This window comes from Streptomyces sp. NPDC027189, assembly GCF_055566975.1.
In genome coordinates, this window is record NZ_JBVHRI010000001.1 from 547,443 (window position 1) to 952,118 (window position 404,676).

364 protein-coding genes, 3 tRNA genes, 8 pseudogenes and 2 riboswitches (1 of these 377 cut by a window edge) are annotated in these 404,676 nt (G+C 69.9%); of the genes and pseudogenes, 130 read left to right on the forward strand and 245 right to left on the reverse strand.

Features of this window, described 5'->3' with window-relative positions; genetic code table 11:
* Together ACZ4RZ_RS02490 and ACZ4RZ_RS02495 are read left to right on the forward strand one after the other, a co-directional pair.
* A protein-coding gene (locus ACZ4RZ_RS02490) for a hypothetical protein (RefSeq protein WP_467741248.1) crosses the window boundary here: on the forward strand, positions 1 to 43 show its final stretch. 1,076 nt of this gene lie to the left of the window's left edge; 43 of the gene's 1,119 nt are visible here — the last part of the coding sequence; its start codon lies beyond the left edge, outside the window; its stop codon occupies positions 41 to 43.
* Between the two features lie 100 nt (positions 44 to 143).
* Positions 144 to 212, forward strand: a pseudogene (locus tag ACZ4RZ_RS02495) (peptide-methionine (S)-S-oxide reductase MsrA); the annotation flags it as partial.
* A gap of 267 nt (positions 213 to 479) precedes the next feature.
* Here ACZ4RZ_RS02495 and msrA read toward each other — a convergent pair.
* Complete coding sequence (msrA, locus tag ACZ4RZ_RS02500) at positions 480 to 992, reverse strand: peptide-methionine (S)-S-oxide reductase MsrA (RefSeq protein WP_329570841.1); 513 nt, start codon at positions 990 to 992, stop codon at positions 480 to 482.
* A gap of 314 nt (positions 993 to 1,306) precedes the next feature.
* On the opposite strand from msrA, the pseudogene ACZ4RZ_RS02505 reads away from it, so the two are divergent.
* Positions 1,307 to 1,404: pseudogene (locus ACZ4RZ_RS02505) on the forward strand (peptide-methionine (S)-S-oxide reductase MsrA); the annotation flags it as partial.
* A gap of 99 nt (positions 1,405 to 1,503) precedes the next feature.
* Here ACZ4RZ_RS02505 and ACZ4RZ_RS02510 read toward each other — a convergent pair.
* On the reverse strand, positions 1,504 to 3,240 hold the full coding sequence (locus tag ACZ4RZ_RS02510; protein ID WP_467741250.1) for a S8 family serine peptidase: 1,737 nt from the start codon (positions 3,238 to 3,240) through the stop codon (positions 1,504 to 1,506).
* Positions 3,241 to 3,368: 128 nt separating this feature from the next.
* Between ACZ4RZ_RS02510 and ACZ4RZ_RS02515 the strand changes: the two genes are divergently transcribed.
* Positions 3,369 to 3,932 (forward strand): hypothetical protein, encoded by a 564-nt coding sequence (locus ACZ4RZ_RS02515; protein ID WP_467741252.1) that lies wholly within the window; start codon positions 3,369 to 3,371, stop codon positions 3,930 to 3,932.
* A 763-nt stretch (positions 3,933 to 4,695) separates the two neighbouring features.
* Positions 4,696 to 5,661, forward strand: coding sequence for a DUF3885 domain-containing protein (locus ACZ4RZ_RS02520; protein WP_467741254.1), 966 nt, complete (start codon positions 4,696 to 4,698; stop codon positions 5,659 to 5,661).
* A 12-nt stretch (positions 5,662 to 5,673) separates the two neighbouring features.
* On the opposite strand, the gene ACZ4RZ_RS02525 is transcribed toward ACZ4RZ_RS02520, so the two are convergent.
* Both ACZ4RZ_RS02525 and ACZ4RZ_RS02530 read right to left on the reverse strand, forming a co-directional pair.
* A complete protein-coding gene (locus ACZ4RZ_RS02525) occupies positions 5,674 to 6,060 on the reverse strand; it encodes a VOC family protein (RefSeq protein WP_467741256.1) in 387 nt (128 codons plus the stop codon).
* 282 nt (positions 6,061 to 6,342) lie between these two features.
* The gene (locus ACZ4RZ_RS02530) at positions 6,343 to 7,383 is read right to left on the reverse strand and encodes an NAD(P)-dependent alcohol dehydrogenase (protein WP_467741258.1); all 1,041 of its coding nucleotides are present in this window, start codon (positions 7,381 to 7,383) and stop codon (positions 6,343 to 6,345) included.
* Positions 7,384 to 7,558: 175 nt separating this feature from the next.
* On the opposite strand from ACZ4RZ_RS02530, the gene ACZ4RZ_RS02535 reads away from it, so the two are divergent.
* Positions 7,559 to 8,473 (forward strand): helix-turn-helix transcriptional regulator, encoded by a 915-nt coding sequence (locus tag ACZ4RZ_RS02535; RefSeq protein ID WP_467741259.1) that lies wholly within the window; start codon positions 7,559 to 7,561, stop codon positions 8,471 to 8,473.
* A 164-nt stretch (positions 8,474 to 8,637) separates the two neighbouring features.
* On the opposite strand, the gene ACZ4RZ_RS02540 is transcribed toward ACZ4RZ_RS02535, so the two are convergent.
* The 6 genes from ACZ4RZ_RS02540 to ACZ4RZ_RS02565 form a co-directional block, all read right to left on the reverse strand.
* Positions 8,638 to 9,408: a globin domain-containing protein gene (locus ACZ4RZ_RS02540; RefSeq protein ID WP_467741261.1), complete on the reverse strand. Its 771-nt coding sequence runs from the start codon at positions 9,406 to 9,408 to the stop codon at positions 8,638 to 8,640.
* 102 nt (positions 9,409 to 9,510) lie between these two features.
* Entirely contained in the window at positions 9,511 to 12,804 is a 3,294-nt protein-coding gene (locus ACZ4RZ_RS02545) for a S8 family peptidase (protein WP_467741263.1), read from the reverse strand.
* 205 nt (positions 12,805 to 13,009) lie between these two features.
* Positions 13,010 to 13,693, reverse strand: a complete 684-nt coding sequence (locus ACZ4RZ_RS02550) for an ABC transporter ATP-binding protein (protein WP_467741265.1) — start codon at positions 13,691 to 13,693, stop codon at positions 13,010 to 13,012.
* A 42-nt stretch (positions 13,694 to 13,735) separates the two neighbouring features.
* Complete coding sequence (locus ACZ4RZ_RS02555) at positions 13,736 to 15,199, reverse strand: ABC transporter permease (RefSeq protein ID WP_467741267.1); 1,464 nt, start codon at positions 15,197 to 15,199, stop codon at positions 13,736 to 13,738.
* 275 nt (positions 15,200 to 15,474) lie between these two features.
* The gene (locus ACZ4RZ_RS02560) at positions 15,475 to 16,743 is read right to left on the reverse strand and encodes a L,D-transpeptidase (RefSeq protein WP_467741269.1); all 1,269 of its coding nucleotides are present in this window, start codon (positions 16,741 to 16,743) and stop codon (positions 15,475 to 15,477) included.
* Positions 16,744 to 16,951: 208 nt separating this feature from the next.
* Complete coding sequence (locus ACZ4RZ_RS02565; RefSeq protein WP_467741270.1) at positions 16,952 to 17,296, reverse strand: hypothetical protein; 345 nt, start codon at positions 17,294 to 17,296, stop codon at positions 16,952 to 16,954.
* A 110-nt stretch (positions 17,297 to 17,406) separates the two neighbouring features.
* Between ACZ4RZ_RS02565 and ACZ4RZ_RS02570 the strand changes: the two genes are divergently transcribed.
* Together ACZ4RZ_RS02570 and ACZ4RZ_RS02575 are read left to right on the forward strand one after the other, a co-directional pair.
* Positions 17,407 to 17,727: a hypothetical protein gene (locus ACZ4RZ_RS02570; RefSeq protein WP_467741271.1), complete on the forward strand. Its 321-nt coding sequence runs from the start codon at positions 17,407 to 17,409 to the stop codon at positions 17,725 to 17,727.
* A gap of 37 nt (positions 17,728 to 17,764) precedes the next feature.
* A complete protein-coding gene (locus ACZ4RZ_RS02575; protein ID WP_467741273.1) occupies positions 17,765 to 18,514 on the forward strand; it encodes a DUF2625 family protein in 750 nt (249 codons plus the stop codon).
* A gap of 135 nt (positions 18,515 to 18,649) precedes the next feature.
* Here the strand turns inward: ACZ4RZ_RS02575 and ACZ4RZ_RS02580 are convergent, their stop codons facing one another.
* From ACZ4RZ_RS02580 to ACZ4RZ_RS02600, 5 genes are all read right to left on the reverse strand, one after another.
* Complete coding sequence (locus tag ACZ4RZ_RS02580; protein ID WP_467741275.1) at positions 18,650 to 20,302, reverse strand: DEAD/DEAH box helicase; 1,653 nt, start codon at positions 20,300 to 20,302, stop codon at positions 18,650 to 18,652.
* Between the two features lie 134 nt (positions 20,303 to 20,436).
* Positions 20,437 to 20,640, reverse strand: coding sequence for a cold-shock protein (locus ACZ4RZ_RS02585; protein WP_168510673.1), 204 nt, complete (start codon positions 20,638 to 20,640; stop codon positions 20,437 to 20,439).
* Positions 20,641 to 20,880: 240 nt separating this feature from the next.
* Positions 20,881 to 22,419 (reverse strand): histidine ammonia-lyase, encoded by a 1,539-nt coding sequence (gene hutH / locus ACZ4RZ_RS02590; protein WP_467741941.1) that lies wholly within the window; start codon positions 22,417 to 22,419, stop codon positions 20,881 to 20,883.
* 157 nt (positions 22,420 to 22,576) lie between these two features.
* Entirely contained in the window at positions 22,577 to 23,728 is a 1,152-nt protein-coding gene (locus tag ACZ4RZ_RS02595; RefSeq protein WP_467741276.1) for a GGDEF domain-containing protein, read from the reverse strand.
* A 219-nt stretch (positions 23,729 to 23,947) separates the two neighbouring features.
* The gene (locus tag ACZ4RZ_RS02600; protein WP_467741277.1) at positions 23,948 to 24,754 is read right to left on the reverse strand and encodes an enoyl-CoA hydratase/isomerase family protein; all 807 of its coding nucleotides are present in this window, start codon (positions 24,752 to 24,754) and stop codon (positions 23,948 to 23,950) included.
* A gap of 204 nt (positions 24,755 to 24,958) precedes the next feature.
* Here ACZ4RZ_RS02600 and ACZ4RZ_RS02605 point away from each other — a divergent pair, with 204 nt between their 5' ends.
* Positions 24,959 to 25,645: a hypothetical protein gene (locus tag ACZ4RZ_RS02605; protein ID WP_467741279.1), complete on the forward strand. Its 687-nt coding sequence runs from the start codon at positions 24,959 to 24,961 to the stop codon at positions 25,643 to 25,645.
* Here ACZ4RZ_RS02605 and ACZ4RZ_RS02610 read toward each other — a convergent pair.
* Together ACZ4RZ_RS02610 and ACZ4RZ_RS02615 are read right to left on the reverse strand one after the other, a co-directional pair.
* Positions 25,642 to 26,904 (reverse strand): adenylate/guanylate cyclase domain-containing protein, encoded by a 1,263-nt coding sequence (locus ACZ4RZ_RS02610; protein ID WP_467741281.1) that lies wholly within the window; start codon positions 26,902 to 26,904, stop codon positions 25,642 to 25,644. The two genes, ACZ4RZ_RS02605 and ACZ4RZ_RS02610, sit on opposite strands and share 4 nt — an antisense overlap.
* 296 nt (positions 26,905 to 27,200) lie before the next feature.
* Positions 27,201 to 28,079 (reverse strand): biotin--[acetyl-CoA-carboxylase] ligase, encoded by an 879-nt coding sequence (locus ACZ4RZ_RS02615; RefSeq protein WP_467741283.1) that lies wholly within the window; start codon positions 28,077 to 28,079, stop codon positions 27,201 to 27,203.
* Positions 28,080 to 28,215: 136 nt separating this feature from the next.
* On the opposite strand from ACZ4RZ_RS02615, the gene ACZ4RZ_RS02620 reads away from it, so the two are divergent.
* Both ACZ4RZ_RS02620 and ACZ4RZ_RS02625 read left to right on the forward strand, forming a co-directional pair.
* A complete protein-coding gene (locus ACZ4RZ_RS02620; protein ID WP_467741285.1) occupies positions 28,216 to 29,808 on the forward strand; it encodes an acyl-CoA carboxylase subunit beta in 1,593 nt (530 codons plus the stop codon).
* A 36-nt stretch (positions 29,809 to 29,844) separates the two neighbouring features.
* Positions 29,845 to 30,054 carry an acyl-CoA carboxylase epsilon subunit gene (locus ACZ4RZ_RS02625; protein WP_467741287.1) on the forward strand — a complete coding sequence of 70 codons (210 nt, stop codon included), beginning with the start codon at positions 29,845 to 29,847 and terminating at the stop codon, positions 30,052 to 30,054.
* Here ACZ4RZ_RS02625 and ACZ4RZ_RS02630 read toward each other — a convergent pair.
* Positions 30,051 to 31,190: an SGNH/GDSL hydrolase family protein gene (locus ACZ4RZ_RS02630; protein ID WP_467741289.1), complete on the reverse strand. Its 1,140-nt coding sequence runs from the start codon at positions 31,188 to 31,190 to the stop codon at positions 30,051 to 30,053. The genes ACZ4RZ_RS02625 and ACZ4RZ_RS02630 overlap by 4 nt on opposite strands.
* A 175-nt stretch (positions 31,191 to 31,365) precedes the next feature.
* On the opposite strand from ACZ4RZ_RS02630, the gene mmpB reads away from it, so the two are divergent.
* Positions 31,366 to 31,494, forward strand: a complete 129-nt coding sequence (mmpB, locus tag ACZ4RZ_RS02635; RefSeq protein WP_268240534.1) for a morphogenic membrane protein MmpB — start codon at positions 31,366 to 31,368, stop codon at positions 31,492 to 31,494.
* A gap of 22 nt (positions 31,495 to 31,516) precedes the next feature.
* Positions 31,517 to 32,137: a Maf family protein gene (locus ACZ4RZ_RS02640; RefSeq protein ID WP_467741291.1), complete on the forward strand. Its 621-nt coding sequence runs from the start codon at positions 31,517 to 31,519 to the stop codon at positions 32,135 to 32,137.
* Here ACZ4RZ_RS02640 and ACZ4RZ_RS02645 read toward each other — a convergent pair whose 3' ends face one another.
* Positions 32,138 to 32,632: a hypothetical protein gene (locus ACZ4RZ_RS02645; RefSeq protein ID WP_467741293.1), complete on the reverse strand. Its 495-nt coding sequence runs from the start codon at positions 32,630 to 32,632 to the stop codon at positions 32,138 to 32,140. It abuts the gene before it with no gap.
* A gap of 355 nt (positions 32,633 to 32,987) precedes the next feature.
* Here ACZ4RZ_RS02645 and ACZ4RZ_RS02650 point away from each other — a divergent pair, with 355 nt between their 5' ends.
* Positions 32,988 to 34,760 carry an acetyl/propionyl/methylcrotonyl-CoA carboxylase subunit alpha gene (locus tag ACZ4RZ_RS02650; RefSeq protein WP_467741295.1) on the forward strand — a complete coding sequence of 591 codons (1,773 nt, stop codon included), beginning with the start codon at positions 32,988 to 32,990 and terminating at the stop codon, positions 34,758 to 34,760.
* Between the two features lie 339 nt (positions 34,761 to 35,099).
* Positions 35,100 to 35,645: a TetR/AcrR family transcriptional regulator gene (locus ACZ4RZ_RS02655; RefSeq protein WP_467741943.1), complete on the forward strand. Its 546-nt coding sequence runs from the start codon at positions 35,100 to 35,102 to the stop codon at positions 35,643 to 35,645.
* A 98-nt stretch (positions 35,646 to 35,743) separates the two neighbouring features.
* On the opposite strand, the gene ACZ4RZ_RS02660 is transcribed toward ACZ4RZ_RS02655, so the two are convergent.
* Both ACZ4RZ_RS02660 and ACZ4RZ_RS02665 read right to left on the reverse strand, forming a co-directional pair.
* A complete protein-coding gene (locus ACZ4RZ_RS02660) occupies positions 35,744 to 36,712 on the reverse strand; it encodes a DeoR/GlpR family DNA-binding transcription regulator (RefSeq protein ID WP_467741297.1) in 969 nt (322 codons plus the stop codon).
* A gap of 167 nt (positions 36,713 to 36,879) precedes the next feature.
* Positions 36,880 to 38,328, reverse strand: coding sequence for an NAD(P)H-quinone dehydrogenase (locus ACZ4RZ_RS02665; RefSeq protein WP_467741299.1), 1,449 nt, complete (start codon positions 38,326 to 38,328; stop codon positions 36,880 to 36,882).
* A 107-nt stretch (positions 38,329 to 38,435) separates the two neighbouring features.
* Here ACZ4RZ_RS02665 and ACZ4RZ_RS02670 point away from each other — a divergent pair, with 107 nt between their 5' ends.
* The 4 genes from ACZ4RZ_RS02670 to ACZ4RZ_RS02685 all read left to right on the forward strand — a co-directional run bounded on the left by ACZ4RZ_RS02670 (position 38,436) and on the right by ACZ4RZ_RS02685 (position 43,901).
* Positions 38,436 to 38,873 carry a gamma-glutamylcyclotransferase family protein gene (locus ACZ4RZ_RS02670; RefSeq protein ID WP_467741301.1) on the forward strand — a complete coding sequence of 146 codons (438 nt, stop codon included), beginning with the start codon at positions 38,436 to 38,438 and terminating at the stop codon, positions 38,871 to 38,873.
* 466 nt (positions 38,874 to 39,339) lie between these two features.
* On the forward strand, positions 39,340 to 40,164 hold the full coding sequence (locus tag ACZ4RZ_RS02675; RefSeq protein WP_467741303.1) for a purine-nucleoside phosphorylase: 825 nt from the start codon (positions 39,340 to 39,342) through the stop codon (positions 40,162 to 40,164).
* A gap of 703 nt (positions 40,165 to 40,867) precedes the next feature.
* Positions 40,868 to 42,499 (forward strand): phospho-sugar mutase, encoded by a 1,632-nt coding sequence (locus ACZ4RZ_RS02680; protein WP_467741305.1) that lies wholly within the window; start codon positions 40,868 to 40,870, stop codon positions 42,497 to 42,499.
* Positions 42,500 to 42,689: 190 nt separating this feature from the next.
* Complete coding sequence (locus tag ACZ4RZ_RS02685; RefSeq protein WP_467741307.1) at positions 42,690 to 43,901, forward strand: hypothetical protein; 1,212 nt, start codon at positions 42,690 to 42,692, stop codon at positions 43,899 to 43,901.
* Between the two features lie 565 nt (positions 43,902 to 44,466).
* Here the strand turns inward: ACZ4RZ_RS02685 and ACZ4RZ_RS02690 are convergent.
* A complete protein-coding gene (locus ACZ4RZ_RS02690) occupies positions 44,467 to 45,144 on the reverse strand; it encodes a PH domain-containing protein (protein ID WP_467741309.1) in 678 nt (225 codons plus the stop codon).
* A gap of 167 nt (positions 45,145 to 45,311) precedes the next feature.
* The gene (locus ACZ4RZ_RS02695; protein ID WP_467741311.1) at positions 45,312 to 45,740 is read right to left on the reverse strand and encodes a helix-turn-helix domain-containing protein; all 429 of its coding nucleotides are present in this window, start codon (positions 45,738 to 45,740) and stop codon (positions 45,312 to 45,314) included.
* 73 nt (positions 45,741 to 45,813) lie between these two features.
* On the opposite strand from ACZ4RZ_RS02695, the gene ACZ4RZ_RS02700 reads away from it, so the two are divergent.
* From ACZ4RZ_RS02700 to ACZ4RZ_RS02715, 4 genes are all read left to right on the forward strand, one after another.
* Positions 45,814 to 46,695 carry a class I SAM-dependent methyltransferase gene (locus tag ACZ4RZ_RS02700; RefSeq protein ID WP_467741313.1) on the forward strand — a complete coding sequence of 294 codons (882 nt, stop codon included), beginning with the start codon at positions 45,814 to 45,816 and terminating at the stop codon, positions 46,693 to 46,695.
* A 65-nt stretch (positions 46,696 to 46,760) separates the two neighbouring features.
* Positions 46,761 to 47,747, forward strand: coding sequence for a deoxyribose-phosphate aldolase (gene deoC / locus ACZ4RZ_RS02705; RefSeq protein WP_467741945.1), 987 nt, complete (start codon positions 46,761 to 46,763; stop codon positions 47,745 to 47,747).
* Positions 47,748 to 47,752: 5 nt separating this feature from the next.
* Positions 47,753 to 49,210, forward strand: a complete 1,458-nt coding sequence (locus ACZ4RZ_RS02710; RefSeq protein ID WP_467741315.1) for an aldehyde dehydrogenase family protein — start codon at positions 47,753 to 47,755, stop codon at positions 49,208 to 49,210.
* A complete protein-coding gene (locus ACZ4RZ_RS02715; protein WP_467741317.1) occupies positions 49,211 to 50,116 on the forward strand; it encodes an aldehyde dehydrogenase family protein in 906 nt (301 codons plus the stop codon).
* 105 nt (positions 50,117 to 50,221) lie between these two features.
* Here ACZ4RZ_RS02715 and ACZ4RZ_RS02720 read toward each other — a convergent pair whose 3' ends face one another.
* Positions 50,222 to 50,629 carry a hypothetical protein gene (locus tag ACZ4RZ_RS02720; RefSeq protein ID WP_467741319.1) on the reverse strand — a complete coding sequence of 136 codons (408 nt, stop codon included), beginning with the start codon at positions 50,627 to 50,629 and terminating at the stop codon, positions 50,222 to 50,224.
* Between the two features lie 249 nt (positions 50,630 to 50,878).
* Here ACZ4RZ_RS02720 and ACZ4RZ_RS02725 point away from each other — a divergent pair, with 249 nt between their 5' ends.
* A complete protein-coding gene (locus tag ACZ4RZ_RS02725; RefSeq protein ID WP_467741321.1) occupies positions 50,879 to 51,517 on the forward strand; it encodes a uridine kinase family protein in 639 nt (212 codons plus the stop codon).
* A gap of 292 nt (positions 51,518 to 51,809) precedes the next feature.
* Here ACZ4RZ_RS02725 and ACZ4RZ_RS02730 read toward each other — a convergent pair whose 3' ends face one another.
* Positions 51,810 to 52,589 (reverse strand): SigE family RNA polymerase sigma factor, encoded by a 780-nt coding sequence (locus tag ACZ4RZ_RS02730; protein WP_467741323.1) that lies wholly within the window; start codon positions 52,587 to 52,589, stop codon positions 51,810 to 51,812.
* Between the two features lie 297 nt (positions 52,590 to 52,886).
* On the opposite strand from ACZ4RZ_RS02730, the gene afsQ1 reads away from it, so the two are divergent.
* The 5 genes from afsQ1 to ACZ4RZ_RS02755 all read left to right on the forward strand — a co-directional run bounded on the left by afsQ1 (position 52,887) and on the right by ACZ4RZ_RS02755 (position 56,994).
* Positions 52,887 to 53,564 (forward strand): two-component system response regulator AfsQ1, encoded by a 678-nt coding sequence (afsQ1, locus tag ACZ4RZ_RS02735; protein WP_099505496.1) that lies wholly within the window; start codon positions 52,887 to 52,889, stop codon positions 53,562 to 53,564.
* Entirely contained in the window at positions 53,561 to 55,180 is a 1,620-nt protein-coding gene (locus ACZ4RZ_RS02740) for an ATP-binding protein (protein ID WP_467741325.1), read from the forward strand. Before afsQ1 ends, ACZ4RZ_RS02740 begins: the two co-directional genes overlap by 4 nt.
* Positions 55,177 to 55,872 (forward strand): hypothetical protein, encoded by a 696-nt coding sequence (locus ACZ4RZ_RS02745; RefSeq protein ID WP_467741327.1) that lies wholly within the window; start codon positions 55,177 to 55,179, stop codon positions 55,870 to 55,872. The genes ACZ4RZ_RS02740 and ACZ4RZ_RS02745 overlap by 4 nt, the downstream gene beginning before the upstream one ends.
* A gap of 276 nt (positions 55,873 to 56,148) precedes the next feature.
* On the forward strand, positions 56,149 to 56,700 hold the full coding sequence (locus ACZ4RZ_RS02750) for a VanZ family protein (RefSeq protein ID WP_467741329.1): 552 nt from the start codon (positions 56,149 to 56,151) through the stop codon (positions 56,698 to 56,700).
* 90 nt (positions 56,701 to 56,790) lie between these two features.
* Positions 56,791 to 56,994 carry a PspC domain-containing protein gene (locus ACZ4RZ_RS02755; protein ID WP_189191672.1) on the forward strand — a complete coding sequence of 68 codons (204 nt, stop codon included), beginning with the start codon at positions 56,791 to 56,793 and terminating at the stop codon, positions 56,992 to 56,994.
* Positions 56,995 to 57,075: 81 nt separating this feature from the next.
* Here the strand turns inward: ACZ4RZ_RS02755 and ACZ4RZ_RS02760 are convergent, their stop codons facing one another.
* Together ACZ4RZ_RS02760 and ACZ4RZ_RS02765 are read right to left on the reverse strand one after the other, a co-directional pair.
* Positions 57,076 to 57,429 carry an ATP-binding protein gene (locus ACZ4RZ_RS02760; protein WP_467741331.1) on the reverse strand — a complete coding sequence of 118 codons (354 nt, stop codon included), beginning with the start codon at positions 57,427 to 57,429 and terminating at the stop codon, positions 57,076 to 57,078.
* 142 nt (positions 57,430 to 57,571) lie between these two features.
* Positions 57,572 to 58,759 (reverse strand): adenosine deaminase, encoded by a 1,188-nt coding sequence (locus ACZ4RZ_RS02765; protein WP_467741333.1) that lies wholly within the window; start codon positions 58,757 to 58,759, stop codon positions 57,572 to 57,574.
* A 113-nt stretch (positions 58,760 to 58,872) separates the two neighbouring features.
* Between ACZ4RZ_RS02765 and ACZ4RZ_RS02770 the strand changes: the two genes are divergently transcribed.
* Positions 58,873 to 59,634, forward strand: a complete 762-nt coding sequence (locus ACZ4RZ_RS02770) for an alpha/beta hydrolase (RefSeq protein WP_467741335.1) — start codon at positions 58,873 to 58,875, stop codon at positions 59,632 to 59,634.
* A 103-nt stretch (positions 59,635 to 59,737) separates the two neighbouring features.
* Here the strand turns inward: ACZ4RZ_RS02770 and ACZ4RZ_RS02775 are convergent, their stop codons facing one another.
* On the reverse strand, positions 59,738 to 60,700 hold the full coding sequence (locus ACZ4RZ_RS02775) for a LysR family transcriptional regulator (RefSeq protein WP_467741337.1): 963 nt from the start codon (positions 60,698 to 60,700) through the stop codon (positions 59,738 to 59,740).
* A 62-nt stretch (positions 60,701 to 60,762) separates the two neighbouring features.
* Between ACZ4RZ_RS02775 and ACZ4RZ_RS02780 the strand changes: the two genes are divergently transcribed.
* Both ACZ4RZ_RS02780 and ACZ4RZ_RS02785 read left to right on the forward strand, forming a co-directional pair.
* Positions 60,763 to 62,067 carry an MFS transporter gene (locus tag ACZ4RZ_RS02780; protein WP_467741339.1) on the forward strand — a complete coding sequence of 435 codons (1,305 nt, stop codon included), beginning with the start codon at positions 60,763 to 60,765 and terminating at the stop codon, positions 62,065 to 62,067.
* 274 nt (positions 62,068 to 62,341) lie between these two features.
* The gene (locus ACZ4RZ_RS02785) at positions 62,342 to 63,388 is read left to right on the forward strand and encodes a sigma-70 family RNA polymerase sigma factor (RefSeq protein WP_467741341.1); all 1,047 of its coding nucleotides are present in this window, start codon (positions 62,342 to 62,344) and stop codon (positions 63,386 to 63,388) included.
* Positions 63,389 to 63,427: 39 nt separating this feature from the next.
* Here ACZ4RZ_RS02785 and ACZ4RZ_RS02790 read toward each other — a convergent pair.
* The 9 genes and pseudogenes from ACZ4RZ_RS02790 to ACZ4RZ_RS02830 all read right to left on the reverse strand — a co-directional run.
* Positions 63,428 to 63,667: pseudogene (locus tag ACZ4RZ_RS02790) on the reverse strand (STAS domain-containing protein); the annotation flags it as partial.
* A gap of 103 nt (positions 63,668 to 63,770) precedes the next feature.
* Entirely contained in the window at positions 63,771 to 65,054 is a 1,284-nt protein-coding gene (locus tag ACZ4RZ_RS02795; protein WP_467741342.1) for a thymidine phosphorylase, read from the reverse strand.
* 66 nt (positions 65,055 to 65,120) lie between these two features.
* Entirely contained in the window at positions 65,121 to 65,534 is a 414-nt protein-coding gene (locus tag ACZ4RZ_RS02800) for a cytidine deaminase (RefSeq protein ID WP_467741343.1), read from the reverse strand.
* On the reverse strand, positions 65,531 to 66,796 hold the full coding sequence (locus ACZ4RZ_RS02805) for an ABC transporter permease (RefSeq protein WP_467741345.1): 1,266 nt from the start codon (positions 66,794 to 66,796) through the stop codon (positions 65,531 to 65,533). Before ACZ4RZ_RS02805 ends, ACZ4RZ_RS02800 begins: the two co-directional genes overlap by 4 nt.
* On the reverse strand, positions 66,793 to 67,917 hold the full coding sequence (locus tag ACZ4RZ_RS02810) for an ABC transporter permease (RefSeq protein ID WP_467741346.1): 1,125 nt from the start codon (positions 67,915 to 67,917) through the stop codon (positions 66,793 to 66,795). Before ACZ4RZ_RS02810 ends, ACZ4RZ_RS02805 begins: the two co-directional genes overlap by 4 nt.
* Entirely contained in the window at positions 67,917 to 69,584 is a 1,668-nt protein-coding gene (locus ACZ4RZ_RS02815) for an ABC transporter ATP-binding protein (RefSeq protein ID WP_467741348.1), read from the reverse strand. Before ACZ4RZ_RS02815 ends, ACZ4RZ_RS02810 begins: the two co-directional genes overlap by 1 nt.
* Positions 69,585 to 69,871: 287 nt before the next feature.
* Positions 69,872 to 70,921 (reverse strand): BMP family lipoprotein, encoded by a 1,050-nt coding sequence (locus ACZ4RZ_RS02820; RefSeq protein ID WP_467741350.1) that lies wholly within the window; start codon positions 70,919 to 70,921, stop codon positions 69,872 to 69,874.
* Positions 70,922 to 71,219: 298 nt separating this feature from the next.
* Entirely contained in the window at positions 71,220 to 72,275 is a 1,056-nt protein-coding gene (locus ACZ4RZ_RS02825; RefSeq protein ID WP_467741352.1) for a BMP family lipoprotein, read from the reverse strand.
* 307 nt (positions 72,276 to 72,582) lie between these two features.
* Positions 72,583 to 73,803 carry a M20 family metallopeptidase gene (locus ACZ4RZ_RS02830; protein WP_467741354.1) on the reverse strand — a complete coding sequence of 407 codons (1,221 nt, stop codon included), beginning with the start codon at positions 73,801 to 73,803 and terminating at the stop codon, positions 72,583 to 72,585.
* Between the two features lie 392 nt (positions 73,804 to 74,195).
* Between ACZ4RZ_RS02830 and ACZ4RZ_RS02835 the strand changes: the two genes are divergently transcribed.
* Positions 74,196 to 74,441, forward strand: a complete 246-nt coding sequence (locus ACZ4RZ_RS02835; RefSeq protein WP_467741356.1) for a hypothetical protein — start codon at positions 74,196 to 74,198, stop codon at positions 74,439 to 74,441.
* 42 nt (positions 74,442 to 74,483) lie between these two features.
* Here ACZ4RZ_RS02835 and pstB read toward each other — a convergent pair whose 3' ends face one another.
* The 11 genes from pstB to ACZ4RZ_RS02890 all read right to left on the reverse strand — a co-directional run bounded on the left by pstB (position 74,484) and on the right by ACZ4RZ_RS02890 (position 90,666).
* Positions 74,484 to 75,248, reverse strand: a complete 765-nt coding sequence (pstB, locus tag ACZ4RZ_RS02840; protein WP_467741947.1) for a phosphate ABC transporter ATP-binding protein PstB — start codon at positions 75,246 to 75,248, stop codon at positions 74,484 to 74,486.
* Positions 75,249 to 75,510: 262 nt separating this feature from the next.
* The gene (locus tag ACZ4RZ_RS02845; protein WP_467741358.1) at positions 75,511 to 76,419 is read right to left on the reverse strand and encodes a sortase; all 909 of its coding nucleotides are present in this window, start codon (positions 76,417 to 76,419) and stop codon (positions 75,511 to 75,513) included.
* 90 nt (positions 76,420 to 76,509) lie between these two features.
* Positions 76,510 to 78,504 carry an Ig-like domain repeat protein gene (locus ACZ4RZ_RS02850; RefSeq protein ID WP_467741360.1) on the reverse strand — a complete coding sequence of 665 codons (1,995 nt, stop codon included), beginning with the start codon at positions 78,502 to 78,504 and terminating at the stop codon, positions 76,510 to 76,512.
* A gap of 157 nt (positions 78,505 to 78,661) precedes the next feature.
* Complete coding sequence (locus tag ACZ4RZ_RS02855; protein ID WP_467741362.1) at positions 78,662 to 81,343, reverse strand: hypothetical protein; 2,682 nt, start codon at positions 81,341 to 81,343, stop codon at positions 78,662 to 78,664.
* A 59-nt stretch (positions 81,344 to 81,402) separates the two neighbouring features.
* Positions 81,403 to 83,196, reverse strand: a complete 1,794-nt coding sequence (locus ACZ4RZ_RS02860) for a substrate-binding domain-containing protein (protein ID WP_467741364.1) — start codon at positions 83,194 to 83,196, stop codon at positions 81,403 to 81,405.
* Positions 83,196 to 84,479, reverse strand: coding sequence for a phosphate ABC transporter permease PstA (gene pstA, locus ACZ4RZ_RS02865; RefSeq protein WP_467741366.1), 1,284 nt, complete (start codon positions 84,477 to 84,479; stop codon positions 83,196 to 83,198). The genes ACZ4RZ_RS02860 and pstA overlap by 1 nt, the downstream gene beginning before the upstream one ends.
* Before the next feature lies 1 nt (position 84,480).
* On the reverse strand, positions 84,481 to 85,545 hold the full coding sequence (gene pstC / locus ACZ4RZ_RS02870; RefSeq protein ID WP_467741368.1) for a phosphate ABC transporter permease subunit PstC: 1,065 nt from the start codon (positions 85,543 to 85,545) through the stop codon (positions 84,481 to 84,483).
* A 261-nt stretch (positions 85,546 to 85,806) separates the two neighbouring features.
* Positions 85,807 to 86,958: a hypothetical protein gene (locus ACZ4RZ_RS02875; RefSeq protein WP_467741370.1), complete on the reverse strand. Its 1,152-nt coding sequence runs from the start codon at positions 86,956 to 86,958 to the stop codon at positions 85,807 to 85,809.
* 29 nt (positions 86,959 to 86,987) lie between these two features.
* Positions 86,988 to 87,926, reverse strand: a complete 939-nt coding sequence (locus ACZ4RZ_RS02880; protein ID WP_467741371.1) for an N-acetylneuraminate synthase family protein — start codon at positions 87,924 to 87,926, stop codon at positions 86,988 to 86,990.
* A 14-nt stretch (positions 87,927 to 87,940) separates the two neighbouring features.
* Positions 87,941 to 89,278 carry a cytidylyltransferase domain-containing protein gene (locus tag ACZ4RZ_RS02885; protein ID WP_467741373.1) on the reverse strand — a complete coding sequence of 446 codons (1,338 nt, stop codon included), beginning with the start codon at positions 89,276 to 89,278 and terminating at the stop codon, positions 87,941 to 87,943.
* A 74-nt stretch (positions 89,279 to 89,352) separates the two neighbouring features.
* Entirely contained in the window at positions 89,353 to 90,666 is a 1,314-nt protein-coding gene (locus tag ACZ4RZ_RS02890; RefSeq protein WP_467741375.1) for a DUF6716 putative glycosyltransferase, read from the reverse strand.
* Positions 90,667 to 90,864: 198 nt separating this feature from the next.
* Here ACZ4RZ_RS02890 and ACZ4RZ_RS02895 point away from each other — a divergent pair, with 198 nt between their 5' ends.
* The 4 genes from ACZ4RZ_RS02895 (at position 90,865) to ACZ4RZ_RS02910 (ending at position 95,792) form a co-directional block, all read left to right on the forward strand.
* Complete coding sequence (locus tag ACZ4RZ_RS02895) at positions 90,865 to 91,845, forward strand: glycosyltransferase family 2 protein (protein WP_467741949.1); 981 nt, start codon at positions 90,865 to 90,867, stop codon at positions 91,843 to 91,845.
* Entirely contained in the window at positions 91,842 to 93,176 is a 1,335-nt protein-coding gene (locus ACZ4RZ_RS02900; RefSeq protein ID WP_467741377.1) for an alpha-2,8-polysialyltransferase family protein, read from the forward strand. The genes ACZ4RZ_RS02895 and ACZ4RZ_RS02900 overlap by 4 nt, the downstream gene beginning before the upstream one ends.
* Positions 93,173 to 94,348 carry an acyltransferase family protein gene (locus ACZ4RZ_RS02905; protein WP_467741379.1) on the forward strand — a complete coding sequence of 392 codons (1,176 nt, stop codon included), beginning with the start codon at positions 93,173 to 93,175 and terminating at the stop codon, positions 94,346 to 94,348. The genes ACZ4RZ_RS02900 and ACZ4RZ_RS02905 overlap by 4 nt, the downstream gene beginning before the upstream one ends.
* Before the next feature lie 517 nt (positions 94,349 to 94,865).
* A complete protein-coding gene (locus ACZ4RZ_RS02910) occupies positions 94,866 to 95,792 on the forward strand; it encodes a class I SAM-dependent methyltransferase (protein WP_467741381.1) in 927 nt (308 codons plus the stop codon).
* A 15-nt stretch (positions 95,793 to 95,807) separates the two neighbouring features.
* Here ACZ4RZ_RS02910 and ACZ4RZ_RS02915 read toward each other — a convergent pair whose 3' ends face one another.
* Complete coding sequence (locus ACZ4RZ_RS02915) at positions 95,808 to 96,458, reverse strand: TetR/AcrR family transcriptional regulator C-terminal domain-containing protein (RefSeq protein ID WP_467741383.1); 651 nt, start codon at positions 96,456 to 96,458, stop codon at positions 95,808 to 95,810.
* Positions 96,459 to 96,496: 38 nt separating this feature from the next.
* Here ACZ4RZ_RS02915 and ACZ4RZ_RS02920 point away from each other — a divergent pair, with 38 nt between their 5' ends.
* A complete protein-coding gene (locus ACZ4RZ_RS02920) occupies positions 96,497 to 97,972 on the forward strand; it encodes an FAD-dependent oxidoreductase (RefSeq protein ID WP_467741385.1) in 1,476 nt (491 codons plus the stop codon).
* On the opposite strand, the gene leuE is transcribed toward ACZ4RZ_RS02920, so the two are convergent.
* The 3 genes from leuE to ACZ4RZ_RS02935 form a co-directional block, all read right to left on the reverse strand.
* The gene (gene leuE / locus ACZ4RZ_RS02925; RefSeq protein ID WP_467741387.1) at positions 97,969 to 98,619 is read right to left on the reverse strand and encodes a leucine efflux protein LeuE; all 651 of its coding nucleotides are present in this window, start codon (positions 98,617 to 98,619) and stop codon (positions 97,969 to 97,971) included. The two genes, ACZ4RZ_RS02920 and leuE, sit on opposite strands and share 4 nt — an antisense overlap.
* Positions 98,620 to 98,670: 51 nt before the next feature.
* Positions 98,671 to 99,249 carry a Uma2 family endonuclease gene (locus ACZ4RZ_RS02930; protein WP_467741389.1) on the reverse strand — a complete coding sequence of 193 codons (579 nt, stop codon included), beginning with the start codon at positions 99,247 to 99,249 and terminating at the stop codon, positions 98,671 to 98,673.
* A 92-nt stretch (positions 99,250 to 99,341) separates the two neighbouring features.
* On the reverse strand, positions 99,342 to 100,922 hold the full coding sequence (locus ACZ4RZ_RS02935) for an acyl-CoA mutase large subunit family protein (protein WP_467741391.1): 1,581 nt from the start codon (positions 100,920 to 100,922) through the stop codon (positions 99,342 to 99,344).
* Positions 100,923 to 101,168: 246 nt separating this feature from the next.
* Here ACZ4RZ_RS02935 and ACZ4RZ_RS02940 point away from each other — a divergent pair, with 246 nt between their 5' ends.
* Positions 101,169 to 101,984: a L,D-transpeptidase family protein gene (locus ACZ4RZ_RS02940; protein ID WP_467741393.1), complete on the forward strand. Its 816-nt coding sequence runs from the start codon at positions 101,169 to 101,171 to the stop codon at positions 101,982 to 101,984.
* A 458-nt stretch (positions 101,985 to 102,442) separates the two neighbouring features.
* On the opposite strand, the gene ACZ4RZ_RS02945 is transcribed toward ACZ4RZ_RS02940, so the two are convergent.
* From ACZ4RZ_RS02945 to ACZ4RZ_RS02970, 6 genes are all read right to left on the reverse strand, one after another.
* Positions 102,443 to 103,498 carry a hypothetical protein gene (locus ACZ4RZ_RS02945; protein WP_467741394.1) on the reverse strand — a complete coding sequence of 352 codons (1,056 nt, stop codon included), beginning with the start codon at positions 103,496 to 103,498 and terminating at the stop codon, positions 102,443 to 102,445.
* Entirely contained in the window at positions 103,498 to 104,160 is a 663-nt protein-coding gene (locus tag ACZ4RZ_RS02950; RefSeq protein WP_399076854.1) for an RNA polymerase sigma factor, read from the reverse strand. Before ACZ4RZ_RS02950 ends, ACZ4RZ_RS02945 begins: the two co-directional genes overlap by 1 nt.
* A 438-nt stretch (positions 104,161 to 104,598) precedes the next feature.
* Positions 104,599 to 105,312, reverse strand: a complete 714-nt coding sequence (locus tag ACZ4RZ_RS02955) for a hypothetical protein (protein ID WP_467741396.1) — start codon at positions 105,310 to 105,312, stop codon at positions 104,599 to 104,601.
* Between the two features lie 177 nt (positions 105,313 to 105,489).
* Positions 105,490 to 106,107 carry an RNA polymerase sigma factor gene (locus ACZ4RZ_RS02960; protein ID WP_467741398.1) on the reverse strand — a complete coding sequence of 206 codons (618 nt, stop codon included), beginning with the start codon at positions 106,105 to 106,107 and terminating at the stop codon, positions 105,490 to 105,492.
* 164 nt (positions 106,108 to 106,271) lie between these two features.
* Entirely contained in the window at positions 106,272 to 106,709 is a 438-nt protein-coding gene (locus ACZ4RZ_RS02965; protein WP_467741400.1) for a hypothetical protein, read from the reverse strand.
* A 269-nt stretch (positions 106,710 to 106,978) separates the two neighbouring features.
* Positions 106,979 to 107,494 carry a L,D-transpeptidase family protein gene (locus ACZ4RZ_RS02970; RefSeq protein ID WP_467741402.1) on the reverse strand — a complete coding sequence of 172 codons (516 nt, stop codon included), beginning with the start codon at positions 107,492 to 107,494 and terminating at the stop codon, positions 106,979 to 106,981.
* On the opposite strand from ACZ4RZ_RS02970, the gene ACZ4RZ_RS02975 reads away from it, so the two are divergent.
* Together ACZ4RZ_RS02975 and ACZ4RZ_RS02980 are read left to right on the forward strand one after the other, a co-directional pair.
* Positions 107,478 to 107,834, forward strand: a complete 357-nt coding sequence (locus ACZ4RZ_RS02975) for a hypothetical protein (protein WP_467741404.1) — start codon at positions 107,478 to 107,480, stop codon at positions 107,832 to 107,834. The genes ACZ4RZ_RS02970 and ACZ4RZ_RS02975 overlap by 17 nt on opposite strands.
* A 422-nt stretch (positions 107,835 to 108,256) precedes the next feature.
* On the forward strand, positions 108,257 to 109,498 hold the full coding sequence (locus ACZ4RZ_RS02980; protein ID WP_467741406.1) for a DUF4241 domain-containing protein: 1,242 nt from the start codon (positions 108,257 to 108,259) through the stop codon (positions 109,496 to 109,498).
* Positions 109,499 to 109,511: 13 nt separating this feature from the next.
* On the opposite strand, the gene ACZ4RZ_RS02985 is transcribed toward ACZ4RZ_RS02980, so the two are convergent.
* Positions 109,512 to 110,456 carry a hypothetical protein gene (locus ACZ4RZ_RS02985; protein ID WP_467741408.1) on the reverse strand — a complete coding sequence of 315 codons (945 nt, stop codon included), beginning with the start codon at positions 110,454 to 110,456 and terminating at the stop codon, positions 109,512 to 109,514.
* Between the two features lie 450 nt (positions 110,457 to 110,906).
* Between ACZ4RZ_RS02985 and ACZ4RZ_RS02990 the strand changes: the two genes are divergently transcribed.
* Positions 110,907 to 111,731 (forward strand): helix-turn-helix domain-containing protein, encoded by an 825-nt coding sequence (locus ACZ4RZ_RS02990; protein ID WP_467741410.1) that lies wholly within the window; start codon positions 110,907 to 110,909, stop codon positions 111,729 to 111,731.
* Entirely contained in the window at positions 111,718 to 111,951 is a 234-nt protein-coding gene (locus tag ACZ4RZ_RS02995) for a DUF397 domain-containing protein (protein WP_467741412.1), read from the forward strand. The genes ACZ4RZ_RS02990 and ACZ4RZ_RS02995 overlap by 14 nt, the downstream gene beginning before the upstream one ends.
* Positions 111,952 to 111,980: 29 nt before the next feature.
* Here the strand turns inward: ACZ4RZ_RS02995 and ACZ4RZ_RS03000 are convergent, their stop codons facing one another.
* From ACZ4RZ_RS03000 to ACZ4RZ_RS03020, 5 genes are all read right to left on the reverse strand, one after another.
* Positions 111,981 to 112,412 carry a hypothetical protein gene (locus ACZ4RZ_RS03000; protein ID WP_467741414.1) on the reverse strand — a complete coding sequence of 144 codons (432 nt, stop codon included), beginning with the start codon at positions 112,410 to 112,412 and terminating at the stop codon, positions 111,981 to 111,983.
* A 128-nt stretch (positions 112,413 to 112,540) separates the two neighbouring features.
* The gene (locus ACZ4RZ_RS03005) at positions 112,541 to 113,023 is read right to left on the reverse strand and encodes an SUKH-4 family immunity protein (RefSeq protein WP_467741416.1); all 483 of its coding nucleotides are present in this window, start codon (positions 113,021 to 113,023) and stop codon (positions 112,541 to 112,543) included.
* The gene (locus tag ACZ4RZ_RS03010) at positions 112,992 to 114,335 is read right to left on the reverse strand and encodes a hypothetical protein (protein WP_467741418.1); all 1,344 of its coding nucleotides are present in this window, start codon (positions 114,333 to 114,335) and stop codon (positions 112,992 to 112,994) included. The genes ACZ4RZ_RS03005 and ACZ4RZ_RS03010 overlap by 32 nt, the downstream gene beginning before the upstream one ends.
* Positions 114,336 to 114,385: 50 nt before the next feature.
* The gene (locus ACZ4RZ_RS03015; protein WP_467741420.1) at positions 114,386 to 115,099 is read right to left on the reverse strand and encodes a hypothetical protein; all 714 of its coding nucleotides are present in this window, start codon (positions 115,097 to 115,099) and stop codon (positions 114,386 to 114,388) included.
* A 51-nt stretch (positions 115,100 to 115,150) separates the two neighbouring features.
* Positions 115,151 to 116,107, reverse strand: coding sequence for a hypothetical protein (locus ACZ4RZ_RS03020; protein WP_467741422.1), 957 nt, complete (start codon positions 116,105 to 116,107; stop codon positions 115,151 to 115,153).
* 156 nt (positions 116,108 to 116,263) lie between these two features.
* On the opposite strand from ACZ4RZ_RS03020, the gene ACZ4RZ_RS03025 reads away from it, so the two are divergent.
* The gene (locus tag ACZ4RZ_RS03025; protein ID WP_467741424.1) at positions 116,264 to 116,827 is read left to right on the forward strand and encodes a hypothetical protein; all 564 of its coding nucleotides are present in this window, start codon (positions 116,264 to 116,266) and stop codon (positions 116,825 to 116,827) included.
* 83 nt (positions 116,828 to 116,910) lie between these two features.
* Here ACZ4RZ_RS03025 and ACZ4RZ_RS03030 read toward each other — a convergent pair whose 3' ends face one another.
* The 5 genes from ACZ4RZ_RS03030 to ACZ4RZ_RS03050 form a co-directional block, all read right to left on the reverse strand.
* Positions 116,911 to 117,381 carry a DUF5959 family protein gene (locus ACZ4RZ_RS03030; RefSeq protein WP_467741426.1) on the reverse strand — a complete coding sequence of 157 codons (471 nt, stop codon included), beginning with the start codon at positions 117,379 to 117,381 and terminating at the stop codon, positions 116,911 to 116,913.
* Between the two features lie 68 nt (positions 117,382 to 117,449).
* The gene (locus ACZ4RZ_RS03035) at positions 117,450 to 118,052 is read right to left on the reverse strand and encodes a DUF1877 family protein (RefSeq protein ID WP_467741428.1); all 603 of its coding nucleotides are present in this window, start codon (positions 118,050 to 118,052) and stop codon (positions 117,450 to 117,452) included.
* Positions 118,003 to 118,482, reverse strand: coding sequence for a hypothetical protein (locus ACZ4RZ_RS03040; protein WP_467741430.1), 480 nt, complete (start codon positions 118,480 to 118,482; stop codon positions 118,003 to 118,005). Before ACZ4RZ_RS03040 ends, ACZ4RZ_RS03035 begins: the two co-directional genes overlap by 50 nt.
* 503 nt (positions 118,483 to 118,985) lie before the next feature.
* A complete protein-coding gene (locus ACZ4RZ_RS03045) occupies positions 118,986 to 119,405 on the reverse strand; it encodes a hypothetical protein (RefSeq protein WP_467741432.1) in 420 nt (139 codons plus the stop codon).
* A gap of 83 nt (positions 119,406 to 119,488) precedes the next feature.
* A complete protein-coding gene (locus tag ACZ4RZ_RS03050; protein ID WP_467741951.1) occupies positions 119,489 to 127,186 on the reverse strand; it encodes a golvesin C-terminal-like domain-containing protein in 7,698 nt (2,565 codons plus the stop codon).
* A gap of 1,394 nt (positions 127,187 to 128,580) precedes the next feature.
* Here ACZ4RZ_RS03050 and ACZ4RZ_RS03055 point away from each other — a divergent pair.
* Both ACZ4RZ_RS03055 and ACZ4RZ_RS03060 read left to right on the forward strand, forming a co-directional pair.
* Positions 128,581 to 129,114, forward strand: a complete 534-nt coding sequence (locus tag ACZ4RZ_RS03055) for a hypothetical protein (RefSeq protein WP_467741434.1) — start codon at positions 128,581 to 128,583, stop codon at positions 129,112 to 129,114.
* Between the two features lie 246 nt (positions 129,115 to 129,360).
* Positions 129,361 to 132,078, forward strand: coding sequence for an FG-GAP-like repeat-containing protein (locus ACZ4RZ_RS03060; RefSeq protein ID WP_467741436.1), 2,718 nt, complete (start codon positions 129,361 to 129,363; stop codon positions 132,076 to 132,078).
* A gap of 219 nt (positions 132,079 to 132,297) precedes the next feature.
* Here ACZ4RZ_RS03060 and ACZ4RZ_RS03065 read toward each other — a convergent pair whose 3' ends face one another.
* From ACZ4RZ_RS03065 to ACZ4RZ_RS03090, 6 genes are all read right to left on the reverse strand, one after another.
* Entirely contained in the window at positions 132,298 to 133,770 is a 1,473-nt protein-coding gene (locus ACZ4RZ_RS03065) for an MFS transporter (RefSeq protein WP_467741438.1), read from the reverse strand.
* A gap of 112 nt (positions 133,771 to 133,882) precedes the next feature.
* Complete coding sequence (locus tag ACZ4RZ_RS03070) at positions 133,883 to 134,218, reverse strand: hypothetical protein (protein ID WP_467741440.1); 336 nt, start codon at positions 134,216 to 134,218, stop codon at positions 133,883 to 133,885.
* A gap of 189 nt (positions 134,219 to 134,407) precedes the next feature.
* Positions 134,408 to 134,980: a hypothetical protein gene (locus ACZ4RZ_RS03075; RefSeq protein ID WP_467741442.1), complete on the reverse strand. Its 573-nt coding sequence runs from the start codon at positions 134,978 to 134,980 to the stop codon at positions 134,408 to 134,410.
* An 86-nt stretch (positions 134,981 to 135,066) separates the two neighbouring features.
* Entirely contained in the window at positions 135,067 to 135,567 is a 501-nt protein-coding gene (locus tag ACZ4RZ_RS03080; protein WP_467741443.1) for a hypothetical protein, read from the reverse strand.
* A 94-nt stretch (positions 135,568 to 135,661) separates the two neighbouring features.
* The gene (locus ACZ4RZ_RS03085) at positions 135,662 to 136,435 is read right to left on the reverse strand and encodes a DUF4328 domain-containing protein (protein WP_467741445.1); all 774 of its coding nucleotides are present in this window, start codon (positions 136,433 to 136,435) and stop codon (positions 135,662 to 135,664) included.
* Between the two features lie 161 nt (positions 136,436 to 136,596).
* Positions 136,597 to 138,234 (reverse strand): beta-N-acetylhexosaminidase, encoded by a 1,638-nt coding sequence (locus tag ACZ4RZ_RS03090; protein ID WP_467741953.1) that lies wholly within the window; start codon positions 138,232 to 138,234, stop codon positions 136,597 to 136,599.
* Between the two features lie 255 nt (positions 138,235 to 138,489).
* Here ACZ4RZ_RS03090 and ACZ4RZ_RS03095 point away from each other — a divergent pair, with 255 nt between their 5' ends.
* The 6 genes from ACZ4RZ_RS03095 (at position 138,490) to ACZ4RZ_RS03120 (ending at position 144,417) form a co-directional block, all read left to right on the forward strand.
* Positions 138,490 to 139,110 (forward strand): 2-oxo-4-hydroxy-4-carboxy-5-ureidoimidazoline decarboxylase, encoded by a 621-nt coding sequence (locus ACZ4RZ_RS03095; protein WP_467741955.1) that lies wholly within the window; start codon positions 138,490 to 138,492, stop codon positions 139,108 to 139,110.
* A 306-nt stretch (positions 139,111 to 139,416) separates the two neighbouring features.
* Positions 139,417 to 139,797, forward strand: coding sequence for a succinate dehydrogenase, cytochrome b556 subunit (gene sdhC / locus ACZ4RZ_RS03100; RefSeq protein WP_467741447.1), 381 nt, complete (start codon positions 139,417 to 139,419; stop codon positions 139,795 to 139,797).
* A gap of 5 nt (positions 139,798 to 139,802) precedes the next feature.
* Positions 139,803 to 140,294, forward strand: a complete 492-nt coding sequence (locus tag ACZ4RZ_RS03105) for a succinate dehydrogenase hydrophobic membrane anchor subunit (protein ID WP_399076894.1) — start codon at positions 139,803 to 139,805, stop codon at positions 140,292 to 140,294.
* 23 nt (positions 140,295 to 140,317) lie between these two features.
* Entirely contained in the window at positions 140,318 to 142,072 is a 1,755-nt protein-coding gene (gene sdhA, locus ACZ4RZ_RS03110) for a succinate dehydrogenase flavoprotein subunit (RefSeq protein ID WP_467741449.1), read from the forward strand.
* On the forward strand, positions 142,072 to 142,851 hold the full coding sequence (locus ACZ4RZ_RS03115; protein WP_467741451.1) for a succinate dehydrogenase iron-sulfur subunit: 780 nt from the start codon (positions 142,072 to 142,074) through the stop codon (positions 142,849 to 142,851). The genes sdhA and ACZ4RZ_RS03115 overlap by 1 nt, the downstream gene beginning before the upstream one ends.
* A 690-nt stretch (positions 142,852 to 143,541) precedes the next feature.
* Positions 143,542 to 144,417 (forward strand): hypothetical protein, encoded by an 876-nt coding sequence (locus ACZ4RZ_RS03120; RefSeq protein WP_467741453.1) that lies wholly within the window; start codon positions 143,542 to 143,544, stop codon positions 144,415 to 144,417.
* Positions 144,418 to 144,424: 7 nt separating this feature from the next.
* Here ACZ4RZ_RS03120 and ACZ4RZ_RS03125 read toward each other — a convergent pair whose 3' ends face one another.
* The 4 genes and pseudogenes from ACZ4RZ_RS03125 to ACZ4RZ_RS03140 all read right to left on the reverse strand — a co-directional run bounded on the left by ACZ4RZ_RS03125 (position 144,425) and on the right by ACZ4RZ_RS03140 (position 146,386).
* Positions 144,425 to 145,150 carry a hypothetical protein gene (locus ACZ4RZ_RS03125; RefSeq protein ID WP_467741455.1) on the reverse strand — a complete coding sequence of 242 codons (726 nt, stop codon included), beginning with the start codon at positions 145,148 to 145,150 and terminating at the stop codon, positions 144,425 to 144,427.
* A 95-nt stretch (positions 145,151 to 145,245) separates the two neighbouring features.
* Positions 145,246 to 145,512: pseudogene (locus tag ACZ4RZ_RS03130) on the reverse strand (DUF7737 domain-containing protein); the annotation flags it as partial.
* Positions 145,505 to 145,705 (reverse strand): hypothetical protein, encoded by a 201-nt coding sequence (locus ACZ4RZ_RS03135; RefSeq protein WP_467741457.1) that lies wholly within the window; start codon positions 145,703 to 145,705, stop codon positions 145,505 to 145,507. The pseudogene ACZ4RZ_RS03130 and the gene ACZ4RZ_RS03135, both read right to left, overlap by 8 nt.
* 40 nt (positions 145,706 to 145,745) lie before the next feature.
* Positions 145,746 to 146,386: pseudogene (locus tag ACZ4RZ_RS03140) on the reverse strand (Uma2 family endonuclease).
* Positions 146,387 to 146,520: 134 nt separating this feature from the next.
* On the opposite strand from ACZ4RZ_RS03140, the gene ACZ4RZ_RS03145 reads away from it, so the two are divergent.
* The 4 genes from ACZ4RZ_RS03145 to ACZ4RZ_RS03160 all read left to right on the forward strand — a co-directional run bounded on the left by ACZ4RZ_RS03145 (position 146,521) and on the right by ACZ4RZ_RS03160 (position 148,736).
* Positions 146,521 to 146,931: a VOC family protein gene (locus ACZ4RZ_RS03145; protein ID WP_467741459.1), complete on the forward strand. Its 411-nt coding sequence runs from the start codon at positions 146,521 to 146,523 to the stop codon at positions 146,929 to 146,931.
* An 86-nt stretch (positions 146,932 to 147,017) separates the two neighbouring features.
* Positions 147,018 to 147,425, forward strand: a complete 408-nt coding sequence (locus ACZ4RZ_RS03150) for a hypothetical protein (protein ID WP_467741461.1) — start codon at positions 147,018 to 147,020, stop codon at positions 147,423 to 147,425.
* Positions 147,426 to 147,430: 5 nt separating this feature from the next.
* Complete coding sequence (locus ACZ4RZ_RS03155; RefSeq protein ID WP_467741957.1) at positions 147,431 to 147,949, forward strand: thiol-disulfide oxidoreductase DCC family protein; 519 nt, start codon at positions 147,431 to 147,433, stop codon at positions 147,947 to 147,949.
* A 10-nt stretch (positions 147,950 to 147,959) separates the two neighbouring features.
* Positions 147,960 to 148,736 (forward strand): TetR family transcriptional regulator, encoded by a 777-nt coding sequence (locus tag ACZ4RZ_RS03160; protein ID WP_467741463.1) that lies wholly within the window; start codon positions 147,960 to 147,962, stop codon positions 148,734 to 148,736.
* Positions 148,737 to 148,867: 131 nt separating this feature from the next.
* Here the strand turns inward: ACZ4RZ_RS03160 and ACZ4RZ_RS03165 are convergent, their stop codons facing one another.
* Positions 148,868 to 151,273 (reverse strand): MMPL family transporter, encoded by a 2,406-nt coding sequence (locus ACZ4RZ_RS03165; RefSeq protein WP_467741959.1) that lies wholly within the window; start codon positions 151,271 to 151,273, stop codon positions 148,868 to 148,870.
* 164 nt (positions 151,274 to 151,437) lie between these two features.
* On the opposite strand from ACZ4RZ_RS03165, the gene ACZ4RZ_RS03170 reads away from it, so the two are divergent.
* From ACZ4RZ_RS03170 to ACZ4RZ_RS03180, 3 genes are all read left to right on the forward strand, one after another.
* Entirely contained in the window at positions 151,438 to 152,127 is a 690-nt protein-coding gene (locus tag ACZ4RZ_RS03170; RefSeq protein WP_467741465.1) for a response regulator transcription factor, read from the forward strand.
* 14 nt (positions 152,128 to 152,141) lie between these two features.
* On the forward strand, positions 152,142 to 153,632 hold the full coding sequence (locus ACZ4RZ_RS03175) for a sensor histidine kinase (protein ID WP_467741467.1): 1,491 nt from the start codon (positions 152,142 to 152,144) through the stop codon (positions 153,630 to 153,632).
* Positions 153,633 to 154,126: 494 nt separating this feature from the next.
* Positions 154,127 to 156,154 (forward strand): sulfatase-like hydrolase/transferase, encoded by a 2,028-nt coding sequence (locus ACZ4RZ_RS03180; RefSeq protein ID WP_467741469.1) that lies wholly within the window; start codon positions 154,127 to 154,129, stop codon positions 156,152 to 156,154.
* A 1-nt stretch (position 156,155) separates the two neighbouring features.
* On the opposite strand, the gene ACZ4RZ_RS03185 is transcribed toward ACZ4RZ_RS03180, so the two are convergent.
* The 4 genes and pseudogenes from ACZ4RZ_RS03185 to ACZ4RZ_RS03200 form a co-directional block, all read right to left on the reverse strand.
* Complete coding sequence (locus ACZ4RZ_RS03185; protein WP_467741471.1) at positions 156,156 to 156,557, reverse strand: ATP-binding protein; 402 nt, start codon at positions 156,555 to 156,557, stop codon at positions 156,156 to 156,158.
* 104 nt (positions 156,558 to 156,661) lie between these two features.
* Positions 156,662 to 157,090: pseudogene (locus tag ACZ4RZ_RS03190) on the reverse strand (ABC transporter substrate-binding protein); the annotation flags it as partial.
* 37 nt (positions 157,091 to 157,127) lie between these two features.
* Complete coding sequence (locus ACZ4RZ_RS03195) at positions 157,128 to 158,573, reverse strand: metallophosphoesterase (RefSeq protein WP_467741473.1); 1,446 nt, start codon at positions 158,571 to 158,573, stop codon at positions 157,128 to 157,130.
* Between the two features lie 32 nt (positions 158,574 to 158,605).
* Positions 158,606 to 158,848: an SCO4848 family membrane protein gene (locus ACZ4RZ_RS03200; RefSeq protein ID WP_399076921.1), complete on the reverse strand. Its 243-nt coding sequence runs from the start codon at positions 158,846 to 158,848 to the stop codon at positions 158,606 to 158,608.
* 91 nt (positions 158,849 to 158,939) lie between these two features.
* On the opposite strand from ACZ4RZ_RS03200, the gene ACZ4RZ_RS03205 reads away from it, so the two are divergent.
* The gene (locus ACZ4RZ_RS03205) at positions 158,940 to 160,220 is read left to right on the forward strand and encodes a D-alanyl-D-alanine carboxypeptidase family protein (protein ID WP_467741475.1); all 1,281 of its coding nucleotides are present in this window, start codon (positions 158,940 to 158,942) and stop codon (positions 160,218 to 160,220) included.
* Here ACZ4RZ_RS03205 and ACZ4RZ_RS03210 read toward each other — a convergent pair.
* The 4 genes from ACZ4RZ_RS03210 to ACZ4RZ_RS03225 form a co-directional block, all read right to left on the reverse strand.
* On the reverse strand, positions 160,174 to 161,205 hold the full coding sequence (locus ACZ4RZ_RS03210) for a YihY/virulence factor BrkB family protein (RefSeq protein WP_467741477.1): 1,032 nt from the start codon (positions 161,203 to 161,205) through the stop codon (positions 160,174 to 160,176). The genes ACZ4RZ_RS03205 and ACZ4RZ_RS03210 overlap by 47 nt on opposite strands.
* The gene (locus tag ACZ4RZ_RS03215) at positions 161,193 to 161,591 is read right to left on the reverse strand and encodes a GtrA family protein (RefSeq protein ID WP_467741961.1); all 399 of its coding nucleotides are present in this window, start codon (positions 161,589 to 161,591) and stop codon (positions 161,193 to 161,195) included. The genes ACZ4RZ_RS03210 and ACZ4RZ_RS03215 overlap by 13 nt, the downstream gene beginning before the upstream one ends.
* A 218-nt stretch (positions 161,592 to 161,809) precedes the next feature.
* Complete coding sequence (locus ACZ4RZ_RS03220) at positions 161,810 to 162,757, reverse strand: decaprenyl-phosphate phosphoribosyltransferase (RefSeq protein WP_467741479.1); 948 nt, start codon at positions 162,755 to 162,757, stop codon at positions 161,810 to 161,812.
* Positions 162,747 to 163,307, reverse strand: a complete 561-nt coding sequence (locus ACZ4RZ_RS03225) for a phosphatase PAP2 family protein (RefSeq protein WP_467741481.1) — start codon at positions 163,305 to 163,307, stop codon at positions 162,747 to 162,749. Before ACZ4RZ_RS03225 ends, ACZ4RZ_RS03220 begins: the two co-directional genes overlap by 11 nt.
* A 142-nt stretch (positions 163,308 to 163,449) precedes the next feature.
* Between ACZ4RZ_RS03225 and ACZ4RZ_RS03230 the strand changes: the two genes are divergently transcribed.
* Entirely contained in the window at positions 163,450 to 164,799 is a 1,350-nt protein-coding gene (locus tag ACZ4RZ_RS03230; RefSeq protein ID WP_467741483.1) for an FAD-binding protein, read from the forward strand.
* An 88-nt stretch (positions 164,800 to 164,887) separates the two neighbouring features.
* On the forward strand, positions 164,888 to 165,643 hold the full coding sequence (locus ACZ4RZ_RS03235) for a decaprenylphospho-beta-D-erythro-pentofuranosid-2-ulose 2-reductase (protein WP_467741485.1): 756 nt from the start codon (positions 164,888 to 164,890) through the stop codon (positions 165,641 to 165,643).
* A gap of 184 nt (positions 165,644 to 165,827) precedes the next feature.
* Here ACZ4RZ_RS03235 and ACZ4RZ_RS03240 read toward each other — a convergent pair whose 3' ends face one another.
* Complete coding sequence (locus ACZ4RZ_RS03240; RefSeq protein ID WP_467741487.1) at positions 165,828 to 166,409, reverse strand: 2'-5' RNA ligase family protein; 582 nt, start codon at positions 166,407 to 166,409, stop codon at positions 165,828 to 165,830.
* A gap of 240 nt (positions 166,410 to 166,649) precedes the next feature.
* The gene (trpS, locus tag ACZ4RZ_RS03245) at positions 166,650 to 167,663 is read right to left on the reverse strand and encodes a tryptophan--tRNA ligase (protein ID WP_467741489.1); all 1,014 of its coding nucleotides are present in this window, start codon (positions 167,661 to 167,663) and stop codon (positions 166,650 to 166,652) included.
* 99 nt (positions 167,664 to 167,762) lie between these two features.
* Between trpS and ACZ4RZ_RS03250 the strand changes: the two genes are divergently transcribed.
* From ACZ4RZ_RS03250 to ACZ4RZ_RS03265, 4 genes are all read left to right on the forward strand, one after another.
* The gene (locus ACZ4RZ_RS03250; RefSeq protein WP_467741491.1) at positions 167,763 to 168,377 is read left to right on the forward strand and encodes an RNA polymerase sigma factor; all 615 of its coding nucleotides are present in this window, start codon (positions 167,763 to 167,765) and stop codon (positions 168,375 to 168,377) included.
* Complete coding sequence (locus ACZ4RZ_RS03255) at positions 168,370 to 169,236, forward strand: hypothetical protein (protein ID WP_467741493.1); 867 nt, start codon at positions 168,370 to 168,372, stop codon at positions 169,234 to 169,236. Before ACZ4RZ_RS03250 ends, ACZ4RZ_RS03255 begins: the two co-directional genes overlap by 8 nt.
* 115 nt (positions 169,237 to 169,351) lie before the next feature.
* A complete protein-coding gene (locus ACZ4RZ_RS03260) occupies positions 169,352 to 170,074 on the forward strand; it encodes a hypothetical protein (RefSeq protein ID WP_467741495.1) in 723 nt (240 codons plus the stop codon).
* 62 nt (positions 170,075 to 170,136) lie between these two features.
* Positions 170,137 to 170,850, forward strand: a complete 714-nt coding sequence (locus ACZ4RZ_RS03265) for a hypothetical protein (RefSeq protein WP_467741496.1) — start codon at positions 170,137 to 170,139, stop codon at positions 170,848 to 170,850.
* 23 nt (positions 170,851 to 170,873) lie between these two features.
* Here ACZ4RZ_RS03265 and ACZ4RZ_RS03270 read toward each other — a convergent pair whose 3' ends face one another.
* Positions 170,874 to 172,319 carry a glycine hydroxymethyltransferase gene (locus ACZ4RZ_RS03270; RefSeq protein ID WP_467741498.1) on the reverse strand — a complete coding sequence of 482 codons (1,446 nt, stop codon included), beginning with the start codon at positions 172,317 to 172,319 and terminating at the stop codon, positions 170,874 to 170,876.
* A gap of 31 nt (positions 172,320 to 172,350) precedes the next feature.
* A riboswitch (ZMP/ZTP riboswitch) is annotated at positions 172,351 to 172,438 on the reverse strand.
* Between the two features lie 157 nt (positions 172,439 to 172,595).
* Between ACZ4RZ_RS03270 and rocD the strand changes: the two genes are divergently transcribed.
* Positions 172,596 to 173,810 (forward strand): ornithine--oxo-acid transaminase, encoded by a 1,215-nt coding sequence (gene rocD, locus ACZ4RZ_RS03275; RefSeq protein WP_467741500.1) that lies wholly within the window; start codon positions 172,596 to 172,598, stop codon positions 173,808 to 173,810.
* Positions 173,811 to 173,829: 19 nt separating this feature from the next.
* On the opposite strand, the gene ACZ4RZ_RS03280 is transcribed toward rocD, so the two are convergent.
* Both ACZ4RZ_RS03280 and ACZ4RZ_RS03285 read right to left on the reverse strand, forming a co-directional pair.
* Complete coding sequence (locus tag ACZ4RZ_RS03280; protein WP_467741502.1) at positions 173,830 to 175,017, reverse strand: glutathionylspermidine synthase family protein; 1,188 nt, start codon at positions 175,015 to 175,017, stop codon at positions 173,830 to 173,832.
* 35 nt (positions 175,018 to 175,052) lie between these two features.
* Positions 175,053 to 175,403 carry a hypothetical protein gene (locus ACZ4RZ_RS03285; protein ID WP_467741503.1) on the reverse strand — a complete coding sequence of 117 codons (351 nt, stop codon included), beginning with the start codon at positions 175,401 to 175,403 and terminating at the stop codon, positions 175,053 to 175,055.
* Positions 175,404 to 175,587: 184 nt separating this feature from the next.
* On the opposite strand from ACZ4RZ_RS03285, the gene ACZ4RZ_RS03290 reads away from it, so the two are divergent.
* Positions 175,588 to 176,412, forward strand: coding sequence for a DMT family protein (locus ACZ4RZ_RS03290; protein WP_467741963.1), 825 nt, complete (start codon positions 175,588 to 175,590; stop codon positions 176,410 to 176,412).
* A 172-nt stretch (positions 176,413 to 176,584) separates the two neighbouring features.
* Here ACZ4RZ_RS03290 and pdxR (ACZ4RZ_RS03295) read toward each other — a convergent pair whose 3' ends face one another.
* A complete protein-coding gene (gene pdxR / locus ACZ4RZ_RS03295) occupies positions 176,585 to 177,985 on the reverse strand; it encodes a MocR-like pyridoxine biosynthesis transcription factor PdxR (protein WP_467741505.1) in 1,401 nt (466 codons plus the stop codon).
* A gap of 84 nt (positions 177,986 to 178,069) precedes the next feature.
* Between pdxR (ACZ4RZ_RS03295) and ACZ4RZ_RS03300 the strand changes: the two genes are divergently transcribed.
* The 3 genes from ACZ4RZ_RS03300 to ACZ4RZ_RS03310 are packed head-to-tail and all read left to right on the forward strand — an operon-like array spanning position 178,070 to position 179,795.
* Positions 178,070 to 178,591 carry a carboxymuconolactone decarboxylase family protein gene (locus tag ACZ4RZ_RS03300; protein WP_467741965.1) on the forward strand — a complete coding sequence of 174 codons (522 nt, stop codon included), beginning with the start codon at positions 178,070 to 178,072 and terminating at the stop codon, positions 178,589 to 178,591.
* A gap of 56 nt (positions 178,592 to 178,647) precedes the next feature.
* Positions 178,648 to 179,073, forward strand: coding sequence for a carboxymuconolactone decarboxylase family protein (locus ACZ4RZ_RS03305; protein ID WP_467741967.1), 426 nt, complete (start codon positions 178,648 to 178,650; stop codon positions 179,071 to 179,073).
* On the forward strand, positions 179,067 to 179,795 hold the full coding sequence (locus tag ACZ4RZ_RS03310; RefSeq protein WP_467741507.1) for an isocitrate lyase/PEP mutase family protein: 729 nt from the start codon (positions 179,067 to 179,069) through the stop codon (positions 179,793 to 179,795). The genes ACZ4RZ_RS03305 and ACZ4RZ_RS03310 overlap by 7 nt, the downstream gene beginning before the upstream one ends.
* Before the next feature lie 142 nt (positions 179,796 to 179,937).
* Here the strand turns inward: ACZ4RZ_RS03310 and ACZ4RZ_RS03315 are convergent, their stop codons facing one another.
* The 5 genes from ACZ4RZ_RS03315 to ACZ4RZ_RS03335 all read right to left on the reverse strand — a co-directional run bounded on the left by ACZ4RZ_RS03315 (position 179,938) and on the right by ACZ4RZ_RS03335 (position 187,213).
* On the reverse strand, positions 179,938 to 180,897 hold the full coding sequence (locus ACZ4RZ_RS03315; protein ID WP_467741509.1) for an ABC transporter substrate-binding protein: 960 nt from the start codon (positions 180,895 to 180,897) through the stop codon (positions 179,938 to 179,940).
* 1 nt (position 180,898) lies between these two features.
* Positions 180,899 to 182,857: an ABC transporter permease gene (locus tag ACZ4RZ_RS03320; protein ID WP_467741511.1), complete on the reverse strand. Its 1,959-nt coding sequence runs from the start codon at positions 182,855 to 182,857 to the stop codon at positions 180,899 to 180,901.
* Positions 182,857 to 184,044, reverse strand: a complete 1,188-nt coding sequence (locus tag ACZ4RZ_RS03325; protein ID WP_467741513.1) for a quaternary amine ABC transporter ATP-binding protein — start codon at positions 184,042 to 184,044, stop codon at positions 182,857 to 182,859. The genes ACZ4RZ_RS03320 and ACZ4RZ_RS03325 overlap by 1 nt, the downstream gene beginning before the upstream one ends.
* Positions 184,044 to 185,573 carry a GMC family oxidoreductase gene (locus ACZ4RZ_RS03330; protein ID WP_467741515.1) on the reverse strand — a complete coding sequence of 510 codons (1,530 nt, stop codon included), beginning with the start codon at positions 185,571 to 185,573 and terminating at the stop codon, positions 184,044 to 184,046. The genes ACZ4RZ_RS03325 and ACZ4RZ_RS03330 overlap by 1 nt, the downstream gene beginning before the upstream one ends.
* Before the next feature lie 128 nt (positions 185,574 to 185,701).
* The gene (locus ACZ4RZ_RS03335; RefSeq protein ID WP_467741517.1) at positions 185,702 to 187,213 is read right to left on the reverse strand and encodes an aldehyde dehydrogenase family protein; all 1,512 of its coding nucleotides are present in this window, start codon (positions 187,211 to 187,213) and stop codon (positions 185,702 to 185,704) included.
* A 294-nt stretch (positions 187,214 to 187,507) separates the two neighbouring features.
* Here ACZ4RZ_RS03335 and ACZ4RZ_RS03340 point away from each other — a divergent pair, with 294 nt between their 5' ends.
* Positions 187,508 to 188,407 carry a bifunctional helix-turn-helix transcriptional regulator/GNAT family N-acetyltransferase gene (locus tag ACZ4RZ_RS03340; protein ID WP_467741518.1) on the forward strand — a complete coding sequence of 300 codons (900 nt, stop codon included), beginning with the start codon at positions 187,508 to 187,510 and terminating at the stop codon, positions 188,405 to 188,407.
* 45 nt (positions 188,408 to 188,452) lie between these two features.
* On the opposite strand, the gene ACZ4RZ_RS03345 is transcribed toward ACZ4RZ_RS03340, so the two are convergent.
* The 5 genes and pseudogenes from ACZ4RZ_RS03345 to ACZ4RZ_RS03365 all read right to left on the reverse strand — a co-directional run.
* A complete protein-coding gene (locus ACZ4RZ_RS03345) occupies positions 188,453 to 189,484 on the reverse strand; it encodes a hypothetical protein (protein WP_467741519.1) in 1,032 nt (343 codons plus the stop codon).
* Between the two features lie 335 nt (positions 189,485 to 189,819).
* Positions 189,820 to 190,809 (reverse strand): malate dehydrogenase, encoded by a 990-nt coding sequence (locus ACZ4RZ_RS03350; protein ID WP_467741521.1) that lies wholly within the window; start codon positions 190,807 to 190,809, stop codon positions 189,820 to 189,822.
* A gap of 724 nt (positions 190,810 to 191,533) precedes the next feature.
* A complete protein-coding gene (locus ACZ4RZ_RS03355) occupies positions 191,534 to 192,769 on the reverse strand; it encodes a helix-turn-helix domain-containing protein (RefSeq protein ID WP_467741523.1) in 1,236 nt (411 codons plus the stop codon).
* Positions 192,770 to 193,141: 372 nt separating this feature from the next.
* The gene (locus ACZ4RZ_RS03360; protein ID WP_467741524.1) at positions 193,142 to 193,708 is read right to left on the reverse strand and encodes a helix-turn-helix domain-containing protein; all 567 of its coding nucleotides are present in this window, start codon (positions 193,706 to 193,708) and stop codon (positions 193,142 to 193,144) included.
* 311 nt (positions 193,709 to 194,019) lie between these two features.
* Positions 194,020 to 194,193: pseudogene (locus ACZ4RZ_RS03365) on the reverse strand (response regulator transcription factor); the annotation flags it as partial.
* Between the two features lie 502 nt (positions 194,194 to 194,695).
* On the opposite strand from ACZ4RZ_RS03365, the gene ACZ4RZ_RS03370 reads away from it, so the two are divergent.
* On the forward strand, positions 194,696 to 195,121 hold the full coding sequence (locus ACZ4RZ_RS03370) for a hypothetical protein (RefSeq protein ID WP_467741526.1): 426 nt from the start codon (positions 194,696 to 194,698) through the stop codon (positions 195,119 to 195,121).
* A gap of 105 nt (positions 195,122 to 195,226) precedes the next feature.
* On the opposite strand, the gene ACZ4RZ_RS03375 is transcribed toward ACZ4RZ_RS03370, so the two are convergent.
* On the reverse strand, positions 195,227 to 195,694 hold the full coding sequence (locus tag ACZ4RZ_RS03375) for a DUF3017 domain-containing protein (protein WP_467741969.1): 468 nt from the start codon (positions 195,692 to 195,694) through the stop codon (positions 195,227 to 195,229).
* 79 nt (positions 195,695 to 195,773) lie between these two features.
* On the reverse strand, positions 195,774 to 196,628 hold the full coding sequence (locus tag ACZ4RZ_RS03380) for a bifunctional methylenetetrahydrofolate dehydrogenase/methenyltetrahydrofolate cyclohydrolase (RefSeq protein WP_399076982.1): 855 nt from the start codon (positions 196,626 to 196,628) through the stop codon (positions 195,774 to 195,776).
* A gap of 311 nt (positions 196,629 to 196,939) precedes the next feature.
* Between ACZ4RZ_RS03380 and ACZ4RZ_RS03385 the strand changes: the two genes are divergently transcribed.
* The 3 genes from ACZ4RZ_RS03385 (at position 196,940) to ACZ4RZ_RS03395 (ending at position 200,059) form a co-directional block, all read left to right on the forward strand.
* Entirely contained in the window at positions 196,940 to 197,593 is a 654-nt protein-coding gene (locus tag ACZ4RZ_RS03385; RefSeq protein ID WP_467741528.1) for a hypothetical protein, read from the forward strand.
* Positions 197,594 to 197,762: 169 nt separating this feature from the next.
* Positions 197,763 to 198,509 (forward strand): FHA domain-containing protein, encoded by a 747-nt coding sequence (locus ACZ4RZ_RS03390; protein ID WP_467741530.1) that lies wholly within the window; start codon positions 197,763 to 197,765, stop codon positions 198,507 to 198,509.
* Positions 198,506 to 200,059, forward strand: coding sequence for a serine/threonine protein kinase (locus ACZ4RZ_RS03395; RefSeq protein ID WP_467741532.1), 1,554 nt, complete (start codon positions 198,506 to 198,508; stop codon positions 200,057 to 200,059). The genes ACZ4RZ_RS03390 and ACZ4RZ_RS03395 overlap by 4 nt, the downstream gene beginning before the upstream one ends.
* Positions 200,060 to 200,443: 384 nt before the next feature.
* On the opposite strand, the gene purH is transcribed toward ACZ4RZ_RS03395, so the two are convergent.
* Together purH and purN are read right to left on the reverse strand one after the other, a co-directional pair.
* Positions 200,444 to 202,006 carry a bifunctional phosphoribosylaminoimidazolecarboxamide formyltransferase/IMP cyclohydrolase gene (gene purH / locus ACZ4RZ_RS03400; protein WP_467741534.1) on the reverse strand — a complete coding sequence of 521 codons (1,563 nt, stop codon included), beginning with the start codon at positions 202,004 to 202,006 and terminating at the stop codon, positions 200,444 to 200,446.
* Positions 202,003 to 202,623, reverse strand: coding sequence for a phosphoribosylglycinamide formyltransferase (gene purN / locus ACZ4RZ_RS03405; protein ID WP_467741536.1), 621 nt, complete (start codon positions 202,621 to 202,623; stop codon positions 202,003 to 202,005). Before purN ends, purH begins: the two co-directional genes overlap by 4 nt.
* Positions 202,624 to 203,466: 843 nt before the next feature.
* Between purN and ACZ4RZ_RS03410 the strand changes: the two genes are divergently transcribed.
* Positions 203,467 to 204,309, forward strand: coding sequence for a hypothetical protein (locus tag ACZ4RZ_RS03410; protein ID WP_467741538.1), 843 nt, complete (start codon positions 203,467 to 203,469; stop codon positions 204,307 to 204,309).
* Between the two features lie 423 nt (positions 204,310 to 204,732).
* Here the strand turns inward: ACZ4RZ_RS03410 and ACZ4RZ_RS03415 are convergent, their stop codons facing one another.
* Positions 204,733 to 206,373, reverse strand: a complete 1,641-nt coding sequence (locus tag ACZ4RZ_RS03415; RefSeq protein ID WP_467741540.1) for a cell division protein PerM — start codon at positions 206,371 to 206,373, stop codon at positions 204,733 to 204,735.
* A gap of 108 nt (positions 206,374 to 206,481) precedes the next feature.
* Here ACZ4RZ_RS03415 and ACZ4RZ_RS03420 point away from each other — a divergent pair, with 108 nt between their 5' ends.
* Positions 206,482 to 207,600 carry a sigma factor-like helix-turn-helix DNA-binding protein gene (locus tag ACZ4RZ_RS03420; protein ID WP_467741542.1) on the forward strand — a complete coding sequence of 373 codons (1,119 nt, stop codon included), beginning with the start codon at positions 206,482 to 206,484 and terminating at the stop codon, positions 207,598 to 207,600.
* Between the two features lie 217 nt (positions 207,601 to 207,817).
* On the opposite strand, the gene sucD is transcribed toward ACZ4RZ_RS03420, so the two are convergent.
* From sucD to ACZ4RZ_RS03455, 7 genes are all read right to left on the reverse strand, one after another.
* The gene (gene sucD / locus ACZ4RZ_RS03425; protein ID WP_381263548.1) at positions 207,818 to 208,702 is read right to left on the reverse strand and encodes a succinate--CoA ligase subunit alpha; all 885 of its coding nucleotides are present in this window, start codon (positions 208,700 to 208,702) and stop codon (positions 207,818 to 207,820) included.
* A gap of 21 nt (positions 208,703 to 208,723) precedes the next feature.
* Positions 208,724 to 209,902, reverse strand: coding sequence for an ADP-forming succinate--CoA ligase subunit beta (sucC, locus tag ACZ4RZ_RS03430; RefSeq protein ID WP_369248679.1), 1,179 nt, complete (start codon positions 209,900 to 209,902; stop codon positions 208,724 to 208,726).
* A gap of 427 nt (positions 209,903 to 210,329) precedes the next feature.
* Positions 210,330 to 211,955 (reverse strand): hypothetical protein, encoded by a 1,626-nt coding sequence (locus ACZ4RZ_RS03435; RefSeq protein ID WP_467741545.1) that lies wholly within the window; start codon positions 211,953 to 211,955, stop codon positions 210,330 to 210,332.
* A 150-nt stretch (positions 211,956 to 212,105) separates the two neighbouring features.
* The gene (locus ACZ4RZ_RS03440) at positions 212,106 to 213,074 is read right to left on the reverse strand and encodes a hypothetical protein (protein ID WP_467741547.1); all 969 of its coding nucleotides are present in this window, start codon (positions 213,072 to 213,074) and stop codon (positions 212,106 to 212,108) included.
* A gap of 130 nt (positions 213,075 to 213,204) precedes the next feature.
* A complete protein-coding gene (locus tag ACZ4RZ_RS03445) occupies positions 213,205 to 214,446 on the reverse strand; it encodes a VWA domain-containing protein (protein ID WP_467741549.1) in 1,242 nt (413 codons plus the stop codon).
* Positions 214,443 to 216,887 (reverse strand): DUF5682 family protein, encoded by a 2,445-nt coding sequence (locus ACZ4RZ_RS03450; RefSeq protein ID WP_467741551.1) that lies wholly within the window; start codon positions 216,885 to 216,887, stop codon positions 214,443 to 214,445. The genes ACZ4RZ_RS03445 and ACZ4RZ_RS03450 overlap by 4 nt, the downstream gene beginning before the upstream one ends.
* Positions 216,884 to 218,038: an ATP-binding protein gene (locus ACZ4RZ_RS03455; protein ID WP_467741553.1), complete on the reverse strand. Its 1,155-nt coding sequence runs from the start codon at positions 218,036 to 218,038 to the stop codon at positions 216,884 to 216,886. The genes ACZ4RZ_RS03450 and ACZ4RZ_RS03455 overlap by 4 nt, the downstream gene beginning before the upstream one ends.
* A gap of 133 nt (positions 218,039 to 218,171) precedes the next feature.
* Here ACZ4RZ_RS03455 and ACZ4RZ_RS03460 point away from each other — a divergent pair, with 133 nt between their 5' ends.
* Both ACZ4RZ_RS03460 and ACZ4RZ_RS03465 read left to right on the forward strand, forming a co-directional pair.
* A complete protein-coding gene (locus ACZ4RZ_RS03460; RefSeq protein WP_467741555.1) occupies positions 218,172 to 219,530 on the forward strand; it encodes an SWIM zinc finger family protein in 1,359 nt (452 codons plus the stop codon).
* Between the two features lie 76 nt (positions 219,531 to 219,606).
* Entirely contained in the window at positions 219,607 to 221,229 is a 1,623-nt protein-coding gene (locus ACZ4RZ_RS03465) for a DUF5691 domain-containing protein (protein WP_467741557.1), read from the forward strand.
* Between the two features lie 168 nt (positions 221,230 to 221,397).
* Here ACZ4RZ_RS03465 and ACZ4RZ_RS03470 read toward each other — a convergent pair whose 3' ends face one another.
* Positions 221,398 to 221,814 carry a cobalamin B12-binding domain-containing protein gene (locus ACZ4RZ_RS03470; RefSeq protein WP_467741559.1) on the reverse strand — a complete coding sequence of 139 codons (417 nt, stop codon included), beginning with the start codon at positions 221,812 to 221,814 and terminating at the stop codon, positions 221,398 to 221,400.
* Between the two features lie 636 nt (positions 221,815 to 222,450).
* Here ACZ4RZ_RS03470 and ACZ4RZ_RS03475 point away from each other — a divergent pair.
* The gene (locus tag ACZ4RZ_RS03475) at positions 222,451 to 223,311 is read left to right on the forward strand and encodes an esterase/lipase family protein (RefSeq protein WP_467741561.1); all 861 of its coding nucleotides are present in this window, start codon (positions 222,451 to 222,453) and stop codon (positions 223,309 to 223,311) included.
* Positions 223,312 to 223,521: 210 nt separating this feature from the next.
* A complete protein-coding gene (locus ACZ4RZ_RS03480; RefSeq protein WP_467741563.1) occupies positions 223,522 to 225,120 on the forward strand; it encodes a M23 family metallopeptidase in 1,599 nt (532 codons plus the stop codon).
* 39 nt (positions 225,121 to 225,159) lie between these two features.
* Here ACZ4RZ_RS03480 and pcrA read toward each other — a convergent pair whose 3' ends face one another.
* Both pcrA and ACZ4RZ_RS03490 read right to left on the reverse strand, forming a co-directional pair.
* Positions 225,160 to 227,652 (reverse strand): DNA helicase PcrA, encoded by a 2,493-nt coding sequence (gene pcrA, locus ACZ4RZ_RS03485; RefSeq protein ID WP_467741565.1) that lies wholly within the window; start codon positions 227,650 to 227,652, stop codon positions 225,160 to 225,162.
* A gap of 186 nt (positions 227,653 to 227,838) precedes the next feature.
* Positions 227,839 to 227,988: a hypothetical protein gene (locus tag ACZ4RZ_RS03490; protein ID WP_467741567.1), complete on the reverse strand. Its 150-nt coding sequence runs from the start codon at positions 227,986 to 227,988 to the stop codon at positions 227,839 to 227,841.
* A gap of 181 nt (positions 227,989 to 228,169) precedes the next feature.
* Positions 228,170 to 228,342: riboswitch (cyclic di-AMP (ydaO/yuaA leader) on the forward strand.
* An 8-nt stretch (positions 228,343 to 228,350) separates the two neighbouring features.
* Between ACZ4RZ_RS03490 and ACZ4RZ_RS03495 the strand changes: the two genes are divergently transcribed.
* Entirely contained in the window at positions 228,351 to 229,544 is a 1,194-nt protein-coding gene (locus ACZ4RZ_RS03495) for a C40 family peptidase (protein WP_467741569.1), read from the forward strand.
* 199 nt (positions 229,545 to 229,743) lie between these two features.
* Positions 229,744 to 230,760, forward strand: coding sequence for a tellurite resistance/C4-dicarboxylate transporter family protein (locus ACZ4RZ_RS03500; protein WP_467741571.1), 1,017 nt, complete (start codon positions 229,744 to 229,746; stop codon positions 230,758 to 230,760).
* On the opposite strand, the gene ACZ4RZ_RS03505 is transcribed toward ACZ4RZ_RS03500, so the two are convergent.
* The gene (locus tag ACZ4RZ_RS03505; protein WP_467741573.1) at positions 230,738 to 231,091 is read right to left on the reverse strand and encodes a hypothetical protein; all 354 of its coding nucleotides are present in this window, start codon (positions 231,089 to 231,091) and stop codon (positions 230,738 to 230,740) included. The two genes, ACZ4RZ_RS03500 and ACZ4RZ_RS03505, sit on opposite strands and share 23 nt — an antisense overlap.
* 396 nt (positions 231,092 to 231,487) lie before the next feature.
* Here ACZ4RZ_RS03505 and ACZ4RZ_RS03510 point away from each other — a divergent pair, with 396 nt between their 5' ends.
* Positions 231,488 to 232,552 carry a C40 family peptidase gene (locus ACZ4RZ_RS03510; protein ID WP_467741575.1) on the forward strand — a complete coding sequence of 355 codons (1,065 nt, stop codon included), beginning with the start codon at positions 231,488 to 231,490 and terminating at the stop codon, positions 232,550 to 232,552.
* Positions 232,553 to 232,584: 32 nt separating this feature from the next.
* Here the strand turns inward: ACZ4RZ_RS03510 and pdxR (ACZ4RZ_RS03515) are convergent, their stop codons facing one another.
* Positions 232,585 to 234,141 carry a MocR-like pyridoxine biosynthesis transcription factor PdxR gene (gene pdxR / locus ACZ4RZ_RS03515; RefSeq protein WP_467741577.1) on the reverse strand — a complete coding sequence of 519 codons (1,557 nt, stop codon included), beginning with the start codon at positions 234,139 to 234,141 and terminating at the stop codon, positions 232,585 to 232,587.
* A gap of 28 nt (positions 234,142 to 234,169) precedes the next feature.
* On the opposite strand from pdxR (ACZ4RZ_RS03515), the gene ACZ4RZ_RS03520 reads away from it, so the two are divergent.
* A complete protein-coding gene (locus ACZ4RZ_RS03520) occupies positions 234,170 to 235,000 on the forward strand; it encodes an L-histidine N(alpha)-methyltransferase (protein WP_467741579.1) in 831 nt (276 codons plus the stop codon).
* Here the strand turns inward: ACZ4RZ_RS03520 and ACZ4RZ_RS03525 are convergent.
* On the reverse strand, positions 234,997 to 235,764 hold the full coding sequence (locus tag ACZ4RZ_RS03525) for a LuxR C-terminal-related transcriptional regulator (protein WP_467741581.1): 768 nt from the start codon (positions 235,762 to 235,764) through the stop codon (positions 234,997 to 234,999). The two genes, ACZ4RZ_RS03520 and ACZ4RZ_RS03525, sit on opposite strands and share 4 nt — an antisense overlap.
* Complete coding sequence (locus ACZ4RZ_RS03530) at positions 235,761 to 237,086, reverse strand: ATP-binding protein (RefSeq protein ID WP_467741583.1); 1,326 nt, start codon at positions 237,084 to 237,086, stop codon at positions 235,761 to 235,763. Before ACZ4RZ_RS03530 ends, ACZ4RZ_RS03525 begins: the two co-directional genes overlap by 4 nt.
* Before the next feature lie 250 nt (positions 237,087 to 237,336).
* Between ACZ4RZ_RS03530 and ACZ4RZ_RS03535 the strand changes: the two genes are divergently transcribed.
* A complete protein-coding gene (locus tag ACZ4RZ_RS03535; protein ID WP_467741585.1) occupies positions 237,337 to 238,758 on the forward strand; it encodes a PspC domain-containing protein in 1,422 nt (473 codons plus the stop codon).
* The gene (locus ACZ4RZ_RS03540) at positions 238,745 to 238,969 is read left to right on the forward strand and encodes a hypothetical protein (protein ID WP_467741587.1); all 225 of its coding nucleotides are present in this window, start codon (positions 238,745 to 238,747) and stop codon (positions 238,967 to 238,969) included. Before ACZ4RZ_RS03535 ends, ACZ4RZ_RS03540 begins: the two co-directional genes overlap by 14 nt.
* Here ACZ4RZ_RS03540 and ACZ4RZ_RS03545 read toward each other — a convergent pair.
* Together ACZ4RZ_RS03545 and ACZ4RZ_RS03550 are read right to left on the reverse strand one after the other, a co-directional pair.
* The gene (locus ACZ4RZ_RS03545; RefSeq protein ID WP_467741589.1) at positions 238,966 to 239,496 is read right to left on the reverse strand and encodes a DoxX family protein; all 531 of its coding nucleotides are present in this window, start codon (positions 239,494 to 239,496) and stop codon (positions 238,966 to 238,968) included. The genes ACZ4RZ_RS03540 and ACZ4RZ_RS03545 overlap by 4 nt on opposite strands.
* 648 nt (positions 239,497 to 240,144) lie before the next feature.
* Positions 240,145 to 241,470 carry a hypothetical protein gene (locus tag ACZ4RZ_RS03550; protein WP_467741591.1) on the reverse strand — a complete coding sequence of 442 codons (1,326 nt, stop codon included), beginning with the start codon at positions 241,468 to 241,470 and terminating at the stop codon, positions 240,145 to 240,147.
* A 214-nt stretch (positions 241,471 to 241,684) separates the two neighbouring features.
* Between ACZ4RZ_RS03550 and ACZ4RZ_RS03555 the strand changes: the two genes are divergently transcribed.
* The gene (locus ACZ4RZ_RS03555; protein WP_467741592.1) at positions 241,685 to 242,566 is read left to right on the forward strand and encodes a DUF4429 domain-containing protein; all 882 of its coding nucleotides are present in this window, start codon (positions 241,685 to 241,687) and stop codon (positions 242,564 to 242,566) included.
* A gap of 73 nt (positions 242,567 to 242,639) precedes the next feature.
* On the opposite strand, the gene ACZ4RZ_RS03560 is transcribed toward ACZ4RZ_RS03555, so the two are convergent.
* On the reverse strand, positions 242,640 to 243,434 hold the full coding sequence (locus ACZ4RZ_RS03560; protein WP_467741594.1) for a class II aldolase/adducin family protein: 795 nt from the start codon (positions 243,432 to 243,434) through the stop codon (positions 242,640 to 242,642).
* Positions 243,435 to 243,598: 164 nt separating this feature from the next.
* Here ACZ4RZ_RS03560 and ACZ4RZ_RS03565 point away from each other — a divergent pair, with 164 nt between their 5' ends.
* Positions 243,599 to 244,144 carry a hypothetical protein gene (locus tag ACZ4RZ_RS03565; protein WP_467741596.1) on the forward strand — a complete coding sequence of 182 codons (546 nt, stop codon included), beginning with the start codon at positions 243,599 to 243,601 and terminating at the stop codon, positions 244,142 to 244,144.
* A 60-nt stretch (positions 244,145 to 244,204) separates the two neighbouring features.
* A complete protein-coding gene (locus ACZ4RZ_RS03570; RefSeq protein ID WP_467741598.1) occupies positions 244,205 to 244,678 on the forward strand; it encodes a pyridoxamine 5'-phosphate oxidase family protein in 474 nt (157 codons plus the stop codon).
* A gap of 9 nt (positions 244,679 to 244,687) precedes the next feature.
* Here the strand turns inward: ACZ4RZ_RS03570 and guaA are convergent, their stop codons facing one another.
* A complete protein-coding gene (guaA, locus tag ACZ4RZ_RS03575; protein ID WP_467741600.1) occupies positions 244,688 to 246,268 on the reverse strand; it encodes a glutamine-hydrolyzing GMP synthase in 1,581 nt (526 codons plus the stop codon).
* Positions 246,269 to 246,721: 453 nt separating this feature from the next.
* Between guaA and ACZ4RZ_RS03580 the strand changes: the two genes are divergently transcribed.
* Positions 246,722 to 247,006, forward strand: coding sequence for a chorismate mutase (locus ACZ4RZ_RS03580; protein WP_399077056.1), 285 nt, complete (start codon positions 246,722 to 246,724; stop codon positions 247,004 to 247,006).
* Between the two features lie 583 nt (positions 247,007 to 247,589).
* On the opposite strand, the gene ACZ4RZ_RS03585 is transcribed toward ACZ4RZ_RS03580, so the two are convergent.
* The gene (locus ACZ4RZ_RS03585) at positions 247,590 to 248,741 is read right to left on the reverse strand and encodes a hypothetical protein (protein WP_467741602.1); all 1,152 of its coding nucleotides are present in this window, start codon (positions 248,739 to 248,741) and stop codon (positions 247,590 to 247,592) included.
* A gap of 215 nt (positions 248,742 to 248,956) precedes the next feature.
* Here ACZ4RZ_RS03585 and ACZ4RZ_RS03590 point away from each other — a divergent pair, with 215 nt between their 5' ends.
* Complete coding sequence (locus ACZ4RZ_RS03590; RefSeq protein WP_467741604.1) at positions 248,957 to 249,946, forward strand: LAETG motif-containing sortase-dependent surface protein; 990 nt, start codon at positions 248,957 to 248,959, stop codon at positions 249,944 to 249,946.
* Between the two features lie 114 nt (positions 249,947 to 250,060).
* Here ACZ4RZ_RS03590 and ACZ4RZ_RS03595 read toward each other — a convergent pair whose 3' ends face one another.
* The 4 genes from ACZ4RZ_RS03595 to ACZ4RZ_RS03610 form a co-directional block, all read right to left on the reverse strand.
* Positions 250,061 to 251,866: a GMC oxidoreductase gene (locus tag ACZ4RZ_RS03595; protein ID WP_467741606.1), complete on the reverse strand. Its 1,806-nt coding sequence runs from the start codon at positions 251,864 to 251,866 to the stop codon at positions 250,061 to 250,063.
* A gap of 42 nt (positions 251,867 to 251,908) precedes the next feature.
* Complete coding sequence (locus ACZ4RZ_RS03600; RefSeq protein WP_467741608.1) at positions 251,909 to 253,648, reverse strand: succinic semialdehyde dehydrogenase; 1,740 nt, start codon at positions 253,646 to 253,648, stop codon at positions 251,909 to 251,911.
* A gap of 298 nt (positions 253,649 to 253,946) precedes the next feature.
* Complete coding sequence (locus ACZ4RZ_RS03605; RefSeq protein WP_467741610.1) at positions 253,947 to 255,617, reverse strand: serine/threonine-protein kinase; 1,671 nt, start codon at positions 255,615 to 255,617, stop codon at positions 253,947 to 253,949.
* A gap of 92 nt (positions 255,618 to 255,709) precedes the next feature.
* On the reverse strand, positions 255,710 to 257,341 hold the full coding sequence (locus tag ACZ4RZ_RS03610) for a serine/threonine-protein kinase (RefSeq protein ID WP_467741612.1): 1,632 nt from the start codon (positions 257,339 to 257,341) through the stop codon (positions 255,710 to 255,712).
* A gap of 439 nt (positions 257,342 to 257,780) precedes the next feature.
* Between ACZ4RZ_RS03610 and ACZ4RZ_RS03615 the strand changes: the two genes are divergently transcribed.
* Positions 257,781 to 258,194, forward strand: coding sequence for a hypothetical protein (locus ACZ4RZ_RS03615; protein ID WP_369248641.1), 414 nt, complete (start codon positions 257,781 to 257,783; stop codon positions 258,192 to 258,194).
* Between the two features lie 394 nt (positions 258,195 to 258,588).
* Here the strand turns inward: ACZ4RZ_RS03615 and ACZ4RZ_RS03620 are convergent, their stop codons facing one another.
* The 4 genes from ACZ4RZ_RS03620 to ACZ4RZ_RS03635 all read right to left on the reverse strand — a co-directional run bounded on the left by ACZ4RZ_RS03620 (position 258,589) and on the right by ACZ4RZ_RS03635 (position 266,377).
* Positions 258,589 to 259,029, reverse strand: coding sequence for a hypothetical protein (locus ACZ4RZ_RS03620; protein WP_467741614.1), 441 nt, complete (start codon positions 259,027 to 259,029; stop codon positions 258,589 to 258,591).
* 297 nt (positions 259,030 to 259,326) lie between these two features.
* Positions 259,327 to 260,949 (reverse strand): serine/threonine-protein kinase, encoded by a 1,623-nt coding sequence (locus tag ACZ4RZ_RS03625; protein ID WP_467741971.1) that lies wholly within the window; start codon positions 260,947 to 260,949, stop codon positions 259,327 to 259,329.
* 164 nt (positions 260,950 to 261,113) lie between these two features.
* Positions 261,114 to 264,002 carry a protein kinase gene (locus ACZ4RZ_RS03630; RefSeq protein ID WP_467741616.1) on the reverse strand — a complete coding sequence of 963 codons (2,889 nt, stop codon included), beginning with the start codon at positions 264,000 to 264,002 and terminating at the stop codon, positions 261,114 to 261,116.
* A 170-nt stretch (positions 264,003 to 264,172) separates the two neighbouring features.
* Positions 264,173 to 266,377 carry a serine/threonine-protein kinase gene (locus ACZ4RZ_RS03635; protein WP_467741973.1) on the reverse strand — a complete coding sequence of 735 codons (2,205 nt, stop codon included), beginning with the start codon at positions 266,375 to 266,377 and terminating at the stop codon, positions 264,173 to 264,175.
* Positions 266,378 to 266,560: 183 nt separating this feature from the next.
* On the opposite strand from ACZ4RZ_RS03635, the gene ACZ4RZ_RS03640 reads away from it, so the two are divergent.
* Positions 266,561 to 267,637 (forward strand): serine hydrolase domain-containing protein, encoded by a 1,077-nt coding sequence (locus tag ACZ4RZ_RS03640; RefSeq protein WP_467741618.1) that lies wholly within the window; start codon positions 266,561 to 266,563, stop codon positions 267,635 to 267,637.
* Between the two features lie 72 nt (positions 267,638 to 267,709).
* Here ACZ4RZ_RS03640 and ACZ4RZ_RS03645 read toward each other — a convergent pair whose 3' ends face one another.
* Positions 267,710 to 269,416, reverse strand: a complete 1,707-nt coding sequence (locus ACZ4RZ_RS03645; RefSeq protein ID WP_467741620.1) for a glycerol-3-phosphate dehydrogenase/oxidase — start codon at positions 269,414 to 269,416, stop codon at positions 267,710 to 267,712.
* A 270-nt stretch (positions 269,417 to 269,686) separates the two neighbouring features.
* Between ACZ4RZ_RS03645 and ACZ4RZ_RS03650 the strand changes: the two genes are divergently transcribed.
* The gene (locus tag ACZ4RZ_RS03650) at positions 269,687 to 270,895 is read left to right on the forward strand and encodes a nucleotide sugar dehydrogenase (protein ID WP_467741622.1); all 1,209 of its coding nucleotides are present in this window, start codon (positions 269,687 to 269,689) and stop codon (positions 270,893 to 270,895) included.
* Positions 270,896 to 271,054: 159 nt separating this feature from the next.
* Positions 271,055 to 271,657 carry a hypothetical protein gene (locus ACZ4RZ_RS03655; RefSeq protein ID WP_467741624.1) on the forward strand — a complete coding sequence of 201 codons (603 nt, stop codon included), beginning with the start codon at positions 271,055 to 271,057 and terminating at the stop codon, positions 271,655 to 271,657.
* Positions 271,658 to 271,727: 70 nt separating this feature from the next.
* Here the strand turns inward: ACZ4RZ_RS03655 and ACZ4RZ_RS03660 are convergent, their stop codons facing one another.
* The 4 genes from ACZ4RZ_RS03660 to ACZ4RZ_RS03675 form a co-directional block, all read right to left on the reverse strand.
* Positions 271,728 to 272,852, reverse strand: a complete 1,125-nt coding sequence (locus tag ACZ4RZ_RS03660) for a GuaB3 family IMP dehydrogenase-related protein (RefSeq protein ID WP_369248635.1) — start codon at positions 272,850 to 272,852, stop codon at positions 271,728 to 271,730.
* A gap of 126 nt (positions 272,853 to 272,978) precedes the next feature.
* Positions 272,979 to 274,487, reverse strand: coding sequence for an IMP dehydrogenase (gene guaB / locus ACZ4RZ_RS03665; RefSeq protein WP_467741626.1), 1,509 nt, complete (start codon positions 274,485 to 274,487; stop codon positions 272,979 to 272,981).
* Positions 274,488 to 274,909: 422 nt separating this feature from the next.
* On the reverse strand, positions 274,910 to 275,485 hold the full coding sequence (locus tag ACZ4RZ_RS03670) for a sigma-70 family RNA polymerase sigma factor (protein ID WP_060901477.1): 576 nt from the start codon (positions 275,483 to 275,485) through the stop codon (positions 274,910 to 274,912).
* Positions 275,486 to 275,753: 268 nt separating this feature from the next.
* Complete coding sequence (locus ACZ4RZ_RS03675; protein WP_003948568.1) at positions 275,754 to 276,365, reverse strand: response regulator transcription factor; 612 nt, start codon at positions 276,363 to 276,365, stop codon at positions 275,754 to 275,756.
* A 390-nt stretch (positions 276,366 to 276,755) separates the two neighbouring features.
* On the opposite strand from ACZ4RZ_RS03675, the gene ACZ4RZ_RS03680 reads away from it, so the two are divergent.
* Positions 276,756 to 277,085: a WhiB family transcriptional regulator gene (locus ACZ4RZ_RS03680; RefSeq protein WP_189190278.1), complete on the forward strand. Its 330-nt coding sequence runs from the start codon at positions 276,756 to 276,758 to the stop codon at positions 277,083 to 277,085.
* 138 nt (positions 277,086 to 277,223) lie between these two features.
* On the opposite strand, the gene ACZ4RZ_RS03685 is transcribed toward ACZ4RZ_RS03680, so the two are convergent.
* Entirely contained in the window at positions 277,224 to 278,120 is an 897-nt protein-coding gene (locus ACZ4RZ_RS03685) for a LysR family transcriptional regulator (RefSeq protein ID WP_467741629.1), read from the reverse strand.
* 79 nt (positions 278,121 to 278,199) lie between these two features.
* Between ACZ4RZ_RS03685 and ACZ4RZ_RS03690 the strand changes: the two genes are divergently transcribed.
* The 3 genes from ACZ4RZ_RS03690 to ACZ4RZ_RS03700 all read left to right on the forward strand — a co-directional run bounded on the left by ACZ4RZ_RS03690 (position 278,200) and on the right by ACZ4RZ_RS03700 (position 280,578).
* Complete coding sequence (locus ACZ4RZ_RS03690) at positions 278,200 to 278,868, forward strand: MOSC domain-containing protein (RefSeq protein WP_467741631.1); 669 nt, start codon at positions 278,200 to 278,202, stop codon at positions 278,866 to 278,868.
* Positions 278,869 to 278,965: 97 nt separating this feature from the next.
* Positions 278,966 to 279,739, forward strand: coding sequence for an SDR family NAD(P)-dependent oxidoreductase (locus ACZ4RZ_RS03695; RefSeq protein ID WP_467741633.1), 774 nt, complete (start codon positions 278,966 to 278,968; stop codon positions 279,737 to 279,739).
* A 131-nt stretch (positions 279,740 to 279,870) separates the two neighbouring features.
* Positions 279,871 to 280,578 carry an ester cyclase gene (locus tag ACZ4RZ_RS03700; RefSeq protein ID WP_467741635.1) on the forward strand — a complete coding sequence of 236 codons (708 nt, stop codon included), beginning with the start codon at positions 279,871 to 279,873 and terminating at the stop codon, positions 280,576 to 280,578.
* 145 nt (positions 280,579 to 280,723) lie between these two features.
* On the opposite strand, the gene groL is transcribed toward ACZ4RZ_RS03700, so the two are convergent.
* The 4 genes from groL to ACZ4RZ_RS03720 all read right to left on the reverse strand — a co-directional run bounded on the left by groL (position 280,724) and on the right by ACZ4RZ_RS03720 (position 284,676).
* Positions 280,724 to 282,352, reverse strand: a complete 1,629-nt coding sequence (gene groL / locus ACZ4RZ_RS03705; protein ID WP_467741637.1) for a chaperonin GroEL — start codon at positions 282,350 to 282,352, stop codon at positions 280,724 to 280,726.
* 111 nt (positions 282,353 to 282,463) lie between these two features.
* On the reverse strand, positions 282,464 to 282,772 hold the full coding sequence (gene groES, locus ACZ4RZ_RS03710) for a co-chaperone GroES (RefSeq protein WP_077796719.1): 309 nt from the start codon (positions 282,770 to 282,772) through the stop codon (positions 282,464 to 282,466).
* A gap of 225 nt (positions 282,773 to 282,997) precedes the next feature.
* On the reverse strand, positions 282,998 to 283,789 hold the full coding sequence (locus ACZ4RZ_RS03715; RefSeq protein ID WP_467741639.1) for a polysaccharide deacetylase family protein: 792 nt from the start codon (positions 283,787 to 283,789) through the stop codon (positions 282,998 to 283,000).
* Positions 283,786 to 284,676 carry a polysaccharide deacetylase family protein gene (locus ACZ4RZ_RS03720; protein WP_467741641.1) on the reverse strand — a complete coding sequence of 297 codons (891 nt, stop codon included), beginning with the start codon at positions 284,674 to 284,676 and terminating at the stop codon, positions 283,786 to 283,788. Before ACZ4RZ_RS03720 ends, ACZ4RZ_RS03715 begins: the two co-directional genes overlap by 4 nt.
* A 265-nt stretch (positions 284,677 to 284,941) precedes the next feature.
* Between ACZ4RZ_RS03720 and ACZ4RZ_RS03725 the strand changes: the two genes are divergently transcribed.
* Both ACZ4RZ_RS03725 and ACZ4RZ_RS03730 read left to right on the forward strand, forming a co-directional pair.
* Positions 284,942 to 286,141, forward strand: a complete 1,200-nt coding sequence (locus tag ACZ4RZ_RS03725; RefSeq protein WP_467741643.1) for a THUMP-like domain-containing protein — start codon at positions 284,942 to 284,944, stop codon at positions 286,139 to 286,141.
* Positions 286,138 to 286,260: a hypothetical protein gene (locus ACZ4RZ_RS03730; RefSeq protein ID WP_467741645.1), complete on the forward strand. Its 123-nt coding sequence runs from the start codon at positions 286,138 to 286,140 to the stop codon at positions 286,258 to 286,260. The genes ACZ4RZ_RS03725 and ACZ4RZ_RS03730 overlap by 4 nt, the downstream gene beginning before the upstream one ends.
* A gap of 136 nt (positions 286,261 to 286,396) precedes the next feature.
* Here ACZ4RZ_RS03730 and ACZ4RZ_RS03735 read toward each other — a convergent pair whose 3' ends face one another.
* The 9 genes from ACZ4RZ_RS03735 to ACZ4RZ_RS03775 form a co-directional block, all read right to left on the reverse strand.
* Positions 286,397 to 287,677 carry an RNA polymerase sigma factor gene (locus tag ACZ4RZ_RS03735; protein ID WP_467741646.1) on the reverse strand — a complete coding sequence of 427 codons (1,281 nt, stop codon included), beginning with the start codon at positions 287,675 to 287,677 and terminating at the stop codon, positions 286,397 to 286,399.
* Between the two features lie 44 nt (positions 287,678 to 287,721).
* Positions 287,722 to 288,078, reverse strand: a complete 357-nt coding sequence (locus tag ACZ4RZ_RS03740; RefSeq protein ID WP_467741648.1) for a YciI family protein — start codon at positions 288,076 to 288,078, stop codon at positions 287,722 to 287,724.
* 65 nt (positions 288,079 to 288,143) lie between these two features.
* Complete coding sequence (locus ACZ4RZ_RS03745) at positions 288,144 to 288,620, reverse strand: hypothetical protein (RefSeq protein WP_467741650.1); 477 nt, start codon at positions 288,618 to 288,620, stop codon at positions 288,144 to 288,146.
* Between the two features lie 508 nt (positions 288,621 to 289,128).
* Positions 289,129 to 290,199 carry an LCP family protein gene (locus ACZ4RZ_RS03750; RefSeq protein ID WP_467741652.1) on the reverse strand — a complete coding sequence of 357 codons (1,071 nt, stop codon included), beginning with the start codon at positions 290,197 to 290,199 and terminating at the stop codon, positions 289,129 to 289,131.
* Positions 290,200 to 290,284: 85 nt separating this feature from the next.
* Positions 290,285 to 291,640: a glycoside hydrolase family 10 protein gene (locus ACZ4RZ_RS03755; RefSeq protein ID WP_467741654.1), complete on the reverse strand. Its 1,356-nt coding sequence runs from the start codon at positions 291,638 to 291,640 to the stop codon at positions 290,285 to 290,287.
* 99 nt (positions 291,641 to 291,739) lie between these two features.
* Positions 291,740 to 292,792: a LacI family DNA-binding transcriptional regulator gene (locus ACZ4RZ_RS03760; protein ID WP_467741974.1), complete on the reverse strand. Its 1,053-nt coding sequence runs from the start codon at positions 292,790 to 292,792 to the stop codon at positions 291,740 to 291,742.
* Positions 292,793 to 292,987: 195 nt separating this feature from the next.
* A complete protein-coding gene (locus ACZ4RZ_RS03765) occupies positions 292,988 to 295,270 on the reverse strand; it encodes a beta-xylosidase/alpha-l-arabinosidase (RefSeq protein ID WP_467741656.1) in 2,283 nt (760 codons plus the stop codon).
* 56 nt (positions 295,271 to 295,326) lie between these two features.
* Entirely contained in the window at positions 295,327 to 296,187 is an 861-nt protein-coding gene (locus tag ACZ4RZ_RS03770; RefSeq protein WP_467741658.1) for a carbohydrate ABC transporter permease, read from the reverse strand.
* Entirely contained in the window at positions 296,184 to 297,134 is a 951-nt protein-coding gene (locus tag ACZ4RZ_RS03775; RefSeq protein ID WP_467741660.1) for a carbohydrate ABC transporter permease, read from the reverse strand. The genes ACZ4RZ_RS03770 and ACZ4RZ_RS03775 overlap by 4 nt, the downstream gene beginning before the upstream one ends.
* A 13-nt stretch (positions 297,135 to 297,147) precedes the next feature.
* On the opposite strand from ACZ4RZ_RS03775, the gene ACZ4RZ_RS03780 reads away from it, so the two are divergent.
* On the forward strand, positions 297,148 to 297,285 hold the full coding sequence (locus ACZ4RZ_RS03780) for a hypothetical protein (protein WP_467741662.1): 138 nt from the start codon (positions 297,148 to 297,150) through the stop codon (positions 297,283 to 297,285).
* Here the strand turns inward: ACZ4RZ_RS03780 and ACZ4RZ_RS03785 are convergent.
* The 6 genes from ACZ4RZ_RS03785 to tsaB form a co-directional block, all read right to left on the reverse strand.
* Positions 297,282 to 298,592 (reverse strand): extracellular solute-binding protein, encoded by a 1,311-nt coding sequence (locus ACZ4RZ_RS03785; protein ID WP_467741664.1) that lies wholly within the window; start codon positions 298,590 to 298,592, stop codon positions 297,282 to 297,284. The two genes, ACZ4RZ_RS03780 and ACZ4RZ_RS03785, sit on opposite strands and share 4 nt — an antisense overlap.
* A gap of 150 nt (positions 298,593 to 298,742) precedes the next feature.
* Positions 298,743 to 299,786 (reverse strand): LacI family DNA-binding transcriptional regulator, encoded by a 1,044-nt coding sequence (locus ACZ4RZ_RS03790; protein ID WP_467741666.1) that lies wholly within the window; start codon positions 299,784 to 299,786, stop codon positions 298,743 to 298,745.
* A 94-nt stretch (positions 299,787 to 299,880) separates the two neighbouring features.
* On the reverse strand, positions 299,881 to 300,138 hold the full coding sequence (locus ACZ4RZ_RS03795) for a hypothetical protein (protein ID WP_467741668.1): 258 nt from the start codon (positions 300,136 to 300,138) through the stop codon (positions 299,881 to 299,883).
* The gene (gene tsaD / locus ACZ4RZ_RS03800; RefSeq protein ID WP_467741670.1) at positions 300,135 to 301,244 is read right to left on the reverse strand and encodes a tRNA (adenosine(37)-N6)-threonylcarbamoyltransferase complex transferase subunit TsaD; all 1,110 of its coding nucleotides are present in this window, start codon (positions 301,242 to 301,244) and stop codon (positions 300,135 to 300,137) included. The genes ACZ4RZ_RS03795 and tsaD overlap by 4 nt, the downstream gene beginning before the upstream one ends.
* A complete protein-coding gene (gene rimI, locus ACZ4RZ_RS03805) occupies positions 301,237 to 301,734 on the reverse strand; it encodes a ribosomal protein S18-alanine N-acetyltransferase (RefSeq protein ID WP_467741975.1) in 498 nt (165 codons plus the stop codon). Before rimI ends, tsaD begins: the two co-directional genes overlap by 8 nt.
* Before the next feature lie 17 nt (positions 301,735 to 301,751).
* Entirely contained in the window at positions 301,752 to 302,399 is a 648-nt protein-coding gene (tsaB, locus tag ACZ4RZ_RS03810; RefSeq protein ID WP_467741672.1) for a tRNA (adenosine(37)-N6)-threonylcarbamoyltransferase complex dimerization subunit type 1 TsaB, read from the reverse strand.
* Positions 302,400 to 302,509: 110 nt separating this feature from the next.
* Here tsaB and ACZ4RZ_RS03815 point away from each other — a divergent pair, with 110 nt between their 5' ends.
* A complete protein-coding gene (locus ACZ4RZ_RS03815) occupies positions 302,510 to 303,064 on the forward strand; it encodes a hypothetical protein (RefSeq protein WP_467741674.1) in 555 nt (184 codons plus the stop codon).
* Positions 303,065 to 303,067: 3 nt separating this feature from the next.
* On the opposite strand, the gene ACZ4RZ_RS03820 is transcribed toward ACZ4RZ_RS03815, so the two are convergent.
* The 8 genes from ACZ4RZ_RS03820 to glmS form a co-directional block, all read right to left on the reverse strand.
* Positions 303,068 to 303,244 carry a hypothetical protein gene (locus ACZ4RZ_RS03820; RefSeq protein WP_467741676.1) on the reverse strand — a complete coding sequence of 59 codons (177 nt, stop codon included), beginning with the start codon at positions 303,242 to 303,244 and terminating at the stop codon, positions 303,068 to 303,070.
* 198 nt (positions 303,245 to 303,442) lie between these two features.
* A complete protein-coding gene (gene tsaE, locus ACZ4RZ_RS03825) occupies positions 303,443 to 303,976 on the reverse strand; it encodes a tRNA (adenosine(37)-N6)-threonylcarbamoyltransferase complex ATPase subunit type 1 TsaE (protein ID WP_467741678.1) in 534 nt (177 codons plus the stop codon).
* On the reverse strand, positions 303,942 to 305,177 hold the full coding sequence (locus ACZ4RZ_RS03830) for an alpha/beta fold hydrolase (RefSeq protein WP_467741680.1): 1,236 nt from the start codon (positions 305,175 to 305,177) through the stop codon (positions 303,942 to 303,944). The genes tsaE and ACZ4RZ_RS03830 overlap by 35 nt, the downstream gene beginning before the upstream one ends.
* Positions 305,178 to 305,234: 57 nt before the next feature.
* Entirely contained in the window at positions 305,235 to 306,392 is a 1,158-nt protein-coding gene (gene alr, locus ACZ4RZ_RS03835) for an alanine racemase (RefSeq protein ID WP_467741682.1), read from the reverse strand.
* A gap of 69 nt (positions 306,393 to 306,461) precedes the next feature.
* Entirely contained in the window at positions 306,462 to 307,340 is an 879-nt protein-coding gene (locus tag ACZ4RZ_RS03840; RefSeq protein ID WP_467741684.1) for a L,D-transpeptidase family protein, read from the reverse strand.
* Positions 307,341 to 307,585: 245 nt separating this feature from the next.
* Positions 307,586 to 309,016 (reverse strand): NAD(P)H-hydrate dehydratase, encoded by a 1,431-nt coding sequence (locus tag ACZ4RZ_RS03845; protein ID WP_467741686.1) that lies wholly within the window; start codon positions 309,014 to 309,016, stop codon positions 307,586 to 307,588.
* A 541-nt stretch (positions 309,017 to 309,557) separates the two neighbouring features.
* Complete coding sequence (locus ACZ4RZ_RS03850; RefSeq protein ID WP_467741688.1) at positions 309,558 to 309,929, reverse strand: holo-ACP synthase; 372 nt, start codon at positions 309,927 to 309,929, stop codon at positions 309,558 to 309,560.
* A 117-nt stretch (positions 309,930 to 310,046) separates the two neighbouring features.
* On the reverse strand, positions 310,047 to 311,894 hold the full coding sequence (gene glmS, locus ACZ4RZ_RS03855) for a glutamine--fructose-6-phosphate transaminase (isomerizing) (protein WP_467741690.1): 1,848 nt from the start codon (positions 311,892 to 311,894) through the stop codon (positions 310,047 to 310,049).
* A 166-nt stretch (positions 311,895 to 312,060) separates the two neighbouring features.
* On the opposite strand from glmS, the gene coaA reads away from it, so the two are divergent.
* The gene (coaA, locus tag ACZ4RZ_RS03860; protein WP_467741692.1) at positions 312,061 to 313,050 is read left to right on the forward strand and encodes a type I pantothenate kinase; all 990 of its coding nucleotides are present in this window, start codon (positions 312,061 to 312,063) and stop codon (positions 313,048 to 313,050) included.
* A 16-nt stretch (positions 313,051 to 313,066) separates the two neighbouring features.
* Positions 313,067 to 314,014 carry a DUF389 domain-containing protein gene (locus ACZ4RZ_RS03865; RefSeq protein ID WP_467741694.1) on the forward strand — a complete coding sequence of 316 codons (948 nt, stop codon included), beginning with the start codon at positions 313,067 to 313,069 and terminating at the stop codon, positions 314,012 to 314,014.
* Between the two features lie 37 nt (positions 314,015 to 314,051).
* On the opposite strand, the gene glmM is transcribed toward ACZ4RZ_RS03865, so the two are convergent.
* From glmM to ACZ4RZ_RS03885, 4 genes are all read right to left on the reverse strand, one after another.
* Complete coding sequence (gene glmM / locus ACZ4RZ_RS03870; protein WP_467741696.1) at positions 314,052 to 315,410, reverse strand: phosphoglucosamine mutase; 1,359 nt, start codon at positions 315,408 to 315,410, stop codon at positions 314,052 to 314,054.
* A gap of 200 nt (positions 315,411 to 315,610) precedes the next feature.
* A complete protein-coding gene (gene rpsI / locus ACZ4RZ_RS03875) occupies positions 315,611 to 316,132 on the reverse strand; it encodes a 30S ribosomal protein S9 (protein WP_189190312.1) in 522 nt (173 codons plus the stop codon).
* 42 nt (positions 316,133 to 316,174) lie between these two features.
* Positions 316,175 to 316,618 (reverse strand): 50S ribosomal protein L13, encoded by a 444-nt coding sequence (gene rplM, locus ACZ4RZ_RS03880; RefSeq protein WP_399077161.1) that lies wholly within the window; start codon positions 316,616 to 316,618, stop codon positions 316,175 to 316,177.
* A gap of 243 nt (positions 316,619 to 316,861) precedes the next feature.
* The gene (locus ACZ4RZ_RS03885) at positions 316,862 to 318,112 is read right to left on the reverse strand and encodes a glycosyltransferase family 87 protein (protein ID WP_467741698.1); all 1,251 of its coding nucleotides are present in this window, start codon (positions 318,110 to 318,112) and stop codon (positions 316,862 to 316,864) included.
* Positions 318,113 to 318,186: 74 nt separating this feature from the next.
* On the opposite strand from ACZ4RZ_RS03885, the gene ACZ4RZ_RS03890 reads away from it, so the two are divergent.
* The 6 genes from ACZ4RZ_RS03890 (at position 318,187) to ACZ4RZ_RS03915 (ending at position 327,090) form a co-directional block, all read left to right on the forward strand.
* Positions 318,187 to 319,074, forward strand: a complete 888-nt coding sequence (locus ACZ4RZ_RS03890) for a hypothetical protein (protein WP_467741700.1) — start codon at positions 318,187 to 318,189, stop codon at positions 319,072 to 319,074.
* Between the two features lie 140 nt (positions 319,075 to 319,214).
* On the forward strand, positions 319,215 to 320,606 hold the full coding sequence (locus tag ACZ4RZ_RS03895) for a glycoside hydrolase family 26 protein (protein WP_467741701.1): 1,392 nt from the start codon (positions 319,215 to 319,217) through the stop codon (positions 320,604 to 320,606).
* Between the two features lie 251 nt (positions 320,607 to 320,857).
* On the forward strand, positions 320,858 to 322,309 hold the full coding sequence (locus ACZ4RZ_RS03900) for a glycosyltransferase family 2 protein (RefSeq protein ID WP_467741703.1): 1,452 nt from the start codon (positions 320,858 to 320,860) through the stop codon (positions 322,307 to 322,309).
* A 19-nt stretch (positions 322,310 to 322,328) separates the two neighbouring features.
* The gene (locus ACZ4RZ_RS03905) at positions 322,329 to 323,579 is read left to right on the forward strand and encodes a glycoside hydrolase family 113 (RefSeq protein WP_467741705.1); all 1,251 of its coding nucleotides are present in this window, start codon (positions 322,329 to 322,331) and stop codon (positions 323,577 to 323,579) included.
* Positions 323,580 to 323,636: 57 nt separating this feature from the next.
* Positions 323,637 to 324,782, forward strand: coding sequence for a mannose-1-phosphate guanylyltransferase (gene manB, locus ACZ4RZ_RS03910; protein ID WP_467741707.1), 1,146 nt, complete (start codon positions 323,637 to 323,639; stop codon positions 324,780 to 324,782).
* Positions 324,760 to 327,090 carry an acyltransferase family protein gene (locus ACZ4RZ_RS03915; protein ID WP_467741709.1) on the forward strand — a complete coding sequence of 777 codons (2,331 nt, stop codon included), beginning with the start codon at positions 324,760 to 324,762 and terminating at the stop codon, positions 327,088 to 327,090. The genes manB and ACZ4RZ_RS03915 overlap by 23 nt, the downstream gene beginning before the upstream one ends.
* Before the next feature lie 42 nt (positions 327,091 to 327,132).
* On the opposite strand, the gene truA is transcribed toward ACZ4RZ_RS03915, so the two are convergent.
* The 39 genes from truA to ACZ4RZ_RS04110 all read right to left on the reverse strand — a co-directional run bounded on the left by truA (position 327,133) and on the right by ACZ4RZ_RS04110 (position 350,910).
* A complete protein-coding gene (gene truA / locus ACZ4RZ_RS03920; RefSeq protein ID WP_467741710.1) occupies positions 327,133 to 327,990 on the reverse strand; it encodes a tRNA pseudouridine(38-40) synthase TruA in 858 nt (285 codons plus the stop codon).
* A gap of 207 nt (positions 327,991 to 328,197) precedes the next feature.
* Positions 328,198 to 328,716 (reverse strand): 50S ribosomal protein L17, encoded by a 519-nt coding sequence (rplQ, locus tag ACZ4RZ_RS03925; RefSeq protein ID WP_467741712.1) that lies wholly within the window; start codon positions 328,714 to 328,716, stop codon positions 328,198 to 328,200.
* Between the two features lie 131 nt (positions 328,717 to 328,847).
* Positions 328,848 to 329,870, reverse strand: a complete 1,023-nt coding sequence (locus tag ACZ4RZ_RS03930) for a DNA-directed RNA polymerase subunit alpha (protein WP_003966937.1) — start codon at positions 329,868 to 329,870, stop codon at positions 328,848 to 328,850.
* A gap of 142 nt (positions 329,871 to 330,012) precedes the next feature.
* Positions 330,013 to 330,417, reverse strand: coding sequence for a 30S ribosomal protein S11 (gene rpsK / locus ACZ4RZ_RS03935; protein WP_003956432.1), 405 nt, complete (start codon positions 330,415 to 330,417; stop codon positions 330,013 to 330,015).
* A gap of 98 nt (positions 330,418 to 330,515) precedes the next feature.
* Positions 330,516 to 330,896 (reverse strand): 30S ribosomal protein S13, encoded by a 381-nt coding sequence (rpsM, locus tag ACZ4RZ_RS03940; RefSeq protein ID WP_189190326.1) that lies wholly within the window; start codon positions 330,894 to 330,896, stop codon positions 330,516 to 330,518.
* 216 nt (positions 330,897 to 331,112) lie between these two features.
* Positions 331,113 to 331,226 carry a 50S ribosomal protein L36 gene (gene rpmJ / locus ACZ4RZ_RS03945; RefSeq protein WP_003998809.1) on the reverse strand — a complete coding sequence of 38 codons (114 nt, stop codon included), beginning with the start codon at positions 331,224 to 331,226 and terminating at the stop codon, positions 331,113 to 331,115.
* 70 nt (positions 331,227 to 331,296) lie between these two features.
* Complete coding sequence (gene infA, locus ACZ4RZ_RS03950; protein WP_003948620.1) at positions 331,297 to 331,518, reverse strand: translation initiation factor IF-1; 222 nt, start codon at positions 331,516 to 331,518, stop codon at positions 331,297 to 331,299.
* 247 nt (positions 331,519 to 331,765) lie between these two features.
* Positions 331,766 to 332,602 carry a type I methionyl aminopeptidase gene (gene map, locus ACZ4RZ_RS03955; RefSeq protein WP_467741714.1) on the reverse strand — a complete coding sequence of 279 codons (837 nt, stop codon included), beginning with the start codon at positions 332,600 to 332,602 and terminating at the stop codon, positions 331,766 to 331,768.
* Positions 332,603 to 332,793: 191 nt separating this feature from the next.
* On the reverse strand, positions 332,794 to 333,450 hold the full coding sequence (locus ACZ4RZ_RS03960) for an adenylate kinase (protein ID WP_467741716.1): 657 nt from the start codon (positions 333,448 to 333,450) through the stop codon (positions 332,794 to 332,796).
* Entirely contained in the window at positions 333,450 to 334,763 is a 1,314-nt protein-coding gene (gene secY / locus ACZ4RZ_RS03965) for a preprotein translocase subunit SecY (RefSeq protein WP_467741718.1), read from the reverse strand. Before secY ends, ACZ4RZ_RS03960 begins: the two co-directional genes overlap by 1 nt.
* A gap of 245 nt (positions 334,764 to 335,008) precedes the next feature.
* Entirely contained in the window at positions 335,009 to 335,464 is a 456-nt protein-coding gene (gene rplO, locus ACZ4RZ_RS03970) for a 50S ribosomal protein L15 (protein WP_003974249.1), read from the reverse strand.
* A 2-nt stretch (positions 335,465 to 335,466) separates the two neighbouring features.
* Positions 335,467 to 335,649: a 50S ribosomal protein L30 gene (gene rpmD, locus ACZ4RZ_RS03975; protein WP_003974250.1), complete on the reverse strand. Its 183-nt coding sequence runs from the start codon at positions 335,647 to 335,649 to the stop codon at positions 335,467 to 335,469.
* Positions 335,649 to 336,254, reverse strand: coding sequence for a 30S ribosomal protein S5 (rpsE, locus tag ACZ4RZ_RS03980; protein WP_037694140.1), 606 nt, complete (start codon positions 336,252 to 336,254; stop codon positions 335,649 to 335,651). Before rpsE ends, rpmD begins: the two co-directional genes overlap by 1 nt.
* Before the next feature lie 41 nt (positions 336,255 to 336,295).
* On the reverse strand, positions 336,296 to 336,679 hold the full coding sequence (gene rplR, locus ACZ4RZ_RS03985; RefSeq protein ID WP_060901491.1) for a 50S ribosomal protein L18: 384 nt from the start codon (positions 336,677 to 336,679) through the stop codon (positions 336,296 to 336,298).
* A 3-nt stretch (positions 336,680 to 336,682) separates the two neighbouring features.
* On the reverse strand, positions 336,683 to 337,222 hold the full coding sequence (rplF, locus tag ACZ4RZ_RS03990) for a 50S ribosomal protein L6 (protein WP_189190332.1): 540 nt from the start codon (positions 337,220 to 337,222) through the stop codon (positions 336,683 to 336,685).
* Positions 337,223 to 337,246: 24 nt separating this feature from the next.
* On the reverse strand, positions 337,247 to 337,645 hold the full coding sequence (gene rpsH, locus ACZ4RZ_RS03995) for a 30S ribosomal protein S8 (protein WP_014674378.1): 399 nt from the start codon (positions 337,643 to 337,645) through the stop codon (positions 337,247 to 337,249).
* Positions 337,646 to 337,855: 210 nt separating this feature from the next.
* The gene (locus ACZ4RZ_RS04000; protein ID WP_003948630.1) at positions 337,856 to 338,041 is read right to left on the reverse strand and encodes a type Z 30S ribosomal protein S14; all 186 of its coding nucleotides are present in this window, start codon (positions 338,039 to 338,041) and stop codon (positions 337,856 to 337,858) included.
* A gap of 5 nt (positions 338,042 to 338,046) precedes the next feature.
* Positions 338,047 to 338,604, reverse strand: coding sequence for a 50S ribosomal protein L5 (rplE, locus tag ACZ4RZ_RS04005; protein ID WP_384560389.1), 558 nt, complete (start codon positions 338,602 to 338,604; stop codon positions 338,047 to 338,049).
* Positions 338,601 to 338,924, reverse strand: coding sequence for a 50S ribosomal protein L24 (gene rplX / locus ACZ4RZ_RS04010; protein WP_053674523.1), 324 nt, complete (start codon positions 338,922 to 338,924; stop codon positions 338,601 to 338,603). Before rplX ends, rplE begins: the two co-directional genes overlap by 4 nt.
* Positions 338,925 to 338,926: 2 nt before the next feature.
* Positions 338,927 to 339,295, reverse strand: coding sequence for a 50S ribosomal protein L14 (rplN, locus tag ACZ4RZ_RS04015; protein ID WP_003998823.1), 369 nt, complete (start codon positions 339,293 to 339,295; stop codon positions 338,927 to 338,929).
* A gap of 103 nt (positions 339,296 to 339,398) precedes the next feature.
* Positions 339,399 to 339,686: a 30S ribosomal protein S17 gene (gene rpsQ / locus ACZ4RZ_RS04020; protein WP_099500628.1), complete on the reverse strand. Its 288-nt coding sequence runs from the start codon at positions 339,684 to 339,686 to the stop codon at positions 339,399 to 339,401.
* Complete coding sequence (gene rpmC / locus ACZ4RZ_RS04025) at positions 339,686 to 339,910, reverse strand: 50S ribosomal protein L29 (protein ID WP_003998824.1); 225 nt, start codon at positions 339,908 to 339,910, stop codon at positions 339,686 to 339,688. Before rpmC ends, rpsQ begins: the two co-directional genes overlap by 1 nt.
* Positions 339,910 to 340,329, reverse strand: coding sequence for a 50S ribosomal protein L16 (rplP, locus tag ACZ4RZ_RS04030; RefSeq protein WP_099500627.1), 420 nt, complete (start codon positions 340,327 to 340,329; stop codon positions 339,910 to 339,912). Before rplP ends, rpmC begins: the two co-directional genes overlap by 1 nt.
* Before the next feature lie 5 nt (positions 340,330 to 340,334).
* Entirely contained in the window at positions 340,335 to 341,177 is an 843-nt protein-coding gene (rpsC, locus tag ACZ4RZ_RS04035; protein ID WP_189190334.1) for a 30S ribosomal protein S3, read from the reverse strand.
* Positions 341,177 to 341,524 (reverse strand): 50S ribosomal protein L22, encoded by a 348-nt coding sequence (gene rplV, locus ACZ4RZ_RS04040; protein WP_003974262.1) that lies wholly within the window; start codon positions 341,522 to 341,524, stop codon positions 341,177 to 341,179. The genes rpsC and rplV overlap by 1 nt, the downstream gene beginning before the upstream one ends.
* Before the next feature lie 41 nt (positions 341,525 to 341,565).
* Positions 341,566 to 341,847: a 30S ribosomal protein S19 gene (gene rpsS, locus ACZ4RZ_RS04045; protein ID WP_005481224.1), complete on the reverse strand. Its 282-nt coding sequence runs from the start codon at positions 341,845 to 341,847 to the stop codon at positions 341,566 to 341,568.
* A 12-nt stretch (positions 341,848 to 341,859) separates the two neighbouring features.
* On the reverse strand, positions 341,860 to 342,696 hold the full coding sequence (rplB, locus tag ACZ4RZ_RS04050; RefSeq protein WP_030039757.1) for a 50S ribosomal protein L2: 837 nt from the start codon (positions 342,694 to 342,696) through the stop codon (positions 341,860 to 341,862).
* A 39-nt stretch (positions 342,697 to 342,735) separates the two neighbouring features.
* Positions 342,736 to 343,152 (reverse strand): 50S ribosomal protein L23, encoded by a 417-nt coding sequence (gene rplW, locus ACZ4RZ_RS04055; RefSeq protein ID WP_356804105.1) that lies wholly within the window; start codon positions 343,150 to 343,152, stop codon positions 342,736 to 342,738.
* A complete protein-coding gene (rplD, locus tag ACZ4RZ_RS04060) occupies positions 343,152 to 343,805 on the reverse strand; it encodes a 50S ribosomal protein L4 (RefSeq protein WP_467741724.1) in 654 nt (217 codons plus the stop codon). Before rplD ends, rplW begins: the two co-directional genes overlap by 1 nt.
* Positions 343,806 to 343,813: 8 nt before the next feature.
* Positions 343,814 to 344,458 (reverse strand): 50S ribosomal protein L3, encoded by a 645-nt coding sequence (rplC, locus tag ACZ4RZ_RS04065; protein ID WP_381254488.1) that lies wholly within the window; start codon positions 344,456 to 344,458, stop codon positions 343,814 to 343,816.
* A 17-nt stretch (positions 344,459 to 344,475) separates the two neighbouring features.
* Positions 344,476 to 344,784 carry a 30S ribosomal protein S10 gene (gene rpsJ, locus ACZ4RZ_RS04070; RefSeq protein WP_003948644.1) on the reverse strand — a complete coding sequence of 103 codons (309 nt, stop codon included), beginning with the start codon at positions 344,782 to 344,784 and terminating at the stop codon, positions 344,476 to 344,478.
* Between the two features lie 524 nt (positions 344,785 to 345,308).
* Complete coding sequence (locus ACZ4RZ_RS04075; protein ID WP_467741726.1) at positions 345,309 to 345,776, reverse strand: hypothetical protein; 468 nt, start codon at positions 345,774 to 345,776, stop codon at positions 345,309 to 345,311.
* A 420-nt stretch (positions 345,777 to 346,196) separates the two neighbouring features.
* A complete protein-coding gene (locus tag ACZ4RZ_RS04080) occupies positions 346,197 to 347,444 on the reverse strand; it encodes a HEAT repeat domain-containing protein (protein ID WP_467741728.1) in 1,248 nt (415 codons plus the stop codon).
* Between the two features lie 110 nt (positions 347,445 to 347,554).
* Positions 347,555 to 348,049: a hypothetical protein gene (locus ACZ4RZ_RS04085; protein ID WP_467741730.1), complete on the reverse strand. Its 495-nt coding sequence runs from the start codon at positions 348,047 to 348,049 to the stop codon at positions 347,555 to 347,557.
* Between the two features lie 15 nt (positions 348,050 to 348,064).
* Entirely contained in the window at positions 348,065 to 348,421 is a 357-nt protein-coding gene (locus tag ACZ4RZ_RS04090) for a hypothetical protein (RefSeq protein WP_467741732.1), read from the reverse strand.
* Complete coding sequence (locus tag ACZ4RZ_RS04095; protein WP_467741734.1) at positions 348,418 to 348,885, reverse strand: DUF3990 domain-containing protein; 468 nt, start codon at positions 348,883 to 348,885, stop codon at positions 348,418 to 348,420. Before ACZ4RZ_RS04095 ends, ACZ4RZ_RS04090 begins: the two co-directional genes overlap by 4 nt.
* Before the next feature lie 144 nt (positions 348,886 to 349,029).
* Entirely contained in the window at positions 349,030 to 349,797 is a 768-nt protein-coding gene (locus ACZ4RZ_RS04100; protein ID WP_467741736.1) for a transposase, read from the reverse strand.
* A gap of 90 nt (positions 349,798 to 349,887) precedes the next feature.
* Positions 349,888 to 350,547: a hypothetical protein gene (locus tag ACZ4RZ_RS04105; protein ID WP_467741738.1), complete on the reverse strand. Its 660-nt coding sequence runs from the start codon at positions 350,545 to 350,547 to the stop codon at positions 349,888 to 349,890.
* Positions 350,548 to 350,598: 51 nt separating this feature from the next.
* Positions 350,599 to 350,910, reverse strand: coding sequence for an RHS repeat domain-containing protein (locus ACZ4RZ_RS04110; protein ID WP_467741740.1), 312 nt, complete (start codon positions 350,908 to 350,910; stop codon positions 350,599 to 350,601).
* Positions 350,911 to 350,933: 23 nt separating this feature from the next.
* Here ACZ4RZ_RS04110 and ACZ4RZ_RS04115 point away from each other — a divergent pair, with 23 nt between their 5' ends.
* From ACZ4RZ_RS04115 to ACZ4RZ_RS04125, 3 genes are all read left to right on the forward strand, one after another.
* Positions 350,934 to 351,299 carry a hypothetical protein gene (locus ACZ4RZ_RS04115; protein WP_467741742.1) on the forward strand — a complete coding sequence of 122 codons (366 nt, stop codon included), beginning with the start codon at positions 350,934 to 350,936 and terminating at the stop codon, positions 351,297 to 351,299.
* Positions 351,300 to 351,351: 52 nt separating this feature from the next.
* The gene (locus tag ACZ4RZ_RS04120) at positions 351,352 to 351,948 is read left to right on the forward strand and encodes a Uma2 family endonuclease (RefSeq protein WP_467741744.1); all 597 of its coding nucleotides are present in this window, start codon (positions 351,352 to 351,354) and stop codon (positions 351,946 to 351,948) included.
* Positions 351,949 to 352,017: 69 nt separating this feature from the next.
* Positions 352,018 to 353,244, forward strand: a complete 1,227-nt coding sequence (locus tag ACZ4RZ_RS04125) for a cytochrome P450 (RefSeq protein WP_467741746.1) — start codon at positions 352,018 to 352,020, stop codon at positions 353,242 to 353,244.
* 110 nt (positions 353,245 to 353,354) lie between these two features.
* Here the strand turns inward: ACZ4RZ_RS04125 and tuf are convergent, their stop codons facing one another.
* From tuf to rpsL, 4 genes are all read right to left on the reverse strand, one after another.
* Positions 353,355 to 354,548 carry an elongation factor Tu gene (gene tuf / locus ACZ4RZ_RS04130; RefSeq protein ID WP_399077228.1) on the reverse strand — a complete coding sequence of 398 codons (1,194 nt, stop codon included), beginning with the start codon at positions 354,546 to 354,548 and terminating at the stop codon, positions 353,355 to 353,357.
* Positions 354,549 to 354,691: 143 nt separating this feature from the next.
* Positions 354,692 to 356,818 (reverse strand): elongation factor G, encoded by a 2,127-nt coding sequence (gene fusA / locus ACZ4RZ_RS04135; protein WP_467741749.1) that lies wholly within the window; start codon positions 356,816 to 356,818, stop codon positions 354,692 to 354,694.
* 39 nt (positions 356,819 to 356,857) lie between these two features.
* Positions 356,858 to 357,328 carry a 30S ribosomal protein S7 gene (rpsG, locus tag ACZ4RZ_RS04140; RefSeq protein ID WP_003998848.1) on the reverse strand — a complete coding sequence of 157 codons (471 nt, stop codon included), beginning with the start codon at positions 357,326 to 357,328 and terminating at the stop codon, positions 356,858 to 356,860.
* Between the two features lie 2 nt (positions 357,329 to 357,330).
* Entirely contained in the window at positions 357,331 to 357,702 is a 372-nt protein-coding gene (gene rpsL, locus ACZ4RZ_RS04145; protein ID WP_003948652.1) for a 30S ribosomal protein S12, read from the reverse strand.
* A gap of 454 nt (positions 357,703 to 358,156) precedes the next feature.
* Here rpsL and ACZ4RZ_RS04150 point away from each other — a divergent pair, with 454 nt between their 5' ends.
* The 6 genes from ACZ4RZ_RS04150 (at position 358,157) to ACZ4RZ_RS04175 (ending at position 365,303) form a co-directional block, all read left to right on the forward strand.
* A complete protein-coding gene (locus tag ACZ4RZ_RS04150; protein WP_467741751.1) occupies positions 358,157 to 358,858 on the forward strand; it encodes a Crp/Fnr family transcriptional regulator in 702 nt (233 codons plus the stop codon).
* A 300-nt stretch (positions 358,859 to 359,158) separates the two neighbouring features.
* Positions 359,159 to 360,010 (forward strand): hypothetical protein, encoded by an 852-nt coding sequence (locus tag ACZ4RZ_RS04155; RefSeq protein WP_467741753.1) that lies wholly within the window; start codon positions 359,159 to 359,161, stop codon positions 360,008 to 360,010.
* Positions 360,007 to 362,139, forward strand: a complete 2,133-nt coding sequence (locus tag ACZ4RZ_RS04160) for a hypothetical protein (RefSeq protein WP_467741754.1) — start codon at positions 360,007 to 360,009, stop codon at positions 362,137 to 362,139. Before ACZ4RZ_RS04155 ends, ACZ4RZ_RS04160 begins: the two co-directional genes overlap by 4 nt.
* 3 nt (positions 362,140 to 362,142) lie before the next feature.
* On the forward strand, positions 362,143 to 363,477 hold the full coding sequence (locus tag ACZ4RZ_RS04165; RefSeq protein ID WP_467741755.1) for a PE-PGRS family protein: 1,335 nt from the start codon (positions 362,143 to 362,145) through the stop codon (positions 363,475 to 363,477).
* Entirely contained in the window at positions 363,474 to 363,986 is a 513-nt protein-coding gene (locus ACZ4RZ_RS04170; protein WP_467741757.1) for a Pycsar system effector family protein, read from the forward strand. The genes ACZ4RZ_RS04165 and ACZ4RZ_RS04170 overlap by 4 nt, the downstream gene beginning before the upstream one ends.
* A 24-nt stretch (positions 363,987 to 364,010) precedes the next feature.
* Positions 364,011 to 365,303, forward strand: a complete 1,293-nt coding sequence (locus ACZ4RZ_RS04175; protein WP_467741759.1) for a M48 family metalloprotease — start codon at positions 364,011 to 364,013, stop codon at positions 365,301 to 365,303.
* Between the two features lie 67 nt (positions 365,304 to 365,370).
* On the opposite strand, the gene ACZ4RZ_RS04180 is transcribed toward ACZ4RZ_RS04175, so the two are convergent.
* The 11 genes from ACZ4RZ_RS04180 to ACZ4RZ_RS04230 all read right to left on the reverse strand — a co-directional run bounded on the left by ACZ4RZ_RS04180 (position 365,371) and on the right by ACZ4RZ_RS04230 (position 379,740).
* A complete protein-coding gene (locus ACZ4RZ_RS04180; protein WP_467741761.1) occupies positions 365,371 to 369,270 on the reverse strand; it encodes a DNA-directed RNA polymerase subunit beta' in 3,900 nt (1,299 codons plus the stop codon).
* A 111-nt stretch (positions 369,271 to 369,381) separates the two neighbouring features.
* The gene (gene rpoB / locus ACZ4RZ_RS04185; RefSeq protein WP_189190357.1) at positions 369,382 to 372,867 is read right to left on the reverse strand and encodes a DNA-directed RNA polymerase subunit beta; all 3,486 of its coding nucleotides are present in this window, start codon (positions 372,865 to 372,867) and stop codon (positions 369,382 to 369,384) included.
* A gap of 639 nt (positions 372,868 to 373,506) precedes the next feature.
* On the reverse strand, positions 373,507 to 373,890 hold the full coding sequence (gene rplL, locus ACZ4RZ_RS04190; protein ID WP_467741763.1) for a 50S ribosomal protein L7/L12: 384 nt from the start codon (positions 373,888 to 373,890) through the stop codon (positions 373,507 to 373,509).
* A gap of 113 nt (positions 373,891 to 374,003) precedes the next feature.
* Positions 374,004 to 374,534, reverse strand: a complete 531-nt coding sequence (gene rplJ, locus ACZ4RZ_RS04195; RefSeq protein ID WP_037680489.1) for a 50S ribosomal protein L10 — start codon at positions 374,532 to 374,534, stop codon at positions 374,004 to 374,006.
* A gap of 309 nt (positions 374,535 to 374,843) precedes the next feature.
* Entirely contained in the window at positions 374,844 to 375,704 is an 861-nt protein-coding gene (locus ACZ4RZ_RS04200) for an SCO4651 family lipoprotein (RefSeq protein ID WP_467741765.1), read from the reverse strand.
* A 108-nt stretch (positions 375,705 to 375,812) separates the two neighbouring features.
* Complete coding sequence (locus ACZ4RZ_RS04205; protein WP_467741767.1) at positions 375,813 to 376,727, reverse strand: SCO4651 family lipoprotein; 915 nt, start codon at positions 376,725 to 376,727, stop codon at positions 375,813 to 375,815.
* A gap of 167 nt (positions 376,728 to 376,894) precedes the next feature.
* The gene (rplA, locus tag ACZ4RZ_RS04210; RefSeq protein WP_467741769.1) at positions 376,895 to 377,620 is read right to left on the reverse strand and encodes a 50S ribosomal protein L1; all 726 of its coding nucleotides are present in this window, start codon (positions 377,618 to 377,620) and stop codon (positions 376,895 to 376,897) included.
* A 76-nt stretch (positions 377,621 to 377,696) separates the two neighbouring features.
* The gene (gene rplK, locus ACZ4RZ_RS04215) at positions 377,697 to 378,131 is read right to left on the reverse strand and encodes a 50S ribosomal protein L11 (protein WP_028805116.1); all 435 of its coding nucleotides are present in this window, start codon (positions 378,129 to 378,131) and stop codon (positions 377,697 to 377,699) included.
* A 193-nt stretch (positions 378,132 to 378,324) separates the two neighbouring features.
* The gene (nusG, locus tag ACZ4RZ_RS04220; protein ID WP_467741771.1) at positions 378,325 to 379,200 is read right to left on the reverse strand and encodes a transcription termination/antitermination protein NusG; all 876 of its coding nucleotides are present in this window, start codon (positions 379,198 to 379,200) and stop codon (positions 378,325 to 378,327) included.
* Positions 379,201 to 379,277: 77 nt separating this feature from the next.
* The gene (secE, locus tag ACZ4RZ_RS04225) at positions 379,278 to 379,559 is read right to left on the reverse strand and encodes a preprotein translocase subunit SecE (RefSeq protein WP_189190363.1); all 282 of its coding nucleotides are present in this window, start codon (positions 379,557 to 379,559) and stop codon (positions 379,278 to 379,280) included.
* Positions 379,560 to 379,667: 108 nt separating this feature from the next.
* A tRNA-Trp gene (locus ACZ4RZ_RS04230) sits at positions 379,668 to 379,740 on the reverse strand.
* A 248-nt stretch (positions 379,741 to 379,988) separates the two neighbouring features.
* Here ACZ4RZ_RS04230 and ACZ4RZ_RS04235 point away from each other — a divergent pair.
* Together ACZ4RZ_RS04235 and ACZ4RZ_RS04240 are read left to right on the forward strand one after the other, a co-directional pair.
* Positions 379,989 to 381,215, forward strand: coding sequence for a pyridoxal phosphate-dependent aminotransferase (locus tag ACZ4RZ_RS04235; protein WP_467741773.1), 1,227 nt, complete (start codon positions 379,989 to 379,991; stop codon positions 381,213 to 381,215).
* Between the two features lie 129 nt (positions 381,216 to 381,344).
* A complete protein-coding gene (locus tag ACZ4RZ_RS04240) occupies positions 381,345 to 382,373 on the forward strand; it encodes an adenosine deaminase (protein WP_467741775.1) in 1,029 nt (342 codons plus the stop codon).
* Here ACZ4RZ_RS04240 and ACZ4RZ_RS04245 read toward each other — a convergent pair.
* The gene (locus tag ACZ4RZ_RS04245; protein WP_467741777.1) at positions 382,354 to 383,028 is read right to left on the reverse strand and encodes a hypothetical protein; all 675 of its coding nucleotides are present in this window, start codon (positions 383,026 to 383,028) and stop codon (positions 382,354 to 382,356) included. The genes ACZ4RZ_RS04240 and ACZ4RZ_RS04245 overlap by 20 nt on opposite strands.
* 30 nt (positions 383,029 to 383,058) lie before the next feature.
* Positions 383,059 to 383,670, reverse strand: a complete 612-nt coding sequence (locus tag ACZ4RZ_RS04250) for a TetR/AcrR family transcriptional regulator (protein WP_467741779.1) — start codon at positions 383,668 to 383,670, stop codon at positions 383,059 to 383,061.
* A 120-nt stretch (positions 383,671 to 383,790) separates the two neighbouring features.
* Between ACZ4RZ_RS04250 and ACZ4RZ_RS04255 the strand changes: the two genes are divergently transcribed.
* Positions 383,791 to 384,423: an NAD(P)-dependent oxidoreductase gene (locus ACZ4RZ_RS04255; RefSeq protein WP_467741781.1), complete on the forward strand. Its 633-nt coding sequence runs from the start codon at positions 383,791 to 383,793 to the stop codon at positions 384,421 to 384,423.
* Positions 384,424 to 384,460: 37 nt separating this feature from the next.
* On the opposite strand, the gene ACZ4RZ_RS04260 is transcribed toward ACZ4RZ_RS04255, so the two are convergent.
* The 8 genes from ACZ4RZ_RS04260 to ACZ4RZ_RS04295 all read right to left on the reverse strand — a co-directional run bounded on the left by ACZ4RZ_RS04260 (position 384,461) and on the right by ACZ4RZ_RS04295 (position 389,824).
* Positions 384,461 to 385,516, reverse strand: coding sequence for a UDP-N-acetylmuramate dehydrogenase (locus tag ACZ4RZ_RS04260; protein ID WP_467741783.1), 1,056 nt, complete (start codon positions 385,514 to 385,516; stop codon positions 384,461 to 384,463).
* 248 nt (positions 385,517 to 385,764) lie between these two features.
* Positions 385,765 to 387,204, reverse strand: coding sequence for a DHA2 family efflux MFS transporter permease subunit (locus tag ACZ4RZ_RS04265; protein ID WP_467741785.1), 1,440 nt, complete (start codon positions 387,202 to 387,204; stop codon positions 385,765 to 385,767).
* Between the two features lie 99 nt (positions 387,205 to 387,303).
* On the reverse strand, positions 387,304 to 387,873 hold the full coding sequence (locus ACZ4RZ_RS04270; RefSeq protein ID WP_467741786.1) for a TetR/AcrR family transcriptional regulator: 570 nt from the start codon (positions 387,871 to 387,873) through the stop codon (positions 387,304 to 387,306).
* Positions 387,874 to 388,322: 449 nt separating this feature from the next.
* Positions 388,323 to 388,751 carry a MaoC family dehydratase gene (locus ACZ4RZ_RS04275; protein WP_467741787.1) on the reverse strand — a complete coding sequence of 143 codons (429 nt, stop codon included), beginning with the start codon at positions 388,749 to 388,751 and terminating at the stop codon, positions 388,323 to 388,325.
* A gap of 1 nt (position 388,752) precedes the next feature.
* Entirely contained in the window at positions 388,753 to 389,205 is a 453-nt protein-coding gene (locus ACZ4RZ_RS04280) for an FAS1-like dehydratase domain-containing protein (RefSeq protein WP_369248548.1), read from the reverse strand.
* A 174-nt stretch (positions 389,206 to 389,379) separates the two neighbouring features.
* Positions 389,380 to 389,544, reverse strand: a complete 165-nt coding sequence (rpmG, locus tag ACZ4RZ_RS04285) for a 50S ribosomal protein L33 (RefSeq protein ID WP_004571794.1) — start codon at positions 389,542 to 389,544, stop codon at positions 389,380 to 389,382.
* A gap of 88 nt (positions 389,545 to 389,632) precedes the next feature.
* Positions 389,633 to 389,705: transfer RNA gene (locus ACZ4RZ_RS04290), tRNA-Met, on the reverse strand.
* A gap of 46 nt (positions 389,706 to 389,751) precedes the next feature.
* Positions 389,752 to 389,824 (reverse strand) — tRNA-Thr (locus tag ACZ4RZ_RS04295).
* 461 nt (positions 389,825 to 390,285) lie between these two features.
* Here ACZ4RZ_RS04295 and ACZ4RZ_RS04300 point away from each other — a divergent pair.
* Entirely contained in the window at positions 390,286 to 391,536 is a 1,251-nt protein-coding gene (locus ACZ4RZ_RS04300) for an amidohydrolase family protein (protein ID WP_467741789.1), read from the forward strand.
* Positions 391,537 to 391,717: 181 nt separating this feature from the next.
* Here the strand turns inward: ACZ4RZ_RS04300 and ACZ4RZ_RS04305 are convergent, their stop codons facing one another.
* On the reverse strand, positions 391,718 to 392,659 hold the full coding sequence (locus tag ACZ4RZ_RS04305; RefSeq protein ID WP_467741791.1) for a hypothetical protein: 942 nt from the start codon (positions 392,657 to 392,659) through the stop codon (positions 391,718 to 391,720).
* A gap of 261 nt (positions 392,660 to 392,920) precedes the next feature.
* Between ACZ4RZ_RS04305 and ACZ4RZ_RS04310 the strand changes: the two genes are divergently transcribed.
* Positions 392,921 to 393,577 (forward strand): SDR family oxidoreductase, encoded by a 657-nt coding sequence (locus tag ACZ4RZ_RS04310; protein ID WP_467741793.1) that lies wholly within the window; start codon positions 392,921 to 392,923, stop codon positions 393,575 to 393,577.
* A 183-nt stretch (positions 393,578 to 393,760) separates the two neighbouring features.
* On the opposite strand, the gene ACZ4RZ_RS04315 is transcribed toward ACZ4RZ_RS04310, so the two are convergent.
* The 4 genes from ACZ4RZ_RS04315 to ACZ4RZ_RS04330 all read right to left on the reverse strand — a co-directional run bounded on the left by ACZ4RZ_RS04315 (position 393,761) and on the right by ACZ4RZ_RS04330 (position 396,353).
* Positions 393,761 to 393,973 (reverse strand): hypothetical protein, encoded by a 213-nt coding sequence (locus tag ACZ4RZ_RS04315; RefSeq protein ID WP_467741795.1) that lies wholly within the window; start codon positions 393,971 to 393,973, stop codon positions 393,761 to 393,763.
* 52 nt (positions 393,974 to 394,025) lie between these two features.
* On the reverse strand, positions 394,026 to 394,340 hold the full coding sequence (locus ACZ4RZ_RS04320) for a hypothetical protein (RefSeq protein ID WP_467741796.1): 315 nt from the start codon (positions 394,338 to 394,340) through the stop codon (positions 394,026 to 394,028).
* A 401-nt stretch (positions 394,341 to 394,741) separates the two neighbouring features.
* The gene (locus ACZ4RZ_RS04325) at positions 394,742 to 394,960 is read right to left on the reverse strand and encodes a hypothetical protein (RefSeq protein ID WP_467741798.1); all 219 of its coding nucleotides are present in this window, start codon (positions 394,958 to 394,960) and stop codon (positions 394,742 to 394,744) included.
* Positions 394,961 to 395,852: 892 nt separating this feature from the next.
* Positions 395,853 to 396,353, reverse strand: a complete 501-nt coding sequence (locus ACZ4RZ_RS04330) for a hypothetical protein (protein ID WP_467741800.1) — start codon at positions 396,351 to 396,353, stop codon at positions 395,853 to 395,855.
* A gap of 798 nt (positions 396,354 to 397,151) precedes the next feature.
* On the opposite strand from ACZ4RZ_RS04330, the gene ACZ4RZ_RS04335 reads away from it, so the two are divergent.
* The 3 genes from ACZ4RZ_RS04335 to ACZ4RZ_RS04345 all read left to right on the forward strand — a co-directional run bounded on the left by ACZ4RZ_RS04335 (position 397,152) and on the right by ACZ4RZ_RS04345 (position 401,758).
* Positions 397,152 to 399,227, forward strand: coding sequence for a hypothetical protein (locus ACZ4RZ_RS04335; protein WP_467741802.1), 2,076 nt, complete (start codon positions 397,152 to 397,154; stop codon positions 399,225 to 399,227).
* A 1,884-nt stretch (positions 399,228 to 401,111) separates the two neighbouring features.
* Positions 401,112 to 401,255 carry a hypothetical protein gene (locus ACZ4RZ_RS04340; RefSeq protein ID WP_467741804.1) on the forward strand — a complete coding sequence of 48 codons (144 nt, stop codon included), beginning with the start codon at positions 401,112 to 401,114 and terminating at the stop codon, positions 401,253 to 401,255.
* A 242-nt stretch (positions 401,256 to 401,497) separates the two neighbouring features.
* A complete protein-coding gene (locus ACZ4RZ_RS04345; protein ID WP_467741806.1) occupies positions 401,498 to 401,758 on the forward strand; it encodes a DUF7660 family protein in 261 nt (86 codons plus the stop codon).
* Positions 401,759 to 402,208: 450 nt separating this feature from the next.
* On the opposite strand, the gene ACZ4RZ_RS04350 is transcribed toward ACZ4RZ_RS04345, so the two are convergent.
* The 3 genes and pseudogenes from ACZ4RZ_RS04350 to ACZ4RZ_RS04360 all read right to left on the reverse strand — a co-directional run.
* Positions 402,209 to 403,264, reverse strand: coding sequence for an HTTM domain-containing protein (locus ACZ4RZ_RS04350; RefSeq protein WP_467741977.1), 1,056 nt, complete (start codon positions 403,262 to 403,264; stop codon positions 402,209 to 402,211).
* 73 nt (positions 403,265 to 403,337) lie between these two features.
* A complete protein-coding gene (locus tag ACZ4RZ_RS04355; protein ID WP_467741808.1) occupies positions 403,338 to 403,922 on the reverse strand; it encodes a DUF5819 family protein in 585 nt (194 codons plus the stop codon).
* Positions 403,923 to 404,305: 383 nt separating this feature from the next.
* Positions 404,306 to 404,676, reverse strand: a pseudogene (locus ACZ4RZ_RS04360) (ice-binding family protein); the annotation flags it as partial.

A 404,676-nucleotide genomic window follows, 5' to 3' on the forward strand; every position in this document is an offset into this window, starting at 1 on the left:
CTACGAGGCGAACGGGGGAAGCCCGGCGACGCTGCCGCACTGAGGCGACCGACGGCCGCCGCACCGAGGCGCCGGAATGGCGAAGGCGGTTCACGCCTTGAGCTACACGTCCCCCTCGGAATCCGTAACCCGGTGGAGAGCGCATGTTCCTGCACAGCCGTACACCGCAGCTCCCGACCCCTGAGCAGGCCCTGCGCGGCCGCCCGGAGCCGACCGGTGTTTCCTGCCCGATCGGCGTGGCTCCGGCCGAGGGGTGAGTCCCGCCGTAGCTCCTGATCTCCTGGCGGCTCTGTGGAGGGAACGGCGTCCGTCGGACCCTCCCGTCGCCCACCGGCCCCTGTTCTGCCCTTCCCCGACTGTGTCCCGCCGTCGGCACTCTTCATGCACAGCGGGGCACCGCCGGCCCCGCAAGAGCAAACACGGCCCGGCTGCGGAGCTTCGGCCAGTCAGCCTCCGCCTTCCGCCGGGCCACCTCGCGGTCAGCCCTCCGCGCGGGCGGGCAGCCGCCATCCCGGGCGCGGAAAGTGGCAGGTGTAGCCGTCCGGGTAACGCTGCAGGTAGTCCTGATGCTCGGGCTCTGCCTCCCAGAAGGGGCCGACCGGCTCTACCTCGGTGACGACTTTGCCCGGCCACAGTCCGGAGGCGTCCACATCCGCGATCGTGTCCTCGGCGATCCGCTTCTGCTCGTCATCCACGTAGTAGATCGCCGAGCGGTAGCTGAGGCCGATGTCGTTGCCCTGGCGGTTCTTGGTGCTCGGGTCGTGGATCTGGAAGAAGAACTCCAGGATCGCGCGGAAGTCGGTCCTCTCGGGGTCGAAAAGGATCTCAATGGCCTCCGCGTGGGTGCCGTGGTTACGGTACGTCGCGTTCGGCACGTCACCCCCGGTGTATCCGACCCGGGTCGCCGTCACGCCGGGGAGTCGGCGGATCAGGTCCTCCATCCCCCAGAAGCATCCGCCCGCCAGCACGGCCCTCTGCGTCTGCGCAGCCATTGTGGCCCTCCAATATCTGTCAGCTCGATCACTCGGGCTACTCGGCTCGCACACCACCGGCATCCCCTGCCCACTCCCTCAACGCGCGAGGGTTCCAGGCGATTCCGTACCCGTCCAACCGGCCCTGCGGCCGCCGGCCACCGCGAGGAGCGCACCGACCTGTTGCCCACCCCACGCCGGTGGCCTCCCTTCACGGATACGCGGTCAGAACCCGCTGGTTGGCCGATGAGCGCGATAGATGGCCAGCGTGGTGCTCAGGTCCGTGGCGCTGCCGGATACCACTCCCTTGGCCCTGATGCCCTGGCGTAGGCAGGCGCCAGCAGTACCTGGACAAGATCCGGCGGGGTACTGCGGGATCGGGGGGACGGGCGTCTCCTGCCCGATCGGTGTGGCGAAGTCCACCGAAGCGTGAGCGACCTGCTCCCGGGAGATCAGGCGCCGCGGCAAACCGAACGGCACCCGTCCCTCGTCGGGGCGGGTGCCGTTCTGTGGGGTTTGCGAAAGGGGTGGCCTAACCGATCATGGACAGGGCGAAGGGCGACAAGGCCGGAGCGAGCTGCACTCCGGGGGTGAGACCGAGGGCGACGAGAGCGTCGGGCAAGCCGCGTCCGACGTGGGCCGCCTCCACTGTGCCCGGGGCGGCCAGCTGGCGGCAGCTGGCGGCGATGATCTCGAACAAGTGCTGCACCCGGCCAGGTCCGCGGGGCTGCAGCTGGCCGTGGAAATCCTCGTGGTGAGCGAGAACCAGGGCGGCAAGGCCCGCGACGTGCGCCGAGGCCGTGCCGGTACCGTCGAGGGCCGCGTATCCGCCCTGCGGGGCGCACGACAGGACCGCCACGCCGGGGGCGGCCGCGTCGATACCGGGGCCGTAGCAGCTGAACGGCGCGGCGAACAGCCCTTCCGGTGTCAACTGTGGCCCTGAATGGGTGGCTTGGGAGGTCTCCTGCGGGTACGACCCGAAGACTCCCAGCGCGCCCACGGTGAACACGGTGGGCAGCGAGCCCGGGAACGCGACCGGCCCGCCGGTGTCGCCCGCCGGGGCGACGCAGGCAATGCCCGACGCGTTGGCGTCGGCGAGTTTGCGTGAGACCAGCGCCGACGGGTACGGAGTTGCCACCGCGATGTGGGCGATGTCGACCTCGCGTTCAATGCAGTGGTCCAGGGCGGCGATGAGGTCGCTGAAATGCCCGTCGGGCATCACCTGACAGGCCTCGATCTCGGCGTCGACCGCGATTCCGATGACGCCCGTGCCGGTGTCCGCCCCGGCGATGATCCCCGCAGCGTGTGTACCGCTGCCCATCATGTCGTGCGCCCAGCCCTCGTCCGTGCCCCGAACGAGATCGGCCCCGGAGCGCACCCGCTGCTTCAGATCGGGGTGCTCGGCACTGACACCCGAACCGATGACCGCGATCGTGACGCCGAAGGCACGGAACGTGGGGGGCAGCCTGTCCAGCCGCATGGCCTGCTGGCCCCACCCGTACCCCTGCCGCTGCTCCAGCTCGGGATACACCTTGGTCAACGGGGTGAGGGTAACGACGTTTTCCCGGTCCGCCGACAGTTCGGGGTGATGGATCCAGCGGTCCGTGTAACCACCCTTGGCCCGAACGTAGAGGGACTGAACGGACTCTTCGGTTTCCGTCGCCAGCGTGATGGTGACCGTCCCGTCGGCCCCGGTGACGCCCTGGCCCGGCCATGTCGACCCGATCAGAAACACCCCCGCACCGGCCAGCGGTTCGCCGTCCGGGCCGCAGACACGCAACGAGATGTCCACAGGTTGCTCCAGCGACATGACCAGCCCCGGATCCCGGAGCGGCAGAGTCCCTGCGGTCGGTGTGGCGGCGGGTCCGGTTCCGGACAGCGGCAGGTCCGGCTCAATGTGCACGTGCAGCGACCGCATCGCCGGCACCTGGGCCTCGGCCGCCTCGACGACCGCGATCTCCGGGCAGGAGGGGGGCAGCCCCGTCGACTGGAGCTTCTCCGACGGCCGGAGTCTGCGGGTCACTTTGACCTCGGGCATCCTGTCCAGCCGGTCGCACACGGCGTCCATGCTGAGTTCGGGCACTCCCGGTGGGAGCAGATTCTGCGGCAGTGGAGCCACCATGTACCGCTGCCGGCGCGGCTGCACCGTGAGCGGTGGCTGCACGCCCTTCTTGCGTGGCCCCGTTTCTTTGCCCTCGGGTCCCGGCCCGCCTGCCCCCGCACCCTCGGAGCCGGCCTCGCGGTTGTTTCCAGGCCTTTCCTTGACCATTACGTCCACCTTCACCACGCCTACGTCGTACTTGTGCTCCGGATCCGGCAACGGGCAGTTCGCGCTTCCAAGGTGATGCGGTGTGCCCGGGAACGAGTCCGGGGCACACCGCATCGCGCTCTGCCCAGATGTCAGCCGATACCGAAGGGCTGAGTCGTCTGGCCGAATCCGAAGCCAGGCTGCTGGTACTGGGGGAACTGCTGGCCGTACGACTGCTGGCCGAACCCGCCGCCGCCCCACTGCTGGCCCTGCTGGCCCTGCATGCCATGCTGGCCCTGCATGCCCGGCTGGCCCGGCTGGCCCTGCTGGCCCTGCTGGCCCTGCTGGCCCTGCTGGCTCTGCTGGAGCAGCGCCACGATCGCGGTCGGCAGCGCCTGCTGCACGGACTGCTCCACAGCGCTGCGGACGCCTTGCTGCAGCGTGTGCTGCAGCGCCACAGCCAGGTACGGGTGCGCCTGGTGGGCGATGCCCTGCTGCTGGAGCTGCTGCTGGACCTGCTGGATCTGCTGCAGCGTCTGCTGCATGCGCTGCGCGATCTGCTGGCCCGCCTGCTGACACGCCTGCTGGATCGCCTGCTGGACCACCTGCGCGATCTGCTGTTGCGGGGCACCCGTCTGCTGGCCGAACTGCTGCAGGGGTTGGGTACCGGTCATCACCGACATGAATGCTCCGTTCGATGGATCGCTGACTAGCCGACGTAAATGCACAAGTCGGCCTTATCGGGAAAATCCGACTCTTCGAACCTAAGTTGGCGTCACCGCGACCGCAATCGGATGTCCCCCGGGCGGGACGCGATCGCCATCGGGAGCCAAGGGCGCCGGCGCGGCCCTCCAGTGCGACGCGCAGTTCGGCCTCGGCCTCCTCATCCCGGTCCATGTGCTCGAGGTTCGCCCCGGGTTTTGTGGCGGCTGGTTGTCGGGGTTGTCCGGCCCAGCACCCGCGTGCGGGATCGCCGACGGAAATCGCATGTGGTGTGCCCGCCAGGACAGGGCCCGCGAAACCGTCGCCGAGACCAGGCGACCGTCCGCGGGCTGGAGCTCAATCCGACGGGGATCGCCTCGCCAACCGAGTGAGCGTCATCAGCAGTCGCCCGGTTCGGATGCCGTGGGCAATGGACTCCGACCCGGCGATGCAGCGCCCTGCGCTCGGATTCCCCATGCACGGACGGCCGCCGATGCGGCTGCGTGACGGTCGACCTGGCGGCGACCGTTCAACGGCGCCGCCGGTCCCGGTGCACGGCAGCCCGGCCGCGGACTTGGCACTCCGTACGGGACGGCGTCGGAGTGCGAGCTACGTCGCCCGATGGCACCGCAGTACCAGGTAACGCCGACCAGCCGGGCGGTCATTGAAAGAGGAGGTACAGATTCCCGGACGGACTTCTGGTTGTCGCCGCGTGCTCGAAGCACGAGCGCCGACATCGGCAAGCGGCTCCAGCAGGTATGTAGGCAACGCGGCATGACGGAGCATCAGCCGACAGAGCAGTCCGGTGTCTCCCTCTCGGTGATCCCGAATCTGGAGCAGGGCGAGCGAGCTGACATGCGCCTGGAGACCGCGCGGCAACTGGCGAAGGCGCTGCACGAGATGCCGCCGCCCTGGACCTGGGCGGTATTGCCACTGAGCGTGGCGCAGTTGGCGCGCAGCGTCGCGGAGTTGGCGATACCGCCTCGTCACACCCGCCGGGCAGGCGGCGAGCACCCTCGTTCTTCCGGTGGGACAACGGCATTGCCGTTCTGGAAGGATCAGTGCCCGCCCCTGAGCGACCTGCCCGGTGTGGCCTGCCGGACGGCGAGACGGCATCGAGGAGGAAGCAGGAACATGGCCCGCTTCCAGGCCCAGGACTTCGACCCGGAATCCTTGGGGGCACTGTGGCAAGAACGGTGGCCGTCGGGCCCACCCGTCGCCCACCAGTTCCGTGGTGTGTACGCCGACCGCTGGGTGCGCTTCCACAGTCTTCCCGAGTCGAAGCGCTACGCGGAGTCCGAGGACGAGTACGCGATCGTGCTGGACCGGTACAACACGATCCTCGACGAACTGTTCACCGGCGCGGACATATTCGCGGTGACCATGGACTGGTCGACCTCGCCGACCGGGCCCGCCGGGTACCCGACGCGGGGGATCCTCCATCCCGAAGGCACACGCTGGTGGACCGAGGCGGACGAGGACGACCCCGACCTGGGCTTCCACCTCTACACGCGCCTGTACGCAAGCCGGCACACCTATCAACGCGGCTGCCTCGACCCGCTGTTGCGTGCCGTCGCGGACGAGGAGCTCGCGGAAGTCTTCTTCACCGACACGGAACTCCGGCGCATCCACCACCCGTACGACGGGGGCGCCGACGTCATCCTGGCCACGGCGGGAGAACGTGACCGCCTGCGCGAGCGGCACTCCGAGTGGCTCTCCAGATATCCGGGCGGTCTGTGACCGAGCACGCGATCAGTCGTCGCCGCTTCCATACGGTCGTGTCAGTATCTCCAGGTTGTGGCCGTTCGGGTCGTCGAAGTAGGTGCCGCGGCCGCCGTCGTTGGTGTTGATCTCGTTGACGCGGCGGTGGGCCGGGTCCGCCCAGTAGGTGAGGCCGGCTGCCCGGATGCGGGCGAAGATCTTGTCGAAGTCCTCCTCCGAGACGAGGAAGGCGTAGTGCTGCGGGGTGATCGTCGCGGTCGTGTCCATGTAATCGAGGGTGACGCCGTTGGGGATCGGGACCGGGATGAACGGGCCGTACTGCGGGCTCACTTGGAGGCCCAGGATGTCCGCAAGGAACTGGGCCGAGGTCATCTTGTCGTGGGCGGCGACGATCGTGTGATTCAACTCGACGGACATCGCGAAAACCTCCCGTACGTAGCTGTACGTCGCTGTGCGTCCTCGTGACTCCTTCTCCGTCCTTCCACAGTAGGCATCCCGGCCCCCTGGTCCCAGACCCCTTCGAAAGGAAACTAAGGTAAGCCTTGCCTTAGTCATTGTCGGAGCCCTCGTGCGTACCTCCCGGCGGTCACATACTCGCGCAGACGCCGATCCCCGAGTCGTATGACGGGAACGCCGAGGGCGCCGACCGGCCGTACGACCCGTCGGCGCCCTCTCCGCACAAGGACTAGCGCACAAGAACTAGATCGTGGCGGTGTCGATCACGAAGCGGTAGCGGACGTCGCTTGCCAGTACGCGCTCGTACGCGTCGTTGATCTCGGAGGCGCTGATCAGCTCGATCTCGGCGCCGAAGCCGTGCTCGGCGCAGAAGTCGAGCATCTCCTGGGTTTCCCGGATACCGCCGATGCCGGAGCCCGCGAGGGTCTTGCGGCCGCCGATCACCGAGAAGAGGTTGAGCTTGACGGGCTCCTCGGGCGCGCCCACGTTCACGAAGGCGCCGTCGGTCTTGAGGAGGGACAGATAGGCGTCCAGGTCCAGCGGGGCCGAGACCGTGGACAGGATCAGGTCGAAGGTGCCGCGCAGGTCCTCGAAGGTCTTCGGGTCGCTGGTGGCGTAGTAGTGGTCGGCGCCCAGCTTCAGGCCGTCGTCCTTCTTGCGGAGCGACTGGGAGAGGACCGTGACCTCGGCACCCAGCGCGTGCGCGATCTTGACGCCCATGTGGCCGAGGCCGCCCATGCCGAGGACGGCGACCTTCTTGCCGGGGCCGGCGTTCCAGTGCTTGAGCGGGGAGTACGTGGTGATGCCGGCGCAGAGCAGCGGCGCGGCCTCGTCGAGGGAGATGCCGTCGGGGATGCGGACGGTGAAGTTCTCGTCCACGACGATCTTCTCGGAGTAGCCGCCATAGGTGGGCTCGCCGTCCTTGCCGACGGCGTTGTACGTGCCCACGTTGCCCTTCAGGCAGTACTGCTCCAGGCCCGCCTGGCAGTTCTCGCACTCGCGGCAGGAGTCGACCATGCAGCCGACGCCCACGCGGTCGCCGACCCTGAACCTGGTGACACCTGAGCCGACCTCGGAGACGATGCCGGCGATCTCGTGGCCCGGCACCATCGGGAAGATGGCCTCGCCCCAGCCCTCACGGGCCTGGTGGATGTCGGAGTGGCAGATACCGGCGAACTTGATGTCGATCAGGACGTCGAACTCGCCGACCGCGCGACGCTCGATGGTGGTGCGCTCCAGCGGAGCCTTGGCGGCGGGGGCGGCGTACGCAGCAACAGTGGTCATGCCGGGGGTTCTCCTAAGGAGTGGTCTGTCCTGTGCCCGGCTGCCTTCGGTCGGGCACGCGATCCAGCTTGCCCCGGCTCGCAGCATTCACCCAGGCCACAGTTCTGCGTACGTCCGCTGGTCCTACTACTGGCGGGGTCAGGCTTCTCTGCGTACGACCGTGAATACTGGACGTATGGATGAACATCCCTCTCCCGGTCCCGCGGGCGGAATGGGGCAGCCGCTGGACCGGCGCGCCGAGCTCAGCGAGTTCCTGCGCACCCGCCGGGCCCGGCTGAAGCCGGAGGACGTCGGGCTGCCGGACTTCGGGCGGCACCGCCGGGTGCCCGGGCTGCGCCGTGAGGAGCTGGCACAGCTGGCCGGGGTGTCCGTCGCCTACTACACGCGCCTGGAGCAGGGCAACGGGCGCAACGTGTCGCCCGAGGTGCTCGACGCGATCGCCCGCGCGCTGCGGCTCTCCGACGCCGAGCACGCGCATCTCACCCACCTCGCGAAGCCAAAGCAGCACAAGAAGAAGCAGACGGCTCGGCCGCAGCAGGTGCGGGGAGCCTTGCGACAGCTGCTCGACACGTTGGACGGCGTCCCGGCGTACATCACCGGGCGGCGCTCGGACATCCTCGTCTGGAACCGGATGGCCGCGGCCGTGTTCGGGGACTGGTCGGAGCTCCCGCCGCAGCAGCGGAACTGGGCGCGGATGGTGTTCCTGAAGCCCGAGTACCGCGATCTGTTCGTCGAGTGGGAGCAGAAGGCGATCGACATCGTCTGTCTTCTGCGCATGGACGCGGGCTGTCATCCCGACGATCCGCAGCTCTCGGCGCTGGTCGGCGAGCTCTCCGTGAAGAGTGAGGACTTTCGGCGGCTGTGGGCCACGCACGACGTCAAGGAGAAGACCTACGGCGTGAAGCGGCTGCGGCATCCGCTGGTGGGTGACCTGGCTTTGCAGTTCGAGTCGTTCCGGTTGTCGGACGACAGTGAGCAGGTGCTGATCACGTATCACGCGGAGCCGGGGTCCGCCTCGGCGGAGGCGCTGCGCTTGCTGGCGTCCTGGGGCACGGACGCGACCCGCGCGGGCGCCGCGTCCCCGCCGTAGGTTTTTTCGCCCCCTCCGCCCCTGCCCTCCCCCACGCTCGGCTTCGCTCGAGCGGGGGGACCTCCATCGCCCCTGGGGGCTGCGCCCCCAGCCCCCTAAAAGACTGCGCAGTTCCCCGCGCCCCTCAAAGGGGTGCGGGGAACTGCGCGACCAGCCGCCTCCCCTCACCCCTGATACGGCGGCGCGGCCCCCCAAGTCCACCTGGGCACCGGCTGCTCCCCCGGAGGGCTCGCATCAGGGCCCGAGAAATACACGGCCAACCGCGTCCCCCACTCCGCGTACGCGACGAAAGCGGAGCGGAACTCGGCGTCGGTCGGCAGCCCCGCATCGTCCGCCGCGTCCTGGAGGAGGTTCACCCAGCGGCGGCGCTGAACCTCGGTGATGTTCTTGCCGAAGTGCTTGGCGACCATGTGCCCGTGCCCGCCCTGGGTCTTGGAGTACTCCGGCGGTCCGCCGAAGACCTCGCCGAGCCAGAGGGCGACATGCTCGGCGTGCTCGGGGGCGAGGTCCGCGAACAGCGGCGCGAGAAGATCGTCCTTGAGGACCTTGTCGTAGAAGACCTCGGTCAGTCGGGAGAAGGCCTCGGCGCCGCCCGCCCAGGCGTAGAGCGTGGGCACGGACGCGCCCGCGCCCCGCACCGTCGTCGGCTTGTAGTGGCGCATCTCCTCGATGTTGCCGATGTAGGGGCGGATCTCGGCGAGGAAGTCGGGGAAGAGGTCGGACTTGCGGAAGCCCTCGATGTGGTCCTCGGTCGACGTCCAGGTGATCCGCAGGATGAAGTGCTCGAAGTCCTCCTCGCAGCGCGCGAGTTCGTAGTCGACGCACTGCGGGGCCGCGGCCAGCTGAGCGGCGGCCCGGGTGTAGGCGGCCAGGAACTCCGCCGACTGCTGCTCGGGAATCCGGTACCGGATGTATTCGACAGTCGAAACGGTCATGCCCCCCACACAAACACGGAGGGCCCGCCGGAAGCGCTCCTTCCGACGGGCCGTCCGGTCGTGTCAGCGTTCAGCGAAACCCGGCCGCCGACACCTCACGCGTCACTTGCCGTAGTACGCGTTGTAGATCGAGATCGTCGACTTGTTCCCCTTCTTGTCGGCGATCTTGGCGTGGAACGAGATGCCCTTGCCCTTCGCCGGGTTCTTGAAGGTGATCTTGCCGTTCCTGACGTCGAGCTTGGTCCACGTCTGACCGTAGTCGTACGAGACGTACACGGACAGCGACTGAAGGTTGGAGCCCGCGGCCGCGCCCTGGACGGTGACCGGGATGGTGACCTTCTGGTCGGCGGGCCCGCGGCTGTCCAGACCGAGGGACGCGCCGAAGCGGGCCGTGGAGACCGGCAGCTTCGCCGTGTCGACCTTCTTGGAGCGGAACGTCCAGCTCGCGTCGATCCGTGTGGAGGCCGCGGCCACCTTCACGGAACGCTTGATGGACGTGGTCAGCTTGTAGGCCGCGTCCGCGTCCGGCACCTTGAACTGGCCGCTGCCGTCCAGCGGATCATCGGTCTCGGCGACCTTGGTGCCGTTGCGGTACAGGGTCGTCTTGACCGAGGTGTAGAGCGAGGCCCCGGCGTGCGACTGGCCGTCGGCGAACACCGGCAGATAGCCGCTGAGGTACTTGCCGTCGCGGTAGACGCCGTACAGACCGCCGATCTTCGGGCCGAAGACGCCGGTGTTGAACGTCTTCGTGTAGCTGTTGCCCGCCTTGAAGGTCTGCGGATCGCCCAGCGTGTAGAAGGCCTCCGTGATCGGGAAGCCCTGGGCGTCCTTGCCGCCGTACTGCTCGAAGTCGAGCCCCCACTGGACATGGTCACCGGTGGACACATGCAGCGTGCGTGTGCCCGGCAGCTTCTGCTCGACGCCGATCCCGAAGGAGAAGTCGGTGGGCAGGAAGCCGTACGCGGTGACCGCACCCGTCTTGCCGGAGGACGCCGCCCCCAGGTTCGTCCTCACCGTGGCCAGTTCGCTCGCCTTGTAGTGCTTGACGTGCGTGCCCTGCAGCTTGGTGACCTTGGTGCCGGTGAACACGTCGTACTCGGTGTTCTCGCCCTTGGTCCACGTACCCGACCAGCTCTGGAACAGACCGGAGGAGATCGCCGGGCCGATGTGGCCGACCCGCAGGTCCTGGAAGGAGTCCAAGCCCAGGCCGACGCCGACGCCCGCCGGGTCGAACATGTAGGAGACCATCGCGGACACCGGCTTGGCCTGGGCGTCCGGCACCGTGATGTCGGCGGCCTTGGCGGTGCGCTGGTCGACGGTCACCGTGGTGTTCTTGGTGACGCTCAGCTTGGGCTGGACCAGCCAGTCGACGCCGCCCTCGAGGGTGGTGAGGTCCTTCACCAGCTGGGAGTCGAGGATGTAGTTGCCCTTGGGCACGCGAATGGTCTCCGTGGCCCCGGTGCCCTGCGAGAAGAAGTCCCGCCCGTTGGCCAGGCCCGAGTAGGCGTAGAGGTCGGTGAGGTGGATGGGCTGTTGCCCGTCACGCACGAGGTACTTCACCTTGACGTCGTACGACTCCACCTCGCGCTGCACCGCGGCCGCGGTGCGCACCGACTGGCCGCCGCCCGTGGCCGTCACGTACGCCGAGTACGCACCGTCCGTGGTGCCGCCCAGCTTGGTGTTGACGGTGACGTCCACCGAGGCCTTGCCGCCCGCCGGGACCTTGACCGTCTTCGCGCCGAGCGCGAAGAAGCCCGAAGGAGCCGCCTGGCCCTTGGGGTTGGTGGCGGTCGCCGAGAGGGTCAGGGTGACGTCGGTCTTGCCGAGGTTGCGGTAGGTGAGCTGCCTGGTCACCGGCTTGTCGTCGGTGTGCGGCCACTGCTGGACGCCGAAGCTCACCGAATTCGGGTCGGCGATCACCGACTGCTTGATCGCCTTGTCGACGGCGATACGGCCCGAACCCTGCTGGAACGGCGTGTACTTGCCGCCCTTGGCGGATCCGGTCAGCGCGCCCTTGAGCTCGGCGAACGTCCAGTCCGGGTGCTCCTGCTTGAGGATCGCCGCAGCGCCCGCGACATGCGGGGTCGCCATCGACGTACCGGAGATCGTCAGATAGCCCGGGGGCTTCTCGCCGACCTCCTTGTCGATGAGGCTGCCCGGGGCCGCGGCCGCCGTGATGTCCACGCCGGGTGCGGTCACATCGGGCTTGATGGCGCCGTCCAGGCCGGGGCCCCGGCTGGAGAAGGACGCCAGCTTGTCGTTGTCGTCGACCGCGCCGACGGTGAGCGCGTCGGCCGCGCTGCCCGGGGAGCCGATGGTCTGCTCGCCGAAGTCGCCGTCGTTGCCGGCGGCGATCGCGAAGAGGATGCCCTTCTGCTCGGAGAGCTTGTTGACCTCCGCTTCGAGCGGGTCGATCTCCGGGGTGTCGCCGCCGCCCAGGCTCAGGTTGACGACGTCGGCGCCCTGGTCGGCGGCCCACTCCATGCCTGCGAGGATCGAGGAGTCGTCGCCGAAGCCGTCGTCGCTGAGGACCTTGCCGTTGAGGATCTTCGCGCCGGGCGCGACACCCTTGTACTTGCCGTTCGACTTCGCGCCGGTGCCCGCCGCGATCGAGGCGACGTGCGTGCCGTGGCCGAAGTGGTCGGTGGCGTCGGCGGAGGTGGAGAAGTTCTTGGCCGCGATCACCTGGTCCTTGAGGTCCGGGTGGGTCGAGTCGACGCCCGTATCCAGAACGGCGATCTTGACGCCCTTGCCGTCGTAGCCGGCGGCCCACGCCTTCGGAGCGCCGATCTGCGGTACCGACTTGTCGAGGCTCGCCTTGCGGACGCCGTCCAGCCAGACGTGCGCGATGCCGGAGGCCGCGCTGCCGCCGTCGGTGACCGCCGACCAGAGCTCCGCCGTGTCCTGCTTCGGCGTCAGCACCGCGTCCGCGTTCAGCGACTTCAGGGTTCGGCGGAGCGTGCCCGCCTCACGGACGTCGGCCTTGGCGGCGGTCGCGGCTCCCTTGTAGCCGACGATCAGCTTCAGGCCCTGCTTCTGGGCCTTGCGGGTCGCCGCCTTGTTCAACTCGGTGACATCGAAGAGCCGCTGGTCGAGCTTGCCGCCGGCTATCAGCCGCTGGGCGTCGGCCGGCACCACGAGCGTGTGGCCGGCCGCCTTGCGGATCGACACGGGTATGTGGGCGCGGCCCTTGGCCCGCTCGACGCCGACGACGCGGCCCTTGGCGTCGACGGCCACCCGGTCGCCGGTGATCAGCGTGATGTGATGCCGGGCCACGAGTCCGGCCTTGGACGCGCTGCTCGCGTGCTCCTGCTTCGCGGACGCCGGGCTGGTCATTCCCGCCGCCAGGGCCACGGCGGCCGCCGTGGCGATGGTCGCCGCGCACGCTCTTTTCACTTGTCTGCGCAAGTCTCCCCCTGGAGATGAGGTCCGGGCGAATTCCCCATTCGTCCGGCCGGGGGACGTCCCGTACGCATGCGCGTGCACCCCCCGGAAGACGCAAGTATGCCCGGGGGGTGATCGGCCGCTCAATAGAGGGGGAGCCGTGAAGAGTTGACGGACTTGTTCCGCCGAGCTCCCGCACTGCCCTCTTTGTGCCTCTTTATGCTCCCGCGTTCTCCTTGACTGTGATCCGGCCCTTGTGGATCGTCGCAAGCCGCGGGGCCTTCTTCGCGATCGCGGAGTCGTGCGTGACCATGATGAAAGTGAGCCCGTGCTCCTTCCACATGGCTTCCAGTACGTCCATGATCTCGTCGCGCATGGATTCGTCGAGGTTTCCGGTGGGTTCGTCGGCGAGCAGCACCTTCGGCTGCTTGACCAGGGCGCGGGCGATGGCGACGCGCTGCTGCTGACCACCGGAGAGCTCGGCGGGCAGATGCCCGAGCCGCTCGGCCAGGCCCACCGACTCCAGCGCCGCGGCGGCCCGTTCGCGCCGCTGCTTCGTCTTCACACCGAGGGGTACGAGGGCGGTCTCCACGTTCTCCTGGGCGGTGAGCGTGGGAATCAGGTTGAAGCTTTGAAAGACGAAGCCGATGTTCTCGCTGCGCACCTTGGTGAGCTTGGCCTCGGACAGTTTCGCCATGTCCGTGCCGTCGAGTTCGACACTGCCCGCGGTGGGGCGGTCGAGCCCGCCGAGCATCTGAAGAAGGGTGGACTTTCCGCCACCGGTGGGGCCCTGGATGACGAGCCGGTCGCCGTCCCCGATGGTCAGATCGATACCGGCGAGCGCGTCGACCGTTTCCTTGCCCCGCGTATAGCGCTTGGTGACGCCTCTGAGTTCGTACATGGTGCAACTCCTGGGATACGTAAGTGCGTAAGGGGGCGGGGCCTATTCGACGCGGCGCAGGGCGTCCGCGGGCCGCAGCCGGGAGGCGCGCCAGCCGCCGAAGGCGCCGGCGATCAGGCCGCCGGTGACGGCGAGGGCGACCGCGACGACGATGGTGTCGAGGCTGACGGGCGCGGTGAGCGCGACATCGAGGGCCTTGGAAGCGGTCTGCCGGGCGGGACCGCCGAAGCCACCGCCACCGCCGCCGGGACCGCCGCCCGGGCCGCCGCCCGAACTCCCCACCTGCGCCTGCAGGGTGGGGCTGATCTCGGTGACGACATAGGCGCCCGCGAGGCCGAGCGCGATACCGAGGGCGCCGCCGACCAGACCGTTGACGATGGCCTCACCGACGACCTGGCGGGTCACCCGGCCCGACTTCCAGCCGAGCGCCTTGAGGGTGCCGAACTCCCGCACCCGGCGGGAGACGGCCGAGGAGGTCAGCAGACCCGCGACCAGGAACGCGGCCACGAGCACCGCGATGGACAGCCACTTGCCGACGTTCGAGGCGAGGCTGGAGGCGGTCGACAGGGAGCCGGAGACGGTGTCGGCGAGGTCGGCGGAGGTGGTGACCGTCGTACCCGAGATGTTCTTCTGGATGGTGCTCTTGACGCTGCTGATCTGCTGCGAGTCGGACGCCTTGACGTAGATCGTGGTGACCTTGTCCTTGGAGTCGCTGAGCGTCTGGGCCTGCTTGAGCGGGATGTACAGGTTGGCCGCCGCGTCACCGCTGTCCGGCGTCGCGATGCCGATGACCTTGTACTTGACGCTCTTGATGGTGACCGTGCTGCCGACCTTGAGCTTCTTCTCCTTGGCGTACGACTTGTCGGCGACGACGACCTTGGCGTTGCTCTCGGACGTCTTGAACGTACGACCGCTGGTGATCTTCGACGAGGTCAGCGGGCCGAGGGCCGGCTTGGCGACGTCGGCGCCGTAGACCGAGTAGTTGTTGACGTCGAAGTCGGCGCCACCGCCCTTGACGGTGCCCTGGGGCGAGGGCTGGGCGCCGCCGGGGCCGCCCTGTTGGTTGCCGCCGTTCTGGTTCTGCTGGAACTGGCCCCGTGTGAACTGGCCGTTGACGCGGATGACTTGGAGGCTCAGCCCGCCGACGGAGTCCGCGACGCCCCGCTGGGAGTTGACCTTGGAGACCGTCGAGGCGGCCAGGGTCTGGAAGCCCTGCACCATGACGCGGTCGCTGCTCTGCTCCTTGTCGGAGCCGTTGTCCTGGGCGTCGAAGTTGAAGCGCGGACGGTCGCTGCTGCCCGACGTGGGCGCCGCGGCCTTGGTGACCGTCATGTCCGTACCCAGCCCGTACAGCGACTGGAGGACCTTGCCCTGGGCCTTCTCCATGCCCGAGGACACGGAGCTGACCACGATGACCAGGGCGATGCCCAGGGCGAGTCCGGAGGCGACGACGAGGGCCGCCTTTCTGCGGCGGCGCAGTTCGCGCCTCAGGTAGGTGAAGAACATGGGCCGCAAGCTAGGCACGGCGCGTGATGAAGGGATAAGGCCGAAATAAGAGAACGATGAGAAGGCTGTGGCGGGCGGCGAGTTCACCTGTGCGCCACCGAGGAACACTGTGGGGCTGCCAAGAGCGACGGCCCGCACCCCGGGCGGGGTGCGGGCCGTCTCAAGCGGCTGTCATGCATGGAGGAACGACGAACACGGCAACCATCGATTGAGGAACCCCCACGGCGAGCAACCACCTCCGCAGGAGCGGCGGCGGTTCAGCCGCAAAGAGGGGCTCAGGCGGCCGAACCGGCCTTCCAGGCCGCCCAGTCCAGGTTCCAGCCGTTGAGGCCGTTCTCCGGGGCGATGGTCTTGTCGCCGGTGTTCTTGACGACCACGACGTCACCGATCAGCGAGTGGTTGTAGAACCACGCGGCAGGCGTGTTCGGGTCGTTGGCACCCTTGGTGTCGGAGAGACCGACACAGCCGTGGCTGGTGTTCACCGCGCCGAAGATGGACTTGGCGCCCCAGTAGTTGCCGTGGATGAAGGTGCCGGAGTTCGACAGACGCATGGCGTGCGGTACGTCCTTGATGTCGTACTCGCCCTTGCCGTCGTCGTTCGTGAAGCCGACCGTCGAGCCGTCCATCCGGGTCTCCTTGAACTTCTCGGAGATCACCATCTGGCCCTGGTACGTCGTGTGGTCCGGAGCGCCCGCGGAGATCGGGATGGTCTTGATGACCTTGCCGTCCTGGGTGATCTTCATCGTCTTGGTCTGGGCGTCGACGATGGAGACCTGGTTGCGGCCGATCTTGAAGGTGACCGTCTTCTGCTGCACGCCGTACACACCGCTCGCGCCCTCGACGCCGTCGAGGTTCAGCTTGAGGGTGACGGTGGAGCCGCCGGTCCAGTAGTTCTCGGGGCGGAAGTCCAGGCGGTTGGCGCTGAACCAGTGCCCGACGACTTCCTGGCCGCTGCTGGAGGAGACGGTGATCCCCTTCTGCACCGCGGCCTTGTTCGTGATCGCCTTGTTGAAGTTGATCGAGACCGGCATGCCGACGCCGACGGTGGAGCCGTCCTCGGGCGTGAAGTTGCCTATGAAGCTGTTGGCCGGGGAGACCGTCGTGAACGAGCTGTTCTCATGGGCGGCGCGGCCCGCGGAGTCGGTGGCCTCGGCGGCGATCTTGTAGGTGGTGGCCCGCTCGAGCTGGCCGGAGGGCTTCCAGCTCTTCTTGTCGGCGGATATCTGACCGGCGACGGCGGTGCCGGACGCGGTCTGCATCGTGACGGACGTGAGCGTGCCCTTGCTCACGGTGACCGCCGTGCCGTTGTTGATCGAGGCGTTGTCGGAGCCGTCCTTGGGCGTGATCTTGATCTGGGCCTCGGAGGTCTTCTTGGCCGCGGCCTCGTCGACCTTGGCCTGCGACGTGCTGTCGCCGCCGTCCGCCGCGCCGGCCTTGTCGCCGCCTCCGCTGCACGCAGAGAGCACCAGCACCCCGCCGAGCAGTGCGGACGCGGTCATCAGACCCTTGCGCCGCCTACTGTCCGTCATCACACGCTTCTCCATCGTCGCCGAATCACCAAAAGTCACGAGAGCCCCGTCGAAACCATCAACGCTACGGCCGTTTCGTCCCGTTCCACATCCCGCGGAGGTGTGGGGCACACCACGTCCGGACAAGAGGACCGCGTGGTGCGGAGGTGGCCAGTGCGTCTGCTGAGACGCGAAAACCCCGGACGGCGGTTGCCGCCCGGGGTCACGATTTCCCCAAGCCGCGTCAGCCGAGCGCGTCTTCTTCGTCGTCCTCGGCAGCATCATCCTCGTCGAGGTCCCAATCCGGCGAATCGGGGTCGTAGTCGATGGGCTCGCTGCTCCAGGAGGCCTGGGCGAGCTCGATCCCCGGCACCTCGCTGACCAGGTCGAACGGGTCCACGAGATAGGCGAGGGCCTCGGCAGTGTCTTCCGTCACTGCGCTCTCGGCGTGCGTGCGCTCGTCGCCCGGCATTTCGGCGTCGTCGGCGATCCGGCGCAGTGCGGCCTTGGTGACGGCGTTTGCGTCGTCGACTTCCAGCACCAGTTCGACACGAAGCCGTACAAACTGTGATGTCTCAGGAGTACTCATGGGACGGAGCGTACGACCCAGAGGTTGCGCGACTTTCCCACGACCCGCGCCTTTCATTAGCATCGCCCCACACGGCCAATTCGCCAGCGCCACAAGGGGATCGATATTTCGTGTCCGCCGCACGTCGATCGTTGTTGACCGCCACCGCCGCGGGGACCCTCCTGGGAGCCCTGTGGTTCGTCCCGTCCGCCAACGCGACCCAGGACGAACCCACTCCGAGCGTCTCGGCGTCAACCTCCGCGACGACCACCACCAGCGCGGTGCAGATGTCCACGGAGTCGGGCACGGAGCCGGGCGAGGAGCACACTCAGCTCGCCGACACCGGAAGCGTCGACACGACGCCGTACATCGTCGGCGGCACACTCTTCCTCGGCCTGGGCGCCGGATTCATCACCTATTCGGTGCGCCGCGAGCGCACGATGGCCTACTGAGCGCGGTGCTCCGGCCCGGACAACCCACGGGGAATCCATGCGAGACCTGACCGAGCTGACCGACGTCGAGGAACCTGCCTGGCCGGTGCTGTCCGAGGCACTCGACGCCAGCGGGGTGTCCATGGACGTGCTGCCCGGCGACCCGGCACAGGGCCGCTCGACCCTCCTCCAACTGCAGGTCACCGCACGGTCCTGGCTGGGCGGGATGGTGCTCAACTGCGGTGGGGTGGTGCTGGACAGCGGGTGGCTGCGGATCTACGGGAGCCCGGGCGCCGGTGCGTCCACGGGGCTGCCTGGGGCGTCCACGGACCTGCCGAGCCTCGCCGAGGTCAACGGCTTCCCCGGGCGGTTCGATCCCGCCTGGCGGCCCTTCAACGGGCTCGTCGTCGGCCACGACGTCCTGGGCGGGGTCTTCGTCATGAACGGGCCCGACCCGGAGGCGGCGGGCCGGCCCGGACGTCCCGGCGAGATCGTGTACTTCGCGCCGGACTCCCTGCGCTGGGAGGCCCTCGAAGTGGGCCACGGAGCCTTGCTCCGCTGGCTCCTCAGCGAGGGCACGGACCACTTCTACGACACGCTGCGGTGGCCCGGCTGGCGCGCGGAGTCCGGTGCGCTGACCGGGCGGCAGGGGCTGTCCGTCGTGCCCTTCCTCTGGTCCGCCGAGGCCCGCCGGGACCTGCACTCGACCAGTCGGCGCGCGGTGCCGCTGGCCGAAATCCTGAGCCTCCACCGGGACTTCGCCCTCAAGCTGGACTCGGTCGATCCGGGATTCCTGGGCGACGTCTGACAGGTCGGCCGCGAGGGGCCGTCCGGAAGCTGCGGGTGGTTCGTGACCGGCCGTGCCTACGCGACGGAGCCGCAGATGTCACGGCCCCGCGCCCCTTTCGGGGCGCGGTACATCCCGGGCGGTCACGGGTTCCGCCTAGGCCGCCCTGCGTCCTCCGCCGCCGCCCTGGCCGCCACGTTCCGTGCGGCGCTGCGGGGCTCGCCCACGGCCGCCCGAGCGGGCGGTACCCGCGCCGCCGGTGTCGGTACGTCGCCCGGTGGCACCGCCGCTGCCACCGGTACGGCGGCCGGTGGCCGTGCCGCCCGCCGCGCCACCGGTACCGGTACCCGACGGCCGCCGGGCTCCGCCCCCGGCCCCACGCCGGGAGCTGGACCGCTGCTTCGGCTGCTCGACGGGCTGCGGCACCTCGATGACCACCGGCACTCCGGAGGGCTCGCGGGCGCCGGTGAGGCGGGCCAGCTCCTCGTCGCTGGACGTAATGCGGGCGGTGCGCGGGGTGATGCCGGCGTCCGCCATCAGACGGGTCATCTCCCGCTTCTGCTCGGGCAGTACGAGGGTGACGACGCTGCCGGACTCCCCGGCACGGGCCGTACGGCCGCCGCGGTGCAGATAGTCCTTGTGGTCGGTCGGCGGATCGACGTTGACGACCAGATCCAGGTCGTCGATGTGGATGCCGCGGGCGGCCACGTTGGTGGCGACGAGCGCGGTGACCTGACCGTTCTTGAACTGGTCGAGGGTGCGGTTGCGCTGCGGCTGGCTGCGCCCGCCGTGCAGCGCGGACGCCCGTACGCCGCTCGCGAGCAGCCGCTTGGTGAACCGGTCGGCGCCCCGCTTGGTGTCCACGAAGAGGATGACCCGGCCGTCACGCGCCGCGATCCGCAGGGCGACTGCCTTTTTGTCGGTCTCGTCGGCGACATGCAGCACGTGGTGCTCCATGGTGGTCACCGCACCCGCCGACGGGTCGACGGAGTGCACCACGGGGTCCGTGAGGAACATCCGCACGAGCCGGTCGATGTTCTTGTCCAGCGTCGCCGAGAACAGCAGCCGCTGTCCGTCTGGCTCGACCTGCTGGAGCAGCGCCGTGACCTGCGGCATGAAGCCCATGTCGGCCATCTGGTCGGCCTCGTCGAGCACGGTGATCGCGACCTGGCCGAGGGAGCAGTCGCCCCGCTCGATGAGGTCCTTGAGCCGCCCGGGAGTGGCCACCAGCACCTCGGTGCCGCGGCGCAGCGCACCGGCCTGCCTGCCGATCGACATACCGCCGACGGCCGTGGCGATGCGCAGGTTGACGGCGGTGGCGTACGGCGTGAGGGCGTCGTTGACCTGCTGCGCGAGCTCACGCGTGGGCACCAGGACGAGGGCGAGCGGCGCCTTGGACTCGGCCCGGCGGCCCGCGGTGCGCGCGAGCAGGGCGAGCCCGAAGGCGAGCGTCTTGCCGGAGCCGGTGCGGCCCCGGCCGAGAACGTCGCGCCCGGCAAGGGAGTTGGGCAGCGTGGCGCCCTGGATCGGGAAGGGCTCGGTGACGCCCTGGGCGGCGAGGGTCTTGGTCAGCGCGGCCGGCATGTCCAGCGCGTCGAAGGAGTCGACCGCGGGCAGCGCAGGCGTGATGGTCTCGGGCAGCGAGAACTCCTGCGGCGGCGCGACCTTGCGGGCACCACCCTTGCCGGCGCCCCGGCCGGTGTTCCGGCCCGCGCTCCTCGCGGAGCCGCCGGTCTTCGCGGAGCCGCCGGTCTGGGCGCCGCGTGCATTTGCCGGCCGCTTACGGACGGGACGTTCGGATCGAGTCATGCTGGATCTGGATTTCCTTCCTGGGCCCCACGGACTGCACGCACCGCACTCACCACACGCATGAGCATTCACAGCACGAGCCGGGACCCGCACCCGAAGGTGCGGGTCCCGGCTCTGGAAAAGCGCGTCCCGAATCAGGCGGGGACGATGTTCTCCGCCTGCAGGCCCTTCTGGCCCTGCGCGACGTCGAACGAGACCTTCTGGCCCTCCAGCAGCTCACGGAAGCCGGAGCTGGCGATGTTGGAGTAGTGGGCGAAGACGTCGGGGCCGCCGCCGTCCTGCTCGATGAAGCCGAAGCCCTTTTCCGAGTTGAACCACTTCACGGTGCCTGTAGCCATTGTTTTTCTCCTGAACAGGTAGAGGCCCCATCCGGAGATGCACCGGGAAAAGCCGGAGATGCCGGTAAAACAAAACGCGCCTGCGGAAGATTCCGATCAGGCGCACAAAGTAAATGGGTACCAAAAACGTATCAACGCGACAGTAGCACACCCCGGGCCGCCCTCCGGCACCGAGAGGCCCCGATGTGACGGGGGCCACCGCAGCCGACGGCGGCCCCCTCCACGTACGACGGGCTGCCGCTAGGCCAGCGGACCCGTCACCGGCTCCACCGCCGTCACCACATGGCCACCGCGCACGAACGCGTCCGCGGCCTCCAGGTCGGGGGCGAGGAAGCGGTCCGGGCCGGGGCCCTGGACGCCGGCCGCGCGGACGGCCTCGATGACCGCCGCCGATGCCGGGGCGGGGGTCAGGCCCTCGCGCAGTTCGATCGCGCGGGTGGCGGCGTACAGCTCGATCGCGATGATCCGGGTCAGGTTGTCCACGGCCGTACGCAGCTTGCGCGCCGCGGACCAGCCCATGGAGACGTGGTCCTCCTGCATCGCGGAGGACGGGATGGAGTCCGCGGACGCCGGTACGGCGAGCCGCTTCATCTCGCTGACCAGCGCGGCCTGCGTGTACTGGGCGATCATCAGGCCCGAGTCGACACCGGCGTCGTCCGCGAGGAACGGCGGCAGGCCGTGCGAGCGGTTCTTGTCGAGGAGGCGGTCGGTGCGGCGCTCGGCGATCGAGCCGAGGTCGGCGGCCGCGATGGCGAGGAAGTCGAGGACGTACGCGACCGGTGCGCCGTGGAAGTTGCCGTTCGACTCGACACGGCCGTCGGACAGCACGACCGGGTTGTCGACCGCGGAGGCGAGCTCGCGCTCGGCGACCGTACGGGCATGGGCGAGGGTGTCGCGTCCGGCGCCCGCGACCTGCGGGGCGCAGCGCACGGAGTAGGCGTCCTGGACGCGCGGGGCGTCGTCCTGGTGGTGCCCGGTGAGCTCCGAACCCTTCAGCACGGCCAGCATGTTGGCGGCGCTGGCACCCTGTCCGGGGTGCGGGCGGATGGCGTGCAGCTCGGGCGCGAGGACCTTGTCCGTCCCGAGGAGGGCTTCGAGGGAGAGGGCGGCGGTGACGTCCGCCGACTTGTAGAGCGTCTCCAGGTCGGCGAGTGCCATGACCAGCATGCCGAGCATGCCGTCGGTGCCGTTGAGGAGGGCGAGGCCTTCCTTCTCGCGCAGTTCGACGGGCGCGATGCCGGCCTCGGCGAGCAGCTCACCCGCGGGCCGTACGACGCTGTCCGGGCCCTCCGCGTCCCCCTCGCCCATGAGCGTGAGCGCACAGTGGGACAGCGGCGCCAGGTCGCCGGAGCAGCCGAGTGAGCCGTACTCGTGCACGACCGGGGTGATACCGGCATTGAGGATGTCCGCCATGGTCTGCGCGACCTCGGGACGCACGCCCGTGTGCCCCGAGCAGACGGTCTTGAGCCGCAGGAACATCAGCGCGCGGATGACCTCGCGCTCCACGCGCGGGCCCATGCCGGCGGCGTGCGAGCGGACGATGTTGCGCTGCAGCTGGGCGCGCAGCTCCGGGCTGATGTGCCGGGTCGCGAGGGCGCCGAACCCGGTCGAGACGCCGTAGACGGGCTCCGGCTTGGCCGCCAGCGCATCGACGATCTCGCGGGCCGCCGCGAGGGCCGCCACCGCCTCGTCGGAGAGCTCGATCCGGGCGCCGTGGCGCGCCACGGCGAGAACGTCGGACGCGGTCACCCCGGACGTCCCCACCACCACAGTGTGCATATCCATATTCAGGAGCGTACGCAGTGAATTCGATGATGTCACTAGTGGGTCGTCGGTTTACCCCTTACTTCGACGTACGTCACAACGGGCACCCGGGAGCAGGGCGTCGGCCGGGAGCGCAGACGGGGTTCGTGGCGTCCGCGAGCGACGGCCGGGGTCACGGACGGGGTTCGTGGCGTCCGCGGAAGCGGCGGCGCTCCCCTTCCGTGGGCGACGGCGCGTCGGCCAGGCGCACGACCGGGTCGTCGGGGCCCTCGCGCCCGGCGACCACGGGCTTCGCCGCGCGCACGGCCTTGGCCCGGTACTGGGCGGCGTCGGCCAGCCGGAAGAGCCGCCGCGCCGAGCGCACCGGCCCGATCGGATCCTCGGTCGAGGCGACCCCGCACGCCACTCCTTCCCCCAGCTCCAACTCGGCGGCACGGCGGCAGAGTTCGTCGGCGATGCGGACGACCTCGTCCGCCGACGGGCCCACCGCCAGCAGGCAGAACTCGTCGCCGCCGAGACGGGCCGCGAGGGTGCCCGGGAGCATCGCCCCGCACAGGGAGAGCACCGATCCGAACCGCTCCAGGAGCCGGTCGCCGACCGCGTGCCCGCGGGTGTCGTTGACCCGCTTGAGCCCATTGAGGTCACAGACGACGAGACTGACCACGACCCCGTCGCCCTTGTGCCGCTCGACGGCCTCGTCCAGGCGGACGTCCACGGCACGGCGATTGGCGAGCCCGGTGAGGGCGTCCGTGAACGCCAGCCGCCGGGCCTCCTCCAGACGCTCGGTCTGGGCGATCCCGGCCGCGACGACCGACGCGAGGACGGTCGCGAAGTCGGCGTCGGCCCGGTCGAAGACGGGGGTCCCGGCCGGGCGGGCCACATACAGCTCGCCCCACGCGCGGCCGTGCAGGACGATCGGCGCGACGACGCAGCAGCCGCGACCGCGGCGGCGCAGGGCGGCGACGCGTTGATGGCAGTACCCGGCGTGGCCGCCCGCCGGGCCGTCCGCCGTCTCCACCCAGGCGTTGGGCCCGCCGCCCCCGGCCCAGCGTTCGTGCAGGAACTCGGTGATCTCCGGGAACTGGTGCACGGGGTAGGCCTCCCCGTCGGGGAACTCGTCCTCGCCCTCGGTCCGCTCGCCCACGTTGACGAGCACCCGCAGCCTGCCGAGTTCGCGCTCCCACACGGAGAGCGCGGCGAAGCTTCCGGCCAGCGCGTGGCACGCGCCGAGCGCCGCGGCTCGCCATGAGTCGCGTGGGGTGTGCGCCGCCGCCATTCCCTGCGCCAGCCCCACCACGGCCCTCAGCCGTCTGTCCTCACCCATCACCCCAGGCTAGGTAAAACTGCAGCATTTCGGGACATTGATACGGCGAACAGGGGTCCGGGGCGGTGGTTCGGGCGGGTTTTTTCGCCCCCTCCGCCCCTACCCGTCCCGTACCAGCCGTTCGGCTGCGGGTGGGTGGGGGCCTGTCGCGCAGTTCCCCGCGCCCCTAAAAGGGGCGCAGCCCCCAGGGACGGTCCGGGGCGGAGGGGGCGAGAACCTCTACTCCCCCGGCCACTCCGGCTTGCGCTTCTCGTTGAAGGCGGCGACGCCCTCCGCCCGGTCGCCCGAGAAGGCGACGGACCGCCAGGCGGCGTCCTCGACCTCGAGCCCCGCACGGAGGTCGAGGCCCTGCCCGAGACGGAGTGCACGCTTGGCCGCCCGCAGCCCGACGGGCGAGTTCCCGGCGATGCGCGCGGCAAGCGCGAGGGCTTCCGCCCGGTCCCGCCCCTCGTCCACGAGCTCATCCACAAGCCCCAACTCCCGCGCCTCGACCGCCTCCAGCCGCCGCGCCGAGAAGATGAGCTCGGCCGCCCGCGCGGCCCCGACCCGGCGGGGCAGCAACTGCGTACCGCCCCCTCCGGGGATCACCCCGACGGACACCTCGGGCAGCCCGACGACCGCCGTACGGTCGGCCACGATCAGGTCGCACGACAGCGCCAGCTCGAACCCGCCGCCCAGCGCGAATCCGTGCACGGCGGCGACGGTCGGCATCGGCAGCTCCAGGACCCCGGTGTACGCGCCCCGCGCGACCGGGCGCTGCCGCACCAGCTCGGCGTCGGTGAACGAGTTGCGCTCCTTCAGGTCGGCGCCGACACAGAAGGCGCGCTCATGAGTGGAGGTCAGCACGACCACGCGTACGTCGCGGTCGGCGGCGAGCGCCTCGCAGGCACCGGCGATGGACCGGGCCATGTCCGTGGACACGGCATTCATGGCCTTGGGCCGGTCGAGGACGAGCTCCGCGACGTACGCGTGCCGCCGTACGGCGACGAACTCCCCGAACCGCCGCTCGTCCCCTTGCTCCGCCATGACACCCTCCCGGTTAACGCGGGTTAACAGACTGACGCCCCGATCATCGCAGCCGACGTCGTCCGACGAAAGCCGTCCCCCGCACACCCGCCTCCCCGTTCGAGTGACATCCCGCCCAACTCCCGCCCGCCGCCACGAAACGGCACATAACCTGCGCACCGCCGGCACATTCGGGGGGCGCGGGCACATTGGGGAGGGACGACCATGACGAACCGAGAGACGACGCAGGCCACGAAGACCCGGCCGGAGCCGCGACGCACGCCTCCAACGGCGCGGCCGACGGCTCCCGGGACGGCCGACGGCACAGCGGCGCATCCCGCGGCGGACGACAACACACCGGTCCGCCCCGTCCGAGGGCGGCACCGCAGGCCCCGGCCGCGGCGGGTGTTCTTCGCCGTGGGTGGACTGGCGCTCGCCGCCGGGGTGTTGAGCTTTGTGCGGATGACGCCGGAGTCGGTGATCGGCGGTGGGGGCAGCGCGGAGGCCGAGCCGACAGGCGCGACCGTCATGGACACCGCGGGCAACGCGGTCACCGTCGAGGCAGTGCCCTCCGCTCACCCCAAGACCGCCACCGCGACCGCTGCGATGGGCGCGTCGAGCGCGACGCCCACCGCGGGCGTGAGCGTCGTACCGACACCGTCGCCGACCACGCCCGCGTCGATCCCGTCACCGCCCGGGAATGCCCCGGCGACCAGCGCGCCGGACACCACGGGCATCCCGACCGCCCCCATGACCACACCGCCCCCGGCCGCGACCACTCCCGCAGCCCCGCAGCCTGCCCCGAGCGCGACGACCCATGGCCCGACCCCGCAGCCCGATCCCCCGGGCGTGTGCCTGCCGATCGTCGGGATCTGTGTGAACGGTCTGGCGGCGCCGATCGGCCCCCGTTAGGACTCGGCGTCCCGGCGGGCCAGCAGCCAGGGTTCGATCACTCCGAGGCCACGGACCGGGCGCTGCCACATCGGCTGGAGGGCGAAGCGGTAGGAGGGCGGTTCCTCGCCCTCCTTCTCCGCGGCGGCAGCGGCCTCGGCGGCCTCCGCCTCGGAGGCGGGCGCGTCCCCGGTGCGGATCAGTTCCTCCGCGAAGGCGCCGTCCACCAGGACCGCGTCACGTGGCGCTATCGACGTGAGGCGGCTCGCCAGGTTCACGGTGGTGCCGAACACGTCACCCATCCGTGTGGTCACCGTGCCGAAGGCGATGCCGACGCGCAGTTCCGGCATCGTCTCGTCGTTCGCCATCGTCTCGATGAGCCGCAGCGCGATCTCGGCGGCGATGCCGGCGTCGTCGGCGGCATACAGCACCTCGTCGCCCAGCGTCTTGATGAGCCGCCCGCCGTGCGCGGCGACCAGGTCGGCGGCGGTCGTCTCGAAGGCCTCGACGAGTTCGCCGAGTTCCTCCTCCTCCATGCGGCGGGTGAGCCGTGTGAACCCGACGAGGTCGGCGAAGCCCACGGCGAGGCGCCGGTCGACCATCTCCTCGTCGTCGGCGGCCTGGATGACCCGGCCGGCCGAGGCGGCGAGCTGGCGCCGCCAGACGTAGACGAGGAACTCCTCCAGCTCGGGCAGGAGCAGCTCGATGATCGGGTACGTCACCTCAGTGCGCGTCATCCCGGGTTCCGGGGGCTCGGTCAGCCCCTCCAGAAACGAATCGATCTGCCACTCGGCCAGTCGGGCGGTGGTCTGCCCCGTGGAGCGCGCCACCTGCACGGCCATCGCCTCGCTGAGCAGGCCCGCCTCGACGAGGCCGGAGAGCCGACGCAGCGCGAGCACGTCGGCCTCCGTGAGCGCCTTGGCCTGCCCGATGTCGGCGAAGCCCATCGCCCGCCAGAAGCGGGTGGCCAGCTCCACGGAGACGCCCGCGCTGCGGGCCGCCTGGAAGGGGGTGTAGCGGCGCTCGGCGCCGAGGATGAGCCCCTCCAGGCGCAGCGCCAGCGGGTCACCCCCGGAGTCCGGGTCGAGGTGCACGTCCACCCGACCGTCCGCGTCGGACCGGAATTCGGACCGTGCGTCGGGCCGCGCGTCCGGCTCCGCTTCGGTGCCTGCTTCGGGCCATGCGGGGGACGCGTCGGTGACCGACTCGACGGTACGGCCCGGCTCGCCGTCGGGGGCGGGGTGGGAACCCGTGTCGGAGCCGGTGTCGTCGACGGTCACGCCTGCTGCCCTTCCGATCTGCCGCGGTCAGGTATCGACCGCGCTCAACTCTACGGCAGGTGTGCGCTGGCTCACTCCCGACGCCGGGGCTGAGACCGGGAGGTTTTTTCGCCCCCTCCGCCGCTACCCTCCCCCACTCTCGGCTTCGCTCGAGCGGGGGGACCCCCATCATCCCTGGGGGCTGCGCCCCCAGACCCCCGCTCAAAGGACTGCGCAGTTCCCCGCGCCTGAACGGGGCGCGGGGAACTGCGCGACCAGCCACCACGGGTAGCGGCGCCAGGGCGAAAAAACCACCCCTACACCGTCCGCAGATGGACCACGTCCCCCGCTCCCACCGGCTCCTGCACACCCTCCCCGGTAGCGATGACCAGGCGCCCGTCCCCGTCCACGGCCACCGCCTCCCCGGTGATCGACCGCCCCCCGGGCAGCTCGGCCCGGACGGAGCGGCCGAGCGTCGCGCACCCGGCGGCGTACGTCTCCTGAAGGCCGGACGCGGCGGGGTCGCCCCCGGCGCCGCGCCAGCGCTCGTACCACTGCTCCAGGGAGCGGAGCACGGCTCGCAGCACGGTGTCACGGTCCGTGCTCACCGCGCCCGCCAGGGCGAGGGAACCGGCCCCGGGCACGGGGAGTTCGTCCTCGCGGAGCGTGACGTTGATGCCGATGCCGATCACCACCGCGTCGGTGCCCGCCCGCTCCGCGAGGATGCCCCCGGCCTTCCGCTCCTCCTCACCGACAGTCACCAGCAGGTCGTTGGGCCACTTGAGTGCCGTGTCGACGCCGGCGGCGCGCGAGAGGCCGGTCGCGACGGCGACGCCGGTGAGCAGCGGCAGCCATCCCCAGCGCTCGACGGGGACCTGGGTGGGTTTGAGCAGGACGGAGAAGAAGAGGCCGGAGCGGGCGGGCGCCGTCCACTGGCGGTCGAGGCGGCCGCGCCCGGCGTTCTGTTCCTCGGCGACGAGGACCGCGCCCTCCTCGGCCTTCCCCTCGGTGGCGCGGGCGACGAGGTCGGAGTTGGTGGACCCGGTGCGCTGGACCACCTCGACATCGCGCCAGAGCCCGTCCCCGCGGACCAGCGCCCGGCGCAGTGTGGCCTCGTTCAGCGGCGGACGGTCCAGGTCGGACCACCGATTGCCGTTCGCGTTGTCGTTCGCGTCTGATGCATCTCGCGGCGTCATGCAACCCACCCTAGGTGTGGTAAACGCCGCACTGCCGAACGGTAGGCACGCCACTACGCTACGGATGAGTAGCAAGCCCCCCTTCTGAGCACCTCACCCTCACGTCCCCCTAGAGCAGGCAGGGAGCCGCATCCCGATGTCCGAGCCGGAAGAGCTGCAACACCCCGACATCCACACCACCGCGGGCAAGCTCGCGGACTTGCAGCGCCGCATCCAAGAGGCGACGCACGCCGGCTCGGAGCGCGCCGTCGAAAAGCAGCACGCCAAGGGCAAGTTGACGGCCCGTGAGCGGATCGAGCTGCTGATGGACGAGGGTTCGTTCGTCGAGTTCGACGAGTTCGCACGGCACCGGTCGACCGACTTCGGGCTGGAGAAGAACCGCCCGTACGGCGACGGTGTCGTCACCGGGTACGGCACGGTCGACGGCCGCCCGGTCGCAGTGTTCTCGCAGGACTTCACCGTCTTCGGCGGCGCCCTCGGCGAGGTCTTCGGCCAGAAGATCATGAAGGTGATGGACTTCGCGCTGAAGACCGGCTGCCCGGTCATCGGCATCAACGACTCCGGCGGCGCCCGCATCCAGGAGGGCGTCAGCGCGCTGGGCATGTACGGCGAGATCTTCCGGCGGAACACGCACGCCTCGGGTGTGATTCCGCAGATCTCGCTCGTCGTCGGGCCCTGCGCGGGCGGCGCGGTCTACTCCCCCGCGATCACCGACTTCACGATCATGGTCGACCAGACCTCGCACATGTTCATCACCGGCCCGGACGTCATCAAGACGGTCACCGGCGAGGACGTCGGCTTCGAGGAGCTCGGCGGCGCGCGCACGCACAACGCGGTGTCGGGCGTCGCCCACCACATGGCGGGTGACGAGAAGGACGCCATCGACTACGTCAAGCAGCTGCTGTCGTACCTGCCGTCCAACAACCTCAGCGAACCCCCGGTGTTCCCGGAGGAGGCGGACCTCGCCCTCACCGACGAGGACCGCGAGCTGGACACGATGGTGCCGGACAGCGCGAACCAGCCGTACGACATGCACGCGGTGATCGAGCACGTCCTGGACGACGCCGAGTTCTTCGAGACGCAGCCGCTGTTCGCGCCGAACATCCTCACCGGTTTCGGGCGGGTGGAGGGCCACCCCGTCGGCATCGTCGCCAATCAGCCGATGCAGTTCGCCGGCTGCCTCGACATCGACGCGAGTGAGAAGGCCGCGCGCTTCGTCCGCACCTGTGACGCCTTCAACGTTCCCGTCATCACCTTCGTCGACGTGCCCGGCTTCCTCCCGGGCGTCGACCAGGAGCACACGGGCATCATCCGCCGCGGCGCCAAGCTGATCTACGCGTACGCCGAGGCCACCGTCCCCCTGATCACGGTCATCACCCGCAAGGCCTTCGGCGGCGCCTACGACGTCATGGGCTCCAAGCACCTCGGCGCCGACCTCAACCTCGCCTGGCCCACGGCCCAGATCGCGGTGATGGGCGCGCAGGGCGCGGTGAACATCCTGCACCGCCGCACCATCGCGGCCGCCGAGGACCAGGAGGCGACCCGGGCCCGGCTGATCCAGGAGTACGAGGACACCCTGCTGAACCCGTACACGGCGGCCGAGCGCGGCTACATCGATGGCGTGATCATGCCGTCCCAGACCCGCTCCCACGTCGTACGCGGTCTGCGTCAGCTGCGCACGAAGCGGGAATCACTCCCTCCGAAGAAGCACGGCAACATCCCCCTCTGAGCCCCCTGTGGACCCGGATCATTCTTGGGAGCAGACATGACGATCAAGGTCGTACGGGGCAATCCGACCCCTGAGGAGCTGGCCGCCGCACTCGCGGTGGTCAGGGCGCGCGCCGCGGCGGCGGCCTCCACCCCGTCCGGCGCGCCCGGACCGCGCGACTCCTGGGCCGACCCGGCCCGCATCGCCGCGCACCGGGTGCCCCGGCCCGGCCCGACGGCGTGGAGCCGCACGTACTGGCCCGACTAGTTCCGCAGCAGTTCCGATACGGCTTCGGCCATCACCGCGTATCCCGCGTCGTTCGGGTGCAGGTGATCGCCGAAGTCGTACGCCGGGTGCAGCCGGTCCGGGTCGGCCGGATCGACCGCCGCGCGGTTCAGGTCTACCACCGCGTCCCACTCCCCCGAGCGGCGGATCCATTCGTTCACCTCGTGGCTCACCTTCGCCGCGTGCTCGCCCCAGTGGTCGGAGCCGCCGAAGGGCAGCAGGGTCGCGCCGATCACCCGTAGGCCCCGGGCGCGGGCCTGGCGAATCAACTCCCGGTAGCCGTCGATGAGTTCGTCGGACTCGACGACCGGCGCGGGCCGGTATGTCGGCTGCTCGTCCGTCTCGCTGAAGCCGATGTCGTTGAGGCCCTGGAGCACGACGAGCGTGTCCACGCCCGGGTGGTCGAGTACGTCGCGTGCCAGGCGGTGGATGCCCTTCTCGCCGTACCAGGCGGAGTCGTTGAGGAGCAGGTTCCCGCCGATGCCCGCGTTGAGCACAGGCCGGCCGGTGCGTTCGGCGAGCGCGTCGGACCAGCGGCGGTTCGCGCCCGGGGTCGAGCCGAAGCCGTCAGTGATGGAGTCCCCGAAGAGCGCGACGGCGTCCGTACGGCCACCCGCGTCGACCTCGACGCCCGCGAGGAAGTACCAGGACTCGGTCACCTCGCCGAAGCCCTGGCCGTCGATGTCGTCGAGGCGGTTCCCCGCACCCCGGTAGCTGGTCGCGAAGGCCTGCGCGTGAAAGGTCGCGGGCCCGGTGACGGCGTCGAGGTGGAGGGTGACGGTCACCGGCTCCAGGGATTCCAGGGCGAGTTCGACGGGATCGCTGACGAGGAGTCCGCGCGCCGGGATCTCCGCACCGGTGGCCCCCTCGAAGGTGAGCCGCCGCATCGAGCCGGCCTCGACGGCGGCCCCTTCGCCCGCACGGGCCACGGCGGCGCCCGCGATCCGCAGTGGCGAGGTTCCGTACGCGTTCGAGAGCCGGACCCGGATCCGGTCGCCGCCGGCGGTGAGGCGTACGACCTGGCGCAGTGACTGACGCCAGAAGCCCTCCCGCGACCAGTTGGGGGTGAAGCCTTCGCTGGGGAGCTGGGGCGATGCGGTCCAGGCGGTGGTGAACACGGCAGGTGCCTCCCGAAGGTCCCACCAAAGGGGACCAGAGTTCCTTTAGGAATCCTCGCGACCGTAGCAGGCACTCACCCACTAAAGAAACCCCAGAACCATTTACACGCCGCGTACGCAAGTTGAGTACGCGTACTCAGGCGCCCGGGGCCGTCACCACCGCACGATCGAAGGCATGCTGTGGTCCGACCCGGAGGACGAACCTCCCAAGGAACTCCGCGACATGCAGGACATGTTGCGGCGCCTGGGCGTTCTCATGGCGCTGGCCATGGTGCTCGCGATGATCGTCCTCGGCATCAGGTGAAGTACGCCGATACCCTGACCGCATGACCGATCAGCCGCGCCGCCGCCTCGTGCTCGCCTCGCAGTCCCCCGCCCGGCTCAACCTGCTGCGGCAGGCCGGACTCGCCCCCGAGGTGATCGTGAGCGGAGTCGACGAGGACGCCGTGACCGCGCCCACCCCCGCCGAACTCGCGCTCGCGCTGGCCGAGGCCAAGGCCTCCATGGTGGCGGCGAAGCCCGAGGTCCAGGGCGCGCTGGTGATCGGCTGCGACTCGGTGCTCGACCTGGACGGCGAGGCGCTCGGCAAGCCCGCGGACGCCGAGGAGGCCACCGCCCGCTGGAAGTCGATGCGCGGCCGGGCCGGAACCCTCCAGACAGGCCACTGCATCTACGACACGACGGCCAAGCGCTACGCCTCCGGGACCGCGTCCACCGTGGTCCGCTTCGGCGACCCGACCGACGCCGAGATCGCCGCGTACGTCGCCTCCGGCGAACCCCTCTACGTGGCGGGCGCGTTCACGCTCGACGGCCGCTCGGCGCCGTTCATCGAGGGCATCGACGGCGACCACGGCAACGTCATCGGGATCTCGCTGCCGCTGGTGCGCCGTCTGCTGGCCGAACTGGGCGTCGGCATCACGGAGTTGTGGACGCCGCGGGAGAAGTGATCAGGAGGCGGACGGGGCCGGCGGAGCGGCGACCGGAGCGCCCCCTCCGTTGTCGCCGTTCTTGCCGCCCTCGGGCGCGGCGTCGACGGGGCCGCCGGCGACCTCCCGGCGGTCGTACGCCATGAGTGTGAACACGATCAGCCCGAGCACCACCATCATGAAGGCGAACGCGCCCCAGCCCACCAGGCCCACCGTGAAGGCACCCAGCAGGGCGTGCACGACGGCGGCGCTGATCAGCAGGGTGCGGCCGAAGACGCGCGGGGCGCGGTCGCGGAGGGCGACCAGCAGCGCCGCGAAGCCGCACGCCGCGAAGTAGAGGCCGAAGACCAGGCCCCCGACCTTCGACGACACGGACATCATGTCCGGGTCGAGGCCCGCCAGGGACATGTCCTGACGGTCGACGACGACGCCGAGGAACCAGTTCAGCAGCGCGATTCCGATCGCCTCCACCAAGAGCACGATCGCCGCCACCCACGCCACCGGTCTGCGCACCACCGGTCCCCACCCACTTCCGAGTGCTGTTACCCCAAGTACGTTCGGTACATCCCGAACGCTACTAACGGGTAAACCCCCGGACAAGGGTTCTGCCGAGGGCAAAGAATCGTTGGGCCATTCGTAGGGACTCGACAAAGAAACGTTGTGGGCCGCAGCACGGAGTCACAGAGACCTTGACCACATTGGAAGGCTAGGGTTCAGGGAAGGATTCCTGCGTGCCGCGGTGCGACAAGGGATTTCGCGGGTCGGGCGAGCCTCGCATCACGCTCCGTGTGGGCAAGCTCACCACTGGGGACGGGTCGAGAAGCCGTGTCGGCAGTCCCTAAACTCGGCTTGTTTCAAGGAGGGAGCCATCGTGCGCAAGGTGCTCATCGCCAACCGTGGCGAAATCGCTGTCCGCGTGGCCCGGGCGTGCCGGGATGCCGGGATCGCGAGCGTTGCCGTATATGCGGAACCGGACCGGGACGCTCTGCATGTCCGTGCGGCGGACGAAGCGTTCGCATTGGGCGGTGACACTCCGGCCACCAGTTACCTGGACATCGCCAAGGTGCTGCAGGCCGCCAAGGACTCCGGGGCGGACGCGATCCATCCCGGCTACGGCTTCCTTTCGGAGAACGCCGACTTCGCCCAGGCCGTGCTGGACGCCGGCCTGATCTGGATCGGCCCGCCGCCGCAGGCCATCCGCGACCTCGGTGACAAGGTCGCCGCCCGGCACATCGCGCAGCGCGCGGGCGCCCCGCTGGTGGCGGGCACCCCCGACCCGGTCTCGGGCGCCGAGGAGGTCGTCGCCTTCGCCCAGGAGCACGGCCTGCCGATCGCCATCAAGGCCGCCTTCGGCGGCGGCGGACGCGGCCTGAAGGTGGCCCGCACCCTCGAAGAGGTCCCCGAGCTGTACGAGTCCGCGGTCCGCGAGGCCGTCGCCGCGTTCGGCCGCGGCGAGTGCTTCGTGGAGCGCTACCTGGACAAGCCCCGGCACGTGGAGACGCAGTGCCTGGCCGACACCCACGGCAACGTGGTCGTCGTGTCCACCCGTGACTGCTCCCTGCAGCGCCGCCACCAGAAGCTGGTCGAGGAGGCCCCCGCCCCGTTCCTGTCGGACGCCCAGGTGGAGCAGCTGTACTCCTCCTCCAAGGCGATCTTGAAGGAGGCCGGCTACGTCGGCGCGGGCACCGTGGAGTTCCTGGTCGGCGCGGACGGCACGATCTCCTTCCTGGAGGTCAACACCCGCCTGCAGGTGGAGCACCCGGTCACCGAGGAGGTCGCCGGCATCGACCTGGTCCGCGAGATGTTCCGCATCGCCGACGGCGAGGAACTCGGCTACGGCGATCCCGAACTGCGCGGCCACTCCCTGGAGTTCCGCATCAACGGCGAGGACCCGGGACGCAACTTCCTGCCCGCCCCCGGCACGGTCACCGCCTTCGCCCCGCCCTCGGGCCCGGGCGTGCGCCTGGACGCGGGCGTGGAGTCCGGCAGCGTCATCGGCCCGGCCTGGGACTCGCTGCTGGCCAAACTGATCGTCACCGGCGCCACCCGCGCCCAGGCCCTGCAGCGCGCCGCCCGCGCACTGGCCGAGTTCCAGGTCGAGGGCATGGCCACCGCGATCCCCTTCCACCGCGCGGTCGTCAAGGACCCGGCGTTCGCCCCGGAACTGACCGGCTCGAACGCGGCGTTCACGGTCCACACCCGCTGGATCGAGACCGAGTTCGTCAACGAGATCCCCGCCTTCGCCGCCCCGGCCGACGTCGAGGCCGAGGAGGAGCCGGGCCGCGAGACCGTCGTCGTCGAGGTCGGCGGCAAGCGCCTGGAGGTCTCCCTGCCGTCCTCGCTGGGCATGTCACTGGCCCGCACCGGCCTGGCCGCCGGCGCCAAGCCCAAGCGCCGCGCCGCCAAGAAGTCCGGCCCGGTCGCCTCCGGCGACACCCTCGCCTCCCCGATGCAGGGCACCATCGTCAAGGTCGCCGTCGAAGAGGGCCAGGAGGTCAAGGAGGGCGACCTGGTCGTCGTCCTGGAAGCCATGAAGATGGAACAGCCGCTCAACGCCCACCGCTCCGGCACCATCAAGGGCCTGAGCGCGGAGGTCGGCGCCTCCGTCACCTCCGGCGCCGCGATCTGCGAGATCAAGGACTGACACACGGGTCTCCCTGTGACATCCCGAAGCGCCCGGCGGACTGGCCCAGCCAGCCCGCCGGGCGCTTCGTTCTCCCCCGTCCCGATGGCTCTCCCCGCGCCGCTCCGCCAAGGGGCGTGAAGGCGTACAAAACGATGGGCAGGGGGACGAGCCACAGGGACGTACGAGAAGCAGGTACGGCTTTCACTCAGCCCGGGGAAGCCGCTCGGGGGGCCTCGATGGCATGCTGGACCGCAGCCGCGCGGCAGGAAAGGGCAGGTGGATGCCATGGCGGGCGCGACCGCACCGGAGAGAGCGGGGGCACACGGGCCCGTGGAGAACCCCGGAGTGCCGCGCGCCATGCGTGCCGACGCCCGGCGCAACTACGACCGGCTGCTCGCCGAGGCGCGGTCCGCCTTCGCCGAGCACGGCACCGGCGCGTCGCTGGAGGACGTGGCCCGGCGCGCGGGCGTGGGAATCGGCACGCTCTACCGCCACTTCCCGAACCGGCACGCCCTCATGAGCGCGGTCTTCGAGGACGCGGTCGACGAGCTGCTGGCCCGCTCGCGCGAACTCCTCGACGCCCCGCAGCCGTGCGCCGCCCTCGTGGACTGGCTGCGCGACATCATCACCCACGCCAGCGAGTATCGCGGCCTCTCCCGCGCCCTCATGTCGGCCTCGCAGGACGACGGTTCGGACCTCGCTCGATGCAGCGGCCCGATGCGCGAGGCGGGCAGCGCCCTACTGCTCCGCGCACAAGAGGCAGGCGCGGTACGCCCCGATGTGTCGATCGGCGACCTCCTCCAACTGACCAACGCCATCGCGCTGGCAGCCGAGGAAACCCCGGACGAGCCGCAACTGGCCGACCGTCTCTTGACCCTGACGCTACGGGGCCTGAAGCCCTGAGGTGTCCTGGGCAATTCCGGGCCACGTGAATCCGAACATCGCGGTCACTTCGTGGCCCACCTCCGCCAATCCCTCCCGCCCTTGGGGTGAGAGGGGGGTCAGCGGCGGCGGAGGTCGGCGACCCTGGCGCGTTCCGGCTGGGGCTGGTCGCCCAAGGCGGTTGCGCTGCGTAGTTGGGGGCCTGTGCCGGGGATCGGCTGGCCGCGGCGGGGGCCGGGGAGCGGTACGTCCCGGCGTGGCGGGCGCCCCGCCGGGACGGGATCGCCTCCCGCGCCGCCCGAGGCCGATGACCCGGCCACCGCGATCTGTACGCCCTGGTCGGCCAGGGCCTGCAGTTCGGTGACCGCGCGGTCGTCGTGCCCGGGTGGCTCGTCCGTGACCAGGCGGGTGATCAAATCGGTCGGCACGGTCTGGAACATCGTGTCGGTACCGAGCTTGGTGTGGTCGGCGAGGACGACGACCTCGGCGGCGGCCTGGACCAGCGCGCGGTCGACCGAGGCCGACAGCATGTTGGACGTCGAGAGCCCGCGCTCGGCCGTCAGCCCGCTCCCGGAGAGGAAGGCCCGGGAGACCCGCAGCCCCTGAAGGGACTGCTCGGCACCGGAGCCGACCAGGGCGTAGTTGGAACCGCGCAGGGTGCCGCCGGTCATCACGACTTCCACACGGTTGGCGTGGGCCAACGCCTGGGCCACCAGGAGGGAGTTGGTGACGACGGTCAGCCCGGGCACCCGCGCGAGCCGGCGAGCCAGCTCCTGCGTGGTCGTACCCGCCCCCACCACGATGGCCTCGCCCTCTTCGACGAGACCCGCGGCGAGATCGGCGATGGCCGTCTTCTCGGCGGTCGCGAGATGCGATTTCTGCGGAAAGCCGGACTCCCGCGTAAACCCGCCCGGCAATACCGCACCGCCGTGCCGGCGGTCGAGGAGTCCTTCTGCCTCCAGTGCGCGCACGTCCCGCCGTACGGTCACTTCAGAGGTCTGGACGACGCGGGCGAGCTCACGGAGCGACACGGCTCCATTCGCTCGCACCATTTCGAGGATCAATTGGCGACGTTCTGCAGCGAACACGAAACTGACAGTAACCCCAACGACCGTCTGCTTTCAGCAGTTTGCGCCGAATAACAGAAGTTGTTCGCATGGCAGGGCGCGAAGTGGTATACGCGCCTACTCGCCCCGCCTATGCCGTACGAATGGTCGACAACTCCCCGTGACCAGCGGAGAGTCGGCGATACGCGTCAGCCCTCGCCCGCGGTCTTCCTGGTGTGCAACTGCCGAGCCACCTCGGCGATCGAGCCCGACAGGGAGGGGTACACGGTGAACGCGTTCGCGATCTGTTCGACCGTCAGATTGTTGTCGACGGCGATCGAGATCGGATGGATCAGTTCCGAGGCGCGCGGAGCCACGACGACACCGCCCACCACGATGCCGGTGCCGGGGCGGCAGAAGATCTTGACGAAGCCGTCGCGGATGCCCTGCATCTTGGCGCGCGGGTTGCGCAGGAGGGGGAGCTTCACGACCCGGGCGTCGATCTTGCCCGCGTCGACGTCGGCCTGCGAGTAGCCGACGGTGGCGATCTCCGGGTCGGTGAAGACGTTGGACGAGACCGTCTTCAGGTTCAGCGGGGCCACCGCGTCGCCCAGGAAGTGGTACATGGCGATACGTCCCTGCATGGCGGCAACGGACGCGAGGGCGAAGACGCCGGTCACGTCACCGGCCGCGTACACGCCGGGAGCGGTCGTGCGCGAGACCTTGTCGGTCCAGATGTGCCCGGAGTCCCTGACCTTGACCCCGGCCTCCTCCAGGCCCATCCCGCTGCTGTTCGGAATGGCGCCGACGGCCATCAGGCAGTGCGAGCCGCTGATGACCCGGCCGTCGGAGAGCGTGACCTCGACGCGGTCGCCGACCCGCTTGGCGGACTCGGCGCGGGAGCGCGCCATGACGTTCATGCCGCGGCGGCGGAAGACGTCCTCCAGGACGGCGGCGGCGTCCGGGTCCTCACCGGGGAGCACCCGGTCGCGGGACGAGACGAGGGTGACCTTGGAGCCGAGCGCCTGGTAGGCGCCGGCGAACTCGGCGCCGGTGACACCGGAACCGACCACGATGAGCTCCTCGGGCAGCTCGTCGAGGTCGTACACCTGGGTCCAGTTCAGGATGCGCTCACCGTCCGGCTGGGCGTCGGGGAGCTCACGGGGATGACCGCCGGTGGCTATGAGGACCGCGTCGGCGGCGAGCGTCTCCTCCGTGCCGTCCGCGGCGCGTACGACGACCTTGCGCGAGCCGTCCAGGGCCTGCATGCCCTCCAGCCGGCCGCGACCGCGCAGGACCCGGGCGCCGGCGCGCGTCACCGAGGCCGTGATGTCGTGCGACTGCGCGAGCGCCAGGCGCTTCACCCGGCGGTTGACCTTGCCAAGGTCGACACCGACCACGCGCGCGGGCGTATCGACGTGCGGCGTGTCGTCGGCCACGATGATCCCCAGCTCCTCGTACGAGGAGTCGAAGGTGGTCATCACCTCGGCCGTAGCGATAAGGGTCTTCGACGGCACGCAGTCGGTGAGCACCGACGCCCCGCCCAGACCGTCGCAGTCGACGACGGTCACCTCCGCGCCGAGCTGCGCGGCCACCAGCGCCGCTTCATATCCGCCGGGTCCGCCACCAATGATCACGATCCGAGTCACGTACTCCATTGTCCCGCACGCTTCAAGGTGCTTCCGCCCAGGGGCCCGGAGTCCTTGCATCCGAGCCGCTTCTGTTACGCGAGAGGCGCACGTGTACCTGCCGTACCCTCGACCCCATGTCGCTCTACGCCGCGTACGCCGGCAATCTCGACCCGCGGCTCATGACGCGCCGCGCTCCGCATTCGCCGCTGCGCGCCACCGGCTGGCTGAACGGCTGGCGGCTGACGTTCGGGGGCGAGCACATGGGCTGGGAGGGCGCGCTCGCGACGATCGTCGAGGCACCGCGGTCCCAGGTCTTCGTGGCGCTGTACGACATCGCACCCCTGGACGAGGACTCCATGGACCGGTGGGAGGGCGTGGGCCTCGACGTCTACCGGCGGATGCGCGTACGTGTGCACACGCTGGAGGGGGAAGAGCCGGCGTGGGTGTACGTACTGAACGGGTACGAGGGAGGGCTCCCCTCGGCGCGATATCTCGGGGAGATCGCCGACGCGGCGGAGTCGGCGGGGGCGCCGCACGACTACGTCATGGAGCTCCGCAAGCGGCCTTGCTGAGGTCTGCCCGTGCGGGCCTGCCGTGCCGCTCCGCGGCGGGGTTCGCCCACCCGACCACCCGATCGGCCTGCTGACCGGGCACCGTGCTGCGCCGCTCCGCGGCGGGTTCGCCCACCCGACCACCCGATCGACCCGCTGAGCGGGCACCGTGCTGCGCCGCTCCGCGGCGGGTTCGCCCACCCGACCACCCGATCGACCCGCCGACCGGGCACCGTGCTGCGCCGCTCCGCGGCGGGGTTCGCCCACCCGACCACCCGATCGACCTGCTCAACAGGCGCCCCTTCGCCGCTCCGCGGCGCGTTTTCCCGCCCTCCCACCCGTTCGACCCGTTGAGACGGTGCTCTCTTTTGCAGTCGCCTCCGCCCCGTCTCTCGTGGCTCCTTGTTGGAAACGACAAGACAACGATCGCAAGACCGTGAGCTCTGTCATCTACGCGCGTAGGCCTGGACCAGCTACCCTCATGCGCGTGAACGCATCTCTTCTTCCGGACGACATCCAGGGCGACCCCTACGCCGCCGCCGACGCCGCCGCCGCGCGCCTGCGTGAGCTCACGGGCGCCGAGACCCACGACGTCGCCCTCGTGATGGGCTCCGGCTGGGCGCCGGCCGTGGACGCGCTCGGCTCCCCCGAGGCCGAGTTCCAGGTCACCGAGCTGCCCGGGTTCCCCCCGCCGGCGGTCGAGGGCCACGGCGGCAAGGTCCGCTCGTACAAGATCGGCGACAAGCGGGCCCTGGTCTTCCTGGGCCGCACCCACTACTACGAGGGCCGCGGGGTCGCCGCCGTCGCGCACGGCGTGCGGACCGCCGTCGCCGCCGGCTGCAAGACCGTCGTGCTGACCAACGGCTGCGGCGGTCTGCGCGAGGGCATGCGCCCGGGTCAGCCGGTGCTGATCAGCGACCACATCAACCTGACGGCGACGTCGCCGATCGTCGGGGCGAACTTCGTGGACCTCACCGACCTGTACTCGCCGCGTCTGCGGGCCCTGTGCAAGGAGGTCGACCCCACCCTGGAGGAGGGCGTCTACGCGCAGTTCCCCGGGCCGCACTACGAGACGCCGGCCGAGATCCGGATGGCTCGGGTCATCGGTGCGGACCTTGTCGGCATGTCGACGACCCTCGAGGCCATCGCCGCGCGTGAGGCGGGTGCCGAGGTGCTGGGCATCTCCCTGGTCACCAACCTCGCCGCCGGCATGACCGGCGAGCCCCTCAACCACGAAGAGGTCCTCCAGGCGGGCCGCGACTCGGCCGCCCGCATGGGTGAGCTTCTGACGCAGGTCCTGGACCGCCTGTAGGCGACGGGCGACAGGTGACGGGCAACGGGCACGGGCGACGTGCAACGGGTTTCTTCGCCCCCTCCGCCCCTACCCGTCCCTTCCTCCTGGGGCTCCGCCCCCGACCCCGTCGGGAGGCGCTGCTCCCTGGCCCCCTGCCCGGGGCTCCGCCCCCGACCCCGCCGGGGGCTCCGCCCCCCAGGACCCCCAGGGGGCACTGCCCCAGCCCCCGCCAAGGGGCTATGCACTCGGAACCCCAGCCCGGGGCTCCGCCCCATCCCTGCCGGGAGCTCTGCCCCAGGAACCCTTGGGGCTCCGCCCCCACGACTCTGCCGAGGGGTGCTGCCCTCGGGCCCCAGCCCGGGGTTCCACCCCGCACCCACCAGGGGGCTCACACACCCCCGCACCCCCTGGGGCTCAGCCCCAGGACCCGCCAAGGGGCGCTGCACCCGCACCCGCACCCGCACCCGCACCCGCACCCGCACCCGCACCCGCACTAGGGGCCGGCCCTGGCCCCTGCTCCTCAAACGCCGTAGGGGCTGAATCTTCGCCCGTCGGCGCCGGAGGTTTTCAGCCCGTCCGGTGTTTGAGGGCGAGGCTGTTCGGGCCGATACGTGGGTCTGGGGGCGGAGCCCCCGGGGGACGGGAATGGGTAGGGGCGGCGGGGGCGAGACGAACCCGGCGTACACCGCAACGTACGAACGAAGAGAGAGGTGCACCCGAGGTGCAGGACGAACTCATCGCACGGGCCAAGGCGTGGCTGGCCGAGGACCCCGACGCGGAGACCCGTGACGAACTCGCCAAGCTCATCGACGCCGAGGACGTGACGGAGCTCGCCGCCCGCTTCAGCGGCACCCTCCAGTTCGGCACCGCCGGCCTCAGAGGAGAACTCGGCGCCGGCCCGATGCGCATGAACCGCTCCGTCGTCATCCGCGCCGCCGCCGGCCTCGCCGCGTACCTTAAGAGCAAGGGGCAGACGGATGGCCTCGTCGTCATCGGATACGACGCCCGGCACAAGTCCGAGGACTTCGCCCGCGACACCGCGGCCGTGATGACGGGTGCGGGGCTGCGCGCCGCCGTACTGCCCCGGCCGCTCCCCACCCCCGTACTCGCCTACGCCATAAGGCACCTCGGCGCGGCCGCCGGCGTGGAGGTCACCGCCAGCCACAACCCGCCCCGCGACAACGGCTACAAGGTCTACCTGGGCGACGGCTCGCAGATCGTTCCCCCGGCGGACGCGGAGATCGCCGCCGAGATCGACGCCGTCACCAGCCTCGACACGGTCCCGCGCCCCGACTCCGGCTGGGAAACCCTCGACGAGGGCGTCCTGGAGGCCTACCTGGCCCGTACGGACGCCGTACTGGCGGAGGGGTCGCCGCGTACCGCCCTCACCGTCTACACGGCGATGCACGGCGTCGGCAAGGACGTGCTGCTCGCGGCCTTCGCCCGGGCCGGGTTCCCCGTCCCGGTCCTCGTCGCCGAACAGGCCGAGCCCGACCCGGACTTCCCCACCGTCGCCTTCCCCAACCCGGAAGAGCCCGGCGCGATGGACCTCGCCTTCGCGAAGGCCCGCGAGACCGACCCGGACCTGATCATCGCGAACGACCCGGACGCCGACCGCTGCGCGGTCGCCGTGAAGGCCGGCGCGGACTGGCGGATGCTGCGTGGCGACGAGGTCGGCGCGCTGCTCGCCGAGCACCTGGTGCGACGCGGAGCGCGGGGCGTCTTCGCCGAGTCGATCGTGTCCTCGTCCCTGCTCGGGCGGATCGCCGAGAGGGCGGGACTGCCCTACGAGGAGACCCTCACCGGCTTCAAGTGGATCGCCCGCGTCGAAGGTCTGCGGTACGGGTACGAGGAGGCGCTGGGCTACTGCGTCGACCCGGACGGCGTACGCGACAAGGACGGCATCACCGCCGCCCTCCTCGTCACCGAGCTGGCCTCCGAGCTCAAGGAGCAGGGGCGAACCCTGCTGGACCTTCTCGACGACATCGCCGTCGAGTACGGCCTGCACGCCACCGATCAGCTCTCGGTCCGCGTGGAGGACCTGTCGATCATCGCGAACGCCATGCGGCGGCTGCGCGAGCAGCCGCCCACGGAGCTCGCCGGACTGGCGATCACGAAGGCCGAGGACCTCACCAAGGGCACGGACAGGCTCCCGCCGACGGACGGTCTGCGCTACACCCTGGACGGCGCCCGTGTCATCGTCCGCCCGAGCGGCACGGAGCCGAAGCTGAAGTGCTACCTGGAGGTCGTGCTGCCGGTGGGCACCCACGACGACCTCCCGGCGGCCCACGCGAAGGCCGCCGAACTGCTGTCGGCGATCAAGCGGGACCTGTCGGCCGCGGCCGGTATCTGACCACCTGCGGCCGGCGTCGGGCACGGTCCGGGTGGGCCCGTCGGGCAGACGGGCCCACCCGGAGCGACCGCCCCCCCCGCCGCCCTTTCGGGTGATTTCCGCACGGCAGTTGACGCAGCGCTCTCGTACGCCGCCACGTGGCCGAGGAACGGTTACCGGTAGCGCACCACCGAGTCCCAGGAGCTGCCGCGTGCCCTCGACCGCTTCCCGGCCGACATCCGCCCCACCCCGGAACTCCCCGAGCGACCGCGTTCCGAACACCCGGCGCCCGCCGCGGAAAGCCGCCCCCACCGCGAGACTCCGGGCCCATCTCCACCGCGCGGCCCCCGCCCTGCTCGCCTACGCGGCCGTACGCGTCACCGGTCTGCTCGTGCTCGCCCTCTGGGCCCACCGCCAGCATCACGGCCTCTGGCCGCTCCTGGCGACGCAGTGGGACACGGACTGGTATCTGGGAATCGCCGACCACGGGTACACACACCGGCTGGGCAGGGCGTACGACGCGAACAACCTCGCTTTCTTCCCGCTCTATCCCCTCCTGGTCAAGGCGGTCGCGGTGCTGACGCCGGGCACGCGCGCGACGACGGGATGGGCGATCGCCATCGCGTGCTCGTTCTTCGCCGCGTGGGGGATCCACTCGGTCGGCAGCCATCTGCACGGCCGCCGCGTGGGCGTGCTGCTGACCGTCCTGTGGGCGGCGCTCCCGGTGGGCCTGGTCGAGTGGATGGGCTACACGGAGTCGCTGTTCACGGCGTTCGCCGCGTGGTCGCTGTACGCGGTGCTCACCGGGCGCTGGCTGTGGGCGGGTTCGCTGGCTGCACTGTCGGGGCTGACCCGCCCGACGGGCATCGCGGTGGCGGCCGCGGTCACCGTGACGGCCCTGATCTCGCAGCGGCGCGGCTTCTCCGCACGCGCCCTCGCGGCCGCCGCCCTCGCCCCGGCGGGCTGGCTCGCCTACGTCGGCTGGGTGGGCCTGCGTCTGGACCGCTGGGACGGCTACTTCGCCGTACAGCGGCTGTGGCACAACGAGTGGGACGGCGGCGTGGAGACCGTGCGCCGGCTGCGGGAGGTACTCGGGGCGGACTCGACGCCCGAGCTGTTCCTGGTGATGGTGACCGTCACGCTGCTCGCGTCGCTGGCGCTCTACGTCCTCTCCGCGTGGGACCGCCAGCCGCTCCCCCTGCTCGTCTTCACCGGGGTCCTGCTGCTGATCGTCCTGGGCAGCGGCGGCGTCTATTTCCCTCGCGCCCGCTTCCTCCTCCCCGGCTTCCCGCTCCTGCTCCCGGCGGCCCTGCACCTCGCCCGCGCCTCGCCCCGCTTCCGCGCCGTGTGCCTCACGGCCGCGGTCCTGGGCTCGGCCTACTGCAGCGCGTACATGGTGCTGGTGTGGCCGAGCGCGCCCTGACCGCGGCGAGGGAAGCAAGGCAGGCAATGACCGCGGCTAGTGAAGCAAGACGCCCATGACCGCGGCCACGGCAGCAGGAAGACCGTCGCCACCCATGTGAGTCCGCCCACCACGACCCGCGGCCACAGCGGCCACCCGGCGCCTGCCGCCCGCTCTCGCCGGTCCGCCGCAGCGCCGGGTCCCGCCACATGGCGGTGATCTCGGCGGCCGCCCGCTCGTACGGGTGGATCAGGCGCAGCTTCCGCTCCGGTCAGGGCCGGCGCGGGCCGAAGGCCGTAAGCCAAGGACGTGCGGTGGCTGTCGGGCTCCAGCTCGGCCCTCTTGCACTGGACGACCCGTATGACGACCCGTATGTGGTCACCCGGCGCGGCGGCAGCGCGTCCGTCCAGCGCCGTGCCTGCGCTCCGTCCCAGCAGCGGCAGCCATCGGGAACCGCGGACGCGGCAGCCGGTGCGGCCCGTCGGGGTTCGTGCTCATCGATGCGTCGCTTCCCAGACAGGGGCCAGCGGGTGAGTGCCCCCGTTACTTGGCCGTGAAGCCTGTGCATCGTCTGCGGAGGGGCTGGTCAGCCCACCGCGAGCAGGATGGCCAGCACGATCGCGCCCGCGATCGCGGGCCCCATCACCTCGTACGCCCAGCGCACGGTGACCTCGCCCTGCGCGCTCGCCTCGGAGGCTCTGGCCTCGGCCAGCTCGCGCAGGTCGTCCATGATCTGGTCGGTCTGGGCGCGGGTCGGCGCGTCGGAGACGGGACCGCGCCCGAAGGGGGACGGACGGCCCATCGGCGACGTACGGCCGCCACCGCTGCCCGCCGCCGCGCCCCGCGCCTGCTGCTTGGCCACCTTCTTGCGACCGCGCAGCGAGACGGGGATGGCCCACAGCTGGTACTTCGTGCCGGAGGTGTCGACCACCTCGTTGGAGTAGTGCGAGCGCAGGGAAGCGACCTTGCCCCAGGGCAGCACGATCACGCGGAACGGGTTGCGGATGCGCAGCCGGTCCTCGTTCGCGTAGACCGCGGGGCGCAGGGTGAAGGCGGACACCAGCGGGACGATGAGGATCAGCGCGGCGAGGGCCAGCCAGGGGGTGCGGCCGTTGCCCGAGATCAGCGCGTCGATGCCGAGCCAGCCCGCGATGAGCAGCAGCAGGGCGCCGCCCGCGATACCGGCGGGTGACCGGTAGATCCGGTCCTTGACCTCGGGTCGCGAGGCGTCCGGAAGGGGTGACTGGTGGTCCGGGGTGCTCATGGCCCCGATTGTGCCCGACGCCTGCCGCTCGCCGGAGCGCGGTGTGGTCTCACTATGGCCGCGAAGCTCTCGTCCTCAAGGTCACGAAGCTCTCGTCCTCAAGGCCACGAAGCTCTCGTCCTCAAGGCCACGAAGCTCTCGTCCTCAAGGCCACGAAGCTCTCGTCCTCAAGGCCACGAAGCTCTCTTCCTCGGCACCGGAACGGCTCCGGACGCGGCCGCCCGGAGGATGCGGCGGAAGGTGGAGCATTCCATGTGGCTCGGCGCGGGACAGGCGGCGGCGTGCCGCAGGGAGTCACGCAGGGCGCCGAGTTCGCGGATCGTCCGGTCCAGCTCCTCGGCCTTGGCCGAGAGCATCTGCCGGTCGATGCGCGGCCGCCCGTCCGGCGCGAACATGCGGGCGATCTCGTCGAGCGAGAAGCCCGCGGAGCGGCCCAGCGCGATCAGCGCCAGCCGCTCCAGCACGCCGGGATCGAACTGACGGCGCAGGCCCCGCCGGCCGGTCGAGGCGATCAGCCCTTTTTCCTCGTAGAACCGCAGCGTCGAGGCGGGAACGCCGGCGCGCTCGGCCACCTCGGCGATGTCCAGGTCTGTCATCCTCTTGACCTCAAGTCGACTTTAAGTAGGACGGTGTCATCTCCCCCTCGCGATGAAAAACACGGAGACGATCATGGAAGTCACGCGCAAGACCATGGAAGTCACGCGCAAGACCGATGACGAACAGGCGGCGCGCTGGAACGGCCCCGCCGGCCACGCCTGGGTCGACGCCCAGGCGGTGGTGGACGAGTTGCTCAGGCCCCTTGAAGACCTACTCGTCGCAGCGCTCCCGGCCGAACACGGGGGCCAGGTGCTCGATGTCGGCTGCGGCACGGGCGGCACGACGGTGGCCGCGGCGCGGCGGCTCGGCCCGGCGGGGCGCTGTGTCGGCATCGACATCTCCGGCCCGATGATCGACGCCGCCCGGGCACGCGCCGAGCGGGAGGGCGCACGGGCTTCCTTCGTCCGCGCCGACGCGCAGGAGCACGCGTTCGCGCCCGCGGCCTTCGACACGATCATTTCGCGCTTCGGCGTCATGTTCTTCGACGACTCCGTCCGGGCCTTCGCGAACCTGCGGCGGGCCGCGAGGGACGAGGCCCGGCTCCGGTTCGTCGCCTGGCGCGACGCCGCGGAGAATCCGTTCATGACGACGGCCGAACGCGCCGCGGCACCGCTCCTGCCGAACCTCCCCGCCCGCCGGCCGGACGCGCCCGGACAGTTCGCCTTCGCGGACGCGGCCAGGGTCCACCGCATCCTGGAGGAGAGCGGCTGGGCCGGGATCGACATCCGGCCGATCGACGTGGCCTGCACCCTGCCCGGCACGGAGCTGGTCCCTTACTTCACCCGGTTCGGTCCGCTCGGCATGGTCCTGCCCGAGGCGGACGAGCGGACCCGCGCACAGGTCGTCGAAACGGTCCGCACCGCGTTCGCCCCCTTCGTGCACGGCACGGACGTCTGCTTCACCGCGGCCTGCTGGCTGGTCGACGCCCGAGCGCTGCCCGCGTCCGCCGGGTAAAACCCCTCACCCCGCCTCCAGGGGTGTACAGCCGCTACGCGCGTAGATATGCTCGGCTGGTGACCATGCCCATCACTGCACCCTCCCCCACTGCCGAAAGCGTGGGCGGTGCCCCCACACACGCACTCGGCGACGTAACCGCATCCGACAGCACGCTGCGCCGCTTCCTCCACGGGCTGCCCGGCGTCGACGCGGTCGGCCTGGAGGCGCGCGCCGCCTCGCTCGGTACCCGTTCCATCAAGACCACCGCGAAGGCGTACGCGATCGACCTCGCCATCTCGATGGTCGATCTGACGACGCTGGAAGGCGCGGACACCCCGGGCAAGGTCCGGGCGCTCGGCGCCAAGGCGGTCCACCCGGACCCGACCGACCGTACGACACCGACCACGGCCGCGGTCTGCGTCTATCCCGACATGGTGGCCGTCGCCAAGGAGGCCGTCGCCGGCTCCGGTGTGAAGGTCGCATCCGTCGCCACCGCCTTCCCGGCGGGCCGCGCCGCGCTCGACGTCAAGCTGGCCGACGTGCGCGACGCCGTCGCCGCGGGCGCCGACGAGATCGACATGGTCATCGACCGCGGGGCCTTCCTCGCGGGCAACTACGTGAAGGTGTACGACGAGATCGTCGCCGTGAAGGAGGCCTCGGGCGCCGCCCGCCTGAAGGTCATCTTCGAGACCGGTGAGCTCTCGACGTACGACAACATCCGGCGCGCGAGCTGGCTCGGCATGCTGGCCGGGGCCGACTTCATCAAGACCTCCACCGGCAAGGTGGCCGTCAACGCGACGCCGGCGAACACCCTCCTCATGCTGGAAGCCGTCCGCGACTTCCGCGCACAGACCGGCATCCAGGTCGGCGTGAAGCCCGCCGGCGGCATCCGCACCACCAAGGACGCCATCAAGTTCCTGGTCCTGGTGAACGAGACCGCGGGCGAGGACTGGCTGGACAACCACTGGTTCCGCTTCGGCGCGTCCTCGCTCCTGAACGACCTGCTGATGCAGCGTCAGAAGCTGGCCACCGGCCGTTACTCCGGCCCCGACTACGTGACGGTGGACTGATCACCATGGCATCCGCATTCCAGTACGCACCGGCGCCCGAGTCCCGCTCCGTCGTCGACATCGCCCCGTCGTACGGGCTCTTCATCGACGGCGAGTTCACCGAGGCCGCCGACGGCAAGGTCTTCAAGACCGTCAGCCCGAGCACCGAAGAGGTCCTCTCCGAGGTCGCCCAGGCCGGCACCGAGGACGTCGACCGCGCAGTGAAGGCCGCCCGCAAGGCCTTCGAGAAGTGGTCGGCGCTGCCCGGCTCCGAGCGCGCCAAATACCTGTTCCGCATCGCCCGGATCATCCAGGAGCGCTCCCGCGAGCTCGCCGTCCTGGAGACGCTGGACAACGGCAAGCCCATCAAGGAGACCCGCGACGCCGACCTCCCCCTGGTCGCCGCGCACTTCTTCTACTACGCGGGCTGGGCCGACAAGCTCGACCACGCCGGCTTCGGCGCGAACCCGCGGCCGCTGGGCGTGGCCGGCCAGGTCATCCCCTGGAACTTCCCGCTGCTGATGCTGGCCTGGAAGATCGCCCCGGCGCTCGCGACCGGCAACACGGTCGTCCTGAAGCCCGCGGAGACCACTCCCCTGTCCGCGTTGTTCTTCGCGGACATCTGCCGCCAGGCAGGCCTGCCCAAGGGTGTCGTCAACATCCTTCCGGGATACGGCGACACGGGTGCCGCCCTCGTCGAGCACCCCGACGTCAACAAGGTCGCCTTCACCGGTTCCACCGCCGTGGGCAAGGCGATCGCCCGCCAGGTCGCCGGGACCGGCAAGAAGGTCACCCTCGAACTCGGCGGCAAGGGCGCGAACATCGTCTTCGACGACGCCCCCATCGACCAGGCCGTCGAGGGCATCGTCAGCGGCATCTTCTTCAACCAGGGCCAGGTCTGCTGCGCCGGCTCCCGTCTGCTGGTCCAGGAGTCGATCCAGGACGAGCTGCTGGACTCGCTCAAGCGCCGCCTCTCGACGCTGCGCCTCGGTGACCCGCTCGACAAGAACACCGACATCGGCGCCATCAACTCCGCCGAGCAGCTCGCGCGCATCACCTCGCTCGTCGAGCAGGGCGAGGCCGAGGGCGCCGAGCGCTGGTCCCCGGCCTGTGAACTCCCCTCCTCCGGCTACTGGTTCGCCCCGACGCTCTTCACGAACGTCACCCAGGCGCACATCATCGCCCGCGACGAGATCTTCGGCCCGGTCCTTTCGGTCCTCACCTTCCGCACCCCGGACGAGGCGGTCGCCAAGGCCAACAACACCCAGTACGGCCTCTCGGCGGGCATCTGGACCGAGAAGGGCTCCCGGATCCTGGCCGTCGCGAGCAAGCTCCGCGCGGGCGTCGTCTGGTCCAACACGTTCAACAAGTTCGACCCGACCTCGCCGTTCGGCGGTTACAAGGAGTCGGGCTTCGGCCGCGAGGGCGGTCGTCACGGCCTGGAGGCGTACCTCGCCCCGTCGAGCCCGGAGGGCGAGCGATAAATGAGCGCAGTTGAGAAGTCCGGGCAGCAGCGTCTGAGTGTCTTCAAGACCTACAAGCTGTACGTGGGCGGGAAGTTCCCGCGTTCCGAGAGCGGCCGGGTGTACGAGGTGACGGACTCCAAGGGCAAGTGGCTGGCCAACGCGCCTCTTTCCTCCCGCAAGGACGCCCGTGACGCCGTGGTGGCGGCCCGCAAGGCGTTCGGCGGCTGGTCCGGCGCGACCGCCTACAACCGCGGCCAGATCCTCTACCGCATCGCGGAGATGCTGGAGGGCCGCAAGGAGCAGTTCGTGCGCGAGGTCGCGGACGCCGAGGGTCTGTCGAAGTCCAAGGCGGCCGCTGTCGTCGACGCCGCGATCGACCGCTGGGTCTGGTACGCGGGCTGGACCGACAAGATCGCCCAGGTGGTCGGGGGCGGCAACCCTGTCGCGGGCCCGTTCTTCAACCTGTCCACCCCGGAGCCGACGGGCGTGGTCGTCGTACTGGCCCCTCAGGAGTCCTCGTTCCTGGGCCTGGTCTCGGTGATCGCCCCGGTGATCGCGACCGGCAACACGGCGATCGTCATCGCCTCCGAGAAGTCCCCGCTCCCGGCACTGTCGCTGGGCGAGGTGCTGGCCACCTCCGATCTGCCCGGCGGCGTGGTCAACGTGCTCTCCGGCAGGACGGCGGAGATCGCCGCTCCCCTGGCCGCACACCAGGACGTCAACGCGATCGACCTCGCCGGCGCGGACGACGTACTCGCGAAGGAGCTGGAGATCGCGGCCGCGGACAACCTGAAGCGCGTTCTTCGTCCACAGCCTGTGGATTATTCGGGGACTCCCGGCATCGAGCGACTGACCGCCTTCCTGGAGACGAAGACGGTCTGGCACCCGACGGGTTCCCTGGGTGCCTCCGGATCGTCTTACTGAGGCGTACCGAGTCTCGGGGCCCCGATCCGTGTCCCCGGGGCCCCGTCAACGGGAGAGCCGCGCTTCCCCTCCGTCCAGGGGGAGCGCGGCTCTCTCATGTGCCGCTCAGTGCAGCAGGCCCGTCGCCTGCCCCAGCAGCGGGATGCTCCCCACCGACGGCGCCTGCGCCACCGGCCCCGTCAGGGCCTGCGAGGAGAGCGGTTTGAAGTCGGCGAGCTGGGTGCCCACCCCGTTGTCGAGCGGGTCGACCCCGGTGCCCGCCAGCGGATTGGGCTTGAGGCCCTGGACGGGGCCGGTGACGTAGCCGACCGTGCCGGTCAGGGCCGCGAGGCCGGCCTGCGGGTCGATGTTGCCCATCGAGGTGGGCCGGGTGCGCATGACGTCCACGACAGGGTCCGTGTCCGCGGCGGCCGGGCCGGCCGCGGCCGCACCGGCAGCGACCACGCCGACCGCGGCGGCGATGCGCGCGGTGGTGCGGGCCATGGTGGTCTGCTGGGCTGCGTGTCGCGCCATCAGGTTTCCTCTTCGAAGAGCAGAGAGCAACTGGATTGAAACGCAGAGTAGTTGACCCGGCTCCACTTCAGGGCGGTCCCAACGGCGGATTCGCCTGTGCGGGTCAACAGGCATATCAGCGCCAGTCCGCCGGGACGCCGGACCGACCGATATCCGCCGGGTCCGGGAGCGTGCCGAGTGGAGGGGATAATGTCCTGGACGCGTCCGCTGCGTGGCCGTACCCGGTCGATTCACAGAAGGTACAGAGAATTGGGTTCCCATCCCCCGATACCCACCCGCGTGGTGCTGCTCTGCGGCCCCTCCGGCTCTGGAAAGTCCCTTCTCGCGGCCGACTCCGGGCTCCCCGTGCTCCGCCTCGACGACTTCTACAAGGAGGGCACGGACCCGACGCTTCCGCAGGTGGAGGGCAGTGCGGACATCGACTGGGACCACCCGCTGTCCTGGGACGCGGACACGGCGGTCGCCGCGATCGAGGAACTGTGCCGTACGGGATGTACGACGATCCCCGTGTACGACATCTCGCTGAGCGCCCGCACCGGCACGGAGTCCCTGCGCATCGAGCGGACGCCGCTGTTCATCGCGGAGGGGATCTTCGCCGCCGAGATCGTCGAGCGCTGCCGGGAGCTGGGCGTACTGGCCGACGCGCTGTGTCTGTCGCGGGGCCCGGTCACCACGTTCCGCCGCCGCTTCCTGCGGGATCTCAAGGAGGGCCGCAAGTCGGTGCCCTTCCTGCTGCGCCGCGGCTGGCGTCTGATGCGCGCCGAGCGCTCCATCGTGGCCCGTCAGGCCGCCCTGGGCGCCCACCCCTGCGACAAGGACGAGGCCCTGGGCCGCCTGACCGCCGCGGCCGCCGGACGCCGCGCGACCCCGCGCCCGACGGCGGCGTAGCCACCGGCCCAGTTGTCCAACCGGCAGAAACCACAGGTTGCTGTCGGGGTCCCTGTTCTGCGACCTGACGACAGTTCAGAACCTGTTCGTCCAGGCCTCCGCCACCACCCGTAAGGAGCGGACGGCAAGGCGCGGAAAACGAAAAGAGGTCCAGGCGGACCCCCCGTCCGCCTGGACCTTTCTCATTCCCCCGTGCTCCCCCGTGGTCCCCCGTGACCCCGTTGGTTCCCCCCGGTACCGCTCCCCCGTACTACCTGTTACCTCTTGCTTCCCCTTGCTTCCCCTCAGACCTTCAGGCGACAAGCTCCCCGAAGGACTCCTCCTCGTCACGGCCGAAGCTGAGGACCTCGTCCTCGCGCATCCGGCGGAGCGACCGCCAGATGCTGGACTTCACCGTGCCGACACTGATGTCGAGGATCTCCGCGATCTCCGGGTCGGTGCGGCCCTCGTAGTAACGGAGGACCAGCATCGTGCGCTGGAGTTCGGGCAGCCGGGCGAGCGCCTGCCACAGCACGGCGCGCAGCTCGGTGCCGCGCATCGCGTCCGTGTCACCGGGCGTCTCCGGCAGTTCCTCGGTCGGGTACTCGTTCAGCTTGCGGCGGCGCCACGCGCTGATGTGCAGATTGGTCATGGTGCGGCGGAGGTAGCCCCCGACCGCGGCCTTGTCGCTGATCCGGTCCCAGGCCCTGTACGTCGAGAACAGCGCGCTCTGCAGAAGGTCCTCGGCCTCGAACCGGTCACCGGTGAGGTGGTAGGCGGTTGCGTACAGGGAGGCGCGGCGCTCCTGGACGTAGGCGGTGAACTCCGCCTCCGACACCGAGCGACGCTCCCCCGTGTCCTCCCCGTACGCGGCTCCCCCGTGAGCCTTCCCCCCGACCGTGCCCACAGCGGCTGCCGCCGTGGGGCTCTCCCCCGTGAACGCGTCAACCACCGTCATGTACGCGGTGTGCTGACGCCCGGTGCCGCGAGCGCACCCCCGCCCGCTCACGGCACCGGACTTCTCCGAGCCCCGGGTGACGTCGTGGAGCCGCGTGACAACTGCGCTAGAGCTGGTGCTGTGCAGCGTGTCCATCTCGCGCCCCCCGTCGTGGAGTCCCGGTTCTTCGGTTCGTTCGGCTGTGCTTCCTTGCTTGTGTCGAAAAGCTTGCCCGGGCCACTTCATGGCCGTGTCCGCCGACTGTCACAGACCTGTCACAGGGCCCATCCGCAGGCGCGTCACAGCCCGATCACAGAGAAGAGCGGTACGACTACGCAGATGACCACTCGGGGGCCCGCCGTCGCACAAGAGGGGCCCTCCTTCTGTACGGGAGATGGGTGGGAGCGCTCCAACGGTCGATACCCGGCCATGACATGGGCCAGAATGACGTTCGTGCCTTCCCTGTTGCTGATCGAGGACGACGACGCCATCCGTACGGCCCTGGAGCTCTCTTTGACGCGCCAGGGACACCGTGTGGCCACCGCTGCCACCGGCGAGGACGGTCTGAAGCTGCTGCGTGAACAGCGGCCCGACCTGATCGTGCTGGATGTGATGCTGCCCGGCATCGACGGATTCGAGGTGTGCCGGCGCATCCGGCGCACCGACCAGCTGCCGATCATTCTGCTGACCGCGCGCAGCGACGACATCGACGTCGTGGTCGGTCTGGAGTCCGGCGCCGACGACTATGTCGTCAAGCCCGTGCAGGGCCGGGTGCTCGACGCCCGGATCCGTGCCGTGCTGCGGCGTGGTGAGCGCGAGGCGAACGACTCGGCCACGTTCGGCTCGCTCGTCATCGACCGCGCCGCGATGACGGTCACCAAGAACGGCGAGGATCTGCAACTGACTCCCACCGAGCTGCGGTTGCTCCTCGAACTGAGCCGCCGCCCCGGGCAGGCGCTGTCCCGCCAGCAGCTGTTGCGTCTGGTGTGGGAGCACGACTACCTGGGCGATTCGCGGCTGGTGGACGCCTGCGTGCAGCGCCTGCGCGCGAAGGTCGAGGACGTGCCGTCCTCGCCCACCCTGATCCGTACCGTGCGTGGCGTCGGCTACCGGCTGGACAATCCTCAGTGACAAAACCGCAGGACGAGCTCCGCGGCTGGGCCGCGGCGCGCAAGGCGATCCTGTCCGGCCTGCGCTTCACCAGTCTGCGCCTGCGGCTGGTCGTGGTGTTCGGACTCGTCGCGCTCACGGCCGCCGTGTCGGCGTCGGGCATCGCGTACTGGCTCAACCGCGAGGCCGTGCTGACGCGCACGCAGGACGCGGTGCTGCGCGACTTCCAGCAGGAGATGCGCAACCACGCGAGCATGCTGCCGGTGCGCCCCGCGCAGGACGAACTCCAGCGCACGGCCGGGCAGATGGCGAACAGCAGCCAGCGCTTCAGCGTGCTGCTGGTCGCCCAGGACACGAACGGCAAGACCGTCGTCGGCAACTCCGAGCTGGACACCTTCACGCTGGAGGACGTACCCAAGTCCCTCCAGAAGGCGGTGAACAAGAAGCAGCCGCTGTCCTCGAACAACAAGTCCGCGTACCACCTCTACTGGCAGCGGATCACCGACCACGACAAGCCGTACCTCGTGGGCGGCGCGAAGGTGATCGGCGGCACCACCACCGGCTACATGCTCAAGTCACTGGAGCCCGAGGAGAAGGATCTCAACTCGCTGGCCTGGTCCCTGGGCATCGCCACGGGCCTGGCCCTGATCGGCTCGGCGCTGCTGGCCCAGGCCGCCGCGACCACGGTCCTCAAGCCGGTGCACCGCCTGGGCATCGCGGCCCGCCGCCTGGGCGAGGGTCAACTCGACACGCGACTGCGCGTGTCGGGCACGGACGAACTCGCCGACCTCTCCCGTACGTTCAACCACACGGCGGAGGCCCTCGAAAAACGCGTGGCCGACATGAGCGCCCGCGACGAGGCGTCCCGCCGCTTCGTGGCGGACATGTCCCACGAACTCCGCACGCCGCTCACCGCGATCACCGCCGTGACGGAGATCCTGGAAGAGGAACTGGACGCGGAGACCGGCAGCGTCGACCCGATGATCGAGCCGGCCGTACGTCTCGTCGTCAGCGAGACCCGGCGCCTCAACGATCTCGTCGAGAACCTGATGGAGGTCACCCGCTTCGACGCGGGCACCGCCCGGCTCGTCCTCGACGACGTGGACATCGCCGACCAGATCACCGCGTGCATCGACGCCCGCGCCTGGCTGGACGCGGTGGACCTGGACGCCGAGCGCGGCATCACCGCGCGCCTCGACCCGCGCCGACTCGACGTGATCCTGGCGAATCTGATCGGCAACGCGCTCAAGCACGGGGGTTCGCCGGTACGGGTGTCCGTGCGCGTGGAGGGCGAAGAGCTGGTCATCGAGGTCCAGGACCACGGTCCCGGCATCCCCGAGGACGTACTCCCGCACGTCTTCGACCGCTTCTACAAGGCGAGCGCTTCCCGCCCCCGTTCGGAAGGCAGCGGCCTGGGCCTCTCCATCGCCCTGGAGAACGCGCACATCCACGGCGGCGAGATCACCGCGGCGAACGCGCCCAAGGGGGGTGCGGTCTTCACGCTGCGCCTGCCGCAGGACGCGTCGGAACTTCTCACCGACGACCTCCGCGACGGGAATGGGAACGGGCACGCGAACGGGAACGGCCCCAGGAACGGACACGGGAGCGGGAACAGCACGGAGGACACCGCCGGATGACGACCGCACGACTCCTCCACCGCCGAGGCGCGGGCCGCGCACGATCCCTGCGCTCGCCGGGCGGACGCTTCGCACGGTTCCCTCGTCTCCGGGGCCTGCGGCCCTGGCTGGTCGTTCCGTTGCTCGCCGCGCTGCTGGCGGGCTGCGGCATCCGGTCCACTCAGGTCCCGACGGACTTCGGTCCGGCGCCGTCGCGGGTGCCCTGTGCGCTGTCCGGCCCGGACATCTCCACCCAGACCTCCCGGGGTGTGCCCGTCCAGGTCTTCCTCCTCTGCTCCAGGCAACTGGTCACGGTCGACCGGTCGGTCCGGATCCCGGACGGTACGGCGGAGGCGGCGCGGCGGGTCCTGGTGGCCCAGGGGCTCCTCGACGAGCTCGCCGAGACACCCTCCACGCCGGAGCGGCAGGCCGGGTACACGACGGACGTGCGCGGTGGAATGACGGTCAGTGGCCCCCGGGACAAGGATCCCGAGGACACGCTCCGGCTGAGCACCTCGCCGGAGAACCTCACGTCCTCCGCCCTGGCCCAGATCATCTGCACCTTCTCCGACTCGGCCGCGGCCCAGGACGACGGCTCCGTCATCCTCGGCGGTCCCGTCCCGTCCCCCCTTCGCAGCTACGAGTGCACCCCCGAGGTCCGCTCCGACCCCATCACCACGTCACCACCGTCCACGGCGGTCGAGGGGTCGTGACGTGGCGGGGCGTTGAGTTCTTCGCCCCCTCCGCCCCTGCCCGTCCCGTACCAGCCTTTCGGCTGCGGGCCGGTAGGGGCTTGTCGCGCAGTTCCCCGCGCCTTTTAGGGGCGCGGGGAACTGCGCGATCTTTTAGGGGGGTCTGGGGGCGCAGCCCCCAGGGACGATGGGGGTCCCCCCGCTCGAGCGAAGCCGAGAGTGGGGGAGGGCAGGGGCGGAGGGGGCGAAAACACTCCCCCAGGAACCGATCGTGCCGCACCCCGCGTCTTGGGGGGCGTGCAGCGTCAAGGTTCAGACGGCGGCAGCGCCGTGACCCGCGTCCGTGTGGCAGGAGGTGTCCTCCTCGTCGCACACCTCGCCCTCGTCGCCTGGATCACACTGCGCCCCCTGGACGTCCCCTGGGTGAGCGCCGCCAACCTGCGGCCCTTCGCCGGCATCAGAGCCGACCTGGCACTGGGCCCGGAGGTGGCGGCCCGCCGCATCGCGGAGGGCCTGGGCCTGCTCGCCCCGCTGGGCGTGCTGCTCCCGATGGCGGGCGGCAAGCTCGCCGTCTCCCCGCTCGGCTCCCTCATCCGCACGGTCGCCGCCGGAGCCCTGATCTCCCTGGGCATCGAGCTCCTGCAGACCGGCGTCCCCGGCCAGGTCGTGGACGTGGACTCCCTGCTGCTCAACACGGTCGGCGTGGCCCTCGCCCACCTCGCGATCGTGCCCGCCGCCAGGGCCAGGCTCCGCCGCCGGGCCGAGACCCGCCGCCGCGCGGCCCTCCCCCGGGAGGACATGGCTCAGGGTCGGACCCCGACGATTCCCAGGGTCGGGATCGCACCGTAGAGCGACGCTTGGCCCACTTCGTCCCCGTAGCGTTGAAGACATCGAAACCGGACACCCCGGCACTCAACGACGGTTCGCGAAGGAGCCACCATGACCGCCCTTGCCCGCCCCACCAACGGCCGCATGATCGGCGGAGTGTGCGCAGCGCTGGCACGGCGCTTCGGCACCTCCGCGACCACGATGCGCGTGATCTTCGTGCTCTCCTGCCTGCTCCCGGGCCCGCAGTTCCTGCTCTACATAGCGCTGTGGATCCTGTTCCCGTCCGAGGACAAGGCCGCCCGTACGGCCTGGTGAACCCAGCAGCCATCACACACGCGCCGGTGGGGCGCACCCAACCAGGGTGCGCCCCACCGGCGTTCGTACGAGCGGAAGGCCTCATCCCAGCGGGACCCCGTTCACCGGCAGACCGTGCGTGGGCAGCCCCTGCACCGGCAGCCCGCCGAGCAGCCCGGCCACGGGCGCGGCCGGCCCGTCGGCGAGCACCTTCGAGGCGGCGGGCCGGGCCGCGGCCAAGCCCCCGCCGAGCGCGCTCTGCCCCTGGGTGAGAGCCTCACCGGCCCCGGGCAGCGCCTTGGCGACGTTCTGCGCCGGCAGCGTCTGGGTGACGGTGTCCAGTGCCGAGGAGGCGTCGGGCACGACCGGTGCCGCGTTCGCGGCGCCCGCGCCGGCAGCGGCGAAGGCGGCACCGAGAGCGGCGACACCGAGGGTCTTGGCAGCAGACTGCTTCATTTTGAATGCGTCCTTGGATCCGTGAGACGGGGATGTGAGCGGTCCAAAACCGTAAACACGCAGAGCCAACCTCCGCAAACATCAAAAAGCGGCCGAGTCATGGAGAAGGAGTGAAGACCCGGCCGCTTTCCAACCCCTCCGATCAGGCTTGATCCCCCACAGACCCCCTGATGGAGGCGGTCTGCTGGAACAGCCATTCGGACTTCAGCTCGGCATATCCGGGCTTGATCACGTCATTGATCATCGCCAGCCGTTCATCGAAAGGAATGAATGCTGACTTCATAGCATTGACAGAGAACCACTGCATATCATCGAGCGTATAACCGAATGCCTCGACAAGGTGCTCGAATTCCCGGCTCATACTGGTGCCCGACATAAGTCGATTGTCCGTATTCACGGTCGCCCGGAAATGCAGCCGCCGCAGCAGTCCGATCGGATGGTCGGTGTACGAGTCGGCCGCGCCGGTCTGGAGATTGGAGCTCGGGCACAGCTCCAACGGGATGCGCTTGTCGCGCACGTACGAGGCCAGGCGGCCGAGCTCCACGGAGCCGTCCTCGTGGACGTGGATGTCGTCGATGATGCGCACGCCGTGGCCGAGCCGGTCGGCGCCGCACCACTGCAGCGCCTGCCAGATCGACGGGAGCCCGAAGGCTTCACCGGCGTGGATGGTGAAGTGGTTGTTCTCCCGCTTGAGGTACTCGAAGGCGTCGAGGTGCCGAGTGGGCGGATAGCCGGCCTCGGCGCCGGCGATGTCGAAGCCGACGACACCCAAGTCCCGGTAGCGGTTCGCCAGTTCGGCGATCTCCAGGGCGCGGGCCGCGTGCCGCATGGCGGTCAGCAGGGCACCCACCCTGATCCGGTGCCCGTTCTCCCGGGCGATCCGCTCGCCCTCCCGGAAGCCCTCGTTGACCGCCTCGACGACCTCTTCGAGAGTGAGCCCGGCCTCCAGGTGCTGCTCGGGCGCGTACCGGACCTCGGCGTAGACGACACCGTCCTCGGCGAGGTCCTCGGCGCACTCGGCGGCGACCCGGACGAGGGCGTCGCGGGTCTGCATGACGGCGCAGGTGTGGGCGAAGGTCTCCAGGTAGCGCTCCAGGGAACCGGAGTCGGCGGCCTCGCGGAACCAGATGCCGAGCTTGTCGGGATCGGTCTCGGGGAGGTTGGAGATGGGGGCACCGCCCACGCCGCCAGGGCTGCGGGGGGCCATTTCCTGGGCGAGTTCGACGATCGTCCCGGGGCGCAGGCCCCCGTCGAGGTGATCGTGCAGCAGGACCTTGGGCGCCCGGCGGATCTGTTCCGAGCTCGGGGTGTTCTGGATCTGGCTCGTCATTTTCGCACTGTACGCCCTACGCGCGTAGATCTGCTGTTGTACGAATCCGTCGATACGTAACGGTGACCGTGCGGACGGGTGGCGTACACCGTTGCTTCTGACACTGTTCTGTCATGGCACAGCAAGCGACGCCGGTTCGCAGGGCCCGGCTGGGCAGGGCGCTCGGCCCGGAGCCGACGGCGGTCAGCGGAGTGGTTCTGCTGCTCCCGGGCGGCGAGGAGACCTCCGCCCGCAGACCGTCCCCCATGATGGCCACCGCCTCCGTACGCGCGTTGGGACGCCGCCTCACCCGCGCGGGACGCGCGGAGGGCCTGGTCACCCACGTGGTGCACTACCGCTTTCGCGGCTGGAACGGCAGCGAGGCGCATCTGGCGCGCGACGCGTCCTGGGCCGCCGACGAGATCGTGCGCCGCTACGGAGACGTCCCCGTGTGCCTGGCCGGCGTGGACATGGGCGGCCGCGCGGCACTGCGGGCCGGCGGGCACACGGCCGTCAACTCCGTGCTGGCGCTCGCCCCTTGGCTGCCCGAGGAGGATGTGGCGGCGCCCCCCGAGCCGGTGAAGCAGCTGGCCGGGCGCCGTGTGCTGATCGTGCACGGCACGAACGACGAGCGCACCGACCCGGAGCTGTCCTTCCGGCTCGCGGCACGCGCCAAGAAGGCCAACCGCGACATCTGCCGCTTCGAGGTCCACTCCGACGGGCACGCGCTGCATCAGTACCGGTCGGAAGTGCTGGCGCTGGCGGAGAACTTCGTGATGGGGGCGCTGTTCGGCCGGACTTTGTCCCGCCCGCTCGAGGATGCGCTGGCGGCGCCGCCGCCGCTCGGGCTGCGAATGCCGCTCGCCTCCGGCTTCGGGAAGGCTCTGCGTCACTAGGCCGTGTGTTGTCCGCGGGTTGCCGTGGGCTGGCCGCGCCCACCGGCGGAGCCGCATGTGTCACAGCCCCGCGCCCCTGAAGACAGGGGCGGTGCCGACGCCCTCAGTCGGGGAGCAGACGTCCCCTCCTCGACAGCAGGAACTTCTTGAAGGCGGCCACCGGTGGGGTGTCGGGGTGGCCGTCCATCCAGGCCACCCCGATTTCGCGTACCGCGCGGGGGGCGGTGACGGTCAGCTCCACAACCCCCGGGCGGGGTACGGCAGGTGGTGGCAGCAGGGCAACCCCGAGCCCCGCGGCCACGAGGCCCCGCAGTGTTTCCGCCTCCTCGCCCTCGAAGGCGATGCGCGGTTTGAAGCCCGCCTCCTTGCAGAGGTCGTCGGTGATACGGCGCATGCCGTAGCCGGATTCCAGGGTCACGAAGGTCTCGTCGGCGGCCTCGGCGAGGCGGATGCGTTTGCGGGCGGCGAGGCGGTGGTCGGCCGGCACGACCAGCCGGAGTTTCTGCTCGTCGAGGCGGCGTCCCACCAGGTCGGGCGCGTCCGGCACGGGCGAGGTGAGGCACAGGTCCAACTCGCCCGAACGCAGCCCCTCCAGCATCGCCTCGCCGTAGTTCTGGACGAGGCTGAAGCGGACGCGGGGATGGTCGGCGCGGAACGCGCGGATCAGGCCCGGCACCGTCTCGGACCCCATGGTGTGCAGGAAGCCGAAGGCGACCTTGCCGGTGGCCGGGTCGGCGTCGGCGCGCACCTCGTCGGCGGCGCGCTCGATCTCGGCGAGTGCCCGCTCGACGGAGCCGAGGAACGTACGCCCCGCGGCCGTGAGGGAGACGGTCCGTCCCCTGCGCGCGAACAGGTCGACGCCCAGGTCCTGTTCGAGCCGGACCATGGCCCGCGACAGGGTCGACTGCGGGACCTGCATCTCCTGCGCCGCCCGGGTGACGTGCTCGGTGCGGGCGACCCCGGCGAAGTACGCGAGGCGTGGGGCGAGCAACCTCGACATGCCCGCGCTGTCTTCTGTGTCACTGTACGGTGACAGGTGAGCTTCTGACCTCTGCTGATGCACCATGGGAACGATTATGGAGTTTCCATGCATTGGACGGATGAGTGGCGGGTCCTTAGGTTCGAAGCATGCCTTCCGCCAGTACCGGGGCGTCCACCACCGTGGACGCCGCCACCGCCGCCTCTGCCCCTTCCGCGCCGTCCGCGCCTTCGTCCGTCGACTCCCGTATGGCCCCGGGCGGGCCCGGCTACCGGCGGATGAGCTTCGCCCTCTTCCTCGCGGGTGTCGCGACCTTCGCGCTCCTCTACTCCACGCAGGCCCTCCTCCCGCTCGTCTCCACGGACTTCGGGGTCACCGCGAGCGAGGCGAGCTGGACGGTGTCGGCCGCGACGGGCGCGCTGGCGCTCTTCGTGCTCCCCATGAGCGCGCTGTCGGAGCGTTTCGGACGGCGTACGTTGATGACGGCATCACTGGCGGTTGCGGTGACGGTCGGACTGCTGGTCCCCTTCGCCCCTTCGATCGGCGCGCTGGTGGTGCTGCGGGCAGTGCAGGGCGCTGCCCTCGCCGGACTTCCGGCGTCGGCGACGGCGTACCTGGCCGAGGAGGTCCGCCCCAGGGCCCTGATCACGGCAATCGGCCTCTTCGTGGCGGGCAACAGTGTCGGCGGGATGAGCGGTCGGGTCATCACCGGCTGGGTGGCTCAGGAGTGGGGCTGGCGGGTGGCCGTCGGCACGATCGGGATCATCGCGGTGGCGTGCGCGGTCGCCTTCCGGCTGCTGCTCCCGGCGCCTCGGCACTTCACTCCGGGATCGCTGCGGCCGCGCGTCCTGGCGCGCACGGTCCGCGACCACCTCGCGAACCCGCTCCTGTGCCGGCTGTACGCGATCGGCGCGCTGTTCATGATGGTCTTCGGCGGGGTCTACACGGTCATCGGCTACCGCCTCACCGACGCCCCCTTCTCCCTCCCCCAGGGCATCATCGGCTCGATCTTCCTGGTCTACCTGGTCGGTACGGTGTCGGCGTCCACGGCGGGCAAGCTCGTCGGACGGCTGGGCCGCCGCGGCTCGCTCTACCTGGCGGGCGGCACGGCGGCCTCCGGTCTGCTGCTGTCCCTGGCCGACTCGCTTCCGCTCGTGCTGCTCGGTCTGGTCCTGATCACCGCGGGCTTCTTCGCGGGGCACGCCGTGGCATCTTCTTCGGTGAGCCACACCGCGGTGCGTGGCCGGGCCCAGGCCTCGGCCCTCTACCAGTCCGCCTACTACATCGGCTCCAGTGCCGGCAGCACGCTGGGGGCCGTCGCCTTTCACGCGGGTGGCTGGGCCGGCACGGTGACCCTCGGTCTGCTCGCCGTCCTCGGCGTCGTGACCATCACGGTCTTCGGCTCCCACGCGGCCCGCGCCCAGACCCGCCGGAAGCCGGCCCTGGCCCACTGAAGACGTCACCAGGGGGCGGAGCCCCAGACGCCGCCAAATCCGCGCAGTTCCCCGCGCCCCTGAAACGGGCGCGGGGAACTGCGCAACGGGGTCTGCGGCGGAGCCCCGGGTACGGGACGGGTAGGGGCGGCGGGCGTGCCGAAACCCCCAGCGCCCCCCTTCCGACCTGCACCTTTCCCCACTCCGCACGCCATTGTCAGTGGGCTGCGGTAGCTTCCGAAGTGCTGGCGCAACGACGCGCGGGACGGAACACAGCCACAGGGGTGGGTTGGCTATGAGCAGCGACGGTACGGCGACGACGACAGACCTGGACGTCCGGCTGGAGAAGCACCGGGCCGAGCTGACCGGTTACTGCTACCGGATGCTCGGCTCCTCCTTCGAGGCCGAGGACGCGGTGCAGGACACGATGGTCCGCGCCTGGCGCAGCTACGACAAGTTCGAGGGCCGCTCCTCGATGCGGTCATGGCTGTACCGGATCGCGACGAACGTGTGCCTCGACATGCTGAACGCGGGCAACAAGAGGGCTCGCCCCATGGATCTCACCGCCCCCTCGCCGCTGGCCCAGGCGGCGCTCACTCCCCGCCCGGACAACACCTGGCTGGAGCCGATGCCCGACGCCCGCGTCCTGCCGACGGTCACCGACCCGGCCGAGGCGGCGGTCGCGAAGGAGTCGGTGCGCCTCGCCTTCATGGCGGCCCTGCAGCAACTGCCGCCGAAGCAGCGGGCGGTGCTCATCCTGCGCGAGGTCCTCGCCTGGAAGGCGAGCGAGGTCGCCGAGCTGCTCGGCACCTCCGTGGCATCGGTCAACAGCGCGCTGCAGCGGGCCCGCGCCACCCTCGCCGAGAGCGACGGCGCCGGCGCGGAGGCCGCCACGTCGGACCCGCTCGACGAGGAGCAGCAGAAGCTCCTGGAGCGCTATGTCGCCGCGTTCGAGGGGTACGACATGACGGCGCTGACGGCGCTGCTCCACGAGGACGCGATCATGACGATGCCTCCGTTCGACCTGTGGCTGCGCGGCACGGACGACATCACCGGCTTCATGACGACGCTGGGCGCCGCGTGCGCGGGCTCCCGCCTGGTGCCGGTCGAGGTCAACGGCCTGCCGGGCTTCGCCCAGTACAAGCCGGATCCGGAAGCGGGGGGCTACACGCCCTGGGCGGTGCAGGCGCTGGAGATCTCAAAGGGGCGGATCACCGGGTTCCACTGCTTCCTGGACACCGCCCGTTGGTTCCCGCTCTTCGGGCTCCCCCTCCGACTCGATGGAGCCGGCGGAGTCGATGGCGTCGATGGCGTCGAAGCGGAGGCCGACCAGGTCCAGTAGGGCGCGCAGGGCAGGGTCCGGGTTCCTCAGTCGGATCCGCCCGCCGGCCCGCCGCGCGGTCAGCTCCAGTCTCGCCAGTACGTCGACGGTGGCGAGGCCGGGCGGGCCCAGCCCCGCGACATCGCAGACCACGACCCCGGCCCCGGTCGTCTCCAGCTGCGCCCGTACGTCGTCACAGAGCCGCGGCACCTCGTCACGGGTGACGGGTCCGGGCAGCACAAGTACGGCGGGTGTCGTGGCGTCCACAGTCGGTAGACCGGCCGGGAGCCGAGAACTCATCGCCGGACATGCCGAACGGGACCGATGGGCGTGCGCAGGTCCACCGATCCCGTCCGCCCCAGGGAGGCCGTGTCCATCTGCGGCCTCCTGCCGCGGGGCTGGGTCAGGCGATCCGGTCCAGCACGATCGGGGTCGGCGCGAAGTCCGTGCCCGCGGCCGCGATGTCGTACGAACCCTCGACCGCCTGGAGCGCGTACTCGAAGCGTTCCGGGGTGTCCGTGTGGAGGGTGAGGAGGGGCTGGCCCGCCGTCACCGTGTCGCCCGGCTTGGCGTGCAGTTCGACGCCCGCGCCGGCCTGCACCGGGTCCTCCTTGCGGGCGCGTCCGGCGCCGAGGCGCCAGGCGGCGATGCCGATGTCGTACGCGTCGAGGCGGGTCAGGACACCCGAGGCCGGGGCGTTCACCACGTGCCGCTCGCGCGCGACGGGCAGCTCGGCGTCCGGGTCGCCGCCCTGCGCGGCGATCATGCGGCGCCAGACGTCCATCGCGGAGCCGTCGGCCAGCGCCTTCGCCGGGTCGGCGTCCTTGATGCCGGCCGCGTCGAGCATCTCGCGGGCCAGCGCGATGGTGAGGTCGACGACGTCCGAGGGGCCACCGCCCGCGAGGACCTCGACCGACTCGCGGACCTCCAGGGCGTTGCCCGCGGTCAGACCGAGCGGCGTCGACATGTCCGTCAGGAGCGCGACCGTCTTCACGCCGTGATCCGTGCCCAGGCCCACCATCGTGGAGGCGAGTTCCCGCGCGTCCTCGATGGTCTTCATGAAGGCGCCGGTGCCGACCTTCACGTCCAGGACCAGCGAGCCCGTGCCCTCGGCGATCTTCTTGGACATGATCGAGGAGGCGATCAGGGGGATCGCCTCGACCGTGCCGGTGACATCGCGGAGCGCGTAGAGCTTCTTGTCGGCGGGGGCGAGGCCGTCACCGGCCGCGCAGATCACCGCGCCCGTGGTGTCGAGGACGTGCAGCATCTCCTCGTTGGAGAGCAGCGCACGCCAGCCCGGGATCGACTCCAGCTTGTCCAGCGTGCCGCCGGTGTGGCCGAGGCCGCGCCCGGACAGCTGCGGGACGGCGGCGCCGCAGGCGGCCACGAGGGGCGCGAGCGGCAGCGTGATCTTGTCGCCCACGCCACCGGTGGAGTGCTTGTCCGCGGTCGGGCGGGACAGGGACGAGAAGTTCATGCGCTCGCCCGAGGCGATCATCGCGGCGGTCCAGCGGGCGATCTCACGGCGGTTCATGCCGTTGAGCAGGATCGCCATGTTGAGGGCGGCCATCTGGTAGTCGGCGACCTCGCCGCGGGTGTACGCGTCGATGACCCAGTCGATCTGCGCGTCGCTGAGCTCGGCGCGGTCCCGCTTGGTGCGGATGACGGAGACGGCGTCCATGGCCATGGCGTTCCTTCCGAAAGATGAGCGGCCCCTCCCAGGGATCAGTCGATCAGGAGGGGCCGCGGGGCGTTACTTGGTGAGATGGTCCGGCCCGAAGGCCTGCGGCAGCATCTCGGAGAGCGGCAGGATTCCGGCCGGGGTCTCCAGGAGCAGGTCGGGCCCGCCGAACTCGAACAGCAGCTGGCGGCAGCGCCCGCAGGGGACGAGGATCTCGCCCCGCCCGTCGACGCAGGTGAAGTGCGTCAGCCGGCCGCCCCCGGTGTTCTGCAGCTGGGAGACCAGACCGCACTCGGCGCACAGGCTGATCCCGTACGAGGCGTTCTCGACGTTGCAGCCGGAGACGATCCGGCCGTCGTCGACGAGGGCCGCGACGCCGACCCGGTAGCCCGAGTACGGAGCGTACGCGCGGGACATGGCAGCGCGTGCCACCTCCCGCAGCTCCTCCCAGTCGATCGTCGCGGAGACCGCGTCGGCGGACGTCACTTGCCCTGTCCCTTCCGGTACGGCATGCCGTCCGCCTTCGGCATGCGCAGGCGCTGCGCCGAAAGCGAGAGGACGAGCAGGGTGATGACGTACGGCGTGGCCGAGACGATCTGGTTCGGGACCTCGTCGGTGAGGGAGTACCAGAGGAACACGAGTACGCCGACGGCCAGGGTGATCACCGAGGTCACGTACTTCTTCTTGATCACCAGCCAGATCGCACCGATGACGAGCAGGATGGCGCCGAGCAGCAGCAGCGCGTGGACGTTCTCGGAACCGCCGCGCAGGTTGAGGCTGTCGGTGTAGCCGAACAGGCCCGCGCCCAGGGCGAGTCCGCCCGGCATCCAGTTGCCGAAGATCATCGCGGCGAGACCGATGTAGCCGCGGCCACTGGTCTGGCCCTCCAGGTAGAAGGGGTTGGCGACGATCGACAGGAAGACACCGCCGAGGCCGGCCAGGCCACCGGAGATGATCACAGCCAGGTACTTGTACTTGTAGACGTTGACGCCGAGCGACTCGGCCGCGATCGGGTTCTCGCCGCAGGACCGCAGGCGCAGGCCGAAGGGCGTACGCCAGAGGATCCACCAGGTGGCGGGGATCAGCGCGACGGCGATCAGGGTCAGCCAGGAGACGTTGGTGACCAGTCCGCCGAGCAGGCCCGCGATGTCCGAGAGGAAGAACCAGCCCTTGGAGTTGAGGGTGCTGAGCCAGTCGGAGAGTCCTGGCACCGTGAAGTGGCCGAGGGACTCGACCGGCGGGGACTGCTTGGCCGAGCCGCCCTCGACGCCCTCGAAGGCGAGGGGGGCGAGGTAGCGGGTGGCGCCCAGCGCCAGGATGTTGATGGCCACACCGGAGACGATGTGGTTGACATTGAAGGTGACCGTGATGATCGCGTGCAGCAGGCCGCCGATCGCGCCACCGATGATGCCGATCAGGACGCCGGTCCACGGGCCCCACTGATAGCCGGCCCAGGCACCGAACCAGGTGCCGAGGATCATCATGCCTTCGAGGCCGATGTTGACGACGCCCGAGCGCTCCGCCCAGAGGCCACCGAGACCGGCCAGGCCGATCGGGACGGCCAGCTGGAGCGCGGTCGACATCTGACTGACGTTGGTGATGCCGTCGGCGCCCGTGATGATGCGGACGATCGAGGTCAGCGCCAGGCCGCCCGCGATGACCAGCAGGAGGACGGGGAGCGACAGCCGGCGGCTGCCGGGTGCCGCGGGCTGCAGCGTGGGCTGGTTGACGTCGGTTGCGGTGGTCATCGGCCAGCCACCTCCTTCTCGGTGTTGTTGGCGGCGCCGAGGACGTGGCCCGCGGCGAGTTCCGCGCCGACGCGGCGCTGCTGACGGCGCAGACCCCACTCGCGCACGGCCTCGTACGAGACGACGACCGCGATCACGATCAGGCCCTGCATGATGACCGCGATTTCCTTGTCGTAGCCATGGAAGTCGAGCTCGGGCGACGCCTTGTCCAGCCAGGCCCACAGCAGCGCCGCGAAGGCGATGCCCACCGGGCTGTTGCGGCCGAGCAGCGCGATACCGATGCCGAGGAAGCCGATGCCGGTCGGGAAGTTCAGGCTGTAGGTGTGCGTGTCGCCCAGCAGGATCGGCAGGCCCGCGAGGCCGGCCATGCCGCCGGAGACCAGCATGGCGGTCAGCACCATGCGCTTGGGGTCCACACCGCTGGCCGAGGCCGCGCTCTCCGAGGCGCCCGAGGCACGCAGGTCGAAGCCGAAGCGGGTGCGGTTGAGGACGATCCAGTAGCCGATGCCGAGCAGCGCCGCCAGGATCACGAGGCCGTAGATCTCGCCGGCCTCGCCCATGTTGAAGCCGGGCACCCAGCCGGACTTGTGCAACTCGCCGGTGGTGTTGTTGTTGCCGAGCTTGACGCCGAAGACGCTGGGCAGCCACAGGTAGGCGATGACAGAGGTCGCGATCGCGTTGAGCATGATCGTCGCGACGACCTCGCTGACGCCGCGGGTGACCTTGAGGACACCGGCGATGCCGGCCCAGAACGCGCCGGTGAAGACCGCGGTCAGGATCAGCAGTGGGACCTGGAGCGCCGCGGGCAGCGCGACGTGGGCGCCGACGATCGCGGCCATCATGGCGGCGAGCTGGTACTGCCCGTCCACACCGATGTTGAACAGGTTCATCCGGAAGCCGATGGCCACCGCGAGCGCCGCGATGTAGTACAGCGAGGCCTGATTGATGATCAGGACCTGGATGTCGGAGAACGTGGCCTGCTCGAACATGATCGTGTACGGCTCGATCGGGTTCTTGCCCGATGCGATCAGCACGACCGAGGTCAGCGCCACGGCCACGACGAGCGCGATGACCGGCCCGGCCACCGCGAGGAGCAGGCGCTCCTTGTCGAACTTCTTCATCAGCGGGCCTCGTCTTCCGGGGCGTCTGCCGGGGTTTCGGCGTGCTCTTCGAGCTCCGCCTGTGCTGCGAGCTCTTCGTTCTCGAGATGTCCGGAGGCGGCGCCGGTCATGGCCGAGCCGAGCTCCTCCGGGGTGATGGTGGCCGGGTCGGCGTCCGCGACGAGTTTGCCGTTGTAGATCACCCGGAGCGTGTCGGAGAGGCCGATCAGCTCGTCCAGGTCGGCGGAGATCAGCAGCACGGCGAGGCCCTCGCGGCGCGCCCCGCGGATCTGGTCCCAGATCTGCGCCTGTGCGCCGACGTCCACACCGCGGGTGGGGTGGGCGGCGATCAGGAACTTCGGCTTGTGGCTCATCTCGCGGCCGACGATCAGCTTCTGCTGGTTGCCGCCGGACAGAGAGGCGGCCGTGACGTCGATGCCGGGCGTGCGGACGTCGTACTCCTTGACGATCCGCTTCGTGTCCTCCTGGGCGCCCTTGATGTCGAGCCAGACGCCCTTCGCGTTGGGCTTCTCGGTGACATGGCCGAGGATGCGGTTCTCCCAGAGCGGGGCTTCCAGGAGGAGGCCGTGCCGGTGGCGGTCCTCGGGGATGTAGCCGATGCCCTGCTCGCGGCGCTTGCGGGTGGCCCAGCCGGTGATGTCCTCACCGAGGAAGGAGACGGAGCCGGAGTCGGCGCGCTTGAGGCCGATCAGCGCGTCGATGAGCTCGGTCTGACCGTTGCCCTCGACGCCGGCGATGCCCATGACCTCGCCCGCGTGGATGGTGAAGGTGACGTCGTCGAGGACGCGCTTCACCGCGTCGGCGGTCTCGGCCTTGTCCTCCGCGACCAGGCCGCTGTCCGGCGTCGGCTCGGCGAGTTCACCGAGGGAGGCGCCGCCGCTGGCGAAGGCCGTGAGGCCCTTGACCTCGATGACCGGCTTGTCCGTGACGGTGGACTCGGCGGTCTCCGGGGTGGGCAGCTCGCTGCCCACCATCAGCTCGGCGAGCTGGCGGGGCGTCGTCTCGGAGGGGACTGCGGTGCCGACCGTCGTACCGCGGCGGATGACCGTGATGTCATCGGCGACCGACAGGACCTCGCCCAGCTTGTGCGAGATGAAGATGACGGACAGACCCTCGGACCTGAGCTCGCGCAGGTTGTCGAAGAGTGCGTCGACCTCCTGCGGTACGAGTACCGCGGTGGGCTCGTCCAGGATGAGGATGCGGGCGCCGCGGTAGAGGACCTTGAGGATCTCCACACGCTGGCGGGCGGCGACACCGAGGTTCTCGACCAGGACGTCGGGGCGGACGCCGAGGCCATAGCGCTCGGAGATCTCCATGATCTTGCGGCGGGCCTTGGCGCCGATGCCGTACAGCTTCTCGCTGCCCAGGACGACGTTCTCCAGGACGGTGAGGTTGTCGGCCAGCATGAAGTGCTGGTGGACCATGCCGATACCGCGCACGATGGCGTCGGCGGGCGACGAGAAGGTGACCTGCTCGCCGTCGACGGCGATGGTGCCCTCGTCCGGCTTCTGCATGCCGTAGAGGATCTTCATCAGCGTCGACTTGCCGGCACCGTTCTCGCCGACGAGGGCGTGGACCGTGCCCTTGCGGACGCTGAGGTGGATGTCGTGGTTGGCCACGACGCCAGGGAATCGTTTGGTGATCCCGGCGAGTTCGACAGCGGTCACCTGACCGTTGACCGCGCCGGCCGGAGGGCTGCTGGACGCGTTGATGGCGCACTCTCCTGAGGGAAAGGGGGTCGTCTACGCGCGTAGCGCCCCTACGGCAACGAAGGGGGCCACGCGCCGCGAGAACGGGATACGGGGAGCCAGACTCCTCGTATCCCGTTGAGCGGACGTAACCCCGCGGTTACCAAGCGGCGCCGAGGCCGAACAGACGCGCTCCCGTGCCGTACGGCAGGGGGATGTGCCTGAACTTCCTCGGGACCGCATGGCTGCTCCTGAGGTCTTGCTCGTCAGCTGGTCTTGACCTTGATCTCGCCGCTGATGATCTTCTCCTGGGCCGCTTTGACGGCGTCCTGGATCGCGGTGTTGCTCTTGAACTCCGGGTTGGAATCGGCCAAGCCGACCTCACCGGTCTTCAGATCGCCCCGTACGATACCGCTCTCCGGCTTGCCGTCCTCGACCGACTTCGCAAGGTTGTACACCGCACTCGCGACGTTCTTGGTCGCGGAGGTCAGGATCGCGTCCTTGTACTTGCTCAGGGCTCCCTGCTTGTACTGGTCGGAGTCGACACCGATCGCCAGCACCTTGTTGGCGGAGGCGGCCTCGATGACGCCCTGACCGGACAGACCGGCCGCCGCGTAGACGACGTCGGCCTTCTTCTCGATCTGGCCCTCGGCGGCCGTCTTGCCCTTGTCGGGGCTGGAGAAGCCACCCTCCTGGGCAGTCTGCGTGAGGTACTGCGACAGGACCTTGACGCCCGGCTTGGTGTCCTTGACGCCCTGCTCGAAGCCCGCCTCGAACTTGTGAATCAGCGGAACGTCCACGCCGCCCACGAAGCCGACCGTGTTGGTCTTGGTGGCCTTGGCGGCGGTGACGCCGGCGAGGTAGGAGGCCTCCTGCTCGGAGAAGACCAGGTCCGCGACGTTCTTCGCCGTGACGGTGGAGTCGTCGACTATGCCGAAGGTGGTGTCGGGGTACTTCGCCGCGGCGGCCTTGACGGCCGGGCCGTAGGCGTAACCGATGCCGACGACCGGGTTGTAGCCCTGCTTGGCCAGCGAGACCAGGCGCTGCTCCTTGTCGGCGTCGGTCTCGCCGTCGGTGGGCTCGAGGTCGGCGGTGTCGTACTTGAACTCCGCCTTCGCCTTCTTCAGGCCCTCGTACGCGGCGTCGTTGAAGGACTGGTCGCCCTTGCCGCCGACGTCGTAGGCAATGGCGAGACCCTTGTCGCCCTTCGCCTCCGACGAGCTGGAGGAGGTCGAGGTGCCGCCACAGGCGGAGATAACGAGGGCGAGAGAGGCGGTCGCAGCGCCTGCGAGCGCGATGCGGGGAACCCGGCGCATGTGTTGTGCTCCTGTCGTACAAGCGCCTGACGGTACGGCTTCGGCGCTGGCTTCGCCGCAGATTAACGCGCGTAGACCAACTAGAAAACCCCTTCTGTCCACCTTGTTATCCGGCTGTGCCCGACGCCACTTGCAGGCGAGGCGAAGGCTTGCCGACCGCAAAGGAGCTGTGGCGGTGGGTGACCTGCGCAGGGGACACGAGAGCGGGCGGGCACCGTGGGTGCCCGCCCGCTCTGTGTAACTTCGACCACATTCGCCCGTTCCGGCGGAGACGAGCCTCAGCCCGCCCTTGCGGTCACTACTCGGTCTTGACCTTGATGGAGCCGTCGATGATGCCCGCCTTGGCCTTGGCCACGGCGTCGGTGAGGCCGGAGATCTCCGCCATCTTCGGGTTGCTGTCGGCGAGACCGACGCCGTCCACCTTCAGGTCGAAGGTCTGCGTACCGGTCAGCGGCTTGCCGTCCTTGACGGACTTGGCGAGCGAGTACACCGCGCCGCCGACGTCCTTGAGCGCGGAGGTCAGGATGTAGTCCTTGTACTTGGCCAGGGCTGCCTGCTTGTACTGGTCGGAGTCGACGCCGATCGCCCACACCTTCGCCTTGGCGGCGGCCTCGATCACACCCTGGCCGGACAGGCCGGCCGCCTGGTAGACGACGTCCGCCTTCTTCTCGATCTGGCCCTCGGCGGCGGCCTTGCCCTTGTCGGGGCTGGAGAAGCCACCCTCCTGGGCAGTCTGCGTGAGGTACTGCGACAGCACCTTGACGCCCGGCTTGGTGTCCTGGACACCCTGCTTGTAGCCCGCCTCGAACTTGTGGATCAGCGGGATGTCCACACCGCCCACGAAACCGACCGTGTTGGACTTGGTGGCCTTGGCGGCGGCGACACCGGCGAGGTAGGAGGACTCCTGCTCGGCGAAGACCAGGGACGCCACGTTGTCGCCCGCGACGACCGAGTCCACGATGCCGAAGCTGGTCTTCGGGTACTTCTTGGCCACCGCCTCCAGGGCGGGACCGTAGGCGAACCCGATGCCGATGACGGGGTTGTAGCCCTGCTTGGCCAGCGACGCGAGGCGCTGCTCCTTGTCGGCGTCGGTCTCGCCGTCGGTGGGCTCGAGGTCGGCGGTGTCGTACTTGAACTCCGCCTTCGCCTTCTTCAGGCCCTCGTACGCGGCGTCGTTGAAGGACTGGTCGCCCTTGCCACCGACGTCATAGGCAATGGCGAGACCCTTGCCACTCTTGCTGCTGTCGCTGCTGCTGTTGCCGCTGTCGTTACTGGTGCCGCCACAGGCCGTGGCTGCGAGCGCGAGCGACGCGACCCCCACCGCGACGCGGGTCAGGCTGGATATCCGACGCATCTGAAGTTCCCCATTCTCCAAAACCCCGCAGTGGGTGCTGGGTTCGGCGCACATTAACGCGCGTAGACCGTCCAGGGAACGGGGTATCGCGTGGCCGTTATCCATTCGTGCCGATGGCTGGTTACGTCCTTGTGAACCACGGGACCGAAAGGCGCATGTGGGGATGCAACACCCAGCACGGCCGTCACGCTTCGCGTTCGGAAGCAACAGCCTGCGTGACGAAGCGAGTGGCCGCGGATGGCTGCGCCCCACGCTACTGCGCAGGGGTTGGGGGCGCGACCGGAGTCGCCGGCCGCGCCCGTCTTCCTCACGCCCCGGAATCCAGCAGCGCCGCCGCCGTGAACAGCTCAACTCCGACCGTGATGGCCGACTCGTCCGCGTCGAAGTCGCCCCGGTGCAGGTCACGCGCGGTGCGGTCGCCCGGCGTACGGACGCCGAGGCGGGCCATCGCGCCGGGCACATGCTCCAGGTACCAGGAGAAGTCCTCGCCGCCGAGGCTCTGTTCGGTGTCCTCGATGGAGTGCGCCCCGCGCCGGGCGGTCATGGCGTCGCGGAGGAGTTCCGTGACGGCCGGGTCGTTGACGACCGGCGGGACGCCCCGGATGTAGTTGATCTCGGACTTGGCGCGGTACAGGTTCGCGATCTCGTCGATGGCCGCGTGCACCAGGTCGGGCGCGGCCCGCCAGGCGTCGAGATCCAGGCAGCGCACGGTCCCGGAGAGTTCGGCGTGCTGCGGGATGACATTGCAGGCGTGGCCGGACTCGATCCGTCCCCAGGTCACGGCGAAGCCGCTGCGGGCGTCGACCCGCCGGGCGACGAGAGCCGGTACGTCGGTCACGACGCGGGCGGCGGCGGTGACGAGGTCGGTGGTGAGGTGGGGGCGCGCAGTATGACCGCCCGCGCCGTCGAGCGAGACTTCGAGCCGGTCGCAGGCCGAGGTGATGGCGCCGTGCCGCAGACCGATGCGCCCCGCGTCCACTCTCGGGTCGCAGTGCACGCCGATGATCTGCCCGACGCCGTCGAGTACGCCCGACTCGATCGCGTCCGGGGCGCCACCGGGCAGCACCTCCTCCGCGGGCTGGAAGATCAGCCGCACCGGCCGGGGCAGTCGCCCCTCGCGGTGCAGCTCGGCGAGGACGAGCCCGGCGCCGAGGACGACCGTGGTGTGCACGTCGTGACCGCAGGCGTGAGCGCGGTCGGGCACGGTCGACCGGTACGCGCACTCGGTCTTCGTGTCCGGAATGGGCAGCGCGTCGATGTCGGCGCGCAGCGCGAGCATGGGCCGTACGCCGTCCCAGTAACCGATGTCACAGATGAGGCCGGTCCCGGTGTCGAGGACGCGCGGCTTCAGGCCCGCCTGCTCCAGGCGGGCCTTCAGCGCCGCCGTGGTGCGGAACTCCTGGTTGCCGAGCTCCGGGTGCATGTGCAAGTCGCGGCGGAACGCGACGAGTTCGGCGCGCAGTGCCTCGGGCAGCGCGCCGGGGAGCTGCGGTTCCCCGGGGAGATCGGCCTCGGACTCTCGGGACATCGGTTGGTTCACCCTCTGAAGGGTAAGGCGATCGGGCGGCCAACTGACCCACGATCAACAAAAGTTCAACCCGTTAGGGGAAGAAAATCTGGCCGCACGGCGCATAGGTTTCTGCGGGGACGGGTACACTCGCCCGGCTTCCGGGCTATTGGATCTTGAACCAGCCCGGTCGGGCATCCCATGATCCGAATCCGCCGGGGGTTACCCACGGACTCCCTTCGGGAAACACCCGGAGTGCCCGAGCCCATTCCCGTACCCCACAGTCCCACAGATCTCGCTCCGCGGATTCCGGAAGCGTCACCACCACGCGGCGCTTTCGACACGGACCGTGCACACCGGGCCGGCGCCGGGCAGCCTGCGGGCGCGGATGCGGCGAGGACCAGATCCCCTGGATGCTTGCGCGGTTCGGGCTGGTCGGTACAGCGGTGCCGGCGCTCGGCGGGCTTGTGGTGATGATCCTCGCGGGCTGGGCGCCGGCGGCGGCGGTGTGGCCGCTGCGCCGGCGTGCGTCCGGAGCCCGGCCGGGTGACGTGTCGCCCGGCGCGGTGCCGGGCGGGAGCTCGACACCGGCCGGTGTCGACGGCTTGGCGGGCTTCACCTGGCGGACGACGGATGAGCCGCGGCCGGACGAGCCGTAGTCGGACCGGCGGCGGTGTCCGGCGTCGCCGTCCACCCGGTGCTCAGCCGAAGCGGCCCGCCACGTAGTCCGCCGTGCGCTGGTCCTCGGGGGTGCCGAAGATGTGCTCCGTGGGACCGTGCTCGACGATGCCGCCGGGGGTGCCCTGCTCGGCGAGGAAGAACGCGCACTGCTCGGAGACGCGGGCCGCCTGCTGCATGTTGTGGGTGACGATCACGACGGTCACCTGGCCGGCGAGTTCGTGGATGGTCTCCTCGACCCGGCGGGTGGACGTGGGGTCGAGTGCCGAGCAGGGCTCGTCCATGAGCAGCACCCGGGGGCGTACGGCGAGCGCGCGGGCGATGCACAGACGCTGCTGCTGGCCGCCGGAGAGCGCGCCGCCGGGCTGCCGCAGCCGGTCCCGCACCTCCTTCCACAGGCCGGCCCGGGTCAGGCTCTCCTCGACCAGCTCGTCCTTCTCGCGGCGGCTCACGCGCGTGCCGGTCAGGCGCAGGCCCGCCACCACGTTGTCGTAGATCGACATGGCGGGGAACGGGTTGGGCTTCTGGAAGACCATGCCGATCCGGCGCCGGGCGTCGGTCAGGCGGCGCTGGGGAGCGTAGATGTCCTCGCCCTCGAAGAGCACCTCGCCCGCGAGCGCGGCCGAGGGGATCAGCTCGTGCATGCGGTTGAGCGTGCGCAAGAAGGTCGACTTGCCGCACCCGGAGGGGCCGATCAGGGCGGTGACCTGCCCGGCGGGCATGGTGAGGGAGACGCGCTCCAGCACCTGGTGGCTGCCGAACCACGCCGAGACGGCGCGCGCTTCCAGCGTCGCGGGGGCGGTCGGGCCGGACGCGGTGGGCGCACCGGCCGTGACGGGCGGCAGGACGACGGTGTCGGCCAGGGCGGTCCCCGTGCGGACGACGGCGGTGTCGGTCGTCGGGGCGGTCTCGGTCGCGGCGCTGTCACGCGTGGCGGCGGTCGCATCGGTCACGTCGGGCACCTCTTGGCGGGGTCGGGTCTCAGCGGGGGGGGCGGCGGGTCTGGAGCAGGGCCCCGGCCGGTGCTCCGATCAGAGCGCCGGCCGGCGGTCACATCACGTTGGGCAGGAGTTCGGTGGCGCGGGTGGCGACCTGAAGGCCCAGGGCCGCGACGACGGGGGCGAACACGATCCAGGTCTGGTGGCGGCCCCAGCGGTGCCAGGCCCACACCGCGGCGACCGCGACGGCCAGCAGCGCCTGGAGCCACATGACCAGCGGCCACGGCACACCGGAGGGGCGCGCCAGCGGCTGCTCGGACTCCGGGAGCGTGCCGGAGCGAATGACGGCGGCGGGGGTCTGGGCGGGAGCGGAGACCAGGTCGGCGTCGACACGCAGCACACCGCCGGGCATGAAGCTCGGCCCGGTGGCCGTGACCAGGACCAGCCGGCCCTTGCCGGCGGTCACCATGGCGGGCGCCGGGTCACCGGCCCGTCGTACGCCGATGACCTGGTATTTCGCCTTGCCCTGGCCGGTGGTCACGGTGAACGTGTCGCCCGCGGCGAGCTCGTCGAGGCGCCCGAACGGATGGCCGTACGCGGCGGCGCGGCCCAGCAGCACGCTGGTGCCGGCCTGGCCGGGCAGCGGGGTGTCCCGGCGGTGGCCGGGGCCGTCGGTGAGGACGGAGGAGTCGGTGCCCTCCAGGACGACCTGGCGCACATGGACGGCGGGGATGTCGATGAGCGCGACCGGGGTGCCGGGCGCGAGCAGATCGCCCTGCTGGTCGGTCTGGGCCACCGGGGCGGTGCCCAGGGCGAGTTGGGCGCGCAGTTCGTCGAACGCGGCGTGCTGGGCGGCCCGTTCCTGCAGACCGCTGAGGAACAGCAGCTGTGCGGTGAGGCCGAGCAGCAGGGCGGCCAGGGTGAGCAGGCCGCCCCGGGCGAGATGCCGGACGGCGGTGACGCCCGGAACGCGCGGCCGTGACGCGGGGGTTGCGAGCGTGGCCTGTACGGCGACCGTCACGACGGCACGTCTCCTTCACTCATGGATACCGAAAGGGGGTCCTGCCGGGGCGGTGGCGGCCGCCCCGGCAGGAGGTCAACTCGTCACACCTCAGGTGGACTTGATGGTGAAGTTCGCGCTGTTCTTCGAGTTCACCGTCGAGGAGCCCATGTACCACGCGTGCATGGTGTGCGTGCCGACGCTCAACTTGGGCAGCGTGAGGGTCAGCACGCCGCCGCTCAGCGTGCCGGAGGCGCGCACGACGGAGCCCTCGTAGATGCGGACCGTGCCGGTCGGCGTGGTGCCGGTCGCGGAGACCTTGATGGTGACCTTGGCCTGGCTGGTGTGGCTGATCGAGGTCGGCGCGGTGACGGTGACGGTCGGCGTCGCCTTGGTGATCGTCAGGCTGACGCTCGTGTGGGACGTGAGGAGCTTGCCGTTGCCCCCGTACGACACCGTGAGGGCGTGCGTGGCGACCTTGAGGTGGCTGGACAGGCTGACGGTGACCTTGCCGGTGCTGTCCAGGGTGCCCGTGCCCAGGGTGGTGGTGCCCTCCTTCACGGTGACCGTGCCGGTCGGGACGACGCCGTGCGTGTCGCTGACCGTGACGGAGACCTTCGGGGTCTTGCCGTACGCGGTCGTCGCGACGGTGGCCTTCGTCGCGGTGGTGTACTTGATGATGCCGGTCCAGGAGGCGGCGGCGCCGCTGCCGTTGAGGTTGGCGGCGCTGACGGTGGCCGTGTAGGTGCCGAGGGCCAGACCGCTGAAGGTGTACGACGTGGTGCCGGCCGAGACGTCCTTGGTGGCCGCGACGGAGCCGTCCGAACGCATCAGCGTCACGCGGTAGTCGGTGACCGGGAGGCCGGTGGCGGCGGGGGCGGTCCAGTTGAGCTTGACGCTCGCGTCGCCGCGGGTGGCCTTCAGGACGGGTGCCGCCGGCGTCGAGGTGTCGACGCCCGACTCCTCCAGGCCGCCGAGCTTGGCGTGCTTGGCCGGGTTGACCGAGCCGTTGTACGACTCGTTCACGAAGCCGAACTTGCCGATGACGCCCTCGGCGCCCTCGGAGGCGAGGGCCGCCTCGTGGGTGCCGCTGGTGACGAAGACGTCGTAGAGGTCCTTGTCGAAGAAGATGCTGGTCGGGTCGATCGCCCGGGTCGGGACGACGTTGTAGACGTCGCGGCCGAAGGTGGCGTTCTCGTAGTAGGCGCCGACCGGGGCGAGCTTGCCGTTCACGGTGGCGACCGGGGTGGTGGCGCCGTTGTCTCCGGGCAGCTGTACGGCGGCCAGGTGGGCGCCGGCGGCGGCCGCCGTGGTGCTGAAGTCCGGGGAGATGCCGTTGTTCTGGGCGATCCAGCTGCCCACGGAGAACGGGACGAGCGCGCCGTCCTCGTCGAGGGCGCCGTTGCCCTGGTTCTCCTGGACGGTCGGGACGTTCGGGGAGAGCGTGGCGTCGGTGAGGCCGATCGCGCCGAGGAAGAACTTGCGGGTGCCGGAGCCGCTCTGCGGGATCTTCGGGTGCACGGTCTGGCCGTTCACCACGGTCAGCGAGCCCGAGTAGATGTCGTGCAGCTGGTCGACCGTCAGCGTGTTCAGCGCCGAGCCGCGGACCGCCACGCCGACCGCGTCACGCGCGAAGGGAATGTAGGTGAAGGCTGTGCCGGAGGTGCTCGGGCCGCTGGAGGAGCGGGCGAAGTCGACCTGGCCCTTGATGGAGACGCCGGAGCTGTCGGGGAACTTGTCGCCGGTCAGCGCCATGCTCAGGGCGAGGCGGCCCTTGCCGGAGCCGTTGGGGCGCTGGAAGGACGGGCCGCCCGTGCGGGTCTGGATGTTCGAGGTGGTGGAGCCGGTGCCGGGCTCGATCGCGTCGTAGGAGGCGACGCCCGCACCGGTCGCCGACTTCACGGCGGTGCCGGCGTAGCTCTGCCCGTTGACGGTGTCGCCGGCGAGGGCGTTGAGCACGTCCTGGGTGGTGTCGGAGCCCACGCCGACGAGCTTGCGGAAGGTCCCGGCGGGGGTGGGGTCGGCGGACGCCGGGCTCGCCAGAGCCAGCGTGCCGGACACCACGGCGGCGGCGACCATCGCCGCGGTGCAGCGCGTTCTGCGCATTGAGAGTCTCCAGAGGGTGTGCGACGTGATGTCGGGTGGATGACGTGACGTCGGGTGGATCTGGCAGGGTGGTACGGGCCGTCCGCCCCGACTGCCTTTCGGGGCGGGCGGCCGTCTGTGGGGAGCGCCGGCCCGGCGGGGCGCGCGCTCCGGGGGCTCAGCCCCGGCGGGGTGGCAGCAGCCTGCGCAGCCGTTCCGGCAGAGTGAGCGCGGGGATGGTCAGACCGCGGCCGTCGGGCAGCGGGATCCGCAGGGGCAGCCGCAGCCTGCTGCCGCCCGCGAACGGCGCCCCGATGCCGGCCATGGAACCGAGCGCGGCGCCGACTGGGACCGCGTACCGCAGGGAGTTGGCCGGGTCGTCGGGTGTGGTGCCCAGCGCGGTGGTCTGTACGGCCTTGCCGCCGTCGTAGGAGGGCTTGTCGCTCGGCGTCGGGCTCGCGTCGGCGCTCGGCGTCGCGCCGCTGTCGCCGCCCGTGGCGCCATCGGTGGCGCCGCCGGAACCACCGGAGACACTGCCGCCCGATCCGCCGCCGGAGCCGAGGGAGTCGCTGCCGCCACTGCCCCCCGCGGAGCCGCCGGTCGATCCGCCGTCCGAGCTGCCGCCGGCTGAGGAAGAGGGGGCGGGCCCGCTGTAGTGGACGAGGTCGTCGGCGGCGTCGGTCGCCTTGCTGCGCAGGCCCGTGGACAGCGGCGCGTAGCCGGCCGGGAGGAGGCCCGGGTCGGCGCCGCTGGTCTGCCCGGCACCGGCCGTGTACCGCAGCAGCGCGGCGTAGTCCTTGCGGGCCGCCTTGTCGATCTTGGCCGGGCGTACGGCGGCGTAGACCAGCTGGGCGAGCGGGTAGGCGCCGTTCGCGGTGGCCTTGGCCGGGGTGATCTCGGGGGCGCCGGAGCCGGTGGCGCTCGCGGCGGCCGCGGTCAGCGACGCCGTGCTCGGTGCCACGAACTTTCCGGCGGTGTTGCGCAGCCGGGCGGTCTGCAGGCCGTACCGCTCGGCGGAGGCGGCGTCGGTCACCGTGATCACGAACCGGGAGCCGACCGTCTGCGGACCGGGACTCTTGAAGGCGGGCGGGTTGGCGAGCGCGTCCCAGCTGGACTTCCACAGGGTGTCGGCGCGCCGGGTGTGCAGGGCCCCGGAGTGCATGTCCTCCACGTAGGGGTGGAAGTCGGTCATGCACTGCTTGACGGTGGCGTCGGTGCCCGGCGGGATCGTGCACCAGGGGTCGCTCTTGGGGTAGTCGTCGGCGGTGGCGGGGTCGAAGGGGGCGCCGGTCGGGTTCAGGTCCGCGTTGGTGCTGTAGTACGGGTTGACGCGCATGCCCCAGTCGTCGGAGGCACCGGCGAGGAAGCCGCGGGCCTCCTTGTCGGCGAGGATCCACTGCCACAGCGCGCGGGCCGAGTCGCTGTGGCCGAGCGAGGTGATCAGGTCGGTGTCGGTGGCCGGCGTCTCGGAGACCGACAGATCGGCGAACTCCGGGTTGAGCGCGATGAATTCGGGGTCGCTCGCCAGGCCCGCCGGGTTGCTCTTCGCCCAGCCGTAGCCGGTGGCGGCCTGGTCGCCGAGCACGGCTCCCCAGGGTGAGTTCCGGTACGACTCCGTGAGCAGCTTGGCGGCCAGGCGCGGGGTGAGGTCGATGGACTCGACCTTGGTTCCGGCGAGTTTGCGCACCGAGTCGGGGGCGCCGGCCCTGGGTCTGCGTTCGACGGTGAAGCCGATGACGGTTCCGGAGAGCGCGACCGGCGCGTACACCGTCGTGTCGGAGGGCGCCGTCGTGCCCGTGTCGGCCCCGAGCGCCCGGGTGGTGAAGGCGAGCCCGGAGGAGCCGTCGTTGGTGAGCCGGGCCCGGGTGTCGGGCTCGCCGAGCTCGGTGTAGCCGTACACCGTGCCGGTCGGGCACAGGGCTGCCTGCCAGCTGGTCATGGCGTCGGCGGCGAGTTCGCTGCCGGTGGTGGCGCGCTCGTCGGCGCCGAGGGCACAGCTGGTGCCGACCGGGTTGAAGTCGAGCTTGACGGCGATGCGGTTCTTCCAGTTGGTGGAGGAGACCGGGGAGCCCGCGTTGACCTGGCTGGTGTCCGCGTACGGCCTGCCGTCCAGGTCGAGGTGGCCCTGCGGGACGATCACCAGCCAGCAGGAGCGGGGCGCGGTGGCGCCGTTCTGCGTGACCGGGATGCCGCAGCCCAGGTGCGGGGCCTCGTTGGCGGTCTGTACCTCGAAGAACTCCTTGCCGGTGCCGTCGGCGCCGGTGCGGGCGAAGTCGACCTCGTTGGTGGTGTTGCGGTTGAAGAACGGGTTGTTCTGGGTGCCGGAGGTGATCACCGTGCCGTCGACGGACTTGAAGGGCACCTCGCCGGGGGCATTGGGGTTGGCCGCCCCGTACCGGTCGTCCTGGCCGTAGTTGGTGGGATCGGCGCTGTAGAAGATCTTGCGGGTGTCGTCGTAGTCGTTGCCCGGCCAGCTGCCCCGGTCGGTGGTCGGGGAGGCGCCGTACTGGCACTGGGTGCGCGAGGGGCCCGGGTTCGACGGCACAGTGCCGTCGTCGTCGCCCCAGCACTGCATGATCTGCACGAAGTCGGTGTTGAACCACGTGCCGGCGAACGTGGTCGGGGTGCCGCCGGACCAGGAGACCGTGACCGCCTGGCTGGTGAGGTGGGTGGTCTGGCCGACCGTGAACTTCATGTCCTTGAACTCGCCGCGTCCGGCGACGGTGACGGCGGAGCGGGTGGCGTCCGAGCCGCTCGCGGCGGTCGCGGGCCCGGCTGCCTGGGCGACGCCGAGGCCCGCGAGGGCGCCCACGGCGGCTCCGGCGACGATCCGCAGCAGCAGACGTCGTACGCGGTTCATGGCGCCCCTGCTCCCCCGGCTCCCCGGGCGGTTCGACTCGCCCGTCGTTGCTCGGCGGTTCATCGCGAACCTCCGTCCGTGACACCCGTGTTGCCGTTACCGGTGCCGTTTCCGTTGCCAGTGCCGTTGCCGTCGTTGCGGCCGCCGCGCCCGGCCATCGCCCGGGAGACCGTGGCCGGCAGCAGCACGAGCCCGAGCACCATGAACACGGCGAGCAGCATCAGCGTCTGTGTGCTGGTCCAGCCGTGGCTGCCGGCCACCGCGACCGGCTGGGCGAGAGCGACCGTGCCGTCCGCGCCGCCGCCACCGCTGCCGCCGCTCGTCGAGCCGGCACCGGAGCCGCCGGTGGAGCCGGGCGACAGGGTCTGCCCGGTGTCCGGGTCGATGACGGGCTCGGCGCTGCCGCCGGTGCCGCCACCTCCCGCGGCACCCCCGGCCCCCGAACTCCCGCCGGTCGTCGTACCGCCGTTCGCCGAGCCGCCCGTCGTACCGCCGCTCGTGCCGCCCGTGGACCCCGAACCCCCGGAGCCGCCGCCCGCCTTGGCGCCGCCGCTGCCCGTGGTGCAGGGCGGGGCGCCCTTCTTGTCGCAGGCCGCCGGGTAGGGCGCGGTCTCGGCGAGCTTGTTGCGCCCGTCGGAGGAGAAGGTCGGGTTGTTGCAGCCCTTGATGTTGATGCTCTGGGCCTGCACGCCCGGGATCCGGCGGATCTGCTCGAAGCCCGCCTTCACCAGGTTGATCGGCAGCGGCGAATAGCCGAGCGAGGGCGCCTGCTGCTGTCCCTGGCACATGAAGTAGTACGAGAACGCGCCGAGCGTCTTGCCCTTGGCCTTGGTGAAGGTGCCCTGCACCTTCAGGGGCAGGATCATGTACGAGTAGCTGGAGAGCGGGTAGTTGCGCCTGTCGGTGTCGTTGTAGACGCCGTCGAGGTTCTGGGTGAGGTAGTCCGCGGAGTTCTTGTCGGTGTTGATCCTCGCCTTGAGCAGCGAGACCGCGACGTTCTGCGGGGTCGGCTCGGTGTAGTAGCCCGAGTGGTTGAGGACCTTGGCGACCGGATAGTGGGCGTTGAGCGCGTACGAGTAGTTGACGTACCCGATGGCGCCCTCGCCGTAGTTCTGGGCGACGTAACCCGCCACCCCGAGGTCGCCGGACTGGGCGATCATGCCGGACACGGTCGGGTAGTACGAGGTCTGCCCGCAGGCTCCGGAGCGGCCGACCTTGCGGCAGTAGGCCTGCCACAGCGACTTGTGCTGGTTGGCCATCCACATCGTGAACTGGGCGGTGGAGCCCGAGCCGTCGGAGCGGACGACGGGGACGATCGTGCGGTGCGGGAGCTGCAGTCCGGGGTTGTCGGCCTTGATCACCGGGTCGTCCCAGGCCTTGATCACACCGGTGAAGATCTTGGTGACCACGTCCCCGGAGAGCCGCAGGTTGGTGACCCGCTTGCCGTTGACCGTCAGGTGGTACATGAAGACGGTGCCGCCCGCCACGATCGGCATGTAGGCGTACGACCCGGACGCGGGCCGTTCGGCGGCCGAGCCGTCGGTCGGGTGGGTCTGGAATGGAATGTCCGAGACCGCGAAGTCGACCGTTCCGCTGAGGAATTGACGGCGGCCGTCGGAGGATCCGGTGCCGGCGTAGCTGATCCGCATGCCGTACTGGTTGACCGCGCGGCGCCACTCGTCGACGGCGTTCTCCGCCCAGGTCGAACCGGCACCGGCGATCGGCGTGTAGCTCTCGGCGGCGGCCGGCGCCGCCGCGGGACCGGCCAGCAGCCCGGCGATCACGCCGAACAGCACGCCGAGGGCGCCAAGGGCCCGCAGGCGTCCAAGGGCGGAAAGGAGGTGGCTGCGCATCAGTCGTTCTCTCCGGTGGCGGGGACGGACGGGACGGTTCCAGCGGGGTGCGACAGCTCTGGGCGCTCGAACAGGGACAGCCCGGGAGCGTGCAGTGCGTCGAAGCGCTCCACGTCGCGCCGCGAGGCGCGGGCGGTACGGCGCGCCTGGCGCTTGGTCTGGTGGCCGGGGCCGCGGCCACCGATCACCCGGGCGATCACGAACAGCACCAGGACCAGGGCCATCAGGACGGCCGCCGCGCCGAAACCGCGGGCGATCATCGTGGGTTCCGGCGACTTGACGAAATTGAAGACGGCGAGCGGCAGCGACACCATCGGCCCGCTCGTCGGGTCGGCGTTGAGCGCCGCCGTGAAGCCGGCGGTGAGCAGCACGGGCGAGGTCTCGCCGATGCCGCGCGCGGTGCCGAGGATGACGGCCGTGGCGAGGCCGGAGCGTGCGGTGGGCAGGACGACGTGCCACACCGTGCGCCAGCGCGGCGCACCGAGCGCCTCCGCCGCCTCGGTGAGCGTGCCCGGCACCAGCCGCAGCACCACGTCGGAGGCGCGGATGACGATCGGGAGCATCATCACGCTGATCGCGAAGCCGGCCGCGAGGCCCGACTTCTGCATGCCGAGGCCGAGGATCCAGGTGGCGTACACCATCAGACCGGCGACGATCGACGGCAGCGCGGTCATCGCCTCGACGATGGTGCGCACGAACCGGGAGAAGCGGCCCGGGATCTGGTTCAGGTAGACGGCACAGGCGAGGCCCAGCGGAACCGTGATCGCCAGCGCGATGGCGATCATGATGAGGGTGCCGAGCATCGCGTGGGCGATGCCGCCGTGGGTGAGCGGGTCGAGCGGGCCCGAGGCCTGCATGTCCTGGGTGAAGAAGTTGCCGTGCGGCAGCGCCTCCCGGCCGCGCCAGGCCGTGAAGCCGACGACGAGGAAGAGCGCCGAGAACAGCAGGGTGGCCGCCGTCCACAGCACGACCGTCATCACCCGGTCGCGGACGGCCTGGCCGTCCTCCTCCAGGCCGATGAGCACCGCGTAGATCGCCAGGAAGGCGAGATAGGCGGTGACTGTGAACCCCAACCCGCCGGAGAACGGCGCGAGTTGGCCGAACAGCAGCACCGTGACACAGAATCCGGAGGCGGCGGCGCCGCACAGGGACAGCACCCCGGAGCGGCTGACTCCGCCGATGCGGCGCGGCCGGTCGGGCGGCAGTGCGGGCTCCGGTGCGAGGGCCTCGGTTGCCGGGGCGGCCGGGGCGGGGGTTTGTTCTACGACGGTTACGGCAGTCATCTCATGCCTCGCTCTCTGCGCCGGACCGGGAGCGGGCCACCACGGAGGAGGCCGTGAAGTTGACCGCCAGGGTGAGCAGGAACAGCGCCAGACCCGCCGCCATCAGCGCCGACATGCCGAAGGGCGAGGCGTCGCCGTAGTGCAGGGCGATCAGCGAGGAGACCGAGTTCGAGCCGGTCTGCAGGATGTGCGGCTGGATGGTGAAGACCGGCGAGATGATCAGGTAGACCGCGATCGTCTCGCCGAGCGCCCGGCCGAGCCCCAGCATCGTGCCGCCGATGATGCCGCCCTTGCCGTACGGCAGGACGACCGCGCGGATCATTCCCCAGCGGGTCGCGCCGAGCGCGTAGGCGCCCTCGCGTTCGCCGGCCGGGGCCTGCGAGAAGACCTCGCGCATGACCGAGCACTGGATCGGCGCCACCATCAGGGCGACGACGATTCCGGCGACGAAGGTGGAAGCCGTGTAGACGCTCTCGGAGGCCAGCGGCTCGCCCGGCTGGGCGCCGTCCACGGTGAACAGGGGGATCCAGCCGAACCAGGTGGACAGCCAGCGCGACAGGCCGATCACATGCTGCTGGAAGAAGAACAGGCCCCACAGCCCGTACACCACGGAGGGGACGGCCGCCATCAGGTCGACCATCGTCACCAGGGTGCGGCGCAGTTTGGGTGGAGCCACGTCGGTGATGAACAGGGCGGTTCCGACGGCCAGCGGCATGGAGATCGACACCGCGACGAGGGCGATCAGAACGGTGCCGGTCATGACGGCCGCGATGCCGAAGTTGTGGACGTCCGGCTGCCATTCGGCGGTGGTGAGGAAGGCGAAGCCCCTGGCGCGCAGCGCCTGACCGGCCCTCAGGAGCAGGAAGAGCCCGACCCCCGCCATGATGGCGAGGACGGCGACACCGGTGGCCGTCAACTGGTACCGGAAGATCCGGTCACCGAGCCCTCGGGCCGAGTTCAGCCGCCGGGGAACGGGTCTTTCGGACTCCGGCCGGTCGGCGACCGCTGTACCGGTCCCCGGTCTGTCGGACTCCGGTCTGTCGGACTCCTCTTGCGCGGACGCCACTGCGGTCCCCCCATTCCGGGAACGGAATCAGTGCGCGGCGGCCTGATGGCACCGCGCGGGGAGATTCAATGGCTGGATCATGTCGGTCCAACGCGTGAACTCTGGCGAACTGACGAACAGCACATGTCTGTTCGGTGCGACAGGTGTGGAGGATGCGCGTAGATGCTTTGACCGATGCGTGCGGCCCGGGTAACCGGGGGGACGCGAAGAGCCCGGCGGACTCCGCCGGGCTCTGCAGGACACAACCGCGCGTGGCTGCTTCTAGACCACCGAGACCGCCGACAGGCGGTGTACGTCCCGGGCCGTCCCCGTGACCCCGGACAGGAACCCCTGCGCCCTGGGTGACGCGTTCTCCGTCAGCCAGGTCGGATCGATGTCGCAGACGGCGACGCGGACCTCGGTGCCGACCAGGGCCAGTGGGAGGGTGTGGACAACCGTCGACGGGAAGCTCAGGATCGTACGGCCGATGGGGCCGCGGCGGGCGATCAGTTCGAGCGGCAGGTCGGGGCGGACGATTTCGAGGCCCGTCTCGGCGGCCAGCCGGTGCAGCTTGTCGGTGCTCTCACGGCGATGGGCGAAGTAGCGGGTCGCGCCGTGCGCCCCCGCGAGGCTCTTGACCGCCGCCAGGTAGCGGTCCGGGTCCACCACTCCCGTCTCCACGAGCGACGTGCCGACCAGGTCCGCGCCCTTGGTGATGCGGGGCGGGCCGAAGCGGGCACGGGTCCAGGAGAAGTCGTTGGCGGTGATGCGGACGCCGTCCGGTGCCGAGTCGATCGGCATGGAGGAGAAGACCTCGACCGTACGGCGGTCGTTCGGGGTCAGCCGGCGGCGCGCCGAGGCCGACACCGGGGCGAAGATCACGTCGCGGGCGCCCGGGCGGCCACCGCGCCGGTGCCAGCGCACCAGGCGCTCGCCGCGGGCGAGTTGGGCGACGAACTCCATCGTCGCCGTGCCGTCGTCGACCACGACCAGGTCGCGGGCGCGGGTGATCGTCAGCAACAGCTGTACGTAACGGGAGAAGGGGTCTCCCATGACGATGCGCTTGGCTTTGCGGAGCAGCGGGGCCAGGCCGCCGATGGTGTGGAAGGGGGCCGTGGTGCCGCCGCGCGCCTCCTCCCAGCGGACCTCGTGGCCCTCGTCGCGGGCCAGTTCCGCCATGCGGCGCAGCTGACCGCGGGTCATCGGGTCGTTGGGAGACAGGACGACGAGTGTGAGTCCCGCGCCGGACACCGGCTCGGCCGTCCCGGAGGCCCCCGCGCCGGACACCGGCCCGGCCGCCTCGGAGGGCCCCGCGCCGGGCGCCGTGGTGCTGTGGGCATGCGCGTGCGCCCACTCCAGCACGTTCAGGAGCTGTACCGGACTCTCGACGAAGGCGAGAGTGCGGGAGCCGGCGGAACCGGCGCGGGGGCTCATCGTCGTACGACCGTCCCGTCGTAAGGGGCTCAGACCGCGACCGGCTCGCCGGCGGCCGCGGCGATCTCCGCCTCGGCGACGACGCCCGTGACGCGGCGCAGCTTCTTCATGGGGCCGAGCTCGGACTCGTAGACCTTCTTGACGCCGTCACCGAGGGAGGCCTCGATGGTGCGGATGTCGCGGACGAGGCGGGTCAGGCCCTGCGGCTCGACCGAGGCGGCCTGGTCCGAGCCCCACATGGCGCGGTCGAGGGTGATGTGACGCTCGACGAAGGTGGCGCCGAGGGCGACGGCGGCGAGCGTGGTCTGCAGGCCCGTCTCGTGGCCGGAGTAGCCGATCGGGACGTTCGGGTACTCGGCCTGCAGGGTGTTGATGACGCGGAGGTTGAGCTCCTCGGCCTTCGCCGGGTACGTCGAGGTGGCGTGGCAGAGCAGGATGTTGTCCGAGCCGAGGACCTCGACCGCGTGGCGGATCTGCTTCGGGGTGGACATACCGGTGGAGAGGATGACCGTGCGGCCGGTGGCGCGCAGGGCGCGGAGCAGCTCGTCGTCGGTCAGGGACGCGGACGCGACCTTGTGGGCCGGGACGTCGAACTTCTCGAGGAAGGCGACGGCCTCGGTGTCCCACGGGGAGGCGAACCAGTCGATGCCCCGCTCCTTGCAGTGCTCGTCGATCTGGCGGTACTCGTCCTCACCGAACTCCACACGGTGGCGGTAGTCGATGTAGGTCATGCGGCCCCAGGGGGTGTCGCGCTCGATGTCCCACTGGTCGCGCGGGGTGCAGATCTCCGGGGTGCGCTTCTGGAACTTCACGGCGTCGCAGCCGGCCTCGGCGGCCACGTCGATCAGCTTGAACGCGTTCTCGAGCTCGCCGTTGTGGTTGATGCCGATCTCACCGACGACGTAGACGGGGTGACCCGGGCCGGCGGTCTTCGAACCGAATGTGCGCAGACGGGAGTTGGTGCTCATGGTGGAGAAGTTCCTTACTTGTCGAGGGAGTCGAGAGAAGGGCCGAGGATCCAGCTGGCGATCTCTCGGATCGCGCCGTCGCCGCCGGGGACGGTGGTGACCGCGCGTGCGGCGCCGCGCACGACGTCGTGGGCGCTCGCGACCGCCACGGGCCAGCCCACGAGGGCGAAGCACGGGAGGTCGTTGACGTCGTTGCCGACGTAGAGCACGCGCTCAGGCGCGATGCCCTGCTCCTCGCACCACTGCTTCAGTGCGAGGTCTTTCCGGTCGATGCCGTGGAGGACCGGGATCTGCAGCTTCCGGGCTCTGGCGGCGACTACCGGGTTCTTCTCCGTGGACAGGATCAGCATCGTCAGGCCGCTCTTGCGGAGGGCGGCGATGCCGAGGCCGTCTCCGCGGTGCACGGAGACGAATTCCCGTCCGTCGGAGTCGATCAGCACCCTGTCGTCGGTCTGGGTGCCGTCGAAGTCGAGGACGACCGCGTCGATGTCGGCTGCGGTCGGGAGGGTGCCGGGCCGGTTCGCGTCGAAGAGCGGCGCGAGGGCCCGGGCACGGGCGAGGTCGTGCGGGTCGTCGATCTCCAGCACGCGGGCCGGGTCGGTGCGCACGAGTTCCGTACGCCCGAAGAAGCGGTGCTGGTGCTCGCGCAGGCCCGCCGCGTCCATGGCGTACGCGGCGCCGGTCTCCAGGAGGTCCTGGGGGCGGTCCTGGCGGCGCGGGCGGAAGGACTTGTCGTGGTTGACACCGTAACCGCCCTCTGTGGCGGTGGAGTTGGCGACCTTGGTGGCGCCTCCCTCAGCCTCCGGCCGGGGGGACCCCCATCTCGCCTCGCTCGCCTCATCGGTGCGGGTGGTCTCGACGACCTGGGGGTCGTCCGCAGCGTCCCGCCAGATGAACCCGTGGAACGAGGCCACCGTCAGGGCCGTGTCCGCGCCGTTCTCGACGACCGCCGCGGCGACGCCGTCGATGTCCTCGCGGACGATGAACGGGCTGGTGCACTGGACGAGGAGGACCACGTCGACCGCCGCGCCGTGCAGCGCCTCGTGGGCGTCCATGGCGTGCAGAACGGCGGCCTCGGAGGTGGCGGTGTCGCCGGCGATGGCGGCGGGCCGCAGCACGACCTCGGCGCCGGCCTCGCGGGCCGCGGCGGCGATCGCCTGGTCGTCCGTGGAGACCACGACGTCCGTGACGAGCCGGGTCGCGCGGCACTCGCGCACCGCGCGGGCCACCAGCGGCACACCGCCGACCGGGAGGAGGTTCTTCGCGGGCACGCCCTTGGAGCCGCCGCGCGCGGGGATCACCGCGAGCACGCGGCGCACTGGCGCCGCTTGGCCCGCTTCGGAGTTGGTCATGCGCTGTTCTCCTTGACGAGGGAGGCGAGAGAGGCGAGGGGGGCGAGGGGTCCCAGGGCTCTGGGCTGCGTCGCTCACAGCTCGCCCATCCGCCGGATCACCGGTGCCACCCGCTGGACGCCGTGGCGGTAGGCGCCACGGGCCGCCCTGCGCACGATCTGCCGTACGGGGCTGGGCTCCTTGTCCGCCGCGGGCGCGCCGGGCAGCGGGCTGCCGTCCGGGCCGAGGTGGTGGCGGGCGAGGATGCCGGGCAGATAGCCGGGCGCGGTGACGGGCGTGTAGTAGGGAGCGAGGGCCGGCAACTTGTCCGCTTCCAGCAGCTCCGTGATGCGGAACCGGGCCACGTCGAAGGCCGTCTCGTACGACCCGTCGGCGGCGACGCCCTGCCGGGCCACCCACGCCGCGTCGGGCGACGGCAGGTGTCCGGCGTCGAGCTGGTCCCAGGAGGCGAGGCAGCCGGAGCCCACGAAGTGGTGGTTGCCGAGCGCCTCACGCACCCCGAGGTCACTCAGGACGACGGTGGGGACCCGACGGTGCAGGGACTCCAGGGCCGCCGTGGAGCTGATGGTGACCAGCAGGTCGGTGCGGTCGAGGACCTCGCCCATGTGCCCGTAGACCAGGCGGAAGTTGGCCGGCGGGTCCGCCTTCTGCACCAGCTTCTGGTAGGGCAGCTCCTCGATGTGCGTGGTGTGCTCGCCCGGCTTTGAGCGCAGCTTCAGCAGGACCTCGCGGTCCGGGTGCAGCCGTGCGTGCTGGATCAGCCGGTTCAGCAGGTACGTACGGTCCTTGCGGCTCTCCGGGACGGAGGGCTGGGCGGCGAACACGACCGTGTAAGGGTCGTGCCCCCCGGCGGGGTATGCCTTGCCGCCCAGGAAGGGCAGTGCGACCTCGGTCACCGACGAGGCGTCGGCGCCGACTCCTTCGTATACGGCCCGGAAACGGTCCGCGTCCTGGCGGGAGTTGGCGAGGACGAGGTCCGCGCCGTGCCGCAGCAGCAGGCCGTCGGCGAGCTTCTCGTAGACGACGCCGACATAGCCGGTGACGACCACGGGCCGCTTCTCGCGCTCCTGCCAGACGTGTGCCAGGCCGTGCAGCATCGCCTGGGCGGCACCGCCGACGAGGGCGAGGACCAGTACGTCGTACTGCTCCTTCGCCATATCGCGCAGGAATTCGACGGCGGTCACCTCGCGGAGTGAATCCGCGCGGACGCCGACTTCTTCGAGCTGGCGGGCGGTGGGGGTGGCACGGCCGCGCAGGAGGAATCCGTCGAGGCGAATGTCCGATTCGGCAGGAGAAATACGGTTCGCGGTGAGCGAACCCCATTTCCACCGAGTATCGGAGTCCGCGAGGACGGCGACCCGCAGGGACTTCGTGGTACTTGCTGGCACGTCCTAGACGCTAGGAAGCCATTTCGAGTTGCGGCCCAACCCGAATGCAACAAAGGGTTAACAGCACATCGACGAATGGCGAATCGGGCCGGTTACGCACAGCAAAAAAGCCCGGTTCACAGCTTCGCCACGCGCCGTTCACCTGACATCAAGCCGCCGGTCAAGACGAATGCCGGGCCGCCGCCTAACGTCACGTGGGTGGTCAAGCTCTCCGTCATCGTGCCGTTCTACAACGTGCAGCAATACGCGCCCGACACCCTGAAGAGCCTGCGTGCGAACGCGCGGGCCGACTTCGAATTCATTCTCGTCGACGACTGCTCGCGCGACGAGACACCGGACATTCTCGCGCGCGCGGAGCGCGAGCTCCCGGGCGCGGTGTATGTCAGACACGAGAAGAACGGAGGACTGGCCACCGCACGCAACACCGGGATCGACAAGGCGCGCGGCGACTACCTCACGTTCCTCGACGGGGACGACTGGCTCGCCCCCGGTTATTACGAGCAGCTCCTTGCCTCCATCGAGGATCTGGGCTGCGACTTCGTCCGTACGGACCATGTCCAGTGCACCGCCCGCGCCCGCACCATCCACCGCGTTCCGCACGGCCGACGGGGAGTGGTGATGCGTCCGCGCGACGCGATCCTGCCCGCCGACCGGTCCACCTCCGTCGACTACGCCTACGCCTGGGCGGGCATCTACCACCGCCGGCTGGTCGACCGCGGCCTGCTCCACTTCACCGACGGGCTGCGTACGGCCGAGGACCGGCCGTGGATCTGGAAGCTGCATCGGGAGGCGGAATCCTTCGCCACGGTGGGGCTGCTCGGCGTGTTCTACCGGCGTGGCGTAGCCTCCTCTCTCACCCAGATCGGTGATGTGCGTCAGCTCGATTTCATTCGCGCGTTCGACCAGGTGGTGGCCGAAACCGCCACGGACCGTGACGCAGAAAAACTCCTGCCCAAAGCCGTGCGCACGTATTGCGCGATTATTTCCCATCACCTGGGATCCATCGAAAGGTTCGAGCCAGCGGTGGCACGGAAACTCAAGTCGATGAGCGCAGTCGCCCTGCGGCGCATGCCGCAGGACGTGCTCGACGACGCCCTCGACTCGATGGACGTCCAGCGCGCCACTCGCCTGCGCCGGCTGCGCCGCCGTCCCGCCGCGGCCTCGGGGGTGGCCGCGTGACCACCCAGATCTTCATGGCGTCCACGCTGTACGGCACGGCCACGCTCGCCGCCGCCCTGGACACCGAGTGTTTCACGCCGGCCGACCGGCGCATCCTGCTCGTGTCCAACAACGCGGCGACGCCCGAGACGACGCCCGGCGTGGACGAGATGCCCGGCTTCGAGCGGCTGCGCGGCCGCTTCGACGACGTGCTCTCGTGGAACGAGACCATCTCGCCGTTCCACCCCGGCGGCTGGGCCCCGCGGCTCGACGACGTACCCCTGTGGGAGCGGCATCTGCGGCTCGCCTGGAATCTCGGCGACGACGACATCGAGCTGGCCGTCGAGTCGATCCAGGTGAACCCGGCGCTCGGTATCTCGCAGATCTTCACCGGCGCGCCCGTCACCGTGTACGCCGACGGTCTGATGAGCTACGGCCCCACCCGCAACAAGATCGACCCGCTGGTCGGCACCCGGGTGGACCGCCTGCTCCACCTGGACCTGGTCCCCGGCCTCAAGCCGCTGCTCCTCACGGAGTTCGACGTCGAGCCGGAGATCGTACCGACGGACGCGTTCGTGAAGGTCCTCGCCGAACTCGTCGACACCGGTGACGCGTTGCCGTCGATCGACGAACCGGCGCTGCTGCTCGGCCAGTACCTCTCCGCCCTTGACATCCTCACCGCCGAGGAGGAGGAGAACCTCCACGTACGGATGCTGAAGGGCGCCCTCGCACTCGGCCACACCCGCGTGGTGTTCAAGCCGCACCCCTCGGCCCCGGCGCGCTGGTCGCGGCTGCTGGAGAAGGAGGCCGAGAAGCTGGGCGCGGACCTCACCGTCCTTGACACCCCTGTCCTCGCCGAGGTGCTCTACCAGCGGATGCGCCCCGCCCTGGTCGTCGGCTGCTTCTCCACCGCGCTGCTCACCGCGTCCGCGCTGTACGGCCTGCCGGTCGCCCGCATCGGCACCGAGTCGCTGCTCGACCGCCTCACGCCCTACGAGAACAGCAACCGCATCCCCGTGACGATCGTGGACGCCCTGCTGCCCGAACTGTCCGACAAGGCGGCGGTCACCGAGCAACGGCACGGCTTGGACGTCACGGCCCTGACCGGGCTCGTACGAGCCGTTGGATTCGCCATGCAGCCGAAGATCTACCCGGACCTGCGCAAGGCCGCCGAGGATTATCTGACGCACCATCTGAGCCAGCACACCTGGCGGTACTTCAAGCGCCGACGGCTCACCTCGCTGGCGCTGCCCGGCGCGGTCCCCGCGCAGCTCGCCTTCATTCCGCGCAACGCGACGGTACGCCGAGTGGCGCGCCGCGCCCGGTCGTTGAAGCGGGCGACGCTCGGATGACCGCCTCCGCCGCAGCGTCGGCCTCCGCATCCGCCCCGGCGGACACCTCGCTCCCGAAGTCCGCGCCGGAAGTCGGCGCGGACGGAGTCCCGCCCCGGATACTGCCCCGAGCGCACGCGCCACGCCTGCGTGCGCTCGACGGGCTGCGGCTCATCGCCGCGCTGATGGTCGCGTGCTACCACTACGGCGGCCGCGACGGGGAGGTCGCGCGCGCCTGGGGCACTTCCCCGAAGCACCAATTCCCGATGCTGCACGAGTGGTTCGCATACGGCCCCCTCGGTGTCCAGATCTTCTTCGTGATCAGCGGGTTCGTGATCTGCATGAGCGGCTGGGGCAGGTCCCTGCGCTCGTTCTTCGCCTCCCGCGCCTCCCGGCTGCTGCCCGCCTACTGGGCGGCGGTGATCCTCGTGACCGCGGTGTTCGCTCTGCCCGTCGTCGCGTTCCACGCGGTATCGCCGAGCGACGCGCTGGTGAACCTGACGATGATGCAGCAACCCCTGGGCGTGGACCGGGTGTTGGGCGTCTGCTGGACGCTGTGGGCGGAGGTCCGGTTCTACGCCCTGTTCGCCCTGTGCATCGTGCTGCCGGGCGCCAACCGGCAGCGGGTCATCCTGTTCTGCGCGGGCTGGACACTGGCGGCGGCCATCGCGCAGGCCGCGAACGAGCCGCTCCTGAACATCGTCCTGATGCCGGAGTACGCCTCGTACTTCATCGGCGGCGTCGGTCTCTACCTGATCCACCGCGACCGGCGGGACGCGTACGCCTGGGGCATTGTGGGCGTGAGCTGGCTGATCGGCCAGCACTACGCCGTGGCGAAGCTGTGGCACGCCCCGAACCCGGACTTCTTCTCCTACCGCTCGTCGTTCGGCATCGTCCTGGTCGTCACGTTCGGCTACCTGGCGGTGATGGCCATCGCGCTCGGCTGGCTGAACTGGGCCAACTGGCGCTGGCTGTCGGTCGCGGGCGCGCTCACGTATCCCTTCTACCTGGTCCACGAGCACCTGGGCTGGGTCGCCATCGAGTACTACCACCGGACGCTGCACATCCCGTCGTACGGCACATTCCTGGCCACCGTGGCCACCATGCTGCTCCTGGCCTGGCTGCTGAACCGCTACGTGGAGAAGTGGCTCACACCCAAGCTGCGCTCGGCGCTGTCGACCCCGAGGCGTTGACCGCTCCGTAAGGCGCCCCTGAAGGCACCCGTACGCCTGGCCGGAAATCGCCCCTCCGCCGAACGCGCCCGCACCCGGCCGCCCATCACCGGGTGCGGCCGTGGCCCGGGATCGTCGTGGCCGCGTACTGTCGTGGCGCGCCGCAGGACCAGGGGATCCCGTCGCAGAGCGAGGGCGGCACCGGCCCCTGGCAGGCCGTCGACCAGCGGCTCGACGCCGCCGCCGTGGCCCCGCTAATCCGCCGTGTGCCGGCCGGAATGCCGGAGGCCGAGCGCCAACTGCTCCTGCTCGTCGTTTGGGACCAGCTCACCCCGCCCGAGTCCGCGACCGCCGTCGGGGTTCCTCCGACCTTCACAAGTGACGCACAGGAATTGGCCTGTCGTTCACCTGTCCGCCTGTTTGGGCAGGCGTGTTCGGGCAGACGCCGAGGAGTTCCGCACAGGCTCGTCCCCCACGCGAGCTCCTCCGTACGGGCCCTCCCCCGGGGCTCGTCCGTACTAGGGAGTGCTCTCTTCGTATGACCCTCGCACCAGGCACGACCCCACCGCCGCCGCACCGGCTCGACGACGTACCCGGCTGGTTCCCCGTTCTCGACCAGATGCTCTTCGAGTGGTTCCTGGACCGCCAGGAGTCATCGGGAATGCGGGGTGATCTGCTGGAAGTCGGCGTGTACATGGGCAAGAGCGCGATCTTCCTCGGCCGTCATCTCCAGGACGGCGAGCGGTACACGGTGTGCGATCTCTTCGAGGGCTCCGCCCCGGACGACGCCAACAAGGCGGAGTCGACGAAGTCGTACGGCGCGCTCACCCGACGGGCCTTCGAGGAGAACTACCTCTCCTTCCACGACGCGCTGCCCCGCGTCCTGCAAGGCCCCAGCAGCGTCGTCCCGGCGGAGGTCGCCGCCGGGAGCTGCCGGTTCGTCCACATCGACGCCTCGCACCTCTACGAGCACGTGTACGACGACATCGGCGCCGCCCGCGACGCGCTGCTGCCCGGCGGGGTCGTCGTCCTGGACGACTTCCGCTCGGAACACACCCCCGGCGTCTCCGTGGCCGCCTGGGAGGCGGTGCTCACCAGGGGCCTGCGCCCGATCTGCCTGAGCACGCAGAAGCTGTACGGGACCTGGGACGACCCCGGGCCCGTGCAGGAGGAGCTACTGGCTGCGGTGCGCGAACGCGAGGACTGCCACCTGAGCGTCCAGCAGGCGGCCGGACACCGCATCGTCCGCCTCAAGTCGAAGAAGGGCATGCAGGCACCGTCCTTCCCGCCGTCCCGGTACGCGAGCAGGCCCGACCCCGCCGCGCACCATGCCCTCACCCGGCAGGGCGGGCCCGCCGTCCCGCGCCGCGGCCGCACCCGTCGCATCGCCGCCGACCTGCTGCCGCCCGTCCTCACCCGCGCGATCCGCAGCGCCCGCGCGGGCAGGGCCTCGGGGACGCGCTGACATACGGAGGTCGGTTCAGCCGACCCCGTACCGCGCCTCGATCCCCGTGATCACCAGCGCCAGCCCGTCCTCGAAGTGCCGTTCGTAGTCCTCGAAGATCTCCGCGCCCGCCGCGGCCGACAGGGGGAAGTCGGCCATCCGGCGGGCGCGTTCCTCGATGTCGTAGCCCTCTCGGCGCTCGTCCGGCAGGGGCTGGACGCCCTGTTCCTCGGTGACGAAGCCGAGGGTGTACAGGTACGCGGTCGACGTCGCGCGGACGGCCTGGGCGAGGGTGAAGCCGGCCTCCGTGAACAGGTGCAGGGTCCGTTCCATCTCGACGGCGTGCAGGGTGCCGGTGAAGCGTGTGCCGCTGAAGACCTTCGCGCCGTCGCGGTAGCTGAGCAGCGCGGCGCGCAGGCCGCGGTTGGCGCTCAGGAGCCGCTCCTGCCAGGTGCCGGAGGCGGCAGGCGGCGCTTCCTCGACCATCCGGCGGTACATCTCCGTCGCCATCTCGTCCAGCAGCTCCTGTTTGTTCTTGAAGTGCCAGTAGAGCGCGGGCGCCTGGACGTTCAGCTCCTTGGCGATCGCCCGGAGCGAGAGGCCGTCGAGACCTACCTCGTTCAGCAGCCGCAGGGCGGTCTCGACGACCTGCTTCTTGTCCAGCTTGGGGGATCTCTGGGTAGCCACGCTTGACAGTTTAACGCCGTTAAGGGCATGCTCCGAGCATGGAACTTAACAGCGTTAAGGAGGCTGTCGTGAACGCGGACGAAATCATCGGCACAGACGGAATCGGCCACACGGACGTACTCGTCGTCGGCGCCGGCCCCACCGGACTCGCCCTCGCCGTCGACCTCGCCCGGCGCGGGGTGGACGCGCTCGTCGTGGAGCGGGCCGAGGGGCTGTTCCCCGGGTCACGCGGCAAGGGGATCCAGCCGCGCACGATGGAGGTCCTCGACGACCTCGGCGTGCTGGACGCGATCCGCGCGGCGGGCGGCACGTACCCGGCCGGGATGATCTGGCAGGACGGCAAGCGGGTGGGTGAGCACCAGATGTTCGACCCGGCCGAGGCGAGCGGCGACTCGCCGTACACCGAGCCGTGGATGGTGCCGCAGTGGCGCACCCAGGAGATCCTGTTCGCGCGGCTGGAGGCGCAGGGCGGGAGGGTCGCGTTCGGCCGGGAGGTCACCGGTCTCAGCCAGGACGAGGGCGGCGTGACGGTGGAGTTCGCCTCCGGCGGCCCCGTCCGCGCCCGGTACGCCGTCGCCGCCGACGGCGGCCGTTCGGCGGTGCGCCGCGCGCTCGGGATCGGCATGGCCGGGGAGACCGTGGACCCGAACCCCATGCTGGTGGCCGACGTCCGGATCACTGGGCTCGACCGCGACAACTGGCATGTCTTCCCGCCGCGCGCGGACGACGACGGCTTCCTCGCGATCTGCCCGCTGGCGGGGACGGAGGACTTCCAGGTCGTGGCACAGTTCCCGGAGGGCACGGATGTCGACCTCTCCCTCGACGGCATCCGCAAGGTCGTCGACGCCCGATCGCACCTGTCCTCCGGCGACGTGACCGAGGTGCGCTGGGCCTCGGACTTCCGGCCGCGCGCCGCGATGGCGGACCGCTTCCGGGCCGGGCGGGTGTTCCTCGCCGGAGACGCGGCACACGTCCACTCCCCCGCCGGGGGCCAGGGCCTCAACACCAGCGTCCAGGACGCGTACAACCTGGGCTGGAAGCTCGGCGCGGTGCTGCGCGACGGGGCTCCCGAGTCCCTGCTCGACTCCTACGAGGAGGAGCGGCTGCCCGTCGCCGCCGACATGCTCGGCCTGTCCACCCAGGTACACCGCGGCGAGGTCCGGCGCGGCGCGGCCACGCGGCAGCTCGGGCTCGGCTACCGGGGCCGCTCGCTCGCGATGGAGTCCCGCGCGGGCCTGCCCGACGACGCCCTGCACGCGGGCGACCGCGCCCCGGACGGCGTCCGCGACGGCGTACGGCTCTTCGACGCGTTCCGGGGGCCGCACTGGACCCTGGTGACCGTCGCCACCGACACGACGCTGCCGCCGCTCCCCGCCGCACGCACGGTGCGGATCCCCTCCTACGAGGCGTACGGGGCCGGGGTCTTCCTCGTCCGGCCCGACGGTTACGTCGGCTGGGCGGGCGCTACGCCGGAGGGGCTGGCGGAGTACGCCACCCTCGTGGGCCTCTGCTAGGCGCTGGCGAGCGTGAGCTTCACGGCGAAGCCGAGAAAGAGGGCGCCGGCGGCGGTCGTGGCGCCCGCGGAGAGCCGCTTGCGCCGACGGAAGGCCGCCGCCAGCTTCGTACCACTGAATATCAGCGCGGTGAGGTAGAGGAAGCTCGCCAGCTGGGCGAAGGCGCCGAGGACGACGAAGGAGAGGGCGGGGTAGGCGTACCCCGGGTCCACGAACTGCACGAAGAAGGCGACGAAGAACAGGATCGCCTTCGGGTTGAACAGGCTGATCACCAGCGCCCGCCGGTAGGGCCGCTCCCCGGCCACCGGCACGGGCGCCTCGGCCGCCACGGCCCGCTCCCGCCGCGTCCGCCACATCCCCCACGCGGCCCGCAGCATCCCGACGGCGAGCCACGTCAGATACCCGGCCCCCGCGTACTTCACTATCCCGAACAGCACGGCGTTCGCCTGCAACAACGAGGCGACACCGGCCGCCGACAGCGTCATCAGCACGGTGTCCCCGCACCAGACACCTGCGGCAGCGGTGTACCCGGCCCGCACTCCGCGCCGGGCGGCGACGGAGAGCACATACAGCGAGTTGGGACCGGGGAGCAGGACGATCAGGACGAGACCTGCGAGGTAGGTGGGGAGATCAGTGACACCGAGCATGAGAGGGAGTGTCGCACGGGGGTACGACACTCCGCGTTCGGGTCTCGCAGGTCAGTCACCGTCGAGGAGGGTGTCCACCGGGAGATCGAGAGTCACGCCGACGGACTCGGGGACGGAGACGCTCTGGCCCCGCTTGTAGCGCTCAGGTGCGGGATACTTCCCGTCCTCCGGGTTCTGGTGGAGCAGCACCTCACCGTGCTTGCGATCGGCCACGATGTAGACCGGGATGCCGGCCTGGGCGTAGCACTCGACCTTCGGGCCGAGGTCGTCGGACCAGTTCGAGGACGTCACTTCCACGACCAGGCGGAAGACGTTCGGGGCGTAGTAGTTCTTTGTGACGTGAGCGTCGCGGAAATCCGCGTCAACGACGGAGAAGTCAGGGATCGCGAAGTCCTCGGGCAACGTGGGCAGCCAAAGGCCGACGCCCTGGACATGCTCACGCCCCGCCTCAACGATCCCCGCCCGATCAAATGCCCTGCCCAGTTTCGTCAACGCCGGCGCGTGCGAGCCGTCCGGCGGCGGTGTCACAGTGAGCCTCCCCTGGAGAATCTCCACGCGGTGCCCAGGCAGTGCACGAGTGAGCAGGTCGGCGGCTTCGCCCAACGTCAGCTCGTGTTGCAGTACAGCCACGGCATCCTCCTTTTCGGGGGTCACTCTTCATGAGCGTAACCGGGGGCGTTCCGTTATCGCCCCCGATCACTCATACGGACTAATTGCCCAGCTCAGAAGGCATCCGAAGGCACGTAGGTCCCCCACACCTCCCGCAGCGCGTTGCACACCTCGCCCACCGTCGCGCGGGCGCGGAGGGCGTCCTTCATGGGGTAGAGGACGTTGTCCGTGCCCTCGGCCGCCTTCTTCAGGTCGGCCAGGGCGGTGTCGACCGCCGCCTGGTCGCGCTCCGCCCGGAGCTTCGCGAGGCGTTCGGCCTGCTGGGCCTCGATGGCCGGGTCCACGCGGAGGGGCTCGTAGGGCTCTTCCTCGTCGAGCTGGAAGCGGTTGACGCCGACCACGACCCGCTCGCCGGAGTCGGTCTCCTGGGCGATGCGGTAGGCGCTGCGCTCGATCTCGGACTTCTGGAAGCCGTGCTCGATCGCGTTGACCGCGCCGCCCAGCTCCTCGACCCTGACCATGAGTTCGACCGCGGCCTCCTCCACGTCGTCCGTCATCTTCTCGATGACGTACGAGCCCGCGAAGGGGTCCACCGTCGCCGTCACATCCGTCTCGTACGCCAGGACCTGCTGCGTACGCAGGGCCAGCCGCGCGGACTTGTCGGTCGGCAGCGCGATCGCCTCGTCGAAGGAGTTCGTGTGCAGGGACTGCGTGCCGCCGAGCACCGCGGCCAGGCCCTGGACGGCGACACGGACCAGGTTCACCTCCGGCTGCTGCGCCGTCAGCTGCACGCCCGCCGTCTGCGTGTGGAAGCGCAGCATCAGCGACTTGGGGTTCTTCGCGCCGAACTCGTCCTTCATCACCCGGGCCCAGATCCGGCGCGCGGCGCGGAACTTGGCGACCTCCTCCAGGATCGTCGTGCGGGCGACGAAGAAGAAGGACAGGCGGGGGGCGAAGTCGTCCACGTCCATGCCGGCCGCGACCGCCGTACGGACGTACTCGATGCCGTCGGCGAGCGTGAACGCGATCTCCTGTGCGGGCGACGCGCCCGCCTCCGCCATGTGGTAGCCCGAGATCGAGATCGTGTTCCACTTCGGGATCTCGGCCTTGCAGTACTTGAAGATGTCCGCGATCAGGCGCAGGGAGGGCTTCGGCGGGAAGATGTACGTCCCGCGCGCGATGTACTCCTTGAGCACGTCGTTCTGGATCGTGCCCGTCAGCCGGTCGGCCGGCACCCCCTGCTCCTCGCCGACCAGCTGGTACATCAGCAGGAGCAGCGCCGCGGGCGCGTTGATCGTCATCGACGTGGAGACCTTGTCCAGCGGGATGCCGCCGAACAGGATCCGCATGTCCTCGACCGAGTCGATCGCCACGCCCACCTTGCCGACCTCACCGTGGGCGATGGCGGCGTCCGAGTCGTGGCCCATCTGGGTCGGCAGGTCGAAGGCGACCGACAGACCCATCGTGCCGTTGGCGATCAGCTGCTTGTAGCGGGCGTTCGACTCCACGGCCGTACCGAAACCGGCGTACTGCCGCATCGTCCACGGACGGCCCGTGTACATCGACGGGTACACGCCACGAGTGAAGGGGTACGAACCCGGCGCGCCCAGCTTCTCGGCAGGGTCCCAGCCCTCCAGCGTCTGCGGCCCGTACACCGGTTCGATGGGCAGACCGGACTCGGATTCGCGCGCCATTTGCTGTGCCTCCCGCTGATACTACTGACTAGTAGGACCCGACCCCCGCGACGGACTGTAGCGGCGGCCGTGCGCCCGGTGGAGTGACCCACGCTGGGACCTTCCTCACAGACCGCTTCACGGACCGTTTCATGCTCGCTCTCCACCATGCCGCCAAGTTCGCAACCGGTCACCCGCGGGGAGCATCTCAGGTGACACGTCGCCGAAACGGGGGTCCGGATGCGTTCGACAGGTATGACGAAAGGTATGAAGAGATCACTGGCCGCCGTCGCGGCTCTCGTCGCGGTGAGCGGCTGTACGGCACAGGCCGTGGGCACGCACGGGAAGACCCCGCCGCCCGCCCGGACCGGCCCTTCGGCCACACCCACACCGACGCGCACGCCCGCGCCCGCCTCCACGCCCGAGGACGGCAAGCCCGACGCCCCCGCCCCCAAGGTCCTGTGGTCCCGTGGCGACAAGGGCACCGATATCCGTGAGCTCCAGGCCCGGCTGCACCAGGTCGCCTGGCTCATCACCGCGCCGACAGGGACGTACGACGCTCCTACGGTCGACGCAGTGAAGGGCTTCCAGGGCAAACGGGGTCTGCCGCGCACCGGCCGGCTGGACACCGTCACCTGGGAGCGGCTGCGGAGGATGACGCACAAGCCGGCCGCCTGGGAGTTGTACCCCTACGGCGGGCAGCCGGCCGCACGGCCGGACCCGCGCTGCATGACGGGCCGCGTGCTGTGCGTCAGCAAGACCAGCCGCACCCTGCGCTGGATGATCGACGGGAGGACGGTCTCGACGATGGACGTGCGGTTCGGCTCGCAGTACACGCCGACCCGCGAAGGTGTGTTCACCGTCTACTTCAAGTCGCGCTACCACGTGTCGACGATCTACCACACGTCCATGCCCTACGCGATGTTCTTCAGCGGCGGCCAAGCGGTCCACTACTCCTCGGACTTCGCGGCCCGGGGCTACTACGGCGCCTCGCACGGCTGCGTCAACGTCAGGGACGAGAGGAAGGTCGCCGCGCTCTTCGCGCAGGTCCGCAAGGGGGACAAGGTCGTCGTCTACTGGTGACCGACCGGCCCGGCGGGGAGAGCGGAGCAGGAGAGTGGGGCGCGGGCGGGACCGGGGGAACGTGTCCCGCCCGCGCCAATCGCACAGAGCCATGGGTACGGGGGGAACCCCGGCTCCGTGCTACGGCCGATGACCAGTCGGCTCACCCATTACTGCGCCATGGCGGCCGAAAACGTCACACCCGAGCCGAAGAAACTCTAAAGATTTACGAAACCGCAGGTCAGCGAGGTGCCGTGCGGTTCGGCGGCTGATGAGGCTCGCGATTCAGTGGCCGGTGAGAGCTCGCGGCTCAGTGGGCGGTGAGAGCTCGGCTCAGTGGCCGGTGAGAGCTCGGCTCAGTGGCCGGTGAGAGCTCGGCTCAGTGGCCGGTGAGAGCTCGCGACTCAGTGGCCGGTGAGAGCTCGCGGCTCGGCCACCCGTGAGGGCTCGCGGCTCGGCCACCAGCAAGAGCTCGCGACTCAGTTGCCGGCGAGGAGACCCAGCTGGCTGTACGTCGGGGACGGCGCCGGAGTCGTGATGGTCTTCTTCGGCAGCAGCGGGCTCAGGGCCGGGGCCGAGGGCGACGGGGTGAGGATGCCGCCGTTGTCATGGTGGTCGTTGCCGCCCGGCAGTATGTGGTTGCCGTCGTCGTCACCGCCCTGATCCCCCTGGCCGCCATGGTCCGTGCCCTTGTCGTCGTCGCCGTCCTGGCCCGCGGAGTTGCCGTCCAGCCGGTCCAGAATGCCGCGGCAGTAGTTCTTCACCCGGCCACTGCCGCCCGCGACGTCCTCCAGGGCACGCCTGCGGCCCGCGTCCAGATCCTTGCCGTCGAGGACATCACGGCAGGACGAGCGGGTACGGCGCCACCAATCGTTGGTGCGGCCGGACTTACCGGTGCTGTCCGAGCGCGGCTGCTCGTCGGCGGCGCCACCGGCCGCCTCGTCGTTCGGGGAATCCTCGCCGGACGGGCCACTCGTGGTGCCGTCGGGCGTCGGCACCTTGGAGCCGCCGTTCCCCGAAGCCCCGGGGGACGGCGAGACGAGCGGCTGTTCCGGTGTCCCGGCGGCCGTGACCGAGGCGGCAGGGCTCGGTCGCTCATTACCGAACGGAGTCGGCAGCACTCCGGTTCCGGCCGCGACGGCGACCCCGCTGAGCATCCCGGCGGCCAGCGCCGCGGCGAGCCCGAAGCGGGTGGGGCGTCCCCAACGGGCCCTGCGCCGGGTCCCGGCGGCGCGTCCGAGACGTACCAGACCGGCGTCGGAAGCATGGGCCGCGGGGTGCGCGAGGCCACGGCGGCCGAGCTGAGCGGGCTCGCCGTCCCGGCCCGTGCGCGCCTTGCGGAACGCGGCCAACGCGGCTGCCTCGCCCGGGAGTTCGGCGCTGCTCGGCGCGGGTTCGGCGGCGAGTGCACCGAGCGCGTCAGCGAGTCGGTCCGCCTGCTCGCGGATGTCGGCGCCGACGGCTTCCAGCGGCTCTCCGCGCAGCAAACGCTCCGCCGCATCGCGGTCCAGCCACCTGTACTGCTCGTCGGCCATCACATGTCCTTCTGCGTCCGCGAACGCAGATGCGTCACACCCGCGGACGTCACCGCGCGTGTGCGCGAGCCTCTTTGTGGGGGAACGGCGTCGAGCGCGCCGGCGGATTCCGGATCCCCGCCGAGCAGCTCCGCGAGCCGCTTCAGACCGCGGTGCGCCGCCGTGCGGACGGCGCCGGGGCGCTTGCCGAGGGTCTCGGCGGCGGTCTTGGCGTCGAGGCCGACCACGACGCGCAGCACGACGGCCTCCGCCTGGTCCTGCGGGAGCTGGGCGATGAGCGAGAGGGTGCTGTCGGTGGCCAGCGCCTCGATGGCCTCGCCCGCGGTGTCCGACTCGGCGGCCTTCCCCGTCAGTTCGGTCTCGTCGCCGCCGATCGCGGGGCGCCGCCCGCGCATCCGTATGTGGTCCAGCGCGCGGTTGCGGGCGATCCGGGCCGCCCAGCCGCGGAACCGGTCCGCGTCCCCGCTGAACCGTTCCAGGTCCCGGGCGATCTGCAGCCAGGCCTCGGACGTGACGTCCTCCGCGTCCGGGTCACCGACCAGCGTCCGTACGTATCCGAGCAGCCGTGGGTGCACCGCGCGGTACACAGTCCGGAACGCGGTCTCGTTCCCGTCCTGTGCCGCAAGCACCGCGGCGGTCAGCTCCGCGTCGTCCCCCAGCACCGCGCCCCTCTTTGCGCCTGAACCGGCGCCGCTCTCGCGGACAGGGTCCGCACCTCTTTGCGTCCTAACCGGCGCCGCTCTCGCGGACGTGGTTGATCGCCATCGTGGTTGCTCACTTGATGATTGCGGTCGTGGGTCCTTCGCTGGTCCGGCCCTGGTCCGCGCCGCGGCGCGATTGGCACGTTACGGCGTGAAACCGCTCCCCGTCCATGTTCGTACAGCATGCAACTATCTCGTGACGGAGCGAGGTGTGACACAAAACGCAGCCGCGGCGCTGTAGAAAGTACGGGCCGCCGCGCGGCCCGTGCCGCGCGACGGCCGGGGCCTCTCCTGTGGGGGGTGGCGGCCCCGGCCGTTGCCATCGGCGAGGGCGAAGGGCGCGCATGGACGCGCCGAAGGGGCCCTCCGGCGCGACTTTCCTGGAACCGGCCTGTGGCTCTACGGCTTGCCCTTGGACTTCGTCGGCTTCGGCGTCGGTGACGACGCCGGGGTGGCCGCGGACGTGGCGGCCGGGCTCGGCGTGCTGTCCGCGTTCTTCGTTTTCCCGTTCGCGGGCTCGGTGTCCTCACCCAACTGCTCGGCGCAGTACGCCGCGACGTTCTCCTCGCCGCCCGCGGCGTTGATCAGCTGCTGCCAGGCCGTCGAGTTCAGCGCATTGCCCCGATCCCTGACCGATTCGTACGCGCGGCAGTGGGCCTCGGTGTCCTGAGCCTGGGAGGGGTGGGCGTCAGGGGCCCGCCCGGGGGCGGAGGAACCGGAAACGCCGGGCTCGGTGGACTCGGGGGCCGACCGGTCCGGGGCGCTGCTCGACGGCCGGGTCTCGCTCTTGCCCCGGTCGTCCGTGTCGTCGTCCGACGACGAACCGATGGCCGCGACGGCGACCCCGCCCAGCGTCAGGCTCGCCAGCAGCACGGCGAACGTGGCCTTCAGGGAGCGACTCACCCGCCGCTGCTCGCGCGGCCGCCAGTCGTCCCTCCGCCGGGTACGCGCGGCGTGCGCGCCGGCGTCCCGCGCGGCACGGAAGGCGGCGACGGCCTGCGCCTCCGCCTCGGCGTCGTTCGCACGGCCGCGCATGGCGGCGGCGAGCAGCACTTCCAGGGCGGGTACGTCCGAAGCGGGCGTCTGAGGGACCGGGGTCCGCGAATCCGGCATCCGCGAATCCGGCGTCCCCGGAAGCTTCGGGGTGGGCTCTTCCCTCCAGGGACCGGGACTCGCCGGGTGCGCGACCCGACGGTCGGGGGCTCCGCCGTCGCTGTGTCGTTCACCCATGTCCGGTTCCGTTTCCCTCTCTGCCCGACGGCATCCTGCCGTTCGGCGACTTCTTTCCGTTCATCCCGACTCCCCCAGCGTCTGGGGTCGCTCATCCGTCACACCTTCGGCGCCGAGCTGCCGCGCGAGCCGCTTCAGGCCGCGGTGGGCTGCGGTGCGCACCGCGCCCGGCCGCTTGCCCAGCACCCGCGCCGCCGCGGGCCCGTCGAGGCCGACCACGACCCGCAGCAACACGGCCTCGGCCTGGTCCCGCGGCAGCCGCGAGACCAGCTCCAGGGCGTACTCCGTGGAGAGGGACTCCAGCGCCTCGTCGTGCGTGCTGTGCCTGCCGGGCAGCTCCAGTACGTCCTGTTCGATCGTGGTCCCGCGGGGCCGTACCTTCAGCCGCCGCAGATGGTCCAGCGCCCGGTGCCGGGCGATGGTCGCGGTCCAGCCGCGGAAGCCGGCGCCGTCCCCGCGGAACCGTCCCAGATCCCGCGCGATCTCCAGCCACGCGTCGGACGCCACGTCCTCCGCGTCGTCGCCGACGATTCCGCGCAGATACCCGAGCAGTCCGGGCTGCACGATTCGGTACGCGACCGCGAAGGCGGCCTCGTCCCCCTCCTGCGCCCGCGCGACGGCCACGCCCAGTTCCCGGTCGTACGCCTGCACGCGGCGGGATTCCCCTCCCTGGCCCAACACTGTCCTCGTTCGTACCGAGTTCGCCTGAATCGCACTGCCGACACTGCCGGTCGTGTCGGCACCCCCATGGCCATCAGCGTCGGACAGCACAGAAATGTCACAGCGAGTCAGGCTTCTCGCCCGGAGCAAGCCCCGCGTCCGGCCCCATCACCACGTCAGGCTCAGCCGGACCGCCGGCCGCAGGACACCGCCCGGGCCGCCCGCCCGTGCAGTTGCAGGTACAGCATCCGTACGGACTCCCGCTCCCCGACCTCGAAACGTTTCACGACCTTGCCGAGCGGGTTCCACACGCGTCCGTCCGGCATCCGTACGCCGACGGGCTGGCCGAACAGTTCCCGCTGTTCGGCGTCGAACTCGACCCACTGCGCTCCGGCACGCCGCACGAGCACCTCGCCGGCGTAGGCGCCGAGCCCGAACAGCACGTGCCGTACGTCGGCCCGCTCGGACTTCCCCTTCCGCACCCCGTCGACGATGAAGTCGACGACCCGCAGACTGTTCACGGAGTAGTCCAACGGCAGCCGGTTCCGCGCCGTGATCTGCCGCACGAACTGTGCCGCGTGCCGCCGCATCCACACCTCGGCCGGCGTCCGCTCCTGCATGACTCCCCGCACCCCGTCCCCATGTCCACATGACCCCCTACGCCGGGGGCACACATCCGGGGCGTGGTCACGTCCCGGTCCACCAGACCCAGCGGGACGAGGGCGCCGAACATCACGCGTGCCGCGCGTGACGAACGTCATGGGGTGAGGTTCTCGGTTTCGTACAACTATCCGCTCACTCAAGTGTCTTGGGGCGCTTCACGCGTCGCGGGGCGCTCAGAAACCGTCTCGGCCGTGCCGGCCGGACTGTGCCGCGGCCACCCCGGCGATCAGCCGATGGCGATGCGCGGATGCGCGCCCGGCTTGATCCAGGCCATGATGCGGTCCATCGTCGCGCGCGGCACGGAGACACAACCGGCCGTCGCGCCCTGTCCGTTGACGTGCAGGAAGATCCCGGCACCGCGACCGGGCGTCGCCGGCCAGCGGTTGAAGTTGATGACGAGCGCCTTGGCGTACTGGGTCGGGTAGTTGACGAGGTGCTCGCTGCCCCGGTCGCCGGTCTCGGTGAGCGGGAAGTCGGCGCCCTCCGCGGTGTGCATCGAGTTGTAGTACTTCGACTGCGGGTCCTCCACCCACCAGTGGCTGGAGTTGACCCGCGTGTACGGCATGCTCGTCCCGCCCGCCTCGACCCCGAAGCCCTCGGTGATCGTGTAGGTCCCGGTGGGCGTGGTGTACGTGCCCTGCTTCCTCGTGGCCCCGTCGACGACACCGTTGGAGCCGACCCGCCCGGCACCGTCGGAGAGGACCGCCTTCCATCCTGAGGAGCCCTTGGCCCAGGCGGTCACGGTCGCGTACGAGCCGTTCGACTTGACGGTGACGAGCTGGGTCGAGTCGCCGGGGCTGACCGGCACGGGGAAGTTCGGGGCGGCGGCTGCGGCGCCGGTCGACCCCGTCCCCGTCCCGGTGCCGGTACCCGTACGGCCGCTGCCGGCCGTGGCTCGGGAGGCGCCGGCCGATGACGCGGACGCGCTGCTGGAGGGCTTCGGGGACTTGGAGGCAGAGGCGGAGACCGAGGCGGACGGGGACGCGGAGGCGTCGGCCGAGCCGCTCGCCGAGGCGGACGAGCCGACCCCGTCCGCCCGCACGGTCTCGGAGCCGGACGCGCCCTCCCCGCGATCGTCCTGACCGCCTTGGTGACCGCAAGCGGACGCCAGAACCATCACACCGGTCGTTGCCGTGGCCACGGCAGCAACGGAGAACTTGCGCATATGGGACGAAGGCAGCACGAAATGACCCTTCGGGCGAGGGAGAAATGGGCATGGCCGACGCACGCTCGGCGGAATCGGCCCGGTTATATAGCAGGCTCGCGAGGAGATGCGAGCGCGGGAACCTTTGAGGCGAATGTTCATCTTTCCGGGCGAATCACCCACCCTGCCCGTCTCGACCACCGATCCGCCGCTGTCACACCGGCGCCGTCCAGTTCCTGACCGAGTGACTGAACGGCACCTTGGAACCGTGGGCGCTGCCGCCGCTCGCGCCCGAGATCACCCCGTGGTGAGCGTCAGGCCGCCTGTGACTGTTTCGGGCCTCAGCACGCTGGAAGAGACGTGATCATCGATGTGACGTACGGGGAGGGCTGGGACGCCGCGTCCCGTACGGTTCTCGGCCCGATGAACAGGCAGCGGGCCACGGCCCGGGACGCGGCGGGCGAGCCGTACGCCGTCGTGCTGCGCCAGGAGGGGCGCCCGCAGCCCGTCGCCGTACTGCACATCGCCCGGGCGCACGGCTACTTCGGCGTCTGGGCGTACGACGACCAGGGCCGGCGCACCCGCGAGTTCGATCTGCGGCGCCTGGAGCCCGAGCGCCTCTTCCTGCGGCACGTCGCGCGGTGGCGGTACGACACGGAGGACATGCCGGAGTTCGCGGAGCAGGCGGGACGGGTCCGGGTCGACCTCTACCCGGACGGCCGCGGCCGCAAGGTGTCCGAACCGCAGGGAAGCGGGGGCGGCTCGCTGCACACCATGGCCGACATGCCGGAGGAACAGCGCTGGGTACCAGCACCCGAGTTCGGCGCCTGGGAGTGGACGGTGGCTCTCGTGACGGACGGGCAGTTCCCGGACGCCCTCCAGGAGGCACCGGAGAAGAACCCGACGCCCCTCGCCACCGCCTTCGCCACCGCGAACTGGCAGCCGCCCAGCCCCCTGCGCCCCCGCCACCTCGACGAGATGTTCACGCCCGGCACGCGCTTCTCACCGCCGTACGAGGGCGACGCGGGCCCGTACGCCGTCGAGCGCATCATCGACGCCGGTGTGCTGCGCCTCCCGACAGGCCAGGTCATCGCCTGCGACCCACACTGGGTCACTCCCGGCAAGCCCTTCACCGTCGCCGTACCCCCCGGTGACTACTCGACGCAGATCGCGACCGCCGCCTACGCGAGCGAGTACGAGGGCACGCCGCTCCACATGGAGGACTACACCGCGGCACGCGTCCTCATCTCCGAAAAGCCCACGGTGGACTGGGAGTTCGCCCTGCGTCCCGACGAGGACCCGCGCACCCTGAGGAACGACGAGTTCTACGGGTTCGGCGTGGACAGCGGCACCGGCTGCTTCGTCGACGCCGCGTCGGCCGCCCGGCTCATCGGCCGTGAGAACACCCTCGTCCAGGACGCCAATCCCGACGGCATCCTCGTCCGCGACGACCCGGAGTCCGGCGGCAACCTCATCGCCTACCCGAGCGGCATGGGCGACGGCACCTATCCGGTATGGATCGGCCGCGACGCGGACGGCGAGGTCACCTGCTTGGTCGCCGACATGCTGATCCTCGGCCACCAGGAACTGCTGAACGACTGACCGGACCAGGGACTCAAAGCTGGAGCGGCTGGAGCACGGCACGCACGGCTGCCGCGCCGCGCACGGCCGCCGCCACGGACGCGACCGCCGGGGAGCCCCCTGCATCCGCTGCCTGTGCACGACGGCAGCCTCGGCACAGCACCTCGTCCGCCACGGGGCGGAACAGAAGCGCCTGTACGTGATCCCCCTCGCATTCCCGCATCTGCGCGACCCGGGGCGTCGGCGGGGACGCCGCGGCGACGGGAGTGACTACGGGTGGGATCTCCCGGAGCACATAGCGCACCAGCCCACCAGGCCGGTGGATGAACTGCCCCCGCCCGGGCAGACAGCGCCGAATCTGCTCCCGTACGTCGGCCACCGTGTGTCCGCAGGCCAGCCACTCAGCAGCCAGCGCGGCGAGTTCCGGCAGTATGCCGCGGGGTACGCGCAGCCGGGCGTCCAAGTCGCCCAGCGACTCGACGAGTTCGCGGGCGGCGGCCTGATGCTCGGCGGTGGCCTTGGCCGTGGGAGCCGGATGGTGGGAGGTGTTCTCCGGAACGGGGGGTTCTGGATGACGACCGACGGCCCGACCGGTCGGCTCGCCGACGGCCGGAGATCCGCCCGTCGGAGCCGAGTCCGGTACGGCCACCTTCGCTGGGACCCTTAACGCCGCCGCCTCCTCCCCACTGAGCGGCACATTCGACACGAGCTGCACGGTCGACCACAGCCCCCGCACCCCCTGCTCCCGCCACTCGTGCAGATACCCCTCCGCCTTCAACTCCCCCTTAGCACGCAGAAAGGCGCACTTCCCGATCCCGGCGCGCGCCGCGGTTCGCGACAACGCCTCATCGGCACCTTCCGGCAGCGACAACTGCCAGGTCAACAGCCGTACGGCATCGGAGGACAGGCGGGGATGGCGGATGATGTCGTTCGAGACCTGCGTGAAGAAACGGGCAGGCGCGATAGCATGACGAAGCATTTTCCGGTGGCCCTTGCTTCCACTGGTGATGAAGGCCCTCGAAGCTGGTTGCACCCGGCGACGAGGGCCGCCTCATTTCCCGTACGACTTTCCGCACCACACGGGCAAACAAGGCGAGCTGTCGCGCTCACCGTACGTCAACATCCGTACACGCACGGTCACTTCACTCTGGCGCACCTCGGGCACGCACACGGCGGGAAACGGCCGCCCGATTCGATCGGCGGCGCCTCACGCCCGGGCTGGTACGTCGTCCGCGGCCCCCAGGTCCGACCACTGTCCCGCGAGACCCGCAGCGTGATGTACGCGCCACCCTCGTCACCCTCGACCTCATCCATCCCCAGTCACGCCTCTCACTTTCTGTGCAGTTCCGATCACACAGTGGGGTGGCGGGAGTTACGCTCGGTAGGGGTTTGCTTGTGACAACGGCGTCTGCACTCTGGGGAGTTGGCCATGGCCATCGAGGACAACCCGCAGTCACGCGAGAAATACGGCAAGGAGCTCAAACGGCGACGCGAGATGGCCGGGCTCACACAGGAGGACCTGAGCGCGCGGGCCATCATGTCGCGCTCGCACATCGCCCACATCGAGGCGGGGCGACGCAGACCTGACGTGGAGGACGCGCGACGGCTGGATCAGGTGCTCGGGACGAGCGGGTTCTTCGTGGAGTTCCTGCCGACGCTGGGGGAGGGGAAGGTCGCCGAGCACTTCGGCGAGGCCCTGAAGCTGGAGCGGCAGGCGAAGGTGATCAGGGTGTACGGCCCGAAGCTGGTGCCGGGCGTTCTGCAGACGGAGGCGTACGCACGCGAGGTGCTCGGCTCCGGCTTCCCGCCGAAAACCCCTGAGGAACGTGACAAGTTGCTTGTCACACGCCTCGAACGAGGCCGAATCCTCGACGACTTCCACTCACCGGTGTTCTGGTCGCTACTCGACGAGGCGGTGCTGCGGCGCCCGGTCGGAGGTCCGGCGGCGATGTGCGAACAGCTCACGCACATTGCAAAGTTGGGCGAGAGTAACCGTATTCGCGTGCATGTACTGCCATTCTCGGTGGGCTTTCACGCCCTCATGGAGAGCTTCGTCTCGCTGATGTGGTTCGAGGACCTGCCGCCGGTCGCGTACGTAGAAGGGTTGAAGACGGGCAAAGTGCTGGAGGTCCCGTCCGTGGTGCGCGAGTGCCAGGCGGCATACGATCACGCTCTGGGGGACGCGCTGTCGCATCGCGCATCCCTGGCCCTGATCAGGTCCGTCGCGAAGGAATACGAGCATGCGCAGCAGTGAGCACGTGAGCATCCCCGACGCCTCGGTCGTTCCCATGTGGCGCAAGTCCAGCTACAGCGGCGGCGACAGCGGTGACTGCCTCGAAGTGAGCGGCTCCCTCCCCGCCCACGTCCCCGTCCGCGACAGCAAGAACCCGCACGGCCCGGCCGTCGTCTTCACGGCCGGCGCGTGGACGGCTTTCGTCACGGCGGTCAGGACAACCTCCCCCCAGCACAGCTGAGTCACAAGCGCTCGGTACTGTCAGCGCGGTCAGGCGAAGCAGAACCCCAGAGCCCGCGCCAGCTCCCTCACCAGGTCCTCCGCGAACGGGTCCGCCTCGGCCGAGAGGACTGCCGTCACGGCCTCGGCGTCCGGTTCACGACCGGCCTCGCTCGCCCAGGCCAACGCGGGTTCGAGTGCCGCCTCGTTCCATTCGATCACCTGCTCCGGGGCGCCGTAGGAATCCATCGCCATCTGCGGCGACAGCACACACTCCCACCTGGGTCCCTTCGGGCTCTCCGCCTCCACCGCGACCACATCGCTGTCATACACGTGAGCGACGAGCACGGGCGCTTGGGTCTCCTCAACGATCGAGTCGGCAGGTCTGCCACCGCCATGGAGCTGCACGATCTGCCAGGCCCCGTCGCGAGCCGACCAACTCAGGTCACCCCCTGCCTGCCTCACCGCGGGGAGCTCCGCCACGGCTCCATCACTTCGCGCCACCACGAACGATCCAAAGAATCCCATGAGCCAAGACGATAGAAGCCACCACTGACAGACTCCGCGGGTCACTCAACTGTCGCCCGCCGGAAGGCGGATGTCGCGAGCCATCACTCCGTCGGGGAATCCGGGGACCACCAGTCGACGTCCTCGGTCGAGAAGTCACCGATGGAGACATCGTGGACGAATGACGTCCAGAACGCCCCATAGGCCTCGAAGGATTGAGGGTCGATCCGTCGCAGAAGCTCCTCGAGCCGATCCGCGACCCGCACCTGCTCCTCACACTCCGCGCCTGCCGGGTAATAGGGGAAGTCCCGTTGCGCGACCTCAAGACAGCGAACGAATTCCCGAACGCCCGAGTTGACCGGCCAGACGGGATCCGCCGGGCCCGTGCCGAAGTGGACAGACCCCAGCTCCGCGTCGAGCACGAAGTGTTCGTCCTCTGTGTAGTCACCGAGGACCACATACCTCCGACTTCCCTGAATCCACGCCGCCACTCGGCTCGGATCACCCGCGCTGAAGACCAGCGAAGCCTCCGGAACACCTTCTCGCGCGAGGAACTCACGACTCCCCGCGTGGGAGACGTCCGACAACCGGTCCGTCCTCCATCGAATCCGATGAACCGAACCCATCTGAATTCCTCCCTTGAAGCGGCGTGCAATTGCGGTCGGTCGATCTGCCGTGGGTATGACGGTCGCCGAGTGGACGAGAGGGACTGGACGCCCGGCGCCTGCTTCCCGCATCGAGGAGCCCGCACGCCGTGATCGCCGCGACCAGGAACGCGGCGCTCGCCAGGAGCAGCGTCGCCTCGTAGTACGAGCCCGCGGCCCAACGAGCGACCGTGTACGCCGCACCGGCGCCGACCAGCGAGGCGCCGCCGAGCTGCGCCATCAGTCTGAAGGCAGGCCGGTATGGGCGAGGATCCCGCACCGTCGACGCGTCCCGCAGGGCGTACAGACCGGCCACCGCCAGGGTCAACGAGCCTGCGCCCGCGGCCAATGCGGGCGTTCCGAAAGTGACGCCGTACCGGATCGCGAGAGCGGGAACGAAGAAGAGGGCCAGCCAGCGGCACACGGCCTGCCCCACCAAGGTGACCGCGGGCCCCGGCTCGGGAGGGCGGACCGGAAGCCGGGCAGCCGTCAGCCGGAATACACCGAGGGCGCCAACGTCCGCAAGGGTCAGCGGAGTTCGCTCTGGCAGCCTGCCCAGGTTGTAGAGCAACGCCGTGTCGTACACGACGAGGACCAGCACCCCCAGAGCGCCCAGTGAGGCGATGAAGAGCAGAAGGCGCACGGTGGTCAGTGGCCGGGCGTCGGCGGAGTCATGGGCCGCCATGCGGGCGATGAGCAGTGGTGTGAGCACGGCGGAGGCGGCTCGGATCGCGATGTCGTCGGCCGTGTAGGGGTTGCGCAGGTCCCATTCGACGACGCAGAACACGATCGTGTACGACGCGGAGGCGAGCGGCAGCAGCGCGGACCGGGCGATCCGCCGGTACAGGCCCGGGTCCAGCCAGCGCGCCACCGTGGCGAAGGCCAGCAGGACGAAGGGGAGTTCAAGGAACGCCTGCACCCGCAACACCGAGGGGGCGAGGAGTTCCGGTGCGGGGAAGCCGCGGGCGAGCAAGCGCAGAACCGGGTTGTGCGTGGCCAGGTCGAACCACCCGGCGGGCATATAGGGCGCGATGAACGACACGTCCCCGTCGTGCACGCGGAGCACGTACACCGTGAACAGCACCTGGTTGACGTAGATCAGTCCGGTCACGAGTGCCAGTGCCACGACCGGGGAGACGGAGCGGCCCGCCACCCTGACAGGATCGGGAAGGCGGGCCAGAGCACGCGGGGTCAGCGCGAGGGCCGCTACGACCGACGCGAGAACCGCGGCGTCCATGAGTACCTTCACAGCCATCAGCCGTTGATGCACACCATTCCCGAGCACATGCAGGATTGCTCCGGTCGTCAGTTCTGGTTCACAGGCCAGACTGCCGCCGGGTCGCAGTGGGCCGGGCAGGCCTGCAGATAGACCTCGTTGCCGAGGAACAGGAGGTAGGTGTCGGCGTGGATGGTGTAGGGCTGCTCCGGCAAGCCGGGGTGGACGTCGAAAGACCAGTCCTCCGGCACCTGGCAGAGGTACACCAGATCGGCGCCGCACGCGCACCGGTAGTACTCGGGATACTGCGCCCAGGACGGCGTACCGCCCACCTTGAACCCGGGGGCTCCTCGCCCATGCCTGTCGAGGGTGTCCGCCAGAGGTCGCAGCGTCAACGGCAGGGCGCGCACGGACGGTTCGCGATTCCGCGTCGGGCGCGTCGCGTGGCGCTGGAGCAGCACACGCCAGAACGGACGCGGGTAGGGCGGCTGCGGAGCGTCCCAGTACGCGGGCACGAGCCGACCGTCGTCGGTCAGCTCAGGGGCGGACGCGTCGTTGTGAGCGCGGCAGTGGAAGACCAACAGGTGGTCTCCACCGAACGGCTCCACGTTCAGGGGTATGTCGAACTGGAAGAACAGCGCCAGCCGCTCACCGCAGAAACACTCGGGCCACTCCTCGCCGTCGTCGAGAAAGGGCCAGCCCCCCACCGAGTTCCGCGCGGGCCGGTCCAACGGCTCGGCTCCGACGTCGATCGCGTAGCCAGGCAGCACCGCCCGCATCTCGCTCACTTCATTCTCGAACATCCGCTCACCTCAAGGTTGCTGTGGCAGTAGCTCCGCCTGGCCGAGGATCAGCTACTTCGCGTCGGACGGCAGGGCCAGGCTCCCGGTGAACACGCCACGGTTGTCCGCCCGTACCTCCTGGCTCACCGCGATGTCTCCGCCCTGGAACGGAACGAGAAACGTGAACGCGTAACGGTGTGACGTGAGCCGGTACCCGTGCGTCGCATCCAGGTCCCATGTCTCGGTGAAGCTCTTGAGCGTGATCTGGCTGTCGGTCGCCGTCACCCCGGCGCCGCGCAACTGAGCCAGCGCGGGCTCCACCTCCCGCACCGCTTTCTTCAGCGCGGGACGGCTACGGGCAGCCGACAACTGCCAGCCGGAAGCGGTGACCTGAAGCCGCACGTCACCGCCACCAGCCCCCGTACGCCTCACCTTCGCACTCTTGGCGTACGCCCCGAATGCGTCCAGCTCCGCCACGGAATCCTCGACATCGTTGGCGATGTCGGGATCGGACAGCGGCCCCTTCTTCCACGCTTTGCCGCCCTCCTTGACGTAACCGGTGCCGTCGACGACGTACACCACCTCGGACTTGCGTGCCCCCTTGCTGGTGGTGATCGTGCCGGTCTGCTGAAGCGCCTCGGGGGCGGTGATGCGGTGCACGGTCGCGGCGAACGTGGCGCTGGACGGCGCCTGGCCCCGCATGACGGCGGACTCACTGCCGCGCAGGGCGAACGTCCACCCCTTCTCGGCGGCCATGGTCTGCCGGGCCCGGGCGACGTACTGCGGGGCGGTCCTCGGCTTCGGCGCTGGGCGCGATGTGACGCTCGGCTCCGGTTGGGCCTGCGTCGTCCGCGAGGAAGGGTGGGGCCCCGCCGACTTCCGCTTGCCGTCACTCCGGGAACATCCGCTCGCGGTCACGGCGACCGCGACCAGCGCGACGACCACGGCGCGATGCCCGCGCGGGCAGAAACGTATTCCGGGCAGCACGACGTACCCCTTCGGCAGGGACGGGAAGTTCGAATGCGGCACGGTTATACAACAGGCGCCGAGCCGACCGCGAGCACTCGGACGAAGTGGGCAAAACCTACACACATGAGACGGCCCGCCAGGAAACCTGGCGAGCCATCGCGGTGCTGCGAACTTGGCCGCCCAGGAATGTCGGTGGCATGGGCTTGACTGACGGTCATGGGAACCAACGCGTTCGTCGACAGCGTCTGGCGCTGGATCAACGGGAATCCTCCCCATCGGGACGAACCCATCATCGTGGAGGCCCCGCAAGGCACGGACCTGCATGAACTTGTCCCGGAATTCAGCCAGTGGGCGGGGCAGCACCGGAACCTGGCAGCGGGCGGGTTCATCGATCCGTCGCTCACCGAACGCACCGGCCTGCCCTTGGTCGAGCCCTTCGGGGCGGGGACATTGCTGGAGATGCGGGGCTGGGGCTACCGGCACCGCTGGGTCGGGTGCGGCCTGGTCGCCTCGCCGGACGGGCCACGCGCCGTCGCCGTGATCGCCCACCGCGAGGACCCGGCGACCGCAGGCTTCCCGGAGGGCGCGTCCTGGGCCGAGAAACTGCGCATTGTCACCGGCTGGGAGCCGATACCCGGGCCGCGCGTCGACTGGCCGGCCATCGAGGCCGACCTCGGCACACGGCTGCCCGGCGACTACAAGGAGATCGTCGATCTGTTCGGCGCGGGCAGCTTCGACGAGAACCTTCCGGACGAATCGCCCGATCTCCCTCAGGATTGAACGGCCGTTGTCACGCGTCCTTCGTCAACGCGTTCAAGAGCAGTGCCCTGCCCCGCGCTTGAACAGGTCGGCAGGGCGCGGAGTCAGGCGCGCCGGTCGGGGCTCCACGCGTAGGTCATGGGCCCTGTCTCCACAACCTCGCTGGGCCAGGTCGGCCGGACCTGCTCAAGGCGCTGAAGGTGCTCGTCGACCCAGTTCTCCCCCGGTCGGATCCGCAGCATCGTGGTGAGGCGGTCGGTATCGTGGAGGGTTACGGCCAGGGAGCGGTCGTCGAGCATGTGGAGAATGAGTTCGAGTCCGCAGTCCCTGCCGATCCTCGCATCCTTCCAGGGCGCCAAACCCGTCAAGGCATGCTGCCAGGCATCGAGATCCCGCTGGAAGACATAGACATCCAGGCGGGCGTCGACGAAGTCCGGCGATGCGAACACGTCGGCCCGGAGGGTGTCGTGACCGGGCAGCACACCAGGCCTGGAGCGCCCGGTGACACGCACGATGCAGCGACCGCCGTCCGCGTCCTCCAGGTGGATGAGGTCCACGACGCCTGGTTCCGTCACTGCCTACCTCACTCTCGCTGGGAAAGGTGGGGTCGCCGACCCTCGGTCAGGGTGTCGCGGGCGATGCTTCAGGAGTAGATCGCCTTGACCACCGCGTCCCCGTTTGCCGCTGCTGCTGCGTAGAACTCGGACAATGAGCGCAGAACCTCAGCGAGATGAGCGGCGAATCGCTCTCCGATCTCGCCTCCGTGGACGTCGGCCATCACGTCGAGATTGCCGGCGACCTGTTCCTGGTGATCGAGGGCTGCCGTGAAGTCTGCGGCTTCCCTGACTTTGTCGGGGGTCAGGAAGACCATGATCTCGGTCTCTGTGCGACCGAGCAGGGCGCCGCCCATCACGGGCTGGTACGCGATGCTCCCGGTGTCGCCGTCTCCCCCGGTCAGAGCCGCGTGGACCACGTCCCACTCCGCTCTGAGATCGAGGAGCACGAGGGCCTCCGATTCGCGGGTGAATTCCTCCTCGGAGAATTTCAGCGGAATCATCTCCAGCAGGTCTTCCACCGGAGCGTTCAATTCTTCCGGTCGAAATCTCCGCAGTCTGAACGTCACACTCACGAATGGGCCACCGATGGGAAAGGGGAAGGGAAGGGGAAGGGCGGTACGGGAACAAGCTAGCAGCGGCTTACGCGGAGGGATGTGCCGCCGCCGGCCCCTTGGAACCGGCGGCGGCACACCCCTTCAGGCCGAGCAGGATCGGAACATGCTCGTTCGTCGTGTTGGCGAACTCGAAGCCCTTCGCCCCGCTGTCGCGGACCGCCGTGTCGATCGACTTCCAGGCCGCCTTCTTGCCGGTGCCGTCGCGATAGGACGTCGGCACCGCCGACAACTCCGCCTGGACGCTGCCGTCCGACATCTGCCAGAAGCGCGCATCCGCCGTACGCCGGCTCGTGAGCTCCTTGACCCTCGTGGCCTTGGGAGCGTTCTTGCCCTTCGGCAGCTTCTGCCGGTCGGCGATGTCCAGCTCGTCGTGGGACGGAGGCTTGTCGTGCCCTCCGCCGTCGTCGTCCGAGAACCAGCCCTTGAGCGTATCGACGACACCCTTGCCACCGTCGTCCTCCGTGGACGAGGCGGCATAGGCGAATTGTGGCAGCGCGGTACTCACGACCGCGGACACCACAAGGCAGGAGATCACTCTCCCGTATCGGACTTTCACGTCCAATGCCCTCTCTATTGCGGCGCAACCCTCATTCCGGCCCTTTCGCGTGCGCGTGACGCACCTGCCGAATGCGGGCACGCCGAACCACCAGCCGGGGCATTTCCCGGCCGGTCATGAACGAACGGCCTTTCCTGCTTTCCTGTGAACCGCCTTTGCGGCAGGCCGAGTTCTAGTCAGGTGGATGAGGTCATGTCAACAGAGGTGACAATGCGGACAGTTGAGCCGCAGAAGGACAGAACTCGCCATAGCAGCCTGCGTGTTCACTCGCAGCACAAAAGGCCCCCGGCCCGAATGTGCATCCGGGCCGGGGGCCTCGTATCTCACTGCGTCAACGCATCAGGTCCACGAGCTAAGTCGTAGAGGTCGAACCACGAGCGACGCGAAGATGATCCTCCGGCGCGGTCACTGTTCTGTCCACGGCCGCTTCTCGGTGGGGTGGTGACGTTTGCTCACGAGTCGTCGCGGCCTTCTGCGACGGCGAGTTCGACCTCGTAACCGCAAGCCTTGAACAGGGCTTCGCTGATCAGCGCGAGGTTCTCCTTGGAGATATTTTCACAGGTGTACCGAAGGGCGATCGGGAAATCCCCGTAAAGGCTCATGGCCACCAAAAGGATCGCAAGATCCTCACGCCATTCCCCGAATTCCCCGGAATCGATCGCCTCTTTTATCCGGCGGACATCGAATCCCGCCCACACTTCGCCGTTCTCATCGACACCCCCTTGCGCAAGATTCCGCAGTTCGGGGCTGCTGAGCCAAGCCCCATGATGCTCCAGGAGCCAGACAGACGCGTCAAGGGACCACAGCCCGTCGGTGCCACGACGAAGTGCATCCGCGAACCGATCCGGGGAAAATGAAGAGAAATCAGGCATGGCAGCAGTGTAGCCGGTCGGGCGGCATCCGAAGACCCGGCCGACCGGCCATCTGCGGGCTTTACAGCCCTATTCTATTTCTCTTACTCCTCCATTCCGAAGAGGAACTGCATGATGCGCCTCCGGGACACGGTGGGAACTTCCCCGCCGAGCTCGGGGTGCGGGTTTCCTGCGATCGGCACACGGAAAGCGCCGTCCTTCCCGGCACCCGAGATCTGATATTTGACATACGGCCCCTCGTGGACCTTGTCCGCGCTGGTGCTCTCCGGATCGCCCGCCTCCATGAAGAGCATCACGTTCGAATCGCCGGGCTTGAATATCCGCGTGCCACGTCCGCCTGTCGCGGAAGTCGGCTTCATCGGCGCGGTGGACATTCCCGCCTTTTCCGCCAGCTCAACGATGTACTCCTCGCTCTGGCCGCGAAGGTGCTCCGGGTCCATGAGCTTCTTCATCGCCTGGGCGGACGTCAGACCGGCGACCGAGCCGGCGGCGGCCATGGGTTCGAGGCGATTACCCAGGCCGGTGTCGACTGTGCGGAGGCCGAAGTCCTGCAGCGATGTCGCGTTCATTTGCGCCGCAGGACACTCGCTCTTCTTCACCTTTCCGCAGTACGTACCCCAGAACAGCTCGCTCATCGCGGCCAGTCCCTCGGCCGTTTCCGCGCCGTTGGCGAAGAAGCTGCTGTGCGACCGCACCTCGTCGAGCGCGTCGTTCCACGCCTTCTGCCCCTTGTCCGACAAATACGTGGGGGTTTCCGACTGGATCGAGAGGTTGATTCCCTCCGCTTCCTCGTGCTTGATCATCGGGGTTTCGCGGTAGACGCCACCGCACATACCCGTGACGTCGCAGCTGGTGTGTCCATCGAGCTCGATGAAGCTCGTGGGATTGCCGCCTCCGAACGCGTACCGGTTACCGGTGTACGGGTCGACCCCGAGCCCCATGTCCGCGAGCGCCCCGTTGTACATGTCCCGGGTGGTGAAGCGGTTCAGGCCCGGGCTGTACTCGCGGAAGCCCATGTCGTACGTGCCGGACTGGGCGTCCCAACGCTTGGCGTTGAAGCGGTACGGGTTGTACGCCTCCTTCGTCGGGTTCGCCGCGTCCGGCTTGTCGATGCCGGTGAACTCGGACGCGTCGTCCTTGCCGTAGGCCGTGTAGCCGTACGTAGCCTGGGTGTCGCCGTTGTTGTCGGTCAGGGTCTCGACGTCGGTGTGGCTGTTGTAGCCGTAGTAGCCGTCCTCCGTCGTGCCGTCGCTGTTGCGCTTGACCTGCGAAAGGCGCTCGCCCCACGGGCTGTACTGGTAGGACTTGGTCAGCGTGCCGGCGACCTTCTCGTCCAGCACCTCACCGGACAGGCCCAGGTACTCGTAGTCGGTCGTCTTGCCGTCCGCCGTCTTGGAGGCGGTGCGGTCCAGCGGGTCGAAGGTGTACGTGGTCGTCTTCAGCGTGCCCGTGTCGTCCATCTTCTGGGACTGAACGACGTGGTCGAAGCCGTCGTACACGCTCCGCTCGATGACCTTGCCGCCCGAGGTGACGGACTCCTGGCGGCCGAACGGGTCGTAGGTGTAGCTCGCCGACACACCACTGGTGGTGGCGCTGAGCAGGCGGTTGCGGTCGTAGTTGTAGTTGGTCGACGTGGAGCCGACGGTCTGGCTGACGACGTTGGCGTTGTCGTCGTGGACGTACGTCTCCGTCGCGGCGCCGTTGCCCGTCTTCACCGACTTGGCGAGCCGGTCGACCGGGTCGTAGGTGTAGTCCGTCGTCGAGGACAGGTACGCCGCATGGTCGTCGGCGTTCATCTTCTTCGCGACGTCCTGCGCCTTGTTCCCGTTCGGGTCGTAGGCGTAGGTGTGCGAGGCGACGAGAGTGCCGTTCGGCTTCTTCTCCGTCGTCGACTTGGCGGGGCCGTCCAGGTAGTACGTGTTGTCGACCGTGTTGCTGTTGGCCTTGGTCTCCTGGAGCCGCTGGCCGCGGTCGGTGTAGGTGTACGACGTCACCTTCGGCGAGGCGTCCGTGGACGACTTGCCGACCGAGACCGTCTTCACCAGCTCACGCAGGTCGTACGTGTACTTGGAGAACTGGTCGGGGTGAGTGATCGTGTCCGGCTGGCCGTTCGCGTCGTACGTGTACGAAGTGGACTTCTTCTCCGTCCCGGACAGCGACTCGGTGACCTTCTGGACCTGGTTGAGGCCCGTGTAGGTGACCGTGTACGCGTCGATGGTCGCGCTCGACGACGTGTCGTCGATCTTGGTGAGGTTGGCGTTCGCGTCGTAGGTGTACGCGAACGTCTTCTTCTCGTTGTCGGTGTCCGCGGAGTTGTCACGGACCAGCTTGACCGCGTCCGCGACCGCGATGCCGCCGCTGTTCTGGTCCAGCTTCAGCTTGGCGTCCTCGCTCTGCTTGAGCGAGTAGGTGCCCAGGCTGACCCAGGTGCCGGTGTTGGCGTTCTGGTCCTTCGTCACCGACGGCTCGGTCGTGGTGCCATGGGTGAGCGTGTACTTGGCCGTCGTCGCGGCGCCCGTCACCTTCGGGAACTTCACGTACGCGGTGTACGTGCCGTCCTTGGGGATGTTCAGCGTCCACGTGAAGGCGTCCGTACCGGTACCCGCCGCGTGGGTCTGATGGTCGTAGCCCTGCTGACCGGTGATGTTCCCCTTCGTCCAGGTGCCGGTGTACGACGTGTTCTGGGTGTCGGAGTTGTCGGCCAGGACGACGGACTTGCCGACCGGGACGCCGTCGTCGGACTTCGACTTCAGCTTGCCGTCGGGGTAGTACGACCACGACATGGTGCGGTTCGAGGAACCGCCCGCCGACGTCAGCGTCCTGGCCGTCTGCTGGCCCAGGTCGTTGTAGTCGTAGGTCGTCGCGATGTCCCACGGGTCCGTGGACGACTTCGTCCAGCCGTTGTCGAAGTAGTCGTAGGTGGTGTCGTTGCGGACCGTCTCACCGTCCGACGGCGGCAGCGAGGTCTTCGCCACCCGCCCCACCTTGTCGTACGTGGTCTCCGTGTAGATGTCCGACTTGTTGTAGCGGGCATCCGCAGGGTCGTAGGGCTGGTACTGCTTGACCGGCCGGTTCAGCGCGTCGTACTCGGAACGGGCGGTGAATGCGGTCGTCGTACCGGCCGCGACGGCCCGCGGGCTGAGCACCTTTGTGGTGTTGCCGACCTGGTCGTACTCGTACTTTGTCGAGCGCGTCGTGGTGCCCTCGTGCGGGACCTTGACCTCGGTCTGCTTGCCGCGCTCGTCGTACGTGATGAGCGTGGTGTTGTTCTCGGCGTCCGTCGTGGAGACGACCAGGGAGTCCTTGTCGTAGGACCGCTTGGACGTCTTGCCCGCCGCGTCGGCGACCTGCGTGGCCCGGTGGTCCAGGTCGTAGGTCGTCTTGGTGGTGTAGTCGGTGGTGTCCGCCGTCGCGTTCTTCTTCGGGTCGATGACCGTGACGACGTTGCCGACGTTGTCGTACTCGTAACTGACCTTGTCGCCCGTCGCGTTCACCACGGACGTCTGCTGGTAGATCTCGTTGTAGTTGTTGGTGGTGACGTAGTCGGTGGCGTCCGACGTCGTCAGCGTGCCCTTGGGCTCCGTCGTCGTCTTGAGATGGCCGACCTTGTCGTACGTGTAGGACGACGTCCGCTCGTCCGACGTGGAGGTGTCCTTCGGCGCGGTGGCCGAAGTGACCTGGTCCGCGTTGTCGTACACCGCCGTGGAGACCGCGCCGCCCGGTGACGTCGCCTGGGTGACGTTGTCGTTCTCGTCGTACACAGGGGCCGGGGTGGTGATCAGGACACCTGCGGCCTGGTCCTTCGGCACGGTGCTGACCAGCGGACGCCCGAACGTGTCGTACGTCTGCGTGGTCGCCTTGAGGTTGGCGTCGGTGACCTTGGTGACCTGTCCGCGCTCGTCGTACTCGAACGTCGTCGAGTTGGTCAGCGCGTCGGTGATCGTCTTCGGGTAACCGGTAGGCCCAAAGTCGGAGTTGACGGTCGCGTGGCCGTTGGCGTCGGTGGCCTTGGTCAGTTCACCGTAGGAGTCGTACTCGTACGACGTGGTGTAGTCACCCGCAGTCGCGGTGGCGACCCCCTTCGGGTCGGTGACCGTCTTCAGGTTACCGAACGAGTCATAGCCGAACTGCCAGGCGCGGCCCTCCGGAGAGGTCTTGCGGAACAGGTCGGCCGAGAAGCCGTCCGCGCGCGTCTGGTACTCGTACTTCGCCGCGTTCGCCGGCCACTTGGACACGTCCGACACACAGGTGGACGTCTGATCCGGCACGCCCGACTTGTTGTTCTCCGCGTCGCGCTGCCAGAGCGGGTAGCCCGTCTTCTGGTCGAAGCAGTACGCGGTCTTAGCCCCGTTGGCCTCCTCCAGGTAGGTGACGTTGTTGTCCGCGTCCCAACTCATCTTGGTGGTCTGGGACTTGGCGTTGGTGGTCTGGACGCCGCGGCCGAAGTCGTCCGTGACGTACTTCGTGGCGTGCGACTCCGCATCGGTGACCGTGGTGTCGGTGAACTTGGTGTTCACGGTGTCCGCCGCGTACGCGAAGCCCGTGTTACCGCCCAGCCGGTCCGTAACCGTCTTCGTCCACCAGTGGTACTTGGGGTCGTCGCCGGTCTGCGGGGCGTAGTACGCCAGCTGCGTTCCGTGCCCGCGCGGGTCGGTCGCCTTGACCAGCTTGACGTTCTTGTTGCCCTGCGTGGCGTCGTAGGTGAACTTGAACACCTTCGGCTGCGCGGAGCCGTCGCCGTCGGTGAACTGCCCGAGCAGGCCCTCGACCGTGTAGTAGAAGGAGATCTTGCGGCCCGAGATGTCCGTCATGGACTTCACGTGGTCGTAGATGTCCGGGTCGGTCAGGCTGGTGCCGGAGACCTTGGCACCCGTGCTGTCGATGTAGCTGTAGGACGCGTCGCCCTTCTTGTAGTAGTCGACCGTCAGGGACTGCCTACCGGCCGGATCGGTGATGTAGGTGAGGAACTTGGTCGGCTTGTTCTTGGACCTGCGCTCCTCGTACGTGAACGACTGCGCGTTGCCGTTCCTGTCCACGATCGACGTCATGTAGCCGTCGCAGCCGAACAGGAACTGCGTGCCGTCAGGGCGCAGCAGCGTCCACGCGTCCGGCACCGGGTCCTTGTCCGGCGTGCAGTTCAGGCCCGCCTTCATCGTGACCTTGTAGTGGACGCCTGCGGGAGCCTTCCAGCTGCCGTCGGCCTGCTTGGTGAAGACGTGCGTGGTCCCGTCCCCGTCCGGCAGACGGATCTCCGTCGGGTTCGGGTTCGGGTGGAAGTCCAACGACGCGCCGAGGCGGATGGGGCCTGCCAGCTGCGCCGACCAGCCCGCACCCGAGACCGTGTCGCTCGTGTCCAGCGAGTTGTACGCGAACCGCGCGAACGTGGCCACTCCCCGGCCCGGGTTCGTGAACGCGTCGTAGGACCAGACGCTGTTGCCGGAGGCCAGGTTGTTCATGACCGTCGACCCGGCACCGGTGTTCTTGCCCGTGTAGGAGTAGAACTTCTCCAGGCCCAGCGCGTTGGAGGTCGGATCCTCCACCGCCACGTTCTGCTTCAACGGCACGATCGAGGTGTTCGTCGCCGACAGCCAGCTGCCGTCGGAGACCTTCTTCACGTCCCAGCCCAGCACGTACTCGGTGCGCTTGCTGCCGGAGTCCGAGTTGATCGGGGTGTTGACGGTGGCGTGGATGGTCGCCGACTGGCCCGGGTTCAGCGCCGGAATCGCGGTGGAGGCCTGGTTGCCGCCGGTCGTCACGTCCGTGCCGTCGGGCAGCTTCCACGTGTACGACATCACCCGCTCGCCCGCCGCCCACGCGCTCGCGGTGGTGTTGGTGACCGTCATGTCCACCGTGTAGGTGGAGTTGGGGGTCATCCGGGCCGGGGTCTGCGGCGCGTAGTACGTGTCGTCGGTGGTGGAGTCCACGTAGATCACGCGCAGCAGCGGGCCGAGCTGCGGGTCGGGGGCCTCCGACGACAGGAACAGGGTGCGCTCCTGCGGGCCGGTGGTCGACTCGTCCGTCAGCTTGACCAGCGCGCCGTGATTGCTGGTGGGGGTCTTGATCCAGCCCTGTGTCAGGGAGGTCGCGTCCCACCAGTGCCGGCCCACCTCGGAGACCGTGCCCACCGTGTCCGACACGGTGCCCGAGTAGTCACCACCCGCCGTCGTCCACGCCGTGGTCGAGTTGGCGTTGTTCCACGTCGCCGTGGTCTCGTCGAAGTCCTTGGTCAGACCGTGGAGTTCGTAGATCGCGCCGTTGGTACTGGTGGTGGTCTCCGCGCCCCACATGAACAGCCGCGACTCCAGCACGGTGGCCGAGGTCGGGATGCTCGACGTGGTGAACTTCATCGCCGCGCGGGCCTTGCCATACGTGGTGGAGTTGTTGCCCACCTCCAGCCACTTCTGGCCCACCCCGAACGAGGCGATGGTGTCCTCGTTGGTGGTCGGCTGGCCGGACGACAGGGTCGTGTCCGTGACGCCGGACGTGCCCTGGATCAGGCGCATGGTGCGGCCGGCCTTGGGGACGCCGATGATGCGGGTCGGCGAGCCGAGCAGCTGGCCGTCCTTCGTCTTCACCGCGAGCTGGTAGTAGTACGAGCGCCCGATCTCCTCCGAGGAGGAGTCCGGGGTCGGTGTCGCGGTGGTGTCCGTGTACGCCGTGACCGACTTGTCGATCGGCGCGACCAGCGTCGCCGCGGACGGCGTGAACACCTGCTGCGTGGAGCGGTGCAGCTGGTACTCGACCGGGTCGAGGCCGGAGTCACCGGTGGTGTTCGTGTACGCCTTCCACGACAGCTCCGGACCCGTGCCATGCACCACCGTCGGCGAGTTCAGCGTCGTGCCGACCTTGCCATACGTCACCGTCAGCCGGGGGATGGTGGCCGTCTCGCCGCCGTAGTCGCCGTCACCGGACTCATACCGCGGGCCGCCGGTCGGGGCGGTGGACGTCTCGTCGGTGGCCTTGAGGACGAATCCGTTGTTGGTGGAGGTGCCGTCCAGCCACTGCTGGACGGTGTCGGTGACCGGGAACTTGTGCCACTGGTTGTACTCGCCGACGTTCTTCACGATCGACGCCGGGTTCACGAACCGCACCGCATCCGCGATCACCGCTGTCGTCGCCGACGCCGGACCGTCACCGAGGACGACCTTGCCCGTCGTACCCGCCGAGAAGTTGATCTGCGAGCCGCCGTTCAGCGACGCCCACACTCCGTTGGGGCCCGTCTGCTGGTTGACCGTGTACGTCGCGGTGCCGTCCTTGCCGGTCACCGTGTACGGGGCGTTGGTGGCCCGGTCGGTGGCGGCCACGTAGTGCGCGTCCACCCGGTAGGAGGCAGTCTCCGGGAGCTTCGGCTGCCAGGTGTAGGTGTCCCCGGCCACCGTGTCCTTGTTGGACCGGTAGTCACTGCCGATCGCGTACTGCGTCAACGACGACGTCGAGGACGGCCAGGAACCCACCGCGGCCGTCGTCCCGGCATCCCCGTCGTCCACCTGCACACTCGTACCGGACAGCTCACCCACCAGCGCACTGGTGTTGGTCCAGTTCGCCGTCGACTCCGTCCACGCCCCGGTCGCCCGGTAGGCGCCGATGGTGACATCGTTGGCATTGGTGGTGTGCGCCTGGTCGAAATACATCTCCAGACGCGCCGAATCGATCTTCGTACCCGAAGGAATCTCGCTCAGCGGGAACTTGATCAGCGACCGGGAGATGCCCGTGTCGGTCTTGCCCGCCGACAGCTTCCAGGTCGTGTTGAAGTTCGTCGACGCCTGATCCGACAGGACCATGGTGTCCTGGGAGTCGGTCGGCGACGGCGCGATGGTGATCGTCGGGTCGATGACGACCGGGTACTGCCGCTCCTTCGACGCCAGCCACTTCGCATCCGGCGCGACCGTCAGCTTCCAGGACTTGCCGTCCTTGGTGAGCTTCTGCGTGACCTTGGTGCTGTACGTCTTCCCGAAGACGGACCGGTCGGCCTTCTTCGCATCCGTCATGTACGGCGCCGGGATCACCAGCTCCGGCGTATGCGGCAACTCGCCGTACAGCGCGATCGAGCCGTCCCTGCGCGCCTTGGGCGTCAGCCCGTCGGTGTCCAGCGTGAAGGTGAACTTCAGTGGACCGGAAGGGCGCTTCGCCAGGGTGATGTTCTCCTTCACCCGGCCCGGACCGACCGCGTACTCCAGATCCGCGCCCTGCGCCACGTCCTCGTACGTGACCGTGGAGCCCTTGGCCTTCGGCTTCAGCGAGCCGTCCGCGCCGTCGAGGCCGAGGGTGACCGAGCGACCGTCGGGCACCGCGAAGCGCACCAGGCGATCGACGTCCTTGCCGAACCAACTGCGGCCGTTGTTGGTGGTGTTGGAAAACTCGAAGCCCTTCGCCCCGCTCTCCCGCACCGCCGTGTCGATCGACTTCCAGGCCGCCTTCTTGCCGGTGCCGTCGCGGTAGGACGTCGGCACCGCCGACAACTCCGCCTGCACGGTGCCGTCCGACATCTGCCAGAACCTGGCACTCGGCGTGCGCTTGCCCGTCAGCTCCCTGACCCGCTTCGCCTTCGGCGCGTCCTTGCCCCTCGGCAGCTTCTGCCGGTCGGCTATCCCCAACTCGTCGTGCGACGGGGGCTTGCCACGGCCCCCGCCCTCGTCGTCCGAGAACCAGCCCTTGACCGTATCGACGACACCCTTGCCGCCCCCGTCATCGCCCGAGGACGAGGCGGCATAGGCGAATTGTGGCAACGCGGCACTCACGACCGCGGACACCACAAGGCAGGAGACCACTCTCCCGTATCGGACTTTCACGCCCAATGCCCTTTCTATTACGGCGTCCCTAATCGGTCGTTCTCGCGCGTGACACAAGCGCGTTCTCGCGAGCGCGTGTCACGCGTGCCGTTTTCGGGCACGCCGAATTGCCGACCGGGCTACCCGGTCGGACGACTGCTGCAAGCACTGCCACCTGGGCCGAACACCGAGCCGCTGTGCACTTCCTGTGTGGCGCCGTGAGTTGTAATCGGCCGCGAAGAGCTTTGTCAACGGCAGTAACAATTCGGACAGTTAACGGAGCGGAGGCGATTCGTCCGATTCATCCGCGAGCTGGTCCCGCACCCCCGCCATGCGCTATAAACCCCGTTCCTGTGCCCCGACTGTGTATTCACCGAAGAATGCGCACCTACCGAAAGCCGAGTCCCATGCCATCGACGGAAACCACGGAAAGCGCCGCGGGAGAAGCGGTTGCCGCCGATGACGAGCGGAGCGAAGCCGGGAAGTCCTCCGGGGCGTCCAACGGCGTGGACAGGCGCGGCATCGCGATCGGCGGTGTCCTCCTCGCCGCCTGCGCCGGACTGGTCGTCTACGGCGTGTTCAACACCGCCGAGAAGCCGAAGCACCACCACGTGCCCACCGCCGCGGTGACGTACGAGGTCGCGGGCGAGGGCACGGCCGACATCACGTACCAGGCGCGCAGCGAGTCCGGGGACGCCGTGGTGGCGGACGGGGTCACGCTGCCGTGGAAGAAGACCGTGAGCGTGCCGCTCGGCAAGGCGCCCCTCGTGACCATCACCCTGGGCGAGAAGGGCGGACGGGCCAGCTGTCAGCTGGCCATCCGCGGCAAGCACGTCCAGACCGCCACCGCCTTCGGCAAGTTCGGGCGCGCCACCTGCCAGGGCGAGCTGCCCTCGCCGGAGCCGTCGGACGCCAACGCGACCGGCCAGGAGGGCAGCTGATGGCGTCCGCGGGCCGGGGCGCGGTCCGCGTCGCGCTCGCCACCGCCGTCGTCCTCAGCGCGGTCGCCCTGTCCGCGCGCACACGCGCAAAGCGAGCACGCGCAAAGTGAGCACCGGCGCCGCCCGGTTCCGGAGTGATGTACGGCACATCCAGCGCCGTGATGTTTGGCAATTCACGTGCGCTGTACAAGAAGCCACCCCTGAGACGGGTGGGTCAATCGTGAAGGTTCTCTAGGGGTGGGACATTTGAGTCGCAGGACGACCCATGCGTACAAGCCGCTGAGTCTCAAGCGGAGAGCGTGGCTGACCATCGGGGCGGTCGTGTTGGGTGGGGCGGGAGCTGTCACCTACGCCGTCGCGAATCCGACCGATCAGCCGGACCGGGACGCCAAGGGCCGCAAGCCCGCGATGCACACGGTCAAGCTCAAGGACGAGGGCTCCGGCCGCAAGGGCCTGGACAAGCAGGACACCGACCGGTTCAGCGCCGTCCTGCTGACCTGGAGCGACCCCGACGCGAAGCCGAAGGGCACGCCGGAGGTCCGCTACCGCGAGCTGGAGACGGGCAAGTGGTCGGGCTGGCAGAAGCTGCCCGACGACCCGTTCTCGGCCGACGGCACGGAGGCCGAGCGGGCCGGAACCCGCGGCGGCACCGCGTCCGTGTGGACCGGCGACGCGGACGGCGTCGAGGTGCGCGTGGTCGGCGCGGACGGCACCGAGGCGAAGGGCCAGCCGTCCGGGATGGACGTCAGGCTGCTCGACCCGGGCACCGATCCGGCCGCCAAGGGCGGTACGGAGCCCGCCGCGTACGCCTACCCGGCGGAGGAGACCACGCCCGCGCCGACGGACCCGTCGATACCCACCGACTCCGCGACCCCCACCGACTCGGCAAGCCCGACCGACCCGCCGGTCCCGACCGACACCGCGTCGCCGACCGACACCGCGTCGCCGACCGACACGGCCCCACCCACCACGGAGCCGCCGAGCCCGACCCCCTCCCCCTCCGACACCGTCCCGGCGCCGCGCCCCTCCACGGTCGTCAAGCCGCCGATCATCACCCAGGCGGAATGGGGCGCCTCCACCGACTACGACGGCACCCCCGAGTACGGCACCGAGATCAAGGCGGCCGTCGTCCACCACACGGGCGTCGACAGCGACAACAAGCTGTCCTGCGGTGAGTCCCGGGCCCGGCTGCGCACCATCCAGCAGGAGCACTTCTCCCGCGGCTTCTTCGACATCGGCTACAACTTCGTCGTCGACAAGTGCGGACAGATCTTCGAGGGCCGCAGCGGCGGCATGGACCTCCCGGTGATCGGCGCGCACGACGTCGGCTTCAACACCAACACGGTCGGCATCTCGTACATAGGCAACTACGAGACCGCCAAGCCGAGTCGCGCCGGGCTCGAGGCCATCGCTCGGATCGTCGCCTGGAAGTTCGGCATGTACGGCGTCGACCCGAACGCCAAGGTCACGCTGGTGTCCGGCAGCGCCAAGGGCCAGGACGGCAACCTCGTCGACAAGGGCACGTCGATCACGCTCCCGACGGTCTTCGGTCACCGCGACACCAACGCGACCGCCTGCCCGGGCGCCAACCTCTACCCGAAGCTCGCCGAGATCCGCCGGTACGCGGCGAGCGCCGGCAAGAACTCCGCGATTCCGACCGCCGACTACAACCGCGACGGCATCAGCGACCTCGTCGCCGGTACGCCCAGGGTGTCGGGCGGCGTCGGCAGCGTCACCCTCGTGCCGGGCGGCCTCAACGGCCCGGTCACCGCGTCGAAGGTGACGCTCACCCAGAGCAGCCCGGGCGTTCCCGGCTCCTCCGAGGCGGGCGACAACTGGGGCGCCGCCACCGCGTGGGGCGACATCAACGGCGACGGCTACGCGGACCTCGCGGTCGGCGCGCCCGGCGAGGACGACACGAGCGGCAACGCCGACCGCGGCTCGGTCACCGTGCTGTACGGCCCCGCCCTCAACTCCGGTCTCTCATACGCCACGTCGGGCGTCACCGCGGCCGGCGCCAAGCTCGGCTCCGCCGTCACGGTCGGCGACTTCAACGCGGACGGCAAGGCGGACGTGTTCGCCGCCGGCACCGGCAAGGGCGGCAACTGGAACGCCCGCCTGACCGGCGGCGCCACCCAGACCGGCACCCTCACCACGTCGACGAGCGCGATCGCGTACCCCGATGCCACGACCGGCGACTTCAACCGGGACGGCTACGCGGACGTGGCCCTCAACTACCGTGACGCGGGCGGCATCGGCCGGGTCACCTGGTTCAAGGGCGGCGCGTCGGGCCTGACGAAGGTGTCCACGATCAGCGTCAAGGGCGGCCGCTCCATCGCGGCGGGCGACGTGAACGGCAACGGCTACGACGACATCGTCATCGGCCAGCCGTACACCTCCGAGTCCGGCGCGGTCTCCGGCGGCCAGGTCACCATGGTCCCCGGCGCCGGCACCGGCTTCACCACCACCGGCATGACGACGATCCAGCAGGACACGGCGGGTGTGCCGGGCGCCAACGAGTCCGGTGACGCGCTCGGTTCGTCGGTGTCCGTCGGCGACTACAACCTCGACGGCTACGCGGACGTCCTCGCGGGCGCCCCGAACGAGGACATCACTCGGGACGGCGTCAACCGCTCCAACGCGGGCACCGCGATTCTCCTGAAGGGCACCTCGACGGGCCTCACCGGCTCCGGCGCGATCGCCGTCTCGCAGGGCACCTCGGGCGTCCCCGGCTCCACCGAGACCGACGACAAGCTGGGCTCGGCCGTCTCGCTCACCGACCTGTCCGGGTACGGGCGCACCGACCTGACCCTCGGCACCGAGGGCGAGGACGGCGGCGACGGCATCCTGCTGTACGTGCCCAGCAACAGCACGGGGCTCGGCCTGACCCAGGGCGCGGTCTACAGCAAGAGCCAGCTCGGTACGCCGACGGGCGCGCACCTGGGGCAGCTGCTCACCCCGTAGGTGTGATGGGCGCGGCGCCGCGTGCGCTGGAGGGGGTGTGGATGCTTTCCGGCCACGGCTGGAAAACATCCGCACCCCCTCCGGCTCTCCCGCCGCGCCGCTCCGACTCCCCCGGGACCGCCGCGGCGGGAGGGCCACCCGGCCGAGACCTCTTACCACTGCACGAGGTCTCGGCCGTTGTGCGTTCCCAGCGCCACCGACGTCGTCGGAGTCCCGGACTCACCCGGTGCTCTCCACCGGCTCCGGCACGGGCGCCGGGCGCCCCTCGGGCGTCGGCACCCGGTGCGCGTCCACCAGGATCCCGGCGATCAGCGCCGCCAGCAGCAGCGACCCCATGGCCCACCACGTGGCGACGTTGAAGCCGTGCACGGTGGCGCGGGAGGCGAGGGCGCGGCGGTCGACGCCGGGCCCGGCGTGCGCGGTCGCGTACCGCGTCGTCACGCTCGCGGCGATCGTGTTGAGCAGCGCCGTACCGATCGAGCCGCCCACCTGCTGGGCCGTGTTGAAGGTGGCGGAGGCCGCGCCCGAGTCGCGCGCGGCGACGCTTCCCGTGGCCAGCGAGACGCAGGTCATCATCGCGGTGCCCATGCCGAGGCCGAGCATCAGCATGCCGGGCAGGACGTGGGAGGCGTACGCCGGTTCCACGCCGACCTGCGCGATGAGCGCCAGCGCGCCCGCGGCCAGCAGCAGCCCGGGGACGATCAGGGTGCGCGGCGGGACCCGGTTCAGCAGCCGGGCCGCGACCTGCGTGGAGCCGGTGATCATGCCGACGGTGATGGGGAGATAGGCGAGCCCGGTCTTCAGCGGCGAGTATCCGAGGACGCGCTGGAAGTAGTACGTGAGGAAGAGGAAGACCCCGAACATCCCGATGGTGACGAAGAGGATGGTCAGGAACGCCCCGACGCGCTGGCGGTCCCTCACCACCGACATCGGCAGCAGCGGCACGCGGGCGCGGGTCTGCCAGAGGGCGAACAGGCCGAGGAGCACGACTCCGGCGGCGAGCAGCCCGAGCACCAGCCCATCGCTCCAACTCCGCGACTCCGCCTCGGAGAAGCCGTACACCAGCGAGAGCATCCCGGTCGAGCCGAGCAGTGCGCCCGGCACGTCGAGATGGGCGTCCTCGTGCCGGCCGCCGCTGTCGAGCAGCGCCCACGCGCCGGCGAACGCGACGAACGCGATGGGGACATTGACGTACAGGCACCAGCGCCAGTCCAGGTACTGCGTGAGCAGGCCGCCGGCCAGCAGCCCGATCGCCGCGCCCGCGCCGACGATCGCGCCGAACACGCCGAAGGCCTTGCCGCGTTCCTTGGGGTCGGTGAACGTCGTGGTGAGCAGCGACAGCGCGGAGGGGGCGAGCAGCGCGGCGAACACGCCCTGCAGGGCGCGCGCCCCGAAGAGCATCCCGGAACCCGTCGCCGCACCGCCCAGCGCGGATGCCGCCGCGAAGCCCAACAGGCCGATCATGAAGGTGAGTTTGCGCCCGGCGAGGTCGGCGATCCGGCCGCCGAGCAGAAGCAGCCCGCCGAAGGCGAGCGTGTACGCGGTGATCACCCACTGCCGGTTCCCGTCCGACATGTGCAGGTCGGTCTGGGCGGACGGCAGGGCGATGTTCACGATGGTCATGTCGAGGATGACCATCAACTGCGCGAGCGCGATGACGACCAGCGCCCACCAACGACGGTTGTCGGCCATGAGGCCTCCCCAGTCCGGCGATTGCCCCCATGTTCACTCCGGGGCCAACCGTTTGGGAACGGCCGCGTACCTTAAGAGCGGGCAATCTCGCCGGGCTTGGGCCAGGCCCTCGTTACCGCGTGGCCTCCCGGCACAACAGCCGCAGCGAACCGTCGCCGGCGTAGCAGCGCCGGGCCTCCTCGATCGGGTCCCACAGCCGTCCGTCCGGGGTGCGCAGCCAGTGGTCGCCACCCGTCTCCCACCACTCCGCGCCCGTGTACCGGGCGACGACCTCGCCGGCGTACGCGCCGAAACCGCGCAGCACGGTCTCCACGGCGGCATACGGCGCCCCGTCCCGGCGTATCTCCTCGATCAGCCGGTCGACGCGCCACAGACTCTGCGCCGAGTAGTCGAGGCGCAACCGCGCGCCCTCGCGCATCGTCGCGACCGTGTCCGCCGCCCAACGCATCGGCTTCGTCGCAGCTGAGGGCCTGGTTTCCTGAGTTGCGTTCACATCGGGAAGAGCGCCCTCCGGGCGGAATTCGTCACCCGTCCCGGCGGTTTTCGCGACACCGGCTCAGGACCGCCATCTCCACCGCAGGACGGTCACAGGAATCTCGCAGGGAAACAGGTTTACACCCGGACGCGGCGGGATGCGTCATGCCCTTCCCCGCGCCCGGCGCGACACCACCGCCCGCAGCACCCGCCGCCCCTCGGTCGACACGTCCAGCGCCGGCCGGAGTCCACCCGTGCCGCGGCCCGCGAGCAGTTCCAGGATGGTGACCTGACGGCGCAGTTCGGCGGCGACGAGGGGCGACATGCCGTCCGTACGGCCCTCGCGGCGGACCGTCACACAGGACTCGCCGTCGTCGGCCGCGTCGAGGAGCCGGTGGATCTGCAGGGCCGCCACGGAACAGGCGTCGGCCCAGGAGCGCAGCTCGGTCGCCGACGGCGCCGCGGGGACGGCGCCGAGCATCCGGTGGGCGAGTACGGCGGCCTCGTCCTCGTCGGTGACGGCCGGCTCCGGGGCGTCCGCATCGAGCTTGGCGCGCGCCTGCTCCAGGCGTTCCCGCCACGCGCCCCACGCGTCCGGTTCCGCCAGGCTCGCCCACAGGGGCCGCAGGATGTCGTCATCGCCGCCCAGTAGGGGCACGCACCGATCCAAACAAGCCAGACCGCTCGCCGCCAGACCTCGCTCGTCGGCCTGAGCGATCAGTTCCACCAGGCTCATCACGCCTCCCTCGAACTCCCTCGACAGGGCGCCTGTTTCTAACGGAGCCCGCACCTCCCCTTACTGCGTGCGACGGACCAGGAGTGTCACAGCGGCACCACGCCGAGCCGGTCGAGGAACCGGAAGAAGAGGTTTTCGGCCAACGGGTCGGGGTCCCCGGTCAGCACCTCGAGGAGGGGCTCGGCGGTGATGGTGTGCCCGGCCTCGGCGGCCCAGGAGACGGCCCGGGCGGCGGCGTCGGTCGGCTCCAGGAAGTAGTCGTCGACGCCGAGTTCGTCCTCGCCGCCGACGTAGCCGGCCATCGCCTCCCGCGCCAGACACGCCGTCCACACGCCGCTGTCCGGCGCGGCCGCCTCGAGGGCCACACAGTCGCTGTCCATGACGTACCCGAAGAGCGCGGGCGCGCCGGTCTCCCGGGCGAGCGTGTTCATGTTCCCGATGTCACCGTCATCGCTCGGGTACTCCCACACCTGCCAGCCGTCGGGCGCCGCGGTCCGCAGCACCATGCCCGGCGCCCCGGCGAGCGCCTCCAGCTCCGCGAGCGGGCGCTCGCTTCTGCCCACGACGTAGTAGCCCCAGTAGCCCATGCCGGTTCCCCCCGGTGTCTCGGTTCGGCGACTCGGGGCGAATACACCACAGGGGTGCGGGAGTTGGCCAGGGAAAGGGACGATTCGGTCCGGGTCAGGTGTGCCGGGGCGCGGATGCCATGAGGTCGGGGCCGCGCAGGGCCGTCTCGTTCTGCATACGGGTGAGGCGCAGGACGACGAGGATCGCGAGCACGGCGGCCGCGATGTCGACGACGTCCGCGAACATCACCTTGCTGGTGGCGTCGTGCAGCTCCAGGGCGGTCTCGGCCTTGCGGTACTCGGTGAAACCGGCCCGGTTGGCGATCAGTCCGACGATCCACAGCGTCCACCAGGCGTTGACGAGCCCGTGCGAGCCACGGGTGCCCGTCGGGGTGCTCGCGTCCCAGATGTCCAGCATGACCCGGCGCGGGAACCAGAGGTTCACCACCGGGACGAACCAGCCCCAGCCCGCCCAGGCACGGGACTTGCTGTGCCCGAACGGGTTGAACACCTCGGCGTTGACCCGCACCCGCAGGAACCAGATCAGATAGACGACGATGGCCGCCACCAGGGTGGAGGTCTGCGCGTACCCGGCCGCGGAGTAGAGCGAGTCCGCGTGATCGGCCCGCCGCTGGACGGCGCCGCCGATGTCGCCGTCGGCGAGGGCGCCCGTCACGTCACGCATCGTGATGTCCGCCCAGATCGCGAAGAGGTCGGCGGCGATCACCGCGCCGAGCAGCGCGGCGGTGGCCCTCCCGAGGCCGACCGGTGAGCGCAGCCAGGCAGGGCCGTGCGGCGACGTCAGCGGAGGCACCGTGGGCAGCGGCGACGCGGGCTGCTGCGACGCGGGCTGCTGCGACGCGGGCTGCGGTGGCGGTGGCATGGTCATGGGAACCCCCCGGATTCGTCGGCACCTCAGACGGTGCCGACACAAGAGGCCGGGCGCGCCCCCTCCCCAGGGGGCGCGCCCGGCATACGAATACGCATCCGGAAGATACGGTTCGCCCGGCCCGCACGTCCAACTCGTATCGCCGCGGCCGGTCCGCGTGCTCAGCCCAGGCGGTCCGCCAGCGTCCTGAAGTCGGCCCAGGGCAGCGCCGGTGTGCGCGGATCCCACAGTTTCTGGACCGTCGCGCGCAGTGGCATCCTGATCCCCGCCGCCACCTGGTCCTGGGTCTGCGCGCCCGAGCGATCGCACCACACCGCGAAGACGCCGCCGAGGATCTGCCCGTCGTACGTGGCCGGGACCGCCGCCGTGCCCCGCACCACGAGCGGGGTCCACTGCTCGTAGATGCGCTGCCCGGTCGGGTAGACGAAGGTCTGCGGCTGCCCGAGCACGTAGTAGAGGAACTCGTCGTTGTAGTTGATGAGCTTGCGCCCCGCGCTCAGGTACTCGACCGGCGGCCGGGCCCCGATCTCCTTGCCCGTCCAGTACGCCACCTGCAGGTCACCGTCCGCCTGGACCGTGCCCCCGCGGAAGAACCCGTCGTTCCAGGCCCGCGGCGTCCGGTCGTGCCCGCGCACCACCTTGGCACGGTCGTTCAGCCAGCCGGTCGCCAGGTCGGCGACGCTCGCCCCGGAGCCGTACGCCTTCGTGGCCGCGGCGGCCAGCTGCGGATACGACGCCGCCGGGTTCGCCACCGTCAGCGCCTGGTACTCGTCGCCGCCGATGTGCCAGTACGCGCCGGGGAAGAGACCCGAGTACTCGTTCAGCAGTTCGTCGATGAGGTCCGCCGCGGCGGGCTTGGAGATGTCGACGGCCCCCCGCGTGGGCACCCCGTTGATGTTGCGCAGCTGAAGGTCGGGATGCGCGGCGAGAACGGCACCCAGATGGCCGGGTGAGTCGATCTCGGGGACGACGGTGATGTGCCGGCTCGCCGCCAGGTCGATGATGCCGCGCACCTCCGCCTTGCTGAGGTGTTCCGTCGACACGATCTCGGGGTGCGTGTCCGACTGGATGCGGAAGCCCTGGTCGTCGGAGAAGTGCAGCCCGAGCTGGTTGAACTTCAGGTCGCCCAGCTCCCGGACCCGGTCCTCGATCCAGGCCGCCGTGAAGTGCTTGCGCGCGATGTCGAGCATGAACCCGCGCTGCGGCTTCGCGGGCCGGTCGCGCACGACGCCCTCGGACGCCGTACCGCCGCCGTGCACCTCCTGCTTGAGGGTGCGCGTGCCGTAGAAGACGCCGGTGTCGGTGGGGGCGGTGATGGTGACCCGCCCGTCCTTGACGGTCAGGGTGTACGACTCCGGGCCCGCGGACCCCTTGTCCAGACCCAGCTCGACATCGCCGTCCTTGGCATCCGTCTCCCCCGCGTACGTCAGCGCGAGCTCCCCCGCGAGCAGCCGCCCCTCGTCGGCGAGGCCGGCGTCGTCCACTACGACACGGGCCCCGGTGGCGGGGCGCCAGCCCGGGCCGCGGGCCGGCGTGTGCTCGCGTACGGCCGGGATGGTGCGCGGGGTCTGGGACAGCGGGTACGTCCGGGTCGGCGAGGGGGAGGGCGTGGCCCTGGCCGGGGTCGTGGGCGAAGCGGCGGACCTGGCGGCCGACGGCACGCTCGCCCCGGTGGGCTCACCGTCACTGCCGGACGGCCACAGCGCGACACTCGCCGCGACGGCACCGGCCACCACCACGCCCGCCGCGATCAACGTCGGCCGCTTTCTGCTCCGCGCCGGCGCCCGCCGCCTGCCCATGCTCACCGCATCACGCCCTTCGCTTCGGCCGCCAAGGTCCACTTCCCGTCGTAGACGTCGTACACCTCTTGAATGAACCTAAGCCCCTGTCCACACCCCCGCAGCCGCAGTCCACCGTGCGTTGCGAAACTCTCCCGTGCGGGTGAAATTTCCGGCATCCATCGGACAGCTGCTGACACTTCTGGATAGCGTGAGCGGCACAAATCTCACTTCTTCCCCTGCCGACACACCTGTCACGTCCACGGGCGTCACAGGATCCGGGTCTTCGGATCCAACGTCGCCCCACCTCCATCCCACCGCCGAGGACCCACGCTGCCTTCGCACCGTCTCCCACGCCTCCCCGGCCAGGTCGCCCTCCCCGGGCAGAAGAGCGCGGCGCCGCCCCCGGCCCGCCTTGAGGGGTTCAACTCCGCACCCGCCGACGCGGTCGTGCACGCCCTCCTGACCTGCTGCCGCAGCCTGCGCTGGGCCCACCGCCTGGCCGACCACCGGCCCTACCCGGACCTGGACGCGCTGCTCGCCGCGGCCGACGAAGCAGCGTACGACCTGACGCCCGCCGACCTCGCCGAGGCGCTGGCCGGCGAGTCGCTCACCCTGCTCCCGGACGGCGCGTACTCCGCCGCCCACACCGCACTGAGCGCCGCGCACGCCGCGTACGAGAGCCGCTTCGGACATGTGTTCGTGATCTGTCTGGATGACGCGACCCCCGAGGAGGCCCTCGACCAGGTACTCGCCGCCATCCGCTCACGATTGACAAACGACCCCGAGGAGGAACGGGTGATAACGGCGGACGAGCTGCGCCGCCTGGCGAAGGGCCGCCTGAGCCGCCTGGTACAGCACTCTTTCGAGTCACCTGTACTGGAGCGCCGCCTTTAAGGGCGCGGGGCTGTGGCATATGGGCTCCGCCCAGGGGCGCGGGGCTGTGACATATCGGGCTCCGCCGCGCGGGCGCGAGCGACCACGGACAACCCGCACCCGCCAGGCGGCCCGCAGCTCGCCCACCTCACCCGTTAATAGCCCGAACGTGCCTGTTTGATTGCCAGTTTGATCACATAGATAGGGCCGCTGTAAGCGTTCCGACAACACGTCGCTACGATGGCCAGGGCCGGTGGACCGTACCCGGCCGGGCCGACCGACACAGAAGCCGGCAGGCCCCAATCCCCGCTCCCGGAGGGTTCTTCCGTGCCGGCTGGAACGCTGTACCGCGGCCGGGAAGGAATGTGGTCCTGGGTGGCTCACCGAGTCACCGGCGTCCTCATCTTCTTCTTCCTGTTCGTACACGTGCTGGACACCGCTCTCGTCCGTGTCTCCCCCGAGGAATACGACAAGGTCGTGTCCACGTACAAGACGCCGATCGTCGCGCTGCTGGAATACGGCCTCGTCGCCGCCATCCTCTTCCACGCGCTCAACGGCCTGCGAGTCATCGCCGTCGACTTCTGGTCGAAGGGCCCGCGCTACCAGAAGCAGATGCTCTGGTCCGTCGTCGGTATCTGGGTCGTGCTGATGGCCGGGGCCCTGTACCCCGTCCTCGGTCACGCATTCCGCGAAGTCTTCGGGAGCTGACGCAGATGTCCACCACTGAAACCGCCGCTTCCGGCATCGGCCCCGTCGAGGGCGCGGACGCGTTCTCGGCGTACAGCGTCGACAACCCGGCGCCCCTCATCGAGGCCCCGCGCAAGCGCACCAAGAAGACCCCGAAGTCGACCCGCGGCAACTTCGAGATGTACGGCTGGCTGTTCATGCGCCTGTCCGGCATCGTCCTGGTCGTCCTGGTCATCGGCCACCTGCTCATCCAGCTCGTCCTCGACGGCGGCGTCTCCAAGATCGGCTTCGCCTTCGTGGCCGGCCGCTGGGCGAACCCCTGGTGGCAGGTCTGGGACCTGGCCATGCTGTGGCTCGCCATGCTGCACGGCGCCAACGGCCTGCGTACCGTCATCAACGACTACGCGGAGCGTGCGAACACGCGCCTGTGGCTGAAGGGCCTGCTGTACACCGCCACGGTGTTCACGATTCTGCTGGGCACGCTGGTGATCTTCACCTTCGACCCGAACATCCGCTAGGCACGGGGCTGAGGCAACCACTCATGAAGATCCACAAGTACGACACCGTCATCGTCGGCGCCGGTGGCGCCGGCATGCGCGCCGCCATCGAGGCGACGAAGCGCAGCCGCACCGCCGTGCTGACGAAGCTCTACCCCACCCGCTCCCACACGGGCGCCGCGCAGGGCGGCATGGCCGCCGCGCTGGCCAACGTGGAGGAGGACAACTGGGAGTGGCACACCTTCGACACCGTCAAGGGCGGTGACTACCTGGTCGACCAGGACGCCGCCGAGATCCTCGCGAAGGAGGCCATCGACTCGGTCCTCGACCTGGAGAAGATGGGCCTGCCCTTCAACCGGACGCCCGACGGGACGATCGACCAGCGCCGCTTCGGCGGTCACTCCCGCAACCACGGCGAGGCCCCGGTCCGCCGGTCCTGCTACGCCGCGGACCGCACCGGCCACATGATCCTCCAGACGCTGTACCAGAACTGCGTCAAGGAGGGTGTGGAGTTCTTCAACGAGTTCTACGTCCTCGACCAGCTGATCACCGAGGTCGACGGCGTCAAGCGCTCGGCGGGCGTCGTCGCGTACGAGCTCGCGACCGGCGAGATCCACGTCTTCCAGGCGAAGGCCGTGATCTACGCGTCCGGCGGCACCGGCAAGTTCTTCAAGGTGACGTCCAACGCGCACACGCTGACGGGTGACGGCCAGGCCGCGGTCTACCGCCGGGGCATCCCGCTGGAGGACATGGAGTTCTTCCAGTTCCACCCGACCGGTATCTGGCGCATGGGCATCCTGCTGACGGAGGGCGCCCGCGGTGAGGGCGGCATCCTCCGCAACAAGGACGGCGAGCGCTTCATGGAGAAGTACGCGCCGGTCATGAAGGACCTCGCGTCCCGAGACGTCGTCTCGCGCTCCATCTACACGGAGATCCGCGAGGGCCGCGGCTGCGGTCCCGAGGGCGACCACGTCTACCTCGACCTCACGCACCTCCCGCCGGAGCAGCTGGACGCCAAGCTGCCCGACATCACGGAGTTCGCGCGCACCTACCTGGGCATCGAGCCGTACACGGACCCGATCCCGATCCAGCCCACCGCGCACTACGCGATGGGCGGCATCCCGACGAACGTCGAGGGTGAGGTCCTGTCGGACAACACCACGGTCGTCCCGGGCCTGTACGCGGCCGGCGAGGTCGCCTGCGTGTCCGTGCACGGCGCCAACCGCCTGGGCACGAACTCCCTCCTGGACATCAACGTGTTCGGGCGCCGCGCGGGTATCGCCGCGGCGGAGTACTCGGCGAAGGCCGACTACGTCGAGCTGCCCGAGGACCCGGCCTCGCAGGTCGTCTCGCAGGTCGAGCACCTGCGGAGCTCCACCGGCACCGAGCGGGTCGCCGAGATCCGCCGGGAGCTGCAGGAGTGCATGGACGCCAACGTGATGGTGTTCCGCACGGAGCAGACGATCAAGACGGCGGTCGAGAAGATCGCGGAGCTGCGCGAGCGCTACAAGAACGTCTCGATCCAGGACAAGGGCAAGCGGTTCAACACCGACCTCCTCGAGGCCATCGAGCTGGGCAACCTGCTCGACCTGGCCGAGGTCATGGCGGTGTCGGCCCTCGCCCGCAAGGAGTCCCGCGGCGGCCACTACCGCGAGGACTACCCGAACCGCGACGACGTCAACTTCATGCGCCACACCATGGCGTACCGCGAGGTCGGCGACGACGGCACCGAGTCCATCCGTCTCGACTACAAGCCGGTCGTCCAGACCCGCTACCAGCCGATGGAGCGTAAGTACTGATGGCAACCCCTGTTCTGGACAAGGCGGACGCGGCCGGCCAGCCCGAGCCCGGCTTCGCCGACTCCCCCTACATCACGGTCACGTTCCGCATCCGCCGCTACAACTCCGAAGTCTCGGCGGAGGCGGCCTGGGAAGACTTCCAGCTGGAGATCGACCCCAAGGAGCGTGTCCTCGACGCCCTGCACAAGATCAAGTGGGACCAGGACGGAAGCCTGACCTTCCGCCGTTCCTGCGCGCACGGCATCTGCGGCTCGGACGCCATGCGGATCAACGGCAAGAACCGCCTGGCGTGCAAGACGCTGATCAAGGACATCAACCCCGAGAAGCCGATCACGGTGGAGCCCATCAAGGGCCTGACGGTCCTGAAGGACCTCGTGGTCGACATGGAGCCGTTCTTCCAGGCGTACCGCGACGTGATGCCCTTCCTGATCACGAAGGACACGAACGAGCCCACGCGGGAACGCCTCCAGTCGGCCGAGGACCGCGAGCGCTTCGACGACACGACGAAGTGCATCCTCTGCGCGGCCTGCACGTCCTCCTGCCCGGTCTTCTGGAACGACGGCCAGTACTTCGGCCCGGCCGCCATCGTGAACGCCCACCGCTTCATCTTCGATTCGCGTGACGAAGCGGGCGAGCAGCGCCTCGAGATCCTCAACGACAAGGACGGCGTGTGGCGCTGCCGCACGACCTTCAACTGCACGGACGCCTGCCCGCGCGGCATCGAGGTCACGAAGGCGATCCAGGAAGTGAAGAGGGCGCTGATTACTCGGCGTTTCTGACGACCGTTCCGGTACGTCTCCGGAGGCCCCGCTCCCTTCTGGGAGCGGGGCCTTCGTCGTGTACATGGTGTGCGGGAAGGGGAGTTGACGGCATACTCGATGGACACCGGGCTTGGGGGGAGCGATGGGGGTGCGGGGGCGGCTTCTCGTTCTGAGCCGTGTGCTGGTCGCGTATCCGACCGGGGCGCGCAGGGCGACGATCAGCCCCGAGGGGGAGCCCGACTCGGGGGAATGGGTCTATCTGTGCCTGGTCGAGGGCTGCGAGCGTGAATTGGCCCGACAGCAGGACATGCTGCCCCCACCGCCCGGGTGCCCCGAGCACGGGCTGCTTCACCCAGTGTGCTTGCCAACGCCTCCTGGCGCACCCATCGTGGCACGTGCCTCTGACGGGCTCTGGATATACATCTGCGAGGACCCCGAGTGCCTCCACCGACCTGTGCGAGAACGCACATTCCTCGCAAATGCTCCCCTGTGTGACAGCTTGCTGCACTCAGGCGATGACGGAAAGACCGTGCTGGCCGTGGCACCTAGGTAACCAGGAGGCGCGTCATGCTTGGTGGGCTCGCCCAGGCGGGGACGAAAGCACTCGGAGGCGACCGGTTCAGCCTCCTGAGCGTGCTCCCAGGTGCCATCGTCATCACAGCTGTCACCATCCTCGCTGGGGCCCATGCCTATGAGCCCGGGAGAAGCATGGACCTGGGCGACGCACTGCCCGCCGATCACCAACTCGTCACACTCGGGTTCGGCGCTGTAGGGGCGTTCCTCGGCGGGGTGCTGCTACGTCCGTTCGAGATCGCCCTCGTGCAGTTGCTGGAAGGCTACTGGCCTGCTGGAACCTTGCGGGGACGGGTGCGTCCGATTGCCGTGGAACGCCATCGTCGACGCCGCGACCAAGCGATCATCGTCGCGAAGCACACTCGCGTGGTCACCCCGTCGAGCAACCCATCCCTCGCGCAACTCGCCCGCCTCCACAAGGCGAAGGCCCGTCAGGTCCGCATCAAGGACCGGGCCAAGCGCACGCAGGCCAAGTACTCCGCGGACAACCGCCACCTCATGCCCACCACGCTCGGCAACATCCTCAAGAACGTGGAAGAACGGACCGGGCGCCGCTACGGACTCGATGTGCTGAACGCCTATCGACGCATCTACCCTTCCGTGGCTCCGGAGTTCCGCCAAGCCATCGAGGAACAGTTGGACCTCATCTCCATCACCTCGTCGCTGTGCTTGGCGTTCGGAGTGGTGTCTCTGGCATCCTCGCCGCTGATCCTCCGCATGAACTGGTGGACGCTCGTGATACCCGTGGCCATGGCGGCGTCAGCTGCCGCGTACCGGGGCGCTCAACGAGCGGCGCAGGACCACGAACACCTGATGAAGGCCGTTTTCGACGTGCACCGCTTCGATCTGGCGACAGCCCTGCACTATGACCTGCCGACGGACGCGGCCGCGGAGCGGAAGCTGAACCAGCGGATCACTGCCTTCTTGATAGACCATGCGCCGCTCGCCGACCACCCCCAGCTCAAAGGTGAGCCCTTGAAGCATCCCGAAGACAACCGGCCCTCGCCCTGACCGAGCGTCACGCGGGATCCAGCTGGACCGCACCGCCCGCACCGACCAGGCTGATCTCCAGACGCCGATTGAGCGTCGAAGGTGTCCGTCTGCCGTACGCACCCAAATTGGCGAAGACGGGGACACGTTCGGCCAAGGACGTGCCGAACGTATGGATGTCACGCGCCAGAACCACCGCGCAGTCATCCCCGAGCACGAACTCGACGCGGCCGAACAGCACCGTCACGTCCGCATACAGCACACCGCGCGCCTCGGAATCCGCCGGGAACACCGCCTCCGACAGATCCACCCGCAGTGACCCGAAGACCGCCCGGACGACGATACGTCGAACGCCGCTCTCCGACGGAAGCAACTTCGCGTGCGAGGGAACGAAGAGACTCCCGTACCGCCTGATCGGAATCACGACATCGTCCGCGATCCCGGCCGAACGGCTCAGCGCAACCAGAGCACCCAACGCGATCACCGCGAGGGGCACCACCCTGCTCTGCCACTTGTCGCTCAGCCCGCCCTGTCCGGCCAGGGCCCACAGCCCGCCACCCAGAAGCAGGACGAGGGGGCCCAGGGCGGCGCCCCTGGGGAGAGCGGTACGGACGATGAGTACGGCCGCAAACGCCATCAGCAGATATGGCGCCGACACCAGCGCCAGCCGCGCCCCAGACCGCAGCGCCCCGGGCCCGCCCAGCAACCACGCCGTGCCGACCACAACCGCCAGCAGCCCCAAGGCTGTTCGCACACGGCCCACCGGCTACCCCTCCCACCATCAGCCTGAAGCGTACTGAAGCCTTCATGGCTGATCACCCGGTGGGCGGCGTGCGAGGCTCCCGCGACTCACAACTGGCTCAGGATCGTGGGATCCGTGATCTTCAGGTCGTCCGCCAGCAGCAACGCCTTGCTCAGGATGACCCCGAGGGTCCGGTCGCCCTCGAAGGGCAGGTAGCCGGTCCCCGGGGCCGCGGCGCTCGCCTTCGGGACGATGCACAGGTACTGGTCGTTGGGGCTCATCAGGATGTTGCCCGAGCCGAGGTGGATCTTGTACGTGTGGCGTTCGCCCTTGACGTGCAGGAAGCGGCCTTCGAGGGTACACCGGTCAGCCACCTACCAGCGCGACAAGCTTGAGAAACGTGACCTCGGTCCCGAGCGCGAGCTCGATCTCCTCGTCGAGGTCGGTCACTTGCCGGTCCCCCACGAGCACCAAGAACCCATTCCCCGCGAAGGCCTTGAGCGCCAGCTCGGTCTGGACCTCCGGGTCTATCCGCCGCGGCGTCCGCAACGCGTACCCATTCAGCACACGTTCGGTGTCCTCGGGCTCTGAGCTCCGCCCAGGTCCCCTACGCGGGTTCTGAGCCGCCTCGCCGCCGGTTCATTGCCGTCAGGTCGATTTCGATATCGAAGGGCACGGAACCCTTGAGGCGGTCGTGGAAGATGCTGTTGGGGACGTAGGACTTGGTGGCCGGGTCCAGTTCGTAGACGTAGACGATGGGAAGACCCTTTTCGTCGTCTTCCTCGACCCGCCAGAAGTGCGGGAATCCGGCTTCAGCGTACTTGCCGGGCTTGACCTCGCGGTCGCGCCGACGGGACTCCGCAGATACGACTTCGACGGCAAGGACAATGTCCTCGGGGCGGTACCAGGTCTGGCTGGGACCAGTGTTTGCGTCCACTGGGAAGGCCAAGACATCTGGCTCCGGCCGATTCTGGGCGTCCAGCTTGATCGTCATCTCCAGCAGGACATCAGATGTTCCGGTACCTGCTCCCGAAGCGCGTCCCACAACAGCAGCTTTCAGCGCGATTGGAAAGCAGTCTGCGGACTCGTGAAGACAAGACTCCCGTCGATCAACTCCGTGTGCGGCGGGAGGCCCGGAATCCGGTCGAGGTCGTCCGCGGTCCAGCCCTCGGCGGGCGGGATCGGCCAGCGGTACGACGGCTCGTCGTCCAGGCCCTCGTCCATCTCGTTCTCGGATGCGGCGCTCATCAGTGCTCCCATGCGACGGCGTCTCGCCCGTCCATTCAGCCTACCCAGGGGCAATGTCACCCGCCTCCCCCCATCGAGTGACCCCCACGGTCAGCCCCCGAGCCCCCCGAGGGGCCCGTCCCTAATCTGATGGCATGTCAGATGACGTGTCATACGAGCTGCTCGGATTCGACAACGTGCTGCTGCCCGTCGGGGACCTCGGCGAGGCCTTGCGCTTCTACGAGCGGGCCGGCTTCCCGGTCGCGTTCCGGCTCGACGAAGCCGGGATCGCCCTGCTGAAGGTGGGCAAGGAGACGCCCGGGGTGCTGTTGCAGCTGGACGAGGAGTTGGGCCATCGGCCGCCGCCATGGGCCTCGCCGCGGGTATGGCTGGAGGTGGCGGACGCCCGGGCCGCGGCGGTCGCCCTCGCGTCGGCCGGTATTGAGCCGCTCGACGCCCCCTTCCCCGTGGCCACCGGGTGGACCGTCGAGATCGCCGACCCCTGGGGCAACGTCATCGGCCTCACGGACTACGGCAAGCGACCCGAGCTCGGCCGTCAGGGGTGACCACACCCTCGACTTGAACATGTTCAAAAGCAGGTCTACATTCTTTCTCGACAGCGTTTTGAACGCGTTCAAGAAGGGGTGGGGACATGGACCTCACAGTCGTCGCGTACGTCATCTATCTGCTGGTCAGCATCGCGCTGACCGTCTGGGTGGCGCGCACGCTGAGCCACAACGGGCGGATCTTCCTGGCCGATGTACTGCACGGCAACGAGAAGCTCGCCGACGCCGTCAACCACCTGCTGGTGGTCGGCTTCTACCTCGTCAACCTGGGCTTCGTCGCGCTCTATCTGAACCAGGACACCGACATCGACAACGCCCGCGGGATCTTCGAGGCCCTGTCGACCAAGCTCGGCGTGGTGCTGCTCGTACTCGGGGTCATGCACCTGGGGAACGTGTACGTGCTCAACAAGATCCGGCGGCGGGGAGTGATGGAGCGGGAGCAGATGCCGCCCGTCGCGCCGACGGACTGGATCGCGCCGACGGCCGGGGCGTGACCTCGATGACCGGCTTCGCGGCCACACGGGACCGGGGCGCCCAGCGCGTCCCGGTTCTCGGGCTCACCGTTCTGTACGACGCGCAGTGCTCGCTGTGCACCTTCCTGAGCGACTGGCTTCGTAAGCAGCGGCAGTTGGTGCCGCTCCGGCTCGTGCCCGCCGGGTCCGACGAGGCCCGGCGCCGCTTCCCGGGGCTCGATCACCGGGCCACCCTGGGCGAGATCACCGTCGTGGGGGACGGCGGGCAGGTCTACCAGGGCGCCGCCGCCTGGGTCGTCACCCTGTGGGCGTTGCGCGAGCACCGGCCGCTCGCCCATCGGCTGAGCACCCCGGCGGGTGCCCGTCTCGCGAAGGGAGCGACGCTCGCCGCCGCCAAGTGGCGGCAGGCCCACGCCGCCGACCAGTGGGGTAACGGCGGCGCATATCAGTCGGGAGACGGGTGGCGTTACGACCCGAGCGCTGGATGGACGTACGAAGCTCCCGCCTGCGACAGCGGCCACTGCTCCACCGGTTCCACTCGTTAGGCTCGTCCCCGTGCCAGCACCAACAGACAGCCCCGGTCAGGACAGCTCCGGCTCCGACGAGGCCCCCGAAAAAGGTCCCGGCAAGACGCCCGCCAAGAGCGAGCAGACCCGTGCCCTGATCCTGGAGACGGCGATGCGGCTGTTCCAGGAGCGGGGGTACGACAAGACGACCATGCGGGCCATCGCCAACGAGGCCGGGGTCTCCGTCGGCAACGCGTACTACTACTTCGCCGGCAAGGAGCACCTGATCCAGGGCTTCTACGACCGGATCGCCGCCGAGCACCAGGTGGCGGTGCGGGAGGTGCTGGACCGCGAGACAGATCTGGAGGCCCGGCTCGGCGGGGTGCTGAAGGCGTGGCTGGACATCGCCACCCCGTACCACGAGTTCGCGGTGCAGTTCTTCAAGAACGCCGCCGACCCGGACAGCCCGCTCAGCCCCTTCTCCCCCGAGTCGGAGCACGCGCGCGTGGAGGCCATCAGCGTCCACCGGGAGGTACTGGCCGGGGCAAAGACGAAGGTGCCGGAGGAACTCCGGGACGCGCTGCCCGAATTGATGTGGCTCTCCCAGATGGGGCTCGTCCTGTACTGGGTCTTCGACCGGACCGAGGGGCGCGAGCGCAGCTACCGGCTCGCCGAGCGCGGGGCCAGGCTGACCGCGCGGGGCGTCGTGCTGGCCCGCTTCCGCGTTCTGCGGCCCCTCGTCCACGAGGTGCACGAGCTGTTCACGGACTTCCTGCCGGGGATGACCAAGGTCCTGCCCGATCCGGCCAAGAAGAGCTCGTCCTAGGGGGCCCGTTCGGAAAACAGGCCCCCTAGGAGACTCGGCAAGCGCCGAGCCTCAGTAGCCGACGAGCCTCGGTGGGCGATGAGCCTCAATTGCCGATGAGCCTCAGTAGCCGATGAGCCTCGGCAAGAGACTCAGTTCACCGCGTCGACTTCCCCCTCCGCCAACTCCACGTCGTACACCAGCGGCCCGTCCTCCACGACCACGTGCCGTGCACGGGCCCCGTGCGACGCCGCCGTCGCCGCCAGGAGGTACGTGCCCGGCGCGGGCACCGACACGATGTACGAGCCGTCCGCCAGCGAGGTGACGCGGTCCAGTTGGCGCCCGCCCTTCGACAGGAGGGTCACCACCGCACCCTCGACCGGATCGCCGTCGTCGGTGCGGATGAAGCCGTGGACCACCGAGGCGCCGCCCTCCGTGGGAGGCTCCTCCAGGACTTCCTCCTTCGGCTCCACCGCCAGATGCGGCAGCCGCTTCTCCAGCCCGGCGGGCAGCCACCAGTTGGACTTGCCGAGCAGATGCATCGCGGCCGGCACCAGAGCCGTACGGAGAATGAAGGCGTCGAGGGCGACGGCTGCCGCGAGGCCCACGCCCGCCATCGCGGCCCCCGAGTCGCCGCTCAGGACGAACGCCAGGAAGACGCAGACCATGATGAGCGCCGCGCTGTTGATGACGCGGCTCGTCTCCGCGAGGCCGACCCGCACCGCGCGCGCGTTGTCCTTCGTGTGCACCCACTCCTCGTGCATCCGGCTCACCAGGAACACCTGGTAGTCCATGGAGAGGCCGAAGAGGAGGGACAGCATGATGACGGGCAGGAAGGCGTTGATCGGTCCCTCCTTGCCGAGGCCGAGCAGGTCGAGGCCCCAGCCCCACTGGAAGATCGCGGTGAGGACGCCGAAGGAGGCCGCCGCGGCGATCAGGTTCATCAGTGCGGCCGTCAGCGGCACCACGAGAGAGCGGAACGCGACCAGCAGGAGCAGGAATCCGAGACCGATGATCGTGGCGATGAAGAGGGGCAGCCGGTCACCGGTGATGGACGCGAAGTCCTTGGAGACGGCCGTCACGCCACCGACGTGGGCCTGAGCCCCCGCGTCGGGGATCACCCGGTCCCGTAGCGTGTCGATGAGCTGGTCGGTCTTCTCCGACTGCGGCGAGGTCGTCGGCACCACCTGGATCACCGTCACGCCCTGCGCGGGCGGCAGCGCGGCGACCCGGGCGACTCCGGCGGTGTCCCCAATGCCCTTCACGAGGGTGTCCGTGTCGCCGCTGGACACGACCACCTGCAAAGGTCCGTTGAAACCGGGCCCGAAGCCCTCGGCGAGCAGGTCGTACGCCTTCCTGGTCGTCGTCGAGGCGTCGTCGTTGCCCTGGTCGGTGGCGCCCAGCCGCAGTGACAGCACGGGCAGCGCGAGGACGGCCATGACGACCACGGCCAGGGTGGCGATCGTACGAGGGCGCCGCTGGACGTTCGCGGACCAGCGCGCCGCGGCACCGCTCGCCCGCTCCGGCTCGGGCCCCTTCGCCTCCAGCTTGCGCCGCTGGCGGCGGCTGAGCACCCGGGTGCCGAGCAGACCGAGCAGCGCCGGCAGCAGGGTGACCGCCGCGAGCACGCTGAAGACGACGGTGAGCGAGGTGCCGATGACCACGCCGTCCAGGAACCGCAGGTTCGTCACCAGCATCCCGGCGAGCGCGATGCATACCGTGCCGCCCGCGAACAGCACCGCCCGGCCGGAGGTGTTGAGGGCGGTGACCGCCGAATCCTCCGGTTTCATGCCGCGCAGGATGCCGCGTCGGTGCCGGGTCACGATGAAGAGCGCGTAGTCGATGCCCACGCCGAGCCCGATGAGGGTGGCCAGCAGCGGGGCCAGGTCGGGAATGTCGGTGGCGTGGCTGAGCAGCTGGGTGGAGAACAGGCCCGTGCCGACGCCGAAGAGGGCGATGGCGATCGGCAGCAGCATCGCGAACAGCGACCCGAAGGCGAGGAACAGGACGACGGCCGCGGCCAGGATGCCGACCATTTCGGCGAGTCCGGTGGGCGGTTCCTGCACCCGCTGGATCGCCTGACCGCCCAGCTCGACCTGCAGACCGCCTCGTTCGGCCTTCTGTGCGGTGTCGACGACGTCCTGCACCAGTTCCTTGGGGACGGCGTTCGCCTGCTCCGCGAAGGTGATCTGGGCGTACGCGATCTTGCCGTTCTCGCTGATCTGCGCCGCGCCCCGGTCGCCCGAGTACGGGCCGGCGACGTCGCCGACGCCCTTCATCTTCCCGATCTCGTCGAGTGCGGGCTGGATCCGGGACCGTACGGACTGGTCCCGGACCGTTCCCTCGTCGACCTTCCACACCACTGTGTCGGTGTCGCCCGCGCTGTCCGGGAACGCCTTCTCCATCAGGTCGTACGCGCGCTTGGAGTCCGTATTCGGAAGGGAGAAGACATTCGCGTAGTCCGTGCCCGCGGTGGACGCCGCGAAGCCCAGTCCGAACAATGCCGCCACCCACAGCAACAGGACCACCAGCCGGTGCCGATAGCACCACCGTGCCAATGTCGCCACGCTCAACGCTCCTTAGTCGGTCGGTTGGTCCCCCAGGTCCTGGGCAACAGGATTTCCGGGGACACGCGCGCGTGGACACGCAGTGGCCATGACTCTCAAGGAACTCCAAAGGGCGGACGCCCCTCGCTGTCAGTGCCGGTGCGGATACTGGGGACATGACCGGTCACGAGGGAGCCACCGTGCTCGTCGTAGAGGACGAGCCGAGCATCGCGGACGTCCTGGCCATCGCCCTGCGCTATCACCGTTTCGAGGTGATGACGGCGGGCACCGTCCGCCAGGCGCTCACGCTCGCCGAGCGCACCCGCCCCGACGCGGCGCTGCTCGACGTGATGCTGCCGGACGGCGACGGCCGGGCACTCGGGCGTGAACTGCGGGTACGGCAGCCGGACCTGGCCATCGTCTTCCTCACCGCACGGGACGCGCCCGCCGAGATCGTGGGCGCCCTCGGCTTCGGCGACGACTACATCACCAAGCCGTTCAACATCGACGAGGTCGTCGCCCGGATCACGGCCGTACTGCGTCGCACCCGCGCGGACGACGTCCTGCCGCAGCGCCCGCCCCTGCGGTACGGCGACCTGGAGCTGGACGAGACGACGTACAGCGTCCATCGCGCGGGCCGTACGGTGGAGCTCACGCCGACCGAGTACGCCCTGCTGCGCTTCCTGGTCCGCAACGGCGGGCGGATCGTGCCCAAGGAGCAACTCCTGCGCCACGTGTGGCAGTACGAGCACTCCGCCGAGTCGACCGTCGTGGAGACGTACATCAGCTACCTGCGGCGCAAGCTCGAACCGCTGGGGCCGCCGGTGATCCAGACGCGGCGGGGCGTCGGATACGGGCTCGCATGAAAAGCCTGCCTCGCATGAAGGTCCCGGCCCGCGTCACGATCCCCGCGCGCGTGAAGATCCCGGCGCGCGTGAAGACCCGGCGCCCCCTCTTCCGGCACGGTATCCATTCTCTCCGCGGCCAGCTGACGCTCGCGAACGTGGGGCTGCTGGCTCTGGGCATCGTCGTGGCGACCGCCGTGAGCCTGATGGGCATGCGGCACTATCTGCTCGACCAGGTCGACACGGAGCTTGCCAAGACGCGGGACTCGCTGGGCAGTTCGCGGCTCACCATGCAGGAGATCGACTCGCTGAGCGCGCTGTCGTTCGTACGCGACCGCATGCTGCCCCCCACGGACGAGTCACCGAAACCGGACTCGATCTTCGCGGCGGTCGACGGGAACGGGAAGGCCGTTGCCGTAGCCGGCTTCAAGCCGACCGGCACCCAGCGCGCCCTGGCCACCGCCGTGCACGACCCGCACGCCCTCGCCACCGACAGCGACCCGCACGACGTCACGGTGCACGGCGCCGCCTATCGGGCCACCGGGGCGCGGCTCGCCGACGGCACGTATGTGCTGCTCGCCACCTCGACCGACGCGCTGCACAAGGGCATCGCGAAGGCGCTCAAGCTCGATGTGACCATCGGGACACTCCTGTTGGCGCTGCTCGCCTGCCTGACGATGTTCAGCGTGCGGCGTCGGATGCGGCCGCTGGAGGACATGGTGGAGACCTCGTCGGCGATCGCCGAGGGCGACCTGACCCGGCGCGTGCCCTCCAGCCACCATCCGACCCAGGAGGTCGAGCAGTTGCGGCTCGCCCTCAACTCGATGCTCCACCAGGTCGAGTCGGCGTACCGGACGCGCGAGCGCAGCGCGGCCCAGCTGCGCCGGTTCGTCGGCGACGCCTCGCACGAGCTGCGCACGCCGCTGTCGGCGATACGCGGCTATCTCCAGTTGTACGAGAAGGGGATGCTGACCGATCCGGCCGAGCGCAAGCGGGCCTGGGACCGGATGAACGGGGAGGCGGACCGTATGGGCCGGCTCGTGGACGAGCTGCTCACCCTGGCCCGCCTCGACCAGCGGCCCGAACTCCGCTTCAGGAACGTCGACTTGAGCCGCCTGGTGCGGGACGCGGCCGAGGATCTGCGGGCCCAGCAACCGGGGCGCCCGGTGAGCGTGGGCGCCGACGGCACGCTGCTGGTGCAGGCCGACGAGTCGGGGCTGCGCCAGGTGCTCGGCAACCTCGTGGGCAACGTACGCACCCACACACCCGCCGAAGTGCCGGTGCGGCTCGGTCTTGAGCGCGCGGACGATGTCGTACGGCTGTGTGTCACGGACCAGGGTCCCGGGCTCCCGGAGGAGGACGCGGCGCGCATCTTCGACCGGTTCTTCCGGGCGGGCGGTGGCGCGGGCAGCGGGCTCGGCATGGCGATCGTGCAGGGCGTGGTGGCGGCACACGGGGGCGAGGTGGCGGTACGGACGGCACCGGGCGAGGGGCTGGCGGTGACGGTGACGCTTCCGGCGCGGTGACGCTCGCGCTTTTCGGTGCGGCTCGCCCACTCGGAGTGGTGCGGCTCGCCCACTCGGTGCGGGGGCGCGCACGCTTCCGGCGCGGCGACGTCGGCGCTTCCAGCGCTGACCGTGACACTCCCTGCGCGGTGGCGGTGACGCTCGCGCTTTTCGGTGCGGCTCGCCCACTCGGAGTGGTGCGGCTCGCCCACTCGGTGCGGGGGCGCGCACGCTTCCGGCGCGGTGACGTCGGCGCTTCCAGCGCTGACCGTGACACTCCCTGCGCGGTGGCGCCACGCTTCCGGCACGGCGCCGCCACGCTTCCGGCGCGGTGGCGGTGACACCCCCGGCGCGGTGACCTGCTGGAACCGACTTGGGGAGAAGCTGACCTGGATGATTGAACACGGGCCGCCACGGCGCCGTACACAGATTCAGGTACAGATGAAGGCGGCCCCGACGTCCCCCAGCCTGGTCCGCCGCGCCACCACCGGGCTTCGCACGGAAGGACCGCCGGGTTGTCGTTCAACACGAGCTCTCGACAGCTGTCGAACACGGACGAGGAGCCTCCGGAGGCGGGGCCTGTGCCGGAGCCGCCCGCCGAGTCCGCTCCAGGTGACGGCGAGACCGACGCCGTAGCCACCTCGCGTGACCGTGAAGCCGCGCCCGAGGCCACCTCCGGTGAGCCTGAAGCGCCGGTCGAACCCACGCCCGAAACCACCCCCGGTGTCACCGAAACCCCGGTCGAAGCGACCTCCAGTGACACCGAAGCCACGCCTGAAGCCACGCCCGAAGCCACCTCCGGCGACGCGGAAGCCCCGGCCCCCGCGTCGGACGACCCTGAAGTCCCGGCCGATGCCGCCCCCGCCGTCACCCCCGCCCGCGGCTGGCGGCGCTGGCGCGGCTGGCGTGAGAGGTACCCCGTCGCGGCCCGCACCCTGGCATGGACCACCACTGGCCTGGCCGCCGCGCTCGTGCTGTTCGCGCTGCTCATGCCGACCAAGATCGACGACTTCCGGCCCGCCGAGTTCGCCCGTATCCCGGTGGAGGCGATCTTCGGCGCGGCCGTACTGATCGTCCTGCCGCGCAAGCCGCGGATCGCCGTGGCGGCGCTCGCCGGGCTGAGCCTCGGCGCGCTGACCGTCCTGAACTTCCTCGACATCGGCTTCAACGAATATCTCGGGCGAGGATTCAACGTCGTCCTCGACTGGACGCTGTTCGGCGACGCGCAGGCGTACCTCCAGGACACGATGGGCAAGAAGGGCGCCCTCGGCATCGTCGTCGTGGTCGTACTGATCGTGCTCGCGGTGCTCGCCCTCATGACGCTGTCGGTCATGCGGCTGGCCAACCTGCTGGCCCGGCACACCGAGACGGCGACGCGCACGACGCTGGTGATGGCCATCGTCTGGGTCACCTGCGCGGCGCTCGGTGTGCAGTTCACCGGCGTGCCGATCGCCTCCGAACACACCACGCTGGTCGTCCAGGACCGTGCCGAGCGGGTGCGGAACACGATCCGGGACGAGGCTGCGTTCGCGAAGATCGCCAAGAAGGACGCCTTCGCCAACACCCCGCCGGATCAGCTGCTGACCGGGCTGCGCGGCAAGGACATGATGATCACGTTCATCGAGAGCTACGGCCGCAGCGCGATCGAGGACCCGGTCATGGCGCCGGGCGTCGACGCGACGCTCACCGCCGAGAACGAGAAGCTGACCAAGGCCGGGTTCGCGGCGAAGAGCGGCTGGCTCACCTCGGCGACGTACGGCGGAAGCAGTTGGCTCGGCCACTCCACGTTCATGTCGGGCCTGTGGATCAACAACCAGCAGCGCTACCGCACCGTCACCGCGGGCAGCCATCTGACCCTCCCCGGCGCCTTCAAGAAAACGGGCGCCTGGGACACGGTCGGTGTCATGCCGGGCGTCCAGAAGGCCTGGCCGGAACAGAAGTTCTACGACATCGACAAGCTCTACGACTCCCGCGACCTCGGCTACAAGGGACCGAAGTTCAGCTGGTCGACCATGCCCGACCAGTACGCGCTGACCGCGTTCGAGCGACTGGTGCACGGCAAGAAGCACGACAAGCCGCTGATGTCGACGATCATCCTGACCTCCAGCCACCAGCCCTGGGCGCCGATCCCCAAGACGGTCCCCCAGGACCAGGTCGGCGACGGTTCGATCTACGACGCCATCCAGAAGGCCGGCAAGAAGCCCGGGGACATCATCACCGACTCGACCAAGTCCAAGCAGGAGTACGGCAAGTCCATCCAGTACTCGGTGACCAGCCTCATCGACTACCTGGTGAAGTACGGCAACAAGGACACCGTGCTCGTCTTCCTCGGCGACCACCAGCCCATCGCCCGGGTCAGCGGCAACAACGCCAGCCGTGATGTGCCGGTCTCGATCGTCGCCAAGGACCCGAAGGTGCTCGACAAGATCGCCGACTGGGGCTGGACGGACGGCCTGCGGCCCGAGCACGACGCGCCGGTCTGGAAGATGAGCGCGTTCCGCGACCGCTTCCTGACGGTGTACGGCTCCACGCCCAGGCCGTGAGTCACGTGGACGCGGCCACCAGCGCCCACACCGTCTTCCCGTAACGCCCGCGGCTCCACACTCCCCACGCCACGGCGATGTTCTCCACGAGATGGAGCCCGCGGCCGGTCTCCTCCCAGTCGGCGACCGGCCGCGGACGGGGCTCGGCCAGGCCCTCGTCGGAGACCTCTATGAAGCAGGACCCGTCGGCGAGGGCGGTCACCGCGACCTCGAACTCCCGTTCAAGAAGCGGTCCGTGGCGCACCACGTTGGTCGCCAGCTCGGAGACGAGAAGCACGACGTCCTCGAGGGCCGGGTCGTCGGCACTGTGACCCCAGTCGGCCAGATGGTCCCGCACCCGGCGCCGGGCGAGACCGACGGACGCCGGATGCCGGGGCAGCCGGAAGGAGTTGCGTCTCACCACATCCACTCCTCACCCCGCACACACCTCCGACACATGGTGCTGCGTTGGGTGGGAGCGCGATGTCACCGGGGTGGGTTTCCATCCCGGTGAGATCACGTCAGTTGTCATATCCAGCTCAGCCGCCAGAGGCGGAAGACACCGGTCCCGTCCGACAGATACCGACCGCCCCCGACGTCCTCACTGGTGAGTACATACTCCTTGCGCTGCCACAGCGGAATCAGTGGAACATCCTGAGCCACGACGTCCTGCAGTTGCCGGAAGTAGTCGGTCGCGCGGCTGCGGTCCTTGTACTGCTGACTGGCCAGAATCAGCCGGTCGGCCGCCTTGCTGGTGTAGCCGTTCTTCATGCTGTTGCCGGTGCCGACGAGCGGAGCGCTGAAGGTGTCCGGGTCGGGGTAGTCGGCGACCCAGCCGACGGCCCACGCGTCCAACCGGCCCTCGGCGTACCGCTTCTGGAAGTCGGTCCACTCGTAACCCTTGGTCGTCACCTCGAACAGCCCGCTCGCCTCCAGCTGCCGCTTGAGCTCGGCGGCTCAAACGAGCATTTCAGGCCTGTTTCTCAGCGAACTCTCAGGCTTCCCGAGAGGCCAGCTCAACGACCGTGATGTCCGAGGGGGCACCCACCCGCGTCGGCGGCCCCCAGGCCCCCGCGCCCCGGGACACGTACAACTGCGTGTCCCCGTACCGCTCCAGCCCGGCAAGCGTCGGATTGGTGGCGCCGGCGATGAAATTCCCCGGCCACAACTGCCCTCCGTGCGTGTGCCCGGACAGCTGAAGATCGACCCCGTGCCGCACGGCCTCGTGAATCTGCACCGGCTGATGCGCGAGCAGCACACACGCCCGCGATGTGTCCCGGTCCCCGAGCGCCTTGCCGAAGTCGGGCCCCTGCCCCTCGCTCTCCCCCTGCACGTCATTCACGCCCGCGAGATCGAATCCGGCCAACTCGGTACGCGCGTTCTCCAGAGGATGGATCCCCAGCTCCCGCACTTCCCGGACCCACTGCGCGGCTCCGGAGAAGTACTCGTGATTTCCCGTGACGAAGTACGACCCGAAACGCGCCCTGAGCCGAGCAAGCGGCGCAGCCGCCGGACCGAGATCCTTCACGCTGCCGTCGACGAGATCGCCCACCACGGCGATGAGATCGGGCTGCGTGGAGTTGATCGTGTCGACGACCTTCTGGGCAAAGCCGCGCCCCAGCACCGGCCCCAGATGAATGTCACTGACAACAGCGATCCGAAACCCATGAGCCGACCTCGGCAGTTTGGCCAACGGCACGGTGACCCGCTTCACCCTGGGCCCCCGCAGAACACCGTACGTCCCGTACCCCACGGTCCCCACAGCGGCAGCCGCAGCAGCCCCACCCACCACCCGGGAGACGAAGAGCCGCCGCGACGGCCCTTCGATCAATGGGGAACGAACCGCACCCGCCGATCCGGCCGAAAGGGACGCGCCGGAACGTCCGCCCGCAGCGGCTGGCGCGTCAACGCCGATCCCTTGGAACCCGACCGATTCCGCGCCGGACCGAGGACGGATGCTCCGGCGCGGCCCCGACTCACCCTCGACGGCAGGCGCAGACGAGACGGCAGCCGCAGAGGCATCGCCAGACGAGACGGCGGAATCAAACGCGACGGCAGCCGCGGGGTCAGACGCGTCGACAGACGCAGCCGAATCGGCGCACGCGGACGAGACGACCCCCCGCCGCTCGGCAACCCGCCGCACCACCGGCCGTACGAGCTCCCCCACCACCAGCGCGAGCACCAGATAGATCGCCAGCGCCATCCACAGGAACCCGGGCCAGGCCAGCACGCGCTGAAGCCAGAACGGCGCCCCGGCCCGCTCACTCGCGACGGCCCCGAACATCAGCAGGGGCCCGGCGACGAAGACGGCCGCGCCCACCCGACGGGCCACCCCCGGCCCGGACGTGGTGTCGCGCACCAGGCGCCGCCACGCGTACCAGTGCAGCGCGCCGAGCACAGCCAGCGCAACCACGCCCGCCAGTACGAAGACGATGACCATCAGGCCGTATCCCCCGGTAGCCGTATCCCGCGTTATGACGTCTGGCGCAAAGCGCGCACCCCGCGCAACCCGATCACGCCGACGACCGTCCCCAAGACAAAGGACACGACGGCGAGCGTCAGGTGCACCCAGAAGTACGCCGTCGGATCCCCCGCGTCGTTGAACGCGAGCCCGCTGCCGTCCTTCCACAGGTTCTTGACGAAAGTGATCCAGATGACCCAGCTCCACACCCCGAAGGCGAGCAGGAACCAGGAGACGGGGCGGCTGAGCTTCATGGGTCCAGTATCGCCGTCGTCGGCCGGGACCCGGCGCCGGGGTGGGGAGGGTGATGGGACTTCCCGCCCCGCGCCCTGTACTTTCTCGACCGTGCCCGCCATCAATAAGACCGCCAAGCGATCCTTGCTGGTCACTTCTGCCACCCTGTTGTCCTTTTCGCTCGCCGCCCCCGCGTTCGCGGACGCGAGCCCGACAGCGACTCCGACAACGAGTCCGTCGGCCACTCCCCCGGCGAACATGTCGACCGTCGGCGGCGAGCGGCTGGGCCAGGCCGGCACGCAGGTGAATCTCGGCACCGACGCCCCCGTCCTGCCCAAGGACCTCACCGCGCGCTCCTGGATCGTCGCCGACGCCGAGTCCGGCGACATCCTGGCCGCCCACAACGCGCACTGGCGGCTGCCCCCGGCGAGCACCCTGAAGATGCTGTTCGCCGACACGGTGCTGCCGAAGTTCCCGAAGACTATGAAGCACAAGGTGGTCTCCTCCGACCTGGCGGGCATCGGCGCGGGCTCCAGCATGGTCGGGATAAAGGAGAACGAGACCTACACCGTCCACGACCTGTGGCTCGGCGTCTTCCTGCGCTCCGGCAACGACGCCGTGCACGTGCTGTCCCAGATGAACGAGGGCATCGACCAGACGGTCAAGGACATGCAGGCGCACGCCGAGGAGCTCCAGGCCCTCGACACGCACGTGGTCAGCCCGGACGGCTACGACGCGAAGGGCCAGGTGTCTTCGGCGTACGACCTCACGCTGTTCGCCCGCTCCGGGCTGCAGAAGAAGGACTTCCGGGAGTACTGCTCGACGGTGCGGGCCAAGTTCCCGGGTGAGACCACAAAGGACAAAAAGGGCAAAACGTCCCGCGAATCCTTCGAGATCCAGAACACCAACCGCCTCCTGACCGGCGACAGCGACATCTCCACGTACCAGGGCATCGCAGGCGTGAAGAACGGCAACACCACCAACGCAGGGGCCACCTTCACCGGTGTCGCCGAGCGCGACGGCAAGGTGCTGCTCGTCACGGTCATGAACCCGGAGGCGAACGAACACAACGAGGTCTACAAGGAGACCGCGCGGCTCTTCGACTGGGGCTTCCAGGCCACGGGCAAGGTCGAGCCGGTGGGTGAGCTGGTGCCGCCGAGCGGCGTCGACACCAGCGCGCAGCCGGGCGTGAACGCCTCCAGCCCCGGTGCGGGCGGCGCGCACGACGCGTCCACGAAGCCGGTGGTGGCCGCCTCCAGCGCGAAGGGCGGTTCGAGCGGCATCGGCATCGCGCTGGCCATCACGGCCGGCTTCCTCGTCCTGCTCGCGGCAGGTGCCTTCCTCGTCAACCGCCGCTGGCCGCTGCCGGATCTGATGCGCCGTCGTCGCTGACCACCGGGGCCGCCGGGCCCCCGTGGTCCGCCTGGTCCGGCGGGTCCGCCCGGTCCACGGGGTCCGCCCGGTCCACGGGGTCCGCCCGGTCCGCGGGGTCCGGCGAGTCCGCCCGGTCCGCGGGGTCCGGCGGAGACTCATCGCTCTGCGTCGCCGTCCAGGCGGCGCAGAACAGCAGCAGTTTCGCGGTGAAGTTGATCCACAGCAGCAGCGCGATCGGCACCCCGAACGCGCCGTACATGCTCTTCGACGCGACACCCCGCATATAGCCGCTGAGCAACAGCTTGAGCAGCTCGAACCCGGCGGCTCCCATCAGCGCGGCGACGATCAGCCGCCGCCGTGGCGGCTGGACGCCGGGCAGCAGCGTGAGGACGTACAGCAGGAGCAGGAAGTCGGCGAGTACGGCGACGGTGAACGCGGCGGCCCGCAGCAGCACGCTCCCCCAGCCGTGCTCGTCGATGCCGAGCTGCCGGGCCGTCCACCCCACCGCGGTGGACGCCACGGCGGAGGCGGCGACGGTGACGAGCACGGCGCCGCCGAGCCCGACGAGTACGCCGCCGTCCTTGAGCTTGCGCAGGAAGGGGTTCTCCTCGCTGTCGGGCAGCTCCCAGACCGCGCGCAGGCACTCCCGCATCGAGCCGACCCAGCCGATTCCGGTGAACAGCAGGACGGCGCCCGCGATGAGGCCGATCGTGCCGGCGTTCTGGACGAGGCCTTCGATGTCCAGCTGGTTGGAGATGCCGGGCACCTGCTCGGCGAGCTTGTCCTGGAGGTCCTTCTGCTGTCCGGTGCTGAGCGTGGCGGCGGCGATCGCGGCGGCGACGGTGAGCAGCGGGAAGAGCGCCACGAAGCTGATGAAGGTCATCGCCGCGGCGAGCCGCGTCCACTTCACCCGGTCCAGACGCTCGTACGACTGCCACGCGTGCGTGGACATCAGGCGGGTGACCAAGGGCCCCACGCCGGGAAGCTTTTTCAGCCAGTCCATGATCCGACTCTGCCCTCGCCTCGCACACTTCGAACGCCCCGGAAAACCAATGTCCGGGTACCCCAAAAACGCAGGACAGTGGCGAGCACCATGCCGATTCCGGCGCCCGAGACGGTGTCCGCGCGCTGCGAGGTGAACCCGAGGCCGTAGTGGCTTACGACGATGCACAGCAGCTGGACGAGGGCGCCCGCGACGTTCACCGCGAAGAAGATCACGTACTGGCGCGGGCCGCGCGCCGTCGTGTGCCGGTAGGTACCGAGCGCGTTGCCCACGTACGCCACCGAGCAACCCGCCACGAAGCTCAGCGCCTTGGCGGTCAGCGGGTCGAGGCCCACGGGGCCGCGCAGCCAGACGAAGAGGCCGAGGTCGGCGGCGTAGGCGAGGATTCCGGCGGTGGCGAAGCCGAGGAGTTCCTGCGCGAGCCGCCTCCGGGCGACGGACCTGCGAGCGACCGGTTCCGGGGCGACTGGTTCCGGGACGACCGACTCCGGGACGACCGGCTCCGGGGCAACCGGTTTCAGCGAGGCCGACCCTTGGGCGACCGGTTTCCCGGACACCGGCTCCCCCGCGACCGACCCCTCGGCGACCGGCCCTTGGCCGACACTCACCAGTTCGCCACGGCGAGGCCGTACATCGCCAGCCACACCAGCCCGATGAGCGCGAGCGCGCGGTCGCGCAGGACCACGTCCTCGGGCTCGCCCGCCGTGCCCCGGTCGGCGAAGACGGCGTACCGCAGGATGGCCAGGATGTAGGCGACCATGGACAACTGCCGCCAGGGCAGCACACCGGCGCTGGGCACGCCGCCCTCCTCCAGGGCCCACAGGCAGTAGCCGAGGACGGAGACTCCGGCGGCCAGCTGCCAGACGAAGCGCAGATAGCCGGTGGTGTATTCGGTGAGCAACGCGCGCGTGGCGCCCGCTTTCCCGGCCATCTGCACGGCCTCGGAGTAACGCTTCGCCGACACCATGAACAGCGCCCCGAAGCCGGTGGTGATCAGGAACCAGCGCGAGAGCGGGATACCGAGGGCGAGACCGCCGATCATCGCGCGCATGAGGAACCCGGTGGTGACGACGACGAGGTCCACCACCAGGACGTGCTTCAGGCTGACGCAGTACGCCAGTTGCATGCCGATGTACGCCGTCAGCAGCGCGGCGACGGCCGGGGAGCAGAACCAGGCGGCGGCGCTCGGCGCGAGGAGCGCGAGGGCGCCCCCGACGGCGTAGGCGACCGCGACGGGGACCTGGCCCGCGGCGACCGGGCGGTGGCGCTTGACCGGGTGGGCGCGGTCGGCGGCGGCGTCCCGGGCGTCGTTGATCAGGTACACGGCGGCGGCGCAGGCCGTGAACAGCGCGAAGACGAGCGCGAGTTGGGTGAAAGCGTGCCGGGAGAAGAGCTGGCCCGCGGCGGCCGGCGCGGCCACCACCAGCAGGTTCTTCACCCACTGTCGGGGGCGGGTGGTCTTGAGCAGGCCCCGGACGAGGCCGGTGAGGCCCTTCGCGGATGCCGCAGCGGCCGGTGTGCGCTCCAGGAGTGCCGTGCGCTCAGTCGTCATGACCGACCCCGACCCAGCGGGCGCCCAGTCGGGCCGTCAGGGCCCCCAGGGCGGCGCCCGCGGCGACGTCCGAGGGGTAGTGGACGCCGACGACCATCCGCGAGACGCACATCGCGGCGGCGAGCGGGGGAACCACGTGCGCGCCGAGCGCGCCGTAGGCGACCGCCGCGGCCGTCGCGGACGTGGCATGCGAGCTCGGGAAGGAGTGCCGTCCGGCCGTGCGCACCAACGGCACCACGTGCGCGGGGCGCGGGCGGCGCACGATGCGCTTCACCGCCATGCTGGCGAGGTGCGCGGTGGTGGTGAGCGCCGTCGCACGCAACCAGGCGCCCCGTCGTTCACGGTCGACGGCCGCCCCTGCCAGCCCCGCCGCGAGCCACAGCGCGCCGTGCTCCCCGCTCCAGGACAGGGCACGCGCGACAGCCGCGACGCGCGGATCCCCGCCGCACTCATGGACTGCCGACAGCAGCCGGCGATCCATGCCGTCGAACCCGCGGTCCATGCCGTCGAGCCGGCGGTCCGTGTAGTCATAGTCGTCAAGGTCGTCCATGTGATCTCACTCTTCTAGGGAGTGGCCGCAGAATTACGGCAATCTAGGACGACATCCCATTAATCACCCATTTCGGTGAGGAGCCGTGAGGGCCGGGGAGATTGAGGCGTTATGCACCCTTACCGACGCTACGGTCACGGTCATGCCTGCCGACTCCGTCTCCGTCACGGGTTGGGGCCGCACCGCCCCGACCACCGCCCGCCTGGTCCGCCCGCGCACCTACGAGGAGGCGGCGGCCGCCGTCCGGGAGTGCGGAACACGTGGAGGCATCCCCCGCGGCCTCGGACGGGCCTACGGGGACGCCGCGCAGAACGCGGGCGGAGCCGTGCTCGACATGACGGGCCTGGACCGGATCCACGCGATCGACGCGGACGGCGGCACCGTCCTGTGCGACGCGGGGGTGTCCCTGCACCGGCTCATGGAAGTCCTGCTCCCCCTCGGCTGGTTCGTGCCGGTCACGCCCGGGACCCGCTATGTGACCGTCGGCGGCGCGATCGGCGCGGACATCCACGGCAAGAACCACCATGTGTCGGGCTCGTTCGCCCGGCACGTCCTCTCCTTCGAGCTGCTGACCGCGGACGGCGGGATCCGTACGGTCGGCCGGGGCACGCCCCTCTTCGACGCCACGGCGGGCGGCATGGGCCTGACCGGTGTGATCCTCACGGCGACCGTCCGGCTCCAGCCCGTCGCGACCTCGCTGATGTCCGTCGACACGGAACGCGCCGCGGACCTCGACGACTTGATGGCCCGCCTCACCGCCACGGATCACCGCTACCGGTACTCGGTGGCCTGGATCGACCTCCTCGCGCGCGGGACGTCGATGGGGCGCTCGGTGCTGACCCGCGGCGATCACGCGCCGCTGGACGCCCTGCCCGCACGCGCGCGTAGACACCCCCTGGCGTTCCGCCCCGCACAGTTCCCGTCTGCGCCCGCCTTCGTACCGGAGGGACTCCTGGGGCGCACGACAGTGGGCCTCTTCAATGAGCTCTGGTACCGGAAGGCGCCACGCGCGCGTGCCGGTGAACTGCAGAAGATCTCAACCTTCTTCCACCCCCTCGACGGGGTGCCGCACTGGAACCGCGTCTACGGGCGGGGCGGCTTCGTGCAGTACCAGTTCGTCGTCGGATACGGGCAGGAGGAGGCCCTGCGCCGCATCGTGCAGCGCATCTCCCTGCGCCGCTGCCCGTCCTTCCTCGCCGTCCTGAAGCGCTTCGGAGAGGGCGATCCGGGCTGGCTGTCCTTCCCCATGCCTGGCTGGACCCTCGCCCTGGACATCCCCGCGAACCTGCCGGGACTCGGCGCCTTCCTCGACGAGCTGGACGAGGAGGTGGCCGCGGCCGACGGGCGGGTGTACCTCGCCAAGGACGCGCGGCTGCGGCCCGAGCTGCTGGCCGAGATGTATCCGCGGCTTGGTGAATTCCGTTCCCTGCGGCGGGAGTTGGACCCCCGAGGCGTCTTCACCTCGGACCTGTCCCGCCGCCTCGGTCTTTAGTCCCCTCGGCCTCCGGTCCCCGCGCTCTCCAGTCCCCCCGCTCTCCCCTCGCCTCAGTCTCTGATCGCCCCAGCCCCTAGGAGCTGTCATGAAGGACGCCTTCGGTCTCCCCCAGTCCCTGCTGATCCTCGGCGGCACGTCCGAGATCGCGCTGGCCACCGCGCGCCGTCTGATTGTCCGGCGCACCCGCACGGTGTGGCTCGCGGGACGCCCGTCACCCGCCCTGGAGCAAGCCGCCGAGCAACTGCGCGGGATGGGCGCGAACGCCCGTACCGTCGCCTTCGACGCCCTCGACCCCGAGTCTCACGAGACCGTGCTCGGCAAGGTCTTCGCGGAGGGCGACGTCGACATGGTGCTGCTGGCGTTCGGCGTGCTCGGCGACCAGGCGCGGGACGAGAAGGAGCCCGTGTCGGCGGTACACGTGGCGCAGACCAACTACACGGGCGCGGTGTCGGCCGGTCTGGTGTGCGCGCGGGCCCTCCAGACGCAGGGGCACGGCTCCCTGGTGGTGCTCTCCTCGGTCGCCGGCGAGCGCGCCCGGCGCTCCAACTTCATCTACGGCTCCAGCAAGGCGGGCCTGGACGCGTTCGCGCAGGGCCTGGGCGACGCGCTGTACGGCACGGGCGTGCACGTGATGGTCGTACGCCCCGGGTTCGTCCGTACGAGGATGACGGCGGGCCTGCCGGAGGCGCCCCTGGCCACCACTCCGGAGGCGGTCGCGACGGCCGTGGAGACGGGGCTGCGACGCCGGTCGGAGACGGTGTGGGTACCCGGAGCGCTGCGCCTGGTGATGGCGGCACTTCGGCACGTACCGCGACCGGTGTTCCGGCGGCTGCCGATCTGACGCTCCGGGACCACTGTCCGGTGGGCTGCCGATCCCACCTCCCGGCGACGGGACGTACCGGCGGAGCGAGCTGCCGGTCGTAGAGAAGGATCCTGTGGGCGGACCGAGCTGCCGGTCGTGCGGGAGGAACCTGCCTGCGAAGCGAGCTGCCCGTCGTACGGGAGGATTCTGTCGGCGGATGGCCCTAGCGGGTCGGCAGTGTGGTGTCCCGCTCCGGCGCGCCCGCCTGAGGGGGCACCACCGCGCTGCCGAAGGCGAACTCGCGCAGCTTGCGCCAGACGCCGTCCGCACCCTGTTCGTAGAGCGCGAACCCGGTGCAGGGCCACTCGGCCACGTACCCGGACAGCGCCTCGTAGGCCCGGTCCATCGCGTCGTCGTCGATGCCGTGCGCCACCGTGACGTGCGGGTGGTACGGGAACTGGAGCTCACGCGCGACCGGCCCTGAGGCGTCCCGGACCCGCTTCTGCAGCCAGGTGCAGGCCTCGGCCCCCTCGACGACCCGCACGTACACGACGGGCGACAGGGGGCGGAAGGTGCCGGTGCCGGACAGCCGCATCGGGAAGGGGCGCCCGGTGGCCGCGACCTCGATGAGATGCGCCTCGATCGCGGGCAGCGCCGAGTGGTCGACCTCCGTCGGCGGCAGCAGCGTGACGTGCGTGGGGATGCCGGAAGCCGCGGGGTCGCCGAAGCCCGCGCGCCGCTCCTGGAGCAGGCTGCCGTGAGGCTCCGGGACCGCGATCGACACGCCGATCGTTACGGTCCCCACGTCGTCTCCTGTCGTTGTTTCGAAGGTTCGCTGTCTTTGAAGGTCCGGTGCTTCCGCGCGGGCAGGGGTGGCTGCTCGGCCTGTTCGGCTTTCGACTGTACGGCGATGCGGCCCACTGTCGGCGGTCGTAGGAGTGTCGCGCTCGTCTCGTACTCACTGCCGAACGGGCTGTGGTAGGGGCGGCCGTGCCGTTGCCGTACGACAGCGGTTTCGGCTGTCGTACGGCAACGGCCCCGGCGGTCAGTGCTTGGCGGGCAGGAAGCCGACCTTGTCGTACGCCTGGGAGAGCGTCTCCGCGGCGACGGCACGCGCCTTCTCGGCACCCTTGGCCAAAATCGAGTCGAGCGTCTCCGGGTCGTCCAGATACTGCTGGGTACGCTCCCGGAACGGCGTCACGAAGTCGACCATGACCTCGGCGAGGTCCGTCTTGAGCGCACCGTAGCCCTTGCCGGTGTACTTCTGCTCCAGTTCCTCGATACCGGTTCCGGTGAGGGTCGAGTAGATGGTCAGCAGGTTGCTGATACCCGGCTTGTGCTCCGTGTCATACCTGATGACGGTGTCCGTGTCGGTGACCGCGCTCTTGACCTTCTTCGCGGTCGCCTTCGGCTCGTCGAGCAGGTTGATGAGGCCCTTGGGAGTCGACGCCGACTTGCTCATCTTGATCGTCGGGTCCTGGAGATCGAAGATCTTCGCCGTCTCCTTGAGGATGTACGGCTTCGGGACCGTGAACGTCTGGCCGAAGCGGCCGTTGAAGCGCTCGGCGAGGTCACGCGTGAGCTCGATGTGCTGGCGCTGGTCCTCGCCGACCGGGACCTCGTTGGCCTGGTACAGCAGGATGTCCGCGACCTGCAGGATCGGGTACGTGAACAGGCCGACGGAGGCGCGGTCGGCGCCCTGCCTGGCGGACTTGTCCTTGAACTGCGTCATGCGGGACGCCTCGCCGAAGCCGGTGAGGCAGTTCATGATCCAGGCCAGCTGGGCGTGCTCGGGGACGTGGCTCTGCACGAAGAGCGTGCAGCGCTCCGGGTCGAGACCGGCGGCGAGCAGCTGCGCGGTGGCGAGCCGGGTGTTGGCGCGCAGGTCCGCGGGGTCCTGCGGAATGGTGATCGCGTGCAGGTCGACGACCATGTAGAACGCGTCGTGGGACTCCTGCAGGGCCACCCACTGGCGGACGGCGCCGAGGTAGTTGCCGAGGTGGAACGAGCCTGCGGTGGGCTGGATTCCGGAGAGCACGCGGGGACGATCAGAGGCCATGGGCCCATTCTCTCAGGTGTCGGGGCCCGGTCCGGAACTGGTCGGAAACAGATGTGACACAGGTGGGAACCGATCGGCCTCGGGCGGTGTAGCAAGAGTGTGAGGACGCGGGAGGGGGGCCGCATCGTCGTCGACGAGGCCGTGGTGATCGCACGAGTACGCGCCGGTGAGCCGGAGGCGTACGCGGAGCTGGTCCGTGCCCACACGGGCATCGCGATCAGGGCGGCCAGGGCGCTGGGGGCGGGTGCGGACGCGGAGGACGTGGTGCAGCAGGCCTTCATCAAGGCGTACTGCTCGCTGGGGCGCTTTCGAGACGGCGCGGCGTTCAAGCCGTGGCTGCTCTCGATCGTCGCCAATGAGACGAGGAACACAGTGCGGACGGCGGTGCGCCAGCGGACGCTGGCCGGCCGGGAGGCCGCGTTCGCGGAGGCGGAGCCGCTGATACCGGAATCGGCGGACCCGGCGGTCGCGGCGCTGGAGATAGAGCGCCGTGCGGCGCTGCTGGCCGCCCTGGACCAGCTGAGCGAGGAGCACCGCCTCGTCGTCACGTACCGCTATCTCCTGGAGATGGACGAACCGGAGACGGCCCAGGCCCTGCGCTGGCCGCGCGGCACGGTGAAATCCCGCCTCAACCGCGCCCTGCGCAAGCTGGGCCGGCTGCTGCCGGACTTCGAACCCGGAGAGCCTCGGGAAGGGGGTGATGAGCATGAGTGAGTCGTTCGGAGAGGGGGGCGCGGAGCCCTCCGGTGACCGAGGTCGGGGTGCCCGCGGGGGTGCCTCTCGGCTGCCGGCGGAGCTGTGCGCGCTCGGGCGCTCGCTGGATCAGCCCGGGGCGGCCGGGAGCGAGTCGATGGTCGAGCGCGTGCTGGAGCAGATACTCGCCGAGAGACTCCCAGTCCCGGTGGCCGAGCCGCGGGGACCGGGCGAGCGGCTTGGTGCGGTGCGCCGCTGGGCGCGCCTGCGCTGGCGCGCGCTGACCGCGGGCCTGTGCGGTGTGCTGACGGTCCTCGTGCTCACGCCTCCGGTGCGCGCCGCCGTAGTCGACTGGTTCGGCTTCGGTGGGGTCGAGGTGCGGTACGACCCGTCGGCGGTGCCCTCGCCCGGGGCCCGGGTGCCGGGGTGCGGCCCTTCGCTGACCCTGGCGCAGGCCGGGCGACAGGCGGGTTTCGGGCCTCTTGTGCCGGGCGCTCTCGGGACGCCGGACGCCGTGACGGTGACGCGCGAGCCGAAGGGGCGGCTCCTGATGAGTCTGTGCTGGCGCGAGCACGGGGGCACCGTCCGGCTGGACGAGTATCCGGCGAGCCTGGACATCGGCTTCGCGAAGACGGTGCGGGAGCCACCGGAGTGGGTGTCGCTGGGCGGAGACGGGGACTACGGCAACCCGGCGCTGTGGTTTCCGAAGCCTCACCTGCTGAGCTTCTGGCTGATCGACGCGGACGGCGACCGCTTCACCCGCTCCGAGCGGACCGCGGGGCCCACGCTGCTGTGGATGCACGAGGGCGAGGTGACCCTCCGGCTCGAAGGGGTGGCGTCGAAGGCGCGGGCGGTGGAGATCGCGAAGTCGCTGAAGTAGCCGGAATTTTGGTCGGTGCCGAGTGGGAACCCCGGCGGGTCGAGCGGTGTACCAGAAGTGACACACGGCGTGCGGGCGGGCCGCACGTGGATCGACCGGCTGGTTGGGGGTTCGGATGCGCAGGCTTCGTGAACTGCTCGCGGTGGTGGGGGCGTTGGCGGTGGCCCTCGCGGCGGTGCTGCTGGGGGCACCGTCCGCGATGGCCGGCGGCCCGACGAGCGTGCTGGTGGTCTCGCCGGAGAGCGCGGAGACCACGGCGTTGTACTACTCGGACGAGGAGTACGGGCAGTTGATGCGCCTGCTGGGGGAGCCCGGCTCGGGCACGCGCGAGGAGCCGCCCGGGCTGGGAGCCGCCGGCGGACATCAGCTCAATGTCACATGGCTGGTCCATGACGTGTCGCCGTGGCGGGTCGACCGCGTCTATCCGGACTCGCCGCGGAGCAAGGACGTCTGGATACACACGACAACAGACCTGCCGAGCATGAACGGCTACTGGCACAAGGCCGAGCACCCGGCCCAGGTGCGGGCGCTGTTCAAGAAGCTCGGCGTCCTGGGCAAGCCGTCGCCCGAGGGCGGCGGGGGAATCTTCCCGGCCCCCTGGCCGACGCCGGAGGATTCCGGCACCGCGCCCGCGCCCTCCGAGCAGGCCCGCACCACGACCGCCGCGGGTGCCACGACCGACAACGGCGCCGACTGGTGGTGGGCGCTACCGGGGGCGGCGGCCGGAGCCGTGCTGGCCCTGGTGCTGCGGCCGCTGGTCGCCGGGGTGCCGGGAGCTCGGCCGCTGAGCAGGCGGGAGGGCGAGACGGAACCTCGGCAGGAGCTCCGGGACGAGTGAGGTGCGGGACGACGCGCGAGGGGATGCGGGACGTACGAGGAGACGGCTGACGAGGGGGACGAATGAGGGGAAGGTTCCGGGTCGGACGGGCGAGTGCGAGGTTATGGCTCCTGTCTCTGGTTTCCGTGGCACTGGTCGCGCTCGGTGCACCGGGGGCCCACGCCTCGACGGGCACCGCTCCGTACGCGAAGGCCGACACCCCGGATCTGGCCCTGGTCATCGCCGGTGACACGGGGCGCACGACCGCCCTGCGCTCCGGGGAGGGGGACTTCGTACGGCTCTGGCGGTTGCTGTCGCCCAAGTACACGGGGACGGAGCGGGTGCCCGAGGCCTGGGTGGCGGGCCGCTTCCCGAAAGTGCGGGCCACGGTGATCTGGGGGCTGACCGGGGTCGGGGGCTGGCCTCAGACCCAGAGGGCGCCCGGCGGCGATGTCGCCATCGAGCGCCAGGATCAGGTGTTCGTCGCGGCGGACGGGACGCCGTGGGTGCGGTCGGATCCTTCACCCGACGTGGAGGACGACGACATCCGCTGGCATCGGGCACCGCGTTCGGTGTTCGAGCAGTTGGCGGAGCAGGGAAGGCTGTTCGGCTCCGTAAGCACATCGGTGGCCGGCTCGGACGCGCATGCGGTGGAGGGTGCGGGGTGGGCGATACCCGGGCTGGCGGCCGGCCTGGTGATCGGAGTCGGCGGCACCCTTCTGATACGCCGCGCGGCGGCCCGGCATGAAGCTGCCGGACCGCCGCGGGAACCACGGCAGGAGCTGATCGACTTGTAGCCCCCGGTGAGGTGCCGGGTGCGTCAGCCGAGGTCGATCTCCGGGTAGAGCGGGAAGCCGGCGAGCAGGTCGGTGGCGCGGTGGGCGATCTCGTCGGAGATCTTCGGGTCCAGGACGTGCTGGGCCTTGGACGGGCTGCCCTTGGCCGTGGTGCCGGGCTCGGCGGCGGTGAGGACGCGGTCGATCAGACCGGCGATCTCGTCCATCTCGGCCGTGCCCAGACCACGGGTGGTCAGCGCGGGCGTGCCGATGCGGATGCCGGAGGTGTACCAGGCGCCGTTCGGGTCTGCGGGGATGGCGTTGCGGTTGGTGACGATGCCCGAGTCGAGCAGGGCGGACTCGGCCTGGCGGCCGGTGAGGCCGTAGGAGGAGGCGACGTCGATCAGGTTGAGGTGGTTGTCGGTGCCGCCGGTGACCAGCGTGGCGCCGCGACGCATCAGGCCCTCGGCGAGGGCGCGGGAGTTGTCGACGACGGCCTGTGCGTAGTCGCGGAACTCGGGGCGACGGGCCTCGGCGAGTGCGACGGCCTTGGCGGCCATGACATGGGGAAGGGGGCCACCGAGGACCATCGGGCAGCCGCGGTCGACCTGCTCGGCGAGGGTCTCGTCGCACAGCACCATGCCGCCGCGCGGGCCGCGCAGTGACTTGTGTGTGGTGGTGGTGACGATCTGGGCGTGCGGGATCGGGTCGAAGTCGCCGGTGAGGACCTTGCCCGCGACGAGACCGGCGAAGTGCGCCATGTCGACCATCAGGGTCGCGCCGACCTCGTCGGCGATCTCCCGCATGATGCGGAAGTTCACCAGGCGGGGGTAGGCGGAGTAGCCGGCGACGATGATCAGCGGCTTGAAGTCACGGGCGGAGGTGCGCAGGGCCTCGTAGTCGATGAGGCCGGTGGCGGGGTCGGTGCCGTAGGAGCGCTGGTCGAACATCTTGCCGGAGATGTTCGGGCGGAAGCCATGGGTGAGGTGACCGCCGGCGTCCAGGGACATGCCGAGCATGCGCTGGTTGCCGAAGGCCTGGCGCAGCTCGGCCCAGTCGGCCTCGGAGAGGTCGTTGACGTTGCGGACACCGGCCTTGGCGAGAGCCGGGGCCTCCACCCGGGCGGCGAGGACGGCCCAGAAGGCGACGAGGTTGGCGTCGATGCCGGAGTGCGGCTGGGCGTAGGCGTGCTCGGCGCCGAAGAGCTCGCGGGCGTGCTCGGCGGCGAGGGCCTCGACAGTGTCGACGTTGCGACAGCCGGCGTAGAAGCGGCGGCCGACAGTGCCCTCGGCGTACTTGTCGCTGAACCAGTTGCCCATGGCCAGGAGGGTGGCCGGGGAGGCGTAGTTCTCGGAGGCGATCAGTTTGAGCATGTCGCGCTGGTCGGCGATTTCCTGGCCGATGGCGTCGGCGACCCGGGGCTCCACGGCCCGGATCACGTCGAGAGCGCTGCGGAAGGCGGTGGATTCGGTGGAAAGGGGCTCTGGCATGACGGCCTCCGGACGTGGCGTTCAGCGTTCACGGGTCGGCCCAGGCGCACGGCACACAGTTGCTGGGGCCGCTCCCCGATGGTCGGTCCCATCCCAGCGCGCCAGTCACGGCCCCGCCGGTCAGCCTACCGGGCGCGCCGGACGGCCGGGTTCCCGAGTCCACCATGCGAGCGACGATAGGAAATAGGCCACAAGCCGCCCGCCACTCGCGGGCACCACTCCCCCGTGCCCGGGGACACGCGCCCCTCGTGCCGCGCGTCAAGAAACGGAGATCCCGTGACCGCTACGGAGACGACGAAGGCGTTCATCGCCTCGGCCGACGCGCACAGCGCGCACAACTACCACCCGCTGCCGGTCGTCGTGGCGACGGCGGACGGGGCCTGGATGACCGATGTCGAGGGGCGCCGCTTCCTCGACCTGCTGGCCGGATACTCGGCGCTGAATTTCGGACATGGCAACCGGCGGCTGCTCGACGCGGCGAAGGCGCAACTGGAGCGGGTGACGCTGACGTCGCGGGCGTTCCATCACGACCGGTTCGCGGACTTCTGCCGGGAGCTGGCGGCACTGTGCGGCATGGAGATGGTGCTGCCGATGAACACGGGCGCGGAGGCGGTGGAGACCGCGGTGAAGACGGCCCGGAAGTGGGGGTACCGGGTCAAGGGCGTCCCGGACGGCAGAGCGAGGATCGTCGCGGCGAGCGACAACTTCCACGGCCGTACGACGACGATCATCAGCTTCTCCACGGACCCGGAGGCGCGGGCGGACTTCGGCCCGTTCACGCCGGGTTTCGACATCGTGCCGTACGGGGATCTGGCGGCGCTGCGCGAGGCGGTCACCGAGGAGACGGTCGCCGTGCTGTTGGAGCCGATTCAGGGCGAGGCGGGGGTGCTGGTGCCGCCGCCCGGTTATCTCCAGGGAGTGCGGGAGGTGACGCGGGAGCGGAATGTCCTGTTCATCGCGGACGAGATCCAGTCGGGCCTGGGCAGGACCGGGCGTACGTTCGCCTGTGAGCACGAGGGTGTGGTGCCCGACATGTATGTGCTCGGCAAGGCGCTCGGCGGTGGGGTCGTACCGGCCTCGGCCGTGGTGTCGTCCAGTGAGGTGCTCGGGGTGTTCCGGCCCGGGGAGCACGGGTCGACGTTCGGGGGGAATCCGCTGGCCTGTGCGGTGGCGCTGGAGGTGATCGCGATGCTGCGGTCGGGCGAGTTCCAGCGGCGGGCCGCCGAGCTCGGCGAGCATCTGCACCATGAGCTGGGGCTGCTGACGGACACCGGCCATGTCACACAGGTGCGCGGGCGCGGCCTGTGGGCGGGGATCGACATCGCCCCGGCCTACGGCACGGGGCGGGAGATCTCCGAGAAGCTCATGGACCGGGGCGTCCTCGTCAAGGACACCCACGGCGTCACGATTCGGATCGCCCCGCCCCTGGTCATCAGCAAGGAGGACCTGGACTGGGGGCTCGCCCAGCTCCGCGGCGTACTGGGGGCGTAGCGGCTTCGCGCTCCTGGCGCTAGAGGATGACGTGCGGCAGGAAGCGGGCGTACTCGTCGGTGATCAGGCCGGAGGACTCGCGGATGCCGAGGCCCGCGGACTCGTCCTCGACGACCCAGGCGCCGAGGACGACACGGTTGCCGTCGAAGGCGGGCAGGGGCGCCAGTTCCTGGTAGCAGCAGGGCTCTTCGTGGCGTACGACGGGGGCGGCGCCCGGCTCGTGCACCGTCACCCCCGCGCCCTCGCGGCCGAGGAGGGGCTTGGCGACGTAACCCTTGGTGCGCGCCAGCTCGCGTGGGCCGTCGAGGTAGGCCGGGAGCAGGTTCGGGTGGTCCGGGTAGAGCTCCCAGAGGATGGCGAGGAGGGCCTTGTTGGAGAGGAGCATCTTCCAGGCGGGCTCGATCCACAGGGTGCTGCCCGTGCCGCCGCCGTTGTCGAGGGTGTCCAGGACGTGGTCGGCGAAACGGTCGGCGGTGAGCCACTCCCAGGGGTAGAGCTTGAAGCAGCTGCGGATGAAGCGGAGTTGGTTGTCGACGAAGCGGCCGGAGAGGGGGTCCCAGCCGATCTCCTCCATCGAGATCCAGTCGGTGTCGAGGCCGGCCTGCTCCGCGGTCTCCTTCAGATAGGCGACCGTCATCAGGTCCTCGCCCAGTTCGTCGGCGGCGGAGTGCGCGAAGTAGAGGGGGCTGCCCGGCGGCAGGAGGGTGCCCTGTTTCTTCCAGGCGGCGACCAGCCGCTCGTGGAGGGAGTTCCACTGGTCGGCGCCCGGGAAGCGGTCCTGCATCCAGAACCACTGGGGGCTCGCGGCCTCGACGAGGGAGGTCGGGGTGTCGGCGTTGTACTCCAGGAGCTTCGCGGGGGCCGTGCCGTCGTAGCGGAGGTCGAAACGACCGTAGACGGACGGGAGTTCGGCACGGCGGTGCCAGGCCTCGGCGACGAGTTCGGCGACACGCGGTTCGGTGATGCCGAGGTCGGCGAAGCGGTCCGCGGTGACGATGTGGTCGGCCGCCGCCAGGCACATGCGGTGCAGTTCCTCGACGACCTCCTCCAGCGCCTCGACCTCGGGGAGTGAGAAGACGTAGTACGCGCTCTCGTCCCAGTAGGGGCGCAGGGAGTCGTCGGGGTAGCGGGTGAGCGGGTAGATGAGGCCCTGCTCCTCGACGGTCTGCTGCCAGCCGGGGCGGGGCTCGATCGTGCGGCGTTCCACTGTCCTGGTTTTCCGTGTCCTGGTTCCGGCCCGGCTCAGCCGCCGGAGCTGCCCTTGCCGCTGCCGAAGCCGCCGCGGTCGACGCTGCTGCCGTGGCCGCCGCCGCTCGAACTGCCGGATCCCTTGCGGGGCTTGGTGAAGGAGCCGCCGTCGACCCAGCCGCTCTTCTTCTTGCCGCCGTAGTACCAGGAGCCGTTGGCCGATGTCTTGGTGGACTTGCAGTTCTTGTCGGCGACGACCTTGTAGCCCTTGGTGAGGTTGTAGCTGTCGCGGTCGACGCAGCGCTTGTCGGGGTCCGAGGAGCAGGCGGTGAGCGCCGCCGCGAGGAGTCCCATGCCGCCGAGCACGACCGTGCCCGAGCGCAGTTGCCGTCGAGTGTCTGCCATGTCCGTTCCCCCGTTGTCGCCGTTACTTCTGAGCGGTGCGTGATCGCCGCTGTTTCTGAGCGGTGCTGTGTTCTGTTCAATTCATTCGCCCGCGCAAGGTGATCAGATTAGAGATCGCTTGCGGGAAGCCCGCAGTGACCCCCCGCGATTCACCGTCCCCTACAGTCACTTCGTGCTCTTTGGAATGATGTGCGCCCTTGGCGCGTCGGTCTGTTTCGGTACGGCGACGGTGTTGCAGGCGATGGCAGCGCGTGCCGCGGCCGACAGCGGGCCGGGCGGCGACACGGCACTCCTGCTGCGGGCGCTGCGGCAGTGGCGGTATCTGGCGGGGCTCGCGCTAGACGGGGTGGGGTTCCTGCTGCAGATCGCCGCGCTGCGGTCGATTCCGATCTACGCGGTCGGGGCGGCGCTCGCCGCGAGTCTCGCCGTGACGGCGGTGGTGGCCTCGCGGCTCCTGCGGGTGCGGTTGAGCCGGGTCGAGTGGGGCGCGGTGGGGGTGGTGTGCGCGGGGCTCGCGATGCTGGGGCTTGCGTCCGGGACGGAGGGGGAAGTGGCGGGGTCCACGGCGTTGAAGTACGCGATGTTGGGAACGGCCGTCGCCGTGCTGCTGTTGGGCCTCGTGGGCGGGCGGTTGCCCGAGCGGGGACGTCCGCTCGCCCTCGGGCTGGGCGCCGGGTTCGGGTTCGGGGTGGTCGAGGTGGCGGTGCGGCTCATCGACGACCTCGATCCGGGGGCGTTGCTGGGCAATCCGGCGACGTATGCGCTGCTCCTTGGTGGAGGGGCGGCGTTTCTCCTGCTCACCTCGGCCTTGCAGCGGGGTTCGGTGACGACGGCTACCGCCGGGCTGGTCATCGGGGAGACCATCGGTCCCGCGGTGGTGGGGGTGGTGTGGCTGGGGGACCGTACACGGGAGGGGCTGTCGTGGCTGGCGGTTCTCGGGTTTGCGGTGGCTGTGGCGGGGGCGTTGGCGCTGGCGCGGTTCGGGGAGGCGCCGGGTGAGGAGGCGTAGGGGTTTCGCCCGCTACGCCCCTGCCCTCCGCCAAACTCTCGGCTTCGCTCGAGCAGGGGACCCCCATCGTCCTTGGGGGCTGCGCCCCCAGACCCCCGTATCGCGCTTCGCGCTCGTCCTCGCACGCCGGACAGGCTGAAATCCGCAAGCCCGCCCTGCGCCGAGGGAACCGTCAAGGCAGCGCCCGGCACAGCGCGTCCAGTGCGCCCGACCACGCGTGGTCCGGTGGTGTGCCGTAGCCCACGACCAGCGCGTCCAGGGGCTCGGGGGCTGCGTCGGGGTGGCGGTAGCGCGACAGGCCGTGGACGGCGAGGCCCTGCCACGCGGCGGCCTGGACCACCGACTGTTCGGTGCCCGGGGGGAGTTGGAGCACGGCGTGGAGGCCGGCGGCGATGCCGGTGGCGTGGACGGCGGGGGCCCGGGTCGCGAGGGCGGCGACAAGTGCGTCCCGGCGGCGCCGGTAGCGGAGCCGGGCGGCCCGGACGTGACGGTCGTACGCGCCCGAGGTGATGAATTCGGCGAGGGTCAGCTGGTCCAGGGCTCCGGTGGACCAGCCCCCGCCGCCCTTCAGCGAGACCACCTCGTCCGCGAGCGACGGTGGCAGCACCAGCCAGCCCAGGCGCAGCGCGGGGGCCAGCGACTTGCTGGCGGTGCCCAGATAGACCACGCGGTCGGGGTCGAGGCCCTGCAGCGCGCCGACCGGCTGGCGGTCGTAGCGGAACTCGCCGTCGTAGTCGTCCTCCAGGATCAGCCCGCCGGTGCGGCGGGCCCAGTCCACCACCGCGGCCCGGCGGTCCGGATGGAGCGGCAGGCCCATGGGGAACTGGTGGGCGGGGGTGAGCAGGACGGCTCGCACGCCCGACACGTCGCTTGTGCGCGTGCCCAGTTCGTCGAAGGGGAGCGGCGTCGTGCGCAGGCCCGAGCGGTGCGCAAGGTTCCAGTGGACGTCCAGGCCGTACGACTCCACGGCGAGGGAGCGCAGGCCCCGCTGGCGCAGCACCGCGCCGAGCAGTGTCAGGCCGTCCGAGAAGCCGGAGCAGATCACGATGCGCTCCGGGTCGGCCCGTACGCCTCGGGCACGGGAGAGGTAGCCCGCGAGGGCGGTGCGCAGTTCGGGGCGGCCGCGCGGATCGCCGTAGCCGAGGGCGTCGTGCGGCGCGGCGGTCAGCGCGCGGCGGGCCGCCTTGAGCCACGCGGTGCGCGGGAAGGAGGCGAGGTCGGGGCTGCCGGGGACCAGGTCGTAGGTGGGGCGCCCCTGCTCGCGTCTGCGCGGCGCCCGCTCCGGCGCCGATCGCACCACCGTCCGCTCGGCCACCCTCGTGCCCGAGCCCTGGCGTGCGGTCAGCCAGCCCTCCGCGACGAGATCGGCGTACGCGTCGGCGACCGTGTTGCGCGCGATGGCGAGATCGGCGGCGAGCGAGCGGGAGGACGGGAGGCGGGTTCCGGGGGCCAGACGGCCACTGCGGACCGCCTCGCGGAGCGCGTCCGTCAGGCCTTTGCGGACGCCGGAACCGGTCAGCTCGACATGGAGATCTACCCCGTCGGCCCCCAAAGTGGCCCATGTTTTCGCCATAGAAATGGACCATACCCCTGGGCTACTCCGCCTCATAGGGTCGATCGCATGACGACCCACACGGACGAGACCACGAAGAGCACGATGCACGGGACGACCGAGCCGACCGAGACGATCGCCGCGACCGTGCGGTACGCCCCCGAGCACAGCCCCCGGCTGCGCTGGGCCCAGCTCGCCCCCGACGTCTACAAGGCCATGATCAAGCTCGACGCGGCGGCCCGGCGGGGTGTGAACCCGGTACTCCTGGAACTGGTGAGGATTCGCGCTTCGCAGCTCAACCACTGCGCCTTCTGCCTCGACATGCACACCAAGGACGCGCTCGCGGCGGGTGAGAGCGTCGAGCGGATCGTGCAGTTGAGCGCCTGGGAGGAGTCGAAGCACTTCTACACGGAGAAGGAACTCGCGACGATCGAACTGACCGAGGCGGTCACGGTCCTTACGGACGGCTTCGTGCCGGACGAGGTGTACGAGCACGCCGCCGCGCACTTCGAGGAGGCCGAGCTGGCCCAGCTGATCGCCGCGATCACGGTGATCAACGCGTGGAACCGGTTCGGCGTGACCTGCCGCCTCGTTCCCGGGCACTATAAGGCGGGGCAGTACAAGTGACGGCCGCCCTCGGGAGGGCGCGCACGACCCGCCTCGACGCCGGCGTCCGTACCGCGATGCAGGCGCTCAGCGCCGCCGCGAAGAAGGGGCTCGAAGACCCTGCCCTCGCCGAGCTGGTCATGATCCGCGCCTCGCAGCTCAACCACTGCGCCTTCTGCCTCGACATGCATCTGAAGCTCGCGCGCAAGCAGGGGGTCGACGAGGACCGGATCCGGCTGCTCAACGCGTGGGAGGAGGCCGGGGAGTTGTACAGCGAGCGTGAGCGGGCGGCGTTAGCGCTGACCGAGGCCGTCACGGTCCTGACCGGGGGCACCTCCCGGACGAAGTCCGAGGCAGGCGTGCCGGACGAGGTGTACGAGCGGGCGGCCGAGCATTTCGGCGAGGGCCAACTGGCCCATCTCATCGGGCTGATCACTGTCATCAACGGGTGGAACCGGCTGATGGTCAGCCGTCGTATCCCGGCGGGGAGCACGCAATGGTGAGCGAGGTCGCGACCAAGGCCGAGAGATTCCGCGCGCTGCACCAGGGCCGTCTCCCGGGCGAGCCGCTGGTCCTGCCCGGCCCCTGGGACGCCGCGAGCGCGCGAGTGTTCGCGGACGCCGGGTTCCCGGCGCTCGCCACGCCCAGCGCCGGGGTCGCCGCGTCGCTCGGGTACGAGGACGGGGCCACGCCCGCCGATGAGATGTTCGCTGCGGTCGCGCGGATCGTACGGGCCGTCGACGTGCCCGTGTCAGCGGATGTCGAGGACGGGTACGGGCTCGCGCCCGAGGAGTTAGTGGAGCGGCTGCTGGAAGCGGGTGCGGTCGGCTGCAATCTGGAGGACTCCGACGGGGGTGTTCTCAAGGATGCGGCGCGGCATGCCGACTGGCTCGCCGAGGTGCGGGGCGCCGCGGGTGAGCAGCTCTTCGTCAACGCTCGCGTCGATGTCTTCGTGCGGGGGGACTCGGATCCGGAGCGGGCGATCGAGCGGGCCGCGTTGTACGTGGCTGCCGGGGCCGACTGCGTGTATCCGATCGGGGCGCCCATCGATGTACTTCCGCTGCTGCGGGCGGGGATTCAGGGGCCGGTGAATGTGTTCGCCCGGCTTGACGGGCCCCCGGTGTCCGAGCTGGGGGAGCTCGGGGCCACGCGGGTTACGTTCGGGCCGGGGTTGCAGCGGCGGGCGGCCGAAGCGGTGCGGGGGATTGCGGCCGGCCTGCGGTAGGCCTTTGCCGGGCGCCTCCTTGTGAGGCGCCCGGCGTGGGGACCGAGCTTGGGGTGGGTCGCACAGCCCGGCGCTTACGGAGTGCCGCTCTCTTTGGGACGGGTGCCGCCCCTGGCGGCATGCATGCCCACAGCTGGGACGGCTACGACGGGAGCCATTGCCTCCATGTCGACTCATGGGACTGGACCCACTTCTTCGCCGCCTCCTGGGCCGACAGCTTGTCGTTGGCGATCATCAGGGAGACCTCGTTCTGGTCCTCGGTCGTCCACTTGAAGTTCTTCAGGAACTGGGCCGCCTTGCCGCCGGTCTTCGCGAAGTCCGCGTTGAGGTACTTCTGGAGCGGGGTGTGCGGATACGCGCAGGCGACCTTCTTCGTGTCGGCGTCGCAGCCCTCCTTGTAGGCGGGGAGCTTCACCTCAGTCATGGGGACCTTCTCGAAGAGCCACTGCGGGGAGTACCAGTAGGTGAGGAAGGGCTTCTTCTCCTTGGCGAACTGCTTGATCTGGGTGATCTGCGCCGCCTCCGAACCGGCGAACACCACCTGGTAGTTCAGCTTCAGGTTGCTGACCAGGGCCTTGTCGTTGGTGACGTAGGACGGGGAGCCGTCGAGGAGCTGACCCTTGCCGCCGCTCTCCGCGGTGCGGAGCTGGTCGGCGTACTTGTTGAGGTTCTTCCAGTCCGTCACGTCCGGGTGCTGCTGGGCGAAGTACGTGGGGACGTACCAGCCGATGTGGCCGGTGACACCCAGGTCACCGCCGCGCGCGATGGTCTTCTTGTCCTCGACGTAGCGCTTCTCCTGATCGGGGTGGCCCCAGTCCTCCAGGATCGCGTCGACGCGGCCCTGGCTGAGCGCGTCCCAGGCGGGGACCTCGTCGACCTGGACGGTGTCGACGCGGTAGCCGAGCTCGTGCTCCAGGAGGTACTGGGCCACGGCCTCGTTGGACTGGGCGCCGACCCACGACTGCACGGACAGGGTCACGGTCCTGGCGCCCTGGGCGTTCGCGAAGGGCGAGGCCTGCTTGGTCATGTCGGCGGCGCCGCAGCCGGTCAGCAGCATCAGGACCGAGGCACCGGCCACCACATAAGTCGTACGCAGTCGCATGTCACGCTCCCTTCTTCGCGCGGCGTTCCGTCGGCTGCGTCACCCGGTCGAGCATCAGGCCGAGGCAGACGATGGCGGCGCCGGCGACCAGGCCGGTCGCCAGGTCGCCCTGGGCGAGGCCGAAGACGACGTCGTAGCCGAGCGCGCCGCCTCCGACGAGACCGCCGATGATGACGACGGCGAGGACGAGGACGACGCCCTGGTTGACGGCGAGGAGCAGTGCGGGGCGGGCCAGCGGCAGCTGGACCTGGCGCAGTTGCTGGCCGCTGGTCGCGCCGAGCGAGCGGGCCGACTCCAGCGCCGCCGGGTCGACTGCGCGCAGGCCCTGGGTGGTGATGCGGACGACGGCCGGCAGGGCATAGACGACCGCCGCGGCCACGGCGGGCGCGCGGCCGACGCCGAACAGGGCCACCACCGGGATCAGATACACGAACTGCGGCATGGTCTGGAAGACGTCCAGCACCGGGCGCAGCAGGCGCTCGACGCGCTCACTGCGGGCGGCGGCGATGCCGATCGCGAAGCCCAGGACGAGGGTCACGGCGACCGCCGCGAGCACCTGCGAGAGCGTGTCCAGCGACGGCTTCCAGACGCCCAGCACACCGATCGCGGCCATCGCGAGGACGGCGGTGAGCGCGGTGCGCCAGGTGCCGATCAGCCAGGCGAGGGCGGCGACGATCAGGAGGACCGACCACCAGGGCAGCCACTGGAGGCCGTCCCGGAGCGGGTCCAGGATCCAGGTCGTGAAGTGGCCCGCCCAGTCGGCGGTGCCGCCGATGTAGGGGACGCCGGAGTAGAGGTGATTGGTCATCCAGTCGACGGCGCGGTTCACCGGCTCGGCGATGTGGACGGCCCAGGCGTCGGGCCAGTCCAGGCGGTCCGTGAGACGTCCGGCGAGCGCGACGGCGACGGCCACCACGGCGGCGTACGCCCATGCCATCGGGTTCCCCCGGGAGTCGCCCCCGAGCCGCTCCCCCGCCGCTCCCGTCACCCGGTCCAGGACGACCGCGAGCAGCACGATCGGGACTCCGGCGGCCAGCGCGGCGCCGACGTCGACGGAGGCCAGCGCCTGGTAGACGCGGTCGCCGAGGCCGCCCGCGCCGATCACGGAGGCGATGACGGCCATGGACAGCGCCATCATGATCGTCTGGTTGAGGCCGAGCAGGAGTTCCTTGCGTGCCAGGGGCAGGCGGGCGGTGAGCAGCCGCTGGCGGGCGGTGGCGCCGAGCGAGGCGACGGCCTCCATCACACTGGTGTCCGCGCCGCGCAGGCCCAGCGCGGTGAGGCGGGCCATGGGCGGGGCGGCGTACACGACGGTCGCCAGTACGGCCGCGGGGACGCCGATGCCGAAGACCAGGACGACGGGGAGCAGGTACGCGAACGCCGGGAGCACCTGCATGGTGTCCAGCACGGGCCGCAGTGCGCGGTAGGTGCGGTCGGACAGGCCCGCGGCGAGGCCGAGCAGCGTGCCCAGTGCCACGGACGCGATCACGGCGACCACCATGAGCGCCAGCGTCTGCATGGTGGGCACCCACATGCCGAGCAGGCCGCAGGTGAGGAACGCGACGGCGGTGCCGAGGGCCAGCCGTACGCCCGCCGTTCGCCAGGCGACGAGGGCCGCCACGGCTGTCACGCCTGCCCAGCCTGCCGCGAGCAGCACGAGGTAGACGGCGCGTACGGAAAGGACGACGGCGTTGCTGACGTAGCCGAAGAAGTACAGGAACAGGGGGTGGCTGTCCCTGTTGTCGATGATCCAGGTGCTGACCTTGCCGAGGGGGTCGGTGAGGTCGACGGTGAGCGCGTGCGGCCAGGTTCCGCTTGCCCAGCGGGCGTTGAGGACGGGCACGATCACGGCTGCCGCCAGGGCGAGCAGGGCCAGCTTGCGTGCGGCTCGGTGGCGGACGACGGTTCTGGCTCGCTCGGCCGGCCCGGTACGGCCCAGCGGCGCTGTTGCGGTAGCCATCAAGCCACCTCCTCGCCGGGGGCGGCAGGGGAACCGGTGTCGGGGTCGGCCGGGACTTGGGTGTCGCCGGCCGACGCCGGCCGGGTGCCGCCTCTCTGTGGGACGGGCGCCGCCCCAGCGGCACGACTGCCCGCAGCTGTACGAGCGACCACCCCCAGCAGCGCCCCGGAGTCCACGACCCCGACGCAGCGGCCCTCGTCCATGACCCGAGCCGGGGAGCCGGTGCGGGCCACCGCCTCGATCGCCTCCGACACCGTTGTGTCGGGCGACACCGCCGGGCCCCGCCCTGCCTCCTCCGCGGACGCGGCCCGCATCGCCGTACGCACCGTCATCACCTGCTCGCGCGGCACGTCCCGTACGAACTCGCGGACGTAGTCGTCGGCGGGTGAGCCGACGATCTCCTCAGGGGTGCCGAGCTGGACGATGCGGCCGTCGCGCATGAGGGCGATGCGGTCGCCGAGGCGCAGGGCCTCGTTCAGGTCGTGGGTGATGAAGACCATCGTGCGGCCCTCCTCACGGTGGAGCCGGATGACCTCCTCCTGCATGTCGCGCCGGATCAGCGGGTCGAGCGCGCTGAACGGTTCGTCGAAGAGGAGGACCTCGGGGTCGACGGCGAGCGCCCGGGCCAGGCCCACGCGCTGCTGCTGTCCGCCGGACAGCTGACCCGGCCTCCGCTGCTCCATGCCCTCGAGGCCGACCTTGGCGACGATTTCGGCCGCCTTCGCGCGGCGCTCCGCACGCGAGACGCCCTGGATCTCCAGGCCGTACGCGACGTTGTCGAGGACCGTGCGGTGCGGCAGCAGGCCGAAGTGCTGGAAGACCATCGCGGCGCGGTGGCGGCGCAGTTCGCGCAGCCGGGCCTTGTCCATGGCGAGGACGTCCTCGCCGTCGATCGCGAGGCCGCCGGAGGTGGGCTCGATCAGCCGGGTGAGGCAGCGCACGAGCGTGGACTTGCCCGAGCCGGACAGGCCCATCACCACGAACACCTCGCCCTTGCGCACGTCGAAGCTGACGTCGTGGACGGCGGCCGTGCAGCCGGTGCGCGAGCGCAGCTCGGCGGGGCCGAGCGCGGCGAGCTCGGGGTCGGCGGGGACGCGCTCGGCCTTGGGGCCGAAGACCTTCCACAGGTTGTGCACGGAGAAGACGGGCTCAGTGCCCTTGTCCTGACGCGGGGTCGCGGTACTCATCACGCACCACCACCGATCAGCTCGGCGCACTTCTCCCCGACCATGAGCACTCCGATCATCGGGTTCACGGCGGGCATGGTCGGAAAGACGGACGCGTCGGCGATCCGGATGCCGTCGAGGCCGAGGATGCGCAACTCGGGGTCGACGACCGCGAGTTCGTCCGATGGCGCGCCCATACGGCAGGTGCCCGCCGGGTGGTACACGGTGTGCGCCACCTGGCGCGCGTACGCGCTGAGTTCCTCGTCGTCCGTGACGGCGGGGCCGGGGCATACCTCGCGCTTGAGCCAGCCGGCCAGCGGCTCGGCCTTGGCTATCTCGCGGGCGATCTTGATGCCGTCGACAAGGGTGCGGCCGTCGTAGTCGTCCTCGTCCGTGAAGTAGCGGAAGTCGAGGGCGGGCTTCTCGGCCGGGTCGGCGCTGGTCAGGTAAAGGCGCCCGCGGCTGCGCGGCTTGGGGATGTTGGGGGTCATCGACACGCCGTGCGCCGGGCGCTCATAGCCGAGCCGCTCCGGATTGTCCGTGAAGGGGACTTGGTAGAAGTGGAACATCAGGTCCGGCCCCTGGCGCTCCGGGTCGCGGCGCACGAACAGGCCCGCGTCGGAGTCCATCGCGGAGTTCTCGGGGATGGGCCCGTCGGTCTCCCAGACGATGACGGACTCGGGGTGGTCGAGCAGGTTCTCGCCGACACCGGGGAGGTCGTGCGCGACCGGGATGCCGAGCGCCTCCAGTTCGGCGCGCGGCCCGATGCCGGAGTGCAGCAGCAGCCGCGGCGAGTCCACGGCGCCCGCACACAGCAGGACCTCGGTCCGAGCCCGTACGAGGATCTCCTCGCCGTCCTTGGTGCGGACGTGCACGCCCGTCGCCCGCGTCCCGTCCAGCTCCAGCTTGTACGCCCAGGTCTCCAGCAGCAGCGTCAGGTTGGCGCGCTGGTCCATCACCGGATGCAGATACGCCACCGACGCGCTCGACCGCTTGTTGTTCTCCGGGTGGTACGCCAGGTCGAAGAAGCCGACGCCCTCGGTGAACGGCTTGTTGTTGAAGCCCTCGACGCGCGGTACGCCCAGCGCCTGCTGCGCCGCGTCGACGAAGTCGCGGGCGATGGCGTTCCGGTCCTTCTCGTCGACCGGGACGATGTTGTTGAGGAGCCGTGCGTAGTACGCCTCCATCGGCACCGCGCCCCAGCCCTTGGCGCCCGCTGCCTCCCACTCGTCCCAGTCGGACGGCAGCGGCTTGAACGCGATCAACGTGTTGTGGGACGAGCAGCCGCCGAGCACCCGGGCGCGGCTGTGCCGGATGTGCGAGTTTCCGCGCGGCTGCGCGGTCGTCGGGTAGTCGTAGTCCAACTCTCCACCGAGCAGGCCCATCCAGCGGCGCAGGGTGAGGACGTCCTCGCGGTCGACGTCACTGGGGCCGCCCTCGATGACGGCGACGGTGACGTCCGGGTTCTCGGTGAGGCGGGATGCGATGACGGAGCCCGCCGTGCCGCCGCCGATGACGACGTAGTCGTACGTGTTCTCGTGCTGGGACATGAAGTGGTGCTCCTCTGGGGCGTGCAAGGTACGGCGCGTAGCGGTGGTGGGGGGACGGGTCGGGGGACGGCGGACTTCAGCCGGCGAACCAGCGGCTCGGGATCAGCCCGTGAACCAGCGGACCGGGATCAGCCCGTGAACCAGCGGACCGGCTTCGGCGCCAGGTTCTGGTACACGTGCTTCGTCTCGCGGTACTCGGCGAGACCGGCCGGCCCGAGCTCGCGCCCCACCCCGCTCTTGCCGAAACCGCCCCACTCCGCCTGCGGGAGATAGGGGTGGAAGTCGTTGATCCAGACGGTGCCGTGCCGCAGCCGTCCGGCGACGCGGCGGGCGCGGCCCGCGTCGGCGGTCCATACGGCGCCGGCGAGCCCGTACTCGGTGTCGTTGGCGAGCGCGACGGCCTCTTCCTCGGTGCGGAAGGTCTCCACCGTGAGGACCGGCCCGAAGACCTCCTCACGGACGACCCTCATCTCGCGGTGGCACTGGTCGAGGACGGTCGGCTCGTAGAAGTACCCGGTGGCGGGCCGGACCTCGGACGGCTCGGGCCGCCTGCCGCCCGCCCGCAGCACCGCACCCTCGGCCAGCGCGGAGGCGACGTACGCCTCGGTTTTCTCGCGCTGCTGCTCGGAGACGAGCGGCCCGCACTCCACACCCTTCTCGGTACCGCGCCCGAGCCTGATCCTCCCGGCCCTGCGGGCGAGTTCGGCGACGAAGCGCTCGCGCACGGACTCCTCGACGATGAGGCGCGACCCGGCGGAACACACCTGACCGCTGTGGATGAAGGCGGCGTTGAGGGCCTGGTCGACGGCGGTGTCGAAGCCTTCCTCGGTCGCGCAGGCGTCGGCGAAGACGACGTTCGGGTTCTTGCCGCCGAGCTCCAGGGCGACCTTCTTGACGCTCACGGCGGCGGCCTGCGCGACCTTCGTACCGCTGATGAGGCCGCCCGTGAACGAGACGAGGTCGACGTCGGGATGCTCGGCGAGGCGAGCGCCGACCGTGTGCCCCGGCCCGGTGACGATGTTGGCGACCCCGGCGGGCAGCCCGGCCTCGACCAGCAGCTCGATCAGCGCGATGGTCGTCAGCGGAGTGATCTCGCTGGGCTTGACGACGAAGGTGTTCCCGGCGGCGAGCGCGGGCGCGATCTTCCAACTGGCCTGCAGGAGCGGGTAGTTCCAGGGCGTGATCATCGCGCAGACGCCGACGGGCTCGTGCACCACAACGCTGTGGATGTCGTCGGAGCCCGCGTCCACGACCCGTCCGCCGCCCTCGCCCACGACGAGATCGGCGAAGTACCGGAACGCGTCGGCGACACAGTCGATGTCGACGCGCCCCTCCTCGAGAGTCTTGCCCGCGTCGCGGCTCTCCAGGAGCCCGAGCTGCTCGCGATCGCGTACGAGGAGATCGGCGACGCGACGCAGGAGGGCGGCGCGTTCGGCCACCGGGGTGTGCGGCCACGGGCCCGCGTCGAAGGCGAGGCGGGCGGCCTCGACAGCCGCGTCCGCGTCCTTCTCGTCACCCTCCGCGACCACGGCGAACGGCTTGGCATCGGCGGGATCGAGGATCTCGCGGGTGGCGCGGGAGACGGCTTCGCGCCACTCGCCGCCCACGTGAATGGTCTGTTGTGCCTGCTGTCCGGCCATGATCGGTGTTGCCTTCCGTTCCTGTTCAGTGCCCCTGCGTCACACGCGTGTCACCCTCGGGGGCCGGGAGCACCTGCCCCCCGACCCCGGATGCATGCACAACCCGTGACCAAAAGTGCGCCGGGTCACTGAAAAAGCATCGAAAATGCGACCAAATTTCCCGAAACACACGCTCAGAGTGATCGGCACCCCGGAGGCGACGCAAAGTCCCTGAAGAAGGGCGCCGACGCGACCCTCACGTGTTTGCCCCGACCCATGGACACCCATTTTTCCTTTGACTAAAGTCAAAGAAATATGGAGCCAGTGTCAGCGAACCATGTGAAGGCGCTGCGGCGGTTCAACCGCTACTTCACGCGCCGCATCGGCGTGCTCGACGATCACTACCTCGGCCAGGACCGTCCCCTCGGCGAGGCACGGCTGCTCTTCGAGATCGGGCACGCCGGGGCCTCGTTGCGAGACCTCAGGAGCCGACTCGGCCTGGACGCCGGGTACTTGAGCCGGATGATCCGGGCTCTGGAGGCGCAGGGTCTGGTACGGGTGAGCGTGCATCCCGCGGACAGCCGGCTGCGGTTGGCGGAGCTCACGCCGGCCGGTCTCGTCGAGGTCAAGGAGCAGAACCGGCGGGCCAACGGGCTGGCCGAAGGGCTGCTGAGCGGTCTCGACGCTCGGCAGCGCGACGAACTCACCGCCGCCGTCGCCGTCGCCGAGCGGCTGCTGCGGCTGGCCGCGATCACCGTGGAGCCCGTCGACGGCGCCTCCCGCGACGCCCGGGACTGCCTCGCCGCGTACGCCGCCGACATCGACGAACGGTTCCCGGAAGGCTTCGACCCCGCCGCCCTCGTACAGCCCCATGAGGTGTCGGGGGACTCGGGCGCCTTCCTGGTCGCGTACGAGGAAGGGCGGCCCGTGGGCTGCGGGGCGCTGCGCCGGCTCGAACCCGGGGTGGGCGAGATCCGGCATGTCTGGGTGCACCCCGCGGCCCGGCGGCTCGGGCTCGCGCGCCGGATCCTCCTCGGCCTGGAGCGGCAGGCCGTCGACCGCGGGTACGAGGTCGTGCGGCTCGACACGCACGCGGTGCTCACGGAGGCGCAGGCGATGTACCAGGCGTGCGGGTACACGGAGATCCCGCGCTACGACGAGAACGTGTATGCCGCCCACTGGTTCGAGAAGTGGCTGCCCCACGCCTCGGACTAGGTAATGCTCGCGGCGTCCGCGCATGAACTGCTCGCGGCCGTCCGCCTATGAACTGCTCCCGCAGTCGACACCGGTGGGGCAGAAGGAGTTCAGGGCCGTGGTGAGCGTGCCGGTCATGTCCTCGCCCTCGGGACCACTGGCGTTGATCGCGAACAGCGTGCCGTCGGCTGCCGTGAAGCGATGGTCGATGACCTGAGTGGCTCCGTGCTGCTCGCTGTCGTAGCGGTAGGTGACCTCCGTCCAGTCGGGGCCCGTCTGCCGGTCCAGGAGCTGATAGCCCGAGAGCCGCTGCCAGATGGCCTCGGCCTGGTCCAACGACTCGGTCAGGGAGCTCTCCTTGACCTCGAACAGCATGAGCCTGCTGCCGCGACCGGGGGCCGTGTACGTGACGACCGGCGCCAGCTTGCCCTGGACCTCCTTGCGCGCCCACCCCTCCGGCACGTCCACGGTGTAACCGACCGGGTCGACCGCCCGGCTGTACCCGGGCGACGGCCCCGGGGCAGTGGACTCCGCCGGATCGGCGTAGCTGTCCTGACTCCCCGACGTGTAGCCGTTCTCCGGCGAGGAAGGGGGCTGCGTGGCCGTGACGGTCACCGCCGGCCGTGTCGCGCCGGAGTCGCCGTGCCCCGGCGAGTCCTTCCTGGTCAGCGCCCACAACCCGCCTCCCACACCGCCCGCGAGGAGCGCCACGACCACGATCACCACGAGGAGTCGGCGCGAGTCCGCGGTCTCCCGGCCGGACCCCGGCGGTGGCGATGGCGGTACGGGTGCCGGAGCCGGAGGCGGATACCACTCCGGTCGAACGAGCCCCGACTGGGTCGGCACGGACGCCCACCACTGCTGCTCCGCGTCCGGCGGCGTCCCGCCGACGTCTGCGGCATCCCGGGCCCCGCCGCTCCCGCCCCCACCGGCACCGTCGTCGACCCACCGCTGACGGTCCGCGTCCCACCGTTGCGCCACCTCGTCACCCCCGTTCCCACGCCGGTCCCGCCGGCCCGCGAGCCGCGCGATCACCTGCACCACGGCCGCCGTCGACGCCGGCCCCGCGACCGCCGAGGCGGCGGTCTCCAGGCGCATGCCCAGCCGGCCGAGCCGCGCCGGATCCGCCCGGCCCGTTCGCTCGATCTCCCCCTGCAGACGGCGAGTTCGCCGTCGAGCCCGGTCGTGGCATCCGTCTCCGTGAGCAGCCGCAGATGCTCACGCAGGGACCCGCACCCGCCGCGCTCCCCCGGCCACGCCCCCGTTCCCCCGGTGGACCGTACGTCCCGACGATAGCGAGGGTTACTCCCGCCGCACCCCCCTATATGGCGACAAAGCACGTACGTTCGATACGTACTTTCCGTACGCACGCGTCAGCCCCCACCCGGCTTCCCGGGCAGGGGCTGATGTGGTGCGGGAGTTGGCTCAGATCATCAGATCAGGCCGAGGGCGCGGACCGCCTCGCGCTCCTCCTCGAGCTCCTTCACCGACGCGTCGATGCGAGCGCGGGAGAACTCGTTGATGTCCAGGCCCTGGACGATCTCGTACTGGCCGTCCTTCGTAGTGACCGGGAAGGAGGAGATGAGACCCTCCGGGACGCCGTACGAACCGTCCGACGGGATACCCATGGAGGTCCAGTCGCCGTCGGCGGTGCCGTTGACCCAGGTGTAGACGTGGTCGATGGCGGCGTTGGCGGCGGAAGCGGCGGAGGACGCGCCCCGGGCCTCGATGATCGCCGCACCGCGCTTGGCGACGGTCGGGATGAAGTCCTCGGCCAGCCACTTCTCGTCGCCCACGACCTCGGCGGCGTTCTTGCCGGCGACCGAGGCGTGGAAGATGTCCGGGTACTGGGTGGCGGAGTGGTTGCCCCAGATGGTGAGGCGCCTGATGTCCGCGACCGTCGTGCCGGTCTTCTTCGCGAGCTGGGTCAGCGCGCGGTTGTGGTCCAGGCGGGTCATGGCCGTGAAGCGCTCGGCCGGTACGTCCGGGGCGGCGGCCTGGGCGATCAGCGCGTTGGTGTTCGCCGGGTTGCCGACGACCAGGATCTTGACGTCGTCCGCGGCGTTGTCGTTGATGGCCTTGCCCTGCGGCTTGAAGATGCCGCCGTTGGCCTCCAGGAGGTCGCCGCGCTCCATGCCCTTGGTACGGGGGCGGGCGCCGACGAGCAGACCGACGTTCGTGCCGGCGAAAGCGACGTTCGGGTCGTCCGTGATGTCGATGCCCTGAAGAAGCGGGAAGGCGCAGTCGTCGAGCTCCATGGCGGTGCCCTCGGCGGCCTTCAGCGCCGGCGTGATCTCCAGGAGGCGCAGCTTGACCGGCACGTCCGCGCCGAGCAGCTGGCCGGAGGCGATGCGGAAGAGCAGGGCGTAACCGATCTGGCCGGCCGCGCCGGTGACGGTGACGTTCACGGGAGTGCGGGTCATGGCGTTCTCCGTATGACAGCTGGCGGTGGGGCGTCCCTGCCCCGGGGTGCAGGAGCTCCCCTGCGTCCGCCACTTTGATCGATCAGGGGTACCGATGATCGATCTCTTGGCGTCAAGAGAGATCCGCCGCCAGGCTATCGCGCATCCGGGACCCCCGACGTCCGGGTCCGTGTGGCCCACCCCACAGAACCGCCCGAGAGGCGGCCGCCCGGCCCGGGAGAGGGGGCGGGGCGACCGCCTGTTGGGGTACCGGGGGTCCGCCTCGGAAGGGGGTGAATCCTCCCGGACGGCTCCGGATCCCGTGGGGGTACGGTGCGCCTGCCCCGGAGCCGTGCGAGCAATCCCTGCCGGGGGATGGTTTTTTCGCCCCCTCCGCCCCTACCCGTCCCGTCCCCGGGGCTGCCGCACTCAGACCCCCGCATCGGCCTGAACGGCCTCGTCCTCAAACGCCGGACGGGCCAAAAGACCGAGCGCCGGCCGGGCGGGGAGGGCACGCCGGCACCCGCCCGGAGCCGCGGTTGCGAACGCGCACCCCCACGCACCCGCAGTCGCCAGACCACGGAAGAGGCCGTGCCGGTACATCACACGCCCCGTCGCTTACGTGGCTGCCAACAGGCAGAGCCGTAGAAGCAAAGCGATCTGCCACCGGCGAAGGGGCCGCTGTACCGGCCCCGACCCACCCACCGGCGGAAAGCGCAACGGCGCGGCACGCCGCGCCGCGCCGCTACTTCGTGCAGCCCTTCTGCCCCGACTTCAGCGTCGCGCACGCCGTCGCGTCGCCGGCGTCCTTGACCGCGACCATGGGGGTGTACGCGTCGGTGTCCGCGATGACCGACCCGGTCTGCTTGGCCGCGCTGCCCGAGGACACCTCGACCCGGTCGCCGACCGCCGCCTGAGTGATCCGGGCCCAGGCGGCGGCACAGGTCTCGCTGTAGCGCACCTCGACGAGGGTCGTACCGACGGTGACGCTGGTCGTGGTCTTGGCCAACTCACCGCCGCAGCCCATGTTCTCCGGGTCCTTGCCGGTGCAGCCCGCGCCACTGCACTTCACCCCGGCCGGCAGGTCGGGATTGACGCTGGCCGAGGTCGAGGGCGTCTTGGGCGTGTCGCCCGCGTTCTTCTTGTCCCCGCCACTGGTGAGGTAGACGGCTACGGCGATCACCACGAGCGCGCCGACGATCCCCGCGAGGAACATCGTGAGCCGCCGCCCCCGCCGCGCCCCGCCCCCCGACCCCGCGGCACCGGGCCGCGCGTCCTGCGGCGGCCCTCCGGCCTGCCGGCCCGGTCCGGCCGGCGCCGAGGGACCGAACTGCCCGCCCCCGTCGGACGGCGAGGCGACAACCCCCCAACTGCCGCCGCGTCCCGCACCCCCGGACGAGGACCCCCCTGACGAAGACCCGCCGTGCCCGGAACCGCCGTGCGAGCCGCCCCCGTACGCCGAAGCCCCGTACGAAGACGACTCCCCCGCGTCCGGACCGGACGGCTGAGACGGCACGGACGGCACCGACGGCGGCACCGTCGGCGAGACCCCCGCGGGCCCGGCGATCCCGGGCGTCGCGGTCGCGCTGCCGCCCCTGCGGGCGGCCTGCTGGCCGTTGCTCCCCTTCGCCGGAGTCGGTCCGAACTCCCCGAGCGCGGCACGCGCCTGGGAGATCCGGATCGCCTCCATGGTCATGTCGTGGCGCATCTCCGAGCGGCTCCAGGCGCGCTCGGCCAGCTCCCACATGGTCGTCAGATGAATGGGACTGGTCCCGGTGACCTCGGCCAGCGCGACGATCGCACCCTTGGGCGCGAGCAGCCGCCCGTTGAGGTAACGCTCCCAGGACGTCTTGCTGTAGCCCGTGCGGTCGGCCACGGCGGCAATGCTCAGCCCGCTCCGGTCGACGAGCCGACGCAGCTGGCTGGCGAACTCCCTGACCTGCGGATCGAGTTCATCCGGCAAGGCCCTCCAACGAGGCATTGCTTCCCCCCTCTTTCCCCCCGTACGTGCACGACTGTTCTCCCCGCGCGTGGCGCCCCTCCGCCGAGTCCCCGTTCTGGCTACCCACAGGGATGCGCTCGGTCAGGATCTCAGTTCCCGGGGTGGGGGCGCACGGGAGCATTCGGGTCGGGGCATGCACCGTTGCACGCCCGTTGGGCTGCGGTCCAGTGTCCCACCGGCATCATGTGCGGCCGGTCGAACCCCTGGCCTCCGCGCGGGACGTCCCGGACCGTCCCGATTGCTCACGTTAACCCGGCTGTTGTAATGGATCAGTGCAAATCCTTGATTTTGTCAAGACATCGACACAACGACAACACAGGCGTGACCTCAGGAGCCCCGGAAGCTCTCAGCTCACCCGAGGGTGACGGCCCCGACGAGGGCGACGAGAAGGAGAGCGAGCAGAAGCAGGGCGGCGTAGAGCGGCAGGCGGCCCATGCCGGGCCCGGACGACGATGCGTCGGGCGGCGGCGCGTCCCACCACGGAAGCGTGGGGTCGTCCTCGTACGCGCCGGGAACGGACCCACCGGCGGACGAACCGTCGAGCGCGAGCCCACCCACAGACGATCCACCGGACACCGGACCACCGTGCACCGGACCGCCGGACACCGAGCCGTCGCCGCCCGAGTCGGAGCCCACCGGCACCCGGGGCCAGACCCCCACCGCCAGCTCCCAGCGCACGCCGAAGCGTTCCGTGTCCTCGGGCGCGAGACCGGCGACCCGGCACAGCGCGACCACGGCCTGCCGGGGCGGCGGCTGGGTCGCGTTGAGGTAGCGCTGCCAGGACGACTTGCTGTACGCGGTGCGCGCGCCCAGGGCGACCAGGCTGAGGCCGGTGCGGTCCTTGAGCTGCCGCAGCTGCTCGACGAAGTGGCGCACCTCCGGCGGAAGTTGCTCCGGCAGCGGCTGCCAGGAACCCATCGCTGACCTCCCTCGGCGTTCCTGAGCGAGGGACGACACCGGGCGGCGGACGGTTCCCGTGAACGGTCGGCGGCGCCGCCCGGCGGACGGTTCCCGGCACACGGCACGGACCCCGTAGCGGAATGGTCACTTCCGTGCCACAGCGAACTGCCAGGTGTTGAACAGCCTGTTCCCGTGCACAAGTGTTGATCCCGGGCGGGGACATCCGCCCGATCGCGGCCCGTCCTTCCTCGGGGGAGAGGACGGGCCTCGGTCATGTCCGGGGGGCCGCGATCACGCCCCTCGGCCGACGGCGGCCGCGCCGATCGCGCTCACCCGCGAGGCCTGACGAGCCCCGTCTCGTACGCGACCACCACAGCCTGCGCCCTGCTGTCCAGGTCGAGCTTGGTCATCGTCCGGTTGCGGTGGGTCTTGACGGTGGCCTCGCTAATGCAGAGGCGGCCGGCGATCTCCGGATTGGACAGGCCGGCGGCGATCAGCTTGAGGCCGAACGTGCACACCACCGGCCAGTAACCCGCGGTGATGTACACGACGCTCGCCGTCTGCACCGCGCCGAAGACGACGAGCGGTGCCCTGCCGCGAAAGGCGACGGGCAGATGCGTGCAGACCACCAACGCGTAGGCCAGGCCGTCGAGTTCGGGCCAGCCCTGTGTCACCGACTCCCGCCCGAGCAGGACGGCCACGCACACCATGGCGAACGCGATCAGCCTGTCGACGGCGAACGGGCGGGGCGGCCACAAGCGCATCGGCGCAGCGTAACGCCGCCTCCGCCGCTCCGCGTCAACCTTCTGCGCTACCACGGAAGTTGCAAGAACGACGCGCCTACCGCTCCCGGTGGGGCGGGAGTTCAAACCGCCGCGGGACGCGAGGCGTACGGGGCGCCCCGTACGTTCTGGGACCACGACGGAGTCGGCCGACCACCGGCACCGCGTCCAGAATCGGGCCGGCCGAGCACCGGCACCGCATCCGAAGAGGGAAATCGGACCCATGAACACACGCACGAGCACAGGCAACGGCACCCGCACCCGCACCCGCACCCGCACGAGTGCGCGCAAGCGCATCGCGGTCGGCCTGGCCACCACGGCCCTCCTGGGCGGCGGCCTGGCCCTCGCCCCGGCGGCGACCGCCGCCGCCAAGGCTCCGGCCGCCGACTCCCGCACCAACAACTGGTCGATCTCCAGCCGCGAGGGCTACGCCAACGGCAAGTGGTGCAACTACGACACGAAGGTCACCAGGACGGTCCACGACACCAAGTCCGACGGCCGCTGCCCGTTCGTGCGCGGCCTGCTGCGCGGCGGCGGGTACGTCGACAGCGACTGGGCGGGCCCGAAGGGCGACTCCTCACCGGTACGGCTCTACGCCCCCAGCGGCAAGTCCTTCTACCAGCTCCAGATGAAGTACATCAACTGCTGAGCGACCGCCCGAAAAGCACGGTGGCCCGCGCCCTCCGGGGGAGGCGCGGGCCACCGTCGTGCGCGAGCGACCGGAGCTCAGGGCCGAAGGCCCAGCGCTCGGCGCTCAGCGAACCGTGAAGTGCAGCGTGTCGTCCAGGAACGGGATCTCCAACAACGGGTTGGGCTGAGCCATCAGCGCGAGCAGCACGATCGTCACGCCCAGCACGCCGTACGTGAGCATGTCGGTGAAACGGGAGCGGACCGCCAGCATGCCCACGCTCGGCAGCGTCCAGCGCATCACCGCTCCCGCAAGGAGCGCGGCGCCGATGAGAATCGTCCCGAACCGGAACACGTCGAGCGCGACCAGTAGCAGGCCGAGCCCGACCGCCGACAGCACGGCGAGGATCGGCCACTGGCGCGCGGGCGCCGGGGCGTCCCCGGGCGCCGCCCGGCCGCCGCCCTCGGGCCGCGCGGTGTCCCGGGTGATCCTCGGGAAGCGCCGCGTGGTGCGCCGCGGCTTCCCCTCGGCGTCGGGCGCGCTCACGGCGTCCGTGACGGTCGCCTCGTCACCGGCGTTCACTGCGTGCCGCACGGCCGCCTCCGCATCCCGTACCGCCGACTCGGCGCCGGCGTCGCGCGCGCCCCGCGCCTCGCTGTTCTCGGACCGTCCCTCAGCCGACACTGCGCTCCGCCGCTTCCACCACGTTGACGAGCAGCTGGGCTCGGGTCATCGGGCCCACGCCACCCGGGTTCGGGGAGATCCACGCGGCGACCTCGGCGACGTCCGGGTGGACGTCACCGACGATCTTGCCCTCGGCGCTGCGCGAGACACCGACGTCGAGGACGGCGGCGCCCGGCTTCACGTCCTCGGCCCGGACGAGATGCGCGGAGCCCGCCGCGGCGACGATGATGTCGGCGCGCTTGAGGTGCGCGGAGAGGTCGCGGGTGCCGGTGTGACACTGGGTGACGGTGGCGTTTTCGCTGCGTCGCGTCAGCAGCAGCGGCATCGGGCGCCCGATGGTCACACCACGGCCGACGACCACGACCTCGGCACCCTTGATCTCCACGCCGTAGCGTCGGAGCAGGGTGAGGACACCGTTGGGGGTGCAGGGCAGCGGGGCCGGCTCGTTCAGCACGAGTCGCCCGAGGTTCATCGGGTGCAGGCCGTCCGCGTCCTTGTCCGGGTCCATCAGCTCCAGGATGCGGTTCTCGTCGATGCCCTTGGGGAGCGGCAACTGGACGATGTAGCCGGTGCAGGCGGGGTCCTCGTTCAGCTCGCGGACCACCGCCTCGATCTCCTCCTGCGTCGCGGTGGCGGGCAGTTCACGCTGGATGGAGGCGATGCCGACCTGGGCGCAGTCGCGGTGCTTGCCCGCGACGTACTTCTGGCTGCCGGGGTCGTCCCCGACCAGGATCGTCCCGAGGCCGGGCGTGACGCCCTTCTCCTTCAGGGCCGCCACGCGGGCGGTCAGATCGGACTTGATCGCTGCTGCGGTGGCCTTGCCATCGAGAATCTGGGCGGTCATGACCCCATCCTCCCGGATGACCGGGTCCTGGTTCCAATCCGGGCACCCCGCGGCCGTCCCGCGGCCCCTCGAGGGCCCCACCGCACCGCTTCGGCCATGTTCCGGCGCCCGTTTCGACCGTATCCGGCCATGATCACCGATGTTGCACTTGCACAACACATAAGGAATGCGGCTGGACAAGTAAGAGTCGGCTAAAGAACGATGAGCAGACAGTGCCGCGGGCAGTACCGGGGGGACGAACCGCTCTGTAGAAATTCCTCCGAACCGTGCCGCGCGTCGTCCCCGCACCAGGCAACGGAGGAAAACCCGCCATGAGTTTCGGCGACCCGAACAACCCTTACGGGCAGCCGCCCCAGCAGCCCCCCGCCGCTCCGCCGGCCGCTCCCGGCTACGGCTACCCGCAGGCCCCGCCCGGCGTACCCCCGCAGGGCTACGGCTACCAGCAGCAGCCGGCGTACCCCGGCTACCCGGGCGGCAACCAGATGCTTCCGCAGTCGATGCCGGGGCTTCTGGTCACGGCGCGCGTGTTCCTGTTCATCATCTCCGCGGTGCAGATCCTGGCGGCTCTGGGCTGGTTCTACTTCGCCGCCATCGCCAACGACGTGTCCAACGCGGCGGACCGCTACAGCTCATCGTCCGACGATCCATTCGGCTCGTTCAGTGACGGTGCCGGCATCGCCTCGGGCGTCCTGGTGGTCATCGGCCTGGTCGCGGCAGCTCTCGCGGCCCTCTCGATCACCCTCGGCGTGAAGTTCGGCAAGGGCGCCCAGGGCATCCGCATCACCACCGTCATCTACGGTGCGCTCGGCGGGATCGTCGGTCTGATCTTTCTCTTCGTCGGCCTCGACTCCGGGATGGCCTCCGCCGTCATCTTCCCGCTGATCTGGGTCGTCTTCGCCGCCATCATCACGGCGGCGCCGGTCGTGCCCAGCGGCACCGCCTGGTTTGCGCGCCCGCGTTACTGAACAACCCCACGACACGAACAACCCCGCGTCACTGAACAACCCGGCGTTACTGAACAGTTCACGCCATTCACTGCAAGGGCCGTGTCTCACCCTGCACAAGGGGGGACACGGCCCTGGTGCGTCTGTCTACCCTGAATCCCGTAGCCGCGCGTGCACGGGGAGACGGACCTTGTACAGCATCATCGTGGTACCTCCGCCGACCACGGAGGCCGAGCGCAACACCCCCCAGATCCACCTCGCTCCCGGAGAGCGCCTCGCCTTCGGCCGGTCCGCCGCGGACAACGACCTCGCGATCGCGCACGAGGGCGTCTCCCGCGCGGCCGGTGTGATCACCGCGCAGAGCGCCTTCTGGGTACTGAGCAACCTCTCGGCGCGCCAGACGTACGTCGTGGAGAATCCGGAGGGCGCCGGCGAGCACATCAAGGTCGGCCCCGGGCGCCTGGACGCGCCCGTCCCCTTCGAGTTCTCCCGGATCGTGCTGCCCGCGGCGGGCGACCTGCTGCCCATCGAGGTGTGGGCGCCCCGCCACGACTATCTGCGCTCCCCCGGCTCCCTCGACGGCGCGACGACCGCGCCCGCCTTCTCCGTCGACCGCACCAAGCGGTACTTCGCGGTCCTCGCCGCCCTGTGCGAACCCCGCCTGCGCGGCGAACCGCACGCCCCGATCCCCACGGTCGACCAGGTCGTGGACCGGCTGCGCCCCCTCTGGCCGTCCGCCAGCCGCACCACCGTGCAGTGGAACATCGACTACCTGGCGGTGAAACTGCGCCTCAAGCCCGGCCCCGACACGGCGGACGCGGGTCCGCGCCTGAACGGCAAGAAGGAGTCCCTGGTCTCCCTGGCGCTCCGCTTCGACCTCGTACGCGAGGACGATCTGGTCGTCCTGACGGCACGGCCGACCCGGGCCGGCCGGTGAGCGATCCGTACGCCGTGCCGGTGCCCAAGGGCTATCGGGTGGGCAGTTGGGAGGTACGCGAGCCGATCGCCACGGGGGCTTTCGGGAGCGTGTACGCGGCACGGCGGGCCAGCCCGTCCGACGACCTCCCCGCCACAGCCGCCCTCAAGTTCCTGCCGACCGGCACCCACACTCCCCGCCAACTGACCCACCTGCGCGAACTGGCCGAGCGTGAGCTGGGGTTGCTCAGCAGGCTGCACTCCGCGCCCCGGCTGATCCGGCTGTACGAGACCCTGACCGTCGACGACCCGGCGCGCCCCGAACTCGACGGCGCCACCGTCCTCGTACTGGAGAAGGCGGACGGCTCCCTGGCCGCGCTGCTCTCCCGGGCGCCGCGCCCCGCGGCCGGTCCGGCGCTGCTCGCGCAGATCTGCGAGGGGCTGGCCCAGCTGCACCGGGCGGGCTGGGTGCACGGAGACCTCAAACCGGCCAACGTGCTGTTGATGAAGGACGGTTCGGCCCGGCTCGCCGACTTCAACATGGCCGCCGAGCTGGAAGGCACCCACGCCTACACGCCCGCCTTCTCGACGCCCGACTACACCCCGCCCGAGCTGCTGTGGGCGGAGATCGGCGAGCGGGGCCGCCGCATCAGACCGTCGGCCGACATCTGGGCCTTCGGCGTCCTGGCCCACCTCGTGCTCACCGATTCCTACCCCCTGCCCGGCGGCACCCCGTCGGCCCGGAGGGACGCGGCGGTCGCCTATGCGCGTGGCACCGACGAGCTGCGTCTGTCTCCCCGACTGCCGGATGCCTGGCGGGAGATCGTGCGGGACTGTCTGGCCCGTACGCACCAGGAACGGATCACCGGAGAGGCACTGCTGCGGCGTGTGGAGGCGGCGGCCGGGACGGCCCGTTCGGTGCGCGTGCCGCGACGGCCGGTACGCGGTGGCCGGGCAGTCCTGGGCGCGGCGGCCGGCGTGGTCGCGGTGGCCGCGCTCGCGTACGGGATCAGCGCGATCGCGAACGACGGAGGGGACGCGCAGGAGCCCGGCGCGAAGCGGACGACCAAGGTGAGCGCGGCGCGCTACGGCGCCTCCGAACTCCGTACGGACAAGGGCGTTCCCGTCGCGTACCGCGCCCTGATCGTCGACTCGGCGCACGACTGCGTGCAGGCGCCGGTCACGCCGGGGCTGATCGCCGCGATGCTGAAGTCCGAGAGCAACTTCGATGCCCATCTCTCCGATCCCGCCATGGACGAGTACGGAATCGCCCGCTGGACTCCGCGCGTACTGCGCTACTACCTGCGCTCCGACGGAAAGCCGACGCCGGAGATCCCCAAGCCCCCCTTCACGCCCGCCCAGTCCATCCCGGCCGTGAGCCGCTATCTGTGCGCGATCGTGCCGCGGCTCGAGCCGGGCCTGGACGGCGACGAACAGGTGCTGGTCGCCGCCGCGTACCGGACCTCGTACCGAAAAGTGAACGACGCGGGCGGAGTTCCCCCGAAGGTCCGCGCCTACGCCGACCGCGTCGCTCACTACCTCAAGGAGTACACCCCGCCCGGCAAGAAGTGACCCTGAGAGTTCCGAGGTACCGCTCGCGGCACGCCTCCGTGAGTGTGGACCCGGCCACCGACGGGGTGGCGGCAAAGGGAGGACGACGAGATCGGCCAGGGAACCCTGCCGACCGGTTGTCTCCACGCCGGCGACGACTGGTTCGTCTGCCAGACCCAGGGTGAGGACAACACAACATCCCGGTCGGCAACGCGAAGAACAGCTGGTGGCTCTGCACCCAGGGCGACGTGGCCTATGCCCACAACGGCTGGGGCCACTTCCCCGCGAAGAAGGTGTCGGGCGGCAACAACTACGAGCCGATCCCGGGCCTGCCCATCTGCTGCGGCACGCGCGGCGGCCTCCGGCTCCCTCGGGGGAGGGTCGGAGGCCGCCGCGGTCCTGGGCTCAGTGGAAGAAGTGGCGCGTCCCCGTGAAGTACATCGTGATGCCGGCCTTCTTCGCGGCCTCCACGACCATCTCGTCACGGACCGAACCGCCGGGCTGGACCACGGCCTTGACGCCCGCCTCGGCGAGGATCTCCAGGCCGTCGGGGAACGGGAAGAACGCGTCCGAGGCGGCGTACGAGTCGCGGGCACGCTCGGCGCCCGCCCGCTCCACGGCGAGCTTCGCGGAGTCGACGCGGTTGACCTGGCCCATGCCGACGCCGACCGAGGCGCCGTCCTTGGCGAGCAGGATCGCGTTGGACTTCACCGCGCGGCAGGCCCGCCAGGCGAAGGCCAGCTCGTCGAGCTCGCCCTCGTTCAGGGCTTCGCCGGTGGCGAGGGTCCAGCTCCGCGGGTTGTCGCCGTCGGCCTGGAGGCGGTCGGTGACCTGGAGCAGCGCGCCACCGTCGATCTGCTTGACCTCGGTCGGGTTCGCGGGCGCCTTGTGGGCGCGCAGCACGCGGATGTTCTTCTTCTTGGTGAGGGCTTCGAGGGCGCCGTCCTCGTACTCGGGCGCCACGATCACCTCGGTGAAGATCTCCGCGACCTGCTCCGCCATCTCCTTCGTCACCGGCCGGTTGACCGCGATGACACCGCCGAACGCGGACAGCGGGTCACAGGCGTGTGCCTTGCGGTGCGCCTCGGCGACATTGGACGCGACCGCGATACCGCACGGGTTGGCGTGCTTGATGATCGCTACGCAGGGGTCCTCGTGGTCGTACGCGGCACGGCGCGCGGCGTCCGTGTCCGTGTAGTTGTTGTACGACATCTCCTTGCCGTGCAGCTGCTCGGCCTCGGCGAGACCGCCCGTGCCGTCGACGTACAGCGCGGCACCCTGGTGCGGGTTCTCGCCGTAGCGCAGGGTGTTCTTCCGCTCGTAGGTGTGGCCGAGGAAGTCGGGGAAGCCGCTCTGGTCGGCCGCGGCGTAGTCGTCCGCGAACCAGCTCGCCACCGCCACGTCGTACGAGGCGGTGTGCTGGAAGGCCTCGGCGGCGAGCCGCTTGCGGGTACGGAGGTCGAAGCCACCGGACTTGACGGCGGAGAGTACGTCCCCGTATCGCGCCGGGCTGGTCACCACGGCAACGGACGGATGATTCTTGGCCGCGGCCCGCACCATCGAAGGACCGCCGATGTCGATCTGCTCGACGCACTCGTCGGGCGTCGCGCCCGAGGCGACGGTCTCGCGGAACGGGTAGAGGTTGACGACGACGAGGTCGAACGACTCGACACCGAGCTCTTCCAGCTGACGCCGGTGATCGGGGAGCCGCAGGTCGGCGAGGATGCCCGCGTGGACCCTCGGGTGCAGGGTCTTGACGCGGCCGTCCAGGCACTCGGGGAAGCCGGTCAGCTCCTCGACCTTGGTGACGGGGACGCCGGCGGCGGCGATACGGGCGGCCGTGGAGCCGGTGGAGACGAGCTCGACACCGGCTTCGTGCAGCCCGCGAGCCAGCTCCTCGAGCCCGGTCTTGTCGTAGACGCTGACGAGCGCCCGGCGAAGGGGCCGCTTGTTGCTCTCGGCGGTCACTGGATAACTACCTTTCGTCCCTCAATGCGATAGCCGTTGCGGGCGAGCCGCCCCACGACATCGACGAGCAGCCTTCGCTCGACTTCCTTGATGCGCTCGTGCAGAGCGCTCTCGTCGTCCTCGTCCCGGACCTCCACCACGCCCTGAGCGATGATCGGTCCGGTGTCGACGCCGTCGTCGACGAAGTGGACGGTGCATCCGGTGACCTTCGCGCCGTACGCGAGCGCGTCGCGCACGCCGTGGGCCCCCGGGAAACTGGGCAGCAGGGCGGGATGCGTATTGACGAAGCGCCCACCGAACCGGGCCAGGAATTCCTTCCCCACGATCTTCATGAACCCCGCGGAGACGACGAGGTCGGGCTCGTGGGCGTCGACGGCCTCGGCGAGAGCGTGGTCCCACTCGTCCCGGCTGTCGAAGTCCTTGACCCGGCGGACGAAGGTGGGGATGCCGGCCCGCTCGGCGCGCGCGAGCCCCTCGATACCGTCCCGATCGGCCCCGACGGCCACGATCTCGGCTCCGTAGGCCTCGGTGCCGTGCGTCGCGATGGCATCGAGCAGTGCCTGCAGATTCGTACCTGATCCGGAGACCAGCACGACGAGGCGCTTGGCCTTGGCCACGACGGGGCCCTTTCTCGGGGGAGCGTTTGTACGGTCGTACGAATGCTTCGCGCCCCGGGATACGGGGAAGTCTACGAAGCGGCCGACCGTCAGCAACGATACCGGCACACCGGGCGGCCCCCACGGGACGGGGGCGTGGCCGGAAGGTAGCGTCTGGGGAGGATCCACCCGGGAACACCGTCCACCACGGGGGAACGCCCTGCGCACGCGGGACGTTGACCTGGGACGGGCACGAACGCTCGGGGCGCGGGCCCCGGGTGCGATCGTCCGGGGTTACGACCCTCGGGCGAGCATGCGTGCTCGGGGCGCGGGCCGAGGGGTGAACACCTTCGGTGCGAGCCCTGCGAACGAACAGCCAGGACACGGGCCGAGGGCGGGAGCTCTGGGCGTGAGTCCCGGTATGTCGCTCTGGGCCGCCCGGGGTACGGCACTCGGGGCGCGAGTCCTGGGTACGACGCTCGGGACGCGAGTCCTGGGGGACGGACATCCTGGGTGCGAGCTCGGGGGTGGGAAAATCCGGGCACGAGCCCGGCGTACGACGCTCGGGACGCAAGTCCTGAGGGACGGACATCCTGGGTGCGAGCTCGGGGATGGGAAAATCCGGGCACGAGCCCGGCGTACGACGCTCGGGACGCAAGTCCTGAGGGACGAAGATCCTGGGTGCGAGCCCAGGGGTAGGAAGCCCTGGGTGCGAGCCCGGGGGCAAGGAGCTCGGGGCGTCAGCCCGGGGCTCGACACCTTGGGCGTGAGCCCGGGGTGAAGTAGCTCGGGGCGCGCGTCGCGAGCACGATGCCGTGTGGACACGCCGCCCGCCAGAACCACCAAGGGGAAGACGCACACCTGATGCCGGACCGCAGTCTCCGACTCCCGCCGCTCCTGCTGCGCGAGCAGCGTCCTTCGCCCACCCCGCCGCGGTCGAGCGGGGACGCGCCCGCGGACGGAAACGGCTCCGCAGGTGGACGCGGCTCGGCGGGCGGGAACGGCTCCTCGGACGGACGGGGTCCCGACGCTCCTGCCACTCCCCCCTCGCACTCCGACGACAATCCGTTCGCTCCGCCCCCGGAGGGCACGCCCGACCGGCCGTGGCAGCCGAGGCGGCCCGCGAGCGGGCAGGGAGCGGACGGCAACGGTGGGGCCGACCAGAGCGGGCAGTCCCCGTGGGGCAGCCAGTGGAGCGACCGGCAGCCCGGGCCTTCGAGCGGCGGGGGTTTCGGTGACCGGCCGGGGGCGCCGCAGGGGCAGGGCGGTCCCGAACGACCCGGCGGTGGCCCGGGCAGCGGCATGCGCTGGGACCCGACGGATCCGGCTCAGCGCCGCGCGCGCTATGCCCTGCTCTCCGGGATGTGGGCGTTCTTCTTCGCCCTCTTCAGCTGGCCGTACGTGGCGCTGCTGCTCGGCGCGCTCGCCCTGTACTGGGGTGGCAGCGCGCTGCGTGCCAAGCCGCGGACTCCGGATCCGGACGCTCCGGCGCCCGATCCGAACACCCGCCCCCAGACGAGCGCCGCGGTGAGCGGGCTCGTCACCGCCTCGCTGGCCATCCTCATGGTCGCGGCGACCTTCACCGCGCAGCTCGTCTACAGCGACTACTACTCCTGCACGAACGACGCCCTCACCAACGCCGCGAAGCAGTCCTGCAACGACCTCCTCCCGAAGGACCTCCGGGGTCTGCTGGGAACACACGGCTGACGGCCGGCGCCGGGGGTGGTCTTCGCCCCCTCCGCCCCTGCCCGTCCCGTACCTGAGGGCTGCCGCCCCCAGACCCCCGCATCGGCCTGAACGGCCTCGTCCACAAACGCCGGACGGGCTGAAGGGTGCCAACCGGGGCTGAAAGCGCGTGCCGCAGCTCGCAAATTCGCCCCTCAGGCAGTTTGAGGAGCAGGGGTTCACGGGCGGAGCCCTTTTGGTGGGGTTGGGGCAAAGCCCCGGGCGGGGCGCAGGCGAGCGAAGCCCCCGCCGAAGACAGGGGCGAAGCCCCGCGTAGGGGCGTAGGAAGTGCAGTCCCCCGCCGGGGGTTCAGCGGGCAGCGCCCCCTGGCGGGGTCTGGGGCAGAGCCCCAGGGGACGGGAATGGGTAGGGGCGGAGGGGGCGAGAAATCACCCCGGGTGAACCTCAGGCGGAGTCCGGCGGCTCCGGGGGCGTGGACGCATCCTTGAGCGCCGCCCAGCGGGCCTCGCGGGACAAGTCCTCGTACCAGGGGGAACCCGTGGCGTCGTCCGGGAGGAAGTCATACGGCTCGTAAGGCTCAAGCGAGGAGTCCAGCACCCCCGGCTGGGGCCCAGCGTCAGCGGGCGGCACCGTCGCCGTCGACACATCGGCCGACGACCGCCGAGCCCTCGACGACCACAACAGCCACGACGGCCACGACGGCCACGAGGGCCACGGCATCCGAAGAACCCGCCCAGCAGACGTACCCACCCGAGCCTCCCGAAGCCGCCACCCCCGCACCCCCACCGCCACAGGAACCCCCACCATCCCGGTCCACCCCACCGCCACAGGCCCCACCTGCCACCACACCGGCCCGAAGTGGGCGAGGGCCGCCACCCCGAGCGGCCCTCCGGCCAGCCCGGAAAGCACCGCGAGCGCGACGCCGCACAGCCCGGCGGCCAGCGCGACCGCGGCAACCGTCCGCCCCCGGGACCAGCCCGCATCCCCCTCCCCGTCACCGGGCACGGCCGCCGCCACGACGAACCACGCCACCGTCACCCCCGCGGCCACCGGCACCACCCCACTCGCCCAGCTCAACGGCCCGCCCGCCCCCGGCACCGCCGCCAACAGCGGAAACGCGGGCAGCAGCGACACCGGCGCAGCCTCGGACAGCGGCCCCGCCACATGCCCCGCACCGAGGACGACTCCGGGCCCGAGCCCGTACGCCGCTCCCCAGACCGCCGCGTTCGGCACGAGGGCCAGGCACAGCAGCAGCACGGCGAACCGCCCCGACCACACCTCGGTGAGCTGCAGGAACGAGTCGCGAGCCGTCCCCCCGTGCCACACCAGCGACGCCGCCACCAGCAACGCCCCGCCCCCGACAAGCACCGCCACCCCGGCCCCCGCCGCCCGCACCACACCCCCGAGGAACCGGGGAGCCTCCGCCGGCGCGGAATCGGGCGCGCCGACGGAGCGACGTACGCCGGAAAGACGTGCGCCGGGAAGCGGCAGCGCCGCCAGGGCCCGTCGCATCCAGGACGGCATCGGCCCCCGTGGGCGCCCGTACGCCGTCCACACCCCCGCCCCTGCCGCCCCCAGCGCAAGCAGCGGCAGGCACACCGCGGTCCACACCCAGGACGGGCGCAGCGCACCACCCGAGGCATACAGCGCCGCGGCCGCGCCGACGGACAGATAGCCCACGACGACCCCGACACACGCCGTGCGCGGCCCCGCTTCGGACTCGGCGTCGGACGCGTCGCGCCCCGCCCGGTGCAGCAGCCACACCGGCAGCACGAGAAGCAGCAGCGGTGTCACCCCCACCGGCATGGGCAGGCCCGACAAGGTGTCGGTGCGGATCAACTCCACACCGTGGGCGAGGAGCCAGAGCGCCGCGGCCACGTGCAGCGCCCCGCCGGGCCCGCTGTCCGGGTACGGCGAGCTGATCCACAGCACCATGACGAGGACGGCGAACGAGCCGAGCCCGAGCCCCGCCGCGAGGGCGCCACCCAGGAGGCTGGCGGCCAGTCCGGGGGATCGGTCGCGCATCCGGGTGAGCAGGGGCGACAACGACAGCCTGCGGTCGGTCATTTGGGTCACGGCTCTCATGCTCCCAACGACACGCGCTTTCTCGTCGTAACAGGCGAACCCCGGATGTGTCGCTCAATATGCAGCTATGTACTTTTTCGTACGAAGGGGCACCCTGTGGAGTCCGGCATGACACGGAGCCCTACTACCCCGCTGCCGGCCCCCGAGGAGCGCCGCCGTCTGCGCGAGGCCAAGTCACTGACCCAGGCCGAGGTCGCCTCCAGACTGGGCGTCGCCCCTGAGACGGTGCGCTCTTGGGAGACCGGCCGTACGAAGCCGCGTGGCCGCAAGCGGGAAGCGTACGCAAAGCTGCTGACCGATCCGGCGCGCGCGAAGTCCGAGGTGACCGTCCGTCACGAGCAGGCCGTTCCCGCATCGGTGGGCGCCGGCGTGCCGCCCGCCCACGAGGAGAAGCCGTCCGAGGGCGCGGAATCCACGCTGCCCACTGACGCGCTGACGCCCGCTCAGGCCTTCGACGCCCTGTACGCGTTCTGCGCCCCCGCCCTTGTACGGCAGACGTATCTGCTCACCGGGCGGCGCGAGCTGGCGCGGGAGTCCGTGGAGCGGGCCTTCCAACTGGTCTGGCACCGCTGGCCCGAGGTGGCCGTTGACCGGGATCCGACCGGGTGGGTACGGGCGGCCGCGTACGAGTGCGCGCTCTCCCCCTGGCGCCGGATGCGCCTGCGCCAGCGGCACCCGGAGGCACCGCCCGCCGATGCTGCCGACCGCGTGCTGCTCGACGTACTCCTGCAGCTGCCGCCGGTGTACCGGCGCACACTCCTGCTGTACGACGGTGTGGGGCTCGATCTGCCGGAGACCGCGGCCGAGACGGAGGCGAGCACGCCCGCAGCGGCCAACCGGCTGCTGCACGCGCGCAAGGCCGTCGCGGCGCGCCTGCCGGATCTGGCGGTGCCGGAGGAGCTGCATCAGCGGCTCGCCGAACTCGCGAGCAAGGAGCGGCTGCGGGCGGCGAAGCCCAGCAGCGTCCGCTGGCACAGCGAACGGCGCGCCCGTCGCTGGACCCGCGCGGCCATCGCCTTCACGGTCCTCCTCATCGGCACCACGGCCCTGACACTGCGCTCGGCCCCGGACCACTACGAGGCCCCCCTGTCCCCGCCCGAAGCGGTCCACGGACTGCCACCCCGCGCCGCCCAGGGCCCCCTCTCCCCACCCCAACTGACTCTCCGCGCCAAGCTCAAGTCGGAAACGGCAAGCGGCCCGGAACGGCTGGTCCCCGAGGGCAGGTGACGCGACGGCCGACCGTCCGAGCCACTACCGCTGTGGGCAATCGTTCCGCGGGGCGATGGGGGTCCCCCTGCTCGAGCGAAGCCGAGAGCTTGGGGGAGGGTGGGCACAGCCACCAGCGCCGGGCGCCTTGCAAGCAAGCTCCCGCCCCGGGAACGCGAGTGGGCCCGCACCCCCAGCAAGGGGTGCGGGCCCACTGGACGTTCAGCTCAGCAGAGCGTCAGCCCGCGAGGAGCTCACGCGCAAGCTTCGCCGTCTCGGTCGGCGTCTTGCCGACCTTGACGCCGGCGGCCTCGAGGGCCTCCTTCTTCGCGGCGGCCGTGCCGGAGGACCCGGAGACGATGGCGCCGGCGTGGCCCATGGTCTTGCCCTCGGGCGCGGTGAAGCCGGCGACGTAGCCGACGACCGGCTTCGTCACGTTCTTGGCGATGAAGTCCGCCGCGCGCTCCTCGGCGTCGCCGCCGATCTCACCGATCATGACGATCAGGTCGGTGTCGGGGTCGGCCTCGAACGCGGCGAGCGCGTCGATGTGCGTCGTACCGATGACCGGGTCGCCACCGATGCCGACGGCGGACGAGAAGCCGATGTCACGGAGCTCGTACATCATCTGGTACGTCAGCGTGCCGGACTTCGAGACCAGGCCGATGCGGCCCGGCTTCGTGATGTCGCCCGGGATGATGCCGGCGTTGGACTGGCCCGGGGTGATGAGACCGGGGCAGTTCGGGCCGATGATGCGGGTCTTGTTGCCCTTCGACTTCGCGTACGCCCAGAAGGCGGCGGAGTCGTGGACGGCGATGCCCTCGGTGATGACGACCGCGAGGGGGATCTCCGCGTCGATCGCCTCGACGACGGCGGCCTTGGCGAAGGCCGGCGGCACGAAGAGAACGGACACGTTGGCGCCCGTCTTCTCCATGGCCTCGGCGACCGTGCCGAAGACGGGGATCTCGGTGCCGTCGATGTCGACGGAGGTGCCCGCCTTGCGCGGGTTCACGCCACCGACGATGTTCGTGCCGTCGGCCAGCATGAGCTTGGTGTGCTTCATGCCCGTGGCACCGGTCATGCCCTGGACGATGACCTTGCTGTCCTTGTTGAGGAAGATAGCCATGGCTGTTTAGTCCCTCGTCCCTTACTTCGCAGCCGCGAGCTCGGCGGCCTTGTCGGCCGCGCCGTCCATGGTGTCCACGCGCTGCACGAGCGGGTGGTTGGCGTCCGACAGGATCCTGCGACCCAGCTCGGCGTTGTTGCCGTCCAGACGGACGACCAGCGGCTTGGTGACTTCCTCGCCCTTGTCGGCGAGCAGCTGCAGCGCCTGGACGATGCCGTTGGCGACCTCGTCACAGGCGGTGATGCCACCGAAGACGTTGACGAAGACGGACTTGACGTCCGGGTCGCCGAGGATGATCTCCAGGCCGTTCGCCATGACGGCCGCGGAGGCGCCGCCGCCGATGTCGAGGAAGTTGGCGGGCTTCACGCCGCCGTGGTTCTCACCGGCGTACGCGACGACGTCCAGGGTGCTCATGACGAGACCCGCGCCGTTGCCGATGATGCCGACCTCGCCGTCGAGCTTGACGTAGTTGAGGTTCTTGGCCTTGGCCGCCGCCTCGAGCGGGTTGGCGGCGGCGTGGTCGACCAGCGCCTCGTGCTCGGGCTGACGGAACTCGGCGTTCTCGTCCAGCGACACCTTGCCGTCGAGGGCGATGACGCGGCCGTCGGCGACCTTGGCGAGCGGGTTGACCTCGACGAGGAGGGCGTCCTCCTTGATGAAGGTGTCCCACAGCGTCACCAGGATCTCGGCGACCTGCTCGGCGACCTCGGCCGGGAACTTCGCCTGGGCGACGATCTCGCGGGCCTTCTCGATCGAGACGCCCTCGTTGGCGTCGACCGGGACCTTCGCGAGGGCCTCGGGGTTCTCCTCGGCGACGACCTCGATCTCCACGCCGCCCTGGACGGACGCCATGGCGAGGAAGGTGCGGTTGGTGCGGTCGAGGAGGTACGAGACGTAGTACTCCTCGGCGATCTCCGGAGCGGTCTCGGCAATCATCACCTTGTGGACCGTGTGGCCCTTGATGTCCATGCCGAGGATGTCCGTCGCGCGGGCGACGGCCTCGTCCGGGGTGGCGGCGAGCTTCACGCCACCGGCCTTGCCACGGCCGCCGACCTTCACCTGGGCCTTGACGACGGACTTGCCGCCAAGACGCTCGGTCGCCTCGCGGGCTGCCTCAGGCGTGTCAATGACTTCACCGGCCAGCACCGGTACACCGTGCTTGGCGAAGAGGTCCCTCGCCTGGTACTCGAACAGGTCCACGCGCGTCCGTCCCTATCAGTGATCTCGCGGTTCGTTGGATGCGTGGGCGTGCCGCGAAGGGCAACGTGACGTCCGCTGTCACAAGGGTGGCGCACACGGTGTCCGAGCGCGCGGCATGTCCGTCTCGCAGGTTATCGCCGCTGGACGCGGGTCCCTAAATCGCAGATCACACCTGAGCGGTGATACCTGTCACAGAACAGGGCCTCACCAGGCTGGGGTTTGCCTGGTGAGGCCCCTTGAACAGCCCCTGGTGCGGGGCTCGGGGCGGGTGACCCCCACCCCAATGGGGACCACCCGGCCCCACCGCAGGGGTTCCGGTCGCACGGACCGACGGCTTTCGGCCGTTCGGGGCCGTCGCCCTGCGGAGTCGGTCGGATGCCGTACGTCGGCTTCGCCGGATGTCGCCGTACGGCAAAAGGGGGAACCGTCAGATGCTGTACGTGCCGTACTGCGCGTCCTGCAGGTAGCTCGGCGCGACCGACCGGGCCACGCCCTGGACGCCAGTGACGGCGTTGCCCGCGAGGGGGCCGCCGGTCGCCTCGACGGTTCCGTTCAGGTCCTGTGCGAAGGGGCCGACCTGGCCGACGACACCGCCCGCGAACGGGTCGACCTGACCGACGGTGTGGTCGGCGAACGGCCGCACATCGCCCGCGACGCCGTACGCCAACCCGGTGGCGCTGCCCTCGACACCCGCCACGACCGGCTGCACGAAGTCGACGACCGGCTGCACCGCGCCGACCACACCCCCGGCGAAGGGCTGCACGTCGTCGGTGACGACACCCTGCGCGAACGGGGCGACCGGGCCGGTGACGCCGTACGCGAGCGTCCCCGCGTCACCCACGACGCCGCCCGCGAAGGGCTGGACGTCGCCGGCCACGCCGTACGCCAGTGCGCCCGCGTCCCCGACGGCCTGCCCGGCGACCGGGACGACACCGTGCACGGCGGTCGCCGCGACCGGCGGCAGGACCGAAGCGGACGTGTCGCCCACGACCTGCCCGGCGAGGCCTCCGGCCAGCGGCTGTACGTCACCGGCGGCGCCGTACGCCAGCGTGCTCGCGTCGCCCGTGGCACCGTGCGCCAGGGTCGTCGCGTCCGCCGTGGCACCGTGCGCCAAGGCCGCCGCGTGACCGGCGGCGTCGTACGCCAGCGCGGTCGCGTTGCCCACGGCGCCGTAGGCCAGCGGGGTCACGTTGCCGACGGCGTGGTCCACGACCGGGGTGACGCCGTGGACGGCGGTGCCGGCGACGGGCGGCAGCGCGGCGGCCGCGGTCTCGCCGACGACCGGGATCGCGATGCCCGTGGCGGTGCCGGCGGCGCCCTGGACCGCGCCCTGGGCCCTGGCGGGCGTGCCGGTGACCGTCGTGCCCGCGGTCCGCTGCGCGGTGGCGACGGTCTGCTGGGCCTTCGTCTGCACGGCGGACGGCACCCCGGCGGCGGTGCGCTGGACGGCGGCGAGCTTCGTCTGCGCGCCCGCGAGGGCCTGCTCCAGCTCCGGAGCGAAGGCGGAGAGCGGGCCGAAGAGGTAGTCGATCTCGTCCTGCGGAGCGCCGACGTCGGCGACCGTCTTCTCGGCCTTGCCCGTCGCCCGGTCCGCGACGGCGGTCTTCGCCTGCGAGAGGTGGGTGACGGAGGGGACCTTGGCGTCGACGTAGCGGCGGGCGTGGTCGGCGGTCCCGGTCGTCGCGGTGGTGGCGGTCTTCTTGACGGGGGACGTGGCGGTCTTCGTGACGGTGGAGGCGGCGGCGTCGGCCGTGGACCGCGCCTTGGCGGCCGTACCCGTGACCGTCGAGGTCGCGCCGTCGACGGCGGTGCCGTCGGTGACGCTATGGGTGACGCCGGAGACCGTGCTCTGCACGTCGCCTGTCACGTTCCCGACGACGCCGTCAACGGTGCCGGTGACCGAGTCGGCGGTGTCCGAGACGTCGAGGCTGACATCGGGAGCGGCCACGGACGACGCGGGCAGCTCGTCCGCGCTGGCGACGGCGGAGCCGAGCGCCCACGCGCCGGTGACACCGGCGGCTATGACGATGGAACGGCGGATGTTCTTGTTCATGCGTACGTCAGATCCTTCGGGATTCCGAGAGTTCGGGAGATTCCGGTTGAATTCCGGGGGCTTCCGTCCGGGGATCGGAGGGGTGTCCGGACGGCGGGCAGACCTGTTCCGCCCCCGCGCGGCAGGTCGTTCAGCGGGGGAAGGGCTGCCCTAGCCGGGGAAAACGGGAATGTCCCGGTACCTGTCCCGGGTCTCGGCCGCGGTGACGACCGCGGAGGCGCCGGGCGCGAGCCGCAGCGGCGCCCGGTGGTTCGAAGTGACGGCATGCGGATCGCCGTGCCGCGGCGCGCCATTGTCGACCGCGGACTGGTTGCCCAGCGCGCCGGTCGGATCGCCGGGGGGTGCCTGGCGAGCGGGTGCCTGTCCCGCTCTGGCGTCGCCGTGGTCGCGGCGCACGGCGACCCCGTCGGTGTCGGCGGCGAGACCGCTCGCTCCGTACGAGGCGTCGGCGGGTGCGTCCGAGCGACGCGCCGCCTTGTCGTGCCTGTCAGTGACGCCCGGCCGCTGGGTCACTCCGCTGGACGGCTGTGGGGCCGAACCGACGGGCGGAGTCTGCGCACCCGCACCGGGGAGCGCGGGCAGCCCCGGCAGGTCGGGGAGTTCCGGCACGGACGGCAGTACGTCCGGCGGGGTTGCGCGCAGTCGGCCGGTCACCGTCTTCACCACGTCACCGATCGGCCGTACGGCGGTGTCGGCGGACGGCTGTACGAGGTCGCGGACGGACTTGTCGACCTGACGAACCGTGTCGGTGGCCGGCCGGGCAACCTGACGAACGGTGTCAGTAGTCGGCTGGGCAACCTGACGAACGGAGTCAGTAGTCGGCTGGGCAACCTGACGAACGGTGTCGGTGACGTGTGTGACGGCGCTCGTCGGGTTCGCGCCGGCCTCGGGGGCCGACTTACCCGCCGTCACCACCCGATCCGCCGCGCTCGTGGCCGACTGCGCGACCCCCGTCGGAGTCGTCGGCACCGCCCCGTCGGCCGCGTGCGCCTGCTCCCCGCAGAGGAACCCGAGTGCGAACAAGCCTCCCACCAGCAGCACCACTTGCAGCGCACGTCGTCCGGCCGCCGCACGCATCACGCGCACAGCGGCACCGGGCAGTGCGACTGAGGGGGTCAAGACGGGGAGGGTCCTCCCGTACGAAGGCAAGAGAAGGCTCTGAGGCCGCGTCGATCCTCGCACGGGACTCCCGAGGTTGCGCAAGTCCCCTGTTACCGATGGGTATTCATGTCCGGATTTTCCTTTCCCCTCACCTGGTGTCCGGTATCGGCAGCGGTCGCTTCTCGATCGCTGCCGCCATCACCTCGGGAAACAGGTCGGGCGTACAGGCGAACGCCGGTGCGTCGAGGGCCGCGAGCGCCGCCGCGTGCTCCCGGTCGTACGCGGGCGCCCCCTCGTCGGACAGCGCGAGCAGCGTCACGAACTGCACCCCCGACGCCTTCATCGCCGCCACCCGCTTCAGCATCTCGTTGCGTATGCCGCCTTCGTAGAGGTCGCTGATGAGCACGACCACCGTTTCGGCGGGCCGGGTGATCTGCGACTGGCAGTACGCGAGCGCCCTGTTGATGTCCGTACCGCCGCCGAGCTGAGTGCCGAAGAGGACGTCGACCGGGTCGTCGAGCTGGTCGGTGAGGTCGACGACGGCCGTGTCGAAGACGACGAGCCGGGTGGCGATGGACCGCATCGACGCGAGCACGGCGCCGAACACGGACGCGTAGACGACGGACGCCGCCATCGACCCCGACTGGTCGATGCAGAGGATGACCTCCTTCTTCACGGACTGCGAGGCCCGGCCGTAGCCGATCAGCCGCTCGGGCACGATCGTGCGGTGCTCGGGCAGGTAGTGCTTCAGGTTCGCCGCGATCGTGCGGTTCCAGTCGATGTCGTGGTGGCGGGGGCGGGTGATGCGGGCGCTGCGGTCGAGCGCTCCGGTGAGCGTGGCCCGGGTGCGGGTGGCGAGCCGCTTCTCCAGATCCTCGACGACCTTGCGCACCACGGCCCGCGCCGTCTCCTTCGTCGTCTCCGGCATGGCCTTGTTGAGGGAGAGGAGGGTGCCCACCAAGTGCACGTCGGCCTCCACCGCCTCCAGCATCTCGGGCTCCAGCAGAAGGGTGGACAGCCCGAGCCGGTCGATGGCGTCACGCTGCATGACCTGGACGACGGAGGAGGGGAAGTACGTCCGTATGTCCCCGAGCCAGCGCGCGACCGACGGCGCCGACGCCCCGAGCCCCGCCGAACGGTCCCGCCCCGACTGCGCCTTGCCCCCCTTCCCGTAGAGCGCGGTGAGCGCCCCGTCCATCGCGGCGTCCTGCCCGGCGAGCACACATCCGGTGCCGTCCGCTTCCTCCCCGCCGAGCACGAGCCGCCAGCGCCGGAGCCGCTCTCCCGCCGCGTCGGCCGCGTCGGCCTCGCGGGCTGCGCGGGGCGCGCGGGCCGCGCCGCTTGCGTCGGTCGCGTCGTTCACTTCGCTCACGGTCGCCGGTGCGGTCATCGGGCCACCCCCACAAGGTCGTTGTCGTCGCCGACGTGATCGTCACTGACGTGATCGTCACCGGTGTCCGATTCGCCCAGCCCGAGCAGCAGACGCAACACCGGCAGTACGGCCTCCGCGCGCTCGGGGTCGAGGTCGGGGGCGAACCCGGGAATCCCGGAGCCGGCGGCCGCCGTGCTCCCGCGCGCTCCCGGCCCACGCCGGACCAGCTCGCCCAGCGTCCTGCGCACCCCGGCCTCGTACGCCGAGAACGTCCGCCGCAGCAACGGCAGCACATCGGTGAACGCCTCCGCCGGCACTCCGGTCAGCCATGCGTCCACCAGCCCGAGCAACCGCTCGTCGTGCACCAGCAGCATCCCGCCCCCGGAACCGCCACCGACGAAGCCCTCGATCCACGCGGCCGCGTCCCCGGGTGCCGTCCCGGGCGACAGCACGAGCCCCATGAGCCGGGCGGCCTCGTCCTGCGCCAACTCCCCCTCGTCCAGCAGCAGTCGTACGGCCCGTCCGCGAATCACCCCCGGCACGCTGTCGCGCCCGGCCAGCACCCGGAGCACTGCGTGCCAACGGGCGCGTATGCCGGTGGAGGGCGGTGCGCTACGGGCATCCTGCGCGGTACCGCTGAGCGATGGCGTGTCGGCGGCTGACGCCGCGGCCGTCTCCCCCAGGAGCGCCACGGCCCCGTGCACGGCGTCCACATGGCGCCGCATCTCCTCGGCGGCCTCGGTGTCGAGGGCCGCGCAGCCCGGTGGGAGGCCGACGAAGATCCGCTCGGCGAGGCCCGCCGCCACGTCGGTGAGGGCGTGGGTGTCCGTGCCGCGCACATCGCCGTAGCGCAGCGAGCGGACCAGGGCGGGCAGGGCCTGGGCAAGGTGCCCGACGTCCGCGTCGAGGGCGGCCCGGTCGGCGAGGACCCGCATCACCACGGGCAGCGCGTCCGGGAGTTCGGCCAGCAAGCAGCGCTCGGCGAGTGCCGTGACATCGGCCAGCGCGTGCGCGGCGACGGCGTCCGCCTCGGCCCTTGCCGTCGCGGCGGCCAGTACCGTCGTGCCCCACACGCCGGCCTCCGCGACCCGCACCGACAGCTCCGGCTCCCAGCGCAGCCGCCAGGTCTCCCGGAAGGTCCCCGTGCTGCCCCGCGACACCGTGGGCTCGCCCCACTCGACGCCGAGGAGCCGCAACCGGTGCAGCAGCCTGCTGCGCTCGGCGTCGGTCTCCTTGCGCAGGTCGAGCTCCAATTCCCGTTCCAGCGCCTCCGGTTTGAGCCGCAGCCTCCGCTGGAGCCGCGCGAGGTCGCGCTGCAGGGGGACCGCGGGGGCCGACTCCGGCACCTCCCCCATCACATCGCCGACCACGAGCCGGTCCCGCACAAGCGCCAGCGGCACGTCCGAGCCCTCGCACATCACGGCCCGTACGGCGTCGGTGGTCTCGGTCAGCCCCGGCAGCGGGCGGCCCCGCATCGCGGCGAGCGTGTCGGCAAGCCGCACCGCTTCGATGACGTGCGCGGACGAGATCATCCGGTCCTCGTCGCGCAGCAACCGGGCCACCTTGGTCATCCAGCGCTCGACCGGGCGGTCGGGGGCGCTGAACAGATGCCCGTACCAACCCGGCGAGTCGATGCCCGCGCCGTACCCACTGACCCGGGACAGCCGGCGGTACGTCCACGGCACCCACGTCAGGTCGGCCTTCGCCTTGGGGAGCCCCTTGAGCAGCGCCCGGTCCGCGCCGACCGAGGTCCTCTGCCGCAATGCGGGCACATGCCAGGCCCCGCACACCACGGCCACGCCGTCCCCGAACTCCCGCTCCGCCGCGCGCACCTGGAGCCGCATGTACGCCTCCCGCACCAGGTCGCGGTCGTGTCCCCCGACCCCGTACGTCTCCCGCAGCGCCCCCATCGCCTCCTCGAGCACGGTGAACGGTGCGAACGGATCGCTCCCGGCCCCGCTTCGGTGCTCGACCACGTCCTCCCACCAGCGCTCGGGATCGTCGTAACCGGCCGTTTCGGCGAGTACGGCCAGGGGGTCGATCCGCACGGCCGCCTCGACGGGTTGGCCGGGATCGGCGGGCGGCGCATCCTCTGGGTCCCCCTCCTGATCGAGCTCCTCTTTGCCCCATGCCAGCGTGTGGGTCGCCGGGAGATCGATGAAGCGGGCCGGTACTCCGCTCTCCAGGGCCCACCGGATCGCCACCCACTCCGGTGAGAACTCGGCCAGCGGCCAGAAGGCCGAACGGCCGGGCTCGTCCACGACGTGCGCGAGGAGGGCGACCGGGGGTCGCATCTCCTTGTCGGCGGCGAGCGGGATGAGCGCGTCCGCCTCCGGAGGGCCCTCGATGAGCACGACCCGGGGCTCCGCCGCCTCCAACGCGGCCCGCACGGCCCGCGCCGACCCGGGGCCGTGATGCCGCACCCCCAGCAGCAGTGGCCCTCCGGTGAAGACCGTCATGCGCTCACCTCTCGGCAGGCCCGGTAGAAGTCCTTCCAGCCGTCCCGCTCGCGGACGACCGCCTCCAGGTACTCCTGCCAGATGACGCGGTCGGCCGCCGGATCGCGGACGACGGCGCCGAGGATGCCGGCGGCGACGTCGCTCGCCCGCAGGACGCCGTCGCCGAAGTGGGCGGCCAGAGCGAGGCCGCCCGTGACGACGGAGATCGCCTCGGCGGTGGACAGCGTGCCGCTGGGCGACTTCAGCTTCGTACGCCCGTCGGCAGTGACCCCGTCGCGCAGCTCGCGGAAGACGGTGACGACGCGGCGGATCTCGTCGATGCCGTCGGGCACGGCGGGCAGGTCGAGGGAGCGGCCGATCTGGTCGACACGGCGCGCGACGATGTCGACCTCGGCGTCGGCGCTCTCCGGCAGGGGCAGCACCACCGTGTTGAAGCGACGGCGCAGCGCACTGGACAGTTCATTGACCCCGCGGTCGCGGTCGTTGGCCGTCGCGATCAGGTTGAAGCCGCGGACGGCCTGCACCTCCTGGCCCAACTCCGGTATCGGCAGGGTCTTTTCCGACAGGATCGTGATCAGCGTGTCCTGTACGTCGGCCGGGATGCGGGTCAGCTCCTCGACACGGGCGGTCATGCCCTCGGCCATGGCCCGCATGACAGGGCTCGGCACCAGCGCGTCCCGGCTCGGCCCGTGCGCGAGCAGCTGCGCGTAGTTCCAGCCGTATCGGATCGCCTCCTCCGGGGTGCCGGCCGTGCCCTGCACGAGCAGGGTGGAGTCGCCGCTGACCGCCGCGGCCAGGTGCTCGGACACCCAGGTCTTGGCGGTGCCGGGCACGCCGAGCAGGAGCAGGGCGCGATCGGTGGCGAGCGTGGTGACGGCGACCTCGACGATGCGGCGCGGGCCCACGTACTTGGGTGTGATCACCGTGCCGTCCGGCAGGGTGCCGCCGAGCAGATACGTCGCCACGGCCCAGGGCGACAGCCGCCAGCGGGCCGGGCGGGGCCGGTCGTCCTGCGCGGCCAGCGCGACGAGTTCGGCGGCGAAGGCGTCTTCGGCATGCGGCCGCAGCGCCTCGCCCGCCTCGCCCGCGGTCGCTCCCTCGCGCTCTCCCGCAGGCATAGGAGCGGACGTCGGTTCAACGGACACGGACATGACTCGGTCCCCCTCAAGCTCGGCCGGTTCGGATCTGGTTCCACCGTGCACCACGCCACTGACAATCGGCGCTGACCTGCGCAAATGCACTCGCGAGCGCCGATTGTCAGTGGCGGGATCTACCTTCGATGGCATGACTCAGCAGGCGGTGCGCTGGACGGCGGATCAGGTGCTGGCACTGGCGCCTGATGCCGCGTCACGCAGGGCGGGAAGCGAACTCGGCTCGGCCGGGCCGTGGTCGGAGGCGGGCAGTTCTGACGAGGGGACGGTATGGGGACTGTGCAGGGGAAGTGGCAGCAAGCCGTATCGGACGGTCATCGACATCGCGGACTCCACCGGGCCCGCTTACCAGTGCAGTTGTCCGAGCCGAAAGTTCCCGTGCAAGCACGCGCTGGGGCTGCTGCTGCTCTGGGCGGGCGCGGACGGCACGGTGCCGCGGGGACAGGCACCGGACTGGGCGGAGCAGTGGACAGAGGTAAGAAGAGAGCGCGCGCGGGAGAAGAGGACGGCGGGCGGGGCATCTGGAGCCGCGTCGCCGGGTGATCCGGAGGCGGCTCGGCGCAGGGCGGAGCGGCGGGCCGAGCGGATCACCGCGGGGGCCTCGGAGTTGGAGCAGCGGCTGGCCGACCTGCTGCGCGGCGGCCTCGCTTCCGCCGAGCAGACGGGGTACGGACTGTGGGAGGAGACGGCGGCCCGGATGGTCGACGCGCAGGCACCCGGTCTGGCCGCGCGGGTAAGGGAGTTGGGGACGATCCCGGCGTCCGGTCCGGGCTGGCCGGTGCGGCTCCTTGAGGAGTGCGCGCTGCTCCACCTTCTCGACCAGGGCTGGCTGCGGCGCGAGCGGCTGCCGGACGGCCTTGCCGCGACGGTTCGCTCACGGGTGGGGATTTCCGGTTCGGCGGACGACCCGCCGGTGCGGGACCGCTGGCTGGTCCTCGCCCAGTACGACACGGCGGACGCCCGCCTCACGACGCGCAGGATCTGGCTGCACGGCGCTGAGTCCGGCCGCACGGTCCTGCTCCTTTCCTACGGGGCGGCGGGCCGCGCACCGGAGCTGGGGTTGCCCGTGGGGCTGGCTTTCGAGGCGGAGGTGTCCGCGTATCCGGGCGCCGGACAGCTACGGGCCGCGCTGGGCGAGCGGTTCACGCCTCCCGCACCCACGGCGATACGACCACCCGGGCTGACCACGTCCCAGGCGACCGCCCGCTACGGAGAGGCGCTGCGGGCCGACCCGTGGCTGGACTCCTGCCCGGTCACCCTGGACCGCGTCGTCCCCACCCCGGACGGCGACTCCTGGCAACTCGCCGACGCGAACGGTGACTTGGCCCTGCCCCTCACCCCCACCGCCCGGTCCCGTCCCGACCTGTGGCGTCTCGTCGCCCTCTCCGGCGGTGCCCCCGTCACGGTCTTCGGCGAATGCGGCCACCGCGGCTTCACTCCGCTGACGGCCTGGGCGGAGCAGGGCGCGGGGGACGCGGTACCGCTGTGCTGATGGCTCCGACCGCGGTGACCCCGCCCGCATTGACCACACCGACCAGCCCGACGATCTCCGTACGGAAAGGACGCTCATGAACACGACCTCGGCCTCGGCGGGCGCGCCCGCCGGTGGTTCCTGGGAGGAGCTCGTCACAGTGGCGTTGCTCGGGACCGAGCGGCGTACTCCTCCGGGATGGGCGCCGGGGCGGGAGGCGCCAGTGGCGTTGTTGGACGCGGCCGCCGTGGAGACGTTGCGGCGACGGGCCGGAGTGCGGCCGGCGCGGGCGGCGGCCCGGCCGGAGCCCGCGGCGCGGGACCCCCGTCCGGCCCTGCCGCCCGCCGCGGCCCGCAGGCTGGCGATGCTGCTGGCGGACCGGCCCGGCACCGGAGGCGGTGGCCGCAGAGGGACGGCACCGGACCTGATGGAGCTGCTGCCCCAGTGGCTCACCCTGGCGAACGCGCGCGGATTCGCGGCGCCCCCGGAGGCCCTGCCCGCGCTCCTCGACGCGGCCCGCGGACGCACCGATCTGCGACCCGCGGCCCTGGCCTTCGCCGGGCCCCGGGCACTCTGGCTGGCGCGGCTGAACCAGGAGTGGCGGTTCGCGCTGCGCTCCTCACCGGGCGGCGGCGGCGCGCTGCCCGGCCCGGAGGAGGCCGAGCGCGTACAACAGCTGTGGCAGGAGGGATTGTTCGCCGAGCGGGTCGCGCTGCTTTCGGCGATACGGGCCAAGGACCCCGCCGCCGCACGTGAGTTGCTGGCCACTACATGGGCGACGGAGCGGGCCGAGGACCGGCTGATGTTCCTCGACTCGCTGCGATCGGGGCTGCGCCCGGACGACGAGCCGTTCCTGGAGCGAGCGCTGGCCGACCGGAGCCGCAACGTACGGGCGACGGCGGCGGAGCTGCTGTCCGCGCTGCCGGGTTCCGCGCTCGCGGCACGGATGGCGGCCCGGGCCGGTTCGTGCGTCTCCGTCGACCGTACGGGGGGCACGCCCACGATCGTGGTCGAGGCGCCGCACGAGTGCGACGCGGGCATGGAGCGGGACGGCGTAGTGCCGAAGGCTCCGGCCGGACGGGGCGAACGGTCTTGGTGGCTGGGCCAGTTGGTCGAGGCGGCGCCGCTCGGGACATGGCCGGAGCGGTTCGGGGGGCGTACCGCGGAGGAGATCGTGGCGCTGCCCGTGGCCGACGACTGGCGGGCGGAGCTGCATGCCGCGTGGTGCCGGGCGGCTGTGCGCCAGCGTGATCCCGGGTGGTCCAGGGCGCTCCTCGGGGCGCCCTCCGCGCCGGAGGCCGGGGGGCCGGGGGCGGTGTCACTGGCCGAGCGGTCCAAGCTGCTCGCCACATTGGGGGTCGGTGAGCGGGCCGAGTGGGTGGCGGGGTTCATCGGTACGCACGGGTTGTCCGAGGCGTTTCAGCTGCTCGGGGTGTGCGCGGTGCCCTGGTCGGGGGCCTTGGGGCGGGCGGTGGTGGACGCGCTCAATATCGCGCGGGACGCCGGGAGTTATCCGTGGAGCTTCAGTGGGGTGATGGGGCTGGCCGAGCGGTGTCTCGACCCGGCGGAGGCTGTGCGGCTCGATGGGCTCACCTCGGTTCCCGACGAGTCGGAGAACGCGGCGCCGGGGGCCGGAGGTTACTGGGCCGAGGCGTTCCAGCGCCTCGTCACCACGCTGCGCCTGCGCGCGGCCATGGCGTCGGAGCTTGCGGTGCCATGAGGAGTTTTCGCCCCCTCCGCCCCTGCCTGAGGGGGCCTGTCGCGCAGTTCCCCGCGCTCCTGAAGGGGGCGCGGGGAACTGCGCAAACTTGTAGCGGGGGTCTGGGGGCGGCAGTCCCCAGGGACGGGACGGGCAGGGGTGGAGGGGGCGAAAACCCCAGGCCTCGCGCTACGCCCCGGCCGGCTGCCTCACATTCGCCCGTACCCAGTCCACGATCGACGCCGTCGTCGCCCCCGGCGTGAAGATCTCCGCGACGCCCTTCTCCTTGAGGGGCGCGATGTCCGCCTCGGGGATGATGCCGCCGCCGAAGACCTTGATGTCCTCCGCGTCGCGCTCCTTGAGGAGCTTGATGACGGCCGCGAAGAGCGTGTTGTGGGCACCGGAGAGGATCGAGAGGCCGATCGCGTCGGCGTCCTCCTGGATCGCGGTGTCGACGATCTGCTCGGGGGTCTGATGGAGCCCGGTGTAGATGACCTCCATACCGGCGTCGCGCAGTGCCCGCGCGATCACCTTGGCCCCGCGATCGTGGCCGTCGAGCCCCGGCTTGGCCACCACCACGCGGATCGGACCGGCTGCCACACCCATCACTGCCTCCATGAACCGACTACATCAACCTGTACCGACTACCGATACATGACGCTTGACTACCGACTACGACACATATCGCACATTCCGCTGCTCACCGCACCGGATGCGCCGTGCGGCACGGGCACCCCGGGCCTTACCGGCCGGGGAAGTGAACGAACGTTATCCCCAGCATCCCGCAACCGGCAGTTTCGCGGTGGAGACCGAGGGGGAAATCACACACTGGGACAAGTTCACCGCGCACCGTTCCGCGTCCCGCGGCACACGCGCCGCATGGACCTGCGGCACACGGGCCACGGCCGGAGCGTGCGCAAGGAGAGCCGCGATCAGGTGGCCTCACCACCGCGACGTCAGCGGGACACCGTGACGGTGGGGCACATCGGCGAGGCCACGACAGCGGGGAGCCACGCCAGCACAAGGACGACGGGACGACGAAGACGACTCCGGGCCGCCGCCGGGCGCCACCGCCCACGGCCTCGAGCCGCGTCGCCCCCTCGGCAGGGCACCCCGTAGCGTAATCGGCGCCTCACACGCCGCACACGCGTCGTCGGTCACCACCGTCACCGCCACCGTGGCTGTCCATGAGGGCACACGGGGGACGGAGTGGTCCTGCCGCGTGCCGACTGGAGGTCGGCCATGAAGGTCACCAGGGCAGTGTTGCCCTTTCTCCCCCTCTGCCAGCGCCTGTTTCCGAGCCGACTGGCAGGACTCTCGGTGGCTCTCCTGAAGGCGACGGCTCTGGAGATCGCGATCCTCGCCGGACACCTCCTCCTCTACCCCTCCGGCATCACCGCGGAGCGCCGCACCGCCCCCGCACTTCCCTCGCCCGACGCCGCCCGGCTGCCCACCGAGGCCAAGCCCCCGGTCGTCCTGCTGCACGGCTTCATAGACAACCGCTCGGTCTTCCTCCTGCTGCGCCGCAACCTCGCCCAGCACGGCAGGCAGCACGTCGAGTCGCTCAATTACTCCCCGCTCACGTGCGACATCCGCACGGCCTCCGAGCTGCTCGGCCGGCACATAGAGGAGATCTGCGAGCGCACGGGCCACGATCGGGTGGACATCGTCGGGCACAGCCTCGGCGGACTGATCGCGCGTTATTACGTGCAGTGCCTGGGCGGCGACACCCACGTACGCACCCTGGTCACACTCGGCACCCCGCACTCGGGCACTCGTGTGGCCCCGTTGATGAACGCGCACCCGATCGTCCGCCAGATGCGCCCGGGCTCCCAGGTGATCGAGGAGCTGCGCATGCCCGCACCGGGCTGCCGCACCCATTTCGTCAGTTTCTGGAGCGATCTCGACCATCTGATGGACCCGCTGGAGACGGCCTGCCTCGACCACCCGGACCTGCTCGCGCAGAACGTACGCGTGAGCGGCGTCGGTCATCTCGCCCTGCCCGTGCACCCCGCCGTCGCGGCAGGGATACGGCAGGCGCTCGACATCGAGGAGACAGGAGTCGGCGCCGCGGTCCAGACGGACGGGCTGACAGTGGCGTAAACAGCCGCCGCACAGCCGCCCGACACCCCCGCGACTTCGAACATTCATCGAACGCCAGGCCAAGGCCGTGCCCACACTTCCCCGAAACACGGCCGAATGCCCGTTTCCTGCGAGCGGGAAACCTGCCGAAGATTGTCGCGCCCGCGTACCGCCGGGTACAGTCACCGCACTGCTCTGCCAGCCCCTGTTGTCGAGGCGAAAGAGAAGTTGGTGAACGACCGTCACCCGTCGGGGACCGTAACTCCCCCGGCCCCGGCTTCCGATGCCGCCTCGGCGCTCTACGCGCCGTACGGCGGGCAGGAAGCCCAGTACGGCGACTTCACCACGTACGACGGCTACTCCGCCACCGGTTTTGACACCGGCGCCACCGGCACGGGTACCGGCGCCTACGCGACCGCGAGCTTCGCGACCGATCCCCTCTTCGGCGACATGCCGGGCAACAGCACCGGTTCGTACGACGCCACACAGTGGAACACCGGCAGTCACCAGACGCTGAACTACGACCCGTACGCCGCGCAGCACCAGGCCGCGTACGACACCGGCAGCTACGCGACGACCACCTGGGCGGCCGGTTACCAGCAGCTCGCCGACATCCCCGCGCAGCATCCGGGCCCCGAAGCCTCTGGCCAGTGGGACGCGACCGCCTGGCTCCAGCCCGAGCAGCCGCTCGATGGGACCCGGCAGTGGAGCATCCCGGCCCAGAACACGGGCGCGTACGACGCCACGCAGTGGAACACCGCCGCCGGCCACGACACGTACCAGGCGTACGAGCATCCGCAGCCCGACGCGTACGAACAGCACCACCCGCAGCCGGACTCGTACGAGCAGCAGCACGCACAGCCCGAGTCGTACGAGCAGCAGCACGCACAGCCCGAATCGTACGAGCAGCAGCACGAGCCCTTCGACCAGCAGGCGACCGCCGCCTTCGAGCACGCCTCGTACGAGCAACCCGCCGCCGATGAGGACGAGTTCGAGACCGCGGACGACAGCGGTGAAGAGTACGAGACGCCGCTGCTCGACGACATGGAAGAGATCATCCCGGCCCCCCGCGCCGCGTCGCGGGCCGGTTCCCGCTCCCGTCGCCGCAGTCCCGCGAAACGTTCCGCTCTGCTGACCGTCGCGGTGCCCTCGGCCTGTGTGATGGGGGTCGCGGGGATCGCCGCCGCCTCCGTGGGCAGCATCGGCGGGGACGACAGCAAGGACACGACGGCCAGCGCGGCCGACGCGACCTCGGTGAAGCCGTCCACCGCCAACAACAAGCTGGACACCCAGCTCCAGAGTCTGTCCGCGGGCGCCGACGACTTCGCCGACCGGGCCAGCCGGACGCAGGAACGTATCGACCTCAAGGCCGAGCAGGAAGCCCAGAAGAAGAAGGCGGCGGAGGAGGCGGCCCGCAAGGAGCGGCTGCGCCCGAAGTTCGTGCTCCCGGTGACGCAGAAGGGGCTCAGCGCCTACTTCGGTCAGGCCGGCATCAACTGGATGTCCGTGCACACGGGCATCGACTTCCCGGTCTCTTACGGTACGACCGTGATGGCCGCGACCGACGGCACCGTCCGCACGCAGTGGAACAGCGCGTACGGGAACATGGCGATCGTCACCGCGAAGGACGGCACGGAGACGTGGTACTGCCACCTCTCCAGCTACCAGGTCGCCTCGGGCACCACTGTGAAGGCCGGTGACCCGATCGCGTTCTCCGGGAACTCCGGCAACTCCACGGGTCCGCACCTGCACTTCGAGGTCCGCCCTGCCGGTGGTTCGGCGATCGACCCGCTGCCGTGGCTGCGCAGCCACGGCCTGGACCCGACGTAAGACGCAACCGTCCGCCGGGCCCCAGCACCCCCGTACCGGCTACAGCTTCTCCACCGGCGCGTACCGCAGCAGCAAGCGCTTCGGCTTCGCCTCGCCGAAGTCGATCGTCGCCTCCGCGTTCGCGCCCGTCCCCTTCACGCCGACGACGGTCCCGAGACCGAACTGGTCGTGGGTGACCCGGTCCCCGACCGCCAGCGAGACGACCGGCTTCTCGGAGACACCGCGGCGCGTCGCGAACCCGGAGGCACCGGAAGCCGCGGACCGCGACCGCGAGGACGACAGCGACGCCGCGACACCCGAGACCGGACCCGACGACACGGGAGCCGTCGCGCCCGTGCGCTTCCACTCCAGGTGCGCGTCCGGGATCTCCTCCAGGAAGCGGGACGGCGGGTTGTACGAGGGCTGCCCCCACGCGCTGCGCATGGACGACCGGGTGAGATACAGCCGCTCCCGCGCGCGCGTGATGCCGACGTAGGCCAGGCGCCGCTCTTCCTCGAGCTCCTTCACCTGTCCCAGCGCACGCATGTGCGGGAAGACGCCGTCCTCCATGCCGGTCAGGAAGACCACGGGGAATTCGAGGCCCTTGGCGGTGTGCAGCGTCATCAGCGTGATGACGCCGTTGCCGTCCTCCTCGTCGGGGATCTGGTCGGAGTCGGCGACGAGCGCGACCCGCTCCAGGAAGTCGGAGAGCCCGCCCGCGGCCTCGCCCTCACCCGCCTCCTGCTCGAACTCCAGGGCCACGGCGGCGAGTTCCTGGAGGTTCTCGATACGGGTCTCGTCCTGCGGGTCGGTGGAGGCCTGCAGCTCGGCCAGATAGCCGGTGCGCTCGAGGACCGCCTCCAGGACCGTGGCCGGGCCGGCGCCCGACTCGACGATCGTGCGGAGGTCTTCCATGAGCGTGTTGAACCGCTTGACCGCGTTCGTCGAGCGCGCCGCCATCCCGTACGCCTCGTCGACGCGACGCAGGGCCTGCGGGAAGCTGATCTTCTCGCGCTGCGAGAGCGCGTCGATCATCGCTTCCGCGCGCTCGCCGATGCCGCGCTTGGGGACGTTGAGGATGCGGCGCAGCGGGACCGAGTCCTCGGGGTTGGACAGCACCCTGAGGTACGCCAGGACGTCACGGACCTCCTTGCGCTCATAGAAGCGGACGCCGCCGACGACCTTGTAGGGCAGGCCGACGCGGATGAAGACCTCTTCGAAGACACGGGACTGCGCGTTCGTACGGTAGAAGACCGCGACGTCGCCCGCCTTGGCCTCGCCCGCGTCGGTGAGACGGTCTATCTCGTCGGCGACGAACTGCGCCTCGTCGTGCTCGGTGTCGGCGACATAGCCCGTGATGTTCGAACCCGCGCCCGCGTTGGTCCACAGGTTCTTGGGGCGGCGGGATTCATTGCGCTCGATGACCGCGTTGGCGGCGGACAGGATGGTCTGCGTGGAGCGGTAGTTCTGTTCGAGCAGGATCGTCGTCGCGTCCGTGTAGTCCTCCTCGAACTGGAGGATGTTGCGGATGGTCGCGCCACGGAAGGCGTAGATCGACTGGTCGGCGTCACCCACGACGCACAGCTCGGCGGGGCCGAGGTTGTCCTCGCGGGGCGGCTCGTCCTCGGCGCGGGTACCGCGCGCCGGGCCGACGAGCTCCCGCACCAGCGCGTACTGCGCGTGGTTGGTGTCCTGGTACTCGTCCACCATGACGTGGCGGAAGCGGCGGCGGTAGTGCTCGGCGACGTCCGGGAAGGCGCGCAGCAGGTTGACCGTCGTCATGATCAGGTCGTCGAAGTCGAGCGCGTTGGCCTCGCGCAGACGCGACTGATACATCGCGTACGCCTGAGCGAGGGTCTTCTCGAAGCCGTCGGTGGCCTGGGCCGCGAAGTCCTCCTCGTCGATCAGCTCGTTCTTCAGGTTCGAGATCTTGGCGCTGAACGACTTCGGCGGGAAGCGCTTGGGGTCGAGGTCGAGATCACGGCAGACGAGCGCCATAAGACGCTTGGAGTCGGCGGCGTCGTAGATCGAGAAGGAGGAGGTGAAGCCGAGCTTCTTGCTCTCGCGGCGCAGAATCCGCACACACGCGCTGTGGAAGGTCATTACCCACATCGCGCCCGCGCGCGGGCCGACGAGGTGCTCGACGCGCTCCTTCATCTCGCCCGCGGCCTTGTTGGTGAAGGTGATCGCGAGGATCTGGCCGGGGTGGACATTCCGCTCGGCCAGCAGATAGGCGATCCGGTGGGTGAGCACGCGGGTCTTGCCGGAGCCCGCGCCGGCCACGATGAGCAGCGGGGAGCCGGAGTGCACCACGGCCGCGCGCTGGTTCTCGTTCAGCCCGTCCAGCAGCGCCGCGGAGTCCACGGCGGGCCGGTGCGCGCCGTCGCGGTAGTACGCGTCCCGGTCCGGCGGCACGTCGAACTTCCCGCCGAACAGATCGTCCGGAACGGGCTCCGGTACGTGATCGTCCTCGGGCGGCGGCGGGGGCTCTTCCTCGTGGGCCCGGGTGGGCTTGAGGTCCGCCAGGAAGCTGTCATCAAAGAGGCTGCTCATCGCTCTCCGAGTCTAGGCGGCCTCACTGACACCCCGCCGCCACCCTGAAAACTCGATCGGATCTCGTGACACGGATCAGAGCTCGACCGGGCCTCTTGACACGGCTCGGAAGCCGAGGATCTTCCGGAGTCGGCCGCCCGGCGTCTTCTCACCCTACGGAATCATCCCGTCGCGGTCGGCGATCGATCAGGCCGGCACGTACACGCCCTGAGGGGAGACGGGCACCAGGTCGCCACTCGCCGCACCGGCGACGATCTTGCGGCCGTCGGGGAGCGCGGAGCCGTCGCCCCGGAAGACCTTGGCGATCGCCACCGCGATGCCGATAACGAGGCACATGTCGCCGCCTTCCGGACAACTCGCCATAGATCTTTCCGGATTAACTGCCCAGGGTGACGCTCAGGGTCAAGGTCACGAAAATGTATCGGGCATATCGCACATCAAACTTCACAGAAGCCACATGAGTTGGCTAGCGTGCCGGGCAGGCCGCTCGACACCCACCGGCGAACGACGCCGGGCCGTGCGGCCTCCGCTCAATCCGGTGCGCCCCTGCGGCAGCCGGAGCCGGGGACCCAACCGACCTTGGGGTGAATCGGTCCAACTGCCCTGTGGGGCAAGGACCGTAGGGCAAACCTTCCGGATCCACCCGCCCGAACCCGACAGCTAACTCGGTAGGCGGATGACGGAAGGAGTCGCCTCTCTTGGCGTCGCATCGCAAATGGCGTCCTACGGGCACGCGCGTAGCAGGCATACGGACCCCCGCCCTCGCGACGGCGGCTCTCACCTCCGTCGCCCTGCTCTCCCAGACGGCGAACGCCGCACCCTCGGCCGAACCCAGGCCGAGCCTCGAAGAGGTCGAGAAGAAGGTCAACGACCTCTACCACCAGGCCGAGACGGCCACCGACAAGTACAACGCGGCCAAGGAGAAGACCTCCAAGCAGCGCAAGCAGGTCGACACCCTCCTCGACGACGTCGCCCAGCGCACCGACAAGCTCAACACCGCGCGTGAGGAGCTCGGTTCGTTCGCGGCGGCGCAGTACCGCACCGGGGCCGCCGCCCCCAACACCGCGACCCTCCTGCTCGCCGACAACCCGCAGGACTACTTCGACCAGACCCAGCTGATGAGCCGTCTGACCACCCGCCAGAAGGCGGCGGTCGACGACTACATCACCGATCAGGCCGCCACCACCAAGAAGCGCGCGGAGGCCGCCAAGAGTCTGGAGACGCTGACCAGCTCGCAGAACGCGCTCAAGACGTCCAAGGCCGACGTTCAGCACAAGCTCACCGAGGCCCGCGAACTGCTCTCGAAGCTGACCGCCGAGGAGAAGGCGCGGCTCGCGGCGATCGAGAAGAAGAAGCAGCAGGAGGCCGCGCGCAAGGCGGCGGAGCTGGCGCAGCAGCAGGCCGCCGCCGAGGCCGCGAAGAAGGCGGCCCAGCAGGAGTCCTCGTCGAGCACGACGACCGGCTCGTCGGACACCACGACCGGCTCGGGCACCACGACCGGCTCGGGCACCACGACCACCGACTCCTCGTACGCGACGAAGGCGGCGAAGGCGCTCGCGTTCGCCCGCGCGCAGATCGGCAAGCCGTACGTCTGGGGGGCGACCGGCCCGGACTCGTACGACTGCTCGGGTTTCACCCAGGCTGCCTGGAAGGCCGCCGGCGTCTCCCTGCCGCGCGTCACCTACGACCAGGTGAACGCCGGCACGACCGTCTCCCTGTCCGACGCCCAGCCCGGTGACCTGGTCTTCTTCTATGACGATGTCAGCCACGTCGGCCTGTACATCGGCAACGGGATGATGATCCACGCGCCCAAGCCGGGGGCGTACGTCCGCGAGGAGTCGATCTACTACGACGGCACGTCGGCGATCCACAGCGTGGTGCGCCCGGCGTAAGCCGTTCCGCGAGCAACGCATTGTGCGGGGCACGCGCGCGTGGGGCAGATCGTGCTCCACGCGCGGGTGCCCCGCGTTTTTGTGCCTCACGCGCGTGCCCGGCGTTTTCGTGCTCCACCCGCGCGTGCCCCCGCGTTTTCACGCTCCACGCGCGCGTGCCCCGCGGGCAACTCGTCCGAAGATCCCTAGCATCAGGCGCATGCCAGCCATCTCCCAGCTCCGCGCCTGGTGGGCGCAGCGGCCGCCCGCCGCCGGTGCCGCCGTCATGGCCACCGGCATCGTCTCGATCGGGCTGCACCTGACCGGCTACGAGACCCTGTCCCGTATCGCGCTGGCCCTGACCTGCGTCGCCTGGCTCGCGCTCGCCGCGGACTTCGTCGTACGCCTTCTGTGGGAGCGCGCGCGGTGGGTAAAGGAGGCTTGCACGCCTCCCGGGCTCACCGCCGTCGCGGCGACGACCGTGCTGGGGACCCGGCTGTCCGCGCTGGGGTGGCAGGAGCCGGCCGAGGCCCTGCTCGCGCTGTCGGCCGTGCTGTGGCCGGTGCTGCTCCTCGTCGTCGCACGGCACTGGAAGCGCCGTATGCCGGGAGGGGTGTTCCTGGTGTGTGTGGCCACGCAGGGACTCTCGGTGCTGTGCGCCACGCTCGCCGCGGCCGTGGGCCCGGAGTGGCTCGCGCACGCCGGGCTGGTGCTGTTCTGGCTGGGGATCGTGCTCTACGGAGTGGCGTTCACGCACTTCGACGTCCGGGAGGTGGTCCGGAGCTCCGGGGACCACTGGGTCGCGGGCGGCGCGCTCGCCATCTCGGCGCTGGCCGGGGCCACGCTCATCGCCGCGCATCACGTGAACCCGTACTTGTGGAACGACGACGACAGCGACGTCCTGCGCACCGTGACCGTCGCGCTCCTCGTGCTCGCCTTCGCCTCCTACTGCGTCCTCGCCGTCGCGGAGCTGGGGTGGCCGAGGCTCCGCTACGACGCGCGCCGCTGGGCGACCGTCTTCCCGATGGGGATGACGGCGGTGGCGTCTCTGTCGGCCGCGACCGCCCTCGGCGTCTCCTGGCTCAAGGGGCCCGGGCAGGTGCTGCTGTGGATCTCGGTGGCGGTGTGGCTGGCCGTCGCGGCGGGAGCGGTCCACGCGATGATCACGGCCGGAACGCACGGCCATACCGGATCGAACAGGCCGAGCGGCCCGCTCAGGTCCAGAGCACCGCGATGAAGATGTTCGCGGTGGTCAGCAGACCGACGAGCCCGAAGAGGCCCTTGTCCACCTTCTCGTCGTCCCGCTTCACATAGACGAGCCCCAGGATCACGATCAGCAGGGCCAGCTTCACGCCGATCTTGATGTTGTTGACCGGATTGTCGTCGGCCTGGTTGAGGCCAACCAGGACGACGCCGGTGACCAGCATGGTCAGCGCGCCGTGCAGCATCGCCGGGACGAAGCGGGCGGTGCCCTGGCCCATCGCCTTCATCTGGGTGAGGAAGCCGCCGAGGAGCGCGGCGATGCCGATGATGTGCAGGCCGACGAAGAGATGGATGAGTACGTCCATGAGGCCGGAGCCTAATCGGACGCCCCAGTCCTTATTGTCACCGGGCCACCCCTTGTAACCCGTAGCACCGGAGCACCCCCGGTTGTCCCGGATTCGCCGCATCGGTCATCGCACTGCGTGAAGTCGGCGGCGCAGGGCGGGGATCACGGTCACATACGGTCACTGGGCGATCCAGTGCCGCCAGTTCCGTACATGGCGTCACCAACCCCTCACCCCAGGTTTAGCGTCCTCCACCAGGTGACCGGCTCCCCACCGCCGCCCAGGCCAGGGGCGGCCGTCGGCCACCCCCGCCGAGAAGGTCCGGCGGCGGCCCGCTCCCCCTGTGTGGGCCGCCGCCGGACGTGTCACCGCCTGACCGCGCTCCCCTCGCGGTCGCACGGAAGGATGTGGGCCCTCGTGGCAGCGCACCGCAAGCCCAGTCAGCGCTCGCTCGGCGGAAACACGGCCCGCGCAGCCGCCACGATTGCGCTCGCGGGCGCGGCGACGGCGACCGGCTTCGACGGGACCGGGCATGCCGATCCGCAGCTGTCTCCGACGCAGGTGAAGGCCAAGGTCGACAAGTTGTACGAGGAGGCGGAGGTCGCCACCGAGAAGTACAACGGTGCCAAGGAGAAGGCCGACAAGGCGGAGGAGCGGCTCAATGCGCTGCGCGACGAGGCGGCGCGCAAGGAGGACCGGCTCAACTCGGCGCGGGACACGCTGGGTTCGATAGCCGCGGCGCAGTACCGCAGCGGCGGCCTCGACCCCGCGCTGCAACTGGCGCTCTCCGACGATCCCGACCGGTACCTGGAGGGGGCCGCGTTCGCCGAGCGGGCCGGCAGCCGGCAGGCGGCGGCCGTCGCGAGCGTACGCAAACAGCTGCGGGAGATCGAGCAGTTGCGCGGCGCCGCGCACGTCGAGCTCTCCTCGCTCAAGTCGCGGCAGGCCGAGCTGAAGCGGCACAAGAAGACGATCAACGGGAAACTCGACGCGGCACGGCGGCTGCTCTCACAGCTCGGCCCCGATCAGCGGGCACAGCTCGGCGAAACCGGTGGCGCCGGGCAGCACGCCTCACGCTCCGCGGCCCGCGACCTGGGCCCGATGCCACCGTCCAGCACCGCCGCCGCCCCCAACTCCCGTGCGGCGGCAGCCGTCTCGTACGCCTACCAGAAGCTCGGCAGCCCCTACGTCTGGGGGGCCACAGGCCCCGACGCCTTCGACTGCTCCGGCCTCGCCCAGGCCGCGTACCGCTCTGCGGGCATCTCCCTGCCACGCACGACCTATGCGCAGATCAATGCCGGCCGGCGCGTCTCACGCTCCGAACTCCTCCCCGGCGACCTGGTGTTCTTCTACTCGGGCATCAGCCATGTGGGCATCTACGTGGGCAACGGCATGATGATCCACGCACCGAACCCGACGGCTCCGGTGCGGGTGGCTCCGATCGACGAGATGCCGTTCGCGGGCGCCACTCGGGTGGTGTGACCCGGGGGCCTTCAGGTGACCCGCGTGGACTCTCAGTGGAGGTCTCCTAGCGCATCGCCGATCGCGGCCACTCCCTCGGCGATGGCCGTGGCCGGGGACGCGGCGTAGCCGAGGAGCAGTCCGGGCGGGCCCGGGCGGTGGCGGTGCCAGGAGAGCGGATGGGCCTTGACGCCGCGGGCGAGGGAGGCGGCGGCGAGGTCGGTGTCCGTCCATGTGGGCGCCCGGCCTCCCTCGAAGGTGATCAGCAGGTGGAGTCCCGCCGCGGCGCCGTGCACGACCGCGCCCGGCAGGTGGTCGCGGATCGCCGTGATCATGGCGTCGCGGCGGCGCCTGTGCCGGCGGCGCAACAGCCGTAGATGCCGCTCCAGTTCGCCCGACTCCATGAGCCGGGCGAGTACGAGCTGGGGCAGGGCGGCGTTGCCGAGGTCGGCGAAGCGTTTCGCCGACACCAGCGCGTCGTGGTGGCGGGGCGGCGCGAGCACCCATCCCGTACGGAGCGCGGGAGCCAGCAGCTTGGACACGCTGCCCGCGTACCAGACCCGTTCGGGCAGCATCGACCGCAGCGCGGGCACGGGCGGCCGGTCGTAACGGTGCTCGGCGTCGTAGTCGTCCTCCACGATCAGCCCGCCGTCCCCTGCCCATCGCATCAGCGCCCGGCGCCGCGCGCCCCCGAGCACGACTCCGGTCGGAAACTGGTGCGCCGGCGTGAGCAGCACGGCTCGGTGCGCCCGCAGTTCGTCCACCCGGACACCCTCGGCGTCGACGGACACGGGCGGGGTACGGAGCCCCTGACGCCGCAGATGCTGCCGGACCCCGAGCGAGCCGGGGTCCTCCACGGCGATCTCCTCGGTCCCGTCCTCGCGCAACACCTGTCCGATCAGCGCCAGCGCCTGCGCGGTCCCCGCCACGACGATCACCTCGTCGGGCTCGGCCCTGATCCCCCGGTTCCGCGCCAGCCAGTGCGCCACGGCCCGCCGCAACTCCGGTGTCCCCCGCGGATCCCCGTACCCGAACCCCGATGCGGGCAGCCCCGCCAACACCTCCCGCTCGGCGCGCAGCCAGGCCGCCCGCGGGAATGCCGTGAGGTCGGGGACGCCGGGCGAGAGGTCGACACGGGCAGGGGCTGATCGGATCAGGTCGAAGATGTCGTCACCGGGTGGGGTGGTGAACACTCCCTCAGGGGCGACGAGTCGAGGAGTTCCGAAGGGCAGGGTGTCGGTGGCGACGGCAGGACATTCGCGCCGCGCCGGGTCGCGAGCCCGCTCCGGGTCCGCCGGCAGCGCGGGCGCCGCCACGACGACCGTCCCGTTGCGGCCCCGGCCCGCCACATGACCGTCCTCCGACAGTCTCTGGTACGCCTCCGTCACCACCCCACGCGAGACGCGGAGCTCGGCGGCGAGGATCCGGGTCGCCGGGAGCCGGCTCCCGAGCGGCAGCCGTCCGTCGGCGATCGCCCGCCGCAGCTCTCCCGCCAGCCAGTCGGCACGACCGCCGAACGGAGCGTCGTCGATGTCGAGCTGGAGGAAGTCGGACCCTGCCGATTCGCTGCCTATGGACCTGTCAGCCGGGTCGCCATTGGACCTGTTCACCGAGCCATTGTCGACCGAAGCTCGACTCATGACCACGCCGATCGACTACGTACACGGCTACTCCGCCCACGAGACCCGCCGCCTCGGCGACCAGGCCGACACGCTGGCGGCGCTGCTGCACTCGGGCACGGCCTACCCCGCGGGCAGCAGGGTTCTCGAGGTCGGCTGCGGGGTGGGCGCGCAGACGGCGCACCTGGTGACGGCGAGCCCTCGGGCGCACTTCACGGCGGTCGACATCTCGGCCGACTCCCTCGCCCAGGCCCGCGCCCGTGTGACGGCCCAGTCCCCCGACGCGCAGGTGTCCTGGCACCAGGCGAACCTCTTCGAACTCCCTTTCCCCGACGCCTCCTTCGACCACGTCTTCGTCTGCTTCGTCCTGGAACACCTGGCCGCCCCGCGCCACGCCCTCACCGGCCTGCGCCGCGTGCTGCGCCCGGGCGGCACCCTCACCGTCATCGAGGGCGACCACGGCTCGACGTTCTTCCACCCCGACAGCGCGTACGCCCACGCGGCGATCGACTGCCAGGTCCAGCTCCAGTCCACGGCGGGCGGCAACGCGCTGATCGGCCGCGAGCTGCACCCGCTCCTCACCGGCGCCGGCTACGCGGACGTCGTGGTCCGTCCCCGCACGGTCTACGCGGACCGCTCCCGCCCCGCCCTGCTGAACGGCTTCACCCGCAACACCTTCATCGCCATGATCGAGTCCGTACGCGAAGACGCCCTCGCCGCGGGCCTGATGACCCCGTCGGACTGGGCGCGGGGCATCGCCGACCTGCACCGCGCGGCCACCGCCGACGGCACCTTCCACTACACGTTCTTCAAGGCCCTCGCCGTGAACCCCGGTGATGCCGTCGGCTAGACCAGCCGCCGTGCCGTCGCCCAGCGCGTCAGCTCGTGCCGGTTGGAGAGCTGGAGCTTCCTCAGTACCGCCGAGACGTGGGACTCGACCGTCTTGACGGAGATGAACAGCTGCTTGGCGATCTCCTTGTACGCGTAGCCACGGGCGATGAGGCGGAGGACCTCGCGCTCGCGCTGGGTGAGGCGGTCGAGGTCCTCGTCCACGGGCGGGGCGTCGGTCGAGGCGAACGCGTCGAGGACGAATCCGGCCAGGCGGGGCGAGAAGACCGCGTCGCCGTCCTGGACGCGGAAGATGGAGTCCACGAGGTCCGTGCCGGTGATCGTCTTGGTGACGTAACCCCGGGCGCCGCCGCGGATCACCCCGATGACGTCCTCCGCGGCATCCGACACGGACAGCGCGAGGAAGCGGACCGGCTGCTCGGCGTCGGCCATCAACGGGGCGCAGCGGCGCAGCACTTCGACACCGCCGCCGCCCGGCAGATGGACGTCGAGGAGGACGACCTCGGGCCGCGTGGCCGTGATGACGGTGACCGCCTGGTCGACGTCGGCGGCCTCGCCGACCACCTCGACACCGGTCCGCTCGGTCTGCCCGATCTCGGCCTGCACGCCCGTACGGAACATCCGGTGGTCGTCGACGAGCACGACCCGCACACGACGCCCGCCCCCGGCACCGGCCGACTCGGCCGCGTCCACGGCCGCTGCGGCGGCCGAAGGGGTCTCCTCCGCAGAACTGCCGGACTCCACAGGCCCGTTAGCGTCGCTCATGACGTCTTCTCCGCCCTCTCCATCTCCAGCTCGACCTCCGTGCCGCCGTCCGGCACCGCGCGCAGTCGCGCCGTACCGCCGTTGCGCTCCATGCGGCCGATGATCGATTCTCTAACGCCCATGCGGTCGGCGGGTATCGCGTCGAGGTCGAATCCGGGGCCGCGGTCGCGGACGGACACGAAGACCGTCCTGCCCTCGACTTCGGCGTAGACCTGCACCGCGCCGCCCTCGCCACCGTACTTGGCCGCGTTCACCATCGCTTCCCGCGCGGCCTGCATCTGTGCGGTCAGGCCCTCGTCGAGCGGACAGTCACCGACGACCACGACCTCGATCGGGACGCCGTGCTTGTCCTCGACCTCGGCGGCATGGCGTCGGACCGCCTCGGCGAGGGTGTCGGGCTCGTCGGCCTCGTCCTTCCCGGTCCCCTCCGGCTTGTAGAGCCAGGCGCGCAGGTCTCGCTCCTGGGCGCGGGCGAGCCGTCGTACCTCATTGCCATTGTCCGCGTTGCGCTGGATCAGGGTCAGGGTGTGCAGCACGGAGTCATGGACGTGGGCGGCGACCTCGGCCCGCTCCTGGGCGCGGATGCGCATCAGGCGCTCCTCGGAGAGGTCCTGGGTCATGCGCACGAGATAGGGGCCCGCGAGGAGCGCTATGCCGACGAGGACCGCGAGGGCGGCCTGGAGCACCGAGCCGAGGTGGGCGGCCGAGCCCTGGAGGACGAATATTCCGGAGACTCCGGCCGTGACCAGCAGGACGCCCGCCGCGGAACGCAGCAGCGTGAGCGTACGGCGGCGGCGGCCCACCTCCATCCAGCGGGCCCGCCGCGCGTTGTCCGCCTGGCGCCAGACCAGGGCGACGCCCGCGCCGACGAGAACCGTCGGCCACAGATACGCCTTGGCTCCCCCGCCGAGGTTCACATTGCCGACGAAGACCATGGCCACGACGACCATCAGGAGCAGGGCCACGATCTGGCCCTTGTCCGGCTTGCGGGCCACCAGCCTGCGGCGGCCGTCGGGGGCGGTCTCGGTGCTGAAGGCCGGCGTACGCCCGGAACCGACGCCGCCGACGCCGAGGGGCACGAAGAACCAGAACGCCGCATACAGCAGCGCTCCCAGCCCGTCCGCCATGAACAGTCCGACGAACACGAGCCGCACCCAGATCACGGGCAGCCCGAGATGCCCGGCGAGCCCTCGCGCCACGCCCCCGAGCCAGCGTCCGTCGCTGCTGCGGTAGAGCTTGCGCGTGGGCCGCGGGTCGTCCAGGGGCAGGGCTGCGGCTTCCGGCATGCCATCGATGTTCACACGCTTGGCGGGCCCGGGCATCAGGGTCGACCCCCGAGACGCCCCTGATCTTCGGAAAACCACCGGCCGATGCTCGGAAAACCATCGCTCGACGCTCGGGAAACCGGTGATCGAACCTCGGGAATCCGGTGATCGATCGCGGAAGCCGGTGATCGATCCTCAGGAAGCCGGTGGGCGAAGCCCGTCCCCGGCCCCCGTCAGGGCCGATATCAGGGTTCGGCCAGGGTCATCCCGACTGCCGTCGCGCCTCCTCGCCCGTCACCATGGACACATGACAGATCAGCAGCACGCGGCAGCGGAGCCGGATCCCGGCCCCGGCCCGGGTGCCCCACCGCCGGGCACCGGGCCGCGGGACGCCGTGCCGCCCGCACCGGGCCCCGCCAAGGGTGAGGAGCCGCGCGCGCACGAGGACCCGGCCGCGCCCGAGGTCCCGCGCAAGTTCCGGCGCGACCACCGGCAGAAGATGCTGGGCGGGGTGTGCGCCGGTCTCGGCCGGCACTGCGAAATGGACCCGGTGATCTTCCGGATCGTGCTCGCGGTGCTCTCCGCGACCGGCGGCATCGGCCTCATCTTCTACGGCTTCGTGTGGCTGTTCGTCCCGTACGACGACGAGGAGGAGAACGAGGTACGCAAGCTGCTCACCGGCCGCGTGGACGGCCAGGCACTGACGGCCGTGCTCTTCGCGCTGGTCGGCTGCGGAGTGCTCCTCTCCATGCTCAACAACGGCGGGGTGCTGACCTTCGCCGTCGTCCTCTCCCTCCTCCTGGCCGGCGCGGGGTACTGGTCGCAGCAGCGCGGCGCCCCCGACCCCGACCCACTCGCCGCCCAGGCCGTCGCCGACGCCCCGCCCGAGGCGCAGGCACCGCCCGTGCCCGCCTCCTACCCCTCCTGGTGGCGCGACCCGATCGTCAAGGACGGATCGCACGTGGGCGGCACCGGCTATCTCTGGGGACCGGAGGACGCACGGGACCGGGATGTCGCGGCGGCGGTCAACATCGCCCGCGGCACGACGCGACAGGACATACGCGACCAGCGCGCGACACGGCAGCCGAAGCCGCGCGGCCCCCGCTGGATCGGCGGCTGGGTCTTCCTGCTCGCGCTCCTCGCGGGAGGCCTCGGCACCGGTCTCACCTGGGACGACCACGCTCTCGGCACCAGCCTGCAGGCCGGCCTGGCCTGCGCGCTGATCGTGCTCGGCCTCGGCATAACCATCAGCGCCTTCCTCGGACGTACGGGCGCGGGATCGATCTTCCTGGCGGTGCTCACGGCGGCCCTGCTGGCCGCCTCCGCGGCGCTCCCCAAGGACATCAGCACGCACTGGACACGAAAGGACTGGACACCCACTGCCACCGCCCAGCTCCAGAAGAACTACGACCTCGGCACGGGCGTCGGCACCCTGGACCTCACCCATCTCAACCTGGCCAAGGGCCAGACGGTGACGACGAGCGCCGAAGTGGGCGTGGGCCGGCTCAAGGTCGTCATCCCCAAGGACGCGACCGTGAAGCTGAATGTGGACGTGGGCGTCGGAGACATCCAGCTGCCGGGCGACGACAAGAAGGACGTGGACGTGGAGCCGGGCAAGTCCAAGCAGGTGACGCTGTCACCCACGACCGCCGGCAAGAACGGCGGCACGCTCGACCTCGACCTGCATGTGGGCGTGGGGCAGGCGGAGGTGACCCGTGCTACGTCATGAGTTCCAGCCGGGAAAGCTGGTCGCGGGCTTCTTCCTCACCGTCGCGGGCGTCGTCTACGCCGGTGACGCGGGGGGCGCCTGGGAGACCCCTTGGTTCGTGGTGATCCCCGTCGTCACGGGCGGCCTCTGCCTGGCCGGCGTGGTCGCCCTTCTGACCCACGGCCTGCGCAGGCGCCGCGCCGAACCCAGGCCGCCGGACCTGAGCGCCTAGCGATACGCCCCGGCGCGTTGCCTGCGCCGGGCTCGCAGGGCCGCGTCCACGGAGAAGACCGAAGCACCCGCGAGAACGAGAGGAAGCCAGGCCATCAGGTAGGCGAGGTCGTTGCCGTAGTAGTACGGGTCGGACGCCCAGCTCACCGTCAGCCACAGGCTGAGGGAGATGAGGGCTCCGCCCACCGCGGCGAGGCGGGCCAGCAGGCCGATCAACGTGCCTATACCGACGGCCAGTTCGCCGAAGGCGATGGCGTAGCCGAAGCCGACGGGGTTCTTCAGGGACAGGTCGACCAGGGCCGGGATGGCCGAGGAGTCACGCACGGTGCGCATCATGTCCCCGATCGAGCCCGCGCCGGAGTCCTTCATGAAGGCGCTGTTGGTGAGTTTGTCGAGGCCGGCGTAGATGAAGGTGACGCCGAGAAAGACGCGTAGGGGCAACAGGGCGTAACGGGTGGCGGAGTCCCGCCAGTCCCGCCTCTCGTCGAGATAGGGGGTGTGGGTATCCGTCCGCATACCGTGAGTCATCGCTCTCCGCCGCCTCTCGCCACGTGCTGTTGACTCCTCAAACAGACCATACGTACGCCAACGGGCCCCCGCTCAATCCCTGGGAGCCCGTTTTCTTTTCCTTCACCCGGCCGCACCTCCACAGCCACCCGCCACCGCGTTTTTCGCCCCCTCCGCCCCTACCCCGTCCCGTACCCGGGGACTGCCACCCCCAGACCCCCGCTTCGGCCTGAACGGCCTCGTCCTCAAACGCCGGACGGGCTGAGAGATCAAGCCCCGGCCGGGGGAAGGGAGGCGTGCCGGCCGGTATGAGAAGGGACCCGCGGGGTGGGTGGGACGCACCCGCCCACGCTCGCCGGTCGCACCCACCCGAACGCACCGACGCACGCCCCCCACGCACCCGCAGTCGCCAGACCACGGAAGGGGCCGTGCCGGTACATCACATGCCCCGTCGCTTACGTGGTTGCCAACAGGCAGAGCCATGAAAGCCAAGCGATCTGCCACCGGCGACGGGGCGGATGTACCGGCACGGCCCCGACCCACCCACCGGCGGAACGGCGCAACCACCCACCGGCGGAACAGCGAAACGGACCGCGAGACGGCGGAACGGCGGAACGGACCGCGAGACGGCGGAACGGCGAAACGGACCGCGAGACGGCGCGACGCCCCTCAGTCCGTCACATCGATCGCGCACCGGTTCGTCTCGACCCCGGCCGCCGTCACCACCTGCACCTCCACCCGCCCCGGCTCCACATCCACCGGCACAGGCACAGTCAGCACCGCATCCGTGGGGTTGCTGAACCCCCCGGCCACCGGCACCAACGGCACATGTACATGCACCGCCCCGATCCGGACCACCATCCGCGACAACCGATCGGCCGTCTGCGCGCCGGGCGGCACGAACCCGGCCCCCCGGATCTCGATGTCGTCACCGGTGCGGATCGGCGCGTCCAGGTCGCCCGCCTCGCGGGCGCGGACGACGGAGAGGATCACGGGACGCCCGCCCTCGGCGTACTTCCCCGCGAGATACGTGGCGGCCGACACCAGCACCAGCAGCGCCAGCCCCCAGGGCAGATCCGGCAACCGCGAGGGCCGCCGAGCCAGTAGCACCGCCGCGAAGGCGAGAGCCACCCCGCTGATCACGACGTACTGGATGTCGGCGAAACTGCCCCGCCCGGAGTCGTCGGTCAGCAGATCGGCGGCGCGCGGCCGATCCGCACGCACCTTCTGCAGGCGCTGCCCCAGCACCCGCAACCCCACCACCCGCCGCACCAGCACCGCGATCCCGCACACCACGGCGACGACGGTCACCACACCGGCGCCCCGGGCGAGTTCGAGACCGGCGATCAGTTCGTCCCGCGAGCGGTGCGCGGAGGCCGCCGCGAGCTGCCCCACCAGCACGAGCACCGCGAACACCACGAAGAGCACCCACCCGGCCGCCACCGCACGCGAGGTCGAGAGACGATTGTCCTCGCCGATGACGGGGGCGAGGGCGCCCCCACGAGCCCGGTGCAGCCAGGCCGCACCCGTCAGCAGTCCGGCCAGGACGACCGCCGCGAGCAGCCCGGCCGTCCGCGCGGCCGTCCACCCCCCGCCGATCGCGGTGAGCGCCTGCACCAGGAGCAGCGCCACGGCGGCACCCCAGGCCGCGTACGCGGTGTACCGCCACAACCGTCCCAGCCACGCCTCGCCCTCGACCCGCCCGCGCTCGGCGACGAGGTCGGCGGACTGTGTCAGCTCGTCGGAGACCCACTGCCGGGACGCGGAGGCCGAGTGCGCGACGGCAGCGGGCAGCCCGTGCCCGGACGCCAACTCGTCGCGCTTCGCGAGGAATTCGGCGACAGCGCGCCGGTGTCCCGCACGCGCCCCGTGCGGGCAGTCCCCACAGGTGCAGCCACCCTCGTGCGCACCCTGGTCCGCCCCCTGCCCGGAACCACGCCCGGAACCACCCCCGGCACCCCGCCCCGCACCGTGTCTCGCCTCCTGCACCGCCACGTCCGCTGCCGCCTTCCCCGCGCCGAGAACTCCCGTGCGGCCAGACCTTCCGTACGCCTGACTGCCGTACAACTGCCCTGCCGTACAACTGCCTTACAACTGCCCCGCGATGACAGCGCATTGTGCCGTACGAAACACCGCCCGCATCCGCCAGGTCTGGTCAGGCGGGTGAAGCGCGGTTACCCCGTGTTGACCCGGCTGCGAGAATTTCTCTATGGCCGAGATCATCCAGCGCGACGGGACCTGGGCCTTCGACGGCAACACGGTCAGGATCACGCCGGGACTCCACCGCTCCGTGCCGCTGTTCCGGCAGACGTACGGAGAGATCGCCGTTCCCCTGGAGGCGGTATCAGGCATCGTCTACGAGCCCGAACGCAAGCGCGGCCGCCTGCGCCTGAGGCTCCGCGAGGGCGCCGACCCGCTCCTGCAGGCGACCGGGGGGCGGCTGCCCGAGGCGGCGGACCCCTACAAGCTCACGGTCGACATCGACCGTTCCGGGGTCGCCGAGTACGTCGCCGAGGAGATCCGCCGCGCGATGCTCCTGGACCAGATCCCCAAGGAGCCGGCGAAGACCTATCTCCTGTCCGGCCCACCCGTCCCGGTGTCCGTCCGTTCCAGCGACGGCACGGTCTCCTTCGACGGCACGCAGGTGCGGATCGACTGGGCGGACACCTCCGACCGGGTCAAGCGGGCGACCGGCCCGCGGATCATCGCCGTGGGCGACCTGGTGCAGGTGGAGTGGCTGCCCAACTCCGGCTACGAGGACGGCTTTCTGCGCTTCGTGACGCGCGAGACGGTCTTCTCCAAACTGCCGCCCGAGAAGGACCCGTACGCCCTCGACCTGTGGGGCAGCGCCCGCCGCGACCTCCTCACGGCGCTCGTCGCCACCGCGGTCACCGCACGCCTGCCGCATCCGTCCACCCGCACCGGGGAGTACGTGGACCACCCCCAGCTCGCCTCCGCCGTACCGCCGCAGTCCGATCATCACGACGTACTCCTGCGCCGGCTGCGGGAGTTGGGCGAGCTGCACCGCGACGGCGTGCTGACGGACGAGGAGTTCGCGACGACGAAGGCGGCGGTACTGCGCGGCTTCTAGACGGCCCCAGGGCCTGTCCCGGCGGATCATGGCGAAGACGCGGGTCCTGATCCGCCGGACAGGTCCTGGCGTCTCAAGACAGCAGATCCGGTTCGCTGCGGCTGATGTCCTGCCACAGCGGCTGGTAGTTGATCCACGCCACGAGGTCGCCGCCGAGCTGTTCACGGGTGGCCACCGCCTGCTTGTGGTCGATCAGGATCGGCCGCCCTGCGGCCTTCGCGGTGAGCTGCACCTGGCTCGACCGCTCCATCGACAGGAACCACCAGGCGGCGGCGTCGACCGAGCCGCCGACGGTGAGCAGCCCGTGGTTGCGCAGTACGAGCGCCTTGCGGGTGTCGAGCGCGGCGGCGATCCGGCGCCCCTCCTCGGCATCCACGGCGACACCCGTGTACGCGTCGTACAGGGCGTGGTCCTGGTAGAAGGCGCAGCTCTCCTGAGTGATCGGGTCGAGCAGGTCGCCGAGCGCGGACAGGGCGCGCCCGTGCACGGAGTGGCAGTGGGCGACGGCGACGACATCGGGCCGGGCGGCGTGCACTTGGGTGTGCACGGTGAACGCCGCCTGGTTCACGTGGTAGCGGCCCTCGATCACCTGCCCGTCCTGGTTGGCCATGACCAGGTCGCTCACAGTGACGTGCTTGAACGGCATCCCGAAGGGGTTCACCCAGAAGCAGTCGCTGTACTCCGGGTCGCGCGCCGTGATGTGCCCGGAGACCCCGTCCTCGAATCCGAACCGCCCGAAGATCCGCAGCGCTCCGGCCAGCCGTTCCTTGCGGTGCCGCCGTTCGTCCTCCGGCGACTCGTGCATCGGCGGCATGGCGAACCGCAGCTGGTCGGTGGGCAGGGGCAGCGGCGGGATGGGCCCGTGCATATGTCCTCCAGCACTGGCGTGTTCGGTACTGAGCGGAAGTTACCCCCGGTCAGCGCAGGAGAACAGAGCAGTTCGGTGAAGACATGAGCACAACCGTGGCCCGAGGTCACTTGTCTGCCTGGATGAATCGATGCCTGCGACCAGGTGAAACCCAGGAGGCGCGCATGAACCGCGCAGAGCGGAGGATCCTCGCCCTGCTCCGGCAGCTCGCGGAGCGGGACTTCGTCGTCCTCAGCGATCTCGGCGGCTCTCCGCGCCGGCTCGCGGTGCTCACATATGTCGCCGAACAGCACGGATTCCGTTACGCGGAGGCGCACCGAGTGGGCCGGGCACTGCAGGTCCACCTCGTACGCGTCGAGTCGGCTGAGTCGTCCAAGTCGGCCGAGTCGGCGGACACGCGACCGCAGGACTCCGGATCGGTCCCGGGACTGCGTCCCGGCACCCTCAGACCGCTGCCGGAGGCGGCGCAGGCGCTCCGCCGGCTGAGGGACCGGATCGAGCTCGACGCCATGGCCGACGATCTGAGCGTGCGGTCCCGAGTGGTGATCATGACGGGCTGCGCCCTCTTCATCGCCCTGTGGTTTCTCGTCTACGGCTGGCGTTCGGCACTCGCGGGCTTCGCCGCCTCGGACGCCCTGTTCATGGGCTGCCTGTATCTGGAGGTCGCCCGCCGCCGGAAACTCGCCCGCCGTGTCCACACGGCCGTCTGACCTTCAGTGGGCCCAGGAAACCGGACAGAAGATGTCGGGTATCCACGCCACACTCCCCGTATGACGTCGAACTGGGCAGCCTTCACCACCGCCGAACCCGACCTCGCGAAGAAGATCGAGGACCGCTTCGGAAGCTTCACCCACCACGTCCTCGCGACCCTCCGCAAGGACGGTTCGCCCCGAACCACCGGACTCGAAGTCCGCTTTCTGCACGGCGAGCTCTGGCTCGGCATGATGCCGAACTCGCTCAAGGCGCTCGACCTACGCCGCGACCCGCGCTTCGCGCTCCAGGCGAACCCGGGGCCGGGCACGGAGATGGCGGGAGGCGACGTCCGGATCAGCGGGCGGGCGATCGAGGTCGACGATCCGACGACGAAGGCCGGGTACGTGAAAGAGGTGGAACCGCCGCAGCCGTTCCACCTCTTCCGCACCGAGCTGACGGAGGTCGTACGGACCTACGTCGAGGACGACGCGTATCTGGTCGTCGAGATCTGGAAGCCAGGAGAGCCGGTGCGCGCTCTCAGGCGGAAGTGAGCCGGGGCGTCACTCCCACTCGATGGTGCCCGGGGGCTTGGAGGTCACGTCGAGGACGACGCGGTTGACGTCCGCGACCTCGTTCGTGATCCGCGTCGAGATCTTGGCGAGGACGTCGTACGGCAGGCGCGACCAGTCGGCCGTCATGGCGTCCTCACTCGACACCGGACGGAGCACGATCGGGTGGCCGTAGGTCCGGCCGTCGCCCTGGACGCCGACGGAGCGGACGTCCGCGAGCAGGACCACCGGGCACTGCCAGATGTCGCGGTCGAGACCGGCGGCGGTCAGCTCCTCGCGGGCGATCGCGTCGGCCTCGCGGAGCAGGTCGAGCCGCTCCTTGGTGACCTCGCCGACGATACGGATGCCGAGGCCGGGGCCGGGGAACGGCTGGCGCTGGACGATCTCGTCCGGCAGGCCGAGCTCCTGGCCGACCATCCGGACCTCGTCCTTGAACAGCTTGCGCAGCGGCTCGACGAGCTCGAACTCGAGGTCCTCGGGGAGGCCGCCCACGTTGTGGTGGGACTTGATGTTGGCCGTGCCGGTGCCGCCGCCGGATTCAACCACGTCCGGGTAGAGCGTGCCCTGGACGAGGAAGGCGACGTCCTCGCCCTCCGCCGCCTCGGCGATGATCTCCGCCTGCGCCTGCTCGAAGACCCGGATGAACTCGCGGCCGATGGTCTTCCGCTTCTCCTCGGGGTCGGATACCCCGGCCAGCGCGGCGAGGAAGCGCTCCTCCGCGTCCACGACCTTCAGCTGTACGCCGGTGGCCGCGACGAAGTCCTTCTCGACCTGCTCGGTCTCGCCCTCACGCATCAGACCGTGGTCGACGTACACGCAGGTCAGCTGGGAGCCGATGGCCTTCTGCACGAGGGCGGCGGCGACGGCGGAGTCCACGCCGCCGGACAGACCGCAGATGGCGCGCTTGGTGCCGACCTGCTCACGGATGAGCGCGACCTGCTCGTCGATGACGTTGCCGGTGGTCCAGGAGGGGGTGAGCCCCGCGCCGCGGTACAGGAAGTGCTCCAGCACCTGCTGGCCGTGCGTGGAGTGCATGACCTCCGGGTGGTACTGGACGCCGTACAGCTTCTTCTCGTCGTTCTCGAAGGCCGCGACCGGGACGACGTCCGTGGAGGCCGTGACGGTGAAGCCCTCGGGGGCGGCGGAGCAGGCGTCGCCGTGCGACATCCACACCGACTGCTCGTCCGGGGTGCCCTCGAAGAGGGTGGAGCCGGGCTTCGAGACGTGCAGCGGTGTACGGCCGTACTCGCGGGCGCCGGTGTTGTCGACCGTGCCTCCGAGGGTCGTCGCCATCAGCTGGAAGCCGTAGCACATGCCGAAGACGGGGACACCGGACTCGAAGATCGCGCGGTCCAGGCGCGGGGCGGCCTCCGCGTACACCGACGAGGGGCCGCCGGAGAGGATGATCGCCGCCGGGTTCTTGGCGAGCATCTCCTGGACCGGCATGGTGCTCGGCACGATCTCGCTGTAGACCCGGGCCTCGCGGACACGACGGGCGATGAGCTGGGCGTACTGCGCACCGAAGTCGACGACCAGGACGGTGTCGGGGGCGGCGGGGGACGCTTCTGGCACGGTTTGCCTTCCGGCGGTGAGCAAGGGGTGTGTGTGCTGCCGATTCTACCGGGGGCTGGGGCGGGGGCGCCTACGGCTGTTTTTTCGCCCCCTCCGCCCCTACCCGACCCGTACCTGGGGCTCCGCCCCAGACCCCGCCGGGTCGTTCCTTGACTGCGGGCCGGTGGGGGCTTGTCGCGCAGTTCCCCGCGCCCCTTTAGGGGCGCACCCCCCCCGGATCTCAGCATCCGAACCCGCTTGGACCCCGCCCGCCCCCGCGGGCATACTGTTCGCATGCTCACGCACCAGACCTTCGCGTTTACCTATGGCAACCGGCCCACCGGCTGCCATGGTCGTGCTGCTTGAGCAACTGACAAGCGACTTCCCAGGCGCCCCGGGCCGACAAGGCCCGGGGCGCCTGTCGTTTCCGGGCCCTGCCGCCCCGGGGCACCCCCTCCACCAAGGAGCCCCACCATGGCCGACGTACTCGACAAGACCGGCGCCCGCACCGACGAGGCCGCCGACGTGATCACCGGCGCCCGTGAGCGCATCGACGCCCTCGACGACCGGATCATCGGTCTCGTCCAGGAACGGATGGCTGTCTCGGCGGTGATCCAGGAGGCCCGGATCGCCTCCGGCGGCCGCCGGGTGAACCTCTCGCGCGAGATGGAGATCCTCGGCCACTTCAGGGACGCGCTGGGCAAGCCGGGCACCACGCTGGCCATGACACTGCTGGAGCTGTGCCGGGGCCGCATCTGAACCCCACGCGCGCGGCACATGAACCCGCACACGGCGCACGCACGTACGCATTCCGTCTCACCCGTACGGCGCGTGACCGCCGCGCCGCGGGCTTCGTTGGTCCCGGTGTCCGTGTCAGCCAGGGGCGGGCCCGAAAGAACCACGCGTGGCTTCGCTGGAGCGATGAGGCGTACGGATCGTGCCGTGCGTCGTGGGACCTCGCTCCAGGGATGTGACCGGACGGCAGGGGACAGCAGCCCGGTCACTCAAGAGAACGGTCGGCTCCGGGGACGCCCGGGGCCGACCGGCGGAATCTGTTCAGAGGTGGTCCAGGCGGTTGCGAAGGCCGTTGCCCATCCAGCACGATGCGAGAACAGCCCGAGAGAACAGCTCCAAGTCCCGACTGCCAATGGTCGACACCACGTGCGCGCCCCTCGCGCGCCGGGGCGCACGACCCGGTGTTCACCCCCGTACCAGCGGCGCAACCCCCCGGCGCCGCTCCCAGGCACCGGCGCTGCCCTGACGTCGGTGCTGACGAAGAAGGGCCCCGCGGCTCCGTCCCGCGGGGCCCTTCGCCATGCCCGTCGCTCTCCGCCTTCGACGCTCAGGTGCGGGACACCGTCCCGCAGGTGTCCGTGGCGGAGTGCCCGATGTCGCGGCTGCGGTCGTACGGGTCGGTGGTGGGCCCGGTCGGGGGCGCGCCCGTGGGAGCGGACGAGGCGAACTGCGGGTGCAGGAAACCGTCGTAGACGTCACACGCGGAATTGGCCAGATCCTGGTCGTACCGGAGGATCCACAACTTGCCGGGGGTGGCCTGGTACTTCCTCGGGTCGACGACCTCCACGTCGAGGACGCGGCGCACGATGGTGCGGGTCACCTCGGTCGAGCCCTTGTCGGCGGGGGCCACCGGATAGACGAAGGTGTAGTCGACGTGGACGGCGACGGACCCGCGCTCGCCCGCCTTGAACGTCATACGGCCGCGCGTCTTGACCACGTCCCCGACCAGTCGCGTCTCGCCGGGATCGAAGCGGCTGAAGAGCGCCAGCGGATCGTGCTTCTTGCCCGGCTCGCGCAGCCGGCTCTTCACGTCGTCGAGCAGCTCGGGCTGCTTGGGGTCGAGGGTGGCGAGCGCGGTTTCGGGGCGATCGCCGCGCAGTGTGGCCGGGTTGAGGTTCGCGTCGACGAGCAGGGTCTTCGTCTGCCGCAGGGCGGTGGCCACCTGAGCCCGGGCCAGTGAGCCGACCGGAGCGGCCTTCGGTACGACGATGCCGGCCGCGCCGTCGGCCCAGCCCTCGGCGGGCGATCCGGCGAACGGCCTGTCCAGCGTGGGGGTGTCGGGCGCAGCGGAGGACGGCGGCGCGGTCGGGGGCGCCGTTTCCGGCGGCAGCGAGGCGGCGGCCGCCGGGTCGCCGGACGACGTGCCGAACGGATCGCCGGGCAGCAGCGACGGCTTCATCGCCACGACCGCCAGCGCGATCGCGAGCGGCACGCCGATGATCGCCCACAGGCGACGGCGCCGGGTCGCGCGAGCGTTCTTTTCCTGCCACGCGGGACCCGTTCGCCAGCCCTCCGGCTGAGCCCCCCGCGCCTCCTGCTGCCGCAGCCGCTCCGTCACCATGCGCGCCCGCGCGGACGGCTCCTTCGGGGCCGACTGCCGGATGTCGCGTTCGCTGTCGCGGGCGAACCGCTCCCACACATCGTCAGGGACGGCGGGCTCCCCGGTTTCCCCGGTTTCCTCAGGCTGCTTGTCAGACACGAGGGTCAGTTCTAAGCGGTTCGAAAGGCTGTCCACAAGGCGCACTCGGATGTGACTCAGCCCACATAAAATTTCCGTGAAGCGGGGCGCAACCATTCACAGCCTTCACCGGTCACACCTGCAGAACCAACGGCCACACCCGCGCCCCACACGCGGAGGCCTCACCCATACGAGCGCCGCGAAGCCGCGGTGCACCCGGACTTTCCGAGGTCTTCATGAAGCTTCGCCGTGCCATGGCCGTTGCGGCCGCGACGGCTGTCATAGCCCCGCTGGCGCTGCTGTCGGCGCCGGCCGCGTTCGCGACGGACGAGAGCCCCACCCCGACCGCAACCGAGTCGGCGACCGAGACTCCGGGAGAGTCGGCGACCCCGACTCCCACCGAGACCGAGACGACTCCCGCGCCGCCCAGCTCCCCGGCCGAGACCGAGACCGAAACTCCTCCGGCCTCCGCCACCCCCACCCCGACCGACACCGCGACCACCCCGGCGCCGAGCACCTCCGCGCCCGAGGAGTCGGAGTCGCCGGACCCGGAGCCGTCCGAGTGCGAGGACTCCAAGGTCGACGTGTCCATCACGGGCCTGCCCGGCAAGATCGCGGCGGGCAGCGGCTGGCACAAGTTCTCCCTGAACGTGGCCAACAACTCCGAGTCCACCCTGAGCGACCTCGGCTTCTTCGCCGGCGCGTCCTCCGACAAGGCGGGTGAGGACCTCTTCCAGAGCAAGAAGGTCCAGCTCCAGGCCTACAACCCGGGCGACAAGGTCTGGGAGGACGTCGACTCCGAGGGTTACGCGGTCGGCTTCGTCGGCTACACCGACGAGCTCAAGCCCGACTACGAGGTCAACATCCCGCTCCGTATCAACGTCAAGTCCAGCGCCCCGGTCGGCGCCGGCTTCTCGCTCGGTGCCAGCATCTACGGCGACGCCGACGCCGAGTGCACGGGCTTCGGCGAGGTCGCGTACAAGTTCCAGATCGTCGCCGCCGGCACGGACACCGACGGCACCAAGCCGCAGGAAGGCGGCAAGGCTCCGGTCTCGGACAAGCCGGCCGACAAGAGCAACACGCCGGAGGTCGACGGCAGCCTCGCCGAGACCGGCTCCAGCTCCGCCCTGCCGATGATCGGCCTCGCCGGCGGTCTCGCCGTCGTCGCCGGTGCCGGTGCGGTGTTCGTGGTCCGTCGCCGCAAGTCGGGTGACGCGACCGCGTAAGGCGGCCGGACACAGCACACGTCGGCATCACGCCTCGTACAAGAAGAAGGACCTGCGCTCGGAGGGGGGCGCAGGTCCTTCGTCGTATGTACGGGGTACGTCAGTGGTGGCGGGTTACGACTTCGGCGGCACCGTTGGCATCCCCAGGAACGGCAGCTTCAGCGCGCCGAACGCGTCCGCGGGGACGGCGGGGTGCTGCGGCTCCACCGGCTTGAGACGCTCGTACGCCGCGCCGGGCGCCGGACGCGGGTCGGCCTCGCCCTTGTTGGGCCAGTACGACATCGCGCGCTCGGCCTGGGCGGTGATGGTGAGCGACGGGTTGACGCCGAGGTTGGCGGAGACCGCGGCACCGTCGACGACGGAGATGCCCGGGTGACCGTACAGCCGGTGGTACGGGTCGATGACGCCCTCCTCGGCACTGGCACCGATCGGGCAGCCGCCCAGGAAGTGCGCGGTGAGCGGCGTCCCCATCAGCTCGCCCACGTTGCTGCCCGCGAAGCCGTTGATCTCGGCGGCGATCGCCGAGGCGCCCTCCGAAGCCGCCCTGATCTGCTTGGGGTTGGGCGCCCCGTGGCCCTGACGTGCCGTCAACAGGCCCTTTCCGGCACCCTTGGGCTTCAGATACGTCGTCAGCGAGTTGTCGAGCGACTGCATCACCAGACCGATGATCGTCCGCTCGGACCAGCGGCGGTTGGAGAGCGAGCGCAGCACCAGCAGCGGGTGCCTGGCGGCGTTGGCCAGCCAGCCCAGGACCCTCGACGAGCCCTCCGCGTAAGGGACTTGGAGAATGGAGAGCCCGCCCATCGAGTTGGATCCCTTGCCGTAGCGGACCGGCTCGATATGGGTGTTCTCGTCGGGGTGGATGGACGACGTGATGGCGACTCCGCGTGTGAAGTCGACCATCGGCTCACCGGTGGCCTTGCGATAGCGGCGGTTGTCGGTCTGCGCGCCCACCAGCGCCTCGGAGTTGGTGCGCGTCAGCTCGCCCAGCTTCTGCGAGAGGTACGGCAGTTGGCCGCCCGTCTTCATACGGTGCAGCAGGGTCTGCGTGCCGTAGGTGCCGGCCGCGAGGACGACCCGGCGCGCCTTGAAGGTTCGTCCCTGACCCTTGCGCTTCTCGTCCGTGGGGAGCGTCTGGACGGCGTACCCGCCCTGCGAATCGTCCGTGACCGACACGACGGTCGTCATCGGGTGCACGACGGCGCCCGCCTTCTCGGCCAGGTACAGATAGTTCTCGTTGAGGGTGTTCTTCGCGCCGTGGCGGCAGCCCGTCATGCACTCGCCGCACTCGGTGCAGGCCTTGCGGGTGGGGCCGGCGCCGCCGAAGTACGGGTCGGCGACCTCCTCACCGGCCTTGGCCTTCACCGCCCCGTCGGCGTCCTCCCCGTCCCCGAAGAAGACGCCCACCGGCGCCATGTGGAAGGTGTCGCCGACGCCCATCCGCTCCGCGGCCGCCTTGAGATGCACGTCCGACGGCGTCATGGTCGGGTTGAGCCGCACGCCCAGCATGCGCCGGGCCTGGTCGTAGTACGGCTTCAACTCCCCCTCCCAGTCCGTGATGTCCTTCCACTGCCGGTCCTCGAAGAAGGGCTTCGGCGGTACGTAGAGGGTGTTGGCGTAGTTCAGGGACCCACCGCCGACACCGGCGCCCGCGAGGACCATCACATTGCCCAGCAGATGGATGCGCTGGATGCCGTACATGCCGAGCTTCGGGGCCCAGAGATAGTTCTTGATGTCCCAGGAGTTCTTCGGCAATGCGTCGCGGGTGAATCGGCGGCCCGCTTCGAGGACGCCGACGCGGTACCCCTTCTCCGTCAGGCGCAGGGCGGTGACGGAGCCGCCGAAGCCGGAGCCTACGACGATGACGTCGTAGTCGTAAGCGCCGTCACCCTGGTTTTGGGCAGAGTTCTCCTGTGACACGTGCTGCTCTCCTCATTGAGAACTGTTGAGGACTGCTGAGGCTCAGCGAAGACGGAACGCCTTCATGACCTTGAGGCTCCGGCTCATGAACGCCGCGTACTTCTCGTCGTCCATGCCGAGCGACGGCGCCATCGGCAGCAGTCGCTGCTGGGCGACCGTCTGCGCCTCGGTGTACTTGAGGATGCCCTCGGAGCCGTGGCGGCGGCCGAGGCCGGAGTCCTTCATGCCGCCCATGGGCGACTGGACGCTGCCGTACGCGGGGGCGTAGCCCTCGTTGACGTTGACGGTGCCGGTGCGCAGCCGCGCCGCGACCGCGCGCCCCCTGCGCCCGTCCTTGGTCCAGACGGACGAATTGAGGCCGTACGGCGTGGAGTTGGCGAGCTCGACGACCTCGTCCTCGGTCTTGAACCGGTAGAGGGAGACGACGGGCCCGAAGGTCTCCTCGGCGCAGACGGCCATCGGGGCCTCCACCCCGTCGAGGATGGTGGGCTCGAAGAAGTAGGGGCCGATGTCGGGCCGGGCCACACCACCCGCGACGAGCTTGGCGCCCTTCGCCACGGCCTCCTCCACATGCCGCGTCACGGTCTCCAGTTGCCGTTCCCCGACCAGCGAGCCCATGTCTGCCCCGTACGCGAGGGACTTGCCGAGCCGCATGGCCTTGGTCCGCGCGGCGAAGCGCTCGGTGAACGCGTCGGCGATGGACTCGTGGACGTACAACCGCTCGATGGAGATGCAGAGTTGGCCGGCGGAGGAGAAGCAGGCGCGGACGGCGCCCGCGGCGGCCTTGTCGATGTCGGCGTCCTCCAGGACCACCATGGCGTTCTTGCCGCCGAGTTCGAGGGAGACGCCGACGAGACGGGCGGCCGCGCCCTGGGCAACTTCGCGCCCGGTGCGGGTCGAACCGGTGAAGGAGACGTAATCGGCGTGCTTGACCACTTCCGGCCCGACGACGGGACCGTCCCCGATGACGACCTGGAAGACCTCGGCGGGCAGCCCGGCCTCGATGAGCAGGTCGCGCGCCCACAGGGCGGTCAGGCAAGTCTCCGTGTCGGGCTTCATCACGACGGCGTTGCCCGCGACGAAGGCGGGGAGCGCGTCGCCGACGGACAGCTCCAGGGGGTAGTTCCAGGGCGCGATCTGGCCGACGACGCCCCGCGGGTGGCGGAGCTCGGTGACCTTGGTGAGGGTGGGGACGGCGCCGGTGTGCCGCTTGGGACGCAGGTACGACGGTGCCTTGCGCCCGTAGTGCCGGGCGGCCACGACGACGGCCTGCACCTCCTCGTGCGCGTGCAGGCGGGCCTTGCCGGTCTCCAGCTGGATGAGGTCCAGCACCTCGGCCTGGCGGGCGAGCACCAGATCGTGGAAGCGGAGGAGGACGGCGGCGCGCTGCCGTATGGGGGTGGCCCCCCAGGCGACCTGCGCCGCGCGGGCCCGCTCGAAGGCCTTCGCGACGTCCTCGGGGGTGGACTCGGGCAGGTCCGCCAGCTTCTCACCGGTGAACGGCGTGTGGTTGGCGGTCCGTCCGGACCCGACGACACCCTTGGTGAGCTGCGCGACCAGCTCGGGCGTGACGACGTCGACGGCGGTGCGGGCGCCGGTGGGGGCGGAGGCGAGGGGGTTGGTACCTACCGTGGCGGCAGCGCCGCCGGCGTCGTCCGTGACGGCAGCGCCGCCGGCGTCGTCCGTGACGGCAGCGCCGCCGGCATCGTCCGTGGCGTCCGTGCCGGGGGCTTCCGTACCGGCGTCTTCCTTGGCCTGCTCCGCGGCCTGCGAGTCCGTCATGAGCCGCAGGGTATGCCCGCCCGGCCCCTTTGGGTACCCGTCGGTAATCGGCTTTCACGGAGTGCACACACGGCGCCAGTGATCGCTGGCAACAAACGCGCTGATCAGGGCGTTGTTCGTCCGACGATCACGGGTTGGTCACTCCTGGACACTCCCGCCGGAACGATCCTCCTCCGCGAAAGCGACGAGCCGGAGGCCATCCTCACCACTGGCCCGAGCCAGCTCGGCGCCCTGATAGCCATCCTGCGGCTGCCGAGCAGCACCCGACCCGTCTGAACGCCCGTCCGAAGAAGCTTTCTTACAACTTGTCGATGTCCAAGTTCGCGATCGCCGCCTTGGCGACTTCACGGCCCCGGGCCGTGAAGTCGCCCTTGCCCGGGTAGCTGATCGTGAGCTTGTACATGTCCCCCGCCGCGGACTTGTAGTAGAAGATCTTCAGTTCGCGGAGGCGGGGGTTCTGGCTGTCGGTGGTCGTGTAGACGACCGTGTTCTCGGCGGACTCCTTACCGTGGTACGTCGTGTTCCCCTCGGGGGTCGTCTTCGGGCCCTCGGGCATGCTCAGGTCGTACGCGCCGCTGTCCTTGAACTCGCCGTCGTCGGCGTACATTTCTGCCCGCGCGGAATCCTTGATCTGCTTGCTCGTGTCCTCGGACTTCTTGGCGAGGGTCAGGCCGATCCAGATGCTCCCGCTGTAGTCGGTGTACGTGACCCAGTGCCTCTTGTCCGAGCTCCGGTCCGGCGTGGATCTCTGGTAGTCCTTGGGAAACGCCAGCGTCGCGGCGACATCCGCCTCGTGCCGCGTCTTCCAGTCGTCCGGCAGCGGTCCCGCGAACGGGTTCGCGATCACCAGGTACGCCGCCACCGCGGCCGCGACGACGGCCGCGCCGAGGCCGAACAGGGTCTTACGGCCGATCCGCAGCCCCTTGCCGCCCGGTCCCGCGATCTGCACGACCTGCGTCGGCGCCGGTGCCGGCGGCTGCGCGGCCGTCTCCAGGAGGCGGCGGACCCGGGCCGCGTCGGGGCGCCGGGACGGGTCCTTGTCGAGCAGGCCGTTGATCACCTCCGCGAGCGAGCCGTTCGCCGAAGCGGGCGGCGCGGGCGTGGAGTTGAGGACCGACTGGAGCGTGGCGGGCGTGTTGCTGCGGCGGAACGGGGAGACGCCCTCGGTCGCCGCGTAGAGCACCACGCCGAGCGACCAGAGGTCGGAAGCCGGGCCGGGCCGCTGGCCCAACACCCGTTCCGGGGCGATGTACTCGGGTGAGCCGACGAAGCCGCCGGTGTCCGTCAGATTGGTCTCGCCCTCGATCTGGGCGATGCCGAAGTCGGTGAGGACGACACGGTCGTGCCGCCCGAGCAGGACGTTGTCGGGCTTGACGTCGCGGTGCAGGACGCCCGCCGCGTGCGCGGCCTCCAGGGCGCCGAGGACCTCCAGACCGACGCGCGCGGCCTCGCGCACGCCCAGCGTGCCCTCCTGGAGGGCGTCGCCCAGTGAGCGGCCCTGCACCAGCTCCATGACGATCCAGGGCTGTCCGTCCACGACCGCGACGTCGTGGACGTTGACGACCGCGGGGTGGTCGAGCCGCGCCGCCGCACGCGCCTCGCGTCGCATCCGCTCGAACGCGTTGGCGCGTTCACGCTCGGGAAGATGGTCCGGAACGCGCGGCTCCTTGACGGCGACCTCACGGTCCACCGTCTCGTCCTTAGCCCGCCAGACGGTGCCCATGCCGCCGTGGCCGAGCTTGGAGAGGAGCCGGTAACGGCCGGCGATCAGTCGGCCGGCTCCCGGCTCCTGTGCCTGTCGCTCGGGCACGACCTGAGTGGGCGCGGCATAGGGATTGCCCGGATACGGAACGCCGGGCTGCTGTGCCGACCCGCCCGACTGCTGTGCGGGCACACCCGGCCGGGGCGGTTGCAGACCGAAACTCGTTGGCTCGTCGGATCCGTGAGGGACTCCCCCGTTGTTGCTCATAGGTCCATCCTTAGCGCGGCAAGCGCTCCGGCATCCAGCCCCGCCGCTTTCCAGTCACGGACCCGTGACGCGCGTCGCCTCTTATGCGGCGTTTATGTACGTACGAATGTGTCCACCGCGACGTCGAAGTACTCCTTCGCCTCCGTCACCTTCCCGACCGGCGCCGAGACCCACACGTCGTACATCCGGCCGCCCTCCTCCCAGCACAGGTCGTAGGTGTGCCGTGCGCCCTCCGCCTCGGTGAAGCCGTTCCAGGTGAACTCCCAGAGCGCGGCGGGCTGTCCGTTGTGCGTGGTGCTCGTGACGGTGCCGTCGTGGTAGCCCGGGTTCGTGGAGGGCCCCTTGGTGTCCGCCCGCCGCATCACCGCGAGCGGGCCGCCCGTCTCGGGGTCGGCGACCTTGATGCCGAGGCGGAAGATCTGCCCAGGTGACATGTAGAAGACGCGCTCGCCCTGCGGATCGCGCGTGAAGTCGTCGGGCACGGCGAGCGAGAAGCCGCCTGGATCCGGTGCGAGGCGGTATCCCGAAGGCGCCTTGCGACCGGTGGTGGTCGGCGTCTGCTGCCGGGTCACGGTGACGGTGGGCACGGGGCTCGGGGACGCCGGCGTCGACTCCGACGCGCTCTCCGACGTACCCGGCGTGGACCTGGACGCGGACGTACTCGCCGGGGACGGCGTACCGCCCCCGCCATGGTTCATCAGCAGCGCCGCAGCCGACACCCCCGCCCCGGCCATCGCGGCCACCAGCGCGGCGGCGACGAGGACGCCCCGCGTGGAAGGCTTCGTCGGGCGCTCAGGCGCGGCGACAGGAGGCGGTGGCGGCGAGGGCACGGGCTTCGGCCTGGGTACGTCACGCTGCGTGGGCGTGTACGGGGTTTGCAGCCGTGGTGTACGGCCCGTGTCCCGGAAGGCGCGCAGCATCCGCTCCGCCTCCGCCGCGTCGAGCCGCCGCTCGGGATCGCGCTCAAGCAGCCCTCGTACGACGGGCAGCAGCGGCGCGGCCTGCGCGGGCGGACGTATCTCGTCGACGACGACCGCGTGCAGGATGCCGCCCAACGAATCGCGCCGGAACGGCGATTCGCCGCTCAGGACCGTGCACAGCAATGCGCCGAGCGACCACAGGTCGGACTCGGGACCTGTCCTGACCCCGGACATCCGCTCGGGCGCGGTGTACTCGGGCGAGCCGACGAACGCCCCGCTCTCGGTGAGCGTCGTCGCGCCCGCGACCTGGGCGATACCGAAGTCGGTGAGGACGACACGGTCGGTGCCCGCCTCCATCAGGACGTTGGCGGGCTTGAGGTCCCGGTGCAGAACACCCGCGTCGTGCGCGCGGCGCAGCGCGCCCAGCAGGTCGATGCCGATGCGGGCGGCCTCGCGCGCGTCGACAGGGCCGTTGCTGGAGATCCGTTCGGCGAGCGAGCCGCCGTCGATCAACTCCATGACGATGTACGGGCGTTCGTCGTCCACGACCACGTCGTGCACGACGATGATGTGCGGGTGGTGCAGCTGCGCGACGGCGCGGGCCTCGCGCAGGGTGCGATCGCGCTGCTGCCGGGCCTCGTCCTCCGAGAGCGAGTCGTCGACCGCGAGTTCCTTCACCGCGACCCGGCGGCCGAGCAGTTGGTCGGTGGCACGCCATACGACGCCCATGCCGCCCCGCCCGATCCTGGCCTCCAGCCGGTATCGGCCTGCGATCACACGGACGTTCTCCCCCTCGGTCCCCATGGGCCACATCATGCCGCACCGGACGGATCGGCTCCGGGGCGCCGACCGGCCAAGTATCTGCTGAAGGTCCTGCGCGAGGCCCATCCGGACTTCGCCACCGGCAAAGTCGCTCTCACGGAGGTAGTCCGGCGCCTTGCCGAGCTCCGACTGGCCCGTGTTCCTGCCGGACGCCTTGTCTACGAAGATCCAGGAGCGACCGGCTCGGCACACCAGCGGCCCGGTGGCGCGCGACGGCTCCTGGGAGCCGGTGAGTTCGGCCAGTTCGTCGGCGTGCGTGACCAGGTCGGGCCGGGCGGCCAGGGGCGATCATTTCGGCCACAACCTGTTTTGAAAAAGATACAAAGCATGGCAAATCAACAAGGGATACGCGCCATACAGGGCAAAACGGGTGGCTTGAATCATGCTGTCATGTGAATCATGGAACCCTTACATTTTCCTTATGGGAAACACATTGAAGCGCCTTTCCGTCACGAGCGTCGCGGCGGTGGCAATATTCGCTACGACCACAGTGACCAATGCCAGCGCGGCGAGTGGCGGAGCCGCGTGCTCGGTGACCGGCGCCTCGGGGAGTCTCACGTTCACCAACTGGACAGCCAACCATGTGGACATCAGCGGTTGGGTCAAGGACACCGCTGCCGATGGTCACCATGTGGCCATTCGACTCTTTTCCGTAGACGGCGGCACCGGATGGGTAACGGATTGGCCCTGGCATTCTGAATACGACGGAAACGGATCGACTACCTCCTTTACCACTTACGCGTCGCCCTCCGGCGATGATCTCGACTACATCGGCGCGCAGGTGGCGGTCATTGAAGGGAGTACGATAGTCCGTTCTTGCTCGGACTATGCCTGAGCCCCCGCACAACAACCCGCTGTAACTACGATTCAGATAGGTGCCATTGGGGCACGGAATCGAATAGTTGGAACCAAAGCGGGAACTTCCTCGGTGCGAACGATGAAGGTGACGCCGACCGACTGCGGATTACCCCTCGCTGAAGCACAGTGGTTGTCGGCGCCCTCTGTACTGTCATTCGCCAGCGAGCTTCGCTCACCTAAGAGTAGACGGGAAGCGCTCGGGGTCGACCTCGAATCGTTGACGTATCGGCCCACGCGATTTTCGGATGGGCCGATACGCGACCGCGTTCCGTGAAGTCGTCGTCCACGTAGGTCACGACGTTCTCGGCCGATTCGCTGCCCTGGTACGAAGTTTTGGTCGTTTCGCCCTGCGGGGCAGGAGTCTCCGCCATTTAGGAGAAGGTAGCGTCGTCCGTCTTCTCCATACCGTCGGCGTCCTGACAGGCCTCCGAGCCAGCAGTTCCGGCGATCTTGTCGAGGCTGTCCTCGGACTTCTTGTACAGGGTCAGGCCCACCGACACGAAGTGGCTCGGGTCGGTGCAGGTAACCCAGTGCTCCTTGCCCGACTCCCGGCCGGGGACACCCACATAGCCCTTCGGCACCGCCGGCGACGCGGCGACGTCCTTCTCTTTGACCCTTTCCCAGCCGTCCGGCAGCGGCCCCACGAACGGGTCCGAGATCACCAGATACGCCGACACCGCGGCCGCGACGACCGCCACGCCGAGCCCGAACAGGGTCTTGCGGCCGAGCCGGATGCCGCCCTTCGACGCCCCCTCGGCCGACTGCACCGCCTGAGTCGCGGCCGGAGCAGGCGGATGCGCGGCCGTCTCCAACAACGCCCGCACCTGCCCGGCGTTCGGACGGCGCGAAGGTCCTGCTGCAGAAGCCCGTTGATGACGTCGGCCGGCGGCCCCTCGACCGAAACCGACGCCGCGGGCGTCGAGTTGAGGACGGACTGCAGGGTCACCGGGGTGTTGCTGCGGCGGAACGGCGAGACGCCCTCCGCCGCCGCGTACAGCACCACGCCGAGCGACCAGAGATCGGAGGCAGGACCCGGCCGCTTCCCCAACACCCGCTCCGGGGCGACGAGAGCGACCACAGTAACAGCGGAACCTTCTGCTCCACTCGGATCAACCCTCCTGGAAGCCCCGCAGGATCCAGTCGAACTGCTTTCTGGTGGTGGCCCAGTCGTCGGCCGGCGAGGCCGCGTAGATGGCGTACTCGGTGCCGTCACTGTTCATGTACCCGACGTCGATCGCACGGTAGGGCCCAGGGAAGTAGTGCGGCGCGTCCTTGGCCAGCGCGTTCCACGTGTACTCCCAGCGGACGCCCGGCAGGTCGCGGAAAAGCTCCTCCTTGAGGCTCAGCTGCTTGTAGTCCTGCAGCCGCCCTGAGATCCGCTGCTCCAGGTAGCTCATGTGCTCGTACGAGGTGCGGAAGTCCGGCGCGGTGTCGACGGCGACCCGCACGAGGTGCTTGCCCTTGTCGGGCGAGTAGTCGACCTGCCGGAGGCCGTCCTGGTCGATGGAGACGGACCGCTTCCACCCCTTGGGCAGGGAGATGCTGAAGCCCACCGGGTCGTTGCGCCGCTCCCAACCGGCGGGAACCGCCCCCTGACCGCCCCCGTCGCTCGGCGTGGCACTGGCACTGGCACTGGCACTCGAAGTCGACGATACAGAGGCGGAGTCGCCGGGGCTGCCCGTGCCGAACTGCTGCAGCGCGACCGCGACACCCCCGCCGACGATCGCCGCGAGGGCGACGACCAGGGCGAACGTACGCAGGCGGTGCCGCTTCCGCGGCGCGGGCATGGGCCCCATCGTCACCGGCGGATACGGCGTGGCGGCGGCCGTCTGCGCGCGGGTACCGGTGCCGGTCCCCGTCTCCGTGGTGTCGTACCCCGCCTGCCCCGTCGGCGCATACGACTGCGCCGCACTCGGCAGTCGTCCCGCCGCGGCCTCGGCGAGCATCCGTTCGGCCTCCGCCACCCCGGGACGTACGGCGGGATCCTTGCGCAGCAGCGCGGTGATGACGGGCTCCAGCGGACCGGCGTGCTGCGGCGCCGCCGGCTCCTCGTCGACCACTGCCTGCATGGTGGTCAGCGGCGAGGTGCGCCGGAACGGCGACCGACCCTCCACCGCCGTATACAGGGTGGCTCCGAGGGCCCACAGATCGGACGAGGGCCCCGGATCGTGGCCGCGCACCCGCTCGGGGGCGAGGTAGTCGACCGAGCCGACGATCTCGCCGGTGCGCGTGATGGTCGTATCGCCGTCGACCTGCGCGATCCCGAAGTCGGTGAGCAGCACACGCCGGTCGGCGGAAAGCAGTACGTTCCCTGGCTTCACGTCACGGTGCAGCACACCGGCGGCGTGCGCGGCCCGCAGCGCGCGCAGCACCCACAGGCCGATCCGCGCCGCCTCGGCCGGTTCGACGCGCCCCTGCTCCTTGACCTCGTCGGCCAGCGAGCCGCCCTCGACCAGCTCCATGACGATCCACGGCCGGTTGTCGTGCTCCAGGACGTCGTGCACGGTGACGACGGCCGAGTGGTTGATCCGGGCGGCGGCCCGCGCCTCGGCATGGGTACGAGCGAGCAGCCGGGCCAGGTCGCTCTCGGCCACGTAGAGCGCGGCGGTCAGCTCTTTGACCGCGACCGCGCGGTGCAGCACCTCGTCGTGAGCGCGCCACACCCGGCCCATGCCACCGCTGCCGATGATGTCGACAAGCCGGTAGCGGCCCGCGAGGAGCAGGCCCTGCATCTGATTCACGTTTCCCCGCAATGGTCTTGACAGGGTCAGACTAAAGAGCGGCCCCCGCGCAGGGAACCGGCGGGGTCGTACGGAGACCGCACTGTGACGGTTCTCCCTTCCCGGTACGGGAGGGAACCATTCGGTGTTCAGGGCCGGATGGCACGGTGAACGGCTCAGCCGGTGACCTGATACGTCGCCGACGCCTGCTCGTACAGCCGTGTCACCTCGTCCCGTTCGGCCTCCGGGCCGCGCAGTTGCACCACGTGGTAGCGCCCGCCGATGAGGATCGCGAGGTTGCGCACGTACAGCGAGCGCCCCGCGGAGTCCTGCCAGGTGAACTGCCCCTCGGCCATGGTCCGCCCGCCCACGTCGATCCGCCGCATCCCGCTGGACGTGGCCCAGGTCGAGTCCCGGAACGGCTGCAACTCCTTCTCGTTCTCCCGCTGATACGTCATCGGGTCGCTGCCGTACGTCGCCGTGCTGTCCCGGCCGGGTACGACGATGAGCTCGAAGTCCCCGTGGGAGTACACGACCTGGCCACTGCCGTTCTTCGGCGTACGGTCCCAGCCGTCGGCGACCGCGACGCTGAAGCCCTCGGAATCCTTGCGCAGCTTGAACCCCTGGGCGACATCGGGGTCACCGGTCCCCGACTTCGTCGAACTGGACGATCCGGAGGGGCTCTTGTCCTCTCCGGGAGAGGTCTGGTCGGGCCGCGGCTCGCTGCTCGCGTTGCCGTCCCCGCTGGTGTCGGGGGCGGGGCTGACGTCTCCGGCCGCACCGGTCCGGTCGCCGTCCGTACCGCTGCCGCGGCCGCTGTTCGGCTCGGCCTTCGGCATGAAGACCATGGCGTATGTGATCGCCGCGGCCAGCAGAAGCAGGACCAGCAGGAGCAGATTGCGGCCCAGACGGCGGGGCCTGGCCGGCTTCTCCTGCTTGGCGCGCTTGTGGCGGGCGTGCGCGCTGGTCGCGGGCAGCCCGGCGCGGCGCCTGCGGACGAGCTCGCCCCGGCGCCGTACGATCGGCAGCCGGCTCGGGTCGACGGGGGGCGCCGCGACGACATGGGCTCCGGCCTCGGGCTCCGGCGCGGACCGCACGAGGGAGCGCAGCCAGCCGCGCAGTTCCTCGAAGTCGAGCCGCTCGGTGGGATCCTGGCGCAGCAGCGACTCCACGACCGGCCGGAGAGGCCCGCACTCCTCGGCGAACGCGGGCGGCTCCGCGCACACCAACTGCACCAGCTCGGCGGTGTTCTCCTCCGGGTAGGGGGCGTGTCCCTGAACGGCACGGAAGAGCAGCGCGCCCAACGCCCACAGGTCGGTCGCGGGCCCGATCGGCGCCGCCAACTGCCAGTTCTCCTGCACCGGATGGGCCTGCTCCGGCGCCCACCGCTCGGTCACGGGCCCGACCACGGCCATCCGCGCCTGCCGGGCCCGCTCCGCGGCGAGCGCGGTGCTCGGCCCCCGGCGCGGCGGCGCCCCGGCGACGAGCTCGCCCCAACGCCCGGCCTGCCCGGGGGCGTTGTCCGGACCACCGACGGCCGCCGAGGCTCCGGGACCGCCGCGCCCGGCGGCGGGCTGCTGCCCGGACGCGAGCGCCGGGATGCCGTCCCCGCCCGCCGAGGCGCCGTTCACGCCTCCGGGGAGCGCGGCACGCCCTTGAGTGTGGCCACCGCCAGGGGCTCCGGTACGCGGCTGGGCGCCATGCCAGCCGGCGCCGCCCCCGACCCCGTACGGGTCGGCTATCTGGCCCGGGGGCGCGGTGTGGGGGCGCTGCTCGACGCCGTGGCCCGGGAGCTGGGGCGGGCCGCTGTACCCGGTGACGTGCGGTGCGCCACCGTGCCCGGTGGCCTGGGGCGAACCGTCCTGTCCGGGCAGCAGGGGCGAGCCGCCGTGCCCTGGACCCTGGGCCGGGGGTGCCGAGGCGTCGGCGGCGTGTTCGGACTGTGCCGAGGGCCGAGGCGCGGGCAGCGCGACCTGGCCACTGCGTTGCTCTTCCTGTACGCGGGCGGCGGCGCGCGCTCCGGCGCGGTACGCGGCGATGGCTCCGGCGCGTGCCGCGCGGATGTCACCCCCGGCTCCCGCCGTGCCGCCTGCCTCGCCCGTTCCACCTGCTTCAAGCGCACGTCGGCCTACGCCCGCCGCGCCTCCCGCGGCTGTCCCCGGAACGGGCGTCCCCCGCTCCGCCCGGGCCTCGATCGCCGCCCGCCGCGCGGCTTCCGGATCGGCGCCCGGCGCCGTGGCCGCCACGGCCACGCCATGCGAACCACCGCCGCCGAACCCGGTCCCACCAGGGCCCCGGGCGCCGGCACCGCTCGGCCCGCCGGGCGCACCGGGCCCAGTGCCGCGCGGGGCAGTCCCGCCCACGCCGGTCGAACCGTCGTTCCCCGCCTGCCCGGTGCCACCACCGGAGCCGGCCCCGGCTGCGCCCCCGGGCTCAGTCTCGAAGTCCTCCCGGGCCGGTACCGGGTCGTACCCGCACAGCGCCTCCTCCGCGGCCCCGGCCGCCAGGCCGGTGAGCATCACGCGGCCGTCGTCGCAGACGAGCACCGTGCGCACGGTGATGTTCCGGTGCACCCACCCGTGCGCGTGCAGCACCCGCAGCGCGGTGAGGACGTCGGAGGCGACCTCGGCGGCCCGATAGGGGCTCAGCGGCTTCTCGGCGAGCAGCGCGGCCAGCGGCCTCGCGGGCACCAACTCGCTCACTATCCACAGCGACCCGCCCTCGGCGAACACGTCGAAGACCTGGTCGAGCCGGGGATGGTCGGGGATCTGCGCGGCGGCCTGGGCGGCCTCGATCGCCCGCCGCACCGCCGGTTCGGTGGGGCGGCGCGTGGTCCGCGCGGACGGCCTGCGCACCCCGCCGTCGCGTGCCACGAAACCCTCGGGCAACCCGTCCGCGTCGAGCACCTCGGCCTCGACGACCTCCGGCAACGGCACCTGCCGTACCAGGACTTCCTGCCCGCTGTAGGTGTCGAAGGCCCGGGTCTCGGCGAGTTCGTACTCGTCGGACGGTGGCAGCGGCAGGCGGTAGCGGTCGGCAAGTACCCGTCCCGCATAGTCGTCCACGATGCCTCCCCCAGCCGACCGGTTGGTCAATTCCGTTCGCCTTGCGTTCCGTTATGGCTTCGTACGGTCCGCAACCACTCACGATACGTGCCGGAGGCAACCCGCAAAGCGGGGATGCGAGATCTCAGGGCCACCATCCGTGGCGGAACGTCACACCCGCGAGCGGTACGTCATGACTTCGGCTGGAACGTCTTGGTCAGCGTCCTCCACGTGTCCTTGCGCAGCTCGCTGTCCCAGTTGGACGCTTTCGCCGTGTACATCAGCGCGTATCCCTGATGCGAGTTGACGACGAATCCGCGGTCGATCGACCGGTACTTCGTGCCACCGTCCGTGTAGGTGAACTCCCAGTCGGCCGCGTTCCAACCGCGGTAGTCCACCTGCTCTATCCGGATCTTCTGGTACTGCGAGCGCGTCATGTACCGCTCCTGGTTCTTCCAGTCCGCGACCGGGTCGTCCTTGGGCGTGGTGGTCCAGCCGATCAGGAGCTTCTGCCCGTCGGGACCGGCGAACCGGGCTCCCGCGGCGTCCGTGGACTGGTACTTCCACCCCTTCGGCAGCCCGATCGAGAACCCCTGACCGCCCTTGTACGTGGACACGGCGGTGGAGTCCGCCTCCTTGCCGCCGCTGTCACCGCTCGACGTGCTCGCACTGGCGCTCGCGTCCGACGTGGCCTTGGCGGTCTCCTCCAGGCCGGAGCCAGAGGTGGCGCCCGTCTTGTCACCAGTGTCCGTGTGGGCGCTGCCGCCCTTGTCCTTGCCGCCGCTTCCGGTGGTCGCCCCGCTGGACGCGGCCGCCTTGGTGTCGCCGCTCTTGTTGTCCTTCGACCCGCCGTCGTCCCCGCCGCCGAGCGTGAGCGCCAGCACGGTGCCGAGCACGGCCAGCGCCACCACCACCGCGATGATCACCAACGTCCGCCGCGGCACCACGTCCGTGAGCGGCGCCCGAGGTGCCGGCCGCGGCGGCCGCTCCGGAGCCACCGGCCACCCCGACCCCGAGGCCCGCCCCGCCGACCCGGCGGCACTTGCGGCACCCACAGAGTCCGTGACACCCGCAGAGCCGGTGGCACCCGCCGAACCGGAGTTCACCGACGCACTGTCACGACCCCCCGCGTTTCCGGAGGAAGCCGCACCAGCGCCGGAAGCTTTCCTCAACGAATGCGTCGCGGGCGCCGAGGACGAGGGCGTCGAACGCGCCGAGGGAGACTCCGTCGAAGACGACGCAGCCGTGGCAGCGCCCGGACCCGCGGAACCCGCCCCCTCATCGCCCGCCGACCCGGAGGCCTCCGAGCCGACGGCCTTGGCACGCGCTGTCGCCGACGCGGTGGCGGCCGCCGTGGCAGCCCCGGCCGCCGAGGCGGCCTTCCGCACGGAACGCAGCGCCCCGCGCAGCCGATCCGCCGCCTCCTCGCCCCGCTTGGCCGCGGAACCGCCCGAACTCCCCTTGCCCGGAGCCTCGTCCGGCACCGGTGGCAAGGCCACGACCTTCGTCGCGTCCGCCGGCTCCGGCACCGTCTCCTTGGGCTCGGGCGCGTGCAGCACCTCGTTGAGCATCGCCCGCGCGCCCGCGTCGTCGAGCCGCTGCTCGGGGTCCTTGGCGAGCAGCCCGTAAATCACGTTCTCCAGCGGCCCCGCGTTCTTCGGCTGCTCCACCGGCTCGGTCATCACCGCGGTGAGCGTCGCGATCGCGGAACCCTTGTCGTACGGCGGGACGCCCTCCACCGACGCGTACAACAGACCGCCCAGCGACCACAGGTCGGCCGCCGGGCCGGGCTTGTGACCGCGCGCCCGCTCCGGCGAGATGTACGAGGGCGCGCCGACCAGCATGCCGGTCGAGGTGATGGACGGGTCGCCCTCGACCTGCGCGATACCGAAGTCGGTCAGCACGACCCGGCCGTCGTCCGAGATCAGCACGTTCGACGGCTTCACATCGCGGTGCAGGATGCCCTCACGATGCGCCGAACGCAGCACATCGAGAATCGCCAGCCCCACCTCGGCCGCGCGTTTCGGCGTGAGCAGGCCGTCCTCGCGAATGACCTCGGCGAGCGACTTGCCCTCGACGAGCTCCATCACGATCCACGGCCTGTTGTCCTCGTCGACCACGTCGAAGACCGTCACCGCGGCGTTGTTGCGAATCCGCGCGATCGCCTTGGCCTCGCGCAGGGTGCGTGTGATCAGCCGCCGCTTCTCGTCCTCGTCGATGCTCGACGGGAACCGCAGCTCCTTGACCGCGACCGTACGGCCCAGGGTCTCGTCCTGGGCCCGCCACACCGTGCCCATGCCGCCGCGGCCGAGAACATCCCCCAACCGGTAGCGCCCGGCGAGGAGACGTTCGCTCTTGTCCTGACGGGATGCTCCCGCCCGCTCCGCCTCCGACATGCGTCCCCTCATGCAACCCGCCCTGACAGAGCCTCCATTGTCCCTCACCCGACAAGCGCTCAGCGCCCAGGGGGCCCTCACACGACAACCAGCCGGCCCGAGAGCCGCCCGTAGCACGGGAACCGCCCCGGTGTTCACACAGCACCGTCCCGCATGATGGGCCGTGACAAGGAAGGACCGCCGATGCCTGCACCCCGGACACCTCGGACACTTCTGCCCATACCTCTGTCCCTCGCGCTGCTCGGCCTGGCTCAGACCGGTTTGCTGGGCCTGACCCCGGCCGCCTCCCAAGGCCCCGCCACCCCGGCCTCGGACACCGCCCTCGCCCTTCTCGTCACCCGTGGCAAGGCCCCGGCCGCCGCCCTGCTGGCCCGCGAGGAGACCGGCTCACGCTTCGCCAGTGCCGGTGACGGGATATCCCCCTCCGACCACTTTCGCGCGGGCAGCATCACCAAGACCTTCATCGCGACCGTCGTCCTGCAACTCGCCGCCGAACACCGGCTCTCTTTGTCCGACTCCGTGGACGATCACCTCCCCGGCCTGGTGCGCGGCGCGGGCAACGACGGGCGCCGTCTGACCCTGCGCGCCCTGCTCACCCACACCAGCGGCCTGTACGACTTCACCGCGGACACCAAGGGGGCCGTCCCCGTCACCCCGCTTCAGGCCGTACACATCGCGCTCACCCACCCCCCGGCCGACCGCGGCCGCTTCGCCTACTCGAACACCAACTACGTACTGCTCGGCATGGTCGTCGAGCAGGTCACCGGCCACTCGTACGCCGTCGAGGCCGAGCGCCGCATCATCACTCCTCTCCGTCTGACCGGCACCTCGTTCCCCGGCGCCCGCACCTCGCTGCCCTCGCCGCACGGCCGTGCGTACGCCGCCGACGGATCCGACGTCACCGAACTCGACCCGCGCGTGGCCGGCGCGGCGGGTGAGCTCATCAGCACGCTCGCCGACCTGGACCGCTTCTACGCGGCCCTGCTCGGCGGCGATCTGCTGCCCTCTCGCCGACTGCGCGAGATGCTCGACACCCGTGCCGCACATGGCTCGTACGGCATGGGCCTGTTTCCCGTGAAGCTGCCGTGCGGCACCACGGTGTGGGGGCACAACGGCCGTATCTCCGGCAGCTACGTGCGCACCGCGGCCACCGTCGACGGTCGTCGTGTCCTCACCTTCCGGGTGAACACGGACGGGATGGCAGATCCCGGCCTCGAACCCGCCCTGCTCGCCGCCGAGTTCTGCCCCCGCACCCCGTAGAACGGACGGGTTCCGGACAAAGATCCCAGCTCACGACACCCGTTCGAGTGACATCACGGTGGGCGGGGCCGGCTACAGCGGCACGATGTCCGGGGCTCCCAGCCGCGCAGCGTCCGCCGTCAGGTCGTCCGGTTGACGCTGGGACTCCCGCTCGGCCTCGACCCGCTTCTCGTAGTGCTCGACCTCGCGCTCGATCTGGTCCTTGTCCCAGCCGAGGACCGGCGCCATGAGCTCGGCGGCCTCGCGGGCGCTGCGCGTGCCACGGTCGAAGGTCTCGATCGAGATGCGGGTGCGCCGGGTCAGCACGTCGTCCAGGTGCCGGGCGCCCTCGTGCGAGGCGGCGTAGACGATCTCGGCCCGGAGGTAGTCCTCGGCGGCCGGCAGGGACTCGCCCAGGGACGGGTTCTCGGCGATGAGGTCGAAAATCTCCTCGGCGAGCGATCCGTACCGGTTCAACAGGTGCTCCACGCGCACCACATGGAGTCCGGTGCGCTGCGCGATCCGCGCTCGCGCGTTCCACAGCGCCCGGTACCCCTCGGCGCCGAGCAGTGGAATGTCCTCGGTGACGCACTCGGCGACCCGCTGGTCGAGGCCGTGCACCGCCTCGTCCACGGCGTCCTTGGCCATCACCCGGTACGTCGTGTACTTGCCGCCCGCCACAACCACGAGCCCCGGCGCCGGATGGGCCACGGTGTGCTCGCGCGACAGCTTGCTCGTCGCCTCGGACTCTCCGGCGAGCAACGGGCGCAGCCCCGCGTACACGCCTTGTACGTCGTCGCGGGTGAGCGGCACCGAGAGCACCGAGTTCACATGCTCCAGCAGATAGTCGATGTCCGCGCTGGACGCCGCCGGGTGGGCCTTGTCGAGGTCCCAGTCGGTGTCGGTGGTGCCGATGATCCAGTGGCGCCCCCACGGGATGACGAACAGCACGGACTTCTCGGTACGCAGGATCAGGCCCGTGGAGGAGTTGATCCGGTCCTTCGGCACCACCAGGTGTATGCCCTTGGACGCCCGTACGTGGAACTGGCCGCGCTCCCCCACCATCGCCTGGGTGTCGTCGGTCCACACACCCGTGGCGTTGACGATCTGCTTGGCGCGGATCTCGTACTCCCCGCCGCCTTCGACATCCTGCACCTTGGCACCGACAACGCGTTCGCCCTCACGCAGGAAGCCGGTCACCCGCGCGCGGTTGGCGACCTTCGCGCCGTACGCGGCCGCCGTGCGCACCAAAGTGGCCACGTAGCGGGCGTCGTCCATCTGCGCGTCGTAGTACTGCAGGGCGCCGACCAGCGCGTCCTTCTTCAAGGCGGGGGCGACGCGCAGGGCGTGACCGCGGGTCAGATGACGGTGTGTGGGCAGTCCCCGTCCATGGCCGCTCGAAATCGACATGGCGTCGTAGAGGGCGACGCCCGAGCCCGCGTACAGCCGCTCCCAGCCCTTGTGCTGGAGCGGGTAGAGGAACGGGACGGGCTTGACGAGGTGCGGCGCGAGTCGTTCGAGAAGCAGCCCGCGCTCCTTCAGGGCCTCGCGCACCAGCGCGAAGTCGAGCATCTCCAGATAGCGCAGGCCGCCGTGGATCAGTTTGCTGGACCTGCTCGATGTGCCCGATGCCCAGTCACGCGCCTCGACCAGGCCCGTGGACAGGCCGCGTGTCACGGCGTCGAGCGCCGTTCCCGCACCGACCACGCCCGCGCCGACGACCAGCACATCCAGCTCGCGCTCGGCCATTCCCGCCAGTGACTCGGCGCGCTCCGCCGGCCCCAGTGTCGCTGTCCTCACCGCTGCCTCCCGCTGTCTGTCGCGCCGGCCGCACCTGTCCGGCTGGGCCCGGCTCGCATCCCCCTCCTCAAAGTCTGACCGTCTTGCCCGCCTTCGGCCACCGTCCGCCCTCAGCCTGTGGACAACTCTCGGCGACTCGCAAGGAATCAAGGTCGGACAATCCCGCAAATCGGTCATATTTACTCCTAGTCTGACATTGCGCTCGCCCATCCTGTCCACAGGGCTTGCGCACCTGTCCCGCTTCGGTTACTGGGAAGGACGGCCCACGCCATGCCCGCAGATCTCGCCGTCATCGGACTCGGTCATCTCGGCCTGCCCCTGGCCCAGGCCGCCGTCGCCGCCGGCATCCCCACGCTCGGCTACAAAACGGGGCCGGAAGGCGGCTCCCTCACGCCCGCCGAACTGCGCCGGATGCTCTCGGGGGGCTTCCGGCCGACCACCAACCCGGCCGAACTCGGCCGCGTACGCACCGCGGTCATCTGCGCGCCGACCCCATGGGGCGCCGACGGCGGCCTCGATCTGAGCCAGGTGGAGGTGGCCGCCCGCACCTTGGCCGCGCGGCTGCGCCCGCACACCACGGTGATCCTTGAATCGCCCGTGCACCCCGGCACCACGGAGGAGTTCCTCCGCCCGCTCCTCGAAGTGGGCTCCGGGCTGCGCGCGGGACGCGACTTCCACCTCGCGTACTCACCCAGCCGGGTCGATCCCGGCAACCGCGACTTCGGTCCTGCCAACACGCCAAAAGTCATCGGCGGTCTGACGCCCGCGTGCACCGAGTCGGCCGCCGCCTTCTACGGTCGCCTCACCGACAAGGTGGTACGTGCGCGTGGACCACGCGAAGCGGAAACCGTGCAGCTCCTGGAGACCAACTACCGGCACGTCAACATCGCGCTCGTCAACGAGATGGCCGTGCTCTGCCACGACCTGGGCGTCGACCTGTGGGACGTCATCCGCTGCGCCGAGACCAAGCCGTTCGGCTTCCAGGCGTTCCGGCCGGGGCCCGGCGTCGGCGGCCACGGCATCCCCCAGGACCTGACCGGCCACTCGGGGCGCACTCTGCGGATGGTCGAACTGGCGCAGCAGGTCAACAACCACATGCCCCAGTACGTCATCCAGCGCGCCGCCACGCTCCTCAACGAGCACGGGAAATCGGCCCGCGCCGCGCGCGTGCTCCTCCTCGGCGTCACCTACAAGCCCGACCTCGCCGACCAGCAGGGCTCCCCCGCCCACGAGATCGCGCTGCGTCTGATGGAACTCGGCGCGTCCGTCAGCTACCACGACCCGCACGTCCCGGCCTGGCGCGTCCTCGGTCGTCCCGTCCCGCGCGCGGACTCCCTCTACGAGGCCGCGGCCGACGCCGACCTCACAATCCTGCTCCAGCAGCACCGCACGTACGACCTGCAAGGACTGTCCGTGAAGGCTCAACTGCTGCTCGACACGCGGGGGGCAACCCCCACCGGGGCGGCGCACCGGCTCTGACCTCCCCGAAATCTCCTCACAGGTTGTCACTCCGGCCTGCTAATGTGCGGCAGCTCTCGCACACAAGTGCGCCCGCGTCCCGGGCGCCTTCGATGTGCGCGTACATCCACTTGCATCCCTGGCGCACACACGTGCGCTTACGTCCCTGGGGGGAACCACATGAGTCAGTCGACTCCGCCGCCGTCCGGTCCGCCGGTCGACAACCCGTACGCGGGCGAGAACCCGTACGCCGGCCAGCCCGGCCAGCCGCCCGCGCCGCAGCCGGGCGCCGACAACGCCGGCTTCCCGCAGCAGGGTGCCCCGCAGGGCGCGCCCCAGCCCGGCTTCCCCGTGGCCCCGGTCGCCCCGGCCGCTCCGGTGCGCGACAACCTCGGGCTCGGCCTCGTCGCCGCCGTCGTCGCCGCCGTGGTCGCGGCGGGCGTCTACGGCGGCATCATCGGCCTCACCAAGCACGAGATCGGCTGGGCCGCGGTCGGCGTCGGCTTCCTGATCGGCCTCGCCGCGGGCCGCTTCGGCGGCCGCAACCAGATCCTGCCGATCGTCAGCGTGATCCTGTCGGTGGGCTCGGTCTACCTCGGCCAGCTGGTCGGCGAGGCCATGATCGGCGCCAAGGAAGTCGGCGTCGGCTTCAGCGAGGTGTTCTTCGACCACTTCGACGTGGTCCAGGAGGCCTGGAAGGCCGAGGCCGACCCGCTGACCTTCGTCTTCTTCGCGATCGCCGCGTACGTGGCGTTCCAGAGCACGCGGAAGGCCGGTCAGTAACCGGAAGCGGTACGCGAAAGGGCCCGTCCACCACTCGGTGGACGGGCCCTTTCGCCGTATACGGGGCGAGTCAGCGCTTGTGCTGGGAGTCCGCGACCGTCACCTCGACGCGCTGGAACTCCTTGAGCTCGCTGTAGCCGGTGGTGGCCATGGCGCGGCGGAGGGCGCCGAAGAAGTTCATGGAGCCGTCGGGGGTGTGCGAGGGGCCGGTGAGGACCTCCTCGATGGTGCCGACGGTGCCGAGGTCGACCTTCTTGCCGCGCGGCAGCTCTTCGTTGACCGCCTCCATGCCCCAGTGGTGGCCCTTGCCGGGCGCGTCGGTGGCGCGGGCCAGCGGGGAGCCCATCATCACGGAGTCGGCGCCGCAGGCGATCGCCTTGGGAAGGTCGCCGGACCAGCCGACACCGCCGTCGGCGATGACGTGCACATACCGGCCGCCGGACTCGTCCATGTAGTCGCGGCGGGCCGCGGCGACGTCCGCGACGGCCGTGGCCATCGGGACCTGGATGCCCAGTACGTTGCGCGTGGTGTGCGCGGCGCCGCCGCCGAAGCCGACGAGGACACCGGCCGCTCCGGTGCGCATCAGGTGCAGGGCCGCGGTGTACGTGGCGCAGCCGCCGACGATCACCGGGACGTCCAGCTCGTAGATGAACTGCTTCAGGTTCAGCGGCTCGGAGGCGCCCGAGACGTGCTCCGCCGACACCGTCGTACCGCGGATGACGAAGATGTCCACGCCCGCGTCCACGACGGCCTTGGAGAACTGCGCCGTGCGCTGCGGGGACAGGGCCGCGGCGGTGACGACGCCGGAGTCGCGCACCTCCTTGATGCGCTGCCCGATCAGCTCCTCCTTGATGGGAGCCGCGTAAATCTCCTGGAGGCGGCGGGTCGCGGTGTCCGCGTCCAGCTCGGCGATCTCGTCGAGCAGTGGCTGCGGGTCCTCGTACCTCGTCCACAGGCCCTCGAGGTTCAGGACGCCCAGGCCGCCCAGCTCGCCGATGCGGATCGCGGTGGCCGGTGAGACGACCGAGTCCATCGGGGCCGCCAGGAAGGGCAGCTCGAAGCGGTAGGCGTCGATCTGCCAGGCGATCGAGACCTCCTTCGGGTCTCGCGTACGGCGGCTCGGGACGACGGCGATGTCGTCGAAGGCGTACGCCCGGCGGCCGCGCTTGCCGCGCCCGATCTCGATCTCAGTCACGTGTGTGGCCTTTCCCTCTTCGCTTCTGCGCCTCCCAGTATCCCCGACGCCCACGACAAGAGCGGCCCCGGAAGCTCCGGGACCGCCCTTCACGCGCGCGTGGATGCCGGTTACGGCACCGTACGACTACTTGCTGCGGCTGTAGTTCGGCGCCTCGACCGTCATCTGGATGTCGTGCGGGTGGCTCTCCTTGAGACCCGCCGAGGTGATGCGTACGAACCGGCCGCGTTCCTGCAGCTCCGGAACGGTGCGGCCGCCGACGTAGAACATCGACTGGCGCAGACCGCCGACCAGCTGGTGGACGACCGCGGACAGCGGGCCGCGGTAGGGCACCTGGCCCTCGATGCCCTCGGGCACGAGCTTCTCGTCGGAGGCGACGCCCTCCTGGAAGTAGCGGTCCTTGGAGAAGGAGCGCTGCTCGCCACGGGACTGCATGGCTCCCAGGGAGCCCATGCCGCGGTAGGACTTGAACTGCTTGCCATTGATGAACAGCAGCTCGCCCGGGGACTCCTCGCAGCCCGCGAGCAGCGAGCCCAGCATCACCGTGTCGGCGCCCGCGACCAGGGCCTTCGCGATGTCGCCGGAGTACTGCAGGCCACCGTCGCCGATGACCGGGACACCGGCCTCCTTGGCGGCGAGCGACGCTTCGTAGATGGCCGTTACCTGCGGTACGCCGATGCCGGCGACCACGCGGGTCGTACAGATGGAGCCGGGGCCCACGCCGACCTTGATGCCGTCGACGCCCGCGTCGATGAGCGCCTGGGCGCCGTCACGGGTGGCGATGTTGCCGCCGATGACGTCGACACCGGAGGAGTTCGACTTGATCTTGGCGACCATGTCGCCGACCAGGCGGGAGTGGCCGTGCGCGGTGTCGACGACAATGAAGTCGACGCCGGCCTCGATGAGGGCCTGGGCGCGCTCGAAGGCGTCACCGGCCACACCGACGGCCGCGCCGACGAGGAGACGGCCCTCGCCGTCCTTGGCGGCGTTCGGGTACTTCTCGGCCTTCACGAAGTCCTTGACCGTGATGAGGCCCTTGAGGACGCCCGCGTCGTCGACCAGCGGAAGCTTCTCGATCTTGTGGCGACGCAGCAGCTCCATCGCGTCATGGCCGGAGATGCCGACCTTGCCGGTCACCAGGGGCATCGGTGTCATGACCTCGCGCACCTGGCGCGTGCGGTCGGTCTCGAAGGCCATGTCACGGTTGGTGACGATGCCGAGCAGCTTGCCGCCGCCGTCGGTCACCGGCACGCCGGAGATGCGGAACTTGGCGCAGATCGCGTCGGCCTCGACGAGCGTCGCGTCCGGGTGCACCGTGATCGGGTCGGTGACCATGCCGGACTCGGAACGCTTGACCAGGTCGACCTGGTTGGCCTGGTCCTCGATGGACAGGTTGCGGTGCAGTACGCCGACGCCGCCCTGGCGGGCCATCGCGATCGCCATGCGCGACTCGGTGACCTTGTCCATGGCGGCGGACAGCAGCGGGATGTTGACCCGTACGTTCTTCGAGATGTACGAGGCGGTGTCGATCTGGTCGGGCGCCATGTCCGACGCGCCCGGCAGCAGCAGCACGTCGTCGTAGGTCAGCCCGAGTGTCGCGAATTTGGCGGGCACTCCGTCGACGTTGGCAGTCATGACACCTTCCCCAAATGGCCTTGATCGGTGCGGATGTCCATGCTAACGGGAAGCATGGCTCTCTCATTCCACGGTTGAGGGTGGGCTTCGGCTTCGTATGTTCGTACGGGGTTGGTGTCATCCCCGTTCAGACTCGTGCTCCTGGGGGCGCCGGGTCCCTGCTGGGGCCGCTCCGCGCGGGGTGGTCTTCGTCGACCGGCTCCCCGACGTCGTGACGGAGGTAACCAGCCGTTCCGACCGAGTCGGGTTCGGCACCGCCGGGATCCGTCGTCTCGGTCCCCGCCGTGGCGGCGGGAACGAAACTGGCCGTTTCTGCTGAGCCGGAACGGCACAGCCGGGCTCCGCCGTCCCGCTTCTCGCCCTCGCGGCGGGAAAAACCTGCCGTTCCGGCGGAAAGAAAGTCGCCGCCCCGGCTCGGTCCGCTACTGCTCCGCCAGCGCCCGCAACCGGCTCAGCGCCCGGTGCTGAGCCACCCGGACCGCCCCGGGTGACATTCCCAACATCTGGCCCGTCTCCTCGGCCGTGAGGCCCACCGCGATGCGCAGCAGGAGCAGCTCGCGCTGGTTTTCGGGGAGGTTGGCCAGGAGTTTCTTGGCCCACTCGGCGTCGCTGCTGAGCAGGGCGCGCTCCTCGGGGCCCAACGAGTCGTCCGGGCGCTCGGGCATCTCGTCCGAGGGGACGGCCGTCGAGCCGGGGTGACGCATCGCGGCGCGCTGCAGGTCGGCGACCTTGTGCGCGGCGATGGCGAAGACGAACGCTTCGAAGGGGCGCCCGGTGTCCTTGTAGCGCGGCAGCGCGAGGAGCACCGCGACGCAGACCTCCTGCGCCAGGTCCTCCACGAAGTGCCGCGCGTCACCCGGAAGTCGGGACAGACGGGTGCGGCAGTAGCGCAGCGCGAGTGGGTGTACATGGGCGAGCAGGTCATGTGTGGCCTGCTCGTCGCCGTCGACCGCGCGATGGACGAGCGCACCGATCACCGTCGTCTCGTCGTCACGCATCGGTCCATGGTGCCTTGGCGTCGTCCGATCCGTGGCACCGCGTCCGTAGTTGTGCACCGAAGCGTTATGAGCAGGTGCGCCGGAACTCATCTCCTGCGCCCTCCCCTTCCGCTCGCCCGACTCGTCCCCGAGGAACTCCACACCTCAAGGATGCGTCATCCGCCGGGAAACGGGGATCGGGCACCGAAGAGGCTCTCTCTGAGGGCCCGGCCCCACCCGCCGGACGGCGGGCAGGGGCTACTTCAGTCATACCCTCAACGCGGCTCACCTAGCGAACCAGGCCCCACCGGAATCCGAGCGCGACAGCATGCGCTCGGTCCGAGGCGCCGAGCTTCTTGAACAGCCGCCGGGCGTGCGTCTTGACGGTGTCCTCGGAGAGGAACAGCTCACGGCCGATCTCCGCGTTCGAGCGGCCGTGGCTCATGCCCTCCAGGACCTGGATCTCACGCGCGGTGAGCGTGGGCGCGGCGCCCATCTCGGCCGAGCGCAGTCTGCGCGGGGCAAGCCGCCAGGTGGGGTCGGCGAGCGCCTGCGTCACGGTCGCCCGCAACTCCGCGCGGGAGGCGTCCTTGTGCAGGTAGCCGCGGGCACCGGCGGCGACGGCGAGCGCCACGCCGTCCAGGTCCTCGGCGACGGTGAGCATGATGATGCGCGCACCGGGGTCGGCGGACAGCAGCCGCCTGACCGTCTCCACGCCGCCCAGTCCGGGCATGCGTACGTCCATCAGAATCAGGTCCGAACGGTCGGCACCCCAGCGGCGGAGGACTTCCTCGCCGTTGGCCGCCGTCGTTACACGCTCGACGCCGGGCACGGTCGCGACCGCGCGGCGGAGCGCCTCTCGGGCAAGCGGGGAGTCGTCGCAGACGAGGACGGATGTCATGGCCGCCCTCCGCAGCTGATGCGCGTCACCTTGAGCCTCCAGGCTGGTACGAATCGTCACCTGTGCGGTCGACACTCGCCGACGGATACTGCCGCCTGCCCGAGCGCTTGTTCCTTCAACCGCCTCCGCACTCTCAACGATGGTCACTCGAAAGAGTTACGGGGCAGTCAGTCGTCATCGGCACTGTACGTGAGGGCACGGACACGGTGCAGACATGCACGACGGACCCTCAATGTTTCATCACAACCTATGCCCCATTTAGCCTGTTTTCTTCCCCTTTGCTGGTGTCTGCGGCTAGATTCGCAATGAGTCATATTTTCATCTCCTTAGATCGTAGATGTACGGTCGGTGGGCACAGAGCAGCCCAGAACGGCGACAAGGGGACACGTAATGGCAGATTTCTCCCGCCTTCCCGGTCCGAACGCGGATCTCTGGGACTGGCAGCTCCTCGCGGCCTGCCGCGGGGTCGACAGCTCGCTCTTCTTCCACCCGGAGGGCGAGCGCGGTGCGGCACGGAGCGCTCGTGAGAACTCGGCCAAGGAGGTCTGTATGAGGTGCCCGGTACGCGCGGAGTGCGCGGCGCACGCCCTGGCGGTGAGAGAGCCGTACGGCGTGTGGGGCGGGCTGACCGAGGACGAGCGCGAAGAGCTCATGGGGCGGGCGCGCAACCGGCTGGTCTCGGCGTCGACCACCGGAAGCGGTCACGCTTCGAACAACTGAAGGAACGTTTCTGCGCTTCGGGCGCACACGGGCACGCGCGCGCGTGCCTCTACTTTTCGCCGCTACGGGGGCACTTCCCGGGCCACAGCCGCTACAGGGCCGCTTCCCGGGCTTCAGGGGGCACCGAGGGGTATTCCGCTATCGCGCCGCGGCCCGCGCCAGCCGGTCCAGCGTCGCTGCCACCGCCGGCACCTGGGCCAGATCCGGCAGCGTGAGCGCGACGATCTCCCGTCGCACCGGGGGCTCCACCGTCACTGTGCGCGCCCCCTTGGGTCGTACGGACTCGATGGCGAGCTCCGGAAGGACGGCCACCCCGAGACCCGCGCCGACGAGGCCGATCACGGCCGGGTAGTCGTCGGTGGCGAAGTCGATGCGGGGCTCGAAGCCGGCGCCGCGGCAGACCTCGACCAGTTGTCCGCGGCAGCGCGGGCAGCCCGCGATCCACGATTCCCCGGCGAACTCACCGATCGCGACCGACTCGGCACGGGCGAGGCGGTGCCGCTCGGGCACCAGCCCGACGAGCCGGTCCGTCAGCAGCGGCCGTACGACCAGGTCGTCCCACTCCTCGACGCCCGCCGCGCCCTCGTACCGGAACGCCAGCGCGATGTCGCAGTCGCCGCCACGAAGTTTCTCGACGGATTCCGGCGGCTCGGCCTCCTCCAGGGAGACGCGGGTGCCGGGGTGGGCGGCCCGCAGCGCGGCGAGGGCCGTCGGGACGAGCGTGGAGCTGCCGCTGGGGAAGGAGACGAGCCGGACCCGGCCGGCGCGCAGGCCCGCGATCGCGGCGACCTCCTCCTCGGCGGCCGTGAGTCCGGAGAGGATGCCCGCCGCGTGCCGGACCAGGGCCTCGCCCGCCTGGGTCAGGCGCATCTCGCGGCCGGTGCGGATCAGCAGGGGCGTGCCGACGGACGACTCCAACGCCTTCATCTGCTGGCTGACGGCGGGCTGGGTGCAGCCCAGCTCACGCCCGGCCGCCGAGAAGGAGCCGGTGGCTGCGACGGCGCGCAGAACACGGAGATGACGGGCCTCGATCACCTTCCGAGCATAAGCGAGTCTTGGGGATGGCGGCGAATATTGCGTCGCCGCTTTGGATCTCGTCGCCTAGCGTGGTGATATGAAGCTTCTTTCCCTGAATCTGGGTCGTGCGCGGGCCGTCGAGTACACGGACCAGCCGGAGGGCGTGACCGGCATCGACAAACAGCCGGTCGAGGGGCCCGTTCGGGTGACCGCGCCGGGACCGAAGGGGGTCGGCGCGAGCGGTCTCGTGGGGGACGCGGTGTGCGACATGCGTCATCACGGCGGGGACGAGCAGGCCGTATACGCGGTCGCGCGCGAGGATCTCGACGACTGGGAACGCGAGCTCGGCCGGACGCTGCCGAACGGCGTGTTCGGCGAGAACCTCACGACGGAGGGGCTCGATGTGTCCGGCGCGCGGATCGGCGAGCGCTGGCGGATCGGCTCCGAGGTAGTCCTGGAGGTCACCTGCGGGCGCATCCCCTGCCGCACTTTCCAGGGACACCTCGGCGAGAAGGGCTGGGTCAAGCGCTTCACGCAGAAGGGCGCGCCCGGCGCGTATCTGCGGGTGATCGAGCCGGGCGAGATCCGCTCCGGCGACCCGATCGAGATCGTGCACCGGCCGGACCACGGCGTCACGGTCGCTCTCCAGTTCCGCGCCGTCACGACCGAACAGGCGCTGCTGCCAAGGCTGTTGATGGCGGGCGAGGCACTGCATCCGGAGTCGCGGGAGAAGGCGCGGAAGTACGTGGCGAAGCACGGCGGGTAGGACCCGGCCGACGGGCGTGCGCAGAACCCGTGGAGCAAGGCCGGGCGTTGGGTGGCGGGGGGCGCCGGGCGCCTGGTCAGGTCACTAATCTTGCGCCATGACAACGGCTCTGATTACGGGATCGACCGCGGGCATCGGCGCCGCCTTCGCGCGGCGTCTGGCGGCTGACGGGCACAACCTCGTGCTGGTGGCACGCGATACCAAGCGGCTGGCCGAGCAGGCCACCGAACTGCACGACCGGCACGGCATCGAGGCGGAGGTGCTGACGGCGGACCTGGCGACCGACGACGGCATCGAGGCGGTGGCCACCCGCCTCGGCGACCGCAAGAACCCGGTCGACCTGCTGGTCAACAACGCTGGCTTCGGCAACAAGGGCCACTATCTCGACGTACCGATGGCCGACGAGCTGAAGATGCTCAAGGTGCACTGCGAGGCGGTGCTCCGGCTGACGTCGGCGGCGACCGAGGCGATGCGGGAGCGCGGCCGGGGCGGGGTCGTCAATGTCGCGTCGGTGGCCGCGTTCGTGCCGCGGGGTACATACGGCGCGTCCAAGGCGTGGGTCGTGCAGTTCACGCAGGGCGCGGCGAAGGACCTGGCGGGCAGTGGCGTACGGCTGATGGCGCTGGCCCCCGGGTTCGTGCGCACCGAGTTCCACGAGCGCGCCGGCATGGGCACGGACAGCATCCCGAACTGGATGTGGCTCGACGCCGACAAGCTGGTCGCGGCGGCCCTCGCGGACCTGGCCCGCGGCAAGTCGCTGTCCATCCCGGACCCGCGCTACAAGGCGCTGATGGGCTTGGTGAAGGTGACGCCGCGGGCGCTGCTCGGCGGGATCACGTCGAAGACGGGTCGGAAGTACGGACCGCAGTGACAACGGAGGTTGAAGGCGGAAGTACGCCCCCGGTGAGAGCCGGTGTGAAGTACACATGAGGTAGGTGGTGTCGCCCCTCCGGTGGGAAGATGAGGGTGTTCAACCGGACCCAGGGGGCCGGAGGCGGCGCCATGACATTCGTACAGCTCATCGACTGCAAGACCAGTCGGTTCGACGAGATGAACCGGCTGATGGACACATGGGTCGAACAGACCAAGGGCAAGCGGACCGCGACGCACAACCTGATCGGCAAGGACCGGTCCGACGCCACCCACTTCATAGAGATCGTGGAGTTCGCGTCGTACGAAGAGGCGATGCGGAACTCGAATCTTCCCGAGACCGACAGGATCTTCCGGGAGATGGTGGCGCTCTGCGACGAGATGCCGACGTTCACGGACCTGGACGTGGTCCGCGACGAGCAGCTCTACGCGGCCAACATCCGCAGGTTCTTCGAAACGGTGGCCACCAAGGGTGAGCTGCCGCCGCTCAACGACCTGATGGCGGAGAGCTACCACGACCACGACCCCGCCAACGAGCAGGACACCATCGGACTCGACGCGATGCGGCGCGAGATCGAAATGTGGCGCGGCGGCTTCGACTTCGCCTTCACCGTCGACAACCAGATCACCCAGGGCGATCGCGTCTGCACCCGGTGGACCTGGAGCGGCACCCACAAGGCCGACTTCATGGGGATCCTCGCGACCGGCAGGCAGGTCACCATGACCGGCGTGACCATCTTCCGCTGCACGGAGGACGGGAAGATCACCGAGGGCTGGTGGCAGTACGACCGGCTGGGGCTGATGGCCCAACTCGGCGCGCTCGACGCGCTGGAGACCTAGGGCTTGACCCGGCGGATCAGGTCGGCGGAGAGCTGCGGTGCCTCGGACCCGCGTCTCCGACGTGATCCGCGGGAGAGGCCCCGGCCCGAGTGACGAGGAAGCCCCCGTTCCGTGTGGAACGGGGGCTTCTTCATGAAGCGGTGCCTCAGTGGGAGTGCCCGTGGCCGTGGCCGTGACCGGCGTCGGCCTCCTCCTCGGCCGGCTTCTCGACGACCAGGGTCTCGGTCGTGAGGAGCAGGGAGGCGATGGAGGCGGCGTTCTCCAGGGCGGAGCGGGTGACCTTGACCGGGTCGATGACGCCGGCCTTGACCAGGTCGCCGTACTCGCCGGTGGCGGCGTTGAAGCCCTGGCCCTTGTCGAGTTCGGCGACCTTGGAGGTGATGACGTAACCCTCCAGGCCGGCGTTCTCGGCGATCCAGCGCAGCGGCTCGACGGCGGCCTTGCGGACGACCGCGACACCCGTGGCCTCGTCGCCGGTCTTGCCGAGGTTGCCCTCGAGGACCTTCACGGCGTGGACGAGCGCGGAGCCACCACCGGAGACGATGCCCTCCTCGACCGCGGCGCGGGTCGCGGAGATGGCGTCCTCCAGACGGTGCTTCTTCTCCTTGAGCTCGACCTCGGTGGCGGCGCCGACCTTGATCACGCACACGCCGCCGGCCAGCTTCGCGAGGCGCTCCTGGAGCTTCTCGCGGTCCCAGTCGGAGTCGGTGTTCTCGATCTCGGCCTTGATCTGGTTGACGCGGCCCACGACGGCCTCGTGGTCACCGCCACCGTCGACGACGGTCGTGTCGTCCTTGGTGACGGTCACGCGGCGGGCGGTGCCCAGCACGTCCAGGCCGACCTGGTCGAGCTTGAGGCCGACCTCCTCGGCGATGACCTGACCGCCGGTGAGGGTGGCGAGGTCGCCCAGCATCGCCTTGCGGCGGTCACCGAAGCCCGGGGCCTTCACCGCGACGGCGTTGAAGGTGCCACGGATCTTGTTCACGACCAGGGTCGACAGGGCCTCGCCCTCGACGTCCTCGGCGATGATCAGCAGCGGCTTGGAGGCGTTGGACTGGATGACCTTCTCCAGCAGGGGCAGCAGGTCCTGAATGGAGCTGATCTTGCCCTGGTGGATGAGGATGTACGGGTCCTCGAGGACGGCCTCCATGCGCTCCTGGTCCGTCACGAAGTACGGCGACAGGTAGCCCTTGTCGAAGGCCATGCCCTCGGTGAAGTCCAGCTCCAGACCGAAGGTGTTGGACTCCTCGACGGTGATGACACCGTCCTTGCCGACCTTGTCCATCGCCTCGGCGATGAGCTCGCCGACCTGCGGGTCCTGGGCGGACAGACCGGCGACGGCGGCGATGTCGGACTTCTCGTCGATCGGGCGCGCGGTCGCGAGGAGCTCGTCCGAGACCGCCTTGACGGCCGCGTCGATGCCCTTCTTCAGCAGCGCCGGGGAGGCACCCGCGGCGACGTTGCGCAGGCCCTCGCGCACGAGCGCCTGGGCGAGCACGGTGGCGGTGGTCGTACCGTCACCCGCGATGTCGTTGGTCTTGGTCGCCACCTCCTTCACCAGCTGGGCGCCGAGGTTCTCGTACGGGTCGTCGAGCTCGACCTCGCGGGCGATGGTGACACCGTCGTTGGTGATGGTGGGAGCGCCGAACTTCTTGTCGATGACGACGTTGCGGCCCTTGGGGCCGATCGTCACCTTCACCGTGTCGGCAAGCTTGTTGACGCCGCGCTCAAGGGCGCGACGGGCGTCCTCGTCGAACTTCAGGATCTTCGCCATGGGAGCGATTCAGCCCTCTCGGAAATCTTGGGAGAACGAACTGCGCCCCCGGCACCCGGCTTCATAAGGTCGCGGGGGCCAGGGGCGCAGTTCACTGCAAATCTGGGTGAATTACTTCTCGATGATCGCGAGCACGTCGCGAGCCGAGAGGACGAGGTACTCCTCGCCGTTGTACTTCACCTCGGTGCCGCCGTACTTGCTGTACAGCACGACATCGCCGACGGTGACGTCGAGCGGAAGACGGTTACCGTCCTCGAAGCGTCCCGGGCCCACGGCCAGGACGACGCCCTCCTGGGGCTTCTCCTTGGCGGTGTCCGGAATGACCAGGCCAGAGGCCGTGGTCTGCTCGGCGTCCAGCGGCTGGACCACAATGCGGTCCTCGAGCGGCTTGATGGCAACCTTGGAGCTGGCGGTCGTCACGATCCGACCTCCCCCTTCGGAGATCTCACGGGGTTAACTGTCTGAGGTGGCGACCAGGTCGATCCGTCGTCGCGGGTGCCGGACCTGCCCGTCGCTATTGGCACTCTCCAGGGGGGAGTGCCAGAGCCGAGACTATGACCGCGATTAGCACTCGGTCAAGCGGAGTGCCAGAAGCCTCCGGCGCGCCGCGAGGTTTCTGGTCGCACCGGGTGGACGCGTGCGCCGTCAGAGGTAGTCCTCGAGGCGGGCCACCGTGAATCCCTGCGCCTGGACACGACGCAGCAGCCGGGTCGTCGACTCGACGAGCGTGACGCCGTCCGTGTCCTCCGGACGGGCGAGGACGATGTCGCCGGGCCGCAGCCGGTCCCCCTCCGCATACCGCAGCCCTTCCGCTCTCATCGACGCCCGCCACAGTACGACCGCCGCGACCCCGCAGTCGCCCGCCGCGCGCAACGTCGTGCTGTCGTACCTGCCGTACGGGGGCCGCAGCAGCCGCGGCCGGATGCCGAAGCGCTGTTTGAGCTTGTCCTGCTGGCCGCAGATCTCGGCGCGCTGACCGAGATACGGCAGGCCGCGCAGGGAGGCGTGGTCGAGGGTGTGGTTCTGCACGCTGGCGCCGACCGCGCGCAGCCGGGCGAAGTGCCCGTACCCCGGCCCGACGACACTGTCCGTGAGGAACATGCTGACCGGCAGCCGCAGTTCACGGACCATGTCGACGAACCGCGGATCGCGCTCGACGCCGTCGTCGTACGTCAGGAAGACCACCTTGTCGCGGGTGGGGACGTGGTCCACGACGGGCGGCAGCCCCCGACCCGCGGCACGGGCGGTGGTCCGGACGGGCGGTTTCGGCGCCCGGGCGAGCGGGGCGGCGAGCCCCCAGCGGCGGTACGCCGACTCGTGCGGCCGTACCTTCTGCGCCGCCTTCTTGCTCAGCCGCTCGATAGGGTCGACGGACTGCGCACAGCCGCTCAGAAGAGCGGCGGCGAGCAGCCCGGCGACCAGTCCCCGCACCCTCACAGGTAGTCCTCCAGGCGGGCCACCGCGTATCCCTCGTCCGTCACCTTCTTCATGAAGCGGCGGACCATGTCGGGCATCGTGCCCTCCCAGTCGTTCCGGCCGCGGAAGTGGGTGAGGACGATGTCGCCGGGGTGCAGGTCGCCGTCCCACTCGCGGTACTCCCAGTGGTCGACGAACACCTCCTCGTCCCAGATGGGCGCGTACTTGATGCCGCAGGACTTGGCGGCGCGCAGGGTGTCCTGGTTGTAGTTGCCGTACGGAGGCCGGAAGACCGTGGGGCGCTTGCCGAACTGCTTCTTCATCACGGACTGCATGCCGCAGATCTCGTACCTCTGCTCCGCATACGAGAGTCCGGGCAGGTAGGGATGGTGGAGCGTGTGGTTGTTCAGCGTCACGCCCCGGTCGCGCATCTTCCGGAAGTACTGGTAGTCGTCCTTGACCAGGTAGTTGCTGAGGAAGGCGGTGTACGGGATCTTCAGATCACTCATCATCCGCAGGAACTTCGGGTCCTTCTCCTCGCCGTCGTCGATGGTGAGGAAGACGACCTTGTCCTTGGTGGGGACGGTGGTGAAGACCGGGGGCAGGTCCAGCTCCTCCTGGTCGTCGACCTCGAACCCGTCGCGGGCCCTGATCACCGGCTTCCTGGCAGGCGCCGGCGGGGCCGTCAGCGGCGTCCTGGCCAGTCCCCAGCGCTTGGCCGCGGCGGCCCGTTGGGCCTGCGCGAGACGGAGCTTGGCGGCGTACGAGTAGAGGGCACGGGCGGGGGGCGCCTTCATTGCCTGCTGGCCGGGGGCCGGCCGCACGCCGCCACCGTCGGAGCAGCCGGAGACGAGGGCGGCGAGGGCGAGCACGGCGACCGCACCCCGGGAACGGGCTAGACCGCGCAAACCGGCTCCACCGCGGGAAAGGGCAACCCTGCCGGGACCGGCACCACTGCCGGAACCGGCAACCCTGCCGGAACCGGCACCACTGCCGGGACCGGCACCCTCGCGGGCGCCGAATCGCCCGCGAAGCTCCATCCCCTTCGCCCTGTTTTTGTAATTTTGTCGTACGGGTCGCATGGCGCCGGATCCTCCCAGGTCATGCCCCGCACCGGGCCCCGACACCGCCGCCGGAACGCGCACCATCCACCGACTGGCCCACAATGGCCAGGTGAACGACGTCTCCTTCGCCTCCCTGCTCACCCCAGAGGGCCGCGCCCTGCTCGACGAGGTGCGCGGCACCGAACCGGCGCAGGAGCTGGCCGTCGCCACCCGGCTGCGCCGCGAGTACCCGGCCGAGCTGGTCTCGGCGGCCCTCGGGCAGGCCCGGCTGCGGCAGCGGGCGGCGGCGAAGTTCGGGGCCGAGGACGCGGAGCGGATGTTCTTCACCCCGCACGGAGTCGAGCAGTCGACGCGGACCAGCGTGGCGGCCTACCGCGCGGAGCGGTTCCGGGAGCTGGGTATGCGTTCCGTCGCCGACCTCTGCTGCGGTATCGGCGGCGACGCGATCGCGCTCGCCCGTGCCGGGATCCGGGTCCTGGCCGTCGACCGCGACCCGCTGACGGTGGCGGTCGCCCGCGCGAACGCCGACGCGCTCGGTCTCGCCGACCTCATCGAGGTGTGCGAGGCGGATGTCACGGCGGTGGACACCGCGCAGTACGACGCGGTCTTCGTGGACCCGGCCCGGCGGGGTGGCCGTGGCCGGATCTTCGACCCGGAGGCGTACTCGCCCCCGCTGTCCTGGGCGGTGGGGACGGCCCTGAAGGCGCCGCTCGCCGCGCTGAAGATCGCTCCCGGCATCCCCCACGAGGCGGTCCCCGCCGAGGCGGAGGCCGAGTGGATCTCGGACGGCGGGGATGTGAAGGAGGCCGTGCTGTGGTTCGGCACGGAACCCGGTCTGGTGCGGGCCACACTGCTGCCGGGACCGCGCGAGCTGCGCGGCCGCGGGCTCCCGAACCCTCGAGTCCGGCCGCTGGGACGCTACTTGTACGAGCCGGACGGCGCCGTCATCCGCGCCCATCTGGTCGCGGAGGTGGCCGAGGAGCTCGACGGCGGACTGATCGACGAGACCATCGCGTACGTCACGGCGGACGAGCTGCGCCCGACGCCGTACGCCACCGCATACGAGATCACCGATCAACTCCACTTCAGCGTGAAGAAGTTGAAGGCGCTGCTGCGGGAGCGGGAGGTCGGCGTCCTGACCGTGAAGAAGCGCGGGTCGGCCGTGGAGCCGGAGGAGCTGCGGCGCAAGGCCCTGCCCAAGGCGCACGGTGCCGGATCCGCGACGGTGTTCCTCACGCGGGTGGCGGGTGCCCCGACCATGCTGGTGGGGGCACCCGCGACACCGCCTGCTGACGGTGGTCGGTCTTGAGCGAGCCCAGGTCCGGCTCCGCGGCGGGCCGGAGCGCGGTGCCGGTGTGCGCCGACGGGGCCCTCGCGACCGGGCCGGTCGCGGAGTACGAACTCGTCGCCGCCGGTACGCCGTTGTAGTACGGCGTGTACTTCCACTGGCTGCTGCTCGCACTGATCGCCGCGCCCGCGAAGTTCATCGCCGTCGTCGACACGCGACTGTAAGCCCTTGCTGATCAGCTTGGAATGAAGTTACGGGTGGGGCTTACTGGTGGGACTACGGGTGGGCCGTTCGCGGCCCCTCCAGCTCACGCACCCGGGCCGTCAGCAACTCCCGCTCCCGCTCGTTCCGTGCCAGCGAGGCCGCGCGCTCGAACTCCGCCCGCGCCTCCGCCGTCCGCCCGAGACGGGCGAGCAGGTCCCCCCGGACGCTGGGCAGCAAGTGGTAGTCGCGGAGTGCGGGTTCGCCGGCGAGGCGGTCGACGATGGTGAGCGCGGGCTCCGGGCCCTGTGCCATCGAGACGGCGACGGCGCGGTTCAGCTCGACCACGGGGGACGGAGAGCGGGCCGCCAGCAGGCCGTACAGGGTGGCGATCCGGGCCCAGTCCGTGTCCTCGTAGGCGTACGCCTGTGCGTGGCAGGCGGCGATGGCGGCCTGGAGGGCGTACGGGCCGGGGGCGCCCGTGGCGACGGCATTCGCACGGCCGAGTGCGGCGAAGCCCCGACGGATCAGCAGGCGGTTCCAGCGGCGCCGGTTCTGGTCCTTGAGGAGGACCGGCTCGCCGGACGGGCCGGTGCGGGCGGCCGCGCGGGACTCCTGGAGCTCCAACAGGGCGACCAGCCCGTGCACTTCGGGCTCCTTCGGCATCAACTCGGCCAGCACCCGGGCCAGTCGGAGCGCGTCCTCGCACAGGGCGGGACGCAGCAGGTCGTCGCCCGTCGTGGCCGCGTAACCCTCGTTGAAGATCAGGTAGATGACCTCGAGCACGGACCCGAGACGGGCTTCGCGCTCCGGGCCGTACGGGACCTCGAAGGCGACCCCCTTCGTCGCCAGCGTCCGCTTGGCGCGCACGATGCGCTGAGCGATCGTCGGCTCCGGGGCGAGGAAGGCGCGGGCGATCTCGGCGGTGGTCAGGCCGCCCAGCAGGCGCAGGGTGAGCGCGATGCGGGCCTCGGCGGACAGGACGGGGTGGCAGGCGGTGAAGACGAGCCGCAGCAGGTCGTCGTCGATGTCGTCCGGGTCGGCGGGCTCGTCGACATGGTGCGGGGCGGTGACCGACAGGTCCCGCCCCACCTCCTCCAGCTTGCGCGCGTACCGTTCCCTGCGGCGTACGAGGTCGATCGCGCGGTGCTTGGCGGCGGCCGTCAGCCAGGCACCCGGGTTGTCCGGAACACCGTCCCGCGGCCACTGCTCAAGCGCCGCGACCAGGGCGTCCTGCGCGAGTTCCTCGGCGATGCCGACGTCCCGGACGATCCGGGCCACGGCGGCGATGACACGAGGCGCCTCAATGCGGAACACGGTCTCGATGGCAGTGTCGACGGTGGGCTGCTCAGTCACAGCCCACCATGCAACACCCTCGACGGCCTCAGGCCAAGGAACGCTCAGCCCTCGGCGATCTCCCGCACCTCGCAGGTCACCGTCCAGTACTCCTCGTGCACCTTCACAAACCGCCTGGTCCACTCGACGGCCTCGTCCATGTCCTTGCACTGGGTGATGGCGTAGCCGCCGATGACCTCCTTCGACTCGGTGAACGGCCCGTCCGTGACGGTGACCTGGCCACCCTCCCAGCGAACCCGCTTGCCCTGGCTCTGCGGAGTCAGCCCGGCGGTGTCCAGCATCACCCCGGCCTTGGTGATCTCCTCGATCAGCTCCCCCATCCGCTCCATCAGCTCGGGGCTCGGGCCCTCCTCGGGCGCGGTGGTCTCATCGACGCGGACGATCGAGAGGTAGCGCGGCATGGTGACTCCTTCGGTACGGCGGCCGGGTCTTTCCGGCCGTTCCGGGCGAGGTCTCTCCCCGCCTCTCACCCTTGCGTCGAACGGGAGACGCCTGTTTCGACACCGTCTCCGGATTTCTTCGAAGTTTCTTCCGGGAGGCCAGTTTCCGCAGGTCGAAGCGGTGGTCCGGACAGCACGTCTGCCGCCACGGCCGCCGTCGCCAGCAATCCGGCCGCCACCCAGAAGGCCGCCGAGAAGCCGTGCACCAGCCCCGCGGGCCCGGCCCCCGTCGCGCTCCCCGCGACCGTCGCGAGCACCCCGAGCACCCCGCGCCCCACGGCCCTGCCCACCTGTCGGGCGCTGTTGAGCAGCCCGGGCGCCATCCCGGCCTCCTCCGGTGCCACACCCGTCGTCGCCGACGTGCCCAGCGGTACGAAGCACAGGCCGATGCCGACGCTCGCCACGGCGGACGGGGCGAGCACCGAGAGCCAGAGGCCGCCGTCGACCGCCACGGCGAGCGCGAACCACGCGAACCCGGCCGCGCCCAGCAGCCCGCCCGCCACCAGAAGCGCCCGCGCGCCGACCCGGCCGATGACGCGGGTGACGAGGGCCGAGCCGAGCTCGCGGCACCGAAGACCGCGAAGCCGCCCATGAGCACGCGTCGCCGACCGCCGACGTCGGCGAGCCGCCCGCCGCGCATCAGCAGGCCGCCGAAGCCGAGCGCGTAGGCGTTGACGACCCAGGTCAGCGACTCGCCGCCGAAGCCGGGGCCGCGCCCGATGTCGGGCAATGCGACCTTCACGACGGACATGTGTACTGCGTCTACGGCGACCTGGTCTTCCGCCGCGCCGTCGACCGTCGCGCGGCGGAACCGGACCGCAAGCGGTACTTCCCCGCCCTGCTGGACGACGAGGACGCGGCCGAACTCCCCCCTGACCAGGCTGCGGGGCAGATGGGGGGCGCTCACCGAGGGGTACGCCGTGCGGCAGCAACTGAGGGCGGTCGTGGACGGGTTGCTCACCGCCCACCGCGGCCAGGGCCTGCCTTCTGATCACGCCTGGGCCGTGGGGCTCACTTCAGCGACGCCCACAGCTCGCTCGCCTCCGGCTCGTTCGCCACCACCCGGTTGTGGTCCGAGGGAGCCGTCACGACGGGCATCATCACCGTCTTGACGTCCTCGGACGACAGTCCCTTCAGGCTCTGGCCGAGCTTCATCAGCTCACCCAGCGAGTCGAGACCCGTGTCCGTCGTCAGGCTGCCCGTGACCGCGTTCGCGACCTTGTAGAGCTTGGTGGGATCGGTGAGCAGATCGGTCGACGAGACCTGCTTCAACAGGGCCTTCACCAGTTTCTGTTGCAGGCCTATGCGCCCCAGGTCGCTGCCGTCGCCTATGCCATGACGGGTGCGGGCCAGCGCCAGCGCCTTCGTGCCGTCGAGGTGGTGTTCGCCGGCCGTGAGGTGCAGGTGGCTCTTGTCGTCGTCGATGTCCTCGTCCGTCGTGACGGTGACGCCGCCGAGCGCGTCGACCAGGTCCGCGAAGCCGGAGAAGTCGATCTCGACGTAGTGGTCCATGCGGACGTCGGTCAGGGACTCGACCGTCTTCACCGCGCAGACCGGGCCGCCCACCGAGTAGGCGCTGTTGAACATCGCGTTGTACGCCACCGAGGTCGTCCCGCCCGACGACGTCGGGCACGACGGGCGGGTCACCAGAGTGTCCCGGGGAATGCTCACCACGGTCGCCTTCGTACGGCCCTCGTCGATGTGGACGACCATCGCCGTGTCCGAGCGGGCACCGGAGCTGCTGCCGCCGCCGAGCTTCGCGTTCGCCTTGCCGCTGCGGGAGTCGGAGCCGAGGACCAGGATGTTCAGGGCGCCGCTCGGCAACGCAGAGGCCGAGGCGGACGCGGACACCGACGGGGTCGACACGGCCCTCGCCGGGCGGTCGTCGCCCAGCGCGCTGTTGATGTCGACGCTCTTGATGTTGTGGTTCAGGTGCCAGTAGGCCCAGCCCGCCCCCGCGGCGGAGAGTACGAGGACGCCGGCGAGCGCGATGCCGGCGGCCTTCAGCAGGCCTCGCCGCCGTCGGCCACCGCGTCTCGCGGCGTCCTCGTTGCCGTCCCCGTGCTCGTCTTCACCAGTCACGCGGAGGAACGTAAGTCCGAATTATTACGAGCAGGAACCTCTTCTCGCGTTTCCTTCGGAAAATCTCAGACTTCTCAGACAGACCTCAGCCCAGCGTGACCGTGGGCACCGGATTGCTCCCGCTCCATGACGCGTTGAAGCCGAACGTCACCGATCCGCCGTCCGGCACCGTTCCGTTGTAGGAGGCGTTCGCGCACGTCACCACGGCTCCGGACTGGGTGCAGGTGGCGTTCCAGGCCTGGGTGATCCGCTGACCCGCGCCGTACGTCCAGCTCACCTTCCAGGAGGAGAGCGCCGCCCCCGAGCAGGCGATCTTCACCTGCCCGGTGAACCCCGTGTTCCATTGACCGCTGATCCCGTACGTCGCCGCGCACCCGCCGGTGGAAGGAGGTGTCGACGTACCCCCGAGCGAGGTCGCGATCGCGTAGTACGCCGGTTTCGCCACGTAGTTCTCGTCGTACGGTGTCGCCGCGCCGTACCCCGAGAAGACGTCCGGGATCCAGGAGTCGGAGTCGGTGAAGCCCCAGACGGTGACGCCGTAGCACCTGGACACGGCCACGCACGCGTCGAACACGGCCTTGTAGTCGGCCGCCTGCTGCGTCAGCTTCGCGCCGTCGGCCGGGAGTTGCATCCGAATGTCCAGCTCGGTGATCGCGACGTCGACGCCGAGGTCGGCGAAGCGCTGGATGTTCTGCTGAAGCGTGGCGGGGACCTGGCCGAGGATCAGATGGGCCTGGAGGCCGACGCCGTCGATGGGGACGCCGCGCTCCTTCAGCGACTTGACCAGGTTGTACAGGGCGGTGCTCTTCGCGTTGACGCCCTCGACGTTGTAGTCGTTGATGTAGAGCTTGGCGCTCGGGTCCGCCGCGTGGGCCCAGATCAGCGCCTGGGCGATGTAGTCGGCACCGAGGCCGTTGTACCAGAGGGTGGAGCGGTAGGTGCCGTCCTCGTTGAAGGGCTCGTTCACCACGTCCCAGGCCGCCAACTTGCCTTTGTAGCGGGTGACTTCGGTGGTGATGTGGTCCTGGAGCAGGCCGCTCAGCTCGGCGGCCGTCCAGGTGCCGCTGGTCAGCCAGCTCGGATTCTGGCTGTGCCAGACCAGGGTGTGGCCGCGCACCTGCTGGTTGTGGGCCTGCGCGAAGGCGACGATCTGGTCGGCCTCGGCCCAGTTGAAGCTGCCCCGGGTGGGCTCGACGGAGCCCCACTTCATGGCGTTGCCCGGGGTCAGCGAGTTGAACTGGGCCCCGGCGATGTCGCCGTACGTGCCGGTGAGCTTGGAGCCGGTGACGGCGGTGCCGATGACCTTGCCCTTGGCGGCGGCCAGGTCGCGGAGGGGGGTGTCGGCGGCGTGGGCGGCGGGGGCCGCGACCAGCAGGGCGCCGAGGGCGGCGATGCCGGTGAACAGCGACGCCAAGGATAAGCCTGATCTCAGAGATCTCACTGCGGGTGCCTCCGAAAGTTTCGGTCGTGCAACCGATTGGCTTCGGAGAGTGTGGGGCTGCCCGCACCACTCGTCAATACAGGAACTCTGATCCGCGCCCTACGCCGCAGGCGCTCCCGTACTGCTCCGCACCACCAGAGTCGTCGCCAACTCCACTCGGGTTGCCGCCGACGCCCCCTGCGCCCGCCCCAGTTCGAGCACCAGCTTCGCCGCCGCCTCCGCCATCTCCGTCAGCGGCTGCCGTACGGTCGTCAACGGCGGCCCGACCCAGCGGGCCACCGGCAGATCGTCGAACCCGACGACGCTCAGGTCCTCCGGGATGCGCAGCCCCAGCTCGCGCGCGGCCTCGTACAGACCGAGCGCCTGCAGGTCGTTGCCCGCGAAGACGGCGGTGGGCCGGTCGGGCAGGCGGAGCAGCTCGAGTCCCGCCCGATACCCACTGTCGTGGTGGAAGTTCCCCGGTCGGATCAGCGCCGGGTCGACCGGCAGCCCCGCCGTCTCCAGCGCGGCGCGATAGCCGTCGACCCGGGCACGGCTGCACATCATCCGCGAGGGCCCGCTGATCGCGCCGATCCGGGTGTGGCCCAGCTCGACGAGATGGCGGGTCGCGGCCAGCCCGCCGTGCCAGTTGGTGGCGCCGATGGACGGCACGTCGTCGCCCGGATCACCGGCCGGGTCCATCACCACGAACGGGATGGACCTGCTGGTCAGCAGCGCCCGTCCGGACTCGTCGAGCCCGGACAGTACGAGGATCACGCCGTACGGGCGGCGCGCGGCGACCTGGTCGGCCCAGGTGCGGCCGGGGGTCAGCCGGCCCGCGCTCTCGGAGAGGACCACGCTCAGCCCCTGGTCCCGGGCGACGTTCTCGACGCCCCGGATGACCTCCATCGCCCAGGCGCTCTCCAGCTCGTGGAAGACCAGGTCGATGAGGGGCGAACGCGTGGCCTCGGCCCGGCGGCGCCGGTAGCCGTACTCGCGCAGCAGCTCCTCGACACGGGTGCGGGTCGCCGGGGCCACATCGGCGCGGCCGTTGAGGACCTTCGAAACAGTCGGAGCCGATACGCCGGCCTCGCGGGCGATCTCGGCGAGCGTCGCGGTCTGCGTCGACCGCGCGGTCGAACGCGTTGCCGTGTGTGTTCCCTGTGTTCCCATGGGTTTTGACGGCTTCGCGGGATTCATGCGCGTGATCGTAGCCGTGCGTCTGCACGCGTCGAACCCCCTTGGACGCCACATTTCTTCCAGAAGATTCGTCGTGCGGCTCGAAATATTCGGAGGGCCCTCCGGCCCCGGGTCGGGGCTCCCTGCCCCCTGGAGCGGCCTCGCTTCCGCCCGGGGGCAGGGTCCGTCTCACTTCAACCGCACCTCGCACCGCATCCGCCGCTCCCGCCCCATCACCCGCTCCGCCCCGGTCAGCGTCACCGGCACCGCGTACCGGATGTCACCCTCGGCACTGGACACCGCCAACCGCAGCTCCAGCTCCCCCGGTTCGACGATCCGGTCGCCGTCGGGTCCGGTGTACGCGGCCAGGTCCGCCGGGAACGTGAAGTGGACCTCCGTCGACGCCCCCGCCTCCAGCGGCACCCGTGCGTAGCCGACCAGGCGGGCCACCGGGCGCGCCACCTTGCCCACCGGGTCGTGGAGATAGAGCTGCACGACCTCGGTGCCGGCCCGCTCCCCCGTGTTGCGGACGGGCAGCCGCAGTGTCGTCTCGCCGTCCGTCGGGAACGCGCTGTCGTCGACCGACGGCGGCTGCCAGGCGTACGACGTGTAGGACAGCCCGTGCCCGAACGGGAACAGCGGCGTGGGGTCGAGGGTGCTCGCCTCTCCGCGCTGCCCGAGGGGCGGGGCGAGGTACGTCCACGGCTGTCCGGAGGGGCCGCGCGGCACGCTCACCGGGAGCCGCCCCGACGGGTTGACCCGACCCGACAGGACCCCGGCCACCGCGGGGCCGCCCTCCTGGCCCGGGAAGAACGCCTGCAGCACCGCCGCGCACCGGTCCGCCCAGCGTCCGAGCGCGTACGGGCGGCCGGAGAGCAGGACCAGCACCACCGGTGTCCCGGAGGCCAGCGCCCTGTCCACCAACTCACCCTGCCGTTCGGGAAGTTCGAGGTCCGGCGCGTCGCAGCCCTCGCCCGATGTGCCGCGTCCGAACAGGCCCGAGCGATCGCCGACCGCGACCACGCACACATCGCCCGCCGCCGGGTCGTCCGTGAACTCCACATCCGGCAACTCCGTGCGCAGCGCATCGAGCAGCGTCGGTACGGCGACCCCCGTCGGGACCTCTGGGTAGTCCAGCAGGACATGGCGGGGGAAGGTGTAGCAGCCGAGCATGGCCGCCGGGTCGTCGGCGAGGGGGCCGAGAACGGCGATCCGGCGCACACCGGGCGCGAGCGGCAGTGCGCCCCTGGGGTTGGCCAGCAGCACGACGGACTCCTCGGCCAACTGGCGCGCCAGCGCTCGCATATGGGGTGGGTCGAGGTCGACAGGGGCGGCGGGGGTGGTGGGGTGGGCCGGGTTTTCCTCGCCCCCGCCCGCGGGGCCTGACGCGGTCGCGGGCGGTGTCCAGCCCGGGTCCAGCAGGCCCAGTTCGCACTTCTGGGTGAGGACCCGTAGTGCGGCCCGGTTCACGAGTTCCTCGTCGAGGGGGCCGGCTCCGTAGCAGCGCACCGCGGGGAGTTCGACGTCCACGCCTGCCGCGAGGGCGAGCTCGGCCGCGCCCGACGGGGAATCGGTGAGTCCGTGCGCCGACTCCAGGAAGGACACGCCGAAGTAGTCGGCGACGACCGTTCCGGTGAACTCCCATTCCTCCCGCAGGAGTTGGGTGAGGAGGGGGTGGTGCGCGTGGGCGGGCAGGCCGTCGAGGTCGTTGTAGGCGGCCATCACCGAGCGCGCGCCGCCCTCCCGTACGGCCATCTCGAACGGCGGCAGGATGACGTCCGCCAGTTCGCGCGGGCCGATCGACGCGGGCGCGTGGTTTCGGGCGCCGCGCGAGGCCGAGTACCCGGCGAAGTGCTTGAGGGTGGCGACGATGCCCGCCGACTCCAGGCCCTGCACATAGGCGGTGCCGACGGTGGCCACGAGGTAGGGGTCCTCGCCGATCGACTCCTCCGTGCGGCCCCAGCGGGGATCGCGTACGACGTCGAGGACGGGGGCGAGCCCCTGGTGCACGCCGACCGACCGCATCGAGGCGCCGATCGCCGACGCCATCTCCTTCACCAGGGCCGGGTCGAAGCTCGCACCCCAGGCGAGCGGGGTCGGGAAGACGGTCGCCTGCCAGGCCGTGAAGCCGGTGAGGCACTCCTCGTGGGCGAGGGCGGGCAGCCGGAAGCGGTTGGCGGAGCGGATGCGTTCCTGGAGGGAGGCCAGACGGGCGACGCCCTCGGCCGGGTCGACGGGCGCCGTGCCGAAGGGGCGGGTCAACTGGCCGAGGCCGTGCGGAAGCAGCTCCGTCAGGTCGATGTCCTCGGACAGGGCGTGCTGCAGCGGCGCCATGTCACCGCCCGGGGTCTCGTTCGAGCCGGGCCAGACGCTGTAGAGCTGGGCGGTCTTCTCCTGCGGGGTCATACGGGCGAGCAGATCGGCGGCGCGGACGCCTGCGGGCAGAGCGGGGTCCTGCCAGGGGTGGGTCATGTAACTCCTCACGTCTGTAAGGGAATCCGGGGCATCCGTGGAGCCCCTGCTGCTGCTCAGCCCTTCGTCGCGCCGAGCGTGATGCCGCCGATGAGCTGCCGTTCGGCGACCGCGTAGAAGGCCAGGGCGGGCGCCATGGCGAGCACCAGATACGCGAAGATGCGGGCCACGTCGGAGGCGTACTGGCCCTGGAACTGCTGGATGCCGACCGGGACCGTCCACCAGGTGGGCTCGGTGAAGACCAGCAGGGGGAGCAGGAACTGGTTCCAACTGCCGACGATGGCGAGGACGGAGACCGTCCCCAGCGCGGGCCGTGCCAGCGGCAGCAGGATGCGCCAGAAGAAGCCGAAGCGCGAACAGCCGTCGAGGGTCGCCGCCTCCTCCAGCTCACCGGGGATCTCCCGGAAGAATCCGCGCAGGATGACGATCGTCAGCGGCAGGCCGAAGGCCGCCTCGGGAAGGATGACGCCCCACGGATTGTCCAGGAGCCCGAACGTGCGCAGCAGGATGAACAGCGGCAGGCTCGCCACCGCGAACGGGAACATCAGGCCCATCGTGAAGAGGGTGAAGAGGAACTCCCTGCCACGGAAGGCGAATCGGGCCAGCGCGAACGCGGCGAGCGCCGCGGTGGCCACCGTGAGCACGGTGGTGCCCAGGGCGATCACCGTGCTGCTGCCGATGGACCGCCAGAACGCCCCCGAGCCGAGCAGGGACGTGTAGTTCGAGGTCACCCAGGGCGATGGAAGCCCGAAGGGGTTGCTGGAGAGCTGGTCGGTGGACTTGAAGCCGGAGATGAGGGCGTACAGGAGCGGGGTGACCATGAAGACGCCGACCAGCCAGAGGGTCACGTACACGGGCAGCGTGCGCAGCCTCCGGCGCCGCAGCACGGCCTTCGGCACGCCCGTCTGCGCGCTCATCGGTTCGCTCGCATGGTGGTGAGGGCTCCTTCGGTGTCACGGCGCAGCACGAAGCGCTGGTAGGCGAGGGCGAAGACGAGGGCGATCAGGAACATCGCGACGCTGATGGCGCTGGCGTAGCCCATCTGGTAGCGCTTGAAGCCGTACTGGACCATGGAGATCGCCATCGTCTCGGAGGCGTGGTCGGGCCCGCCGGTGGTGATCACCCAGACCAGGTCGAAGAGCTGGATGGAGTAGATGACGGACAGGAACGCGCTGATCCGCAGGGTCGGGGCCAGCAGCGGCAGCGTGATGTGGCGGAAGCGCTGCCAGGTGCCCGCGCCGTCGATGCGGGCCGCCTCGTGCAGCTCGGCCGGGATGCCCTGCAGGCCGGCCAGGTACAGCATCATGTGGAAGCCGAAGTACTTCCACGTCATGACGAGGAAGAGGGTGGGCAGGACGGTGTTCTGGCCCGCGAACCAGTCCCCGCCCAGGCCGCTCAGCCCCACCGCGTCGAGGACCTTGTCCGCGAGTCCGTCCCCCGGCGCGAAGATCATGCCGAACAGCACGCCGGTGATGACCTCGGACAGGATGTACGGCGCGAAGAACAGCATCCGGTAGACGGCCCGGCCACGCAGCTTCTGGTTGAGCAGTACGGCCATGGCGAGGGCGAACGGCAGCTGCAGGACGACGGAGAAGCCGATGAGCAGCGCGCCGCGCCACAAGTCCCCGAGGAATACGGGATCCTTGAAGAGCCGCGTGTAGTTGCCGAGCCCCTGGAAGTCCGAAGGGGCCTCGAATCCACCCCAGTTGAAGAAGCTGACGTACATCGCGTAGCCCATGGGCACCAGGACCAGCAGGCCGAACAGGGCGAGCGCAGGGACCGTGAAGACGAAGGCCCCCAGCCAGTCCCGTACGCGACGCAGAACGGGCCGCCGGGGCGCGGGGCCGCCGGATGGCGCGGTCACCGGGTCGGGTGACGTGCCGAGATCCGGCGCGTACGGCGATGCCGTCGAAGTCCTCGATGCCTTCGACGTCTTCGATGCTTTCGCTGTCTTCGATGCCTTCGATGCTTTCGCTGTCTTCGATGTCGTCGAGTGCGTCATCGCCGGCCGCTAGCTCTTCTCGCTCTTGGCGACCTGAGTGACCGAACGCGTGACCTGCTCGGGAGACTTGGAACCCGCGATGAGCGCGGCGACGCTGTCGTTGATCTCCTGGCCGACGGCGGGGGCGTACGCCTGGTCGAGGTAGAGCTGGAAGCCGGTCGCCGAGTTCAGCGCGTCCGATACGGCGGTGAGGTTGGCGTCGGTCAGCGCGGAGCGCGCGTCCTTGGACACCGGTATCAGGCCGGTCTCCTTGACGAGCTTCGCGGCGAACTCCTTCTCGGCGAAGAACTTCAGGAACTCCACCGCCGCGTCCGGGGCGCCCTTGCGCACCGCGTGGCCGCCGCCCCCGCCGAACACCTCGGTGAGCGCGCCCTTGCCGCCCTCCACGGCGGGGAAGGAGAAGAAGCCGAGGTCATCGCCGATGCCCTTGCCCGAGTCGTTCTCGACGACCGGCGCCCACTGGCCCATCAGCTCCATGGCCGCCTTGCCGTTGCCCATCGTGGCCGCCTCGCCGTTGGGCGTGGAGTACGCGGCACCGAGGAACCCCTTCTGGAAGGGTTCGAGCGCGACGAGGTCCTTGAGGTGCTGGCTGGCCTTGACGAAGCCCTCGCCGGTGAAGTCGGCGTCGGTGGCCGCCTTCTGCATCGCTTCGAGCCCGGCGATGCGCATCGAGAGGTACGCCCAGTAGTACATGCCGGGCCACTTCTCCTTGCCGGCCAGGGCGATCGGCGTGACCCCCGCGCTCTTGAGCGCCTTGACGGCGTCGAGGTAGCCGGCCCAGGTGGTGGGCGGCGTGTCGATCTTGGCCTTCTCGAAGAGCGCCTTGTTGTACCAGAAGCCGACCATGCCGATGTCGAACGGGACCGCGTACGTCTTCTTGTCGAACTGATAGGCCGACAGCGCGGCGGGCACGAAGTCCTTCGTCCAGGAGGAGACCTTGTCCGTCAGGTCCTCGACCAGGCCCGCGTCGATCTGCTGCTTGAGTACGCCGCCGCCCCACGTGTGGTAGATGTCCGGCAGCTTCCCCGAGGCGGTCTGCGCGGTCATCTTCGACTTGTACGCCTCGTTCTCCAGCGTCACGATCTTGACCTTCACGTCGGGGTGCGCGGCCTCGAACTCCTTGGCGCGCTGGGCCCACAGCTTCTTCGCGGGCTCGGTGGTGGTGATGTTCCACCACTCGATGGTGGTCTTGCCCGAGCTGTTCCCACTGTCGGACGAGCCGCACGCGCTCAGGGCGGCCGCGCCCAGTCCGGTCGCCGCGGTGGCCGCCAGGAACCTCCGGCGGTTGAGGGGGGTGTAGGTGTTGCCCAACGCTCGCATCGCGCACCTTCCGGAAGAGTGCCGAAAATTATCGGTCGAGTGCGCACGGAAATTACGGGCGGGGGGTGGGTATGTCAACGCTCCTGACAAATATCGGGTGGTTCTTCGGCCGCGGGTTGTGCGCGGCTGGTCGCGCCGTTCCCCGCGCCCCTAAAGGGCGCCTGTGCTCGCCCGGATTACCAGTTCCGTCGCGAGCTCCACCCTCGGCGACGCCGGCTCCTCGCCCAGCGCCAGCCGCAGTACCGTGCGCGTCGCAAGCTTGCCCATGTCCGCCAGCGGCTGCCGGACCGTCGTCAGTGGCGGAGCCGACCAGCGGACTTCCGGCAGGTCGTCGAAGCCGACGACGCTCATGTCCTCGGGAACCCGCAGGCCACGACGGCGCAGCGCCTCGATCGCGCCGAGCGCCATCTGGTCGCTGGCCGCGAACAGCGCGGTCGGCGGCTCGGGCAGGTCGAGCAGCGTGTTGCAGCCCTCGAAGCCGGAGGCGTGGTAGAAGTCGCCCGGCACGATGAGGCCGTCGTCCACCGCGATCTCCGCGCTCTCCAGCGCCGCCCGGTAGCCGTCGAGGCGGGCCCGCGAGCACAGCAGCCGCGGCGGTCCGGCGACAAGGCCGATCCGGCGGTGACCGAGGCCGAGCAGATGCTCCGTCGCGGCCATGCCGCCCGCCCAGTTGGTGGCGCCGACGGTGGGCACGTCCAGCGCCGGTGACCCTGCCGGGTCGACGACCACGAGCGGCACGCCGAGGCGCCGCAGCTCCTCGTGCAGCCGGGGTTCGAGGACGGAGGTCACCAGGATCACCCCGTCCGAGGCGCGGGCCCGCAGATTGGTCATCCACTGCCGGGCCGAGCCCGAAGCCCCGTGGATCGCGGAGACCACCGTGCCCACGCCCGCGGCGTGCGCGACCTCCTCGACACCGCGGATGATCTCCACGGCCCAGGGGCTGTCGAGGTCGTTGAAGACCAGGTCGATGAGGGCGGCCCGGTCGCCCGGCGCAGACGACTTGCGCCGGTAGCCGTGGTGGCGCAGCAGGTCCTCGACCCGGGCCCGGGTCTCCGGGGACACGTCGGAGCGGCCGTTGACGACACGCGACACGGTGGGCACCGAGACCCCGGCCTGCCGGGCGATCTCGGTGATCGTCACCTTGTTCTTGATGCTCTCCCGGGCCACTGCGCCCACCTCCGTCGACGTGTCCAAGACTCCCCCAAGCGTTCCGGCCTCACCAGCGAAACGTTGCAGGAGTCTTCCGGAAAACCGAGGTCGACGGGAAGCCCGGCCGTGAACGCGGCCGTCAGGAGACCGACTCGAACCGCCAACGGTGCACGGCCCGGGTCACCAACTCCCCGTCCGGCTCCGGAAGTTCGGGCAGCTCGGCGTCGTATGCGGCGTCCCACCACGTGATCACGAGGACGCGGTCCTGGGGTGCCCGCAGAATCTCCAGCCGAAGCGGCTGCCCCGTCAGCCGCTTCGACCGCTCCCGCACCCAGTCGAGCAGCTCCCCGCCCCGCCCGGAGACCGCCCGCGCCTCCCACATCAGCGCGACGGTCACGAGTACAGGTTCTCCTTGCTGACCTCATGCACATGATCATGCGAGTGATCGTGAGCATGCCCGCGTCCCGGCACATGCGGGTCCGTCACCGGCAGCGACGAGTCCGCCGACAGGTCCCAGTCGGAGGCCGCCCGGTTGCGCGCGACCATCTCCGCGCCCAGCGCGGCCACCATCGCCCCGTTGTCCGTGCACAGCTTCGGCCGCGGCACCCGCAGCCGGATCCCGGCGGCCTCGCAGCGTTCCAGGGCCAGCGCGCGCAGCCGCGAGTTGGCGGCCACGCCGCCGCCGATCATGAGGTGGTCGACGCCCTGGTCCTTGCAGGCCCGTACGGCCTTTCGGGTCAGCACGTCCACCACGGCCTCCTGGAAGGACGCGGACACATCGCGCACCGGCACCTCCTCTCCCGCCGCCCGCTTGGCCTCGATCCAACGGGCCACGGCGGTCTTCAGACCGGAGAAGGAGAAGTCGTACGCCGGGTCGCGCGGCCCGGTGAGCCCGCGCGGGAACGCGATGGCGCTCGGGTCGCCCTCCTTCGCGTACCGGTCGATGACCGGGCCGCCCGGGAAGCCGAGGTTCAGCACCCGCGCGATCTTGTCGAAGGCCTCGCCCGCCGCGTCGTCGATGGTCGCGCCCATCGGCCGTACGTCGGACGTGATGTCCGTGGAGAGGAGGAGCGAGGAGTGCCCACCCGATACGAGGAGCGCCATCGTCGGCTCCGGCAGCGCCCCGTGCTCCAGCTGGTCCACACAGATGTGGGAGGCGAGGTGGTTGACGCCGTACAGCGGCTTGCCCAGCGCGTACGCGTACGCCTTCGCGGCGGAGACCCCGACGAGCAGCGCGCCGGCGAGCCCGGGCCCGGCGGTGACCGCGATCCCGTCCAGGTCCTTCGCGCTCACCCCCGCCTCCTTCAGCGCCCGGTCGATGGTCGGCACCATCGCTTCCAGGTGGGCGCGGGAGGCGACCTCGGGCACGACCCCGCCGAAGCGCGCGTGCTCGTCGACGCTGGAGGCGACCGCGTCCGCGAGCAGGGTGGTGCCGCGGACGATGCCGACGCCGGTCTCGTCGCAGGAGGTCTCGATGCCGAGGACGAGTGGTTCGTCAGCCATTGATCTCGTTTCCTTGAACCGATGTGGAGCCCGCGGCGGAGCCGCTGTCGGATGCCATGTGCAGGCGCATGACCAGGGCGTCGATGTTCCCCGGCTGGTAGTAGCCGCGTCTGAAGCCGATGGGATCGAAACCGAAGCGCTCGTACAGCTTCTGTGCGCGGACGTTGTCGACGCGGCATTCGAGCATCACCTCGGCGCACTCGAACGCGGTCGCGGCCCGCAGCAGCTCGGTCAGCAGCCGGGCGCCGAGCCCGGTGCCCCACTGGTCGCGGGCGACGGCGATCGTCTGTACGTCGCCGAGGTCGCCGGAGGCGGCAAGTCCCGCGTACCCGACGAGCCGATCGCCGTCGACGGCGACGACATACCGCCGCGTCGCCTCCGCCCCTCGGGAGTGGGCCAGCTCGGACCAGAACATCCCCCGCGACCAGGCGTCCTCGGGGAAGAGGTCCTTCTCCAGCTCCAGTACGGGATCGATGTCCCACCAGCGCATCTCGCGCAGCTCGGCCGTCACTTGGGGGTGACCACCTTGTAGTTCTTGGGCACCTGGGCGTCCGGGCGCCTCAGATACAGCGGCCGGGGGGCCTCCAGCTCCTCGCCGGCGGCGAGCTTCTCCGCGGCCAGGGCGGCCAGCGCGGCCGCCGAGACGTGCTCGGGCGCGCGGGCGTCCGGGAACGTGTCGGGGTAGAGCAGGGCGCCCGCGCCGACGGCGGGCAGGCCGCCGAGGTCCAGGTCGCCGGGGCGGTCCACGGCGGGGTCCGACACGCGCGTCCGGCGGTCGGCGTAGCGCGCCCAGTAGACCTCCTTGCGCCGGGCGTCCGTCGCCACGACGAAGGGGCCCTCGACGTCGGCCGCGTACGCGAGCCCGTCGAGTGTGCACAGGCCGTGCACGGGCACGCCGAGCGCGAGCCCGAAGGTGTCTGCGGTCATGAGGCCGACGCGCAGCCCCGTGTACGGGCCGGGGCCGACGCCCACGACGATGCCGGTGACGGCGTCCAGCTTGAGGCCTGCCTCGGCGAGCACCCGGTCGACGGCCGGCAGCAGCAGCTCTCCGTGCCGGCGCGCGTCCACCTGGCTCGACGTGGCGATGGCGGACGTGCCGTCGTGCAGGGCGACGGTCACGGCGGGGGTGGCGGTATCCAGAGCGAGCAAGAGCACGCAAACAGCCTACGGCGCCCGAGGCCAAGGCACGGCCGCCCAGGTCTGCCGCTCCCCTGCTGCTACCGTCACAGCAACGACGTACGAAGTACGAGAGGTGGGCACACAAGGTGGCTAGGAGCAGCTCGGGATTCGTGGCCGGGCTCACCGTGGCGGCGATCGCCGCAGTCAGCTTCCTCGCCTACCAGGCGTCCGCGAACGTGCCGGACACCTTGGGCAAACCGCACACGAGCGCGTCACCCAAGGCCTCCGTCTCGAAGGCCCCTCGCGACAAGAAGAACCCGACGGCGCTGCCCGCCCAGACCGGCACCGGTGAGCGGGTCGTCTACTCGACCGACGACGACCGTGTGTGGCTGGTCGGCGCGGACAACAAGGTCCAGCGCACCTTCAAGGTCACCCCGGGCACGGTCGACCCGGCCGCCGGCTCCTACGCGGTCACGTCGCGCAACCGCGCGGTCACCGGATCGGACGGGGCGCAGATCGAGCACGTCGTACGGTTCGCCCTCGTCGACGGCGTCGCGATCGGCTTCAGCGCGGCGGTGAACGGCTCGACGGCCGCGCCGGACTCCTCGAAGAAGCTCGGCGGCATCCGCGAGTCCCGCGCGAACGGCAACACGATGTGGGAGTTCGCGACGATCGGCGTGAAGGTCGTCGTCATCCAGTAGCGGTTACGCCGCCTCCCGCCGTACGCGCCGCGCCTCCACCGGCTCCGTAGCACGCGGCGCGGGCTCGCGCGGCGGCCTCGACACTGCCTCGGCCGCGGCGCACGACGCCAGCAGATCCCGCATCGACACCCCGGCCACCACGCACGGCTGCGCCGGCACGTCACGTTCTGAAGCCGACATGGACGCCTCCTGGGGCTTCGGGGGCAAGCGTGGTTAGGTAGACCTAACTACGGACTGATGTCCATGTGACCACGGCCGGGATGCCCAGCGCAATATCTTGCCGACGTCTTGTCGGAACGTTCACGAAGAACTGGCCGGAACCCACGAAGGCCCAGGCCGGGAGGCGGTGGCCGGATGGCCGGGAACGCGCCGAACCGATCAGGCCGACAGCACGCTCGGATCGGCCGTCGCCCAGCGCTCGCCGAGCCCCGTCAGCGTGACGTGCCGTACCTCGTCCGTGGTATCCCCGACGGCCCGGTGGATGACGACGTGCAGCCGATCGTCGCTCAGCTCCTCGACCTTGCCCTCGCCCCACTCCACGACGATCACCGAGTCGGAGAGCGAGACGTCGAGGTCGAGGTCCTCCATCTCGTCGAGCCCGCCGCCCAGGCGGTACGCGTCCACGTGGACGAGCGGCGGACCGTCTCCGAGAGAGGGGTGCACACGCGCGATGACGAAGGTCGGAGAGGTGACCGCGCCCCGGACGCCGAGTCCCTCGCCGAGCCCGCGGGTCAGCGTGGTCTTGCCCGCGCCGAGCTCCCCGTTCAGCATCACGAGGTCGCCCGCGCGCAACAGCTTGGCGAGTCGGCGGCCCAACTCCCGCATCTGTTCGGGGGAGTTGACGGTGATCTGCACGCTGACGCCGTCCTGCGCGGGCTCAGCCGGGTTGTGCGGTGCTGCTGGTGCTTCCATAGCCACCCACGGTAGCCCCTGCCGGGACGGCACCCGCGCGCATGAGGAGGTCGGCCAGACGGTCTATGACGACCTCGGGGTGCTCCAGCATCACCAGGTGTCCGGCGTCGGGTACCAGCACCAGCTCGGCCTCCGGCAGCAGGTCGGCGATCACCTCGCTGTGCTCGCTCGGGGTCACCAGGTCCTTGACCCCGGCGAGGACGAGCACGGGCATCTCGGTGAAGTGAGCGAGCGCGGCGGTCTTGTCGTGCTCGGTGAACGCCGGATAGAACTCGGCGACCACGTCGATCGGTGTGCTCTCGATCATCCGCTCGGCGAACCGCTCGACCGCGGGATCGACGTCCCGGGTGGCGAACGAGTACCGCTTGATGACCCCGGCGAACAGATCGGCCGTGGCCCGCCGCCCCCGCTCCACCAGGGCGGCCTGCTGACCGAGCGCCTTCAGTACACCGGGCAGCACACGCCGCACCGCGTTCACGCCCGCGACGGGCAGCCCGAAGTTGACCTCGCCGAGCCGCCCCGACGACGTACCGACGAGGGCGACGGCGACGACCCGGTCGCGGATCAGCTCGGGGAACTGATCGGCGAGGGCCATGACGGTCATGCCGCCCATGGAGTGCCCGACCAGCACGATCGGCCCGTCGGGCACGGCCGCGTCGATGACGGCCTTCAGATCACGCCCGAGCTGGTCGATGGTGACCGGCTTCCCCTCCTCCGTCTGGGCCACGCCCCGCCCGGACCGCCCGTGGCTGCGCTGGTCCCAGTGCACGGTGCGCACCACACCGCGCAGCGCGGCGCGCTGGAAGTGCCAGGAGTCCTGGTTGAGGCAGTAGCCGTGGCTGAAGACGACGGTGACGGGGACCGGGGCCTTGCGGCCGAAGAGACGGCGGCGGCGCGGGGCGAGCGGGGCTTCCGGCTCGGCGTCGTCGACCTCGTAGTACAGCTCGGTGCCGTCATCGGCGTACGCCTTGCCGGGGCTGCCGCGCAGCGAGCCGTACGGGCCCGCCGAGTCGAGGGCCAGGCGGGCCTTCTGGCGCATGCCGCGGCCGACCGTGAGCCGCTCTATGGCGACTCCGGCGGCGGCGCCCGCCGCGACCACGCCTATCGCGGCGCCCACGACACCGGCCTTGCGCCAGTTCCCGGCGGAGGCGGCGGCCGCCGAGGCCGCACTCGCGACGACCTCCGCGCTGCTCTCGCTCACGTCCCGCTCCTCTTCGTTTCTTCGCTCGCCGCCGGGTTCTGCTCTGCCAGGGGGGTGTTACCCGTCTCGTTCCTCGTTCACATTCACGTAGACGCGCGGAACGCGGGTTCCGATCCGGGTGACGATTTCGTAGGCGATCGTGCCCGCCGCCCGGGCCCAGTCCTCGGCGGTCGGCTCGCCGCGGTCGCCCGGGCCGAAGAGAACTGCCTCCGCGCCGGGCGCGGGCTCGTCCCCGCCGAGATCGACGACGAACTGGTCCATCGCGACCCGGCCGGCGACCGTACGCCATTTGCCGCCGACCAGCACCGGACCGGTGCCGGAGGCATGGCGCGGGATGCCGTCCGCGTAGCCGACGGGCACCAGGCCGAGGGTGGTGTCGCCGGGCGTGGTGTAGTGATGCCCGTAACTGACGCCGTGGCCGGCCGGAACGTGCTTCACCAGCGCGAGCGACGCGCTCAGCGTCATCACCGGGCGCAGCCCGAAGTCGGCCGGGGTGCCGAGCTCGGGGCTCGGCGAGATGCCGTAGACCGCGATGCCGGTGCGGACGAGGTCGAAGTGGGTCTCGGGAAGGGTCAGCGTGGCGGGCGAGTTGGCGATGTGCCGCACCTCGGGGCGGACGCCCTGCTCCTCGGCGTACGCCACCATCTCGCGGAACCGGGTGAGTTGGGCCTGGATGGAGGGGTGACCGGGCTCGTCGGCACAGGCGAAGTGCGACCAGAGACCGGTGACGGTGATGAGCCCTCGGGCCTGGGCGCTCAGCGCCTCCCTGACGAGCTCGGGCCAGTCGGCGGGCTGGCAGCCGTTCCGCCCGAGACCGGTGTCGGCCTTCAGCTGGACGCGGGCGGGCGCGGACGCCTCCCGGGCCGCTTGCACCACCTCCCGCAGCGCCCACATGCCGCTCACCGACACGTCGAGATCGGCCTCGATGGCCTGCTTCCACGGGCCGCCGGGGGTCCACAGCCAGCACATGATCCGCCCTTCGAGTCCGGCCGCTCGCAGGGCGAGGGCCTCCTCGGGGGTCGCGGTGCCGAGCCAGGTGGCGCCTGCCTCGCGCGCCGCGCGGGCACACGGCACCGCCCCGTGGCCATACGCGTCGGACTTGACCACGGCCATCACGGCCGCGGACGGCGCGTGGGCGCGCAGGGTCCGCACGTTGGCCCGCAGGGCTGCCAGGTCGATCTCGGCGCGGGCGCGCAGGGGTGTTGTCTCGTTCATCGCGCCCCCAGTGTCTCAGAGGGGGCTGACAGCGCCCCGGCGCCGGTACCGGTAGGGGGCCGTCCGGCATCAGGTGCCGGCCCTGCGTCCCCACACGTACACGTGGTCGCCCGTCTTCGTGACGCTCCACAGTTTGCGGGCGTCGGCGAGGCGCAGATTGACGCAGCCCCACGAGCCGTTGGGGTTGTAGACGCTGCCGTAGATGGCGTGGAAGGCCTCTCCGCCGCTGAAGAACTGGCTGTACGGCATGGGGCTGTTGTACAGCGTCGACCAATGGTTCTTGTGCTTCCAGAAGACCTTGAACCAGCCCGTACGGGTCCGGTATCCGGCCCGCCCGCTCCGCATCGGCACCGGCCCCCACAGCACCTTCTTCCCCTTCTGCACCCAGGTGAGCTGGCGGGTCAGGTCCACGCAGGCGACGCGGTACGAGCGGACGGGGCACTTTCGGGCCGCGTTCGGGTTCTTCCTCGCCGAGAGCAGCTGCATATGGGCCCAGGTGACGGGTCCGGCGAACCCGGAGTTCGGTTTGATCCCGTACCGCGTCTGAAACGTCCGAATCGCGGCACAATCGGCGGCGGACTGCTTCCCGTCCACCTTCCGCTTCAGCCATCGCTCCACCTGCCGCTGATACGGCCCCGTCCGTTTGCTGCACGTCACGGCGGTGCCTGCGGCGGCGTCGCTGAGCGGTACGTATTCGATGAGCGCGTCCGTGCCGGCCGGCGCGTTCCGTGGCTCGACGGCGTCCTCCGCGGCGGTGGGGGGGTACACCTTCGGCGCGAGCATCTGGTCCGGCGTGTCGATCTGCCACGGCTGATGGGGGCCAGGGGCCACGCCGGGCACCAACTCGGTCCCCGGTCCGGGAGCGGGGGGACCACTCGCCGCCACGGCACTCTCAACGGGCAACACGGCCACCAGCGCGAGCACCACCGCCGCGCTCCGGCACCTCATATGTCCGATCATCATGCAATCAGCCATATGCAACGGCGTCACAAATCCGGGTGAGCCGCGCGGACCGGGTCCCCCATTCGGCCAAGGCTTTGTTTCGCCTCCGCCGCCCCTACCCGTCCCGCCCCTGGGGGCTGCGCCCCTGAAATGGGCGCGGGGAACTGCGCGACAGGCCCCCACTGGTCCGCTGCCGAAAGGCTGGTAGGAGACGGGTAGGGGCGCGGAGGGGGCGAAAACCCTCCCGGCGTTCAGTCGATGACGTCGCGCCATGCGTCCGGGATGGCGGAGGCCACGTCGTGGGCTCCGGCAGGCGCCCCATCCGCGGCGAAGCGCCCCGCGAGCCCGTGGAGGTACGCGGCAACACTCCCCGCGTCCAGCGCGGACAACCCGGCCGCCAGCAGCGAGCCGGCAAGACCGGACAGCACGTCACCACTCCCCGCGGTGGCCAGCCAGGCCGTCCCCGTGGAATTCACCCGCACAGCCCCACCGCCCGCATCGGCCACCAGCGTCGTCGACCCCTTGAGCAACACCGTCGCCCCGTACAGCCGCGCCAATTCCCGCACGGAAGCCAGCCGAGCCCCCTCGACGGCCTCCCGCGAAACCCCGAGCAGCGCGGCCGCCTCCCCGGCGTGCGGGGTCATCAACGTGGGCGCACTCCTCGCCCGTACGGCGTCCCGGGCCGCGAGCCGCAACCCGTCCGCGTCCACCAGCACGGGCACCTCCGCCGCGAGCACCTCCCCGACAGCCGACGCGTCGTCCCCGGCCCCGGGCCCCACGACCCACGCCTGGACCCGGCCGGCCCGCTTGGGCCCCTGTCCCGAGACGAGGGTCTCCGGGAAGCGCGCGATCACAGCGTCCCCCGCGGGTCCGACGTACCGCACGGCCCCCGCCCCACCCCGCAGCGCACCGGACACGGCGAGCACCGCCGCCCCGGGATAACGCGCGGACCCGGCGGCGATCCCCACGACACCGCGCCGGTACTTGTCGCTCTCGGCTCCGGGCACCGGCAGCCGCGCCGCGACGTCCGCGTGCTGCAGGGCCTCCAGCTCGGCCTCGGCGGGCAGTTCGAGCCCGATGTCGACGAGGCGTACCGAACCGGCGTACCCGCGTGCCGGATCGATGAGCAGCCCCGGTTTGTGCGTCCCGAAGGTCACCGTGAGATCGGCGCGCACCGCCGCACCGAGGATCTCCCCGGTGTCCGCCTCGATACCGCTCGGCAGATCGACGGCGACCACGGCGGCGCGGGAGTCTGCGGCGAACTCGGCCAGCGGCGCGGCGTCGGGCCGCAGCCCGCCCTTGCCGCCGATCCCGACGATGCCGTCGACGACGAGGTCGGCGCGCCGGATGAGCGACTCGGCGGCAGCGGGGGCGGCCGTGGTACCCCCCGCCCGCCGAAGCGCCGCGAGCCCCCCGGCATGCGTCCGTTCGGGGGCGAGCAGCACCGCGGTGACGCCCGCGCCTCGGCGGGCCAGGCGCGCCCCCGCGTAGAGGGCGTCACCGCCGTTGTCGCCGCTGCCGATGAGCAGCACGATCCGGCTGCCGTACACCCGTCCCAGCAACTCCGCGCAGGCCGCGGCCAGTCCGGCGGCCGCGCGCTGCATCAACGCCCCCTCGGGAAGCCGCGCCATCAGCTCCCGCTCGGCGGTTCTTACGGTCTCCACGCAGTACGCAGTACGCATACCGCCGAGTCTCCCGTACCGACGCCCGCCGTGCCGCCTCCGAGGGCACCGGCGCCGGTCCCAACTCGGCGCGGCGCGTACGGGTCCGCCGCGCGGCGCAACCCGCTCACCTGCCCACGGCCGGGCCCACACACCCACGGCCGGGCACGACCGCCGTGTCCGCAACCAGCACCGCCCCGCCGAAGTGCCGTTCCGAGCTCAGGCCAGCGCGGCGCGTACGGGTCCGCCGCGCAGCGCAACCCGCTCACCTGCCCACGGCCGGGCCCACACACCCACGGCCGGGCACGACCGCCGTGTCCGCAACCAGCACCGCCCCGCCGAAGTGCCGTTCCGAGCTCAGGCCAGCGCGGCGCGTACGGGTCCGCCGCGCGGCGCAACCCAGCGCAACGCGCTCACGGACGCTCTGGCACTCACAGCCGGTCCCGCCCACCCACGGCCAGGCGCAACAGCCACGGCCGCGTCCGCCGCCACCGATCCACCGATCCACCGATCCACCGAAGCGCTCCTCCACCACCGCCCCGCCCAACCAGCAGCCCCCGGCCTACCCCTCCGCCACCACCACCGCCGAAGCCACCCCCGCGTCATGACTGAGCGACACGTGCCACGAGCGCACGCCCAGTTCGGCCGCCCGGGCCGCCACCGTGCCCTTCACCCGCAGCCGCGGCTGACCACTCTCCTCGACGTAGACCTCGGCGTCGGTCCAGTACAGACCCGCCGGGGCGCCCAGCGCCTTGGCCAGCGCCTCCTTCGCGGCGAAACGCGCGGCCAGGGACGCGATGCCCCGGCGCTCACCGCTCGGCAGGTACAACTCCTCTTCGAGGAAGACTCGTTCGGCCAGTCCGGGCGTGCGCTCAAGCGACGCCCGGAACCGGTCGATCTCGGCCACATCGATACCGACCCCGATGATGCTCATGCCTCGCACCCTAAGGGGCGGGGCACCGGTGCCCGTTCGCACGACGGGAATGTCTCACCCCCGGCCGGCCTGCGGCGACCTCGCATCGGGCGCCCAGGCACGGGGGCCCTGCCGCGGTCACTCCACCGTCACCGACTTCGCCAGGTTCCGCGGCTGATCCACCTCGTTGCCCCGAGCCGTCGCCAGCTCGCACGCGAACACCTGCAAGGGGACCGTCGACACCAGCGGCTGGAGGAGGGTGGGCGTCGCGGGGATGCGGATCAGGTGGTCGGCGTACGGCACGACCGCCTCGTCGCCCTCCTCCGCGATGACGATCGTGCGCGCTCCCCGCGCCCGGATCTCCTGGATGTTGGACACGATCTTGTCGTGCAGGACCGAGCGGCCGCGCGGGGACGGCACCACGACCACCACCGGCAGGTCCTTCTCGATCAGCGCGATCGGGCCGTGCTTCAGCTCGCCCGCCGCGAAGCCCTCGGCGTGCATGTACGCCAGTTCCTTCAGCTTGAGGGCGCCTTCGAGCGCGACCGGGTAGCCCACGTGCCGCCCCAGGAACAGCACGGTGTTCTTGTCGGCCAGGGAACGCGCCAGCTCCCGTACCGGCTCCATGGTCTCCAGGACCCGTTCGACCTCCCGGGAGATCCGGGACAGCTCGCGGACGAGGGCCTGGATCTCGTCGCCCCACTTGGTGCCGCGGACCTGGCCCAGATACAGGGCGACCAGGTAGCAGGCGACCAGCTGCGTCAGGAACGCCTTCGTGGACGCGACCGCGACCTCCGGACCCGCGTGCGTGTACAGCACCGCGTCGGACTCGCGCGGGATCGTCGAGCCGTTCGTGTTGCAGATCGCCAGCACCTTGGAACCCTGCTCGCGGGCGTGCCGCAGCGCCATCAGCGTGTCCATGGTCTCGCCGGACTGCGAGATGGCGATGACGAGGGTGCGCGGGTCGAGGATCGGATCCCGGTAGCGGAACTCGCTGGCCAGCTCCACCTCGCACGGAATCCGCGTCCAGTGCTCGATGGCGTACTTGGCGATCAGGCCGGCGTGGAAGGCCGTACCGCAGGCCACGATGACGACCTTGTCGATCTCGCGCAGCACCGACGCCGGGATGCGCACCTCGTCCAGCGTCAGCGAGCCGGACGCGTCGATACGGCCGAGGAGCGTATCGGCGACAGCCTTGGGCTGCTCGGCGATCTCCTTGAGCATGAAGTAGTCATACCCCCCCTTTTCGGCCGCCGAGGCGTCCCAGTCGACGTGGTACGAGCGGACGTCGGCGGGGCGGCCGTCGAACCCGGTGACCGTCACGCCGTCCCGGCGCAGCTCCACCACCTGGTCCTGACCCAGCTCGATCGCCGACCGCGTATGGGCGATGAACGCGGCGACGTCCGAGGCGAGAAAGGCCTCGCCCTCTCCGACTCCCACCACGAGCGGCGAGTTCCGGCGCGCTCCGACCACCACATCCGGCTCGTCGGCGTGCACCGCGACCAGCGTGAAGGCGCCCTCAAGGCGCCGGCACACCAGCCGCATCGCCTCCGCCAGGTCGGCGCAGGACGAGAACTCCTCGGCGAGCAGATGCGCGACCACCTCGGTGTCCGTCTCGGAGACCAGGTCGTGTCCCCGCTCGGCCAACTCGGCGCGCAGCAGGGCGAAGTTCTCGATGATCCCGTTGTGGACCACGGCGACCCGGCCCGCGTTGTCCAGATGCGGATGCGCGTTCGCATCCGTGGGGCCGCCGTGGGTGGCCCAGCGGGTGTGCCCGATGGCCGTCGTTCCCGTCGGCAGCGGCCGGTCGACCAGCTCCTTCTCCAGGTTGACGAGCTTGCCGGCCTTCTTCGCGGCGGCGAGCCCGCCGTCCGCCGGTACAGCGACGCCCGCCGAGTCGTATCCCCGGTACTCCAGCCGCTTCAGTCCGGCCATCACCACGTCAAGCGCCGACTGCGACCCCACGTATCCCACGATTCCGCACATGGCCGCAGCCTAAGGGCCCACACCCGCCCGATCCCGGCACTGCGTGCCCGATATCGGAATTTCCAGCCGCCCTCCGCACCGGCCCAGGGCCCCGTGGGCAACCCTGTGTAACCCGGCGTGACGGACCCCACCCCCCATCCCGTCCATACTCCCGTAACAATGGACTGTGATCTCTCCGGTCTCCTCGATATCCCGGAGCGCCCACCGGTCCAGGCCGGAGGCGACTCCCTACGTCGACCTCACCCGTGCCGAGTGGAGCGCGCTGCGCGAAAAGACGCCGCTCCCGCTCAACGCGGAGGAGGTCGAGAAGCTGCGCGGTCTGGGCGACGTCATCGACCTCGACGAGGTACGGGACATCTATCTGCCGCTGTCCAGACTGCTCAATCTGTACGTCGGCGCCACGGACGGACTCAGAGGCGCCCTGAACACCTTCCTCGGCGAGAAGGGCTCCCAGTCGGGCACCCCGTTCGTCATAGGGGTCGCGGGTTCGGTGGCCGTCGGCAAGTCCACCGTCGCCCGGCTCCTGCAGGCCCTACTCTCCCGCTGGCCCGAGCACCCGCGCGTCGAGCTGGTCACCACGGACGGCTTCCTGCTGCCCACCAAGGAACTGGAAGCGCGCGGTCTGATGTCGCGGAAGGGTTTCCCCGAGTCGTACGACCGCCGCGCCCTGACCCGGTTCGTCGCCGACATCAAGGCGGGCAAGGACGAGGTCACCGCCCCCGTCTACTCGCATCTGATCTACGACATCGTCCCGGGCCAGCGGCTCACGGTCCGCCGCCCCGACATCCTCATCGTCGAAGGCCTGAACGTGCTGCAGCCGGCCCTGCCCGGCAAGGACGGCCGCACCCGCGTCGGCCTCGCGGACTACTTCGACTTCAGCGTGTACGTGGACGCCCGGCCCGAGGACATCGAGGCCTGGTACCTCAACCGCTTCCGCAAGCTGCGCGCGACCGCCTTCCAGAACCCCCACTCGTACTTCCGCAAGTACACCCAGGTCTCCGAGGAGGAGGCACTCGACTACGCCCGTACGACCTGGCGGACCATCAACAGGCCCAATCTGCTGGAGAATGTGGCCCCGACGCGCGGCCGGGCGACCCTCGTCGTGCGCAAGGGCCCCGACCACAAGGTGCAGCGCCTGAGCCTGCGCAAACTCTGACCATTACGCTGCGGCCATGCTGCATCTGCGTCTGATCACCCCCGCCGACCGCACCGATGACGTCGTACGTCTGATCGAGCGGACGGTCGGCACGACCCACCTGGCCGTGCTGCCGGGGGCGGCCCGCAACCCCGCGGGCGATGTCGTCATGTGCGACGTCGCCCGGGAGGCCGGTGACGCACTCCTCACCGGGCTGCAGGAGTTGGGGATCGACCGGAGTGGCTCGATCGCCGTCGAGAACATCGACCTGTCGCTGTCGAAGCGGGCCGACAAGGCGGAGGAGGAGGCACCGGGCGAGGGTGCCGACGCGGTGCTGTGGGAGCACCTGACGGACGCGACGCACGAGGAGTCCACGCTCTCGGTCACGTATGTCGCGTTCATCACGCTGGCCACGATGATCGCGGCCTGTGGTGTGGTCCTCGACAACGCGATCCTGATCGTGGGGGCGATGGCGGTCGGCCCGGAGTTCGGACCGCTGGCCGGGTTCTGCACGGCCCTGGTGCGCCGCGCCCCGCGGCTCGCGTGGCGCTCGCTGACCGCGCTGCTCGTGGGCTTCGCCCTCGCGATGCTGGTGACGGTGGTCTTCAGCTACTTCATGGACGCGGTGAACCTGTTCAGCGCCGAGCAGTTGGCCGCGGAGCGCCCCAACACCAGCTTCATCTACCGGCCCGACTGGTTCTCGTTCGTCGTGGCCGTCCTCGCCGGCTGCGCGGGCACGCTGTCCCTGACCTCCGCCAAGTCGGGCGCCCTGGTGGGCGTCGCCATCTCGGTGACCACGGTCCCGGCGGCCGCGAACGCCGCCGTCGCCTTCAGCTACACCGAGTACCACCAGGCGTGGGGCTCCACCGAGCAGCTGCTGCTGAACCTGCTGGGCATCGTGCTGGCCGGCACGCTCACGCTGCTGGCCCAGAAGTGGCTCTGGGCCCGGCAGCGTGAACGCACCGCCGCACTGGGCCGGTTCTAGGCCCCGTCGTCAAATTCCCGCCTGCCTGCGACAGGGCCTAGCCGAGCGCCGACTTCACCGCGTCGGCGAGCCGCCCGGCCACCGAGCGCGCATGGTCGATGTCTGCGGCCTCGACCATCACCCGTACGAGCGGCTCGGTGCCTGACGAACGGAGCAACACCCGGCCGGTGGACCCGAGTTCGCGCTCGGCGTCGGCCACCGCGGCGGCCAGCTCGGCCGAGGTCTTCACCCGCGACTTGTCCACGTCGGGCACATTGATCAGCACCTGAGGCAGCCGCTCCATGACCGAGGCGAGGTCCTGGAGCGTACGGCCCGTCTGTGCGACCCGGGCCGCCAGCAGCAGGCCGGTCAGCGTGCCGTCGCCGGTGGTGGCATGGTCGAGGATGATGACGTGCCCGGACTGCTCGCCGCCGAGGGCGTAGCCGTGCTCCTTCATCTCCTCCAGGACGTAACGGTCACCGACCGCCGTCTGGATGAGCGAGAGACCCTCGCGCTCCATGGCGAGCTTGAAGCCCAGGTTGGACATGACTGTCGCGACAACGGTGTCGGAGCGCAGTACGGAACGCTCCCGCATCGCCAGCGCGAGTACGGCCAGGATCTGGTCGCCGTCCACCTCGGCGCCCGTGTGGTCCACGGCGAGGCAGCGGTCGGCGTCGCCGTCGTGCGCGATGCCGAGGTCGGCGCCGTGTTCGAGGACGGCGGCCTGGAGCTTGGCCAGGTGGGTGGAGCCGCAGCCGTCGTTGATGTTGAGCCCGTCCGGCTCGGCCCCGATCGTGATGATCTCGGCGCCGGCGCGCGTGAAGGCCTCCGGCGACACCCGGGCGGCGGCACCGTGCGCCTCGTCGAGGACGACCTTGACACCGTCGAGGCGGTTCGGGAGTACCCCGATGAGGTGGGCGACGTACTGGTCGAACCCTTCCTCGTACGCGCGCACGCGCCCGACCCCGGCGCCCGTGGGCCGGTCCCAGGGAGCGCCGGTGCGGTGCTCCTCGTACACGCCCTCGATCCGGTCCTCCAGCTCGTCGGCGAGCTTGTGGCCGCCGCGGGCGAAGAACTTGATCCCGTTGTCGGGCATGGCGTTGTGGCTGGCGGAGAGCATCACGCCGAGGTCGGCGCCCAGCGCGCCGGTGAGGTACGCCACCGCGGGGGTGGGCAGCACACCGACGCGCAGGACGTCCACGCCCGCGCTGGCCAGGCCCGCGACCACTGCGGCCTCCAGGAACTCCCCGGACGCGCGCGGGTCCCGCCCGACCACCGCGACCGGCCGGTGGCCCTCGAACGTGCCCGCCTCGGCCAGTACGTGCGCCGCCGCCACGGAGAGCCCGAGCGCGAGCTCGGCCGTCAGATCCGCGTTGGCGACACCGCGCACGCCGTCCGTGCCGAAGAGTCGTCCCACTTGTCCTCCTGAGGAAGCTTCAGAATTCGGAAGCTCATCCGATCACAATTCGGAAGTCAGTCGATCACACGAGCCTTTGAGCACCTTGTGCCGTTATACGCCCATGGCTTTGATAAACGAACGCCCCGACGGCACTGTGGCGTGCCGCCGGGGCGTTCGGACGTACTACGCGTACTACGCGTACGAGCAGGCAGCGAAGATTAACGCTTGCTGTACTGCGGAGCCTTGCGGGCCTTCTTGAGACCGGCCTTCTTGCGCTCGACCGCACGGTCGTCGCGCTTGAGGAAGCCGGCCTTCTTCAGGGCGCCGCGGTTGTTGTCGACGTCGGCCTCGTTCAGCGCACGGGCGACACCGAGGCGCAGGGCGCCGGCCTGGCCGGAGACGCCGCCACCCGAGATGCGGGCGATGACGTCGTAGCGGCCGTCGAGCTCGAGCACCTTGAAGGGCTCGTTGACTTCCTGCTGGTGCACCTTGTTGGGGAAGTAGTCCTCAAGGGTGCGACCGTTGATCTTCCACTTGCCGGAGCCCGGAACGATCCGGACGCGGGCAATGGCGTTCTTGCGACGGCCCAGGCCGGCGGCCGGCTGCGGCTCGCCGAAGCGGCCGGCGAGGGACTCCGAGGTGTACTCGCCCTCGACGGGGACCTCGGACTCGGTGGTGTACTGGTCGATGTCGACGAGCTCAGTCTCTTCGACCGGCTGCTCAACGGTGGTCTCGGCCACGATTCTCCTCAGATTCTTTTTCGTCTTAGGGGGTGGCCGGAACTACTGCGCGACCTGGGTGATCTCGAACGGCACCGGCTGCTGGGCAGCGTGCGGGTGCTGGTCGCCCGAGTAGACCTTCAGCTTCGAGAGCATCTGACGGCCCAGGGAGTTCTTGGGGAGCATGCCCTTGACGGCCTTCTCGACGGCCTTCTCGGGGTTCTTGTCCAGCAGCTCGTCGTAGCGGACGGAGCGCAGACCACCCGGGTAACCGGAGTGGCGGTACGCCATCTTCTGGGTCCGCTTGTTGCCGGACAGGTGCACCTTGTCGGCGTTGATGATGATGACGAAGTCACCGGCATCGACGTGCGGGGCAAAGATCGGCTTGTGCTTGCCCCGCAGAAGGGTGGCGGCGGTGGTCGCCAGACGGCCGAGGACGACGTCCTGGGCGTCGATGACGTGCCACTGGCGAGTGATGTCGCCGGGCTTGGGGCTGTACGTACGCACGGTTCGTAGCCTTCGCTTCTTCAGTGAGTGGGTCCTGACAAGGCCACCACGGACGATCACGACAGCCCTGACCGCACCTCGGTGACGCATACCGAGTGCTGGTCGCTGGTCATCGGCCCCGGTGGACCGGTGTAAGGGCCTCTCACGTGAGAATGAGCAAGCCAATACACATAACGAAGAGCCAGCCTACCTGCGCTGCCCCGCAAGGGTCAAAACGCGGGTCAAACACTTAGGGCCGAGCCGCTACCGCTGTGGGCAATCGTCCCGCAGAGCGCTGGGAGTCCCCCCTGCCCGAGCGGAGTCGAGGGCTCGGGGGAGGGTGGACACAGCCTGCAGCGCCGGGCGCCTGGTGACGCGCCCCAGGGACAGCTCCGGCCGCACGGCCACCGCGGCAGCCAGCACACACAAGGTAAGACAGTCCCGGAAGGCCCGCCGGGTCACCGGCTCCAGCCAGGGCCAGCTGACACCGGGCACCTGCGGGAGCAGGGCCAGCCAGAACCACGGGCTCCGGGCCACCGAGCCGGGGAACGGCACCCCCGCGACCAGCAGCGGCACCACGACCAGCAGATAGTGGTCGTACGACGGCCGGGACACCAGGAACGCCGAGAGCATCAGCGTCACGGCGGTCTCGACCAGCCGCAGCGCCCCAGGATCGGCCCGACACCAGCGCCGGTACGCACACCAGACCCCCGCCCCGGCGGCCACGAAGGCCATCAAGGTCGCCACCCCCTGCGGCACCCCGAGCCGCGTCAGCACGGCCCCCGGCGAAGCCTCGTACAGCCGTACGAACCTGTCGTGCCCCCGCAGCAGGAACGGCAACGTCCGTGTGACAAACCCCGCAGGGTCGGGCATCAGCAGCGCCGCCCCACCGGAGACCACCGCCGGCACCAGCACGAGGGAGCCGAGCCCGCGCCACTGCCGGGCGAAGACGAAGAGCAGCGCCACCGGCGCGAGCAGCGGCTTCAGGACGATCGCGGCGCCGATCACCACCCCCGCCGCGACCCACCGCCCCCGCACCGCGCACAGCAGCCCCAGCGGCAGCGCGACCGCCGCCGTCACGGTCCAGTTGCCGAGCGTCACCAGATGCCCGAAGGGCGCGAAGCCCAGCGCGAGCCCGGTCAGGCCGAGCACGGCGAAGCGGCTGTGCCACGCGATCCCGTGGATGCGGAGCGCGCAGCCCCAGCCCGCCGCCAGCAGCCCGGTCACCACCAGCGGCACGAGCACCCGCAGCGCAGCCAGGGGCAGCAGCGCCTGCGGCACCGCCGCGAGCACCGCGCCGGGCAGATAGAGGAAGTGCGGGTCGGCGTACGGCGAGCCGCCGTCCAGCCAGGTCCGGGCCGCCCGGACGACGATCGCGTTGTCCATCCCGCCGTCCGAGCTCCTGCGCGCGACGTTCACGACCGGAACGCACAGCACCACGGCCAACACCACCCACGCATGCCAGGACGCCCGCCGCACCAACCACCCGGAGATGTCACTTTTGCCCTCGTTCATGCAGGTCACGCTAGGGGTTCAAGTGCGCTGTGATGCGGAACGGCACCCCCCAACGCCCGTCTAAGATGCGGCGCATGAGTTATGGGCAGGGTGGGCAGGGGCAGCCCCCGTGGGATCCCTGGAAGCCGGGTTCTCAGCAGCCTCAATGGGGCAACCAGAGCGCCGATCGGACTCCCGACTGGGCGGCACTCGCCGAAGCGTCCGAGTCGCGCAACAAACGGCGCAGGCTGCTGTTCATCGGCGGCGGAGCGCTCGCCACGATGGCGGTCGGCGCGGCCGTCGCCGTGGCCGTGGTGTCCGCGAACGGGGACAGTCAGGCCTCGAACCAGCCCTCCAACCTGCCCGCCACCGCGAACATCCCGAGCGACACCACCGCGCCGGCCCCGTCGTTCGCGCCGACCTCGGCCCCTCCCCCGCTGGACCCGAAGGACTTCATATCCAGCGCGAAGAAGGACACGGCACCGCTCAGCCCGGACATCCTCTTCCCCGGTACGCAGCTGACGATGGGCGACCAGATCTACCGCAAGGGTCCGACGGCCGACACGAAGAACTGCGCCTCGGCCACCAAGGGCACCCTCCCGGCGGTCCTCACCAAGAACGGCTGCACACGCGTCCTGCGCGTCACCTACACCAAGGACGGTGTCGCGGTGACGGTCGGCGTGGCCGTCTTCGACACCGAGGCGCAGGCGACCAAGGCCAAGAGCGATGCGGACAAGAAGAGCATCGTCGCCTCCCTGTCCGGCAACGGCGTCAAGTCCTTCTGCGACTCCGCCGTCTGCCGTTCGACGACCAACTCCTACGGCCGCTACGCCTACTTCACGCTCGCCGGGTTCACCAACGGCAAGGACGTGACGACAAAGGACACCAAGGTCTTCACGAGCGGCGACGACATCGCCGAGTTCACCTTCCGGCAGATCCGCAGGCGCGGCGAGGCCCAGGCGTCGGCGGCGGCCAACGAGTAGCGGCATGTGACACTCTCCCCCCAGTCGGCAATCGACAGTCAGCGATCAACTGCCCAGGGGGGACCGGTCCTTGACCACGCAGCACACGTCCAGACACCACCTCCCCTTCGGGCGGCTCATCGTGGAACCGGCGTAGCGGCGTGCGGGCGCGCGGGAGAGTCCGGCTGATCGGGGCCGCAGCCGGGGCGGCGCTGCTGGCTCCGCTCGCGATATGGGCCTGGCCGAAGGGCGACGGGCCCGCGCCCGGCCCCCGCACCGTCCCCACCGATCTGCGCGAGCGGGACCCGGCGGCGACCCCTGCGGCACGCCGGGTCTACGCGATGCTGACGGACCTGGAGAACCACGCGCGCCTGGGCCGCCCGGGCCGCACCGTGATCGGCCAGCACGTCGAGGTGCACAACGAGCGGTACAACGCGCTGTACGGCGACTACAAGGGCACCAAACAGCCGGGCTACTACTACCGCAAGGTGCGCGACATCACCGGACGGCTGCCCGGCTTCGTGGAGCTGGACCTCGGTCCCGGCTACGACCGGCCGGGCTGGGCGGTGGGCGAGTCCCGCTCGTACTCCCGCTCCTGGCCGAGCTGCCGTGAGTACTGGGGGTACGCCGACGACGTCATGGACCTCGCGCTCGGCGTCTGGGCGGGCCTGCCCCGGGGGGCGGACGGCTCCTACCACCCCTCCGGCACGCACACGGACTGTGCCTCCGGCACCGAGGTCACCCTGCCGGACAACGGCGGCGCCCCGGCGGGCCTGGTCGGGGTCTCCTTCCACCAGCCGTACCCGGGCAGCGTGGTGAAGGGCTTCGACGCGACGCTGCGCCGCCACTCCCCCGGGGCGAAGGACCCGGGCTGGTTCGGCCGGGTGGTCACCACGGGCAGCACCGAACACCGGGAGCTGCTGCGCGACCTCGACTACCTCGCGGACCACTTGGGCTATCTCGCGGACCACGGGGTGCCGGTCCTGCTGCGCCCGTACCACGAGATGAACACGGCTCCCGGCCGCAACGGCTTCTGGTGGGCGGGCCAGGACCCGTCCGCGTACCGGAAGCTCTGGCGGCTCACCCACGACTACCTCGTGGACCGCCGCGGACTGCACAACCTGATCTTCGTCTGGGCGCCCAACTCCTGGGACGGCGCCTACGGACGGCAGCCGCGGGCGTACTACCCGGGCGGCCGTTACGTCGACGTCGTGGGCGTCGACGACTACAGCGACTCCCCCGCCGAGCCGTTCGGCGACGGCGCCTGGACCGAGGTCTGGTACCGCGGCCTGGAGGAGTACCGCAAGCCCCGGATCGTGGCCGAGTCCTTCCATGTGCCGCTCAACGCGGCCCGGCCGGACACCCTGAGCAGGACCCCGTGGGTGCTGTGGACGGTGTGGGGGCAGGCGCTGACGTACGACAACGTGTCCTCGCCGCGGGGCAAGAACACCGCCACGGACGTGAAGCGGACCTACGGCTCACCAAGGGTCATCACCGGTGGTGGGAGGGCCCTTGGGTCGGATGTCGACTGGAGATCACTGCACAAGCCCTAGGTTTGTTACTTCTTGAACACATCCTGCTCACACCCGTTCCATAATCAACTACTTGCGTGACAGAATCACGTTTCTGTTCGGCCTGAGCTTCGGGCGCCTGGGGGGGCATCTGAGAGGCCGACGCACCGAAGAAGGTGTTGGAGGGTGGGGGCCCGGGAACGAAGGCGCGCCGACGCGCGCCTTCTGTGTCATGCCGTGAAATCGCCACTGCTCCAACGCGCCACTGATTTCACGGGAGCTGAGCAGTCGTCATGGCGTCGACAATGGTCGACGGGGGTGCCTCGCACTCTCGTCACAACGCGAAACTGGCGAAGCGCACTGAGGCCTGGAAACCCGGCATCATGCCGTTCCTCCTGCCTTTCGTGCTGCTGCTGTTCTTCGGGCTGTACACCTACCGCCCCAGCTCCTCTCCGCTGAGCTGGGCGCTCACCGTCGTCTGGTCGCTGCCAGTGATCGGTGTGATGGTGGGCATCCAGGGCGCCCTGCTCATCCGGCGCCGGGTGCGGCAGAGCGACCGTATGGTGCCGCCGGCCCCCGTCGAACAGGACTTCCTGATCGTCCTCGTACCGACGATCGGCCGGCACGACACCTACCCGGCGCTGGAGCGCTCGGTGCTCTCCTATGTCGAGCACCTGCCCGAGTACTTCCCCTACATGCGCGTCGACGTCCTCACCGAGGAGGGCTGCGAGGCCACCGAGTCGATCGACCGGCTCGCCGCCTCGAACCCGCTCATCCGCGTGGTGGCGACGCCGAAGGCGTACGTGACCGCCAACGGGACCCGCTTCAAGGCCCGCGCCAACAATTACGCGCACGAGCTGCGGATCGAGGAGGGCGAGGCCCTCGACCACGTGTGGGTGCTGCACATGGACGACGACACCGGCGTCGGCCCCGACACGGCGGCCTCGCTCGCCCAGTTCATCAACCGCCAGCGCCGCGCCCACCCCGACGAGGCCAAGCACATGGCCCAGGGCATCCTCACGTATCCCCGCGAGAACGCGGTCAACCTCTTCACCTGGCTCGCCGACGCGGTGCGCCCCGCCGACGACATCGCCCGCTTCCGGGCGCTGACCGGCATGGGCACCCCGGCGGCCGGAGTCCACGGCGAACTGCTGGTGCTGCGCGCGTCCATCGAGGCCACCATCGGCTGGGACTTCGGGCCGAAGGCGATCGTCGAGGACGCCCAGCTCGCCCTCAGCTTCTGCCGCCGCTACCCCGGCCGCAGCGACTGGTTCAACGGACGCTGCTACGGCGCCTCCCCGGCCACCACCAAGGACTTCGTCAAGCAGCGCGACCGGTGGGCCTGGGGCCTGGTGGCACTCTGCTTCAACCGCACCATCCCGTGGCGCTACCGCTGGTTCCTCTCCGTGTGCGTGGCCACCTGGATCCTCGGCCCGCTCCAGCACATCGTCGCGGTGCTCTGCATCGGACTGCTCGTCGGCGACCTCAACACCTCGCCCGTCACCCAGTCCGTCGTCATCCTGTGGGCCCTCAACTTCGCCTACGTCATCTGGACCTACTGGGAAGGGCTGCGCCTCAACGCCATCGCCTCGGCGAGCGGCCGGCGCAAGTGGTGGGAGCCGGTCGTCGTGATCGCCCTCATCCCCGTCTTCTCCGTACTGGAAGGGCTCGGAGGCTTCAAGGGCTTCCTGAAGTTCCTCCGGCGCGAGGAGAACAAGTTCGTCGTGATCGCCAAGCCCGCCTGACCGCACGAAAGCACCCGTGATGAAGCGCTCGCGACTGCCGATGCTGGCCGTCTTTCCCCTGTCCGTCCTCGCCGTCGTGGTCGGCACGCCCCTGTTCATCGGCAACCAGCCGGTGCGCTGGGACTCCGGCTCCGTCCTGCCCAGGCTCGTCTTCGGCAACGACGGCTCCGGTGCCGGGGACTCCACCTCGGCGACCGGAACCAAGAAGTCCGCGTCCCCGTCCTCCTCCTCTTCCTCCGGCTCCGCTTCCGAGGACACCCTCAAGGTCGCCAAGGCCTGGAAGGAGGGCATGCCTCAGTGGGGCGTGCAGCTGTACTGGGAGGAGGAGGCCAAGAAGCGGTCCGACGACTTCATCGTTGAGCAGGCGCGCAAGCACGCGAAGTACCTCATCAGCCTGGGCGCCAACTCGGTGTCGATCTCGTTCCCCTTCTACACCGGGGGCCGTACGTCCAACACCCTGACGGCCGGAGCGAAGACGCCGTCCGCGGAGCGCCTGCAGAAGGTGCTGAAGGTGTTCGAGGACGCCGGCTTCCGCACCACGGTCCGGCCGATCATGGACGAGGCCTCGCTCGACCCGCCGACCGGCTGGCGCGGCAACATCGAGCCCGCCTCCCGCTCGGCCTGGTTCACCTCCTACCTGAAGCTCCTCACCCCGTATCTCAAGGTCGCCGACCAGGACAAGGCGAACACCTTCGTGATCGGCACCGAGCTGAACTCCATGGAGGGCGACCCGGGCTGGGACTCCCTGGTGGCCTCGGCGGAGAAGGTCTTCTCCGGTGAGGTGGCCTACGACGCCAACTGGGACAACTACGTCTCCGGCCGCATCAACATGCCGGTCAGCCACCTCGGCGTAGACGCCTACTTCCCCGTCAAGGTGCCCGACAACGCCTCCGTCGACCGGCTCGCGGAGGGCTGGAACACCTGGCTCGACAAGAAGACCACGGGCGACCTGCCCAACATCACCCTCGCCGAGGCCGGAATCGGCGCGATGAACGGCGCGTACAAGTCACCCGGCGACTTCTACACGAAGAACGCCGTCAACCCGCAGGTGCAGGCCAACTGGTACACGGCCGTCTGCAAGGTCGTCCAGGAGCGCCGGATGAGCGGCGTCTACTGGTGGTCGATCTACTTCGACGACGACCCCAACACCCCGCCGGACGACAAAACGGCCTCCCGCCTGGACTTCGCCGGGCGCCCCAAGAGCGAGAAAGCCGTCAAGACCTGTTTCACCTCCAACTACGCCGGGCCCGGCAGCGCGGCCGCCCAGTAATGGAGACATCCCCCCACGCATCCATGACCCGTCCCCGCGACCCAAGGCGGACACCACATGACTGAAGCGATCCTTCTCGTCGGCGGTCAGGGCACCCGGCTTCGGCCCCTGACCAGCCACATTCCCAAGCCGCTGCTGCCCGTGGCCGGAGTGCCGTTCCTCACGCACCAGCTGGCGCGGGCCGCGGCCGCGGGGATCACCCGGATCGTTTTCGCGACCTCCTACCTCGCCGAGCTGTTCGAGGAGGAGTTCGGCGACGGCTCCCGCCTCGGACTGGAACTCGAGTACGTCACCGAAGAGGTGGCCCTCGGCACCGGCGGAGCCATCCGCAACGCGGCCGAGCGACTGCGCAGCGCCCCCGGCGAACCGGTGCTGATCTTCAACGGCGACATCCTCTCCGGCGTGGACGTCGCCGCGCTGCGCGACAGCCATGTCGCCTCGCGGGCCGATGTCACCCTGCACCTCCAGCGCGTGGCCGACCCGCGCGCTTTCGGCCTGGTGCCCACTGACGCCGAAGGACGCGTCCGGGCCTTCCTGGAGAAGCCCCAGACGCCCGAGGAGATCACCACCGACCAGATCAACGCGGGCTGCTATGTCTTCACCCGCTCGGTGATCGACCGGATCCCGGCCGGCCGGAACGTGTCCGTGGAACGCGAGACCTTCCCCGAGCTGCTCGCCTCGGGCGCCCATGTGCGCGGGGTCGTCGACGACAGTTATTGGCTCGACCTGGGCACCCCGGCGGCGTTCGTCCAGGGCTCGGCAGACCTCGTGCGCGGCCGGGTCACCTCCCCGGCGCTGCCCGGCCCGACCGGCGAAGCCCTCGTCCTGCCCGGCGCCCGGGTGCACCCCGGCGCCGTGCTCAGCGGGGGCACGGTGGTCGGCCCCGGCGCCGAGGTCGGCGCGGGAGCGGTGGTCGACGGCAGCGTGCTGCTGACCGGTGCCCGGGTCGCCGCCCGCGTCAGCCTGTCCGCCTCCGTGGTGGGACGCCACGCCGTGATCGGCGAGGACAGCGTCCTGGACGCGGTGGTCGTCGGCGACGGCGCCCGGGTGGCCGAGGGCAACGAACTCCCGCCGGGTCTGCGCATCGCCTGCGGGGCCTTCCTGCCCGCCCACGGCGTCCGCACCTCCGCATCCCCCGCTCCCTGCACCGCGCAGGCCGTCGCTCACTCTGGAGTACCCCATGCATCGTCAGCCGCCCACTGAACACCCGGGCCCTGACGGCCACGAACAACAGCCCTACGGGCAACAGGGGTACGGACAGCAGGGACAGCCGGAGGCGTACGGGCAGCAGGGACAGCAGCAGCCGTACGGGCAGCAAGGTCAGCAGCAGGCGTACGGCCGGCAGGGCCGCCCGGGGTACGACCAGCAGGCGTACGGGCAGCAGTACGGCCGCCCGCCCGCGCCGCCCCAGCAGTACGTCGGGCAGCTGATCCCGCAGCAGCCGGGGCAGCCCCAGGCCCAGCCGCAGCAGCAGTACACGCCCCAGGTCCCCCGGCAGCCGCAGGCGGACCAGCCGTACGGCGGCTACGGCACGGCGGTCGTCCAGACCCCTGTCGCACCCCCCGTCGCCGCGCCGGACCCCGAGCCGGCGCCGAAGCCCGCCCGGAGCCAGAAGCCCCCGGCGGACAAGGCGTCGGAGCCCGCGCCCATGCGGTCCCGCTTCGAGGCCGTGGACGGCCTGCGCGGTATCGCCATCCTCTCCGTGCTGCTGTACCACACCAACTGGTTCAGCAACGGTCTGTTCGGCGTGGACGCCTTCTTCGTACTCTCCGGCTTCCTCACCACGCTCGTGCTGATCCGCGAGGTGCAGCGCACCGGCCGTATCCGCGTCGGGCGGTTCTACCGCCGCCGCTTCAAGCGCCTGCTGCCGGGCCTGATGGTGGCCCTGGCCCTGGTGGTGGCCCTCGCGTACCTCACGAGCCCGCTGAAGGAGTCCCGCGCGGTCTCGCAGCAGGCGCTCGGGGCACTCTTCCAGGTCGGCAACTGGGCCCAGATCGCCCGCGGCGACTCCTACTGGGACCACTTCGGAGCCATCCAGCCGCTCTCCGCGATGTGGTCGCTGAGCATCACCGAGCAGTTCTACGTCGTGTGGCCGCTGGTCCTGGTCGCCGCCTTCGCGGTCTTCCGCCGCCGGGTGCTGCCCGTGGCCGTCCTCGCTGTGCTGCTCTTCGCCGCGTCGGCGCTGGTCGCACCCGTGCTGTGGCGCGGCGGCAACCACGACACCGACTTCCTGTACCTGGCCACCCACACCCGTGCCGTGGCCTTCATGGCGGGCGCGGCGGCCGCGTTCGTCGTGTACCTGGTGCAGCGCAGGGCCGCGGAGAGCCGCCGCGCCTCCGAGGACGGTGGCGGCGGCGAGTCCGGGGGCGGTTTCGCGTACCACCTCGCCTCGCTGACGGCGATCGTGTCCCTGGCCGCGGTGGTGTACCTCAGCATCAAGGTGAGCACCTACCACGAGCCCTGGCTCTACCAGGGCGGACTGGCCGTCGTCGCCCTCCTGATCGCGCTGACCGCCGCCTGCCTGAGCACGGACCGCGGCCCGCTGGCACGGGCCCTGCGCCTGAAGCCGCTGATGGAGATCGGCCAGATCTCGTACAGCATGTATCTGCTGCACCTGCCGGTGTACTGGGTGCTGCTCATGGCCTACCCGGACATGAAGCCGTACGCCCTGTTCCTGCTGGGTGCCGGGCTCACCTGGCTGCTGTCGATGGTCATGCACTACTCGATCGAGCAGTACCGGGTGCGCGACTGGCGCCCCATGCGGGCCGTCCCGGTGTTCACGGTGGCGTCCCTGGTCATCGGCCTCGGCTCGTACTACCTGCCCACCTACGTCGCCGACTCGATGCGCCCGGACGGCAAGCCGCTCGTCCTGACCCTGGGCGACTCGATGGCGGAGGACTTCGCGACCTCCCTGGCCCAGCACGGCAACGGCTACGCGGTCATCGACGGAGGCCAGGGCGGCTGTGGCGTGATGTCCCCGCAGGCGGTGCGCGACCGCGTCGGCAAGGTCCTGACGAACTGGAACTCCTGCATCGGCTGGAAGAACTACTGGGCCGACCAGTTGGAGAACACCCAGCCCGACGCCGTCCTCGTCCACGTCGGCTGGGACGCCGCCGAGCAGAAGATCGACGGCAAGTGGCTGACTTCCTGCGACTCCGCCTATCGCACCCGCTATCTGAAGCAGCTGACGGCGGCCGTCGCCGTGGTCCAGAAGCAGGCGCCGAACACCAAGATCCTGCTGATGAACGAGCGGCGCACCAACGGCGCCATCATCGAGAAGTGGGGCGACTGCTTCAACGACGTGATCTCCACGTACGTGAAGTCGGCCCCGGCCGAAGTCTCCCTGCTGAACCTCGACGCCTTCCTCTGCCCCGACGGCGAGTGCGTGCAGTACAACGCCAAGGGCAAGCGCCTCTACCCCGACGGTGACGGCGTGCACCTCACCAAGGTCGGCATGGGCTATGTCACCCCGTGGCTGGAGAAGTCACTGGCCACGGCCCTGAAGAAGTGAGCCCGGGCGGCCGGGCGCCCAGCCTGGCCGCCGCTCCTCCGGTCAGCAGCAGCCGCCCCCGGGCAGCGTCCGCTTGTTCCGCGCCTCCTTGTTCCGCGCGGCCAGCAACTCGTCAGCGGGGTAACCGACTTCTTCCAGCGTGAGTCCGTGCGGCCGTACGACATGAACAGCCGAATCCCGTACGCCGGCGGCCAGCACCTTCCCGGGCCAGTCGGGCCCGCGGTGGCCGTCCCCGACAAACAGCAACGCGCCGATCAGCGAGCGCACCATGTTGTGGCAGAAGGCGTCGGCGCGGACGGTGGCGGTGATGATCCCGTCGTCACCGCGCACGAGGCTCAGCTTCTGGAGCGTACGAATGGTCGTCGCGCCCTCGCGCTTCTTGCAGTAGGCGGCGAAGTCGTGCTCCCCGACGAGCCGTTGAGCGGCCTCGTTCATCGCATCGACGTCCAACGGCCAGTCGTGCCACAGGACATGATTGCGCAGCAGCGGGTCCACACCGCCGGGGTTGTCGGTGACGCGGTACGCGTACCGCCGCCAGATCGCCGAGAAGCGCGCGTTGAACCCTTCGGGCGCCTCGGCCAGGGACCACACCCGTACGTCCTTCGACAGCCGCCCGGCCAGCCGCTTCAGCAGCTTCTCCTGATGCTCGGCCCACAGCTCGGCCGGCAGATCGACATGCGCCACCTGCCCCCGCGCATGCACCCCGGCATCGGTCCGCCCGGCCACGGTCAGCTCGTACGTCGTCTCCTTCGACCGCGTCACCGTCCGCAGAGCATCCTCGATCTCCGCCTGCACGGTCCGCTGCCCCCTGGCCTGCTTGGCCCACCCGGAGAACTCGCTCCCATCGTAGGAAAGGTCCATCCGCACACGCACAAACCCGGGCTGCACTTCGTCACTCACACCTAGATCCTCTCAAGCCATCACGCCCTCAGGCTGTGGGCAGCCGCCGGCCGCATCCGCTGAAGCCTGTGGGCAGTCGTTCCGCTGGGGCGGAACGGGTGGGCACAGCCGAACCCGCAGCCGCGTACGGCGCTCGCCCCCCACCAGGGGAACGCGAAAGCGGGCCCGCCCCGAAGGGGGCGGACCCGCTCAGACGCGAGCCGAAACTCAGGCGTCCTTGGACTCGTCGCCCTCGGCGGCAGCCGGCACCGCGTCCTCGACAACCTCGGCCGGAGCCTCGGTCTTGGCCTCGGCGGCCGGAGCCTCGGCGTCCTTCGCGGCACGCTTGGTCGCCGCCTCGGCCTCACCGGTGGCCTGCTGGGCCACGGTCAGGGCCTCCACCAGCTCGATGACAGCCATGGGCGCGTTGTCGCCGCGGCGGTTACCGATCTTGGTGATACGGGTGTAACCACCCGGGCGGTTCTCGTAGCGCGGGCCGATCTCGGTGAAGAGCGTGTGCACGATGCTCTTGTCCGTGATCACCGAGAGCACCTGACGGCGGTTGTGAAGGTCACCCTTCTTCGCCTTGGTGACCAGACGCTCCGCGTACGGGCGCAGGCGACGGGCCTTCGCCTCGGTGGTGGTGATGCGGCCGTGCTCGAAGAGCGACTTCGCGAGGTTCGCGAGGAGCAGCTTCTCGTGCGCGGCGCTGCCGCCCAGACGGGCACCCTTGGCGGGCTTCGGCATGGTGTTTCTCCTAGGTGTCTGCCCCGGCCGTATCAGGTACCGAGGTCAGTGTCCGAGCGGGCGATTGCCCGTCGGAGATCCGGGGCCCCGAAGGGCCCCGGAGGGTGTGGCACCAATCAAGTACTGACTGCTCAGTACTGCTCGGTCTCCACGAACCCGGCGTCCGCGTCGTCGTCGGCGCCAAAGGCGTCGGCGGCAGCGGTCGGGTCGAATCCGGGCGGGCTGTCCTTGAGGGCCAGGCCCATGCCGGCCAGCTTCGCCTTGACCTCGTCGATGGACTTCGCACCGAAGTTGCGGATGTCCAGGAGGTCGGCCTCGGAGCGGGCGACGAGCTCACCCACGGAGTGGATGCCCTCACGCTTGAGGCAGTTGTAGGAGCGGACCGTGAGCTCGAGCTCCTCGATCGGCAGCGCGAGGTCGGCGGCAAGGGCGGCGTCCGTGGGGGACGGGCCCATGTCGATGCCCTCGGCGTCGATGTTGAGCTCGCGGGCCAGACCGAACAGCTCGACCAGGGTCTTACCGGCCGACGCCATGGCGTCACGCGGACGCATGGCCTGCTTGGTCTCGACGTCGACGATCAGCTTGTCGAAGTCGGTGCGCTGCTCGACACGGGTCGCCTCGACCTTGTACGTGACCTTCAGCACCGGCGAGTAGATCGAGTCGACCGGGATGCGCCCGATCTCCTGACCGACCTGCTTGTTCTGAACGGCGGAGACGTAGCCGCGACCGCGCTCGACGGTCAGCTCCATCTCCAGCTTGCCCTTGCCGTTGAGCGTGGCGAGGACGAGGTCGGGGTTGTGCACCTCGACACCGGCCGGGGGCGCGATGTCGGCGGCGGTGACCAGGCCCGGGCCCTGCTTGCGCAGGTACATCACGACAGGCTCGTCGTGCTCCGAGGAGACGACCAGCTGCTTGATGTTGAGGATCAGGTCGGTGACGTCCTCCTTGACGCCCGGCACGGTGGTGAACTCGTGCAGAACGCCGTCGATGCGGATGGACGTGACCGCCGCACCCGGGATCGAGGAGAGGAGCGTACGACGCAGGGAGTTGCCGAGGGTGTAACCGAAGCCCGGCTCCAGCGGCTCGATCACGAACCGGGAGCGGAACTCGTCGACGACCTCTTCGGTCAACGAGGGACGCTGAGCGATCAGCATGTGTGGATCAGATCCTTCTTTCGTGGACGCCCGCTATTTGACGCCCGACGGAACCGCACGTTTCACAGTGCGGGTACTGCAAGGGTACGGGCGGCACCGCTCCGAAGAGCCGTACCGCCCGAAACCTCAAGACAACCGAGCCTCAGACGCGGCGGCGCTTGGGCGGACGGCAGCCGTTGTGCGGGGTGGGGGTGACGTCCTGGATGGAGCCGACCTCGAGACCAGTGGCCTGGAGGGAGCGGATCGCGGTCTCGCGACCGGAGCCCGGGCCCTTCACGAAGACGTCAACCTTGCGCATGCCGTGCTCCTGCGCGCGGCGGGCGGCCGACTCAGCCGCCATCTGCGCGGCGAAGGGGGTGGACTTGCGCGAGCCCTTGAAGCCGACGTGGCCGGCGGAGGCCCAGGAGATCACGTTGCCCGAGGGGTCCGTGATCGAGACGATCGTGTTGTTGAACGTGCTCTTGATGTGAGCGTGCCCGTGAGCGACGTTCTTCTTTTCCTTGCGGCGCACCTTCTTGGCAGCGCCCTGACGACCCTTGGGGGGCATCTATTACTCCTACGGGGAGGTGGTCGGTCCTACAGCGAAGACCGCTGGTATGCGGCGCTCCGGGGCAGACCCGGAAAATCCGCAGCGTCCGCTGAGGACTACTTCTTGCCCGGCTTCTTCTTACCGGCGATGGCGCGACGCGGGCCCTTGCGGGTACGAGCGTTCGTGCTGGTGCGCTGACCGTGGACGGGCAGGCCACGGCGGTGGCGCAGACCCTGGTAGCAGCCGATCTCGATCTTGCGGCGAATGTCGCCCTGGATCTCGCGACGGAGGTCACCCTCGGTCTTGAGGTTGGCGTCCACGTACTCGCGGATCTTGACCAGCTCCTCCTCGGAGAGGTCACGAACGCGGGTGTTCGGGTTCACGCCGGTCTCGGCCAGCGTCTGCTGGGAAAGGGTCCGGCCGATGCCGAACACGTAGGTGAGGGCGACCTCCACACGCTTGTCGCGCGGGATGTCAACACCGGAAACGCGTGCCATTCAATGGCTCCAGTTGTCGTTCGGAGGTCTTCCGCAGAACCGAATCCCGCCCGCCGTCCTCTTCTCTCCTGAAGATCGAAGATTCGGTACGAACCGGGTCCCCGGCCTCCGACCGGGGGTATCAGGCCTGATGAGACTCAGCCCTGGATTCTGCGTATGAACATGTACTGCTTGCGTCGCGCGAATATCTGCGGGTGCAGAAGGTTCGGCCGTGCGTCAGCCCTGGCGCTGCTTGTGGCGCGGGTTTTCGCAGATGACCATGACCCGGCCGTGACGGCGGATCACCCTGCACTTGTCGCAGATCTTCTTGACGCTCGGCTTGACCTTCATTAGGTGAGGTTCTCCGGGTCAGTGCCACCCCCCGCGTCCCGGAACCGGGAGCACGGAGCAAAGGCAAGATCTACTTGTACCGGTAGACGATCCGGCCACGCGTCAGGTCGTACGGAGACAGCTCCACCACGACCCGGTCGTCAGGGAGGATGCGGATGTAGTGCATACGCATCTTGCCGCTGATGTGTGCCAGGACCTGGTGGCCGTTCTGGAGCTCGACCTTGAACATGGCGTTCGGAAGAGACTCGACGACAGTGCCCTCGATCTCGATGGCACCTTGCTTCTTGGCCACGCTTCGCCCTTCGAATCGACTACCTTGATCGACTCCGCACGAGCGCATGCAGACATGCGGGTGCACGAGAGCCGACGAGTCAGTCTACGTCAGCGCACCCCGAAAGACGAATTCTCCCGGTCCCCTTCGCCACTCATGACGATGCCCCGCTCATCGGCGCGGTATGCGCGATGGGCGGGGCAGGCTGTCCACCGGGTCGGCCAGTCGTGTACCGCCACACAGGCGGTTCCGTTGGACGCCGTACCGACTACGCCAGAGGATCGGGGGCCGCGGTGACCCCGTACTCGGCGAGCTTCGCCCTGCCGCCGTCCGGAGCCGTCAGCACCAGTGGGCCCTGTTCGGTCAGCGCGACCGAGTGCTCCCAGTGGGAGGACCAGGTGCCGTCGGTCGTGATGACCGTCCAGTCGTCCTCGAGGACCTCGGTCTTCGGGGTGCCCAGGGACACCATCGGCTCGATGGCCAGGCAGAAGCCGGGGACCAGCTTGGGGCCCTTACCGCGCTTGCGCTCGACGTAGTTCAGCAGATGCGGGTCCATGTGCATCTCGGTGCCGATGCCGTGGCCACCGTAGTCCTCGATGATCCCGTAGCGCCCGCCGCCGGGCTTCGGCTGACGGCGGATGTACGTCTCGACGGCACGGGAGACGTCGACGAGCCGGTTGCCCTGCTTCATCGCGGCGATGCCGGCCCACATCGACTCCTCGGTCACCCGGGACAGCTCGATCAGCTCCGGAGCGTGACCGGAGCCCACGAACGCCGTGTACGCCGCGTCCCCGTGCCAGCCGTCCACGATGGCGCCGCAGTCGATGGAGATGATGTCGCCGTCCTTCAGGACGACCTCGTCGCTCGGGATGCCGTGGACGACGACCTCGTTGGGCGAGGTGCAGATGGTCGCCGGGAAACCGCCGTACCCCAGGAAGTTCGACTTCGCCCCGTGCTCGGCGAGCACCTTGCGCGCGACCTCGTCGAGGTCCTTGGTCGTGGCACCGGGCACCGCCACCTCACGCGTAGCCGCATGGATGGCGGCGACGATCAGCCCCGCCTCGCGCATCTTGGCGATCTGCTCGGGGGTCTTGATCTGCACCATGGCGGCTGCGGCCTTTCTGGACCGGAGAGTACGGACTTCTCCAACGATACGGGGGACGACACCGGCCCCGCGGCGCGCGGCGGACGCGCGGTCACGGGCGAGGGTGGCGGGCACGGGCGGAGGGCCCGGCTCACACTTCGGCCGCGGCACCCTCCCGGGGTGCCGCGGCCGGAGCGACGTACAGCTACCGCCTACGCGGCCTGGCGCGACAATGCCTCCATGGCGCGCGCCGTGACCTCTTCCACCTTGCCGAGCGCCGAGATCGTGACGACCAGGCCCTGGGCCTTGTAGTAGTCGATGATCGGCTCGGTCTGCGTGTGGTAGACCTCCAGGCGCGTGCGGACGGTCTCCTCGGAGTCGTCGTCGCGCTGGTACAGCTCGCCACCGCAGACGTCGCAGACGCTCTCCTTCTTCGGCGCCTTGTAGGCGACGTGGAAGACGTGCGACGAGTCGTTGCGGCAGATGCGGCGGCCCGCGATGCGCCGGACCACCTCGTCCTCGGGGACCTCCAGGTCCAGGACCGCGTCCAGCTTCATGCCCTCGGCCTGCAGCATCTCGTCGAGCGCCTCGGCCTGCGAGACGTTGCGCGGGAAGCCGTCGAGGAGGAAGCCGTTCTCCGCGTCGGGCTGCTCCATGCGGTCCTTGGCCATCGCGATGGTGACCTCGTCCGGCACCAGCTCGCCCTTGTCCATGTAGGACTTCGCGAGTTTGCCGAGTTCCGTCTGCTGGCTGATGTTGGCGCGGAACAGGTCGCCCGTGGAGATGTGCGGGATCGACAGGTTCTTGGCGAGGAACGCGGCCTGCGTTCCCTTGCCGGCACCGGGCGGCCCGACGAGGACGATTCGCATCAGCGGAGGAACCCTTCATAATTGCGCTGCTGGAGCTGGCTCTCGATCTGCTTCACCGTCTCGAGCCCGACACCCACGATGATCAGGATGCTCGTGCCACCGAACGGGAAGTTCTGGTTTGCCCCGAAACCAACCAACGCCATCGTCGGTACGAGAGCGATCAGGCCCAGATACAGCGAACCCGGCCAGGTGATCCGGTTGAGTACGTAGCTCAGGTACTCAGCGGTCGGTCGGCCAGCCCGGATGCCCGGGATGAAGCCACCATACTTCTTCATATTGTCGGCGACTTCCTCGGGGTTGAAGGAGATCGCCACGTAGAAGAACGCGAAGAAGACGATCAGCAGGAAGTACGTGGTGATGTAGATCGGGTGATCGCCCTTGGTCAGGTTGTTGCTGACCCACGTCTTCCAGCCGGAATTGCCGCCCGCGAACTGGGCCACGAGGCTGGGGATGTAGAGCAGCGAAGAGGCGAAAATCACGGGGATGACACCCGCCTGATTGACCTTCAGCGGGATGTAAGTGGACGTTCCGCCGTACGCCCGGCGACCGATCATGCGCTTCGCGTACTGGACCGGGATCCGCCGCTGGGCCTGCTCGACGAACACGACCAGGCCGACCATGCACAGACCGACCGCGATCACGGTGCCGAACTCGATCCAGCCGTCGGCCAGCTTGCCCTGGAGCTTGACCGTCCACAGCGCGCTCGGGAAGGTCGCGGCGATCGAGATGAACATCAGGATCGACATGCCGTTGCCGATGCCGCGGTCCGTGATGAGCTCGCCGAGCCACATGACGACACAGGTACCGGCCGTCATGGTGATGACCATGGTCATGGTGGCGAAGATCGACTGGTCGGGCACGATCTGGTTCGCCACGGGGCAGCCCTGGAAGAGGGCGCCGCTGCGAGCGGTGGCCACCAGGCCGGTGCCCTGCAGAACGGCGAGTGCCACCGTCAGATAACGGGTGTACTGCGTGATCTTCGCCGTGCCGGCCTGTCCCTCCTTCTTGAGGGCTTCCAGTCGCGGGATGACCACGGTCAGCAGCTGGAGAATGATGCTCGCCGTGATGTACGGCATGATGCCGAGCGCGAAGACAGTGATCTGGAGCAGCGCGCCACCGCTGAACATGTTGATCAGACTGAACAGGCCGCGGTTCGAGCTGGCCACATCCATACACGTCTGGACGGACTTGTAGTCGACGCCTGGGATCGGGATGTGCGTACCAACCCGGAACACCACGATGATGGCGAGCGTGAAGAGCAGCTTCTTGCGCAGGTCGGGCGTCCTGAACGCCCGGGCGAACGCGGTGAGCACGGTGCCTCCTGCGACCCCCGCGCAAGTGCGTCAGAGGTGACGGTCTTGAGGTTCGACGGATAACTGACAGCTAACCAACAGTCAAATGCTGTCCGGAGTTCCCGTGAGGCACACCGGACGAAAATTAGCAGTGCAGGCCACCTTACCGGCGACACTGCCCCCCTTGGAACGACCAACCGGGGATGCCCCATTTGTGGGGCACCCCCGGTCGGGATCGCTCAAGTCATCGAGACGCCTGAATGAGGTCAGACGAGCTCGGTGACGGTACCGCCGGCGGCGGTGATCTTCTCCTTGGCGGAGCCGGAGACGGCGTCGACCGTCACCTGCAGCGCCACGGAGATCTCGCCCTGGCCGAGGACCTTGACGAGGCTGTTCTTGCGAACGGCACCCTTGGCGACGAGACCCTCGACGGTGACCTCGCCACCCTCCGGGTACAGCGCGGCCAGCTTGTCGAGGTTCACGACCTGGAACTCGGTCTTGAACGGGTTCTTGAAGCCCTTCAGCTTCGGGAGACGCATGTGGAGGGGCATCTGCCCACCCTCGAAGCGCTCCGGAACCTGGTAGCGGGCCTTGGTGCCCTTGGTACCACGACCGGCCGTCTTACCCTTCGACGCCTCACCACGACCCACACGGGTCTTGGCGGTCTTGGCGCCCGGGGCGGGACGGAGGTTGTGGATCTTGAGCGGGTTGTTCTCCGCCATGATCAGTCGACCTCCTCGACCGTCACGAGGTGGCGGACGGTGTGCACCATGCCGCGGAACTCGGGGCGGTCCTCCTTGACGACCTGCGTGTTGATGCCCTTGAGACCAAGGGAGCGCAGGGTGTCACGGTGGTTCTGCTTGCTGCCGATGTACGACTTCACCTGCGTGATCTTGAGCTGCGCCATTACGCACCAGCCCCGGCACGCGCACGGAGAAGAGCCGCGGGGGCGACGTCCTCGAGGGGCAGACCACGGCGAGCCGCGATCTCCTCGGGACGCTGCAGGCCCTTGAGGGCCGCCACGGTCGCGTGCACGATGTTGATCGCGTTGGACGAGCCGAGCGACTTCGACAGGATGTCGTGAACGCCGGCGCACTCGAGCACAGCACGCACCGGGCCACCGGCGATAACGCCGGTACCGGGGGAAGCAGGCTTGAGCAGGACGACGCCCGCGGCCTTCTCGCCCGTGATCGGGTGCGGGATGGTGCCCTGGATACGGGGGACCTTGAAGAAGTGCTTCTTGGCCTCCTCAACACCCTTGGCGATGGCGGCCGGCACCTCCTTGGCCTTGCCGTAACCGACACCCACGGTGCCGTCACCGTCGCCCACCACGACCAGCGCGGTGAAGCTGAAGCGACGACCACCCTTCACAACCTTGGCGACGCGGTTGATCGCGACAACGCGCTCAACGTACGCGGTCTTCTCGGCAGCAGCTGCGCCGCCGTCACGGCCCTTCCGGTCCCGCCGCTCGCCGCCACCGGCACCGCCACCGCGGCGCTGGGGTCCAGCCATTGGAATTACCTCTCTCTGTTTCCGCTAGCTACGGAACCGACTCAGAACTTGAGTCCGGCTTCGCGGGCGGCGTCCGCCAGGGCAGCGATGCGCCCGGCGTACTGGTTTCCACCACGGTCGAATACGACAGCCTCGACACCGGCGGCCTTGGCGCGCTCGGCGACCAGGGCGCCGACCGACTTGGCCTGAGCCGACTTGTCGGCCTCGCCACCGCGGATCGTGGTGTCCAGGGTCGACGCCGACGCGAGGGTGTGACCCTTAACGTCGTCGATGACCTGGGCCACGATGTGGCGGTTGGAGCGCGTCACGACCAGGCGCGGACGCTCGGCCGTACCCGAGATGTGCTTACGGATCCGGATGTGACGACGCTTGATGGCAGCACGCTTGTAAGCGTCGCCCTTAGCGATCTTGACACCGTATGCCATGGCTTACTTACCCGCCTTTCCGACCTTGCGGCGGATGACTTCGCCCTCGTACTTGACGCCCTTGGCCTTGTACGGGTCAGGCTTGCGCAGCTTGCGGATGTTGGCCGCAACCTCGCCGACCTTCTGCTTGTCGATGCCCTCGACCGAGAAACGGGTGGGGGCCTCCACCTTGAAGGTGATGCCCTCGGGGGCCTCGACGGTGATCGGGTGGCTGTAGCCGAGCGAGAACTCCAGGTTGGAGCCCTTCGCCAGGACTCGGTAACCGACACCGCTGATCTCGAGCTTCTTCACGTAACCCGTGGTCACGCCGGTGATCATGTTCGCCACCAGCGTGCGGGACAGGCCGTGGAGGGCCTTGTTCTGACGCTCGTCGTTCGGGCGGGTGACGTTCAGAACGCCGTCCTCACCCTTAGCGATCTCGATCGGCGCCGCGACGGTGTGGGAGAGGGTGCCCTTGGGGCCCTTCACCTGGACCGTACGGCCGTCGATGGTGACGTCCACGCCGGCGGGAACCGTGATGGGGAGCTTGCCAATGCGCGACATAGCTGTTTCCTCCGTTCCCTTCCGCTACCAGACGTAGGCGAGAACTTCTCCGCCTACGCCCTTCTTGCCGGCCTGCTTGTCGGTGAGGAGCCCGTGGGACGTGGAGATGATCGCCACGCCGAGGCCGCCGAGCACCTTCGGCAGGTTGGTGGACTTCGCGTAAACCCGGAGACCGGGCTTGGAGATCCGCTTGATGCCCGCGATGGAGCGCTCACGGTTCGGGCCGAACTTCAGCTCGAGGACGAGGTTCTTGCCGACCTCGGCGTCCTCGACCTTCCAGCCCGTGATGAAGCCCTCCTGCTGGAGGATCTCCGCGATGTGCGACTTGATCTTGCTGTGCGGCATCGACACCGAGTCGTGGTATGCCGAGTTCGCGTTACGCAGACGCGTAAGCATGTCTGCGATCGGATCAGTCATGGTCATGAATTGGCCTTCGGCCTCTCTCGCCGGGGTTTCCTGTATGCGCCATCCCTCTCCCCGCTCAGAGGCGGGACGGGTGCGGTGCGGGGACCTACGGCGTAGTAAGTCGTACGGGCGTCAGGCGCCCAACCCTCCTAGCCTAAGCCATGGAGGGGTGGGCTCCTGACAGTGCCCTTTGCTTACCGAGAGCCTCTGGAATCCCGAATTACGGGATTACCAGGAGCTCTTGGTCACGCCCGGCAGCTCGCCACGGTGAGCCATCTCACGAAGGCACACGCGGCACAGGCCGAACTTGCGGTACACGGAGTGCGGACGACCGCAGCGCTGGCAGCGCGTGTAGCCACGCACACCGAACTTGGGCTTACGAGCAGCCTTGGCAATCAGAGCCTTCTTCGCCATCTCGCTTACGCCTCCTTGAAGGGGAAGCCGAGGTGACGGAGAAGGGCACGGCCCTCAGCGTCGTTGGTCGCCGTGGTCACCACGGTGATGTCCATACCCCGGACGCGGTCGATCTTGTCCTGGTCGATCTCGTGGAACATGACCTGCTCCGTGAGACCGAAGGTGTAGTTGCCACGGCCGTCGAACTGCTTGGGGGACAGGCCGCGGAAGTCGCGGATGCGCGGCAGCGCGAGCGACAGGGTGCGGTCCAGGAACTCCCACATGCGGTCGCCACGGAGCGTGACGTGGGCACCGATCGGCTGACCCTCGCGCAGCTTGAACTGCGCGATGGACTTGCGGGCCTTGGTGATGGCCGGCTTCTGACCGGTGATCGTGGTCAGGTCACGGACGGCACCGTCCATGAGCTTGGAGTCACGGGCGGCGTCGCCGACACCCATGTTGACCACAATCTTGACGAGGCCGGGAACCTGCATGACGTTCTCGTAGGAGAACTCCTCACGCAGCTTGCCCGCGATCTCCTCGCGGTACTTCGTCTTGAGACGCGGAGTGGTGGTAGCCATCAGATGTCCTCACCCGTCCGCTTGGCAACGCGGATCTTGTTGCCCTCGTCGTCGAAGCGGTAACCGACACGCGTGACGACCTTGTTGCCGTCCTTCTCCACGACGAGCTGAACGTTGCTCACGTGAATCGGGGCCTCGGTGGTCACGATGCCGCCGGCCTGCGAACCGCGAGCGGTGGGGCCGGCCTTCGTGTGCTTCTTGACCCGGTTGACACCCTCGACCAGGACGCGCTCGTCGCGCGGGTAAGCGGCAATGACCTTGCCCTGCTTGCCCTTGTCCTTACCGGTGATGACCTGAACCAGGTCGCCCTTCTTGATCTTCATGCTTACAGCACCTCCGGAGCCAGCGAGATGATCTTCATGAACTTCTTCTCGCGCAGCTCACGCCCGACCGGGCCGAAGATGCGGGTGCCGCGAGGGTCGCCGTCGTTCTTCAGAATGACGGCGGCGTTCTCGTCGAAGCGGATGTACGAGCCGTCCGGACGACGGCGCTCCTTCACGGTGCGAACGATGACCGCCTTGACGACGTCACCCTTCTTCACGTTGCCACCGGGGATCGCGTCCTTGACGGTGGCGACGATGACGTCACCGATGCCCGCGTAGCGGCGACCGGAGCCACCGAGCACACGGATGCAAAGGATTTCCTTCGCACCAGTGTTGTCGGCGACACGCAGTCGCGACTCCTGCTGGATCACGTCTATCTCCTGATTGTCTGCCGGTTCCCGGGGCGGGGCCGTCCTTTACGACGGCCCCGCCCCGAGCCTGGCGGAACGAACCTGAGGGATACCCCTCAGGTAATTACTTGGCCTTCTCGAGGATCTCGACGATGCGCCAGCGCTTCGTCGAGGACAGCGGCCGGGTCTCCATCAGGAGGACGCGGTCGCCGACACCGGCGGCGTTCTGCTCGTCGTGGGCCTTGAGCTTGCTCGTACGGCGGATGACCTTGCCGTACAGGGCGTGCTTCACGCGGTCCTCGACGGCGACGACGACGGTCTTGTCCATCTTGTCGCTGACGACCAGACCCTCGCGGGTCTTGCGGAATCCGCGCGCCTCGGTCTTCTGCTCAGTCACGTTGCTCTCGCTCATCAGGCGCTCTCCACCGTCTCGATGCCCAGCTCGCGCTCACGCATCAGGGTGTAGATCCGCGCGATGTCCTTACGGACGGCCTTGAGCCGACCGTGGTTCTCGAGCTGACCGGTCGCCGCCTGGAAGCGGAGGTTGAACAGCTCTTCCTTGGCTTCGCGAAGCTTCGCGAGAAGCTCCTCGTCACCCAGTTCGCGCAGCTCGGACGCCTTGGTACCGGCCGACATCACGCTTCACCTGCCTCGCGCTTGACGATCCGGCACTTCATCGGCAGCTTGTGGGCTGCGCGAGTCAGGGCCTCACGGGCGATCTTCTCGTTGGGGTAGGACAGCTCGAACATGACCCGGCCCGGGTGCACGTTCGCGACCCACCACTCGGGCGAACCCTTACCGGAACCCATGCGGGTCTCGGCGGGCTTCTTCGTCAGCGGGCGGTCCGGGTAGATGTTGATCCAGACCTTGCCGCCACGCTTGATGTGGCGGGTCATCGCGATACGAGCCGCCTCGATCTGGCGGTTGGTCACGTACGCCGGCGTGAGGGCCTGAATGCCGTACTCGCCGAACGAAACCTGCGTACCGCCCTTGGCCTGACCACGGCGCTTGGGGTGGTGCTGCTTGCGGTGCTTGACCCTACGGGGGATCAGCATGTCGGTCAGGCCTCCGTTCCGGTGCTCTCAGCCGGAGCGGCAGCGGCGGCGGGAGCCTCGGCCTTGGGGGCCTCGGCAGCCGGCGCGGACTGCTGCTGCGGCTTGCGGCCGCGACCGCCACGCTCGCCACCACGGCCACCACGGCCGGCCGGGCGGTCAGCACCGCCACGGGCCGGGCGGTTGCCGGCGCGGGCAGCGGCGTTCTCGGCGCGGACCTCGGCGATGTTCTTGACGTCGCCCTTGTAGATCCAGACCTTCACACCGATACGGCCGAAGGTCGTCTTGGCCTCGAAGAAGCCGTAGTCGACGTTCGCGCGGAGCGTGTGCAGGGGCACACGGCCCTCGCGGTAGAACTCCGAGCGGGACATCTCGGCGCCGCCGAGACGGCCACCACACTGGATCTTGATGCCCTTGGCGCCCGCCTTCATCGCCGACTGCATGCTCTTACGCATGGCGCGACGGAAGGAGACGCGGGAGGACAGCTGCTCGGCAACGGCCTGAGCAACCAGCTGAGCGTCGGTCTCGGGGTTCTTGACCTCGAGGATGTTCAGCTGGACCTGCTTGCCCGTGAGCTTCTCGAGGTCGCCGCGGATGCGGTCGGCCTCGGCGCCACGGCGGCCGATGACGATGCCGGGACGCGCGGTGTGGATGTCCACCCGCACGCGGTCACGGGTGCGCTCGATCTCAACCTTCGAGATACCGGCGCGCTCCATGCCGGACGTCATCATCCGACGGATGGCGACGTCTTCCTTGACGTAGTCCTTGTACAGCTTGTCGGCGTACCACCGGGACTTGAAGTCCGTGGTGACACCGAGCCGGAACCCATGCGGGTTAACCTTCTGGCCCATTACCGGGTTCCTTCCTTGCTGCTGACGACCACAGTGATGTGGCTGGTCCGCTTGCGGATCCGGTAGGCGCGGCCCTGGGCACGCGGACGGAACCGCTTCAGGGTCGGGCCCTCGTCGACGTACGCCTCGGAGATGAAGAGGCTGTCGGCGTCGGTGTGGTCGTAGTTGTGCGCGGCGTTGGCGATGGCGCTGTCCAGCACCTTGCCGACCGGCACGCTCGCGGCCTGCGGGGCGAAACGCAGGACCGCCTGAGCCTCCGTGGCATCCATGCCACGGATAAGGTCCACCACGCGGCGGGCCTTCATGGGCGTAACGCGGATGTACCGCGCCTGGGCCCTGGCTTCCATGGTTGTCCTTCCAGTGTCTGTCATGGTCATTCCACCCCGCGTTAGCGGCGCTTCGACTTCCGGTCGTCCTTGACGTGACCCCGGAAGGTGCGCGTCGGCGAGAACTCGCCGAGCTTGTGGCCGACCATCGACTCGGTGACAAACACCGGAATGTGGGTCTTGCCGTTGTGCACCGCGATCGTGTGGCCGAGCATGGCCGGGATGATCATCGAGCGACGGGACCAGGTCTTGATGACGTTCTTGGTGCCGGCTTCGTTCTGTACGTCCACCTTCTTGATCAGGTGGTCGTCGACGAAGGGCCCCTTCTTGAGACTGCGCGGCATCTAAACCCGCTCCTAGCGCTTCTTGTTCGTCTTGCGGCGGCGGACGATGTACTTGTTCGAAGCCTTCTTCGGCGAACGAGTACGACCCTCCTTCTGACCCCACGGGGAGACCGGGTGGCGACCACCGGAGGTCTTGCCCTCACCACCACCGTGCGGGTGGTCAACCGGGTTCATCGCCACACCGCGAACGGTCGGACGAACGCCCAGCCAGCGCTTGCGGCCGGCCTTACCCCAGTTGATGTTGCTCTGCTCGGCGTTGCCGACCTCGCCGACCGTGGCGCGGCAGCGCTGGTCGACCAGGCGGATCTCACCCGACGGCATGCGGAGGTGGGCCATCGTGCCCTCCTTCGCGAGCAGCTGCACCGAGGCACCGGCGGAGCGGGCGAACTTGGCACCGCCACCGGGACGGATCTCGATCGCGTGGATCGTGGTACCGACCGGGATGTTGCGGAGGGCCAGGTTGTTGCCCGGCTTGATGTCGGCCCCGGGACCGTTCTCGACGCGGTCACCCTGCTGCAGGTTGCGCGGGGCGAGGATGTAGCGCTTCTCGCCGTCGGCGTAGTGCAGCAGCGCGATGCGCGCGGTGCGGTTGGGGTCGTATTCGATGTGCGCGACCTTCGCCGGCACGCCGTCCTTGTCGTGACGACGGAAGTCGATCACTCGGTAGGCGCGCTTGTGTCCGCCACCCTGGTGGCGAACGGTCACACGACCGGCGTTGTTACGGCCGCCCTTGCTGTGCAGCGGGCGGACCAGCGACTTCTCCGGCGTGGACCGCGTGACCTCGACGAAGTCGGCGACGCTGGAGCCACGACGGCCCGGCGTAGTCGGCTTGTACTTGCGGATTCCCATTTCTCAGTCCTCGTCCGATATTCGGACCAGGGCGCTCCGTTAGGAGGCCTGGCCGAAGATGTCGATACGGTCGCCCTCAGCGAGGGTCACGATCGCGCGCTTGCTGTCGGCACGCTTGCCGAAGCCGCTCTTGGTCCGCTTGCGCTTGCCCTGGCGGTTGATCGTGTTGACTCCGGTGACCTTGACCGAGAAGACCGCCTGGACGGCCTGCTTGATCTGGGTCTTGTTGGCCCGCGGGTCCACGACGAAGGTGTACTTGCCCTCGTCGAGCAGCGCGTAGCTCTTCTCGGAGACGACCGGCTTGAGGAGGACGTCACGGGGGTCCGTGAAGCTCTTGCTCAGCGGCGTCTCGACGGTGTTCTTGCCCTCGGCCTCGTGGCGCTTCGCCTTGGCGACGCGCGCGGCCTTGGCGGCCTTGGCCGCCTTGGAGGCAATGCTCGGGTGACGCGTAGCCATCAGGCTTCGCTCCCTTCGGTGTCAGCGGCCTTGGGGCCAGACACGAAGGACTCGAAAGCGGCCTGGGTGAAGACCACGTCGTCCGAGACGAGAACGTCGTACGTGTTCAGCTGGCCCGGCTCCAGGATGTGGACCTGGGGCAGGTTGCGGGCGGAGAGCAGCCCGGCCTCGTCGTTCCGCTCGATGACCAGGAGCACGTTCTTGCGCTCCGAGATCTTGCCGAGCAGGTTCTTCGCGGCCTTGGTGGAGATCTCGCCGTCGACCACGCCGGTGACGACGTGGATGCGGTTGTTGCGGGCCCGGTCGGTGAGGGCGTGACGCAGGGCCGCGGCCTTCATCTTCTTCGGGGTCCGCTGCGAGTAGTCACGCGGCACGGGACCGTGCACGACGCCACCACCGGCGAACTGCGGGGCACGGGTCGAGCCCTGGCGCGCGCGGCCGGTGCCCTTCTGACGGTAGGGCTTCCTACCGCCACCACGAACCTCGGCGCGGGTCTTGGTCTTGTGCGTGCCCTGGCGGGCAGCGGCCAGCTGCGCGACGACGACCTGGTGAAGCAGCGGAACGCTGACCTTCTCGACGTCGAAGATCTCCGCGGGGAGCTCGACCGTCCCGGTCTTGTCGCCTGCCGGCGAAAGGATGTCAACAGTGCTCATCGGTTACCTCAGGCCCCCTTGGCCGCGGTGCGGACCAGGACGAGGCCGCCGTTCGGACCAGGAATCGCGCCCTTGATGAGCAGCAGACCCTTCTCCGCGTCAACGGCGTGGACGGTCAGGTTCTGGGTGGTGACCCGCTCGTTGCCCATGCGGCCCGCCATGCGGACGCCCTTGAACACACGGCCCGGGGTGGCGCAGCCACCGATGGAGCCGGGAGAGCGGTGCTTGCGCTGGACACCGTGCCCGGCGCCGAGGCCCCGGAAGTTGTGGCGCTTCATGACACCGGCGAAGCCCTTGCCCTTGCTCTTGCCGGTCACATCCACCTTGATGCCGGCCTCGAACACCTCAGCGGTGATCTCCTGGCCGAGGGTGTACTCGCTGGCGTCAGCGGTACGGATCTCGACGAGGTGGCGGCGGGGAGTGACGTCGGCCTTGGCGAAGTGGCCCTTGAGGGGCTTGTTCACCTTGCGCGGGTCGATCTCGCCGAAGGCGATCTGGACCGACTCGTAGCCGTCGGTGTCGTTCGTACGAACCTGGGTGACGACGTTGGGGCCGGCCTTGACGACGGTGACCGGAACAACACGGTTGTTCTCGTCCCACACCTGCGTCATGCCGAGCTTCTCGCCCAGGATGCCCTTGATCTGCTTAGCCATTCTCAGATCACCGACCCTTAGAGCTTGATCTCGATGTCGACACCGGCCGGAAGGTCGAGTCGCATCAGAGAGTCAACGGTCTTGGGCGTCGGGTCGAGGATGTCGATCAGGCGCTTGTGCGTGCGCATCTCGAAGTGCTCGCGCGAGTCCTTGTACTTGTGCGGCGACTTGATGACGCAGTACACGTTCTTCTCAGTGGGCAGCGGCACCGGGCCCGCGACCGACGCACCAGTGCGGGTCACCGTCTCGACGATCTTCTTCGCCGAGGAGTCGATGACCTCGTGGTCGTAGGCCTTGAGCCGGATGCGGATCTTCTGTCCCGCCATGGCTACTCAGTAGTCCTTTGTCTCGTAAAACGCTCTGGTACCCGGGGGTCCGCGTCCCTTACCTCCGACCCACGCGGTCGGGCGTGTCGCGCTCCTGCTGACAGAGATCTCCGCATCACGGATTTCCCCACCGAGGGACACGGCCCAAAAACAACCGCAGGACCGGGGGCTGAACACCCACCGGGCGCCTGGTCGGCACCCCGCTGACACTTCCCGGAAGATTCCCGTACGTCCGCCCCAGCGCTGCCTTCCGACAGATTGGGCGACGAGTACTGTGGGACTCGCTTCCAGTCCTCCCGGCGGGAGGCGCGCAGCATCGGCACTCGACCGAGCAACCCCGTTAGTCTGCCATACGGGGCGGGGGGCTGGCCAATCGAGCCGAGGATCGTACCCCGAGGGTGACGTAGGTCAAACCCGGCTCGGCCGAGACCACGGGACCTGGGCCTCCGAGGGGCCGCGCCCGGGTCACGTCTCGCCCGTCACCCATGTGGCCGTCCAGGCAGGCGCTCGCCTGGCCCACCCACTCAGGAGCGGCGTCCGCGCAGGGCCCGCCAGGCATCCCCGACCGCGTCCTCGGACCGCAGCCACCAGCCCTGCACGGCGCCCCGCACCGTGGCCAGCAGCCACCGCGACTTGAACCACGGCGGCAGCTTCCGGAACGGCACGAAGGTCAGCGTGTCGTCGATGGCGTCCTCGGCGAAGCCGCGGGGACCCTCGGCACGCAGCGCGGCGTACAGCTCCGGCGTCAGCTCACCGTTCAGCCGCGCCGCGGTGCCCGCCGCGGTGAACGCGATCTGCCGCTGAGTGGCGTCCGGCAGCCGCATCGCCCGGACGACCCGAGGCGACGCCTCGGCCAGCGCGCAGGTGAAGACCAGCCCGATCACCGCCGTACCGAGGTGCCGCTCACCGCGCTCGAACGCCGCGTCCACCTCGACGGGGTCGTCGATGTGCGACAGGCCCTCGCCGGTTTCCCAGTCGTGGTCGGATGCCATGACCTCAGCCTCCGCCCGGCTCGTCCCGCAGCGTCCAGACGGCTGAGCCCTCGGGCGGCGCGGGGCGGACCGTCAGTCGCGAGAAGTCGTCCATGTCGTCCACGTCATCGATGTCATCCATGTCATCCATGTGACGCCCAAAAAGGAGGACCGACTCGGATGCGGATCTGCCTGTCGCGGTCGACATGGATCGCGACGACTCCCTCGACCTCGGGCAGCGGGACGGGGCCGGCATCGGGGTCGTTGATCGTGCCCTCAGGGTTGTACGACAGAAGGTCGAGGAAGCCGTGGACCGCGGGAGCGTCCTCGAGTTCCAGGAAAACCCCGAGAGTTCCAGGAAAACCCCGAAGTCGAACCGGTCCTTGACCTGCCCTCTGGCGATGGCCCCCACGGGGTACCGTCGCTTCGCCTCTTCCCAGGTCACGCGAGCAGTTCCTCCAAGGCGTGGGCGTAGGCGCGATAGCCTGCCTTGCCGTAGTCCGGAGCGGTCGAGTCGGGGCGGAGAATGCCCGGGAGGAAGGCGACCCGCCACGCCCTGAACGTACCGGCGGCGCTGCTTCGCCCCGCGTCATCCGCCAGGGCGACGGCAATGGTGAGAGCCTCGGCCACCCTCTCCGCGCCCTGTGGAACTTCCGTCCCGCCGGCGATGGCGGCCGTGACCAACGCCTGCAGGAAATTCGCCAGTTGCAGATCGGCCCCCATGTGGCACATACGCCGCACGGCCGACGGGCGTTCGAGTTCCTCAAGGCGGGGGGAGAACTCCTCGATGCAGCCGGACCACAGGAGCAGGAACGGTGCGGTCACCTCATGCTCGCGCAGATATCCCAGTTCATCGGCGATCGCCATGGACGCATCGCTGAAGCCACCGAGCGCGTGGACCAAGGCGAGCAGCCGGTCCACCTCGCCCTGCCGCGCACTCACCAGATCCCCTACCGACGCGTCGGCGATGGTCCACGTACCCGTGGCGACCACCGCGCCGATCTCCACGATCCCGCCGAACGTGCTGAAGACATCCCGCGCGTACGCCGATTCAGGACGGGGAGTGATCTTCTCGTCCGGGCCGGTTTCCTGCCGGCCCCCTGTGGTTCTGGACCGTGGCGCCTTCACGACGGCTACGTCCCTCCCAACATCTCGTCCTCGTCGAAGCCGAGCTCGTCCTCGATGCCCAGCTCCTCCGCCGCGCGCCACCTCAGTGGGGCGGGCCCATTCGTCCGGTGCGCTCGTGGCGATGTCCCTGAGGAATGCCAGCGCGTCAGGGGTGCCGATCTCTCCGAGTGACTGGATCCCCTTGGCGCACAGAGCGAAGAAAGGCCCGTCGGAGTCCTTGCTTTCCCGTACCCGGGAGCTGATCGCCTCCACCCCTTCGGGAGCTCGCAGCTCGCCCAGGATCTCAACCAGGTCCTCCGCGTTCACACTTGGCACGCCCGAGGCGAGCACCGACGCCAGGATGGGGGCGAGGCCCTCCGCGTGCAGATGAACCGCCACCGCCGCGAGCCGCTCGAACCTGCCCCAGTCGCCCGAGGCGGACGCGAGCCGCAGCCGGTCGAGGATGCGGGTACGCGCTTCGGGAACCGCGGCCGCCACCTCAGCGGCCCTCTCGCAGCCGATGCACCCCCGACCGGCGACAAGGGAGTGCACTCGCTCATCTGGGACAAACAGGTGCGTCATACTCCTTTCCTGAGCCGCGCACGCCGCAAGAACTCCCAGTTGGTCAGCCCCTCGAAGCCGCTGGGGTCGACGCTCTCGCCGGCCCGAGCCGAGACAACGGGCGGCCCCGCTCAGTCCCAGGGCTCGCGCACCGGTTTGCGCTTCCACCACTCCCCGAGCTCGGCCTCGGGCCTCTCCTTCGTCGGACGCGCCCAGGGGTGCAGCGAGCGCTCCGGGTCCGGGACGCTCGCGGCATGGAAGCGCGCGTCGAGCTGCGCCAGCAGTCGTCCCAGCACGCCGTCGCGGGCCTGCGCAGGCAGCGCGTGCATCAACTCTCCCAGCTCGTCACGGGAGTCGAGGTCGTTGCCGTACGCACTGATGGGATAGAAGTCCTCACTCGACCAGCCCGGCTCCATCCGGCGCACCAAGCGCTCCCAGGACGCGAACCGGTCCGCCACCGAGTACACGGGCGCTGTGATCCTCTCCCGCAACTCCGGCGCGACCCGTGACCGCTCCAACTCCAGCCGCTCCACATCGCCGCGGCCGATCACCTCAAGGACCGGCTCAGGCAACTCGGCCCACACAGACCTGCTTTCCGGCGCGAACCAGAACACGGCGTAGGACATCCCGTCCTCCCTCGTCTACTCACTACGCCCCTCCGAGCCTTCCGGGAGAGTCCAGAACGGGGAGTCCTTGGGCGGGGCCGGGCGGACCTCCCAGTCCGAGAGGTCGCCGTCCACATCCGGGTCGCCCGAGGGCAGCAGTCGTGCATCCGGCGTTGGCTTGAAATAGAGATGATATGCCCAGAATTCCGGCATCTCATGGCACATCAAGTCCTGATTCATCCCACTGATGTCCTCGTCTCGATACCTCTCATTGATTCTCGCGACTGCCTCGGCTCGAGAAATCCTGAAATGATGCACCAAAACGTCAGTCATTTCGCGAAAATAGTCGAGCATTTCGTCGTCGAGACGGGTAAGAAATTCTTCAGTTCTCATGATGTCGGTCCGAACCTCTGATGGAATGACCTGTTGAATAGTTCTGCTGCTCGGTCGGAGTAGATGGCGACCTGATGGCCAAAGAAGACAGGATCGGATTTACCCCTGACAAAGCTTCCTGGATTTCTTAGCATGGGGCCCTCGACCAGCTCGTAGTTATGCATTGCACCCCCGCTCCGGTGATGCTTCATGAAGGATGCAAGCTCATCACTCGGACCGTCGAATATCTTGCCACTCAACTTGTCCAGTTCACTCTTCGGGACCTTGAAGTGCAGTACCGCAGGGATGTCGCCCTTGTCCGCAGCTAGCTTCCTGGCCCATGTGAGCGCCTGGCGTGGATCATTCGTCACATAAAAACCGCCCCGGCCGAAGTCCATCTTCCGGTTACTCACCGCGAGATTGATACCGTCATTGATGATGCTGTCAGCAGCCCTTCCAAAGGTGCCGTGATAGAGGTCCACCATGCATGGCGCCTTGAGACCCAACGGGTCCATCCACTGCAGTGGATTCTTGACGTATGCGTAGTGATTTGGCGCGGGGGTCCGGCCTAAGCGATGTCCCGTAAATGATCTCCGCGTCGAGGTGGACACGGCGGGCGGCGGTGCCGCCTATCCGGCAAGGCTGAGGTTGTACAGGTGTGCGATGCCGAGCATGGCGTGATGAACGCCGTCGCCTTTGAGGCGGCAGTCTCGGAGGATCTTCCAGGTCTTCATGCGGGCGAAGGTGTGCTCAACGCGGGCCCGGACCTGCTTGTGCGAACGGTTGTGTTCCTGCTGCCAGCCGGGCAGTTCTTCGCCTTTGCGGCGGCGATGCGGTATGACGAGTCCAGTGCCGGGATAGCCTCCGTCAGCAATCGTTACGGTCCTGCCGACGGCGGCCTTCGCCCCAGATTCCTCCCAGGCCCGGCAGTCGTTGCGGTTGCCGGGTAGAGGTCGGCCCACCACCACGACCAGGCGGGTGTCGGCGTCGATGACGACCTGGTGGTTGGTCGAGTACCGGTAGTTCTTCGACTGCTCGGCCACATCGTGATCGCGGGTGGGCACCAGGGTGCCGTCCACGACCAGCACAGTGTCCTTCGTGAAGCGGCGTCTGGGCTGCAACGCCAGCAGCGGGCCGATCTGGCCGATGATCCGGTCGGCCGCCGACTTCGATACGCCGAACAGCGGGGCGATCTGGCGCATCGTCAAGTTCGTTCGCCAGTACACCGTGACCAGCAGTACCCGGTCCTCCAGCGGCAAACCCCATGGCCGGCCCCGCCGCACCGCGTCCGCACCCTCACGCCGCAGCGCGGTCACCAACTTGGCGAAGCGGCGCGGGCTCAGCCCGGTGAACGGGGTTATCCAGGACGGCTCGGACGCCGTGATCACACCAGCCACGGCGAGATCATCACATCGTGACCGGGGGACTGCGAGCGGAAGCTCACGAGGACAGGCGGCGGGACCCGGCCCAACTCTCGCAACGAACGCTCATCTGTCCCCGATGACGGCGAACGCGAAGGCAAGGCGACGGTCCAGCCAATCTGCCTTGATCGTAAGCAGTTTGATGCTCTGGGAGATCATGACCAGCTTGCCGCCAGACACCCACTCCAACGTACGGCTCTTGCGAACAGGGCTGGTGTGAGTGTCGTCAGGCCCCATACCGGTCACGGCGTTCAGCACCTCTGGGACGACATTGTCGGCTGCCCGCTGAGCGATCCGCTTGGCGTTGAACCCGCTCCACTGATTACGCCCGACAATTTCCGGGTGTCCGGGCTGCTCGATGCGCCAAGTGTGCTTGAAAAGTTTGCTGGATGGGGGAATGCGCCGAATAGCACCGATTCCCTCTCCATGTCCATCGAACACCTGGATACGGCGTTCGCTGCCCTCGTCCCCCTGGGCGACGAGGTAACACAGCAGCTGCTGCGCTTCGGGGTCCTCGTACAGGCACGGTTCCATGGCGGACGGCGGCGCGGGAGGGGCGACCGCAGCGACGTAGGCACAGGGAGCGAATACCTTCGAGTTGCCCGCCCCCTTGGAGACGCGGATGGCCCGCGGGCCGCGTACGGGGCGGGCACGATTCTTGGTGACCGGACGCTCCACTGTGCCGATGGTGAACTCTCGTACCCCAGCCCACTCGACAGCGGGCACAGGGGCCTCCTCCCGTGCTCCAGCCTTCCCGAACGCCACGCCGTCTCCTCACTACTCGCGTACCACTACGGCGCAACCGTAGCCTCCTGCCGATACGGCGGACCGAGGGAGGCATAACGGGACATCGCTTAGGGGGTCGGGGCTCAGGTATCGCGCGGTACCCGGCTCGTAGTAGCGGTGGTGGTTGTAGTGCAGCCCGGTTTCCGCGTCGAAGTACTGGCCTGGAAAACGCAGCGGGCAGTCTGCGCGGTCGCTGCCGATGGGGCCGACGGGGACACCCCAGAGCGTCGACGACTGCGTCCAGACGACATCGCCGTCCGCGTCGACCAGTTCCGTCGGAGTCCCGAGGAGGGAAGCGGCCACTCCCTGAACCGGACACCCAGGACATGGACGGCCACCAGACCTCCGTCGGGATCCTCGCGAGCCTCCACCGCGACGACCCCCGCCTCCTGCTCCCCGAGCGCGACGTACATCGCCTCGCCCCGGCCGTCACCGCCTGGCTGGACCGCGGCGCCGACCCCGATGCCGTACGCCGGACCCTGACGGCAGGCCTCCCCCACGAGCCCCTACGGCACCCGACCGCTCTCCTCGCCCACCGTCTCACCGAACTCCTCCCACCACCGGTGCCCGCCACCCCGGTGGTCGCACGCCCGCACCCCCTCCAGAACTGCGAGGGCTGCGACCGCGCCTTCCGCGCCCCCGAACCCGGTCGCTGCCGCGACTGCCGATCCGATCTCCCGGAGGCCGCCTAGCATGAACGTGACGACCCTTGCCCCTGGGCAGAGACGACGAGGAGCGCACGCTATGAGCATCGCCCCTGACAACGCGCAGCGGGACACCCACCACTTGTACCGGGCGATGCGTGAGTTCCTTGAGTCGATGGACGACACGCTTCCGGGCAAATTCGAGATCACCAAGGAAGGGATCGTCCACGACAGGATGGCGCCCGTCGGCCCGCACGAGCTGACCACGCTGCACATCCGGAAGCGCCTGGAGAAGGTCATGCCGGAAGAACTGGTGGCTCACACCGGCACCCCTGACGTAGAGGCCGAACCCGAGGGCATCATGCGCCACCCCGACGTCATGGTCATCGCCATGGCGGACATGGACGTCCCGGGTTCCTTCGATCCACGTACGCTCATCGCCGCCATCGAAGTCGTGTCCCGCTCCAACCCTGACAACGACTGGGTCGGCAAGATGCGTGACTACCCGCTGCTGGGCATTCCGGTCTACGTGATCTTCGATCCGCGCACGGGCTCGGGCGCAGTGCTCTCCGACATCCACCAGACGCCGCACGGCCCGCGTTACGCCACCCGCAAGGACTTCGTGTACGGCGAGGACGTCACCATCGCCGACTGGACGATCTCGACCACGGACCTGCCGCGCTACTCGCAGGGTTGAGGCCGGCGAGCAAATCCGTCTGGAGCACTCCCCCGCGACACCGAACCGGGAGCGCCCGAAGGTGGACCCATGGCGGAAGACACCACCACCCTGGCCGAGCAGACCCCTCCCCCCGTACGGGACTGGCCCGACGTAGGAGTGCAGGGGACCGAGTTCGACCCGGTGCTCGCGGAGCTGATGAAGGAAGGGCCGCTGACGCGGATCCGGCTTCCGCACGGGGAGGAGGAGTGGGCGTGGCTGGCGACGCGGTACGACGACGTGAAGATGATCACCAACGATCCGCGGTTCAGCCGTAAGGAGGCGTCCGTCCGGCAGTTCACGCGGCTGGCGCCGCACTTCGCACCGCGGCCCGGGGCGCTGGCGTGGGCCGACCAGCCGGACCACAACCGGCTGCGCCGCGCCGCCTCGACCGCGTACACCGTGGGCGCGGTGAAGCGGCTGCGCCCCCGCGCGAAGGAGATGCTCGACGAGCTGGTCGACGCCATGGTGCAGGACGGGCCGCCCGCCGATCTGATCGAGCGGGTCCTGGAGCCCTTTCCGATCTCCGTCGTCTGCGAGGTCATGGGCGTGCCCGCGGACGAGCGGCAGAAGGTGCACGACTGGACGCGGGAGATCATCTCCACGGCGGGCGGCGCCGAGGCCTCCGAGCGCGCCAAGAAGGGGCTGTTCGGGTGGATCGCGCAGGCCATCCGCGACCGCCAGGACAGCGACGGGGACGACGTGCTGTCGCTGCTCGGCGGCGCGGTGCGCAGCGGTGAGCTCAAGGAGGAGGAGGCGATCAGTGTCGCCGGCCCGCTCCAGATCGGCGGCGAGGCGCTCACCAACAACAGCGGCCAGATGTTCTACCTCCTGATGACCCGACCCGAGCTGATGGACCGGGTGCGCAACGACCCGGCCGCACGCCCCGCCGTCGTCGACGAACTCCTGCGCTACATCCCGCACCGCACCGCCGTGGGCCTGCCCCGCGTCGCTCTGGAGGACGTCGTCATCCAGAGCGTCCGCATCCGCGCGGGCGACCCCGTCTACGTCTCCTACCTGGCCGCCAACCGCGACCCGGACGTCTTTCCCGACCCCGACCGGATCGACGTCGACCGGGACGCCGGAGCGCACATGACGTTCGGCAACGGGCCGCACTACTGCACGGGCGCCGTCCTCTGCCGTATGCAGATCGAGCTGCTGATCGACACCCTGTTGGAGCGCTGCCCGGACCTCCGCCTCGGGGTACCCGCCGAGGAGGTCCCCTTCCGGCAGCGCACGATGATCCGTGGCCCGATCTCCCTGCCGATCGCCTGGTAGCCAAAGGAACCCCCGGTTGTCCCGGAACAGCGAAGGGGCCCGTACGACCGAAGTCGTACGGGCCCCTTCTGGTGCTCTGTGGAGCTACCAGGCAATCAAGCCAACAAGAGTTACTTGTTGATCTTGGTGACCTGGCCGGCGCCCACGGTCCGGCCACCCTCACGGATGGCGAACTTCAGGCCCTCTTCCATGGCGACGGGCTGGATGAGCTCGACCTTCATCTCAGTGTTGTCGCCCGGCATGACCATCTCCGTGCCCTCGGGGAGGGTCACAACACCGGTCACGTCAGTCGTACGGAAGTAGAACTGCGGACGGTAGTTGTTGAAGAACGGCGTGTGGCGGCCACCCTCGTCCTTGGACAGGATGTAGGCCTGGGCCTCGAACTCGGTGTGCGGGGTGACCGAGCCCGGCTTGATGATGACCTGGCCGCGCTCGACGTCCTCGCGCTTGATGCCACGGAGGAGCAGACCGACGTTCTCACCGGCCTGGCCCTCGTCGAGCAGCTTGCGGAACATCTCGATGCCGGTGACCGTGGTGGTGGTCTTCTCCTGCTTGATGCCGATGATGTCAACGGTCTCGTTGACCTTCAGGACACCACGCTCGATACGGCCGGTGACGACCGTACCGCGACCGGTGATCGTGAAGACGTCCTCGACGGGCATGAGGAACGGCTTGTCGACGTCACGCTCGGGGGTCGGGATCGCCTCGTCGACGGCGGCCATCAGGTCCAGGACCGACTGGCCCCACTCCTTGTCGCCCTCGAGCGCCTTGAGCGCCGAGACCTTGACGACCGGGACGTCGTCGCCCGGGAACTCGTACTCGGAGAGGAGCTCACGGACCTCGAGCTCGACGAGCTCCAGGATCTCCTCGTCGTCCACCATGTCGGCCTTGTTCAGGGCGACAACGATGTAGGGAACGCCAACCTGGCGGGCCAGGAGCACGTGCTCCTTGGTCTGCGGCATCGGGCCGTCGGTGGCGGCAACCACGAGGATGGCGCCGTCCATCTGCGCCGCACCCGTGATCATGTTCTTGATGTAGTCCGCGTGACCCGGGCAGTCGACGTGGGCGTAGTGACGGCCCTCCGTCTGGTACTCGACGTGCGCGATCGAGATCGTGATACCGCGCTGGCGCTCCTCAGGAGCCTTGTCGATCTGGTCGAAGGCCGAGGCCTCGTTCAGGTCGGGGTACGCGTCGTGCAGCACCTTGGTAATGGCGGCCGTGAGGGTCGTCTTACCGTGGTCGATGTGACCGATGGTGCCGATGTTGACGTGCGGCTTAGTCCGCTCGAACTTCGCCTTCGCCACTGGGTCCTCCTGTGGAGTGGTTCTGGTACGCCTTACTCATCGGCGCCAGGTGATCTTTGCTGGGATGCCGCCCGCCGGGGTTCTCCCCTGCCGGGTGAGCCCCGGCGGTCGGTGTCAAGCCTAAAGCGTGTAAACGGGGTGTGTTACTCGCCCTTGGCCTTCGCGATGATCTCCTCGGCGACGTTCCGGGGAACCTCGGCGTAGGAGTCGAACTGCATCGAGTAGCTTGCGCGACCCGAGGTCTTGCTGCGGAGGTCGCCGACGTAGCCGAACATCTCCGAGAGGGGCACGAGGCCCTTCACGACGCGGGCACCGGCCCGCTCCTCCATGGCCTGGATCTGGCCACGGCGGGAGTTGATGTCGCCGATGACCTCACCCATGTAGTCCTCGGGCGTGGTGACCTCGACGGCCATCATCGGCTCGAGCAGCACGGGGCTGGCCTTGCGCGCGGCCTCCTTGAAGGCCTGCGAACCGGCGATCTTGAACGCGAGCTCGGAGGAGTCGACCTCGTGGTAGCCACCGTCGAGAAGGATGACGCGGACGCCAGTCATCTCGTAGCCGGCCAGGATGCCGAACTGCATGGCCTCCTGGGCACCCGCGTCGACCGAAGGGATGTACTCCTTCGGGATGCGGCCACCGGTGACCTTGTTCACGAACTCGTACGAGGCGTCGCCGCCCTCGATCGGCTCGATCGCGATCTGCACCTTGGCGAACTGACCGGTACCACCGGTCTGCTTCTTGTGCGTGTAGTCGTGACGCTCGACGCCCTTGCGGATCGTCTCGCGGTACGCGACCTGCGGCTTGCCGACGTTGGCCTCGACCTTGAACTCACGGCGCATACGGTCGACCAGCACCTCGAGGTGCAGCTCGCCCATACCACCGATGATGGTCTGGCCGGTCTCCTCGTCCGAGTGAACCTGGAAGGAGGGGTCCTCCTCCGCGAGACGCTGGATGGCGACACCCAGCTTCTCCTGGTCACCCTTGGACTTGGGCTCGATGGCGACCTGAATGACCGGCGCCGGGAAGTCCATGGACTCCAGGATCACCGGGTTCTTGTCGTCGGACAGCGTCTCACCGGTGGTGGTCTGCTTCAGGCCCATGACGGCGACGATGTCACCGGCGCCCACCGACTCGATCTCCTCACGCTTGTTGGCGTGCATGCGGTAGATCTTGCCGATGCGCTCCTTCTTGCCCTTGACGGAGTTCAGCACGGCGGTGCCGGACTCCAGGCGGCCCGAGTAGACCCGGACGAAGGTGAGCTTGCCCAGGTGCGGGTCGCTCATGATCTTGAACGCGAGGGCGGAGAGCGGCTCGTCGTCGGACGGCTTGCGCTTGACGACCAGCTCCGGGTCCTTCACGTCGTGGCCCTCGATGGCCTCGACGTCAAGCGGAGTCGGCAGGTAGCGCACGACCGCGTCGAGCAGGGGCTGAACGCCCTTGTTCTTGAACGCGGTGCCACAGAACACCGGGGTGACCGTGGTGTCGTTGGACTTGCCGGACGCGATGGTGATGCGACGGATCGCGGCGTACAGCTGCTCCTCGGTGGGCTCCTGGCCCTCCAGGTACAGCTCCATGATCTCTTCGTCGTTCTCCGCGACGGCCTCGATCAGCTTTCCGCGCCACTCTTCAGCGGCCTCGGTGTGCGTGGCCGGGATGTCGACGACGTCGTACATCTCGCCCTTGGCGGCCTCGGCGGACCACACGAGCGCCTTCATGCGGACCAGGTCCACAACGCCCTTGAAGTCCATCTCGGCGCCGATCGGAAGCTGCATGACCAGCGGCTGCGCACCAAGGCGGTCCGAGATCATGTCGACGCAGCGGTGGAACTCCGCGCCGGTCCGGTCGAGCTTGTTGACGAAGCAGATGCGCGGCACGCCGTAACGGTCGGCCTGACGCCACACCGTCTCGGACTGCGGCTCGACACCGGCGACACCGTCGAACACCGTCACGGCACCGTCGAGCACACGCAGGGAGCGCTCCACCTCAACGGTGAAGTCGACGTGCCCCGGGGTGTCGATGATGTTGATCGTGTAGTCGTTGTCCTCGAGCGGCCAGTGACAGGTGGTGGCAGCAGAGGTGATCGTGATGCCACGCTCCTGCTCCTGCTCCATCCAGTCCATGGTGGCAGCGCCGTCGTGGACTTCACCGATCTTGTAGCTGACGCCGGTGTAGAAGAGGATCCGCTCGGTGGTGGTCGTCTTGCCCGCGTCGATGTGGGCCATGATCCCGATGTTGCGGACCCTGGCCAGGTCAAGTGAAGTGGTAGCCATAAGGCTTCAGTCTTCTCTCGGTCTCGATGTGGGTTGCGACTACCAGCGGTAGTGCGCGAAGGCCTTGTTGGACTCGGCCATCTTGTGGGTGTCCTCGCGCTTCTTGACGGCCGCACCGAGGCCGTTCGAAGCGTCGAGAAGCTCGTTGAGCAGACGCTCGGTCATGGTCTTCTCGCGACGGGCGCGGGAGTAACCGACCAGCCAGCGCAGCGCCAGGGTGTTGGCACGGCCGGGCTTGACCTCGACCGGCACCTGGTAGGTCGCGCCACCGACACGGCGGGACTTGACCTCAAGCGTCGGCTTGATGTTCTCGAGAGCGCGCTTCAGCGTGATGACCGGGTCGTTGCCGGTCTTCTCGCGCAGGCCCTCCATGGCGCCGTAGACGATGCGCTCGGCGGTGGAGCGCTTGCCGTTCAGCAGCACCTTGTTGATCAGGGAGGTGACAAGAGGAGAACCGTAGACCGGGTCGATGATGACCGGGCGCTTCGGGGCGGGGCCCTTACGAGGCATTCTTACTTCTCCTTCTTGGCGCCGTAGCGGCTGCGGGCCTGCTTGCGGTTCTTGACACCCTGGGTGTCGAGCGAACCACGGATGATCTTGTAGCGAACACCCGGCAGGTCCTTCACACGGCCGCCGCGCACGAGCACGATGGAGTGCTCCTGCAGGTTGTGTCCCTCACCCGGAATGTAAGCGGTGACCTCGATCCCGCTGGTCAGACGCACACGCGCGACCTTACGCAGGGCCGAGTTCGGCTTCTTCGGGGTGGTCGTGAACACACGCGTGCAGACGCCGCGACGCTGGGGCGAACCCTCGAGTGCGGGCGTCTTGTTCTTCTCGACCTTGTCCTGCCGGCCCTTCCGGACCAGCTGCTGGATCGTAGGCACTACTTCTCCGGTTTCTGTGTGCCGAATGGTGAAGCTAACCTGGAACGTCGCCGACCCACGCGGTCGGGTGTGTCGAAGCTGCAGACTCCCGCCGCGAGGCGAAAAGGGCGCAGATTACGGTGGCCGGTTACGGCTCCCCTAGTGCGGTTGAAGGCACGCACGAGAGCCAGGGCACACCCCAGGCACAAGGTCTGAGCGTACCTACCTCACGGACTTCGGTCAAAACAAATGCCTTGGGGCCCGACACGCCGGACTTGTCACGCTTCTTCTGGGGGCTCGTCGAGGCTTCCCGGTGCCTCTGTACCCCATCGCCGTCGACAATCTGTGAATGTCGGTGATTCTCCGCGATTTCTCGATGGTTCGGTGCGCATGGCGATCACCGGTTGAGTACGTTGATCGGTCCCTGCGCATCGGCCGTGGCGCCGATCGGGGGACATCGGGGGACGGGAGACTCATGACGGCCGCGCATTTATCCGGTGACGAGGGGCTGGACGACCGGGTGCCGTTCCTGGCCCGGCTGGAGAGCGCGGACCGCTCCGCGCTGCTGTCCCTCGGCCACGAGCTGTCCTTCACCCCCCGCACGGTGCTCCTGCACCAGAGCGAGCCGTCCTCGCACGTCCTGATCGTCACGCACGGCTGGACGAAGGTGACCGCGGCCGCCGCCAACGGCTACGAGGCGCTGCTCGCGCTCCGCGGCCCCGGCGACATCATCGGCGAGTCGGCGGCGCTGACCGGGCGGCCGCGCTCTGCCACGGTCACCGCCCTCGAGCCGGTCCGCACCGTCGCCGTCGTGCGCGAGCACTTCACCGACTTCCTCGCCCGCTCCCCCGCCGTCTCCTTCGCCCTCCTCGGCCTCACCTCCGACCGCACCCGCGCGGCCGACCGGCGCCGCCTGGAATTCGCCTCCATGAGCGTCCGCGAACGCTTCGCGGCCCTCCTTCTCGATCTCGCCCGCACCAATGGCCACCGTACGGAGGAGGGCATCGAGCTGTCGGTCCCCCTGAGCAAGCAGGAACTGGCCGGCTCCGTCGGCGCGTCGCGGGAGATGGTCCAGCGGCTGCTGAAGGAGCTCCGGGAGCGCGGGGCCGTGGTGACGGGGCGGCGGACGATGGTGATCGTCCGGATGGATGTACTGCGCCAGATCGCGCGACGTTGAGTTTTTCGCCCCCGCCGCCCCTGCCCGTCCCGAACCTGGGGGCTGCGCCCCCAGACCCCCGCCAAAAGACTGCGCAGTTCCCCGCGCCCTTCTCAGGGACGCGGGGAACTGCGCGAACAGCCCCCACACACCCGCAGCCGAAAGGCGCTGGTGCGGGGCGGGCAGGGGCGGCGGGGGCGAAAACGGCCTTCTGTGCACACGGTCACAGTTGAAGTGGGTCATCCGCCCTCACACCCCGGCCGCCGGGACCGCCAACCTGCTTGCCAGGCAAGGCCCCCACCGAAAGGCGACCAGGCGACCATGACCGACCCCGTGAGCCGGACGATCCTCCTGCTCGACATCGAGAAGTACAGCGACCGGGACGACGTCGAGCAGGCCTATCTGCGGCGGATGCTGTATGACATCACCGACCGCGCACTGGAAACCGCCGGCATCGACGAGCGCCTCCGCCTGCGCGCGGACCGCGGCGACTCCGTCATGGAGCTGATCGACGCCAACGCCTCGGTCACCGCACTCCTGCGCGCCCTGCTCACCGAGGTCCCCGCCCAGCTCCGGGCGGTCAACCGGATGGCCTCCAGCTCCGCCCAGATCCGGCTGCGGGGCGTGGTCGCCACGGGGTACGTCGCCGTGGACGAGCACGACGGCTGGGTCGGCTCGGACCTGAACCACGCCTGCCGCCTCCTCGACGCCCAGCTCCTGCGCACGGCCCTGCGCGAGCGGGCGAACGACTTCGCCCTGTGCGTCTCGGAGGGCGTCCACACCGGAATCGTCCGCCACAGCCACCCCGGCATCCCGGCGGAGGACTTCCACCCGGTGACGGTGGACAGCAAGAACGGACCCCTGCGGGCCTGGCTGCACGGCCCGGTACCGCAGGGCACCGAGGACCACAGTGAAAAGGGGGGAACCCCGGCGCCGGGCGACTCGGGGGAGAGCCCGGCGCCGGGGGCGGCGGCCGCGGCGGGGCCGGGCAGGCCGGCCGGCCCCGCCGCCCCTGCCCGGCCCGCCGCCCCTCCCGGCAGCGTCGTCTTCAACTTCAACGGCGGCTCCCCCAGCTTCGGCGGCAGCCTCGTCAGCGGGGACCAGCACGGCGTCTCCGGCGGCCAGGTCACCGGCGACGTCAACCAGGGCGGGTCCGGGGGTGAGTCGGCGTGACGGTCCCCCCACCGCCGGCGCCGGCCACCGACGACGTACCGCGGCAGGAACCGCACCCGGCCGCCGAGGACGAGGAGCAGGAGCGGACCCAGGAGGCCCGGGCCGCGCAGCGCGAACTCGTCGCGCACACCCCGGGGTTCATCTTCAGCGAGGCCGCGTCGTTCGGCGGCAGCCTGGTCGGCGGCGCCCAGCACGGCGTGTCCGGCGGCATCGCCCGTGATGTGTTCATGGGCGGCAAGACGGAGATCCACCACCACACAACGGCGGCGGCCTCGGCGGCCTACGCCTCCGGGGAGATCCCGCGGGCGGACCTCGACGCGCTGTCCGCCGTCTTCGTCGAGAGCCCCGCCTTCGCGTCCGCCCTGGCGCGCCTGCGCGTGGAACGCGTCCTCGTCCTCGCCGGCGCCCACGCCACCGGCCGCAACGCCGCGGCGCTGATGCTCCTGCACCGCCTCGGCGTCCCCGCCGTGCACGCCCTCTCCTCGGAGACGAGCCCCGCGGGTCTCGCGGCCCAGCTCGCCGCTCCCGGCGGCCATGTCCTGCGCGACCTGCCGCTGAGCCGCAACCGGCCGCTGCGGGATCCCCATCTGCACGCGGCCCGCGACCAGCTCAAGAAGGTCGACGGGTATCTGGTGGTGACCATCGAGAACTCCCCGTTCCTGCTGGGTGCCACTCCTGCCCGGTGGGAGCAGCCGGAGCCGGCCGCCGTGCTGCGCGCGCATCTGGCCGACCACCGGCGCGGCGAGGACATCGAGGGCCTCCTCTCCCTCGGCCCCGTTCGGGACTTCCTCTCCCGCGGCGCCCACCGGCCCGCCGAGGCCGCCAAGTTCGCCGTGGAAGTGGCCGGCTACGACGGCAGCGAGGAAGCGGCGGCGCGCCTCGCGGATTTCGGGCAGGCCGCGGTGGAGCAGCAGTGCCGGGAGTGGCTGAGCGACCCCGAGGCCACCCTGCGGGACAAGGCGTTCCTCATCTCGCTCGCCGTCTTCGACCAGGCGCCTTACGTCCTCGCAGCCGAGCTCGCCGACAAGCTGTACGTGCACTTCCAGCGGCTTCAGCATCCCGAACAGCCCCCGGAGATCCCGGTGTTCGGACTCGCCGCCGAGACCCGTCTGGAACGGGCGCGGGCCGAGGGCGAGGTCCGGGACGAGGCGACCGAGTGGGGCCCGGTGCCGCAGTTCACGGCGTACTTCCGCAAGGAGAACACCCCGAGCGTCCTGCTCACCGAGGTGTGGACCGGCCACCCGTCGGCCCGGCCCGCGCTGATCGCCTGGCTGAAGGAGCTGGCCCGTGACGGCCGCCCGGTCGTACGGACCCGGGCCGCCGCGGCCACCGCGCTGCTCGCGCGAGCCGACCTGCCCTCGGCGGTGGCGCTGCTGATTGACGGCTGGGCCGTCTCGAAGTCGTTCGGCCCCCGGGTCACCGCGGCGAACACGCTCACGCTCGCCCAGCTCCTCGACGCGCCCGTCGTGCTGCGCCTGCTCACCCAGTGGTGCACGGACTCCCATTGGGCCCGCCGCTGGACCGCGATCCGCGCCTTCGGGCTGCTCACCCCGCTCCGCCCCGACCTGACGGGTCCCGCGCTGAGCGCGCTCGCCGCCCGTGCCCGTGCCGGGGGCAGCAGCCCCGCCGAGGCGAACAACTTGATCGAGTCCACGGCCCTGCTGCTCTCGGTCGGGGTCCGGCGTGGCGAGATGCTCTCCGAGCTGGTGGGTCTGCTCCACCACGACACCGCGTCGGTCCGCGCGCTCGCGCTGGCCGCGTTCGTCCGCGCCTGCGACAACGACGAGGAGGACGCGCTCGTCGAGTGGTACGCCGCCACGGGCATGTACGAGCCGGACTCGGCCCGCGATCTCGCCACCCTCTGGCGCACCGCGCTCGGCGACCGCGCGCACACCCGCGGCGCCCTCGACGCCCTACACACCTGGGTGTACGTGGCCGAGCACCGCGCGGACACGGCGCGGGCGCTGGAGTATCTGCTCCCCGCCCTGGTCGTGACGGCCGACGACCACAAGCGCCTCAACCACGAGCTGCTCAATCTGCGCGCCCCCGACGGCGGCCCGCGCCCACCGATCGCCGACCGGCTGATCGGCGCACTGACCCCCTCCACCGCAGAGCCATCGAGGAGTTGAACCATGGCGGAGTTCCGCCGTCAGCCGGAGTGGCAGCAGGACGCCAACCGGCACAGCACACTGATCGACCCTGTGCTCACCGTGCGGCCGATCGCCCGCTTCGACTACACCGCCAGACGACCGGTCACCGCGATCGACCACGCACTGGTCTTCGTCACCGCCAAGGGCTCGTACGACGTCTACGTCCCGCCGCACCGGCCGAGCCGCTCGGACGCGGCGACCCGCCGCTACACGTCCGTGTACGAGGTGGACATGGGCAGCCATCCGGTGCAGCTGGACCTGGAGCTGCCCAGCGACGACGACGCGTTCTCCTTCGGCGCCACCGCCGATCTGACCTGGCGGGTCGCCGATCCGATCGCGTACGTGGCGAGCGGCGAGCGTGACGTGCCCACCCGGCTGACCCGCGAACTCCACCAGTTCGCCCGGCCGGTCAGCCGGCGCTTCCCCATCGAGGACAGCCCGTCGGCCGAGCGCGCGGTCCAACAGGCCGTGGAGACGGGCGGTTTCGCCGCGGGCATCGGCCTCGCCGTGACCTGTGTCGTACGACTTCGCCTCGACGACGAGGCGATCGCGCACCGGCGGCGGCAGCGGAGCCTGCGCTACGAGTCCGAAATGCTCGACCCCGAGCACGAGTTCCGGCTGCGCCAGGCCCGGCAGCAGCACGAACTGGAAGTCCTGCGCCAGCAGCAGCACCACCAGCTGACGACCGAGAAGATCAACTTCTACCAGTACCACCTCCAGCACGGCGGTGTCGGCGCCTGGGCGGTGCACCTCGCCCAGCACCCCGAGGACACCCAGCTGGTCGTCGGCTCCATCCAGAAGGATCAACTGTCCTTCATCAAGGGCGAGTTGGAACTGATCGCCGGGGACTCGCTGGAGGACTTCCAGAAGGCGGAGTCCGCCCGCTCCATGCTGCCGAAGATCAACGACCTGATCCAGCAGCAGGCGGCGCCGGAGCAGAGCGCGCTGCCCCCGGGTGCGACGCCCGGACAGCCGTACATACCGCCGCAGCCGCCGTACCCCGGCCAGACCCCGCCTCCACCGACGGCCCAGCCGCCGTACGACTCCGCACCGCAGTACCAGCCACCGGCGCCGTACGCGGCCACTCCCTACAGTCAGCCGCAGGCGGCGGCCGGGCCGTACACCCAGCCGCCCGCCCCGCATGCACCGGGCGCTCCCTACGGCGGGCCCCCTTCGCCGCAGGCGCCGGCCGCCCCGTACGCCCAGCCCGCACCGCCCTACGCGGCCACGGGCCCCGCTCCCGCCGTACCCCCGGCTCCGGGCGCCGCCGAGCCCGGCGTACCACCGCAGGACTCCCCCGAGGCGGGGTCCGCGTGACCACCACCCCCGACACCCACGCCGGCGCCCGAACCGCCGAGCGGCTGCTCACCGAACTGCGGGGCGAGATCGCCCGGGCCGACAGCAAGGCGTCCGTGCTGGTGGCGGCGCTCGGCATGACGGCGGGGGTGTTCAGCGGACTGCTGGCCGGGCGGGGCTGGACGCCGAGGGAACTGTCCTGGGCCAGCACCGCCCTGTGGTGGGCCGGAGCCGCCTCCCTGGCACTCTCCCTGTTCGCGCTGCTCCTCGCCGTACTCCCCCGCTACCGCAACGGCTCCTGGGCCCCAGGGCAGCCGCTGTGCTACTTCGGCGACATCCAACAGGCCGTACGTGAAGGCCGGTTGGCCGCCGCGCTCGCCGACACCGACCGCGACCCCGCCGCCGGACTCACGGCGGCCCTGACCGAGACCAGCCGTATCGCCGCCCGCAAGCACCAGTGGATCCGCACCGGTCTGATCGCCTTCTGCACCGGCACGGCGCTGCTGCCCACCGCGCTGCTCATCGGCTGACGTCCCCACCCGAAGGAGCCCCAGATGTCCCAGCCACCAGGCCCCGCGTATCCGGAACCCCAGTACCCGGGCGCGACCCCGCCGCCGCAGTACCCGGGTGCCGCCGCTCCCACGCCGCCGCCGTACCCCGGCGCCACGACTCCGCAGTACCCGGAGCCGCAGTACCCGGGCACCGCCGCCGCACCCCCCTCGTACCCGCAGGCCACCCCCGCCCAGCCCCAGTACCCGGCGGCCCCACCCGCCTACCCCGGCCCGGCCCCGCAGTACCCCGGAGCCGCGGCCCCGTACCCGGGCCCCGCCCCGCAGTACCCGGCTCAGCACCCGCAGCCGGCCCCCTTCGTGCCGCGGCAGTCCGTCGCCCCCGACGACCTCGACTACCGCCACCAGGGCCGCCGCATGCACGTGGCGGCCCACCAGCGCGGCGCGGACGCCACCGCCATAGGCCAGCTGGCGACCCAGGTCCCGAGCCTTCTGGTGAGCCTCGCGGTGGTCGCGGCGGTCGCCGTGGCGATGTTCGGCACGGCTGTGGGATGGCTCGTCGTCCTGGCCTGGCTGGCCTCCGGCGCGCTCGTCTTCCACCGGCCCACCGAGCTGCTCTTCGCCCGGCGCGCCTTCAGGCTGCGAGCACCGCTGGCGACGGAGCGGGCCCGCCTGGAGCCGATCTGGCGCGAGGTCACCGCACGCGCGGGCATCGAGGCGGTCACGTACGAACTGATGGTGGAGAACAGCGAGGACCTGAACGCGTCCGCGGTGGCCGGGCACGTCGTCGGGGTCACCACGTACTCGCTCAACAAGATCCCGAGCAGTAACCTCGCCGCCGTACTCGCCCATGAACTCGGCCATCACGTCGGCGGTCACGCCTGGGCGGGTCTGCTCGGTTACTGGTACTCGCTGCCCGGCCGGATCGCCTGGGCCCTGACCCGGGGACTCGCCAGGATCGCGATCGCCGTCGCCAGTGTCTTCTCGGCGGCCGCGACGGGGATTCTCATCCTCTTCATGGGGGCGTTCGTGGTGATGGGCTTCCTCGTCGCCTGGTACATCACCATCCCCCTCGTGATCGCGCCCTACCTGCTCGCCTACGCGGGCCGCCTGGGCGAGCTGCGCGCCGACCAGCAGGCCGCCGCCCTCGGTTTCGCGACCGAGATGGTCCAGGTGCTGCACCACTTCCAGGCGGAGGAGGACGCCGCGAAGGCGTATGCCGCCGCGCGGGGCAAGAAGCTCAAGGAGCCGGGCGGCCTGGCCAAGCTCCTGACCACCCATCCCGACAACATCACCCGCATCCGCGCCCTGGAGCCGTACCTCCAACTGCCGCGCTGACAAACGCTGAAGGGCGGTCACCCCGAACCCGGGGTGACCGCCCTTCAGTTACTGCGAAGCGACTCGCTCACTGGTTGTACGGACCGTAGTCGTAGTCCTCCAGCGGGACGGCCTGGCCGGAGCCGGTGCCGAACGGCGAGTAGTCGATGTCGTCGTAGCCGACGGCCGAGTACATCGCGGCCTTGGCCTCCTCGGTCGGCTCGACCCGGATGTTGCGGTAGCGGGACAGACCCGTACCGGCCGGGATGAGCTTACCGATGATGACGTTCTCCTTGAGGCCGATCAGGGAGTCGGACTTGGCGTTGATCGCCGCGTCCGTCAGAACCCTGGTCGTCTCCTGGAAGGACGCCGCCGACAGCCACGACTCGGTCGCCAGCGAGGCCTTGGTGATACCCATCAGCTGCGGACGGCCGGAGGCCGGGTGGCCGCCTTCCTGGACCACACGACGGTTCTCGGTCTCGAACTTCGAGCGCTCGACCAGCTCGCCGGGCAGCAGCTCCGCGTCGCCCGACTCGATGATCGTCACCCGGCGCAGCATCTGCCGGATGATGATCTCGATGTGCTTGTCGTGGATCGACACACCCTGCGAGTTGTAGACCTTCTGGACCTCGCCGACCAGGTGGACCTGGACGGCACGCTGACCCAGGATGCGCAGCACGTCGTGCGGGTTGGTGGCACCCACGGTGAGCTTCTGGCCCACCTCGACGTGCTCGCCCTCGGACACCAGGAGCCGGGCACGCTTCGAGATCGGGAACGCCGTCTCGTCGCTGCCGTCGTCCGGGGTGACGACGAGCTTCTTGGTCTTCTCGGTCTCCTCGATCCGGACGCGGCCGGAGGCCTCGGAGATCGGGGCGACACCCTTCGGCGTACGAGCCTCGAAGAGCTCGACGACACGGGGCAGACCCTGGGTGATGTCGTCACCGGCCACACCACCGGTGTGGAAGGTACGCATCGTCAGCTGGGTACCGGGCTCACCGATGGACTGGGCGGCGATGATGCCGACCGCCTCACCGATGTCGACCAGCTTGCCGGTGGCCAGCGAACGGCCGTAGCACATGGCGCAGGTGCCGACGGCGGACTCGCAGGTCAGGACCGAACGGGTCTTGACCTCCTCGATGCCGTGCTTGACCAGCTCGTCGATGAGGACGTCGCCGAGGTCGGTGTTGGCCGGGGCCAGCACCTTGCCGTCGACGGTGATGTCCTCGGCCAGCGCACGTGCGTACACGCTGGTCTCGACGTTCTCCGCCTTGCGCAGGACACCGTCCGCGCCGCGCTCCGCGATGTGCAGCTTGAGGCCACGGTCGGTGCCGCAGTCCTCCTCGCGGATGATGACGTCCTGGGAGACGTCGACCAGACGACGGGTGAGGTAACCCGAGTCGGCGGTACGCAGGGCCGTGTCCGCCAGACCCTTACGGGCACCGTGCGTGGAGATGAAGTACTCCAGCACGGACAGGCCCTCACGGAACGACGCCTTGATCGGACGCGGGATCGTCTCGTTCTTCGCGTTCGACACCAGACCACGCATACCGGCGATCTGACGCATCTGCATCATGTTGCCTCGTGCACCCGAGTTCACCATCATGAAGATCGGGTTGGTCTTCGGGAAGTTCTCGTTCATGGCCTCGGCAACCTCGTTGGTCGCCTTGGTCCAGATCGCGATGAGCTCCTGCGTGCGCTCGTCCTTGGTGATCAGACCGCGCTCGTACTGCTTCTGGACCTTCTCGTCCTGCGCCTCGTAGCCCTTGACGATCTCCTTCTTCGCCTCGGGAACCACGACGTCGGAGATGGCCACGGTGACGCCGGAACGGGTCGCCCAGTAGAAGCCGGAAGCCTTCAGGTTGTCGAGCGTCGCCGCCACGATGACCTTGGGGTAGCGCTCGGCGAGGTCGTTGACGATCTCGGAGAGCTGCTTCTTGCCGACCTCGTAGTCGACGAACGGGTAGTCCTCGGGCAGCAGCTCGTTGAAGAGCGCGCGGCCCAGGGTCGTCCGCAGGCGGAAGGTGTCACCCTGCTGCCACTCCGGCTCGCCCTCCTCCTGCGCCGGCGGGGTCCAGCCGCGCGGCGGGATGGTGCCCACCGGGAAGCGGATGTCCACGCGCGACTGCAGCGAGAGCTCGCCGGCGTCGAACGCCATGATCGCCTCGGCGACGGACGCGAAGGAGCGGTCCTCGCCCTTCACGTTCCGCATCTCACCGTCGGTGGTCAGGAAGAACAGACCAAGGACCATGTCCTGGGTCGGCATCGTGACCGGACGGCCGTCAGCGGGCTTGAGGATGTTGTTCGAGGACAGCATCAGGATGCGGGCCTCGGCCTGCGCCTCCGCGGAGAGCGGCAGGTGGACGGCCATCTGGTCACCGTCGAAGTCCGCGTTGAACGCGGTGCAGACGAGCGGGTGGATCTGGATGGCCTTGCCCTCGACCAGCTGCGGCTCGAAGGCCTGGATGCCGAGGCGGTGCAGCGTGGGCGCACGGTTCAGCAGAACCGGGTGCTCCGCGATGACCTCTTCCAGGACGTCGTACACGACCGTGCGGCCGCGCTCGACCATCCGCTTGGCGCTCTTGATGTTCTGCGCGTGGTTCAGGTCGACCAGGCGCTTCATCACGAACGGCTTGAAGAGCTCCAGCGCCATGGCCTTGGGCAGGCCGCACTGGTGCAGCTTCAGCTGCGGACCGACGACGATCACGGAACGCGCGGAGTAGTCCACACGCTTACCGAGCAGGTTCTGACGGAATCGACCCTGCTTACCCTTCAGCATGTCGCTGAGGGACTTCAGCGGACGGTTGCCGGGGCCCGTGACCGGGCGACCACGACGGCCGTTGTCGAAGAGCGCGTCGACGGCCTCCTGAAGCATGCGCTTCTCGTTGTTCACGATGATCTCGGGGGCACCGAGGTCAAGGAGTCGCTTCAGACGGTTGTTGCGGTTGATCACACGGCGGTACAGGTCGTTCAGGTCGGAGGTCGCGAAGCGGCCACCGTCCAGCTGCACCATCGGACGCAGGTCCGGCGGGATGACCGGCACGCAGTCGAGCACCATGCCCTTGGGGCTGTTGCTGGTCTGCAGGAACGCGGAGACGACCTTGAGGCGCTTGAGCGCACGGGTCTTCTTCTGGCCCTTGCCGGTACGGATGATCTCGCGGAGGCGCTCGGCCTCCTCCTCCAGGTCGAAGGACTCCAGGCGCTTCTGCAGCGCCGCGGCGCCCATCGAACCGTCGAAGTACGTGCCGAAGCGGTCACGCAGCTCGCGGTAGAGGAGCTCGTCGCCCTCGAGGTCCTGGACCTTGAGGTTCTTGAAGCGGGTCCACACCTCGTCGAGACGGTCGATCTCGCGCTGCGCACGGTCGCGCAGCTGCTTCATCTCACGCTCGGCACCTTCGCGCACCTTGCGGCGCACGTCGGCCTTGGCGCCCTCGGCCTCCAGCTCGGCCAGGTCGGTCTCGAGCTTCTTGGCGCGGGCTTCGAGGTCGGCGTCGCGACGGTTCTCGATCTGCTGACGCTCGACGGAGACGTGAGCCTCCAGCGAGGGCAGGTCGCGGGTGCGGCGCTCCTCGTCGACGTACGTGATCATGTACGCCGCGAAGTAGATGACCTTCTCCAGGTCCTTCGGAGCGAGGTCGAGCAGGTAGCCGAGGCGCGACGGAACGCCCTTGAAGTACCAGATGTGGGTGACGGGAGCGGCCAGCTCGATGTGGCCCATCCGCTCACGACGCACCTTGGCGCGAGTGACCTCGACGCCGCAGCGCTCACAGATGATGCCCTTGAAGCGGACACGCTTGTACTTACCGCAGTAGCACTCCCAGTCCCGGGTCGGACCGAAGATCTTCTCGCAGAAGAGTCCGTCCTTTTCGGGCTTGAGGGTGCGGTAGTTGATGGTCTCGGGCTTCTTGACCTCGCCGTGGCTCCACTGACGGATGTCGTCAGCGGTGGCCAGACCGATCCGGAGCTCATCGAAGAAGTTGACGTCGAGCACTATGCGTCAATCCCTCTCAGGGTTGTAAGTCTTAGGGGTCTGATACGGGGGTCCTGGGGCCGGACGGGGGCTCATTGCCTTTTAGGGCTGAGCCCCCGTACCGGACTCCCGTCAGACCTCTTCGACGCTGCTCGGCTCGCGCCGGGACAGGTCGATGCCGAGCTCCTCCGCCGCGCGGAAGACGTCCTCGTCGGTGTCACGCATTTCGATGGACATACCGTCGCTGGACAGCACCTCCACGTTGAGGCAGAGAGACTGCATCTCCTTGATGAGCACCTTGAAGGACTCGGGGATGCCGGGCTCGGGGATGTTCTCGCCCTTGACGATGGCCTCGTAGACCTTCACGCGGCCGGTGACGTCGTCGGACTTGATGGTCAGCAGCTCCTGGAGGGCGTACGCGGCGCCATAAGCCTCCAGCGCCCACACCTCCATCTCACCGAAGCGCTGGCCACCGAACTGGGCCTTACCACCCAGCGGCTGCTGGGTGATCATCGAGTACGGACCGGTCGAGCGGGCGTGCAGCTTGTCGTCGACCAGGTGGTGGAGCTTCAGGATGTACATGTAGCCGACCGAGATCGGCTCCGGGAACGGCTCGCCGGAGCGGCCGTCGAACAGCGGTGCCTTACCGGTCGGGAGCACCATGCGCTCGCCGTCGCGGTTCGGGATCGTGTGCTGCAGCAGACCCGCGAGCTCGTCCTCACGCGCACCGTCGAAGACGGGGGTGGCGACGTTGGTGCCCGGGGCGACCTGGTCGGCCTCGATGGCCTGCAGGCGCTGCGCCCAGTCGTCCGCGAGGCCGGAGACGTCCCAGCCGCGGCTGGCGAGCCAGCCGAGGTGGATCTCCAGGACCTGTCCCGGGTTCATTCGGGACGGGACACCGAGCGGGTTGAGGATGATGTCGACCGGAGTTCCGTCCTCGAGGAACGGCATGTCCTCGATGGGAAGGATCTTGGAGATGACACCCTTGTTGCCGTGACGGCCGGCGAGCTTGTCACCGTCCGTGATCTTGCGCTTCTGCGCCACGTAGACACGAACCAGCTGGTTCACGCCCGGCGGCAGCTCGTCGCCCTCTTCACGGTCGAAGACGCGGACGCCGATGACCTTGCCGGTCTCGCCGTGCGGCACCTTCAGCGAGGTGTCACGGACCTCGCGGGCCTTCTCACCGAAGATCGCGCGCAGCAGGCGCTCCTCCGGGGTCAGCTCGGTCTCACCCTTGGGGGTCACCTTGCCGACGAGGATGTCGCCGGCGATGACCTCGGCACCGATGCGGATGATGCCGCGCTCGTCGAGGTCGGCGAGGACCTCCTCGGAGACGTTCGGGATGTCCCGGGTGATCTCCTCGGGACCGAGCTTGGTGTCACGGGCGTCGACCTCGTGCTCCTCGATGTGGATCGAGGAGAGGACGTCGTCCTGCACGAGGCGCTGCGACAGGATGATCGCGTCCTCGTAGTTGTGACCCTCCCACGGCATGAACGCCACGAGCAGGTTCTTGCCGAGCGCCATCTCGCCGTTCTCGGTCGCCGGACCGTCGGCCAGCACCTGGCCGGCGACGACCCGGGCGCCCTCGTCCACGACGACCTTCTGGTTCACAGAGGTGCCCTGGTTCGAGCGGGAGAACTTCGCGAGGCGGTACGTGGTGTACGTACCGTCGTCGTTGGCGGTGGTGATGTAGTCCGCGGAGACCTCCTGGACCACACCGTCCTTCTCCGACTTGAGTACGTCACCGGCGTCGACGGCGCAGCGGTACTCCATGCCGGTGCCGACGAGCGGCGCCTCGGACTTAATCAGCGGCACGGCCTGACGCATCATGTTCGCGCCCATGAGGGCACGGTTGGCGTCGTCGTGCTCGAGGAACGGGATCATGGCGGTCGCGACCGACACCATCTGGCGCGGCGAGACGTCCATGTAGTCGACGTCGTCACCGGGGACGTAGTCGACCTCGCCGCCACGGCGGCGAACCAGGACGCGGGACTCCTCGAAGCGGAGCTCGTCCGTCAGCGGCGCATTGGCCTGCGCGATGACGAATCGGTCCTCTTCGTCGGCCGTCAGGTAGTCGACCTCGTCGGTGACGACGCCGCCGGTGACCTTGCGGTACGGGGTCTCGACGAAACCGAACGCGTTGACCCGGCCGTAGGAGGCGAGCGAGCCGATCAGGCCGATGTTCGGGCCTTCAGGGGTCTCGATCGGGCACATGCGGCCGTAGTGCGACGGGTGCACGTCACGGACCTCGAAGCCGGCCCGCTCACGGGAGAGACCACCCGGGCCAAGAGCCGACAGACGGCGCTTGTGGGTGAGACCCGACAGCGGGTTGTTCTGGTCCATGAACTGCGACAGCTGGCTGGTGCCGAAGAACTCCTTGATGGAGGCGACGACCGGCCGGATGTTGATCAGGGTCTGCGGCGTGATCGCCTCGACGTCCTGAGTCGTCATGCGCTCGCGGACGACGCGCTCCATACGAGCCAGACCCGTGCGGACCTGGTTCTGGATGAGCTCGCCGACGTTGCGCAGACGACGGTTGCCGAAGTGGTCGATGTCGTCGGTCTCGACGACGATCGAGGTGCCGTTGTCGCCAACGGTCTCGGTCTCACCGGCGTGCAGCTTCACCAGGTACTTGATCGTCGAGATGATGTCCTCGACGGTCAGGATGCCGGCGTCGAGCGGGGCGTCGCCGCCCAGCTTCTTGTTGACCTTGTAGCGGCCGACCTTCGCGAGGTCGTAGCGCTTCGGGTTGAAGTAGAGGTTCTCGAGCAGCGTCTGCGCGGCCTCACGGGTCGGGGGCTCACCCGGACGCAGCTTGCGGTAGATGTCGAGCAGCGCGTCGTCCTGGCCCTGGGTGTGGTCCTTCTCCAGGGTGGCGCGCATCGACTCGTACTCGCCGAACTCCTCGAGGATCTGCTCGGTCGTCCAACCGAGAGCCTTCAGGAGAACGGTGACGGACTGCTTGCGCTTGCGGTCGATGCGGACACCGACCATGTCGCGCTTGTCGATCTCCATCTCCAGCCAGGCACCCCGGGACGGGATGACCTTCGCGGAGAAGATGTCCTTGTCGGACGTCTTGTCGATGGAGGAGTCGAAGTAGACACCCGGCGAGCGGACGAGCTGCGACACCACGACACGCTCGGTGCCGTTGATGACGAAGGTGCCCTTGTTGGTCATGAGCGGGAAGTCGCCCATGAAGACCGTCTGGGACTTGATCTCGCCGGTCTCGTTGTTGGTGAACTCGGCGGTGACGAAGAGCGGGGCCGCGTACGTGAAGTCGCGCTCCTTGCACTCGTCGATGGAGTTCTTCGGGGGCTCGAAGCGGTGGTCGCGGAACGTCAGGGACATCGACCCACTGAAGTCCTCGATCGGGGAGATCTCCTCGAAGATCTCCTCCAGACCGGACTTGGTGGGGACGTCCTGTCCGCTGTCCAGAGCCGCCTCGACACGAGCCTTCCACGCGTCATTGCCGAGCAGCCAGTCGAAGCTCTCGGTCTGCAGCGCAAGAAGGTTCGGAACCTCGAGGGGCTCCTTGATCTTTGCAAAGGAGATGCGCAGCGGGGCGGTGCTGGCGCCGTTGTTCGTATTCGCGGTCGAGGCAGTGCGCGAGGCGGCCAAGAGGGGGTCCTTCCGAGGGCTCGGACTCACTACGCGCGTACCGGTCCCATGTTGGACACAGAGAGAGGCCGCTCCCGATATGGCCGAAGAAGGCCAGGTCAGGGACGATTCAATCGTCGGTGCTCAAGCATGGGCATGCCCCTGGTGACGGGCAGGAGGCAGCTAACAGGCAGCGCAAAGGGTCAGTGTAGCCACTCGGCCCACTGATGTCCAGTCCCGGTTTTTTGAGACCCTCGTTGTTCTCAACACCTGCGGCAAGCCACGCCCTCAATGCACATCGATACTGCCCTCTTCGCCGTCGATCCATGCCTCGGATCCGGATCGTTGTGACGACGCGTCCTGAGAATTGCGCGCTGCGTGCGGTTCGTCAAGGCCCCCCATGCCCAAAGCAAGTGCCGCGAACGTCACGTGCAACCTGTCTTGCAGCCCGTCTTGCAGCCCGTCACGGGCTCGGCCGGAGGCGCAACGAAGATCACCATACTCGTCGCCACCGACAGTGCAAGGCAGCCGCCGCCGGACCCCCTCCAACGCCGAAGAGCGACCACCCAGATGGGTGATCGCTCTTCGGTGCGTCAGCGTTACAGCGCTACGAGAGCGGCTGTATCAGCTCGCGAGGGAGCCCTGAGCGGGCTCCTGGGACTACTTGACCTCGACGGAGGCGCCGGCGCCCTTGAGGGACTCGGCGGCCTTCTCGGCGGCGTCCTTGGCGACCTTCTCGAGGACCGGCTTCGGAGCGCCGTCCACGAGGTCCTTGGCCTCCTTCAGACCCAGGGAGGTCAGCTCACGCACGACCTTGATGACCTGGATCTTCTTGTCGCCGGCGCCGGTGAGGATGACGTCGAACTCGTCCTGCTCCTCAGCGGCCTCGGCCGGGGCGCCGGGGACGGCGGGGCCGGCAACGGCGACGGCCGCGGCGGCGGTGACGTCGAACTTGTCCTCGAAGGCCTTCACGAACTCGGAGAGCTCGATGAGGGTCATCTCCTCGAACTGCGCGAGCAGGTCTTCCTGGCTGAGCTTCGCCATGGTGGGCGATCCTTCCACTAATTCGGCTGGTGCCGGATGTACATGTTTGGCGGGCGTACGTTGGCCCGCTACGACCACTGCCTCAGGCGGCTGCGGTCATTTCGCGAGCCGAATTACTCGGCACCGCCCTGCTCGGCCTGCTTGGCACGAAGAGCGTCCACGGTGCGGACGAGCTTCGACGGGAGCGCCTGGAAGACCTGAGCAGCCTGAGTCTGCTTGCCCTTGAAGGCGCCCGCCAGCTTGGCGAGCAGAACCTCGCGGGACTCGAGGTCCGCAAGCTTCTTGATCTCGTCGGCGGACAGCGCCTTGCCGTCAAGGACACCGCCCTTGATGACGAGGTTCGGGTTGTCCTTGGCGAAGTCACGAAGACCCTTCGCCGACTCCACCGGGTCACCGGTGACGAAGGCAACTGCCGTCGGACCGTTGAACAGGTCGTCGAGCGTCGAGATCCCGGCCTCGTTGGCCGCAATCTTGGTCAGCGTGTTCTTCACCACGGCGTACTGGGCGTTCTCACCGAGCGAACGACGCAGCGTCTTGAGCTGCGCCACGGTGAGACCCCGGTACTCGGTCAGCACAGCGGCGTTCGAGCTGCGGAACTGCTCCGCGAGCTCGGCTACCGCGGCAGCCTTGTCGGGCCTTGCCATAGAGCGTCGGCCTCCTTCCGGGTGATGACGACCGCTCGGAAGGGGCTGGGGAAAACGAAACGCCCCGGCGCAGGCGCACGGGGCGTAGCTCGACCGGTACGTCCGCAAGCTGGGCAAGCGAACACCGGGAGCACATCCACAGTCACCTACGCGGGTCGTCCGCAGTTTCAGCGGATCCTTCGGCCGCCCTGCCCTCTTGCGAGCACAAGGCAACGACCAGCGGTCTTTGGCTTCTGGAGAACAGTACGTGAATGGGTCACTGTCAAGCAAATCCGCTCTGCGGAGCCTCGGGCTCGACGGTGCCTCGGCTCAGCCCTGCTGGGCTTCCTTCATCATCTGGGCGAGGTCGGCGGTGTCCTTGGCGGGCGGAGCCTTGACCGTCACCGGCTTGTTGAAGTCGAGGAAGGTGATGGTCATGTCGAGCTTGCCCTTGTCGGCATCGCCCCGCATGCGGAACTGCTTGGTGTGGTCGTCGCCGTCGATCCACATGTCCATCGTGAGCGCGTCGATGCCCATCTTCTCGTACTGATCGAGGCTCTTCTCCCGCTTCTCACGGGTGGCCTTGTCCTTGCCCTTGAGGGAGTCGCGGAAGTCCTTGAGGGTGACCGTCCCCTTGTAGTGCGTGGTCTTCACGCCGTCGACGGTCTCGCTTCCGACCTTCTTCACGTCCTTGGAGCCGGTGAGGAAAGTGGACTCGGTGGCCGGATTCTTGTCGGCCTGTCCGGCGCCCAGCTGGTCGGCGTTCAGCTGCTTGTCCGCCCCCAGCGCGGACATGTCGAACTTGATCCAGCTCTTTCCGTCCATCTCCTTGGCGACCTGAGCGCCCCCGCCGATGTACATCGCCTTGTCGACGAGCCGGATCTCCACCTGGCCGTCGGTGGCCTGGTCCTCGGCCCTCATCTTCATGCTCATGGCCAGCGGCTTCATGCTCATCGCCGCCTCACCGCTGACGCGGCCCTCCTCCGGGACCTGGCCGGTCATCCGGTAGCGGAGGGACGTGATGTCCTCCGTCTTCTTCGCCGCCTTGGCCACGGCCGCGGCAGGCGTCATCTTCGGCGATTCCCCCGCGTCGCTCTTCGTACACGCGACGGCACCCCCACCGAGGACCAGGGCGGCGAGCGTCGCGCCCGCCGCTCTGTGCCGAACGGTGCCACGTACAGAAAACTCCATGATCCCCCCCAGGGAACGGATGATCGATTCACAGCAGGCTGGAAGTTCACAGCACGGCCGAGAGCGTATCCCAGGGGTTTCAGGTGGTCTCCTGAATTCTCGTGGGACTCAGGAGGTGGTGCCGCCCGTGTTGCCCTGCGACTTCAGCAGGTCCTTGAAGTCGGCGGTGTCGCCCGCCGGGGGCTCCGTGGCGGAGACCTTCACCCCGTAGTCGCTGTAGTACGCGGTCGAGGACATGGTGCCGGTCGACAGCTCGCCCTTCTCGACCTTCTTGACCAGCAGGTCGTCGCCGTTGACCCAGATGTCGACCTTCTCGGTGCTGACGCCGGCCGCTGTGAGCTGCTTCTTCAGGTCGGCCAGCTGGCTCGCGCTGAGATTGGAGGTCTTGGTCGCCAGGTCCGCGACGTCCACCGTGCCCGAGTAGTGCGTGGTCTTCTGGCCGCGCACCGTCTCGTCGCCGACCTTCGTCACGTCGCCGGAGGCCAGCAGGAGCTTCACCGACTGGTTCGGCGTCGTGTTCTGCATCTGGTCCTTCAGGTACGCGCCCGAGCCGCCGCCCAGCTTCGCCAGGTCGTCGTAGGCGTACTTGATCCAGTGCTTGCCACCCGACTGCTGGGCGAACTTGTCGCCCATCTTCGCGTAGTAGGCGTCGGGCAGATAGCGGGCCTGCATCGACGTGCTGCCCGTCTGACGCATCGTGTCGGCCATCGTGCCGCCTGTGTACGTGATCGTCATGGTGCCGGTGAGACCGTCGGCCCAGCCCATGACGCCGTCCGCCTTCATGGACATCATCGTGCCCATGGTCGTCGTGGACTCGACCTTGGCGGAGTCGGCGTTGTCGGTGGACTTCTCGGCGGAGCGCAGGGCGGCTATGGGGCTGACGTGCGTCGTGCCCTTGTGTCCCGCCTTGTCGTCCTGGCCGGAGCTCCCCGAGCCGCCGGAGGAGCTGCAGGCGGCCACCCCCGCCAGAGCGGTCGTCAGCGCGATCGAGAGGGTCACGCGGCGCACGGTCGTGCTCTTCATTCGTCCCACCCCTATGCGAATTCTGTGATCTGCACGCTAGCGCAGCCCACTGACACCCGTATCCGGATTTGATGTCCGCACACAGGGACGGGCCCCGCACCTCGAAAGGTTGCGGGGCCCGTGTCAAAAACGCGTACGCGACGCGGTCACCGGGGTGAGCGGGAGGCTCAGACGGCGGCCGGGTCCTCCTCGACGAGGAGGTTGCGGGTGCGGTTCGGGTCGACCGGAATGCCGGGGCCGATCGTGGTGCTGATCGCGGCCTTCTTGATGTAGCGACCCTTGGCGGCCGACGGCTTCAGACGAAGGATCTCGTCCAGCGCGGCGCCGTAGTTCTCCACCAGCTTCGTGTCGTCGAAGGACGCCTTGCCGATGATGAAGTGCAGGTTCGAGTGCTTGTCGACGCGGAACTCGATCTTGCCGCCCTTGATCTCGGTCACGGCCTTGGCCACGTCCGGGGTCACGGTGCCGGTCTTCGGGTTCGGCATCAGACCACGCGGGCCGAGGACGCGGCCCAGGCGGCCGACCTTGCCCATGAGGTCCGGGGTGGCGACGACGGCGTCGAAGTCCAGACGGCCCTTCGACACCTCGTCGATGAGCTCGTCGGAGCCGACGATGTCGGCGCCCGCGGCGCGTGCGGCCTCGGCACGGTCACCGGTCGCGAAGACCAGGACCCGGGCGGTCTTACCGGTGCCGTGCGGGAGGTTCACGGTGCCACGGACCATCTGGTCGGCCTTGCGCGGGTCGACACCCAGGCGGAAGGCGACCTCGACGGTGCCGTCGAACTTGGTCGTGGAGGTCTCCTTGGCGAGACGGACGGCCTCGAGCGGGGCGTAGAGCTTCTCCCGGTCGACCTTGGCGTCCGCAGCGCGGAGAGACTTGCTGCGCTTGCTCACTACTGCTCCTGATGTGTTCTGAGGAGTCGTGGTATGGGCCGAGCAGGCCCTGCCACGGTTTCTACGAAGGTGGAGGTCAGCCCTCGACCGTGATGCCCATCGAACGGGCGGTGCCGGCGATGATCTTCGCGGCAGCGTCCAGGTCGTTGGCGTTCAGGTCGGGCATCTTGGTGGTGGCGATCTCGCGGACCTGCGCCTCGGTGATCTTGGCGACCTTGGTCTTGTGCGGCTCGCCGGAGCCCTTCTCGACACCCGCGGCCTTGAGGATCATCTTGGCGGCCGGCGGCGTCTTGGTGATGAAGGTGAAGGAGCGGTCCTCGTAGACCGTGATCTCCACCGGGATGACCCAACCGCGCTGCGACTCGGTCGCGGCGTTGTAGGCCTTGCAGAACTCCATGATGTTGACGCCGTGCTGGCCCAGCGCGGGGCCGACCGGCGGAGCCGGGTTGGCGGCACCGGCCTGGATCTGGAGCTTGATAAGCCCCGTGACCTTCTTCTTCTTGGGAGGCATTCCGGGTCCTCTTTCGTTTTCGCCTTCCTACGTCCGAGTCGCCCCGGACGGCTGCCCTCAACCGAGCCAATGATCCGGATGGAGGCATACCGCACAACGATAACGGGTATCCTTGCGCGGCCAAAAACCGAGCAGGTCAGACCGGCTACGTGAGCCCGTCTGACCTGTTCGGAAGACGTACGTCCAGAAGGAGTTAGTTCTTCTGGATCTGGTCGAAGGAGAGCTCGACCGGGGTCTCGCGGCCGAAGATCTCGACGAGGCCCTTGACCTTCTTCGAGTCGGCGTTGATCTCGTTGATGGTCGCCTGCAGCGTCGCGAACGGGCCGTCGGTGACGGTGACCGAGTCGCCGACCTCGAAGTCCAGCACCTGGACCTCGACCTTGCGCTGCGGAGCGGGCTTGCCCTCGGCCTCGGCGGCCTCGCGGGCGGCCTTCTCCTCGGCCTCCGGGGCGAGCATCTTGACGATCTCGTCCAGGGTCAGCGGGTACGGGTCGTAGGCGTTGCCCACGAATCCGGTGACACCGGGGGTGTTGCGGACGACGCCCCAGGACTCGTTCGTCAGGTCCATGCGGACCAGGACGTAGCCCGGGAGCTTGTTCTGCTTGATCGTCTTGCGCTCGCCGTTCTTGATCTGCGCGACCTCTTCCTGCGGCACCTCGGCCTGGAAGATGAAGTCCTCGACGTTCAGCGAGACGGCGCGCTGCTCGAGGTTGGTCTTCACGCGGTTCTCGTAACCGGCGTATGTGTGGATGACGTACCACTCGCCGGGGAGCGTGCGGAGCTCCTCGCGCAGGGCGGTGACGGGGTCGACGGGCTCGGCCTCTTCTTCGGCCTCGGCCTCGTCGGCGATCTCGGCCTCGACGGCGGGGGCCTCCTCGGAGACGTCCTCGTCCTCGACGTCCCCACCGGACTCGTCCTCGACGTGCAGGGCCGCTTCTTCGGCAGGCTCGCCGGCGGCGGCGTCGGCAGCCTCGACCTCGTCCTCGACGTCCGCGCCCTCGACGATGTCGAGCTCGTCGTCAACGGACTCGACCGACTCGCTGGCGTCGTTCAGGTTCGGGTCAGACACGGTGGCTGCTTCTTCCTGGATACATGGGGGTGGAACACGCGAAAGGGGCGCCGGTGACGGCGCCCTTCGCTCTCGGCTCAGCCGAAGACGTACTTGGCGGCGTGGTTGAGCCCATAGTCAATCACGGTCACCAGGGCGATCATGATGACGACGAAGACAATTACCACTGTGGTGTACGTCGTCAGCTGATTGCGAGTCGGCCAGACAACCTTGCGGAGCTCCGCGACGATCTGGCGATAGAAAGTGGCAAGGCGCTTCAGCGGGCCCTTCTTGGCACGCTTACCGCCCTTGCGGGCCTTCTTCTTGGACTCGGGCGCCTCGGCATCAGGCATGTCGATGGAGCCCACGGCGTCCGTCACTCGTCCTCACCTGATTCCGGGTCGTGGCCGTGCCGCGCCCGGTTGAGCCGCACGGCGATGCATTTCAGTACGTACATGCGCACACATCCTGGCGAAAGGAGTGTGTAGCAGGGCCGGAGGGACTTGAACCCCCAACCGCTGGTTTTGGAGACCAGTGCTCTACCAATTGAGCTACGACCCTTTGATTTCCCCCAACGTACCGCATCCGCCCGAGTGCTCGGTGTGCACCGGGTGAGTGCGGCCGGTGAAGGCCAACGAGGTGAGAGTGTACGTGGTCCTGAGCCGGTCGTCGAACAGAAAGTGTCCGTACGGGCCTTGTCCGCCGAAGATCGACTGGTGAGCCGTCCGGATCCGGACGGATGTTCTGCCGATGTTCAGTCTGTGAAACCCGCGTGCCGGGGGCGTTTCCAGTCTGAAACGATGGGACCCATGAGCGCTGCAATCCCTCCCACCGAGCGCCGGGTCTCCGCCCGAGTCGGCGCGATCTCCGAGTCCGCCACCCTCGCCGTGGACGCCAAGGCCAAGGCCCTCAAGGCCGCCGGGCGTCCGGTGATCGGCTTCGGCGCGGGCGAGCCCGACTTCCCGACCCCGGACTACATCGTCGAGGCCGCCATCGAGGCGTGCAAGAACCCGAAGTACCACCGCTACACCCCGGCCGGCGGCCTGCCCGAGCTGAAGGCGGCGATCGCCGCGAAGACCCTGCGCGACTCCGGCTATGAGGTGGAGGCCGCCCAGGTCCTGGTCACCAACGGCGGCAAGCAGGCCATCTACGAGGCCTTCGCCGCGATCCTCGACCCGGGCGACGAGGTCATCGTCCCGGCGCCGTACTGGACGACGTACCCGGAGTCGATCCGCCTCGCCGGCGGTGTCCCCGTGGACGTCGTCGCGGACGAGACCACCGGCTACCGCGTCTCGGTCGAGCAGCTGGAGGCGGCCCGCACCGAGAACACCAAGGTGCTGCTGTTCGTCTCCCCGTCCAACCCGACGGGCGCGGTCTACACCCGAGAGCAGATCGAGGAGATCGGCCGCTGGGCCGCCGAGAAGGGCCTGTGGGTCCTGACCGACGAGATCTACGAGCACCTCGTCTACGGGGACGCGGAGTTCCACTCCCTGCCCGTGGTGGTGCCCGAGCTGCGCGACAAGTGCATCGTCGTCAACGGTGTGGCCAAGACATACGCCATGACCGGCTGGCGCGTGGGCTGGGTCATCGGCCCCAAGGACGTCGTCAAGGCCGCGACCAACCTGCAGTCGCACGCCACCTCGAACGTGTCGAACGTGGCCCAGGTCGCCGCGCTCGCCGCCGTTTCGGGCGACCTGACGGCCGTCGCCAAGATGCGCGAGGCCTTCGACCGCCGCCGCAAGACCATCGTGCGCATGCTGAACGAGATCGACGGCGTGCTCTGCCCCGAGCCCGAGGGCGCCTTCTACGCGTATCCCTCGGTGAAGACCCTCATCGGCAAGGAGATCCGCGGCAAGCGCCCCCAGGACACGGTCGAGCTGGCCGCGCTCATCCTGGAGGAGGCCGAGGTCGCGGTCGTCCCGGGCGAGGCCTTCGGCACGCCGGGCTACCTGCGTCTGTCGTACGCCCTCGGTGACGAGGACCTCGTCGAGGGCGTCAGCCGGATCCAGAAGCTGCTGGCGGAAGCCCGCGACTGACGTTTTCGCGTTCCACGCACCTGTGCGGGCCGTTTCCCTTCGGGGAAGCGGCCCGCTTCTTCGTGCGAGCAAGACCACTAACGGGGAAAGCGCTACCGGGACGGCAGGAACGTACGGCAGGATCCTGGAATGGAGCGCGTACGTGATCTCTCTGAACTGCCGAAGGCCCATCTGCACCTGCACTTCACCGGTTCGATGCGGCACACCACCCTGCTGGAACTGGCCGACAAGCACGGGATCCATCTGCCCGACGCACTGACCAGCGCGGAGCCGCCCAAGCTGCGGGCGACCGACGAGCGGGGCTGGTTCCGCTTCCAGCGGCTGTACGACGCGGCGCGGTCGTGCCTCAGAGACCCCGAGGACATTCGGCGACTGGTGCGCGAGGCCGCCGAGGAGGACCTCAAGGACGGCTCGGGGTGGCTGGAGATCCAGGTCGACCCGACGTCGTACGCGCCTCGTCTGGGCGGTCTGATCCCGGCTCTGGAGATCATCCTGGACGCGGTGGACACGACCTCGCGGGAGACCGGCCTCGGGATGCGTGTCCTGGTGGCCGCGAACCGCATGAAGCACCCGCTGGACGCACGTACGCTGGCCCGCCTTGCGGTGCGGTACGCGGACCGGGGCATCGTCGGCTTCGGGCTCTCGAACGACGAGCGGCGGGGCATGGCGCGGGACTTCGACCGGGCCTTCGCGATCGCGCGGGAGGGCGGGCTGCTGTCCGCGCCGCACGGCGGCGAGCTGACCGGACCGGCCTCCGTCCGCGACTGCCTGGACGACCTGGGCGCCGCACGGATCGGCCACGGCGTGCGCGCCGCCGAGGATCCTCGGCTGCTCAAGCGCCTCGCGGACCGCGGGGTGACCTGTGAGGTCTGTCCGGCCTCGAACGTCGCCCTGGGGGTCTACGAGAAGCCGGAGGACGTCCCCCTGCGCACGCTCTTCGAGGCCGGCGTCCCGATGGCTCTCGGCGCCGACGACCCGCTGCTCTTCGGCTCCCGCCTGGCCGCCCAGTACGAGATCGCCCGCCGCCACCACGGCTTCACGGACGCCGAACTGGCAGAGCTGGCCCGGCAGTCCATCCGCGGCTCGGCCGCCCCGGAGGACGTTCGCGCGAAGCTGCTGGCCGGGGTCGACGACTGGCTCAGCGGCCCGGCCGCTTGAAGTGGGCGTACGGCGGATACGGCTGGAAACCGATGGCGACCTCCGGGCTGCGCCAGGTGTCCGGGTCCTGCTGCAGCTCGCCGGAGATCGAGGTCACGTAGGCCGCCTTGCCCTTGACCACCCCCTTCCGGCGCGGTCCCCAGCCCGCCGCGTACGAGAAGGCCATGGCCGCGGAGGCGAAGACGTCGCGGCTGCCGATCAGGAAGAACGTCCGCGCGTGCGTGCTGTGCCGCAGCCAGTCCCGCGTGTCCGGCCGGTCGCACCGCCGCTGCCAGGCCGCGGCGTCGCGCGCGGTGCGGGCCTCGTCCGTGCGAACGGTGAGCGGGGTGCTGTGCGCCAGCCTGCGGCGCAGTTCCGGCCATTTGCTGGGGCGCAGGCCCGCCGAGTGATGGACCAGGACGAGGTCGACGAGGTCGTCGCAGCCCGCGTAGGGCGGCGGCCCGTCCCGTAGGGGCACATGCACGATCGTGTGCCTGGAGTACGCCGCGAACGAGAACAGGCCCGCGAGCCGGTTCAGCCCGTCGTGGTCGCCCATCAGCACGCCGTACGGGTCCGGGTCGCGGAGCGAGGTGTGGCGCAGCGGTGTCCAGGGCTGTACGACACGGTGTTCGTGCGGGCCGGTGCGAGGTCTGAACTCGCGGAGTCTCAGCCGCATTTGGGACGCCTCATGGCCCCAGAGTGATCGTCAGGCCGGGCCACCGGCAAGCGAAATACCGCGCAGGAGCGTGCGGGCGAGTGCGGGAGCGAAGGTGTCCACGGGAGGCGGCTTGCCCTCCGCCGTCGCGTCGTACGCAAAGGCGCGCTGTGCGCAGGCACCCATGAGCAGCGACGCGGCCGCGAAAGTGTCGGCATAGGGGTGGACGCGCCCCGCCTGCTGTTCCGCGCGCAGATACGCGGCGACCCCCCGGATCGGCATGTGGGCACCCGCACCCATCTGCCTCATGGCCTCGTCGTGGCGGCGCTTGAGCTGCGTCTCCGCGTACAAGGAGGCGGCGATCGGAAAGCTCTGCTCATAGAAGAGGGCCGCCTGGCGGGCGATCTCCGTGAGGTTCTCCTCGACGGTGTGCTTCTCCGGCTCGGACATGAGCCTGTCCAGTAGGGGGCCCAGTGTGGGCAGCCGCTCCTTCAGGACGCGGATGAACAGCTCTTCCTTGCTCGCGAAGTATTTGTAGAGCGCCGCCTCCGAGCAGCCCGCCGCCCTGGCGATCTCTTTCGTGGTGGTGCGGGCGAGGCCGACGGTGAGCATGAGCTCGTGCGCCGCGTCGAGGATCCGGATCCGGGCCGGTTTCTGCTGCATGCGAGGCAAGGATTCCATGGCCGGTCCAATCAAGCTTGACGGGTGGGTGAGTACTTACTCACTCTAGAGCTAAGCACGGGTGAGTGAATACTCACCCACTCGAGGGGAGCACAGCACACCATGAAACTCACCGTTTTCGGCGCCACCGGAGGCATCGGCCAGGAGATCGTCCGGCAGGCGCTGAAGTCGGGCCATCAGGTCACGGCCGTCGTACGGGATCCGGCGCGCCTGACCGTCACCGGCGCGGGCCTGGAGGTGTTCCGCGCGGACCTCACGGACCCCGAGGCACTGCGCGCGGCGGTCGCGGGCCGGGACGCGGTCCTCTCCGGGCTCGGCGCCCGCAGCCGCAAGGACGCCGGGGTCGCGGCCCGGCTGACCCGTACGGTGCTGGGCGCCATGGAGTCGGAGGGGGTGCGGCGGCTGCTGGTGGTGAGCGCGGGCCCGGTCGGTCCCGACCCGGAGGGCGCCGCTCTCGTCGACCGCGCCATGCTCGGCCTGATCTCACGGCTCCTGAAGGACGTCTACGCCGATCTCAAGGAGATGGAGGACGAGCTCGCCCGAAGCACGACGGACTGGACGGTCGTACGTCCGCCGCGGCTGCAGAACAAGCCGGTGACCGGCTCGTACCGCACGGTCGTCGGGGGTTTCCCGCTCAAGGGCCGGTTCATCGCGCGCGCCGATGTGGCCCACGCGATGCTGGCGATGATCGACGACACTCGGACGGTGAAGCAGGGCGTAGGCGTCGCCTACTAGGGGCCGATGTCGAAAAGCGCCCCTCCGTAGAGCCCCCTCAGAGGCTGACGCCCACCGTCACCGGCTCGTTGACCAGCGTGATCCCAAAGGCGTCGTGGACGCCGGCGACCACCTCACGGGCCAGCGCGAGAAGGTCCTCGGTGGTGGCCTCACCCCGGTTGGTGAGAGCCAGCGTGTGCTTGGTGGAGATCCGGGCGGGCCCGCCGCCGTAGCCCTTGGTGAAACCCGACTTGTCGATCAGCCAGGCCGCGGAGGTCTTGGTGTGGCCGTCGCCCGCCGGGTACGCGGGCGGCACGGCGTCGGAACCGAGCCGATCCCGCACACGCGCGTGGAACGCGGCGAACTCCTCGTCCGTGAGGATCGGATTGGTGAAGAACGACCCGGCGGACCAGGTGTCGTGGTCCTCGGGGTCGAGCACCATGCCCTTGCCGGAACGCAGCTTGAGAACCGTCTCGCGGGCCGCGTCCAACGGCACCCGGTCGCCGGGCTCCACGCCCAGCGCGCGAGCCGTCTCCGCGTACTTGATCGGCGCCGACAGTCCCTCCGCGTCCTCCAGCTCGAAGCGGACGCGCAGCACGACATGACGCTCGGGGTCGGCCTTGAAGCGGCTGTGGCGGTACGAGAAGGCGCACTCGGCGTTCGTCAGCGTGACCGTCTCGCGCGTCTTCCGGTCGTACGCGATCACTTCGGTGATCGTCGACGACACTTCCTGCCCGTACGCGCCCACGTTCTGGATCGGGGTCGCGCCCGCGGAGCCGGGGATTCCGGCGAGGCACTCGATACCGGCGAGCCCGGCCTCGACGGTGCGGGCGACCGCGTCGGTCCACACCTCGCCCGCCGCCAGCTCCAGCCTCGTACCGTCGAGGGCGAAACCGCTCGTCGCGATGCGCAGTGCGGTCCCGGCGAAACCCTTGTCGCCGATGACCAGGTTCGATCCGCCGCCGATGAGCAGCAGCGGTGTACCGGCGTCGTCGGCCTCGCGCACGCCGGCGATCACCTCGGCGTCGGTCGTGGCGGTGATCAGCCGGGTCGCCGGGCCCCCGAGCCGGAAGGTGGTCAGCGGGGCGAGCGGGGCGTCGTGGAGTTCCTGCACGGGCTCAAGAGTACGAGAAGGCGCGGGGCCGCCCGGCCACCGGTGGGTACCCGGTTCGGGATCGTGCCCGGCCGCCCGGTGGGCACGCACTACGGGATCGCACCCCGCCACCCGTACGGGCGAGGCATGAGAACGGCCCCGCCCGTCGGGGCGGGGCCGTTCCTGTTCCAGTGCGGCTCGATCGAAGCGCCGCGCCGCCTGCGCCCAGTCGAGGGGCGGCTCGTCGGCGGACGCCGTCCGGGCAGGACTCAGCTCAGCGCGTTCTCCGGAACCGGGGCGTCGGCCGAGGACGCCACGTAAGCGCCGGTCACCGGCCGCCGCCGGGGGAGCAGAGCCGCGGCCACCGCTCCCGCGCCGACCACCGCCGCGCCCACCCACAGCGCGGGCGAGAGCCCGTCCACGAAACGCTGCGCGGACTCGTAACCGCCCTGGGCCGAGAAGACCGAGGCCAGGATCGCGATGCCGAGGGCGCCGCCGACCTCGCGGAGCGCGTTGTTGGCGCCGGAGGCGATGCCCTGCTCGGACGGGCGGACGCTGGACATCACGAGGTTCGCGGCCGGGGCGAAGTACAGGGCCATGCCGATCCCGCTGATGATCAGGGCGGGGAGCTGGGCGGCGTACGACACGTCGGGGGCGACGATCAGGGCGAACCAGCCCAGCCCGACGGCCTGCAGGGCGAGGCCGACGGTGATGACCGGGCGGCCGCCGATCCGGTCCGAGAGATACCCGGCGATGGGGGCGACGATCATCGGCATACCGGTCCAGGGGAGCATCCGCAGGCCCGCCTCGGTGGGCGAGTAGCCCACGACGCCCTGCAGGAACTGGCTGAGCAGGAAGATCGAGCCGAACATCCCGACGAACATCAGCAGGCTGGCGGCGTTGATCGCGGAGAAGGCCCGGCTGCGGAAGAGGCGCATCGGCAGCATCGGGTTCTTGTGGTGGATGCCGTGGTGGACGAAGCCCGCGAGGAGCGCACCGCCCGCGATCAGACCGGTGAGCACGGGACCGCTGGTCCAGCCGTCGATGTTGCCGCGGATCAGGGCGTAGACGATGCCGAAGAGACCGCCGCTGGCGAGCAGGGTGCCGGGGACGTCCAGAGGTGCGCCGGTGCCGTAGGACTCGGCGAGCCGCAGCCGGGCGAGCGGCAGCACGGCCAGGCCCAGCGGGACGTTCAGCCAGAAGATCCACTGCCAGGACACGTGTTCGGTGAGGCTTCCCCCGATGAGGGGTCCGGAGGCGACGGCGAGTCCGTTCACGGCCCCCCAAATCCCGTACGCCAGCCCGCGCTTGGCGGCCGGGACCGCGGCCGTCAGCAGGGTCAGTGTCAGCGGCATCATGATCGCCGCGCCGACACCCTGGACCGCACGGGCCGCAATCAGGGAGCCGATGCCGGGCGCCATGGCCGCGGCGGCGGACGCGCCGGTGAAGACGGCAAGTCCGCCGAGGAAGAGCCGCCGGCGGCCGAATCGGTCGCCCAGGGCCGCGCCGAACATCAGCAGCACGGCGAAGGTGAGCGTGTACGCGCTCACGGTCCATTCCAGGTCGCCCAGCGCTCCCCCGAGGTCCTTGCGGATGGAGGGCAGCGCGGTGGTGACGACGAGGTTGTCGAGGGCCGCCATGAATCCGGCGACGCTGGTGATGACGAGGGCCCAGGCGGCTCCTCCGCGACGTGCTGTCTGTGGTGACATCGCTCCCCCAAGGAGTGATCGTTATCCATAGTTAGTTATTGCTGACTAACTTTCGTGCCCATGAAAAGGCGCCGATCTCCGCCTTCCCCGTTCCCTGTCCTACTTCTCCAGCCGGCCCGTGACCCGCGCCGACGGATAGAGCCCCTCCCAGACCCGGTGCTCGGGCGGGAAACCCATGGCCACCAGGCAGTTGAAGAGCATTCCGTACGCCATGAAGGTCGCGGTTTCGTCCACGTCCGCCCCAAGCGGCACGTGAACCGTGTCCCAGAGCCGCATCCAGCCGGCCCGCACCGCCTCGCCGAACTCGCGGTCGCCCGCTTCCTCGGCCGCCGCCACCGCCACGTACGTCTGCATCTGCATGAGCAGCCGCTCCGGCTCCTCCTCGATGACCTTGACGTATGCCTTGGCCATGGCATGCAGGGCCTCTTCGCCCTCCAGCCCCTCCGAGGCCTCCTCGAAGGTGCGCCGGACGAGCTCCATGCAGCGCTCGGTCGCCGCGAGGAAGATCGCCCTCTTGCCCGGGAAGAGGCGGAACAGGTACGGCTGCGAGACACCCACACGTTTGGCGATCGCCTCGGTGGACGTGCCGTGGTAGCCACCCCGGGCGAACTCGCTCATCGCCGCGCGGATGACGCTCTCGCGCCTCTCCTCTGCGCTCATCCTGACCATGCGAGGAAGTTAGTACTCAATCACTAACTACGTCAAGGGGGTGTCGGGGTCGGCCGGAACGGCGCGGCGGGGAGACGTCGGAACGGCGCGCAGACGTCGGAACGGCGCGCAGACGTCGGTACGCCGCCCGAGTGTCGCAACGCGGCGCCAGGCGCCGAACTCCGCCCGAGTGTCGCAACGCGGCGCCAGGCGCCGAACTCCGCCCGAGTGTCGCAACGCGGCGCACGCGCCGGGACGCCACGCAAGTACCGGAACGCGGCGCAGGCGCCTGAACTCCGCCCAAGCGCCGGAACGCCGCACAAACAATGAACGTTGTCGCACGTAGGGGGGATCACGTCAGTAAGGGGCGCTCCACAATGGAGAACGCCCCTTACTTCGCGCACTGCTTGGCGCTGCGCACGACGCGCGACGCACAACGCAGTGCGCACTGCCCACTGCGCGCTACATCCTCAGGCCAGCCGTACGACCGCCCGCGACATGCCCAGGACCTTCTGGCCGGCGCTGGTCGCGGTGAGGTCGACGCGGACGGTGTTGTCGTCGAGCTTGGCGCCGACCTTGGCGCTGACCTCGACGGTCGCGCCCTTGTCGTCGTTCGGGACGACGACGGGCTTGGTGAAGCGGACGCCATATTCGACAACCGCGCCCGGGTCGCCGACCCAGTCGGTGACGACACGGATCGCCTCGGCCATGGTGAACATGCCGTGCGCGATGACGTCGGGCAGACCGACCTCGACCGCGAACTTCTCGTTCCAGTGGATCGGGTTGAAGTCCCCGGAGGCACCGGCGTACTGCACGAGCGTGGCACGGGTCACGGAAAACGTCTGGGCCGGCAGCTCGCTGCCGACCTCGACGTCCGTGTAAGAGATCTTCGCCGCCATGTCAGCCCTCCTCCGCCGCGCGCGCCACGAGCTTGGTGACGGCCGTCACGACATGTTCGCCCGCCTCGTCGTGAACCTCGCCACGGATGTCCAGAATGTCGTTGCCCGCCAGGGACTTGATCGACTCGATGGTCGAGGTGACCGTGAGCCGGTCGCCCGCGCGCACCGGGCGGGTGTAGGCGAACTTCTGGTCGCCGTGCACCACGCGGCTGTAGTCGAGGCCCAGTTGCGGGTCCTGGACGACCTGGCCGGCGGCCTTGAAGGTGATCGCGAACACAAAGGTCGGCGGGGCGATCACATCCGGGTGCCCGAGCGCCTTGGCGGCCTCCGGGTCCGTGTACGCAGGGTTACTGTCCCCCACGGCCTCCGCGAACTCGCGGATCTTCTCCCGGCCGACCTCATAGGGGTCGGTGGGCGGGTAGGACCGCCCCACGAAGGACTGGTCGAGCGCCATGGGCTCGGCACCTCCTGGTTGTCTTCGCTGGACTGGCTGTCACAGCTGGACCGGTTGTCACAGCTGGACTGACCGTCTTAGTCGGACGGACTGTCATCGCTCTATAACGACACGAGGCCGCAACGACGCGAGGCCGCCCCCCGCAAAGGGGACGGCCTCGTGTACGAGCCTGATTTATCGCGTTTCGCGGTGCGCGGTGTGCGCGTTGCAACGCGGGCAGTGCTTCTTCATCTCCAGTCGGTCCGGGTCGTTACGCCGGTTCTTCTTGGTGATGTAGTTCCGCTCCTTGCACTCCACGCAGGCCAGCGTGATCTTCGGGCGGACGTCGGTGGCAGCCACAGGAGTGCTCCTTGACGAACGGATGGGACGATTAACGCATAGAAGAGTAGCCGATCGAAGGACCGACCCCACAATCGGCTACTGTCAGTAGCGGTGACCGGACTTGAACCGGTGACACAGCGATTATGAGCCGCTTGCTCTACCGACTGAGCTACACCGCTGTGATGCGATCGGGCCCCGCCTTGCGACGGGAACCTCTCACACCAGAGCCCCAATACGGAATCGAACCGTAGACCTTCTCCTTACCATGGAGACGCTCTGCCGACTGAGCTATTGGGGCGAGCGATGAAGACATTACACGGTCGGCCGCCGATCGCCCAAATCCGTTTCGCGGCACCCGCCCCGGCCTGTTCCCCACCGTTTCCCCGGGCGTTCCCGCGGCCGCTCACGAGCCCCTCGCGCACCACCGATCACCACGGATTCACAGCCCGGGCCCCGTCCACGCCGGGGGCCTCTCCTCGCCCGTCGGACCACACGCGTGGGAGCCGCCGGACCCTACGGGTGGGAGCCACCACTCCATACGGGTGGGAGCCACCAGGCCATACGGGTGGGAGCCACCGGAGCACACCGGTACGGCTACGGGCCACACCGATACGGCTACGGACCACACCGGTACGACTATTGCGCTCCTCCCCGACACGGACGGATCGCCACCCTAGGCTCGACTCACGCTGCGTGATCTTGTGCCCTCACTCTCCGCAGTCGCCCCTCCCGCAGCCGCCCCCGAGCCCCAGGAGCGCGATGCCCGACAGCCAGCCGCAGCCGCCCCACTCCTCGTCGGGACAGACCGACACGGCCGCCCTCCTGCTGTGTGGGGCACGGCTCACCGACGGCCGGACCGTGGACGTGCGGCTGGGCGGCGGGCGCATCGAGGCGGTCGGCACCGCCGGGAGCCTGGCGACGGGCACCGCCGGCGCCCTCGCCGCCAAGGTGGACCTCGACGGCTACCTTCTTCTGCCGGCCCCGGCCGAGCCGCACGCGCACGGAGACACGGCCCTGACGGCCGACGGTGACGGCCCTGTCACGTACGACGCCCAGGAGGTCCAGCGCCGGGCCACCGAGGCCGCGCTGCTGCAACTCGGCCACGGCGCTACCGCGGTGCGCTCGCACGTCCGCGTCGGCGACGTACAGGGGCTGGACGCATTGACGGCGGTGCTCAAGGCGCGCCGGTCGCTGCGCGGGCTCGCCGAGCTGACCGCGGTGGCGATGCCCCGCGTGCTGACCGGCGTGGCCGGGGCCGACGGCCTCGCGATGCTGCGGGACGCCGTGAAGATGGGCGCCTCCGTGCTGGGCGGCTGCCCGGACGTCGACCCGGATCCGACGGGGTACATGGAGGCGATCCTGGAACTCGCCTCCGAGCACGGCTGTCCCGTCGACCTGCACACGGACGGCGACGACCCCGCCCGGCTCGCCCGGCTCGCGGCGATGGCCGGTGGACTGCGGCCCGGCGTGACGCTCGGCCCGTGCGGCGCGCTCGGTCGGCTGCCCGTCGAGGCGGCCTCCCGGGCGGCCGACCAACTCGCCGCGGCGGGCGTGAGCGTGGTGTGCCTGCCACAGGGCGGCTGCGGTGCCGTGCAACGGCGCGGCATCGCTCCCGTACGACTGTTGCGGGCGGCCGGAGTACGGGTCGCGGCGGGCAGCGGCGCCCTGCGCGACATGTCGAACCCGGTGGGACGCGGGGATCCCCTGGAGGCTGCGTATCTGCTGGCCTCGCGCTACGGGATGCGGCCCGACGACGCCTACGGCGCGGTGAGTTGTGCCGCCCGGGCCGCCCTCGGGCTGCCCGAGGTGCGCGTGGAGGCGGGATTTCCGGCCGAGTTGCTCGCCGTACGCGGGGACCGGCTCGCGGGGGCTCTGTCGTTGGCGTACAGCCGGATCGTGGTGCATCGGGGGCGCGTGGTCGCGCGGACCAGCGCGGTGCGGGAATACTGCAATTCGGCGGCCGCGGCGGGGTTGGACCTGCCTCGGCAGGGGAGGGGGCAGCCGTCGTGAGGCCGCCCCCGCACGCCAGGGTGTCAGTGGCCGCCACGCGCGCGTGGGTGTCTTCGTACGTCCACGCGCGCGTGGGTGTCTTCGTACCTCCACGTGCGCGTGGGTAGTGGGTATTCGTACGTCCACGCGCGAGTGCGCGGCGACTACGGCGGCTGCCGGGAGATGCCGACGGTCCGGACGCTCAGAGTTCGCCGCCGCCCAACAGGCCACCGGCGAGCGGGCTGCCGCCGGGCATCTTGTCGGCGGGAATCTCCGTGGCCCTCGACGGCGCGCTGACGTCGCCCGCCTCGGAGAACTTCAGGATCAGCGGGAGCTTTGGGGTCTTCGGGTCGTCGGCGAGGACGGAGAGGTCGACCTTGACCTGGGTGAGGTCGCCGTTCTTCAGCGTGAAGTCGACCGAGACCTTCTTGTTGGGAGCTTCCTTGAGGTCCTTGTCCGAGGGGAGGTCCGTACCCGGCGGAAGGTCGCCCTCCAGCGGCCGGAGCTTGTCGAAGATTCCCCTGATCAGTTCCCGGAAGTTGGCCTTGGCGACGACCCGTTCGGTGTCGCCGCTGCCGCCCTCGGCCCGGAAGGTGACGTCGTGCGCGATGACACCGCGTACGGCTGCCACGATGTTCCGCTGGGTCTTGGCGTCGATGTCACCGGCGCCTTCCACCCCCTTGGAGGACTTCGAGGACCCCGAGGACTCCTGCGCCTTGGCGAGATCCTGGGTGTTCATCTTCACCCAGTCTCCCTCCAGGACCTTCCTCAACTCCTTCTCGCTCTCCGGGATGTCGTCGGCCGACGGCATGGGGAAGCCCATCGCCTTGCCGAGGGCCTTCATGTCGGCGCGGTAGTACGTGAAGTCGCCGACGACCCGGTACTCGACCAGGACGCCTTCGGCCCCCGTGATCTTCATACTCGTACCGATGAGGTCCTTCTCGCCCGAATCCGCCAGCGCCTTCTTCGACTTGACGGCGACATCCACGCGCAGCCCGCTGAGGAGCTTCGCGAACTCCGGCGGGAGGGCCTCTTCGGAGCCGGCGTCGCCCGCCAGCGCGGTGAGCGCGTCGGAGTCGGCGTCGAGGTCCAACTGGAAGGCGAGCGACTTCTGTTCGCCGAGCCGGTCGACGGCGTGATCCACCTTCTGCCCCGCGGTGAGGTTCTGGACCGTGCCGCAGGCGGCCGCCGTGGCGAGGACGACGGCGGCGCAGCCGGCCGCGGTGACGGTCTTGCGTATGGCGTTGATGGTGTTCTCCTCTACGACGCCGCGCGGTCCCGCACGACATCCCCTCGTTCTTTAGTTCTTGCGTTGTCTCTCGTTCAGAGTGATCACCCATGTGACACGTGAGTTGTCCACAGGGTTGTGCGGCGAAGGCGTCCATCCGGGCGTACGGTCGGAAACATGCGCATTGTCATCGCTGGAGGTCATGGTCAGATCGCGCTGCGGCTGGAGCGGCTGCTCGCCGCGCGCGGTGACGAGGTCGCGGGGATCGTCCGCCGCGCCGAACAGAACGACGATCTGCGGGCGGCCGGCGCCGAGCCGGTCCTATGTGATCTGGAGTCGGCCACGGTGGAGGAGGTCGCCGCGCATCTGCAGGGTGCGGACGCGGCCGTCTTCGCGGCCGGCGCGGGCCCGGGCAGCGGGTCGGCCCGCAAGGAAACGGTGGACAAGGGCGCCGCGATCCTGTTCGCGAAAGCGGCTGAGCGCGCGGGCGTGCGCCGTCACGTGGTCGTCTCCTCGATGGGTGCGGACCCGGCGCACCAGGGCGATGACGTCTTCGACGCGTATCTGCGCGCGAAGGGCGAGGCCGACGAGTACGTACGCGGTCGTACGGGCCTGGACTGGACGATCCTGCGCCCCGGCAGCCTCATCGACGACGCCGGCACCGGCCTCGTACGTATGGAGGCCTCCACCGGCCGCGGCACGATCACGCGCGACGACGTCGCCGCGGTTCTCGCGGAACTGGTCGACACCCCGGCGACGGCGGGCCTGACGCTGGAAGTGATCAGCGGCTCGACCCCGATCTCGGTGGCGGTCAAGTCGGTGGCGGGGAACTAGGAACCTGTCCTTCGGATCACGCCGGTCTCGCCCTATGACGCCTCGTCTCGCCCTCCAGCGCTTCTTGAGTCCCGGCTCAGGCGTGATCCGAAAGACAGGCCCTTGGGCACCGGGGGCCCGCGGTCGCGGGGTTTGACGTCTGGAAGCGGCGTGCCCGGCCGGTCAGAACGGCGGAAGTGCCGGTCAGAACAGCGGAAGCTGTCCGGGAAACTCCGGAACGGCGTACCCGTCCAGCGCTGGCTGAGCCGCCCCGAGTTGCGCCTGCCTGCGCGACCCGGGACAGGAGACGAGTTCCCCGCTCCCCCGCGCACCCGGCGGATCATGTCGAGCGAACCGCCCCGCGACGACAGCAATCTCCCGACGACACTCGGGGCAGCTCCTACGACGCGATGACATGGGATCAGTGTGCCCCGTGGCACTCGCTCCGTGAGGCGCTCTCCCCTGATGTTCACGCCTCGCCGGCTCTGGCCTGTCGGCGCAGTTCCACTCTGGCCGCAGACGCCCGGCCCGCCTCTGTGTCCCAGAAGGGGTGTGAGGCGAGCCGGGAAGACAGTTCCTGCAGGCGGCGGCGCAGCACTGCGGTGTGCAGCGGCCTTCCGGCCAGCGCTTCGTAGGTGCGATTCCAGTCGCGCTGGGTCTGGATCAGATCGGGCGGGAACATCGTGTGCGCCATGGTCAAATTCAAGCATGTGTTCGATTTCTGATGCACGTCGAATCGTCGAGGATCACCCACCTCAGCGCGGCCGGCGAGGCCGACGAGCACGGCCCGATTCTGTGAGGACGGAGAAGCAGAGGGCCCCGTCCCACGAAGAGGCCCCTACCGGCGGAGAACCCGCAGGCAGGGGGGCTTGATCAGGAGGACTTACGTCTTCTTGTCGTGGGTCTTGTCGGGGATCTTGGTGACCTGCATTTTCGCAGGTCGGGGCTGTGCTCCCCGGCGTCTGGGTGGTCGTCATAGGCCGCTGTTGGCCACTGCTGAGCAGCCTCGGACGGCCCAGAGACGGCCCAGCGACACCGCCCAGACGTACCGGCTGGGGTGCCCCTTGCCCAACGAAGTCGCCCAACAACGTGATCACTCGTGAAGCAGCTGGCCAAGAAGGCGGCCGAAGAAAACCGCAAAGAAGGCGGCGGCGCGGAAACCGCGCAGCGCCCAAGGGCGACAGATCACTCTGGCGCCGTCCACACGTCGGGCCCGCCGCCTCGCCAGTCGATCAGTTCAGGGTCGTCGATCGTCGTATCCGCCTCAGGCAGGCCTGCGCGGCGCAGGAACTCCACCACGTCCAGCAGGTGGTAAGCCGTGCCGACTGGCTCGCCGCGGATCGTCACCCGCCTGCTGCCGTCCGGCTGCGGCGGGTGCACGACCACAGGCACACTCTCGGGCACATTCCCAGCCTCTCACTCGGAGACGCAGATGGCCGAGCAGCTGACCCGGCCGGAAGGTCCGCACGACTGGTACCTGCGGACGTCATGTACGCCCAGGCTGCGCTTCCACCATCGAGGCGCTGCCAGCACTCCCTTCTGTGGTTCGCCAAGCTGTGCGCCGGCGTCACCGGACACTCCATGCGATTGCACATGCGCGGGTATCAACCACGGCATGGGCAAGGAGTTCTTCCGGGCACCGCATCCCGGAGCCCCTGACTGGGCCTCTGCGCAGGCGCCCGCGTGGAAGCCAGGCCCCGGCACCGTTGAAGTCGACTGCAAAAATCGGCGAGTCGCCGGGCGCGACCCCTTCCAGAAGCACGGCACACGCGTACGTCCTCCCTCGTCAGCGTGGACGTCACCTGAGGTGGCGGAGCAGTCGGCAGACCAGGGATTGGGCGGAACGGTCTGACAGTGGCGCATAGGACCGCCGCAGGGTTTGTGCCGGCCGGGAGGCCCATCGCCCGCGTCTCTGGACCGGACGACTGCAGGGGCCGCGGCGCTGGGCGAGCACGCTCACGGCTTCCTCAGCCTGCACGGCTACCCAAACTTTGGCGAAGCCCAGGCCCGCGGTGGCACAGGACATGGGCAAGCCGTCCACACTTGGCCCGCGTATGGCCCGGAAACCCTGATCAGCCCCGGGATCCACGCGGCACAGAGCGAGAGAAGTCACCCTGTTCCGATTCCACTCGAAAGCTCGTCCCTGAACACGAAGAAACCCCCTCCGCTCTGCGTTTCCGCAGTGCAGAGGGGGTCTTCCCCAATGTGGCGGCGCCAGGATTCGAACCTGGGAAGGCTGGTTGAGCCGCTGGAGCCGGGCGGGCAGGCCGTCACAGGCATGTCTCGCGCGAGCTCTCTACGGGGTGTGCAGTTCGCAGCCCACGAAAGTGTCGAGCGCGTCTCCGCTGGCGATGTCACCACTGCCACCGTCACAGTTGACTGTGTCGGCAAAGCCGTCCGCGACAGCGATGACGTCGTTCGCGCCGCCGGTGGTCACGGCGTCATTGCCGGTGCCCGGATTGAGGACGACACGGAAGGTCGGGGCAGAGAGGCTGTCTGTGAACGAGTCGTCCCCGTTGCCCAGATTCGCGGTGAAGTCGCTGACGCCTGCGACCATGCCGCAGGTCGTCGTGGTCGCGGTGACCTGACGGCAGCCGAACCCGGCAGCGATCCCAGCCGTGTCAGTCACCGTGAGGACTCCGCCAGGCGCCGTGACGGTCACCGTGTTGCTGAAGCCGGATGCGGCGTTGTAGGTCACGAACGAGCCGACGCGATTGATGCCTGATCCCGCCGCGGCGGCCGGGGAGGCGAGCGCCAGCGGCAACGCCAGTCCCGCCAGTGCCGCCGGGACAGCCACACGTATCAGAGTCCTGCTTGCGATCTTCATGCTCTGTGCCTCTCACGCATCCGTAAGGGCACCGGACGGCACCCTCGACGCCAGATAAGCAGCGGGTAATCGGATTCGCACTATCTGTTACGACCATCGGTGGCCATTCAAACGAGGACCTGCCCCTGCTGGGCGGCTGGCCTCATCCGCGAGAAACACCCCGCTACAGCTACCCCCTGGGGGAACCGCTGTGGCCAGGCGACCACTTGCGGCATTGCAGCCGATGACTGAGGCTCGCTGGTCATCTCGGTCCGCCGGTCGGCCGCGGGGCAACCCTGAGACGGTCCAGCGCACGCCAGGTGAGTACGGCGGGCTCAGCATCCCTTGGGCTATGAGTGCAAGGGATGCTCTTCAGCCCTCAAAGGCTTTCGCCCACCTTCCCGGCGACTTGCTGAAGCAGCGGTCGTGTCCCGCCGAGTGGTGTAGCAGCGCAGGCACGCGTGGATCCTCGGAACCAGGATCGCGGCGCCCGGCCCCACAACCCGGGCCGGCGACGGCCGACGTGCCGCTGAGGCCGGCACAGTCGGCTTCGAAGCGGCTGGGAACCGCCCGTCCCTCCGTTCCAGCCCACCCCCAGAGCCGAGGATGTGGCGGCGCGAGCAAATTCCAGCCACCGGGCAGGTAAATTCCGGCCACCTGGCAGGTAAAGTCCGACCACCTTCTTGAAGAGAGAACATCCGTACGCATCGGCTCCGGCCCGCGGCCATCTGATCGCGGCCAGTCAGCGAGTCCGTGCGCGAGGATGCTGAGTTGCCTGGAGCCCGCGAAGTGTCAGCATCGCCCTTGACCGCTCGGTTGCGCACCGCAGCGGCACGCCTCCTCCTACCCACGGTGCTCGCCCTGTCGATCGCCGTTCAGGCAGTAGGTGCCCTCCTCCCCAGCGTCCCCCTGCTCGTGGCCTCCACCGCCGTCGGGCTGGCGGCGGACATCGCCCTGCACCGTTGGCAGCGGCGTATGACCACTGCCCTCGGGAAGCTGCACGCGACCGTGTTCGTGCGCCAAGTCGTCCGGGACCTTCTGCTGGTGACCGGCCTGATCCGCATCGAGGACCAGGACTATGAGACGAAATACCTGGCTCTCGTCTGCGGTCTGCTGCTCTTCTACGCCCTGCATTTCGCCTGCCAGGCGCTTGCGATCCTCGTACGCCGCACCCGCACCCTGCCCGTGGTGACCCGGAACATCGACGCCTCGCCACTGCGACTGAGCCCCGCTCCCCCGGTGCTGCTGATGCATCGCTCCGGGCAGCGGCTCCTCACGTTCGGTCTGCCCTCGACGGCCGGCCTGCTGACCACCGCGGCGGGCGGCTCGGCCTGGTGGGCCGTCGCGGGAATCACCCTGTCCGCTGCCTTCGCGGTGTTGGCCATCGGCATGCTGCTGCAGCGGCTGCTGCCGACACGCAGGCCGGTGACGAGCGAGCAGGCGCTGGAGTGGTTCGAGGCCTGGCTCACGGAGTACCAGCCGACCGTGGGCATGTACTTCTCCGGCGGCACGAGCTCGGCCTATCAGGCGAACATGTGGCTGGAGCCGCTGGCCCGGCTGGAGGGCCGTCCGCTGATCGTGCTGCGTGAGCGCTTCATGGTGAGCCAGATTGCGTCCACCGACATCCCGATCGTGTGTCTGCCGAAGGTCGCCGACCTGATGAGGCTGGAGCACTCCACGCTGAAGATGCTGATCCACCCGTCGAACTCGGGGAAGACCTCGCAGGTGCTGCGAATCCCCACCATCAAGCACGCGTTCGTCAACCACGGCGAGAGCGACAAACTGTCCAGCTGCAATCCGTACGCGAAGGCCTACGACGAGGTGTGGGTGGCCGGTCCCGCGGCGCGCCAGCGGTACGCCCTGGCGAACGTGGGTATCGACGACAGGGACGTCGTGGAGATCGGACGCCCGCAGCTTGACGCGATCGAGCCGTATGCCGGTACGCCCGCGGGCCCGTACACCACGGTTCTCTACGCCCCCACGTGGGAGGGGTGGGACGGCAACCCGGGCAACACCTCGATCATCGAGGCCGGCGAGAACATCGTCCGCACCCTCCTGGCCGATCCGGGGGTCCGGCTCCTGTACAAGCCGCACCCGCTGACCGGCTCGGTCGATCCCCGGGCGGGAGCCGCGAACGCCCGGATCCAGGAGATGATCCGCGCCGCGAGCGCCCTCCGTGCCGCTGAACACCCCGACGAGAGACCCGCGCCCTCCACAGCGGCGGAACTGGCCTACCGGACCGCCGAACTCGACCGACTGACCACGTCCTCGTTCCGGGCGAGCGCGGACGACGCGGAGCGGATGCTGCTCCAGACGGTCCCCGAACCCGGTCAGGCCGCGGCCGTGGCCGCCGCGACCGCCGCCTGGGAGGCCGCGTACTGGGCCTCGTTCCCCGCGTGGGAGCACCGCATCATCGTCGGGGCGCGGCCGACCGTCTACGCCTGCTTCAACGTGGCCGACCTGCTGGTCAGCGATGTCTCCAGCGTCATCTCCGACTATCTGGCGAGCGAGAAGCCCTACGCCGTCGCCAACACCAGCGGCCTTCCCGAGCAGGACTTCCGCGACACCTTCCCCACTGTCCGGGCAGGTGCCATCCTCGCTCCGGACGCCTCCGGCATACCGGCCCTGCTGGAGTCCGTGCGCCACCCCGAGAAGGACACCTACGCCGAGGCCCGCAGCGAGCTCAAGCTGCACCTGCTGGGCCCCTCCGACCCGCCGTCCGTCGTCCGCTTCAACGAGGCTGCCCGTGCACTGTGCGCGGCGGCCGACGAACACCGGGCGGGTATGGCGGTGCGAGCGCTCCCGGTAATCCCGACACAGCGAGACGCCGGGTCGACGCTGGACAACGAGCGCGTCAGGGGCTGAGTCCCCAGGGCGTGTACGCGGTGTCCCCGGAGCAGCCGGCATCCGCACCGACTATTGCGGCGGCCGCATGTTCCGTGGGACATCCGGTTCCGCGGTGCGCAGCCATGGACCGGGGAACGAACACGAATCAACGCGGCGCTTGCCGCTGTTGCGTGCGGCAGGGGGAACCGCCCGTCGGCAAGCCGAATATCTGCCCAGGTACTGGCACTCGGACTGCAAGCAGGCACACCGATCTCGCCCGCCATAAAGAGCTTCCTTGCCCGACGAGGCGTGGACCGCGGTCGCTTGCCAACGTCGAACGGACGCTGAGCCAACTGGCGCATCGCTCGTCACGCCTCGTCAACTGCCAGTCGGTGCAGTGCTGGTACGCCGGGCCTCCGACACCCACGACGCCCCGAAATCTGGTCCGCGCCTGGTCCGGAAGCCCTGATCGGTCCCGGGATCCGGCCAACACAGCGTGAGACAAGTCACCGCGTTTCGATTCCGCCCGAAAGATCACCCCAGAGCACGAAGAGACCCCCTCCAATCCGCCTATTCGCAGATCGGAGGGGGTCTTCCCCAATGTGGCGGCGCCAGGATTCGAACCTGGGAAGGCTGAGTCGGCAGATTTACAGTGGGCTGCGCAGTATGCCTCTGACCTGGCCGTTTCTTTCCATTCAGGATCCGTGGTCCGCGACTGGCCCGGATCATGCATTACGCACTCCGCCGCGGTCGCTAAGCCAGGCGGTCCGGGCTGCCCCCGACAACCGTAGGGGGCAGCACCCCTGCGTACCGCCGGGTTGCCGGCGGTGAAGCCGACCACGGGCTGGCATCTATTGCTCTATCCGCTGCGCCAACTCCTGCGGCATCTCATGCACAAACCCGCGTTTGGCGGCTCGCGTTGTCGCAGGTCAACCCCGTGGTCGGCCCCCAACCACGATCACTGACATCCCCTCTACGCCCCCCGACAGCCCCAAACAGCAGGGAGAGGGAGGGAGTTGGGCTGGGGCAAGACGGAAGGCGGGCGAGGGGAACGCGCGGCCAGTCGCCCGTTCCGCCCGGCTCGCGCCGTGCGGGCCTGGCCGGGCAGGGGACAGCGGAAAGCACGCCGGGGTTTCGACGAGGGCGCAAGGGTGCTCCCGCAGGCTCGCCGCCACGCTGATCAGGCGTGGTGAGGCATTCCTCGAGCGTCCGTCACACACCCGCCAGTAGACGGGGCGAGCCGCTGCAGCAGTGCTGGCAGTGTCGCTGTTACCTCGCGACACTCGCCTTAGCCTGTCTCCGGGTTACGACGCGCCAGCCCAATCACGCACCCTGGCTGGGCGTCTTGCGGTCAGAATTTCCTTACGGTCGTCAAGGCCCGCGCACGGCGCGGGCGCGCGCCGCCTCTGCGGCGCGGCCTGCCTCCTGTCTGCGCCCCGGCTGGCCGCGCCCGGCGGCGCGCTACGTGCAAGCGGGCGGAAGCGAGAACGTCATCCGCGGGCCAAGGACATGCCTCCGGCGGGGGATCGGCCGGCACCGGGATGGAGGGGGCGCCGTTCCCGACTGCGGGCACATTGTGGCGAGCGTAGTGGGCTCCCATCCCGTCCGCCATCGCCCCAGGCAGAGCCGAGCAAACGCGGCCCATGGCGTCCAGGTCGTTCGTACAGTGGCGCGCTCCACCTGGACGCCATGAACCACGCCCGCTCCACAGTGTGTGGGTCGACGGCGGACGGGATGGGAGCTGGGGTAAGTGGTGGGTTGGGGTGGCGCTTCAGTGCATACACCGATCGCCACGTGCAAAATCCGGCTTGCTGAGTTCTTCGTGACTCCCAGCAGAGGCGGCATGTACCGTCGCGCCGTGAAGGACTACGCCCGGCCGTGCCGGACCTCCTGACCTGGGTCATAGCCTGGATCCTCGTTACTGTGATGTTCTGGTTGGTGGCCCAGGTGACCGGCAGCCCGAACAGCTGGTACGCGAGCGCACTCCTCGCAGGGATCATCGTCGTCGCCGGAGAACTCGCAGACCGCTATAAGCAGAAGCGCCACACACGAAAGCGCAAGTCCTGACCAGGTCCGAGGCGTGCACAGAGCGCCCCTGTTTCTGACATCAGTCTCTGATACCAACGAGCGCGAACAGCGGCGATCGATGCCGAACCCCAGCGCGCAGTCAGTCGAGGGACGGGGCGGGTTGACCGACGTCGACGGCTCCCCGTGATCGACCTGGTCGAGATGAGGCCAGACTGCAAAGCCGGCGTGGAGCCGTCACCAATCGACGGACGGCACTACGCCGACCACGCTACGGTCCAGTCATGTCCAACGATGCGCCCGATCCCTTCAAGGAAGTCATGACGCGAGAGTCCCTTGCCGCCATGATTCACAGCCTTCGCGACGACTTTCACCGACGGGGCGAGGAGTGGGAGAACCGCACCGTGGAGGACTACCTCGGTGCGCTCGCCGCGTGGATCACGGACTCGCCCGGCTCGTACCGGTACCTCGGCGAAGAGATGCCGCCGGACGGCGACTGGACGTTCTTTGCGCGGGCCCTCAGCGCGGCCGTCGTCTACGAGTAGCCGAAGGGCCGTGCCCGATCGACCGGTAACTGACGGGGAACCGCGGTGGTTGACGAACAGCGCACATGAGAACGGCCCCAGACCGATTTACCTGGTCAGGGGCCGCTCATCTGCGGTGGGTGTGGGATTTGAACCCACGGTGACATCGCTGCCACGACGGTTTTCAAGATTCATCGGGGAATCTGTTGCCGAGCTTCGGTAAGCACGAGAGGCAGCCGACCGAGCCAGTTCCCGTCTTGTGGGAGCGCGGCCATTGACCTCAAGCCGGTACGCAACCATCAACCATGGGCCGTACATCGGGGCAGATTCACGGTCGCGGTACCCGTCCACGCCTTTCTAACGACGACTGGTGGGATTAGGCGACGGCGACTACGCCGTTCGCAATGGGATTCGTCGCCCAACTGCGAGGGCACAGAATTCCGGCCGCGCAGCGGTACCCGTTGTCCGGCCTCACCCTGCCGGCCCCGGCTGCGGCGGCACCAATGCTGCTTCTCCGGAGGGCGGAGTCCCCGCCTCCCTGGCGTCTGTCCGCTGGGCGGTGCGCCGCCGCAGCTGTCCCAGACACCGGTAGAACCGGTCCGGAAGGAACACGGTGTCCGCAATGATCATCGCGCTAGAGAAGAGCGGCAGCCCCAGGAGCACCGCGATCCCCATGTGCATGCCCAACAGCATCGTCAAGACGGGGTACTTGAGCCTGCCGAACAGGACGAACGGAAAGGCTACCTGCAACAGCACCGTCAGGTAGCAGGCAATGGCGATCAGTACGTCGTGTTCGTCCACCATGAGAGAGAGCGCGGGCCAGGGCTGGAAGAGATCGAGGTTCAGGACGTAGTGGAGGGCGGTCCCATTGCCCCAGGAGCCGCCCTGCACCTTGTACAACCCTGCGGAACCGTAGAGGAAGCAGACCTGGGCGGCGATGACGAGCATGCCGCAGTTGTGCAGCACGGTGATCACTGTCAGGCGCGCGTCGCGGAGTTGGCGTCGGAGCTCGCCCGATGCCCGGTCCAGCGGAAGCCGGGCTGTCTTGCCGGCGGATGCTCGAAGCCGGGTCCTGCGGGCGTCGAGGGACCAGCGCCGGCCGCATGCGGTGAAGACGAGGTATACGGCCATGAGGAGGATGAGGTTGTCCCCACCGTCCGTCATGAAGATCGCCCTGGCGTGGAACGACACCACTACGACCGCGAACAGCACGGACACCGCTCTGGTCCGCCAGCCCAGCATGAACAGTGCGGATGTGACGAGGGCTGCCGCGTAGCAGACCTCGAAATACGCCCTGTTGTCGGACAGGGTGAGGATACTGGCCCACCCTGTCTGGTCGAACAGTTGCTTCGCCAGTGTCGGCGTCCATGGTGAACCGGGACCCCAGATCTCGTCGCGGTGCGGAAACTCGCGCAGCAGGAAGACGAGGTAGAGAAGTCCGTACCCGATGCGCAGAACCGCCGCGGCGTACAGGGAGGTCGGCCGCTCCAACAGGAGGGTGAAGAGCGCACCGATGCCTTCGGGCATCGGCTGCGGCGCGCGTGCACTGGCCTGTTCGGTGCCGCGTCGCGACGGCGTGGGTGCCGATGCCGATGTCTGCTCAGCCCGTTGCATGGGGGGCCACCTTCCACCAGGGCAGATAACGGGTGTCGGCGGGCTTCGGTGCGGCCACGCCGGGACCGGGGCTGCCCGCTCCGGCGGGCGCGGCGATGGGCAGTGTGATCACCCGCAGCTGGATGGACTCGAATGTGCCGTGGCGATGGGCGGCGACGCGAGCCGCCACGATGTTGCGCAGATATTGCTGGATCATCAGAGCGCGTTGCGAGCGCGGCTGGTCGTCGCCGCCGTGCGTTTCTAGGTAGGAATTCCAAGCGCGACGCAACATGTTCTGCGCCGTATGGCTCGGGAAGGGGTTGTGTTTCACCGCGGCTTTGTCGATGGCGGTCAGGTCGAACCAGCCGCTGACCTGGACGGTGCCGTCCGGGACGGTGTGCATGGTCCTTGCCGAAATCTGCCGGTTGACCGACTCTGGGTCCGGGGCGAAGAGTCGCCAGTCCTGCTCGAACAACGGGAAGACCCAGGCGTTGACCTGCCGGCTGTACTGCCGGGAGATGGGATTTGGGGGTGCCACGTGCAGGAATACCAGGAGCACATGCACCAGGGCCGTCGCCAGGCACAGGACCACGGCGACTCGCACTCCGGCCCTCAGGGCGACGGGCGGCTCTGAAGGCTCTTGGAACGCAAGAGGTCTCCCGCCCCCGTTCTGTGCGGTCGGCCCAGCGCCGGGCCGGTCCGATTCATCAGCATCCGCTGATACAACGCCACCCCGCACCGCCTTGTCCGGCCATTCCGTCCCGATTTCCCTCACCTGCTTCTCCTGAGCTTTCGCCGGCGGCGCGCGACGGAACCGATGACGATCCCCGCCGCACGCCGCCCGTCCTACTCACGCACATGGACGGCTGCCTCCGAGCACTCACCCCACCGGAGGGGCCCACCGCGTGATTCAGCTACGACTTCGCGAACCCGCAGGACGCGCGGGAATCGCTCCGTGCCACGCTGACCGTCGCGCTAAGCAGGATCGCCGCCGTGGCCCTCGTCCTTGCCGGGCTTCTCGCCATGGCCCTCGTCCTTGCCGGGCTTCTCGCCATGGCCCTCGTCCTTGCCGGGCTTCTCGCCATGGCCCTCGTCCTTGCCGGGCTTCTCGCCATAGCTCTCGTCCTTGCCGGGCTTCTCGCCATGGCCCTCGTCCTTGCCGGGCTTCTCGCCATGGTCGTGGTCGCCGTTTCCACCAGTCGTGGTACCCGTGGTTCCGCCGGTGGTGCCCGCCGTCGTCGTACCCGTCGTTCCGCCGGTGGTGCCCGCCGTCGTCGTACCCGTCGTTCCGCCGGTGGTGCCCGCCGTCGTCGTACCCGTCGTTCCGCCGGTGGTGCCCGCCGTCG

Excerpts from the sequence above, each read along its gene's own strand:
- msrA (WP_329570841.1), bottom strand. The coding sequence starts at position 992 with ATGGCTGCGCAGACGCAGAGGGCCGTGCTGGCGGGCGGATGCTTCTGG.
- ACZ4RZ_RS02510 (WP_467741250.1), bottom strand. The coding sequence starts at position 3,240 with ATGGTCAAGGAAAGGCCTGGAAACAACCGCGAGGCCGGCTCCGAGGGT.
- ACZ4RZ_RS02515 (WP_467741252.1), top strand. The coding sequence starts at position 3,369 with ATGTCAGCCGATACCGAAGGGCTGAGTCGTCTGGCCGAATCCGAAGCC.
- ACZ4RZ_RS02520 (WP_467741254.1), top strand. The coding sequence starts at position 4,696 with ATGACGGAGCATCAGCCGACAGAGCAGTCCGGTGTCTCCCTCTCGGTG.
- ACZ4RZ_RS02525 (WP_467741256.1), bottom strand. The coding sequence starts at position 6,060 with ATGTCCGTCGAGTTGAATCACACGATCGTCGCCGCCCACGACAAGATG.
- ACZ4RZ_RS02530 (WP_467741258.1), bottom strand. The coding sequence starts at position 7,383 with ATGACCACTGTTGCTGCGTACGCCGCCCCCGCCGCCAAGGCTCCGCTG.
- ACZ4RZ_RS02535 (WP_467741259.1), top strand. The coding sequence starts at position 7,559 with ATGGATGAACATCCCTCTCCCGGTCCCGCGGGCGGAATGGGGCAGCCG.
- ACZ4RZ_RS02540 (WP_467741261.1), bottom strand. The coding sequence starts at position 9,408 with ATGACCGTTTCGACTGTCGAATACATCCGGTACCGGATTCCCGAGCAG.
- ACZ4RZ_RS02550 (WP_467741265.1), bottom strand. The coding sequence starts at position 13,693 with ATGTACGAACTCAGAGGCGTCACCAAGCGCTATACGCGGGGCAAGGAA.
- ACZ4RZ_RS02555 (WP_467741267.1), bottom strand. The coding sequence starts at position 15,199 with ATGTTCTTCACCTACCTGAGGCGCGAACTGCGCCGCCGCAGAAAGGCG.
- ACZ4RZ_RS02560 (WP_467741269.1), bottom strand. The coding sequence starts at position 16,743 with ATGGAGAAGCGTGTGATGACGGACAGTAGGCGGCGCAAGGGTCTGATG.
- ACZ4RZ_RS02565 (WP_467741270.1), bottom strand. The coding sequence starts at position 17,296 with ATGAGTACTCCTGAGACATCACAGTTTGTACGGCTTCGTGTCGAACTG.
- ACZ4RZ_RS02575 (WP_467741273.1), top strand. The coding sequence starts at position 17,765 with ATGCGAGACCTGACCGAGCTGACCGACGTCGAGGAACCTGCCTGGCCG.
- ACZ4RZ_RS02580 (WP_467741275.1), bottom strand. The coding sequence starts at position 20,302 with ATGACTCGATCCGAACGTCCCGTCCGTAAGCGGCCGGCAAATGCACGC.
- ACZ4RZ_RS02585 (WP_168510673.1), bottom strand. The coding sequence starts at position 20,640 with ATGGCTACAGGCACCGTGAAGTGGTTCAACTCGGAAAAGGGCTTCGGC.
- hutH (WP_467741941.1), bottom strand. The coding sequence starts at position 22,419 with ATGCACACTGTGGTGGTGGGGACGTCCGGGGTGACCGCGTCCGACGTT.
- ACZ4RZ_RS02595 (WP_467741276.1), bottom strand. The coding sequence starts at position 23,728 with ATGGGTGAGGACAGACGGCTGAGGGCCGTGGTGGGGCTGGCGCAGGGA.
- ACZ4RZ_RS02600 (WP_467741277.1), bottom strand. The coding sequence starts at position 24,754 with ATGGCGGAGCAAGGGGACGAGCGGCGGTTCGGGGAGTTCGTCGCCGTA.
- ACZ4RZ_RS02605 (WP_467741279.1), top strand. The coding sequence starts at position 24,959 with ATGACGAACCGAGAGACGACGCAGGCCACGAAGACCCGGCCGGAGCCG.
- ACZ4RZ_RS02615 (WP_467741283.1), bottom strand. The coding sequence starts at position 28,079 with ATGACGCCGCGAGATGCATCAGACGCGAACGACAACGCGAACGGCAAT.
- ACZ4RZ_RS02620 (WP_467741285.1), top strand. The coding sequence starts at position 28,216 with ATGTCCGAGCCGGAAGAGCTGCAACACCCCGACATCCACACCACCGCG.
- ACZ4RZ_RS02625 (WP_467741287.1), top strand. The coding sequence starts at position 29,845 with ATGACGATCAAGGTCGTACGGGGCAATCCGACCCCTGAGGAGCTGGCC.
- mmpB (WP_268240534.1), top strand. The coding sequence starts at position 31,366 with ATGCTGTGGTCCGACCCGGAGGACGAACCTCCCAAGGAACTCCGCGAC.
- ACZ4RZ_RS02640 (WP_467741291.1), top strand. The coding sequence starts at position 31,517 with ATGACCGATCAGCCGCGCCGCCGCCTCGTGCTCGCCTCGCAGTCCCCC.
- ACZ4RZ_RS02655 (WP_467741943.1), top strand. The coding sequence starts at position 35,100 with ATGCGTGCCGACGCCCGGCGCAACTACGACCGGCTGCTCGCCGAGGCG.
- ACZ4RZ_RS02665 (WP_467741299.1), bottom strand. The coding sequence starts at position 38,328 with ATGGAGTACGTGACTCGGATCGTGATCATTGGTGGCGGACCCGGCGGA.
- ACZ4RZ_RS02670 (WP_467741301.1), top strand. The coding sequence starts at position 38,436 with ATGTCGCTCTACGCCGCGTACGCCGGCAATCTCGACCCGCGGCTCATG.
- ACZ4RZ_RS02690 (WP_467741309.1), bottom strand. The coding sequence starts at position 45,144 with ATGAGCACCCCGGACCACCAGTCACCCCTTCCGGACGCCTCGCGACCC.
- ACZ4RZ_RS02695 (WP_467741311.1), bottom strand. The coding sequence starts at position 45,740 with ATGACAGACCTGGACATCGCCGAGGTGGCCGAGCGCGCCGGCGTTCCC.
- ACZ4RZ_RS02700 (WP_467741313.1), top strand. The coding sequence starts at position 45,814 with ATGGAAGTCACGCGCAAGACCATGGAAGTCACGCGCAAGACCGATGAC.
- deoC (WP_467741945.1), top strand. The coding sequence starts at position 46,761 with ATGCCCATCACTGCACCCTCCCCCACTGCCGAAAGCGTGGGCGGTGCC.
- ACZ4RZ_RS02710 (WP_467741315.1), top strand. The coding sequence starts at position 47,753 with ATGGCATCCGCATTCCAGTACGCACCGGCGCCCGAGTCCCGCTCCGTC.
- ACZ4RZ_RS02715 (WP_467741317.1), top strand. The coding sequence starts at position 49,211 with ATGAGCGCAGTTGAGAAGTCCGGGCAGCAGCGTCTGAGTGTCTTCAAG.
- ACZ4RZ_RS02720 (WP_467741319.1), bottom strand. The coding sequence starts at position 50,629 with ATGGCGCGACACGCAGCCCAGCAGACCACCATGGCCCGCACCACCGCG.
- ACZ4RZ_RS02730 (WP_467741323.1), bottom strand. The coding sequence starts at position 52,589 with ATGGACACGCTGCACAGCACCAGCTCTAGCGCAGTTGTCACGCGGCTC.
- ACZ4RZ_RS02745 (WP_467741327.1), top strand. The coding sequence starts at position 55,177 with ATGACGACCGCACGACTCCTCCACCGCCGAGGCGCGGGCCGCGCACGA.
- ACZ4RZ_RS02755 (WP_189191672.1), top strand. The coding sequence starts at position 56,791 with ATGACCGCCCTTGCCCGCCCCACCAACGGCCGCATGATCGGCGGAGTG.
- ACZ4RZ_RS02760 (WP_467741331.1), bottom strand. The coding sequence starts at position 57,429 with ATGAAGCAGTCTGCTGCCAAGACCCTCGGTGTCGCCGCTCTCGGTGCC.
- ACZ4RZ_RS02765 (WP_467741333.1), bottom strand. The coding sequence starts at position 58,759 with ATGACGAGCCAGATCCAGAACACCCCGAGCTCGGAACAGATCCGCCGG.
- ACZ4RZ_RS02770 (WP_467741335.1), top strand. The coding sequence starts at position 58,873 with ATGGCACAGCAAGCGACGCCGGTTCGCAGGGCCCGGCTGGGCAGGGCG.
- ACZ4RZ_RS02775 (WP_467741337.1), bottom strand. The coding sequence starts at position 60,700 with ATGGTGCATCAGCAGAGGTCAGAAGCTCACCTGTCACCGTACAGTGAC.
- ACZ4RZ_RS02780 (WP_467741339.1), top strand. The coding sequence starts at position 60,763 with ATGCCTTCCGCCAGTACCGGGGCGTCCACCACCGTGGACGCCGCCACC.
- ACZ4RZ_RS02785 (WP_467741341.1), top strand. The coding sequence starts at position 62,342 with ATGAGCAGCGACGGTACGGCGACGACGACAGACCTGGACGTCCGGCTG.
- ACZ4RZ_RS02795 (WP_467741342.1), bottom strand. The coding sequence starts at position 65,054 with ATGGCCATGGACGCCGTCTCCGTCATCCGCACCAAGCGGGACCGCGCC.
- ACZ4RZ_RS02805 (WP_467741345.1), bottom strand. The coding sequence starts at position 66,796 with ATGACCACCGCAACCGACGTCAACCAGCCCACGCTGCAGCCCGCGGCA.
- ACZ4RZ_RS02810 (WP_467741346.1), bottom strand. The coding sequence starts at position 67,917 with ATGAAGAAGTTCGACAAGGAGCGCCTGCTCCTCGCGGTGGCCGGGCCG.
- ACZ4RZ_RS02820 (WP_467741350.1), bottom strand. The coding sequence starts at position 70,921 with ATGCGCCGGGTTCCCCGCATCGCGCTCGCAGGCGCTGCGACCGCCTCT.
- ACZ4RZ_RS02825 (WP_467741352.1), bottom strand. The coding sequence starts at position 72,275 with ATGCGTCGGATATCCAGCCTGACCCGCGTCGCGGTGGGGGTCGCGTCG.
- ACZ4RZ_RS02830 (WP_467741354.1), bottom strand. The coding sequence starts at position 73,803 with ATGTCCCGAGAGTCCGAGGCCGATCTCCCCGGGGAACCGCAGCTCCCC.
- ACZ4RZ_RS02835 (WP_467741356.1), top strand. The coding sequence starts at position 74,196 with ATGCTTGCGCGGTTCGGGCTGGTCGGTACAGCGGTGCCGGCGCTCGGC.
- ACZ4RZ_RS02850 (WP_467741360.1), bottom strand. The coding sequence starts at position 78,504 with ATGCGCAGAACGCGCTGCACCGCGGCGATGGTCGCCGCCGCCGTGGTG.
- ACZ4RZ_RS02855 (WP_467741362.1), bottom strand. The coding sequence starts at position 81,343 with ATGAACCGCGTACGACGTCTGCTGCTGCGGATCGTCGCCGGAGCCGCC.
- ACZ4RZ_RS02860 (WP_467741364.1), bottom strand. The coding sequence starts at position 83,196 with ATGCGCAGCCACCTCCTTTCCGCCCTTGGACGCCTGCGGGCCCTTGGC.
- pstA (WP_467741366.1), bottom strand. The coding sequence starts at position 84,479 with ATGACTGCCGTAACCGTCGTAGAACAAACCCCCGCCCCGGCCGCCCCG.
- ACZ4RZ_RS02875 (WP_467741370.1), bottom strand. The coding sequence starts at position 86,958 with ATGAGCCCCCGCGCCGGTTCCGCCGGCTCCCGCACTCTCGCCTTCGTC.
- ACZ4RZ_RS02880 (WP_467741371.1), bottom strand. The coding sequence starts at position 87,926 with ATGAGCACCAACTCCCGTCTGCGCACATTCGGTTCGAAGACCGCCGGC.
- ACZ4RZ_RS02885 (WP_467741373.1), bottom strand. The coding sequence starts at position 89,278 with ATGACCAACTCCGAAGCGGGCCAAGCGGCGCCAGTGCGCCGCGTGCTC.
- ACZ4RZ_RS02905 (WP_467741379.1), top strand. The coding sequence starts at position 93,173 with ATGACCGCCTCCGCCGCAGCGTCGGCCTCCGCATCCGCCCCGGCGGAC.
- ACZ4RZ_RS02910 (WP_467741381.1), top strand. The coding sequence starts at position 94,866 with ATGACCCTCGCACCAGGCACGACCCCACCGCCGCCGCACCGGCTCGAC.
- ACZ4RZ_RS02920 (WP_467741385.1), top strand. The coding sequence starts at position 96,497 with ATGGAACTTAACAGCGTTAAGGAGGCTGTCGTGAACGCGGACGAAATC.
- leuE (WP_467741387.1), bottom strand. The coding sequence starts at position 98,619 with ATGCTCGGTGTCACTGATCTCCCCACCTACCTCGCAGGTCTCGTCCTG.
- ACZ4RZ_RS02935 (WP_467741391.1), bottom strand. The coding sequence starts at position 100,922 with ATGGCGCGCGAATCCGAGTCCGGTCTGCCCATCGAACCGGTGTACGGG.
- ACZ4RZ_RS02940 (WP_467741393.1), top strand. The coding sequence starts at position 101,169 with ATGAAGAGATCACTGGCCGCCGTCGCGGCTCTCGTCGCGGTGAGCGGC.
- ACZ4RZ_RS02945 (WP_467741394.1), bottom strand. The coding sequence starts at position 103,498 with ATGGCCGACGAGCAGTACAGGTGGCTGGACCGCGATGCGGCGGAGCGT.
- ACZ4RZ_RS02955 (WP_467741396.1), bottom strand. The coding sequence starts at position 105,312 with ATGCCGGATTCGCGGACCCCGGTCCCTCAGACGCCCGCTTCGGACGTA.
- ACZ4RZ_RS02965 (WP_467741400.1), bottom strand. The coding sequence starts at position 106,709 with ATGCAGGAGCGGACGCCGGCCGAGGTGTGGATGCGGCGGCACGCGGCA.
- ACZ4RZ_RS02985 (WP_467741408.1), bottom strand. The coding sequence starts at position 110,456 with ATGCTTCGTCATGCTATCGCGCCTGCCCGTTTCTTCACGCAGGTCTCG.
- ACZ4RZ_RS02990 (WP_467741410.1), top strand. The coding sequence starts at position 110,907 with ATGGCCATCGAGGACAACCCGCAGTCACGCGAGAAATACGGCAAGGAG.
- ACZ4RZ_RS02995 (WP_467741412.1), top strand. The coding sequence starts at position 111,718 with ATGCGCAGCAGTGAGCACGTGAGCATCCCCGACGCCTCGGTCGTTCCC.
- ACZ4RZ_RS03010 (WP_467741418.1), bottom strand. The coding sequence starts at position 114,335 with ATGGCTGTGAAGGTACTCATGGACGCCGCGGTTCTCGCGTCGGTCGTA.
- ACZ4RZ_RS03015 (WP_467741420.1), bottom strand. The coding sequence starts at position 115,099 with ATGTTCGAGAATGAAGTGAGCGAGATGCGGGCGGTGCTGCCTGGCTAC.
- ACZ4RZ_RS03025 (WP_467741424.1), top strand. The coding sequence starts at position 116,264 with ATGGGAACCAACGCGTTCGTCGACAGCGTCTGGCGCTGGATCAACGGG.
- ACZ4RZ_RS03045 (WP_467741432.1), bottom strand. The coding sequence starts at position 119,405 with ATGCCTGATTTCTCTTCATTTTCCCCGGATCGGTTCGCGGATGCACTT.
- ACZ4RZ_RS03050 (WP_467741951.1), bottom strand. The coding sequence starts at position 127,186 with ATGGTCCTGTCGGATCAGGCGTCGACGAACTTCAACACGACCTGGAAG.
- ACZ4RZ_RS03055 (WP_467741434.1), top strand. The coding sequence starts at position 128,581 with ATGCCATCGACGGAAACCACGGAAAGCGCCGCGGGAGAAGCGGTTGCC.
- ACZ4RZ_RS03065 (WP_467741438.1), bottom strand. The coding sequence starts at position 133,770 with ATGGCCGACAACCGTCGTTGGTGGGCGCTGGTCGTCATCGCGCTCGCG.
- ACZ4RZ_RS03070 (WP_467741440.1), bottom strand. The coding sequence starts at position 134,218 with ATGCGTTGGGCGGCGGACACGGTCGCGACGATGCGCGAGGGCGCGCGG.
- ACZ4RZ_RS03075 (WP_467741442.1), bottom strand. The coding sequence starts at position 134,980 with ATGAGCCTGGTGGAACTGATCGCTCAGGCCGACGAGCGAGGTCTGGCG.
- ACZ4RZ_RS03080 (WP_467741443.1), bottom strand. The coding sequence starts at position 135,567 with ATGGGCTACTGGGGCTACTACGTCGTGGGCAGAAGCGAGCGCCCGCTC.
- ACZ4RZ_RS03085 (WP_467741445.1), bottom strand. The coding sequence starts at position 136,435 with ATGACCATGCCACCGCCACCGCAGCCCGCGTCGCAGCAGCCCGCGTCG.
- ACZ4RZ_RS03090 (WP_467741953.1), bottom strand. The coding sequence starts at position 138,234 with ATGGGCAGGCGGCGGGCGCCGGCGCGGAGCAGAAAGCGGCCGACGTTG.
- ACZ4RZ_RS03105 (WP_399076894.1), top strand. The coding sequence starts at position 139,803 with ATGTCCACCACTGAAACCGCCGCTTCCGGCATCGGCCCCGTCGAGGGC.
- sdhA (WP_467741449.1), top strand. The coding sequence starts at position 140,318 with ATGAAGATCCACAAGTACGACACCGTCATCGTCGGCGCCGGTGGCGCC.
- ACZ4RZ_RS03115 (WP_467741451.1), top strand. The coding sequence starts at position 142,072 with ATGGCAACCCCTGTTCTGGACAAGGCGGACGCGGCCGGCCAGCCCGAG.
- ACZ4RZ_RS03120 (WP_467741453.1), top strand. The coding sequence starts at position 143,542 with ATGGACCTGGGCGACGCACTGCCCGCCGATCACCAACTCGTCACACTC.
- ACZ4RZ_RS03145 (WP_467741459.1), top strand. The coding sequence starts at position 146,521 with ATGTCAGATGACGTGTCATACGAGCTGCTCGGATTCGACAACGTGCTG.
- ACZ4RZ_RS03150 (WP_467741461.1), top strand. The coding sequence starts at position 147,018 with ATGGACCTCACAGTCGTCGCGTACGTCATCTATCTGCTGGTCAGCATC.
- ACZ4RZ_RS03155 (WP_467741957.1), top strand. The coding sequence starts at position 147,431 with ATGACCGGCTTCGCGGCCACACGGGACCGGGGCGCCCAGCGCGTCCCG.
- ACZ4RZ_RS03170 (WP_467741465.1), top strand. The coding sequence starts at position 151,438 with ATGACCGGTCACGAGGGAGCCACCGTGCTCGTCGTAGAGGACGAGCCG.
- ACZ4RZ_RS03175 (WP_467741467.1), top strand. The coding sequence starts at position 152,142 with ATGAAGGTCCCGGCCCGCGTCACGATCCCCGCGCGCGTGAAGATCCCG.
- ACZ4RZ_RS03195 (WP_467741473.1), bottom strand. The coding sequence starts at position 158,573 with ATGGTCATCGTCTTCGTACTGGCGGGCGTGGTTGCGCTGGCTGTGCTC.
- ACZ4RZ_RS03200 (WP_399076921.1), bottom strand. The coding sequence starts at position 158,848 with ATGAAGCTCAGCCGCCCCGTCTCCTGGTTCCTGCTCGCCTTCGGGGTG.
- ACZ4RZ_RS03210 (WP_467741477.1), bottom strand. The coding sequence starts at position 161,205 with ATGGACTGGCTGAAAAAGCTTCCCGGCGTGGGGCCCTTGGTCACCCGC.
- ACZ4RZ_RS03220 (WP_467741479.1), bottom strand. The coding sequence starts at position 162,757 with ATGACGACTGAGCGCACGGCACTCCTGGAGCGCACACCGGCCGCTGCG.
- ACZ4RZ_RS03225 (WP_467741481.1), bottom strand. The coding sequence starts at position 163,307 with ATGGACGACCTTGACGACTATGACTACACGGACCGCCGGCTCGACGGC.
- ACZ4RZ_RS03230 (WP_467741483.1), top strand. The coding sequence starts at position 163,450 with ATGCCTGCCGACTCCGTCTCCGTCACGGGTTGGGGCCGCACCGCCCCG.
- ACZ4RZ_RS03235 (WP_467741485.1), top strand. The coding sequence starts at position 164,888 with ATGAAGGACGCCTTCGGTCTCCCCCAGTCCCTGCTGATCCTCGGCGGC.
- trpS (WP_467741489.1), bottom strand. The coding sequence starts at position 167,663 with ATGGCCTCTGATCGTCCCCGCGTGCTCTCCGGAATCCAGCCCACCGCA.
- ACZ4RZ_RS03255 (WP_467741493.1), top strand. The coding sequence starts at position 168,370 with ATGAGTGAGTCGTTCGGAGAGGGGGGCGCGGAGCCCTCCGGTGACCGA.
- ACZ4RZ_RS03260 (WP_467741495.1), top strand. The coding sequence starts at position 169,352 with ATGCGCAGGCTTCGTGAACTGCTCGCGGTGGTGGGGGCGTTGGCGGTG.
- ACZ4RZ_RS03265 (WP_467741496.1), top strand. The coding sequence starts at position 170,137 with ATGAGGGGAAGGTTCCGGGTCGGACGGGCGAGTGCGAGGTTATGGCTC.
- ACZ4RZ_RS03270 (WP_467741498.1), bottom strand. The coding sequence starts at position 172,319 with ATGCCAGAGCCCCTTTCCACCGAATCCACCGCCTTCCGCAGCGCTCTC.
- ACZ4RZ_RS03285 (WP_467741503.1), bottom strand. The coding sequence starts at position 175,403 with ATGGCAGACACTCGACGGCAACTGCGCTCGGGCACGGTCGTGCTCGGC.
- ACZ4RZ_RS03290 (WP_467741963.1), top strand. The coding sequence starts at position 175,588 with ATGATGTGCGCCCTTGGCGCGTCGGTCTGTTTCGGTACGGCGACGGTG.
- pdxR (WP_467741505.1), bottom strand. The coding sequence starts at position 177,985 with ATGGCGAAAACATGGGCCACTTTGGGGGCCGACGGGGTAGATCTCCAT.
- ACZ4RZ_RS03300 (WP_467741965.1), top strand. The coding sequence starts at position 178,070 with ATGCACGGGACGACCGAGCCGACCGAGACGATCGCCGCGACCGTGCGG.
- ACZ4RZ_RS03305 (WP_467741967.1), top strand. The coding sequence starts at position 178,648 with ATGCAGGCGCTCAGCGCCGCCGCGAAGAAGGGGCTCGAAGACCCTGCC.
- ACZ4RZ_RS03310 (WP_467741507.1), top strand. The coding sequence starts at position 179,067 with ATGGTGAGCGAGGTCGCGACCAAGGCCGAGAGATTCCGCGCGCTGCAC.
- ACZ4RZ_RS03315 (WP_467741509.1), bottom strand. The coding sequence starts at position 180,897 with ATGCGACTGCGTACGACTTATGTGGTGGCCGGTGCCTCGGTCCTGATG.
- ACZ4RZ_RS03320 (WP_467741511.1), bottom strand. The coding sequence starts at position 182,857 with ATGGCTACCGCAACAGCGCCGCTGGGCCGTACCGGGCCGGCCGAGCGA.
- ACZ4RZ_RS03325 (WP_467741513.1), bottom strand. The coding sequence starts at position 184,044 with ATGAGTACCGCGACCCCGCGTCAGGACAAGGGCACTGAGCCCGTCTTC.
- ACZ4RZ_RS03330 (WP_467741515.1), bottom strand. The coding sequence starts at position 185,573 with ATGTCCCAGCACGAGAACACGTACGACTACGTCGTCATCGGCGGCGGC.
- ACZ4RZ_RS03335 (WP_467741517.1), bottom strand. The coding sequence starts at position 187,213 with ATGGCCGGACAGCAGGCACAACAGACCATTCACGTGGGCGGCGAGTGG.
- ACZ4RZ_RS03340 (WP_467741518.1), top strand. The coding sequence starts at position 187,508 with ATGGAGCCAGTGTCAGCGAACCATGTGAAGGCGCTGCGGCGGTTCAAC.
- ACZ4RZ_RS03345 (WP_467741519.1), bottom strand. The coding sequence starts at position 189,484 with ATGCGCCTGGAGACCGCCGCCTCGGCGGTCGCGGGGCCGGCGTCGACG.
- ACZ4RZ_RS03350 (WP_467741521.1), bottom strand. The coding sequence starts at position 190,809 with ATGACCCGCACTCCCGTGAACGTCACCGTCACCGGCGCGGCCGGCCAG.
- ACZ4RZ_RS03355 (WP_467741523.1), bottom strand. The coding sequence starts at position 192,769 with ATGCCTCGTTGGAGGGCCTTGCCGGATGAACTCGATCCGCAGGTCAGG.
- ACZ4RZ_RS03360 (WP_467741524.1), bottom strand. The coding sequence starts at position 193,708 with ATGGGTTCCTGGCAGCCGCTGCCGGAGCAACTTCCGCCGGAGGTGCGC.
- ACZ4RZ_RS03370 (WP_467741526.1), top strand. The coding sequence starts at position 194,696 with ATGAACACACGCACGAGCACAGGCAACGGCACCCGCACCCGCACCCGC.
- ACZ4RZ_RS03380 (WP_399076982.1), bottom strand. The coding sequence starts at position 196,628 with ATGACCGCCCAGATTCTCGATGGCAAGGCCACCGCAGCAGCGATCAAG.
- ACZ4RZ_RS03385 (WP_467741528.1), top strand. The coding sequence starts at position 196,940 with ATGAGTTTCGGCGACCCGAACAACCCTTACGGGCAGCCGCCCCAGCAG.
- ACZ4RZ_RS03410 (WP_467741538.1), top strand. The coding sequence starts at position 203,467 with ATGCCGGACCGCAGTCTCCGACTCCCGCCGCTCCTGCTGCGCGAGCAG.
- ACZ4RZ_RS03415 (WP_467741540.1), bottom strand. The coding sequence starts at position 206,373 with ATGAGAGCCGTGACCCAAATGACCGACCGCAGGCTGTCGTTGTCGCCC.
- ACZ4RZ_RS03420 (WP_467741542.1), top strand. The coding sequence starts at position 206,482 with ATGACACGGAGCCCTACTACCCCGCTGCCGGCCCCCGAGGAGCGCCGC.
- sucD (WP_381263548.1), bottom strand. The coding sequence starts at position 208,702 with ATGGCTATCTTCCTCAACAAGGACAGCAAGGTCATCGTCCAGGGCATG.
- ACZ4RZ_RS03435 (WP_467741545.1), bottom strand. The coding sequence starts at position 211,955 with ATGAACAAGAACATCCGCCGTTCCATCGTCATAGCCGCCGGTGTCACC.
- ACZ4RZ_RS03445 (WP_467741549.1), bottom strand. The coding sequence starts at position 214,446 with ATGACCGCACCGGCGACCGTGAGCGAAGTGAACGACGCGACCGACGCA.
- ACZ4RZ_RS03450 (WP_467741551.1), bottom strand. The coding sequence starts at position 216,887 with ATGACGGTCTTCACCGGAGGGCCACTGCTGCTGGGGGTGCGGCATCAC.
- ACZ4RZ_RS03455 (WP_467741553.1), bottom strand. The coding sequence starts at position 218,038 with ATGTCCGTGTCCGTTGAACCGACGTCCGCTCCTATGCCTGCGGGAGAG.
- ACZ4RZ_RS03460 (WP_467741555.1), top strand. The coding sequence starts at position 218,172 with ATGACTCAGCAGGCGGTGCGCTGGACGGCGGATCAGGTGCTGGCACTG.
- ACZ4RZ_RS03465 (WP_467741557.1), top strand. The coding sequence starts at position 219,607 with ATGAACACGACCTCGGCCTCGGCGGGCGCGCCCGCCGGTGGTTCCTGG.
- ACZ4RZ_RS03470 (WP_467741559.1), bottom strand. The coding sequence starts at position 221,814 with ATGGGTGTGGCAGCCGGTCCGATCCGCGTGGTGGTGGCCAAGCCGGGG.
- ACZ4RZ_RS03475 (WP_467741561.1), top strand. The coding sequence starts at position 222,451 with ATGAAGGTCACCAGGGCAGTGTTGCCCTTTCTCCCCCTCTGCCAGCGC.
- pcrA (WP_467741565.1), bottom strand. The coding sequence starts at position 227,652 with ATGAGCAGCCTCTTTGATGACAGCTTCCTGGCGGACCTCAAGCCCACC.
- ACZ4RZ_RS03490 (WP_467741567.1), bottom strand. The coding sequence starts at position 227,988 with ATGTGCCTCGTTATCGGCATCGCGGTGGCGATCGCCAAGGTCTTCCGG.
- ACZ4RZ_RS03500 (WP_467741571.1), top strand. The coding sequence starts at position 229,744 with ATGCCAGCCATCTCCCAGCTCCGCGCCTGGTGGGCGCAGCGGCCGCCC.
- ACZ4RZ_RS03505 (WP_467741573.1), bottom strand. The coding sequence starts at position 231,091 with ATGGACGTACTCATCCATCTCTTCGTCGGCCTGCACATCATCGGCATC.
- ACZ4RZ_RS03520 (WP_467741579.1), top strand. The coding sequence starts at position 234,170 with ATGACCACGCCGATCGACTACGTACACGGCTACTCCGCCCACGAGACC.
- ACZ4RZ_RS03525 (WP_467741581.1), bottom strand. The coding sequence starts at position 235,764 with ATGAGCGACGCTAACGGGCCTGTGGAGTCCGGCAGTTCTGCGGAGGAG.
- ACZ4RZ_RS03530 (WP_467741583.1), bottom strand. The coding sequence starts at position 237,086 with ATGCCCGGGCCCGCCAAGCGTGTGAACATCGATGGCATGCCGGAAGCC.
- ACZ4RZ_RS03535 (WP_467741585.1), top strand. The coding sequence starts at position 237,337 with ATGACAGATCAGCAGCACGCGGCAGCGGAGCCGGATCCCGGCCCCGGC.
- ACZ4RZ_RS03545 (WP_467741589.1), bottom strand. The coding sequence starts at position 239,496 with ATGACTCACGGTATGCGGACGGATACCCACACCCCCTATCTCGACGAG.
- ACZ4RZ_RS03555 (WP_467741592.1), top strand. The coding sequence starts at position 241,685 with ATGGCCGAGATCATCCAGCGCGACGGGACCTGGGCCTTCGACGGCAAC.
- ACZ4RZ_RS03560 (WP_467741594.1), bottom strand. The coding sequence starts at position 243,434 with ATGCACGGGCCCATCCCGCCGCTGCCCCTGCCCACCGACCAGCTGCGG.
- ACZ4RZ_RS03565 (WP_467741596.1), top strand. The coding sequence starts at position 243,599 with ATGAACCGCGCAGAGCGGAGGATCCTCGCCCTGCTCCGGCAGCTCGCG.
- ACZ4RZ_RS03570 (WP_467741598.1), top strand. The coding sequence starts at position 244,205 with ATGACGTCGAACTGGGCAGCCTTCACCACCGCCGAACCCGACCTCGCG.
- ACZ4RZ_RS03580 (WP_399077056.1), top strand. The coding sequence starts at position 246,722 with ATGGCCGACGTACTCGACAAGACCGGCGCCCGCACCGACGAGGCCGCC.
- ACZ4RZ_RS03590 (WP_467741604.1), top strand. The coding sequence starts at position 248,957 with ATGAAGCTTCGCCGTGCCATGGCCGTTGCGGCCGCGACGGCTGTCATA.
- ACZ4RZ_RS03600 (WP_467741608.1), bottom strand. The coding sequence starts at position 253,648 with ATGACGGACTCGCAGGCCGCGGAGCAGGCCAAGGAAGACGCCGGTACG.
- ACZ4RZ_RS03605 (WP_467741610.1), bottom strand. The coding sequence starts at position 255,617 with ATGAGCAACAACGGGGGAGTCCCTCACGGATCCGACGAGCCAACGAGT.
- ACZ4RZ_RS03610 (WP_467741612.1), bottom strand. The coding sequence starts at position 257,341 with ATGGGGACCGAGGGGGAGAACGTCCGTGTGATCGCAGGCCGATACCGG.
- ACZ4RZ_RS03615 (WP_369248641.1), top strand. The coding sequence starts at position 257,781 with ATGGGAAACACATTGAAGCGCCTTTCCGTCACGAGCGTCGCGGCGGTG.
- ACZ4RZ_RS03625 (WP_467741971.1), bottom strand. The coding sequence starts at position 260,949 with ATGCAGGGCCTGCTCCTCGCGGGCCGCTACCGGCTTGTCGACATCATC.
- ACZ4RZ_RS03635 (WP_467741973.1), bottom strand. The coding sequence starts at position 266,377 with ATGTCGGAGGCGGAGCGGGCGGGAGCATCCCGTCAGGACAAGAGCGAA.
- ACZ4RZ_RS03640 (WP_467741618.1), top strand. The coding sequence starts at position 266,561 with ATGCCTGCACCCCGGACACCTCGGACACTTCTGCCCATACCTCTGTCC.
- ACZ4RZ_RS03650 (WP_467741622.1), top strand. The coding sequence starts at position 269,687 with ATGCCCGCAGATCTCGCCGTCATCGGACTCGGTCATCTCGGCCTGCCC.
- ACZ4RZ_RS03655 (WP_467741624.1), top strand. The coding sequence starts at position 271,055 with ATGAGTCAGTCGACTCCGCCGCCGTCCGGTCCGCCGGTCGACAACCCG.
- guaB (WP_467741626.1), bottom strand. The coding sequence starts at position 274,487 with ATGACTGCCAACGTCGACGGAGTGCCCGCCAAATTCGCGACACTCGGG.
- ACZ4RZ_RS03670 (WP_060901477.1), bottom strand. The coding sequence starts at position 275,485 with ATGCGTGACGACGAGACGACGGTGATCGGTGCGCTCGTCCATCGCGCG.
- ACZ4RZ_RS03675 (WP_003948568.1), bottom strand. The coding sequence starts at position 276,365 with ATGACATCCGTCCTCGTCTGCGACGACTCCCCGCTTGCCCGAGAGGCG.
- ACZ4RZ_RS03680 (WP_189190278.1), top strand. The coding sequence starts at position 276,756 with ATGGCAGATTTCTCCCGCCTTCCCGGTCCGAACGCGGATCTCTGGGAC.
- ACZ4RZ_RS03690 (WP_467741631.1), top strand. The coding sequence starts at position 278,200 with ATGAAGCTTCTTTCCCTGAATCTGGGTCGTGCGCGGGCCGTCGAGTAC.
- ACZ4RZ_RS03695 (WP_467741633.1), top strand. The coding sequence starts at position 278,966 with ATGACAACGGCTCTGATTACGGGATCGACCGCGGGCATCGGCGCCGCC.
- ACZ4RZ_RS03700 (WP_467741635.1), top strand. The coding sequence starts at position 279,871 with ATGACATTCGTACAGCTCATCGACTGCAAGACCAGTCGGTTCGACGAG.
- groL (WP_467741637.1), bottom strand. The coding sequence starts at position 282,352 with ATGGCGAAGATCCTGAAGTTCGACGAGGACGCCCGTCGCGCCCTTGAG.
- ACZ4RZ_RS03740 (WP_467741648.1), bottom strand. The coding sequence starts at position 288,078 with ATGCCGCGCTACCTCTCGATCGTCCGCGTCGATGAGACCACCGCGCCC.
- ACZ4RZ_RS03760 (WP_467741974.1), bottom strand. The coding sequence starts at position 292,792 with ATGGGAACACAGGGAACACACACGGCAACGCGTTCGACCGCGCGGTCG.
- ACZ4RZ_RS03765 (WP_467741656.1), bottom strand. The coding sequence starts at position 295,270 with ATGACCCACCCCTGGCAGGACCCCGCTCTGCCCGCAGGCGTCCGCGCC.
- ACZ4RZ_RS03770 (WP_467741658.1), bottom strand. The coding sequence starts at position 296,187 with ATGAGCGCGCAGACGGGCGTGCCGAAGGCCGTGCTGCGGCGCCGGAGG.
- ACZ4RZ_RS03785 (WP_467741664.1), bottom strand. The coding sequence starts at position 298,592 with ATGCGAGCGTTGGGCAACACCTACACCCCCCTCAACCGCCGGAGGTTC.
- tsaD (WP_467741670.1), bottom strand. The coding sequence starts at position 301,244 with ATGGCTGACGAACCACTCGTCCTCGGCATCGAGACCTCCTGCGACGAG.
- rimI (WP_467741975.1), bottom strand. The coding sequence starts at position 301,734 with ATGCGCTGGTGGGACATCGATCCCGTACTGGAGCTGGAGAAGGACCTC.
- ACZ4RZ_RS03820 (WP_467741676.1), bottom strand. The coding sequence starts at position 303,244 with ATGTCGGCTTCAGAACGTGACGTGCCGGCGCAGCCGTGCGTGGTGGCC.
- tsaE (WP_467741678.1), bottom strand. The coding sequence starts at position 303,976 with ATGGAAGCACCAGCAGCACCGCACAACCCGGCTGAGCCCGCGCAGGAC.
- alr (WP_467741682.1), bottom strand. The coding sequence starts at position 306,392 with ATGAACGAGACAACACCCCTGCGCGCCCGCGCCGAGATCGACCTGGCA.
- ACZ4RZ_RS03840 (WP_467741684.1), bottom strand. The coding sequence starts at position 307,340 with ATGAGGTGCCGGAGCGCGGCGGTGGTGCTCGCGCTGGTGGCCGTGTTG.
- ACZ4RZ_RS03845 (WP_467741686.1), bottom strand. The coding sequence starts at position 309,016 with ATGCGTACTGCGTACTGCGTGGAGACCGTAAGAACCGCCGAGCGGGAG.
- ACZ4RZ_RS03850 (WP_467741688.1), bottom strand. The coding sequence starts at position 309,929 with ATGAGCATCATCGGGGTCGGTATCGATGTGGCCGAGATCGACCGGTTC.
- glmS (WP_467741690.1), bottom strand. The coding sequence starts at position 311,894 with ATGTGCGGAATCGTGGGATACGTGGGGTCGCAGTCGGCGCTTGACGTG.
- ACZ4RZ_RS03865 (WP_467741694.1), top strand. The coding sequence starts at position 313,067 with ATGCTGCATCTGCGTCTGATCACCCCCGCCGACCGCACCGATGACGTC.
- ACZ4RZ_RS03885 (WP_467741698.1), bottom strand. The coding sequence starts at position 318,112 with ATGAACGAGGGCAAAAGTGACATCTCCGGGTGGTTGGTGCGGCGGGCG.
- ACZ4RZ_RS03890 (WP_467741700.1), top strand. The coding sequence starts at position 318,187 with ATGAGTTATGGGCAGGGTGGGCAGGGGCAGCCCCCGTGGGATCCCTGG.
- ACZ4RZ_RS03900 (WP_467741703.1), top strand. The coding sequence starts at position 320,858 with ATGGCGTCGACAATGGTCGACGGGGGTGCCTCGCACTCTCGTCACAAC.
- ACZ4RZ_RS03905 (WP_467741705.1), top strand. The coding sequence starts at position 322,329 with ATGAAGCGCTCGCGACTGCCGATGCTGGCCGTCTTTCCCCTGTCCGTC.
- manB (WP_467741707.1), top strand. The coding sequence starts at position 323,637 with ATGACTGAAGCGATCCTTCTCGTCGGCGGTCAGGGCACCCGGCTTCGG.
- ACZ4RZ_RS03915 (WP_467741709.1), top strand. The coding sequence starts at position 324,760 with ATGCATCGTCAGCCGCCCACTGAACACCCGGGCCCTGACGGCCACGAA.
- rplQ (WP_467741712.1), bottom strand. The coding sequence starts at position 328,716 with ATGCCGAAGCCCGCCAAGGGTGCCCGTCTGGGCGGCAGCGCCGCGCAC.
- ACZ4RZ_RS03930 (WP_003966937.1), bottom strand. The coding sequence starts at position 329,870 with ATGCTGATCGCTCAGCGTCCCTCGTTGACCGAAGAGGTCGTCGACGAG.
- rpsK (WP_003956432.1), bottom strand. The coding sequence starts at position 330,417 with ATGCCCCCCAAGGGTCGTCAGGGCGCTGCCAAGAAGGTGCGCCGCAAG.
- rpsM (WP_189190326.1), bottom strand. The coding sequence starts at position 330,896 with ATGGCACGCGTTTCCGGTGTTGACATCCCGCGCGACAAGCGTGTGGAG.
- rpmJ (WP_003998809.1), bottom strand. The coding sequence starts at position 331,226 with ATGAAGGTCAAGCCGAGCGTCAAGAAGATCTGCGACAAGTGCAGGGTG.
- map (WP_467741714.1), bottom strand. The coding sequence starts at position 332,602 with ATGGTGCAGATCAAGACCCCCGAGCAGATCGCCAAGATGCGCGAGGCG.
- ACZ4RZ_RS03960 (WP_467741716.1), bottom strand. The coding sequence starts at position 333,450 with ATGCGAATCGTCCTCGTCGGGCCGCCCGGTGCCGGCAAGGGAACGCAG.
- rplO (WP_003974249.1), bottom strand. The coding sequence starts at position 335,464 with ATGGCGGAGAACAACCCGCTCAAGATCCACAACCTCCGTCCCGCCCCG.
- rpmD (WP_003974250.1), bottom strand. The coding sequence starts at position 335,649 with ATGGCGCAGCTCAAGATCACGCAGGTGAAGTCGTACATCGGCAGCAAG.
- rpsE (WP_037694140.1), bottom strand. The coding sequence starts at position 336,254 with ATGGCTGGACCCCAGCGCCGCGGTGGCGGTGCCGGTGGCGGCGAGCGG.
- rplR (WP_060901491.1), bottom strand. The coding sequence starts at position 336,679 with ATGGCATACGGTGTCAAGATCGCTAAGGGCGACGCTTACAAGCGTGCT.
- rplF (WP_189190332.1), bottom strand. The coding sequence starts at position 337,222 with ATGTCGCGCATTGGCAAGCTCCCCATCACGGTTCCCGCCGGCGTGGAC.
- rpsH (WP_014674378.1), bottom strand. The coding sequence starts at position 337,645 with ATGACCATGACTGATCCGATCGCAGACATGCTTACGCGTCTGCGTAAC.
- ACZ4RZ_RS04000 (WP_003948630.1), bottom strand. The coding sequence starts at position 338,041 with ATGGCGAAGAAGGCTCTGATTGCCAAGGCTGCTCGTAAGCCCAAGTTC.
- rplX (WP_053674523.1), bottom strand. The coding sequence starts at position 338,924 with ATGAAGATCAAGAAGGGCGACCTGGTTCAGGTCATCACCGGTAAGGAC.
- rpsQ (WP_099500628.1), bottom strand. The coding sequence starts at position 339,686 with ATGAGCGAGAGCAACGTGACTGAGCAGAAGACCGAGGCGCGCGGATTC.
- rpmC (WP_003998824.1), bottom strand. The coding sequence starts at position 339,910 with ATGTCGGCCGGTACCAAGGCGTCCGAGCTGCGCGAACTGGGTGACGAG.
- rplP (WP_099500627.1), bottom strand. The coding sequence starts at position 340,329 with ATGCTGATCCCCCGTAGGGTCAAGCACCGCAAGCAGCACCACCCCAAG.
- rpsC (WP_189190334.1), bottom strand. The coding sequence starts at position 341,177 with ATGGGCCAGAAGGTTAACCCGCATGGGTTCCGGCTCGGTGTCACCACG.
- rplV (WP_003974262.1), bottom strand. The coding sequence starts at position 341,524 with ATGGAAGCCAGGGCCCAGGCGCGGTACATCCGCGTTACGCCCATGAAG.
- rpsS (WP_005481224.1), bottom strand. The coding sequence starts at position 341,847 with ATGCCGCGCAGTCTCAAGAAGGGGCCCTTCGTCGACGACCACCTGATC.
- rplB (WP_030039757.1), bottom strand. The coding sequence starts at position 342,696 with ATGGGAATCCGCAAGTACAAGCCGACTACGCCGGGCCGTCGTGGCTCC.
- rplW (WP_356804105.1), bottom strand. The coding sequence starts at position 343,152 with ATGGCTACGCGTCACCCGAGCATTGCCTCCAAGGCGGCCAAGGCCGCC.
- rplD (WP_467741724.1), bottom strand. The coding sequence starts at position 343,805 with ATGAGCACTGTTGACATCCTTTCGCCGGCAGGCGACAAGACCGGGACG.
- rplC (WP_381254488.1), bottom strand. The coding sequence starts at position 344,458 with ATGGCTAAGCAGATCAAGGGCATCCTGGGCGAGAAGCTCGGCATGACG.
- rpsJ (WP_003948644.1), bottom strand. The coding sequence starts at position 344,784 with ATGGCGGGACAGAAGATCCGCATCCGGCTCAAGGCCTACGACCACGAG.
- ACZ4RZ_RS04075 (WP_467741726.1), bottom strand. The coding sequence starts at position 345,776 with ATGGCATCCGACCACGACTGGGAAACCGGCGAGGGCCTGTCGCACATC.
- ACZ4RZ_RS04080 (WP_467741728.1), bottom strand. The coding sequence starts at position 347,444 with ATGACGCACCTGTTTGTCCCAGATGAGCGAGTGCACTCCCTTGTCGCC.
- ACZ4RZ_RS04085 (WP_467741730.1), bottom strand. The coding sequence starts at position 348,049 with ATGTCCTACGCCGTGTTCTGGTTCGCGCCGGAAAGCAGGTCTGTGTGG.
- ACZ4RZ_RS04090 (WP_467741732.1), bottom strand. The coding sequence starts at position 348,421 with ATGAGAACTGAAGAATTTCTTACCCGTCTCGACGACGAAATGCTCGAC.
- ACZ4RZ_RS04095 (WP_467741734.1), bottom strand. The coding sequence starts at position 348,885 with ATGGTGGACCTCTATCACGGCACCTTTGGAAGGGCTGCTGACAGCATC.
- ACZ4RZ_RS04115 (WP_467741742.1), top strand. The coding sequence starts at position 350,934 with ATGGACGGCCACCAGACCTCCGTCGGGATCCTCGCGAGCCTCCACCGC.
- ACZ4RZ_RS04120 (WP_467741744.1), top strand. The coding sequence starts at position 351,352 with ATGAGCATCGCCCCTGACAACGCGCAGCGGGACACCCACCACTTGTAC.
- ACZ4RZ_RS04125 (WP_467741746.1), top strand. The coding sequence starts at position 352,018 with ATGGCGGAAGACACCACCACCCTGGCCGAGCAGACCCCTCCCCCCGTA.
- fusA (WP_467741749.1), bottom strand. The coding sequence starts at position 356,818 with ATGGCTACCACTTCACTTGACCTGGCCAGGGTCCGCAACATCGGGATC.
- rpsG (WP_003998848.1), bottom strand. The coding sequence starts at position 357,328 with ATGCCTCGTAAGGGCCCCGCCCCGAAGCGCCCGGTCATCATCGACCCG.
- ACZ4RZ_RS04150 (WP_467741751.1), top strand. The coding sequence starts at position 358,157 with ATGACGGCCGCGCATTTATCCGGTGACGAGGGGCTGGACGACCGGGTG.
- ACZ4RZ_RS04155 (WP_467741753.1), top strand. The coding sequence starts at position 359,159 with ATGACCGACCCCGTGAGCCGGACGATCCTCCTGCTCGACATCGAGAAG.
- ACZ4RZ_RS04165 (WP_467741755.1), top strand. The coding sequence starts at position 362,143 with ATGGCGGAGTTCCGCCGTCAGCCGGAGTGGCAGCAGGACGCCAACCGG.
- ACZ4RZ_RS04175 (WP_467741759.1), top strand. The coding sequence starts at position 364,011 with ATGTCCCAGCCACCAGGCCCCGCGTATCCGGAACCCCAGTACCCGGGC.
- rplL (WP_467741763.1), bottom strand. The coding sequence starts at position 373,890 with ATGGCGAAGCTCAGCCAGGAAGACCTGCTCGCGCAGTTCGAGGAGATG.
- rplJ (WP_037680489.1), bottom strand. The coding sequence starts at position 374,534 with ATGGCAAGGCCCGACAAGGCTGCCGCGGTAGCCGAGCTCGCGGAGCAG.
- ACZ4RZ_RS04200 (WP_467741765.1), bottom strand. The coding sequence starts at position 375,704 with ATGGAGTTTTCTGTACGTGGCACCGTTCGGCACAGAGCGGCGGGCGCG.
- ACZ4RZ_RS04205 (WP_467741767.1), bottom strand. The coding sequence starts at position 376,727 with ATGAAGAGCACGACCGTGCGCCGCGTGACCCTCTCGATCGCGCTGACG.
- rplK (WP_028805116.1), bottom strand. The coding sequence starts at position 378,131 with ATGCCTCCCAAGAAGAAGAAGGTCACGGGGCTTATCAAGCTCCAGATC.
- ACZ4RZ_RS04235 (WP_467741773.1), top strand. The coding sequence starts at position 379,989 with ATGAGCGCTGCAATCCCTCCCACCGAGCGCCGGGTCTCCGCCCGAGTC.
- ACZ4RZ_RS04240 (WP_467741775.1), top strand. The coding sequence starts at position 381,345 with ATGGAGCGCGTACGTGATCTCTCTGAACTGCCGAAGGCCCATCTGCAC.
- ACZ4RZ_RS04245 (WP_467741777.1), bottom strand. The coding sequence starts at position 383,028 with ATGCGGCTGAGACTCCGCGAGTTCAGACCTCGCACCGGCCCGCACGAA.
- ACZ4RZ_RS04250 (WP_467741779.1), bottom strand. The coding sequence starts at position 383,670 with ATGCAGCAGAAACCGGCCCGGATCCGGATCCTCGACGCGGCGCACGAG.
- ACZ4RZ_RS04255 (WP_467741781.1), top strand. The coding sequence starts at position 383,791 with ATGAAACTCACCGTTTTCGGCGCCACCGGAGGCATCGGCCAGGAGATC.
- ACZ4RZ_RS04265 (WP_467741785.1), bottom strand. The coding sequence starts at position 387,204 with ATGTCACCACAGACAGCACGTCGCGGAGGAGCCGCCTGGGCCCTCGTC.
- ACZ4RZ_RS04270 (WP_467741786.1), bottom strand. The coding sequence starts at position 387,873 with ATGGTCAGGATGAGCGCAGAGGAGAGGCGCGAGAGCGTCATCCGCGCG.
- ACZ4RZ_RS04275 (WP_467741787.1), bottom strand. The coding sequence starts at position 388,751 with ATGGCGGCGAAGATCTCTTACACGGACGTCGAGGTCGGCAGCGAGCTG.
- ACZ4RZ_RS04280 (WP_369248548.1), bottom strand. The coding sequence starts at position 389,205 with ATGGCGCTCGACCAGTCCTTCGTGGGGCGGTCCTACCCGCCCACCGAC.
- ACZ4RZ_RS04300 (WP_467741789.1), top strand. The coding sequence starts at position 390,286 with ATGCCCGACAGCCAGCCGCAGCCGCCCCACTCCTCGTCGGGACAGACC.
- ACZ4RZ_RS04310 (WP_467741793.1), top strand. The coding sequence starts at position 392,921 with ATGCGCATTGTCATCGCTGGAGGTCATGGTCAGATCGCGCTGCGGCTG.
- ACZ4RZ_RS04315 (WP_467741795.1), bottom strand. The coding sequence starts at position 393,973 with ATGTCATCGCGTCGTAGGAGCTGCCCCGAGTGTCGTCGGGAGATTGCT.
- ACZ4RZ_RS04345 (WP_467741806.1), top strand. The coding sequence starts at position 401,498 with ATGTCCAACGATGCGCCCGATCCCTTCAAGGAAGTCATGACGCGAGAG.
- ACZ4RZ_RS04350 (WP_467741977.1), bottom strand. The coding sequence starts at position 403,264 with ATGCCCGAAGGCATCGGTGCGCTCTTCACCCTCCTGTTGGAGCGGCCG.